Origin of the sequence: Rouxiella sp. Mn2063, assembly GCF_049319665.1 — a bacterium.
Lineage (GTDB): Bacteria > Pseudomonadota > Gammaproteobacteria > Enterobacterales > Enterobacteriaceae > JBMOUD01.
In genome coordinates this window covers 230686-692058 of record NZ_JBMOUD010000001.1, presented here as the reverse complement: position 1 = coordinate 692058, position 461373 = coordinate 230686, and the positions used below count along the sequence as shown (strand labels likewise).

Below are 461373 nucleotides of genomic sequence, written 5' to 3'. Positions count from 1 at the left end.
ATCTTCGAAATCAATTTCGATTTCACCGTTTTTTTCTTTGCACAGGAGTTTAAGAAGGTTGAGAAGATTCGTGCCATAAAGCTGCGAGGACTGCGTTGGCAAGCGGCTAGGTAAATCGGTGTAACCAATGATTTTCACGCCGTTTGCTGTTTCAGTGACAGTATCAGCGACCGTTAACTCACAATTACCGCCAGTGGCGGCGGCAAGGTCGACAATTACGCTGCCCGGCTTCATAGACTCAACCATCTGCTGAGTAATCAGTTTTGGCGCAGGCTTACCAGGAATAAGTGCTGTGGTGACGATGATATCAACCTCAGCGGCCTGCGCAGCAAAGAGCGCCATTTCAGCCTGTATAAAGGCCTCTGACATGACTTTAGCGTATCCGTCACCGCTCCCCGCTTCCTCCTTAAAATCCAGCTCAAGGAATTCAGCCCCCATACTCTGGACCTGCTCTTTAACTTCAGGTCTGGTATCAAAAGCCCGGACGATAGCACCAAGGCTACCAGCCGCGCCAATAGCCGCTAACCCCGCAACTCCCGCACCAATAATCATCACTTTGGCTGGAGGTACTTTACCGGCCGCGGTAATTTGTCCGGTGAAGAAACGACCAAATTCATGCGCAGCCTCAACAATAGCGCGATAGCCGGCAATATTTGCCATCGAGCTCAATGCATCCATTGATTGCGCTCGTGAAATGCGTGGCACCGAGTCCATTGCCAAGACGGTGACATGACGTTGTGATAGTGCTTCAAGTAGTTCGGGATTTTGCGCGGGCCAGACAAAACTCACCAGCGTACTGCCTGATTGCAATAACGCCACCTCATCTTCTTGCGGCGCATTGACCTTCAACACAATATCGCAATGCCAGGTCTCCTGCTGATTAGCGATAGTGGCACCGGCTTGCTCATATGCAGCATCATTAAAGCTGGCGAGTTTGCCTGCATCTTGTTCTATCACTACCGTAAAACCGAGTTTCAACAGTTGTTCTACCGTTTTCGGCGTAGCGGCAACACGTGCCTCATTTGCCAAACGCTCTCTTGGTACACCAATACGCATTGTATCCCTCCCCATTCTTTGATGATGTTTGCTATCGACGAGATAATTAAACAGATCAGACTACTGGGCTTCATCCGTGAACAGATTCACACTCACCCAAAACATAACTCAATGAATATATTTACAATAAAATTTAAAATTCGATTAACTGGGGTATATGAGGTATCAAAAGCGGCGTTAACAGCAATTCCTGGGGCAACCTGGCTGATTTTACATTTGCCCGACTATTTTGTATCATTTTGTAGCCGCTTTTGATTTTCACTTGCTACAACAACTCAATGAAAATAGTGTTAAAAGCATTCAATCTGTGAATAATCATCATTTACTGAAAGACTTAGCTTATCTCTCGAATTTATATAAGTTATTTGCTGAAAATAAAGTGATATGGCTAACGGTTAACAACATCAATTTTAATATAAATTACTGAGACACTCGCCATTGTTACATGCAATAATCGGCGACTAACCTGTTACACATCAATAATTCAGCAAGTTTCCATATTTCTGCGCAAGGTGAAGGATTTTTTATGAAGCTGAAGAAAACGGTCATTGCATCGGCCTTGGTAGTATTAGTGTCGCAAATGTCTATGCTGGCGAGCGCCCAAGCCGCCGAGGAAATCAGTCCTCAGAAAGCAGCTAGCATCAAACCCTTTGACCGTATTGTGGTCACTGGGCGCTTTAACAATCTGGGTGATGCTTCTGATGCAGTATCTAAGCGTGCAGATAAAATTGGCGCAGACTATTTCTATATTCAGGATAGCAACAGCCTCAATGGCAGCGGCAACTGGCGTGTTGTTGCTGATGTCTATCATAAGGATGCACCTGAAGTCGATACCACACCTAAAGGCAGCAATGTTAACGGCGTAAGTGGTATCAAACAGTTACCAGAGAAAGAGGCTTATAGCCTTGAGCCTTTCGATACGGTCACCGTTAGCGGTTTCTTCCGTAGCCAGCCGGACGTTGCAGAAGCCATCGCTAAAGCGGCTAAAGCTAAAGGTGCAGCATCATTCTTTATTGTGCGCCAGGTAGATGCCAATAACGGCGGCAATCAGTACATCACCGCGTTCATCTATAAAAATGATGCCAAAAAGCGTGTTGTTCAGAGCCCAGATTTAATTCCCGCTGATTCTGACGCAGGCCGTGCGGCCTTGGCCGCTGGTGGTGCTGAAGCTAAGAAAGTTGAAATTCCTGGTGTAGCCTCTTCAACTAGCCCGTCGCGCTCTGTTGGTCGCTTCTTCGAAACGCAGTCTAGTACCGGTAAGCGTTATTCCGTTACCCTGCCGGACGGCACCAAGATTGAAGAATTAAGCAATGTGACGGCAGCACAGATGACGCCATTTGACTCTGTTACTTTCACCGGCCACTACAACAGCGTGACCGATGTTTCTGACGAAGTGGCAAAACGTGCCGCAGCAAAAGGCGCCAAGTTCTATCACATTACTCGTCAATGGCAGAATATGAGCGGCGGTAATCTGACCGTCAGCGCGGATCTATTCAAATAATACCCGTTATATTCGGATACTAAAAAAGCAGCCAATTGGCTGCTTTTTTTTCTGCTATTACCTCTAAAACAAGGTGTTTACATCACTTGAATAGAGCGTATTTGTACCGACAAATGCTCATCACGTTGGCTAAGCACGACTGAGTGCTTGCTCTCACCCTTGATAAACACGAGTTGTTCGTCTGTCAGCGAATAAGGTAGGTGAATATCAATGTCGTAAATCTGTTGCTGCTTCGCTAATTCAATTAACCGGACGATATTAATCTCATCACTGACTTGAGTAGAAACCACCTGCAACGCCAGCGCTTTTAACCTTTCTTGCTTCGATTTAGATTGTATAGCGCGAGATCTAAGCACCATGCCAAAAAACGGCAAAACGCCATAGATTGCATCAAGAAAGCTCCAGTGTTTTTTGCACGACGCCGACAAATACTCCATATAATCTAAAGAAGCTTTGTCAGTACGCACGTTAGGTACCAGGCGACCATCAGCCATCCTTATTCCTCTCCTGGCCAGTATTGATGGGATAATACATGATAGTTATGAAGCGAAACTAACAATCACTATATAATGGCATAGCTCACTATAATGACATAGTTTAGTGGTATGACATAGCTTATTGGTGTGGCCCCATTTTCTGATATGTCATAGTTTATTGACACTTTGCCAGCGAGTCAGGAGCATTACTTGATAGAAAAAAACCAAGCTGCCCCAGTGCTGATCACCGGAGGCGCACGCCGTATTGGACTGGCCCTTGCTGAATCCCTTTTACAGCAGAAAATTCCCGTAATTATCAGCTATCGCCAGCATTATCCTGTACTAGATAAACTGATAGAAATGGGCGCTCGCTGTATCCAGGCCGATTTTTCTGACAACGCGGGTATCCATCAATTCGCGAAACAAGTGCAAAATGAAACCGATAAATTGCGTGCCATCATTCATAATGCCAGTGCATGGGTAGCAGAAAACCCGCAAACACCGCCTGAAGAGACCATGGCGATGATGCTGCAAATTCACGTTTATACCCCTTACCTGCTCAATTTGCTGCTGGAGACCTGTTTACGTGGTCAAGGAAGCGCAGGAGCTGATATCATTCATATTACTGATTTTGTGGTGGAAAAAGGCAGCAAAAAACATATCGCCTATTCTGCCAGTAAAGCCGCGTTAGATAACATGACGCTTTCATTTGCCCGCAAGCTTGCGCCAGAAGTGAAAGTAAACTCTATCGCTCCAGCACTGATCTTATTCAATCCTGATGATGAGCCTGCTTACCGGCAACATGCGTTAGATAAATCGTTGATGAAAATTGAGCCGGGTGAAACAGAAATTGTACATCTGGTGGATTACATTTTACGCAGTAACTATGTAACCGGACAAACCCACGGCGTCGATGGTGGACGCCGATTAAGATAAAGTTTATACCTAGGAAACGTTGAGATTCAGACGAGCGGCAATCGAGAGGAAAATCGGTCAGGAGCAGACTTAAACGTGGCTTGCAGCAGCCGCGACGAGATGAGACTCATCAATGAACCGAGTAACCGCAGCCAATATCCCTGTATCTTGAAGTATGACGGGTCTATACCCGTCGCTGGGTCTCAATATTCTTGAGGTATATGCCGGTTATTTTCTCTCATAGCGCTTGAGCACCGCTCGCGCTATGGTGATGTTTGACTTTACATTACATAACAGGCTAATGAATAGAATCGTTTTTGTAGAAGATGATGCAGAAGTGGGCAACCTGATTGCCGCTTATCTAGGCAAGCACGATATTGAAGTGCTCGTTGAGCCGCGCGGAGATACCGCGGAGGCACGCATTGCGAAGGAACGCCCAGACTTAGTGCTGCTGGATATCATGTTGCCCGGCAAGGATGGCATGACGTTATGTCGGGATTTACGCCCGTCGTATAGCGGACCGATTGTGTTACTGACCTCGCTCGATAGCGATATGAACCACATCTTGTCACTTGAAATGGGTGCCAATGATTATATTTTAAAAACAACTCCGCCAGCGGTGTTGTTAGCACGGCTGCGTTTACATCTGCGGCAAAATCCGCAGCAATCTGTTGGCGAAGTGCCCCCAGCGCCATCGTTAAAGACCGGCAATGCCTTGCAGTTTGGTCAGTTGCGTATTGACCCAGTAAACCGTGAAGTCACGCTGATTGATGAAACCATCATTCTTTCTACCTCCGATTTTGACCTCCTGTGGGAGCTGGCAACGCACGCAGGACGCATTATGGATAGAGAGGCGCTGCTGCTTAACCTACGCGGTGTGAGCTACGATGGTTTGGACCGCAGTATTGATGTGGCTATCTCACGTTTGCGGCGCAAACTTTACGACAATACTCTGGAACCCTTCCGCATTAAAACCGTGCGCAATAAAGGCTATCTATTCGCCCCCAATGCCTGGGAGTCAGCACAGGAATGAGAAAACTTTTCGTCCAGTTCTTTCTACTATTGCTGGTGTGCTTCCTAGTAATGGCCATGTTGGTTGGGCTGGTTTACAAAGTCACAGCTGAACGTACCGGTCGTCAGTCAATGAATGATTTGATGAAAAGCTCGCTGTATCTGATGCGCAGTGAGCTGCGTGAAATCCCGATCAAAGACTGGAACAAGACCATTAGTACATTGGAGCTGAATCTTTCTTTCAAGCTGCATATTGAACCTATCGGCAAACGCAAGCTCACCGCCGAGCAAGACGATTTGTTACGCCGTGGCGAAATTGTCGCACTCGACAGTGAATACACGTTTATACAGCGCGTACCACGTAGTCATTATGTTCTCGTCGTGGGGCCAATTCCGTATCTGTTTTATATGCATGAAATGCGCCTGCTGGATTTAGGTTTGCTAATCTTTATCGGCTTATCTCTTGCCCTGCCGGTTTTCCTGTGGATGCGGCCGCATTGGCAAGACCTGCTCAAATTAGAAAATTCGGCGCTTCGATTAGGTAATGGACATCTTGATGAGCGAACTAATTTCGACTCAACCTCCAGTTTGAATCGTTTAGGGATCGCCTTTAACCAGATGGCTGATAACATCAACACCCTGATCGCCAGCAAGAAACAGCTGATCGACGGCATCGCTCATGAATTACGTACGCCGTTAGTACGTTTACGCTACCGTCTGGCGATCAGCGAAGACCTACCCGATACCGAACAACAAGCCATCAACCGTGATATTGGTCAGCTAGAATCATTAATTGATGAACTGTTGACTTATGCTCGTCTGGATCGCCCGCAGGTTGCACTTAATCTTGCCAAGGTGAATTTGGGAAACTGGCTAGAAGTTAAAGTTGATGATTTTCGTCTGGTCAATCCCGATCGTGACGTCGAGCTAGTTATCCCTCATCACGCTGATTTTGGCGGCGTCGATCTACGTCTGATGGAGCGCGTGCTGGATAACTTAGTCAATAACGCCCAACGTTACGCACAGCAGAAAATGCGGATTGGTTTATGGTTAGAAGGAGACGAAGCCTGTTTGCAAGTTGAAGATGATGGCCCAGGTATTCCGCCTGAAGAGCGTCAGCGTATCTTTGAGCCTTTCGTTCGTCTGGATCCAAGTCGCGACCGGGCAACAGGAGGCTGCGGGTTAGGCTTGGCTATCGTTCACTCGATTGCCGTTGCATATCAAGGCCGGGTTGGCGTGGATAGCAGCCCGCTTGGCGGTGCCAGCATTCGTTTCAGTTGGCCGGTAAAACCAACTTTCAATCTAGCGATTGAACCGCAATAATGCGCGCAAAAATAAAATAACTATGCCCGAAACACTTCAAGTTGCAGGCAGTAAGCGAAAGCACTGGCCCTGCAACTTGAACGATGACCGGTATATGCTTCTTTATCTTGACCATGGAGTTAACTATGACCACCGCTTATTCACAACTTCGCGCCACCTTCACCCGCCTGTCTCGTTTCGAGCATCTTGGCAGCATCGCCGGCTGGGATATGCAGACTATGATGCCAATGAATGGTGGTCGTGCTCGCTCTGAAGCACTTGCAGAACTTAGCGTGTTGCAACATCAGATTCTAACCAATAAGCAGGTTGGGCAGTGGTTAGAGCAAGCGAAGCAAGAGGATTTGAATGATTTTGAACAGGCAAATTTACATGAAATGAGCCGTCAATATCACTATGCCGTTTTGCTGCCAGAAACGCTGGTAGAAGCCAAGTCTCTGGCCGGTGCTCGTTGTGAAAACGCATGGCGTATTCAGCGTCCTGCTAACGACTGGGAAGGATTTGTCGATAATCTACGCGATGTCGTGAAGTTGAGCCGCCAAGAAGCAGAACTGCGCTCACAAGCATCAGGCACCAGCCGTTATGATGCCCTGCTCGACCACTATGAACCTGGCATGACCAGCGCAAAACTCGACGGTATCTTTGGTGATTTGAAGCAGTGGCTGCCAGAATTGCTGCAAAAAGTTGTGCAGAAACAAAGCTCGCTGGATTTCACCACGCCACAAGGACCATTTGCTGTCGATAAACAAAAGCAACTGGGTCTGAGCGTCATGAAGCTGTTGGGCTTTAACTTTGACGGCGGTCGTCTGGATGTCAGCGCTCACCCGTTCTGTGGTGGCGTACCTGAAGATGTACGTATTACCACCCGTTACAACGAAAAAGAGTTCTTGAGCGCCATGATGGGCGTCATTCACGAAACAGGTCATGCTCGCTATGAGCAAAACCTGCCAAAAGAGTGGCTGGGCCAGCCGGTTGGAAAAGCACGCTCGATGGGCATTCACGAATCGCAAAGCCTGCTTTTCGAAATGCAATTAGGCCGTAATGAAAACTTCCTGAAGCTGCTTTATCCGCTGGCTGTTGAACAATTTGGTCAACGTGCAGACCTGAATGAAGCGAGTTTTATTCGTCTAAACCAGCAAGTTAAACCAGGTTTGATCCGCGTTGATGCCGATGAAGTCAGCTACCCGGCACACGTCATTTTGCGTTACGAAATTGAACAAGCCCTGATTGAAGGCGAAATTGAAGTTGATGATATTCCTGCGCTGTGGAATCGTAAAATGCAGCAATACCTGGGTATAGAAACGCTGGGTAACTACCGTAACGGCTGTATGCAAGACATTCACTGGACCGACGGCAGCTTCGGTTATTTCCCAACCTACACGTTAGGTGCGATGTACGCTGCGCAGCTGTTCCAGACCGCAGATAAAGCCATCCCATCCTTTAAAGATGAATTGGCTCGTGGCGATCTGACCTCCTTGTTCCAGTGGTTGCAACAAAACATTTGGCAACACGGCAGCCGCTTCTCTACCGATCAGTTGATCAAAAATGCAACCGGCGAAACGCTTAATCCGAGCTATTTCCGCAAGCATTTAGAAAACCGCTATCTTTAATAATTAATCAATACGAATAATTTATAGGCTCTGAGTTAATATAGAGCCTATAATATTTACCGACTTAATAACACTACAAAGCCGAGAATAGATACTACTCTCGGCTTGAGTAAGGTAATAAATAATATTCAGGTATCTATATTATTGAAATAGAGTTATTACATCCTAAATATCATAATGTAAAGACGATAAATCATTAACCTGTTTTTTTACCAGTCCCATTTGCAACAATGCATCAATCGCCCCTTCCTGGCCTGCTTCAGACTTCACTTTGCCATTTTCAATTTCAATGATAGTAGTACCAGTGAAACGAACAACTTTGCCTGAGTTGGCTGGCAGTAGGCCACCAAATGGTGATGCGGTAAAGGCTTTACCAGTATGGCTGCCACCGCCATCCCAAGTGGCAACCACTTTGTTTCCTTCTTCGATCATCTCACCGGTTGCCCAGAAGTTTAAGTCTTCGAAAGACTCACGAAAATCAGTCAACATAGCGATAACGGATTCTGGACCATGAAATTCACCATGCATCGGATAATTGAATACGATGTCGTCAGCAGCCAACTCGCGGATTATCGTAGGATTATAGTTAGCTCCCCAAACCGCATCAAACCACTTAGCAACCAATTCTTTATTTTTACTCATCACTTCACTCCCATTATTCTTTATATTAAAAAATTAAACACGACAATTGCTCATCGCAGGAGTTAATATATCCACTTACTGACAAGTGAAATCTCTGTTTCTTGCTGAGTAATTAATTATTCTCATAAAATAAATCAAGGAAAATAAAAATCCGAAAGATTAAATAATATATCTTTCGGCCTGAAGGAATTTGAACATAACGTTCTTTTTTAATTCACACTTATTATCACAGTGAAGTTAACGCTGATGTATTTTAATCCAATGGTTGCCCGCTTACTTATACAGCATCGTGGAAAATAATGCCTAGTGTGTGACGCTTACCGCTATGAATTTTGCTTACGCCATGACGCATATTGACCCGGTAAGTCCCCTTCGATCCTTGAACTGGACGGTGGCTGACTGCGAAAATCACTGCATCACCTTTTTGTAGACTGACAACCTCAGGACGTGTCTGCATGCGCGGACGCTGTTCAGTCATAACAAATTCACCGCCGCTAAAATCGTCACCTGGCGCGGAAAGCAGAAATGCAACTTGCAATGGGAAAACCCGTTCGCCATATAAATCTTGATGCAAGCAATTATAGTCACCCGCGACATATTGCAATAACAAAGGCGTTGGCCTGAGCTGCCCCGCCTCATGGCAGAGATGCAAATAATCTTGATGCACGGGCGGGTAGCGAACATCAATCTTCATCTGTTCATTCCAGCGATTGGCGATAACGGCCAGGCCAGGATACAAGGCCGTACGCAGTTGCGTGATGAGATCCGGCAAAGGATAGCCAAAATATTTATACTCGCCCTTGCCAAATCCATGCCTGGCCATATGAATATGGCTGCGAAATAAACCACTTTGTGGATATAACGCGACCAATTCATCACAGGCTTCAGCACTCAATACTTGTTTTAGTCGAGCACATCCATAAGCTGTCAGCTGTTGGTTGACATCTTCCCAATCAATACTCGTCAGCTCTTTTCTTACCGTGCGAGATGTTGGCAAAAAACTCATGATGCTTTTGCCTCTCTGTCCAACAATGCACGCTTACGCTCTATCCCCCAACGATAACCAGACAGGGCGCCATCGTTTTTTATTACCCGGTGGCAAGGTATCGCCACAGCTAACATGTTTACCGCGCAGGCTCCTGCAACAGCGCGCACAGCTTTAGGCGAACCGATACGTTGTGCAATATCGCTATAGCTGACAGTCACGCCCACTGGAATATCACGCAGAGCTTGCCATACCCGCTGTTGAAACGCTGTACCACGAATATCTAGCGGTAGATCCAAGCCAATCTCTGGCGCTTCGATAAAACCAACGACACGGGATACGACCTGTTCAAACTGAGCATCTGCACCAATTAATTCAGCATGTTGAAATTTATCCTGCAAATCTTGCAAAAGTTTGCTCGGATCATCGCCAAGCAAAATGGCACAAATCCCCTTTTCACTCTGCGCTATTAAGATGTCGCCTAGAGAGCAAATTGCCAATGCAAAATAAATCTTTGTGCCTTTACCGCCAGCACGCCAAGCCTTGGGAGTCATGCCTAAAATCGCTGCTGAAGATTCATAAAAACGGCTGTTCGAATTAAATCCAGCGTCGAAAATAGCATCGGTTACGCTACCGGTATCATCCAGGCTGTCGCGTAAACGACGGTAGCGATGCGCACTCGCATATGCCTTCGGTGTTAATCCGGTCGTCGCCTTAAACAAGCGGTGAAAATGGAATGAACTCATGCCAACATGTTCAGCAATATCCACTAATTTATTTTCGTCTTCGCTTTGTTCGATGTAGCGACAAGCTTCGGCTATTTTTGCCACGTAACTCTCTTGCAACTCTGGCTGGCCACGACGGAGTCGTTTACTTGGGCGATACCCCTGTCGTTGTGCAGCCTCTGCAGTATCAAAAAACTCTACGTTTTCACGCTTAGGTAAACGTGAAGCACTCGATGGCAGGCAATACACACCGGTGGTACGTACTGCATAGACAAAATGGCCGTCAGCATCTTTGTTACGGTCAACAATGGCCTGCCAGCGTGCCTCATCAGTTGCCCACGAGATTGTTTTGTTCATGTGTATCACCTGTCGTATTTTTCATCAGTCGTACTGTATTTTGTTATTTCTTACGCAAAGCAACACTCCGTCTTTTGCTTTTTAATTTTTAGAACGTCACAACCTTGTCTTTAGTCTCCTCTTAATAAAACAGAGCCAATTAATTGAAAAGCAACTTTCGTAGGGTAAAAATCGCAAAAAAACGTAGATTCGCTTTCTTCTATTATTGATAGCATGAGAGTAGTTATGATTTTCTCCTCCCGCGAGGCGATATACTCACACGCCTGCGCCTATTTATCGCAGCATCCTATTTGGGCTTCACTTATCACCGAGATAGGCCCCTGCAAACATGAAGCCAAACCTGAACGCGAACCTTATGAAGCCTTGATTCGCGCAATTGCCTATCAACAGATTAGCGCAAAGGCTGGTGATGCCATTTTGCGCCGGCTGCGCTCGGCATTTCACACGGATGCGATATCCTTTCCACTGCCACAACAATTGATAGACGTAGATCTCGATATTCTTCGCCAATGCGGATTCTCGGCCCGCAAGGCAGAAACATTGAAAGCAATTGCGCAAGGCGCTATGAGCGGGCAGGTTCCATCACGAGTTGCAGCAACTGGATATAGCGACGAAGAGTTGATCGCCAAGCTCACAGCGTTAAAAGGAATTGGCCGATGGACGGTGGAAATGCTGCTCATCTATACGCTGGAACGTATAGATATTATGCCTCTGGATGATTTTGGTATTCAGCAAGGTCTGCATTACCTGCATGCTCCTTCATCAAAGCTGAGCAAAGGCCAACTAAAAGCATTCAGTGAAATATGCGCGCCCTACCGCACTATTGCGGCATGGTATCTGTGGCGCATTCCACAGTTACCTGACTATCTGGCATTTAAGGCGAATAGAGCGGTAGTAACATAACGCAATAGCGGCTTACGCTGTGGCCAATAAGACCTCTACGGACCCAGCCAAATCTTATTGGCCCGCGCTCAATGCGGCAATACTCGTTATTTTGCCCATTCACCTGTACTTATTTAATAATTTTAACGTCTACCCTCCCTTATTTTTTCAAATCCCGATGTACGCTACTAAGAATGTTCTCAATAACTGCTAACAAATTCCGCAGATCGGCAACAAAAGGTGGGCTAAAAGAGAGCTAGCTTTACACAATTCATATGTATGTTGTAACTAAAAAGGGCTTTTAGACTATTTCCAGAAAGGAGGAAAACCTTAAGCAATTGAATAATAATAAATTTTAGCTTTGTACATACGGTTACACGCCGAAACCAATCACTCACGGACAATGACAACGGACAAGCCTATATTTCTCCTACCGGCCCCGCAGTGGGGTGGAAACTTAAACTAAAAATTCTGAGGAATTAACGATGAAAAAAGTATTAGCTCTGGTTGTTGCCGCTGCAATGGGCCTGTCTTCTGCCGCTTTCGCTGCTGACACTACTGCTGCTGCTCCGGCTGCCGCTCCAGCAACTCCTGCCGCTGCTCCAGCTGCTGCACCAGCTCCTGCTGCTGCCGCTCCGGTTGCTGCTCCAGCTAAGAAAGCTGAAACTACTAAGCATCATGCTGCTAAGAAAGCGCATAAAGCTAAGAAAGCAAAAAAAGCTGCCGCTCAAAAAGCTCAAGCTGCTAAAAAACACGTGAAAAAACACGCTGCTAAAAAAGCTGCTCCAGTAGCTCAAAAAGCTCAGGCTGCTAAAAAACACGTGAAAAAACACGCTGCTAAAAAAGCTGCTCCAGTAGCTCAGAAAGCTCAAGCTGCTAAAAAACACGTGAAAAAACACGCTGCTAAAAAAGCTGCTCCAGTAGCTCAGAAAGCTCAGGCTGCTAAAAAACACGTAAAACATCACGCTGCTAAAAAAGCTGCTCCAGTAGCTCAAAAAGCTCAAGCTGCTAAAAAACACGTGAAAAAACATTCTGTGAAAAAAGCTGCTCCAGCAGCTAAGTAAGACGTCTTGGTGATAGCCCTCTATCACAATTTCATGACTGATTATTTAACACCCGGTTCGCCGGGTGTTTTTTTTCAAAGCCGATGATCTCCATGTAAATAAGCTACCTTGAGGTATGGATGAACAATGCTGCGCCGATACTTGTTCGAAATCACCCTAAGCTCTCTCATCTTATGTGGCTTGATTACACTGTTCTTCTATTTCTGAGCCACAGATAAGTTTGTAGTCAGCAAATTATCCCAAAAATCGTTCAGTGCCCGAATACGTATTACCTAAAAAAAATTCCCGACTATAATCAACGCCATCTACATTAATATTATTTCTGGGGAAATCCCTGTACTCAAGGTCAGAATGATATGCGTATCGCTTTACCATTTGTCTTGTGCTCTTTGTTGTTTACCCTACCCGCTCATGCTGACTCATCCAGCTCAGATGACGATTCCGATGCACCATCAATTAGCCTGAAAGAAAAAACCGCACTGTTTTTTGGCCATGATGACCGTATCAAGATCACCGATACACAGCAGTGGCCTTGGCAAGCTATCGGACAGATTGAAACAGAGAGTGGTAATCTTTGTACTGCAACTCTGATTTCTCCACACTTACTGTTAACCGCTGGACACTGTGTATTAGCACCGACGGGAAACATCGATAAAGTTATCGCGCTGCGTTTTGTTTCTCACAACGAAAAATGGCGTTATCAGTTAACAGATCTTGAAACACTGGTCGATCCTGCGTTAGGTAAAAAACTAAAAGCAGATGGCGATGGTTGGATTGTGCCATCGAAAGCCGCACCTTATGATTTTGCCTTAGTGCGCATTAAAGGTGATACCAGCAAATTACCGATCAAACCTTTACCGCTGTGGCAAGGTAGCAGGAAAGAGTTGACCGCCGCGTTGAAAGTAGCGGGCCGTAAAATTACTCAGGCGGGTTATCCAGAAGATCATCTTGACGATCTTTATAGCGATAAAGATTGTCTTATTACCGGCTGGGCTGAGCCAGGCGTGTTAGCACATCGTTGTGATACATTGCCAGGAGACAGCGGTTCACCGCTGCTGCTTAAGCAAGGCGATAGCTGGTCTTTAGTGGCGATCCAAAGCTCTGCACCTGCGGCCGAAGACCGCAATTTAGCAGATAATCGCGCGGTATCAGTACCGGCTATTCGTGAAACGTTGCAAGCGTTGAGTAATAACCAGCTCGATCAATAACACCGACGCCTACCTTCAATGAAGGACTTTGCATACCTTACAAAGTCCTTTATTTCGATATAAATCCAACCTTAAGACAACTGTTCCATCGTCTGCAAAATACGCTTATCAGAAATAGGATAAGGTGTCCCCAATTGCTGCGCGAAATAACTGACACGCAACTCCTCAATCATCCAGCGAACTTCTTTAACATCTTCACTTTGCTGACGCACCGGCGGCAATTTATTCAGCCACTGTTGCCAGGCATTTTGCACACTTTCTACTTTGAGCATCTGCGCTCGGTCGCGATGAGGATCAACCGCCAGCTTATCCATCCGTCGTTCAATCGCTTGTAGATAACGCAACGTATCAGGTAAACGCTTCCAACCATTCTGGGTAACAAAATTGCGGTAAATCAGTCCTGACATTTGCGCTTTAATATCAGACAACGCCAGCGCCAAACTCATATCAATACGCCCTTTTAGACGCTTATTGATATTAAATACCGTCGTCAGGATCTGTTCTACCTGGATAGCAATACCTACCACAGCGTCATTGAGATGTCCGCGGACATGCTCATGCAATTGGGTAAATGCTTGCTCTTGCCATACCGGCCCGCCAGATTCCGCAATCAATTTATCGATACCGCAAGAGATGCAGTCATCAATAAGATCCAGAACCTTACCGTAAGGGTTAAAATAAAGTCCCAATTTGGCCTTATTCGGCAGTTTCTCATGCAGGTATTTTATCGGCGAAGGGATATTGAGTAATAACAAGCGCCGGGTTCCCTGCCACATTGCCTGCTGCTGCTCCAACTCACTATCAAACAAGCGAATCGCGATACTGTCTTTCTCATCCACCAACGCCGGATAGGCTTTCACCTCATAGCCACCGCGTTTTTGCTCATAGCATTCGGGTAAGGTGCCAAAGCTCCAGACATGAAGGTTGTTTTGTTCAATCCCATCATCGGCAACAGCGGATAACGTCTGTTGAACCTGCTCTTTTAAAGAGGCTTTTAGCGCCGTCAGGCTTTTCCCTTCGCGTAAGGTTTTGTGTTTATCATCTACCACGCGGAAAGTCATTTTTAGATGATCGGGGACCTGATCCCACTGCCAGTCATCACGTGACACCGTCACACCTGTCATGCGTCGTAATTCTCGCTCCATCGACTCCAGCAACGGCAGCTCGAAAGGCGTAGCGCGGCCCAAAAATGCCTCGGCATAGTTCGGTGCAGGCACAAAATTACGTCGAACGGGTTTAGGCAATGATTTAATCAACGCCATGATCAGCTCACGGCGAATACCGGGTATTTGCCAATCAAAACCTTGCTCTTCCACTTGATTGAGCAACGGCAGCGGAATATGTACGGTGACGCCATCAGCCTCTTTACCCGGTTCAAACTGGTAAGTAACACGCAATTTAAGGTTGCCTTGATGCCAGAAGTTCGGGTAATCCAGCGCGCTGACATTCCCGGCCCCCTCCTTGATTAGCATGCTTTTTTCAAAGTTTAAGCTGTCGGCAGGTTGTTTTTTCCACCAGCTATCAAAATGCTTACCGGAAACCACATCACGCCCGATACGCTGGTCGTAGAACAGAAACAGGGTTTCATCATCGACTAAAATATCGCGGCGACGAGATTTATGCTCCAACTCTTCAACTTCAGTGCGCAAACGCTGATTGTCGCGGAAAAATGCATGCCGCGTTTGCCAATCGCCTTCCACCAACGCGTGACGAATAAACAATTCACGCGAGAGTATTGGGTCAATATGGCCATAATTCACTTTGCGGTTTGCCACAATCGGTAAACCATACAAGGTGACTTTTTCAGCGGCAATCACCGCGCCCTGCGCTTTTTCCCAATGTGGCTCGCTGTAGCTGTATTTCACCAAATGTTTGGCTAATGGCTCGACCCATTCTGGTTCAATACGGGCCGCAATACGCCCCCAAAGACGGCTGGTTTCTACCAACTCGGCAACAATGCCCCACTTGGGCGGCTTCTTAAATAATCCAGAACCAGGGAAAATGGCAAAGCGGGCATTACGTGCGCCAGTATATTCCTGCTTATCGACATCTTTTTGGCCAATATGCGACAGCAATCCGGTCAGTAAGGCACAGTGAATACTCAGGTAATCCGCAGGTTCGCTATTTACTGCAAAACCGAGTTCTTTAACAACCTGTCGTAACTGCGTGTAGATATCTTGCCATTCGCGCACGCGCAGATAGTTGAGAAAATCACTGCGGCACAGCTTACGGAACTGTGCTGATGACAGGGCTTTTTGTTGTTCTTGCAGGTAATCCCACAGATTAACAAACGCCAGGAAATCAGAATCTTTATCCGCAAATCGACGATGTTTCTCATCGGAAGCCTGCTGTTTATCCACCGGTCTTTCACGTGGGTCTTGAATAGACAACGCCGCGGTGATAATCATCATTTCACGCACACAGCTGCTTTTTTGCGCCTCAAGTACCATGCGAGCTAAGCGCGGATCAACGGGTAATTGCGCCAGCCGACGCCCTTGCTCGGTTAACGTATAACGGCCATTTTCGGCGTTATTAAGTGCACCGAGCTCTTCAAGTAAACGAACGCCATCTTGAATATTGCGTTTATCCGGCGCTTGTACAAAAGGAAATGCCGAGATATCCCCCAAACCTAAAGCGGTCATTTGTAAAATAACTGACGCCAGGTTGGTACGCAGAATTTCAGGATCGGTAAATTCTGGCCGTGAGAGGAAATCGTCTTCAGAATACAGGCGAATACAGATACCTTCCGATACACGCCCGCAACGCCCTTTACGCTGGTTAGCCGACGCCTGAGAAACAGGCTCAATAGGCAAGCGCTGCACTTTGGTACGGAAGCTATAGCGGCTGATGCGTGCCGTACCTGGGTCAATCACGTATTTGATACCCGGCACGGTTAGCGAGGTTTCTGCCACGTTAGTTGCCAGCACAATGCGCCGCCCCGAATGTGACTGGAATACCCGGTTCTGTTCGCTATTAGACAATCGCGCATACAACGGCAAGATCTCAGTATGCGGCAAATCCAGACGATTCAACGCATCGGCGGTATCACGAATCTCTCGTTCACCACTCATAAAGATCAGGATATCGCCACGACTTTCACGCCCCAGCTCATCTACCGCATCAAAAATAGCCTGCAACTGGTCGCGGTCAGTATCGTCGGCGTCTTCAACAATTGGCCGATAACGCACATCAACCGGATATGTTCGCCCTGATACTTCGATGATGGGTGCATTGTTAAAATGTTTAGAGAAACGCTGCGGATCGATAGTCGCCGAGGTGATGATCACTTTGAGATCCGGGCGCTTTGGCAATAGTTGACGCAAATAGCCGAGGATAAAATCGATATTGAGGCTACGCTCATGCGCTTCATCGATAATCAAGGTGTCATATTGCATCAACATGCGATCTTGCTGAATTTCCGCCAGCAAAATACCGTCGGTCATCAGTTTGACCAGCGTATTTTCACCTACCTGATCGTTAAAACGAACTTTATAGCCCACCGTATTACCCAGGCCACTTTCCAACTCTTCAGCAATACGGCTAGCCACGGTACGAGCGGCTAGACGACGCGGCTGAGTGTGGCCGATCAGCCCTTTGATACCGCGCCCTAACTCCATACAGATCTTCGGGATCTGCGTGGTTTTACCCGAACCGGTTTCACCCGCGACGATCACCACTTGGTGGTCACGAATAGCTTGATAGATATCCTGTTTCTTCTGGCTAACCGGCAGGTTATCAGGATAAGTAATGCGCGGACGTGACGCCTCACGGGAACTAACCTTCTGCAACCCCGCCGTTAATTGCACCTCGAGTTCTTGGCTGAGTGCCAATAACGCATTGGGATCGCTAATTTTTTTCGCCCCTTGCAAACGGCGTTGCAAGCGTTGGCGATCGCGTAGCATCAGCCCATCAAGCTGGGCCGATAGTGCTTCGAGCGGGGATTTCACGTTCGCTGTCCTTTCATCATCAATTCATTACCTGCCGCAGAGGGGAAAGTATCGGCGCAACAGGTAAAAATAAGTGGCGGCCTCACGCCGCCATAATGTCGCTATATTACCACAACATAGAGAATTTTAAGAAAGTGAGTCCGCAGCAGATCCGCGGCAAGTTTCCCTAAATCATTCGAGCTGCAGCTAGGCGGGCGACTGACAAATCTGCCAGGAGCAGATTTGAACGCTGCTTGCAGCGGCCCCAACGGGGCGAGGCTCAAGGATGAGCCGAGTAACTGCAGCCAACAACGCTACAGTTAAAGGATGCTCCTAAATCCCCTAAATCATTCGAGTTGTGGCTAGGCGGCAACTGAACGAGTCCCGATGAGCTTACATAAGTAAGTGATTCGGGCGACTGAAGGCAGCCAACAACGCCATAGCTCGAAAGATGACGGGGATTATGTTGTTCAATAAAATCGAACGAACTCCTCGAAATATTGCGCTATCACTGAATAACTATTCTGAATACAGTAGTGACATTCTTAGGACGTATAGTTCTAACATCACACAACGCAAAGGAATTACCGAATGAGCAAAATTCTGGTTCTTAAATCAAGTATTCTGGCAGACAACTCTCAGTCTAACCAACTGGCTGATTATGCCGTGAGCCAATTCCAGGCTGCTAACAGCAACGCACAAATTACCGTTCGTGACCTGGCTGCTAACCCAATTCCGGTGTTGGATGGTGAATTGGTTGGTGCACTGCGTCCATCAGGTGCAACCCTGAGCGCGCGTCAAGAAGAAGCATTGGCCCTGTCTGATGCATTGATCGCTGAACTGCAAGCTCATGACGTTGTAGTGATTACTGCACCAATGTACAACTTTAACATTCCTACTCAGTTGAAAAACTATTTTGACTTGGTTGCCCGTGCTGGCGTGACGTTTAAATACACTGAGAAAGGTCCAGAAGGCTTGGTGACTGGCAAACGCGTTGTCGTACTGACCAGCCGTGGTGGTATTCATAAAGAAACCCCAAGCGACCTGGTTGCGCCATACTTGAAACTGTTCCTGGGCTTCCTGGGTATGAAAGATGTAGAAGTGATCTTCGCTGAAGGTATGGCTTACGGCCCAGAAGCTGCTGCTAAAACTAAAGACGAAGCCAAAGTATTGATCAACGACGCTGTACAGCGCGTGATTGCTGCTTAAGCCTGTATCAAGGCCAGAATAGACATGGCGCGCTCACTGTAGCGCGCTTTTTTTTGCTTACTTTTTATCACTTCTGTAGCCAAAGGCCATTGATACCGCGAACGTATTCACCTTTCGCTGCCCTTGCGACTAATTTTTGCCCGGCCAGTTTAGCGACTTCGCTGGTACTCACCTGATTATTCTGCGCCACTTGCTGATATTGTTGCTCTCTCCCCTGATTAATACGACTGACTAATGCCTGCGTTTCTGGGTCCGATGTTACCGGAGCCAAATAGCCTGATAGCGTTTCGCCTACCCGTCCTTGCTGCTTAGCCTGCTCTAGCGTCAAGCCGAAGGCCATACTGGTAAATAGCCAGCCACAGACCAGTAAACTCAGTGAAAGCGTCGTTTTTGCTACCTTCATTATTTTTCCTTAGAACAGATCACTTTTGTTTTTCAACAAGTCTTCGACGTCTTTATCGACCTTAATATGAATTTCATGCTCAATTTTGACATTCATATTGATAGTGATAGGTGTGGATGGCGCGGCTAATTCAATTCTTGGTACGCAGCCACTCAGCAATAAACTACTGGCGACTAATCCTGCCATTGCAGCGTTTAGGGATGTCATTAAGGCTTCCTCACTTCGTTATCCTTGCTTGCAGCGGCATCCGGCAATTCGACTTGCTGTTGCAACCACTCTTGTAAATTGTCACCGAAACGCAAACTGCGCCACAGCTGATAAATATTTTCCTGGTGGGTATAGTTAAGAATGATTTCCCGATTTTTATGGTCAGTATTATTCAGGCCATCAATCTGCGCGCTCATGGTTAACTCGCCCAAATTATCCAAATCAACGCGAGCATGCGTACGATGAATTTCCAGATAGCGCAGCCACTCCACCACCATACGATTGGCCATATTGGCGCTCGCCATCGCCTCGGCAAACTGTGGATCAAGGCGCAGTGTCAAGCCACCATCGTTCGCAATCCATCCATTATGCACCAGCCATTTAGGGTCATCGATATATAACGGTAGTTCACCGTTAATACGACCAGACATCGCCAACTGTTTTGGTTTTAATGCGGTAAATAGTTCGCTGAGATCGACTTTTTGCAGTTTTAGCACCGCCGGTTGGTGCTGAGGTACCCGTAACGATGACAATCCAACGTGTCCTCCGAGCATATCAACACCGAGGTTATTCAAGGTTAGAGGCGATGAATCGGTTGGCGGATACTGCCCTTGTAAATCTGCGGTAATGTTTTGCATCTTAAACAGATTATTTACTTCACCAATGCGCAAAGTAATTGGTCGTTTACCCCCCAACTGCCAGCGCTGATTCTTCAGGCGATAAGATAAGGAGAAGTCCACTCCGCTTACATCGCCCTCTTTTAGCCACATTGAACCATTTTTAACGACCCAATGGCCGCCGGCCATAAACCCTTGTCCACGAGCGGCGGAAAAAGCAGATTGTGCATAAAAATTGCCGTTGCCTAATTTGATTTTCAAATCAGGCGGCAATAAGGTTTGAAATGCACTTAACGCTTGCTTCGGCCACCAGCCTTCCCCACGCAGGCGTTCACCGTCCCAACTCCCCATCAAACGAATGGGGCCAATCGGATCGGCCTGTAACGAGCCTTTCATCGCAAAACGTTGTGGGTTAATGCCTTTAATTTGCAATAACAGCTCGGCTGCTGGAATATAACTACCGTTATTGAAGGCGATACGTGGCGCAACCAATTTGATTTCACCGTTGAGTGACGGGGGCAGCGTTGTTACTTGTTCGACGTTAGTCTCAGCAGGTTTGGGGTTGTTGAGTAACGGGCGTTGCCACACCAGCGGCTGTTGCAATGTAAGACGTGGTTTGCTGACATCAACCAGGCCATAACGCAGACGATCAAAGCCTGTTGATAGCGCAGTCAACGTCACCCGTTCATCCTGCCAGTTACCTTTGCCTGCCATATCCCATTTTCCCCCCAGCGGAGGCAAACGTCCGTCCCCCCAATAGTTGAAGTCCCAGCGGCCCTGATCGAGCCAAAATTGCTGAGATTTACCATCCAGATGCAAACTAAATTGTCCCCAATAACTATCCTTTGCACGCACAATTGCCTGCAACGGCCCGCTGACACCCTGTGGCGTGATTTTAACGCCTGCGAGCGGCCAACGCGCATCCTGTAAGGTAAAGCTCTTGGTGGGTTGGCCCCACGCACGTAGCAATGCGCCGCTATGTAACGCCACTTCTGGACTGAGGATTGAGCCGGTGAGCGTACCGGGGAAAGAGGCACTGAGCGACAACGCCGGAAGATTGGCTTGTCCAGTTAACTGGAAATCGAGATTGCTTTGTAGCAGGCCAAGTTTACCCGGACCCAACGTCAACACCGCATTCCCTTTACCATTGTGTCCTTGGGTTAACACATTTAACCGCGCGCTAAGTGTGGTTTGATTAAATGCCTCATTCCAATCAGCCAGTGTGAGATTAACCCCACCGGAAAGCGGTTGTTGCGCATAAGGCCAGTGCCATTGACCTTGACTAATCTGAACTTGCTTATCACTCAACTGCCACGGCAAAACGGCAAGCGGTTGCGAACTGCCCTTTTCACTCAAGGTTAATTGGCCTTGGGTCTGCTGCCAGTGCAAAGTCGCTGTCAAAGGCTTAGCGACCAGCGAGGTTTGCATTTCACCTTGCAAATCACCCGTTGGCGGCAACGTATTAAATGTCGCAGGCAGTTGCAGTTGACCACTTAATGTCAACGGCTCTGTCGAACCAGCAGGCGTCAACGTGAAACTATTGAGCGTCAGTTGCTGTTGTTCCAGGGTCGCATTCAAGTTAAGTACATCACCCTGATAACGTAATTTCTGCGTTTTGCCATCGTTATCAAACGCTACACTGCCGGCATAGATCTGCCACGGCGCGATGGTGAGTTTATCGATAACGACTTCACCCAGTGGCAAAGTGTTTTGCAATTGCGAGAGTGAAAGTGCCGGTCCCTTTTCGTCGCTCGCAGGTAACTGGCTAAAGCAGGTGCTATCTACGGTTAATCCCGCCGCTGCCAGACGCCATTGCCGAGCGTTGTGTTGTAGGCTGACTCCATCGGCCTGCGCTAAAATGCAATCACCGGCGAGATAAGTCAGCGACGGCAGTTGCCATTGACCATTAGACCAATTGGGAGTGGCGGCAAGACGTAAACTCGTTCCCGCCGGCAGCCAGTGTTTGGCCACGCTGGGTAACCACTGTGGCAGGCTTTTCCATAAGATAATCACCACCAGCAACAAGATTGCCAGCACAGCCAGCAATGTTAGGGCGATATATTTTAATCCTTTTCTCATGCCATGCCTTGTTCTTGAGTCTTACGCGCTATTGGAACGGGCCAAGATTATTCGGCCGACTGCCATAAGATAGCATATTGCCAGCTATTTTGAGGTTCTTAGCCCGGACAAATGTCTGGCAACATAGCGGAATAGCGAAAATTATTAATCACTTGCTGGTGCTCGCCACGGCAATGATTTGTCTGACTCGCTCTGGTCTGTTAATTTTAGTCACTACAATCAACTATTCTAAAATAAGTCATATATTGCCGGAGCATATTCAATGAAATTGGCGATTTACAGCACCAAGAATTACGACAAAAAATACCTTGAACTCGTTAATAAACAATATGGTTTCCAGCTTGAGTTTTTTGATTTCCTGCTAACGCCACAAACTGCCTCCACGGCGGCGGGTTGTGATGCAGTATGCCTATTTGTTAATGATGATGGCAGCCGTGACGTCCTCAAAGTGCTCGCTTCTTTAGGCATTAAAATTCTGGCATTACGTTGTGCAGGGTTTAATAACGTCGATTTGCAAGCAGCAAAAGAATTTGGCATCCAAGTAGTACGCGTGCCGGCTTACTCGCCGGAAGCGGTCGCCGAGCACGCGGTTGGCATGATGATGTGTCTTAATCGCCATATTCACCGCGCCTACCAACGGACGCGAGAAGCCAATTTCTCTCTCGAAGGATTGATTGGGTTTAACATGTATCAGCGCACCGCCGGCATTATCGGCAGCGGCAAAATTGGCCTGGCAACGATGCGTATTCTCAAAGGTTTTGGTATGCGCGTCTTAGCTTATGACCCTTACCCAAGCCCGTTAGCACTGGAATTAGGCGTAGAATATGTTGATTTAGCCACCTTGTATGCAGAGTCAAACATCATCTCTTTGCATTGCCCGTTAACGCCCGAAAACCACCATATGCTCAATAAAACGGCCTTTGAGCAGATGCAAGATGGCGTGATGATTATTAATACCAGTCGAGGTGGATTGCTCGATGCAACGGCAGCAATCGATGCATTGAAGAAGCAGAAAATTGGGGCATTGGGTATGGATGTTTATGAGAATGAGCGCGACTTATTCTTTGAAGATAATTCAAACGAAGTGGTACTTGATGATGTATTCCGCCGCCTCTCTTCTTGTCACAACGTGTTATTTACCGGACATCAGGCATTTCTGACCAGCGATGCATTGACCAGTATTTCACAAACCACGCTGCTGAATATTTCGCAATTAGTGAAGGGTGAAACCTGCCCTAATGTGTTGACAATATAATTAAGTTTTCCAGACATTACTTTTCATAATAGTGGCTATACTGCGCGGGAATTGGCATTACTCGGTTTCACCTGGCGATTTAACGGCGGGTGAAACCTGGAATTTTCTTCAGGAGCGAAGATGAAAAAGAACATTATTCTGGCCGCTGTTGCAGCCTTGACACTGAGTGCCTGTAGCATGAGCAAACCTTCACCGTCTGACAAAGCTGCCGCGGTGGATCACCCACCTGCTATCACCGCACAAGACCTGCAACACCATCGCTATGAATTAATCAGTGTTGATGGAGAAGCCGTTAATTCTGCTCAGCCGCGCCCAGGTCCAACTATAGAGTTTGGTGAAAAAATGCATGTTTCAGGTGGGATGTGTAATCGCTTTATGGGGCAAGGCGAGCTGCAAAACAGCGTGCTGACGGTGAAACAGTTAGCCTCAACCATGATGCTGTGCAACGATAAGCAACTCAACAAGTGGGATCAGCTGATTGGCGAAGTACTGGCGAATGGCGCTAAGGTCACTTTGCAGAATAACCAATTAACCCTGACGCAAGGCAAGCATCAACTGGTTTATCAGACAAAAGATCTGGTCAATTAATTCGTGGTTTAATCCGCAACAATAGCCAAAGGGCAGCGAGAGGCTTTAATCCGCTGCCTGTGCGAATACCCGGCTAGATTAGCTCGCGCTACAAGCTCCGCTCATCAAGGCCGATTCGCTACAGCGACGGCCATTAGCCATCTGGCACATTCCCACCGAGCTACCGTCGAGTTGACGCGCTAGACGCAGTTGACCGCCGATCAGCGAACAACTTGCCGCAACCGGACCTTCAAGATTGACGACATGCTGACCAATATTCACGCTATTACCCTGCTGAGGAACTTCAGCGGTGTCGTGATTACTACAAGCCGCTAACATCAGCGTGCCTGCTGCCAGTAACAAACGTAACGCAGTTTTCATCAATCCTACTCCTGGATTATCGGCGGGGAAATTTTCGCAGCGGTCATCATAGCTGAGCTTTTCCGTCAACGTCGACCCTTGAAAGGTGATTTTTTCGGACTAATCCGCAAAAAAAGCCCAAATACCCCTGCACACAATCATGATAAGCCGCCCTTTTTGGCTCTGTTAGACTTTTTGGCAGTTGATCTCGCGGCCTCTACCTCGAGATCGTTATCTGTTTGCAAGGAACTGTCGCCCATGATCACCACCGATGCTAATAATGCTGTCGCCTCTGTGGCCTATCGCCTGAATGAAGTTATCGCCATCTATCCCATCACACCAAGCTCAACCATGGCAGAAATTGCCGGAGCCTGGTCAGGTGAGGGCCGCAAAAATCTGTGGGGCGATGTGCCACAAGTGATGGAGATGCAATCTGAAGCAGGTGCGATCGCAACCGTACATGGCGCATTACAAACCGGTGCACTAGCGACAACGTTTACTTCTTCGCAGGGATTGTTACTGATGATCCCCACGCTCTACAAACTGGCCGGTGAACTGACGCCCTTTGTATTGCACGTTGCCGCACGTACCGTTGCTACCCATGCGCTGTCTATTTTTGGCGATCACAGCGATGTGATGGCGGTACGGCAAACTGGTTGCGCCCTGCTTTGCGCCAGTAGTGTGCAGGAAGCACAAGATTTTGCTTTAATCTCACAAGTGGCCTCACTTCATAGTCGGATACCTTTTATTCATTTCTTTGATGGTTTCCGCACCTCGCATGAAATTAATAAAATCGAACCGTTGAGTGACGATACGCTGGAGCAGTTATTACCACAGGCACAAATTGACGCCCACCGCGCCCACGCTTTAACGCCTGATAATCCAGTAGTACGCGGTACGTCGGCTAACCCAGATACGTATTTCCAATCTCGCGAGGCAACAAATCCTTGGTATAACCAAACTTATCAGCATGTTGAACAGGCGATGAGTGCCTTTGCAGGCTTGACAGGTCGTCGCTATCAACCCTTTGAATATTATGGCGCGGCCGATGCACAACGGATAATTATCGTGATGGGGTCGGCAGTAGGCACCTGCGAAGAAGTCGTGGACCATCTCATCTCCTGCGGCGAAAAAGTTGGCGTGCTAAAGGTACGACTCTATCGCCCATTCAGCGCCGAACATTTATTAGCCTGTCTGCCAGACACTGCCAGCCATATTGCAGTGCTTGACCGCACTAAAGAACCCGGTGCATTAGCAGAACCGTTATATCTGGATGTGATGACCGCGTTAGGCGAGGCTTACAGTCGCGGTGAGCGCAGCACTATGCCGCGCGTGATTGGCGGACGTTACGGGCTATCATCCAAAGAGTTTGGCCCCGATTGTGTATTAGCAATCTTTGATGAGTTGCAGCTTGCCGCACCACGCCCACGCTTTACGGTTGGCATTTACGACGATGTCACCGGTCTTTCTTTGCCGCAAAGCGATAAAACAATACCCGCACAAGCGTCATTGGAAGCGCTGTTTTATGGATTAGGCAGCGATGGTTCAGTTTCTGCCACCAAGAACAACATTAAAATCATCGGCAATAATACCCCGCTCAATGCGCAGGGCTATTTTGTCTATGACTCGAAAAAAGCCGGTGGATTAACCGTTTCTCACTTGCGGGTCAGCGAGCAGCCGATCAAGTCTGCTTATCTGGTCAGCCAGGCGCATTTCGTTGCCTGCCATCAATGGCAATTTATCGATTTATACCAAATGGCAGAAAGGCTGCGCCCGCAAGGGATCTTCCTGCTCAATACGCCATTTAGTGCCGATGAAGTGTGGCAGCGCTTACCGCTGGAAGTGCAATCGGTATTGCATCAGCGTCAAGCCAAACTGTTCGTGATTAATGCCGCCAAAATTGCCCGAGAATGTCGTTTGGGCGCACGTATTAATACTGTGATGCAAATGGCCTTTTTCCACCTGACACAAATCTTGCCCGGTGATGAAGCCCCCCGCCATCTGCAAGAGGCTATTTCTCGAAGCTACGGTAATAAAGGCCAGGAAGTGGTTGAGCGTAACTGCCAGGCGCTGAACGCCACGCTTGAACAACTGGTTGAAGTGCCGCTACAAGCCATTCCAGAGTCTGGGCATAAACGCCCGCCGATTGTCTCCGACCACGCGCCAGATTTTGTCAAAACCGTCACCGCCGCCATGCTGGCTGGCCTTGGCGATACCCTGCCGGTATCGGCCTTTCCGCCGGATGGCACTTGGCCGACGGGCACTACGCAATGGGAAAAACGCAATATTGCCGAGGCGGTGCCTATCTGGCAGCCAGATCTCTGTACGCAATGCAATCACTGTGTTGCCGCCTGCCCACATTCGGCTATCCGGGCCAAAGTAGTTCAGCCCGAAGCGCTGGAGAATGCACCAGCAACGTTGCAATCGCTAGACGTTAAAGCCCGGGACATGCGCGGTCAAAAATATGTCTTGCAGGTGGCCCCGGAAGATTGCACCGGCTGTAATCTCTGTGTTGAAGTTTGCCCGGCTAAAGACCGCCAGGATCCGCAGATTAAAGCCATTAACATGGCCGACCGTATCGAGAATTTGGACACTGAGAAAGCGCATTACGACTTCTTCTTGCAGTTGCCAGAAATCGACGTAAGTCAGTTAGAGCGCATTGATATCCGTACCTCGCAGCTGATTTCGCCACTGTTTGAATATTCCGGTGCCTGTTCTGGCTGTGGTGAAACGCCATATATCAAGCTGTTGACCCAGCTTTACGGCGACAGATTGCTGATTGCCAATGCCACCGGCTGTTCATCTATCTATGGCGGTAACCTGCCTTCTACGCCTTATACCAAAAATGCCGAAGGGCGCGGCCCGGCTTGGGCTAACTCCCTATTTGAAGATAACGCCGAATTTGGTCTTGGCTTCCGCCTGACTGTCGATCAACACCGCCGCCGCGTGTTGCGTCTGCTGGAAAGCGTCTCTGAACATGTTCCGGCTGAACTATTAGGCAGCTTGCGCGATGAACGTTTAGGCGTGGATGATAAACGCCGGGCGATTACCGCTTTGCGTACCTTGCTACAGGACGTCAATACGCCGGATGCACGCCAGCTAGCAACCGATGCTGATTATCTGGTAGATAAGTCGATTTGGCTGATTGGCGGTGACGGCTGGGCTTACGATATTGGTTTTGGTGGTTTGGACCACGTACTTAGTCTGACCGAAAACGTTAATGTGCTAGTACTCGATACCCAATGTTATTCCAACACCGGCGGCCAACAATCCAAAGCCACGCCGCTTGGCGCAGTGACCAAGTTTGGTGAGCAAGGTAAGCGTAAGGCACGTAAAGATTTGGGCGTCAGCATGATGATGTACGGTCATGTTTATGTGGCGCAAATCTCGCTCGGTGCGCAGCTTAATCAAACGGTGAAAGCGATTCAGGAAGCTGAAGCCTATCCGGGGCCATCGCTGATTATTGCTTACAGCCCGTGCGAAGAGCATGGCTATGATCTGGCGTTAAGCCATGACCAGATGAAGCAGTTGACTGCCACCGGGTTCTGGCCGCTTTATCGCTTTGATCCACGTCGTAGTGAGGAAGGTAAGGCTGCGCTGGCGCTGGATTCTCGCCCACCGAATAGCAATCTGACGGAAACGCTGAATAAAGAGCAGCGCTTCCGCCGATTGAACGCCCAGCAACCCGAGGTTGCCGAGATGTTGTATCAAGCTGCCGAAAAAGACCTGCAGCAAAAATACGACTTCCTGGCGATGCTGGCAGGTAAAAGCCCGGCACCTGAGAGGGAATAAGCTAAACTTACTGCGCTTTTAACGCCGGATGTGGGGCCACAAAATCTGTGGTCCCAGCCGGTAATGAAGTCAACCAAGTGGCTTGCTCCGCTTCTAAAATTTCACCTTTACCGTCGTTTTTATGCTTCCCGCCATGGGTCGCCTCTGGCAAATTGAAAGAGGCACTCCTCACCTGTTGCTGGTAACGGGATTGCCCCAAGGCATTATCCGCCCAAGACAAGAATGGCACGATAATCACACTCACCCGGTCCAGACTCGGATATGGCCACGGGCGGTTATCATCAGTATAAGGCGCCATAAAATCGAGAGATTTAATTAAACTGCCGCCCTGTGGCGTTTGGTAATGCCAAACATCAACGCCCTCTTTTTGCGCCAGCACCGCCATCAACGTTACCGCCTGCAAATTAAAGTAGCTGTAATGGAAAGAACGGGTTCGCGCTAATTCCTGCGGTTGCGCGCCATCGGCGGCAAATTGCTTGTTAAGCTTATGCTCAAGCAACTGGGACATCTCTTTTATCACCTGCGGCTGCTTCAGATACCAGGCAATCCCTGCGACCTGCGTGCTGTACCAACTGCCGTGGTTATTCTCAGCATTACGCTCTTCGAGTGCCAGTTTATTACTCTGCAACCAGGTCATATATTGCTGCATCCACTGCTGCATTGATTGCTCATCCTGCGCCTGCCATGCGGCGTTACCACGCAGTAGTATCAATGAATCGACAATCCGTGTAGCAAAATAACGGCCGTCTAATACGCCATAGCTACGACCTGGAGCAATGCCGGGAATGCCTTGTGAGAAATTGAGGTTGGGATTCATCCGCGTTTCGGGATTGATAAACCAGGTTCGCAACATGCCGATCGCTTTATCCGCATAAGTCTGCTTGCCAGAGAAATACCAAGCTAAGGTGAGATTCTGTACATCTGAAGTAAACTGCGCGAGACGTACACCATCACTTTGCGCATTTTTGCTGGCCGGATTTACCTTGCCATCGCGGCGTACCCAAGGCAACCCATCCGCTTTTTTACTGTCCGGCCACCAATAAGGGCTGAGGCTTAAATAGTCATGCTTAGAGCCACTCGGGGGCGTCAACCCTTTGTCAGTCACGCTAGGATTAGGTTTAGTTAATGCGCCATCCGCCGCTTTGAGCAAATGTTGGTAAGCACTCTGCGTTTGTGAAGCCGCCTGCCCATCATGCAACTGCTGTTTGATAGCCGACAATTGCGCAGCCTGCATAAACGCCAGTTGCCCATCGGGATGCTCGGCAGCCAATAGCGGAAAACTCGCCATGCTTGCCAGCATGACGCCTGCCGCCAAACGGGATAAAGACAGCATATTGATGTATTTGTTTTTATAGCGCATATGGATTTCCAACGTTGTTTGATCTGATATGTCATCTTCAACCCAGGCAGTGGCTCGTTCCTGTTGTCTTTGACAACCTTAAGATAACGGTTATTTGTGAATAAAAAACGGTGAAATGATCAGATTTTTACGTTGAGAAACGTTGGTCAGCGCCCTTCCATCTGATAGCGCAGTACAAAGCTCGTCCATGAGTCGGCTAGCTTTAGTCAACACGGGTTCTTCATATATGGCGGGCATAACAATTACCCCCAGCAAGACTGGGGCTAATTATGAGTGTTATTTATTTAATTTGCGAAACGAATCCACGTTTTATTTCCTGCCCTTCTGCACTCAATACTTTGCCACCGGGAAACTCAACATTATCTTTTACCGTACGGCTTGAGTATTTACTTTTATGGCCAAGGCATTCTTGAGTATTATATTCATATGGACTATGAACATTGCCAACACCACCGCCATAATTTGTTGTGCTCACCGGACCAAAAGTCACATTTACTTTCGCAATTTTATCGCAACTTGGTGTCACAAATTGCGGATAGCCAGGTTTGTAATATAGATAATATTCACTAAATCCTACGCCTGAGTTTTTAATATCACCAACATACTCAGGTAAAGTCCACGTCCCAATATGAATTTTTCTTCCCGTTTCTTTTTCTTCTATTTCACCACTCCAGGTATGTGCTGCTAATTTATGGACTAAAATTTTATAGGTATAGCCATAGGTTGCAGGGATGACTGCGTAACAACTGACGCCTGGACCGCCGTCTGCCCCATGGCTACAGCGTTTATCGGTCGATGTTGAATTAGCGATAAAGGTAGAAAATATAGCTTTGAGATATTGTCGGCCTTTTCTATCGGGTTGCGGCTGAACACCTGTATAGGCGATACCGCCATTTTCCTCAGGCGTATCAAAATAAAACTGCTGGGCGAAATAAGTGCCTCTGGCATGCAAGGTTTCATTATTTACAGTAAATCTAAACGTTATATCCGTTAACTTTCCACCAGGTGGATAATGACCAATGAAATTATGTATGTCCCATGACACCAGTACATTCCCTGCATTCACATAACTCGAATGCGCTTGTACAACGCTAACATGCAGAACACTGTTCAATAGAAGAGAAAATGAAATAACTATTTTCACTACTTTTATTTTTTTAATAAAAAATCCAAGCATTGTTGATTTATCCTTAAATCCATCCAACTGACCAAAGAGTTATTAATCTTACCTGCTAAAAAATAAAAATCCATTTCTTAATCATTATATAACGAGGCAATGAGTGGCATATTCGTATATAGGAGGCACATTGATTGGTTGTCGTAAAATATCCAAGGTAACTGCAACAATTGCATACAGTTACCTTTAACAATTATTTAATCAGTCACTGGTTAACCCAGACCAAGCGCGAGCTACAACTTTAGAAACAATAACAGCCGGTAAAGCTTTGACGGATTGCGCAATATCACGCGCCTTATCATTAACCCCGGCGACGGTATCTGAACCGCTTGAATAATTATATTCCGCCGCAGGCAGGTCATAAACCTTACCATTCTCGCCTGTGATGGTTGTTTTGAATCCTTTGGCTTTCATTTTTGCATCAAGCTCAGCGTAATCATCAGCAGTGGCGTTGCGCAGCGCTATCCTGACGGTGAAGTTATCCATGTTAAGTCCTTCTCATCCATGTTGAAGAGTAAGAATAACACGGTTAACAAGCATCTAAATAGTTAAATAATTACATATGATTAGCTTTGTTTTTGGGAAAGAAAATTACACATTGATTTTCAGAATTTCGCTCTGTCATTGCCCACCCATATCAAATATGATCAGCTAGAAACATACCATGGAAAAGGAGTGTGCTTATGCTTGAACCCAGAGAAGGACTTCTCACATTTAGAGCGGAAGGGAATAATGATTCATCTAGCATGTATTACTCAAGGAAAATCCATTGGCCTGCTCAGTCTGCTGCTTGTACAAAAGCTGGTTCAGGAGTGACTATAGGGCGCGGTTATGATTTAGGTTAACGCCCTAAAAATGAGATTTTAAGCACTCTTTTGTCTGCTGGGTTGAGTAAAGAGCAGGTGGAGAAGTTGGTGAAAGGTTCTAGATTGCAAGGCTGCCAAGCTGATGAGTTTGTTAGAAAGAATAAACAAAATATAGGTGAAATCACCGAGTCACAGCAAAAGCAACTATTTGAAATAGTTTATAGGGAGTATGTTTCCCATGCTAGATACTTTTACGATAAAGTTAAAAATAACGCAAAGATTATTAATATCGTAACTTGGGAGAAATTACATCCAGTTTTAAAAGAAGTTTTAGTAGATATGGAATATCAAGGAGTTCTATATAGCAGCGCAATTCCAGTTTTTGGCACCAATAATAAAGATAATGTTATTAGATATATAAATAGTAAGCCTTTCCTATTTAACCATGACAAAAACAGAGGCAGAGTAAAACATATCAAGGATAATATGAAATGAAAAAGCTAATATTCACCCTCATTCTAATCATTCCCCAATTAACTTATTCAGATGATGAAGTCATTGATAATGATGCGTTAAACACAACCGTAACTGATGATGGTAGCAATGTTTTTTATAAAACTAAAAAAGTAAAAGATTGTTTTGCCATAACTGTATCAGCTGGGGTTCAAAACTGTATGTTAAGTCTTGCTGAGCAAGCAAAAAAAACATATGAAAAAGAATATGCTAATTTTATAAAAAAAATAAAGAAAAACCCAGGAAACAAATCGTACCTTTTAAACTACAAAGAATTCTTATTCTCTATAGAATCTGCGAAAAAAAACTGGGATATTTATGCTAAAGAAGATTGTTTAGCTAGAGCTTATCAAACAGAAAATAAAAGCTACGCCTTTTATACTGTTCAAGGAGCTTGTTTAACTTATTATTATGACAAAAGAGCTGAATATTATACTAAATATCAAAAAACGGATGAGTTAAACGTTAATTAATATTAAATTTATAGGGGCAGCAACAACTGGCTATCTCTATTTCTGCAAGTAATCTAATTTGTCCTGGTCGCTGATGATTCCTGCGCGGATACGAGAATGTTTTGTCCAGTTTTCTGCAGTGAGTTCGACTTGGTCGGCATTGCCCAAGCTGCTGGGGCCGGTACGAGCACAGCGACTGTTAACTACTCTGCATCGTAAGACGGAAATCATCTTTCATCACCGCGAATACGGAAAAACTGAAATGCAGCGACTACATTTCGTTTTTATGCCGCGTTCGGCTAAAGGTGAGCAAAAGACTTATTATTCTCTGTCGTCAATTGGCGCGCGCTGGAATGCTGTTGTAAAACTCGCTGGTATTCGGCGGCGTAATCCGTACCATACACGGCATACTTTTGCCTGCTGGTTGTTAACGGCTGGCGCTAACCCGTCTTTTATCGCTGATCGGATGGGGCATGACAATGCACAAATGGTCTACGAGATATATGGTAAGTGGATCGCAGAGATGAACGGGGAGCAAGTGAGCATGCTAAACGATAGATTGGTTATTTAATGCACTTTGCCTCAACTTTGCCCCTTTTGGTGTCTTACGGAAAATAAAATGCAAGAAAATCAATCAACTAATAAGAAAGAGCAGTACAACCTGAACAAATTGCAAAAACGCCTGCGTCGTGACGTAGGTAAAGCGATTGCTGACTTCGGCATGATTGAAGAAGGCGATCGTATTATGGTGTGTCTTTCCGGCGGGAAGGACAGTTACACCATGCTGGAAATTCTGCGTAACTTGCAGCAGAGCGCACCGGTAAACTTTACGCTGGTAGCGGTGAATCTGGATCAGAAACAACCGGGCTTCCCGGCGCATATCCTGCCGGCTTATCTTGAAGAGCAAGGTGTAGAGTATAAAATCGTCGAAGAAAATACCTACGCTATCGTTAAAGACAAGATCCCGGAAGGGAAAACAACGTGCTCGCTGTGTTCTCGCCTGCGCCGCGGTATTTTGTACCGTACAGCCACGGAGTTGGGTTGTACCAAGATTGCGCTGGGCCACCACCGCGATGATATTTTACAGACGTTGTTCCTGAATATGTTCTACGGCGGTAAGCTTAAAGGGATGCCACCGAAGTTGATGAGCGACGATGGCAAGCACATCGTTATTCGCCCGCTGGCTTACTGTCGTGAAAAAGATATCGAGCGCTTTGCCATTGCCCGTGAATATCCCATTATCCCTTGTAATCTGTGCGGCTCGCAGCCAAACCTGCAGCGTCAGGTGATTAGCGACATGCTTAAAGATTGGGATAAACGTTATCCTGGCCGTATCGAAACCATGTTCTCGGCCATGCAAAACGTTGTGCCTTCGCATCTTAATGACACCAATTTGTTTGATTTCAAAGCCATTCAACACGGTGGTGAAGTCATTGACGGTGGTGATATTGCCTTTGACCGTGAAGATATCCCGCTGCAACCGGTTGGCTGGCAAGCAGAAGAGGATTTTGCGGTAGAGCGTCTGGATATATTGCAAATTAAATAGCAGGCCGCTTCTCTTGTTAACGCGTTGAGCATCTAAACGTTGCCGTGCTTAAAAGCAAAAAACCCACAGCATTGTGGGTTTTTTATTTATCGGCTTATTGCACTATATCCTGCGAAACCCTGCAAACAAACAACACCCTACGAACAAACAACGCCAATGATTAACGACGTTGCTCGGTAAGATCGCTTGGCATCGCACCCTGCATGCTGTGCCAGATCGTTCCGCTCTTCTTTCCATAGGTGCGAACACAATCGACAACTTGATCAAATTGTTCAAGATGGCAGATTTCTGACAGTTTAAGGTAGAAGCTCTTAGCCAGCTCCCGCGCCTGCGGATTAGAGAAGTAATAACGCCCTACGCGTGTATAAAGCCCACGCAGTCCATTAATAATCAAACCGTAGATTGGATTGCCGGAGGCAAATGCTAAACCACGATAAATTCCATAATCGAGCGCGGCGAAAGCTTCTGCAGTGTCGTGAGTCTCTGCAGCCTGTGCTAATACCCGTTGTGTTTCTTGCGGATTGCTGCGCATAGCTTTACGAATAAAGATGGTTGCAATATTGGTACGTACAGAGAGTAAATTATCAATTAATTGCGGCACACTATCATGATCAAGTCTGGCTAACGTTTCCAGAATATTCAGGCCTGATGTTTCCCAAAAATTATTCACTTGTGTTGGTTTGCCATGTTGAATCGTCAACCAGCCATCACGAGCCAAGCGCTGTAGCACTTCTCGTAATGTTGTTCTGGTCACACCAATCAATTCAGAAAGCTCTCTTTCCGCCGGCAGAATAGAGCCAGGAGGGAAGCGACTATTCCAGATACTTTCAATAATGTACTCTTCGGCAAAACCTGCGGGACTCTGTGCCTTAATAACCATGTGTTTAATGTTCCGTTGAGATTTTCGAAGAAACGCATTTTATACCCAAGAAACTTCAAGTTGCAGGTAGGCGGCAACCGAGAAAATCCCCAGGAGCTTAGATAACTAAGTGACTGGGGTGAACGAGAGCAGCCAACACCCCTGCAACTTTAAGTACGCCGGGTATAATAAGATTAAATTTATCTCATCATACCAGATGGAAATCATAGGTTATAGCATGTACAAAGTTTAAAGTTTAAATTGTGTATTAGGCAACACTTTTCCTATAAATTTAGACAGTTACTAAGATTTTACTTATATAAGAAAAACGATATATTTACCGTCCACTCTCAGATCTAAATACGATATCAAATGGATTTCAGCCCTAAGATTTACCTTCGCTTGTTTCAAGTTGGGTGAATGCAGATCCAAATGAAGTGGCTACCGGGCAAGAGGCACTTACCTCACCGATAGTTAAGAATCATTGATGTTTTGTTAACAGATGATGCCAAGAAAAATCCTTCAGGTTTCAAAAGTTTTTAATATGTTTCCGTATTAACATTTGTACGAAATATCCGCCGTAATTTCGCTCTGGAACGTACTAATTTTCCTGAATTTACCTTTCTACTTGCTGGCAGCAACAACTAATTGGTTTACACTGTTTTCAGTCGTTTACCACAGGGAATTAAACCATGTTGCAATACCTTAACCGCTGCTCACAAGGGCGCGGAGCTTGGCTATTACTGGCACTCGTCGCTCTAGCACTCGAGTTAGTTGCCCTTTTCTTCCAGCACGTGATGTTATTACAACCGTGCGTAATGTGTATTTATGAGCGTTGCGCACTTTGGGGTGTTTTTGCTGGCGGAGTTGTCGGCGCTATCGCCCCTTCAACAAAGCTGCGTTATGTCGGTATTTTAATCTGGATTTACAGCGCGTATGAAGGTATTCGCCTCGCCTGGGAACATACAATGATCCAGTTGCATCCCTCGCCTTTCGCTACCTGTGATTTCGCTGCACGCTTCCCAAGCTGGTTGCCTCTGAGCAAATGGTTGCCAAGTATGTTTATGGCGACCGGTGATTGCGCAGAAAAAAATTGGGTGTTCTTATCCTGGAGCATGCCAGAGTGGTTGGTATTGGTATTTAGCGTATTTATGGTTGTGGCGTTGCTGGTAGTGATTGCACAATTTGTCAAACCTAAGCGCGGCCTATTCGGCCACTAAACTGCACGAGTTTTTTCAGCTTATTAATGCCGGGAAGATAATTATCTGTCCCGGCATTTTTTATGCTGACAATTACAACGTAGCGATTAGCCTTTTTGCCGCCACTTTATGCTGTGCAATTAACGACTGCACGTCCAGCCCATCGATTTGCCCATCAATCACTCGCCACTGCCCTGCGACCATGACACGGTCCGCCCGCTCTGCGCCACAAAGTATCAGGGCAGACAGCGGATCATGACTGCCGCTAAAACGTAATTCATCCAGTTTGTACAACGCCAAATCTGCCTGCTTACCAATAGCCAATTCCCCTAAATCACTGCGACCAATCAATCGCGCAGATCCCTGAGTCGCCCACTTTAATACACGCTGCGGGGTAATTTGCTCTGTGCCATAACGTAGACGCTGTAAATACAAGGCCTGGCGTGTTTCAAACATCAGATTAGAGGCATCATTAGATGCCGAACCATCAACACCAAGCCCAATAGGCGAGCCAGCGGCTTCAAGTTCGACGGTTGGACAGATCCCCGAAGCCAGGCGCATATTCGACACTGGACAATGACAAATTCCTGTTCCTGCTTTACCTAATCGGGCAATTTCGCCGTCATTAAAATGGATACCGTGCGCCAGCCAGGTGCGTGGGCTTAACCAACCGACGCTTTCCAAATAATCGACCGTTCTTAAACCAAAGCGCTGCAAACAAAAACGCTCTTCATCGAGTGTTTCGGCTAAATGAGTATGTAAGCGGACGTCTTCTTTTTCCGCTAATGCCGCGCTGGCACGCATAATTTCTTCGGTGACGGAAAAAGGCGAACAAGGTGCCAAGGCTATCTGGATGCGAGCCCCCTCACCACGCTGATGATAACGCGCAATAAGCCGCTGGCTGTCTTCTAAAATATCCTCGCCAGATTGCACAGTATTCTGCGGCGGCAATCCGCCGTCGTCTTCCCCCAGACTCATTGAGCCGCGCGTCAGCAAGGCTCTCATGCCTAACTCGTTCACTGCCTCAACCTGCACATCGATTGCCTGTTCCATGCCATCAGGGAACAGGTAATGGTGATCTGTGGTGGTGGTACAGCCAGACAGTAATAGTTCAGCTAAAGCCACCTTGCTTGCAAGTTTCAACGCATCAGGACTCAAGCGTGCCCAAACCGGATACAGCGTTTTTAGCCAAGGAAATAAGGGTTGATTGACCACTGGAGCCCAAGCGCGGGTCAGCGTTTGATAAAAGTGATGGTGGGTATTAATTAAACCAGGAAGTAAGACATATTCACTGGCATCAAACACTTGCTGGCAAGGTTGTGCCGGTGTTTGGCCTGCGCTGAGCACATCAACAATGATGTTGCCTTCAATGACCAAGCCACCGGATGCATCCAGCGTGTTAGCCGTGAAGTTTGCTAAGGGGTTTTTTATCCAGATGCGGTTAACCGACATATCTGGCTCCTTCTGTAATGGTTGACAGTGAGTGAAGCCAGCTCAGTTTTACCCTGTCTGCTGATCCAGGGACACGCCGCGACGTGTGGGAAAATCCAGCGGAATTATAAGAGTCCGCCTAAGTAAATCAACTACATTTCTGATTCCATATGAGGAATTGCCGTATGTGTTTGCGTGACAGACACTGGCCGATCGTTGGGTAAAAATAGATTCAATATAATAGCGATAACGCCACCGCTGGTGATCGCCGAACCAAACATGTTCTGAATGACTTTAGGTAAGTGCTGTAAAAAATCCGGCTCGGCTTCTATCCCTAGCCCAATACCAAAAGACACCGCGATAATAAGCATGTCTCGTCGGGTTAAAGAGGTATGAGAGATAATACGAATGCCCGCTGCTGCTACGCTCCCAAACATCAATAGCGTTGCGCCACCTAATACAGGCGTTGGCAGTTGCTGCAGAATGTGACTGAGGAACGGGAAAACGCCAAGTAAAATAAGAATAGCGCCAATATAGAGTCCAACATGACGACTGGCGACACCGGTCATTTGAATCACACCGTTATTCTGAGCAAAGGTGGTGGTGGGAAACGCGCCTAGTATCGCCGCCATTGCACAACTTACGCCATCGGCCAGCACGCCACCTTCTAAACGTTTGATGTAGCTTTCTCCGTCGATAGGTACCTGAGATAGCATGCAGTTAGCCGTAATGTCACCCACCGCTTCAATGATGCTGATCGCAGAAATGAGCGCAATAGGCACAAATAATGCCCAGTCAAATGAGAACCCAAAATGGAAGACTTTTGGCAATTCTATCCACGCGCTATCAGTAGATGGGTGAAGCTGCCATGTTCCACTGAAATAAGCCAATAGGCACCCGGCGATAATACCGAACACCACGGCGGATAATCTGATCCAGTTATGATTAATCCGGCTTAGCACCAGAATGACCAATAATGTCACGCCTCCTAACAGCAAATTGATCGGCGCACCAAAATCGGGCGCGTTATGACCACCGCCCCAATCCACAATGCTGACCTTAATCAGGCTAATGCCAATTAAAGTGATCACGATACCGGTAATTAATGGCGTGATAATGCGGCGTAATTTACCGATGAAACGGCTGAGGATAATAGGAACAAATGCCGCGATAAAATTAATGCCAAAAATCATCGACAAAATATCTTCAGCACTACCACCACGGCTCTTTATTGCGAAACCTGCTGCAAGCGTCACGCTAAGGAAAGCAAAACTGGTTCCCTGCAAACACAGCATCCCTGCGCCGACGCCATAAAAGCGTCGTGACTGGATAAAAGTGCCAATGCCAGAAACCAATAACGACATGCTGATTAAATAAGGTAGATAAGCATTCAGACCCAACACACTGCCAATAATCAGCGGGGGCGTAACCACGCCAACCAAACTGGCTAAGACATGTTGTATTGCGGTAAACAATGCCGGCAAAGGACCGGGCTTGGTTTCCAAACCATAGATCATCTCGCTTTTGGCTTGCTCGACCATCGGTTGCATACTCCAGGTAGTTAAGGGTATGTCACCAATGCATAAATTACGCCAACATCATGAAAAAGCTCAAATACAGGGAGTTTATCTGATTACTTGCGAGTTGATCATGGCGGCAACAAACGCCATTTAAGCCAAATAAGATCGCTATATACCGAGTACATGATTCATTTTGGTGCAAGCTTTCTTCATGATATTTACTTGGTCAGCGCAATATTCGCCATAGTAAGAATATCACCCCACCGGCAATGGCAAAGAAACACAATACCGGGAAGATAGGAATACCAAGTAACGTCACGGATTGTGCTAATAACCAAGGAACCAAACCAATAATTAGCGCCGCAATGACAAGAGAAATCCCGAGAACAGCGGCACTACGCTCAATTGATTTTCCCAAGTGGGAAAGGTTTTTGATCTCAATATCGGTGTGAAATTTTCCTAGTTGCAAACGTTTAGTCACCAGACTCAATAACCGCGGCAGTGTATCGGTAGCTTCTAACACCTCTCCCGTCATCTGGTTCACACGACGACTAATGGCGTCAGGATGATAACGTTTGAGTATTTCTCGTCGCAGCATCGGCTCAAGCGTTTCAATCAGGTTAAAGTTGGGATCGATGCGTTTGAGTACGCCGTCTGCGGTGATTAATGCTTTAAATAATAAAACCAAATCGGCCGGTAAGGAGACTTGGTATTCTCGGGCAATCGTCAGCATCGTCACTAACGCCGCACCTAAATCGAACTCTCCTGGCGCAATACGGCCAAAAAAGTCCTGGGCCGCTAATTCTAATACCGTGACATCAGGCACGCCCTCTTCATGCCAGCGAATCAGCGTATTGACCAGACCGTCGCTATCACGTTGAGATAAAGCCTGCATCAGTAATAGCAGCTGATTACGCCGACGCAGCGACAGTTGTCCCGCCATACCAAAGTCGATATAGGCCACCTGATTATCGCCAACCGCCATCAGGTTTCCAGAATGGGGATCGCCATGGTACAAGCGGTCGGTAAAGACCATATGCATAAAACCTTCAGCACCGCGGCGCGCCAAGGTTGGACCGTCAAATCCGGCTTGTGCTAGTTGTTCATGGCTATGGGGCTGTACGCCGGGAATAAATGACTGAACAATGACATTTTGCGAGGTAAACGCCTGCCAAATCTTCGGAATAACAATGGATTCGCGATGGCTGAAATTCTCACCAAATTGTTGCGTTAACGCAGCTTCATGGCGTAAATCTAATTCCTGCTCAAGCGCCACGGTCAATTGGCGCACTAATTGTCGGGGACGAAAGCGTGCCAGTTGCGGGCTCTGTTGCTCAAGAAACTCCGCCAGCCAGGCCAACAAACGCAGATCCGCCGCAATCACTTTGTCCTGACCCGGTTTGAGCACTTTGACAATGACCTGCTCCCCGCTGTGCAGCGTTGCGCGATAGACTTGAGCCATTGATGCGGCGGCCAGCGGCTCACGATCGAACTGAGCAAACAAAGTTTCAGGTTCGTCGCCCAATGACTCAACAAGCTGACGATGAATAACAGGCCAAGGCAGCGCCGTCACATTGCTGTGTAATTTTTCGAGTTCTGTTGTCCAATGTTCATCGAGCAAATCGGCACGGGTCGCCAGAATCTGTCCCAGCTTGATAAATGTGGGGCCTAATTCTTCTAACGCCTGGCGTAAACGCTGTGACTGAGTCTCATTCGCTGCATCGGACTTATAACGTAAATTACCGAACAATGATTGCAGACCGAGAATGCGTAATACATCCTGCAAACCGTGGTTTATCATCACGCGGCCAATCTGTCGCAGACGAACACGGTCACGAGCGGTAACAAGAAAGGTTTTCAGCAACATAGCGCATCCTTAGGATCAATATCCGTTTTTGATAATTGATCATAGCAGTTAACTAAGCGTAACCGCGCGCAAGTGAAAAATCGTTTCCAGTGATACAAGTGAAAAACCGGGCCTGTAGTGATACAAGCCCGGTTTATTAGGTTTAAAAAAATAGAGAGTAAAAAATGAGGTTCTAACGATTACGCTCGCGGTTTTTTAGTTCGACGAGCAAATAACCAAAGCAGGAAGATTACAACCACTGCCGCGCCAACGCCCATGCCAACGCGTGCCAATGTCACTAAGTTAGACACTGGTCCACCTTGACGAACAATAGCCACATCTTCTGGCGTCACCGGCTTGGCCGTTTTGCCGTAAGTGGTGATCACGTAATTAGCCAACTGAGCAACCTGTTCGTTAGTCAGATTATTAATGTCATTAGGATGATCACCAAAACCTGGCATAAAGACCTGGCCGTCTTTGGTCGTGCGATTGACGCCATTAAGAATGGTGGCAATCAGGTTATTGCTATTGGCAGCACCGGTTACCGAGTTGTTGAATAAGCTTGGATAGTATTTATCCTTGCTTCCTTCTCCCAGAGGTTCGTGGCACGAAGCGCAGTTACCTTGGAATAAGCCCAATCCTTCCAAGTTTTTCGCGGTGATATCTGCTTGTGATAGACCGCGCAGCTTGCCAAGTGTGGTTCCCGGCGTCCCTTGGTTAAAACGAGAGCCTTTGTTCTCTGGCGTGCTTACCGCCGGCACCGTCTTAATATAGGTCGCAATGGCATTCAAATCAGCATCACTCAAATGCTGGAAGCTGTGCTCAACCGCTTCCCCCATACTTCCTGCCGCCTGCGCTTTCCCTGGCAGGTTGCCCGAGCGTAAATATTGCACTAAATCTGCTTTGCTCCAGGTACCAATGCCCGATTCTGCATCTGAGGTGATATTCGGTGCATACCACGCCCCGACCAACCCGCCGCTTAAGGCTTTGCTGCCCTCTTCTTCCATCAGCGGCCCGCGCGGAGTGTGGCAGGTGCTACAGTGGGCCGCACCATCGACCAGATATTTACCGCGATTCCACTCAGCACTTTGCGATTGTTCCGCCGTGAAAGGCTGGTTATTTAAGAACAGCAGGTTCCACGCTTTCATCGACATACGGATATTCATTGGGAACGGCAGTGCTGTCTCTGGCGCCTTAACGTCTACTGGTGTAACGCCATGCATGAAGTATTCATATAAAGCATGAATATCCTCATCAGTCATCACCGAGTAAGCGGTATAAGGCATCGCCGGATACAGATTAGCGCCATCGCGACGAATCCCTTTACGCACCGCATCGGCAAATTGCTGCTCGGTATAATCGCCGATACCTGCCGTTTTAGATGGCGTGATATTGCTGGCAATAATAGTGCCTACCGGAGAGATAATCTTCAGTCCACCGGCAAAGTCTTTGCTACCTTTGTTGGTATGGCAGGCGGCACAGTCCGAAGCCGTGGCGATATATTTGCCACGAGCCAATACATCGCTATCAGTATTGTCAGCAGCATAGCTGCTTGCAGTAAAGAAACTCCCCGCCAGCAGCATCAGCGGCAATGCTATGTTATGTGAACGTTTCATCATTAAGCATTACCCAGCTGTGAGTGAATAGCGTCCGCGGCTTTTAACGCCAATGCGGCCATAGTCAGCGTACTGTTCCCGCAGCCGCCGGTGGTCATTGCACCACCACCAGGCAGGAACAAGTTTTCATGGTCATGCGCACGACAATCCACATCGACGACAGAATCAGCCGGGTTATCGCCCATAATGCAGCCGCCCATGATGTGGTCACTGTTGGTGTACACAGTAGAAACATCAACTTTGGTGGCACCCATCGCCTGCGCCAGTTTTCTGGCAATCGGCACGGAATAGACCTCAGAACCTTTACGTACGTAATCACCCACATCGTAGTAGATGTTTGGTTTTGGCAGGCCGAGCCAGTCTTTCTTCGAGGAAAGTGTCAGGCGGTTATGCGCTTCAGGCATCAATTCATGTTCGATAGTGATTTCGGTTGTACAGGCGGACAGACGGCGAATTTCAGCATCCAGCGCTTTACCCACCAGCCCTTTCTCCAACGCTGCCATCGCACCAATACGACTGCGCGCCATATTGTTAAAGCGGAATAGCGCACCGCAGTGCTCGGAACGGAAATCACCTTGTGAGGTTTGCATGATGCTGCTGCCCTGCACCGGGCCAACGCCCGTCCAGGCCGGTTCGGCCATTTCGATTTCGGCAACCAGTTTCGGCTGGTCCATCATGTTGCGCCCAACCTGATCGGAACTGTTGGCAACGCCGTTCGGGTTGCGCACATCGGTGGACATCAGCAACAGCTTCGGCGTTTCAATGCCATTACAAGCGATAACAAAGATGGAACCGGTGACTTTGTGGGTTTCTTTATGCTGGTCATAGTAATGCACGGCTTGAATCTTATTCTTCTCACCGGTTTCTATTTTGTATGCCACCGCATTGGTCAGAATTTTACCGCCTTTGGATTCAATACGCGTCAGCGCCGTTGCCGCATCGTATTTGGCACCGATAGGACACACCGGAACGCAGTTGTTGTTACCACAGCAAGCAGGACGGTCATCATAAGCAATGCCACTGTTTCGTGCCTGAGCGGAAGGAAGATTGGTTAAGCCGATAGATGCTGCTGCATCGGTAAAGCGTTGTTCGCCAGGACCGAATGGCAAACGCCCCATTGGGTAAGGTTTAGAACGTATTGGCGGCCATTGCAGCTCTGGCTCAGAAGGCCCACACACGCCGATAGCATATTCAGCGCGAGTGTAATAAGGCTCAAGCGTGGCGTAATCCATAGCCCAATCACGACCAACGCCATAAAGGCTTTTCAGTCGCATATCATCTGGGGTCAAGCGCCAACAAATGCCCGCCCAGTGCCAGGTTGCACCGCCTGCATAACGAACATAACCCTGCAGGTAAGCACGCGCGTTAGGGCCTTCCAATTGCAAATATTCAGCCGCCTGTTCTGGCGTTGCCGTCATAATATGCGGCGCCCAAGGTTCTGGCGGATAAGGAGCGTTATAGTGCAAACGCGAGGTAGGTGGAAGATTGCGATAGTTTTCTACTATCTGCCAACGCTCAACGCGTGGACCAGCTTCGAGCATCAGAACCGAATGTCCAGCATCCAGCATTTGTTCAGCAATCAGGCAACCAATAACGCCCGTGCCAACGATAATCACATCTGCATTCATTATTTTAATCCAGCGACAATGTTCACTCTGCCCGCCTCAGACTTAAGAGCCTGACACGAAGATATTTTCTACCCTCGGTAATATTTATTAGTCGTGCTTTCCGAAGTGGTAGAACATGCAAAAAAACCTCTGAATTAGAAGTCAGGCATATCAGCAAGAGGTGGAGCGTGGGAAGTCCAACCATTTGGGCCAGTAATGGCGTAAGTAGGAATGGTCATAACATCGATCGTTGGCTGGTACATCAGCGCTTTTTCGTAAGCATAAACTTCGGCATCAGGCGCATCTACCAGCACACCTTTATACCAAGCTGAAATAATGGCAAATGCTGATTCTTTCAGTGGGCCTGCGGGGATATCGTCAAAGAAATCCTCAACAATTTTGGCATTTTTCGTCTTGGCGATATTAAGCAGATCAACAACCTGCTTAGCAAAAGCGTCATTGTTGGTTTTCATTGCGGCGGCAAGACGCCAGCCAACGTTTTGGTCCAGCTTATGATTGACTAGCAAATTCGACAGTTGCATGAATTGGCTAACATAAGCATCGTTGACCTGCGCATCGGCCCAAGCAGGGAGCGAAGGCCCAAGATAAGTACTCCCCATCAGAATCGCACCACCGAGCAGAACCTGTCTGCGAGATAAACGATATTCTGGCGGGGAGTCGTCACGAATAATGTTTTCTTTCATCACTTGTGCTCCAGTAATAATTTAAAATCTCCATGAAGTGACTTTTTCTTTAATTTGAATTTAATAAAGTCAGCATGGAAATAACGATTGGCGAATAAAACATATAATTAATCAACCTATTCATTGTAGGTTAATTTAATTCTCAGCAGGTTGATGCAATTGTAATCACAAATTTTAATTTGTAAATTCCATGTAAATTTCAGGTTGATTTTCAACCTTTTATTTTTTGTGGGTAAAATTTTATTGTTATAAAACAATGCATTGATTAACTGTCTTTTTTGAAAAAAGTTGAAACAACTCAGGGGGGATAATTGGCATTGAATGTTAAATATCGCTACAATATAAAAATATTGAATAAGTCACATCATCAATGAAATAGCATAAAATAGTTTTTTAATGGTGACTTAAGTTACTAAACTTAATTAACCTTGACTAATACATCATTAAGTAAAATAAAAGCCCCGCGAAAGCGAGGCTATCAGATACTTTATTTTTCTCAATAATGAGAAATTATTTATATCCCCCCATGACTAAGGTCCCGGAGCTGTCATGTTGCCAGGTGATAGCACCAGGACAGGCAGCCGAGCCATTGGAAAGCGTCGAGAGCGTTCCCTTCACCGCATCGTTATTCGCTGTCGGTGGTAAAAATTTCACCTCATAATATGGCCAGCCTTTTTTATCGCAGGTTAACTTGAATGAAGGATTATTCATTTTGTAGTTCTCAATCCACGACACCTGGCTGTTGGCAAGATTTCCCGCTTGGCTACTCACTTCCCACTGTCCAATCACATCCTCGCGGCCGGTAGTTTCATTCACCACTTTTCCAGTGAGTAAATTCCCCTCTTTGAGAACATGGAAACGGAAGACATCGCCTAACTCACCAGGGATATATAAACGGCACGTTGCTCCTGCAGGCGATCCGTCGGCTCCCCCTTTGCAATTGGCGTTCTTAACAATAGTGTCTTTACGGAAACTGCTAAAGAGCACCATAAACTGCCGGGATCCGTCTTTGGCATTTTTGGTTGGCTGAATGCCGGTGTAGCCAATCCCGCCGCCGCCAGTGAAACCAAATTGGTTAGCAAAGTAGAATTCATCCACCGGTGCCGCCTGATTAATCTGGATACCAAAGGTAATGTTCTCTAAAGGAGCCGCATTATTGCGGTCAAATGCCCATGTCATTGATGGCGTGGCCGCGAGAGCCTGTCCTGCAAACAGCAGTGCACAGGCGGAAGTGAGCAAACGAAACGTTTTCATAAAAACAACTCCTTGTATAAATTGGCCTTTATATTGTGAAACAATATTCCTGCTGGTAAAAAATCGGCAAATCGCTAGACTCCTTTTTTGCCTCAGGAGCATTCTCATGCCTATCTTTACCATTACACTACGCCGCACCAATACAATAGATAAAAAACAAATTTCAGCCGCTATTCATGCCGCATCGCTGACTACCGGTTACCCAAAGTCAGATTACGCAGACTCTTCGCTATTGCCAATGGGGAGGAAGTATCACGCTTATCCCTTAGAATGGCGGTATCCTCACCCATTATCCCTGACTTCCTTCAGCGGCTGGTGATTAAACTGACATAGCAGCCCAAGATGTAGCAACTTCGTCGAGTGGAATTTCCAATGTTTCAACGAATCGAGCAGTCATCATATAATGGCCTACGATAAGAGTTAATTCTGCAATCTGAGTATCATCATAATATTTTCGAACTTTTTCAAAAGTCTTGTCAGATACTTTTACTTCAGCTACACATTCTTCTACAAATTCAAGGATTGTAGCTTCACGTTCTGTTGCTAAGGTACCAGATTCAATCAAAGAAATTTCTTTCTCAGTCCAGCCTGATTTGAGGGCTAGTGAATAGTGTTGCATCTTTTCATAAGCACTATGACTTAGACTGCCAACTCGCATTATGATCATTTCTCTATCTTTGTTTTCTAACTTTCCTGCTGGAAATGAACTTCCTAAAGAAAGGTAACCTTTTGCAGAACACGATGTTGCCAACAGCCCTAATGTTAGATTTGCTGGGAAACGAGCATATTGTTCTTTTTGTGAGTCAGTTAGCTTAGCTAATTCAGGTATTGTGATTCGTGACATAATATATCCTCTTATTAATTAAATAGAGCAATAGGACGCGCCCAGCCAGCAGAAGCACCAGCTACTTTTACCGGAAGACTTATTACAGTGAAACCAAACGAGGGTAGCAGATCAAGGTTAGCTAGTTTTTCGATTTGACAGTAAGGGGCAACACTTCCGGCGAAATGACCCTCCCAAATTAACGAAGCATCTTTCGTCAATTCATATTTTTTTTGTGTATGAATAAATGGTGCGTCCCAACTCCATGCATCAGTACCAACGACTTTCACACCACAACTTGTTAAGAACAGAGTTGCCTGGCGGCCCATACCACAACCGCTATCAACAAAATCGTCCTGGCCATATTTTTCGCCTGCGGAAGTATTGATTAGCACAATATCGTTAGGTTTGAGCTCATAATTAATAAGCTTAAGCTCCGTAACAAGATCATCCTTAGTGACAACATAACCATCAGGGAAGTGCCTAAAATCAAGTTTTACCCCCGGTCCCACACACCACTCAAGTGGTATCTTATCTATAGTAAGAGATGGCGTACCATCATCCATATGGGAGTGATAATGATACGGAGCGTCCATATGAGTCCCTGCGTGGGTGCTCATTTTAACAAACTCGACTGCCCAGCCCTCATGTCGTGGAAGTTGGGCAGCAGTTAAACCGGGGAAACTCCCTGCCAATTGAGAGGCACCTTCATTATTTGTTACGTAAGTAATTTCAGGCAAAAACTCAGGAGGATCGGAGGCAATGCCTGTCATAAGTGGGACAGATAAATCTATAATTTTACTAGACATAGTTCACCAGTTTGTGCAGTTTACAGGTAGCTAACAGGGACTATATTATAGAGGACAAAAGTTTTTAGAAATGCCGAAAAACAGACAATCAATAGCGATAAAAGGAAGGGTAATGTCTCATCAAAACAAGTCCGGGCAACCACCTGAAATGATCTGGTTTCGTTGTGCAAGTTGGGTTGCCGGGACAAACTTTCCTGAACAGGCTTTTCCTTGGGGGAAATTAATGTATTCATGTGATGGATTGGCTAAAGTAAATGTTGAAGATGACACTTATCTTTCCACTCCAGAATTCGCTATTTGGTTACCCCCTCAAACGAGTCATTACTCTCTATCATTGACCGATATTGATTATGTAATCATTCACTTTCACGAAAAATTATGCCCCCTCTTGCCCTCAAAAGTTGCAGCGCTTAGAATTAATGGAATTGCAAAAGAAATAATTAAAGAATTTTCAAAGAGATCAATTAATTACCCCTCAAATCAAGCTGATGATAATCTTGCAACTGTATTGGTTGAACAACTTGCCCTTTCTGAAAGCTTTAACTGTTTCCTTCCGATTAGTGAAGACCGCGTGATAAGTAAAATAACCCAGAAAATGCTAGATAACCTGAAGAAATTCAAACACTTAAATATTGGAGTGATAAACTAGGCTTGAGTGAAAAAACACTATCAAGGCGATTTTCCTCGTCTACCGGAATTAACTTCAATGAATGGAAATCACGAAGAAAGATATTATTAGCGATAAGCCTCCTTCAAGAAGGAAAAACAGTGAAATATGTCTCGGCATCTCTTGGCTATAACGACCCGTCGGCTTTTATCGCTATGTTCAAGAAGAGAATGGGTATCCCACCAGGTCAACTGGTCTAGTGATACCAACCTAGTGGAGTTAATCGATTTTATTTATAGAAAATATATCAACTATTTTCATGACTTCCTCTGACATATTATCTCGACATCTCATTAATGCAATACAGTTTTGCGTAAACGGGCCTTACTGGCAGAAGAACATTAACGCTAGAGTGATCTCGAGCTTGATGTAATACATCGCTTATTCACTCAGTTCTCCATCAGTAAAAATTTATAAAGGAACGTTAAAATGACTGACTCCATTATCGAATGCCATACTATTCATCCTGCAGATGCCACCGAAAATGCCGTATTTTATGAATACTCTAAAGCCGCTGATCCTATCGGCACGAATATTATTTCACGTGTGCCGTATCATAATTTTTCCTCAGCATTATATGAAAGTGGAGAAACTCGGGTCATTCCGCTAGATCTGTCAGAACAATTAAACTGTGTAGGTCCCGCAACCGGGCCGGCGCTATTGGCTAATTTTATCCGTATCAATGGCGGCGATAGCATTGCACTGAACCCGTTGGCAACATCGCAAATCTTTTATGTCATCGATGGACTTGGTGCTATAGAGCAAGATGGAAAACGTATTCCAATGGAGGCTGGCTCATTCCTCGCTCTACCAGGGGGGATTCCAGCAACGCTGCATGCGATTTCAACACTTAAACTCTATTACGTGAACGATACGCCTCTGCTTTCCTATCTTGGTGTAACTCAGGTAACACCGCGTTTCTCCGCAACCCTATATAGCGCAGAACGCGCAGCCGAAGAGTTACGCAAAGCCGCTGAAGATAAAGAGGCCAGTAATCGCAGCCGCATTTCGGTTCTCTTGGGCAATACTCACTTCCCACAGACACGAACTGTCACCCATGTTATGTGGGCAATGTTCGGTACATTGACCGCAAACTCTGTGCAAAAACCACATCGTCACCAATCCATTGCTCTCGATTTTATCGTGGACTGCCCGAAAGGATGTTATTCACTCGTTGGTACTCGGCTCGATGACAACGGCAATATTGCAGACGCGACTTGCGTCGATTGGGAACCTGGCATGGCATTTGTCACCCCTCCAGGCTATTGGCATGCGCATATCAACGAGTCTGGCGAATCTGCCACTCTCATTCCTATCCAGGATGCCGGACTGCAAACATGGTTGCGGTCACTGGATATTCGCTTCAGTTAACCGCTATTCATCCCCCTCTTGCTACACGGGTAAGAGGGCAATTTCCTTAATCGTAAAATCGATTGTTGTACCATTAAAATGACGTAACTCCCCGCATAAATGGACATTTGCATGGTTGCAAAATAGTCCGTAGCTAGCTCAAATCATTTATACTGCTAAAATCATGGCATTATTCCTGCTGTCTCTGGAGTCTATCCAGGCCTTATCCAATAACAAAATTACGCTAAGACGACATACGTGATTCATGGACACCGGAAGAATGGAGAATACAATGAATTACTTTGCCGCGATTAAAACGTTCGTCAAGGCTGCAGAACTAAATAGCTTCAGCAGTGCTGCGAAAGAACTGAATATTAAAACCTCAACCGTCTCCCGGCATGTTGCGGACTTAGAAGAAGACTTACGCATTGCACTGTTTAACCGCTCAACACGCGGGTTAACACTCACTGAAGCCGGTAAGCTCTTTTATTCACACGCTACGCAGTTGCTACAACAATGGGAAGAGGCGCGTAATTTAACGTCTGCTCTCAATCAGCGGCCTGCAGGACTCCTTCGACTCAGCGTGCCTTATGCATTTGGCCACCGGCACGTAATGCACTTCGTAGATGAATTTCTCAGCTTGCATCCAGATATCTCTTTGGATATTACCTTCAGCGATGAGGTGCAGGACCTAATTGAATCACAAATTGACCTGAGTATTCGCATCGGGACGCTACCTGATTCTACGATGCATGCGCGCAAACTCGCGTCCCAAAATCGCTATGCCTGGGCCAGTCCTGAATGGATTGAACATCATCCACTTCCTGACCTGACAGCGGATAAAAAAGATCTGCAAATATTAATGCTTTCTCGCCTGCGGGGTGACGGCTGGTATGCCCGCAGAGTAAATTCCGAGGATGAATGGATGCGGATGCCAATTAATTACCGTCTCAGTGTTAACGACAGTGAAGCCTTACTTTATGCCTGCCGTAACGGCGCCGGGATTGCTATGCTCCCTGACTGGCTAACTTGGCAAGATCAAAAAGATCTGCGCCTGCAACGCGTTTTCCCTGAATGGGAATTCAGTATGTTCCGTGCAGAGACCGCCATCTGGATTGTTTATCCGCGCAAACGGATTGTTTCTTCCAAGGTACGAACATTTATCGATTTCATTGTCGACAAAACCGGGAGCCCTCCTTATTGGAAGAACTAGCACCTTGAGTTTCCTCAAGCTTTACGCACAGCCATCAGTCTCCTCATTGCGTGTAACGGCAGGCCAGGCTCACTTTTTTTATAGTAGTTATCTCGCCCAGCTCGGTTTATTCATGATGTGGTCCTGCCAATCCTCAACATCATCTTCTCTCACCGCGATATGGCGTACCGAGATACGTGCAGTATGCATTTCTGACTTGGAGTTTTTATTGCGAAGCGGATGCCAAGGTAGCAGCCCTTTTCCTTCACCAATTAGGCGATAAGCGCAGGTCGGCGGTAACCAATCGAAAGTGGTCAGGTTTTCACGGGTCAGTTTGATGCAGTCTTCTTCCAGCGAGAAGCGGTTCTCGTAGTTGCGGCACTGACAAGATTTGATATTCAGCTGATTGCAGGCAACGTTGGTGAAGTAAATCTCATCGGTGTCTTCATCAATCAACTTGTGTAAGCAGCATTGCCCGCAACCGTCGCACAAGGCTTCCCATTCTTCATCGGTCATTTCAGGGAGAGTTTTTTGCTGCCAAAAAGCAAGCTCAGACATAGTGGCATCCGGTTGTAGTAAATGAGTGAAATAGGTGTAGCAAAACGAGGGGACTATATAGACGCTTTGGCGAGCAGATGCAAGCAAAGCCGCCCGCCAATATGGCAAAGCGGCCCGATTGATTAAATAACTCGGGTACTGACCGACTTGCTATTAAGAGAGACTTCTATGGTATCTCCGGCAACCATTGGCCCGACACCGCGCGGCGTACCGGTGATCACGATATCTCCCGGACGCAGCGTGAAGAAGCGGCTCATGTAGGCAATCAACGGCAGCATCGGCGTTAGCATATCCTGAGTATTGCCTTCCTGGCGGACTTCGCCATTCACCACCAGTTTCAGATCGGCATGTTGCGCATCACCAAATTCAGCAACGGGGATAAAGCCAGAAACAGGGCAAGAGCCATCAAAAGCTTTGGCTTTTTCCCACGGCTGTCCGGCTTTCTTAAACCCCGCTTGTAAGTCACGTAAGGTCAAATCCAACGCCAAACCATAACCGGCAATTGCCTGGGCAACGCGCTCTTCGCTGGCTTGTTTAAGCTGGGTGCCAATTAGCACCGCCAACTCCACTTCGTGATGTACCGCGCCTAAATGTTGTGGAATAGCAATCGGCTGGCGTAAATCGCACAATGCCGTTTCTGGCTTGATAAAAATCACTGGCTCTTCCGCCAGCTTGCTACCCATTTCTTTAATATGATCGGCGTAGTTACTGCCTACACACACCACTTTATTTACCGGAAAATCGAGTAATGCGCCCTGCCAATCTCTATGCTGATACATAATCTCTCCAAATTTTATCAACCACCGCTGAATACGTTGTGTGGCGTCTGCGTCGTTGGAATAAGCGAATCTGTTGGTGCAGATGATGATTGTGCAATCGCATCAGCCATCATGCCGATGCTGATAGCGAAATAGTAAGAACGATTCCAGTGCATGATAGTGCGGAAGTTATCATAGACCATAAATGACCGTCCCTGCTGGTCGTCTGGCGTAATAATCCAGGCTCTCGCGACCCCAGATGGCAGCACCTGGGTATTTGCCGAGGTCACACCCAATTGTTGCCAGTAGGAAACGGGATGGACTTGCGCTGGCTTTATCCCGGCTAAATTGCTATCGAAACCGGCTGGCAATTTGACCTCTTGCCCCCAGCTTTGTCCAGCTTGCCATCCTTCAGTAGCCAGATAGTTAGCCGCGGAGGCAAATACGTCATCGGTATTGTTCCAGATATCGATTTTACCGTCGCCATCACCGTCTGCGCCATAACGCAGGAAAGAAGACGGCATAAACTGCGACTGCCCCATCGCACCGGCCCAGGATCCCTTCATCATGTCGCTGCTGGCTTTGCCTTGATCGACAATTTTCAGGGCGGCCATCAGTTCTTTGGTAAAGAAGGCTTCGCGACGTCCTTCAAAAGCTAATGTTGCTAAAGCAGAGAATACATCCTCTTTGCCCTGAATTTTTCCAAAGCTGCTTTCCATCCCCCACAACGCCACAATATATTGCGGCTGTACGCCATATCGCTGACTTACTGCATTGAGCGCCGACAGATTATTCTGATATTGCGTTTGCCCTTGTTTAATTTTCCACTCGGGTAAAACACGCGCCAGATAATCATCAAGTGTGACTTTTTTCTCTAACTGATTGCGGTCAGAACTGATCACACGATCAATAAAGTGTACGTTGGCAAACGCACTATCAATCGTTCGTTGGCTAATGCCTTGCTGTAAGGCCTGTGTTTTTAGTTGCTCAACGAACGCTGGAAATTGTGCAGGATCTCGCCCTTCTGCGGCCAGCGTGGTCGTTGAAGAGGTCGATGTCGAAGGTGCGGTATTGATCGGTTTAGATGGCGAAGAATTCGCTGGTGGTAGGTTAGGCATCGCGGTCGCAGATGATGGTGGTGCAGCAATCGCGCTGTTAATCGCAGACGTGCTTTTTACACATCCGCTGAGTACTACGGCGGTCATAACCAGTGTCATTGCCGACAATTTCATCAATCACTTCCTTTTATCACAAATAAAGTTATGCCCTTGTTAACCTGCAATACTGTAGAAGCGATTGCAAGTTAACAAGGGCGCAAATTTAATGTGAAATATAAAAACGGCAGCCGCTTTTACTTATCCGAACCCTGGAGATGCATATTTAGCAAACTTTCTGTTGGAGGGGGAACTTGCAAATAATAGCCCTGTTCTGCCAATGCCTCACGAACTCGCTCAATATCTGCCAATGCGAGTTTTTCGCGGGTTGCCAGATTAACCACCATCGAAAATATTGGCTTACCAAAACCTTGCATCAACTCTTCCGGCACCCGGCTGAAATCGTCCTTTTTTTCGACATAAAGATAGGTTTGGTCACGTTTAGAACTTCTATAGATCACACAAAACATTTTTTTAACTCTAATTAATGATAACAGTGGCTTGCCTAGATATAACTGTAACTATACCATGCATATTGTACATCGGAATATCGCCCCCCGAGGTGTATTCCGGGGATTTAAATTGCTGAGACTGAGTCAGGACAGATGTCACAATCGCCAATAGAACTAAAAGGCAGCAGTTTTACCTTATCGGTTGTTCATTTACACAGTTCGCAACCTGAGGTTATTCATAAAGCATTACAAGAAAAAGTGGAACAAGCTCCGGCTTTTCTTAAAAATGCCCCTGTTGTTATTAATGTTGCAGCGCTCAATGGTAGCGATGCAGACTGGAAACATATTCAACGGGCTGTCATGTCTGCGGGCTTACGTGTTGTTGGCATCAGCGGTTGCAAAGATGAGCAGCAAAAACAATCTGTTTCTCGTGCTGGATTACCGCTGTTAAGCGAAGGCCGGGCTCAGAAAATAGCTGCGGAACCACCCGCGCCAGTTGCGCCGCCAGTACCAGATAACGCACCAGCCAAAACGCGGATAGTCAGCCAACCGGTGCGTTCCGGTCAACAAATTTATGCCCGTAATAGCGATTTGATTGTTACGAGTAGCGTGAGTGCCGGTGCTGAACTTATTGCTGATGGCAATATTCATATATACGGTTCGATGCGTGGACGGGCGCTAGCAGGTGCCGCAGGTGATGCAAATTGTCAGATTTTTTGCACTCAACTAGGTGCTGAGCTAGTCTCAATCGCAGGGCAGTACTGGTTGAGTGATCAAATCCCGTCCACTTATTTCGGACAGGCAGCGCGTCTCAGCCTTTTGGATAACGTTTTAACCGTTCAACCTCTATTTTAGGAGCCAAGGCTCCGAGCCCTTTGATAAAGGAAACTCTTTAATGGCACGCATAATTGTTGTTACATCGGGTAAAGGGGGCGTTGGGAAGACTACTTCAAGCGCGGCTATTGCTACTGGCCTTGCCCAAAAAGGTAAAAAAACCGTCGTTATCGATTTTGATATCGGGTTGCGTAACCTTGACCTTATCATGGGTTGTGAACGCCGCGTTGTGTACGATTTCGTCAACGTAATTCAAGGCGATGCTACATTGAATCAGGCACTTATCAAAGATAAGCGCACTGAAAACCTCTATATTCTCCCTGCTTCACAAACTCGCGATAAAGATGCATTGACTCGTGAAGGTGTAGAAAAAGTATTTAATGATCTCACTGAGATGGAGTTCGACTTCGTCATCTGTGACTCACCTGCTGGTATCGAGACCGGGGCGCTGATGGCGTTGTACTTCGCCGATGAAGCAGTGATCACAACCAACCCAGAAGTCTCCTCCGTTCGCGACTCAGACCGCATTTTGGGTATTTTGTCTTCAAAATCCCGTCGCGCTGAGAAAGGACAAGATCCGATCAAAGAACATTTACTGCTCACCCGCTATAACCCAGGGCGTGTAAGCCGTGGCGATATGCTGAGCATGGAAGATGTGCTTGAGATTTTAAGAATTCCACTGGTTGGTGTTATTCCAGAAGATCAATCTGTGCTGCGCGCATCCAACCAGGGTGAGCCAGTCATTCTGGACCAAGAGTCTGATGCAGGTAAAGCATATGACGATACTGTCTGCCGCTTGCTTGGAGAAGAGCGCCAATTCCGTTTCATCGAGGAAGAGAAGAAGAGTTTCCTGAAACGCCTGTTTGGGGGATAAGACATGGCATTGTTAGATTTCTTTTTGTCCCGAAAAAAACCGACAGCCAATATAGCCAAGGAACGGCTACAGATCATCGTAGCCGAACGTCGTCGTGGGGACAGTGAACCCGCTTATTTGCCGGATCTGAAACGTGATATTTTAGCGGTCATCTGTAAATATATTCAGATTGACCCTGAAATGCTTCACGTTCAATTCGAGCAGAAAGGCGATGATATTTCGGTACTCGAGCTTAACGTGACCTTACCGGAATCGGAAGAAGCACCTAAATGATCGATCGCAAGGCTGTAGCTACCCCCTGTTAACGACAGGGGGTATGCTGGTTTACTTGCTGTTGCTTCTGCGCTGGCCTCGTTGGCTGAGGTGAATCAATACTGCGCCAGAATCTGTTTTAATCTTTCATTCAATAATGTGCCACGCCAGCCGCTGACTAATTCTGGAAGATTTTCTTTAGTCTTTAGCTGCCAATGCCAATTCAGGACTTGGTTGATCTGACGACGAGAAGCCAATAGCTCGACACTCAACCCACTCTCTTCGCTTACCGTCTGAATCAACGCTTTAATATCTTTAAAGACTTTCTTATAGCCTGGTTGATCAATAAGATTCGCCACTGGTTTTGGTAGCGCAGAATCATCCAATGTTGCCGCCTCAGCAACCAGTGCCAATAAAGTTCGCCCGTGATAACGAATCTCTGGTCCACTTAGTCCCAACGCTTCTAACTCACCTAACGATCCAGGCTGATAACGGGCTACCGCCCATAAATGTTCTTCACGTACTACAAAATTGACCGCTAAATCGCGTTGACGTGCCTGCGTTAAGCGCCAGGATGCCAGTTTCTGTAAACAAGCCAACTGGCGTGGACGTAATTGCCAGGCATTACTGATATCAAGATAGGCCAGTTCAGGCTGCAACACTTCCTGACGGCGGCGGCACAGCGATAAGCATTCATCCAATGCGGCATCTATCCAACCGGCATCAATAGCTTCTTGCTGTAATTGTTGGGCCAATGGTAATAGATAGAACACATCGGCAGCAGCGTAATCACACTGTTTTTCGCTCAACGGGCGTGCGAGCCAATCGGTACGTGATTCGCTTTTATCTAATTCAACCTGTGCCGTTTCCGCCACGAGTTTAGCAAAACCACAAGACAGCGGTCGGCCAGTAAAGGCCGCAAGGATTTGGCTATCAATCAATGGTGAAGGCATGACGCCAAACGCATTGAGAAACACTTCTAAATCTTCGCTACCGGCATGAAGAAACTTAACCACATTTTGGTTAGTAATCAGATCAACAAAAGGTTGCCATTGGGTAATAGGCAATGGGTCAATCAGGGTTAAGCGTTCACCATCAAAAAGTTGGATCAATCCCAGTTGAGGATAGTAAGTACGTGTTCTGACAAATTCGGTGTCTAGCGCAATTTGGCTATGGTTCTGTGCCTGCAGGCAAACATACTCCAGGTCTTCATTGGTGGTGATCAACTGATAATTCAAAAGATAAGTCTCTTAATAATGGTCGCAATATAACGTAACAACGCCGGTCTTATCGCCGGCGTTGGAGAAAACGAATCTCTAGGGTTTGCATAAAACCTAGAATTTACATAAACCTTAGCTTACTTTTTTCAGCTCGCTACTTTCCTGCTTGGGCTGTTCATCTCTCAGCTCTCTACGCAGAATCTTACCAACGTTAGACTTTGGTAATTCGTCACGGAATTCAACAACCTTAGGGATCTTATATCCTGTCAGGTAGTGTCGACAATGTACCAGTAACTCATCGGCCGTCAGCGAAGGGTCTTTTTTCACTACGCAAATCTTCACCTTTTCACCAGAAGACTTACTTGGAACACCAATAGCAGCGGCTTCAAGAACCTTCGGATGCGAAGATACCACGTCCTCTATCTCATTAGGATAAACGTTGAATCCTGAAACTAAGATCATATCTTTTTTACGGTCAACGATACGCAAAAAGCCCTCGTCGTCCACTGTAACGATATCGCCGGTCGAGAGCCAGCCATCTTTTAATACCTCATCGGTCGCCTCTGGCCGCTGCCAATATCCTAACATGACCTGTGGCCCCCGAATTAGCAGTTCTCCCGCCTCACCAAGGGCAACATCCTTGCCATTATCATCTACCAGACGCACATCGGTCGAGGGAACAGGCAGGCCAATACTGCCACTATAATGTTTAAGATCATGAGGATTACCCGCCACCAGCGGCGAACATTCGGTTAACCCGTAGCCTTCCAGCAGATGCTTACCGGTGAGTGTTTCCCACTTTTCCGCCACCGATTTCAACACTGACATTCCACCGCCTACCGAGAGGCGCAGCGAGGAGAAATCCAGTTTGTGGAAGTCAGCATTATTGAGCATCGCATTAAATAAGGTATTAACCCCGCTAATCGCGGTAAAGGGATATTGTGCCAGCTCTTTGACGAAACCAGGGATATCGCGCGGGTTGGTGATCAAGAGATTACGTCCGCCCAGTTCAATAAACAGCAGGCCGTTTACCGTCAGCGCAAAAATATGGTACAGCGGTAGCGCTGTCACAATCAGCTCTTTACCTGGGCGTAAAAGAGGCGCATAAGCGGCTTTCGCCTGCTCTAAATTGGCCAGCATATTGCGATGCGTTAACATTGCCCCTTTGGCAACGCCAGTGGTACCACCGGTGTATTGCAAAAAGGCTAAGTCATCATTGATGACATTAGGCTTAACGTATTGCATGCGACGGCCTAATTGCAGAACGCTGCGAAACGAAATAGCGTCCGGCAGATGGTATTTAGGTATCAGTCGTTTAATATATTTCACGACGAAGTTAACCAACGTCGCTTTAACCGGCGAAAGCTGGTCGCCCATTCGGGTTAAAATAACGTGCTTAATTTGGGTATTGAAAACCACTTCTTCCAAGGTATGAGCAAAGTTGGAGACAATAACAATGGCCGTTGCACCGCTATCATTAAGCTGATGCTCTAATTCTCGTGGGGTATATAGCGGGTTAACATTCACCACCACTAATCCAGCGCGCAACACGCCAAATAATGCGATGGGATATTGCAATAAATTCGGCATCATCAAAGCAACGCGGTCACCCTTCTTCAACCCGAGCTGATTTTGCAGATAAGCAGCAAACGCCCTGCTACGTTCCTCGAGTTTCCGGTAGGTCATCTCCTGACCCATGTTGATAAACGCCGGGCTGTCGGCGAAATGATGCACGGCGTTTTCAAACATCTCCAGCAGCGATTGATAGCGGTCTGGGTCGATGTTTTCAGGGACATCATGCGGATAACGTTTTAGCCAAACCTTGTCCAAGGTATCACTCCTGATTTTATTTTATGCTAACCCACCTCACCTCAACATGCTCAATTGCTTGTTTTTCAGCATCTCAAGGTATTATTGGCTATATCTCTTGGAAGTTTTACCATTCCTTTAACAATATTTTAACTCAGCTTACCAGTTAAGTTTTAAACAATGTCTAGGTTGAGAGATGGGTCACTAAATTAGTACAGTCATCCTCTGACTAAATAAAAAAAAGCGGCCGAAGCCGCTTGAATGCGAATAACTTTCCTGATTATTTCTTCACCACCACAGGTGGTAATTGCGGCTTATCAGGAACAGGCCGTTGTTGTGGCGCACTATGATACATCGAGGCAACAGAATTACTCGACGACAACGCTCTCGACACGCGCTGGCGGTGGGCTATACCAACCGCCGCCCCATGCGGGTCCAAATCCCCGCCCCCAGCGTGGATCGTACGGGCCTCCGTATCCCCACGGGCCAATCGGCTGTGGCGGCATCATCACTTCCTGCACTACGCGCCAACGCTTGTAGCTATTAACGTTAACCGTGACGAATTTATAAGGCGTACTACCAATTTTGCCGTTTTCAACGCCAGAGATCGGCCCAACTACCGTGACTAACTGATTTCTAAAATCAACCGGGTCGATAAAGCCATTAACGTAAGCGGCGATACGCCCAACGGAAGGATTACCTATCATTGGGCGAGCACCCTCGTCCAACGGCATGGTTGCTATCTCAAGGCGCGTGCGGTTATCCATATTGGTAATACCGACCACTCGGCCACCAAAACGAGATTCCTGCCCAACATATAACTGCGGTGCGCCTTGAACTACTGCCAGGTCCATCTGCGGCGTTGGAGTGGTACCACGAATAACGTCAGGAACGGTAACACACCCAGAAAGCAGCAGGACGCTTAAGCCTACTGCGCAAGCAATATGACGCTTGCCATTGATAAATTTACTGATGGACCTTTTACGCATAATGTTTCTCCTGCGCAATTATTGCTCGTAACATATTTGACCGTAAAATAGATGACTAGTTGCGATAACTCAACGGCCTGGAAGCTTTTTCCATGTCACTTCATTACGTAAATACGTTGGTTCTGCCAATTCTGGGAGGATTCTTACTCCAGCGGCCCACGCCTGCAGAGCTAAAGGCAGCATATCTTCAGCTTGCGGCAGCAACATCTTGCCATCGACAAGCTCAACGCCATCGCAACCAAGCAGTTGCGGATACGTTTGCCAACCCGTGCCAACCGTTGCCCAACGACCGCTAAAGCCGCTGTATTGCTCCTGTAGCTGTTCTGGCTTGATGACCATTTCGGTCTCCTCACCATCCCAAACGCCATCAGCCCGGCGCTGGTACTTAGCCCAGTAGACTTCGCCCATTCGGGCATCAATTGCGGCCAATACTGATTGAGCGCCAGTTTGTCGAAACGCCCCTTGCGCCATAGTTTGTAAGGTAGAAACCGGCAGCAGCGGCAAATCTGCGCCAAAGGCCAATCCCTGCGCAACGCCAATACCAATACGTACGCCGGTAAAGCTCCCTGGGCCACGGCCAAAAGCTAAACCATCGAGCTGAGTGAGCGTCAAGCCGCCTTCAGCCAGGATCTGCTGTACCATCGGCAAAATGCGTTGCGTGTGTTCACGTGCGCAAAGTTCGAAATGAGCTAGGGTTTCACCCTGATTGTATAACGCAACCGAACAGGCTTCTGTTGCCGTATCAATTGCTAAAATTCGCGTGGACATGCCAAACCTCAGGCGGGAAATATAAGTAAATACTATTTATTGCGGCAGATAATAGCACAGCCGTGTAGCGAATTCTGCTATTCGCCCCGCTGCAGAAAGCGAATCGCCTCTTGTAAATCGCGGGTACGCGGCGTTGGCGGCAAGCTATTTAAGAAAACTTCGCCATAAGGCCGCATGACTAATCGATTATCACAAATCACCATCACGCCACGATCGTCGGTATCACGGATTAAACGCCCGACCCCCTGTTTAAGTGTGATCACCGCATCGGGCAGTTGCACTTCGCTGAAGGGATCACCGCCGCGTAAGCGACAGTCTTCAATACGGGCTTTAAGCAGCGGATCATCTGGTGAGGTAAACGGCAGCTTATCAATGATGACGCAAGAGAGGGTTTCTCCGCGCACATCCACGCCTTCCCAGAAACTGCTGGTCGCCACTAGCAGCGCATTCCCGGCTTCAACAAATTGCGTCAGCAACTGCCCCTTACTGGTTTCACCCTGCACTAATACTGGCAGGGTCATGCTGGCTCTAAATTCCTCAGCCAGCTCACGCATCATTTGGTGCGACGTACACAAAAAGAAGCAACGGCCTTTATTGGCCTCAATTAACGGGCGCAGCATTTTCGCTAATTGGCGTGAGCCACCGCGTTCATTAGGTGAAGGTAAATAGCGAGGAACGCATAATAGCGCTTGGTTAGCGTAATCAAACGGACTGGCTAACAACAGCGACTCCGCCTCTTCTAACCCCAAACGGTGGGTAAAGTGTCCAAGCTGGTCATTAACCGATAACGTGGCCGAGGTAAAAATCCAGGCACCCGGTTTGTCTTTCATTAGCTCACGAAATTTATCGGTTACAGATAATGGCGTAAGCGCCAGAATAAAATGACGGGAGTTACATTCATACCAATAGCTGTAACCGGCTATGCTGACGTCTTTGAGACGCTTAAGACGATTACGGTACAACGTGGCACGCTCAAACGCCGCATCTAACAATGCTGAACGGCCCAACGACAGCTTAACCACGTCGTAACAAAGCTCAAGCGCATCATCGAGCAGTAATAGCGCACGTTGAATGCTTTGGTCGGCCAGCACATCGCGTAAATTGCCACGAAAACCAGGTTCTCCCAGAGCAAGACGAAAATCCATAGCGCTTTGGCTCAGACGGTCGGCACTTTTTTGCAATTGTACTGAATCACGCACCTCGGTACGGTAAGCAATAGTAATATCTTTGGCTAAATCGAGCAGTTGGCGACTGGTGAGCTGCTGGCCAAAATATTGGCTGGCGATATCAGGAATTTGGTGGGCTTCGTCGAAAATCATCACATCGGCGGTGGGGATCAATTCACCAAAGCCGCTCTCTTTGACCACCATATCAGCCATAAACAGATGGTGATTGACGACCACGATATCGGCATCCATCGCACGGCGACGAGCCTTTACCACGAAACACTCTTTATATTGCGGGCAGTCACTCCCCAGACAATTATCGTTAGTGCTAGTCACCAGCGGCCATACATAGCTGTCTTCAGCGACAGAAGAACAAGAGCTAATATCACCTTCTTCAGTCATACTCGACCAGTTACGCAAGTGAGCTAAATCTCCCAGCGATTGACTGGCTAATTCACCGCCGGTTAACGATTGTTGTTCCAAACGCTCCAGACACAAATAGTTGGAGCGCCCTTTGAGCAGAGCGAGTTTACCTTTGTATTTTAGTGCGCTAGCGACTTTAGGCAGATCACGGGCATATAACTGATCCTGCAAGGCCTTCGAGCCGGTAGAAATAATGACTTTCTTGCCAGAGCGCAAAGCCGGTGCCAAATAAGCATAGGTTTTGCCAGTTCCGGTCCCTGCTTCAACCACCAGCCCTTGCTTTTGTTTGATTGCCTGACTAACGGCCTGCGCCATCAAACGCTGAGGTTCACGAGGTTTGAAACCATCAATCTGCTGCGCTAATGCGCCATCTGTTGCAAAATCGTCTGTCACGCTATCTCTCTACCTGTATGGATCAGCAGTGATTATGCCAATCCTTTCCCCTCACTACCACGAATAATATACCCAAAATAATTGGGGTGGCATCAAGGCAACACGCGAGTGTATCCCGATGAGCTTATATCGGTAAGTGATTCGGGTGCGCGAGCGTAGTCAACACAGATGCCGCTTCAAGTATGACGGGTATGAATGTGATACCCTAGCGGCCTGTATAATAAGGTCAATATTAGGAGTAATTTCATGACTATCGAACGTATCAGACCCGAACCTCGCATGTCTGATGTTGTTATCCACAATGACGTCGTTTACTACACTGCCGTACCAGAAAATCTGGATGCCGATGCTGAAGCGCAAACGGCAGAAACACTGGCGATTATTGATGCCGTACTGGCTGAAGTTGGTAGCGATAAGAGCAAAATTTTAGATGCGACGCTGTTTTTGGTCGAGAAAAGTGATTTTCAGGCAATGAACAAAGCCTGGGATGCCTGGGTGTCGCCAGGCAATGCGCCGGTACGTTGTACCGTACAAGCCAATCTGATGAATCCTAAATATAAGATTGAAATCAAGATTATTGCTGCGCGTTAAGTTGGCAAACTCACACTCGGCAAAAAAAAATCGGGCGACCCTTAGGCCGCCCGATTTAGCAAATAGATAGCGCTATTATAGCAATCTCTATATTAGCCGAACTCATTCCATGAGCGACCATCGCGGGTGATCATGGCGACAGAAGCAACCGGTCCCCATGTTCCAGCTTGGTAAGGCTTAGGTGCTTCGCTTTCAGCAGCCCATGCGTTCATGATGCCATCAACCCATTTCCAGGCTTCTTCAACTTCGTCACGACGTACGAACAGCGCTTGAATACCACGCATGGTTTCCAGCAGCAAACGCTCGTAAGCATCGGCAATGTGCGGCTCGTTGAAGGTTTCGGAGAAGCTCAAGTCCAGCTTGGTAGTTTGCAAGCGGTGTTTATGCTCCAGACCAGGTACTTTGTTCAGGACTTGGATCTCGATACCTTCATCAGGTTGCAGACGAATGGTCAATTTGTTCTGCGGCAACTGCTGATAAGAGTCGCTAAACAGGTTCATTGCTGGGTTTTTGAAGTAAACCACAACTTCTGAACATTTGGTCGGCAGACGCTTACCGGTACGCAGGTAGAATGGCACGCCAGCCCACTGCCAGTTGTCGATATCAACGCGGATAGAAACGAACGTCTCGGTACTGCTAGATTTGTTCGCCCCTTCCTCTTCCAGATATCCCGGTACTTTTTTGCCTTGTACGAAGCCGGCAGTATATTGGCCGCGTACCGTGGTTTCACGCACGTTGGATTGATCGATACGACGCAGTGAACGCAATACTTTTACTTTTTCGTCACGAATACGGTCAGTCGAGAGATCTGACGGTGGTGACATAGCAATCATGGTCAAAATTTGCAGCAAGTGGTTCTGGATCATGTCGCGCATCTGGCCGGCTTTATCAAAATAGCCCCAGCGCCCTTCAATCCCTACTTCTTCCGCAACAGTGATCTGCACATGATCGATTGTGCGGTTATCCCAGTTGCTAGCAAACAGTGAGTTGGCAAAACGCAGTGCCAATAGGTTCAGTACCGTTTCTTTACCCAAATAGTGGTCGATACGGTAAACCTGTGACTCATTGAAATACTGTGCTACGCCGTCGTTGATTACGCGCGAGGATTCCAAGTCGGTACCCAGCGGTTTTTCCATGACAACGCGAGCAGGTTCTTTATTAAGCCCTGCTTCACCCAAACCTTTACAGATAGCAGCGAAGGTGCTCGGTGGCATCGCAAAGTAGTTAATGGTCGCACGGTTCTCTACATCCAGCATTTCACCTAAACGATTGAAATGCTGGAGGTCATTAACATCAAGATTACAGAACTCCAAACGTGAGCTCAGTTTTTCCCACAGTTCTGGGTCAAGTTTTTCTTTCATGAAAGTCGTCAGCGCTTCTTTAACGACTTCAACATAAGCAGCTTTGTCCCACTCCGCACGTCCCACACCAATGATTTTGGTATCAGGATGAATGTGACCTGATTTTTCTAACTGATACAGGGAAGGCAATAGCTTACGACGCGCGAGATCGCCTTTAGCACCGAAAATAACCAGGTCACACGCCTGGGCTGGTTGGTTTACCGCCATGTTCTTCTCCTAATGCAGGATAGTTGTAATTTTATTTCGTCGATACTCTACTCTGATTGGACAGAGCACGTAAACCCAGATCTAAAACGTTCCGAAAACCGGTTAAAAACCCTATTTTTTGTCTTACAAAACAAACTGCCGCCGTAACTGCACTAAATTTTGTAATTTCATGACAAATTTGGATTAGTTTTACCATACTGAAACTTAGATCTGAGTCAAACTCTGGTGAAAAAGCTTATAATTCACTAGATTGTCTCTGCCAACCCTTTTCAGCTCGTAGTATATTTTCATCAAACTGACGCAATTTCTCCTTTTTGGTGAAATCGATAAAACCTATGAGCGGCACACTTTTATGAATACACTGGAAAAAATTCAGAGCCACTTAGATGTTCTCAGCAAATCAGAACGTAAAGTTGCTGAAACTATTCTCGCGTCTCCACAAACGGCTATCCATTCCAGTATTGCAGCATTAGCAAAATTGGCTAATGTCAGTGAACCGACCGTCAACCGATTTTGCCGCCGTTTGGAAACAAAAGGCTTCCCTGATTTCAAGTTGCAGCTAGCACAAAGCTTGGCGACAGGAACGCCTTACGTAAACCGTAACGTTGAAGAAACTGACAGCGTTAATTCTTACACTGACAAAATCTTCGAGTCTGCAATGGCGGGACTTGAGCAGGTTAAAAAAAGTATTGATATCAATGCAATAAATAGAGCTGTCGACCTTCTAACCCAAGCGAAAAAGATTTCATTTTTCGGCCTTGGGGCGTCAGCTGCTGTCGCGCATGATGCCATGAACAAGTTTTTCCGTTTCAACATCCCAATCCTGTATTTGGATGATATCGTAATGCAACGAATGAGCTGTATGAATTCGGGCGAAGGTGACGTTATCGTGTTAATTTCGCACACCGGCCGCACGAAAAACTTAGTCGAACTGGCACAACTAGCTCGTGCTAACGATGCTACGGTTCTGGCCATCACCTCTCATAACACGCCACTTGCCTATGAAGCGACGCTGGCGCTGCTACTAGACGTTCCCGAAGACACCGATATTTATATGCCGATGGTATCGCGATTAGCACAGCTGACGCTTATCGATGTACTCGCCACCGGTTTCACATTACGCCGCGGAACAAAATTTAGAGATAACCTCAAACGGGTTAAAGATGCGTTAAAAGACTCACGCCTTGAAAAAGGTATCAATATCCCTCCCGTGGTGAGCAAAGAACAAGATAGTACTTTTTAACGGCACAATTTTTTAACTACATGCTTCAAAACACTTTATTTGCACCGATTTTAATTAAAACGCAGCACTCGTCAACGGAGTAAACCATGTCCAGAAGGCTCAGAAGAACTAAAATTGTTACCACCCTCGGCCCGGCAACCGATCGCGACAATAATCTCGAAAAGATTATTGCCGCCGGTGCTAACGTCGTCCGCCTTAATTTCTCTCACGGTACCGCTGAAGACCATTTGCTACGTGCCAATAAAGTACGGGCAATTGCTGCAAAATTAGGTCGCCACGTAGCTATCCTCGGCGATCTGCAAGGCCCGAAAATTCGCGTATCCACATTTAGAGAAGGTAAGATCTTCTTAAATATTGGTGATAAATTCCTGCTAGACGCCAACATGGCTAAAGGCGAAGGTGACAAAGAAAAAGTCGGTATCGATTATAAAGGACTGCCAGCCGATGTCGTTCCTGGCGATATTTTGCTGCTCGATGACGGCCGTGTGCAGTTAAAAGTCCTAGAAGTTCAAGCCAGCAAAGTGTTCACCGAGGTCACTGTCGGCGGTCCGTTGTCAAACAACAAAGGGATCAACAAGCTCGGCGGCGGACTTTCTGCTGAAGCGCTGACCGAGAAAGATAAGGCCGATATCATTACTGCCGCCAAAATTGGCGTCGACTATTTGGCCGTCTCTTTCCCTCGCACCGGCGAAGACCTCAATTATGCCCGTCGCTTGGCCCGCGATGCAGGTTGTAATGCCAAAATCGTCTCAAAAGTTGAACGTGCCGAAGCGGTCGCTTCTGAGGCGGCGATGGATGATATTATTCTCGCCTCCGATGTTGTCATGGTGGCGCGTGGTGACCTTGGCGTCGAAATTGGCGACCCTGAGTTGGTAGGTATCCAGAAAAAACTCATCAGCCGTGCGCGTACACTTAACCGTGTCGTCATCACTGCCACTCAAATGATGGAATCGATGATCACCAACCCGATGCCAACACGTGCGGAAGTCATGGACGTTGCCAACGCCGTGTTGGATGGCAGCGATGCAGTGATGCTTTCAGCAGAGACTGCGGCGGGTCAGTATCCTGCGGAAACCGTTGCTGCCATGGCGCGCGTTTGCCTGGGAGCTGAAAAGATCCCAAGCATTAATGTGTCCAAACACCGTCTGGATGTCGAATTCGATAATATCGAAGAAATGATCGCTATGTCCTCGATGTATACCGCTAACCACTTGAAAGGAATTAGCGCGATTATTTCCCTGACAGAATCTGGCAGAACCACCTTGATGATGTCGCGCATCAGTTCTGGTTTACCTATTTTCGCCATGTCTCGCCATGAGCACACGTTAAACCTGACTGCCTTATATCGTGGCGTAACGCCGGTATTCTTTGACAGTGACGGTGACGGTGTTGCGGCAGCAGTCGGTGCAGCGAATTTGCTACGTGACAAAGGCTTCTTAGTCTCTGGCGATTTAGTGGTCGTAACTCAGGGTGATGTCATGAGCACCCCAGGTACCACTAATACCAGCCGGGTATTACGCGTAGAGTAATCTCACGGATCACCATAGCGCATAAAAAACCGGGCATTGCATGCTAGCAACGCCCGGTTTTTTTATACCCTACGGCAAGAGAAGCTTATTTAGGATAGAGCTCATCACGACAATATGGCTCTTCTTCACCTGGCCTTCTGGTTTTGAGCAATTTTAGTATCCAGGTATATTGCTCAGGGCTCGGCCCGACCAATACTTCAACCTCTTCATTCATGCGCCGGGCAATTTGATTATCATCCGCTGTTGCCAAATCATGCATCGGTGGCTTGATATAGATATCTAGGCGATTATTTTTACCATCGTAAACCGGGAACAAGGGCACGATATCAGCGCGGCAAACTTTCATTAACCGGCCTACCGCTGGCAACGTTGCTTTATAAGTTGCAAAAAAATCGACAAATTCGCTGTGCTCGGCACCGTGATCCTGATCGGGAAGATAATATCCCCAATAGCCTTGGCGAACTGAGCTGATAAAAGGTTTGATACCATCATCACGCGCATGCATCCGGCCACCAAAACGACGGCGTACTGTATTCCATAAATAATCAGTCAGCGGATTTTTTTGATTATGGAACATGGCGGCCATTTTCTGCCCAGTCGACGCCATAAGCATCGCTGGGATATCCACCGCCCAACCGTGTGGCACCAAGAAGATCACGTTTTTACCTTCCTGCTGCAATTGATCGATAATCTCTTTGCCATGCCAACGCACCCGGCTAAGAACCTTTTGGGGATCACGACAGGCAAGTTCGGCCATTAGCACCATTGATTGCGGCGCAGTAGCGAACATGTCATCAATAATTTTTTCGCGCTCGGCTTCAGTGCGTTCTGGCATGCAATAGAACAGATTAATTCGCGCACGTCGGCGGGCTCCTTTAGCCAACTTCCCCGCCAGCCGCCCCAAACCGCCGAGAATAGGATCCCTTAAGCGCGCCGGTACCATTGCTATACCAGCCATCGCCCCAACGCCTAGCCATACACCCCAATAACGTGGGTGATAAAAAGCTTTCTGGAATTGAGGGATAAATTCCACATTCGATTTTTTTTCTGGTTGCATTCTAACACTCTTACTTCAATCAATTTTCCAATGATAAATGCAACGAATTATTTTGCAACGAATGTCGCTTAGCCAGGCCAAAAGCTGGCAATATTCATCGCGATTCCCCAATAAACATCAAGATACAGGTCAATACCCTATATCTTGATTTTAGATAGGAGTCACTGGCGAGTCATCTGAGCTGAAATTAAAGCAGCTTCAACTGAGGGACAACTTCACTCACTCTTGCCAGGTAGGCTTTACGGTCGCCGCCGCTGAGGCCTTCGGTGCGAGGGAGTTTGGCCGTTAGGGGGTTAACTGCGAGGTTATTAATCCAGATTTCAAAATGTAGGTGTGGGCCAGTAGACCGTCCGGTATTACCCGATAGCGCAATGCGATCGCCGCGCTTCACCTTTTGGCCGGGTTTAACCAATGCTTTGCGCAGGTGCATATAGCGGGTCATGTATTGACGCCCATGACGAATAGCCACGTAATTACCTGCCGCCCCGCCATTTTTGGCGATCACGACTTCACCATCACCAACCGCCAAGACTGGCGTGCCAATAGGCACAGCAAAATCAACGCCACGATGCGGTGCGATACGACCGGTAACGGGATTAACACGACGAGGATTAAAGTTGGAGGAGACACGATACTGCTTAATTGTAGGGAAGCGCATAAAACCACGGGCTAAACCGCTACCTGCGCGGTCATAGAACTTACCGTCATCGGCACGGATAGCGTAATAATCTTTGCCGCCGGTATGCATACGAACGCCCTGCAACTGACCTTGTTCTGTTTTGCCGTCAAGAATTTCGCGCGACATTAAAACTGAAAACTCATCACCTTTGCGCAACTTACGGAAATCCAACTGCCACTGTAACGCTTTAACTATCGAGCTGATTTCTGCACTGCTCAACCCTGCATCTTTCGCACTGCTAACGAAACTCCCGTTAACTTTGCCTTTCAAGACAGTATCCGACCATTCCCCTTTCAACCGGTCTAACGAGGCTTTAAAGCCACCATTAGCCGTGCGGTCATAAGTATAGGTTTCGCGACGGGACTTCTCCCACGTTAAACGCTGCAAATCGCCGTTATCAGTGAGTGTCCAGGACAATTGTTGTCCGACCTTCAGATTACGCAGATCGGTATTTTGCGCAGCTAACGCAGAAATATCCGACATATCAATGCCGTACTGGTTAAGGATACTACTTAGCGTATCGCCTGTTGAAACAACATACTCATGGACGCCCTTTTCGTTCTCAACCTTTTCATCCAAATCATCTTGTGGAATATCGGCATCAGGTAATGTTTGGTCAAGAGGTTCGCTCGCCTCAGGTAATAAGGTTCGCGTCTGTTCATTACTGAGCTCAATATGTTTGGCGATCGGATTGTCTTCAGGGTGATAAACAAAAGGTTTCCAAACGGCAATAGCGAAGGTAATAACAGTAAGTGACCCCACCATCACTCGGTGGGGTCTTGGCAAGGTATTGAATGTATTCAACGCCTGAGCAATAGAACGAGAGATCAACTGCACGTGGAACTATCCTTATAAGCTTACTTCAGGCAGCTCACGTACTCGTTTGCCAGCTGTGACAAGAAGTTCACGTAGCTGTCCTTACCTAGTACGATCCCGCTGCCTAGCGGATCCAATGTGCCCATACGCACTGTTGTTCCTTGAGCAACGGTCTTAATTACGGCTGGCCTGAATTGTGGCTCAGCAAAAACGCAGACCGCTTTGTGCTCAACCAACTGTGTTCGAATTTGATGTAAACGCTGTGCACCAGGTTGAATGGCGGGATTGATGGTAAAGTGCCCTAACGGCGACAGACCAAAGTGTTTTTCAAAGTAGCCGTAGGCATCGTGAAAAACAAAATATCCCTTCCCCTGAACAGGTTGCAGCATAGTAGCAAGCTTTGTGTCAACTTGTGTCAATTGCTCAGTAAATTGCACCAAGTTTGCATCTAATTTACTTTTTTGCTGCGGCATCAGTTTAACTAGCCGATCGTGAATGTTTATTGCTGCAAATTTTGCAGCCTGCGGAGAGAGCCAAAGGTGCATATTGTAATCACCATGATGATGCCCATCATGATCGTGGTCATCATCGTCTTCGCCTTTGAGCAACAATTCATGAACTTGTGGAATAGCGGCGACTTCAACCACCCGATTAGGAGGTAGCTGCGCAATAGATTTAGTCATGAAGGCCTCCATTTCTGGCCCAATCCACACCACTAAATCAGCACTGCGCATGCGTTGTAAATCGGAAGGACGTAACGCGTAATCATGGGGAGATGCGCCATCAGGCAGTAATACTTCCGTCGGCGTAACACCGTCAGCAATCGCCGAAGCGATAAAACCTAATGGCCGGATAGAAGTAAGAACTGTCGCATCAGCGCCAGCAGTAAAAGTACTAAGCCCTAGTAATACCACAGCGAATAATGAACGCTTGGAAGATAAAAATTTCTGACTCATCGTGAATTTATCCATGATTTATTGATGTCATTCCTGATTTATTAAAACAGAAGCTTTATTTGATGGAATGCAGATAGTTATTCCTCTCAAAATGCAATATTATAACATTTGATTCAATTTGTAAGACTTAATAACAATGTCAACTCTCGCAACGCTAGAAAATATTTCAGTCCGCTTTGGCGATCGCTTGGTGCTATCAAATATCTCCTTAGAATTACAAGCCGGGAAAATATTGACCCTGTTAGGCCCCAATGGTGCCGGTAAATCAACCTTAGTGCGTATTGTTCTGGGGTTAATTGCTCCCACCAGTGGCAAGCAGACGCACGTTCCTGGCCTGAAAATAGGCTATGTCCCGCAAAAATTATTTCTCGACACGACTCTGCCTTTAACCGTTGAGCGCTTTATGCGACTCAAGCCCGGCGTTAAAACAGCCGATATTCTGCCAGCATTAAAAAGAGTTCAGGCCGGACATCTCATTGATCAACCGATGCAAAAGCTATCTGGTGGTGAAAACCAGCGGGTACTGTTAGCACGTGCGCTGCTCAATAAACCTCAGTTGTTAGTCTTAGACGAGCCAACCCAAGGCGTTGATGTCAACGGCCAGGTGGCGTTATATGACTTGATCAACCAACTGCGCCTTGAACTTAATTGCGCGGTGTTAATGGTATCGCACGACTTACATTTGGTGATGGCTAAAACCGATGAGGTGCTATGCCTTAATCAGCATATTTGCTGTTCCGGTTCACCAGAAGTGGTGTCAATGCATCCGAAGTTTATCGCCATGTTTGGCAACCGCGGAGCCGAGCAATTGGCAATTTACCGCCATCAGCATAATCATCGCCATGATCTACGAGGAAAAATCGTGTTACGCAGTAAAGAATTGGGAAATGCCGGGGACGTTACACATGATTGAGTTATTATTTCCCGGCTGGCTGGCAGGCATTATGTTGGCAACGGCAGCGGGCCCATTAGGCTCTTTCGTCGTTTGGCGTCGCATGTCTTATTTTGGTGATACCCTGGCCCATGCTTCCTTGCTAGGCGTTGCCTTCGGTTTGCTGCTCAATATTAATCCGTTTTATGGCGTTATCATTGTCACTTTATTATTAGCGGTAGTGCTGGTTGCCCTTGAACGCAAACCACATTTAGCCGTAGATACGCTATTAGGTATTATGGCGCACAGCGCGTTATCACTCGGCTTGGTGGTGGTCAGCCTGATGTCTGGTGTTCGCGTCGATTTGATGGCTTACCTGTTTGGTGACCTGCTTTCCGTCAGCTACAGCGATATTGCCATGATTGCCGCAGGCGTCATTATTGTGCTCAGTGTACTGTGCTGGCAATGGCGCAACTTACTGTCAATGACCATCAGCCCAGAGCTCGCCCATGTCGATGGCGTTAACCTCCAGCGCACCCGCGTAATTTTGATGCTCATCACTGCACTGACCATTGGTTTAGCCATGAAGTTTGTCGGCGCATTAATCATCACCTCACTGCTGATTATCCCCGCCGCTACCGCGCGGCGTTTCGCTAAAACGCCGGAGCAGATGGCATCGATCGCCATTGTCATCGGGATGTTGGCCGTGAGCGGCGGCCTGGCCTTTTCAGCCGGTTATGACACGCCAGCGGGTCCATCAGTGGTGCTTGCAGCGGCCGTAATGTTCATGATCAGTTTGGCTAGACCGAGCCGTTAGCGGTTTCTTTAAGCCAGAAAGGCTTGAGGGAAATCTGGGCCGAGATTTAGGCGGCGTTGTGAAATCAGCATAGTGAAAATTTCGGTTCTTCAAGCTTGCTCAAGCTTGACCGAGCTTATTTTGGTTTACTAAAAGCGAGAATGGTGAATGTTTCGGTTCTTCAAATACAGTGTTTAATGTCACTTCACAACTCGAACCGACCGAAGGGGAAAAGTGGGCTTTCCCCTTCGGGATCCCCAGCCCTTTCAATGTATTAACAACGAATCTAGCGGAGGCCATGTTTCAGGTACCTCCGCGACAGGCGCAAATTTCATGGCTCCGCCATCCCTTCCTCGGGTTCGAGCCAGCTCAATAAACACTTCGCTGTCTCTCTACCACTCGTCCGTGAAATTTTGAGCGCGCCATCAACCTTTTAAAATCAAAAGATAAACTGCCTTTGAACTTGAATTTGAACTTAAAAGCCGCCAAGCGCACTCAAAATGCCACCGGCACAGTGGTGGAAGACAACAGTTTTATCGTTGGCTTGAACCCGGAGCCGGGGAGCCTGGAAGGCTGGCATTTGCGCGATAACGGAAGCCTCTGAAACATGGCCTCCGCTAGACTCGTTGTTAATGTTTGAAAAGGCGCAGGATTGTAAAGGAACGCGCCTTCGTTCCTTTACTCGGTTTAGGCTGCGGAGAAACATTAGACACCGCACTTCGGAAACCGAAAAATTCACCATTCTCGCTTTTAGTAAACCAAAACAAGCTCGGTCAAGCTTGAGCAAGCTTGCAGAACCGAAACTTGCACCTTACTTGTTTTACAAAACCGAACAAGCACGGTTATTGCTTTAAAAATCGCCCATAGGCTCGATCCAGCCTATAAAAAATACCCTTATTCCCTATCCGTTGATAGGACCTCTCCTTAATGATATTTATTATCAATTGAAATTAAAAACCAATTGGATATTCATCATGACTCTGACTTATGAACGACCATCTGCATCCTGCTGCATTGTCGGCGGCGGGCCTGCTGGCATGATGTTGGGATATTTGTTGGCTCGCAGCGGTATTAACGTTACCGTGCTGGAGAAGCACGCCGATTTTTTACGAGATTTTCGAGGCGATACTATTCACCCTTCTACGCTGGAAATTATCTGGCGACTGGGGTTTTTAGACGAGTTTCTGCAATTGCCGCATCAACGGGCTGAGAAGCTGTTTGGTGAGATGAATGGAAAAGAGACCACGCTGGCCGATTTCAGTCACTTACCCACTCACTGCAAGTTTATCGCGTTTATGCCGCAGTGGGATTTTCTAAATTTCCTCTATAGCAAAGCACAGCAGTTGCCCTGCTTTACCTTGATTCAGCAGGCAAGTGTTACTGGGCTATTGCATGATGAAGGACGAGTCAGCGGCGTGACAGCACAAACGCCAAACGGCGAACAGGCGTTTCATGCCGATTTGGTAATAGGTTGCGATGGCCGTAATTCGATTGTCAGAGAGTTAGCCGGACTTGAAGTTCGTCGATTTGGTAGCCCGCGCGATGTGTTGTGGTTGAAAATTACTAAATCACCTGACGACCCGAACTGGTCGATGGGCCACCGTGGGCCAAGAAAGAATTTTATTATGATTGACCGCGGCGATTACTGGCAGTGTGGATATTCCATTATCAAAGGCAGTTTGCCTGCATTACAACAGCAAGGATTAGCCGAGTTTGTGCTAAAACTCGCTGAAGTTTCCCCTTTCGGTTTAGAACGCTTGCAGCAGGAAATTACTGATTGGGAACAGGCGAAATTATTGCAAATCCGTATCGACAGATTACAACAGTGGTCGAAGCCTGGCGTGTTGTGTATCGGTGATGCCGCGCATGCCATGTCACCGATTGGTGGCGTCGGCGTTAATCTGGCAATTCAAGATGCCGTGGCGACCGCAAATGTTTTGACCAAGCCGCTGCTGGCCGGGGAGCTTAAACAGCGCCATTTGCAGCGTATTCAACGCCGTCGTACATTCCCAACCTGGGCCACGCAGTCATTACAGATAATGATCAGTAATGCTGGCCAGAAAGCCCGGAGAAAACCGCCGTCAGCAGCAGAGCGCTGGTTGCGGGGCCGAAAATTTATTCCGTTTTTGTTTGGCCGATTAATTGGCATTGGTTTTTACCGCGAAATGCCTAAACATCTGGCGAGTAAAGCGCCTTAAGCCACTGTGCTAATCAATGCTGGTGCATCAAGCACCAGCGAGTATGTTCGTTACGCCCCACTCTTCGTTTCCCTAATAACCCAACACGGAGTACGCGAGGATTTTGAGCACTGTTCCGATTTTACATGGCAAATTAAATAGCCCGAATGGGATAGACTCTTAGCAAAAACACCTTATCATTCACGCACTACTTCCCCGCTTAAGAATACGTCGATGACAGGCTCCTCCCCTCTATTAACGGTCAATGACGTCAGTTATTGTCTGAATCAGCAAACATTACTCGCGCCAACGTCCCTCTCACTGGCTGCCGGTCAGTTTACCTTGTTAACCGGCCCTTCCGGTTGCGGCAAAAGTACGTTGCTGAAAATTATTGCGTCATTATTAAACCCTAGCAGCGGCACCGTGCAGTTTCAGGGGCAAGATATTATGCAGCTTAACCCACAGCACTATCGCCAGCAGGTTTCTTACTGCTTTCAGACGCCATCGCTATTTGGCCAAACGGTTTACGATAATCTGGCATTGCCTTATCAAATCCGCCGAGAAAAGGTAGATGAAAAGAAGCTGAAACATTGGTTGGCACGCGTCAATCTGCCAAGCGATCTGCTGAGTAAAAATGCTCAAGAACTCTCGGGTGGTGAGAAGCAACGCGTGTCATTGCTGCGTAATTTGCAGTTTTTACCGAAGGTTTTATTGCTTGATGAGATTACCAGTGCGCTGGATGAAGAGAATAAGCAAAACGTCAACGATATTATTGCCGAGTTGGTCAATGAGCAGCAGATTGGCGTGTTGTGGGTCACACATGACCAGAATGAAATTCGTCACGCGCAGCAAGTGATTGCCCTTTCCCGCCCAGCTAATCGGAGCACCGAACGTGAATCAGCATAATATTACCAACACCTCACTCGCCTTAGCGTTGATTTTGGTGGTAGTTGCTCTGTTAGTCAGCAAGAAAGAGAAACTAGGATTAGAAAAGGATATTGTCTGGAGTGTGGTACGCGCCATCGTCCAACTGGTGATCGTCGGTTATGTCCTCAAGTATATTTTTAAACTCAACAATGATGCGCTGACGGTATTGATGGTGCTGTTTATCTGCGTCAACGCGGCGTTAAATGCCAAAAAACGCAGTAAGAATATTAGTAATGGGTTTCGTATCTCGTTCATTGCGATTACCGTCAGCACCATCTTAACGCTGGCAATTCTGGTGTTAAGCGGCTCTATCGAATTTTTACCGATGCAGGTGATTCCGATAACCGGGATGATCGCCGGTAACGCGATGGTGGCGGTCGGGCTGTGTTACAGCAACCTTAATCAGCGCTTTAGCGACAATCTACAGAAGATTCTGGAAATGCTCAGCTTGGGTGCCTCGACCAAAGTCGCTTCTGGTAGCATTATTCGTGACAGTATTCGTGCGGCAATGATCCCAACCATTGATGCGGCAAAAACTGTTGGTCTGGTTAGCCTGCCAGGGATGATGTCCGGGCTGATTTTTGCCGGAATTGATCCGGTCAAAGCGATCAAGTATCAAATTATGGTCACCTTTATGCTGTTGGCGACGGCAAGTTTATCGACCATTATTGCTGGCTATCTCGCCTATCGACGCTTTTACAACCAGCGCGCACAGCCTATTGTGCTGATAAAGTAGCAACTTCTTGAATTTGTTGCGCAATCAACTAAAGTTGGGGGCGCACATCATCATCACATTTTGGAGTCTGTTTACATGACAGTAAATCAATCAAATCCACTGGATAGCGTAACAACCACCCCAGATGCAGAAACCCAACAATATGTGTTTAACCACACCATGTTCCGGGTAAAAGACATTCATAAATCTTTGGATTTTTATACCAAAGCCTTGGGCTTTACGTTGATCGAACATCATGATTTCAACGACGCCAAATTCAGCCTCTATTTCCTGGGTCTGATCGCCGATAAATCAGTTATCCCAGCAGATCCGGCTGAACGCCATCTGTGGCGCAAATCCGTCACCGGGCTTTTGGAACTGACCCATAACCACGGCACTGAAAACGATCCTGAGTTCAGCTACCACAGCGGTAATAGCGATCCTCGTGGTTTTGGTCATCTGTGCCTGTCAGTACCTGATATTCATGCCGCTTGTGAGCGTTTTGAGCGCTTGGGTGTGACGTTCCAGAAACGTTTAACTGACGGTAATATGAAAGATATCGCCTTCGTTAAAGATCCAGACGGCTACTGGGTAGAAATCATCCAGCAAACGCCAGTGAAGAAGTAACCTTCGTAAAAATATAGCTTATCGGCGTCAGGAACTCGCTGACGCCGCTCTCTTCTCTGACACCTTACTGTAAACGATCGGCAAGCGTTTCCACGCGTTTGATCGCCGCATACAAAGATTCGCGTGTCACCGGAGATGGCATGTTAGCCATATCCGGCGCATGCAATGATGCCTGGACAATACTTTCCAACTCTTCTGCACTCAACGTAGCAATTTCACTGAGTCTCAGCGGTACCGCGCAAGCCTGTGCCAAATGTAGCGCCTCCAGCAGTTCGTCGTCGCTGCGATTTTCTAACGCTAACAGGCAAAGATTGCCAAAACCAACCAGCAGGCCGTGCCCAAACTCGCGGGTTTTATCACAAATGGTAAAGCCTTCATAAATCGCGTGCGACGCGGCAGCATGCCCACCGCTGCTCATCAGCGAGGTTAACCCTGCGTACATGAAAATAGCATCCAACACTTGATCCATTGCTGCATTAGGCTGTTTCTGACGAACGGCATCACAGGCTTGTGCACCATAGGTCGCAATCAAGTCATAGCAGATACGGCTGTTAGCTGTTGACGAACTCACGATACCGTTTAATTCGCTATGATGACTGCTAATAGCTCGGAATTCGTACCACTTCGCCAAGGTATCTCCTAACCCGGCTGCCAGCCAGCGCAAAGGCGTTGCTACCATGATTTCGCTGTCAATCACCACCGCAGCGGGAGCCTGCGGTAGCGCGTATAAATCACGGAAATGGCCATCGTCATGATAACGCACCGTTAATGGCGTGACTGCCGCACAGGTTGCCGCAATGGTCGGAACAGTAACAACCGGCACATGGGCGGCGATGCCAACGGCTTTACCAGTATCTAGCGATTTACCGCCACCCACGCTAATAATCACATCGATATGCTGCGCTTTAACAATCTGGGCCAAGCGCGTGATATTACTTTCGCTCGTCTCACCGCCATACCATTCACTGCCAACCAGCGTGACTACCGTACCTTCCATCTGATGACGAATGCTATCGCCAACCTGAAGCAGTGCACGGTGCCCGCCAATCAGTAAGGCTCGTTTCCCTAAACCGGCGCAGATTTCACCTAACTGCGACAGGACACCGGCACCGCGAAGTATGCGGGCCGGAAAAATAATATTCTGTGCTTGCATGACTGTTTCTCCGACTACTTGTGTTTTATCTCTGCTGAGATAAACGGCAGCGATATGCCCTAATGATTGGGTAAGAGTAGCGCACTTTTTTTGACGTGAGCATGAGTTGGCCAACATGTTGAGCCGACGAACATGAGTCACGCAGGCTTTTTCATCCCGCTATCATCCCGCCTTATGCAAGCAAGCTTTATGCCACCTGTTGGCTTGGTTGGTTGCTATTGGAACCGATGAATTTGCCAGAAAGCGGGCGTGCTCGACAAAAAAGAATAAAAAAAGGTAGCAACCTGCGTTGCTACCTTTTTCCGGCTAAAGCTTCGAATCGGGCAGTGATGCCCTTACATCGCCTACATACGTGACAGCGTCACTTATTTTAGCATTGGTAAGTTCAAGTTATGCTTGTTGGCACAATCAATCGCCTGCTGATAACCCGCATCAGCGTGACGCATAACGCCAGTCGCCGGGTCATTCCACAGTACACGTTCCAGACGTGCATCTGCTTCTTTAGTCCCGTCACAAACAATCACCATACCTGAGTGTTGTGAGAAGCCCATACCTACGCCACCGCCATGATGCAGGCTCACCCAGGTCGCGCCGCCAGAAGTGCTTAACAATGCATTCAGTAACGGCCAGTCAGATACCGCATCTGAACCATCTTTCATGGCTTCAGTTTCACGGTTTGGAGAAGCAACAGAACCGGTATCCAAGTGGTCACGGCCGATAACAACCGGCGCTTTCAGCTCACCATTACGCACCATTTCATTGAATGCCAGGCCAGCCAAGTGACGCTCACCCAAGCCCAACCAGCAAATACGCGCTGGCAGACCTTGGAAGGCGATACGTTCATGCGCCATATCCAGCCAGTTGATCAGGTTTGCGTTATCCGGGAACAGCTCTTTGAGTTTGGCATCGGTTTTGTAGATATCTTCCGGGTCACCGGACAGGGCTACCCAGCGGAATGGCCCTTTACCTTCGCAGAACAGCGGACGAATATAAGCAGGAACGAAGCCTGGGAAATCAAAGGCATTTTCCAGACCTTCGTCTTTAGCAACCTGGCGGATATTGTTGCCATAATCGACGGTAGGAATGCCCATTTCATGGAAGTCCAACATCGCTTGTACGTGAACTTTCATTGACTGGCGTGAAGCCTTAACCACAGATTGCGGATCAGATTCACGCGCAGATAGCCACTGCTCCAGCGTCCAACCCGCTGGCAGGTAGCCGTTCAGTGGGTCATGCGCAGAAGTTTGGTCAGTAACGATATCTGGGCGCAAACCGCCTTTTTTCGCACGTTCAACCAGCTCTGGCATGATGTCGGCAGCATTACCCAACAGACCTACAGAGATCGCTTTACCTTCAGCACAGGCTTTTTCGATGATGCTCAGCGCTTCATCAATGGTAAAGGCTTTGTAGTCCAGATAACGGGTACGAATACGGAAATCGATGCGCGATTCCTGGCATTCAATCGCCAATACGCTAGCACCAGCCAATACGCCAGCCAGCGGCTGTGCGCCACCCATGCCACCTAAACCAGCGGTCAAGATCCACTTGCCACGCAAGTTGCTGTTGTAATGTTGGCGGCCCGCTTCGGCGAAGGTTTCGTAGGTACCCTGCACGATGCCTTGCGCGCCGATATAGATCCAAGAACCTGCGGTCATCTGGCCGTACATCATCAAACCGGCTTTATCCAATTCGTGGAAATGATCCCAGTTGGCCCAGTGTGGCACGATGTTAGAGTTGGCGATCAGCACGCGAGGCGCATCGGTATGCGTACGGAACACGCCAACCGGTTTGCCTGATTGCACCAACAACGTTTCGTCTTCGCGTAATTTACGCAGGCTATCTAAAATAGCCTCAAAAGCTGGCCAGTTACGTGCTGCCTTACCAATCCCGCCGTACACCACTAAATCTTCCGGGCGCTCAGCCACGTCTGGATCAAGGTTGTTCTGGATCATGCGATAAGCGGCTTCAATCAGCCAGTTTTGGCAGCTCAGTTCGCTACCATGTGGAGCACGGATGACACGAGCAAGAGCGGTCGGTTGTGGTGTGGTCATGTTTGGTTCCTTATTGTTTCAATAATTCCCCATCGCAATGGGGAACGGCAACATTAATGAGTGATAGCTTGGTTATTGATGGCTTGGCAGAATCGCTGCGATCGGTGCTGGCCACCGATCGCGGCTAGCCCAAACTCGCATGTGTTCAACATCAGGTGCCATCAGGCGGTCTTTATCTAAATAGGCAACGTTTTGACGAATGGCTTGCAGTTCACCTTCGATCAGCGCAGAACTTTTTAATGGACGGGAAAACTCAATCCCTTGCGCCGCGGCCATCGCTTCAATGCCCACCACGACTGCGGTATTAAAGGACATATCGCCTAAGCGGCGTGCCGCATAGGTCGCCATAGAAACGTGGTCTTCTTGGTTGGCAGAAGTCGGTAAACTGTCAACGCTGCCCGGATGTGCTAATGATTTGTTTTCTGAGGCCAGCGCGGCAGCCGTCACTTGGGCAATCATAAAGCCGGAGTTGACGCCACCATCGTTGACCAAGAACGGTGGTAAACCAGAGAGGCCGCTGTCGAGCAGCAGCGCCATGCGACGTTCAGAAATGGCGCCAATTTCTGCAATGGCTAAAGCAATAATGTCAGCGGCAAAAGCGACAGGTTCGGCGTGGAAGTTACCGCCAGAAATCACATCACCGTTTTCAGAAAATACCAGCGGGTTATCCGAGGCCGCATTGGCTTCAATTTGCAGAATGCGCGCCGCATGTTTCAGGTTATCTAAACAGGCTCCCATGACTTGCGGTACACAGCGGATAGAATAAGGATCTTGAACACGGCCACAGTGAGTGTGAGAAGTGACAATGTCACTACCTTCTAACAGAGAAGCCACCGCGGCGGCGACAGCAATTTGTCCAGCCTGACCGCGTGCCTGATGAATACGTGGGTCCAGCGGCTTAACCGAGCCTTGAATGGCTTCTAACGACAGCGCCCCGGCAACCAGCCCAGCAGCAAAGACGTTTTCACCTTCAAACAATCCGCGCAGCGCCAGTGAGGTTGATACCTGAGTACCGTTAAGGAGAGCCAATCCTTCTTTTGGTCCCAAAACGAAAGGTTTCAGTCCGACCGTTGCCAACCCGGCAACCGCAGAGACTTTTTCGCCATTAATGGTGACCTCACCTTCCCCAATCAACATCAGCGCCAGGTGCGCCAATGGTGCCAGGTCGCCAGATGCGCCGACTGAACCTTTCTCTGGGATGCAAGGCATGACACCGGCATTAAATAAGGCGATCAGCGCATCGATGACTTCAATACGAATACCGGAATGACCACGGGACAGACTCAATACTTTGGTGCTAACAATCAAACGCACCACATTGTCCGGCAACAATTTACCCACGCCAACGCTGTGTGACAGCACCAGATTACGTTGCAATTCTGCCAAACGGTCTGCTGGAATGGTGGTCTGTGCCAGCTTGCCAAAACCGGTGTTAATCCCGTAAACCACTTTGCCATCTGCCAGAATGCGCTCCACCGTTTCCTGTGAAGCCAGTACCGCCGCACGAGCTTCTTCAGCCAGCTCGATTTGCACATTTCCCTGGTAAATTTGACGGAGCATTGGCAGCTCAACCTGCCCCGGATGGAGGCGACATAGTGTTTTTTCGGTTGAATGAACAGTCATAATATATTCCTGTATAGACAAGTTGGGTGATGTCATAACCCAATGCATTTATGGATTGGGTTAAGGCAATACTTGGTAAGCTCAAGGCTACCTTTAACATTAACGATGCGATGTTCAATCAGGCTTTCGCCAGGCACCGTGTTTATATTCTTGCTTCGCCGCCTTTACTGGCGGCATTCCTCGGCAAATTTTACATTAGGCAATATAACGCCTTGGTCGATACAACATATTGCGAGGTTCTGAGACGATAGTCGCGCCGAAACGGAAAATCTACCGTCAGTGCTTAAAACCATGCCAGACATCACTTTACTTGTTCGTTTCGCCTCTCAATTTGCCGGGGTGAATCAGTGACGGTGATAAAAAACTCACGCACGCCTTCTGACTACTCATGTCTATACAAGCACTGTTACTTATAGGCAAACTTTGTGCCACTTTTTGAATTATCTAATAACGCTGATTAACCGTTGCTATACGCGATAAAAAAGATCCAGTTAATCAGCAAGACGCATGCAAGCGACCTAAACCAGTGCAGCGCATGCGCCTTTATAGGGCAGCCCGTTAGCCCGGTAAAATCGCCGCCCATAACAGCAAACCATCGCCCTGCTCGTGGCTAATCTGCCACTGTTCGTCTGCGGCCGATACACTGTTCCACCACACGCCACCGCGTGGCTCAGCCAAGGGTTTACCGTTAAGCAACCATTGACCACTGAGCACGTACAGCACGCCCCCCAAGCCGGTATTGAGTGCAAAGGATTGTCGTTTTGCGACTACCGATGAATGACAGACACCACGGCGGGTCATGATATTAAAATCGGTGGTCACGTCAGCCAACAATCGCGAATCAAGCGCGGTATCACCAGAAAACGCAAAAGGTTCGCCTGGCGATGACAACAGGTGATCAACCTCTCCAGAGGACTCACCGGTAGCAAACAAGTGCACGCCAGCGCCAGAGAGCAAGGTAATCGAGCGGTCAATGCCCGGAAAAGCCGAAAACGGACCATCTTGTGCAATAGTGGCAATACTGGCTCGCCAATCAAATGCCGTCGCCCCCACCGGAAAGCTAAAGATTTCTCGCGTTTCTCCGCCGCCGTTACGCCACGGGCTTACCGGCAGCGTATCAAAATGGAACGCGTTGCGTTCAATACTCATGCCGCCTCCTGACCAAGCTGTTTCAGCAATGCCAGGAAATCTGCTGCCGCTTTTTGCTCCAGCGGATGATGACCGTCTTGTACGCGAATTTGCCCTGCTACCCACACATCTCGGATTTGATGCTGACCACCGGCGAACAACCAGCGATTAAGCACTTCACTGTCGCTCGCTGCCGCCAGATAAGGATCATTGCCGTCGAGTACCAGCCAATCTGCGCGGCATCCTACTTCCAGTTTGGCAATCGGCGCGCCGCAAGCTTGAGCACCACCAGCAAGTGCTTGGGTATAGAGCAAATCCCCCACCGAAGGTTGGTTTTCTGCCGTTAAACGATTGCGGTGTCTATCGCGCAGGCGTTGACCATATTCAAACCAGCGCAGTTCTTCTACGACATTCAGCGAGACATGGCTATCTGAGCCGATACCCCAGCGCCCCCCTTGGGCGATGTAATCAACACCCGGGAAAATCCCATCACCGAGGTTGGCTTCAGTGGTCAGACATAATCCAGTGACCGCCTTGCTTGCTGCCAGCTGTGCCAGTTCGCTTTCATCAGGATGGGTGGCGTGAATCAAGCACCAACGTTGATCCACCGGCAAATGGTCATATAGCCAGGCAATAGGACGCTGCCCGCTCCACGCCAGACAGTCGTTCACTTCTTTCATTTGTTCAGAAATATGGATATGCACGGGAAGCTGCTTATCGCTTTCTCCCAGCACCTGTTGCATTTGATCTAGCGACACGGCACGCAGGGAATGGAAACACAGCCCCTGATTTTGCAGCGGCTTATCGGCAATATGATGGCGAATAGCCTGTTGTTGCAGCAGATAACTGTCGGCATCTTGAATAAAGCGCTTTTGCCCTTCAACGGCGGGCTGCGCGCCAAATCCAGAATAGCTATATAACACCGGCAGTAAAGTCAGACCAATCCCGGCCTGCTGGGCCGCCTCGCTAAGATGACGGCTCATCTCAGCGCGGTCAGCATAAGGCTGTCCGTTGGTATCGTGATGCAGATAGTTAAACTCAGCAACCTGGGTATAACCACCTTTAAGCATTTCGATATAAAGCTGGGTAGCGATAGTGGTCACCTGGGCAGGCGTCAGACGACGAACCATGCGATACATCAGTTCACGCCAGGTCCAGAAACTGTCTTGCGGATTGCCGGCAACTTCGGCCAGCCCCGCCATTACACGCTGAAAGGCATGTGAATGTAAATTTGGCATCCCAGCGACCACCGGCCCATGCAAAACAGTCGCATCCTGCTTATCGCAATCAGGCGTAATTGCAGTAAGATAGCCGGCATCGTTAACTTCTAATCTGACGTTATGTGCCCAGCCATGCGGCAAAAGGGCGCGAGGGGCAAAATAAACGGACATACTGGTTTCCCGGATCGGTTAAAATGGTCAATCACTCGGTTAAGGTTTGTGATCTTTTGTCCAACTTGTCTATACATATACATACGCCGAATTGAACTGTAAACTAGTACAGCGGCTTTATTTTTATAATTTGTCATCGCGCGCGGTTTTATACTCTGGTTACGCAAGATGATCTTTTATACTTTTGGATTTTATAATAAGCGAGGTTAGTGACATGTCTGATTCACAGCAGCCGCATCAACAGGCGGTGTCACAGCAAGTTTTATCTCAGTTGGCGGCTGCAATTAGCGATACGCCTGCCCCTATTTATCAGCGGGTCAAACAGGCCATTATCGACCAAGTTCGTGCAGGAATATGGCGACCGCATCAGCGCGTACCTTCCGAAAGTGAAATGGTCAATGAACTCGGCGTGAGTCGTATGACGATTAACCGCGCGCTGCGTGAATTAACCAGCGAAGGCTTTTTGATTCGTATGCAAGGCGTCGGTACGTTCGTCGCTGAAGCCAAAGCCTATACGCCGCTGTTGGAAGTTCACAATATCGCCGACGAAATCGCCGAACGCGGTCACCATCACAGCTGCAAGATCATCATCTGTGAACAACGATTAGCCGATGCAGAACAAGCGTCTCTGCTCGGGATAAAACCCGGCCAGCCGATGTTCTATTCGCTGATTGTGCATTATGAAAATGATTTACCCGTGCAAATCGAAGATCGCTGCGTTAACCCACAAACCGGCCCCGATTATCTGCATCAGGTGATCAACAATAAAAAAATGCCATACTATTATCTGATGGAATCAGCGCCGCTGACATCCGGTGAACATCGCGTTGAAGCGGTGCGGGCCGATGAATTACAGCAGGATTTATTACAGTTGGGTGAACATGAACCTTGCCTGTTGATCCACCGCCGTACCTGGAGCGGTAGCCGTGTTGTTACCTCTGCTCGCCTGCTTTATCCAGGAAGTCGCTACCAGCTGTTTGGCCGCTTTACCAGTCACGGCTAACTCTCGCCAGATGCGCATTTTGCCAGGCCTAAAACAGGTCGTCGAAATGCGCGTTCTTCATGATAATTCTCTCGAGTCAGATCGCGTTATAAGTAAAATCTATGACCTCCACCTTGCCGCTGCGGATTTTATGCGTTAGCTTGCTTGCATACTCTTGTCTATACAAGCATTAACCGCTTCTGTGAATCTGGAGAACGTCATCGATGACAGAACACTCCCTGCACGACTCATCCACTACACTGCATTGCGACAGCCTGTGGCTCGGCGCCGATCTGGTTACCTTGCGTGACGGACACTACAACATCATTGAGAATGGCGCGCTAGCGATTAAAGACGGCCGTATTTTATGGCTCGGCGCCGCGCAGGACTGCCCTGATTTTATCGCCAAACAACGCACAGAATTTGACGGCGGGATCATTACTCCCGGCCTAATTGACTGCCACACGCATCTGGTGTTCGGGGGCGATCGCAGCGCTGAATTTGAACAGCGTCTTAATGGCGTCAGCTATGCTGAGATTGCTGCTCAGGGCGGCGGAATTATTTCCACCGTTAACGCTACCCGCCAGGCGTCGGCTGAAACGTTGCTGGAGCAAGCTGAATTCAGGCTGCGCCCTTTGCTGGCTGAAGGTGTCACCTGTATTGAAATCAAATCTGGCTATGGCTTAAGCCATGAAAGCGAACTGAAAATGCTGCGGGTGATCCGCGAGCTGAAAAGCCGTCATGCCGTGGATGTCAAAGCCACCTTACTGGCCGCTCACGCGGTACCACCAGAATTCAAGGGCCGTGCGGATGACTATATTGAGCTGATTTGCCAAGAGCTACTGCCGCAAGTTGCCCAAGAAAATCTTGCCGACGCCGTTGATGCTTTTTGTGAGCATTTGGCCTTCTCTCCGGCGCAAGTTGAACGAGTATTTAACGCCGCCCGCCAACTTGGCTTGCCCGTTAAGCTACACGCGGAACAGCTCTCGTCTTTGCACGGTAGCACATTGGCAGCGCGTTTTGGCGCACTCTCAGCCGATCACCTTGAATACATTGAAGAGAGTGATATTAAAGCCATGGCCGCCAGCGGTACCGTGGCCGTATTACTGCCAGGCGCTTATTACTTGCTGCGCGAAACACAGTGTCCACCGGTCGAGCTTTTCCGCCAACACGGCGTGCCTATTGCGCTTGCCAGCGATGCCAACCCAGGCACGTCTCCGGCGCTCTCTTTGCGCCTGATGCTCAATATGGCCTGCACATTATTCCGTATGACACCAGAAGAAGCACTGGCAGGGATCACCTGCCACGCTGCGCGTGCATTAGGCGTACAAGACAGCCAAGGCACTCTGGAAGCCGGCAAAGTGGCGAACTTCGTCCACTGGCCGTTAAAGCGACCTGCTGAATTAGTTTATTGGTTGGGTGGACAACTGCCCTGCACCGTTATCTATCAAGGAGAAGTGCGTTTATGAGCCATTTCGATTCCATACACTTTACCCGTGGCACCGTACCATTGCTGCTAAGTATTCCTCACGCAGGCACTCGTTTGACGCCAGAAGTCGCCAACGGTCTGACCGATGGAGCGCAACCGCTGTCTGATACCGATTGGCATATTCCTAAATTATACGAATTTGTTAAATCACTCGGTGCTAGCATCTTAGTCGGCCAATATTCGCGCTTCGTGATTGATCTCAATCGCCCTGCAGATGACAAGCCGCTGTATACCACGGCGACCACTGGTCTTTATCCTGACACCTTATTTGACGGCCGCCCGACCTTTAAACCGGGACAAGAACCCAGCGCTGAACAACGCAAATCCTATCTTGACGGCATCTGGCAGCCTTACCACCAAACCTTGGCAGACGAACTGGCCCGTATGAAGCAAGAATTCGGCTATGCTTTGCTCTTTGATGCCCACTCTATTGCTTCAGTAATCCCACGTCTGTTTGAAGGCCAACTGCCAGACTTGAATCTAGGTACCAACAGCGGCGCTAGCTGCGCCCCTGAGTTGATCGCTCGTATAGAGCACAGTTGTGAAAACCAGACACAGTTTACTCATGTGGTGAACGGCCGCTTTAAAGGTGGCTATATCACTCGCGAATACGGTAGACCAGAGCAGGATTATCACGCCGTTCAGTTGGAACTGGCACAGTGTAATTATATGGATGAGGCCGAGCCTTTCCCATATGTCGATGCCAAAGCCGAACAACTGCAAGTGCTGCTAAAAACGTTGATCGGTAATATGCTCGACTGGGGTAAAGAGACGTATCGCGCTTAACCCCACGAGTTAAATTAAATCAAGTCGTTAAACCGTTAACGCCCCGTTCTGATATAACAGACGAGGCGTTAAATAAAATATCAATGTGGGACAAGCCGACGGCAAACATTAAGTACCAGTTGCCGCAACCAGCGATGGGCGGGATCGACCTCAGAACGAGGATGCCACAGAAGGAAGTGTAAAAACCTGGCAACGCGGCTGATTATACGAATTCATAGATTATGTCGGCTCGATTTTAGGGCCGGCAAGAGTTGATGATGTAATTAAAATTTTATGAATCAATAAGTAAGCAGTAATAAATTTCCCTAATTAAAAAGAGAGAGTAAGATTCGTCTCTCTTTTATTACTTACTCCATACTTTCGACTAAATTTCACTACACTATTATCCATTTTAAATATAGGTAAAATGTGTTTTAGTTTTTTATTCTTGAAGTAGGTAAAATAAAAAACAACTTTATGTTAAAAATTCGTAGTTATAAATCTCAATAAATCCCACAGAATGAGTAAGCGTAAAATAAAAACATAACATCATGATATACAACCATAGTTTACCCATACCAATTTTACCTCGCAAAGAAATCATCCCCTTCCCTTTAAATAATTAACAGCAACGCACCTTTACACACGAATTAACATCCTGCTTGATGATGGAATAAGGCACTTTGCCAAGATGGCTTTAGAGAATCGATGCCTGATTCTTTGGCTTAAGGTTTAGTATTGATGGCAGAAAAACCCGAAAAAAGAATAAGATTGAATAACTTAACTAGGAGGAGTTATTCAATCTTATCTATACCTAATAAACTTCAAGTTGCAGGTAATGAGTAATAGAGAGCAACCAACATCTCTGCAACTTGAGGTATGGCGGGTATATACTCTAGGACCATTGAGAGACAGATAAGCAGCCTTCTGTATCTTGAGAGACCTAGGTATTCCGGGCTGTCATTCACATATACATCTGCTTATTAGGAAGAATAAAATGACATCCATACCAGAAAAATCATTAAATTCATTACAGTGGAAAGCAGCCTGTAGTGCTGCAAAACAGATAGCAGAAGGTTGGAATCACGCTGGTCATCCCGGTGGGGCTATTGCGTTATTTGATGCCAAAGGTCTACAGGGAGAAGTCTGCGCAGGTTTGGCGAATTTGACGACCCGTGAGCCTTTTAGCCTCGACTCTGTTGTACGCTTCGCCTCCGTGACTAAACATATTTTCGCCGCGCTATCGCTTCTGCGCAGCGAGTCCGGTTTGTCTCTCGACGATACGCTAGGTAAATATTTACCCACTCTGCAAGCCCCTATGTCAGATGTTACCATCGGGCAAGCACTAGACATGACTGGCGGCCTGCCTGACGTTCGAGAAACGCTCTCCTTGCTCGGCGTTTCAGTCTATAACGTCAGCGATCCTGAACCGATTCTTGATTTTTTGGCACAAATGGGAAATCTCAATTTTCCAGCCGGAGAAGGCCTGTCTTACTCGAATACGGGTTATCGATTAGTAGAAACTATCCTGCAACGTCAAGGGCTGCAATTTGCCGATTTGATTGACCAATATATTGCCAAACCTTTGAGTATTAACTTGTTTGCTCCAGAAAGTTGGTTCGATATCGTACCTGATTTAGCTCCTGGCTATTGGCTGGCAAAAGATGGCTGGAAAACGGCCTCCGCTGGCTTGCACCTTTCTGCTTCCGGAAGCTTAGCTGGAAGTTTGCGTTCGCTCATGACTTGGTTGCAAGCGCTACTGACCAATCGCGGACCGGGTGCCGGGGTGCTTGATGCCCTAACCTCACCGCGTTTTCTTAATGATGGAACGCAAACTGGCTATGGGCTGGGGTTAGCGAAGACCAAAATCGGCGGCTATACACTGTATGGTCACGGAGGTTCTCACCTTGGTTATAAAACCTATTTCCTGCTGGAGCCTCGCCAGCAAATAGGTCTGGCATTAGTGTCAAATCGCGACGATACCGATTCTTTTGCCGCCCTTATAGAAATTGCAGCTACGCTATTAAACGCGCCACTGCCGCGTCGTAGCACGGCATTGCAAGATGGCCTCTATGTTAGCCACGCAGAACCCTACTGGTTAGCCATTAATAATGGCGTTGCCAACTATTTAGGCACCAGTGAAAATCTTTATCAGGGAGAGGATGGCAGTGCAGTTTCTCTTTCCGCGCATATGCCGATACGTTTAGAACAAAAAGGCCCGCTTATCGAGGGCGAAATTGGACATGCTAAACGTTTCTTTAAGCCAATAGAGTCTACTGATTTTCTACATATGATTCAGGGCCGCTGGTATCACGCTGAATCTAAGTCAGCATTCGATATTATCGACGATCAACTATTGATGGGGGTGGGAACCTTGCGGACAGCAGGGAAACTGACCTCGTTAGGGCAAGGTCGGCTGTTGGTTGAAATGAGCGATGGACCGTGGCAAAAATCGTTTTGTCTCTATTTCCAAGGCTATAACGTGCAACTGATTTCAAATCGTAGCCGGGTGCTAACCTTCCGCCGAGAAGAGTGCCGTATTAGTTGGCAGCCTGCGGGTTAATAGCAGGCAATAATAGTAATATCAGTTAATCGCAAAGAATCAGAAGGACTGATAGCGAATCAGCCCTTCTCTCCAAGACTGCAATTATTTACTAATCTGGTCTAAAAATAGCTGACTGTTGCCGATTTGCTGGCTTGCTCCTTTCACATTACTGCGCAATGCAACGAGTAACTGCCCCTGTAACGCAACAACAAATGGCGAGTTGCGCTGTAACTCACGTTGTAAATCGGCATATTGCGCCAGACGTTTTTGTGGATCAGATTGTGCCGCAGCAGCGCGAGTTTCGGCGCTGATCTGTGGAATATTCCATTGCAAACGCCCCGCTAACGTTTTGCCACCACCCGGTGGATTATAGGCAAAGGTACTGGCGTTACTGTTAGCATCCAGATAATCCGCTCCCCAGTAAGTAAATATTGACTGGAATTGGTGAGCTCTCATGCGCGTCAATACATCACTTTCTATGGTTGGCGTAATTTTCAGGTTAATCCCGGCTTGTGCGAAGCTGCCTTGCAATGCCTGAGCGATATCCGAATAAGGTGGTTGATTAATCACGAGCAGATCAATGGTCGTCCCCTCGGGTATGCCGCCTTTTTTGAGGATAGCTTTGGCCTTATCCACATCATACGTATAAGGTTGATCGTCTATCGAGCCTGCAAGACCTTTTGGTAAGAAGGTTTGCCGAATGGTGTACTGACCTTTTAATAACCCTTGCGAAAGCGTTTTGTAATCCACCAGCCATCTTGCCGCCTCCCATAAGGCAGGGTTTGCCAGTACCGGTTGACTCTTGTCACCCACATTGAACCCTAAATAATAGATTAACGAGACCGGGAATTTGGCTACATAGACGTTAGGTTGATGCTCTAATGATGCAAACTGATCCGCGCCTAAGTCATAGGCAATATCTGCATCGCCATTGAGCACTAGCAAGCGGCGCGTCGATGCATCGGCAATGTTTTTGAATAGGACTTTATCTATTTTGGCCTGTGGTTGCGCGTAGGTATTACGTTTAAAGAATAAAGCTTCATGAGGGACATAGTTTTGTATGCTGTAAGCACCACTACCTGCAGAATGGCTGCGTAGCCAGCCATTGCCGAAATCATTACCCGCTTGGTGGCTCGCTAATAATTTACTGTCGACTATCGACGCCACTGGCGCAGTTAACAGCCTTAATGCCAGCTCGCTGCCAATATCCGCACTCCAGTTAATTTGCACTTTATCATCAGCAAGCTTTTTGATTTGCCCATCAACATTGTCTGGTGTCCAGCCTAATTCACCCAATATAAAAGATGGGCTCTTGTTCAGTTTGACGGCACGGCTGAGAGAAAAAATCACATCATCAGCGGTAATCGGATTGCCACTAGAAAACTTTTGTCCTGGTGTCAGCGTAAAAATAAGGCCACGCCCATCGCTGGTCGCTTGCCAACTTTTCGCTATCGCAGGATCGAGCTGATCGGGCTTTTGTCGATCGGACCTCACCAATTGCTGATAAATATTCAGCAAGTTGCCATTACTGACCTGTTCGAAGCTCTCCGCTGGGTCAAGACTAATAATGCCCTCGAGGGATTCAGCGACAACTAAAGTGTCAGCAGGCGTCGCTGCATAAACATGGCTGCTCGCAGCCAGTGTCAAAAGAAATAACGAAGAGAGACGAACTTTCATTGCGAGTTTTCCCAATAAATATCAGTAAGTCTTGCAGTGGTAACACGCCGCTTTCACGCAGCCAACTAACTAAAATAGCTTTATAAATTGGGAATTTATCTAATGAAAGTGACGCCGTCACAAGCAAGGGGTTTACTATAAATAATGGGAAAGAAATAACGAACCAACGCCCTCACATTCACTGAATGATGCGTTCTTTTTTTATCGTAATGGAACGATCGCGCCCCTGCTTTGTCACATTGTCATCGTGACGTATTGAAATTATACCTCACTGAAATAATGGTTAAATACACTGACAATTACGGATTGGGCAATTCAATCAATCAAATATTGAAAATGTTTAAGTTAAATGTTTCATAATAAATTTTTTTGGACAGCTCTATGGCTATGGAAAATATGGCTATTGGACGTCCCCGGTTATGGAAAACATAGGGTTAGTACATGAAAATGACTTCACGTCGTCTGGTGTTTATTATCGTAGTTTGCCTGCTTATTCTGGCTATCGGCCTGGTAACCTATTTTCGTCTCCCTAACCCCATTGCCTATGTCACTACACCGGTTCATCAAGGTGATATTGAAAACGCTGTGCTTGCCACCGGAAAACTTGACGCCATAGAACGTGTCAATGTCGGTGCTCAGGTATCAGGACAAGTGAAATCGCTCAAGATAAAAATGGGTGATACGGTGCATAAAGGTCAGCTCATCGCTGAGATTGACGATTTGCCACAACGCAACGATCTTCGCACCTCAGAAGCCGCCCTGAACGCAGCTAAAGCAGAACGTTTAGCCAAGCAGGCAATGCTGAAACAAAATGAGGCGCAATTCAAACGCCAAAAACGCATGCTTAGTGACGAGGCCAGTTCGCGTCAGGATTATGAAAGCGCGGAGGCTGCACTGGCAACATCGCATGCCGATCTGTTGGCATTAGATGCGCGTATCGTTCAGGCGCAAGTCGATGTGGATAAAAAGAAAGTCGATCTCAGCTATACCAAGATCCTGGCACCGATGGATGGCACCGTGATTGCCATCGTCACTCAGCAAGGACAAACGGTAAACGCCAACCAGAACGCCCCTACTATTGCCAAGCTGGCACAGCTGAATGTGATGACAGTCAAAGCGCAAATTTCAGAGGCGGATATTACTCATATTATGCCGGGGCAGAAAGCCTACTTCACTATCTTCTCAGAACCGGAAAAACGTTACGACACCACGCTGCTTAGCGTTGAATTGGCCCCTGAATCGGTAATGAAAGATGACTCGCTTTCCAGTGGCAGCAGCACTTCGTCCGGCTCTGGAGCCAGCAACGCGTCGGTCTATTATAACGCCCTGTTCAACATTCCTAATCCTGATAACAAATTGCGTATCGCGATGACGGCGCAAGTCACGTTGCTGCGCGGCAAAGCTGAAAATGCGTTATTAATTCCGTTGCAGGCGGTGAAGAAAAGTGCTGAAAACAAGCAACAGGTAGAGATTCTGGGTAAGGATAATCAGCCTGAAATACGCGATATCACCACCGGAATTACCAACAATGTTGATATCCAGGTGCTCAGCGGGCTGAAAGCAGGCGAAAAAGTAATCTTGGCTCAGGAGAGCGGTAATAGCGATAACAAGGATGCAATTTTCCAATGAATGAAGTTGCAATAAATAATGCTCCAGCAAACAACGCCATTGAGCTTAAAAATATTCGCCGCACTTACACCAATAGCGAACAGCCTCTTACCGTACTTAAGGGCGTAAATCTGACCATCGCGGCCGGTGAAATGGTTGCGATCATTGGCGCTTCAGGTTCAGGTAAATCGACGCTGATGAATATTATGGGCTGCCTTGATGTACCAGACAGCGGTGATTACTTTATCGGTGGGCAGAATGCCGCGCAGCTTTCTGCTGATGAGTTGGCCCGCGTGCGCCGCGAGCATATTGGTTTTATCTTTCAACGCTATCATCTGATGACCGATAGTAGCGCACTCGATAATGTCGAAATTCCAGCAATTTATGCCAACAGCAAACGTGGCGAAAGAAGGATGCGAGCGGCTCAGCTGCTGGCAAAGTTGGGGCTTGAAGGACGCGAACACCACAAACCAGGCCAGCTTTCTGGCGGCCAACAACAGCGTGTCAGTATTGCCAGAGCCTTGATTAATGGCGGCGAAGTTATTCTGGCCGATGAGCCAACCGGCGCGCTTGACTCACAATCCGGGCAGGAAGTGCTGCAAATTCTCACAGAGCTTAATCAGCGTGGACATACTGTGGTCATTGTTACCCACGATATGAATGTTGCCCGCCATGCTCAGCGTATTATTGAACTGCGAGATGGCGAAATCATCGCCGATAGCGGCAGCAAAATTGAACATGCTACCTCGTTAGTCGCTCCGCCAAGAAGTGAACAAGGCTATTGGCAAAGCTTGGTCGACCGCACCCGTGAATCGCTGCAAATGGCATTAAAATCGATGAACGCCCACCGGCTTCGCACCGCGTTGACCATGACCGGCATTATCTTTGGCATTGCCGCCGTGGTTACCGTGGTCGCCCTAGGGGAAGGCGCGAAACAACGCACACTTGAGAGTATTAAAGGGCTCGGCACTAACGTAGTCAACATCTATCCGGGCAGTGACTTCTTTGATGATTCTTCGCAAAACATCCGCTCACTGGTCCCTGCCGACGTTGATGCACTGGCAAAACAAAGCTTTGTTGATAGCGTAACGCCTGAAGTTTCAACATCACAGCAAGTACGTTTTCTTTCTAAATCAGCCAATGCATCCATTGAAGGCGTTGGCCTTCAATATTTTCGTGTTCAGGGTATCAAGTTTGTCGATGGCAGTAATTTCAGTGACGATACTCATGCACGTCAAGAGGCCGTTATTGATGAAAATACGCGCAAAGCGATGTTTGAGCATGTCATCGGCAGCCCTTTGGGGCAAACCATCTTTGTGGGTTCAGTCCCGGTCAAAGTGATTGGCGTGGTCAGCAGCAGTAACAGCAATTATTCACCGAATCAGCTACGCGTCTGGCTGCCTTATACCACCGTGATGTATCGCATGTCAGGCCAGCAGTCGTTAAGTAGTATCAATATACGACTCAAAGATGATGCGCCCAATGCTGCCGCAGTGAAAGCCATTACCCAGTTACTTACTCAGCGCCACGGCGTCAAAGATTTTATGCTGTTCAACCGCGATCAGTACCGTAAATCAATTGAACATACGTCGATGACGCTCAGCCTGTTGATTTTGATGGTCGCTTCTATCGCGCTAGTGATTGGCAGCCTCGGCGTGATGAACATCATGTTGGTTTCAGTCACCGAGCGAACTCATGAAATAGGCGTACGTATGGCAGTCGGCGCCAGACGTAGCGATATTATGCAGCAATTTATGATTGAAGCCGTGTTGGTCTGTCTGATTGGCGGCGTATTAGGTGTCGCCCTGTCGTTAGCGGTAGGCCCGTTGCTTAGCGGCCTTGCCGGTGGAGAACTCACGGCTATCTATTCCTGGCAAGCGGCGGCGATTGCCTTCTTCTGTTCCACTCTGATCGGCATGATTTTTGGTTATCTCCCTGCCCGCAAGGCTGCACGGATGGATCCGGTCGTTTCACTGGCGAGCGAATAACTGATGAAAAAACTCTTTCCACTTGGCGTTATGACCGCCGTCTTGCTCAGCGCAGGTTGCGGCAATTTATTAAAAAGCACCTATCATCCTCCGGCGGTAACTTATCCGGCACAGTGGCAGGAACCGATAACTATTGGTGCCTCGGTTCCCTTCGCATGGCAGGACTTTCATGACCCGCAACTGCAACACTGGTTACAACAAGTGTTGGCAAGTAATAACGATTTAGCTCTCGCCGCGCTGCGGCTCTATCGCGCCAATCTTGACGCGCAACGAGTAGGGATTGATACCGCCCCATCGGTTAATGCTAATTTGGGGATGACTGGATCAAAAAATGTAAATAGCTCAACGCCATGGAGCAAAGGCAGTAGCGCCAGCCTTGGCGTCGACTATCAGGTCGATTTATGGGGCAAGTTGGCTCGACAGCGCGATGCCGCCGAATGGGCTCGTCAGGCTACCGCACAAGACCTTGCTGCCGCGCGCCTGACGCTACTCAGTGAAGCCAGCAAAAACTACTGGCAAATTGCTTATCTTAATCAGCGTATTGCCGTGAGTTTGCAGAGCATTGAGCACGCTAAAACAACCTTGAAACTGGTCAATACCCGTTATCTTGCCGGTAGCGTTGCCTCACTTGATGTCATCGATGCCGAGCAGTCGGTGGTAGCGCAAGAAAACGCGCATTTGGCACTGCTTGCACAACGCAAACAGGCGTTAAATATGCAAGCCGTGTTGCTAGGTACAGCGCCGGGCAATTCGGTAGTTGACCCCCAACGTTTACCCAGTGGCCCATTGCCACAAATCAGTGCAGATATTCCCGCGAGCGTGTTATCTCGTCGTCCTGATATCAGCGCCAGTGAACTGCGCTTGCGTGAAGCCTTGGCCCATGTCGATATCAAACGCAGCGAGTATTACCCGGCGTTTAATTTGACCAGTTCAATTGGTGGCACAAGTGATGCGCTGTTCAAATTTGTACAAAATCCGCTTGCCACTCTAGGGGCCGGTCTGACGCTGCCTTTTGTGCAGTTTCGGCTAATGGATGTCGACATTAAAATTGCCCGTAACGATTACCAACAGCGGGTGCTGAGTTTTAAGCAATCGCTATATAAGGCCATGGCTGGCGTGGAAGACACGCTGGTACGAAGAACACAGCTGCTCGCACAAGAGAAAAAACTGCAATATGCATTAGAACTGGCATACCAATCGGAACGCTTAAACGAGACCCGTTATCGCAACGGCGCAACACCGATTAATTTCTGGCTGGATGCACAAGAGAGACGCCGACTGGCTCAGGTCGAGGTGGATACCAATCGTTATGATCAACTACAAAATCTGGCAGATATCTACCAACAAATGGGAGGGAACTCAGACAGCCCGCAGCCATCACCTCATACTACCCATTGATTTTTAATCGTATTTTTAGTTTTAGCCGGGCGAGAATGCCCGGCTAAATCCAATAATGGGATTTACCATTACCCCAACACATGCCCTTTTGCCATATAGACCGATCGGTCACACATATGATCGATGACATCGGCGTCATGGCTGACCAGAATCATGGTCAGGTCTTCGGATTTTTTCAGGTCATTAAGCAGATTCAGGATTTCTGCCTGTACCGACATATCCAATGCAGAAGTGGGTTCATCGAGCAGCAAGAGTTTCGGCTTTAATAACAAGGCGCGAACTAATGCCACGCGTTGACGCTGCCCACCGGAAAGCTGATGCGGATAGCGATCCATTAATGCCGGATTTAATCCCACTTGCTCGAATCCTTTGGCGACCTTGTCAGTGATGTCGGTCTCTTTCAAGATTTTCAGCGGTTCGCTTAAGGTGCGCAGCAGTTTGTGTTTCGGGTGCAGCGAAGCATAAGGGTCTTGAAATACCATCTGCACATCGCGGCGCAAACTCCCGGTAAAAGGCTTGCCTGGAACTAACTTGCGCCCGAGCAGGTTAATCCCTCCGCTCCATTGCCCATTAAGTCCAGCCAATACCCACAACAGCGAAGATTTTCCACAGCCAGATGGCCCGACTAACCCGAAACATTCGCCACGATGAATACTGAGATTAACATCATGCACCACAGTACGCGTTTCATAACCTTGGCGGTGAGACACGCTAAGATGGTGTAACTGCGCAATCATTTCGTTGCTCATGGCGCCTCCTGCCGTTGTGTCAAAGATTCCAGCAAGGCACGATCCAGCACCGGCAGACGTTGACCGCGAGTATCAATATTTGGTCGGCATGACCACAGCGTGTGGGTATAAGGATGCGTGGCATGGGCAAGTTGTTTCGCAGGCAGTTGATCAAGCACCTCGCCTTTATACATGACCAGCACACGTTCGCAGTATTGCGCCACTTGCTGTAAATCATGGCTAATCAATACCAAGCCCATGTTGCGCTCTTCGACCAGACGTTCAATCAGCCCCAAGACCTGTTCACGCATATCGTGATCCAATGCGGATGTCGGTTCATCGGCGATCAACCACTGAGGATCGTTGATTAGCGCAATAGCCAGCATCACTCGTTGCCCCATCCCGCCAGAAAGCTGATGGGGATAAAGCCCGCTGAGACGTTTTACATCGGGTAATCCCACTGCATTGAGCATATCTAATACTTTTTCCTGCCGCTCATTACGGCCAAGACGAGTATGCAGCTTTAGCGGTTCTTCAACCTGACGACCGATTGGTTGGGTAGGATTCAAAGCATATTTCGGGTCTTGCATCACCATAGCAATGCGATTACCACGCAACTGGTTCCACTCTTTCTCTTTCAGGCGGGTTAAATCCTGATCTCCCAGCGTCAAACGCGTAGCCAGAGAAAGACAAGGAGACGGTAATAAGCCCATTAATGCCCGGGCGGTCATTGATTTACCCGATCCCGATTCACCGACCAGTGCCACTCGCTCTTGCCCGACTTGGAAAGAGATCGATTTAACCAGTTCCACTGGCTGTGGCCCCGGAACATAAACGGTAAGATTTTCAGCGATCAACAGATCGCTTGTTATCGGATTAGTTGGCATGACGGGTATCCATTTTGTCGCGTAGACCATCGCCTACCAGGTTAAATGCCAGGCTGGCAAACAGAATCGCGCCGCCCGGTGCTGCCGCTACCCACCATTGGTCAAAGATCACTTTACTGCCTTCTGCAACCATGGAACCCCATTCCGCCGTTGGCGGTTGAATGCCCATGCCGAGGAAGCCCAATCCGGCAGCTGACAGAATGATGCCACCTAAACTTAATGCCGCGCGTACTACCGCACTTGGCAAACAAAGCGGCAGAATGTGGCCAAACATCAGGCGAACACCGCCAATACCCTGCATACGTGCGGCCGCCAGATAATCACTGCGGCGTAAAGCCAGGGTTTCTGCTCGCGCCTGACGGGCAAACGGCGGCCAGCTAGTAAATGCCAGCGCTAACGCGCCATTCATCAAGCCGTGGCCCATAATGGCGACCAATGCCAACGCGATAACCAAGCTTGGCAAAGACATAACGATATCGGTGAAACGCATCAAGATGCGCTCATACCAACCACCGATATAACCGGCGCTAATACCAATCAGCAAACCAATCGGAATAGTCAGCACCAGAATCAGTGATACCAGCAGCAAAGTGGGCCGCGCACCGTAAATCACTCGCGATAATAAATCACGGCCAAAACCGTCGGTTCCCAGCCAATGCGCATCAGAAGGCGGTTGCAGGCGAATTTCAATATGCTGAATATTGGGATCAAAAGGTGCAAGCCAGTTGGCAAACACCGCGGCGATCAGCAATATCACCACCAGCCCAACGCCAATAGAGAATGTCGTTATTCGCAAGCGGGAGCGGGCTTTCATTTTTGTACTGGCCGCGATCGGCGCAGATCCTGCCAGCGGTGGAGGAGTTAATTGAGTCATAGCGCTAAGTTACCGGGTTCGCGGATCAAGCAAATAAGTGAGTGCGTCTGCAAAGGCGTTGAGTAACACAAAGCAGGTGCCAATCAGCAGTGTCGCGCCGAGGATCGCTGGCGTATCAGCGGCAAATAACGCGCTGGTCAGATAACGTCCTACGCCCGGCCAGGCAAATACCGTTTCGGTGAGTACCGCCCCTTCTAACAAACTGGCGTAAGAGAGTGCTAAAACGGTGATCAACGTGCCTAATACGTTAGGGAAAATGTGCACCAGCAGAATGCGCCAGCGGCCCGCCCCTTTAGCTCGCGCTAAAATGACATACTCTTTGTTCATTTCACCTAGCATTGAAGCACGAAGCAAACGGGTAATACTGGCCATCGATAACAACGCTAAGACGCTCACCGGCAGCCACATATGTTTGATCGCGTTAAAGAACATATCGCGATCGCCCGACAGCCAGGTATCGATTAGGACAAAACCGGTGCGCGGCTCAAGGCTATACAAATAGCCATCATCCAAGGTGCCTGGGCCACCGGCCCAATGTAATACCGCATAAAACAACAGCAATCCGAGCAAGCTTAGCCAGAAGATAGGTACCGAATATCCTAATAGCGAGATAAGGCGAACCACGTTATCCAGCACACCGCCCGGTTTGTATACCGACAGCAACGCGAGAAAAATGCCCAATACTGCCGCTAAAATGATCGAACAGGTGGCCAGCTCTACCGTCGCCGGGAAGGTGCGCATTAAATCACTGGCGACCGGCTGTGCGGTAATTCGCGACATCCCCATATCGCCGTGTGCCAAATGCTGAACATAATGGCCGAACTGCACCAGAATAGGTTTATCCAGACCCAGCTCGCTACGTAATTGCGCGTAAGTTGCTTCACTGGCGTGGTCGCCGGCTATCTGTATTGTTGGATCAATAGGTGCCAGGTGGGAAAGTGTAAAGGTGAAGGCCAGTAATCCCAGCAACGTAAGCAGCAGAGAAACAAGACCGCCCAGAAGGCGGCCTGACCAACGCCAACTCTGCCGGAAAAATCCGGCAGAAGAGGAGCCTGAAATCATTGCTTAGTAACCTTGCTGTAGAACACCATATCCGGGTTGATCCCTTGAACATAACCTTTCACGTTATCGCGGATAGCGATCAGGCTACGCGCTTGCAGACCGATAACAAAAGGTGAACTTTTCTGCACGGCAAGTTGCAATTGACGATAATCCGCCACGCGTTTAGCAGGATCGTTTTCCGCCGTGGCCGCCAACGTCAGCTTGTTCAGCTCAGGTACAGACCAGTTAGCACGCCATGCCAGCGTTTTGCTGCCATCTTCCGGGTTATAAGCAAAAGCAGAGGCGTTGGTGTTCGGATCAAAGTAGTCAGGCCCCCAAGAGCTCACGGTCGCATCATAATTATGCGCACGTACACGCTCAGAAATCTGCGAGCTTAAACCCGGCTCCAACGCCACTTTCACCCCCGCCTGCGCAAAGCTTGCTTGCAGTGCCTGAGCGATATCCAGATATGGCGGCTGGTTAGTCACGACCAGCGTGAAGCTAACATCTTTCAGGCCAGCTTTATCGAGGATAGCTTTCGCCTTCACAGGGTCATAATGGTAAGGCGTATCGCTAATCGCGCCCAAATAACCTGTTGGCAGGAAGCTTTGATGGACCTCGAACTGATTTTTCATCAGATCTTTGGCGATACGTTGATAGTCAAACAAGTAACGCGCCGCTTCCCAGAAAGCTGGATTACCCAGTGCCGGCGATGCTTTGGCGTTAAATTGCAGGAAATAGAGCGATGCATAAGGGATCGCTAATGGTTTCACGCCCGGCTTGCCATCCAGACCCGCTAATTGGTCTGCGCCCAGGTTGCGAGCGATATCAGCATCGCCTTGCTCAACCAGCAAGCGACGCGCTGCTGGATCTGGCACATTTTTGAACAATAAGGTCTTCAGCTTCGGCGCACCTTCTGGTGAGCTAGCGTTAGCGTCTAATACCAGCACATCATGAGGCACATAGGTGCGGATTTTATAAGGGCCGCTACCTGCAGAATGGTTGCTTAACCACTGGTGACCTAAATCATTATTCTGTTGGTTAGCTTGTACCAACTTAGCATCAATAATTGAAGAGACTGGCGCAGAAAGTAGGCTAAGCACAAAGTTCGGGCTAACATTTGCCGTCCAGCTGATCTTAACGTGATGGTCATCAATTTTCGTCAGGAAGCTATCAACGTTTTTCGCATCCCAGCCCAGCTGGGTCAGGATAAATGACGGCTCCAGATTAAGTTTAACCACGCGCGATAACGAGAAAATAACGTCATCGGCAACCAGCGGGTTGCCACTCGCAAATACCGCTTTCGGGTCTAAGGTAAAGGTCAAACTGCGATTATCACTGCCCGCCTGCCAACTGGTCGCCAGCGTGGGTTTAAGATCAACCGGATTGTTCGGATCAGACTGAATCAGACGCTGATACAAGCTGTTAAACGCCTGAATCGTGGTTAATTCAAAGCCCTGAGCCGGGTCAAAGCTGGAAGCGTCATCCAAAGATTGGGCGATCACCAACGTGTTAGCCGGGGTTGCAGCCTGTACAGAGAAACTGGCGGCGATGGCGGCAAAAAGTAAAGATGGGACTAAGGATTTCATGGTGTGACGCTCTCCAACTTAGCGAGATTGCTAATAATTTTCCAAGTGTAAAGTATTCTGAAATCGACCATAAAGTTGTTTAACTGCTAATCTTATGCGTTTTAAGTATAAGTGATTTTTTTTGGTTATACCTAGAGGAATGGCTTTATGCCAGTACTTATTGAAAAGCTTTTATCAGAAAGCCCGATCGGAATAATTTTAAAGTTATTCCTAGTGTAAGAAAGGTAAAAAATGGGTAACAAAAACAGCAAAGCCCGCAATAAAATTACGGGCTTTAAATCGGCGTGAAATAAATTTAGGCTTGAATATCGTTTGCAGAATTAACTGGCATGCCTAACAGTACGCGCACCTGATTAACTAGTTCGCTCATACAATCATCACTCATACCGTAAGTCAGTAACTCTTTCTCAAGAGAGAACAGATACTGAGCATTGGTGCCCAAAGGACCACTGGCTTGAGCGATCAGAGGAGCAATGACTTGAGAACTGGTATCGGCTTCAAACAAAGGATGATTAGCATTCATAATAAACACCAGCGCCGTAACGCGACGACCATCGTTTAGCTCGAGCTCACACCAAGTTGGGCAATAACACCCGGTCACCATCTCTCGCTTCCACAACAGCTCCAGTTCTTCGTGAAGCGAGGCCTCTGGCATACGAAATGCCAGGCCTGTCGTTTGACCGCCCTCTTTCAACGCCAGCATACGGCCAGGTTGCGCACTGGTTCCGCGACCGGAGGTCAAGCGCATACAGAACGCGCGATGAAAACCTTTTAACAGCGCAGGACAAGATTCTTCTGCATCAAAAACGGGATTCCACATTAAGGAACCATAACCGAAAATCCATACAGGACTATTATCCGGTCGTTTTGCCAAGGTATTTTCTAGAGAGGCACAACGTTGTTCTGTGCTGAGCAATAATGACTCATCAATACACCCGAATGAAGTTTTACAATCCGCGTTGCGCAAAAAATCACGAGTTAGCATTATTTAATTCCCCTCTACGTTTCCTTGCCATACTGTTTGACGCTGACTCCTCTGCCAGAAAAGTAAATAAAAGACTATACCCAAAATAATTGGAGTTGCGTCAAGGCGGCAAGGTTGCGCATCCCGATGAGCTTACTTAGGTAAGTGATTCGGGATAAGTTACCGCAGCCAACGCAGAAGCAACTTCAAGTATGACGGGTATAAGCCCATACATAAAGCAAGGCTGATGTAATAAACATTATTCGTTTATTGCTCTGCAATCAAGATTGATATTAGCCGCATAACGAAAATATATGTCAAAAAATATAGTCTACGTTTAATCGTCGTTATAAAAGTGAGAGGAAGTATGTCGTGAGAAGCTTACGGACACAGATAACAAGCGGTCGATAATTAACCACTCAATTTTTACATCATAATAACAACCACAAAAATAAAACATAAAATCATGCAGTTAAAATTATTTACCTCCCATTTTTAGCGCTAACATCTCGGTAGAACAGGCAAGCGACTGCTAATATTAAAAGCGCATATTTTTATCCCGCCACGCTTTTTGAGACATCTTGTAGCAAATCACCGCGGCCAAAAATAGCAATAAGAGGTTATTAACCAAGCCGTCAGCGGTTGTTTATTCATCCACCGACTTAGCTTAGAACGAAATAATAGAAGCCGTTATTAATTCAAAGGCAATTGAATGCGCACTACTTCAGCAAACCAGCGCACACCAAATGGAATGATCGCATCATTAAAATCATAACAAGGGTGATGTAATGGTGCCGCAGGCCGTGCTGAACCATCCCCCTGTCCAAGCCACATATAAGCGCCTGGTTTCTGCTGCAACATAAAGGAGAAGTCTTCAGAAGTTAGCGCGGGACGCGGGGCAACACTGCCTTGCAATCCAGCCTGGTTAGCCGCCTGAATTGCCACCTCAGCCTCTTTGGCGCTGTTTACTGTCGCCGGATAACTACGTCTATAATCAACCTCCGCCTGTAGACCGCGCGCTGCCGGGACATGGGCAACAACATGACGGATCGCGGCCTCAATCTGATCCTGAGCTTCAAGCGTAAAGGTACGCACGGTACCGGTTATTTTAGCCTCAGAAGGGATCATATTATGGGAAAAGCCGCCGTGAATTTGCGTGACGGTAAGAAGCGCCGAGTCGGTAGGGTCAATGCTGCGTGAAATAATCGAGTTAAGATGTACCACGAGTTCACTACAACCCAACATAGTATCAGGACTCAAATGCGGCTGTGCTGCATGACCGCCGCCGCCAAACACACGAATATCGAAGCGATCGCCTGCCCCCATAATCGGCCCGTTACGGCTTTGCCCAACACCAACAGGTAATTCTGGCCAGTTATGGATCGCAAAAACACTATCGCAAGGGAAACGGCTAAATAACCCGTCGTTGATCATCGCTCTTGCGCCAGCCTGCCCTTCTTCTGCTGGTTGGAAGATAAAATTGACCGTGCCATCAAAATCAGCCGTTTTAGCCAACAGCCACGCCGCACCGAGCAACATTGTGGTATGCCCATCGTGGCCACATCCGTGATGTTTTCCCGCATAGGTACTACTATAAGATTGAGTACCTTCTTCGATCATGGGTAAGGCGTCCATATCAGCGCGCAGCCCTACGCTTCGTGAACCGTTGCCTTTGCGCAATACGCCAACAACGCCGGTTTTACCAACATTTTGGTGAACTTCAATGCCTAGTTCAGTGAGGAAATCGGCGACGATTTGTGCAGTACGAAATTCGTTGTAGCCCAATTCAGGATGAGCATGTAAATCGTGGCGAATGGCAATGAGCCGTTCCAATACGTCGCTGATTAAATTGTTGTCAGTATTGTTCATGTTAATCTCCTTGTCATACGTACGATGCATTGTTATGAGTGGCTCACAGGCATGGTATGTTTCATTGGCTTAACCTACGCGTACTGTCGAGAGAAAGCCACAAACAACCTCAAAGTTACCGATGAATAATTAGTTATTTCCTTATAACCAATATAACCTTACGAATTCACCATAATATCCTGTATTTACATAACTTATATTCTATATTTATGAAATTATCTCTATGTAAAGTTATGAAAAATCATAAAAACACTAGAGTTAATAAGCATTACTTATGTTTTTTATGCCTAAGTCGACATTTATCTATCAATGAATAGCGATTTTTGTTATACTTTTAAGTGAAATACGATCACCCTTATTCTTATTGCCATTGGCAACCTTTGGCTTTTTAGTGAGCAACTTCGGTTTCTTACATGCACCTTTGATCATATAAGGAGAACAATCATCATGGTGTCCTCTCTGGAACAACCTAAGCAAAAATCACGCCATAAAGAGTATTCCTTAATTTTCCCTATTGCTGCCCTGATCGTTTTGATGTTCTTTGGTAGCAGCACCGATTTTCTCTCAATCGTTGGTATCAATTTGCTGGCATTGGTTGGCATTCTGGCCAGTGCTTTTAGCGTTGTTCGTCACGCAGACGTTCTGGCGCACCGACTAGGCGAACCTTACGGCTCGCTAATCCTTAGTCTCTCCGTGGTGATTCTTGAAGTCAGCCTGATCTCCGCATTAATGGCAACCGGCGACGCTGCACCTGCCCTGATGCGCGATACTCTGTTTTCGATCATCATGATTGTTACCGCCGGTTTAGTTGGGGTCGCCTTGCTGCTAGGTGGACGCAAGTTTGCAACACAGTACGTTAACCTCGGTGGCATCAAACAATATCTGATGGCGATTTTCCCGTTGGCTATTATTGTGCTGGTATTGCCGGCTGCCTTACCGAATGGCGATTTCTCTACCGGCCAGGCACTGTTTGTCGCGGCTATCTCGGCGGCAATGTACGGCGTCTTTTTGTTAATTCAGACCAAAACTCACCAAAGCTTGTTTGTTTACGAGCATGAAGACGAAGACGAAGATACCCCACACGGTAAGCCCTCTTCGCACAAGAGCGCCACACACGCTATTTGGCTGTTAGTGCATCTGGTATTGGTTATTGCGGTGACTAAGTTCAACGCTAATCCGCTAGAACATTTATTAACTGAATTAAACGCGCCTGCGCAGTTCACTGGTTTCTTAGTCGCCCTGCTTATCTTGTCCCCAGAGGGATTGGGTGCATTGAAAGCGGTATTGAAAAATCAGGTACAACGCGCAATGAACTTATTCTTCGGTTCAGTGTTAGCCACTATTTCGTTAACGGTTCCTGCGGTCACTATTATTGCCACACTGACGCATCAGCATCTGATATTCAGTCTCGACCCGGCCAACATCGTGGTTATGCTAGCCGTGTTGATTCTATGCCAGATCTCGTTCTCGACAGGCCGTACCAATGTGTTGAATGGCACCGCCCATTTAGCGTTATTTGGCGCGTACCTGATGTTAATCATGCTTTGATGAGCAATAACCGTGCTTTGGGCGGTTTTTAAAAAAAGCACGGTGAATTTTTCGGTTTCCAAAGTGCGGTGTTCAATGTGATCCCGCAGCCTAAACCGACCGAAGGGGCGGTAAGCGCCGCCCCTTCTGGCTTCCCGCGCTTTTTGCTACTTCAATACTTGCGCTAAGGGAGGCCATGTTTCAGCTACCTCCGCGACAGGCGCAAATGTCGCTGCTCCGCAGTCCCTTCAGTCGGGATTCGGACTCGCTCAATAAACACTTCGCGATTTCTCACCTCTCCTTCAGCGCCATTTCGAGCGCGCCACCTAGCTTTTTTAACGTCAAAAGCAAAAAACTGCCTTTGCCTTTGCCATTGCCTTTGCCTTTGCCTTTGAACTTGACCTTAAAAGCCGCTAAGCGCCCTCAAAATTTCACCGACAAGTGGTGAGAGACAATGGTTTTATCATTGGCTCGAATCCCGCAGCCGGGCATCCCGGATGGGATGAAATTTGCGCTATCACAGAAGCCGCTGAAACATGGCCTCCGCTGGATGCGAGGTTGATGTGAGAAAAAGGCGCAGGATTGCGAAGGAACGCGCCTTCGTTCCTTTGCTCGGCTTCGGCTGCAAAGCCGTATTGAGCACCGCTGTTGATAAGCCGAAACATGCACTAATCTGCTTTTAAAAAATCTTGCCGTTGATTTGAACGCGACTAAAGAACCGAAAAATTCACCGTTCCCGGTTTTAAAAACCGCCCAAAGCACGGTCATTGCTTTTAAAAAGCGATATGAATTGCAGCCCAATTCCCCCCTAACAAGCAAAAGGCCGCTTGCGCGGCCTTAATAAATTTTGCAATAAAAAGCACTATTATGAATAGGCGTTTAATGTGCGCTGACACAATTCAGACCGCACACAGTCCTCTTTAGTAAAGCGGATGATGCCGATCATTTCGTCTTCCTGGAAGCGTTTGAGTGCATCGCTGAGACCTGATTCCACGCCGCGCGGTAAATCGCACTGAGTGATATCGCCGTTAACAATAACTGTGACGTTTTCGCCTAAACGGGTTAAAAACATTTTCATCTGACTGGCTGTGACATTCTGTGCTTCATCAAGAATGACCACGGCGTTTTCAAAAGTACGCCCACGCATATAAGCGAATGGCGCAATTTCGACTTTACCAATTTCCGGTCGCAAACAATATTGCATAAAGGATGAACCCAAACGACGAACCAAGATGTCATAGACCGGCCGGAAATAAGGCGCGAATTTTTCAGAAATGTCACCGGGTAAGAAACCGAGATCTTCATCGGCTTGTAAAACCGGGCGAGTAACAATAATCCTATCTACTTCTTTATGTATTAATGCCTCCGCCGCTTTCGCAGCGCTGATAAAGGTTTTACCACAGCCAGCTTCGCCTGTAGCAAAAATTAACTGCTTATTCTCTATGGCTAACAAATAATGACCTTGAGCTTCAGTACGTGCTTCGATATTGGAGGTATCACGTGTATCGCGAGCCATACCAATAGATTCCACACCGCCCATTTGAACCAGTGAAGTCACCGTCTCTTCTTCACGTTGACGATGGCTGCGAGCGTCGCGTCGAATAACTCGTTTCGCTTCACGACGTGCTTTAATCACTGCTTTTTGTCTTCCCATAGTGGCACCTTACAGTTTGTTTCACTTAACGCCAAGGCCTGAGCCCGCGCGGTTATGTTTCACATACAGATGAGGTTTTGGTCTCCTTTTAGACCATGTAGGGCCAAGAATAGTGTGAAGAGGAAAACAGACGAGATTGATTAATAAATAATCTATTCGTTATTTTCTTTTCACCGAGAGGCATTGCTGTCAACAATAATGCTGACCATGATAACGCTCTGATATTTAAACCAGATAGTGTCATAGTCGATAAAAGATGAGTGAAAGAGAGATGCTGTCGAATATGAGTTAAAAAAGATGAGCGCGAGAATTGAAGGAGAAGGGTCAATAATAAAGAGTTGAAGACTTTACCCTCGTTAGCTTGGTCGCTAAAACAACGAGTGGGGATAACACTATTCTTTGTTGAAGCTTGCCCAAACCAGGACTTTACCATTCGTAATCCTCGCAGTTTAATAACAACTTGTGTTATTTCCGGCTATTGCCGAACACCTTTTAAAACTATCGAGCGATAATGTCAGTATAATGACAGTGCAACGTTTTGCGTTATTAAAATGTAAAAAAAATTATTCCCTTCGTCAATAGGAGAACAGACTCTTTTAATAAAGCCTGCCCTCCCTGGATAATCTACGTGGTAAACATTGCCTGCTAAAATAATGGCGCTGTTATTTACGCGCCGCGCGTTTTTCCATCAGACTAAACATACTGACCGAACCAACAACCGCAAAGATCATCGGGATCAGGAAATCATGGTTAACGCGTGTAAACTCTAGAATCAGTACGACGGCAGTAATCGGCATTTTCATTGATGCACCGAGGAACGCAGCTGCCCCAATAAGTGAAAATGCGCCTAAGGATGTTCCCGGTACGAAGTGATCCCACACACCGCCTAATAGGCAACCGATGAGTGCACCATTTGATAATCCAGGAGTCAGTAAACCACCGTGCGCCCCACTGCGCAGCGTTCCCCAGATGATCAGTACTTTTAACACCAATATTGCCGCAGCCAACTGCAAGGTGAAGTCACTATCAAAGCTCAGCTGTGCAGGCCCTTTACCGTTACCCAGCAACTGTGGGAAGTAGCCAGCCAGCAGCCCGATAATCGCAAAATTCACAATACAAATAACAGGCTGCCAACCGCTGGTACTGGCATTAGCACGAGCATTGGCAGTAATTTTTGTAAAATACCACGCGCCCAGACCTAAGATTGGTCCAGCCAGTACCGACCACACCATTAATGAAGGGGTGATGTTCATTATCGGCAGTTGATACTGAGATTCATTTCCCAGACCAATCCACGCCACTAAGGCAGCAATTGATGAGGTTGCCAACGCTGGCAGTAACAAATTAAAACTGAATGCGCCAAGCAGTACTTCCAGTACAAACACCGCACCGCCTAATGGCACGTTATACACCGCGGCCAAACCTGCGCCAGCCCCGCAGGCAATCATGATTTGTGTCTCTCGAGGAGTTAACGCCAAACGTTTAGATAACCAGTTTGCAGCCAGTGCCCCCACTTCTCGCGGTGCTACTTCACGTCCCAAGGGTGAACCCAATGCCACGGTAATAATTTGCAGCAACGCATGGGCTAATGTCGAACCTGCTGGCATTGATGGATCTTTCGCTTTTACCGCTGCGGCAATACTGACAAGAGGCTTACCAAAGCGACGCACCGCCCACCAGCCAAAACCAGCAATAACACCACAGATAACCAATACGATTACTCGGCGACTAAATGACGAGGCGCTGACGCCTTCAAGAAAACTTTCTTTGCTGATAACCGCGTCAAGGCTGTAGCCATAAGCCAGATGTTGCAAACTATGCAATAGCAGCGCTAATAGCATGCCGCCAATACCCGCCATGATTCCGGTGGCAATGGTTGCCAGCACCAGCACAGACAGGCGAGATTGTTGCACCGAAGGCTGTGCCGCCGTTGGTTGCGTCGATGATGGTGTTGATGATTGTAAAGATTGAGCCACAGTCTTTCTCCGCTGGTAGTAAAGGTGCTACCAGCACCATAATTAGTCTATTGTTTTAATGATAAAACATCGTTGTAGTCGTGATACAGCGTCTTCAAGCAGCGGGGATCACCCCAGTAGTTTTTCCTTACGTTCTTCATTTAAGTAGGTATTGATGCCATCGGCCAGCGCATTGGCCATTTTCAGCTGAAATTCTGGTTTGCCTAACAGCTGCTCTTCCTGGTGATTCGTAATAAATGAAGTTTCGACCAAAACAGAGGGAATTCGTGGCGATTTCAGTACGGCAAATCCAGCCTGCTCGGTATGTTTGTTGTGCATATGATGAACACGGATGATATTCGATGCCAGATGATGCCCAAAATGCAAACTGCGATTAATCGTCTCGGTCTGATCGAGGTCAAATAATGTCTGCTTCAGATAAGCATCTTGGGTGTGTACATCGTTATCATAAATGGCATCGACGCTATTTTCGCTTTGGGACAAATAACGTGCCATTGCACTGCCTGCACCGTGTTCTGACAAGGCGAATACCGATGCCCCGGAAACTTGATCGTTAGTAAAGCCGTCGGCATGAATAGATAAGAATAGGTCGGCTTCATGTTGATGCGCCAGGCTCACCCGATGATAAAGAGGAATAAATACATCATCTTGTCGAGTGAGCACCGCGTGGATACCGTGACGAGTTTTAAGTTGGTGTTGCAAATGTTGCGCGATGGAGAGCACGACATGCTTTTCATAGGTGCCTTTATTCCCAATCGCTCCAGGATCTTTACCGCCGTGACCAGGGTCAATCATCACCAATAAGTTCTTCTTGGGCGGTTGCACATGTTCAGTTTCGCGGGTTACCACGGCCGGGACAGCAGCGGCCATTGCAGCACCCGGTACCGTAATTGAGGCCGTTAAACGCCCCGCCGCCTTTTGTTGTTTAATCTGCGCTTTAGCCGTCACTTGCAGCACAATACGCGCCGTCTGTGGGGTAAAGTGTGCAATTTTAGCCTGGGTTATCCACGGAAATTTTTGGCGAATCACCACCAAAGAGTGCGTTAACGATGGCGGGAAAGATTGCATCGGAATATCGATGATAACCCGAGGCGGATTTTCCATCGTAAACACTCGACTATGTTCACCGCTAATCGGCAACGACACATTGACCTGCTGCGAGTTTGAGGTTAGCTCTACTGCCGGTATTTTTTGCGCAGCAAAAATCTTCGGTGAGGTCAGCGTCGCGCCAATCCCCAAGAGCAGCCATTTTCTGCGGGCATGATTAACAGTCATAGAATGGTTACCTGTGCATTTTTTAGCATCAGTTGATGTCGATGACGCACCAACTTTATAAACAACATCTCGAGCATGAATTTTTACTTAAGACTTTTTCAGAAACCAGACAAAATGGCAAAATAGTTGAGACATTTAGTCTCTTTATGTTTCTGAATTGTTTATGTTATCTGAGTGAAATGTGGCAACTGTAAGAACTCTTATTGAATAGCATTGCTTACTAACATCTGCTCACAAAAAGAGGTGATTAGTCTCAAGGAGTATTTTGTTAGGTAAATGGAAAATACTCGTAGATAGGATGCATTAATAAAGATGTTGTCTTGGAGACGGAGATATCCAGGCATAGTACGCCTATGGGCACTCCGGTGGGCAAGCCCACTACGACCCATACGGCGCACTCTCCCTAATATCGTGCTTTCAGTCGCCGTCCCCCCTGACCGACGACTTTTTATATAGCCTTTACCCAAGAAGCAAGGTCAAGTATGACGGGTATATCAACTCTCTATTAGCCCTTGCCCCAGATAATGATTTTCATCTCTTACACCTGGCAGAACAAAGAAGAAGCCACCGCCGTTTGGTCGAATGTATTCTTCTAACGGTTCGCCATTGAGACGCTTTTGCACGCTGAGGAAACCTTTTTCTAAGTCGTGCTGGTAACAGACAAACAGTAATCCCATTTCCATTTGCCCGGAACGGGTCACGCCGAGCGAATAACTGTAGCCACGGCGAAGCATCAAGTTGTCGTCTGTTTCTTTGGTACGTGGGTTCGCTAAGCGAATATGCGCATCTAACGGGATAACTTTCCCTTCAGGATCTTTGCTGTAATCCGGCACATCGTGTTCTTTTTCCATGCCCAACGGCGCACCGCTGGCTTTATGGCGGCCAAAAATTGTTTGCTGCTCTTGCAGTGGCGTACGATCCCAAAACTCAACGTGGAAAGGGATAATCCTTGCCGCCTGATAGCTACCGCCCACAGTCCATGCTGGTTCGCCCTGCTCTGGCGTGACCCAGATAACTTTGTCCATTAACGGCTTATCTTTGGTGTCGGGATTAGCGGTGCCGTCTTTAAAGCCTAACAGATTAATTGGCGTTTCTTTCCCCTGACTACGAGCAGCGTGTGAAGAGATAAAACCATCGCGACGCCAGCGGATACTCAACGAATCAGGTGTGTATTTGATAATGTCACGTAGCGCATGCAACACGGTATCGGTGTTGTTAGCACAAATTTGTAGCAACATATCACCGTGGCACAAGCTGGCATCCAATGAGTCGTTAGGAAAACGCATCATCGGCTGTAAATGCCGCGGCTTATGCGCTTGCAGCCCAAAGCGTTGATCGAATAATGAGTCACCAACAGACAGCGTCAACGTCAGGTTATCCGGGTAGATTTCCGGCCCCATGATCCCAGAATCCATCGGCGGATATTTATCATCAATACCAGGCGCTTTACCGCCGGTGGTTAAGAAACGAAAACGCTCGGTGAGCAGGCGCAATAAGCGCTCTAACCCGGCTTTGTCGGTTGCTAAGACATCAAAAGAAACCAGCATCATCGCCGCTTGTTGCGGCGTCAGTATCCCGGCTTGATGCTCACCGTGGAAAGGCTGGCTGCTCCAGCGCTCATCTTTAGCTACCGCAGGGGTTACACCTGCAGGTTGCTCGGCGAGGGCTTGGGTTGCGCCGCCAAATGCCAAGGCTCCGCCGACCAAACCGGCGCCTTTAAGTAGCCGACGGCGTGAAGAAGAAATTTCTTGAGGCTCTTGTGGAGCCTCACATGATTGTAGTTCGTTGTGTAATTGTGGCCCGTCGTGCGGGCTCTCTTTACTATCCATTGCTCATGCCTCACTCTGCTCTCGCACTCAGGCGAGAAATCAGCAGCCTAATCTAAACCCAATGCACCACGCAGCTTGGCTAAATCTTCCGCCAGCGCAGTAATCGGGCCTTTCATCGCGATACGATCGGCATCAGATAATTTCTCATAATGTTCATAGCCGTCTTTGGTGCGGTACTTATCTAACAGGCTATCGACCATTTTAAAATTAGCGTCAATCTTATCGAGCAGTGGTTTATCTGCTTTTTCTAACAATGGACGTAGCAGGTTAACAATTTTTTGTGCACCATCAACGTTGGCACGGAAATCCCACAGGTCTGTACGGCTATAACGATCTTCTTCGCCACTAATTTTGGTGGCCGCGACTTCTTCAATCAGATCAGCAGCTCCGCCAACGACTTTATTTGGTGGGAAAGTCAATTCGCCAATACGTTTTTGTAATTCCTGAGTATCCGCCAGCAGCTTGTTAGCGAAGTCGGCCGTTCCTTCGGTAGTTTTATCCGCAAAGAGGATTTTCTCTAAACGGTGGAAACCGGTGAATTTAGGATCTTCAGCTTTTTTCTCAAAATCATCTTCACGGGCGTCGATGCTGCTGTCCAGATCCGAGAATAACTCAGCAATGGGCTCAATACGCTCATAGTAAACGCGAGTGGAAGGATAAAGTGCTTGCGCCTGTTTCAGATCGCCCTTTTTAACCGCATCGGTAAAGGCTTTAGTATGTGATACCAGCTCATTAACCTGCCCGATAACATACACCTTGTACTCAGCAATCGGACCTACCAGCGCCAGTGCATCTGGTTTAGCCGAGGTTGCCGTACCGGCTGCAGTAACGGTCAACTTACCTTTAGGGTTACTGAGCAAACCACAAGTCATATCGTATTCGCCAGGTTCCAAAGTGGCGGTCATTTTCTGGGTAAAACCAGGCGCGATATTTTCACGCTCTTCTACCACCATCACACCTTTCAGAATTTCCCACTCCAGGCCTTTCTGGCTAGCATTATGAATGATGAACTGAGTTTTACCCGCAGGTAACGTGAGTTGCATCGGATCACACTGTTTATCGTTAACGGTGATCTTTACCTGTGGGATATCAGCGGCAAATAGATTAGCGCTAAAAGCCAGCACGGATAAGGCACAAAGCAGGGCCAATTGCGTCTTACGGCGCTTAATAGAGCGAGCATCAAACATGAGTATCTCCCAGAGAATCAGTGAGTAGAGCAAATTAGGATGGTAATTAACGCGGTATTTTTCCCGATACAGGCGTGCTTGTGGCTACCGGCGGCTTGCCGCTTGGCATAAAGAACAGCACCAGCGCAGGAATTAAATAGAGGAAGTAAACAGCAACCTCACTAATGGTTGGTGTTTCTTGATAACCGAACATCCCTTCTAACAAGGTGCCGAATAATGAATGCGTCGATAGCACGTTGCTTAAATCAAAAGCGATGTCCTGCATTGAGTTCCACAGCCCTGCTTCGTGAAAAGCGCGGATAGCTCCGGCGGCAAGACCCGCAGCGACAAAGAGAATAAACAGGCTGGTCCATTTGAAGAATTTAGCAAGATGTAATTTGACGCCACCGTAGTAGATGAGAAACCCCAGAACAATAGCTGCGGCTAATCCCAATATCGCGCCGATAGGTGCGGCAATACCCACATCTTGTTGGAAAGCTGCCAGCAGAAAGAATACCGATTCAAGCCCTTCACGCGCCACGGCAAAAAATACCATCGCCACCAAGGCCCAACCTTGGCCGCGCCCAGAATTCAAGGCGCTGTCGATAGCCCCTTCCAAATGCACCTTGATGGATTTTGATACTTTACGCATCCAGAAAACCATGTAGGTTAAAATGCACACGGCAATAACTGCCACGATGCCTTCGAATAGCTCTTGCTGTTTTTGCGGGAATTCACCGGTAGTGGCATTGATGGACAGCCCTAACGCCAGGCACAAACCAGCAGCCAGAAGCACCCCAAGCCATACAACGCCAAGCCAATGTCCCCGCTGCGTTCTCTTCAGATAACTAGCGATCAGGCTGACGATAAGCGCGGCTTCCAGCCCTTCGCGGAACATAATGAGAAACGGGACAAACATGGCGAGAACTCCCCGACCCTAAGAAAAGTATCTTGGTAAGTGAGACCAAGAGTGTAAAAGTAAGTAAAGAAAAACAAGAATAATTATCATTCCGATACGCAAAGAAACACAAGCCCTTGAATGGATTTTTTGGTGGGAAAGTTGATGTCGAAAGCAGAAAAATTATGTCAGGTTATTAATAGCGTAGTTAACTTGTCAGAAAGAACATAGACACATAAATTCAGATACAAAAAAAGGGCCACATTCGGCCCTTTATCAGAATATTAATTTTGGCACATCAAACGGTCTTATATTCTGCTTCCGCCTTGGCAAAGCGCTGTCCTATAGCAGCAGAAGGCTGTTTATCCATTAGGCTAACGGCCCAAATTGCAATACAGGCAAACAGGAAGCCCGGAATAATTTCGTAGAGATCGAACCAAGCAAAATGCTTCCAGACCAGCACGGTGACTGCCCCAACCACAATACCAGCCAGTGCGCCGTTGCGCGTCATCCGCGACCACATCACTGAAATCAGGATAACCGGGCCGAAAGCTGCACCAAATCCTGCCCACGCGTAGCTCACCAGTCCCAGCACGCGGTTTTCTGGATTTGCCGCTAAGGCAATCGCTATCAACGCCACCAGTAACACCATCGCACGACCAATCCATACCAATTCACGTTGTCCGGCATTTTTACGCAAGAAGGCTTTGTAGAGATCTTCAGTAATCGCGCTGGAGCAAACCAATAGCTGACAGCTTAAGGTACTCATTACTGCTGCCAAGATAGCGGAGAGTAAAATACCGGCAATCCACGGATTAAAGAGAATTTTTGCTAGCTCAATAAATACGCGTTCACCGTTTTGGCTTACCGTCCCTGCTTGGTCTGGGTTATTGCTAAAGTATGCAATCCCGAAGAAACCTACCGCAATGGTGCCAACCAGACAGAAAATCATCCACGTCATACTCAGACGGCGGGCACTGCGAATAGTGCGATGTGAATCTGCTGCCATAAAGCGAGCCAGAATATGCGGCTGACCAAAATAGCCTAATCCCCAGCCGAGCAGCGACAATATCGCCACCACATTCATTCCCTTGAACATATCGGTATATTCAGGGTTTTTAGCATGAATGACCAACATCGAGGTATCGATACCCCCGACAGCGAGGATAACGATGATCGGGGTTAGAATCAGAGCAAATACCATCAAGGATGCTTGTACCGTATCGGTCCAACTGACGGCCAAGAAGCCGCCGATAAAGGTATAGATAATCGTCGCTGCAGCACCCGCCCACAGCGCGGTGGCGTAGGTCATACCAAAGGTACTTTCAAACAGACGTGCGCCTGCCACAATGCCTGATGCACAGTAAATGGTGAAAAACACCAGAATCACAACGGCGGAGATAATACGTAGAATTTTACTGCTATCTTCAAAGCGGTGAGTAAAGTAGTCCGGCAATGTGAGCGCATTGTTGTTGGCTTCGGTATGTACTCTCAGGCGTCCGGCGACTAACTTCCAGTTAAGATAGGCACCAATCGTTAATCCGATGGCTATCCAGCTTTCTGAAATCCCCGAGATAAAAATGGCACCCGGTAATCCCATCAACAACCAACCGCTCATATCCGATGCGCCAGCGGAAAGCGCGGTTACCATTGGGCCTAAACTGCGCCCACCCAGAATGTAATCGTCGAAATTTTTGGTACGCAGGTAGGCAATTAAGCCAATGAGGATCATACCAAAAATATAGACACAAAAAGTCACCATCAGCGGTGTGCTTATCGTCATGCAAGTTCTCCATTTATTTCATTTTTGTTATTTACAGCGTCAATCATCCCCCTGTCCAAAAGTTAGATTAACGTCGCCCGGTATTTTTATCGCGTCATACGCCCTTCACATTGATACAACACAAAGCCGTCATTTGAGCACTGCGATAAACAACGAGGGAAGCGATACTAATAGAGAGAGTCCGTATCACCAAGCGCTTTATCAAAGTGAATACAGTCACTTATCCTTACTTCTCACTGTCCTGCGAGACTAAGTTGCATCCTACAACATCAAAAGTTGTACCTTCACTGGATCATAAATAGCGATTATTAATCAACCTGTCGTTATTAAAATGTTAAAAGTGCAACCATTATCACAATTGGTGTTGTTCGCTTTTTTAATCAGGTTGCACAAAGTTGCAACTTCGCAGATAGTGTCGCGATTACCCTAAGTAGATGACTAATGGAGTTTTAGGTATGGGCACAACAACTATGGGTGTAAAGCTCGATGAAGCGACCCGAGAAAGAATTAAAACAGCAGCACAAAGCATGGATCGCACGCCACATTGGTTGATTAAACAAGCCATTTTTTCTTATCTTGAACAAGTAGAAAACGGCGAGGCACTGCTGGCTATTCCAGCATTAAAATCCCATCAATCGCCTGATGACGATGACGCTGCCCACACATTGGCCAGCGAGCCACACCAACCGTTCCTGGATTTTGCCGAACAAATTTTGCCACAATCGGTAAGTCGAGCCGCGATTACTGCCGCATACCGCCGCCCAGAATCAGAAGCGGTCTCAATGTTACTTGAGCAGGCTCGTTTGCCGGCTCCGCTAAATCAAGCAACGCATAAGCTGGCTTATGATTTGGCTAATAAGCTACGTAATCAAAAAAGCGCTGCCGGGCGTGCAGGAATGGTTCAAAGCCTGCTGCAAGAGTTCTCACTCTCGTCTCAAGAAGGCGTGGCTTTAATGTGTCTGGCCGAAGCGTTGCTACGCATCCCCGATAAACCGACACGTGATGCATTGATCCGAGACAAAATCAGTACCGGCAATTGGCAATCTCACCTTGGCCGCAGCCCATCAATGTTTGTCAACGCAGCAACCTGGGGGCTGCTATTTACCGGGCGTTTAGTCTCAACCCATAATGAAACTAATCTCTCCCATTCGTTGAATCGTATTATCGGTAAGAGCGGAGAGCCGCTTATCCGCAAAGGCGTGGATATGGCGATGCGTTTGATGGGCGAGCAATTCGTGACGGGTGAAACTATTGCCGAAGCGCTAGCTAATGCCCGTAAACACGAGAGTAAGGGCTTCCGCTATTCCTACGATATGCTCGGTGAGGCGGCGCTGACTGAAAAAGACGCGCAAACTTATCTACTGTCTTATCAGCAGGCCATCCACGCGATTGGCAAAGCATCAAACGGACGCGGTATTTATGAAGGCCCGGGTATTTCCATCAAGCTCTCTGCCCTTCACCCTCGTTATAGCCGTGCTCAATATGAACGTGTGATGAACGAGCTGTATCCACGTCTGTTATTGCTGACATTGCAGGCGCGCCAATACGATATTGGTATTAATATTGATGCCGAAGAAGCCGATCGTCTGGAGATCTCGTTAGATCTTCTTGAACGTTTATGCTTTGAGCCACAGCTAGAAGGTTGGAATGGCATCGGCTTCGTTATTCAGGCTTATCAAAAACGCTGTCCAATGGTGATCGACTACCTTAGTGGTTTGGCGCAACGTAGCCGCCGCCGTTTGATGGTGCGCTTAGTGAAAGGGGCGTACTGGGATAGCGAAATCAAACGTGCACAAGTCGATGGTTTGGAAGATTACCCGGTCTACACTCGCAAAGTATATACCGACGTTTCTTATCTGGCCTGCGCGCGTAAGCTGTTAGCCGTACCGAATCTGATTTATCCGCAGTTTGCTACCCACAATGCGCATACCATGGCCGCAATTTATCATCTGGCAGGGAATAACTATTATCCGGGTCAGTATGAATTCCAATGCCTGCACGGCATGGGTGAACCGCTGTATGAGCAAGTGGTCGGCAAAGTCGCTGATGGTCGCCTTAATCGTCCTTGCAGGATTTATGCCCCGGTGGGTACCCATGAAACCCTGCTGGCCTATTTAGTCCGTCGTTTGTTGGAGAATGGTGCCAATACTTCCTTTGTGAACCGTATCGCCGACAGCTCACTGCCACTCGATGAACTGGTCGCCGATCCGGTCAGCGCCGTCGAGTCACTGGCCGCCGTTGAAGGTCAGGTTGGCCTGCCGCATCCGCGTATTGTGTTGCCACGTAATCTTTATGGAACAAAACGTGTTAACTCTGCCGGTCTGGATATGTCCAATGAACATCGGCTGGCATCGCTGTCCAGCGCCTTGCTCACCAGTGCCGCATCACAATGGATTGCCGAACCGATCATCGATGCACCAAGCGATGGCGGCGAGTATTTGCCGGTGGTAAACCCGGCAGAGCCGGAAGATATTGTTGGCCAGGTACGGGAAGCGACCGAACTCGAGGTCAACCGCGCGCTTGATGCCGCCGCTGCTGCTGGGCCAATTTGGTTTGCGACTCCCCCAGAAGAACGCGCTGCGATTTTACAACGCGCCGCCGAATTAATGGAAAGTGAGCTGCAAAATCTGTTGGGTATTCTAGTACGTGAAGCCGGCAAGACCTTTAATAATGCTATTGCTGAAGTTCGCGAAGCGGTCGATTTCTTGCATTATTACGCAGGCCAAGTCCGCGATAACTTCTCTAACGACAGCCATCGTCCACTAGGTTCGGTAGTCTGTATCAGTCCGTGGAATTTCCCGTTGGCCATCTTTACTGGTCAGGTTGCCGCCGCACTGGCTGCAGGTAATAGTGTGTTAGCTAAACCGGCGGAACAAACGCCGCTCGTCGCCGCCAAAGCAGTGCGTATTCTGCTCGAAGCAGGCGTTCCTGCTGGCGTACTGCAACTGTTACCTGGACGTGGTGAAACCGTCGGCGCGCAGTTAGTCAATGATCCGCGTACCCGCGGCGTGCTATTTACCGGCTCAACCGACGTTGCCGGTATTTTACAACGCAATATTGCCGGTCGTCTGGATCCGCAGGGTCGCACCACGCCGCTGATTGCCGAAACAGGTGGCTTAAATGCCATGATTGTCGACTCATCAGCGTTGACCGAGCAAGTGGTGACTGATGTTGTCGCCTCAGCATTTGATAGCGCCGGTCAGCGCTGTTCAGCGCTACGTGTATTGTGTATTCAAGAGGATGTGGCCGAGCATACGCTGCAAATGCTGCGCGGGGCGATGGCGGAATGTCGCATGGGCAATCCAGAGCGTCTCTCAACCGATATTGGTCCGGTCATCGACGCCGAGGCTAAAGCCGGTATCGAGCAACATATTGAAGCCCTGCGTAATAAAGGCCGAAAAGTCTATCAGGCTGCTCAGAGCATCAATAGCGACCAGAAAGAGTGGACACGCGGCACCTTCGTCAAGCCAACCTTGATCGAGCTTGAAAGCTTTGACGAAATGAAAAAAGAGATCTTTGGACCGGTATTACACGTCGTACGCTATGCGCGTCAGGATCTGGAAGCGTTAGTGGCGCAGATTAATGCAGCAGGTTATGGCCTGACATTGGGCATTCACACCCGTATTGATGAAACCATCAATCGCGTCACTGCCAAAGCACAGGTTGGCAACCTTTATGTTAACCGTAATATGGTCGGCGCGGTCGTTGGAGTGCAACCTTTTGGTGGTGAAGGTTTATCCGGTACCGGACCAAAAGCCGGTGGGCCGTTGTATCTTTATCGCCTGTTAGCTAACCGCCCAGAGCAAGCCATTAGTAAAGCATTAGCGTTGCAAGATGCGATCGTGCCATTAGATGCTTCTGTGCGTGAGGCCTTATTAGCACCGCACAGCCAACTGCAACAATGGGCAGAGAGCAATCAGCATCATGAATTGGCTGCGCTATGTGCGAACTATGCCAAATTTAGCCAAGGTGGCACTTTGCGTACTCTGCCTGGCCCAACGGGTGAACGTAATACCTATGCGTTGTTACCGCGTGAACACGTTCTGGCGCTGGCAGATAATCAGCAAGATGCATTAATTCAACTTGCTGCAGCGACTGCCACCGGTTGTCGTGTTCTTTGGCCTGAAGCGCAATTGCAACGAGAGATCTTCAACACCTTGCCAAAAGACGTTCAGGCACGGATTGATTTCACCAAGGATTGGCAATCCTCAACGATTGCATTTGACGCGGTTATCTATCATGGCGATGCCGATCAATTACGTCAGTTAGGCGAAACCATCGCCCAACGTAGCGGCCCTATTGTGTCAATTCAGGGATTTGCACGCGGCGAAGATAATTTGCTGTTAGAACGCTTGTTGGTGGAGCGCTCGCTGAGCGTAAATACCGCGGCCGCAGGTGGCAATGCTAACCTAATGACCATTGGCTAAATCAGCCTGATATCGTGATGTAAAAAGGGACAGAATTGCTTCTGTCCCTTTTTTATTTCGCATCACCAGCCGGAAGGCTAGATGTGATATTCAGCACCATCTTGTTTTAGAAATTTATCTAAAAACTGACGGGTTCGCGCATGTTGCGGATTAGCGAACAATGCTTTGGCAGGACCCTGCTCAACAATATTGCCTTTATCCATAAAGATAACCCGGTCGGCAACATCGCGAGCAAAGCTCATCTCATGGGTCACAATCACCATGGTGCGATTTTCTTGCGCCAGCGTGCGCATAGTATTGAGCACCTCACCCACCAGTTCTGGGTCCAGCGCGGAGGTTGGCTCATCAAATAAAATCACTTCAGGATTCATCGCCAGCGCTCGGGCAATCGCCACTCGCTGCTGCTGTCCGCCTGAAAGTCGGCGTGGGTATGCATTTTCTTTACCCGCCAGTCCAACTTTGGCTAAGAGCTTTTTCGCGTTGGCTTCCGCCGCCACACGGTCTTCACCTTTGACGATCACCGGCCCTTCGGTGATATTCTCCAGTACTGAGCGATGGGGAAATAAATTGAAGTTCTGAAACACAAACCCCACCTGCTGGCGAAGCTTACGTACATTTTCTTTCTGCTTGTTGAGCGGCTTACTGCCGTCAATTTGTATATTCCCAACTTGGATGGTGCCGCCATCTGGCGTTTCCAGCAGATTGATACTGCGCAATAAGGTCGTTTTCCCTGAACCACTCGGCCCAATGATGGCAACGACTTCACCTTTACTGACTTGCAAATCAATGCCGTGTAGCACCGTCTGACCGTGGAATTTTTTAATGAGTTTTTTTACATCGATAGTACTCATGTCGGCTCCTGATCCTGACGGTTAACCCGCGCTTCCAACCGGTTTTGCAGGAATGATAACAAGGTTGCTAATACCCAATAAACCACGGATGCCGCCAGATACATGGTGAAAACCTCCAGCGTGCGGGATGTGACCAACTGCGCCTGGCGGAATAATTCTGGTACCTGGATGGTCGCGGCTAAAGAGGTATCTTTAACCAAGCCGATAAAGCTGTTACCCAGCGATGGCAACGCGGTGCGGGCAGCCTGTGGCAAAATGACACGACGCAATGTCTGCCAGGAACTCATACCAATACTGGCCGCGGCTTCCCACTGCCCCTTTTCAATTGATGAAATGGCGGCGCGTAAGGTTTCTGAGGTATATGCAGCGGTATTGAGTGACAAGCCAATCATTGCCGACGGAATAGGATCAAGTTCAATACCAAACTGTGGCAAGCCGTAATAGATCATAAACAACTGGGCAATCAGCGGGGTACCGCGAAATATCGACACGTAAAAACGCGCCAACCATGACAGCGGCCAAAAATGTGAGAGGCGCATCATTGCCAGCACAAAGCCTAAGAATAGGCCAAATACCATGCCACCGAAGCTCAGCTCAAGGGTGAATAGCGTACCTTTCAATAAAAATGGCGCTGAATCTAGCACCAGTTGAAGACTTTCTTGCATCGAGAATGGGACCTTTAGTTAGGGTCTGATTGTTACTTAAGGCTCTCAGTATACCTAACAAATTAAAAAATGCAGGTAAGCCAACAGCCGACCTGCATTTTATAAACAACGGGTATTATTTACTGACGTCAGTACCGAACCATTTATCGGAAATCTTCGCCAGAGAGCCATCTTTCTTCATATCGGCAATTGCACTGTTGATCGCAGCCAACAGTTCAGGGTTATTCTTGCGCAACGCTACGCCAGACTCCTGACGGGCAAACGGCTTGCCTGCAACGGCCAAGGTATCGCCGGTTTTCTTAATCAAGTCCAGCGCAGCCAAGCGGTCAACCAAGATAGCGTCGATACGGCCTACGCGCAGGTCTTGGTACTTAGTCGGGTCATCATCATAGGTGCGAATATCTACGCCCGGCTCATTAGCACGCAACCACTGTTCATAGTTGCTGCCAAGGCCCACACCGACTTTTTTACCTTTAAGATCATCAGGAGTAGCAAATTTGGCTTCATTACCCTTTTTGGTCAGCACTTGAATACCAGATACGGTGTAAGGCGTTGAGAAATCATATTTCTTCTCGCGCTCAGGAGAAATAGTCACCTGATTGATCACCACATCGATACGTTTAGAATCCAGTGCCGCTAGCATGCCATCCCATTTAGTTGGGGTCAGCTTCGCTTTAACACCTAAATGTTGGGCCAAAGAGTCTGCAAATTCCACTTCAAAGCCGGTCAGTTTGCCATCATCACCTTGGAAACTAAACGGTGGATAGGTACCTTCCAACCCCACTTTTAATGTGCCGCTCTGCTTAATTTGGCTAAGTAAATTCTCGCTTGCCGCAAAACTGTTGCCAACCATTCCAGCGGAGAGTGTTACTGCCATTGCGCCTAGCAGTATACGACGACGCAAGATTGAAAAAGTCATAATCACCTCATCTCATTTTTATTAGTAGGTTCAGCCATTTCTTGATAAGGCTTATCACTAAAATTATAGGGTTTAGCAAATATAGATTTTAGCCAATTAACCGATGCTGAATCATGTAGATGGCACATTACCACTGAGAAGAACGTTGCGTAGGAACAAAATTCACTATCGCTATCGTTAAAAGATATAAGGAAAAATAATACAGAATAAAGGAACGCGCAAAATGCGCCGCCATATTTTGCGAGGCGACGCATGGCGTCTAATGCATGAACGAATCAAACCTGAGGATGATAAGCAAATAACGCCGGTGCACCACCCGTATGGATAAACAAAATAGGCCCCTCACCAGGGATCAAATCACGCGTTAATCCATCGAGTAATCCGGCCATCGCTTTACCGGTATAAACCGGATCCAACAGCATAGCCTCTTGCTCGGCCAGCAATTTAATCGCTGCGGTGCCTTCAGAGCTAGGTTCGCCATAACGTGGGCCGTAATAGTCATCCCACAGTGAAATTTCTGGCAATGTAGTTTCGAGCTCCAATGCATCAATAACCTGTTGCGCCAATACAGCGACTTTAGGATATTGCTGCTCCGCACTTCGTGACACCGTCATGCCAATAAGTGGTGTATCAGGCATTAATTGTTGCAGAGCAACGGCTAAACCCGCGTGAGTACCTGCGCTGCCTGATGCAACAATAACGGCATCGAATTCTAGCAATTCAGCGGTGCTTTGCTCAGCGATTTCCAGCGCGCACTGTACATAACCTAATGCTCCTAACGCATTAGAGCCACCAACCGGCACAATATAAGGACGGAATCCCTGTGCTTCGAGTAATGTCGCTTGTTCAGCCAACTGAGCTGCAGGATCATACAAGCTGTCGCACATCACAACCTCAACGTTGAACAAGTCAAGTAACAGCCTGTTGCCGTTCGTTTGGTAATTGTGTTCTGCGGTGCCAATAGGATTTTCCAGCAGAGCCAGGCATCTTAGCCCTAGTTTGGCTGCAACAGCGGCCGTTTGTCGAACATGGTTAGACTGTATTGCACCGGCAGTCACTAATGTATCGGCCCCTTGTTCCAGCGCAGCGGCGGCCAAAAACTCTAATTTTCTTAATTTGTTACCGCCCAGAGCCAAAGGCGTGACATCGTCACGTTTTATGTAGATATCACGGCCGAGATAATCAGAAAGGCGGTTCAGTTTTTCTAGCGGCGTTGCCTCTCCAACTAAATTGATCCGGGCAAAATTCTCTAACCGCTGTTTGAGCAAAGAGATGACAGGCACAGGTTTCTCCAAAAACGCGCTGGGCGCGCGTAAGCTATAGATAATGTCGACACGTCATTTAGCGGTGACTTTTTACTACCAATAGAACAAGGCTCACAGGGTAATCAGGTCACTGGAGCCAACAACCCTGCAACGTCAAGTATGACGGATATAACACCAAAATAATTGGCATTGCATCAAGGCGGCAAGGGAACGCATCCCGATGAGCTTACTAGAGTAAGTGATTCGGGTAAGTGACCGAAGCCAACGCAGAGGCAACGTCGAGTATGACGGGTATAACAGTCAATTAACATATGTTGGCCGTGTTACCGACAAAATAAAACAGGCCTCAAAAGAGGCCTGTTCGTCACGCAATAGAGAAATAATCTTCAGCAAACAGAGGAATACTGACTCTCTGGTGCAGATTGTTTCTGCCACGCAAGGTATTGATCATACTTACGTAAAGCAATGCGATAGTTATCATTAGCAGCAACCGGCATATCATTGATAATACGCTGATGAATGCTATCGCCTTTGATACGTTCTAAGGGATAGTTATTCGCCACTAGAATTTCATCTAGCCGACGCAAACGCACCACATATTCTCTTACTGTGCTGTGGTTCATTTCAGTCTGATCAAACAGGTATTGTTTGAAAGCGATGATATCAAAATATGAGGAATGGCTATTGAAAGAGATCTCACTGCAGAAACGGCATAGTGCGCTGAGCTCATTAGTGAGACTTTGCCAGACATTATCATCAATAGGCTGGTCCATCTTGGCGATGGCTTCTTTATTAATAACTTGACCACGGAACACCAGAGCCATGCGATCGAGCTCTTTAGCGCACTGTGAACAATGAGTCTGGCAATGTTTATAGTCTTTAAGATAACGGCTTAAAGGCCGAGTTTTACTTCCCGCTGGCATAACTTAATTCCTGGTAAAGGGATAAAAAGGTTAACCGACCAGGAAAAAGCGGATTAGTGTCCGTTGGCTAATCGCGCGCGTAAACGCTTGATAGCTTGACTGTGAAGTTGGCTAACACGAGATTCCCCAACCTCCAATACGGCACCGATCTCTTTTAAATTCAACTCTTCCTGGTAGTAAAGCGTCAGTACCATCTTTTCTCTTTCCGGCAACGCCTCTATGGCATCCATGACCAATTGGCGTAAATTACCTTCCAGAAGATGATGTAATGGGTTGGCCTCTTCGTGCCCTTCCATTAATGCTTCGGTACTGTCACCGTGCTCTTCGCGCCATTCGTCATAAGAGAACAACTGGCTGCTGTTAGTATCCATTAAAATCTGACGATATTCTTCAATAGATATTGATAACGCTTGTGCAACTTCTCCTTCAGTGGGTGGGCGCCCTAATTTCTGCTCAGCCAAATTCATGGCCTGAGAAACTTCACGGGCATTACGACGCACGCTTCTGGGAACCCAATCACGACTTCTTAATTCATCAAGCATTGCACCACGAATACGCTGAACAGCGTAGGTAGTAAATGCCGTCCCCTGCATAGCATCATAACGCTCAACCGCATTCAATAACCCGATGCCACCAGCTTGTAACAAATCATCCAGCTCTACACTGGCGGGGAGGCGCACTTGTAATCGTAATGCTTCGTGGCGCACGAGAGGAACGTAGCGATGCCACAAAGAATTTTTGTCTATCGTGCCTTCGGCTGTATAGAAATCGCTCACGGGGCAAACCTACGTTAATAATGTTATCTATATCATTATCACGATGTTGGGCCAGTGCAATCGTTAGAATACGGGGGCAAAAGTGATGTTGTTTGCAGAATCCTTGAAATCAGCTCGATTGAGAATGTTACCAGTGATATCAGAATTGGCAGGGTAATATTTGCGTTTTTTCAGCTTTTTATTCGCTAAATTTTCAGCTGCATAAGTCTAAAAACAGTCACATTTAGTAACACAAATACTACGTATCTCCGTGTAGTCTTTATCTATTGAATTATGTTGTGCGAGGTGATTAAAAACCCGGACGCCGCCAGGTTTTTTAATATATATGAGCAGTGATTGAGTCATGTGTCGTGATTGTGTGAGTATTATTGCAGCAGACTGAGAACACTTTGCGGTACCTGGTTCGCTTTTGTCAGTACAGAATTCCCCGCTTGTTGTAAAATCTGCGAACGACTCAGATTAGATACCTCCGTAGAATAATCGGCATCTTGAATGCGGCTACGTGCGGCACTGAGGTTATTTACCGCGTTATTCAAGTTAGTCACGATAGATTCAAAACGATTTTGCGAAGCGCCTAATAAAGAACGTTGGTTGTCGACGGCTTTGAGTGCAGCATCAATGTTCGCTAAAGGCGTATAGCCTCCATCCGCATTTTGCACAGGCGGTGTTACAGAACCTCCCGAAGATTCCGGAGGGCCAGGATAATCCATTGGATTATATCCTCCAGTTTTAGCCGTCTCCTCACTTACCCATTTTTGATAATCTTCGCGAGCACCAGGATAGTCTCCCGGATTCAGACTAATAGCTCCCCCACTCTCTTTTGCATTTTTGATTATCTGCGCTTTCCATTCTTGATAGCTTTGATGAGCAGTGACTGGAGGTTGTCCTTCGCCTGGCGGTATATCATTACTTTTAGCAATGGCATTTCCTTTCAACACATCGAGACCCTGTGCTGGAACAGTACGAGAACGCCCATTAACTAACTGATCTGTGGTATTAATCGTGTTCAGTTTGCCATCATTTCTGCCCGCGGCTGCAAGATCCCAGCTATCGCTCGGTTGCATGGTAATACTGACTTTCTGCCCATCATCGGCACCGACCTGAAATGGATATGAATTTGCCTGCCCGCCGGTGTGCAGAACCTTACTGCCGTTGAAATCCGTTTCACGCGTCACGCGGTTAATTTCTAACATCCGTTGGTTAACTTCCGACTGGATGGCGTCAATATCAGCCGCAGAATTGGAACCGTTTTGCGCCTGCACCGTCAGGTCGCGGATACGTTGCAGATTATTATTGATTGCAGATAATGCCCCTTCTGCCGTTTGTGCCAATGAAATGCCATCATTAGCATTACGGGCAGCGACAGTTTGCCCACCGATACCGGACGTCATACGGTTAGCAATTGATTGGCCTGCGGCGTCATCTTTTGCGCCGTTAATACGCAGACCCGAGGATAAACGCCCAATAGCCATTCCAAGCGTCGACTGGGATTTATTCAGATTAATTTGCGTGGTTAAAGACGCACTATTGCTGTTAATAACGGCCATGCTTAGTTCCCTTAAGTACGTATCGCGTTTAATGCCGGGCAGTTTGAGTCAATTCAATCGCCCTATTGTGTTTGATAATAAAAAACCTGACCGAAGCCAGGTTTTTTTATGCTAGATGCGTAGTGACTTAGTGACGCATAGCAACTGCATGAGCATTATTGCAGCAGGCTAAGCACGCTCTGCGGCATCTGGTTAGCTTTCGCCAACACAGAAGTCCCTGCTTGTTGCAGGATCTGCGCACGGCTCATGTTAGAGACTTCAGTTGAGTAGTCAGCATCTTGAATACGGCTACGGGCAGAAGTCAGGTTGTTTACCGCATTGTTCAGGTTAGTGATAGTTGATTCAAAACGGTTCTGCGATGCACCCAGCAGTGAACGTTGGGTATCAACAGATTTGATTGCCGCATCAATGTTAGCTAACGGCGTGTCACCTTCAGCTTTACCGTCTTTACTCACGGTCCCTTTTAGTACATCAAAGCCTTCTGCTTGAACGGTACGTGCATTACCATTAACTTGATCGGCATCCTTATCCATTGTTTTAGTGTTAAGAGTCTTATCATCATCTTGCCCAGCACCCGCGAGGTTCCAGCCATCGCTAGAGTTCATACCAATGCTGATCGTTTGGTTATCGTCAGCACCAACCTGGAATTTGTAGCTGACATCCGTTTTAGCACCGGTGTTCAAGATTTTATTGCCGTTGAAATCGGTTTGACGGGTTACGCGGTTGATCTCTTCCATACGCTGGTTAACTTCAGACTGGATGGAGTCAATATCGGAGGCAGAGTTAGAACCGTTCTGTGCCTGTACCGTCAGGTCACGGATACGTTGCAGGTTGTTGTTGATTTCAGACAAGGCGCCTTCTGCAGTCTGGGTCAGAGAGATACCGTCGTTGGCGTTGCGGGCGGCAACGGTCTGGCCGCTGATGCTAGAAGACATACGGTTGGCAATAGACTGGCCTGCCGCATCATCTTTTGCGCTGTTGATACGCAGACCAGATGACAGACGCTCAATGGCAGAACCCAGAGAGGATTGTGATTTGTTCAGATTAGTTTGAGTAAGGAGGGACATGCTGTTGGTATTGATAACGGCCATTTCTTAATTCCTTTAAGTAAGTTTGGTTTGACTTCTGGCTGATTGAATCGCATCAACCGCCATGACTTAAAGTAACGACCATCCGCCATAAAACTTTAACCACCTACCCAATTGATTTATATGAAAAATATAACCAATTAGAGTTAATGATCATTAATAAACCATATAAAAACAAGGCCTTAAAATATGAAATTTTTTTATAAAAAAGACAAAAAAACCCGGCCGAAGCCGGGTTTTTCAGAGGATTATCGTCGAAACGATTAGCCTTGCAGCAGGCTCAGTACAGACTGAGGAACTTGGTTAGCACGAGACAATACTGCAGTACCTGCTTGCTGCAGGATCTGCGCACGGCTCATGTTAGACACTTCTGTTGAGTAGTCAGCATCTTGGATACGGCTACGAGCAGAAGACAGGTTGTTTACCGCGTTGTTCAGGTTGGTGATAGTTGAGTCAAAACGGTTCTGAGAAGCACCCAGAGAAGAACGTTGAGCATCAACTGATTTAATTGCTGCATCGATATCAGCCAGTGGAGTGGTACCTGGAGCTGTACCGGTAGCACCACCAGTTACAACACCTTTCAGAACGTCAAAACCAACAGCTTCAGTTTTACGTGCAGTACCGTTTACTAAGTCATCTGTCGCTACCATCGGTCGAGTATTGGTAGTACCACCCGCACCAGCCAAGTTCCAGCTGTCGCTGGAGTTAATGGTAATACCGATAGTTTGGCCATCGTCAGCACCAACCTGGAAGTTATAAGTTTTAGCGGCGTCAGCAGTGTTCAACACTTTGTTACCATTGAAGTCAGTTTGCTTGGTAACACGGTCGATTTCTTGCATACGTTGGTTAACTTCAGCCTGAATCGAGTCGATATCAGAAGCAGAGTTAGAACCGTTTTGCGCCTGTACTGTCAGGTCACGGATACGTTGCAAGTTGTTGTTGATTTCAGACAACGCACCTTCAGCAGTCTGTGCCAAAGAGATACCGTCGTTGGCATTACGTGCAGCAACGGTCTGGCCGCTGATGCTAGAAGTCATACGGTTAGCAATTGACTGACCTGCCGCATCGTCTTTTGCGCTGTTGATACGCAGACCAGATGACAGACGTTCAATAGCAGAACCCAGAGAAGCTTGTGATTTATTCAGGTTGTTTTGAGTCAGCAAAGACAAACTGTTGGTATTGATAACGGCCATTGTTAGATTCCTTTAACCAAGTTAATTTTAAAGTTAGGAGAATGAGTAGAATCATCGCCATGTTTGAATTAACGACAAAGAGTTACAAAACTTTAATGGCCTATTGCTAAAATTTTTTCTTATCGCTGAAAATCAGAACAAAAAACCCATTAATACCTTGAAATAGTTAGCGAAAATAAAACATTATTTTTTTAATTCTATTTCCCTAAAAACAAAAAACCCGGCCGAAGCCGGGTTATCTCGTAACAATTTTCGTCGAAACGATTAGCCTTGCAGCAGGCTCAGTACAGACTGAGGAACCTGGTTAGCTTTCGCCAGTACAGAAGTACCCGCTTGTTGCAGGATCTGTGCGCGGCTCATGTTAGACACTTCTGTAGAGTAGTCAGCATCCTGGATACGGCTACGCGCAGAAGTCAGGTTGTTTACTGCGTTGTTCAGGTTAGTGATAGTTGAATCGAAACGGTTCTCAGACGCACCCAACAATGAGCGCTGGGTATCAACAGATTTGATTGCCGCGTCGACATCAGACAGTGGTGAGGTACCAGCAGCGGCGCCGGCAGCACCTCCGGTAACCTTACCATGCAATACATCGAAGCCTTCTGCTTTTACTGTACGAGCGACGCCGTTCACAGCGTCTGCACCTGGATCAGTTGCAGTACCTGTAGCCATTGCTTTGGTATTATATGTGCCATCAGCTAAACCACCTGCACCCGCCAGGTTCCAGCTATCGCTTGAGTTGATGGTAATACCGATAGTTTGACCATCATCAGAACCAACCTGGAAGTTATAAGTTTTGCCCGCTGCCGCTGCGCCAGTGTTCAGTACTTTGTTACCGTTGAAATCAGTTTGTTTGGTAACGCGGTCAATCTCTTCCATACGTTGGTTAACTTCAGACTGGATAGAGTCGATGTCTGAAGCAGAGTTAGAACCGTTTTGCGCCTGTACGGTCAGGTCACGAATACGTTGCAAGTTGTTGTTGATTTCAGACAGCGCGCCTTCAGCAGTCTGTGCCAAAGAGATACCGTCGTTGGCATTACGTGCAGCAACGGTCTGGCCGCTGATGCTAGAGCTCATACGGTTGGCAATTGCCTGACCTGCCGCATCGTCTTTAGCGCTGTTGATGCGCAAACCAGAAGACAGGCTCTCAATGGCAGCACCCAGAGAAGCTTGAGATTTGTTCAGGTTGTTTTGAGTCAGTAAAGACAAGCTATTGGTATTGATAACGGTCATTGTTCGATTCCTTTGAGTAAGTTGGTTTTAACACCAGGCTGTTTGATTGGATTCAAGCGCCATACCCAAGTTATCGCCACACATATTTGAAACTTTAACGCCTTAAAAAACAACGTCAAATAACAATAAAAATCAATAAATACAACGCCTTAAAAAGAAAGAGATCTATTTAAACACCTCTTTTAGAAATAACCAGAAATAGTTAGCATTCAATTAAAACAAACTCTCAATATTACTTACCAACGCTATCGTTTTGACGCAATTTAAAGCCCACAATGCCTCCAGCCTGTTCTTGTTATTTTCACCTGATGATGAGCCGGTGTTGAACAGCCAAATTAAGGAGGTTATCAATGCCTATTCGCACCATAAATTTCGATCAACTGGTATAAACTTCCGCCAGTCTCTGCCGATAACCTTTGATATCCCCTTTTAAAGATAGGAAGAATAAAATGGCTCAAATCAGTTCACTCGGTGCCGGCACAAGCCTTGACCTCAACTCGATATACGACAAGCTACAAGATGCAGAAAATGCACGTCTGACCCCTTTTACTCAACAACAAAGCTCTTATAAAGCACAGTTAACTGCTTATAGTATTATTCAAACTTCGCTGGATAAACTGCGTACCGCCAATAAAGCGTTATCTGCTGGCAATCTGGCCACCACCGCAGTCACCAGTACTAACACTGCTTTTTCGGCAACACTCGCGCCAAATGCAGGTATTGGTAATTACAATATTAATGTAACCCAACTGGCGCAGTCGCAATCATTGATTACCCAGAAGCAGGCCAACAACAAAGCCAATATCGGCAACGGCGCCGCAACGCGCACGCTGACGATTTCTCAAGGTAAAGATGCCCAGGGTAAAGATAGAAATATCTCGGTTACCCTGACTAACGACCAAACCAATCTGACCGGCATTCGTGATGCGATCAATGCCAAGCAAGCCGGCGTTACCGCCAGTATTATTAAAGGTGATGACAACAGCTACTATCTGTCACTCACTTCGAGCGACACAGGCACCGCTAACGCGATGACGGTCAGCGTTTCAGGTGATGACACGCTGCAAGGTGTACTTGGCTACGACCCGACTGCGGCCACCAATGGCCTCAGCGTTTCAGTGCCAGCACAAGATGCACAGTTAACCATTAATGATCTTCAGGTTACCCGCAGCAGCAACAATATTACCGATGCCATTGATGGCGTGACATTAAATTTGAAAGCCACCAGTAAAGACACAGAAAAGTTGGCCATCAACAGAGATGCGACGGCGACAACTACGGCGATTCAAGCCTTCGTTGATGCCTATAACTCACTGCAAACCACGATTGCTAACCAGACTGCCTATACCGCCTCAAAACCTGGTTCAGGGACGCAAGATGCGAGCAACGGTGCATTAGTTGGTGACAATACGACCCGTACGATTACCAGTCAGCTACGTAGCCAACTGACCTCATCACAAAACAATAGTGATTACGCCACCTTATCAAGCATGGGCATTACCCAAGATATCAACGGTAAGTTAACCGTCGATTCAGCCAAGCTCGCCGATGCATTAGCAAAAAAACCTGCCAGCGTGGCCGCATTCTTCCAGGGTGACGGTAAAACCACCGGTTTCTCCACCCAAACTGAAACCTTATTAGGCAATATATTGAATACTTCGGGCGGGCTATTACAAAATGCCACCGACGGTATTAATAAAACCTTAAAATCGTTGGGTGACCAGATTACGCAGACTCAGGCAAGCATCGACGCGAATATGGCGGCAACTAAAAAGCAATTTACTCAATTGTCTGTATTGGTCAACCAATTAACCAATACCGGTAATGCACTGGCTTCACAGTTGAATTCAAATAACAATTAATAAGGACAACTCACCATGAATTATCGTTCTGGTGCCCAGGCCTACGCTAAGGTAGGACTAGAAAGCGCAGTGATGAGCGCCAGCCCGCATCAACTAGTGGTCATGTTATTTGACGGGGCGCGTAGCGCCCTGGTTCGTGCCCAAATATTGATGGAACAAGGCGATATCGCCGGAAAGGGTTTAGCGCTATCTAAAGCAATCAACATTATATCCAGTGGATTAAGCGCTGGTATGAGCCGCGAGCACGGTGCCGCTGAGCTCGTCGATAATCTGGAGGCGCTTTATGACTACATGGTAAGACGCCTGCTTCATGCTAATTTACACAACGATCAGCAAGCTATCACCGAAGTGTTAGTTTTGTTGGAAAATATAGCCGATGCCTGGAGGCAAATCGGCCCCAACTATCAGCCCGAGCAGGACCAACATAATGGATCAACATCAGTACCTGGTTAAAGAGTATGGCGTGATCTTAGAGTTAAGCGAACAAATGCTCGCACTCGCAAAAGCAGAAAAATGGGATGAGTTAATAGGTTTGGAAATTAGTTATCTTCAAGCCGTAGAAGCTGTCACCCAACAACCTTTGTCAGACGCGATACCAGCATCAGTTAGCAGTAAGATACGTGAGTCTTTAGTACGCATTCTAGAAAACGAAACCCAACTAAAATCATTATTAAATGGGCGACTAAAGACATTGTCTGAAATTATCGGACAATCAATTAAAAGACAAGAAGTCAACACGGCCTATAGCCGTTTTTGATAATCGTAAATTTATGATTATCGACTCCAACGATAATGTTTACTCTATAAGCTTGCTGGAACGAAAACAGAGAGCTAGCCAGTTAATATGGCTAGCCTCCACTAATGATACAATAATTTAATAACCTCGCAGCACTCCCATAACATACTTCTGTTATTAATCATGCAGCTTCATATCAATGATGCACACAGCAATTGATTACAAAATATGAAACCATTAACATATTACCTACGAATAATAATGTTATTAGAGGCTATTGTGCATTTGTGGTGGGAAGTGATTAAAACGATTTATTGGAGCGGGTTGGCCGTTGCTGCATTATTCACCCTTCTGGTTAGTCGAGATTCAATCAGGATACGCCTACTCACCTCTGGTATCATCGGACTAACCTGGCCATTCAGCCTGCCTGTGGTCCTACTCTTTTCACTGTTTTGATATGATCAACCCTGCCCAAATAAGGATATGGCAGGAATTGTATCATTATCATTGATAGACATTGCTACTCTCAGCCGTCGTATAGAATAGAGACTAAGAGAGAGATCGATGGACGGGAAAAATCACATTCTCATTTTTTCGTTTTTAACGATATGCCTAACTGGCTGTCCTGCCCCCCAACCCCATTCAACTCAAGATAAGACCCTGGCACCAAACCAAGCTTATCGGCATTTCGAGCAGTGGCTTGTACCTACGGCTGGAACCATTAGCTCTTCATTTAATGATGGTGAAAATCACAATAAAGGCATTAATATCTCGGGCATAAAAGGACAGCCAATTGTTGCGGTTGCCGATGGGCAGGTGTTATATGTGGGCAATGCATTAAAGGGCTACGAAAATCTCATTATCATAAAACACAATAATATTTTCCGTTCAGCCTATTCAAATAACCAACAAGCGTTGGTCAAAGAGCAAGAGTTTGTCAAGGCTGGCCAGGTCATTGCGACAATGGGCAGCTCGAATAATGCAGCGCCGCAGCTACACTTTGAAATTCGTAAAAATGGCGTACCTGTCGATCCTATGGCCTATCTACCGAGTCAATCCACCCGTTAAATAAATCTTCAGTATTTTCACGTTTTCAGAATACCTACGGGGTGAACTATGCCCCAAATAAATAGCGTTGTATCAAAGCAGCAATAATATGCATCACGATGATGCTTACTCGGGTAGGTTATTCGGATATATGTTAAACATTGCAACAAGTCAGCAGAACAGTAAACGGCAATATTACTGTTCTGCTGACTATCACAGCGCCAGACTCAGGCCTACACCTGCATATTCATCACGTCTTGATACGCAGATACCAGTTTGTTACGTACTTGAACACCCAGTTGCAAGGATATGCTGGATTTCTGTAGATCAACCATCACGTCATTGAGCCCAACGCCCGGCACGCCTAACTCAAATTTCTCAGACTGCGTTTTTGCAAGGTTTTGCGTTTCACTGATCTTACCCAGCGCGGCTTTCAATTCACTAGCAAAACCGACTTCGGGTAAAGGCGTTGAAGGTTGCTTCATCCCTGCTTGCAGCGCGGTCGCCTGCATTTGTTGTAAAACGCTTTCAATACCTTGAATTGCCATGATATTTCGACTCTCTCATATCGTGATGCAGCCAATGGCTATTTTATAGGACAAGACAGTAACACATCGCTTGCATGCTAAAGCGGGTAATTAGCAGTAAAAAACGTGGCTAATTCAGCCATTAACTTTCCCTTAAGCAGCAAATAATGGTTCATCTAGATAATAGGTACTGCGCTTTCATTCAGTACCAAAATTGATGCTTTATTGTGCGCGCACTGGGAGTCTGTTTTGTTAGGAAACAACGCGAACATCGCTATCGTTAAACCGCTGAATAGGGATCTTGTATGAGTTCCGCAATAGCCGGCGCAGAAACACGCGAAAGCGTCTTTACTGCGTTTATTAATCGACTACGCGCCAATCCAAAGATTCCTTTAGCTATTGCCGCTGCCGCTGCTGTAGCTATTGTTGTTGTGATGACATTGTGGGCAAAGAGCCCAAATTATCGAGTGCTATTTAGCAATCTGAACGATAAAGATGGCGGCGCCATCGTTACACAGCTAACACAAATGAATATCCCTTATCAGTTTTCTGATAACGGTGGTGCGATTCTTATTCCGGCAGACAAAGTCTATGAAACCCGTCTAAAACTCGCCTCAGCTGGCTTACCTAAAGGTGGTAATGTTGGCTTTGAATTGATGGACCAGGAAAAGTTCGGGATCAGTCAATTTAGCGAACAAATTAATTACCAGCGCGCATTGGAAGGCGAACTGTCACGCACTATCGAAACACTAGGCCCAGTGCAAAGCGCCCGCGTTCATTTAGCTATTCCAAAACCTTCCCTTTTCGTTCGCGAACAAAAAAATCCTTCGGCCTCTGTTACTTTGGATTTGCAAGCAGGTCGCGCACTCGACGATGGCCAGATTAACGCCATTGTTTATATGGTTTCGAGCAGCGTGTCCGGTTTACCACCAGCCAACGTTACCGTGGTGGATCAAAATGGTCATTTACTGACGCAGTCAGACAATAATGGCCGAGACTTGAATGCTTCCCAGCTCAAATATGCCAACGAAGTAGAAGCCCGACTGCAACGCCGCATCGAAAATATCTTACTTCCTATGTTAGGTAGCGGTAATGTTCACGCCCAAGTCACGGCTCAGATTGATTATGCTTCTCGTGAACAAACCGATGAGCAATATCAACCCAACGGCGGCGACCCATCAAAAGCGGCTATCCGTTCTCGCCAATCGAGCGAAAGTGAGCAAATAGGCGCGCAAAATGTGGGCGGTGTACCGGGAGCGTTAAGCAATCAGCCAACTCCTCCGGCTACCGCTCCGGTTAATAACCCTGCCCCGGCTGCTGGTGCTGCCGGTACGAATAACCGCAATGCCGCGACTCAAGCTAATACCGCTCGACCTACGGGACCAAGTAACACTCGTAATGACAGCACAACCAACTACGAGTTGGATCGCAGCATTACCCATACGCAACATCAAGCTGGGGCTATTCAGCGCCTGTCAGCAGCGGTGGTTGTTAACTATCAAGTCGGCACGGATGGAAAATCTAAACCGTTAACTGACGACCAAATCAAGCAAATTGACTCACTGGTTCGTGAAGCAATGGGTTATTCAGCCGACCGCGGCGATACATTGAACGTGGTCAATACTCCGTTCAATGAAACGGCCAACGAATCTGCAGAGCCTTCATTCTGGAAACAACCGGCGTTTTATGACTTGCTGATGAGTGCAGGCCGTTATCTGCTGGTGCTGATCGTTGCCTGGCTACTATGGCGCAAACTGCTTCGTCCAATGTTGCAAAAACAGCAAGAAGCACAGCAGGCCAAAATTAATGCCGCGAATGCTGCAGCCTCGGTTCCAAATACTAATACTACTCAGCCGGTGAAAATGAGTAGTGACGATCTGGTGAAACAGAAGCGTTCACAACAGCGTGTCAGCGTTGAAGTACAGACTCAACGTATTCAGGAATTGGCAGATAAAGATCCGCGTATCGTTGCCCTCGTTATTCGCCAGTGGATGAGTACAGAACAATGACAATAAACGGTACCGAAAAAAGCGCCATTCTGATGGTCACTATTGGCGAAGATCGTGCGGTGGAGGTGTTTAAACACCTCTCACCACGTGAGGTTCAACAAATCAGTTCCGCAATGGCCAATTTGCATCAAATCTCAACCAAGCAGTTGGCTGATGTGCTCAATGAGTTTGAAGACGATTCTGAGCAGTACGCCTCTCTGAGCGTCAATACCAGTGAGTATCTGCGCTCAGTATTGACACGTGCACTTGGTGAGGAACGTGCAGCTAGCCTGCTAGAGGATATTCTCGAAACCAGGGACTCCTCCAGCGGGATGGAATCGCTCAATTTTATGGAACCACAGATTGCTGCCGATTTGATCCGCGACGAGCACCCGCAAATTATTGCGACCATTTTGGTGCATTTAAAACGCGGCCAGGCAGCGGATATTCTGGCGCAATTCGACGAGCGCCAGCGCAACGATATTATGCTACGTATCGCCACTTTCGGTGGCGTGCAACCGGTAGCATTGGCTGAACTGACTGAAGTATTGAACAATTTGCTCGATGGTCAGAATCTCAAGCGGGCGAAGATGGGCGGCGTTCGTACTGCGGCCGAGATTATCAACTTAATGAAGTCTCAGCAGGAAGAGGCCGTTATCGATGCTATGCGCGATTACGATGGCGAATTGGCACAGAAAATTATCGACGAGATGTTCCTGTTCGAGAATTTGGTGGATGTCGACGACCGCAGTATTCAACGCCTGTTGCAAGAGATCGAAGGCGAATCGCTATTGGTTGCATTGAAAGGTGCAGACGAGCCATTGCGCGAGAAATTCCTGCGCAACATGTCAGCTCGTGCAGCAGATATCTTACGCGACGACCTGGCCAACCGTGGCCCAATGCGTATGTCTCTGGTTGAGAACGAACAAAAAGCAATCCTGCAGACAGTACGTCGTTTGGCCGAATCTGGCGAGATGATGATCGGCGGCGGCGAGGACTCTTATGTCTGATAAAATTAACGCCTTGCCTTGGAAGCTTTGGAAGCCAAATGACCTGACACAAAACAGGTCGAAAAGCGTGTTTGAACCTCTGCAAATGGACGAGTCAGTCGATGATGACCGTGTTAGCAGTGAAGATGACGAAGCAAGCGATAGCCAAGCGGCTGAATTTGAATTTATTGATCACAATGAACTGCAAGTTCTTCGTCATGATGCCGAGCAACAAGGTCATAAAGCAGGTTATGAAGCCGGGCAGAAACTAGGCTATCAGGCTGGTTTTAATGCCGGACAAGAAGCTGGGTATGCACAAGGATTACTTGAAGGACAACAACAGCAGCAGGTGTTGACCACACAGTGGCAGCATCTGGTCGTTGAATTCCAACAAACTTTAGACGAGCTCGATAGCGTTATTGCCTCACGTTTGATGCAAATGGCGCTCACCGCCGCTAAGCAAATCCTGGGGCAACCGCCGATTTGCGACGGTTCTGCCCTGCTCAATCAAATCCAACAATTGATCCAGCAAGAACCTATGTTCAGCGGCAAGCCATATATTCGCGTCAATCCTGCGGATTTTGAGCGTGTAGAACAGCAAATGGGCAGCACGCTGAACGCACACGGCTGGCGCTTACTGGCGGACAGTCAGATCCACAGCGGTGGGTGTAAAGTCAGTGCCGAAGATGGCGATATGGATGCCTCTCTGGCAACGCGCTGGCATGAGTTATGCCGCCTCGTCGCACCGGGTAACTTGTCATGACTTCCCGTCTAAGCCGTTTGCTCAAAACCATTGATGATGCGGAAAAGCGTATTGAGCTTACCCCCGCCGTTCGTCGCTATGGTCGACTGACCCGAGCGACGGGATTGGTACTGGAAGCGACAGGTTTGCAATTACCGCTCGGAGCAACTTGCCTGATTGAACGGCAAAACGGCAACAAAACGGAAGAAGTAGAAAGCGAGGTGGTGGGATTTAACGGTCAGCACCTGTTCCTGATGCCGCTGGAAGAAGTAGAAGGTATTCTTCCTGGTGCCAGAGTTTACGCCCGCGTGAGTCAAGAAGGTCAACCGGCTGGTAAGCAGCTCCCTCTGGGTCCACAGCTGCTCGGGAGGGTTCTTGATGGCAGTGCCAAGCCGCTTGACGGCTTGCCGCCTCCTGACACGGGCTATCGTGCAGCATTGATCACACCGCCTTTCAATCCACTACAACGTACACCAATTACCGACGTACTTGATGTTGGCGTTCGAGCTATTAACGCTCTGCTCACCGTCGGACGCGGCCAGCGTATGGGACTGTTTGCCGGTTCGGGTGTCGGTAAAAGCGTCTTATTAGGCATGATGGCACGCTATACCCAGGCAGATGTCATTGTGGTCGGCCTGATTGGCGAACGTGGTCGAGAAGTTAAAGATTTTATCGAGAACATTCTGGGCACCGAAGGCCGTGCGAGAGCTGTGGTGATTGCCGCACCAGCCGATGTCTCTCCACTCTTGCGTATGCAGGGTGCCGCTTACGCCACACGCATTGCTGAAGATTTTCGTGACCGCGGTCAGCATGTCTTGCTGATTATGGATTCATTGACTCGTTATGCCATGGCACAACGCGAAATTGCGCTGGCTATTGGTGAACCACCAGCAACCAAAGGCTATCCACCTTCTGTTTTCGCAAAACTGCCGGCACTAGTCGAACGTGCAGGTAATGGCATCAGCGGTGGTGGCTCTATCACCGCATTTTATACCGTATTGACCGAGGGTGACGATCAGCAAGACCCGATCGCTGACTCTGCCCGAGCCATCCTTGATGGGCACGTGGTGTTGTCTCGCCGCCTGGCCGAATCAGGTCACTATCCGGCGATTGATATCGAAGCCTCAATCAGCCGCGCCATGACCTCATTGATTGATGAAAAACAATATAGCCGCGTGCGTGATTTTAAGCAGTTACTTTCCAGCTATCAGCGTAACCGCGATTTAGTCAGCGTTGGCGCTTATGCCGCAGGAAGTGACCCGCTGTTAGATAGAGCCATCAGGCTTTATCCACACATGGAAGCATTTTTGCAGCAAGACATTATGGAACGTTGCCGTTATGACGAATCCTGTCAGCAATTGAACCTGTTACTTCCAGGTTGATAAACGTCTGGCAAGGCGTGACAAGTGGTCACCGCCTTTTTGCCAGCCCTATTTTCGCTATGTGAATGGAGAAACAAATGCAAAATTCATCACCGATGATTACGCTGTGTTCTTTGGCACAAAAAGCCCTGGATCAGGCGACACTCAGCCTTGGTCAGGCTCGCCGTTCCCATACGCAAGCACAGCAGCAATTATCAATGCTGATGGACTATCAGCATGAATACCGTCAGCGCTTAAATGTCACTATGACCGATGGCATCGCAGCAAATACCTGGCAAAACTACCAACAGTTTATTACTACATTAGAAGAAGCGATCACCCATCATCAGAAGCAGTTGGCACAATGGGATATGCGCGTAAAGGAAGCAGTCAGTCAATGGCAAGACAAGCAACAACGATTGAATGCTTACCAAACGCTGCAACAGCGGGCCTGCGATCGTGAACTGCTTGAGGAGAATCGCCGCGATCAAAAACAGACTGATGAGTTTGCCCAACGTGGCACATTAAGGAATAAATAGATGATGAACCTCGACATCCTGAGCACAGTGCAAAACAACACGGCAAATGTGTCCTCAGGTAAAACTGACATCAAATCTTTGTTATCCGATGTTAATACCCCCTCGCCAGCCGATTTCTCGACGTTGCTTAGCGCCCAAACGGGCAAAACGCCAAGTGCAGACATCAACGCCACGCTAACTCAATTGGCTCAAAAATTGGAAGCCAAAGGCCAGGCTGTGAGCAAATCAACGCTGGCACAAGCCGCGCTTGCAGATGAGCAAGATGGTAGCCTAACGCTAAATAACCATCAATTAAAACAACTTAGCGATGCTATCGAGCAATTATCCGACAATAATATTTCGCAGGTAAAAACTAGCGACGTGTTAAAAACAACAGCGGATGCAGATAAAAAACTCGCCAAAGGTGAGACAGCGGCAGACAGTGATACGTTAACTCAGCCGGTTCAGGCTCTACTTGCTATGTTGGCAGCACAACCACAAGTCCTCGAGACAAAAACCATAAATGCCAACGTTGCCAATGAGATCAAGCAAGAGCAGACAGACGCCACAGAAAAAATGCTAGTAGTTTCAGGCAAAGCGACTGATGTTGCAGATGTAGCAGCCAGTCTATTGAAAGCGGGTGGGGATCAAACGAACGATGGTGTTGATAATCATCATGATAAGAACGATGGTTCAGGGCTTATCAAAGATAAGGTTGCACTAAAGGATGATGGTCCGCAGAGCACCAGCTCTGACACTACTAATGCCAAGGTTACCCTCGCTTCTTTGCAATCTATGACAGGCAGACAATCCCTACAGACACATCAGCCTGAAATCGCAAAGCAATCTTTTAGCACTGACTCGTCACTGGCGGCTATGCAATCTGCAGCGGCACAACCTGGCACCGGCCATATAGAAAACAATACCGGCAATAATCCCCTGCTACAGGCTATTAATCAGGCACATAATACCGTCCCAGCCTTATCGACCCCGGTAACGTTAAGTGCCCCGACACAATCAGCCGTGATTAATACACCGAGCGTTCCACAATTAAATGCGCAGCTAGGCAGTTCTGAATGGCAGCAGTCTCTGAGTCAACAAGTACTGATGTTCAACCGCCAAGGCCAGCAAACAGCCGAGCTGCGTTTGCACCCTGAGGATTTAGGTTCGATTCAAATCAGCATGAAGATTCAGGACAACCAGGCACAGATTCACTTTGTTTCCGGCCATAGCCAGGTTCGAGCCGCTATTGAATCTGCCATGCCAGAATTACGCACAGCACTGGCAGATAACGGTATTAGCCTTGGACAAAGCAGCGTAGGCAGCGATGCATCTGCATGGCAACAGCAGCAAAACGGGCAGCAAGCGGGGGCACAGGGCCAAGGTAACCCGGCAAGTTGGGCCAGCCACGCTGATAGTAATAATTTAGTTAATACTAGCGATGCCCTGCCTGTTCCAGCAGCTTTACACTCCCTTGCTAATGGAAACGGTGCTATCGACACCTTTGCCTAATAGTCCTATCACCGGCTCTGCCTGTGACAAACGGCAGAGCTAACGCGATTTAATCAGCCTATTCACGCTATTGATCTATCAGACAGGCGTGATAATCGTTGGAAGAATTATGCTGCCACTGTGTCTGGAGTAAACATTGTCTAGCATAAAAACGCCTTCTAGTGGAAAGGTTGTGGCACTTACTTAAAAAGGAATTATCCAGCCCATGTCTGACAATGCTATTGCATCTAAGAGTAAGAAGAAAAAACGCTCGTTATTGGTTATCTTGCTACTACTGGTGATTATTCTTGGCGGTGCGGGTGGCGGATACGCTTGGTGGATATTGCACAATGATGCAAAACTGCCTGAGACAGCCGAAACACCAAAAGCTAAGCCACCTGCTCCACCGGTATTTTTAGCTTTGGATACTTTTACTGTTAATTTGCAAACACCAGATAATAATCCAGATCGCGTGTTATACGTGGGTTTAACGTTACGTCTGCCTGATGAGAACGACCGTAAAATATTGACAGAATACCTGCCTGAAGTACGCAGCCGCCTGCTGCTGCTGTTATCTCGCCAACAGTCTCAAAACATAGCAAATGAGGCGGGTAAGCAACAATTAGTACAAGAGATCAAGCAGGTTCTAAGTGACCCGTTTGTAAAAGGACAACCTAATCAAGTAGTCAGCGATGTGCTGTTCACTGCTTTTATACTGCGATAATAAATCATGGGCGACAGCATTCTTTCACAAGCAGAAATTGACGCGTTGCTTAATGGCGACAGCGACACTGATGCAACGACAGACAACGCCGACAACAAGTCGAATGACGGCGTAAGACCTTTTGACCCAACCACACAACGCCGTGTGGTTCGTGAGCGTCTGCAAGCATTAGAGATCATTAACGAACGTTTTGCTCGCCAATTCCGTATGGGGTTATTCAACCTATTGCGCCGCAGTCCAGATATTACGGTGGGGGCGATAAAAATTCAGCCCTATCACGAATTTGCGCGCAATTTACCGGTACCGACCAACCTTAACGTTATTCATCTCAAACCGTTACGTGGTTCCGCATTATTAGTCTTCGCACCAAGCTTGGTTTTCATTGCCGTCGATAACCTGTTTGGCGGCGACGGTCGTTTTCCAACGAAAGTGGAAGGCCGCGAATTTACTTACACCGAACAGCGCGTTATCAAACGTATGCTTAATCTTGCGCTTGATGCTTATCAGGAAGCCTGGAGCGGCGTCTATAAGCTGGCGGTCGAATATATTCGTGCCGAGCTGCAAGTTAAATTCACCAACATCACTTCTTCACCGAACGATATTGTTATCAATACCCCGTTCCATGTTGAGATTGGTGCCTTAAGCGGTGATTTTAATATCTGTATCCCCTTTAGCATGATCGAACCAATACGTGAATTGTTGACCAATCCACCGGTTGAAAACTCACGTCATGAAGAAAACCAATGGCGCGATAATTTAGTCAACCAAGTACAACAATCCGAGCTTGAGCTTGTCGCTAATTTTGTCGATATCCCGTTACGACTATCGCAAATTTTAAAACTGCAACCCGGTGACGTGCTGCCTATTGAGAAGCCCGATCGTCTGATTGCCCACGTTGATGGTGTACCAGTCTTAACCAGCCAATATGGCACGTTAAACGAACAGTACGCCCTGCGTGTTGAACATTTAATTAATCCAATTTTAAATTCCCTAGATGAGGAACAGCCCAAATGAGTGACATTAATAAACCGTCAGACGCAGGTTCAGATAACGTAGACGATTTATGGGCTGATGCGTTTAACGAACAGCAAGCCGCGGCAGGCACAGATAAATCAGCAACAGATGGCGTGTTCGCAGCACTTGGCGTACAGGAAACGGCCGGTGGTTCACAAGATATTGATATGATCCTTGATATCCCAGTCAAACTGACTGTGGAATTGGGTCGAACTAAGATGACCATTAAAGAACTGCTGCGCTTGTCACAAGGTTCAGTGGTAGCTCTTGATGGTCTGGCCGGTGAGCCATTGGATATTTTGATCAACGGTTATTTGATTGCTCAAGGTGAAGTCGTTGTTGTCGCCGATAAATACGGTGTGCGTATTACCGACATTATCACGCCATCCGAACGTATGCGTCGTTTAAGCCGCTAATGGCCCAGTCAGATTCACTGTACGCCACACCCGTAGTTGGCACGACTGCCAGCACACAACAAGCGCCGGTACCGCAAGCGTTACCGGCCAGCTCGGCATTAACACAGGTCAGTGGAGTGTTAGGGGCAATATTACTGCTGATTCTATGTATTGCTTGGGTGGTTAAACGAGCCGGTCTTGCGCCTCAAGCTCGTAATAACAAATTACTCAAGGTGACGGCCAGCTGTCAGGTAGGACGCAGCGAGAAAATCGTCGTTGTCGAAGTAGATAACACCTGCCTGGTATTAGGTGTTACTGCCCATCAAATCACGCCATTGCATCAATTTGCCGCGCCACCAGTCGATGAACAAACGTTGGAAACTGGCGTACAGGCAAAGCCCGTCGACTTTGCTCAGTTGTTGCAAAAAATCGTCAAACGTCCAGGAAAATAGGCATGACTCGGTTAACAACATCACTTTCTGCATGGTACTTGCGCTCACAACGTTTGTTGTTACGCATGATGTTACCCTTGCTTCTGGTCATTAGCCCTGCGGCGTTCGCCCAATTACCAGGGCTCGTCAGCCATCAACTTGCCAACGGCGGACAAAGTTGGTCATTGCCGGTACAAACGCTGGTATTCCTCACTTCGTTGACACTGCTGCCAGCGATGCTGTTAATGTGCACTAGTTTCACCCGTATCATTATCGTCCTGGGTTTGCTGCGCAATGCGCTAGGCACACCTTCAGCGCCGCCAAACCAGGTGATGTTAGGATTAGCGCTGTTTCTGACCTTTTTTATTATGTCTCCTGTTTTCGACAAAATTTATACCGATGCTTATAAGCCTTTTAGTGAGGATAAGATCAGTATGGAAGTCGCAATGGACAAAGGCGCACAGCCGTTGCGTGAATTTATGTTGCGACAAACGCGTGAAACCGACCTGGCACTCTATGCACGTCTGGCACATCTGCCACCGTTAGCCGGCCCTGAAGCGGTACCAATGCGTATTTTGCTTCCTGCATATGTTACCAGCGAGTTGAAAACGGCTTTCCAAATCGGTTTTACCGTATTTATTCCATTTATGATTATCGATTTAGTGGTCGCTAGTGTGCTTATGGCGCTAGGGATGATGATGGTTCCACCCGCCACCATATCTCTGCCCTTCAAGCTAATGTTATTCGTCTTAGTCGATGGCTGGCAGTTGTTGCTGGGTTCATTAGCACAAAGTTTTTACAGCTAAGTTTTATCAAGTTTCTATGATTCACGTTTTATGAAGCTTCTACCGCTACGTTTTAGCTGAACTGTTTTTTTATTGGGGAATTGATATGACGCCAGAATCGGTAATGGCCCTCGGCCATCAGGCCATGAGAATTGCATTGGCGTTGGCTGCCCCGCTGCTGCTGGCGGCGTTGATTACTGGTTTAATTGTCAGTCTGCTGCAAGCCGCAACCCAGATCAACGAAATGACACTGTCCTTTATCCCTAAAATCCTGGCCGTCTTCGCGACTATCGTTATTGCCGGGCCTTGGATGCTTAATTTGCTGCTCGATTATATGCGCACCTTGTTTGGCAATCTGCCTTATATTATTGGCTAGCCATGTTAAACATCGACACCGCCCAGCTGAATCTGTGGATCGTCTCTTTTTTCTGGCCGATGATCCGCATTCTGGCATTGGTCAGCACTGCCCCTGTTTTAAGTGAAAAACAAGTTCCTAAGAGAGTTAAAATAGGTCTTGGCTTGATGATCACTTTCCTCATTGTTCCTAGCCTGCCGGCCAATGACGTGCCGCTCTTTTCTTTTGGCGGGCTGTGGCTTGCGATGCAGCAAATTGTGATTGGTAGCGCGTTGGGGCTGACGATGCAGTTAGCTTTCTCTGCTATTCGTCTGGCTGGTGAGATCATGGGCCTGCAAATGGGTATCTCATTTGCCACCTTCTTTGACCCAAGTAGCAGGTTAAACACACCACTTTTAGCGCAATTTTTGAATTTGATGGCCGTGCTGCTATTTCTCAGCTTTAACGCCCATTTGTGGATGATTTCATTATTGGTAGATAGTTTTTATACCTTGCCAATTCGTTCGGAGCCGTTGAATGGCAATGGTTTTATGGCGTTGGCTCAAGCCGGTGGGATTATTTTTAGCAGTGGGTTAATGTTGGCGCTGCCGATCATTACCTTGCTACTGACGATTAACATCTCTCTGGGGCTTCTCAACCGTGTCGCGCAACAGCTTTCCGTATTCGTTATCGGTTTTCCAATTACGCTGACTGTCGGTATCTTGTCGATAGGCTTAATGATGCCGTTGATATCCCCGTTCTGCGAAAACCTGTTTACCACAACGTTACAATTGATGAGCCAGATACTCGGTGGGATTGGCGCTCAGTTCTAATGTGGCGGTATTGGGCCAACCCTACCTTTACCCCCTATTCTGATGAGCCATGCGCTTATGAAGCAACAGCGTCAGTACCTCATAATGGGCGGTATGCGGGAACATATCGAATAGTTGCACTCTCTCAACGCGATAGTCGAAAAGATGGGCAAAATCCTTAGCCATGCTTTGCGCGTTACAACTGGAGTAGAGAATTCTTTCCGGCGCCATCTGGCTGAGATAGTCACATAGTGGTTTACCAATCCCTCTGCGTGGCGGATTGACTAGCACTAACTCAGGTACACTATCGCGCCCATTGGCAAAGCCGGTGGAGTCTAATGCCTGAAACTCAACGTTCTGTAACCCTAATCGTCTGGCCGACTCCTGCGCACAGGCAATCGCTTCAGCGCTGATTTCAATCCCGGTGAGGAGTGTCTCTGGGTAGGCACAGTGCAGACCAAATCCTCCAACGCCACAGAACAAATCCCACATGCTGGTAAGTTTGCTCTCTCTTGCCCATTCGCGGGCGGTGGCATATAACGCAGCGGCTACCGCGGGGTTGGTCTGGAAAAAACTTTGTGGACGGATAAATAAAGGAACCTGATTGAACTGCTCCTCTAACGCTTGGCTTTCGGTCAGCGCGATTTCCTGCTCGCCCTCAAGGATCGCCATATGCACGGGTTGGATATTGGCGGAAATCACCTTCAACTGCGGTAATTGCTCACGTAGCCAAGGCAATGCGGCACGAAGTTGGCTAAGTTTATTTTCTGATCGCAAAACAAAACGTAGCATCATACCGCCATTGAACTGGCTTTCTGTCAGCAACAAGAATTTAAGTTCACCACGTTTGCGCGCGACGTTATAAGGCGTCAATCCCGCTCGGGCGATAAAAATCTTCAGGACATCGAATACCGAGGTGAAACTTTCCGGATATAGCGGGCAATCTGTGAGATCAACAGCTTGTCCGTCCCGGTGTAGCATCCCCAACAATGGCCGTTCAACACTGCCGCTGACCACCATTTTGGCTTTATTACGAAAGGCATGTTCACTACTGGTAACCGGTTCTCGCCATTGCGCGATAGGAAATGCCGTTAATAAACCGGCTAGGTCTTGTTGCTTATCCTGCAATTGCTGTGAGTAAGGCTTATCGAGCCATTGGCAGGACCGGCAAGTCCCGGCGGTAAATTGCGCGCAGTGCATAAATAGTGACCGTAACATGCCGCCTGGTGCTGATTAGCCAGACAGTAAACGAAAAAAGTTGGCGCGTAGTATATACCGAATAGTCGTATATACCCAATGGCCTCATATCAACAACAGCGATGTTTCACCATCCACTGTGGATACACAATCTCATTTGGTGAGTTGGCGTAGAAAGGGACGGATTATCTGCGTGGTAAGAAAAAACGGCGACTGCTAGCCGGTAAATATAGCAACAATAAAACGAGGATATCGGGTATTTTTTGTAGTAATAAATCGTTGATAAAATGTCCTTGCTCATCGGGTTCTAGCAAGAATATTTTAGGTACAAACCATTCAAATGACGCCAAGAGTAGATAGCAAATAACGGTAATCTGACAAATGATAAAAGCTTTACGTCCCCAATTACGGGCACGCGTCATAGCAAAGGCGCACTGACATTCAATCATCACAATCAGCAGGCTGGCTAACAGAATAAGACTATTGAACCAGGTAGCACTGCAGGCTCGAATAAACTCGACGACGCCATCTACCCCTAATAAATTGAGGATTAATACAAACTCAAGAAGACGGGTAGCAATGATGACTGTTGCACCCACCATTACCGGAACAGGAATAAAAACTGACTTCATGTTTTCTCCCCCCTCGTTCCGAATAAGATGGGATGAATATAATACGTGTCGATCCACCCTGCACGTTAATTTTCACTCTCTAACATAGTGTCATCACGACAATGACGGATAACTTATAAGGTTAATGCGAGAGGTTTTTGAAAAAACAATCCCGGGTGAAATACTATTTTGTAATAAAGACCATTTCTGATTAAAAATAAATCCATAATTTTTAAGATCAGCAAAATAATATGGAGTAGATTTGAACGCTGCTTACAGCGTCCCTAACGAGGCGAGTAATGTAGTCAACACAAAAGAAACGTCAAGTATAGAGGCTATATGGCAGATATAAGATATATTGAAATAACAACCATTGACAATAAAGACAACAAGAGCCGCTATTTAGCGACTCTTATCGGGCATCCACTATCAAATCCGCTATCAATGTAGCATCGGATGGCCAAGCGTAATTTCTGGTACAGGTTCGTCATCACCAGCAAATAATAGGTCGTTGGCATGCGCTTCAAGGATGATCATTGACATCTGTTCCTCACCTTGCTGCAGGAAATAGCTAAATTGCTCAATACTGATCCCTACCGCGATGGCCAATGACTGGCAAACAATCAGCTTAGGTAAATTGTCATCCTGAACATCTACAAAAGCTTTTACGGTCAAAGAGCTGGCATTAATCTGACTTAAGTCTGCAACTAGCGGGATGAGCGCAGTAGGTTTAACCTCAGCCAAAGCAGAGAATAAAATGACATTGTCGACCAAGTCGACTTTAGCATCAAAAATACCGTCAAAATTTTGCATATGTGGCAAATGGAGTGCCTGACAAGAATCACACTCGAAAAAAGAGATACCAAGCTGATCCAGCCAACGCCGCAGCAACACGATATCAGGGACAACGAGTGAATCCATATAATATGCCTCAGGTATTTAAGTACAACGGAAATATAAGAGAAGCCCAAACACATAAATCATTGGTTCGAGCCTAAACGGCGATAGCTTACGGAAATTTGTCTGCTAACGCCATGATCAATCCTGCCTTATTAACGTTCAATAACAGCTAAAGGCGGAGTAAATCAGATCAGCCCCCTGATTTAAGGCAAAATCCAGGCTTAGCATGCTGCTCAATATAATCAATCATCATGCCAGCAATATCCTTACCCGTGGTAGTTTCTACCCCTTCTAACCCTGGAGAGGCGTTAACTTCCATCACCAAAGGCCCGCGTTTTGAACGTAAAATATCCACCCCAGCGATATCTAATCCTAATGTCTGAACTGCTTTGACGGCGATAACTTTCTCAGCAGCGGTCAGAGTAACGTTACGTGCGGTTCCTCCCCGATGTAGATTTGAACGAAAATCACCGGCTTTAGCCTGACGTTCAATGGCCGCAACCACTCGTTTGCCGATCACCAAACAGCGAACATCTCGCCCTTGTGCTTCCTGGATATATTCTTGCACTAAAATATGGGCGTTAAGCCCTCTAAAAGCATCAATCACGCTTTCCGCTGCCTGCCTGGTTTCAGCCAGCACGACACCAATTCCCTGCGTGCCCTCAACCAGTTTAACCACCAGCGGAGCACCGCCAACTAACGCAATAAGATCGGCAGTATCATCAGGTGAATGTGCAAAACCGGTTGTCGGCAAATCAATACCTTCTCGCGCGAGGAGCTGCATTGAGCGCAATTTATCTCGCGCCCGCGTAATAGCAAGCGACTCGTTAAGAGGGAAACTCCCTATCATTTCAAATTGGCGCAGTACTGCCGTGCCATAAAATGTAATAGCAGAACCGATACGAGGGATGGCTGCCTGATATTTATCCAATTGCCGACCACGATAGTGCACGGTCGGTGCCGCTGGATTAATATTCATATAGCAGGAAAGCGGATCAATAATGTCGACTTCATGACCACGAGACAACGCCGCTTCACGCAGGCGTTTGCACGAATACAAACTGCCGTCGCGAGAAAGAATAGCGATTTTCATCTGACGCTCCGTTGTCAATTAACGCGTCGCCCAACCCTGGCGATGCAACGCATCTAACATAAATGGTCGCTTTTCTTGTTGCAACGTACGAATAATAAACGCACTCCAATTATCCTGACGAGTATTACTATCGCGCTGCGCATAATAAGCTTCTAAGTCATGATCATATTTATCAAGAAGTGCAGTATCTAACGGCTGATAGCTGTTTTCATGAACCAGTAGCGCCTGCGGCAAACGAGGTTTAACACTCGGATCTTGTGCCGGATAACCAATACAAAAACCAAACAGTGGCAGAACATATTTGGGCAACTTAAGCAACGAGATAACCTCATCGATTTCGTTACGAATCCCGCCAATAAATACGCCACCAAGCCCCATTGATTCTGCTGCAATCATCGCGTTTTGTGCCATTAAAGCGGTATCTACGCAACCCAAGATTAATTGCTCTGCCAAGCCGAGTTCACCAGTCGGCGTGATTTGGTAATGGCGGTTAAAATCGGCGCAAAATACCCAAAATTCGGCGGCACTAGCAACATATTGTTGCCCTCCAGTAAGCGAAACCAATTTTTCACGCAGGACGGGATCCGAGACACGAATGATCGACGAGCACTGTAAAAAACTCGAGGTAGAAGCGGCTTGAGCCCCGGCGATAATCGCTTCTCGCTGTTCAGCTGTCAGTGGTTGCTCGGTAAACGAACGAATAGATCGATGTGAACGCAAGAGGTCAATAGTGGGCGTCATAATATGGGTCCTTGATAAATCAAAATCCGCAATGGAAGCGTACGGAAAACTAAGATAATCATTATGGTTCAGTAGATTGATTGCAAGCACGAGCGCGTTAGGAATCGTAAGATTGTTTTATTAGCAGAGATTTTGTGCAATCGGCGAAGCAAACGCCTGCACAAAATCGCCGATCATTAGTAAATGATAGCCTACCGTACATGTCGATAGGCAAAAGGCATCAAACTGACAGGTAATAACTTCTTTTTTACCGCCGCTATTACAGGCATAGTAGCGAGCTATAGAAAGAGATGGGTGTTGAAGGCGATAAATCTCCCTACGCTTGTCCTTAAATTTATTCTTTTATCGTCCTGTTCATCAGGCTTAAAATCAAGGAGTCTACATGTTTGCAGTAATTTTCGGGCGTCCTGGCTGTCCTTATTGTGTGCGTGCAAAAGAGTTGGCTGAAAAACTGACTGAAGAACGTGATGATTTCAACTTCCGTTACGTTGACATCCATGCCGAAGGCATCAGTAAAGAAGATCTGGAAAAAACCGTTGGTAAACCTGTTGAGACTGTTCCACAGATCTTCCTCGATCAGAAACACATCGGTGGCTGCACTGATTTTGAAGCTTATGCTAAAGAGCATTTGGCTCTGTTCCAGTCTTAATATCTCCATACAGCAAAAAGGCGCTTAATGCGCCTTTTCTTTTGCCTTCTCATCTTAACTGCCCCACCGATCAGTGACTGCGTTTAATGTGTTCACTGCAAATCTGATAGAGCAGCACTAGCATCACTCCCAACATTGCCCAAAAAATAGCGCTGATTAAATAAGCGGCTTCCTGCCATTGCTCACTGTGATGCGGAATTAAAAAATTATGGATAAATAAGCAAAATGGAATACTGGCAATTATGCCTAAAAATACAAATAGCACATGCTGGCTGCGGTTAATAAAACAGGTAATTATTCCAGGTAATAAATAAAGCAACATGCCGTAATTACCGCGGGACATTAAACCATCATTAACACTACCGAAGCTTATTTTTAACGAAACGAATACAATTAAAAATAAAACACAACTCACAATAATGGTATTAAGAGGCGAAAGCCTGCTCATTGCTTCTCTCCTTAGAGGGAAATTACGCCAAACTCATTACGCTTTATACCCAATAAATATCGAGATGCAGGTAAGTAGTCATCGATGACCTGCTCTGCCACTAAGTGAACAATGTGGCTAAGGCGAGTAAAGATAACGAACATCCCTGAAACTTGAAGTATGACGGATATGCTCATCGTTGCGCCCGGGCTGACTCAGTAGATGTAACGCCTTGCCAATAAGCAAGAAATTATCCTGACTCCCCCTAGCCGTTCTTTGGCGCAAGGACTAGAATAATGTCGTGTGAACATCGACAGGCAAATACTGTGAAAGGATCTACTTGGCTAGCGCCATAGAATTTATCTCTTGCAGACTTGTATTTCAATAAATTGCTGGTAACCAAAAAGTTATACTCGTGAATATAAATGTCGCAAATTTGTTAAATAGCAGCTACATCCTATTATTGTTCGTCGTACTAGCCTTAGGTTTATGCCTCGGAAAAGTGCGTCTCGGCTCAGTGCAATTAGGTAATTCCATTGGTGTTTTAGTCGTTTCCTTGTTACTCGGCCAGCAACATTTCAGCATTAATACCGAGGCATTAAATCTCGGTTTCATGCTATTTATTTTTTGTGTGGGTATTGAAGCCGGCCCCAATTTCTTCTCCATTTTTTTCCGCGATGGCAAAAACTATCTCATGCTGGCGCTGGTAATGGTCGGTTCTGCGATGCTACTAGCATTTGGCTTAGGTCGCTTTATGGGATGGGACATTGGTCTTACCGCCGGTATGCTAGCAGGCTCAATGACATCAACCCCAGTTTTAGTCGGCGCTGGTGATACATTACGAAATACCTTAGCAGGCAGTAACACCCTCGCCCCTGCGCTTGATAATCTGAGCTTGGGTTATGCTTTAACCTATCTCATTGGCTTAGTCAGCCTTATTTTTGGCGCTCGCTATTTACCAAAGTTGCAGCATCAGGATTTGCCTACCAGCGCTCAGCAAATTGCACGCGAGCGTGGCTTGGATACCGATAGCCAACGAAAAGTCTATTTGCCCGTTATTCGTGCTTATCGCGTTGGCCAGGAGTTAGTCGCTTGGGCTGATGGTAAGAATTTGCGTGAATTAGGCATCTATCGCCAGACTGGCTGCTATATCGAACGTATCCGCCGTAATGGCATTCTGGCAACGCCCGATGGCGATGCCGTATTACAATCGGGTGATGAAATCTCTCTGGTAGGTTATCCCGATGCGCATTCCCGTCTCGACCCTAGTTTTCGTAATGGCAAAGAAGTCTTCGACCGTGACCTGCTAGATATGCGTATCGTGACCGAGGAAGTCGTAGTCAAGAATAATAGCGCGGTAGGCAAGCGCCTTAGCCAGCTTAATTTGACCGACCACGGTTGTTTCCTGAATCGCGTTATCCGCAGCCAAATCGAAATGCCTATCGACGATAGTATCGTGCTTAATAAAGGCGATGTTTTGCAGGTCAGTGGGGATGCTCGTCGAGTGAAAAGCGTCGCGGATAAAATTGGCTTTATTTCTATCCACAGTCAATTGACCGACCTTCTCGCATTTTGTGCCTTCTTTATCGTCGGCCTGATGATCGGTCTGATTACCTTCCAGTTTAAAAGCATCACTTTCGGCATTGGTAATGCCGCGGGCTTATTATTTGCTGGCATCATGCTCGGCTTCTTACGTGCCAACCACCCTACTTTTGGCTACATTCCGCAGGGCGCGCTGAATATGGTTAAAGAGTTTGGTTTGATGGTATTCATGGCTGGCGTGGGACTGAGCGCCGGTGCAGGGATTAATCACGGTTTAGGCGCTATCGGTGGCCAGATGCTGATTTCTGGACTGATCGTTAGTCTGGTGCCAGTGGTAATCTGTTTTATCTTTGGCGCTTATGTACTACGTATGAACCGAGCTCTTTTATTCGGTGCCATCATGGGAGCACGAACCTGCGCCCCTGCAATGGAAATCATCAGCGATACCGCACGTAGCAGTATCCCGGCTTTAGGCTATGCCGGTACTTATGCGATTGCCAACGTGTTGTTGACGCTTGCCGGTACGCTAATGGTTATTATCTGGCCGGGAAGTTAATCTATAAGGCATTTACGTCTGTGGTGAATCAACGGCTTAACTAAATTGTTTGAAAATTAAGCGAACTTCTACGCCGTGGTCTAGTCTTATTTATGCCACTGCTTTTCTTTAAAGTCCCCACTTTGGAGAGCCCGTTAACCCCGCCTGTTTAGGTTCAAGGTTAACGGGTTTTTTGTTTTATAAATGCAAAAAGCAGGGGCACATAGCCCCTGCTTTTTGCATTTACTTCGCTATTATTCTTTATAGAGTATAGCGGTACCATGTAATTGGTTATTACCGCTAGCTTCGATAATTTTGTAGGACGTTGCACCTGCTGCTGCTGCCTTCTCAGCTAAATGTGCTTCCAGCCCAGACAGCGTGCCTCCAGTTGCGGTTACTGTACCTATCTCAGCAGCCATACTGCCAAAAGAAACGGTAGTAAGAGCGATAATCGCAGCAATTTTTTTGATTGATTTCATGATTAAATTCCTTCTCATTGTTTGTTTTTGAAAGCCGGTTGCTTTCGATGAGAAGAGAATACTGCTGTACATTGATGATGAATAGTGGATTGATTTGCAAAAATCATTCAATTAATTTGAACTAAAAACACATGCAAACATTCTCTATCCTTTTAACCTGGTATCGCTAGGTGAACTACGTTTTATGCTGAGTGGCATAGTGTCGCCATTCAACTCAGCGTCATACTTTCTCTGTGCTGCTAACAGTACCTGACTCATCTATACGCAAGATGCTTTTTTGCCGTTGTAATATAAAAACAATTATTTTTTGAATCGTTATTTTTTATTACGTGATCATAATGACGGCAGTAAATTATTAATCATTCAACTCTTTCACCTGTCTAAGTAATATCTTAAATAAGATATGTTATTTCTAAGTAATATCTCACCTCTGCCATTAATCACTCTAAGTAATATCTTATAAAATGCATTTATTAGCTATATAAGTAATTCCCTCAAAAGGATCTCATCCTCTAGGCGATTTTAGTTAAAAACAGCGCAATTTACATTTTATTACATTTTTATTTTGTGATTTTTAGTTTTTTTTCCATATAAAAAACATCAATAACACCCGCTGAGAAATAGAAAATTAAATCATTAAAATCAAATAAATAAACAACAAAACCAAACTTGTATGCAAGTTTAAATCACCTAGCGAACATCATAATTATTGTCAATAGCACTGCGTAGCGTTAATCAACATAACGCTCAAATTGTAAAGAAAACACATGATAGCACCATGAGACAAAAATCATTATAACTCAATGATTTTTATAAACTTAAAAACCAAAAACAATTTAAATCAAATTTTCTTTAATTTTTTTTTAATTTTTAAAATAACTAATAAAACGGTATCTAACATGGGGCTTTTATCTCTAGAACATAATTGCGTTGTTACCTGAACAGCTATATTAATTCTAGGTATGCATTTAATTGCGGGTATCTCGATACTCATGTCATCTTGAATTAATTGGAGTAATCTTATGACTAAAGTCTTCCACAGCTTTTGTGATGTTTGCCTGCGCGATTGGGAACCAAATGATGTAGAGAAATACGCTGAACTTGTTGGAGACCCGCAGGTTATGAAGTTTATCGGTGATGGCTCAACCCGTAATCTAGCGACCGCCAGTATCGAGATTGAACGCTTCCGCCAAGAAATAGAGGCTCGAGGCTGGTCACGATGGGCTGTTAGCAAGGGACCAAATGGGCCGTTAATGGGTTATGTTGGCTATGCAGAAAAAGCCGATGGCATTGATTTAGGTATCCGCTTTTTACGTCAGTACTGGGGTTCGCCTTACCCTTACATTTCTGGCTGTCTGGCACTTGAGTACGGTTTCGAAAAAATTTGCTTTGACCAAATGTATTGTGTAAATGATGTTAATAACAAGTTGGCGGTTAAACTCGTTGATAGGATTGCGCGTATTGCTCCCTTCCAGGTTGAAACGCCTCAAGGGATTTATAATCGTTACGAAATGACGCGAGAAACCTATTACGAAAAAGGTATTCACAACCTCAATCGCATAGACATGGAACGACTGGTATCTCGGATGAACAGGAGCAACAAGGCAGAAGCTGCTTAATAATAAAATACTGTAATATCTTAATTGCCCAGAGAATAAGAGGGAAAATGCAAAATATTAATGACCATATTCCATTATCAGCACTTTGTGATGAAAAAGTATGGAAATATAAAAGTCTTTGGCGTCTTTTATGGTATCCGATTGGTTTTGTTCTTGTTTTCATCAGGATTATTGGTCTTTTTATCCTTTTTTTACTGGCATTGCCTTTCTCCAACGCCATCAGAAATCGTTATCATCTTAAGTTATTACGGTTCTTGATGGGGCACAGGATGGAATGCAATCTGTCCTCAGTAGAAATTGATCGTCTGACTGACGGCTGTGTAGTGAGTGTCAATCACATCAGTCTTTATGATGCTTTTAATATGCTTGGCTTGCCTCATTCAGTCTTGCTGGTAGGTAACTCAACCGTTAAGACGGTTAATATTTTCAGTTTATTTAGTAATTACGCGGCGCTAGTGTGCTCTGGGGGGCAATTCTTGAAAGTGACCGAGCGTCGTGAATTTGCAGGAAGAATTGCTGCATGGCGTGCTAATCCAGCAGGTACAACGCTGTATACTTCCCCAGAAAAAACAATCGGCAATGGGCAAGGACTGTTTCATTTTCACTCAGCATTTGTTTGCTACAAGATGCCAGTTATTCCGTTAGCGTTGAGCGTTGAGCTACCTTTTGGACTCAACCCTCACCCACTTCTCTCATCTGGTAGCGCCATCTTCTTGCGCTTGATGATGATGCCGTGGGTTAAGTATAAATTAACGTTTTTGTCACCAATGCAACAAAGCGCCGGGCAGTCTAAAACTGAGTTTGCCCAGCAGGTACAGCAGGCAATTGCCGATGAGCTCAAAATTCCTGCAACTCATTGGACTGAAGAGGATAAACATGCCTGGCGACGTCTTCGCAAATCTCAAATAGGAAATAGTGATGCTGGTTAATTCATTACTTCCTAAACCCAGTCATGTCGTGTTTGATTTTGACCTAACGCTACTGCCAGAAGAGAGCTCGCTTGAGGTGCTCAATCTGGCATTGACAGGTCACAAGCATGAAAGACAATTTCGCGCCAAGTTGGCAGAAATAAACGCTGAATCAGGTAAAGTCCGCCCTGCGCATATTACGTCTATCCTTGCATTGATGCGCACTATACACAAATCACATATTAATAATTATGTTCGTGCGAATACGGGGCGTTTACCAGAAGAGATGAAAGAAGTCTTCCGCTTGCTTAAGGAAAATAATATCACGCCATGGATCCTCTCCAACGCATATATTGAATGGGTGCGGCCATTAGCGATGTCTTGGGGTATCGATGCTGAGAATATCGTGGCCAACCGTTTTATTTGGCTGGGTAACCGGGCACTTTGCATGCGTCCTTCTGCTTTGATGAAAACCGACGGCAAAACTAAAACGATCAGGGCATGGCGGGCACGTGGCCAGTTGAATGGCGGGATCATTATGGTTGGAGATGGCGATCCAGACCGCCATGTCTATATGAATGGTCAGTCTGATGGATTTATCCAGGCAGATTACTTTACTCATCGGCCAGGACAATTACCCGTAGGCAACAATGCCTATCGTGCATCGCAACCAAAAGAACTGCTACCTATCTTAAAAAAGATGCTGAATTTAGCATGACGAGATTGTCAGATTAAAAAGTAAAATAAACCTGACGCTAGATATGTTTCGGCATATATGCGTCAGGATATTTACCTATTCTTAATTTTTTGCTTAAAGAGAATTTTATTGTTCCTTCAATCTGTCATTAAATTATATATATCTGCGCATAATAAATAGTGCGGTTGTTTGACTAGCAGAACGATAAAACGTCTTCTCGACAACTTGAAAACCATTGCGTTGATAAAACTTAATTGCACGTTCGTTTTCTTCGAGTACTTCCAGCCACACAAAGGGCTGCTTTTGCGCAGTTGCTTCTGCAACAATGCGCGTCATCATCCTCTGTCCCCATCCCCGAGATCCGCCGGCTGCTACCAAGTATAATTTACTCAGTTTGGCACCTACAGCAGCGCTATTAGGCATAATCTGTTGATAATCTATCTTGGCATACCCGACAGCCTCTCCCCTGTCGTGAGCTAATAGCCAACAAATATCCTCATCAATGAGTGTCTTGCTCAGCACCTCAAGCGCAAAATCATTATCTAGAAATTGCTGTAACTCATCTTCATTTTTCCACAGTTTGCCAAAATGCTGACGATAGGTCTCAGGGCCCAAAAGGCTGAGAATGCCAATATCTTCGGGCAGAGCATAGGCAATATCCATTACTCACTCCAATTAATAACTTTGGGAGAAAAACACTAATAATCCTATTCTTAAATAGAATGTAAATTAGCTAAGCCGAGTCTGATTTTTTAAGGTTTTCTTAAGAAAAGCTGGATAAATTTAATAATTATACGAAACTATACGGCGGTTCAATGACTAACTATTTTTAGTTGTTAACCCTCTTTACGTAGAGGTCAGTATAATCTAACGTTTAGCATGTTTTTATATGATTAACAGTAATCTATAGATAGATTTTAGGTCGGCTATTGACCTGTGTAATTTTAATGAGGGCTGTTTATGGAACAGTTGAACCACCTGCTTTTTACTTGGATCAATGCAACGCCAGCATCGCCTAAAGCGCTCTTAGCGCTGGCGATGTTTTTGGCCAATGATATGATTCTGATCGTTCCTGCGTTAATTATTGGTTTATGGCTTTGGGGACATCATCAGCACATTAATTTGCAGCGCGTGCTGGTCTCAAAAACGGTCATCGCGTTAGTCGCTGCCATGACAACATCAAAAATACTTTCTCTGTTCTTCCCTCACGCTCGCCCGTTTGTTGAAGGTTTTGGCTATACCTTCTTGCACCATGCGCCTGATAACTCGTTCCCAAGCGATCACGGTACAGCAATATTCACCTTTGCCATTGCTTTCTTGTGCTGGCATCGCCTGTGGTCAGGTGCCGTACTCTTTGTGGTAGCCTTGGGTATTGCTTGGTCACGTATTTATGTGGGTGTGCACTGGCCGCTGGATATGTTGGGTGGGTTCTTGGTCGGATTGTTGGCGTGCTTGTTCTCACAACTGGTGTGGAGCGTATTTGGTAAAAAAATCAGTGCTATAACAGATAAAGCCTATCGTATGAGCTTTGCGCTGCCTATCCGCAAAGGTTGGGTCAAAGGTTAAGTATATAGACTCGGTTTATGCGATAAAACACAGACGTAAAAAAGCGAGGCTAGCCTCGCTTTTTTATTCGCTGTACCACCGCTCTACCCTGTGGCGTTACTTACTGAAAATACTGCCAAACAAGCCAGTAATCTTCATCATAATGAAATCCCAGATACGACTGAAGAATCCACCTTCCTTGACATCTTGCAATGCCACCAGCGGACGCTGATCGATAACCTTGCCGTCTAAACTGAAGTTAATGGTACCAACAACCTGGTTTTTAGTTATCGGTGCTTGTAACTGTGGATTAGTCAGTACGAAGCTCGCCTTCAGATTTTTCAGCTGCCCTTTAGGGAAAGTCAGTGATGCATCTGTTGCAACGCCTAACGGCACCATTTTTTCATCACCAAACCAAACACGCTGTGTAGTAAAGGCATCTGCGGCTTTAATTGGCGTAATGGTTTCAAAGAAGCGGAAGCCCCAGGTTAACAAGGATTCGCTTTCACTGAAGCGAATTTTGTCACTTGGTGCACCCATAACAACTGCGATCAAACGCATACCATTGGTGTCTACCGCTGAGGATACTAAATTATATCCCGCGCCAGAGGTGTAGCCAGTTTTGATGCCATCGACATTGAGATTTGTGCTCCACAACAAACGGTTGCGGTTAACCTGACGGATACGATTAAAGGTGAACTCTTTCTCTTTATTCATCGCATATTCTTCCGGCGTATCGCGGATTAATGCTTGAGAAAGGAGCGCCATATCCAGAGCAGAGCTGTACTGGCCATCTGAGTCCAAGCCATGGACTGTTTTAAACTGGGTGTTCTTCAGGTTAAGTTGTTGAGCATAACGGTTCATCAGGCTCACAAAAGCGTCCTGACTACCCGCAACATAATCAGCAAGAGCGATACTGGCGTCGTTACCCGATTGGATAACCACTCCTTTGTTCAACTCAGAAACCGGCACCTGATCGCCTGGTTTAAGGAACATTAATGAAGATCCGCGAAGTACAGGGTTACCTGTCGCCCACGCATCTTTACCAATAGTAACGATGTCCTCAGACGTGATCTTATGAGACTTGAGAGCCTGCCCAACCACATAGCTCACCATAATTTTGGTTAGACTGGCCGGATCAAGACGAGCATCAGGATTAGACTCGGCAAGGATTTTACCGCTGCCATAATCCATCAGTACCCAAGATTTTGCATTGATTTGAGGCGCGATCGGGCTGGCATCGTCAGCCTGGGCATTAGAAAGCACCAGTAGCATGACACTACCACTGAGCGCGCATAGCAAAGTCCGTTTAGTACGAGGAGAAATTGTCATAGGGTTATCTGCGCTTTTGTCTGAGTAACTGAAAATTAGTGTTATCTTTCAAGCAATTTTTGCAATGATGCCAAACTAAAAAGTACCGCGTTATTGCGTAATATGAAACATTTTCTATGTAAACTTTCTATGAATACTAGCCATAAATTGTGTTTTGTCAGTTTTTAACCCGATATTTACAACGGCCACACCTTGATACAGCGTAACTCATAGATTTAAAACGATTAAAATGCAGTGGATTATATACCCAAAATAATTGAAGTAACATCAAGGTAGCAGAGAGTTCATCCCAATGAGCGACAAAGTATCGACTATCTTGCTTGTTTTCAATGACACCATAAAGCATGTGCGCTGGCTAGTTGATGCCTTTTGTTCATCAATTTTATGCCGATATTTCATACTTCAATTTGTGGTACAGATCACACTTTAATTGTATGATGATTGAATTCTGCAAGAGGAAAACTTCTTATGCGCAAACTTTTATCTCTTCCCATGCAATATTTTCGAGCATTTATTCTTATATATGCCTGTTTATACGCAGGAAACGGTATATCAAAATTACTCCCCATCACGCTTCCCGGCAGTATTCTCGGCATGTTGATTCTCTTTGCCTTGCTTGCGACCCAAATTTTGCCCTATCACTGGGTAAAACCAGGAGCCAACGTGCTCATTCGCTACATGGCGCTGCTGTTTGTGCCGATTGGCGTCGGTATCATGACCTATTACGACCAGTTGCGCATGCAATTTGGCCCCCTTGTCGTGTCTTGTGCCGTCAGCACTTTATTAGTGTTGCTAGTCGTTGCTTATAGTTCGCACTACATTCATCGTGAACGCCTGCAATCTAGTAACACAGAGGATAAATGATGGAAAATATTTGGTGGTCTTTACCATTAACGCTGCTGGTATTTTTTTCCATGCGTAGATTAGCGATCAAATTTAAATTCCCATTACTCAATCCGCTGCTGACATCAATGGCGATCATTATCCCTTTGCTGCTCATCACCCACATTCCTTACGCGCGCTATTTCGCAGGCAGCAAGATCCTTAATGATTTGCTACAGCCTGCTGTTGTAGCTTTAGCGCTGCCGCTTTACGAGCAACTGCATCAGATACGTGCACGGTGGAAATCGATTATTAGTATTTGTTTTATTGGCAGTTTGGTCGCAATGACATCAGGCACCGCGATTGCATTGTGGATGGGCGCAACACCCGAAATCGCAGCGTCGATATTGCCTAAATCGGTAACGACGCCTATTGCCATGGCAGCGGCGGAGTCGATTCACGGTATCCCGGCCATTAGCGCAGTATGTGTGATTTTTGTTGGTATTCTTGGTGCCGCATTGGGACACACCATTCTGAATATACTGAAAATTACTAATAAAGCATCGCGTGGGCTGGCGATAGGCAATGCTTCACATGCGCTGGGCACCGCGCGTTGCATTGAAGAGGATTTTCAGGAAGGGGCTTTTAGCTCATTGGCCTTAGTTATCTGCGGTATCATCACGTCTTTATTGGCCCCCTTTCTCTTTCCGCTGCTTTTGGCGTTATTTGGCTAGAGATGGGTAATATGCCCAAGAAACTTCAAATATGACGGGTATGGTGGGGATATTCTCCCCCGGAAGAATCGGGGGAGAACTAAAGAACACTTACTTCAGTTGGAACAACGAGAGGCTTTGCATACTGCTAAAGGCTTTCATTGAAGCCTGTAACGCATTCTGCTGTATCGTGTAGTTATAGATACTGGTGACCTCATCAATATTGACCAAACTGCTCAATTGATTCGTCGTGGTGGTGTTTTGCGCTGTCCCTATAACACCTAAATCATCCAATTCCGCCAACTGCGTACCCTGCTGTGAAACAATATTCGCCACGTTATTTTCTGAGTTAGTTAAACCTCGGGTCGCTTTATCCATAGCGGCCGTATACTCATCAGAGGTTCGATCAGCAGAAGGCGTTTTCAGAGCAGTCAGCGCATCATCAATAGTTTTAAACAGGTCATAATTAACGCTGCCATCAGGTTCTTTTTTCGGGTTACCTGGTTCGCTGTTAAACACCTGTGGCCCAGTGTGGCTAACAATCATGGATCGCTCTGCACTCACCTGCTGAGTAATAGGCTGGCTGCCACCATTATAGGTGACTTCACCGGTAGTTTTATCCATCGTATAAGGGGGTTTATCGCTTTGATAGCCACCAAAGATATAATTGCCGTTGCCATCTGTACTGTTGGCCAGATTGACTAAGTTCGCTTTCATGCCTTCTAGCTGAGTCGCATAGGAGAGACGGTCATCATCATTTAAGCTACCGTTGCCAGCTGAGACAATGATTGATTTCATCGCGCTAATCGTACTGTTTATACTATCGGTTGCGGTCGCTTCGGTGCTAATACTTTGAATAGCAAAATTCTGCGCCATAGCAAACTGATTATTTTGGGCTTGCGCCTGCAATGTTCTCACTTCCTGAGAGGCAGCTAACGGATCATCAGAAGGCTGGTTAACTTTACGTCCCGTCGCCAATTGTATGCCGGCCGTTTGAAAACGTGCTTCATTATCGAGCATGTTTCCCATGTTTTGCTGATAAATTGTATTGGTGCTCAGACGCATAACAACAATTCCTTATCTAAATTTGAGATGACAATTCTGCGAGAAAAACCGGCTTATATCGCACTAAGAAGCGCATTAAAGATCGTCGATGCCGTCTGAACGATCTGTGCATTTGCTTGATAATACTGCTGATATAGTTGCAAATTGCCGTATTCTTCATTGAGGTTCACACCAGAGATAGACTGTTGTTGTGTCGTCAACTCTTTAACGATATTACCTTGCGATGTGACATTGGTTTTCAGTGCACTGACCTGATTACCGATGCTGGAAACCATCGAGGCATAGCCATCAGACAAACTTGATTTATTGTCGACTAGCTTGGCTTTTTGTAGATCGAGCAATTTTTGCGCATTGGTGTTATCACTGACACCCGCATCAGCAGAGCTGGCCGCTGCAATTTGCGCAGAATCGGTAACCGCCACATTAAGCGTACTGGCAACATTACTCACGGTTTTGATAGTAAAGCTGTCTTTGGGACTAGGATCGCCACTCACCTTTACGCTTAATCCGTCAAAGTTGAGGCTACCATCATCACCATGTGTCGGAGTAATCACAGCACCATCGGATACTCGCGTTGCTGTCCAGCCACTCGCACTATAACTCAGTGTATAATCGCTCGCTTTTACAGACTTAGTATCGGTGTAACTCACGTCCAGTTCCGAGTTGCCCTTATTTTTGGCATTAGAAATGGCGTTGGGTTTAGCATCGAAGGAGAAGAAATCAACGCCCGGTTGGCCTTTAAGGTCAAAACCGGCTTTACTCTGCGTATTAAAACTATCCGCCAAAGTAAGCGCCAATTGCCCTAGTTGGTTAATTGCAGGCTCTAGGTTGTCCTTACGGAAACTTAATACCCCGCCCAGGCTGCCGTTAGTAATACGACTTTCTTCAATTGCGCTGGAGGTCCCATCAGCATTCTGCAAACCAACTGTTAATTTGCTTGCATCACTATCAGAAGGGATCGCCGTTAATGTTTTAGTCCGAGTTCCTTGTACTAATGGAATGCCATTAGCGATAGAAACGTTATAATCGCCGCCATCTTGCTGTGACACTGTAACGCCCGCAACGTCATTCAATTGGCTAACAATTTGATCGCGTTGGTCTAATAATGCGTTCGGCTCTTGCCCGGTACTGGCACGGGTTTGCGTGATCTGTTGGTTAAGATTAGCTATTTGCTGAGCGTAGTTGTTAATCTGTTGTACGTTATCGCGAATCTGCTGATTCACGCCGCTATTGAGATCATTAAGGTAATTAGCGGTGCGATTAAACTGCGAGGTCATCGCTTGCGCCTGGCCGATTGTCGTTTGGCGCGCAGAGGTATCACTTGCATTGCTGGTGATGGTTTGGATGCCCGTGAAGAAGGTCTGCATCGCTTTAGACAAGCTGGTGGTGCTATCGGCAAACAGGTTCTCAATCTGTGTGGCTTGAGAACTTTGTGTCGTCAGCGCGCTATTAGTTGTACTCGCGCTCAGTAATTGATTGACGACAAAACTATTGTATTCGCGGTTTATCCCTGTGACGGTTACACCATTACCCATATAACCACTTGCTGTGTGACTGCCATTGGCTTCAGCAATAATAGCGGTCTGGCGGTTGTAACCTGCAACAGAATAATTGCTGATATTATTACTGGCGGCTGCGAGGCCCGCCTGTGCCGCATTGAGCCCGCTTAGCGCGGTGTTAATCAAATTATTGGACATGCGTCACCTTTTTTCTGCCGACCAGTCCCCGTAATCAGGGTATCTATCGCCGGTTTGGTTGAATGAGTTGCTATGTGCTAAGGCATTTGCCAGCATTGCTAGGTTTGTTATCGGCGATAGATAAAAAAACTTGAGAGAAAAAACCGCAATTATTACATCTTGTGGTTTGTATATTTATCGCTAAAAAATCAAAAAAGCTTACTTAAATCAGTGGAGTAGGCCTTAGCAACCTGCGCACCAGCACCTTTGATTTTTTGAATTACGCTGACTAATTTCTGTGCGTAGTTTGGATCGGTAGCATAGCCGGCAGCTTGCAGTGCATGTGCGGCTTGCTCAGGGGTTTGTGCAGCAGCTACTTGTGCATAGCGCGGGTTGTTGGTCAGCAATTTGATATAATCGCTGATCGCCTCGACATAAGAGCCATAAACCCGGAAATTGGCCTGCACTTTTTTCGCCACGCCTTCCACATATTCGGTGGTTGTAATGCTAGTTGTCGGCCCCTTCCAGTCGCTACTGGCTTTGATACCAAACAAGTTGTAACTTTGCTTACCGTCGTTACCAGGGATCTCACGCTGTCCCCAGCCGGATTCCAGTGCGGCTTGTGCCACAATAAGTTGGTGTGGAATACCACTTTCCTGACTGGCGACCTGAGCAGGAATAGCCAGCCGAGATACAAACTGACCACTATCCTGTCCCAATGGGCCGACATTTCTGTCGGGCACTTTGGGCATAGCTCTGCGTAACATTTGCTCCATAGCCTGAATTGGCATGGTTTGTATGTAGTTTTTATCCAGCGCCATTGGTACTGTGCCAGTGCTATCATTTGGCCCCGTTTCACCACCCGATAGCTGCTTGACCATCATATCGGCCATGCCTAGCCCTTTTTGCGAGATATTCTGAGCAATTTGCTGATCGTACATCGATGTATAAAGCCGGGTCTGATCGCTGCTCAGAATACCGTCTTTTGGCAACGCTTCACGCATACTCTTCAGCATCATCTGTACAAAAATGCCTTCAAATTGCTTGGCAACTTGTTTCAGTTGTCCTTGTGGATCGTTCTTTGCAGCCAACTTTAGCTTATTGAGCGACTGAGCGTCATAAGCTGCTCCAGACATCGATGTCAGATCATTCATTAGATAATTTCCAAATCAGCACGCAAGCAACCTGCGCTCTTCATGGCCTGTAGAATCGACATTAAATCGTTCGGTGTTGCACCTAGTGTATTCAACGTACGTACTACATTGTTGAGGCTGGCACTGGATCTTACCTGCTGCAATGCACCACCATTTTGACGTACCGAAATATTGGTATTTGGCGTCACAACCGTATTGCCGCCACCAAATGGGGTGTTAGGTTGACTGACTGTATTTTGACGATCAACAACCACCGATAAATTACCCTGCGCCACCGCGCAACTATCCAAAGTCACATCACGGTTCATGACGACCGAGCCGGTACGCGAGTTAATAATAACTTTGGCATCCATCGGGCCGACGCTGACATCAATATTCTGGATTTGTGCCAAAATGCGCACTTGAGAGCTGCTACCAACGGGTACACGCACCTGAATATTACGCGCATCCATAGCGGTTGCCAGCCCAACGCCTGAGCGGTTAATCGCATCACTGACCTGTGCTGCCAGAGTGAAATCTTCATCATTTAACTGAAGATTAATGACGCCTTCAGAACCAAAATTGGTAGGCAGCTCACGTTCAATCGTAGCGCCTGCGGTGATTCGTCCACCAGACAACTGGTTAACTTGCACGCTGCTTCCGCCGGCTGATGCACCCGCACCGCCAACTAATACGTTACCTTGCGCCAGTGCATAGACCTGATTGTCCACGCCCTTTAGCGGTGTCATCAATAATGTACCGCCACGCAAGCTTTTGGCGTTACCCATCGAGGAAACAACAACATCAATAGCCTGACCACTACGGGAAAAAGGCGGCATCTTGGCAGTGACCATCACCGCCGCCACATTTTTAAGCTGCATATTCGTACCAGGTGGTACGGTAATACCCAACTGAGACAACATGTTGGTTAAAGTTTGTGTGGTGAAAGGTGTCTGAGTCGTCTGGTCACCGGAACCGTCAAGCCCCACGACTAAACCGTAACCGATCAGGGCGTTATCACGAACACCTTGTACACTTGCCAAATCACGGATCCGTTCAGCCGACGCTGGCAGTGTAAATAGCGCCGCTGACATCATCAGCGACAGCGCATAACAGGTAAATTTTCGCATCATATGCCCCTTAGAATGGCGAAACATTGAGGAAGAACCGCTGCAACCAGCCCATGTTCTGCGCCTCATTAATATAGCCATTACCCACATACTCAATACGTGCATCTGCCACTTGAGTGGAAGTAACCGAGTTAGCACCGCTTATCGTGCGTGGGTTAACGACGCCAGAGAAGCGAATGAATTCAGTTCCCTGATTAATTTCAATTTGTTTTTCGCCAACAACGCGCAAGTTACCGTTAGCCAGCACTTCATTAACCGTAACGGTTAATGTGCCGTTAAAGGTGTTATTAGCCGCTGCGCCACCTTTGCCATCAAAGTCATTTTTGCCATTCGCATCAATATTGGCTCGGGCGTTACCAAACAGCCCTTCCAAATAACGCGGCACTGTGCTCATGCCAAAACCGCTAGAACCGTTGCGGCTGGCATTTGCTGAAGAACTTTTGCTGGCACTGACGTTTTCTTGCAACACGATAGTCAACGTATCGCCGACATTACGCGGTCGACGATCTTCAAATAGAGGTTGATAACCATAATTCATTGGCTGAACGGATTGGAAAATCGAGCCATTAGGGACAGGTGGTGCCGCAGGCGTCGGTTGTGCCGTTGTTTTCCCTTCCACGAGATTAGCACGAGGCATATACGCACAACCGCTGGTGACCAGCATCAGTAATAATGGCACAGCCAGCACGCGAGATTGATTACACCGTTGTCTACGAGCCGGTATGAATTTCTTGGTCACCACAGAGTTCGCCTTACAGTCTCAACATAATTCACTTAAGGGCACTGAGGTCAGTGCCCTGCTTTTCTCATACCAACCTGTGAGTTAACACAGGCCTATTACAGCTGTGTCAGTTTCTGCAACATCTGGTCGGAGGTAGATATTGCTTTACTGTTGATCTCATAAGCACGTTGAGTCTGAATCATGTTCACTAACTCTTCAGCGACATTGACGTTAGAAGTTTCAACATAACCTTGGCTCAGCAGACCCGCTCCGTTAAGACCCGGAGTACTATCAGTTGGCGCGCCAGAACTCTGGGTTTCCTGATACAAGTTTTCACCCAAGCTTTCCAGACCGCCATTGTTAACAAAGGTACTCAATGTCAATTGGCCGACTTGTGTTGGTGCCGCCTGGCCTTGTTGAGTCACGCTGACAATACCGTCGCGTGCAATGGTAATCTTCAGTGCGTTGGCGGGAATAGTAATTGCCGGGACAACCTGGTAACCACTAGAGGTAACTAACTGACCATTTTGGTCAGTCTGGAAAGAACCATCACGGGTATAGGCCGAGGTACCGTCAGGTAATTGCACCTGGAAGAATCCCTGACCGTCGATGGCAATATCTTTACTGTTACCCGTGTTAGTCAAGTTGCCTTGAATGAAAATACGTTCAGAGGCCACGGGACGAACACCGGTACCAATCTGCAAACCAGACGGTAGGTTGGTTTGCTCCGATGACTGGGCGCCTGGCTGGCGAATGGTTTGATATAGTAAGTCTTCAAATACCGCGCGCTGACGTTTAAAACCGTTGGTACTGACGTTTGCCAAGTTGTTGGCAATAACATCCATGTTGGTCTGCTGTGCATCCAGACCGGTTTTTGCTATATAAAGCGATGGGATCATCTTCTTACTCCTCTGTGCCGCTGATTACGACAGCGACAACAGTGAATTGGCCCGTTGTTCATTCTCATCCGTACTGTGGATGACCTTCATTTGCATCTCAAAACGTCTGGCGTTGGCAATCATGTCGACCATGGTTTCCACCGGATTGACGTTGCTGCCTTCGAGCGTACCTGGCATAACATGAATAGTCGGATCCGCAGGTAGCGCCGCGCCTTGCGTTTGAGCGAGATCGGGATTGACATGGAACATGCCATCATCGCCACGCACCACATCGCTAGGGTTAGCTTTGACCAATTTCAACTTACCAAGTTGCGCAACAGTATTCGGGTTGTCCCCCGCACCAAGCGCTGCGATGGTGCCGTCAGCCGAAATAGTCAGCGTCGCCGATGGTGGCACTTCAATCGGGCCGTTATCTCCCATCACCGGGTTACCCTGGATGGTCAACTGGTTATTAGGGGAGATCTGCATATCACCATTACGGGTATAGGCTTCACTGCCATCCGGCATCTGCACCGCAAGGAAACCATCTTGCTGCAACGCAACATCCAGCGGGCGGCCTGTGTAATTAAGTTGCCCTTGCGTCATATCCGCACCAGGTGTTGATGCGGCGACCAGCGTACGGGTTTCAAGGCTCGGTCCATTAACCGGCACTGCGCGCAGTGCCGTTAATTGGGCACGAAAACCCGGCGTTGAGGCATTCGCCAAATTACTGGCAGTTACCGCTTGCTGGTTGAGGGTCTGACTCGCCGCCCCCATTGCGGTATAGATTACGTGATCCATAGCTGCTATCCCGTTAAGCGCTTATTAACGCAGGTTGACCAAAGTGTTGAGGATCTGGTCTTGGGTTTTGATAGTTTGCGCGTTAGCCTGGTAGTTACGCTGAGCAACAATCATGTTAACCAGCTCTTTACCCTGATCGACGTTAGAAGCTTCCAACGCACCACTGGTCATTGATGCCAAACCACCCGCACCAGCAACACCGGTAATCGCTTGACCAGAGGCCTGAGTTGCTGACCAGACGTTATTACCTTCAGACTGCAGACCTTCGTTGTTAGCAAAGCTGCTCAGCGTGATCTGACCCAATAATTGAGTTTTTTGGTTAGAGTAAGAACCGGTGATAGTGCCGTCGTCATTGATGGTATAACCGGTCATGTTGCCTGCTGCGTAGCCGTTCTGGGTAGCAGAACCAATAGCGCTAGCACCGGTGTTTTGCTGAATACTGTTCGTAAAATTCAGGGCAACAGCAGGAACCGTTGCGCCAGTAGTACCGGCATCCATTTGCAGACTCAGGGTATTATTCTCCAGCACATCACCGGGCACACGATTTCCTTTGTCATCAAGAGTGAGCGCCGTTGTACTCGTTAATTGACCATTGCTACCGAAGTTTAGTGTCCCGACAGGCTTAGTAGCCCCAGCAGGGTTTGAAGTGTCTTTCGAATAGACATCCCAGGTATTAGCGGCCGATTTAACAAAGTACAAATCATTATCGTGCGCATTACCTAATGAGTCGTAAGTCGTAAAGGTCGTGGAATAGGAGTAAGTCTTGTTGTCATTAGCGTCAAATGGCGTGGTGGCCACGACAGCCTGACTTGAGTTCAGGTTGGCAACCATCGTACCGGTTGAACTCGGGCTCGCAGGCATCAGAGTATTGGGGATGGTCAACGGAACAGGTTGCGCACCCTGTTGAATCGTTGGCGGTGTGCCGGTTGCTGGATAACCAGTTACGCTCAGGCCCTGGCCATTCACCAGTCGTTGTTGGTTGTCTACAGAGAATTGGCCGTTACGTGAGTAATACACCGCACCATTGGCATCCGCCAGACGGAAGAAACCATTACCGCTCAGTGCGATATCCAAACCACGGTTTGTGGTAGTAGTGGTACCATCGTTAAAGTCCTGAAGTACACCGGCTACTTTTACGCCCTGTCCCGTCTTAGAACCTGCGAACATATCGGCAAAAGAGATGCTGCCTGATTTAAAACCTGATGTTGCGGAGTTAGCAATGTTATTTCCGATCACATCAAGGTTGGATGATGCGGCGTTTAGACCACTGACTGCTTGCGAAAAGCTCATAATATTCTCCGAAATTAAAAGATTGCTGAGTGTGTCATCCTGTAGAAGCGCTACAGGCAAAGCTCAAAAAGCGATAAAAAACGGTTAGCCAAGGATCTGACGAACATCGCCAAGCGAACTAGAGCCCCTGACGCCAAGGTCAAGTAACGGCCCTTTAGCATCGTTAATGACGCCCGCGACCATTGCATAATTGAGTTTTGTTGCCACCATCTGCTCACCATTACTGCTCGCATTGATGCTAAAGCTGTAATTTCCATCAGGAGCCGGCGTGCCGTCATCCTGCGTACCATCCCAGGTATAGCTATGAACGCCCGCAGTCTGCGCGCCGATATTAATTGTTTTTACTGCTTTCCCCGTCGCATCGCTGATAGTGACCGTTGTGGTGTCTGATGCCCGCTCTAGCTCGAGGCCAAAGGGTGTGGTGCTCACTTTGTCTTTGTCACTACCGACTAAAATACTGCTGCCTGGAACCATGACACCGTGACCAATCATTGATGTTGCCTGTACCGATTGGCCATTATTGATTTGCCCAGAAATGCTGCCCAGCGTGGTATTGAGCTTTTCAATGCCGCTAACGGTATTGATTTGCGCCAATTGGCTAGTCAGTTGGGAGTTATCCATCGGGTTGGTTGGGTCTTGGTTTTTTAGCTGGGCAACGAGCAGAGTCAGGAAGTTATCTTGCAGGTCCTGTGCGGAACTCCCTGCACCGATATTATTACTGCTATTCCCACTATTATTAACGGGACTACTAGCTGGATCATTTATCGAGGTTATTACAGACATACATTATTCCCTTTATTGGCCCAGAGTCAGGGTTTTCATCATTAGCGTTTTGGTGGTGTTAAGCACCTCAACGTTAGCCTGATAACTGCGGGAAGCTGAGATGGTATTTACCATTTCGCTGACCACATCCACATTTGGCATACGGACGTAGCCTTTGGCGTCAGCAAGCGGGTTACCCGGCTGATAAACCAAACGATCCGGAGTTGGATCGTCTACGACCTGAGCCACTTTTACACCACCGGTTTCTTGTCCCGGTGCTGCATCCACTTGAAAGACAACCTGCTTAGCACGATAGGGTTGTCCATCTGGCCCAGTCACGCTGTCTGCGTTGGCCATATTACTGGCAGCTACGTTCATCCGTTGAGACTGAGCAGAGAGCGCAGAGCCGGAGATATCAAAAATACTCAGTAGTGACATCAGGATTATCCTTGTTGCAAGACAGACATCATGCCTTTCACCTGTGCGCCAAGCACAGTAAGGTCGGTCTGATAACGCACGCTATTGTCGGCAAAATTAGTACGTTCGCGGTCCATATCAACCGTGTTGCCATCGACAGAGGGTTGGTCAGGCACTCTGAATAAAAGATCCAAGTCAGGCGCTTGAATGTTCTGTGCTGGAATATGATGAGCAGAAGTTAATGACAGAGAGATACCGCTACCACTTGCCCTGCCTTGCTCCATGACTTTTTGTAACTGACTGGCGAAATCAATATCGCGCGCCTGAAATCCTGGCGTGTCGGCATTCGCAATATTCGCCGAAAGAATCTCTTGCCGCTGAGCTCTCAGGTTTAGCGCTTCTTGCTGGAACTGCAGTGCGGCATTCAATTTGTCGAGCATGCGCCCTCCACGAAGTTAGAATTTAGCGTCGAAATTTAGAATTTGGAGTCGACATCATAAAGGTGGCTAACAACAACCTATCGTGTGAATAAGCACAAAATCGGCCGCTATTTGTTCCATTAAAAAAAGGTGGGCAGGCGTAGACTTGTCAGCAATGTAAGATGACCCGCTTGACAGGTTGAGGTGTAATACAATGATGCGCAACGCAATGCACAACCGTTTGCTAGCGGGTTTACTGCTCGGCAGCACGCTGTTTATGGCTGATGCAAGGCCAGTTATTGCTGACACGAAGGCGGTCAATGCCAATGAAGCCGTTAGCGCAGACGGAAGCGTTTCGATTTTGCAGCAGCAATTGCAGCAGTTTTTTGCCCAGCAATATGCCGGTAGTGATATGCAAGTAGCTGCAAAAATCACCACGCCAGCGCAGCGCCAGCCTCAATGCCCTTCTCCATATTTTACCCTCCCCCCAAACGGCAGAGCCTGGGGCAACATGTCGATTGCGGTAAACTGTAATGGGCAAAAAAGTTACATCCAGGCGAAAATCCAAGTTACGGGTTTCTACTGGGTAGCGGCACACAATATTAATTCCGGTAGCCATATCACAGACAAAGACGTTGAACGTCGTGAGGGCCGGTTAGATTTGTTGCCGCCTCGAGCCATTGTAGATAGCAAACAAGCCATCAATGCCGTGACGCTGCGCACTATTAATATTGGTCAACCCCTGACGCTGCCGATGCTGCGTCGCCCGTGGATGGTACAAGCCGGCCAGAATGTGCAAGTAGTCGCTAATGGTGGTGGATTCAATGTAACCAGTACCGGCAAGGCAATGAATAATGCTGCAGCACAAGATAATGTGCGGGTCCGTATGCCCTCAGGTCAGATTATTAACGGCACGGTTGGTACTGATGGCTCGGTCAGCTTAGTGATGTAAACCATCATCTTTGTTTATCTTCGCTGCGCTACGTCTTTTATCCTTGCCAAGCGAGAGTCAGAAAAGTCACATTGAACATCAATATGATGAATGCTTTACTTAAAACTGCCAGGTCCGTGATGTCTGGTTTAGCATGTAGTTTTGTCATATTGCATACATAGTTTATTAAATATTAAAGTTTTTACGTTGAGTGACGATAATTAAAGCATGTAGCCCGAAATGAAACGGGAACGTTTGGATAAATTTGCGTTTTTAGCAGATAGACTGGCTCAACAAATGAGCACTATCCATGAGAAACGGCTTTAAGTGGAGAAGAATAATGAGCATAGATCGCACTCAGGCAACCCAGCCTATTGGCGCGGTTCAGCCGCGTGATACTGCAGATAACAGCCTGCAACAAGCGGCGCGCAAAACAAGCGTGACTAACACGCCAACTAGCGGCACAGCCGTGACATTAAGCAGTGCACAATCAGCATTGACTCAATCCAATACACAAGATATCAACAGTCAGCGTGTTGAAGAATTGAAGCAAGCAATCCGCGATGGCAAGCTTACGATGGACATCGGTAAGATCGCTGACGGATTACTGCAAGATACTCAGGATTATCTGAAAGGTATTTGAATCAAATGAACGATTTTATCAAGACGATGAACACGTTGGTTGAAGTACTGCAATCTCTTGATGTCGTACTCAATCAAGAACAAACGCTATTATGCGCAGGGCGCGTGAATGGTATTGCGTTGCAGACTATCACCGAGCAAAAAAGCTCGCTGCTGACGACAGTAGATTATCTTGATGGTCAACGTCGTCAGCATGACAAACGTTTGAAACAAAATGCCCCTTACTCTCGTCAACCGGAAATTGCCCGGCAGTGGAAACTGGTGGTAGAGATAAGCGAAAGGCTGAGCCGCATGAATAAACACAACGGCTTATTGATTAATAAGCAACTCGATTACAACACGCAGGCTTTAGCCGTACTCAGCGCAAATAATACGCAAAATTTCTATGGCCCGAATGGCCAAACCAAATCTCTTGGACAAAGCGTACGTAAAATCTCAATTTAATAACTCACAGGTTTTCAAAACCTGTGAGTTTCATGAGATGCCTTTCTGATTTTTTCTACTCGACCTGTAGCCATAACTATCTGAAGCTTTGTTGCCTAAAAATAACTATCGGCTCATTGGCTGCTAGCTATTAATTACTGATAATTCACCATCAATTGATTGCTCACTACTCGTAACGGCGGATACAGCGCACCTTTTCCTTGCACAAAATACGTCAGAAAGAATGTAGACTGCGCAGGTTTACCGTAGAAAGCCCGGGTCTCACCCACTGCACCCTCAAGGTAAGCGCAATCATTACTTTCAGTGCACAGCTTGAATTGTATACCGGCAGGCTGCGCCGTTAAAAACTGGATACGCCAACTGATACTCGTAATAGTATGTCCGGCGGATTGTGTTACTACCGAATTAGCAGGAGCACGCAATGGCGGTGAGGTTGCCGCGACGCCGCGATTTTGCAGATTTACGCCGCTATGACTATCACTCCAACTACCCGATGCCGCCATGCAGGCAAAGGGCAGCAGTAACGAGACGCTTAATAAACTTTTGCCAAATAGGCAAAGCATCTTATTTCTCACTAATTTTTTTATCAGCAACTTATTCACCACCAGCTTATTCACCACCAATAATGGCCGTCATGCGAATTTGTCGGTTGTCGCTCATTTCCAGGTTAGACATTACGACCATTTGCGGCAGAGAACGACGCAGGAAGCGAGACAGCAATGCGCGCAATGCATGATTGACCAGTAATACTGGCGGGGCATTATTCATCTCTTGTTGCTGCAACGCGGCTTGTGATTGCGTTAATAGGCGTTCGGCCAAACCAGGTTCTAACCCACCGCCACCTTGTAGGGCTTGTAATAAAAGCCTTTCTAACGAGGTATCCAAACCAATAACCTGCACTTCGCCGGTGCCAGGGAACCATTGCTGAGTTATCGCCCGTCCTAACGCAACGCGGACAACGGAGGTCAATTCACTTGGATCGGTTTGATTTGGCGCATGCTCGGCTAACGTTTCAATAATGGTGCGCATATCACGGATAGAGACACGTTCAGCCAACAAGTTTTGCAGTACTTTATGCAACATCGTCAATGTCACGACACCGGGGATAAAATCTTCCGTCAGCTTTGGCATCTCTTTACTGACTCTTTCAAGCAACTCTTGGGTTTCCTGACGGCCAAAAAGCTCAAATGCATGTTCTGCAATCAAGTGATTAAGATGTGTTGCTACAACGGTGCTGGCTTCAACTACGGTATAACCTTGCGTTTGTGCCTGTTCCCGCATGGCAGGTTCAATCCACACCGCTTCCAAACCAAAAGCGGGGTCTTTTGTCACCTCTCCCGGAAGTGTTCCGAATGCGCCACCTGGATTGATCGCCATCCAACGTCCTGGATGCGCTTCACCGTGCCCTATTTCCACACCTTTCATTAAGATACGGTAACTGGCTGGGGGGAGCTCAAGATTATCGCGAATATGGATCACAGGAGGAAGGAAACCCATATCTTGCGCAAATTTCTTACGAATACTGCGGATACGCCCTAGTAGCTCGCCGTTTTGTTGAGCATCTACCATCGGAATAAGTCGATACCCGACTTCCATGCCCAATGGATCTTCAAGTTGAACATCTGACCAGCTCGCTTCAACAACTTGCTGATGATCTTGAGGAAGCGTTTGCACGGCTTGTGGTTTACCTGGTGAGTTTTCTTTACCGCGGATATACCAAGCCAAGCCCAACAATGCCACGGTGAAAAGCAAGAACACCAAATTAGGCATGCCGGGAACCAGTCCCAGTAAGCCGAGCACGCCAGCACTAAGCATCATGACTCGCGGATTTTTGAACAGTTGGCTAACCATCTGTTCACCGACATCTTGGTTAGTCCCGACACGGGTAACAATTACACCAGCCGCCGTCGAGATAACCAATGCAGGGATCTGAGCAACCAATCCATCACCGATAGTCAACAAGGTATAGGTTTCTGCGGCGTGCCCCATATCCATGCCATGTTGCGCGACACCAACCAGTAACCCCCCCACCACGTTGATGACCATAATCATCAAGCCGGCGATGGCATCACCACGCACAAATTTACTGGCACCATCCATTGACCCGTAAAAGTCGGCCTCTTGAGTTACCTCGGTACGACGCTTTTTCGCCTCGTCTTCACCAATCAATCCAGCATTAAGGTCTGCATCAATGGCCATCTGCTTACCCGGCATCCCATCAAGCACAAAACGTGCGCCAACTTCGGCAATACGTCCGGCACCTTTGGTGATAACCATAAAGTTAATCAGAACCAAGATAATAAAGACCACAATACCGATAGCGAAATTCCCTCCCACCAAAAAGTGACCAAAAGCTTCGATCACTCGTCCGGCAGCGGCTTCACCAGTATGCCCATTGAGTAAAATCACCCTGGTAGAGGCAACGTTTAAAGAGAGCCGCAACAGAGTCGAAAACAGCAGGATAGTTGGGAATGCGGCAAATTCCAGCGTACGCTGGGTAAACATCGCCACCAATAGCACCATGATGGATAGTGCAATGTTGAAGGTAAAGAGCAAGTCGAGGATGAACGGCGGCAATGGCAATACCATCATCGACAAAATCATCAAAATCAGAATTGGCCCAGCTAATACCTGCAACTGTGACTCTTTTAAATTACTCGGTAAACGCAGCAGTTGGGCTAGGTTAGCCATCAGATTCAGTCTCTCCAGCAAAATCTAGTGCTTCAGGCACCGGTAAGTGTTGTGGTTTTTTCGGGATCAAGCCGCCGTCACGTTTCCAACGCTTCAACTGATAAACCCAGGCCAATACTTCTGCCACCGCAGCATAGAGCGCGGCAGGAATTTGTTGGCCGATCTCGCTATGGCGATAAAGCGCACGCGCCAACGGCGGTGCTTCTAACATTGGAATTCGATGTTCAGTCCCCAACTCACGAATACGCAAAGCTATTTCACCAGCACCTTTTGCTAATACCCGCGGAGCACTCATTTTACTTTCACTATATTGCAGCGCGACCGCATAGTGCGTTGGGTTGGTAACAATCACATCGGCTTTAGGAACATTAGCCATCATGCGACGGCGAGACATTGCGCGTTGTTGTTGGCGTATACGCCCTTTGACATGCGGATCGCCTTCCTGAGTTTTGTGTTCATCACGAATATCTTGCTTACTCATCCGCAACTTTTTGATGTTGCTCCATATCTGCCAGAAGACATCAAACCCGACCATCGGGATTAAACCCAAGACGACTAATAAGCCGCAATAGGCGATCATATGTAATGCTTCAACCAACGCGGGTATAGTTGGCTGAGACATTAATTGCAGCATATGCACCCAGTTATGTGCCAAATAAACGCTACATACCCAACCGACGATCGCCGCTTTTAAAATCGCTTTAAACAGCTCAGCCAATACCTGTGCTGAAAAAATACGCTTCAGCCCAGCCAACGGATTCATGCGACTGAATTTGAATCCTAAAGAAGAAGTACTGAACAATAGACCGCCCAACAACAAGGGCGCAGTGAGAGCCACCAATACCAACCCAGCAATAACTGGCAGTAATGCCCAAACTGCAGAACTGGCTAATGTGGCCATTTGCTGCAACATCGTGCGGTCATTGCTAACAATGTGATGATCGAAGTGCAAACCGTTGGCCACCATCTCGCCCAATTTATGCGACAGAGATTGACCCGATAACAACAACAGTCCCAAACCGGCGGCTAACATCAAAATCGACGTTAACTCCCTTGATCGCGGAATTTGCCCCTCTTCACGGGCCTTTTCCAGTCGGTGACTGGTGGGAGCTTCGCTCTTTTCGAGATCGCTTTCTTCAGCCACTGCGTGGTTTCCTGTCTGCCAATCACATCGTTTTTATGGTTGCAGCCAAATAACGGGCGCAATTTCCCTTAGATACCCCAAGAATTGCCTCAAGGCGGCAAGGGAACGCATCCCGATGAGCTTACTCAAGTAAGTGATTCGGATAAGTGAGCGTAGCTAACGCAGAAGCAACGTTAAGTATGACGAGTATAGAATGACAAAAAGTGTGCTGTCTCATGGCAAGAACAAAGGGGAAAAGAGGCGTTTATTTATGGAATAGACTCATTGAGCATAACGAGTGCTCATTGAGGAAAATTTTAATGGCCGATGATGATAGATGAAAGTCATGCCTGCGTGGGCAATGTTTTAATGTAAACATCGCTCACGCAGGCAACGGCAAGGTAATCTCAACCTGCACTTGAGGAAGAACTTTCAATCAAACTCACCGCGTCAAAAATCAGAAACCCAGGCTATCCAGCAAATCATCAACCTGTTCCTGACTCGCCACAACACCGACGCCATTCGCGTCGAGCTGAGGGCCGTTAAGCAGGCTATTATTTTCGTTTTTGGATTTTGCTGGCTGTTCCGGGATGTTCTCCATGATCATCATCAAGAGCTGAGTTTCAATCTCCTGAACCACGGTCATCATACGTTTGATTACCTGTCCGGTCAGATCCTGGAAATCTTGCGCCATCATGATTTCAAGTAACTGGGCATTCGTAAAACTGGTATGCCCAGGAACTTCTTTCAGATAACGGCGCGTATCACTTACCAGTTCACGAGCGTCTGATAATTCAATCGGGTTGGCGAACCATTCATCCCAACGCCCATCTAGTTTTTTGGCATCGGCTTCCAATTGGTTCTGACGCGGCTGTGCTGCTTCAACACAATTCAATGCACGTTCAGCTGCTTGCGCTGTCATGGTAACAACGTAATCAAGACGATCGCGAGCATCAGGAATCGCTTCCGCCGCTTGCGCAATTGCCTGATCCAAGCCGAGTTCACGCATGCTGTCTCGCAACATGCGCGTCAGTTGGCCGATCCGGGCGATAATATCGCCCGGGTTTGCTGCATCTGATGCAGGCATTGGTTGATGTGACATAAGCGCTCCTACATGCCTAGTTTTTCAAATATCTTGCTCAGTTTTTCTTCCAGAGTCGCGGCTGTGAATGGCTTAACGACATAACCACTTGCCCCAGCCTGAGCGGCCGCTACAATATTTTCTTTTTTCGCTTCAGCCGTTACCATTAGTACCGGCATCTTACTTAACGCTGCATCGGCACGAATGGTTTTCAGCAAATCAAGGCCGTCCATATTCGGCATATTCCAGTCGGATACCACGAAATCAAAACTGCTTGCACGCAGTTTGTTTAACGCATCCACACCGTCTTCCGCTTCTTCAACGTTGTTAAAACCCAGTTCCTTGAGCAGGTTTCTGATAATTCGACGCATAGTAGAAAAATCATCCACTACCAAGAATCTTAGATTTGTATCGGCCATTTACTGTTGCTCCTAATTGGTATTATTCGGTACTACAAACGCAGTACTCATTAATTAAATTCGTAATGCTTGCCCGGAAGAGATCTGGGCCAACATTCGCTGACTCATCTGACTGAGATCAACAATTTCGCTTACGCCACCTGTAGCGATGGCCTCACGAGGCATACCGAACACCACACAACTGGCCTCATTTTGCGCCAAGGTATAAGCACCAGCTTTGTGCATTTCTAGCATGCCAGCAGCACCGTCATTACCCATTCCGGTTAAGATTACTCCAACGGCATTTCGCCCGGCGAAATGTGCCACAGATCGGAATAAAACATCCACAGACGGACGATGACGGTTCACTGCAGGTCCATTATTTAACTTAACTTGATAGTTCGCTCCGCTTCTTGCCAACTCCATATGTAGATCGCCCGGTGCAATATAAGCATGCCCCGGCAGAACACGCTCACCATCTTCGGCTTCTTTGACGGTTATCTGACACAATTTATTCAAGCGGTCAGCGAAAGAACGTGTAAATCCTGGTGGCATATGCTGAGTAATCATCAGCGCGGGACACGTTGGCGGCAGCGGTTGTAACACATGGCGAATCGCCTCGGTTCCCCCGGTTGACGAGCCGATCGCAATAAGCTTCTCGCTACTTAATAGCGGCATATGGCTTAGTATGCGCGGCTGCTCTTGATTGAGAGGTTTATTGATACGCGCTTTCGCAGCAGCACGTATTTTATCCGCGATCATCTCACTATAAGCTAACATCCCTTCGCGAATACCTAACTGTGGTTTAGTGACAAAATCTACTGCCCCTAATTCCAGCGCACGCAGCGTAATCTCCGAGCCTTTTCCTGTCAGAGATGACACCATAACCACCGGCATTGGACGCAAACGCATCAGCTTTTCTAGAAAATCCAAACCATCCATTCGTGGCATTTCGACATCAAGAGTCAGCACCTCAGGATTGAATTTCTTAATCAAGTCGCGGGCAACTAACGGATCCGGCGCGGTAGCAACCATTTCCATATCTGAATGACTATTGATAATTTCAGTCATTATCTGGCGCATTAACGCCGAGTCATCGACACTCAACACTCTGATTTTGCTCATTCCCTTTCCTTAGACAGCCCATATACTGTCTGGCCCCGTAAATAAAAATCACGGTTAATCTGGCTAAAGTTCTCCGAATGCCCGGCAAACATCAGTCCTCCGGGTTTAAGCAACGGAACGAATCGACGTAATATCTTTTCCTGTGTTTCTTTGTCGAAATAGATCATCACATTACGACAAAAAATTGCATCAAATGGACCATTCAATTGCCACTGTGCCGCCAGCAAATTAATCTGCTGGAACACCACCATTTGCGCCAGTTCTGGGCGGACACGAACTAATCCCTGATGTGGCCCCGTGCCTTTGAGAAAGAACTTTTGCATCTGCTGGGCACTTAACGTACGCAACTCTTCTTGGCGATAGACGCCCGCCACTGCTTTTTCCAAAACCTGAGTATCAATATCGCTGGCCTGTATTTGGCAGCTTGATACACGCGGCCCCAGCGCTTCGCTTAGGGTCATAGCGATAGAGTAAGGCTCTTCACCGGTAGAAGCTGCTGTACTCCATACTTTGTAGTTATTCGGGCGTGAACGAGCATGTTCTGCCAAAATAGGAAAATGGTGCGCCTCGCGAAAAAAAGCCGTCAAATTGGTGGTAAGCGCATTGATAAATGCCTGCCATTCGGCGCTGTTAGGATCGTGTTCCAGCAAGGCCATGTACTGCCCAAAATCATCCATTCCTAAAATGCGCAAACGCCGCACTAGGCGGTTGTAGACCATCTCTCGTTTATGCGCGGCCAGCACGATACCAGCACGCTGATAAATCAGTTCGCTAATACGCCGAAAATGCACATCAGACAGCGGTAAACGCTGCATCATTTGCCCTATTGTCGCCGGGTCGAGATGTTTATTCGAATTCGAGTTGGGCATTAATAAGTTTCCCAATTACCCGCGATCTGGCTGTTTTTATGCTGTAATAACGATGTAACGTTATCACTTGCAACTTGAGCAACCTGGCGAGGCGTAAAAGTTGAAGAGTCTCTTGCTTCAGCATGTCCCGTTAAACGAGATGAGGAAACTGAGCGTGTGAGATTCGCCGATTGTTCTTCAAGAGCCAGGGACACGGTTGCGCTATCTTGCACTAACTCGATATTCCGTGATGCCACTTGATGAATCATTTCTTTTACGGCTTGTGCACTACGTTGTGTCAAATGACGTACCTCAGCTACTACTGAAAAACCGCGCCCTTGCTCACTTGCAGGAGTACCCTCAACCGGCATACCTAGCACCAATTTGTTGAGTTTATATACGCTGCCCACCTGCATCACAAAGAACGCCAGTAGTATTAAAAACAGGCACGAAGACACACGAATGTGCTTAAACATGAGTTGTTCCCGTCAAAGCCAGCTGTACTGGCTAATTTTAAGCGACACACAGGCTTTCAGATGAAAGCCTGTTATACCCGTCATACTTGATGTTGCCTCTGCATTGGCTGCATTTGCTTACCCGAATCACTTACCTTAGTAAGCTCATCGGGATGCACTCCTTTGCCACCTTGATGCAACACCAATTATTTAGGGTATAAAAATCAAAATTTAAAAAGTTTCCCAGTTATCGTTAGAGTTGCCGCTAGGTAAGTTATTTTTAGTGCTCTGATTTATTGCTAAATTAGGCGTTAATAGTGGCAATGTTTTACTGGAAGTGTTTTTCGCGACTGTCGCGTGCTGACTTAAACGGAAAGTCGCAACGGATTGGGTCAGCATACTCGCTTGATCTTCGAGCGCAGCAGCAGCAGAAGCGGACTCTTCGACTAATGCGGCGTTCTGCTGCGTCACCCTATCCATTTCGGTAATCGCCTGCGCGACCTGCTCAATACCCCTGCTCTGCTCGTCAGATGCCGAGGTAATCTCACCCATAATATCTGTCACATGAGTTACCGCACTGACCATATCAGCCATGGTTTCACCAGCACTTTCAGCCAGTACCGAGCCTGTATTGATCCTGCTAACGGAATCATCAATCAATCCTTTAATTTCCTTAGCAGCCTGTGCGCTACGCTGCGCAAGACTTCTCACCTCGCCGGCTACCACGGCGAAACCTCGCCCTTGTTCTCCGGCACGAGCAGCTTCAACCGCAGCATTCAGCGCCAGGATGTTAGTTTGGAAAGCGATACCGTCAATCACGCCGGTAATATCAGTTATCTTTTTCGAACTTGCCGCTATATCGCTCATGGTATGCACAACGTTAGCGACAACTTTGCCACCTTTTTGCGCAGTTTCAGATGCGTTTAGCGCCAATTGACTTGCCTGGCGAGCATTTTCAGCATTCTGCTTAACCGTCGCCGTTAGCTGTTCCATACTGGCTGCAGTTTCTTCGAGCGCCGATGCTTGCTGTTCGGTTCGTGAAGAGAGATCGCTATTACCCATCGAAATTTCACTCGCCCCGCTGTAAATCGCATCAGCGCCTTGGCGAACACCAGAAACAGTTTGAATTAACTCAGCTTGCATATGGCGTAAGCTTTCCGCCAACTCACCAATTTCATTGCTATTTTTGACTTCTATGTGTTGAGTCAAATCACCAGTAGCGATGTGTCTAATACTATCGACCAAAGCGTGGAGTGGGCGCACCAAGATGGCCTTAATTCCCCACCAAGAGATGGCAATACACAGGACTAAAAGCACAGCAATTACACCGAGCACCCAGAGTGATTCGACGTAGGAGGAGCGGTTGGCATCTACCGAGTGTGCATATAAGCGATCGTTTTGATCGATATAGCTAACAAAGGCTTTTTCAAATTTATCTTGATGGCCTTGTGTAGGCTGATCCATGAATTCTTGGAGTTTTCCTGCATCGAGAAATACGATTAGCTCAGCTAATGCCGCATGCAGGTCTTGATAATGTTTTTTGACATCTTCGGTGTATTGCGGATTTTGTTGTGCATCAAGAGGAACTTTTAAATATTGCTCGTAATGCTCATTTGCAATTTGCAGGTCCTGTTTCGCGAGTTGAGTCAGATCTTTAAGTGACGCGCCTGCGCTACCCCCATGATCCCTGTCTAAGATAAAGCGTAAACCAGCACGGTTTAACGTATTACGAGTCTGTAGCAAGTAAATCCAACTCGCATTAAGTTCAGTTTGCTGCTGACGAATGTATTGTGCGGAGATAAAATTATCTCTATCGACTTTTATTGATTTGAAGAATAATCCGCCAGATACCAGTTGAAGCACGGTAAAAACCACTAGTAGAAGTATAACTCCTGTTACCACTCTCATACGGTTAAACATGTTATTCCTTTGTTAAGAAATTACTTACCTATGAAAGTTATCGGCAGGTATGGCAAAGACTTTATAGCAATCGACTGAAGAAAAGCGGATGGGCAACGGTGACTTGCAGGTGAAGTGTTGACAACACATCACATTGCTATTCATGACCGACTCGATTCTTCTTAGATTTTTTGGGCGGTAAGTCAATGGAAACACGGTGTGGCGAGGCTAAGCATTTATTATAATGCATGTATTTATTCTTAGAAAAAATTATCTTCTGGTGTCGATATTTTTTTGAAAAAAGGCATAGATTGAAACCTTACAAAAACGTCCTCTCCTGTAGTTACTAACAAAAAGTAGATTTTAAAATCACATGACCTTGAAGTGATTGAATCATTTTCAAGAAACCATAATAAATCCGTCATAATATTGTAAATAAGCCTTGCTCAGATATGAAAAATACCCGAACAAAGCTTTATTTTATAGATCTCAAATTAATGTAAAAAACTATCCTTTGTCTTAATAAAGCATATTAATGTGCATAAGCATCCCGCTTCGCTTGGGAGATTTTTTTATAAAGTTTGGAGCTCACTTCAGAAATCATCAGTTCCATATTATTCTTATTACGGTCCTCACGAGGTATCGTGATAGCAATATCATCGCTAACTAATTTGCTGCTAGCATCAAGAATAACGACACGATCTGACATCATGACTGCTTCTTCGACATCGTGAGTTACCATAACCATTGCATTAGTGCTAATTTTCTTATGTGTCCAAATATGCATTAAATCTGAACGCAGTTGCTGAGCTGTAAAAATATCCAACGAAGAAAATGGCTCATCTAATAATAACACTTTCGGTTCTACTGCTAATGCTCGAGCAAAACCAACGCGTTGACGCATGCCGCCAGATAATTCCCGCGGCCAATTTTTCTCATAACCGGTAAGACCGATTAAACCTAATAGCACTCTAATTTTTTTATCGATTTGTTGTGTCGGTATATTGCGAGCAATTAAACCAAAAGCAATATTATCGTAAACATTTAACCAAGGATAAAGGGCGTAGGATTGGAATACCATGCTGACATCCTCACAGGGACCAGTAATAGGTTGTCCCTCCATTGTCAGCGTTCCTAAATCAGGGAATACCAATCCGGCAAACATTCTTAATAAAGTAGATTTACCCGCGCCAGACTGGCCCAAGATAGTGACCAACTCACCTTCTTTAATATCTAGGCTTGTGCCTTGCAATACCGTTTTTGTCGCTTTATCTTCGCCAATGAAGCTTTTGCTGACTTGTTTTGCACTTAAAATAGTTTTTTGGTTTTTCATGATGTTATCCCCAGATTAATCGTATTTGAATTTTGATGCAGCGCGGTATAGCGGCTGCCAGACAAAAATGACGCACAAAGCAACTAACCCACACATCACGGCACAACCTAATGCAGCCTCAGGGTTTTTACCGGCGTTAGTTGATATTGAAATAAAGGCACCAAGCCCTGTCGAGCTAATAGTGTTACTTCCCCACTGGATCACTTCAGCTGCAATCGCACTATTCCACGCACCGCCTGCGGCAGAAATAATGCCGGTAACGATATATGGGAAAATGGCCGGTAGCATATACAAACGCCACCATTTCATCCCCTTCAACCCAAAGGTTTCACTCACTTCAGTAACTTGCGAAGGGATAGCTGTCACACCGGCAATCACGTTAAATAAAACATACCATTGAGTGCCGACCATTATCATTGGGATCGCCCACCAGCCTAATTGCTGATGATAAGTGCCAATAAAGATCGCAATAACCGGGTAAAAAACGTTCGTCGGGATAGCGGCCAGAATCTGGATAATAGGCTGGAAAAATCTCACTAAACGAGGATTCAAACCAATCCATACGCCAAGTGGTGTAAAGATCACAATACTCAATACCATTGCCGCCACGACGCGAGCCGTTGTCAACAACACCCACTTTGGCATCATTGAGAAATACTCTTTTGGAAAATATTCCCAAAGCTCATGGCCAAGACGTACTGCACCAATAGCAATGCCGAGATACCAAAGGCTTGACCATAGCCAGTTGACTTTACCTGTCAGTTTGAAAATACGATGCAATTGCAACCAATACCAAACATTAGGTAGCTTGAAGAGCCAGAAGTTAGTCATTCTACGTAAGATATAACCGACCGCAGCGCCAACATTTGATAGTGCCAAGCAAGTGAAAAACCACGAGGTTTCTTTAGCCTGAGTGGCAACAGTATCTTCATACTTAAAACGGCGGGTGTAACGCACCAAAGGACGGAAGATGAGTTGGTCTAAGATAACAATATTGACCACTAATGCGAGGATGGCGAATAAGATAGCGTGTGTATCTTCTTTAGCCAAAGCTTCGGCGATATAGGAGCCGACGCCAGGTAATTCAATGGATTTATCTTTTACTGGGATAGCTTCTGAGGCAACCAATGCAAACCATGCTGCAGCCTGTGAAACCATGGTATTCCACAGTAAACCAGGAACCGAGTACAGGAACTCCAAACGCCAGAAACGTTGCCAGGAGTTATAATTAAAACTACGCGCAGCCTCATCCAACTCACGTGGAACAAGAGTTAACGTTTGATAAACAGTAAGTGCCATATTCCATGCCTGACCAGTAAAGACGGCAAAAATAGAAGCACACTCCAGTCCCATTACGCTATGTGGGTAAAGCCCTAAAAAATAAACAGTCGTGAAAGTTAAAAAGCCAACTAATGGAACAGATTCCATAAAGTTAACGAAAGGCAATATAACGCGGCGCATCGGCGTATAACGTGCTGCTAATACACCAGCAACGATCGCAAATAATAGCGACCAAGCCATACCAACCATAAAACGCATTGTGGTACGTAACGAATAATAAAACAAATTACTGGTGTCAAGACTGATAGATTCGAAATGATTAATATCGAATTCGCTGTGCATATCTACCCAGCCACGAACAAATAGTATTGCTACAATTGAAAAAATAGCTAATACAATAAAATCATTCAAATAGTGCTTGCGGGACAGCGGAGCACCTAGGTTATTTATCATAATGATAATCCCATAATTCTTTGCATAAAATATCCGCAGAAAATCGCCAGCAAAAAATCAGCTGGTTATTTTCCATTGATAACAATACGAACCCGTTAGGCTCGTTGCGATAAGCAAGTACCTGTATGGTCTTTATATTTTTTTGGCGACAGGAATTAATGAAGCAGAAGGACGAGGCAACATTTTATTTGATAATACAGCTGTGCTAATGACAGTTGTTTTACAAATAAAGGACCATAACACGCGGATTTCACGAGTGAGTGTCACATTCTATACCAACAGAATGCAACTAGAGATGCATTACTGAATGGTTTTCACTAATTTTAAGCTAAAACTACAACTGTCATCGCCCATATGGCCCTCCTTATTAAATTTGTGGGTGGATAGTAGTCCAACGCGATTAATAAAAGCAAATGCAGAGTTGTGCATAAACTCAGTGCATATGTAACAGAATGAAACCGCAATTTGGCTAATGCGATAATTGATACATTAGATAAATTTAAGTTTTAAAATATTAGAAATATTCTTATTATTCAATAGGTTTTAAAAACACCGCAGATGATTGCTCGACTAATATTTAGCAATCAAAGAACTTTCGTAGCTTATAAAATAAAAAATGGCCGACAAATTCGGCCATTTTTAAGGAAGCGGGTATAAATTACTGCAACAGCGCCTCTGAGTTTGCGACTACATAGCCTGAATCGATTAAGATTTAGCCACGCTATCTACCAACGCCATCTCTTCGCTGTTCAGTAATTTCTCGATATCGACCAAAATAAGCATACGTTCGCCGATTGAACCTAAACCAGTTAAGTACTCAGTCGACAAAGTGACGGCAAATTCAGGCGCAGGACGGATTTGTTCCTGAGCTAAAGACAAGACATCAGAAACACCATCAACAACAATCCCTACCACGCGGTTTTCAAAGTTAAGTACGATCACCACGGTATTTTCATTGTAAGTCACATCTTCCTGGGCAAACTTAACCCGCAAATCGATGATCGGAACAATCACGCCACGTAAGTTGGTAACACCTTTGATAAAGGCTGGGGTGTTAGCGATACGAGTTACCTGATCATAGCCACGAATTTCTTGTACCTTTAAAATATCAATACCGTACTCTTCATCACCTAATGTAAAAATCAGGAACTCCTGACCTACCGTCTCACCTGCCATTTTCGACGTGGTTGCAAGTCCAGTCATGTTATTCACCTTTCAATCAGTCGGCTTAAATTGCCATTTTAAACAACAGCAACGTCTGCTGCGCGTTTATCGCGGTTGAGTGCCTGTAGAGCAGAGACGTCTACAATCAGTGCCACACTGCCGTCACCTAATATCGTTGCAGCAGAAATGCCCGGTATCTTGCGATAATTACTTTCTAAGTTTTTCACTACGACTTGATGTTGGCCAATCAGTTGATCAACCAGCAATGCATAGCGACGTCCGGCACTCTGCAAGATCACAACAATACCTTGAGTCGCGTCAGTTTTTGCTTCTTCAACATCAAACACATTGTAGAGTTCAACCAATGGCAGATATTCGCCTCGAACTTGCAATACTCTCTCGCCACCCGCTAATGGATGCAGATCTTCTGCCAGTGGTTGCAACGATTCCATGACGGCATTAAGAGGCAAAATAAACACTTCCTCTCCGACTTTTACCGACATGCCGTCCAAAATCGCTAGCGTTAGTGGTAATAGGATACGAATTGTCGTGCCCTTACCTCCTTGTGAATGAATCTCAACGTGGCCACCCATCTCTTGGATGTTACGTTTCACCACATCCATTCCCACTCCTCGGCCTGAAACGTCAGTCACCTTCTCAGCCGTTGAGAATCCAGGAGCAAAGATCAGCATTCCGACCTCTTCATCGCTCATGTTCTCATGGACATTCATACCTTGGGAAAGCGCTTTAGCTAAAATACGTTGGCGATTGAGACCCGCACCATCGTCAATAACATCAATGCAGATGTTACCGCCCTGATGCTCTGCCGAAAGTGTCAGATTACCGACGGGATTCTTGCCAGCCGCAACGCGGTCTTCAGGTATTTCGATTCCATGGTCAAGGCTATTACGTACCAGGTGCGTTAATGGATCGATAATGCGTTCGATCAGGCTTTTATCTAGTTCAGTTGAGCTACCGAGCAAAGTCAGTTCAATTTGTTTATTGAGCTTACTTGCAAGATCACGCACCAAACGAGGGAAACGACTAAAGACGTATTCCATTGGCATCATACGAATAGACATGACTGATTCTTGCAAATCGCGTGCGTTACGCTCCAACTGTCCCATACTATTAATGAGATCGCTGTGAGTCGCTGGATCAAGTAACCCAGAACGCTGTGCTAGCATTGACTGAGTAATTACCAGCTCACCGACCAGGTTAATCAATTGGTCGACTTTCTCAACGGCGACACGAATGCTGGTGGATTCTGCTGCTTTTGGCGCACGTACTTTGGCAGGCTCAGCAGGTGTATTAGCTGCCGGTGCAGGTATGACAGGTGCTGCAACCGGTGATTTTTCTTCCGCTTTCGCGTCACTATCAGCGCCGATATTAGCTGGTGCAGAGAGTTCAGAAACGGCCGTCTCTTCATCAATAGCCATTTCATCAACAACAGGTTGGTGCTCAAAGCTGATTTGTTCAGGCTCAAGCACAAAACAGAGTACCGCGCTGATATCCTCTTCGCTAATCGTAGTGATCAACGTAGCTTCAACGCTATTATCTGTTTGCCGCGGATTTTTTACTTCACCAAGATTACCCAACTCTTCCAGCATCAGCGGAATTTCTTGCGCTTTGAGGCCAGATAATCGAATTTGCAAGCCGTCACTCGTTTTCACGCTAGCCGGCGTTTTTTCAGCGACAGGCTGTGATGTCGAGTGCTCATTGGCAATAGCTGCCGAAGCCTGCGCTACAGCATCACCGCCCTGTTGGGCTTCTAACGCGAGCTGCTTCAGGGCTGCGCAGATATATTCAAAGCTCTCTGCATCAGGATCCTGGGATGATTTATAGGCGTCCAGTTGCTCCTGCATAATATCTTTGGTTTCCAAAAACAGGTTGATGATATTGGTGCTGAGGCTCATTTCTGCTCGGCGAGCCCCATCTAAAAGGTTTTCCAGCAGGTGGGTGGTTTCCTGCAATATCGTAAATCCAAACGTTGCCGCACCACCTTTTATTGAGTGTGCTGCGCGGAATATCGCGTTAAGTTGCTCAATATCCGGCGTCTGCGGATCGAGCAATAATAAATGCTGTTCCATATCTGCCAGCAATTCATCGGCTTCATCAAAAAACGTTTGATAAAAATCACTAATATCCATGCTCACGTGATCACCTCTATTGTGAGTCGCGACTTGTCGATGAGGCTGGTGCGACCGTTACCGTAGCAGCAACAGTTGCTTGCACAGCTTTTTCTGCCGCCGGTGGCGTAGTCGGTTTGTCCATCTCGTTATTGGTTTTTGGTGCTGCTTGCGCCGATGGCACAGGCGGATTTTTGGCCGCAGGCGAATTCGTTTGTGGAACAGCAGGTTGCTGCTGATTACCAGGCACCATCTCTTTCAGTTCTCCAGCATCACTGATAGTGATGGCTTCACCTGCACTATTTTCCTGCTCGATTTCTTGTTCTGCATGCTTATTGAGCACCAAGATACTAATACGGCGGTTTACTGCATCGTCTGATGGGCGATCTTTCAGTTTCATGGTTGACCCCATCCCCATGACACGCAGAATTTTCCCTGCGCTTAAACCACCAGTAATCATTTCACGGCGGGAAGCATTAGCGCGGTCGGTTGATAATTCCCAGTTGCTGTAACCTTTCTCACCATTGGCGTAAGGGATATCATCGGTATGGCCGGCCAGACTGATTTTATTCGGAAAATCATCCAAAATTGGCGCTATTGCACGTAGAATATCTCGCATATAAGGTTCGACAATGGCACTACCAACCTTAAACATGGGTCTATTTTGGCTATCAATAATCTGAATTCTCAGACCTTGTTCGCTAAGATTAATCATCAGATGTGGACGTAATGCGCGTAGTCGCGGGTCCGAGATCAGGACTTGTTCAAGTTTTTCCTGCAATCTTTTCAGATCACCAACATTTTGCATGTCACCTTGTGACTGCATCATCTTGTGTACTTCACCCTGCTGCTGGCTAGGATCATCTCCACCACCAGGGATAGGATTAGTTGCATCGCTGCTTCGTGGTCCGCTAGTCAACGCGACTTTTAACGGGGTACGGAAATACTCAGCAATTTGTACCAACTCTTTCGGACTTGAAATAGAAATCAGCCACATCACTAAGAAAAAGGCCATCATCGCCGTCATAAAGTCAGCATAAGCGATCTTCCATGTACCGCCATGGTGGCCGCCACCGTGCTTATTCTTCTTTCTTCGTACAATGACGATAGGATGACTTTGATGCTTCATACGGTCTCTTCTTCGGCTTGCGTTTTCGGAGACTTCACTTGACGAACATGCTCTTCAAGCTCAATGAATGATGGCCGTTCTGAGGTATAAAGTGTTTTACGACCAAACTCGACGGCAATTTGCGGTGCATAGCCATTCAAACTTGAGAGCATCGTGACCTTGATACACTCCATCATTTTCGTATTTTCAGCACTCTTTTGGCGTAACAGTGCCGCCAGCGGCGAAACAAAACCATAGGCCAACAGAATACCTAGGAAGGTCCCCACCATCGCATGAGCAATCAACGCCCCGAGTTCAGCAGCAGGTCTATCAGCCGAAGCCAATGTATGCACGATCCCCATTACTGCGGCGACGATACCAAAAGCTGGCAACGAGTCGCCTAACAATGCAAGGCTATTAGCAGGCACCTCATTTTCACTTTCAAACGTTTCTATCTCTTCATCCATCAGCGCTTCGATTTCAAACGCATTCATATTCCCGCTAATCATCAGGCGCAGATAATCTGTGATGAACTCAAGGATTTGTTTGTCAGCCAAAATGCGTGGGTAACTTGAGAAAATATCGCTGTCGCGTGGGTTATCGATGTCATTTTCAAGCGCTAGCATCCCCTGCTGACGCGATTTCGCTAACAGGCGAAATAAGACTGCCATCAAATCCATATACATCGATTTGTTGTAACGCGAGGCACGGAACAATTTTGGTATTGCATTCAAGGTGGATTTAATCGCTTTGCCATTGTTACCTACAATGAAAGCACCCAATCCAGCACCACCGATGATCAGAAGTTCTGCGGGCTGATATAAAGCCCCCAGCTCGCCGCCGACCAAAAGGTAGCCACCAAAAACCGCCCCAAGGACCACAATGTAACCCAATAGTACTAACACGTTGATTCCTTTGTTCAAATGTCTGCGGTAGGGCGAGGTCTGCTTGCGGGGATATGTGATAAATATCTTCGGCATAAGTAGGATGTCGAAGAAAAATCAGAATGTTGGCAACAGTGGGCAGTGGAAACACCACCCACTGTTGACTCAAGTCAACATCTGACTCAAGCCAACATTAATCATCTCAAACCGCGCGCTTGACCTTATCGTCCAGCTCTTGAGATGTAATATCGGCAACTTGCGGAGAAAGTTTACGTTTTTTTACCGCGCGTGATGGTGGTTGGCAAAGGCTGCAAACAAAACCATGACGGGGTTGATGTGCGTGAGTAATAAATGAGCCATCACAGCAGTTGCAAGATGATAGTTGCAGCATACCACTGTCAACAAAACGAACTAATGTCCAGGCGCGGGTTAATGCCAAAATCGGGGCCTGCCCTGGTTCTTCAGGACATTGTTCTAAGTAAAGCCGATAAGCTTTAATAACGGCTTCAACGCCATTACAGTGACCACTCTTGAGCAAGAATGTATAGGCGTTAAAGAACATGGAGGAGTGAATGTTCTGCTCCCACGTCATGAACCAGTCGGTAGAGAAAGGCAACATACCTTTCGGTGGAGGACTTCCTCGCAGTTCTTTATAAAGCTTGATTAGACGCCCACGGCTAAGCTGAGTTTCACTTTCCAGCATCTGCAATCGCGCGCCTAAAGTAATCAGCTCCATCGCAAGCTGAATATCTCGAGCTTCCTGAACTATGCTTTTCCCTCCTCCAAGAGGTTTGGCAGACATATCATCAAGCCCTTTTTTTCGCTACACCAGCATCTTTATCTGAAAGCCCTTTGAGTAAATGACTTGAGAGCAGAATCCCAGTATGGATTTGTTGCAAGTCATCAACACGAGAGTCTTGAGTCAAACGCTCAATAGTCTTGTGGCTATCAAAACGGAACTGACATAGTAGTTGATTAGTTTCAGCAAGCTTTACCATTTGCGGCAACGTAAGTTGTCCAAGCGTGTCGGCCATAAGGTCATCAATACCCAGGCGGAACATTGCCGAGGCTTTTTCATCATTAATCAAGCGCTGCGCTAGCAGCAAATATGACAAATTGATGTCATATATATGTTTAAGCAATTCAGACATGCTTTTTACCCCATACCGACAGTCAAGTATTTATGACTGGATGATAGAAGAATCTCCGCCCCGACCGGTTTGGCCCTAATTACAGGGATACTAGATAGCTATCAAAAAAATGAATTAATTTGTTTTGCCCATCTCCTGCTTCGATCTACCAGTTTTTAAATCAAACTGAATCAAAGCAACGAATAGAGACAACCAACTACAAAGTGTATTCCTAGTATAAAAAGTCAAATATAAGACAATGTTATGACTGAATAAATTCAGCAATTAATCATTTAACCAAAGCAAGCGGAACCTATGCTACTTCCAGGCTCGCAACTCGAAATGCTTCCACATAAAATATTAAGATTAATCTTAGGACGACACAACTTTACTCCCTAACCCCGCATAGATACAATCTCGTATTGATCGCAGATTAGCAAAACCATGATCTAGATCACGATTTGAGATTTATCCTATCATCAAAATCATTTTTTTGCGTAAGAATTTAGGGCAAAAAAGTAACATATGTAAAAAAGATCACAAACCTCCTAAAAAAGTCTCATTAACATTCTAATTTTTCAGTTTCTCCTACATAATCAAAACCATCATCCATCAAAAAAGCAATAATCAGCACAAAAAACTAGGCTAATAACAATTAATTTTATTAAAATCTAAAAAACAATAAATTATCACGACTAAAACCATAAAAAAAATCGTCAGAGCCATATAAAATCATTAGATGCCCAGCTAACTTGTTGAGAATATTCTTAATACATGCTCTCAAAGAGTATTGAGATACACAAATAAAAGAAAGTAAAAAGAAAGTAATTGTAACAAAATGTAATAATAAAAGAGATTCTTCAAAATTTTAATATAAATTTGACTTTATTTTTTTATTTGTTTTTTCTTAAAACGATCAATTATCGGCAGTGGCGACTAATACTTTATAGTTATGTATTGATTTTTTTTCATTGCAGCCTGATTTCTTATTACCTAAATAGACGTTAAATAATCATCACGAGGTATTGCGGATTTTTCATTAATTTTGATTATTATTTCGGCAGGGAGATAGTTGATGTTGTATTAATTTACAACGTCACTATATACATCGGAGATTTTTAAAATCATGAGAAGATTAATTCTAAAGGCCAGCATTTTTGCCGCCGGCCTTTTTGATAGTGCAATTATTAATCAATGGTAAATCATCAAGCAGCCATTCCAACCACTGATTAATACTAAGCCGCTTTATAGCATTTGATTTAAGGGCATCAAGGCGGGATCAGGATAGCGATATTCAAACCCTAATTCTTTACAAATCAAGCTCCCATCGACCAACTTGCCACTTGCCCCTCCCGTTGATGCAATAAATTGCGGTTCGGTTAAACCAAGTTCACGTGCAAGCTGAGGATAAAATTTTCGCTTCGCTGGATGCTCTGGTGCACAAAGATTGTATATGTGGCCACCCTTAGGCAAAGTAAGCAACAGTTGTATCGCGGTGATAACATCATCCTGATGAACTAAGTTAACTCCATTGTCGCCCCCCTGAACGTCTGTTTTACCTGCCATGAATCGTCCAGGGTGACGATCTCCGCCAACCAATCCAGCTAGCCGCAATACATCGACCGACGTATTAGGCAAACGGTGGAACCAATTTTCCAACTCTTTCAACACTCGCCCGCTTGGCGTAACGGGTAATAGCGGAGAACTTTCTTTTACTTTCCCTTCGTACTCGCCATAAACGGAGGTGGAGCTCATGAAAATAATGCGGCCTACATTCTTCGCCAGCGCACTATCCACCAGCAGTTGCACTGCATGAAAATAATTCTCACTGCCTTCCACTGTTCTACGTGCAGGTAGCGTAATAACCAACACGTCAACATCTAATAAAATATCGAGGTCTTCGCCATCACATTCTAGTGCGGGGCTAAAAACAAGCTGATAACACTCTACCCCGCTCATTCTTGCCGCCTCAACACCATCTACCGTAGTTTTACTCCCAACAACCTGGTAACCTCTGGAAGAAAGTGCAATCGCTAATGGCATGCCAAGCCAACCCAACCCCACTATTGCAACCTTTTTCATACACGCCTCTCTAAAAATGCCGCCTTGATATACGATATATAGCCAAAAACTTCAACTTGCAGCTAAGCAACAATCGAGGGACAAATCAGTCAGGAACCGATTTGAGCAGCGCTTGCGTTGGGCGGTTAGGATGAGCCAGGCCACTACGGCCAACCCCACTGCAATGTGAAATATGACGGATATACGTTTATATTGTTAATGCGTTAAAGACTCCAATGTATAGTCAATAATGTGCCTAAAAAGCATGTAATGACAGTAAAATTCTAGCAAATCAGTCTCATCATTAATGAAACTAAAGATACACCGATGTATAAGGTACAATCAGCACCACACGACGTTACTGGCCTTTACACTACATTTAAGTAACAAAGAAGAAAAAAAGGTTGCACGACGCAATCCGCTGGTTTAGTTTAATTCACAACTGATTTATAAGTTTTGTGCGCTGTTTTTTACAAGTGTTTAAACACGCAGTTCGCGAAATGTTTCCCCTTATTAAGAGATGACAAAAATGCTTAACGTTCTGTTCAACCATCATCACCATCATCATCCTGACTAGTCTTTCAGGCGATTGGTGCTGGGAGACTTTCGAGATCTTCCAGTGGCGCAGAAGTTAGCAGTATAGCCCCCGGAAGATTTCTTCCGGGGGTTTTTTTATGTCTTCCGGCTAGCAAAACAACATTTTTATAACAAACATCACATCAAACCAATAAGCACAGTGAGCAAGTTAACTCGCTGATAGATAAAGTTACGAGGCCATTATGTTGGACAAAACACGTTTACGGATAGCAATGCAGAAGTCGGGTCGCTTGAGCGATGAATCAAGAGAATTGCTAGCACGTTGTGGTATTAAAATTAATTTACAAGAGCAACGTTTAATCGCTTTCGCAGAGAACATGCCCATCGACATTTTACGTGTACGTGATGACGATATCCCAGGACTGGTAATGGATGGTGTTGTTGACCTGGGTATTATCGGCGAAAACGTATTAGAAGAAGAGTTGTTATCTCGCCGCGCTCAAGGCGAGGATCCACGTTACTTTACGCTGCGCCGTTTAGATTTCGGTGGTTGCCGCCTGTCATTAGCAACGCCTGTTGATTGCGACTATACCGGCCCACAAAGCTTACAGAATTCACGCATCGCTACCTCTTATCCACACTTGCTGAAAAAATATCTGGATAAACAAAACGTCGAGTTCAAATCTTGCCTATTAAATGGCTCTGTTGAAGTCGCACCACGCGCAGGCCTGGCCGACGCCATCTGTGATTTGGTTTCCACTGGGGCAACCTTGGAGGCTAATGGCTTAAGAGAAGTCGAAGTCATTTACCGCTCAAAGGCCTGCCTCATCCAGCGTGATGGCGAAATGCCACAAGAGAAACAGCTGCTTATTGATAAGTTGATGACCCGTATTCAAGGCGTCATCCAAGCCCGTGAATCGAAATACATCATGCTACATGCGCCAAGTGAGCGTTTGGAAGAAATCATCTCTCTGCTGCCGGGAGCTGAACGCCCGACAATTTTACCGTTGGCAGGCGATCAACAACGTGTAGCGATGCACATGGTTAGTAGTGAGACGCTGTTCTGGGAAACAATGGAAAAATTGAAAGCGTTAGGCGCCAGTTCAATTTTGGTTCTGCCAATTGAAAAAATGATGGAGTAAACCATGCAATCGAATGTATTTGGTACTCCAATCAATTGGCAACAGTGTGATGCGGCAGAACGTCGACAGTTACTGACTCGACCAGCGATCTCAGCTTCAGCGACCATCGGCGAATCTGTACGTGAGATCCTCAACCGCGTACGCGATGAAGGTGATAGCGCTCTGCGTGAATTCAGCGCGCGTTTTGATAAAACGCAAATTGATGATTTACGCGTTAGCGCACAACAAATTGAGCAGGCCAGCGCACGCTTGAGCGATGAAGTAAAACAAGCCATGGCGCACGCCGTGCGAAATATCGATACCTTTCATCAGGCGCAGAAATTGCCAACTATCGATATAGAAACACAGCCCGGAGTTCGGTGCCAGCAAGTCACCCGCCCAATTGCTTCAGTTGGGCTTTATATTCCTGGTGGCTCAGCCCCGCTAGTTTCTACCGTATTAATGCTGGCAACGCCGGCGCGCATTGCCAATTGCCAGCGTGTGATGCTGTGTTCACCACCACCAATTGCTGATGAAATCCTTTATGCCGCACAACTGTGTGGCGTCACTGAGGTATATCAGGTTGGTGGAGCACAAGCGATTGCAGCAATGGCTTTCGGTACTCAAAGCATACCCAAAGTCGCCAAAATCTTCGGTCCGGGTAACGCCTACGTTACCGAAGCAAAACGTCAAGTGAGTCAAAGTTTGGACGGCGCAGCAATTGATATGCCGGCAGGCCCATCAGAAGTACTCGTGATCGCCGATTCAGGTGCTACGCCTGATTTCGTCGCGTCAGATTTACTTTCTCAAGCCGAACATGGCCCTGATTCGCAAGTCGTGTTATTAACCCCAGATATAGAGATGGCCAAAGCAGTCAGCGACGCTGTTGAACGTCAACTAGAAAAACTTTCGCGACGTGATATCGCACAACAAGCGCTGGCCCATAGCCGTCTCATCGTGGCAAAAGACTTAACGCAATGTATTGAAATAAGTAATGCTTACGGCCCAGAGCACTTGATTTTGCAGACGCGCAATCCTGAAGACCTGGTCGAGAGTATCACCAGCGCAGGTTCCGTTTTTCTCGGCGACTGGTCACCAGAATCAGCCGGCGATTACGCGTCAGGAACCAACCATGTATTACCTACTTATGGCTATACCTCAACCTATTCAAGCTTAGGTTTAGCTGATTTCCAAAAGCGCATGACGGTACAGCAACTGACACCAACTGGCTTATTGGGTCTGGCAAAAACCATTGAAACGTTAGCACAGGCTGAGCAGCTTACGGCCCACAAAAACGCAGTCACACTTCGTGTTAATGCACTAAACGCAAATGGCCTACAGGAGCAAAAGTGATGAGTGGAAACGCAGGTACTAACGCTAGTGAAAACAATAACGCCAGCGTGAATAATCTTGCACGTGAAAACGTACAAAAGTTAACGCCCTATCAATCTGCTCGTCGTTTAGGGGGTAATGGCGATGTGTGGCTTAATGCCAATGAATATGCGCTAGCAACTGAGTATCAACTTACCCAGCAGAACTTAAATCGCTATCCAGAATGCCAACCGGCTCAGGTGATTGCCCGCTACGCAGATTATGCAGGCGTTCTGCCAGAGCAAGTACTGGTTTCTCGCGGTGCGGATGAAAGTATCGAACTATTAATTCGCACCTTCTGTGAACCGGGTAAAGACGCGGTGCTCTATTGCCCGCCAACCTATGGCATGTACAGCGTCAGTGCCGAGGCGCTTGGCGTTGAAGGTCGCACCGTTCAAGCCAAAGAAGACTGGCAGTTGGATATGCCCGCTATTAGCCAGGCTTTGGATGGGGTGAAACTGGTTTACGTCTGTAGCCCAAATAATCCAACAGGTAATCTCATCAACCCGCAAGATATCCGTGATTTGCTGGAGATGACCCGCGGTAAGGCAATTGTTGCTGTCGATGAAGCCTATATTGAGTTTTGCCCACAGGCTAGCGTTAGCAGTTGGTTGCAAGACTACCCTCACTTAGCTATTTTGCGCACACTATCTAAAGCCTTTGCTTTGGCGGGGCTACGCTGTGGTTTTACCTTAGCAAACGTTGAGCTAATCAACTTATTAATGAAGGTGATCGCGCCCTATCCTTTATCAACGCCAGTAGCAGATATTGCCGCACAAGCGTTAAGTCCTGAAGGGCTGGCAGCAATGCGCCAGCGCGTAGAGTTAGTCAGTGCTGATCGTAGCTGGTTAGTAGAACAACTCAATCAAACTGCCTGTGTGGAACAAGTCTTCGATAGCGAAACTAATTATGTATTGGCGCGCTTTGCCGCCTCCAGCGCAGTCTTTAAATCGCTGTGGGATCAGGGCATTATCTTACGCGATCAAAATAAACAGCCAGGGTTATCCGGTTGCTTGCGTATTTCAATTGGCACCCGCCAAGAATGCCAACGGGTTATTGATGCGTTGCAACCGTTGCCTGGTGCTAGCGATTCAGTATCAACAATCAATCCATCATCTCTTTCGAACAAAAATGCCTCTAGCAAGGAGCCAATGTGAGCCAGAAGTATCTCTTTATTGACCGTGATGGCACCCTGATTTCTGAACCCCCTTCCGATTATCAGGTGGACAGTCTGGGTAAATTAGCGCTGGAACCGGGTGTTATTCCCGCGCTGCTGGCTTTACAGAAAAAAGGCTTCAAACTGGTGATGATCACCAACCAAGATGGACTAGGAACTGACAGTTTCCCACAGGAAACATTCGATCCGCCGCACAATTTGATGATGCAGATCCTGACCTCTCAAGGGATTCATTTCGATGAAATCTTGATTTGTCCGCACCTGCCAGCCGACCATTGCGCCTGCCGCAAACCCAAAACACAGTTGGTGAGTCACTACCTTCAAAGCGGCGAGATGGACGTAGCAAATAGCTATGTAATCGGTGACCGGGAAACCGATATCCAGCTGGCACAAAATATGGGCATTGCAGGCCTTCGTTATCACGCAGACGCGCTGAATTGGCCTGCTATCACCGAGCAATTGACCAAGCGCGACCGCCACGCTTATGTTAATCGCGTTACACGTGAAACTGCTATTGATGTCAATGTCTGGCTCGACCGTGAAGGTGATAGTGTGATCAAAACCGGCATCGGTTTCTTTGACCACATGCTGGACCAGATTGCCACTCACGGCGGTTTCCGTATGAATATCGAGGTGAAAGGCGACCTCTATATTGACGATCATCACACCGTTGAAGATACCGCGTTGGCATTAGGCGATGCGATTAATAAAGCGCTGGGTGACAAACGCGGTATTGGTCGTTTTGGCTTTGTGCTGCCAATGGATGAGTGCCTGGCGCGCTGTGCGCTAGATATTTCTGGTCGGCCACATTTGGAATATAAAGCAGAATTTAGCTATCAACGTGTCGGCGATTTAAGCACTGAGATGGTTGAGCATTTCTTCCGTTCGTTATCCTACGCGATGGCTTGTACCCTGCACTTGCGTACTAAAGGTAAAAACGATCACCACCGCGTAGAGAGTCTATTTAAAGCCTTTGGCCGTACTTTACGCCAGGCAATACGCGTTGATGGCGATACGCTGCCGAGTTCCAAAGGGGTGTTGTGATGGACGTTGTCATTCTTGATACCGGTTGTGCCAATCTTTCTTCCGTTAACTACGCTATCCAACGATTGGGTTATCAACCGAAAATTAGCCGGGAAGCAGAGATAGTCCTTAACGCGGACAAGTTATTTTTACCCGGTGTAGGTACAGCCGAAGCGGCGATGAATCAATTACAAGAGCGGGAGTTAATTGCCTTGATTAAAGCCTGCTCCCAGCCAGTACTGGGTATCTGTTTGGGGATGCAATTGCTCGCTTCTTCTAGTGAAGAAAGCGGTGGCATTGAGACATTAGGCATCATAGAAAAGCCTGTGCAACGCATGCAAGACGTTGGTTTACCTCTGCCGCATATGGGGTGGAATCAAGTCATTGCTAATGCTGATAGTCATCTATTCCGCGGTATTAGTGAGAATGCTTATTTCTACTTCGTACACAGCTTTGCGATGACAATATGTGAAAATACTATTGCGCAAACTGTCTACGGTGAAGCCTTCAGCGCCGCCGTGCAAAAAGATAATTTCTTCGGTGTGCAATTCCACCCGGAGCGCTCCGGTGCTGCTGGCGCACAGTTGCTGAAAAACTTCCTGGAGATGTAACACCGTGATTATACCCGCTTTAGATTTAATCGAAGGTAGCGTGGTACGCCTGCATCAAGGCGACTATGGCCAACAGCGCGATTATGGCAATGACCCTTTACCACGCCTGCAGGATTATCAGGCACAAGGTGCCGAAGTATTGCACTTAGTGGATTTAACCGGAGCAAAAGATCCAGCTGCACGCCAGATCCCGTTGCTTAAAAAATTGCTGTCAGGGGTAACTATACCCGTGCAAGTGGGCGGTGGTATCCGTAGCGAAGCAGATGTAGAAGCCCTATTAGCCGCCGGTGCTTCACGCGTCGTAGTCGGGTCAACAGCGGTTAAAGAGCCGGCAAAAGTTCAGCAATGGTTCCAACGTTTCGGCGCAGAAGCCTTAGTGTTGGCTCTCGATGTGCGTATTGATGCGCAAGGTGTTAAACAGGTCGCGATCAGCGGCTGGCAAGAAAACTCCGATGCCACACTAGAACAAATTGTCGAACAGTATCTGCCTTTTGGTTTGAAACATGTGCTGTGCACTGACATCTCGCGCGATGGCACTCTGGCGGGTTCTAACGTCGAGTTATATCGAGAAGTTACCGCCCGTTTCCCGCAGGTCGCATTCCAGGCTTCCGGCGGAATTGGCAATCTCGATGATATTGCGCAGCTACGCAGCAGTGGAGTCAAAGGCGTTATTGTCGGACGTGCGCTGTTAGAAGGTAAATTTAATGTGACGGAGGCTATTTCATGCTGGCAAAACGGATAATTCCCTGCCTGGATGTGAAAGATGGTCAGGTAGTTAAAGGCGTACAGTTCCGTAACCATGAGATTATCGGCGACATCGTACCATTAGCGCAGCGCTATGCTCAGGAAGGCGCAGATGAATTAGTCTTTTATGATATCACCGCCTCTTCCGATGGTCGGGTGGTGGATAAAAGCTGGGTCTCGCGGGTAGCCGAAGTTATCGATATACCTTTTTGCGTCGCTGGTGGGATAAAAACGGTAGAAGATGCCGGAAAAATCCTGCAGTTTGGTGCGGACAAAATTTCCATCAACTCCCCTGCTTTAGCTGATCCAACGCTTATTAGCCGTTTGGCCGATCGTTATGGCGTACAGTGTATTGTTGTTGGTATCGATACCTGGCATGACGCCGAAAGTGATAGTTATCAAGTTCACCAATTTACCGGCGATGCGGCTCGCACCAAAGTCACGACTTGGCAAACACAAGAGTGGGTGAAGGAAGTACAGCAGCGCGGCGCAGGTGAAATTGTCTTGAATATGATGAATCAAGATGGCGTTCGCAATGGCTATGATTTAAAACAATTGCAAATTATCCGCGATGTTTGTCGGGTTCCGCTTATCGCTTCAGGCGGTGCCGGGACGCCGGAGCATTTTCTGGATGCTTTTCAAAAAGCTGGGGTTGACGGTGCATTAGCCGCTTCTGTGTTCCACAAACAAATTATTAATATTGGCGAGTTGAAAAGCTATTTGGCCAATCAAGGCGTGGAGATCCGCTTGTGAATCAACAACTATCAACAACTCAACTGAGCGAACAACAACTCAGCCAACTGGATTGGGAAAAGGTCGATAACTTGCTGCCCGTTATCGTACAACATGCGGTTTCCGGCGAAGTATTAATGCTTGGCTATATGAATCAAGAAGCGCTGTCAGTTACGCAATCAACGGGTAAAGTCACTTTCTATTCACGAACGAAGCAACGTTTGTGGACCAAAGGGGAAAGCTCTGGCAACTTCCTTAATGTGGTTAGTATCACGCCAGACTGTGATAACGATACCTTGCTGATTTTGGTCAACCCAATTGGCCCAACCTGCCACCTTGGTAATACCAGTTGCTTCCACCCAGCGTCCAGTGATTGGGGTTTCCTTTACCAGTTGGAACAGTTGCTGGCAGAACGCAAAAATGCCGATCCAGACAGCTCTTATACTGCCAAACTTTACGCCAGCGGTACCAAGCGTATTGCGCAAAAAGTCGGGGAAGAAGGTGTCGAAACAGCACTAGCGGCCACGGTAAATGACCGTTTTGAACTAAAAAACGAAGCTTCAGACCTGGTTTATCACCTGCTGGTATTGCTGCAAGATCAGGATTTAAATCTCAGCGCCGTAATTGAGAATCTGCGTCAGCGTCATACGAAGTAATACTGATATAAAAGAGTTAAGACATAAAAAAACCGCCGAAGCTTTCACCTCGGCGGTTTTTTATTACGGCATGTTAATCACGAAGCGACATGACTTCGCGATTAGCTAATTAATCCAACCATTCGGTGTGGAATACGCCGTCTTTATCGATACGTTTGTAGGTATGCGCACCGAAGTAGTCACGCTGTGCCTGGATCAGGTTAGCTGGCAGAACCGCTGAACGGTAGCTGTCATAGTAGTTGATCGCAGCAGAGAATGTTGGCGTTGGGATACCGTTTTGAACCGCGTAAGACACGACATCACGCAGTGCTTGTTGGTATTCGTCAGCGATGTTTTTGAAATACGGAGCCAGCAACAGGTTAGCGATAGACGCGTTATCTGCATAAGCATCGGTAATTTTCTGCAGGAACTGTGCACGGATGATGCAACCAGCACGGAAAATCTTCGCGATTTCGCCGTAATGCAGATCCCAGTTGTTTTCGTCAGATGCTGCTTTCAGCTGTGAGAAGCCTTGCGCATAAGAAACGATTTTACCCAGGTACAGTGCACGACGTACTTTCTCGATGAACTCAGCTTTATCGCCGGCAAAGGCTTTAACAGTTGGGCCGCTCAGTACTTTAGAAGCTGCAACGCGCTGGTCTTTCAGAGAAGAAAGATAACGAGCAAATACAGATTCAGTGATAAGAGTCAGTGGCTCGCCCAGATCCAAAGAGCTCTGGCTAGTCCACTTACCAGTACCTTTGTTTGCTGCTTCGTCCAGGATCACATCGACCAAATATTTACCTTCTTCATCTTTCTTAGTGAAGATATCTTTGGTGATGTCGATCAGGTAGCTGCTCAGCTCGCCTTTGTTCCAATCAACGAAGGTGCTTGCCAGCTCTTCATTGCTCAGACCCAGTGCTTGTTTCAACAGAGAATAAGCTTCAGCAATCAGCTGCATATCGCCATATTCGATACCGTTGTGAACCATTTTCACGTAGTGACCTGCGCCATCGGCACCGATGTACGCAACACAAGCATCGCCATCTTCAGCACGTGCCGCGATTTGCTCGAGGATTGGAGCAACCAGCGCGTAGGCTTCTTTCTGACCGCCAGGCATGATAGATGGGCCTTTCAGGGCGCCCTCTTCACCACCGGAAACGCCGGTACCGATGAAGTTGAAACCTTGCTCAGACAGTTCGCGGTTACGGCGAATCGTGTCTTTATAGTAGGTGTTGCCGCCATCGATAAGGATGTCACCTTTATCAAGGTGCGGAGTCAATGACGCGATAGTTTTATCAGTCGCTTCACCTGCTTTTACCATCAGTAAAATGCGGCGTGGTTTTTCTAGCGACTCAACAAACTCTTCGACGGTGTAGTGTGGCACCAGGTTTTTGCCTGGGTTCTCAGCAACGACTTCATCGGTCTTGTCGCCAGAACGGTTAAAAATAGAAACGGAATAACCACGGCTCTCGATGTTAAGCGCCAGGTTACGGCCCATGACCGCCATACCGACAACGCCGATCTGTTGTTTGGACATTAGCAACTCCTGTCTGAAAGATACCCTTGCAGCCACATCATTTATAGGGCTACAAGATTTGTGATGTAGCTGTCATCTTAACTCAGGAACTGCGATGGGGTGAAGCAATTGCTTTGATAGATAGCACTTGGATACACATATAACCATAAGCGCATCGCGTATCTTAATTAGCAAAAAAGGTAAGAAAAAATCATATAACATTAGATACTTTGCCTACTTAGGCAGTAAAATCTAGAAACTAGATTCACAACATATTTTTGTAAGCAAACATGAAAAAACTCATATCACACCAAGACAACTGCTTCGATATAATCAGAATCGTTGCCGCCTTATTGGTTTTGTACTCACATCACTATGCTTTGAGCGGTTTTGAAGAGCCTAAATTCTTACAGTTAGAAAGCTATGGCGAATTAGCGGTAACAATATTTTTTTCAGTCTCAGGTTATTTAATCGCACTATCAGGAATGAGAAGTGAAAGTTTCATTTCTTATATGGATAAGCGGATAAAAAGAATCTTTCCTGCATTGATCGGATGTGCGGTTGTAATATACATTGTAATTGGAAGCGTAATCAATGCAGGTAACATCCAAGATTATTACTCGCATAAACTACTTGTTGCAATTTTAAACTTAATTTCGTTAAAGGGAGCCCCTGCACTAAATTTATCCAACGGTTTTATATACCCTAATGCTATTAATGGGAGTTTATGGACCTTACCTTTAGAATTTAGCTGTTATATATTCTTGGCCGTGGGTCTTTGCTTTTCAAAAAGCTATAAATCCATACTGTTTTTATTAATAACAATGCTATGTTTTTCTATCTATTTTACTTACTCACCAAATAAAACCATATTTTACTCAATACCTGTTCAACACCTTTGTCTGAAAGGTATCTCATTTTTCATGGGGGGGTTATTGGCTTTAACGAAAGATAAGTGGAACATAAAAAGAACCAAAATATTCATGTTCGTCACAAGTCTATTATTGTTGTATATTTGGAAAGGCAGTTTTGAATTTAGTATACTTGCGTATATATTAATACCAATTATTGTAATTATTATCGCCGTATCATTCAAAGACAAAATAGTACATGGTAAATTTGACTACTCTTATGGGATATACATTTACGCGTTCCCAACACAGCAACTGATAATTAATAAATTAAAGACCGGTTTTTTCACAAGTATGTTTTTAAGCACAATTATCACTGTGATATTAAGCATACTATCATGGCATTTTGTTGAGAAAAGATTCTTAAGCAGGAAGTAAAAGTAAGACTGTTTTAATAGGCGAGTATTATAGAACATAATTTTGATAAATTACTAACCATCTCCTGAAAATTAATTTCGAGATGGTTAGTAACTAAATTATTATGGTAATCTATCTAAACAGCGTTGGTTGAATAATCTTCTATCTTTATCAACAAACCATCCCCATTTATTGAAATACTTAATTGCTGAAACAATATGATAAAAAAGACAACGTTTGTCAAAGTATGATCGACGTTGAAACTCATGGGTGATTACAACATCTGGGTAGTAACTTACTGAATAATTGGAGTAGATTCGTCTAGATAGATCTACATCTTCCAAATACAAAAAGAAGCGAGTATCGAAGTAGCCTACATCATTAATAGCTTGATTACTCAATAGCATGAAACAACCTGAAAGAGATGGAGCAGAAAAAGCTTGAGAGTAATCAGCGTTATGCAGCTCATATTTTTTATTTAAAGCATTAGAAAAACGAGGTAGAAAACGGCGAGCAAAAAGATGATACGGTGATGGCAAAAGTTTGCAACCATGTTGTAAACGCCCGTCTGGATAAATTATCTTTGGTATTGCTAAACCTAAATTTTCTTTTTTACTGAAAAGATAAAGTTTTTCCACTTCACCTTTCTCAAAGTAAACATCAGGATTACAAATCAAAAAGTAATCAGTCTGATCTTTAAACTTAGAGAAAACAGTATTATGTCCAAAGCCAAAACCATTATTCTTATCCAATCTAATGGTTTCAATTTTAGGTTCATTCAAATCTAATAACCAGTCACAGTGAGAGCCATTATCAACTATTACGATTTTAGAAATAGAATCTTCTAAAATCAGAGAGGATAACGTTTTTTCCACAACTTGATATTCATGTCGATATAATACAAGAGATGCAATTATTTTCACTGAGCATACCAAATTAAATGTGCGATTAAGTATTTGAGATAAAAAGATGGTTATTCTGAGATAGAGATTATGGTGCAGAGAAAATGTCACATCAAAGTTTATAGATAATTTTCTGAAGTGTTATTATAATAATTGTTTTACGTAATTAAAAATAGCAATGAAAAACCATAATGATTATTTCATCACCTTTAATGCCCGATAAATTGTAGGCATTAAAGGTGATAGTTATTAATTATTGTGTTTTAATTCAAAAAACGGCGTTTAATTCCTTGAACACCTTCATTCTTTAATACTTCCCAGCCCTTTTTGCCAACGGTCAAGGCGACTTGTGGGTTTGTCAGCGAACGCTTGATTAAACCAACAAAACGATCAGTATCAAATTCTGTTGTTCCAGCACGGAAACCAGGAGTTAACACAACACTGAATTTTCTTAAAGCTTCATCTTTGGTTTTTTCATCAAACAGTTCCGCATATTCTTTCGGGCCCTGTTGTAACCACCACTGGTTGAAGGTATTTTCTTCGAATGGGTTAGGGAATGCTTTTTGTAGGTCAACCCTCTCACGGTAGACGATACGCTGTACTTTAGAGATTGAAGAACCATCAGAATGTTGGCCATAGGCCCAAACCACTTTGGCCAAAGGATCTTGTCCAAGGTCTTTCGTTTGGGCAGTGTACCAGTCGATCAATTTATGAACATCAGAGTTCTCACCTGCATTCTTGAGCGCCATAATACGATGCGCGCCACTATCAAATCCTGTGAAATGGTAGAAACCTAAAGGCTGTCCATCTACAAAGTAGTTACCTTGCTGGTCAACAGTAAACTCTCGAGTAGTGAGGTTCCAAGTCGCAACATTGTGACGACTAGAACGCATTATTGCAACGCCATCAAAGAAGGCTGGAACCAAATCGATCCAACGCTGATCGGTAAAGAGACCATTAGGAATATCAGCACGACAGAAATGATAAATACGTTCACCCCACCAAGTCGCAAATGATAGCCCTACATCAGTCGCAGCGACGGCACAGAAACCAAGGTTATAAATACCATGTTTCAAGCTGCAGATTTCATTATCCATTACCGCAGATAATGATGTCTCAGGCTTAGCTTGGTGTGGAGTCAAAACAACATTAGAAGAATCAAGAGCTTCTACAATGTCATCAAGACGAGAAAAAATAACAGTATCTGGGTCAAGATAAATAACCTTTTTACAACCAGGCAACTGTAACAAGCGAGCCAACATGAATGGCTTAATTGCTGTAGCTAACTCGACAATATTGTGGCAATACGCCCATCCTTTCCAATCAGGAATATCCAGTTCGGAAACAGAAACAATTTCATCAAAAGGCTCATCACTTAAGTCGATCTCTGGTCTTTTTTCATCAGCTAAAGCAAGGTGGATAGTCCATTCAGGATGGTACTTACGAATAGATTGAAATAGCATTCTTACCTTTGGAATATAGTTGAATGCAGCACTAGTAAAAACATGAATTTCGGACATACCAGCCTCGTTAGATTGAATATACTTTTTTGTGAAAATGAACCAACTCTTGTAGCACTTTGTCAGCAGACATAGACGATAATATTAAGCCATCTTTATAATGTTTAAGCCGTTCTGCCGGAGCGCCAAGATCAAAACAAGCTACAGGATAGCCAAGTTCCATCATTTCTTGCACAACATAGGAGAAGGTTTCGGGCCAAATCGAGGTAAACAAAATAATATTAATGCCTGAGTTCTGAATTAAATTTGGAAGCTCATCCTGCTCATAAGGGCCAGTTTGTGTTAGCACGTCCGCTGGACATAAAGTCTCGATTGTTCCAACCACAACAATGTCAGCTGGAAAATTAGTATTTTTTATCTCTAGCGCCAACTCCTTAACAAAATCAGCCCCCTTATGATAGCCAATATTGCCAACGACACCAATACGTAATCTTTCTTTTTGTTCGATAACTGCCTTCTCTGTAGAAAAACTAACAGTATGAGGGATAATTTCAACATTTTCAGGCTGAATTTGGCTATAAACACGTCTATAAAGATTCAGCGTGTTTTCTGAAAAGGCAATCAATTTATCAGAGGCAATTATTAATCCCCCCCACTGATCTCGCCATTTATTGATATCACCAGACTCGAACAAAGTGGTGAAACCATAAGTGTTGTTGCGTAGGCAGGACACACATACACGAGGATCAGGTATGTTACAATATTTCCCTTTATCATTTAACAGAAAATGAGAGGGACAAATAGGGAATAAATCATGGGCTAATGTTATTAACTTTGCATTAGTTCTCACTTTTAAATCTATCAAAAAACTAGGTATAGTTTCGGGATTTATAAATGAAACCCCCGTATTATAAATAATTTCTTTGACAGTTATATAGTTTAAAAGATCATAAATAAAATTCAAACTGGGAATGTTAAAACTCAAATCCTGCTTCGAGCTTTTTATTAAAAGCTTATAAGACAATGAACTTATATTAAAAGCTAAAATTAATGCGGAATAGCCTTCAGATATTTTATCTTTGATCAATTGATTACGATAATGGTTGGCCCCCCCTCCCAAATCGTGATCTAGGATAAATATTGTTTTTGCCCTTTCCTTAAAAGGAAGAATACTTGTAATATCATTAGCATTTACAAGCTTCTTATTTTTCGCATTATTACCGAATCGTTTAACCTTCCTATATAATGCTGAGAAAGCCCCTCCCTTTACAAGCATGAAAGCTCGTTTTAGCATCACAAAAAATTGCTTAACAACGACTTTCTTAGGAATATGATTATCATCGACTTGGTGGTCAAAAGAAACAATACTGGATTCAGGAACATCTATATATTCAATTGAATCATCAGAATAAGTACACAGTAATTTTAGAGTTTTTTTATGCTGTGGAGTATTAAATGTGCCATATAAAATAAAACCACAATATGTGGAATATAATGAGTCCGAAAAATAAGCGCCAACATCTTCACGCTTTTTCCCATAATCAATGTTGAGCTGAGAATGTTGGCCATTCCCATATGGCAATATTAAAGAGAGATGTTTGATCTGTTTAGATTCATTAAAAATCCAGCCATAACTAAATACAGTAGTTCCACGCTGAACAAAAGAATCTATCGACCAATGAAGCTCGCTCATTTTAAATCCTTTTACCCTTAAATATATTTGATAATTTCCACAAAAAACCTGACTTTGCAAGTTTCAGTTCATTTTTTATTTTTTCAATTTCGTCCATCCGTTCGATAGCTAGTTTTTCAGCCAACTCTTTAGCATCAGAAATTTTATTAATTTCCTCCAATCGTTCAAATGCTAATTTTTCTGCATAATTCTTCGCATCAGATAATGTCTTTATCTCAGAAAAACGTTGTGAAGCCAAGCTTTCCGCGCTATTTTTCGCATCTGATAACTTATTAATTTCCTCAATACGCTCAATAGCGAGTTTTTCAACCGAATCCTTCTCATTTGCCAGTTTATTGAGTTCATTCATACGCTCTATAGCCAATCGTTCTACAGAGTCCTTCTCATCTACCAACTTATTGAGCTCATTCATACGCTCTATAGCCAGTCGCTCAACTGAGTCCTTTGCATCCGACAGTTTATTAATCTCACCCATACGTTCGATAGCGAGTCTTTCGACTGAATTTTTGGCATCCGCAAGTTTATCAATTTCCCCCATGCGTGCAATCGCTAGTTTTTCGGCCGATTCTTTAACATTTGCTAGCTCATTTAGTTCATCCAGCCGTTCAATTGCTAGTTTTTCAACGGAATTTTTAGCTTCGTACAGGCTATCAAGCTCTCGAACACGTTCAGCCAGTAGCTTTTCAGCATTATCTTTAGCTTCGGAGAGCAAACTTATTTCTTCTGAATGTTTTAATAATAAATTTTTAACGTATTCATTGGCATCAATGAGTTTATTAATTTCAGCCATACGTGCAAAAGCTAAGTTTTCAGCAGAGATTTTAGCATCATTTAATTTATTAATTTCATCTATACGCTCAAAAGCTAATTTTTCTGCATAATTCTTCGCATCAGATAGCTTATTGATTTCATCTATACGCTCAAACGCCAATTTTTCAGCGCTATTTTTTGCATTGTGCAATTCATTGAGTTTGTATATATTACTTTCAGTTAACTGATTGGACTCACTCAAACCAGGCAACGTGTGCTCGGGGTACCATGTATTAATTTTTCTTTCAGAACTGCCTATTGAGTATGCATGGAGATCTGACTCTAGTTTCAAATAGTTATCTAATACTTCATCATCAACCACAAATGAAAGTGCTTCGAACAACTGGCGAATGAAATCGCCTCGAGTGAAATCATATCCATATTCAGGTATGGAAAAGCAAGATACTTTACCTAATAAAGATAATGCTGAGCGAAATACTAAAGCACCTACACTCAATCCATTTTTAGCAAGCCATTCACGTTCGAAATAGTGAGGTTGATTGCCCTCATCGATTATAATGTTTGAAGGTATAGCATCTAGATAGTCATCAGGGATTATTGTATCTTGTTCAATTTTCCCATAATGAAAATCTTCTCTATTTAAACAAACCTCTAAGCACTCTAAGTAATAGAAAAAGAATTTTGCAACCTGAGAAATTTTCCAACCTGGTGTTGTGACAATCTTGACAAACTCAGTTGACAATAACGTCCCTTTGATATACTTCTCACATCCATCAAGTTCAAAATCTATATTATCATCATTTGGTTTTTGGTTTAAATTTAATAAACTACGGTTTACAGTAATACTGTTTTTATCAGCATATCTAAATACTGTTTCCTTACAGAATGAAGTATATCGCTCATTACCATAATGAATTGCCAGAATATCTTCATCAATTGATGCTATAGGTTCAGCACAAGCTACCATTAAAAATGAATTGCTAAGAGGTATTCCAAGTTTATTTTTGAAAACTACAGGCCATGCAAGTTCTAGAACGAAATTTAAATTATTCGGCAATTGCAGATCTGCATGTGCAGACTGTGCGGCAAAAACTGAAGCATCAAAACTACTATCATTTGCCCCTCGGGAAGTAACTACCGATACAGGCAACTTATAATCAGGGAATGGCAGTAGTGTTTCTACTTCTTTCAATCCGACAGCAGATAGTTTTTGAGTAAGAATTTCGTGTCCGAAAGTCTCAGGTTGTTGTTTAGTATAGCGACCTTCTACACCATACATTTTTAAGCTCAAATGATCTTCTGCTGCCCCTGCAAAATATTTGAGGCCTAGTTGATTTTCTATAGCAATAATCAATTTGCCATCGGGCTTAAGCATTTTCTTTATTTTGTTAAGCATATAGATAGCACTATCACTGCCATCGCTGAAAAGATTTGAATACTCCAGCACACCAATTAATGTGACGATATCGAACTTGCTCTCGCACTCAAAATCGTCGAATCGTTCACTCAATACAGTAACATTATCTAATCCACCTGTTCGGGTTCGGGCTATATTGGCACGACGTAGACTACCTTCCAGGGCCAAAATATCTGCCCCCTCTTCACCGAGGAAGCGAGTAATCGCACCGCAGCCTGCGCCAATTTCAAGAATTTTCTTGCCCGGTTGTAATATGGATTTTAGTGGTCGTAATAGATTAGATCGTAAACTCGAAAAATGATACGTAGTGACCCAGTCATTACAACGCTCTCTCAGCTCCGAAGAGGAAACGCTCAGATCCTTCGTATTCTGGACTATATTTAATAATAAATCCTCTTGAGCATCACCATCGCTATATGGAATACCCATATAGTCTGGTCGAGCCCAGATACCTAAATCTTGACGAAATTTGTACTTATTTCTATCTAAAAGCATAATTATTTACCAGAAGGGGAAGTGACTTTCAAACTTAATTCTAGATCTGCTAAACCAGAAAAAGTTTCAACTGTAGGAACTAAAAAGTGAATAACGTCGTAACGTCTATCATGTGGAACAACTTCATCATTTAGCATTGACGCAATACCGATAGAAATAAAATAATCACCGGCCCCTAAAGTATTTATGAATTCAAACTCTGCAACTGCACAAGTGTTTGAGTGCCCCTGCTGGTATGTATCGTCAATATTTAACAAATGGGAATTAGTGTTATAAACAGTGATCCCTTCCTTTGTTTTTATACAGAATCCAATAATTGGATTATGCACATCACTCTCGAACTTCATTGAACAGCGAAGTTTTATTTTCTCTGCTGAATAAATTGTTGATGGATTTAATCTGTCATTTGCATAAAGCTCATAGTCCAACCAACATGCAGCCTTATCTCCCCAACGATATTCATTTTTATTGTAGTTGCTTTTACTATCAAACTTATCAAATACTAGATTTAATGTTTCGGTTTTTTCATCAGATTTTAGTGAATTACTGATAGTCTGCTTTAATGGGGGGACAATACTGGATTCGGTCGATTTTGATTTTGGTATTTCACTTTTTGATTTACCAAACAAAATATCTGTATACATATTAACAGCTATCTTTGGTGAACCTTCGAATAGTTTCTGACCAGAATTTAATAGTACAGCTCGATCACAATGAGTAACAATTTGTTCCCCAGAATGGGTTACCAACAAAATACTAGTTCCAGTATTTTTTAATTGCCGCAATCTTTCGAAGCATTTGGCCTGAAACTTAGCATCCCCCACAGCTAAAGCTTCATCAACAATGAGGATATCGGGATCAATCTGAGCCTGAACAGCAAATGCTAATCTTACCACCATACCACTTGAATATGTTTTAACAGGTTGATCTATAAAATCACCAATATCCGCAAAAGCCGCAATTGTATCGAACTTATTATCTGTCTCCTCTCGACTCAATCCTAATATAGCCGCATTCAAGTAAACATTTTCACGGCCTGTGAATTCTGGATTAAAACCGGAACCTAATTCAAGCAGAGCAGCAATACGCCCTTTTGTTTCGATAATACCACTGGTTGCTGTTAACGTGCCGCAAATAATTTGCAGTAGCGTTGATTTACCGCTACCATTTTTACCGATCAAACCAACGGTTTCTCCCTTTTTAACATCAAAAGAGACACCATTTAGCGCCCAAAAATCTTTGTAGTAGTTTGTAGGCTCTCGGCCTAATGCATTGACTAATTTTGGTATAATGAATTGTTTTAAACGGTCATTAGGACTGTTGTAGATATGAAAGCACTTTTTCACATCTTTGATTGATATAGCTAAATTATCAGAGAACATCAGCAAATCCCTTTCTCGTTTTCTGGAAAACAACAAACCCAAACCAACTAAAGGCCATACATTCTAGCAGATAGACTAAAAAGCCAGTAATTGAAGGAACGGTTCCCCAATAAAATATTTCTCTGAATTGTGAAATAGCAGGTGCCAGTGGATTCAAATCAAGCAATGGCCGGTATTCTTGGGGTATAACAGTAATAGGATAAAAAATAGGAGATAAAAACATTAAGGCAGTAACAAATATAGTAATCATCTGTCCTATATCCCTCAAAAACACACCAAGAGAAGATAAAAGCCAGCCAACACCAACGCAAAAGAATATCAAGGGTAAAAATAGTATAGGGAAAAGTAAAACAGTAATATGAGGAATGCCAACTTCGATAATATAGAATAATAACCAAACAATTATGCTGATACAAGCATGAAATAAAGCCGCAGCCACATTAACCATAGGCAGTATTTCTAATGGGAATATTACTTTTTTGACATAATTTATGTTTGATAGAATTACTGATGGTGATTTTATTGCGCATTCGCTAAAAAAATTGAATACAATAAGTCCCGCAAAAAGCACCAACGCAAATTCAGTTTTAGACGTACTGGCAGAGCTCCAACGAGCATTGAAAATAAAACTAAAAACAAAAGTATATACAGCCAGCATAAATATCGGGTTAAAGAAAGACCAAAGCATTCCAAATAGAGAGCCTTTATATCTACCGGAAACTTCCCTCTTTGTTAAGTTTATAATTAGTTTTCTATTTCTAAAAAAACCAGAAAACAATTCAATTGGTGATGAACTAAATTTATTTTTCATCTAACTACCTTGATCAAAATAATATTACACTCACAAAGTTAAGACGGTTTATTTTGCATATATCTCTATATTGCGCAAAGCTAATTCCCACTGGCTTGGCCCTATATTGAATATGTCATGAATTTTTGTGCAATCCAGCATTGAATTTATAGGCCTTTTAGCTGGTGTTGGGTATTCGCTACTAGTAATTGAATTAACATTTACTTTTTGTGAAATTAAAGAATTTTTATGAGCGAGTTCAAGAATGACATTAGCAAAGTTGGCCCAGTTGGTATAAGGGGCGCCACTATAATGATAAATTCCCCAGTCATTAAAATTTTCTTCACATACTTTTTCTGCAATAAGTAATAAAGCGTTAGCTATATCGCCTGCATACGTAGGCCCGCCAAATTGGTCTCCTACAACATTTAAGGATGTTTTCCCTTCTCCGATCCGTATCATGGTTTTGACAAAATTATTACCATGTTGACCAAATACCCAAGAAGTTCGTAAAATTATATGTCGCTTACAAATTTCGCTTATCGCCAATTCACCAGCAAGTTTGCTTTTTCCATAAATACCTGTCGGTTCAGTTTCATCGGACTCAGAATACAAACCCTCACGGTCTCCACGAAAAACATAATCGGTAGATATGTGTAAAAACTTAGCTCCACAATTATTTGCTTCTAAAGCCAAGTTTGCAACACCGCCACTGTTAATAGCAAAAGCCTGTTCAATCTCAGTTTCTGCACGATCAACGGCTGTATAGGCCGAAGCATTAATAATAACATCAGGTAAAATTGACTTAATAATATTGCCAACTTGCAGATAATTCGTTATATCTAATTGTTTTCTATCAAATGCATATACATCCCATGCATCAGAAACTCTATTAACTAATTCACTTCCAACTTGTCCGGAGCAACCCACAATTAACAATTTCATATATAAAAACCTAGAATACTTTTATTCTGTTAAGTAAATTACGATAATTTAATAAATGTACCGTTAACTTTTATATAATTCAGCCAGTGTTTTTCCTTTAATATCTTTGGCCGACAAAAGTGGATTTTCGATTGGCCAATCAATAGCCACATCTAAATCATTCCAGATTAAACAACCTTCAGAAGTAGGATCATAATAATTAGTGCATTTATATTCAAAGTCAGCAATATCTGATAACACAACGAAACCATGAGCTAAACCAGGTGGGACCCAGAATTGGGTTTTATTTTCCTCGGAAAGAAGAACTCCTTCCCACTGTCCAAATGTAGGAGAATCAGGACGAATGTCGACAGCAACATCAAATACTTCCCCCCGCACTACTCTTACAAGTTTTCCTTGCGGGTTCTGCGTTTGAAAATGAAGACCGCGTAAGACGCCTTTTGCTGAGCGTGAATGATTATCTTGCACAAAATCTAATTCAATCTCTAACATTTCTTGGTATCTTTTCTTTTCGAACACTTCCAAAAAGAAACCACGAGAATCACCAAAAACAGTTGGTTGAATAGTTTTTACACCAGCAATTTTACTTGAAATGATATTCATTTTAGTTTTTCATCCTAATAACAAAACTGACAATAAAAATATTTAATGAAAATAAAATATAAATAAATTTTTTTGATGCAATCATGAATCTATAAAGCCTAATAACAATATATTAAATAGGGACTCCCAAAAAGCTATCGAATCACTATATTTATCTATAGTAATTTTTTTGCATTACCGAGAAAATCTTACAAGATGAAATTGACAATTTACGAATAAGCAAATCACTTCTGACTAGAAAACAAACAATTTTAATGGTGTGGGCACAAAACATCAACCAGCATAGACCAAACGGAATGCTACCGCCCTTGGCTTGCAGTAACCAATAACTGATTATTAATGTGTTGGCGGTTCAACTACATGAATGGCTGCAACTTTAACTATTGGATAAATCTCAATCTTTGACTGCTGCCATGTATGAATACTTTTTCTGCAATTGATTTAATGCTAATCTGATAAAACAATATCAATTTTTGTGCAAAAAGTCCCTATAATTATAACTTTTCGGCTTAGTCCTAGGCAAGCAATACTTCAGAAGTCATAATGGAATCCATCACCCTATCTTATATTTAAAAACTAAATGTTATCTTAGGCAAAAACTGTGTCTGTTAGCAAAACGGATACCTTGACTGTCCTCAAGCTGATTATTAGTCCGCTTATTTTATAAAGTTCGACATGGCTAATACTCATGAAAATCACAACACACTGTATTTCATCACTTTTATTCCCAATCCGGAGATTTTGTTGTTGAATAAGACATTGTAAAAATGTATCTATTTTGTGGACAAAGTATTATCTGTGCAGTATACCCGCTATAGCATCCTGAAAATACTCATCGGAATACACGCTTCCTATAAATTCTCAAGTAATATTGTTAATCCTATTTAATCACATCCAAGCAACGCCTGCCGAGTCATGGTAGCATAGCGTACATGGTCAATCTGTGTATCTGCTATACAATGAACTAAGACCTTTACTTCGAATGTTTAGATAAAAAATTATTTTACAATCTGTTCGTCAACGTTAGAGCGCTAACGTTCTTAGGAGCATCATCGATAGATGCGTATTTACATATTTGGCATACCAACGCGCATCAACATTCTAGCTAAGTAATTAGTTGTTTTTTATAAAAATACTCGAGAACATCAAGGTGCATATCACTTGCAATCTCAATATCCAGAATAGTCCCTACAATCTGAATGTCGCACTAATGCAGAATACTTACAAAATGAACACAGAATGACCATACTGATTATTCAAAGCTAGATAACTCTCATAATCACAAGATTTATTAGGTATTATAGTAGTGAAGCTACTAATGTTCAGACCACAGTCCTATTTGTCAATTGAGTGAGACTCCGTTTGGCTATATTCCAGCATGGTTGCTCATGCTTGCTTAAAATTGTATCTAATGCAGCCCCATAAAGCCTTGATCTTTGTGTGTGATTGTTAGCAGTCATTCTGTATTTTTAAGATCGTAAATGAGTGAATAAATATGAAAATTTTGATTACTGGTGGAGCAGGTTTCATAGGTTCTGCCGTTGTTCGTCACATAATCGAAAACACGCGCGATGCTGTTTTAGTAGTAGACAGTCTCACTTATGCAGGCAACCTTGAGTCTCTTAACTCGGTTAATAGTAACGAACGTTATCAGTTTGCAAAGGTCGATATATGCGATCGGCCGGAATTAGATCGAATCTTTGCAGATTTTAAGCCTGATCTTGTTATGCATTTAGCGGCCGAGAGTCACGTAGATCGCTCTATTGATGGACCATCAGCTTTTATTGAAACCAATATTGTGGGCACCTATACACTTCTAGAAGCTGCTCGCCAATATTGGCTTACATTAGATGAAGATACACAACAGCATTTTCGTTTTCATCATATTTCAACTGATGAAGTCTATGGCGATTTGCACGGAACGGATGATTTATTCACAGAAACAACTCCTTACGCTCCTAGTAGCCCATACTCGGCTTCGAAAGCAGCAAGCGATCATTTAGTTAGGGCATGGAATCGGACATACGGCCTGCCGACTATCATTACTAATTGCTCCAATAATTATGGGCCATTCCATTTTCCAGAGAAGCTTATTCCTTTGATCATTTTGAATGCCATTTCAGGTAAGCCATTACCAGTTTATGGCGATGGTGCCCAAATACGGGATTGGCTCTATGTTGAAGATCACGCAAGCGCTCTTTATAAAGTCGTTACCGAAGGAAAAATTGGTGAAACCTACAATATTGGCGGTCATAACGAACGTAAAAATATAGATGTCGTCAAAACAATTTGTTCGTTGCTCGACGAGATGATTGTTAATAAACCAAATAATATTAACAAATTTGAAGACTTAATAACCTATGTAAAAGATAGGCCTGGACATGATATGCGTTATGCAATTGACGCCAGTAAAATTGCTAATGAATTAGGTTGGAAACCACAAGAAACTTTCGAAACTGGCATTCGCAAAACTGTTGAGTGGTATTTACAGAACGAAAAATGGTGGCGCAGAGTTCTCGATGGTTCATATGCTGGTGAGCGCTTGGGACTGACGACATCATCAAATCAGGAGAAGATTAAGTGAAGGGTATTGTTTTAGCAGGTGGTTCGGGTACTCGTTTATACCCTATTACTCAAGGCGTTTCCAAACAGTTATTGCCTATTTATGACAAGCCAATGATTTACTATCCTATCTCAGTCCTTATGTTGGCTGGAATTCGCGATATATTAATCATTTCAACACCAGATGATATGCCTTCTTTTAAGAGACTGCTCGGAGATGGTTCTCAATTTGGTGTGAATCTACAATATGCCATCCAACCTTCCCCCGATGGATTAGCGCAGGCCTTTATAATCGGTGAAGAGTTTATTGCAGGAGACCGATGTGCTCTTGTTTTAGGCGATAATATCTATTTTGGTCAAAGTTTTGGTAAACAACTTGAGATTGTTTCTCAGCGGGAGACTGGCGCTACGGTATTTGGTTATCAGGTAACCGATCCAGAACGTTTTGGCGTCGTTGAGTTTGATAAAGATTTCAATGCATTGTCTATAGAAGAGAAACCTTTAAAACCTAAATCGCATTGGGCTGTTACTGGTCTTTATTTTTACGATAATAACGTTGTAGAAATGGCTAAACAGGTTCAACCTTCACATCGTGGTGAATTAGAAATCACGACTTTAAATGAAATGTATTTAGAGAAAGGGGATTTAAAGGTTGAATTATTAGGCAGAGGATTTGCTTGGCTCGATACAGGTACTCATGACAGTCTTATTGAAGCCTCTCAATTTATCCACACAATTGAAAAACGCCAGGGCTTCAAAGTTGCATGTCTCGAGGAAATTGCCTTTAGAAAAGGATGGCTCAGTAAAGAGCAGGTTGCAGAACAAGCCAAGTTGATGGCGAAAACAGTATACGGCGCATATTTAGCACAGCTGTTAGCTGAAACGCGCTAACACATCTACTACCTGTTATAAAGCCGTATTTCAAGAAATACGGCTTTATTGATTTAATTCAGCTAACATACTGAATTTTACAAACTTTCATTTGAAAAAATGGTTTATCTTTTACTTATTTTCTGACGAAAAGTCTTTTAACCATTCAGAGAAGGCTTCGCCCTGTACTGGATGACGAATACCGTACTCAACAAAAGCTTTCATATAGCCTAATTTATCACCACAGTCGTGTGAGCGACCGGTCATGGTGAAAGCTTCTACCGTTTTCTTCTTCATCAACAAAGCAATTGCATCTGTCAACTGAATTTCGTTACCCGCACCGTAAGGTGTTACTGCTAGCAGTGGCCAGATATCTTCAGAGAAGACATAACGTCCAACAACGGCTAGGTTTGAAGGTGCTTCTTCACGTTCCGGCTTTTCAACGATAGCTTTCATCGCAATACTTTTGCCTGGCTCACCTTCTACACCGTTACAGTCAACCACGCCGTATTTAGAGACATCTTCTTCAGGCACTTCTTCAACCATAACCTGGCTGTTACCCGTTTCATGGAAACGACTAAGCATAGCGGCAAGGTTATCTTTTTGTAAATCACAAGAAACATCATCCATCAGCACGTCTGGCAGGATTACGGCAAAAGGTGAATCACCGATCAATGGACGAGCGCAGAGAACAGCATGCCCCAAACCTTTAGATTGCCCCTGGCGGACATTCATAATAGTTACGCCTTTCGGGCAAATAGACTGTACTTCATCCAACAATTGACGCTTAACGCGAGTTTCCAGCATGCTTTCCAATTCGAAAGAAGTATCAAAGTGGTTTTCGATAGCATTTTTAGATGAATGGGTCACCAAAATGATTTCTTTGATCCCCGCAGCCGCACATTCGTTAACGATATATTGAATTAGCGGCTTATCAACAATAGGCAGCATTTCTTTCGGGATGGCTTTGGTTGCAGGCAACATACGTGTTCCCAGACCAGCAACAGGAATGACAGCTTTCAACATTATAAAAGATACTCCTTGGCACCAATATTTTTACAACTCAAATAATCGTTATGCTATAGCAACTATTTGAATCACTGTGGCAAAAGTATAAAACGACTTGAGCCTTTAAAAGATCAAAAACAAACACCCTAATTGCAACCCGTTGCATTTAATACTATTTGTTAAAACTCAATAGGATTTGCCATTAGCACTTAATGATAACAGTATCTCATATAACGCCGCGAGCATCAGCGGAAAATTTAAGACTCCTCCTTGATTTTGGCTACTTCAAAAGCAATTAGCATATAATACTCAGCAACTATCAAAGTTTTTTATCTATAGATTCCAGACTTTGCTTATCTTTAGCACTTTGGTTCTTATCGATCCAGTTCTGAATAGCACTTTTTGCATCTTGCTTTAGCTGGTCGCGTAACACGTCATCGACTCTAAGCTGGTAGTTAAGTTGTTTCCAAGGCCCGTAAACACGCAGTGGAATATCGGTACTTTGCAATCGTTTAATCAGATCGCTGTCGCCTCCCCAGCCACCAGTGATTTTCGTCTGTAGCATCAAATCACACTGCTGTGCGGAAAAATCAACCGAACCTTCTCCTTTAACATTCAGGAATGCCGATTCTCCAGACATCTTGGACAACTTTAGCGTACCACTTTGCAATGTGGCATTAGCTTGTAACTTATTGATCTGTGTATAAGATTCGTAGCGCTCCATTCCCTGGACACGGTTATTACTCCGAGATACGGCTTGTTGAATCAACTGCTGAATATTCAGCCCGTTCAAATGTGCGTTAGTGACAGATAATGTGCTATTTCCCTGCCAACGATGATTGAAATCATCAGCAGTAATTCCCTGCCCTTTCAAATCACCTTGCATCGTCAAATTGCCGCTTATAGCCTCAGGCAAGTTATAAGCCCGTAGTAACTGAACGAAGTCGATATTGTTCAACGTAGGTTGTAGTGAAACTAATACGCTATCTCCCGTCACATCCAGATTACCAGGGATAGAAAAATCGCCACTGCCTAACTTTCCAGTCAAGGTTTGCAGCGTTACATTACCTTGGCGATTATCGGCATCAACATCTAAGTCTTTAACTTGCAGACCTCGATAAATGAAATTATCGGCTTTTATCGTCAGTTTTGCGTTGAAGTCATTGAGTCCTCCCAATCCTTCTTGACCAGCCTTAATATCTCGTGCAATCACTGGTGCAGAAGTTACAGCTGATGTTTGCTGCAGATTGGTGTCATCGACATTACGAGCTTGCCATCCAGTTAACCCATCAAGATTAAGGTTGGAAAACTGCAGATTTAATTGATAATCCGGCACATCGCTAAGTACGGCTGACGCAGTACCAGAAAATTGATTATTGTTGGCGTTTAGCGCTAACTGGCTCAGTATAACTTTATCTTGATCATCCTGATAACTAGCCAACATTGAACCTGTGCCTTTGATTCCGGCATCAGGCAGGCCTACACCGCTAAGTTGGTAGTCAAATTGAGTAATATTTGCTTTGAATTTATTTGGGTAGTCTTGTAAATCAAGAGTCGCACTGAGTTGGGAAACGAGGTCTCGTTGATCGCGGTTGATACGGCTAGAAAGCTTTAATGTAGCCTGACGATTGGTTTTTTGATCCATTTCCAGATTGATATCACGGACGTTAATTTGGTCGCTATCACCTCGTTGCCAAATCAACAAACCATCAGAAATGTTCAATTGACCAATATCAAACTTCCAACCAGAGTCGATCTCGTTGGTTTGTGTATAGCTGCCACGTGATTTTGGCGCAATCGGTGCATCTGGCTCGCTGGCATCACTCTCTGGCGTGAGACTAACCACAGCACGTTTGAGCAGGACTTCGCTAACGACTAACTGATGTGATAATAGCGGCCAGAGTTTAACATCGAGGCGCATATTTTCCGCACTCACTACGGGAATTTTAGCGCCTGGTGCCGTTAATGACATCTGGCCGGCAATGATGCTTAGCTTTGGAAATACGTGCCAACGAAGGTCGCCGTCGATGGAGAGTTTATACCCACTCTTTTGCTCTACCCGATTAACCATATAATCACGAAAATCATTAGGGTTAATCAGAAATACCAGCGAGGTCATCCCTGCAATCACAACCACCAGTAAAATAACCAGCGTGGTAAGTAGTCTTCTCATGCCATCCTCTTAAACCTGTTGGACTCAGCTGTGCTCGTTAATATAACATCAATAGCACATTGTCCTGCTTTCCAGCGATTAATCGTCCTTATCAATACGGCTGGCGACAGCACTTTGCTGATCACGATATTTAGCGTCTTCCCGACGGTTATAAGGCCGAGCTGCTGGCCCTGAAAGCGGTTCAAAACTCAATGCGCCGATTAACATGCCAGGACGCAAGGCAAGAGGTAACTTGCCCGAATTATAGAACTCTAGAACAATTCTCCCCTGCCAGCCAGGATCGATACGATGCGCAGTGACATGCACCATCAATCCCAACCTTGCTAATGAAGAACGGCCATCTAACCAGCCTACTAAATCATCTGGCAATGTGACAGTTTCGTACGTTACCGCTAACGCTAATTCACCAGGATGAAGGAAAAATGCCTCGCCTTCCGGCAGAACAATTTCGTCGCTCATTACACGGTCTAGTGCCGCACCCACTTCATGTTTTGGACCGCTTAAATCGATAAAGCCCGCGTTATGCCCAAGAAAAACGCGAAAACCATTACCTAAGCGAACATCAACCGTCGCACCATTAATTCTCTCGACTGGTGGGCGTGGCACAATGCTTAACTTGCCACAATCCAACCAGGCTTCGATATCGCGATCACACAGTCTCATCCTGTCATTCTCCATTTAACGCGGGCATGTCATGTTTGGTGCTGCAACAAATGTGCGCTAAAACACTCTTTCGTTAAGACAGGCCCGTGTTGATTAATATTGTCGTAATTATTCAAAGAACTGGCTGATCTTCGCTTTGAGAATATCAATGGCTATCCGATTCTTACCGCCCCGAGGCACGATAATATCGGCATATTGTTTAGACGGTTCAATAAATTGTAAAAACATCGGACGAACCGTTTTTTGATACTGCACCATCACCGAATCCATTGAACGTCCACGCTCGTTGACATCGCGTTTCATGCGGCGCATAAGACAGATATCCAGCGGCGTATCAACGAAAATGGAAAAATTCATTTCCTGACGCAGTTGTGCATCAGTCAGTAACAGAATACCTTCCAAAATGATGACTTTCTTTGGTGCTAATGTAACGGTTTCATTCAGTCGCGTATGTTCGATAAAGCTATAGCTCGGCAACTCAATTGCCTTGCCTGCCTTTAGCGACTGCAAATGTTGTAGCAGCAGGTGGTGATCCATGGCGCTGGGATGGTCATAATTGGTTTTAACCCGCTCCTCCATGGTCAGGTGACTCTGGTCTTTATAGTAGCAGTCTTCTGGTATGACGCCGATATGTTCGTCGCCAACCTGATCGCGTAATTCGCGGTATAACGTGCTAGCGATAAGGCTTTTACCAGAGGCAGATGCGCCAGCGATACCCACGATGACACACTGATGGAGCTTGTCAGTCATAAAATTTAAAGACCTGGTTTGGAAGTTTGAAAGGCTAGTGGCCACAGCCACTTAGAACGCGCTAATTATAGGTACAACATGTTAACGATGCCAGCGTTAACCGCGCTAATAGGCTAGCATCGTTAATTAATGCGTCAGTATAGGTGTTAAACTGCTCTAAAAGCGATCTCGGTCGGGATTGAGTCACTCCGCCAATAGAGTTGTGAGGCCACTCGTGCAGCCAACTGCCGATAAATAGAAGTAAACTCACTTTCCGGGTTCGCAATAACCGTTGGTTCACCACGATCCAAATCTTCACGCAGGCTGATATGCAGCGGCATTTGCGCTAATAGCTCACAGCGGTATTTTTCCGCTAATTTTTGCGCACCGCCCGTCCCAAATATCGGCTCATGATGGCCGCATTGGCTACAAATATGCATACTCATATTTTCGATGATGCCCAATACAGGCACATGAACCTTTTCGAACATCACGATGCCTTTCATCGCATCCAACAACGCGATATCTTGCGGCGTTGTGACCACCAGTGCAGCGGTTACCGGAATATTCTGCGCCAATGTCAATTGGATATCGCCAGTACCCGGTGGCATATCGAGCACCAAATAGTCGAGATCCGGCCACAGCGTATCCTGCAGCATCTGCATCAAAGCCTTGCTGGCCATCGGCCCTCGCCACACCATGGCATTTTCATCGGTAACCAGGTAGCCAATGGAGTTAGTTGCTAAGCCATAAGCGCTGATGGGTGACATGTGTTCACCATCCGGGGAAGTGGGCCGTTCATCTTCCGTTCCCAACATGTTAGGGATCGATGGCCCGTAAATATCGGCGTCCAAAATACCAACTTTGCCGCCCTCTGCCGCTAATGCTAACGCCAGATTAACTGCCGTTGTGGATTTACCTACCCCGCCCTTACCGGAACTCACGGCAATAATATTTTTTACGCCTTTGATACCCGGTTTATCATTGGCGCGACGCAGAGTCGCGATGTTATGAGTCAAACGCCACTGCACAGCACCTGCTCCAGTCGCTTTTAACAATGCAGAAGTTGTTTCATCTTTCAATGCATCAAAGCCGTTCTGCCAGGCAAAAGGCAGCGTCAAATCAATATGTAAAACGTTATCAAGTACAGCGCAATGATGTACTGCTTTCAACGACACTAAATCTTTTTGTAGGCTGGAATGGGTGAAAGCGGCAATAACACCGTTAACCAGGCCAAGCAGACCTGCGGAGGTGCTATGTTCAGGGGATTGAGATGTCATCCCGGCTCCTTGCAATACATGTTATTTATAGAATTATGATGACGCTAGCATAACAGAAGGTAGACAGAGTCTTCTCTTTGTTTATGTTGTCTCTGCTGTTTATAGAGCCCCACGGTTTACGTAGGGCTGCGCTTTCGGTAACATCAATGCCCCTGATTTCAACTAAAGAAAGCAAGCTCTTACTATGGATCAAGTCGCGAAAAAAATTTTGGTAACGTGCGCACTACCGTACGCTAATGGTTCTATCCACCTCGGACATATGCTCGAGCACATCCAGGCAGATATCTGGGTTCGTTACCAGCGAATGCGCGGCAATCAAATCCACTTCATCTGTGCTGATGATGCTCACGGTACGCCAATTATGCTGAAAGCTCAGCAATTAGGCATTGAACCTGAGCAAATGATCGCAGAAATGAGTCAAGAGCATCAGCAAGACTTCGCTGGTTTCGGTATCAGTTATGATAACTACCATTCAACGCATAGCGATGAAAACCGTGAATTGTCGAATCTTATCTATTCTCGGCTGAAAGAAAACGGCTTTATTAAAAACCGTACTATTTCGCAGCTTTACGATCCGGAGAAAGGCATGTTCTTGCCTGACCGCTTCGTGAAAGGCACCTGCCCGAAATGTAAAGCGGCCGACCAGTATGGCGATAACTGTGAAGTTTGTGGTTCAACCTACAGCCCAACTGAATTGATCGACCCGAAATCTGTAGTATCTGGTGCAACCCCAGAATTGCGTGATTCCGAGCATTACTTCTTCGACCTGCCAGAATTCAGCGCGATGCTGCAAGCATGGACCCGCTCTGGCGCCCTGCAAGAGCAGGTTGCTAACAAGATGCAAGAGTGGTTCGAATCTGGCCTACAGCAGTGGGACATCAGCCGTGATGCGCCTTACTTTGGCTTTGAGATCCCAGATGCGCCAGGAAAATTCTTCTATGTGTGGTTAGATGCACCCATCGGTTATATGGGCTCATTCAAGAATCTGTGCGATCGCACGCCGGGCCTCGATTTCGATGATTACTGGAAAAAAGACTCTGACGCCGAGCTGTATCATTTTATCGGTAAAGATATTGTCTATTTCCACAGCCTGTTCTGGCCTGCAATGCTCGAAGGCAGCGGTTTCCGCAAGCCAACCAATCTGTTCGTGCATGGCTATGTCACCGTCAACGGTGCCAAGATGTCAAAATCACGCGGCACCTTTATTAAAGCCAGCACCTATTTGAACCATCTTGATGCCGATTGTCTGCGTTATTACTATGCAGCAAAACTTTCATCGCGCATTGATGATATCGACCTGAACCTTGAAGATTTCGTGCAGCGCGTCAACGCCGATATCGTTAACAAGGTGGTCAACCTCGCTTCGCGTAACGCCGGTTTCATCAATAAGCGTTTTGATGGACAACTGTCTGACAAATTAGCGGATGAAAACCTGTATAAAACCTTTACCGATGCCGCAGTAAGCATCGCAGAGGCGTACAACAGCCGCGAATCCAGCCGCGCTATTCGTGAGATTATGGCGCTGGCCGATATTGCCAACCGTTACGTCGACGAGCAGGCACCTTGGGTAGTGGCAAAACAGGAAGGCCGCGATGCTGACCTGCAGGCTATCTGCTCAATGGGTATTAACCTGTTCCGCGTATTAATGACCTACCTAAAACCGGTATTGCCTTCCCTGACCGAACGCGCGGAGGCCTTCCTTAATTCCACTCTGGAATGGGATGCTATCGCACAACCGCTGGTAAGCCATCAGGTCAATCCATTTAAGGCGCTATTTAACCGTATTGAAATGGATAAAGTCACCGCCATGACAGATGCATCGAAAGAAGATATTGCCGCTGCCAAAGTCGTCACCGGCCCCTTAGCCGATGCGCCGATTCAGGACACCATTAGTTTTGATGATTTTGCCAAAGTCGATATGCGCATTGCGCTTATTCAGCAAGCAGACTTCGTTGAAGGTTCGGATAAATTATTGCGTCTGCAATTGGATTTAGGCGGCGAAACCCGTCAGATTTTCTCTGGTATCCGCTCTGCGTATCCAGACCCGAAAGCGCTGGAAGGCCGACTGACCATTATGGTGGCGAATCTGGCGCCGCGTAAAATGCGCTTTGGCGTGTCAGAAGGTATGGTCATGGCTGCTGGCCCTGGCGGAAAAGAGATTTTCTTGCTCAGCCCGGATAGTGGTGCACAGCCTGGCATGCAGGTTAAGTAATACGCCTAACAGCATAGTAACTAAAAGCCGGTGAGATTATCTCGCCGGCTTTTTTGTCTGCTATCAAGCCACAGCATCATTGTCACTATTTAGTACAATATCTTGAGCAGATAGCACTCTGCCATCTTCAGCATGGATCTGCAGCCGTTGTAAGGGTTTTTTATCCTGCTTGTCTACCAGTTGGCTACAAAACTCTCCTTCAGCAAACAGGTAACGCTCACCCCACTGATTAAGTGCCACCAGCACAGTTTGTAAATCCCGCCCTTTTTGCGTCAGTACGTACTCTTGATAGGCCGAGCCATCTGAAGCGGGAGCAACTTGTAAGATATCCTCAGCCACCAATGCTTTTAGCCGCACGCTAAGAATATTTTTCGCTGCCCCTAAGCTACGCTGGAATTCACTAAAACGCTTTATCCCTCTTGCAGCGTCACGGACAATCAGCAAAGTCCACCAATCACCGATCAAATCCAGCGATCTTGCCACCGGGCAGATACTGTCGCCAAAACTTGTACGCTTCATTTTTAAACCTCGCTCTCGCCACGCAATAAAGTCGTTCATTTTTTCATTTTATGCGCAGGGTTAATAATCTAGTTGCATTATAAAACCACTCGTGATTAAAATCATCTAGTTTAATAATGAAACCACATGATCTGCTTCATCAATATTTTGGAAAAGGATAAACTACATGACAACATCAGCCCATCACACCGCCCCTCTAGCCCTGATTACCGGTGCCTCTAGTGGTATAGGTGCCACCTATGCTGAACGCTTGGCAAAACGTGGCTATGATTTAGTATTGGTTGCCCGCGATCGTGTACGTATGGAGGCACTCGCCGTAACACTTCGCAAAGAAACCGATGTCACCATCTCAATCCTACCAGCTGACTTAGCAAACCTAGATGACTTACGTCGGATTGAAGCTTTTATCGAAGCAACCCCACAGCTGTCTCTTTTAGTGAACAATGCTGGCGCTACGCTGCCAGGAGGAATGCTTGATAACGATGTTGACGCGCTCGACCAGTTAATTCGTCTTAATATTACTGCGCTGACCCGCTTAGCTCGCGCAGCCGCACCAGGATTACTCAACCACCCGCACGGTGCGATTATTAATATTGCATCAGTTCTCGGACTGGCCCCTGAATTGGGCTCAGCCATCTATCCAGCTACCAAATCCTTTGTTCTGACGCTCTCTCAGTCATTGCAGATTGAATTAGGTCCGCGTGGTTTATACGTACAAGCCGTCTTACCGGCAGTCACCAGAACTGAGATCTGGCAGCGCAGCGGCCGTGATGTCAATCAGTTGAAAGGCATAATGGAAGTTGATGAATTGGTTGATGCCGCGCTTGTCGCCTTCGACAAAAAAGAGCTGGTGACCATTCCTCCTCTACAAGATGAAAAGTATTGGCTTGATTACGAAATTGCCCGTAAAGCAATGCATCCCGAATTCAGAAGAGAACATGCTGCACCGCGTTACCATAAATAAGTCATATCTGGTCGTCGGGATTTACTGACGACCATTGATTTATCATTAATATCCATCAATATAAAACTCTGGTCTTCTCCCGCTCGCTTTGGAACAATATAAGCTCGCCCCCAGACTTATACAGGCACGCCATTATGCCGAAGAGTTCAGCCAATCTAACTTACGGTATGCATCAACGCAGCGATCGCCCTGATTTCTATATTCGCGATCAATCTGAACGCCCAGCGTTAATGCAACCGCACCGCCACGACTATTTCCAAATCCAATTTAATTTTGGTGGCGATACGGTGCATCACATCGGCGGTGCCGTGCGCCCCTTTGTTCGTCATACCGTCGGATTTATTCAGCCACATCGATTGCATTTCATCCCGCACCCGGCTGACGGACGTTTTATGGTAATAAACTTTACCACCCGTTTTTTACTGCGCCATTTGCCCCATGATGCATTAGATCTCGATGACATCCCGCTTAGTGATGCGCCTGAACTGGCACTATTCCGCTTTCAGGAGTTTATTGATTTTGTGCTGACAGAGGAGGACTTCGCGCAAGCGGAACAATTACTGATAAGCATGCACCAATGTGATCGCAATCGTGAGTTTGGTTCAGACTTGCTGTTGCGGGGTTATCTATTGCAATTTTTAGGACTGGTTTGCCAACGATATCAACAAACGTTGCAGCAGATGGTTGCCAGCAAAGCTGAAAAGCGTGGTCAGCAAGCCGCGTTGCAGCGCACTATTAAATATGTGCGCCAACAGATTGCTAATCCAGAACTTAATTTGACCGATGCCGCCTCCGCTGCCTTTCTTTCTGCAAATTACTTAAGCCACCTACTGCGGAAAAATATTGGCAAAACGTTCTCTGAACTAGTGTTAGAGCAAAGAATGGAATTAGCCAGAACCCGTTTACTCAATAGCAGCGAGTCAATTTGCAATATTGCCCGTGATTGCGGCTATCTCGACGAGGCCTATTTCTCCCGGCGTTTTCGCCAGGCACATGGTATGCCGCCAGGGCAATTCCGCCGCCAGTCTCTTACGCCGCCTTTTAAAGCATAGGCCACTATTGGCCAATGCCTTTCTTGGTGAGATGGACATGTGTTCCAACGATTAGCGGGTTTTGTCCAAAAAAACCATGGTTCTGTCCAATGATAATCTTTCTCAATATGACAAACTGAGTTTGTATTTATCTACATCAGGCAACTAAGGATTCAATCATGACCGAATATGTTATTACCCCGGCAGCCACACCTTCATTAGCCGTTGAAGGTCAAGAAGCTCGTTTCCCTCTGCGTCGTGTTTATTGCGTTGGCCGCAACTATTCTGAACACGCCCGCGAAATGGGCCATGATCCAGATCGCGAGCCGCCGTTTTTCTTTTCTAAACCAGCAGATGCAGTGGTTCCGGCTTCTGGTGAAGTGCCTTATCCAACGCTGACATCAGACTTACATCATGAAGTTGAACTGGTCGTCGCAATCGGTGTTGGTGGGAAAAACATCGCGGTAGAAAACGCGCTAGAACACGTTTGGGGCTATACCGTTGGGGTCGATTTGACTCGTCGTGACATGCAAGCTCAAGCTAAAAAAGCCGGCCGTCCGTGGGATTTGTCTAAAGGTTTTGATGCCTCAGCACCGACCAATCCACTATTGCCAGTAAGTCAGGTCGGCCATCCGGTAAAAGGTATTATTTCGCTAAGTGTGAACGGCGAAGAGCGTCAGCACGGCCATTTAAGTGAGCAAATCTGGTCAGTACCCGAGGTGATTAGCTACCTGTCTCACGCGGTTGAACTGCAACCAGGCGATCTGATTTACACCGGCACGCCAGCAGGCGTCGGTGAAATTAAACCGGGTGACGTAGTGACGGGTGGCATTAAGAATATCGGTAACTTCAGCTTCAAGATGGGCGAAAAACCTTAAAGTACATAATACGTTACCTATCTATGATGTAAAAAAGGGGCCTGAGGCCCCTTTTTTTTACTGAAACGCTCATATCTTCAGGCTATTCAGCCTTAAAGTTTTCTTCATGCGCCAGTTTTTCTTCATGCACTTCTTTGGCGCGTTTACGCAAACCAAACCAACCCAACGTCAACAGTACCATCAGCAATGGAATCGTTGCGACAGTATAAGTCCCGTTAGGATAGTCGAACGCCATCAATACCAGAACGGCGGCCAGGAAGAGCAAGGTCAACCATGAGGTGAAAGGTGCGCCAGGCATCTTGAAAGAGACTTCCTTGGCTTTACCTTGCTTGATGGCAACGCGGAGACGCATCTGGCAAATCACAATGGTCGCCCAAGAGCAAAGAATGCCTAAAGAAGCAATATTCAAAACAATTTCAAATACTTGTGATGGGATGTAGTAGTTGAGTACCACGCCAATCACGTAAATACCAACGGTCACCAGGATACCGGCATAAGGTACCTGTTGCGCATTCATCTTCGACATGAATTTTGGTGCAGAACCGCCCATCGACAGAGAACGTAAAATACGTCCAGTCGAGTACAAGCCGGAGTTCAGGCTCGACAAGGCTGCGGTTAATACCACGATATTCATGATAGTACCGATATAAGGCACACCCAGCTTACTAAAGAAGGTTACAAACGGACTCTGGCCGGCTTGATAAGCATTCCAAGGCAATAGACATACCAACAGGATGATAGAGCCGACATAGAACAGGGCAATACGCCAAATCACGCTATTGATAGCCTTTGGCAGCACCTTTTCCGGGTCTTTAGTTTCGCCTGCTGCGGTACCAACTAACTCGATCGCAGCAAAGGCAAACACTACCCCTTGGACTAATACCAAGGCTGGTAATATCCCGTGTGGGAAGATGCCCCCGTTATCAGTGATCAAATGCCAGCCAGTGCTATTACCGTCTAATGGCTTGCCAGTACCAAGGAAAATAGTACCAACAATCAAGAACATGGCAATAGCAGCAACTTTAATCAACGCAAACCAGAACTCCATTTCAGCGAACCATTTCACGCCGATCATATTCATAGTGGCGACAATAGCTAACGCAGCTAAAGCAAAGACCCATTGCGGCACATCACCGAAGGTTCCCCAATAGTGCATATACAACGCGACAGCGGTGATATCGACAATACCGGTCGTTGCCCAGTTAAGGAAGTACATCCAGCCTGCTACGTAAGACGCTTTTTCGCCGAGGAATTCGCGAGCATAGGAAACGAAGCTACCGCTGGTTGGACGGTGGAGAACAAGTTCTCCCATCGCACGCAGAATAAAGAAGGAAAAAATACCACACACCAGATAGACCAAAGCAAGAGCGGGACCTGCCATTTGCAGACGTGCACCCGCCCCTAAAAACAGACCGGTACCGATTGCGCCACCGATAGCTATCATCTGTACTTGCCGGCCCCCCATGCCTTTGTGATAACCATCTTCATGTGAATCTAGCCAACGTCTTTTCGCTGCTTGTTTTTCTTCCGCAGTTTTTTTGTGTAGCTTCATAGCTAACCTGTTCTCCAAAGTGCTTATTTTCATCACCTGCTCCACCCGGCAAACCATTGCAACATGGGTAGGCAGACGTGGCTTTTTGCCACTGTATTTTTTTTAATCTGAAGCTTGTGACCATCAGTAACGGCGATGGATGCTACCTTTTATGAACTCTTGTGGCAAAAAAAACATGATTTATTATTGTGATTGCGATCACTTTAATACACATAATGATTTAAAGGATTTTACGAAAAACCAACCTATTATCATGTAATTACGCAAAAACATTTTGTAAGAAAAAAGTAAAAAAAAGCGTTTTTTAGACAAAAATTATGTATTCATTTCTAAAACAGGCAGTTACTTAATGTTATTGAATGGCAAATATTCGCCTATATCTTCTAATCATCTGCTTTAGGCAAATTGAATTAACCAGTATTTTCTGGCTCACCCACAAAGCAGAAGCCCCCGATTATCTCTATAAGCTCGATTAATAAATTATTCCGACGTAATCCTCACCACATGCTTAGGCCAAGGATCATCGAAATATCCCCCATTCTGCCAGTGAAGAATCTCAGCATCAGTACAGAAACAACGTTTGAGGGCCGCAACAAAGTGATCCAGCTCGGGGACTTGGCCAATAACTGTCAATTTGCAGTGACGATCGCCGAATTTGCTACATTGACCGTCCAACTGCTTCATTAATTGCTGACGCTCTTCGCGACTTAATCCATTATCTTCATGGTTCAATACACCGGCTTTCCAGTAACTAATGAATTCCAAACTGATACTTCCTGCTGCCTGATTCCACAGTAACGCCAGGTCATCCCGGCTAGGTAACCAGAAAAAGCCTTTACTGCGATGAATCCCTCCTCCTAAATGCTGCTGGTAGGTATCCCATAATCGTTGCGGATGAAAAGGTCGCCGCTCATCAATTACGCGAGTTTGTAAATCAAAATAAGCAGGTTTATCAATGGTTACAGGCTCTACTGCCATCACGTCCTCCAATTCCGCCATCAGCTGTTTAACCAACTGAAAATTATAATCTGGCAGATTAAGAACATGCCCGGCATCCAACCTGCCCCACTGTGTGGCAAGAATATCGATATAAGGATTAAGCGGATGGAGTATACGGCCAATTTTTTGGATATGTTCGACAGTCAGCCGGTCAGATTTCGTCAATAGAACCTGGCTGGACAGCATAATCTGCTCAACCAATAGATTTTCCATGCCACGAACCCCGGCCTGAAGGTTTGCTTGAAACTGCGAGAGCAATTTCTCACCACAGTCGAAATCCTCACGCAGCATCATCGCATCAACCAAAGTTAAAAAACCTTTCAGCGTGACCTGAGTGTGTTCACGAAAATAACGCAAAAGCGGCAATGGGTGGCTGCTGCCAGAAGTTTCCAGCAATATCAGGTCGGGCTGATAGTCGTGTAATAGCTTATCAATGGCAGCATCTAATTGTTTGATCCCCGACTCACTGCTGATAGTGGTCGCCGAGATGGTGACGAAATTAAGTTGTGCCTTTCCCACCAATTCCGTATTAGCAATTAAAACACCATCAACATCCAACTCGCTCATATCATTCACAATGACGGCCAGTTTTATTTGTTGTTTGCGCAACGCCACAATCAGGCTTTTTAGCAGCGTGGTTTTCCCTGCTCCCAAAAAACCATTAAGCAGGGTTAACGGTACTTTCCTCATCGTGGGACCTCTTTATTTGATAGGCGATGTAAACGAAATATTTATTGTTATAATATAACATCACGCATCATCTATGCGATACTGAGATCATTGCTATTGCTATTGCTATTGCTATTGCTATTGCTATTGCTATTGCTATTGCTATTGCTATTGCTATTGCTATTGCTAGGCGAGAGGCCGCATAAAAAAGGGACTGTCCGTGCAGAACAATCCCTTTTATTTATTGGCTTTGAAAAGGCAATTAGTTAATTTCTAACTAATTTGTTGGCAACAATAGGTCAATATTAGCGTTACCCAGTTGTTTCTTATCGATCACGATATTTTTATCGTTTCGTATCTTCTCAACATCCTTAGCGGTCACCGCATCTTGCGCGCTGTTTCCCCAGCTGGTACGTATAAAGTTCACGACATCCGCTACCTGCTGATCGTTCAAACGCCAGCCGAACGACGGCATAGTAATGGTTGACGGCGCGCCATTGACACCCGGCAGCGTTGCCCCAGTTAATACAATATGAATCAGCGACGTTGGGTCTTTTGATAATACGACCGGGTTCCCTTTTAGTGCTGGGAAGAAGCGCTGATATCCACTGCCATCAGTTTTATGGCAGGCCGCGCAGCTATCAACATACACAGACGCTCCCGTTTTGCTGTCATCCCCTTTCCACAGCGCTTGCGCCACGCTGTTATCAGGTTTGAAAGCCGGTTTATCTGGGTTTACTGCATCCAGCGACTTCAAATACTTGGCAATCGCCGTGGCATCATCATTCGTCAGATACTGTAGGCTATGTTTCACCACGTCGGTCATCCCACCAAATACCGCGGTGTGGTTATTACGCCCGGTGCGCAGGAACTGCACCAGATCATCTTCGCTCCAGCGTCCTAAACCATCTTGATCATCACCGCGCAGATTACTGGCAATCCACCCGTCAACAGGCGCACCGCTACCAGATAGATAAAGCTTGCCTTGGTCATTGTTGAGCGCTTTTTCCTGCATAGTAATGCTACGTGGCGTGTGACATGCCCCGCAGTGGCCTAAACCTTCAACCAAATAACGGCCACGTGCCAGGGTAGGATCTTCTCCTTGCGCAGCATTAAACGACTTCACATCTGGCGCAAACATCCCACGCCAAATAGATAACGGCCAACGCATAGACAGTGGCCACGGAATATCGCTGTCTTTATTTGCTTGTTCAACTGGTTGTACGCCATGCATGAAATAAGCATAAAGTGCAGCAATATCACTATCATTGATTACCGCATAGGATGGATAAGGCATTGCTGGATAGAGCGTCTGTCCGTTTTTCGCCACGCCTTTACGCACCGCATCAGAGAACTCCTGCAAGGAGTAATCACCAATCCCTGTTTGTTTATCTGGAGTGATATTGGTGGAATAAATCATCCCGATTGGTGTCGCCATCCCCAACCCACCGGCAAAAGGTTTGCCATCTTTACTGGTGTGACAAGCAACGCAATCCCCGGCCTTTGCCAAATACTCACCACGTTTGATCAAGTCCGCCCCAGCGTTATCATCAGCCAACGCAGAGAAAGCCACCGAGCTTAGGAATAAAGCCGAAATTATCTTTTTCATCGCTATCTTCCTTACGCCTGCACCAACGGACCTGGGTTTTTAAGATAGGTCTCGCGAATAGCTTTCGCAGCCCAATATGTTAACGCCGCAACGGTACCCGTTGGGTTATAACCCAACCCTTGTGGGAACGCAGAGGCGCCAGGTACAAACACGTTATGCACATCCCAGCTTTGCAAATAGCGGTTAATCGCGCTGGTTTTCGGATCTTCTCCCATAATCGCCCCGCCGTTCATATGCGTGGTTTGATAGACAGTGGAGTCAAAATGCGTATCGGCCGTTTTTGGTGAGCCAGTAATCAATTTTGGATTCATCGCCTCAGCAATTTTATGCATCTTGTCGAACATAAACTGCGACATTTTTCTATCGTTATCCTGCCAGTCAAACGTCATTCGCAACAAAGGCTGGCCGTAGGCATTTTTATAGGTTGGATCTAAATCAAGATAGTTAGCGCGATAGGATTGATGTGCGCCGTGTGCATCCATCGACACGTTATGGGTATAAGCATCGGCAACTGCAGCCTTCCATTTGCTGCCCCAGTTTGGCGTACCTGGAGGGGTCGGTAATCCAGAAATTGGCTTGGCCCCGGCCTGGTTAACCCAGAATGGTGAGCCGCCAACAAAACCATATTTCGCATGGTCAAAGTTATCAGCGTTGAAATCATCCACACCAACCCCAGCGCCACCAGCACCGATAAAGGTATTGGTGAACACATCCTTATCAAAGAAGGTTTTAATTGTGGTGAGGTTTTGATAGGCAAAGTTACGTCCCACCACGCCTTCATTACTGACAGGGTCGTAAGGTTTACCGATACCAGAGAGCAACATTAAATGCACATTATGGAACTGGAAGGCAGAGAGAATAACCAAATCGGCTGGCTGTTCAATTTCGCGCCCCAGAGAATCAACATAAGTGACGCCTGTTGCACGTTTCTTATCGTCAGTTAAATTTACCCGTAATACATAGGCATTGTTACGCAATTCAAAGCCCGACTCCTGGCGCAATGACGGCAGAATATTCACATTCGGCGAGGCCTTCGCGTACATGTAACAAGCATAGCCGCTGCAATAGCCGCAGAAATTACACGGCCCCATTTGTGCACCATACGGGTTAGTGTAAGGGCCAGAGGTATTTGCTGACGGCAAATCATAAGGATGGTAGCCAATCGATTCTGCCGCTTTAGCAAACAGCTGAGCTGAATAAGTTCGCTTTTGTGGCGGCAGTGGAAATGCATCTGAACGGTCAGCAGCAAATGGATTCCCGCCTTTACCCTGTCCAACCACTTTGCCCTTGATTGTCCAAGGCGCACCCGAGGTACCAAAGACTTTCTCTGCTTTATCAAAGAAAGGCTCCAATTCATCGTAGGTAACGCCAAAGTCCTGAATAGTCATGCCTTCAGGAATAAAATGCTTGCCGTAGCGCTCTTCATAGTGGCTACGCATGCGTAATTCGATCGGGTCGACCCGAAAATGCACGCCTGACCAGTGCAAACCAGCACCACCGGTACCGGTTCCAGGAAGAAACGCAGCAAGCTGGCGATAAGGCATAGCGGTCTGCGCAGCATTGTGGCGAATAGTCACCGTACTTTTTGACAAATCTTGAAACAATTTCTTGCGAATATTGTAGGTCAATTCATCGACAACTTGCGGATAAGAGCCATCAGGATAAGTATCGCGTGCCGGGCCACGCTCTAAAGCGACCACATTTAGCCCCGCTTCCGTCAACTCTTTCGCCATGATAGAACCCGCCCAGCCAAAACCAACAATCACGGCATCTACTTTTTTCATTACATTTGACATAATTACGCTCTTTCTCCGCTAATCGACACCGGAGGGAACGGATAACGTTCACCACGGTCTACCCAATCCATAAAATCAGCGCGCGCGCCGGGGAAACCAATCAGTTTCCAGCCAACCATTTGGTGGTTGCCGCCATGGATAGGATCGCTAAAGAAACCTTCGCGGGTGTTTTGCAGCAGGAAAGAGAAAAAGACTTTGCTTGGTACCTGGCTAAAAGCGGCTTTACCGCTCTCAAATTGCATCAGCAATTCTTCTTGTTGCTCAACCGTTAACTCACTGAATACTTTGCCATGTTGCGCTTTAGCATAAGCATTCGCATCCGCAATACCTAGTTGATAGATAGCCAAGGGTCCCAATGGCAGTTGGTAGCCCAGATCATGCTCAGCATCTGGGTGAAACGGCCCTTGCATGTACCAATTGGCACCGGTGGCATAAGGCGTGTTCATCTGCCTGTCGATAAATTCAGGGACACCTGCTTCTAACGCTCCAGGACCGCGTTCGTCTGCCGGGATCAAACGAGCAACGGCTGCCTGGATAAAGACATATTCTTCAGTCGTGAATTTTGTCGGGGTGTAGTGTGGTGCCTTTGCCGATACATCGCCCGGTTTAGTTGACGTTGCCGCTGAATCAGGCTGAGTATCACTGGCCATTGCAGGTGACGTCATCGCAATGAAACCGGTACCATTTATAGCGACAGCAGGGGCTAACGCAATAGTCTTCAGTAAGAAGTCTCTGCGCGAATTTCCAGTATTGTTTGATGGCATAATTAAGTAAAAATCACATTGTATGAAAAGTGAGTAACCGTCAGACGGTATGTATAAAGAAATTCTTTCTTCTTAGTGGAAAGAATATTCCTAGATCTTAGCATGTCCCCTTCACTCTTCAGGGGTATTTGCCCTCAGTAAATGTGTCATTTTGTAAATATACTGTAACTAGCTTATGGGTTTTATATTGCTCAAAAGAAGGAAAATGCGACGTCTTTCAAATTTTGATTTCTATTGGGAGATAAATAAAACAGAATATGCGCGGCTAATTCTCCCTATCGCAGGGCGTTTTTTTACCTTTTATTGTTCAGTGAAGCTCTCATGCCCATGCAATCAGAAACCGTTCCACGCCAAACAGCTTGGCTGCGCGTCGTTATTCTGGCGGTCGCCGCCTTTATCTTTAATACCACTGAGTTTGTTCCCGTCGGTTTGCTTTCTGATATTGCAGAGAGTTTCTCAATGCAGACGGTGCAAGTCGGTTGGATGTTAACGATTTATGCTTGGGTGGTGGCATTGATGTCACTACCGATGATGCTGCTTACGCGCAAGATTGAGCGTAAACGTCTGCTTACCGGACTATTTGTCCTGTTTATCGCCAGCCATATATTGTCCGTTTTCTCGTGGAACTTTAGTAGCCTGATTGCCTCGCGTATTGGTATCGCGCTGGCGCATGCCGTATTTTGGTCAATCACCGCGTCATTGGCTATCCGAGTGGCCCCCGCGGGTAAGAAAACACAGGCATTGAGTATGCTGGCAACAGGTACTTCGCTGGCGATGGTATTAGGCTTACCGCTTGGGCGTATTATCGGTCAATATATGGGCTGGCGTATGACATTTCTGATCATCGCCATAGGGGCAATCATCACCATGGTTTGCCTGATGAAACTCCTGCCGAAATTACCCAGTGAACACTCCGGTTCACTTAGCAGTGTCCCAGTATTGTTCCGCCGCCCGGCCTTAGTTTCGCTCTATATTTTGACTGCCTGTACCGTAACCGCTAACTATACGGCCTACAGTTATATTGAGCCGTTTATGCAAAATGTTGCGCATATGGGCGAGAATTTCACTACCTTCCTTTTACTGATCTTTGGTGCGGCAGGCATTATAGGCAGCACGCTATTTAGTCTGCTTAATCATCGCTATCCTGCCGGTTTGCTGATTGCCGCAATCGGATTGATCAGTATTTGTATGATGCTGCTGTTCCTTGCCGCCCCAAGCCCAGAGTGGGTTTCAGCGCTATGCGTGATATGGGGCATGGCGATGATGATGATCGTTTTATTATTGCAAATTCGTGTACTCGCGCTGGCATCTGATGCTACCGATGTTGCCACTTCACTTTTCTCTGGCATCTTCAATATCGGTATCGGTGCCGGGGCGTTGATTGGCAACCAGGTCAGTTTGCATCTGCACGTCGCTAACGTAGGCTATGCGGGTGGTGCAATAGGTTGCCTGGCGCTTGTATGGTGTATCTTTATTTTCCGCCGTTACCCACAATTGCGAAGCAGCAGTTAAAAACGCGCTTTAATACGGCGATACTTCAGAGAACAGTAGCGCCAGCCATGTGCTGGCGCTTATACAGCAATGATTCTGTATCATTAACTTTGTGGCCGCTCACTGTGGTTAATACTGCCCCTTTCCTTGTGCCATCCTAAACAATACATGCGACATTTCCGCGTCCATGCTCATCAATCCCTCCTATTATGTCGTTTCTCTACTCGCCTCACAAAACGAACAAATAAACAACAATACGAGCTAAAAACATACAAATACGCAACCTTCGCCCTTGTTATGACTTTTCCACACGCCTAATTTACCTGAGCACGTTGCCTCAACCCGGCGTCGTATTGCAGCCGGTATGGCTCGACAGATGAATGGATAAGGAGAAACCATGATTGATAAAAGCGTTGCCACAGTGGAAGACGCTGTGGCGGAGATTGCCGATGGCTCAACAATTATGATCGGGGGATTTGGGCCTGCGGGCGCGCCTTTCGAGTTGCTAGCCGCCCTCGCCCGACGCCGAGCCAAGGATCTTACCTTGATAAGTAATAATGCTGGCACCCGTGAAATTGGTATTTCCGCATTATTACATGCCGGTTTAGTTCGCAAGATGATTTGCAGTTACCCACGCTCATCTGATTCGGTGATATTCAATGAACTCTATCGCGATGGAAAAATTGAGCTTGAGCTGGTGCCACAAGGCAACCTTGCCGCTCGCATTCAGGCAGCAGGTGAAGGACTCGGCGGGATTTATACGCCCGTGGGCTACGGCACCGATCTGACTAAAGACAAAGAATCGCGATGTATTAACGGTGTTAATTATGTTTTTGAACTGCCACTAAAAGCCGATGTTGCCTTGATTCATGGACACTGTGGCGATCGTTGGGGGAATCTCAGTTACAGCAAAGCCGGACGAAATTTTTGCCCAATTATGGCGATGGCAGCCACTTATACCATTGCTGAAGTTACGCACTTAGTCGGTCTTGGCGATATCGATCCTGAAAATATCATTACCCCCGGTATTTTTGTCCAGTGCATCGTCCCCCTTCCCGCTCATACCCCACCAGCAACGACAGTTTGAGGTCTTTTATCATGGAAAAACTGACTTATACACCGCTTACTTATGAACAACTCGCGCAGAGAATCGCCCAAGATATTCCAGAAGGTGCCTACGTTAATTTGGGCATCGGGGTACCCACCAAAATTGTTAATTATTTGCCTGAAGATAAAGAAATTTTGCTGCATAGCGAAAACGGTTTACTCGGCATGGGCCCCACACCTCTGCCCGGACAAGAAGATCCAGACTTGATTAGCGCGGGTAAACAACCGGTCACACTGCTTAAAGGTGGCTGCTATTTTCATAGCGGTGATTCCTTTGCCATGATGCGCGGCAGCTATTTAGATCTCTGTGTTTTGGGAGCTTATCAGGTATCGGAGCAAGGAGATTTAGCCAATTGGAGCACAGGGGTTGCAGGTTCCACACCTGCTGTCGGTGGTGCAATGGACTTAGCAGTTGGTGCACGTCAGGTCTATGTGATGATGAGCCATATGACAAAAACTGGGGAGTGCAAAGTCGTCAAAAAATGCACCTATCCGCTGACCGGTTTGCGCTGTGTTAAACGCATATACAGTGATTTGGCGGTAATGGATGTCACGCCCAACGGCTTGGTTGTCACTGAAATGTTTGGTGGCGTGACGGAGACTCAATTACAGGATATTACGCCAGCACGTCTGACGTTTAAGATCCCTCAAAACGCTTGAAACCAGACTATTGCCTGCCTATTCACCTAAACACGGTATCGACGACGAAGGCAGACAAAAGAACCCGAGTTACGCTCCGCTCCTCACTATCAAAGAAGATATTCCGTTACGTGTTGCATAGATGCCGTAGGGAGGAAAAATGAATATTGATTACCGGCTTGACGGCTCACCAGCGGCCCCAGCACTGGTACTGTCAAACTCTTTAGGTACATGGCTCGATATGTGGCACCCGCAGATATCGGCGTTATGTGAACATTTTTTCGTTATACGCTATAACCAACGCGGACATGGGAATACGCCTCTTGGTCCCTCCCCTTTGACGCTTGAAGAGTTAGGAAAAGACGTTATTGAATTACTCGATCACCTCAATATCGCTCGGGCCCATTTCTGTGGCATTTCAATGGGGGGACTGACTGGCTTATGGCTTAATCGCTATGCACCACAGCGCATGAACAAGCTGGTTATCGCTAATTCTGCCGCCTGTATTGGCAACGCCCTTAGTTGGCAGCAACGCAGTCAAAAAGCGCAACGCGATGGTTTGCAAGATATCGCTATCAATTCGCCAGCTCGCTGGTTCAACGAGGAGTTTATCCAAAAAAATCCTCGCTTACTGCAAGTCATGATTGGTCGATTAGCCACCAGCCAGCCTGCAGGCTACGCGGCCTGTTGCTTAGCGTTATCTACAGCCGATTTACGTAGTGAAGTCAGCAACATGGTACGCCCAATGTTGATTATTGCTGGATCGCAAGACCCGATAACCACGGTCGAGGAGTCAACATTTATTCACGAAAAAGCACCGCAGGCTAACCTGATAATCCTGCCAACAGGGCATCTTTCTAATCTCTCTTGCCCCGATGCTTTTAATGCCGCCGTGATTGACTTTCTGCTGGAACCGCCACAGTCGGGCCATTCTCCTCATGGAGGATTATCTTACAGGAACTTCCCTTATCAACAGGCTCCCTATCCACAAGATAGGACGCCTTAAAGGATGGCTTCATGCAACTGACTATCGAAAAAATTGACAGTATGTTGTTGGATATTCCCACTATACGCCCGCATAAATTATCGATGGCAACAATGGCTTGCCAAACATTGCTGCTGGTTAAAATGAGCTGTTCTCAAGGTATTGTCGGCTGGGGGGAAGCTACAACGATAGGTGGTTTGGGCTACGGTCCTGAAAGCCCGGAAAGTATTAAATCGGCGATTGATACTTATCTTGCACCGCGACTGGTAGGACACGAATTTTCTGGTGTCGAAACCCTTCATCAGTGTATGGACCAGTATGTGAAAGGGAATAGTTTTGCCAAATCTGCCCTCGAAACTGCCTTTCTTGATGCAGTAGGAAAAAAACTCGGCCTTCCTATCAGCGCGTTACTTGGCGGCGCACAGACCAATGCGTTGCCCGTACTATGGACATTAGCCAGTGGCGATACCAAACAGGACATTGCCGAAGGGCGGAAACTATTAGCGCAGGGCCGGCACAATACCTTCAAATTGAAGATCGGAGCTAAACCGTTAATTGAAGATCTGCGCCACACGCTGGCCATCAGACAGGCGCTAGGGGACAGCGTGAGCCTTCGCGTTGATGTTAATCAGGCATGGGATACTGCTACTGCGATCAAAGGGATAGCTGCATTACAAGATATTGGGATTGACCTGGTTGAACAGCCTATAGCGCTATGGAACAAGACTGCATTAGTCGAATTAAGCCAGCGCTTTACCCTGCCTATTTTAGCCGACGAAGCCGTATCAACACTGTATGACGGCTATGCACTCGCTGCCGCCGGTTTTACCGGTGCTTATGCGTTAAAAATCGCTAAAGCGGGAGGACCGGCACAAGCGTTAAAACTGGCACACGTTGCCAATGCTGCGGGGATTGGGCTCTACGGCGGCACCATGCTAGAAGGTTCGATAGGCACCATTGCCGCCTTACACGCCTGGTCAACACAAACATTATATTGGGGGTCAGAAATGTTTGGCCCCTTATTGCTAAAAGATGATGTGATAACCACGCCGCTGGTTTTTGAACAAGGTCGAGTGAGTTTACCTAATTCGCCGGGGTTAGGCGTTAGCATTGATGAAGATAAAGTCAGCTTCTATCAACGCCCTGCCAGCGGCCATCGTATTCAGTAGTGTCCTAAGCGGATCATAATCGGAGAATAACGATGCTTTATAAAGTCGAGATGGTTGTCAATATCCCCCCTGATATGCCTAAAGAGGTGGCAGACGAAATTAAAAGGCGAGAAAAAAACTATGCGCAAAAATTACAACGAGAGGGAAAGTGGCGGCACATTTGGCGCATTGTCGGCAGCTATGCGAATGTCAGCATATTTGATGTCGATAGTCATAGCGAATTACACGACATCATATCCAACCTGCCTCTTTTCCCATATATGGACATTAGGGTAGAAGCGCTTTGCAGGCATCCATCGGCAATCAGGGAAGACGACAGCTAATCAAATAGGCAATGAAAATAGCTAATAAAATGAGTAATGAACAATACTGAGCTTCGTCGTATATCCAAAATAGCCGAGACATAGAAAAGCAGTCCGCATGCGAGTCTGCGACACCTATGACAGAGAGGAAGAATGGATATAAAGCTTAATGTTGGCCCAGAGCAGCAACAATATAACGCGATGAGGAACACATTATGACAAAGCAAGCTAATCTACAGCAAAGCCTGACGGCATTATTACAGATAAGTAGTGGATTAAATAATGATGGGGGCGATCCACGTTTAAAGAAAATTATTCATCATCTGCTAGGCGATATCTGCAACTTAATTGATCAATATGATATCTCGCAGGAAGAGTTTTGGCAGGCCGTTAACTATTTACATTTCCTTGGTACTCATCAGGAGGCCGCTCTTCTTGCTGCAGGATTAGGGCTGGAGCACTACCTTGATATCAGAGAAGATGCCCGCGACCAGCTACAGGGCTATCAGGGCGGAACCCCACGGACGATTGAAGGCCCATTATATGTTGCTAATGCGCCGCTATCCGATGGCTTCGCCCGCATGGATGAAGCAACAACGCAAACTAGCCGCGATATTCCGCTGTGGCTATATGGGAAAATCACTGATATCAATGGGCAGCCTCTCAGCGGCGCTATTGTCGATATCTGGCATGCTAATACGCTGGGAAATTACTCTTATTTTGATAAATCACAAAGTGAGTTTAACCTGCGACGGCGTATAAGAACTGATGCGCAAGGCCGCTATTGTGCACGGAGCATTGTGCCCTCCGGTTATGGTTGCCCTCCTGATGGCCCGACCCAAACACTGCTCAATAAATTGGGCCGTCACGGCAACCGACCAGCCCATATTCACTTTTTTATCTCCGCTCACGGCTACCGGCACCTGACCTCACAAATAAATCTCAATGGCGATAAATACTTGTGGGAAGATTTTGCTTTTGCGACTCGTGATGAGCTAATTGCTAACCCTGTGATCGTCAATGATGAACAGATTTGCACGCAGCGAAATATGCCCTGCCCACACACCGAGATAGCATTCAATTTCAGTCTCTATCCAAGTCACGACGCCCAGGAAGAGCACAGGATTAAACGGGTCAGAGCGTTAGAAGCATCTTAATCTCGCCTGGTTTGAAGCTCTTTAATAGAGAAAACGACTTAGGTTGTTCTAACGATAATTTAAGTCGTTTTTTATACAGTCTGGCTATATCCCATTCCAACCATAATGGCCGAATGCCAACCAAGTTGGTATATTATACCAACACATTATCTCAACGGGCGTGAAGCGTATTATGCCAAGACCTACCAGATCAGAAATCGATGCCGAAATCATCGACCGCGCAGCCGGTTTGTTTGCCAGACATGGCTTTGCCCACACGTCATTACAACAAATTGCCGACGCGGTTAACTACTCCAAAGCGGGTCTCCTCCATCACTACCCGAGTAAACAAGCGATTTACGATGCGGCACTGAAAACGGTAGGAGAATCTATACGCACAGTGTTCTCTGATGTTGAGAAAATGCCGCTAGGTATCGAACGCGAACGTGCAGTCATCGAAGCGTCTGTCGACTTTACCTTTGACTGGCCAGGTGTGTCGGCACTCGGGAATCGACTAGCCGACGAGAATGAAAATGTTGATCCTGAGTTGACCCAGATGGGATTTATTGTTTATTCCGCTCTGGGAACGGACTTAACCACAGCAAACCAAGAACGCATTGTTCGCGTGACTAGCGCATTCAGTGGTATCGCAGCGACAGCGCTCATTGCCGCTCGTTTAGGCTTGCAGCAACAATGGCGCGAACACATTATCACCGCCGCCATGAATGCGCTGGGACACGATATAAGCAATTAAGAATATTGGCACTTGTCAATAATATACGATCACACTTTTAAAATATCATCTCGGGAACTGCTAACAGTACACAGATCCCGAGCGATTACATCACCAGGTTTAGGCCTTGGGGGTATATAAAATAAACAATCAATATTATTTTTATTGGTTATAATTTTATTGTCTATAATTTATACACGTTACAAATATGTCATAACAGAATATGTCCTTAAGTCAAACCTCTTTACCCAAAGATGTTAACTCACTCCATTATTTATTTATGCTGTTTAACTACAATTAATTATTGTTAGTATTTCCTTTCATTTAACACATTTCCTAACAGCTTATTTTAAATTCCTCTAACCACCTGGATTCTCTTGATTTATATTTTTTAAAACAATAAGAACAACAATAAAAAAGAATAACAATCATTCTCATCACACTTATGAAATATACATTTGGCACACCTGCAATTTATTAAAAGTCGAAACGACAAAAACAACAATAACCTGGAGAAACATAATGCTGTCACGCAGAGATATATTAAAAGCATCAGCCCTTGGTGCCCTGGCGGGTGGGTTAATTAATACGGCAGAGGCCGATGAATATCGCAACATTGTGCCACCAACCTCTTTTGAGCCGGAAAAAGGAGCAAAAGATCTCTACAAATATCAAATCAGCAAAAGCCATAAACGTTCACTACCTTATGGCTGGGCCAGAGAGGCAACTGTTACACAATTCCCAATTTCGGAAGGTGTCGCAGGCGTAGATATGACTCTCGAACCTGGCGGATTACGCGAGTTGCACTGGCATGCTATCGCCGCAGAATGGGCTTTTATGCTCGAAGGCCGGGCGCGAATCACCATCATTGACCCTGAAGGAACCAGTGAAGTGGCAGATTTTGGCCCGGGTGACGTCTGGTATTTCCCTAAAGGTTATGGCCACTCTATTCAGGCATTAGAAGAAGGGGCGCATTTTATTCTGACCTTCGATAACGGGCATTTTTCCGAGTTCGGTACTTTTAGTATTACCGACTGGATAACACATATGCCAAAAGAAGTGTTAGAGAAGAGCATTAACATGCCCGCTTCTATTTTCTCCAAAACCAAACAAGGTGAAGCTTATATCGTTGGTGGTAAGACACCGCCAGCCTTACCTTTGCCAAAAAATGACGGTGGCCGAGATGATTCTCCCCTCACTCACCGTTATCAACTGATGAAACAAAAACCATTCTTTGAGAGTGACGCGGGGAGTGTCCATCTGGTTTCATCAAAAGAATTCCCAATTTCAAAAACCATTACCGGGGCGATTGAAATTGTTAAACCAGGTGCAGTACGTGAGCTCCACTGGCATCCGAATGCTAACGAATGGCAATACTACATTTCAGGAACCGGACGCATGACGGTATTTAGTTCTCACGGCCATGCACAAACCTCTGATTTTGGGCCAACGGATATTGGCTATGTGCCGCAAGGATTTGGTCATTACATTGAAAACACCGGTGATGAAGATCTGAAAGTATTAGTGGTGCTGGACAACGGTATTTATCAAGACATCTCACTGTCAGATTGGATAGCGAAAACACCAAATTACCTGTTGGCTGATAATTTCAGTAACCAAGCTGAGGATTGGAAAGACAAGCCAAAAGATAAACTCGTTATCTCCCGCAAGAAAAAATAATGCCCTAATATGGCGCGAAAGCGCCATTTTTCAAAAAAATATCACCTCGCCCTAAAATGATAGCTACATCTTACTTTTCAATATGTTGAGATGAAGTCTATGCCTTCACTCTCGATTAGATCTTATCAAACACAATTAAATAGTGCACAATTTAATTGCAAACTACTTTTTAACGAGTTAATAATAAAAGCGTTCACGGCATACGTTCACGCTCACGACAGACTTTTTTATTCACAACATATTGATGAGAAACAAAAATGAAAAAAACCACCTTAGCGGCAGCAACGACTCTGGCATTATCTCTACTTTCAGGCAGTGTAATGGCCGCCCCGCTGTTAGAGCCAACCACCCAGCACTTTATTGACTCATTAGCGGGTTCTACACCAATTTATAAAATGACGCCTACCGCCGCCCGCAATGTATTGGCATCAGCTCAAGCTAATCCAACAGGTTTATTGAGCGTTGATATTGAGGACAAAGTGCTGCCTGTTGGTCCAAAAGGCAGCACTAATATTCGTGTTATTCGTCCTCATGGTGCGACAGGCAAATTGCCAGTCATTATCTATTTCCACGGTGCAGGTTGGGTTATGGGTGACAAATCTACCCACGATCGCTTGGTCCGTCAGTTGGCCGTCGGTAGCCACGCCACATTAGTGTTTGTTGATTACAGCCGCTCCCCTGAAAATCGTTACCCTGTGGCGGTTGAAGAAGATTACGCAGTGACTAAATATGTCGCTGAACATGCCGCTGAATTTAATATCGACGCATCAAAATTGGCGGTTGCCGGTGATAGCGTCGGGGGCAATATGACAGCGGTTGTTACGCTACTGGCTAAAGAACGCAAGACGCCGGCAATTACCGCACAGCTGCTGTTCTACCCAGTCACCTCCGCCAATTTTAATAACGGTTCATATAATGAATTTGCCAATGGCCCTTGGTTAACTCGCGATGGGATGAAATGGTTCTGGAATCAGTATGAGCCAAACATTGCCAAACGTGCCGATCCACATTTGTCCCCGCTTAATGCTTCACTAGAACAGCTGAAAGGTTTACCACAAGCGTTAGTTATTACTGATGAAAACGATGTACTGCGCGATGAAGGCGAAGCCTATGCACGTAAACTCACGCAGGCCGGTGTTCGTGTTACCTCCACCCGTTATAACGGCACCATTCATGACTTTGTAATGCTCAATGCTTTAGGCCAAACGCCAGCGGCTATTTCCGCGGTAGCCCAGGCAACGCAATTCCTGAACGATACTCTGCATCCTGCCCATTAATTAGCAGACCGTAACAAACGGCTTATGTTGTTATCAACATAGGCCGTTTGTATTTTTTAGCTTCCCTTACGTGAAAAAACCTAAAAACAATCCTTTATTTTCAATAGATTAAATAAACTTAAAATTTAATCTACCAAAATGGTAGAAAACAAACCTATTTGGTATATTATTATCATCGTTCTGACCTGAAGAGACGTTAGCTGTTGATATTGCTAACTCAGCAATGTCAGCCGTTAACGTTTTGCACAATGCAAAATAGTCCCCCAGCAGTAAGGGACCGTACGTAATAGTAAGTTTCACGATGACCTAACGGATAAGGCCCATGACAAGACTTAGCAAAGATGAAATAGAGGCTAAATTGATCGACCATGCTGCCGGGTTGTTTGCCAAGTATGGGATTGAACATACCTCATTACAGGCGATTGCTAATGCAATGAAATATTCGAAAGCAGATCTGCTTCATCGCTATCCGAATAAACAAGCGATCTACAATGCAGTGCTCAAGACGTTAGCGGAATTTATACGTACGGTATTTGATAACGTTGAGCATATGCCTGTAGGGAGCGATCGCCAACAGGCTGTCATTGCTGCCGCTGTCGATTTTACCTTCAATTGGCCTGGTATTTCGGCATTAGGAAATCGGTTGGCAGATAGTCCAAATATTGACCCTGAGCTAACACAAATTGGCTTCATCGCCTATGCGGCACTAGGTATCGATTTAACAACCGCCAGCCAGGAACGCATTATTCGAGTTACCAGCGCATTTAGTGGTATGGGAGCCATTGCCTTATTAGCAGCCCGTTTGGGTCTGCAACAGCAATGGCGAGGAGATATTATCAACGCCGCAATGGGGGCACTTGGGCATGATGATAAAAAGCCCCAAAAAGGGACGACGCGAACTGCCGTCTTGAAATTGTGCTTTAAGAAAACGGTGATAAAAGCATAACGCATTAAAAAATAATAACTACTCACCTACTCAGGAATAAAAAATGTCTTGCATAAAAAATGCATTATTGATTATCAAGCAACATAAAAAAGCACTCATTAATATCAATCTTGCATTTTACACAATATTAATTTTGACCATATTAACTACGTCATATGCTTCAGAAATACAAAACTATTTTAAGCCGGATATTGAACAAGTTTTTGCCAAGCCAGGGATCTTTAAAACGACAGGTGATGTCTACGAGCATGGAAATATCGTGTTTTCTATTGTGATTACGTTCTTAGTTAACCTTGTTATCACGTTAAGCATGACGACATTGCCCTCGTTCATCATTCCATTTATTGGTATTCTCGCTGTATTATATCGCGCTGTTTTATGGGGTTTTTTATTTGCACCGATTGGCCCAGATAAAATAACTATGATCCTACACACGTTGACCTGGCTGATCGAAAGTCAAGCTTATATTTTAGCCGCATTTGCAGCTTGGGTTCATGGTAGCATGTTCTTTTGGCCGACACGCTATGGGATGACATCACGCTGGGATGGCTATCATGCCGGGTTAATATCAACCGCTCGATTTTATCCATTAATTCTAATCACGCTGTTAATTTCAGCAATTTATGAAGGAATCGACGCCATTTATTTTATGCCCCTGTTATTAAAATAAGCATTAAATTCTTGGCAAAATTCATCCGTAAAATTGCGCAGATATCTCTCGACATGTTGTTATGAACAATAAAATTGACTATAAAAAACGGCTTATGTCATAACGCACATAAGCCGTTTCATTTCAGTTGTTATCGTGCTCTGTACTGCTATTTATGACGCGAAGCAATAATATCATCAGCAACGTTATTCGGAGCCTGGGCATAATGATGGAACTCCATGGTATAAGTTGCCCGTCCTTGCGACATTGAGCGTAATACCGTGGAATAGCCAAACATCTCTGATAATGGCACATCAGCTTTAATTAACTTACCGCCGCCCCCTAAGATCTCCTCCATCCCTTGCACTATGCCACGTCTGGAGGACAAGTCGCCCATCACGCTGCCCGCATAATCTTCTGGCGTTTCCACCTCGACGTGCATCATTGGCTCCAAAATCACCGGTTTCGCACGTTTGGCGGCCTCTTTAAAGCCGAATATCGCCGCCATCTTAAAGGCCATTTCCGACGAGTCCACCTCGTGATACGAACCAAAGGTTAATGTCACTTTCACGTCTACCACTGGATATCCAGCCAACACGCCAGTATTCAAGGCTTCAACTACGCCTTTCTCTACCGCAGGCAGATATTCTCGTGGCACTACGCCACCTTTAGTTGCATCAACAAAGGTAAACCCTTTGCCAGCCTCCTGTGGTTCAAGGCTAAAAACAACATGCCCATATTGCCCTTTACCACCGGATTGGCGCACAAATTTCCCTTCAACATCTTGTACCGCCTGACGTACCGTTTCACGATAGGTCACCTGTGGTTTCCCGATGTTGGCCTCAACGCCAAATTCACGCTTCATACGGTCAACAATAATTTCCAGATGCAATTCCCCCATACCGGAGATAATCGTCTGACCGGACTCTTCATCGGTACGAATACGGAACGACGGGTCCTCAGAAGCTAAACGTTGTAACGCAATGCCCATTTTCTCCTGATCGGCCTTAGTTTTTGGCTCGATAGCTTGAGAAATCACCGGCTCTGGGAACTCCATGCGCACCAAGGTTAATACCGCATTCGGATCACACAGCGTTTCCCCTGTCGTCACGTCTTTTAGCCCGACGCAAGCCGCAATATCGCCAGCGCGAATTTCATCCACTTCATGACGGATATTGGCATGCATCTGCACAATACGACCAATACGCTCTTTCTTACCGCGCACCGGGTTGTAAACGCTATCACCTTTCGACAATACACCAGAATAAACCCGCACAAAGGTTAACTGCCCGACAAAAGGATCGGTCATCAGTTTGAAGGCCAACGCGGAGAACTTCTCGTTATCGTTGGCCTGTCTGCTGACTTCCTGCCCTTGTTCATCGGTGCCAGTCACCGCAGCAATATCCAGCGGCGAGGGCATTAACTCAACCACCGCATCAAGCATGCGCTGTACGCCTTTGTTCTTAAATGCACTGCCGCACAACATCGGCTGGATCTCTCCGGCAATGGTCCTCTGACGCAGACCCGCTGTGATGTCGTCCTCACTCAATTCCCCTTGTTCGAGGTAGGTATTCATTAGCTCATCGTTAGCTTCTGCGGCGGCGGCAACCATGTTTTCTCGCCACTCTTGTGCTACGGCCAATAAATCATCCGGGATAACGTCGTAGTTGAAGGTCATACCTTGTGTCGCATCATCCCAGTAAATAGCGCGCATTTTTCGCAGATCGACCACGCCAATAAAAGAATCTTCCTTACCAATTGGAATAACAATCGGCACAGGATTAGCTTTAAGGCGTTCGACCATCATTTGTCGTACGCGAAAGAAATCAGCACCAGGACGGTCCATTTTGTTGACAAAGGCTAGACGCGGCACCTGATATTTATTCGCCTGACGCCACACTGTTTCGGACTGCGGCTGCACGCCACCGACCGAGTCATATACCATCACCGCACCATCGAGCACACGCATAGAACGTTCAACCTCAATGGTGAAATCCACGTGTCCTGGCGTATCAATAATATTGATACGATGCTCATCAAATGAATGGTCCATGCCTTGCCAGAAGCAAGTCACAGCCGCGGAAGTAATGGTAATTCCGCGCTCTTGCTCCTGCTCCATCCAGTCCGTTGTTGCACCACCGTCATGCACTTCACCCAATTTGTGGTTCATGCCGGTATAGAACAGGATACGCTCAGTGGTGGTCGTTTTACCGGCGTCGATGTGGGCTGAGATACCGATATTACGGTAGCGCTCAATAGGAGTTTTACGAGCCATATAATATCCTTTGTAGATGATGGCTAAATTAAAGTAACGGGAGCCTCGCTTACCCGTTTATTGATTAGTTCACGTTAAGTATTGTCTAACGAACATACATTACAATAGTACGAGTATAATCGAACAATAGATTTAAACTATTACTGATATCGGGATAATGTGCAAACAACAGAGGGGACGCGCGTTGCATGATAATAAAAGCTTAGGCTATATTGCTGTCCGCACAGGATTTTCTGGTGTGTAGACCAGCCTGATATGTAAGTAAATAATGAAATAATTAGGAGCGTTATGATTGCCAACCACCCTGAGCGCCAACAAATACGCTTAGAAAATGTACTGATGGCACTGGGTAATCCGCTAAGACTGGCCGTGGTGAGAGTATTGGCGAATGGCGGTGAACATGCCTGTGGCACTTTATTACATGGATTGCCTAAATCGACACTGACTCACCATTGGCGAGTATTACGTGAAAGCGGCGTGATTTGGCAACGTCCCGATGGCCGCGCTAATCTTCTGTCTCTGCGCCGCGAAGATATTGATGCCCGCTTCCCTGGGCTGCTGGATTCTTTATTAGCAGCAATTCAAAGCGATAACATCACATTCGATACTGTATGCAAACACTTAAAAGAAAATATCGGCTAATGGATTAACCCTGCCGCTCTGCAAGTAGCGATTTTACCAATTCACAAAATGTATAAATCACCGGTGACGGCTTGCTCTCTTTGCGTTGAGCCAAGTAAAGCGAAGCGAACAGCCCTGAATCAGCCGACAACGGTCGGTAATGAATACCTTCACCACCTAAACGCGCCATAGAAGCCGGGACAATTGATACACCTAATCCTGCTCCGACCAGGCTTAAACACGAGGTCAGACGTGGCGCTTCCTGCACTATCGTCGGACTAAATCCAGCACGAAAACAAGCGGCCAAAATTGCATCATACAATCCTTGACCGGCCAAACGGCGATAAAGGATAAAAGGCTCGCTTACCAGTTCAGTTAACGTGACTGGTGCGTCATTTTCTTGCGCTAAGCGATGTTTGTCGGGCAAGGCCACCAGCATCGGCTCTTGCAAAATTTGGTCGGATTTCAGCTCAGGCATGCCGCTAACCGGCATGCGCACAAAGGCCACATCAATCTTTTTGTTCAGTAACGCTTGTAACAACTCTCCGCTACCCGACTCATCGAGTTGTGTTGTCACCGCAGGATAAATGTCTCGATAACGACGCAGCACTTGTGGCACAAACGGATGCAGTGCCGACGAGCTGGTAAAGCCGATAGCAATGCTTCCCCGGTCGCCCTTTGCCACACGCTGCATTGTGTTGGTGAGATTTTCCGCCTGTTCAAGTAATTTAGTGGCTTCTTGGAATAGCAAATTCCCCGCGTCGGTGGTTTCAACGCCTCTAGGTAAGCGCCTGAGTAACGCAACGCCAAATTCATCCTCCAACCCTTTCAATAAGCGAGTCAGTGGCGGCTGTTGCATAAATAATTTCTCGGCAGCACGGGTGATATTCCCCTCGGCCACTACGGTGACGAAAGCGCGTAAACGACGTAGTTCTATTACTGCCATACTTTCAAGGTATCCTTTTAGATATTTAAGGCATTAGACATAATAGATTATCAGGTAGATCATAGTAAAAAACGATACCTTTACAGCTACTATTATTTAATGGACGCTCATCATGTCACAGACTTCCACTTCATCACTGCCTATCGAGAGCAACGAGCGTGAACACTCTCTGATCACGCCTGATTGTGGTCAACTTTTTATGGGCTTTTTCGTTTTAGGACTGACCGGATTCGGCGGCGTTTTGCCCATGGCTCGCCGTATGCTGGTAGAAAAACGTCGTTGGCTTACTGCAGACCAGTTCGTTGAATTACTGGGTTTATGCCAGTTCTTACCCGGCGGCAATATTATTAACCTGTCGGTTGCAATAGGCATGGAGTTTCGCGGTTTACGCGGCGCTTTATCCGCACTTTTAGGTCTTATCTTCGCCCCAACAGTGATAGTCGTCCTATTGGGACTTATTTACGCCCGCTATCAAACCAATCTTTATGTTGAGCATATCTTTGCCGGACTGGCCGCCGCCGCCGCGGGATTACTATTATCCACCGGTATCAAGATGCTGGCACCGCTGCGTGGCAAGTGGCTGCAATTAGCTATTGTTGCCGCCAGCCTGATTGCGATTGCCTGGCTGCGTCTGCCGATGTTACCGGTGATGCTGATTTTAGCACCGGTGAGCATCTTGCTGTTTTGGAGGAGTGGAAAATGATCGCTATTTTGGTCAGCTTAGCCCTGCTATTTACCCAATTATCTGTGATGGCATTCGGCGGCGGCAATACTATTTTGCCGGAGATGCAGCGTGAAGTTGTGCAGATTCATCACTGGATGAGCGCCGAAGAATTTAATGCCTTGTTTGCACTAGCCCAGGCTGCGCCCGGCCCAAACATGATGATTGTTCCTCTTGTCGGCTGGCAAGTTGCTGGTTGGTCTGGGCTGCTGGTGTCTTCGCTGGCAAAATTCGGCCCTTCCTCGCTGATTACGCTGGTAGTGATGGGCGGATGGAAACGCTACAAAGACAAACCATGGCGGCGGATTGTGCAAACAGGTTTAGTGCCGGTCACCGTCGGGTTAGTCGTATCAAGTGGCCTGCTGATTGCTGACGCTTCAGCCAGAAACTGGGCGCTGGGGGGAATTATTGCCCTGTGTACGCTGTTAGCGCTTAATAAGAAAATCCATCCGCTGTGGGTACTGGCGTTAGGTGCAGTTTTGGGCTTAGTCGCCGCTTAGTTTGGCAAGGCCTGGTCTATGTAGTGTTGTGGCTTTAAGTTCCCATCAAGATGGCTTATCAGGCGATACGCCATCACTAACATTGATATAAACACTCACTTAATAACATCCAAATCCCGCCTTACACCTCGTTATTACCAAGGGTATTACGCCTAATCCTCCTAGTGCCCTCTCTTTTTGCCGTATTTATTCACATTTATACTAAAAATCTTAAAATAATAATGATAATAATTCTTATTACATTTAGCATTCAAGTGATTACTTACTTTTTGTTACCAACGTTAACGCATCAAATATCGCCTCTACAAAGGGCATTGATACGTCATTAGTGACTTACTCATAGGGATTTATAGTTATGCGGTTAGCCTTTCCCCTTAAACGTTCCCACCTACTTTGTGTCATGGCGATAGCCGTGCCTTCAGCAGTGCTGGCAGAAGATACGCTAGTCGTTAACGCTGCGCCAAATAGCAGCGCCGATGCCCCAACGCAGGGTTACACCGCTAAAAATAGCAAAGGCGCAACTAAGACCGATCAACCCCTGATCACCACCGGCCAGGCTGTTTCGGTCATTACTCGTCAGCAGATGGACGACCAAAATGCCACCACAGTAAACGCCGCGCTTAACTATACACCGGGTGTTTTCACCAACTTTGCTGGTGGGGCAACACGTTATGACACCATTTCCTTACGCGGCTTTCACGGCGGTGATGTTAATAACACCTTCTTAGATGGATTGCGTATACTCAGCGATGGTGGCAGTTTTAACGCCATTCAAGTTGACCCTTGGTTCTTAGAACGTATTGATGTGGTTAAAGGCCCCTCTTCTGCACTTTATGGACAAAGTATTCCTGGTGGCGTGGTAATAGAAACTTCTAAACGACCTCAGTTCAACAACGAAGGGCATTTTCGCCTGTCCGGCGGTAGCCAAAACACTGCCGGCGGCGCCTTTGATTACACCGGCGCCATTAACGACCAGTGGGCGTACCGTCTCACCGGGATGACCCGCAGCAGTGATACCCAATTCGACCATCAGCGCGAAGAGCGCTATGCCATTTCGCCACAATTGCTATGGCAGCCTGATGAAAATACCTCATTGTTGCTTCGTGCTTATCTGCAAAAAGATCCCTCCGGTGGCTACCACGCCTCAGTGCCTGGTGATGGCAGTTTGTATAGTGCGCGTGGCGATAAGCTTGGCCGTGGTTTCTTCGACGGTCAGAGCAGCAATAACGTCTTTAAACGTTGGGAACAGATTTATAGCTACGCGTTCCAGCACGCCTTTAATGACACGTGGTCATTCCGCCAAAATACCAGTTATACCCATTCTAATACCCAGTTAGAGCAAGTTTATCAAGGCGGCTGGAATGACAGCCGAACGCTGCTCAACCGTTATTATTCTGGTGAGAATTCATCACTGGATGCCTTCTCTATCGACAACCAATTAGAAGCGGATTTCGCCACTGCCGCCCTTGAACATAAAATGGTACTGGGCGTCGATTATCAGCACTTTACTAATAATCTTAGCACTGAAGGTGGTACCGCCAGCCAGCTTGATCCTTATACCGGTTGGACCGGCGGTGATGCTATCTCGATGTATAGCGCAACCCATGCTAAACGTCGTTATGAGCAGGCTGGCGTTTATTTACAAGATGAGATGACGCTGGATAAATGGCATCTGACACTATCGGGACGTTATGACGACCTGAAAACTAAAAACACGACACAACAACTGCTGTATACCTCAGATAATGTTGATGAGCGCAATGATCATCATTTCAGCAGCCGCGCCTCGTTGTTATATGCCTTTGATAGCGGCCTTTCGCCTTATATCAGCTATAGCCAAGCGATGACGCCATCCACATTGCCAGATATCAATGGCAATTTGTTGAAACCTACCGTCAGTGAACAATACGAAGCCGGGTTGAAATATCAGCCGCCGGGAACCAGCGATCTATACTCTGCTGCTTTATACGATTTGACGCAAAATGATGTGGGTAACCGCGTCGTCCAAGGTAGTTACTACGTACCGGCAGGCAAAGTTCACTCACAAGGTCTTGAGTTGGAAGCACGCACCCAGTTAACTCAGCGTCTGAGTGTGATCGGCGGTTACACACTCAATCGTGTGAGATTTAAAGACGCGGTGGACGGTAACGATGGTCACACGCCTTATATCACCCCAAATCAAATGGCTTCATTATGGGGGCAATATAAAGCGGCGGCAGGCGTTGATCTCGGCGCTGGTGTCCGCTACATCGGCAAACAGTGGGCCGATAATGAAAATACCCAACGTATGCCGTCAACAACCCTGCTTGATGCTTCAGTGCGGGTGAATTTGGCCCAGTTCACCCCATCGTTAAAAGGCGCGTTTGTGCAGCTTAACGTCAACAATTTAACCGATAAAAAATATGTTGCCGCCTGCTATGGCACTAGCTACTGCTATTGGGGACAAGAACGTAGTGTTGTTGCTACCCTTGGCTATGATTTTTAAGCCCGCTGACTGATAGTGTTCTCCTCATCCTGCCTGCAAATTTACCAGTCAGGATGAGGTCTTTGGCAACACATCGTTTTTTCTTAAAAAATCTGTTTCAGATTATATTTTTTAGCCCGCTACTTTAGCGGCGGCACTTGGCCTGTCAGCGGCTAAGTTCACCTTTTTTAGCGACTAAAAAGCATATATTTACCCTAATGTCAGACAGGATTTTTCCTTGTACTGCCTGAATATGAATAACTTTTCGTGTCAGATGCGAAAGTTTTGGCCTACGAGTAATAATTATCTATAATTACAGTCCCCGAAAAGCGAATAGTTACACATATTGGTTCTCTATCGAGCCCCTGTGTACTTACAATTAACGGGTCGTTCAGCACCCATTGTTCCGGGTAAGTTCCCATAAACTACTGCCTGTGTGGCTAGAAAACCTTTAAAACTATGAAAATGAGCATTCGCGCAATCTGTACTATGGTTTTTGCCGTTGTTGCGTATAGCCAAGCTGCTTTTGCAGTCGTCTATCCGTTGCCAGCGAATAATGGCCGTCTGGTCGGTGAAAATACCACTTTTGTTATCCCACAAGGCAGCAAGCTGCCGTTGGAACATTTTGCCGCCCAGTTCCAAATGGGTCTATCTAACATGCTGGAAGCCAATCCAGGTGTAGATACCTACCTGCCAACGCCTGGCACCGTGTTGACCATTCCACACCAATTGATTCTGCCGAACACACCACATGAAGGTATCGTGATCAATAGCGCTGAAATGCGTCTGTATTACTATCCGAAAGGTTCGAATACCGTTGTCGTATTGCCAATCGGTATTGGTGAGTTGGGTAAAGATACACCGATGAACTGGGTTACCTCGATCAAATATAAAAAAGCAGGCCCAACCTGGACACCAACAGCGAAAATGCACGCTGAATACGCTGCCGCGGGACAAAGCCTGCCAGCAGTATTCCCAGCGGGTCCAGACAACCCAATGGGTCTGTATGCCATGTATATCGGCAACTTGTACGCTATCCATGGTACCAATGCCAACTTCGGTATCGGTCTGCGTGTAAGCCACGGTTGTGTACGTCTGCGTGCAGCTGATATCAAATGGATCTTCGATAACGTTCCAGCAGGAACCCGCGTGCAGTTCATCAACGATCCGGTGAAAACCACCGTTGAGCCAAATGGCGTGCGTTACATTGAAGTTCACAATCCGCTGTCTGCTAACCAACAAGAGTTTGAGTCACAAGAACCTCTGCCAGTTGTGCTGACCGGTTCTGACAAACTTCTGATGACAGACCCAAGTGTTAACCAGCAGATCCTCGACAAAGCTATCCAGCAGCGTTCAGGTATGCCAATTCAGGTTAGCGCTGAGCAAACACCAGTCGCAGCAGCGATGTAATCTGTTTTTAGATATGCACAAAAAGGGCTCTCAGTCAGACTGAGGGCCCTTTTTTATTTTGAAATGGGGAGTTATGTAAGCGCTGCGCAGGTTCGGTCGCCTATCACTGAACAGGAATATATCAACTCTGCCGAACGCGACCGGCAAGGGCTTTTCGGCGAAAGCCCCTGCACCCAACGCCTGCGCTTAGCTTATCGGGTCGCTGCGCGACTGCCCGCACTCTCTATTTCGGCCGGTCGGGTCGGCTGAGACGGGCGTCCTGCCCGGCTCAACCTAAATCCGCCGTCCTTGGCGGATTTCCCCTAGCCTCATTCGTTCGCTTGGCCGATAAGATGCGCTATTTAAGGTCAACAGATTACACGTCAAGAACAGATCAAAATATCAGTCTGCATCGACTCATTAACCCGTTTACATCAAGGGAAAAACTATTCTTATACTAAAGAATTATCGAGGCGCTCGTCATCGATACCGGCTGGCTCGAGATGGGCGGTGACATCGGCGGCGGTAAACAGCAAGCGCACGGCGGCTTCTGCCGCATCCCCGATGTCGTGTCCGACATCAACCGTCAGGTGCCCTTCAACTTCGAGGTGGAATTCGACAAATACCCGGTCACCGCCGTTGCGAGTACGGATATCGTGCACTCCGCTCACCCCCGGGCAGCCCAGTACGGCGGCTTTGACTCGTTTGCGATCTTCAACGTCTAATTCTCTATCTAGCAACTGCTTGAGCGCGTCAACTGCCATACCTTTGGCATTCCAAATCATATACAACGAAATCAGTAATGCACCAACGGAGTCAGAACGTGTCCAGCCAAATTGGTTTTCAAATACCAATGCCAGCAACACTGCGATATTCACCGCTACATCGGTAACATAGTGCGCGCGATCGGCGGCAATCGCCGTCGAACCTGTTTTTTTCACTACATAGGTTTGCATTAGTACCAAGCCAGCCGCAGCCAATGAGCTGGCGATAATGACCCAAATCCCGAATCCTAATTCAGCCAGTGGCTGCGGGTTGATCAAACGGGCAATGGATTGGCCGCCTAATACCAGACCTGCGCCACCTAAGAGTAACGCTTGTACAAATGCAGCAACGGCTTCGGCTTTGCCATGGCCATAACGATGGCCTTTATCTGCCGGTCGGCCTGCGTAGCGCACACCGATTAACGTGACGATAGACGCGAGTACATCGACTAATCCGTCAGAAGCGGAGGTCAGCAACGCGATAGAACCGGTGGCCAACCACGCCCACACTTTAATACCTACCAACACAAAGGCGACAACCACCGAGATCATTGAAGCAGCCCGTGTCAGGCCTTTATACGTAATAGGATGGCTCATTATTTAATTCTCTGAAAATAGCTCATTTGCATATCCTGCAACTGAAGTCTTGATTGAATGGCCTCAAAAGCGCGTAGCAGAGCCACTGAAACGTGCTTAATAGCGGGCGTAGTTTCTCAGTTATGGCCGCCGCTATAAAGAATTTTTGTTATTTGGCGGCGCCGACATTTTGTAGCAAAGGGTTATCCCCTCAACCGCCGTGGATAAATTGATAGCTTTTTAGCCATATTACCAAGTGCTAAACTCTTTTTATTTCAATAATGATGCGCAGGCATTGACATAAATTTACTTGCATTTATAACAATACCTTCTAGCTTAAAAACAAGATTTTCATTCTCGTCCTGGCGCAGAGTCGCCGATAACTAGATGAGCACTATGACCATTAATAATAATTCTTCAGATGACGCGTCGAAGCACCTCTCTTCGAGCGACGTCAGCGCAGGCGAAGGGCACCAAACACCTTCCTCGAATAATCAAGAACATGCTAATAGCGATAAGGATGAAAATAACGCGAAGAACGATGAATCACGCAAGAGCCCGGGTAAAAAACCTTTAGTTATTCTGGGCATTGTTGTCGTCGTTATCGTGGTCGTCGCCTTAGTCTTCTGGTTGATGAATCGCAACATCGAATCAACCGACGATGCCTTTACCGAAGGTAATGCGGTGACCGTTGCTCCCAAAATAGCGGGCTACGTGGTTAATCTCGCGGTTAAAGATAACCAACTGGTTAAAAAAGGCGACTTGCTAGTACAAATTGACCCTCGTGATGCAACTGCACAGCGCGATCAGGCCAGTGCCCAGTTGGGTTTAGCGATAGCGCAATTACATCAGTCTCAGGCGCAGTTAGATTTAGCTAAAGTACAATATCCAGCACAGTTGGCGCAGGCCAAAGCAGAACAAGCGCGTGCTGAGGCTAATTTAGCCAATGCAACGGCCGCTTACCGTCGTCAACGTGGCGTCGATCCTCGTGCCACATCACAACAGAATATCGACAGCGCGAGTGCACAATTGCGTTCTGCGAATGCTGATGTAGAAAATGCCAAAGCGCAGGTGCAAGTTGCCGCACAGGTGCAATTGCAAATACGCCAAGCACAAACCAATGTAGAGGCGCGTCAACAACAAGTTGAACAAGCGAAAGCCCAGTTGGAAACCGCCGCACTTAACCTTTCTTATGCAGATGTGCGCGCGCCTTTCGATGGCTACGTTACGATGCGTAATGTTCAATTGGGTACCTTGGTGCAAGCTGGCTCATCACTGTTCTCTATCGTCTCACCTGATATTTGGATCACCGCCAACTTCAAAGAGTCTCAGTTAGAGCGGATGAAACCCGGCGATAAAGTTGATATCAGCGTCGATGCCTATCCAAATCTAAAACTGCATGGTCATGTTGATAGCGTTCAGCAAGGTACGGGTTCGCGTTTCTCCGCCTTCCCGGCAGAAAATGCCACCGGTAACTTCGTCAAAATTGTCCAGCGTGTACCGGTTAAGATTATTATCGACAGCGGTTTTGATCCGCAAAAGCCCCTTCCGCTCGGTTTATCAGTTGAACCGTCGGTGACTGTCGAATGAGTGAAGCGCACGGTAATTGGGTCCCCAAGAGTAATCCGTGGGCGGTGGCAATCGTCGTCACCATCGCGGTATTCATGGAGATCCTCGACACCACTATCGTCAACGTTGCGCTACCACATGTCGCCGGATCGCTCTCTTCAAGTTACGACGAATCGACCTGGGTACTGACATCGTATTTGGTGGCTAACGGTATCGTGTTACCTATTTCTGCGTTCCTCAGCCGTACGCTAGGACGCAAAAATTACTTCCTGATCTGTATCGTGATGTTCACCGTCTGCTCCTTCTTGTGTGGTATTGCCACCGAGTTGTGGCAGATGGTGTTATTCCGCATTCTACAAGGCTTCTTTGGCGGTGGTTTGCAACCGGTACAACAGTCAGTATTGCTGGATTACTTCAAAAAAGAAGATCGCGGCAAAGCGTTTGGACTTTCGGCGATTGCGATAATCGTCGCGCCGATTATCGGCCCAACCCTTGGCGGATGGATTACCGATCATTACAACTGGCGTTGGGTGTTCCTGATTAACATCCCGGTCGGGATTATTGCGGTCATTGCCATCTATCAACTGCTGGAAGACCCGCCGTGGGAGAAAAAATCGACCCAGAAACTGAGTATCGATTACATCGGTATTGCGTTGATCAGTTTAGGGCTTGGCTGCCTGCAAGTGATGATGGACCGTGGTGAAGATGATGCCTGGTTCCAATCAAACTTCATTATCACTTTCGGTGTATTAGCGGCAGTGGGCTTGGTTGGAGCGGTATATTGGTTGCTGTATACCAAAAATCCTGTCGTCGATATTCGCTGCTTGAAAGACCGTAACCTTGCTGTTGCCTGCTTTTTGATGGCGGGGATGTCGACCATTCTTTATGGCAGCTCGGTCATCATTCCACAGCTGGCGCAACAGCAATTAGGCTACACCGCGACCCTCTCCGGTTTGGTGATGACGCCGGGGGCCGTAGTGGTGGTGCTATCGATTCCACTCGTGCTTAAATTGATGCCAATTGTACAAACTCGTCTGCTTATTGCGTTCGGTTTTCTACTGCTTGGCGGTTCCTTTGTGTACTCAAAGACTCTGGTTCCGAACATTGATTTCGCTACGCTGTCATTATTCCGCTGTGCGCAATCGCTCGGACTTGGCTTCTTGTTTGTCCCGTTGACAACTATTGCCTTTATTACCATCCCGCAGCGGCTAAATGCCGATGCTTCGGCACTATTAACTATGTTCCGTAATGTTGCAGGATCGATTGGCATCTCATTATCAACCGCGGCTGTCACGGAGCGTACTCAGGCGCAAAGTGCCCATATGGTCGGGCACATGACCTCCTTTAGCGAACAATTTAATCAGGCGATAAGCCGTGCTGCGATAGCGGTTCGCGACTTCTCTCATGCCGTCGGTGACCCGTTAACTGTCGCCACCGGGCTGATGTATCAAGAGATGGTGTCGCAATCACGAATTCTGGCGTATATCGACGTGTTTACTTACTGCGCGCTATTTGCATTTATTTTGATCCCCTTTAGTTTTTTACTTTCGCCAGTCAAGAGCGAAGCTACCCCGGGAGCTCACTGATATGTTCGCCTCTTATCTTATTCCTCGACTGCCTGCGCGCATCAAAGTGAGTATGACGTCTTCTGCGCTAGCTTTAGCCCTAGCGGGTTGCTCCGTTGGCCCAGACTACCAGGCTCCGCACGCACAAACGCCGTCCTCTTTTAGCGATGTTCCGCAGGTGCAAAAGAAATCGACCGATTCAATTGCCCTGCCCTCGCAGCCGAATCCATTGTGGTGGAAAGCTTTTAATGACCCACAGTTGGACAGTCTGATCGATCGTTCTATTGCCGGTAATCTGTCTTTACAGCAAGCCGTATTGCGCATCGCAGGTGCTCGCGAACAGGTCAATCAAGCTCGTGGTGCCTGGCTACCGTCGGTCAGCGCCAATGCGCAGGCAGTGCGACAACAGCTTGGATTAAAAGGTGAGCTTGATTCCCAGGGCATTAGCGCACAGGCCAATAATCTCGGCCCGCAAGCCACTGATTTATTAAACAGCGCCACGCAATCAACCGGCCTGTATCAGGGGAATTTTGATGCAAGCTGGGAGTTAGATTTGTTTGGCGGCACTCGCCGTTCGGTCGAAGAAGCCAGAGCACAAACGCAATCTTCCATCGAAAGCCGCAACGATGCATTAGTTTCGCTTGAAGCTGAAGTCGCCCGCACTTATCTACAGCTGCGCGGCGCACAAAGCGTGATTGCCACTATTGAATCGCAAATTAGTATCGCGCAACAGACTTTCGAACTGACCTCTAGCCTGCAACATAATGGTTTGGCGCCGCAGCAGGATGTGGAAAACGCCCGTGCACAACTAAGTTCATTGCAAGCTCAACTGCCGCAGTATCAGGCTCAAACGCGTCAGGCCATGAACGGCTTAGCCGTATTGCTCGGTCAACTCCCGGGTTCGTTGGATAATGAACTATCGACACCTAAAGCGCTGCCAGCGATCCCTGCGGCTGTTGCCGTTGGTGTCCCTTCTGCACTGGCTCGTCGTCGCCCTGATGTACGTAAAGCAGAGGCAGACCTCCATGCAGCAACGGCAAATATCGGCGTGTCTATTGCTCAGCTATTCCCAAGCCTGTCACTGACCGGACAGTTCGGGATGCGTAATACTAATGCCAGCTATTTGAACGACTGGAGCAGCCATTTCTACTCCTTTGGCCCGCAAATTTCGTTGCCTATTTTCTCCGGCGGCCGTCTGGTTTCCAGCGTCCGGTTATCACGCGCGCAACAAGCCAATGCGGCATTGAATTACCGTCAAACAGTACTGAATGCGCTACAAGATGTCGATAATGCCTTGGTTAGCTACCAGACCGACCAAGATCGAGTGACGGGGTTGAAAAATACGGCTGAGGCTTTACAAAGCGCGTATGACTTAGCCAGCGACAGCTATAAGAAGGGGTTATCATCCTTTATCAACGTCTTAGATGCGCAGCGGCAGCTGGCGCAGGCTCGTCAACAAACGACCTTGGCGCAGGTACAAACCAGCACAGATTTGGTCTCACTGTATAAAGCCCTTGGCGGCGGCTGGGAACCTTATCAAAAGATTGATTTACCAAGCTACTCAGTATTTGGTCCGGCAGCATCGGCGGATGTTAACTAGCCAGGCGGGTTAATCAGAAGAAATATAACATGCTCGCGTGATAACTCTTGCTGAGCACATAGAATGCCCTGATTGGCAAATCAGGGCATTCTTATTTATTACTCGTCGTCTTTACTCGGCTGTTCTACTACCATGGTTTGCTTACGTGCCAGGCTGATACCTTCGTTACGCAATCTTTTCAGAATCTCATAGAGCAGCGCACTTTTGGTCGAGCTAACCAAACGTGGGCTATTAACGTAACCGGTGACACTAAGCACAATACCGTCTGGGCTTAGCTCCTTAAAGGAAACCGAAGGCGCGGGTGTTTCCAGAATACTTTCATGCTGCTTATATGCATCCAGAAGCAAGTTACGTACCGCCTCCGGGTCGATATCCAGCGGGAAGGTTAAGGCGATAGTTGCCACACCTTGCGCATTACCCATCGTGGCATTACGCACGTTCTGCGAGATAAATTGTGAGTTTGGCACGATAACGGTTGAACGATCGCTAAGCTGAATTTCTGTCGCACGGACATTAATGCGACGAATATCCCCTTCTACCCCGCTGATAGTGACCAAATCGCCAACTTTCACCGGTCGCTCGGTCAGCAGAATCAGACCAGAGATAAAGTTCTTAACAATCTCTTGCAAGCCAAAACCGATACCGACCGATAGCGCACTCACAATCCAAGCCAGCTTGTTCCATTCAATGCCTAATGTGGAAAGTGTAAGCAAGCAAATCAGCACATAGCCTACGTTGGTAAACAGCGTGACCAACGACGCTCGCATACCACGATCCATGTTAGTTTTCGGCAGGAAGTCATTATCCAACCAGCGTCTTGCAGAGCGTAAAACGTACCAGCCAACGCACAAGAAAAGCAGTGCACTGACGGCCTGTCCAGGAATGATATTGACTTTTTCCAGGCCTTTATCGCCCCAAAACTCAATCGCTTGGTTAATAACCTGCAAAGGCGTGGTGCTACCAAAGGTACCATTGAAAATGGCGACGACGGCGACCAACACCAGCAGAGTTTTACCCACCGCAGAAAGCAACGTAGCGGCCAGCGATAGATGACGTTCGTTCAGATTCAGACCACTTTGCAACAGGCTGCCGGTGGTGGTGTTCGTTGAAAAAATGCTTTCACACAGGTCAGTCACCAGACTGACAAACATATACAGGCAAGACAACACCAAACCAATCCACAGCAACTCATAGCTGAGGAATCGTGCCAGCGGCACATAACCGATTAGCGATGCAGCCAGTATCGCAATCGCGGTGCCACTAACGGCAAGGTTCATCAAACCCGCAAGAGTAGAACGCTCTTCTGGCTGCTCTCCTTTAGCCAGCAATTTGCGGCGTACGCGGTTAACCCGCAGTGGTGCCACCAACGAACACAGCGATACCAATAAAGCGGATAGCCCATTACCAAACAAGGTAACAGTCACGCTGGTACCAAGGATTTCATTGAGATTTTCAATGATACCAAATAGCAGGATACAACCGGCCAAATTACGCGGCAGTGGGACTAATGCTTTTGCTACCGGGTCAGCTAAATTCGGCAGACGCCAGCTAGGATGCTCAGTAGAAAGTAAGGCTCGTCCCAGTCCTACAACTAATGCGGAGAACAATACCAAACCCACTAACTTGTCCGCGCTTTGTAAAACCCACTCTCCCACATCATCCGTGCGGGTAAAAATCATGGTAAAGAACTTAACGCTAAAGCCCCAGGTCAGCACGCTAATAGCGGTTGTACCAGCGGCAAAGAAACTGCGCCTTAATCTCCCTAGCGGCAGCCAGCGAGGCGTCACCCAAGCCAGTCCCAAATACAATAACCTACGGCCAAAGACACCGATAAACAGTGCCAGCACCAAGAGTCCAGCAGAACCATAGCGGAATTCAGGTTGCCATGCGCCATGCCAGGCATCTTTTAGCTCTTCGCCATATTGGCTGAAACGCTGTTGATCGCTATCTTTTGGTGCAAATAATGGAGTCCAAAAGTTAGCGCTCAAGATGCTGCCGGTATTCAGTGCAATCTGCGTTCTTAAAGCATCGCGGCGTAAACCAGAAATCTGCGTTGCAAGATTGCTGGCGCTGGTTTTAATCGTTCCCGCTTGCAGGATTTGGCTATCAAGCAAACTTTTAGCCGCGTTAAGATTCTTACGCTGCTGAATCACTTGAGGTGTTTCAGGCAAAGCCCCCGTTGCAACTTCAGGAACCGGACCAAGCACATCTAGTTTTGATTGCACCTGCGCTCTAAGCGGCTGCAAACTGGTGGCTAACTGATCGGCATCTCCCGATAATTTGTTAGCATCATCACTCAGTCCACTGAGTTTATTACCATTCTTTGTCGTAGAGACTTGTTGTTTAAGGTTATCGAGCCGCTTTTGCAACGCAGCTAACGTCCCTGGCGCATCAACAGGCGTAGCAGACGATTCAAGCTGCGAGGTATTTTGTGCCTCGGCTTGATCATCGCCAGTCTGCGCATATGATAGGCCTGAAGTCGTCATCAATGACGCTAACAGGACAAAGATGGCGGATATTTTATAACGCTTGTGCATAACGAAAAGGTTCCAAAAAAGGGGCCGTTTTATTGTTATTAAATTTACTGACTATCTCCCCAATAATTGAAGTTGCCGCAAGGCCGTACATCCCGAGGAACTTACTTGGTAAGTGATTCGGGTAAGTAACCGCAGCCAACGTAGAAGCGACTTCAAGTATGAAGGGTATATAAGCATAATATTTTATCAGGCCATAAAGAGTCAGTTTTTTCTGGAACTGTGCCAAAATAAAATTAAGTACGGCGCCGGTGTTTCCATAAGTGCCGATGTATGGTTAATACTTAGCAGATTTTATCGACAACGCGACATAAAAGATCTGACCGTTTTGCAACGCTATGGCTAAAAATTGATGATGGATAAACATACTGAACTGAGAAAAAGCAAACGCAATGCGTTGCTGCTTCTGCTCATCGCGGCCACATTGTTTGTCGTGACGCTATTTTTGCCGCAAAACTTTTGGATATCAGGCCTAAAAGCAATTAGCGAAGCGGCAATGGTCGGTGCGTTAGCTGATTGGTTCGCCGTTGTTGCTTTGTTTCGCCGTATCCCGCTGCCATTTATTGCCGGCCACACGGCGATCATTCCGCAGAATAAAAATAAAATTGCCGATAATTTGGCGCTGTTCGTGCGCGAAAAATTCCTCGACCCGGCATCAATAGTCAGATTAATCAAACAATACGATCCTGCCCAATTGATCGCCAATTGGCTCACTGGCCCAGATAACGCCAAAAAATTTGGCGGTTATATGGTCAAGATGATGCGTGGATTTATCGACATCACCGACGATCGCCGTATCCAGCAATTTATTAAAGACGCGCTACATGCGGCGATCGACAAACTCGATTTATCGCAGTCCGTGGCAGCCTTACTCGATAGCTTGACCAAAGAGGGCCGTCATCAGCAACTGCTGGATCAGGCTATGTCTAAACTGACACAGCTATTGGAACAACCTAGCACCCGAGAGTTTATCTCTGCCCAAATCGTTCATTGGATTAAACGCGAACATCCGATTAAAGCCAAAGTATTACCTACCGAGTGGTTAGGTGAACACGGGGCCGATTTAGTCTCTAACGCCGTAAATACCTTACTCGACGATATCTCGGCTGACAGAGGACATAGCTTGCGTCAAAGCTTTGACCGTAATCTGGAGAAATTTATTGCCAGGTTGAAAAACGATGCTGAAATGGCAGATCGAGCTAACAAAATCAAAGAGTATATTAAGAACGACGACACGCTAAATACTTATGTAATGGGACTCTGGCGCGATTTACGCACTTGGATGAAGCAAGATTTAGACCGTCCCGACTCGACATTGCATGCGCGCATCGCGGAATCAGGCCAGTGGCTTGGCAATGCTCTGGCGCATGACGCTAGCCTGCGTGAATCAGTTAACCTGCAACTTGAGACATTAGCGGGCAAAATGGCTCCCGACTTTGCCGCGTTCCTGACCCAACATATTAGTGACACGGTGAAAGGCTGGGATGAAAAAGAGATGTCAGATCAAATAGAGTTGAATATCGGTAAAGATCTACAGTTTATCCGTATCAATGGGACGCTAGTAGGCGCGGCGATTGGGCTGATATTGTATTTGTTATCGCAAATTCCGTATGTGATTCCAATGCTATTAGCAATAGCTAAGCAAGCTTGATAGTAAACCACGCCTAGTTCGGCCGCTTATTAGCAAACGGGAATATATCCGCATTGGCGATCGCGGCCGGCAAGGGCCTTGAGGCGAAGGCCCCTGCACCCGACGCCTACGCTTAGCTTATCGGGTCGGGTGAGACGTGCGTCCTGCCCGGCTCAACCTAAAGCAGACTTCCTTGTCTGCTTTACCCTAGCCTCATTCGTTCACTTGGCCGATAAGATGCGCTATTGAAGGTCAAGAGATTAAGGTCAACTGATAGGTGGGCTGATAGGGCGTGGGTTTATCTCTTTTCTTGCATTCATTCGGTAGATTTCAGCTATTGAATTCATCTATAAAAGCGGCTTTTACTTATCATAAAACGCCGTAGAATATCTCTCATTGGCAGCACGATGTAAGCAGTTGCACATGGCTCAACACAACGTTGACCGAATCGTAATCATTGATTTTATTGATAAGGAACAGCATGTATAACTTCCAACGCTATCAGCCAAAAGAACTTGCCCTGGCTTATATGAGCAGCAAATCTCACGATTATTCGCCGTCTGAGTTTTTGCAACAGCTGAAAAATACCGAGCGGGCTTTTGACCAAATGCTAAAAACGGGTCAAGTGCAAAATCGCGAGTTGTTGGTTAAAGAATTTTAGTATCGCAGCGCACAATATGTGAGCCTCAAGTATGTCGTACACCTGCGTATAATATGATAATAATTAGGTTGTTTCGGGTTGAATGATATTTATCGTCAACACCAGAGCTAAGGCCCAATAAGCGATTATTGGGTCTTTTTTATTTATCTTCCTACCTGAAATAATTAATGATTAACATTACTCCCGACAGAAGCACCACAATATTAATTAGCTTCAAAAATTGCTCCCGCGACATCTTCAACGTGATACGTCGGCCTAAAACAATGGCGACTAGCATTGCCGGAGCAAGTATCAAGGCCATTAGCAGCAATCCTGAATCAAAATAAACGCCTGCCAGCATAAAAATAACGACACGGGTTAACGTACTCATCCCGATCAATGTTGTTTGGGTAATACGCATGACTTCTTTTTTAGCAATTCTGCCACTCAAGTAGAGAGCATAAATGAAGCCACCGCTGCCAAACAGCGCGCTGAATATTCCCCCAATAAACCCAAAGGGTAATGCAGCGCGAGAGGTATAAGATCGCTGTGGCTTTACGCCACTGAGGGCGTAAATGGCATAGCAGGTAACGAATAGGCCCAAGGCAAGTAATAGAATTCGCGGATTAGTTTTTAATAAAACGCACGCCCCTAACAAACTCCCCAGCAACATGAAAGGTATCAACCTTTTTAACTCACTAAGGTCCGCATGCCGTCCATCGCGGCTCACATTGATAATAGCGGCGCACATATCCAGTAGCGCTAATAAGGGGACTATTTTATCAACCGGGAAATACAGTGCTAATACCGGGCTGGCGATCAGCGCCGAGCCAAAACCGGCAATGCCGAAAATAGTATAAGCAACGAATATTGTCATAATAATGACAATATAATTTGAATAAGTGAATGCCTCTTGCATGAGAGAAAAACTCCGTAATTATGCTCATCCAAGAATAGTCATTTATTCAAAAAAATAATAATTTCCTCCTTAAAAACTGACAGATAGATAATATTTTGTGAGTGCGATCACCGATAAAACAGGTATAAAAAAACTGCACCACCAAGAATCGAATACTACCGAATTGGGTGGTGCAGTTATCAAACGATTTTTATGCGCAGGATGTTAACTCATCTGGCGATCGTCAATATATTGGCGTTTGTCCGGCGCTGGCGGGAAGTATTGATACAGCCAGGTTTCGCTCAATGTTGTTTCATGTGAGCGCAAGAACATACGCAACTCTAACGGCGCAACCGAATCACTGGTTGGGAACCAGTCAAACTGGATACGGTAACCATCGAATGGCTGAACATAGAGAATTTCGATATTGTCGATTTTCCCCTCTGAGACAGTAATGACTGGCTCAATACCTTTATCTGCGAATGCCTTAAGCTCGCCGCCCACGAAATCGATAGCGAAACGGCGCGCCCATACTTTCGGATAATGCTCACCAGGTGCCCAACCTTCTGGGAACCCGCCCATGCCGGTACGCGTTGCCAACACGTTTGCCAACGGGCTTTTCTGTGGCGGCTCACTGCTCCAGTAGAGGCTATAGCTAAAATCGAGAGAATCGCCGGCTTTAACCGGTTTTTCTGGCTGCCAGAAGCACACGATATTATCTAATGTTTCACCCGTGGTCGGGATTTCCATCAAGTTAATCGAGCCTTTGCCCCACTCGCCTTTTGGTTCAACCCACAGGCTTGGACGCTTGTTATACCAACCAATCACGTCTTGATAATCATTAAAATCATGATCAAGCTGTAATAAGCCGAACCCTTTAGGATTTTTGTCAGCAAAAGCATTAAATTGCAGCTTCTGCGGATTGTTCAATGGTCGGCAAATCCACTCACCGTTACCACTCCACATCACCAAACGATCTGAATCATGGATCTGCGGGTGAATGGTGTCACAGCGCATACGCTCATTAGTGCCACAACTAAACATACTGGTCATTGGTGAAATGCCCAGTTGTTTGATGTCTTTACGCGCGTGCAGATGCTTGTCAATTTCCATTACCACTCGGGTCGGTTCACAGTGAATCGTGAATCGATAAGCACCGGTAATGCTTGGGCCATCTAATAATGCGTAAACAACAAAAGTCGTTGAATCTGCTTTTGGCGTCTCAAACCAGAAGGCGGTGAAATCAGGGAACTCTTCTGGCTGTCCAGCATAAGTATCCACCGCAACGCCACGAGCAGAAAGCCCATACTGGTAGGTATCATCTACGGCGCGAAAATAACTCGCACCGAGGAATGACACCACATCTCGCTGAGTAAGTTCGGGAGCTTTGTTGACTTTGAAACCGGCAAAACCGAGGTTGGTTTGCCCTTCAAGTTGTTTAGTGTCAACGCCTGCATCATGATAGTTAAACAGCTCAGGGCGGAAATGGATCTCACGAGCCATATTCTGCTGTGAGTCAACCGAATACATACGCACCCGGCGCTGGAAACCCATACCAACGTGGAATAATTCAACATCTAACTGGCGTCCCTGCAAGTTATGCCACAGAGAATGACCATAATCATATTGAATGGCGTTATAAGCCTGCGGCGTCAAATCAGCCAAAGTTTGAGGCAGCGGCTGCGGCGCACCACCAAATGGCTGTTTTGACAACGACGTTGCCATTTCTTGCAATACGGAGAAATCAAAATGTGTTGCGCCACCATCGGCAACATTATTTTGTGCTGCATTGGCCGATTCTGTGAACAGTGTTGCCATTGATGGCACACCGCAATACGCAGCAAACGCGAGTGAAGCCTTAATAAATGCTCTTCGTTCCATGCCGGAATAGTTTCCTTAGCTATGCTTGGAAAGAGTCGGACCGAGCCTGTGCACAGGCCGTTCCGAGTTAAAATATACCAGCATAAGGCTAACGTAAAATTCGTCAGGCGAGTACTACAAATTGCGGGCTGAACGCTAAAATATTACTTGCAAGAAAAGGCCATTCAGGCGTGTCACTGTTGCTGAGATTCCCATTAACACTGGCATTGACAGATTCGTTAAGACTGGAGGAACCATGAATATAAAAAACAATCATGGTTCTTTTTAAGATTATTCGCTTACATTGAAACGCTGTATTGTGGCTGCGGTGCGGGCGCTTCACCGCTATCGCGAAGAATTTTTTCATGTAACCCAGCTAAGTTACTCACACCGAGTTTTAGATAAATACTTTTACGGTGTGCAGAGACAGTTTTAAGTTCAATACCTAGCTGGCGTCCAATATCCACGTTGGCTAATCCCGCCATAATGCGTTTTAACACGCTGACTTCGCGGCTACTGAGTTGTGCATAGCTATCCTTTTCCCGGCCAGAGATAATTTGGGTATCAACCGTCGGTGCAAAAGCCACGCTGTTTAATGCAAACTCAACCAGAGGAATTGCACTGCGCGATGGCAACACGATGCAAGATTGCTTAGCGATAAGCTGAAAAGCATGAGAATCAGGCAACTCTTGAGTTAATGCCAGAATCCGTCCGCTTGGTAGCAACAAATTGAGCTGTAGCAACGCATTATGACGCTCGTAACAGGCCATAGAAGCAAGGTCAATAATTACCATGCTGTAGGAACCATTAGATAAGAATGCATCGCTGGATAACGCCGCGGCAAGTTGTTTCATTGATTCGACGCTGGTTATAAGCGGTGGTTCAGGCCATTTCACGCTAACATCATGAGCAATTGTTGATAATCCCAACAACGTTAGTTTATTTTTACTGTATAAAATGACCTTGACCATATTCTCTGCTTCCTCTTGGCTGCCTCTCTGACTTCATCCGTTACCCAGAGCAAATGTATCATGTCGTTCATCATGGCAAGCCAGCGATTGGCAAGCCCTTTCTCTGTGCATTGCACAGGGTATAAGAACGACTATTTTCGATGCTAATATTGAAAAATTTATGATGTAGCGTCGTGACAAGAAAATAACAAAGGCGACACATCCGCCTCTTATTTCTTCTTATCGTGATAAATTACACGATAAAATCAAAAGTAATGGCCCGAATAACCGACATTTATCAGCTCTAGAAAACCGTTTTGACACTTATCAATAAAATTTGGCGCTTGCAGGTTGGATGTAAAATGCTTATCTGGCAGCAGATTGAATAACGTCATGGAGGTGGGAGTAAAGCAGAAATACCCACGCTAAAAACCGCAATGATTCCACCGCTTCTTAGCGTTTCAGTTCAACAGAGCGATAACCTTTAATGTGACTCCAGCGGTTCAACAAAGGTGCCATCACGAGAGTCAACCTCATTAAAAAACCAGATCCCTGCCGGATAGTCTTCAAGAGACACCAGATACATCACGCCTTCGTAAAATGTTTCTATGGCCAGTATTTTACCTTCGCGGCGTGGACCACCGTCAGTTTTCACCGTTACCAAATCATTGATCTTCATTTTGCTATTCCATGGCTGATTTATAAAAGCTATCGAGTTAAACCCTAGCATAAATAACACTCTATTTATTGACTAGATACATTTCTATAAGCAGCGAATAAACCGTGTCAAAATTTAAACGTAAAAAAACCCGCCTTAGCGGGTTTTTGTCATCTTGCTATTCTACTGCAATGCAGTAAAAGCGAGATTAGATAGCGGTAACGTTAGCCGCAGACGGACCTTTAGCACCGTTCTCGATAGAGAACTGTACGTTCTGACCTTCAGCCAGGGTCTTGAAACCTTGATCTTGGATAGCAGAGAAGTGTACGAAAACATCTTTGCTGCCATCAGCAGGAGTGATGAAGCCAAAGCCTTTAGACTCGTTAAACCACTTAACCTGACCTTTCATCATAGACATAGGAATTACCTTTAAAAAATAAATTTAGCCGCCATGGGCATGTTATAGCCGGATTTCAGTCGTTACTTATGGAGGCACTAAGAAGGAAATTCGTCAGAGCAGGGTTATCATGGATAACGCTTTACATTTGAACAACTTTACTCAGGATGTCGTGCATAAATAGGTCTGTACCACAGGCCGGGATGTATTTACTCATGACTGCCATGTAATAGCAACTGTTTTTAATAGTTACTGCTGCCAATACACAGAAATACTTCATTTGAGTCAAAAGACGGTTGATATATGAACACTTACCCTGCTGTTTTCTAAAAAAAATCTGAAAAAATCGCGCTTTATTTACCCAGATAAAAAAACGCCATTCATATTTAAAAAAGAATGGCGGGTATAAGCAGACTATTCCAGCATTTCTGAAACAGCATGGCGAACATAAGCGGTAATCTGTGCCACATCCTCAGGATTAGCACTGCCACCACCGATTGAACGCACTCGATTTTCCAGATGACCAATATCCTGCTCGACTTTATGAGCAATTTGCACTTTCACTATCGTATCTACTGAGGAAATAACGGCACGCATCACCGCTTTCAGCGCAAAAATTTCACAAAAAGAATCATATGCCGGCTTCTCAGCAGGCGGCTTAACAGCACGCTGTGCGTGCGGTGGAAGGTTTTTCAGGTTATCCACATGTTCGATAATCAGATCAATATCTCTGATTAATTCATCAAAATTCTTAGCCACTGATTTTCCTTCGCTTGGCGAAAGCTGAAGAATACCACCACCATCACAAGGCGAGAAGTAACCAACCAGCGGAAATAATGAAATTTTAAAAAAAGCGCCAGGCAAAAAATTGCGTGGCGCTTAAAGATGAGCAGAGTCTGGCCAGACGGTCTTGAGAACAAGCAACCCATGAGTCAATTGGGATGTAATGAGCGCCCTAGCCAAACCAGCTGATTACGCAGATTTCAGTGAAGCCATATCAATAACGAAGCGGTATTTAACATCACTTTTGATCATACGATCGTAAGCCGTATTGATGTTTTGGATATCAATCATTTCAACATCGCAGCTAATGTCATGTTCAGCGCAGAAATCCAAACACTCTTGCGTTTCTGCAATACCACCAATCAAAGAACCGGCCAGCGTTTTGCGTTTTCCGACTAACATGCCACTGTGAAGCGCAGGATCGATAGGTTCGATCAACCCAACAAGAATATGGGTGCCATCACGTTTGAGCGTCGCCAGGTACGGATTGAGGTCATGCTGATTCGGTACGGTATCGAGGATGAAATCAAAATAATTTTGCACGTTGTCCATTTGCGTGGCATCGCTGGAAATCACCACACGATCGGCACCAAGACGCTGTGCTTCTTCCGTTTTATTGGCAGAGCGTGTGAATAATGTCACTTCGGCTCCCATGGCTTTAGCCAACTTCACCGCCATGTGCCCTAAACCACCCAAACCGACCACAGCCAGTTTATGCCCCTTACCTACTTTCCAATGCTTCAACGGTGAATAAGTGGTGATACCTGCACATAACAGTGGCGCGGCGGTTTTGATATCCAGCTTGGCGGGGATACGCAGTACAAATTTTTCAGACACCACGATCTGCTCAGAGTAGCCGCCGTAATTCATCATATTGTCATGACGGTCGCGGCTGTTATACGTCATATCTGCGCCCTCATCACAATACTGTTCCAAATGCTCAGCGCATGATGGACATTGTTGACAAGAGTCGACCATACAACCAACGCCGACGGTGTCGCCTACTTTGAATCCTTTTACTTTGGCACCGACGTGGCTAACACGGCCAATAATTTCATGCCCTGGAACCATCGGATAAATACTCTTCCCCCATTCATTACGTGCCTGATGAATGTCAGAGTGACAAACACCACAGTATTGAATGTCGATGACAACATCATTATCACGCGGATCACGGCGAACAAAAGTATGTGGGCCAAGCGGCGTTTCTGCACCTTGTGCGGCAAAACCTCGGACATTAAGCGTCATATCTTTCTCCTGATAAATGATAACGCCGCCACCAGCAATAAGCCGATGGCGGCGCTAACGATTATGCGACGAGAAAGACGAGGATTATTATAACGATCCTCGCTAGTGCTTGCCTAAAACTCCTTTTTTCAGGATCGCTAAGGCAATACTAGGCGTGAATTATGCAATCGGCCTCAAATAAGTCTGGCGACTTTAAGCTCACTTTTCAGATAAGCATAATAAATCGGCGCGGCAACAACACCAGGTAAACCAAAGGCTGATTCAAAGACCAACATCGCCAGTAATACTTCCCAAGACTTAGCATTAATACGGGTACCGACAATGCGCGCATTAAGGAAATATTCCACTTTGTGGATGAAGATCAGGTAAGCCAACACCCCTACCCCAACCCACAGCGATAACGATAGGCCAACGATAAACATTACCGTGTTGGAAATCAGGTTCCCTACCACTGGCAACAATCCACACACAAAGGTAAAGACCACCAATGTCTTAGCCAGCGGTAAATGAATACCAAATAGCGGCAAGATCACAAACAAGAAGGCCCCAGATAACACCGTATTAATTAATGAAATCTGGAACTGAGCGAACACCACATTGCGAAACGCCTGACTTAGCAGGTGGACGCGCTGCAACAATTCATTTTTCAACGGGGCGTCAGTTTCACCGATTTGTTTGGTTTGCAAAGAGATGATAGCGCCCAAAATCATACCGATAAGCATGGTAACAAAGGTATGCGCCGCGTTTTTTCCCGCGGTTTGGATCATGGCAATATGTTCGCGCAACCATTGCAGAAACTCGTGTTGCAGCTCTTCAATACTGGCCGGTAAATAGTTCAGCATCGAAGGAGAAAGTCGACTTTGCGCATCGGAAAGCAAACGGGAAACCATCGTATTGAAGGCGGCAGGGTTTTTAACATCGCGCATCAAGAAGCTGACGATCCCCATCACCGCCAAAGTTAACGCACTAACAACCAAGGTACTGATCAGTAAAACAACCAGCCAGCGGGCGCGTTCGCCACCAATAATTTTTTGAAAATAAGGCGTCAAGCCATTTACCAATTCGTACACCACAAAACCGGCAATGAAACACCCCAATAAATGCAATGGCAGGACCAACAACAGCCCGCCCATGATAATAATCAAACTGAACCAACGAATATGATGCGACTTCATTATCTGCATTACTGCATCCTTACTTTTCACCTAAAAAGGTTCTCACCAGCTAGTCTGTCACTCGTCGAACTATGCCAATACCGCTGTGCCAAGCGCACCAGCGAACAATATTTCAACGCTAATAGGTAGATAAAGCATCATAGCACCTATTTTTGCAGCCATATGACCACCTTACCGATGAAGAATATATTTTGATTCAAACCGGCGATATTTTATCATAGGCGTAAGCAATCTTTAGAAACAGGTTTTAAACATGAGCGAACTCATTCGCGAAAAACTTTCCTTGCCTACCGGGCATGACAAACTATTACTTCATTCCTGCTGTGCGCCTTGCTCAGGTGAAGTAATGGAAGCTATTCAAGCCTCCGGCATCGAATACACTATTTTCTTCTACAATCCGAACATTCATCCGCACAAAGAATATCTGCTGCGTAAAGAAGAAAATATGCGCTTTGCCGAGCAACACAACATTCCGTTTATTGATGCCGATTACGACACTGACAATTGGTTTGAACGGGCTCGCGGCATGGAAAACGCGCCAGAACGCGGCGTTCGCTGCACCATGTGTTTTGATATGCGTTTTGAGCGCACCGCGCTATATGCGTTTGAACATGGCTTTAGTGCGATCTCCAGCTCGCTGGGAATTTCACGTTGGAAAGACATGAAACAGATCAACGGCTGCGGTGACCGTGCCGCTGCGCCTTATCCTGGAATGGTATATTGGGATTACAACTGGCGTAAAAAAGGCGGCTCAGCGCGAATGATTGAAATCAGTAAGCGCGAACGTTTCTATCAACAAGAATACTGTGGCTGCGTTTATTCGCTGCGCGATACCAACCTGCATCGTAAAGCAAATGGCCGAGCACTGATCAAACTTGGCGTTAAATATTACGGCGATGAAGACGACGAATAATCCGTCCTGCTGATCCAACATCTCATCCGGCCTTCGTGCCGGATTTTTTTATGCTTCCTCTGTCGTTCTTTGCAACTATTTTCCCTTACCGCTGACTTGCCTAACCCGCCTTCCCTTGATACTTTTCGTTAGTAGCTTTTGTAATAAAGTAATACCAAAATAAAATTATCAATAAATACAAATATATAAACAGAGTGATCATCGCAAAATCACTTAATAAAACGCAAACAACATCTTTTTTTAAGAAAAACACCAGAGGAAAGTGCTATGTGGGTACTCATCGGCATACCGATCGTAGTGATCGGATTTGCTTTGCGGTTCAATCCGCTGTTAGTTGTCACCATCGCAGGTATTTCTACCGGGGTTGCTGGCGGTATGCATACCGTAGACATTATCAGCGCCTTTGGTAAAGCTTTTACCGACAACCGCTATATGGGTCTTATCTGGCTCACCTTACCGGTTATCGCCCTGCTCGAACGCAGCGGATTAAAAGAACAAGCTCGCAACCTGATCTCTCGTATTCATGCAGCCACTACCGGGCGTGTATTGATGCTTTACTTCCTGCTGCGCCAAATCACTGCGGCATTGGGATTGAACTCATTAGGTGGTCACGCGCAGATGGTACGTCCGCTGATCGCGCCAATGGCGGAAGCAGCGGCCACCAGCCGCTATGGCGATTTACCCTCAGAAGTACGACAGAAGATCCGCGCTAACGCCGCAGCAACCGACAACGTTGCCGTATTCTTTGGCGAAGATATCTTTATCGCCGTGCAGTCCATCCTGTTGATCAAAGGCTTCCTCGATCAAAGCGGCATTATTGTGCAACCCCTGGATTTATCGGTATGGGCCATTCCGACGGCGATTGCCGCGCTGATTGTGCATTTCATTCGTTTATGGCTGTTGGACCGCTCACTGGCCAAGCGTTTTGATGAGCAAATTTATACTAATCGGAGCGCCAAATGATCAACTTAAACACCGTCTATATTCTCGCCGGGTTGATGTTTGCCGGCTTTGCCATCTTTAACTTGCTAGACCGTACGAATCCACGTCGTCTAGTCAATTTTATATTTTGGATGATTTATGCCGTAACCTTCCTGATCGGCAGCGAATTACCCCACTTTGTCACCGGCTGTTTAGCCATCGCGCTGGCGGTCATCGCCGGTACCGGTAAATTGGGCAAAGGCGACAATGACAACCTGAAGCCCGCCGCGGTCGATAAACGTGAAGCTGGCGCTAAACGTTTCGGCAGCAAGTTATTTATTCCGGCATTGCTGATCCCTTTGGTGACATTAGGCGGAACCTTAACCTTAAAATATGTGCCTTTCGTTGATCACCAAAACGTTACTTTGATCTCGCTAGTTCTCGGTACCGTAGTCGCCTTTATCGTTGCGTTATTGATGCTGAAAGATTCGCCGTTACAAGCTATTCGTGCCGGCGGACAAACGATGAATACTGTTGGCTGGGCAGCTATTTTGCCACAAATGTTGGCAGCTCTCGGTGCGTTATTCGTGTTATCAGGCGTAGGCGGTGAAGTCTCTGCGCTGATCAAAAACGTCATTCCATTAGGTTCTCCGCTAGCAATCATCGTCGCCTACACCTTCGGGATGGCGCTGTTTACCATCATTATGGGTAATGGCTTTGCCGCCTTCCCTGTCATGACGGCCGCCATTGGTTTACCGTTGATCGTACATCAATTAGGAGGCAATCCGGCCATTATGGGCGCGATAGGTATGCTTTCTGGTTTCTGCGGCACCTTGATGACGCCGATGGCTGCTAACTTTAATATTGTTCCCGCTGCTCTGCTCGAATTACAAGACAAACACGGCGTGATCAAAGCTCAGTGGTTAACCGGGCTTATTCTGTTGGTTGTCAACACCGTCTTTATGTATCTGTTTGTTTTCCGCTTCTAATCGATAAGAGATAAGGAACGACAATGAATGATTTACAACTGACGCCAGCCATGGCGTCGCGTTTTGCCAATATGGCGCTGAGTCATCTGACCCGTGAATACCCAAACAAACTGACGCACTCATTAAATGGCGAGCAGGATGTCAAAGGCCCGCGCGCGCTGCACCCTATTTTCTATGGCAGCTACGATTGGCACTCTTGTGTGCACGGCTATTGGCTATTACTGCGCTTGTTAGAAAAATTCCCGCAGTTGCCAGAAGCCAATCGTATTATTGCAGTCGTCAGCGAGCACTTTACCGCTGAGAACGTCGCCGTTGAGATGGATTATTTGCAGCAGCCACATAATCAAGGTTTTGAACGGCCTTATGGCTGGGGATGGTTCCTGGCATTGAGCCAGCAGCTGCACTCTTTGCCGTTACCGCAGGCTGCGGGATGGGCTAAGACGCTATCGCCAATGACCGAGTTCTTTGTGCAAAGCTGGATGAACTTCTTGCCGAAAGCCACCTACCCGCTGCGGGTTGGCACGCATTTTAATACCGCTTTCGCTTTAGCACTCAGCCTGAACTTTGCCCGAGCAACGTCACGCCCGCAGTTGGCAACGCTGATTGAACAAACAGCACAGCGCTGGCATTTGGCAGATCAAGGCTGTCAGGCGTGGGAGCCAAGCGGCGATGAATTTTTATCGCCGTCGCTAATGGAAGCTGAGTTAATGCACCGCGTACTGCCGGCAGAAGCATTTATCACTTGGTTTGACGGCTTCTTGCCGCAATTAGCACAGAGTAAACCGGAAACCCTGTTTACTCCGGCAACCGTCACCGATCGCAGCGATGGTAAAATTGCCCATCTTGATGGTTTAAATCTCAGCCGAGCCTGGTGTCAACGATCGCTGGCCCGTGCACTGCCCGCAGGCGATCCACGTATTGCGCTGTTACGCACTGCAGCCGATCGCCATCTGGAAAGCGCGTTATCGCATCTTGATAGTGATTATATGGGCGAACACTGGCTAGCGACCTTCGCGTTGCTAGCGCTTGAGGCCTAACAGCCGACTCATTAATCCACGCTCATCGGTACAGAAGTCTCATGCAGATGCCGCCATAACGGGCATCTGCTTTCTCCTAATGTAAATACCACCGTTGACCGACGTAATGTCGCCGCTTGTCCAGGCAACGTCTGATGTTCGCGATATTCTACCACCGCACCTTCTGGCCAGCGACTGACCACATTGATTTGATCAATCTGGATTTTTAATCCCGCTTTACTGCCGCGTTGAGTATTAAAAAACTGAGTCAGCCCAGCAAAATCAATACGCGTACCGCTTACACCAATCATGGTAAACGCCGCATCAAAGCGAGCCAATAATGCCTCGCTCTGCGCAGCCGTGGCATCGGGGCTACCTAGCACTTGAGCAATGAATTCGTGGGCCACCAGCACTTCATTAATATAGGGATCGGCGTGAGACATTATTTACTCCTTTGAGATAAATGAATTTTTTCCAGAATTGCGCGATTCGGCAAACGAAACAGAAATAACAGAGGAACCAGACTAATCACTGTCGCCGCGTAGAAACATAACCTGTAAGCATGCTGGTATAAGCCGCCTGATTGCGCCAACAAAACATTGAGTAACAGGCTAAGCGCCGCGGTCCCTAAACAAAAACTGAGCTGACGATTGATATTCCATAGTGCACTGGCATCTGCCAGTTGCTCATTATCGATATCGATGAACGCGCTACTTTGCGCGGTCGAACTGCTTAAGCTGCCGCCAAACCCCATCAAGGCAAAGGCCAAAGCCTGCATCGCCCATTGTTCGCTTGCCGTTAGCTGAGTGAGCAGAAAAATACCGATAGCTTGTAACAAACAGCCGACTAATAGCAGCGGGCGTGGCCCTAACCGATTGAAGGTTTTACCGGTCAAACTAATTGCCACAAAAGAAGCCAGCGCCCAAGGCAACATCAACATACCGGCCTGGCTTGCGCTCATTGCCAGCCGGTTTTGCATATATAACATCGCCACCAAACTGACCCCAATAAATATGCCGGGAATAAACTGATATACCAATATGGCCGCCCGCAGCACCGGTTGTTGCAGTAAACGTAAATTGAGCAAAGGATAAGATTGGTGCAATGAGCGGCGAACATAGCAATACATCAACGCTCCACCCGCCAATAGTGCCGTTAATCCCTGTGCATGTTGCTGAGGTTCCCCCAGTCGGGTTAACCCCATCAAGACGAGCAATAGCGATAAGCAGGCCATTATCAACCCAAGCAGATCTAAGCCACGGGTTGATTGAACGCGCGGCGTATCACGCAGCCATAATGCCGCTAAGAAGAGTGTTAATCCGGCCAGCGGCAGGTTGATGATAAATATCCAACGCCAGCTTAAGTTATCGACCACGATGCCACCGAGACTCGGCGATAGTGCCGGGGCGAGTAAACCCACTAACATAATTACCGCCGACAGTTTGGCTCGCTCGTCAGTGCGATACAGTTGATAGGTCATCGTCTGCCCAATCGGGATAAGCAGCCCGCCGCCTACCCCTTGTAATACCCGCCAACCGATCAGCGCGAATACTGATTGAGCCTGCGCGGCTAATGCCGTCCCACAAATAAACAGCAGTATTGAGAGTAAGAAGATACGCCGAAAACCAAAACGCCCCGCCAACCAGCCGCTGATTGGGATCACCAATGTTAATCCCAGAATATAACCATTAGTGACCCAGGCTAATTCTCCGATTGAAGCACCTAAACGACGAGAGACATCGGGATAAGCGACGTTGACGATAAACATGTTGATCAAATCAACAAAGAAACCCAGCAGATAAACACAAGCAACACGGCTACGGTAACGCATGAATCAAACTCATTAAAAAACAGAGCGCCCAGTCTACTCACCCTTTAATAGATGATATATCGGGACTCCACGATTACACTGTCAAAAATAATTTGCCAATGAATGGAATGATTATGCTTGATCTACAACGATTGACCTGTTTTGTCGCCGTAGTTGAAGCCGGGAGCTTTACCACCGCGGCACAGACGCTTGGGCAGAGCAAGGCGGTTGTCAGTTTTACTATCAAGCAATTAGAAAAACAGCTTGGCGTATCGCTGCTAACACGCAGTACCCGCCGGCTGGCTTTAACCGAGGTCGGCGAACAGTTTTATCCGCACTGCCTGCAATTATTGCAACAGGCAGAAAACGTCTTACATAGCGTGCGTAATCATCATCAGTCATTAACTGGCCTGTTACGTATTACTAGCACCCATGAATATGGGGCTCGAGTCGTGATCCCGGCGTTGGCGGCATTTGCCGAGAGCCACCCACAATTGCGTATTCAGCATGAATCCTCGTCTTATCATGCCGATTTAATTGCCGAGCGTTTTGATGTCGCGATTCGTTTGGGACAGCTCAGTGACTCCAACCACCACGCCGCATTGATAGACAGTTTTGCTATTTTACCGGTTGCAACGCCCGAATATTTAGTCCGCTTGCCAGAGCAGGAGATCTCCTCGTTAGAACAACTCTCGCAGGCCAACTGGATTGCGCATAGCCGCCTGAACCAACCTCTGCATTGGCAAGTTACTGGGCCGAAAGGTGAAATAGTGAGCTTCAAGGCACAATCACCGGCCAATATCACCGCAGATAGTGCCGGTGCATTATTAGCTTTTGTATTGGCCGGAAGCGGTGTAGCTCTATTACCGGACTGGCAGGTGAAATCGGCAATCCAACAAGGACATTTGGTACATCTCTTAGCCGACCACCATTTTCCACAGCAGAGTATCTATGCGTTATATCCACAAACTCGTCATGTCAGCCAAAAAGTGCGCGCCTTTATTGATTTTTTAAGGCAATGGGTCGCATCTCGCTAAAAGCGGAAGGTTAAAAAACAAACGTTCAGTTTTAATGCCGGATTTACTGTCTTAGACTTTCATTAGCCCCGATATGCACAGAGGTGTCTGATGAACAGTATTGAGAAAGTGGATAGTCTGGAACAGGACTTACAAACCCTGCAACACTATTTTATTCAAGCACAACAAAGGCAAAGAGAACCGCGACAAAGCTGGCTGGCGAAGTTGTTGTACCTGCCTGTTGCCACCAGAATGCGCCTGTTACGCGAACTGATGCAGCCCTATCAGCCCTGAACCCAGCTTGAGTGAGGAGCGCATAGCAATCTGGGCAAGTGCCCGATTGCTATGCCGTTATATTTTAATGCAATACTTTCAGTAACGCCTGATTAAACATCTGTGGCTCTTCCATCTGCGGCGCATGACCCAAGCCTTTAAACTCAATTAATTTAGCATGCGGGATCATTTTAGCCGCCTGTTTACCCAGCACGTTGTAATGCCCAAGTTTTGCTTTGACCTCTGGCGGTGCAATATCGCTGCCAATTGCCGTGGTATCCGACGTACCAATCATCAACGTGGTCGGTACTTTGATATTTTTAAACTCGTAGAATACCGGCTGATTAAAGATCATGTCGTAAAGTAGCGCCGAGTTCCAGGCTACAAGTTTATGCCCAGGCCCATTGTTTAGCCCCGCCAACATATCAACCCAACGGTCGTATTCTGGTTTCCACTTTCCGACATAATAAGTATGTAGTTCATAGTCGTGGATATCTTGTGCCGTCAGTTTCAACTCTCGCTCATACCATTGATCGACCGTGCGGAAAGGTACGCCTTTGGCTTTCCAGTCTTCCAAGCCGATGGGGTTAATCAACACCAGCTTTGAGACTTCTTGTGGGAACATCAGACTATAGCGCGTCGCCAACATACCGCCGGTAGAATGGCCAACAATCACGGCTTTGTTAATATGTAGACTCTTGAGCAGGTTGTTGGTATTGACCGCCAACTGAGCGAACGAGTACTGATAGCTGCTAGGTTTAGAGGATGAGCAAAAACCGATTTGATCGGGAGCGATAACGCGATAACCATTATTAGCTAGCGCCTTAATAGTGACATCCCAAGTAGCGCCGCAGAAGTTCTTACCATGAAGCAACACGACCGTTTGGCCATTCTTATGCCCGGTCGGTGCGATATCCATATACCCCATCTGTAAGGTTGAGCCTTGCGAGTTAAAATTGAATTGTTTGAGTGGATAAGGATACGCAAAACCTTGTAACTGGGGGCCATAAGATGGCGCATCTGCGGCAGTTGCTGTGGTCGATAACAGCGCTAAAGAGAGAGCGCCAATAGGGAAAAGCATTTTTAAGCGAGACAATTTCATTTTGACCTCTGATCAACATACTTGATAAGCGCCATGATGCTACGATGTTTACATCCAGATGCAAATCCTTGAGCGTGGTACGTTGATGAATTATTTAGTTATAACTCCTTAAATAAAACACCTTATTTATTAATAAGAAAGCTGTGTTTATAATAATTGTACATACCTTAAAAACATAACATCAAAGAACTTTACTTAAGATTGACATTAAAAACCCCATCCCCCAAACAGAGTAAGCATTTAATAACATCACTTAACTCAAATACATTACTGAGCAATGCAAAAAGTATTTTTAATAAAAATGTCTATGCAAAAATAAAAACCAAACTCAATAAAAATAATGGAACAAATAAACCAGACCACTATTCACATAACCTATTTATTAAATCAATAATGCGGGAAAATGAGCACATCCCGATGAGCCTACCAAAGTAACTGATTCGGGCAATGCAAAGGCAGTTCAAGCATGCAAGGGTTTACCCAAAATAATTGGAACGGTACCAAGGCGGCAAACGAGCGCATCCCGATGAGTTTACTAAAGTAAGTGATTCGGGTAAGCGAGTGCAGCCAACGCAGGCACCGTTTCAAGTATGAAGGGTAAACAAAAAAGCCCCAGTAGTCAGACTGGGGCAAGGGTTGAGGAGGTGGTGTCGATTCATCACTTTTTGCGCCAGTTGAGTAAATGGCACCACCTTGAAAGGCGCTAACCTTCCATTGCTCTAGTTAACAGTAATTAAACAAATCAGAGAATACCTCATAATGAGTACTCCATTCATTATCACAACTAATCCAATAATAATGCGTTAATTTTACGATTAGACATGAACATTTAATCATTATTTTTTAATTTTTATTAGAGAAAATTAAATGGGTAATAAATAACACGATGAATAATATTTCAATATATTATTAAAAATAATTATTAGTGCGTCACTTTGTAAAAAAACACATTAAAGTATCATAAATTCACTCTGCATAAGCATATAGATATTCTACTAACAAGATTACTCATCCTGTGATTTAGGTCGTTGCAAGATATCAGGGTAAGTGTTTGAATAGCGATGTCCTGAGAATGTGATATCCCATAAACATTGAGATGCAGGTAGGTCGAATTTACTTGTGAGAAAATGATGATTAAATGGCTGAGGAAAACCCATGAGCATCAGCTCAACCCCCATCAAGAGTGGCAACAGGCGCTCGACATTCCGCTTTTCTCTTCATTAAACTCACAGGAACAGCAGCAACTTATCCACGTCGCCAACCAGCTTCTGCAACAGAAAAAATTAATACCGCTGCAAGATCTTACATTAGAACCTCTGATGCAGGCGCGTATTGCACTGCTATTCGCGCTGCCAGTAATGGATCTGGGAGCAGAATGGTTAGATGGTTTTCATGAGATTCTGCTCTACCCCACGCCATTTGTTGTCGATACACCTTGGCAAGATGAAAATGGCCTGGTGCATTCTGGTGTGCAGATACAAGCAGGTCAAAGCTGGGATCAAGGGCCGATTGTCCTTAACTGGCAAGATGTTCAAGACTCATTCGATAATTCAGGCTACAACCTGGTCATCCACGAAGCTGCGCATAAACTCGATATCCGCAACGGCGGTATTGCCAACGGTATCCCCCCTATCGCACTACGAGATGTCGTGGCATGGGAACATGATTTGCATGCCGCAATGGACAATCTACAAGATGAAATCGATATGGTTGGCGAACAAGCCGCAAGCATGGATGCCTATGCCGCCACCGACGCCGCAGAGTGTTTTGCCGTGTTGTCTGAATATTTCTTTAGCGCGCCAGAGTTACTTTCTAAACGCTTTCCGTTGGTTTATGGACATTTCACGCGTTTTTATCGCCAAGACCCTTTAGCGCGAGAGTCTCGACAGCAACGCAGCGATGGTTAATTTCTCAACTTAATAGTGATTTCGTTGAGGTTTTTATGCGTTTTCAGGCGTTTTTGTTCACATACCGAGCAGTCGCACACTATTTCTAAATTTAGCGTTGACACATCCCGGCCTGCTGGATATTATGCGCCTCGTTCAAACGATTCCTCTGTAGTTCAGTCGGTAGAACGGCGGACTGTTAATCCGTATGTCACTGGTTCAAGTCCAGTCAGAGGAGCCAAATTAGAAAAGCCTGCTTAAGGAAACTTAAGCAGGCTTTTTGCTTTTGATAATTTATTCTAATAAACCAACGCATACCAATGGCTACTTTCCCGCTAATATCAGCACAAAAAGGCTGGCCTTGCCCCCACGCTAGTACTTAAGTGGCTTGCTCCATGACTCAGACATAACGTCCTCATTCCTGCCGCGCGGCCAGAATACCAAGCTCCACCACGTAGCAAATTTCGCTCCCCATAATTACGTAAATAGACTTGGTCCCCATCATCACAATGAGAATGAGGGATAATGCCAAGGATCTTCAATAACAGAGGCACATCGATATCAGAGGCAACCTGAATCTGATCAAATTCGGCATCCATTAGCCCCGCAGGGTAACTATTATCTAGCGGATCGCCATTAAAGTGCTGAATGACAGTATTGAGTATCGGTATACCCGCATTTCCAGTACGCAATGCCGTCGGCGCATCAAATTTGGCAGAATAACAATCTCGAGGTGAAATAAGCGCGCCGGTATGCAAGTCGATCGCCTGCCATCGTGGATCGTCACTACTTACTTTCTGTATTGCGGCATTATTGTCAGGAATTATCTGTATCTCACCGGCCACTAAGCGCATACCATTCTGCCACTCCCATAGGTTCCCAGACAGATCGCCAATACCACTGTCAGTGCCATTGTGATACCAACTCGTAGGGCCTGAAGCGGTGAATGTTGTCGGCAAACCTTCCTGTTCACCAGCCGGCATATGATCCAATCGGCGGGCGATCTCATCGTGATGACGATAGTTACGGCCATAATCAGTATTTCCCTGCTCTTGCCACCTATGGTGTCGGCACAACAATGCCAGAGCCGCCCATTCCGCATTAGTACTAACATGCCAGCCGCTACCATTGCGAGCTGCCGCAAGTTGAAATGCCACTAAATCACGCTGACTGGCAGGTTCTTTATTGGGCTGACTTAGTAGCTCACCGGCTTGTATTGAGCCGGGATAGCAACCGTAGAAAAACTCACTCTTCACCTCGCCATTAATGATAAAAGCAGGGTGAATAGCATTACCCAAACCGCTCGAGACTTCATCAAGCGTGAAACGTGGTATGACATACATATAATTTGGCTGACCTGTGGCGGTATACAAAATCGTACGATTTCCCTGCGATTCGCTCTCTACCCGACTGCGTAACGCATCTTTGATGATGAGCATATTTTGCACTCGCTTTTTTACGATAGTTTGAACAAGATGCTGTAACTTCACTGCCGAACTTGTTATCAGTATCCTGTTTCTAATAACAATCTTATGCCGCTGTTTTGGTTAATTTAGGCGGTTGAAGCAGCATGCTAATGTCACACTCCAGCAGTTGAGAACACCTTAGCAATTCAGCCGTTTTGCCCCCAATGACAGAATGAACGTAGGCATTGATCTCTTCTTGTGTCATCAGATTATAACGATGAGCGAAAGTCATCTCGATACTGTCACAGATAACCGCCCCTGCATTGCTTACATAATCAGGCAAATAAAGCACTCCCCTAGCCAGCAATCGTAGTTGCGCCGCCGTATTACTAAAAGGCGAATTAGCACTACTCACAACCCATTGAGTATCAAGAAGATCGACATTTTCTAGTGTAAGAGTACCGGAAAGAGAAGCAATGCAAACAATATCACTGCTCTGCTGCCAGAACTGAGTCTCAGTGAGTCTCTTTACACCGCGAGGGAAATTAGCCTGTGGGTTAATGTCATAACCCCATACTTCGCAGCCAAAAAGCAAACTCTGCTTTGCGACTTCACACCCCACCTTCCCCATCCCATGAATGACTATCCGAGGATGGGTCTGATCAGCAAGACGCAAAAGTAGAATCTTATGAATCGAGCTCCAAACACCAAAGCCGGTAGCTGTAGAAGTATCTATTAGCGGGCTATCCATGGCATTCAAAATCCACGGTGTAAAGTGGCGAAGATAACTCATGTCCTGATTGTCGGTGTTGATATCGCAACCGGTAAACATAGAGCCATTATAGTGATTAAGTAAGTCAGCAATGGCTTCAAGCACCTCCGGCTGTTCCTTCGGCGAGCGTTTGCTATTGACCACAATTTTCCCACCGCTAAAACCCGTATTATATAAACCATGCTTTAGCGACATTCGTTGGGCCAACATGATTGCCTCGTCCTCTTGATGTTTACGCGAAGCGTAAGGACGCCAACGAATACCACCGTTAGCAGGCAGTTGCTTGCACTCTGATGAACAAGCCAAAGTAAATGAAGTCTCATCATCAATTTGAATAGTCTCAACTTGATACTGAATACAGTCGTTCGGTATTACGTGATTTATAGACTTAATTGCGCTGGATATAGACATTATTTTCCATCCTATTTTCAATTAAATACCTGCTCAACAACACCTGCCTGCTCTAAACACTCTTTAATTCCCGCTGGCGTAGGGCGTTGTAAAAAATCAGCCATACTGATAACAAAACTAAATTCACGCTCAATGAGAGCCAACAGTCTTAGCGCCATTAGCGATTGTCCCCCGACATCAAAAAAATCGCTGTAATTTGACTCGGGATAGGCACCGATAACGCCTGCCCAAATAAGGCTTATGCGTTCAGTCAGAGGATCGGGCCGATTTATGGCCGGGCTTGAAGGTGAAGGATTATTTGATAATGTAGGGAACAAGTCTTGTTTGCCCAACCACCATTGTTTGGGCTCGAAGGGGTACAAAGGTAACGCCTCGTCATGCGGCGGGAACGCACTCTTTATTGGCGATGACCATAAATTTGCCCAGTGAATATTGACACCCGCACGCCAAATTTTTTGTATGGCCTGCGACCATAGCGCGCTTTCACTTTGCGCATCATCGTGGCGACGCATAGTTCGCACCGCTGTTGTTTTTCTAGATTTCTGTCGTAACTGCGCCACTAGCGCAGTGAGTGTTGAGCCAGGTCCAACTTCAATAAACAACATTTTTTCGCGTACTGGCAGTTGTTCAAGCGCTTGATGATAATGCACCGGTTCACGAGCATGACGCCTCCAATACTCGGCATCTAGCTGTTGCACTTGCGTTATTTCGGCACCGAGTAACGCAGAGAGGTAGCGGACGGACGGTATCGTCGTACCGGCCTGAGGGGCCACCGAAGCTAGCTCGGTTAATATTGGATCCATTAACGCCGAATGAAATGCATGAGAAACATTAAGCGCCTTACAACGAATATGTTGGCAACGTAGTTGAGATTCGCAGGCGGAAATTACCGCCTCACTGCCTGATAGCACACAGCTGTTTTCGCTGTTTACTGCTGCCAGCGAAATATCCTCACTAAGCCACTGCTGGCATTGCTCAGCACTTAACTCCACCGCTAGCATCATCCCAGGTTGCAAGGATGCCATCATTCGCCCACGTTGCGCCGCGAACACCAACGCATCTTTCGTTGAAAAAGCGCCGAACGCCCAAGCAGCAGCAATCTCTCCCAAACTGTGCCCCATTACCCAATCCGGTCGAATACCGTAGTGCATCAACAATTCCGCCACCCCGATTTCGACAGCAATTAATGCCGGTTGCGTTATCGCGGTATTGTTAATCAACTCAGGTGAGGCTTCGCCATTAAATAATGTGGAAATATCCACATCTGCGTAACGCTTCAATATTGCTAATTTATTAGCCATTATTTTTTGGAATACAGCATCCTGCTGCATTAGTTCACTAGCCATACCAATAAATTGACTTCCTTGGCCAGGGAACTGAAATACGATACTAAGACGACCTTTGCCAATATCTATCGCGCTCTCTTTTACGCTCAACCCTCCCAATCCATCTCGATGTAACGTGCCTCGATATCGAAAAGATTTTCTCTCTATTTGCGCACGCCAAACCATGTCGAAGCCATTACTCGATGGAGCTCGCTGCAAGTAATGCTTCACTAACCGATGCCATGCCTGCTCAGATTGGGCTGAAACAGGCACAACAGATGCCAACAGAGAACGGCTAACATCCTGTTGAACAAGCTGTGGTTTTTGCGGTGGTCTGGTCAATATGACATGAGCGTTGGTGCCACCAATACCAAAGGCACTGACACCGATTGCGGTGCGCGGATCGTTATCTTCCCAACGTTGAGCACTATTAAGAAACTCAAACGGACTATTCGCCAGCGATAACGCAGGATTAGGAGCAGAAAAATTGATTTGAGGAGTCAACCAACCGTGCTTAATTTGCAATGCTGCTTTAATCAAACCGGCCATCCCGGCACAGGTTTCCAAATGTCCGACATTAGCTTTCACAGCGCCAATCGCACAAAAATGCTGTTCGGATGTTTGTTCAGCGAAGACACTGCTTAACGCTTCGAACTCAATCGGGTCTCCTGCTTGCGTACCGGTGCCATGAGCTTCGATAGCTCGAAATGCGTTCGGACTCAGTTGCGCATCTTCCATAGCCTGACGTAATAATCGCTGCTGTCCCTGTAGGCTGGTCGTAGTAAAACTCACTTTATTGGCACCGTCATTATTCATCGCGGCTCCCTCAATCACGGCAATAATGTCATTACCATCCTTGAGTGCATCCTGTAGACGTTTCATTACCACCACAGCAACACCGCTGCCAAAGACCGTACCGCTGGCATCGGCTGAAAATGGTCGGCAGTGTCCGTCGTTTGCGAACACCATTCCCTGCTGCGCAACGTAACCCGACCGTTGAGGAATCCTCAGCGTACAAGCGCCGGCCATCGCCATGCTGCACTTTCCGTTTCTTAATGCCTGTACCGCTTCATAGACTGCGACTAGCGATGTTGCACATGCGGCCTGAACGTTGAGTACCGGACCGCCAATTCCGAGATGCCATGCTACGCGACTGGTTAGATAGTCTTTATCGCTCGCGATCTGTTGTTCAAAAGGCGATGGAGCGAGTTGCTGAAATAACGCCGATTGTTCAGCCTGACGCAGGTAGTTAGAACTGCTACAACCAGCAAATATCCCGGCATCAGGCAAGTCTCCTGGCACCACTCCTGCACTTTCAAGCGCATGCCAGGCACACTCCAAAAATAATCGTTGCTGTGGTTCCATCAACAGCGCTTCGCGGACACTCAGGCCAAAAAAATCCGCATCAAAATGAGTGATATCCGCCAACAGCGGGGCAGCAACGGGTACATAGTGATCATCCGAGTGACCGTCAGTATCGCTATCAAGCTGAACTAAGGATTCGACACCATTAATTAAGTTGTGCCACCAACTGTCGATATCACTGGCACCAGGAAATCGGCAGGACATGCCAACTAAAGCAATAGCCTGATCATGGCGAGGTATCTGTTGCATGGACTTCTCCTGCTCAGAATCGTAATGCGCTGATATCCCAGCGAGGTTGCCGGTCTGCTAACAGATCGGCGCAAATTTTCCCCATCAACGGGGTAAACTTAAATGCCCAGCCACCGGCTGATATCACTAGATTTTCTCCACCGTGGCATCGCCCTTTCGCATTATCGAGATAGAACTGGCGTGAAGAGTCATTAGGCAGTACCGCCAGGCAACTGCTTGCAGAGTGTTGCCGATCAGGCTCAAGAAAAGGCATATGGCGACGAGCAAACTCCAGAGCACGTTCGACATGTTGAGGGTTTGCGCAGTAACTCGCGCCGTGCTCTTCGGTGATAGGATCGACTTCAAAATCAGTCCCTAACCTATCAAAACCGTTTACCGACCAAGGATTAGGTGGGAAGCCGTAAAACAGATTACTGTCGCTTGAAACTGGAGGTTGGAAGGCGAACCAGAACGGGTCTCGTGCCTCAAGCCTCTGGCTGCGTAGCATGCTAATACAGGCCATTTCGAAGGTAGAAAGTGCCAGCTCAATGTTCAGTGGCGCTAACAACGCTTTACTCCCTGGGCCACTGGCAATCAACACTTTTCGAGCACGATATTGTTGGTCTGAAGCAATTACCGTGACGCCGTTGTCATCAGGCTCTATTGCGCTGATGGGCTGCTGGAAGCGGAAAGTCGCCCCAGCCTCGCTGGCTAGAGAATAAAGAGTTGAGAGTGTTCCCTTCACATCGATAACGCCCCCATCATGCTGGATAAAACCTTCATAGTTCGGGTCGAGACCAACAAAACCATAGCGGCGCTCAATGTCTTGCATCGTGAGCCGTTCATAAGGTAAATCCATAGCATCCATAGACACCATTGTTTGCCTGATTTGACCTTCATTCGTCCAAACATCAGCGTCACCGAACCACAAGCTCCCTATTCGATGAATAAGTTTCCTGTCGGCCTGACGTTCCAACTCTCGCCATAATTTATCGGCCTCGAGTGTCAGCCGAAATATTTCAAGCTCGGAATATTGCAAACGCCAGTGACGTTCCTCACCGCTGGTTCCCACTAATTGTGTTAATAATGAATATTGATCTAATACAAGTATTTTATGATGATTATTTTCTTTCGCATAATGCCATGCTGTAGAAAGGCCTATTGGTCCAGCACCGACAATGATAACATCCCACTGTACAGATGAGTGCATACCTACCACCTATAAAGATAATATTAGATTCTAAAATGTTAATTTAATAAACAGTGTTCAATTGATAGAAAAACTTTTAATTTGATCTATCGGTAATAACACTATTAACGTTAGGTATTTTTCTCGTGGTATCGCTTGAAATATCTGACGGACGCCAATTTTTCCCATAACTTCACCGCTCACACCCGCAGCGAATAAAGACTGCCACTCTCCAGCCCAAATAGCGCTGGAATTCCAAACGCCTGAGATCTCTATATTACCGCGTAATGTCTCTGCTGTTTCGTGGTACCATGACACCACACTATCATCAGCCAATGTCGCTATCTTCCAGCCACTACCGATCATAGTGCCAATATTATTTCCTTCGGGATCAATTAAACTATCACGATGAGAATTCACATCACCAACATTCGGCCCATTTTGCGTTTTGGCATTAAAGGTTATATTGGCTTTTTCCACGACAGATATTATTGTGACGTTATTATACTCACCACTTTCTTTCAGATTATTTTCTATATCACCAGGTTTCTCACCCTTGTTAAGGTTATCTCTCACTCGATTAGCGAGTGCAATTAACTCGGACAATATATTATTATTGCCTTGAATGATTTCCATAATTAACTCTCTCAGTCAGAAGATAATACGTGCGATTACACATTCAATGTTTCATCGTGGTAAAACCACTCCCTGCCTTTGTCTCTATCCATATCACTGCCAGCATCGGCAAATAATGTGACGACTTGTTGCCCTGGATTCATAGACTGCGCTAATTTCCACGCAACTTTCCAGTTAGCCGCCGACGATGCGCCTATTTTTATCCCTGTAAGATGGAAAAATTCATACATAGCACTTAATGCCTCGCGGTAAGAAACTGTCTTAAACGGCGGTTCCTGCGGCATGAGTTGGCCAATAAAGGGTTGGCGAAAACCGTATCCCAATCCACCAGCGCCAGCAAATTTAGCCTCGCCGTTAGGGGCAGAAAGCGTCCCATAAGGCAGTTCTTGCGGCGTCGTTCCCCAGACGACAAGCTGAGGATTATCTTGAGATAGCGCGGCCGAAACACCGGACAGAGTGCCTCCAGTACCTACAGCAGAAACCCAACCATCAGCACAAGTACCATTGAGCTGATGACGAATTTCCTCCCCTGTTTGATATTGATGGACCGCCGTATTCACTAGATTAAGATGCTGTGAAAGCAGCGTCCAACTCCTGTCATTAAGAGCAATTTGTTGGCTACGAGCGATCACGCCAAGTAGAAAATGATTACGATCCACTAATGTTACGACGGCATTATCACTTTTTAGCATATCAATCAGCGCCTCTGGCGAGGAGTCTGGAATAACAACTTGCACCGCAATGCCACACATATTCCCGAGTTTAGCCAACGCCTTCGCCATATTACCGCCGGATGAATCGAGTAATTTCAACTCACCGTTAGAAAAGTCATGCTGATTAATCGCATCGCAAAAAAGGCCGAAAGCAGTCCTATCCTTCACTGAACCAAAGGGGTTGTTAGATTCGAACTTGGCAAGAATTGTTGCTTTTCCTGTAGGAGAAGGTACTGGTTGTAACGGTGTATTCCCCAATTCCGTATGAAACTTCATCAACTGCGGAAAAAGAGCAAAAGCTTTATCTGTAGCCGGTGCACCATCATGTTGATTAAACAGTTCAAAATTCATCTGATGTTTCTCCAACGTCTATAAAACTGACTCATTCATTGGCCAGTTAAGCAATTAACTGACGTAAAAATGCCGCCTCATCCTGTCTGAAGTAAAAATGATCGCCTGGCATTAACTCTATTTGGCATCCAGGCACGGTATTCTCCCATTGATATAATGCAGATTGACTTACTAACGGATCGCAATCTCCGCCTAAAATTCTTAATTTAAGATCGGGTACAGCAAGCCTCGCTAAATGTCCTAATAGTTTTAAATCTTGTAAAATGAGTTTGGAAACAGCTGGTCGGGTAAACTCATCTAATACCAACGACCCGCTGCTTTCACTGTATGCAAGAATATTATCAAGCAATCTTTGGCACTCAGCCTCTTGCTCTAAATACAGTAAATCGGTAGGCCTATGCTGGGAGGATAGAACCGTATTGGATTGAAAACGCGAGCTTCGAAGCGCACTTGCAACATGCAAAGCGAGTAATGCTCCCATGCTGTGGCCAAAAATCACGATCGGTGCAATACCGAGTGAAGCCTGTAAATCGCGAGTACTGGCATCAATCGCTTGTTTGGCATTAGTCCAACCCTCAGTGCGCTGGCTCTCTTCCCGACCAGGATACTGCACGATAAATAGGTCAATATCGTCTGCTAACACATCGCGCCAATGTTGATAAAAAGATACACCGCCACCTGCGTGTGGAAATACCACCAATTGCTGACGTACTGGGCCACTACTCTTGCGACTAAGCCGGCACACACAGCCAAAGTTATTTCGTAATATTGTCATATACAGAGTCCTGATTATTCAGAGACACTTCGGCTTGCTGGCGCCATATTTCACGCAATGCCAGCCGGTCTATTTTGCCGATACCTTTCATCGGGATCGTATCAAGAAAGACGAGTTTTTCCGGCGCCTTAAACGCAGCAACGCCCTGAGTTTCAAAAAAACGACGCAAAGTTCCTAGCGTCAAAGCATCGTCATTAGAGGCAACAAACAGGCAGGGCACTTCACCATACAGCGCATCGTCAATGCCGATACAAGCTGCTTTGGCTACCGATGGATGCTGTTCAGCGACTTCTTCAATTTCATTGGGAGAAAATTTTTCACCTCCGCGGTTAATCGCATCATTGACGCGACCAGCAATAAATACATTGCCCGCCCGATCGACATGGGCCAGATCACCTGTACGATAAAAACCATCACGAGTAAAAGAGGTGAAATTCGCCTCGGGATTTTGGTAATACTCCGTGATAGTGTAAGGACCTCGAGTAATCAGCTCACCTACTTGCCCAGCAGGCAGAGGTGCTCCTTGCTCATCAACGATGATAATCTCATCTTGCATACTGAGAGCCCTTCCCTGCGAGTTAAAACGCAGCACATCACTATCGGCAAGCCCACTAAAACAAAGCAATCCTTCACTCATTCCGTAACACTGTTGCAAAGTAATTCCCAAAATAGAGGAAGCACGCTGCGCAAGTTCTGCCGAAATTCTGGCTCCTCCTACTTGTACATGCCACAACGACGACAAATTATGCTGTGATTGTTGTTGCCACTCGCTCCACTGCAATAAAAGCGCGGGAACTAGCGTCGTGTGTGTCACTTTACAGCGCTCAATGATATCCAGAGCCTCTTGTGCCGATGGTGTATCAGCAAGCGCAACAGCGCCTCCGCGAGACAATGTCCCAAGGATGCCAGGGCAGTTAATTATGAATCCGTGAGACACTGGCATAGCGGCTAGGTAAACGGACGAATGATCCAGTGCGAAAACATCACAGCCCCCCTCAATCATCCCGCTGTAACCGCCATTTTTACGAGCAATTGCCTTGGGTAACCCCGTCGTTCCACTCGACAACAGCATCATCGCAGTATCATCTGGCCCCAGCATCTCCGCTTCAAGTGGCGGTGTTAATGCCATTGGCGTACAGAAAGATTGTAAATCCAAGTAGCGACCGTCCTTATCCGCTCCTTCGTAACCTTCAATTATCAACGTATTGATAGATATTCCTTCACTGAATAGGCGTTGCAAATCAGCTAGGGGATCATAACGACGGGTGCCGCGCTGTAGCGCAAACATTTTTGGACGAGTTAGTTGCAAAATATGCCGCAACTCTTTTTGTCGATAGGAAGGTAAAATAGGAACTGGAATAGCACCAATCATCAATGTGCTTAACAACAACACAACCGCTTCACGGCTATTGCGTAATTGGAAAGCGACCCTATCTCCTTTTGTTACGCTCAATTGTTCCATTCGCGAAGCCGTGGAGGCAACCGCATCGCTTAACCAGCGATAGCTATATATAACGTCATTTTCATATATCGCAGGACGTGCAGCATTTACCTTCAAGGCTTGAAGCAAACGCTGATTGATTGAATTCACAATGTTCGTCATCTTGACTCCATAATGAGTTAACTCATTGCCTGAGCGATAATCTGCTCAGTCACAACTCGCTAAGTACACGGCTTGACTACGCGCTCTTGATTGATGCGCTAACTCTTGCACTGAACTCACATGGCAAAACAAATATTGCAAATTTACTGAAAAAAACATGACTAATATTATTTCTTGTGTAGGCATATAAAACACAATGACCGACCGACAGTCAATTACTTTAAATTTATTATTGCTTGAAATATATAGACAAAAACTGTGTGGGCTTTAGGTAAACACCTAAAATGAATAGCTAAAACGCCGTTTAATTAAGAATAATATTTATCTGCTTTCGCGCATTGCGGAGATGATTTCATTTAATGAGAAATCTTTATCCCCCCATAAAGAAAATGAATCATTACCAAAGCTCTTCAATTTAGCCTGGAGCGCCACAGTCTCCGCCGAGCTGAGCGCCAAGTCTTGGCGCAACATCCACGAGCCATCGGCCTCATGCAATATCTCTTCTGGCACGCCTATCTCAGCAAGTAATAACAACAATTTTTCAAGATTCATCACGTGGTTATCCTTCTTTAAATGGTATTGATAATTATTCACATTGACCGATGGTCGGTCAATGGTTATTTTAGCGCATTCCAGAACGATGGGAAGCAACGGGTTGCCCCACTCACCTATGTAACGTACAGAGGCGTCAATTGAATAAATTTAATCGATATATCAACTGTTGCCGCTGTGCGTGGGGGTTGACGCTCGGTGTCACAACCTTTGCCACAATAGCAGCGGAGGACACCATAGAAGTGACCGCTAAAGATTCACGGCAATCAGAAGCCCCTTTGATTGGCTATGCAGCCAATCAAGCTGAAGTTGCCACCAAAACCCACTCGCCACTCGTAACAGTGCCGCAATTTGTCTCGGTAGTGAAACGCCAGCAGATGGATGTACAGGCAGCAAATACCGTCAGCCAGGCCCTGCGTTACAATGCTGGTGTGTCAGTTGAGCGTTATGGCGCATTTTCCAGCGGTGTGGATTTCGCCAAAATTCGAGGATTTGACGCAGATTACTATCTTGATGGGTTACGTGTTATTGGTAATAGCGGTGTCTGGGGGCCGCAGATAGATCCCTGGGGATTAGAAAGTATTGAAGTATTACACGGCCCCTCCTCAACCTTGTATGGTCAAGGAGGAACTGGCGGAGTCATCAATATGGTGTCACGTCGCCCTTCTGCTATCTCATCCAACCAAGTGAAGCTCGATTGGGGAAACTATCGCACCGGTTCATTAAGCCTGGATTCTACCGGCGCGCTAACCGATGACGAACAATGGCTATATCGCTTTGATGCACTGGGCCTGACCCGCGGTTCGCAAATCGAAGATACTAAGCAAAAACGTATTTTTGTCGCACCAGCTTTTACTTGGCATCCCAATGATCGCGTAAACTGGACGGTGATAACCCATTATATGCATGAACCCAAAGCGGGTTATTACAATACATTACCCGCGGTAGTGTTAGGCTTATTGCCTAATCCGCGTGGCAGAATTGACCCGGATAAAAACTATAGCAATCCAGGTCATGAGCGGTCAGCTCGTACACAATATGACGTCACATCACTGTTTGAATATCAGCTAAACGATACTTGGCAATTTAAACAGAACATGCGCTACTCCCACGTAAAATCTTCGGTACGCCGCGATTTCACTCGTGCTGCCACGGCAGATGGAAGTCTGCTGACTGCGGTTTATCAGGATTCCCCCTCTCGTTCCGACAGTCTGGTGATGGATAATCAAGCGATTGCAAAATTCGCCACAGGACCGATTGATCATCAAATACTTGGGGGGATCGACTATCAAACCGGCACGTTAGACAAAGACCTTTGGGTATCTCAAACGGTTACTTTTGATCCCTGGGCGAGCAATTACCGTCCCTCTTTCGACCCCGTTCCTACGTCAAAAACCTCAACGACTCAACGTTTTAATCGGTTAGGGGTTTACATGCAAGATGAACTAATGTGGGAAAACTGGCATCTATTACTTAGTGGGCGATATGATTGGTCCAAGCTGCATACTGAGGACAATTTCAAGCGTGAAACAACGAAACAAAGTGATACTGCCTGGAGTTATCGTGCCGGATTGAGCTATGAATTTTCCAACGGATTAGCGCCTTGGATCAGTACATCAACCGCTTTTGATCCTCTAACAGGCACTGATGCTCACGGCGCGCCTTTTAAACCTACTCATTCAACCCAATACGAAACAGGGATAAAATTTCAGCCGCCGGGCAGTAATATGATGAATAGCGTGGCGCTATATCAACTGACTCAGCGCGATGTTAATACCATCGATCCACAAAACCCTAGCTACTATACTCAAACAGGAGAAGTACGTTCACGCGGGATTGATTTTGAATCTAGAACCGCGATAACCGATAACCTCAATCTGATGTTTTCCTATTCTTGGTTGAATAACGTCGTCACTTCAGCGACGGATAATACACAAGGAAAACATCCTGTCGCCGTACCAGCAAGAACCGGATCGATATGGCTGGATTACCGCTTCCAGCATGGCCCACTGCAAGGTCTGCTCATTGGTGCCGGGACACGTTATCTTGGCTCTAGTTGGGCTGATGGCAACAACACATTCAAAGTCCCGTCCGCCTGGCTTAGCGACGTCGCCGTGCGTTATACACCAGGAGCATGGGATTCGAGGCTTTACAATCTTGAGCTAGGCCTGACCATCGACAATGTGACCAATAAATCCTACGTTGCAAGCTGTACCAGTGCTCCTTATTGCAGTATTGGTCTTGAGCGAACCATTACCGGTTCCGTGACGTGGTATTTCTGATGCATAGACGACTTTTTATTAAAACTGCCGCCTTAACATTATTATCCCTATCACCTGCGCTCCGTGCTCAGGCTGATACTCAGGTCATAATAGATATCGCCGGTCGGCAAGTCACACTGCGGTATCCCCTCACACGTATTTTCCTGGCTGAAGGCAATCTGTTCTATACCGTTGCAGCATTAAGCGCAGATTCACCGGCTGAAAAACTAGTCGGTTGGCGTAACAATTTTCGCACTGCGGATCTGGATAGCTATCGGTTGTATTGCCACTACTTTCCCGAATTGGCAACATTGCCAGAATTTTCTGGCGTAGAACAAATGCAGTTTAATCTTGAGCGCCTGATAGCACTGCATCCTCAGGTAATGATCCTCAATCTCAATAGTAAAACTACGATAGAAGTTAGTGGCTTGATGAGCAAACTGACGGCGGCTAATATCCCGGTGGTCTTCGTTGACATGAGCATCAATCTAATGAGCAATACTGCCCGCAGTATTACCATCATGGGGCAATTATTTGATAGCCCTTTGCGTGCCAATAGCCTGAACCGTTTTCGTCAACATCAGTTGAGTCAGATTTCGAACACACTCGCGCAATACACGCCATTAAAACCTAGAGTCATGATGGAGCGCGCCGCCGGATTATACGATGAGTGTTGCCTTTCATGGGGTAAAAGCAATTACGGGCAGATGGTGGATATTGCAGGGGGATTTAATCTGGCGGAAAAATACATCACTGGAGTTTATGGCAAGCTAAGCCAGGAGACTGTCATCGCCTCGCATCCAGACAAAATCGTAGTGACAGGTAGTAATTGGAGTCAATATTCACCTAATGGCGACTGGGTAAATCTTGGCCCAGGTGCCTCTTTGGAGCAGGCCAAAAAAAACCTAAGAATACTCATGCAACGCCCCGCTTATCGTACTCTGCAAGCCGTTCAGAGCAATAAGGTCTACGCTATATGGCACCCTTTTTATGACCACCCTTTTAACTTCGTGGCGATACAACAGTTGGCCAAGTGGTTTCATCCCACGCTATTTAACTCATTAGAACCAGATAAGACCTTCGCGGATTTATTTGAACGCTACCTACCGATCCCCTATCAACCCGGTTATTGGGTCGAGCTCGATACGCCAGCGAATAGCATTAGCGACAGCCCAACAAGCGCATAAATTCGTCAGCCAGATCATTGCCAAGCGTGCTGCTGTCTACCTCAGGATTGACCATCGCGTCATCTACTGCACCGTGCATACCGTGATACATCACGATAGCCGTCAACCGTGGATTATCTAATTTCCAAGCTTTAATAGACACGCCATCGTTCAACACAGCAAGAATTTGGTTCAGCACCGCATCGCGATCTTGATTGCCACGGGTATGGTAATGATGATCGTGATACAAGGCGTCATGTAATGTCATTCCTTCCAGATAAGCTGCTACCCCAGCATTGCACCAGGTTCGCAACCTAGCTATGGCATCCTCCGCAGGACAAGCGTCAATCGCCACCTGAATTTTATCAATAAAAAGCTGAGTAAAGCGCATACGTAATGCCGACAACATTTCATTTTTGGATGGGAAGTAATGGTAAAAAGTCCCCTTCGCTACCTGTGCATCCTGCACGATATCGCTGACAGTGGTCGCTTCAAAGCCTTTATCAATGAACAATTTCTGAGCAGAATCCATCAACTCATCTAATCGGACTTCCGCAGGTTTAGTGCGCGGCTGCTTCGGCTTTATTTTTTCGTTCGTTTTCATATTGGCATCCACTTTTAATCCAGCCGACATCCTAACGAATGTTGCCTATGTTGACCAGTTGCCCAGACGGTTCAAAACGGGAACACATTTAATTGACCGACGGTCAGTCATAATATATTGTGAGAATAATTATCATTACCAATCAATCAAGGAGCTACCCCATGTCAGGAATGCGCAGGACCGCACTGGTCATCGCCATCTGTCTTGGCACTTTTATGGCATCGCTGGATATCAGCATCGTTAACGTGGCCCTACCGACTATGCTCGGATCACTACAGACCGATATGCCTGGGTTACAGTGGGTGGTCGATGCCTATGCACTATGTCTCTCGGCGCTGATCCTTTCTTCTGGCCCGCTCGGCGATAGATTTGGGCGCAAACGGATCTGGTTATGCGGTATTGCTCTTTTTACCTTGGGTTCTATTGTCTGTGCAATTGCCACCAGCTTGAACTCGCTATTGATCGGCCGTGTTATTCAAGGTATTGCCGGCGCGGCAGTTATCCCAGGCGCTTTATCATTGATAACCCATGCTTTTCCCGAAGAACAACAGCGCACACGGGCAATTGGTATATGGTCTTCGGTCAACGCGTTGTCATTAGTTATCGGGCCGGTGCTGGGCGGTATTTTGGTACATACCACCGGCTGGCCGGGGATTTTTCTGATCAATATTCCAGTAGGTATTATTGCGCTACTACTAGGAGGCTGGGGTATCAAAGAAAGCGCTCATCCAGAACATGCTTCACTCGATCCACTCGGCCAAGTATTAAGCATTCTGTGGTTAGGTACGCTAACTTATGGCTTGATTGCCGCCGGAGAATACGGTTGGCACAGTAATCCATCACGCCTCGCGCTGTATGCAGCACTCGTATTGTTCATCATCTTTATCTGGGTCGAAACACAAGTTAAGCGACCCTTGCTGCAACTGAGCCTATTCCGCAAAGTCGATTTTAGTGGGTACAATTTTGCTTCATTCGTATTAGGTTTCTCCGCGTACAGCAGCGTCTTTTTTGTCTCGCTATTTTTACAACAAGCTCAAGGATGGGACGCCGCGACGACCGGTTGGCGTATGGCGCCAGAATTTCTTGCCATGGCGCTGGCAGCATCCGTATTTGGACGTCTTGCTGCTCGGCTCAGTGTGAATTCATTAATCATCGTCGGATATGGATTAATGGGGATCGCGCTACTGCTACTGACGTTGTTACAGGCTGACTCCGGTTACCCAATTGTCTCACTTTATCTGGCGACGCTAGGGGTAGGAATGGGTCTGGCAATGCCAGCCACCAGCTCGCTGGTCATGCGCACCGTTGAACCGCAACGTTCTGGTATGGCCTCCGCCACCATGAATGCGCTGCGTCAGACAGGTATGACCTTAGGCATTGCACTACTGGGGACGATGATGAGTATCGAAGCCGTTGATTCTTTGGCGGCAAGATTGCGAACACAAGGTGTAGAACAGGCTACATACATCGCTCGAAGGGCGATAGTCGAACAACAACAAACCACCCTACCGCATGTTGAAGCAGATAAATTGCTTAATTTGACACATACGGCATTTGCCAGTGGTTTTAGCGTAGCCATGTTATGGGCGGGATTGCTCAGCGTATTTATGGCGATCTGGTTAGCGGTTATGTTGCATCCACGCTTTCACTTACATAGCCAATCTCAGCCAACTGCTCAATCGTCCTCCACCGGTGAATCATCTAAGGAGTCGCAATGACAACGTCAACACATGATCCGATAAAAGAGTTGATCATCTTTGCTTCACAATTCGAAGCCAGCAAGGTTCCCGCATCAGTATTGGCCTTTCAAACTAAACGCTTGCTCGACAATCTGGGCTGCCTTGCTGCAGGTTATGAACAAAGTGGCGTTGCAGCAGCACTGACTTTGGCACGCCGTTGGAGCGGTTGTGAAGAATCCAGCGTTATTGGCTCTCGTGAACGCTTGGCCGCTCCGCAAGCCGCATTCGTCAACGCAGTTCGCGCCCGATCTCTCGACTACTGTGACGTGATATCACCTGGTTGGCATCCTAGCTCTTCAGATATTCCTGTCGCGCTGGCGGCAGCAGAACTTACTGAGGCAACCGGGCTAGACATGTTGGCGGCGCTGGCCGTGGGGCAGGATTTTTCACAGCGCATCAACCTCGCCGCGCAGGCTAACGGTTTTTTTTACCGGGGGTTTGATGCCAATATTTTAGGTCTGTTTTCTGGCGTTGTTATTGCCGCCCGCCTGCTGCACCTTGACCAGACTGCGTTTACCAACGCCGTGGGGCTGGCATTTGATTTTGGTATTGGTACCTTTCAGCATTATCAGGACAAAACCTTAGCGGTACGAATCAGTCAGGGTCTGGTTGCCCGCCACGCGCTGGAAGCCGCCATGTTGGCTCGTGAAGGTATAAGCGGGCCGAAACGTGTACTCAGCGGTGAGAATGGTTTTTTCAATTTATATGCGCCAGCTAAAGTGCATTTGCAAGTATTAACCGAACAACTGGGCCATAGGTTTTTAGGCGAAGAAGCGACTTGTTTTAAACTCTATCCTCATTGCAGCATTTTGCTATCACTGACTGAAACTCTGCTACGCGCTAATCTGGCTCAGCACCTGCCTAATATTGAAAACGCACGCATCATTTTGCATGCCTCACCAAGTATGCGCATGGTATGCGGTGCACCCTATGAACCCCAGCACACTCCTGAGATCGATGCCCAATTTAGCGCCCGCTATATCATTGCTAATGCCCTGCTACGCGGGCGAGCAAGTGCCGAGGAGTTCAGCGCACAAGCGGCCACTCAAGTGCAACTTATCACGCTGGCTCAACGGATAGAGATAGTAGAGCGTCCTGAATTTGAGCGCTTCGACCGTTTCGAGTTAAGTATTAAACCGACTCAAGGGGAGACATTACATTTGTCTGCGGCATTTGGCCGAGGCTGGCCGGAGAATCCAGCTGATATGCGTGATATTCGCGAGAAGTTTCAGCAATGTTGTACTCAATCTCCCTGCCGAGGATTTAGAGAAAATATACCATTGCTGATGACCTGCATCGAAAATCTGATGGATGCACAATCATTGAATGAATTATTAGCCGCTACCTCGCTAGCATAACGAGACTAGCGACCTATAACATGACTGAACCTATCAAATTAACGACAATTTACCCGGTTTCTTTTGCAACTGAATACCGTCTGTCAGGAGCTTTTTCTGTTGGGTTTGCTGATTGTCGTAAGGTGTTTGCGTTTCTTCTGTCAAACGGCCAGAAACGTATTTTTTCACTGATTCCAAATTGTGCGTGGTCTGCGACGATGTTACCGAGGCCAGCAACCCTTGCTTGAAATCTAATGCAGTGCTGGTCGTCGTTTGATCGTCAATTTGATGATAGGTGTAGTTTTGCGAGAACTTATCGTCAGTGAGCTTCAGCGGCGTACCTGGAGTCAGCGACTCATGATACGTGGCGCGTAAATTAGCCGTGGTTTGCTGACGCAGTGTACCGTTGTCATCACCTAAATTGGTGCTATTACTTGTCTGGCTAAAACTGTATGAGAACGTATCTTTCTCTTCCTTTTTATAAGGATTCGAAGAGATATCAGCCTGCTGGAAAGAGGCTTTGAAATCAGCCAATCCACTTAAATAGCCACGAGATTTGTCATCTTCTGACATCAGCATAATGCTTTGATTAGCTTTGCTCTGATTGGCTTGAAGTTCATTAGAACCGTAGTTGCTGTTCAATGCACGGAACGTCTCCTTGAACGCATTGATCAGCGTATTGTCTCCGTGACCACGACTTTTGGCATCATCTAACTGCTTAGCATAGGCCGCAAGCGCACGGTCTTGTTGCCCAACGGTTCCTAGTCGTTCTGGATGTGACAAATCAGTGTCAAGCTGGAAGGCGCTATTGCCATCTTTATAATCCACCGAACGCTGAGTGCTATCTGCGTGATAACTCAACGACTGAAGGGAATCACTTCCTTGACGGATATCTGTAGTCAGATCAACAGATTTCAGCACCTGAGTATTAAATTTTGTCAGCCCTTCAAGATCAACATTAGGCGTACTGTTTGACAGTCCATCCAACGTTTTCTGGAAGGCATCAGCAAGGCCGGTAATCGCCGTTGTTTCCGCTTCCGTCAACTCGCCGCCGGTGGTGGTAATCTGCGCCACCATGCCGTCTTCTTGATGTGCCAATGATATGCTGACCTTAACACCGGTTTGGGTCACAATATCGAAAGCAACGGCACTGGCTTGCGCGCCAGCGCTATTTTTACTCACCTCGGCACTTTTATCAGCCGCATTAGGTGATGCCACAACACTAGTAAAGTCCTTTGGACTCTCTTTTAGTTGCAGCAATAACGCTTTGCCCACGCCAGCAAAAGGATTCGGGCCTGATTGGCTAAGATTAGCGGCCATCTGCAAGTCAACCTGACTATTTCCGGCTACTTTTGCCGCCCCTAACTTCATCGCACTCATGCTGTAAATGGCGTTAATTTCATTACTACCATTGCTTAACGTGACGCGTGTTGAAGAGGGTACGCCCGGGGATGTCTGGTTTAATCCAGATGAACTGGCGTTATTAGCAATTCGCGGCGGTGGCATACTAATACTATTGACCCGACCTATCATAATAATCATCTCATTTAGTGATTTACTGATTAGGTATCGGCTAAATTTTGATTAACTTCAGAAAAACCATAAAGAAAATCCGACTAAGGTATCTCAGTCGGATTGATTACGCTTACAGCATCAACACCAGCTTATTATTCCGTCGCCGTACTATTGCCTATCTGCCACAGGAAAGTCGGTGCTTCGCGGTTAATTTCCCAATTACCGATATCACGGATTTTATAAATCACCGGATTGTGCGAAGAAACGGTACGTGCATTACGCCAATGGCGATCGAGCGCTTTGCTGACTCGTGAGTCCGAAGCGCCCAGTGCGTTGAACAGTTCGCTAGAGGCGCGTTGCACCCATTCGGTCGCAATGACCTGTCCTTTGGCGGCATCCAGCTCGGCGGTAATATTGACCGCCTGCTTATGGGCTTCATCATCGCTGATGTGCGCTTCATAAGCCTGTTGCAGCGAGAGAGTGGCTTTCAATACGGTTGCTTCTACTGCAAAAGCCCAGGAAGTGATCTGCCCGACGACCTGCTGGATTTGCACATCATCTTTCACTAAATCCGCGTTGCCATGGCTGTAAACTCGCTTACGATGACGTACCGCATGAGCGGCATCGCGTTGTACAGCGCGGCCGATGCCCGCCAGCGTCGCCAGCAATACATGCTGATAGAACGCCGTCTGATAACGGAAGCGATCGGCAAAATCGAAGACATGCTCACTCTCGACCTTGGCATCTTTAAAACGCGTCGTGCCGCTACCGGTCGTGCGCTGACCAAAACCATCCCAGTCATCGTCTCTTTCAACACCCGGCTGACTGGTGTTAACCAGCGCAATCACTGCGCCATCGTTATCACTGCGTCGGCCCAGGACATCAATCCAATTAGCAAACAGGCTACCGGTGCTGTAAAACTTCTCGCCGTTGAGCAACCAACCGTCAGCCTGCGGTGTCACCTTGGTAATGCTCTGCCCCACTTTAACCGCCCCGACCTCCGTCCAACCGCTGCCGACGAGTTCGCCGTCAATAAAGCGCTGGAACCAACGATCGCGCTGCGGGCTATCTGGCGCATTTAAACGGTCTTCGACAAAGGCAAAATGGGCACGTAATGCCTGCGGCAGGTTGGAATCGGCCTCGGCCAATTCAATCAGCAGTTCAAACAACTGCGGCAACGATGCGCCGTGTCCGCCTTTTTCTTTAGGAATACGCAGCGTGCCAAAACCCGCTTCTTTCAGCCAGCGGATCGGCTCATATGGCAAGGTGCGCGATAACTCACGTTCCACCGTTCCGGCAGCAATTTTGGCAAAAATCGGCCGAAAACGTGCTGCCAGCTGTTGATAATCAGTACCGGTAGAGAGCAGATGTTGAGTCATAATAATCTCCTTTAATTATTGTCAGTCTTAGGCTGATTCGCCCAGATCGTCGATGTCATGCGCGGTAGGTTCAAAACGCACCACCAGCAGGAATAAAATCGGGATTAAGGCCGCCAGCGAGACAATCCAGAACATGTTGGTACCAAAGCGCGCCTGCAACACCGGTAGAATAAACAGAGCCAACGCGCTGCCTACGCCGCCTAAAGAGCGTGTAAAGCCCAGCCCAGTGGCACGGATTGCCGTCGGATAAGACAATGCCGGATAGATCATCATCTGTGCGCCGGGGCCAAAGCCTTCAGCAAACAGCCATAAACCGAGCAGTAAGATGGCCGCGCCAATGCCCAGCGCAGCTTGCGGATGACCAATCAACGCCAGCCCAATCAGTACCACGAATTGCAGGCCAAACCCGGCAATCGCGACATGGCGTGACGCGTATTTCCATGCCAGCCGCATCCCGAGCAGGCCGCCGGTAAAGGCAAATAACACGTTCAACCCCAATGAGGCAGAGATGGTTTCAAACACACCTGCGCCAAGAAACTGCGCTAAAATCGACGGTAGGAAGAAGGCAATCGCGGTGTATTCAAAAGAAATACAAACGGTCATGACGCTGGAAACAATGGTGCGTTCACGGTAAGGCTTTTGGAACAATACGCGGAACCCTGCTTTTGGCGGCTGTGGCGCTTTGTTCACGGCGGTCGCTTCTGAAGCATGAGCCTCAATACCATAAGATTCGCGCAGAATACGTGCCGCACCTTTCAAGTCGCCCTGATTGGCCGCCCACAGCGGGGATTCATTCATAAACTTGCCGCGCACGATGATAATCGCCAGTGCCGGTACCGCCCCGAAGATCAGCGATGCCCGCCATAGCCAGTCACTATGCTGTGCTGGCAACAGGAAATAGAGTGCGAAGATAATCAAAAAACATACTGACGACGCGGCGTACCACATTGGGCACCAGGCGGCGAGGCGCGAGGCTTTATTTGCCTTGCCGGTAAACTTGGAAAACTCAGCCAGATAAGCCATCGCCACCGGTAAGTCGATACCGACGCCAACGCCCATTAAGAAACGCGCGCCGATCAGCACCCACACATTAGGCGCAAATCCGGCCACAATGGCAGAGACGACAAAGAACAGCATATCGGCCATAAACACTTGATAACGGCCATATTTGTCGGTCAACCAACCACCGACCAGGTTTCCCACAATGGTCCCAACCATAATCGATGACGTCACAATCCCCGTCAGCCAAGGGCTCAGGCTAAAATCTTTCACCACATCGTCAATACCGTAAGACAGCGTGGTCAGGTCGTAAGCGTCAAGAAACACCCCGCCCAGCGCCAACAAAACAATCATCCGCGCATAGGTATTCTTCTTACTGCGTTGGTTAATCAAACGTGCCACATCGCTTGCCGAGCCAATAGGCGCAGAAGACGACGAGCTACCGCTGGTGGAACTGGTGTCGATAGATAAAGAACTCATAGCAACCTCTAATTATTGTTAGTGTTGATATGGTTTATAAGGTGAAAATACAGGATTCACAAACAACAAATAAAGCTATAAAAACAATTAAAATCAATAAGTTAATTACATTTCAACATAAAACGACAGTACCGAATTAACGTGAGTTAATCCGGTAATATGACGAACAAATTGTCGCATCCTGACCTGTCTGTTGACCTTCAATCCGTTGACGTTAAAACGCTTCTTGTCGGCCAAGAGAACGACGTTGGTCAGGGAAAATCCCGATGCTACTCGTTCGATACTGGAACCAGTACGCCCTTCACTAATGGATCGTCGGTAGTTTTCAACCACTGCTGTAAGCGTGGATCTGAAAATGCCTTCTCGAGTTTTTGGATATTGGCATCCTGTAAATATGGCGTGCCGATCACCAATTGTGAGGCGAAGGTTTTTGGCGCAGGCGGGAACAAAATACCTTTATCACGCGGCACTTTACCGGCATCAAATTGCGAGACGTAACCAATAGCGGCATCTACGGAATTGAGCGCTCGCGGCATGGTCAGCAGATCCAACTCTTTAAATTTGAAATTGTGTTTGTTCTCGCGAATATCAGCCAATTTGGCCGTGCGGGCTTCGATTGAAGGGTCCAAGCCAATCAGGCCGATGCGTTGCAGCAGCCATAGCGCCTGCCCCTGGTTTGCGCCATCGTTCGGCACGGCAATTTCCGCACCGTCTGGTAAATCAGCGATCGATTTATAACGATCGGAATAGATACCAAATGCCCACTGGAACACCGGCAGCGTCGACGTCAGTTTGAAGTTATTGGCGTCCACCACCTGCTTGAGCCACCACTGATGCTGATAAATGGTGGCGGCATATTCCCCTTGTGCCACCGCACGGTCAGCCTGTACTGGGTCTTGTAGCCCAACCGCTTCAAGTTTGATGCCATAATCTGGCGCGATATGCTCCCCGACATACTCAATCACCCGCTGCTCCCCGGCCATTGCCGGTTCAAAATGCACTTTCAACGTCGTGCCAAAGGTCACTGCCTGCTGGCGGGAGCTGCCAAAATGCCAGGCACCGAGCGCGACCACCACCACAACCGCTAAACCAACGGGTAACGGCCAGCGTTTCTTTTTACGAATTTCAAAATCGTTTATAGGCATGATTAATGGATTTCCTGATGGTGACGTAAAGCGGCGGCCACGCGGTCGCCAATAAACTGAATAAGTTGAATGGTGGCGATCAGCACCACAATGGTGGCAATCATGATGTGATGATCAAAGCGTTGATAACCATAAAGCACCGCCAGATAGCCAATACCGCCCGCGCCGATAGTGCCGGCAATGGCCGAGTATTCAATCATCGAGATAATATTGAGCGTGATAGCGGCAACGATAGCGGGCAACGCTTCACTCAGTTGCGCCTGAGTAATGATCTGCCAGGTCGAACCACCGGAAACCAATCCCACCGCTGTCACTTCTGCCGGAAGCTCACGCAGCGCGTTTTCCACTAAACGACCAAAGAATGGGATACCAGCGATAATCATCGGGATCACCGCCGCAGGAATACCGATAGTGGTGCCGGTTAACCAGAAGGTGAAAGGAATGATCGCCGCCATTAATACCAAAAATGGCAACGAACGCCCCATATTCACCAGCCAGCTCAGCACCCTATGTATGGCCGGTCGAGGGAACAATCCACGCGGCGCGGTATTAAACAACACCACGCCAACCGTGCCGCCAATCACCACCACGAATACCATGACAATACCAACCATCAGCCAGGTTTCACCGTAGGCCGGGAGCATCAAACGATGAATTTGACTCCACGGTGTATCCTGACTCATCACGCTGTCCGACAAATTAACCGGATTACTCATACGGCCTCCTTAAGTAACAAAGGTTGAGTGAGCACCTCGATAATCAGCCCCAGTTGATGCAGGTGTGGCAACAGATCATGCAACGTGTGCGCCGCATTATTAAAGCGCAGCGCAATTTCCACTCGCCCAGCCAAGCTGCCGCCGACCACTTCGACATGGCCACCGAGCAAGTCTATCTGCACGTTGAATTGCTGGCTGATGCGGCTAATCCAATCTGTAGCGACTGGCTGAGTCGCGGCATAGGTCACTAACAAGCGCAGCGCACCCTCGGCCGCCAAAGATTTCAGTGGGAACAGTTGGCGACCGAGCGTTGAGTCCGGTGCAGCCAGCAAATCGCGTACCTGTCCTTGCTGCACAATTTTGCCGTGCTTAATCTCCGCCACTGCATCGGCAGCGTTACGCACCGCGTCCATTTCATGGGTGATCAAAATGATCGACAGGCCATACTCATCGCGCAGTTGCTTAAGCAGGGTCAAAATCGATTCGGTCGCGTCGGGGTCTAGCCCCGAGGTCGCTTCATCCGCCAGCAATACCGAAGGATTAAGCGCCAATGCGCGGGCAATACCCACCCGCTGGCGCTGGCCTCCTGAGAGTTGTGAAGGATAAAAATGCGCTTTATCCGTCAAGCCAACGGCCTCCAGCAGCGTATTCACCCGCTTATCAATATCGCGTTGCACTACGCCAAGATAAACCAATGGCAAAGCAATATTTTGCCAGGCCGTTTTACGTTGTAGTAAAGCAGACGACTGAAACACCGTGCCAATCGCCCGCCGTTCACGACGCAAATCCTCACCGGACAGACGCGACAGATCCTGCCCGTTGACGCGGATACTGCCGCTGGTTGGCTGCTCTAATAGACTGATGCATTTCGCCAGGGTCGATTTCCCCGCCCCGCTAGAGCCAACCACCGCCGTAATCGACCCGGCCGGGACTTGCAGTGAGATACCTTTGAGTACCTCGCTACGTTGGCCGTCCGGAGCCCGATAAGATTTGTGCAGATCATCAATCTCGATCATCGCAGTCTCACTTGGTATTCAGCAATGGACTCAGGTCAACCGCACCGGCAGGCCAACGATAGCTGGCACCCGGATGAGGAGCGCTCAAGCGCGGCCCTTGGTTGAACAATTTTTCGCGCAGCGTGCCTGGCGTATAGTCTTTCTTATACACGCCACGCTTTTGCAACTCAGGGACGACCAGCTCAACAATATCGGTGAAAGATTCGTGGGTAATGGCGTAGGCCAGATTAAAGCCATCGACATCGGTTTCTTCTACCCAAGATTGCAACTCATCGGCTACGGTCTGCACGCCGCCGACCAGCAGCGGGCCAAAGCCACCAACGCCCACCCACTCAGCAATGTTCTTCACTGTCCATTCGATATCTGGGTCTGCCGTTGAGAAGGTTTCAACCGCAGATTGAATCGCGTTAGTGTGCACATGCTTGAGGACTTGATCGGGCTGATACTGCCCAAAATCTATCCCGGTCCAACCAGACACCAGCGCCAAGGCGCCTTCATAGCTGGCATAGGATTTATACTCTTTCCATTTGGCCTGCGCCTCTTGGTCGGTTTCTCCGACAATCACCGTGAGCAAGTTAAAAATCAGCACGCTATTCGGGTCGCGCCCCGCTTCGGCGGTACGGCGGCGAATATCGGCCACGGTTTTTTTCAACAGGACTTTTGACGGTGAAGCCACAAACACGCATTCGGCATTACCCGCAGCAAATTGCTTACCGCGGCTTGAGGCTCCGGCTTGATACAACACCGGCGTGCGCTGTGGTGACGGTTCGCTGAGATGAATCCCCGGCACTTGGAAAAATTCGCCCTGATGGTTAATGGGGTGGATTTTTGTCGGGTCGCTGAAAATACGGCGTTCGCGATCGCGTAAAATCGCGCCGTCTTCCCAACTGCCTTCCAACAGCTTATAAACCACCTGCAGATACTCTTCTGCGTAGTCATAACGCGCATCGTGATCGGTCTGTCCTTTGTGGCCAATATTACGCGCCCCGCTTTCCAGATAAGAGGTAACGATATTCCAACCGATACGCCCTTTGGTCAGGTGATCGAGCGTCGACAACCGGCGGGCAAACGGATACGGATGCTCAAATGACAGCGAAGCCGTCAGACCAAAGCCAAGATGTTCGGTCACCAGCGCCATCGGGGTAATCAACGCCAGCGGATCGTTAACCGGTACTTGAGTCGCTTGACGAATTGCCGCATCGGCATTGCCATTGAGCACGTCATACACGCCCAACACGTCGGCAATAAACAACCCGTCAAATTTGCCGCGTTCCAGCAACCGGGCTAAATCAGTCCAATATTCCAGATCCTTATACTGCCAGGAGCGGTCGCGTGGATGGGCCCACAAACCCGGCGATTGATGGCCGACACAGTTCATATCAAAGGCATTAAGGCGAATTTCACGTTGCGCTGGCATAAGTACACTCCAAAGTTAAGGTTCCTGCCGCGAACAGCACGCGGCCAAAGAACAGGATTCTTTTTTGTAATAAGAAGAAGGTTTATTGAGAAAAATGGTGATTCAGTGTGAGTGGCGACATCGTTCGGCCAGTGCAGACAAAATGCGCCCTGCTACGGCCTGTGCATGATCGGCGACCTGAGGTAGCCCCATTAACTCCCCGAAACGACCGCGGGCGGCGGGGCCTGCAACTAATAGCCGGGGATTAGCGCGTCCGAGGTTATCGAGAACTTCACTGTGCTCATTCACCTCTAATCCCAGTCCCAACGCATCGGCACGCAAAGCTCCTTGTTCGGCTAACGCGTTGAGCGCGGGATTGCTATCAATCAGTCCCGCATGCGCCGGGCCGGTGGTCACGATCAGTCGCTGCACTTGCCAATTTTCCTGGCTGGCGTGGCGCGGTAATATTGTCAACGCTAGCCCGCGGCCATGCTGTTCGGCCTGCTGCAAACGGGCGGCGATCACCCGCAGGCTGCCATCGGCACGCTTTTGCTCTAACAACGTGCTGACCTGCGGCGCGATGCGGTAACGATGCACATCCCAATAGGCGCGCAAATGGCGCAGGAAACGCCGCTGCTCTATTTCGCTTAATGCCTGCCAAATCCGCTGGCCACTGCTGCGAATATCATCCAACACCACTTGCCACGGCTGCTGTAACTGGGCAGCGCGGGCGATTTCCAAGCGGATTTGCCGTAACCATTTTCCGCTAGTGAAGCCAACATCCGGCACGTTCCATGCCGGATAATCTCCCACCAAATTTGAGCGCGGCAGCAAGCCGTGACGCGAGAAGGCGGTAATCTGTCCGCGATGGCCGCGACGATGTAATGCCGCAACCACATCAGCCATGGTCAGGCCGGTGCCGATAATCGCCAGCGGTTCATCAGCGACGATATTATCGAGGGCATTGGCCTGCCACGGATTGCCAATCAACGCCGGATGCGACACCAGTGCGGCAGGAATTTGGCGCGGCAATGCGGGAGCCGGATGGCTGACCGCCAGCACCACATAACTGCCATATAACGTTTTGCCGCCTTGAGTCGTTACCGTGGCACCCTGCGCATCAGGTTGAATGTTAATGACGCTATCCGCCAGATGACGCAGCGTTGCCCGACCTGATTGGCTGGCCTCATGGAAACGCTGCTCAACATAACGGCCAAAGGCACCGCGCTGTGGATACACTTTGCCGTCGTGCCACAAGGCGTGCGGATCAGCATTCAATTCGTCACCGGCGCGGAACCAGCGGTCAAAATCGCCCTGTGACTCGCCAGAAAGTTGCATTCTTTCCGCCGGAACATTAATACGGTGCGCAGGTTCGGTAGTGGAATAAGCCACGCCATAGCCGGGCGCTGAGCGCGGATCAATCACCGTGACATCCGCGTCAGCCTGCGCCAACGCAATCGCCAGCGCCGTGCCGCTAAAACCACCGCCGATGATGATGATGTGCTCACGCTTTGCCATCACGCGTCCTTAGCCTTTGGGCTCGGGCGCTTATCGCCGCCGATGGTTTCGCCAAATGGTCCGGTATTGACCGTGCGAGCCGCTTGATTCGTTGGATGCGCCAATGGCAGCAAAGGCATCACTAATTCAGCAAAGCGATGGGCTTCTTCCAGATGCGGGTAGCCAGAGAAGATAAAGTTGTCGATACCCAGCGCCTGATATTCGCGGATACGTTCGGCCACTTGCTGCGGATTGCCCACCAGCGCTGTGCCTGCACCGCCGCGAACCAGCCCCACGCCAGCCCACAGATTAGGACCAATACGTAAGCTGTCGCGCGAGCCACCGTGCAATTCACTCATGCGTTTTTGGCCGGTAGAGTCCATTCGTGCAAAGATTTTCTGTGCGGCGGCGATAGTCTCTTCATCGAGATGGCTAATCAGCCGGTCGGCCGCCGCCCAGGCCTCTTCTTCGGTTTCGCGGACAATCACATGCAGACGAATACCGTAATTGAGCGTGCGCCCTTGTTGTTCGGCGCGCTGGCGTACTACCGCCAGTTTCTCGGCGACCTGCTCCAGCGGTTCCCCCCAGGTCAGGTAGGTATCAATCTGGTTAGCGGCAATATCAATCGCCTCGGGCGATGAACCGCCGAAAAACAGCGGTGGGCCGTTTTCTTGCACCGGCGGGAATAACAGTTCAGCCCCTTCCACATGAATATGTTCGCCCTCGAAATCGACTTTCTCGCCTTTTAGCAGACGCTGGTAAACCTCGAGAAACTCTTGCGTGACCTTATAACGCTCGGCATGAGAGAGGAAAATCCCGTCGCCCTTGTTCTCTACCGGATCACCACCGGTGACGACGTTAATCAACAGACGCCCTTCTGACAGGCGATCCAGCGTTGCGGCCATACGCGCCGCCAGGCTTGGCGGCTGCAAGCCCGGGCGTACCGCCACCAGATAACGTAGACGGCGAGTGATCGGCGCTAACGCTGCTGCCACCAGCCAAGAGTCTTCGCAGCTTTTTCCGGTTGGGATCAGTACACCGTAATAACCCAGATTGTCAGCGGCCAGCGCCACCTGCTGCAAATAAGGTAAATCAACCGGACGACCACCGTGGGTAGTACCCAGATAGCGGCTATCGCCGTGGGTTGGCAGGAACCAGAAGACATTGATTTTATCTTTAACTAACTCACTCATTATGCATTTCCTATATAACCAATTCTGATTTTTTTTGATAGAAAGATAGGCTTTGGTTATAAATCTATTTGCAGAATGCGTGCCAAGATACGAAAAGCATTAAGTTGATAAAAATCAATGAGATGAATTTATTGAATTGCTAAAAAATTGCTGCATTGGCAACAGCTGTTGCTGTTTTACTGCTGCATTTGCAGCAAAGCAGCAAATTCCCCCTCTCGCCCTCGCCCGTTGCCTGAGATAAAGTTTTCCTCCGCCGCTGTTAATACCCTGGAGCCGATATGCACAATCCACAGCCCTACGCATCTGATAAGCCGACCTTAATCGATCCGGCTTCTATTGCGTTTCAAAGCGTATTAGACCGCTTGGCCCCCACCGATGCGACGGTGCTGATCGTCGGCGAAACAGGTACCGGCAAAGAGGTGGTTGCTCGCTATCTACATCACAACAGCAAACGGCACCAGCAGCCCTTTTTGGCGGTAAACTGCGGCGCGCTAACGGCCAGTCTGGCCGAAGCTGAGCTGTTCGGGCATGAAAAAGGGGCATTTACCGGCGCGACACATACTCACCAAGGCTGGTTTGAAGCGGCAGAAGGCGGCACCTTATTACTCGATGAGATTGGCGAGCTGAGCCTGCCGTTACAGGTCAAGCTGCTGCGCGTGTTACAAGAGCGGGAAATCACCCGCGTCGGCTCACGCAAAGCGCTGAAGGTCAATGTACGGGTGATTGCAGCGACCCATGTTGATTTAGCCAATGCCATCCGTGAGAAGCAGTTTCGCGAAGACCTCTATTATCGTCTTAACGTCGCGGCAGTAACTTTGCCACCACTGCGTCAGCGCCCGGATGATATTCCCGTGCTGGCCAATCACTTTTTACGCCTTTATGCCCGCCGTTTGGGGCGCCCTCGCCTGCGGCTGACAGAACAGACGCTGCAAACGCTGCTCGACTACCACTGGCCGGGTAATATTCGTGAACTGGAAAACACGCTGCACAACGCCGTCCTGCTCAGCAAAGACGAGGTGATTGAACCTCAGCAATTAAGGCTTAATCCGTTGAGCTTTAATGCCTCGGCCTTTAATCAGGGCGTTCTGGCATCCGGGATTAACACCGATGACGCTATCGAACATTTTATGCGTCAACAGTTACAAAGCGAGACGCCACAACTCTATCAGCGTGTAGTCAATGCGTTGGTGCGCAATGCCTTTGATGCCAACGAGGGTAATCAGTTGCAAACTGCGGAACGTCTGGGCATTAGCCGCAATACGCTGCGTACCCATTTGGCGCATTTGGGACTGATTAAACCACGCCGCCGTAATAACATTACGTTTGAACGCCCAACGGGCGCAGTGCGCGGGCAAGAGCGGGAGCTGCGTATTGGTTATCAGAAATTCGGCAACCTCGGCGTGCTGAAAGCTCGACAAAGTCTGGAGCAGCGCTTTGCCGGGCAAAATATCAATATCTTGTGGAGTGAATTCCCCGCCGGGCCACAGCTACTGCATGCGCTCAACAATGATGAGATTGATTTTGGTACCACCGGTGAAGTACCGCCGATCTTTGCTCAGGCACAGGGTAATTCGCTGGTCTATATCGGCTACGAACCTCCTGCGCCGCAAAGTGTGGCAATGGTGGTCCCCACCGACAGCCCCATCCGTCACGCGGGAGATTTACGCGGTAAACGTATTGCGGTCAATAAAGGGTCCAATGTTCACTACCTGTTAGTACAGATGCTCGATGAACAGGGCTTGACGCTTAATGATGTGCGAGTGGTTTATGCCCCACCCAAGTACCCATTGGCCGCCACCGATTATCAAGCCGTCGATGCCTGGATGATGTGGGACCCGCTGCTCAGCGATGCCGAGCGTTCCGGCACGCTGCGAGTGATAGCCGATGGCACGCACCTGGTGCTCAATCAGCAGTTTTATCTGGCACAGCGCCGCTTTGCCGAACAGTCCGGCGATTTACTGCAAGACATGATGCAAACGCTGCAACTGACCGGCCGCTTTATTGCCAGCCAACCGGCTGAAGCCGCGCGCTTTCTGGCCAGCGAACTTGGCCTGCCATCAAGCTCGCTGGAACAGGCGTTGTCACGCCGCGACCATGCGACGCGGGTGATGGATTTACAGGTAATACGTGAGCAACAGAGTATTGCCGACCGGTTTTACGCTCTGGGATTACTGCCCAGAGCGATCAACGTGCGTGATGCGGTGTGGACGATGCCCGCCTAGGTTCAGGCGTTGCTATTGAGTGACTGGGTAACCGGCGGTTGATGCCTTTGTTGTGGATCACTCTTTTGTGGATCAACAATCAGTACCCACAGCAAAATTGCGCCGACGATATCGAACAGGCTCAGCGCAATAAAGAACGGGCCGTAGCCAATAATGGTCACCAGCGCGCCCATAAACAGGTTAAAGGTTAATTGTCCTAGCCAGGCCGCAGAACCGGCTAATCCGGCCACCGTTGCCACTTCGTTTTTCTTAAACAAGTCAGCCGACATGGTAATGACCACCGTCGATAAAGTCTGGTGGGCAAAACCGCCGATGCTCATTAAGGCAATCGCAATATAGGGATTAGTGGTAATGCTGACAAAGCCAATCGAAATCATCAGCACCGCGCCAATAGTAAAGCTGGCTCGACGGGCGTTGATGGTAGTCATATTGAGCTTTTCCATAAAGAATTTGGCTAAGAACCCCCCGGCCAGACAGCCAAAATCGGCGGCTAAAAAAGGCAGCCAGGCGAACATAGCAATCTCTTTAAGCGGCAGATGCATGACGTTAATCAGATACAACGGCATCCAGAAACTCAGCGTGCCCCACGCAGGGTCGGCCAGAAAACGTGCCAGTGCCAGCCCCCAAAAATTACGCTGTTTCATGATCTGTTTCACCGCCGGCTTCTTGTCATCGGCTTGCAGATAACTCTCTTGCCCCTCCTCGATATAACGCAGCTCTTTCGGGGTGATCCACGGGTGTTTATTTGGCGAACGATAAATCAGGAACCAGGTGATTGAGAACAGCACGCCGATAGCCCCGGTAATCACAAAAGCCATCTCAGTGCCCATGCCGCTGTCGGCGAAGGTCAGCATCGACCATACCACCAGCGGCGGCGCTAACATCGCCCCAATCGAGGTGCCAATATTAAACAGTCCACCGGCAATACCGCGCTCTTTGGTCGGGAACCATTCGGCGCTGGCTTTAATACCCGCCGGAATAGCCGAGGCTTCGGTCAGCCCCATTAACCCGCGCAAGAATGCCAAACTTATCCAGCCGCCGGCCAAAGCATGCGCCATGTTGACCAGCGACCATAGCAGCGCAAAAATCGCGAAACCAATTTTCAACCCCACCACATCCAACAGGTAGCCGGTAATCGGCTGTGCGATGGTGTAGCAAAATTGGAAGGCACTGACCACCCAGGAATATTGCTGTTCATTGAAATGCAGCTCTTTCATCATCGCGGGTGCCGCCACGCTCAATGAACTGCGGGACAGGTAGTTGACGATGGTTCCCAGACAAACCAGCGCAATAATCCACCATCTCAATTTGGTCATCTTCATGCAGAAAGCCTCATGTCAGCAGCGTGCTTATTTCTCAGACCTGATGGCCTACCACGAGAAATGAATCAACAGTAAATTGGTTGACCAAATTCAATATTGAGTGGCAAGACTTCTCCGCACATCTTGTTTGGCCATCATTGGTTTTTATTAAAAATAGGTTTTAGGAAACAGCATTAGATTTTCGATAACACTGTTAATGGTGATGAGTGGCTAGTGTGAAGAGGTCAAATGGGTAAAAAATTGATCGCAGTCATGCTTCTAAAATAGGTTATCCACTTTTTACCCAATTCGTGATTTGGTTAACCAATTTTGCTATTCAGATTGACTTGTGACCAATGCAGGCCGAATCTAGCCGACAGGATAGGCCTTGTCAGCTCACGGCTGGGCCGATAATCATATAGTGGTCAACCATTTATCTCATGGCGTGATAGGCAGACCATTCAGGCAGGGATGTCGCCAATCAGCAATAGTTGGCCCGCAACCATAGAAGGAGAGATGACGATGAAGCAAACCTGGCGTTGGTATGGACCAAACGATCCGGTCAGTCTGGCGGATGTTCGTCAGGCTGGAGCAACCGGCGTGGTCACGGCGTTACACCATATTCCCAACGGCGAAGTCTGGCCGATTGAGGAGATCGTTAAGCGCAAAGAGATGATTGCAGCCGCCGGTCTGGTCTGGTCAGTGGTTGAAAGTGTGCCGATTCATGAAGAGATAAAAACCCACAGCGGGCAGTACGATTTGTGGATCAAAAATTACCAGCAGACTCTACGCAACCTCGCCGCCTGCGGCATTTACACTATCTGCTACAACTTTATGCCAATCCTCGATTGGACGCGTACCGATCTGGAATACGAGCTGGCGGATGGTTCAAAGGCGCTGCGTTTTGACCAAATCGCCTTTGCCGCTTTTGATATCCACCTACTGCAACGCCACGGTGCGCAAAAAGATTATACCGCTGAGGAAGTAGAGCAAGCGCAGCACTATTTTGCCGCCATGTCTGACGATGATAAAGCGCGCCTGATTGGCAATATTATCGCCGGCCTGCCGGGTGCAGAAGAAGGCTATACGCTCGAACAATTCCACGCACAGCTGGCTCGTTATGACGGAATAGATAAAGCGCGATTACGCGAACATTTTTCTTATTTCTTGCGTGGCATTATTCCGGTCGCCGAAGAAGTGGGCATTCGTATGGCGGTGCACCCGGACGATCCTCCGCGCCCTATTCTTGGTCTGCCGCGCATTGTCTCTACCATTGAAGATATGCAATGGATGGTTGATGAGGTCAGCAGTAGTGCTAACGGTTTTACCATGTGCACCGGTTCTTACGGCGTACGGGCCGATAACGATTTGGTCAATATGATTGAGCAGTTTGGCCCACGGATTTACTTCACGCATTTACGCTCGACGCTACGTGAAGAGAATCCAAAAACCTTCCATGAAGCTGCGCATTTATATGGCGATGTGGATATGTACGAGGTGGTGAAAGCCATTGCCAGCGAAGAACACCGTCGTCGCACTGCCGGTCAAGAAGATCCTATCCCAATGCGTCCAGACCACGGACATCAAATGTTGGATGATCTGAAAAAGAAAACCAACCCCGGTTATTCAGCGATTGGCCGCCTGAAAGGTCTGGCCGAAGTACGAGGCGTCGAGTTAGCGGTTAATCGCGCTTTCTTTAATCATCGCCTGCCGTCAGGCAAATAATCTGCCCGATAGGCTGCCACGCAAAAGGAGTCAATTATGGATAACAATCTCGCCACCGGCCCGCTTACGGTTGCCCGTCCTGCGTGGCAGTCATCGCGGCTGGTTGCGCGCATTGTCCATCTGGGCTGCGGGGCATTTCACCGTGCTCACCAGGCGTTGTTCACCCACCATTTACTGGAATCTAGCGACAGCGATTGGGGGATTTGTGAAGTCAGTATTATGCCGGGTAACAGCGCGAAACTGATTGCCCAACTCAACGCACAAGCGTTGCTTTATACCGTGGCAGAACGCGGCGCAACCGATACAGAGTTAAAAGTTATCGGTTCAGTAAAGCAAGCGCTGCACCCGGAATTTGATGGCTGTGAGGCGATTATCGAGGCCTTAGCACGTCCAGAAACCGCGATTGTTTCTCTGACGCTGACTGAGAAAGGTTATTGCATTAGCCACGGCGAGCTTGATAAGCATAGCCCGCTGATTGAAAACGACCTGCGGCACCCGCAGCAGCCAAAATCTGCAATGGGCTACCTTGTTGAAGCTTTACACCGCCGCCGTCAGCGCGGGTTAAGTGCCTTTAGCGTACTGTCCTGCGATAACCTGCACAACAATGGCAAGGTGGCGCAGGCCGCCGTGTTGGGGCTCGCCAGTGCACGAGATGCCACGCTCGCCGAGTGGATTCGCCAGCATGTCACCTTCCCTGCAACGATGGTTGATCGCATTGTGCCTGCTGTCACCGAAGACACCCTGCAACAGATTGCCGGACAGCTCGGCGTTTATGACCCTTGTGCGATTGCCTGTGAACCCTTCCGCCAATGGGTGATTGAAGATAACTTTGCCAATGGCCGCCCGGATTGGGACAACGTGGGCGCACAGTTTGTTGCCGACGTTGCGCCATTTGAAGCCATGAAACTGCGCATGCTCAACGGCAGCCATTCGTTTCTGGCCTACCTGGGCTATTTGGGCGGCTATGACACCATCGCCGATACCATGAGTAACCCGGCTTATCGCCGCGCAGCGTTAGCGCTGATGCTTGATGAACAGGCACCGACGCTGTCAATGCCGCAAGGCACCGATCTTCAGCATTATGCCCAACAGTTGATTAGCCGTTTTGAAAATCCATCGTTAAAACATCGTACCTGGCAGATTGCGATGGACGGCAGCCAAAAACTGCCGCAGCGGCTGCTCGATTCAATCCGCAGCCATCTCGCCAACGGCACCGATTATCGTCATTTAGTGTTAGGCGTCGCAGGATGGATGCGCTATGTCAGCGGCGTGGATGAACAAGGCCAGCCTATTGAAGTAGTCGACCCGCTGCTGAGTCGTTATCAGCAGATCCATCAGCAATACGACGAGCCCGCACAGCGCGTTTACGCCCTGCTGGCCATTGACGAGATCTTTTGCCGCGACCTGCTGGCCTGCCAGAGCTTTGTCGATCAACTGACCACGATTTATCAGCGCTTATGCCAAATCGGTGCGCGAGCCGCAGTAGAAGCGTTGTGACTAGCGGTGGAAACGATGTTGAGCACCAAAGAAATCAATGTTGAGCACCGGAGGAGAACAGTAATGACCCCATTTATGAATGAAGATTTTTTACTGCGTAATGCGACAGGCCGCGCGCTGTACCACGATTTTGCTGCCGCCATGCCAATTTATGATTATCACTGCCACCTTAATCCGCAGGATATTGCCCAAGACCGCCGATTCGAAAACCTGACGCAAATCTGGCTAGAAGGCGATCACTATAAATGGCGCGCGCTGCGGGCGGTTGGTGTGGAAGAAGCGCTGATTACCGGCAAAAGTACCTCGGATTATGATAAATATTTGGCTTGGGCCAAAACGGTGCCAAAAACCTTGGGTAATCCGCTCTATCACTGGACGCACCTTGAATTGCGCCGCCCGTTCGGCATCACCAATACGTTGTTTAGCCCCGATACGGCGGAGAAAATCTGGCAGCAGTGCAACGAACAACTCGCCACACCTGCATTTTCGGCACGCGGTATTATGCGCCAAATGAACGTGCGTTTTGTCGGGACGACTGATGACCCGATTGACTCGCTGGAATATCACCACCAGATTGCCACCGATAGCAGTATCGATATCGAGGTCGCGCCGAGCTGGCGTCCAGATAAAGCGTTTAAAATAGAGCTAGATGGCTTTGTTGATTATCTACATAAACTCGGCCAGGTCACGGATATTACCATCGAGCGCTTTGATGATTTACGCGATGCATTAAGCCAGCGTTTGGATCACTTTGCTGCCCACGGCTGCCGGGCGGCAGATCATGGCATTGAAACGCTGCGCTATGCGCCGGTGCCAGATGATAAGCAGTTGGATGCGATTCTGAAAAAACGTTTGGCTGGCGTCCCGCTTGATGACAGCGAGATCGCGCAATTCACCACCGCCGTGCTGGTCTGGCTGGGGCGGCAATATGCCCGCCTTGGTTGGGTAATGCAGCTACATATTGGCGCAATCCGTAATAACAATACCCGGCTGTTCCGCCAGCTTGGGGCCGATAGCGGGTTTGATTCTATTGGCGATAATCCGCTCGCCTGGCCGCTTTCCCGCCTGCTAGACAGCATGGATGTCACCAATGAGCTGCCCAAAACGATTCTTTATTGCCTCAACCCGCGGGATAACGAAGTCCTCGCGAGCATGGTGGGTAATTTCCAAGCTCCAGGCATAGCAGGCAAAGTACAGTTTGGTTCTGGCTGGTGGTTCAATGATCAAAAAGATGGCATGTTGCGCCAATTAACCCAGCTATCGCAAATGAGCCTGCTCAGCCAGTTCGTGGGCATGTTGACCGATTCACGCAGCTTCCTCTCTTATACGCGCCACGAATATTTCCGCCGTATTCTGTGCAATCTGCTCGGTCAGTGGGCCGAAGAAGGTGAAATCCCGAATGACCGCGAGTTACTCGGCCAGATGGTACAAGATATTTGCTTTAACAATGCCCAGCGTTATTTCCAGATTCAAGGGGCGGCAACATGCAGCAGATAGCGTTGATCGGCGAATGTATGATTGAGCTTAGCGGCACGCCGTTTGGTGTCATGCAGCAAACCTTCGGCGGTGATGTGCTCAATAGCGCGGTCTATCTGGCGCGCGCGGTCAGGCAGCAGATGTCCGTTCATTTTGTCAGCGCAATGGGGGTCGACTCACTCAGTGAAGGGATGATTAACCGCTGGCAACAAGAAGGTATCAATACCCAGCTAGTATTACGCGATGAGCTGCACCAGCCAGGCTTATATATGATTCAACTCGACGCACGGGGTGAACGATCTTTTCTTTACTGGCGTAAAGACTCTGCCGCCCGCTGGTTGTTACAGCACCCCGAGTTTTCACGTATTGCACACGCGTTGCAGGCGGTAGATGTCATCTATGTCAGCGGCATTAGTTTGGCTATTTTGCCCGCTGCGGACCGTCTATCCTTGATGAGCCTGTTAGAAATGCTAGCTGAACAAGGTAAGCTGATTATCTTTGATAGTAATTATCGCCCCGCCCTGTGGGACTCTGCCGAGCAGACTCGCCACTGTTATCAACGTCTGCTGGCGGTGACTTCACTGGCACTCGTCACCGACGATGACGAGCAACGCCTGTGGGGCGATGGCAATATTGCCGCGACCTTGCGGCGTTTACAGCAAGCGGGGGTAAAAAAAGCGGTGGTGAAAGCCGGTGCTCAAGGATGTTGGTGGCAAGACTTTACTCAACCCGCTGCGCCATTGTTGATCCCAACTCAACCTGTCGCCAACGTCGTTGATACCACCTCGGCGGGCGATGCATTTAACGCCGGATTTTTAGCCGGGTTCTTATCCGGTCACGGCGGCGAACAGGCGGCAAAAATGGGGCATCAACTGGCTGGCGTGGTGATTCAACATAAAGGGGCGATTGTGCCGCGAGAGGCGACGCAAACCGTGACCGACAGCTTCAGCATTTATGCGTAGTATTGAAAATACAACCAAAGAGAAAATCCTGATGACAAAAAGTATTGAAGCAACGCTGATTGCACAACTTAAGCAGTTGAAAATCGTGCCGGTGATTGCCGTCGATCGTGCCGAAGATATTATTCCGCTCGGCAAAGCACTGTGTGATAACGGCCTGCCGGTAGCGGAAATCACCTTCCGTTCCGATGCGGCAGCACAGGCGATCCGTTTATTACGTCAAGCCCAGCCTGATATGTTAATTGGTGCAGGCACCGTACTTAACGCCGAGCAGCTTGACGCTGCGCAGGCAGCAGGCGCGTCCTTTATCGTCTCACCGGGGTTTAATCCCAATACGGTAAAAGCCTGCCAGCAGCGCGATATTCCTATTATCCCCGGCGTCAATAATCCGATGGCGATTGAAGCGGCATTGGAGATGGGATTAACCACGCTGAAATTCTTCCCGGCGGTCGCCTCTGGCGGCATTGATATGATTAAAGCGCTGCTCGCACCTTATACTCAGATTCAATTGATGCCTACCGGCGGTATTGATGTGAATAATATCCAGGCGTTTTTAGCCATCCCGCGAGTCATTGCCTGTGGTGGTTCATGGATGGTGAAACCCGAGCTGGTACGTCAAGGCGAATGGCAGCAAATCGGTGAAATCACCCGCCAGGCGGTTAAATTGGTCAACCAATAATGATTGGCAGGGTTGGCTATGTTATAGTCTGCCCAATCTGCCTTTTGACCCGGTATTTCACAGCATGAAACCAGCAAGCAATCCACAGCGGCCTTATCAAGAAGTCGGCATGCAGTTGCGTGAGATGATCGCTCAGCAGCAGTATGCCGTTGGCGAGCGATTACCGCCGGAGCGGGAAATTGCCGAGATGTTGACGATGTCACGTACCGTAGTGCGTGAAGCGTTGATCATGCTCGAGCTTGAAGGTTTGGTTGAGGTAAAACGCGGGGCTGGGATCTTTGTGATTAATACGCCAGCAGAAATCTCGACCCGCGCAGTGAACAAACAAGCTAATGATGCCGGTCCGTTTGAGCTGTTACAGGCGCGACAATTATTAGAAAGCAACATTGCCGAATTTGCCGCGCTGCAAACCACCCGCGAAGACATTATTAAAATGCGCCGCGCGTTGGAGATTGAAGAGACCGAGCTGGCGGCCAATGACGCCAATGCCAAAGAGAGCGGCGATATGCTGTTTCACCTGGCGATCGCTGAAGCGACCCATAATAGCATGCTGGTCGAGCTCTTTAAGCAATCCTGGCAGTGGCGTGAGAACAACCCAATGTGGGGCCAGCTACACAGCCACCTCGAAGACAGCCACTATCGTCAGCAGTGGTTAATTGACCATAAACAGATCCTCGCCGCGCTGATTAAAAAAGACGCCAAAGCCGCCAAACACGCCATGTGGCAACATCTGGAAAACGTCAAAAATCGCCTGCTGGAATTTTCAGATGTCGATGATATTAACTTTGATGGCTACCTGTTTGAGTCATGGCCATTGGGTGAAACCCCCTCTTGATCTTGCTGTGCCGGACAAATCTAGTTCATTGATTTAACTCGCATAACCATCGGCGAGAAAACAGTGAAAATGATCAATAGTCCCAGAGGGAAGACAAACAGATTTGAAAGGCCAAATTGGTGTACTACGAATGAGAGAATAGCGGGAAATACCAGCATCCCCGTATAGCCAATTCCATTAACAATACCAATATTACGCCCAGTATTTGCCGGATCTTTACGCCCGGCATTTGAGATCATCAGTGGCGCGACACAGGATAATCCAAGCCCAAATAGCGCGTAACCGGTGATGACAAGCGTACTTTGTGAAGAGTATGAAATGAGTGTTAAACCCAAAACGGATAGCACACCGCAAATAGACACAACCTTTATTGCGCCAATTTTTTCGGCAATATAGTCACCGAAAACACGTCCAACAAACTGTGCGCCAATAAATAGGCTAATGGCAAATCCAGCGATAGAAACACTGGTGCCTACTTCACGCCGAAGATATTCCTGTCCCCAGTCGCCGATAGCATTCTCCCCCATCATAGAACAGAGAAGAAGCATCCCAAACCCGGCCATGATCACGATGACAGACATACTAAGTGGTGAGCGATGGTGATTGTCATTCCCTGGTTGAAGGGTAATTTCAGTCACTATTTCTGACTTATCAAGCAAGAAACGAGAAATAAAAATACTGATAGCCAAAAGAATTACGCCACTCACCGTAAAAGATACCGTCGCACTCTGCGGATAGAGTCCCACCAAATAACTGCACAACATTCCAAAAATAAATCCACCGAGAGAATAGCTGGCGTGAAATGCAGACATTATGGAGCGCTGGTAAAAACGCTCCACTTGTAGGCCATGTGTATTTAACGCCGTATCGCTGGCACCGCGTAATAATCCCAACGCTAAACAGATTGCGAAGGAAAACCAATAATGCGTGACATATGCCAGCGCAATCATGGAGATCGGATAAAGAACTACGGTGAACGTAATAACCTTTTTAGGGCCAAAAATATCAATGAATTTCCCAATTGCAATAGAACCGACGGCGGCGCCAATACCAATTCCTAAAGCAATCATGCCAAAACTCACATCGCCTTGTGCCCCCTCCAGCCCCATATTGCTCCGAAAAGCAGATACGCTCGTCGACCAGATATACATCATCGCACCGATTAACATGAAACCTACAAATGTCGCCATTCGGGCCATACGAACCCGTGGCGTGACAAGTGAATTATCACGACCCATGTTCTTTCCTCGTTCTGTTAGTTGATGCTTAATTTCAGAACTGCTCTGACACCCGTAGCGCATTAGCGGCTATTGTAAGGGCAGGATTCAGCGCTGCTGAGGATACAAATGTTGAACTGTCAACAATCCACACGTTATCCAAATCATGCATTTTGCAATTCACATCGACGACGCTTTTCTTTTTATCGCTCCCCATTACCGCCGTGCCGCACATATGGGAATTCGTCGCGATCCCCATCCGCTCGGTTAAAATAATCGGATATCCTGAGCGCTTGAGTACTTGTTTTGTTTTAGCAACAAGCTCCTTGTGCGTTTGCAGGTTATTTGGCGTCCAGTGAATATTTATTGCATCTTTTTCTTTGTCGTAAATAACTCTATTTTCCTGTGTAGGTAAATCTTCAGAAGTAATATAAAGATCAACACTATGGTCAGTGAGATATTGGGCGATAAAACCAGGTACCCATTTTTTCATACCGGTAATCATTGGCTTTCTGATTTTCCCGAGCATCTGCACATTTCCCAGTGGGTACGCATTGCCGGCAGATTTGAGATACCAGTCATTGAAAGCGATCGTTTTTTGGAAACTAACGTCATTGCGCTTCAATGGATTGACAGCAATCATGAAGGTGCTGTTATGCACCATGTAATTTCGCCCTAACTGATCGGAACTGTTCCCCAATCCAGTTGGGTGCATATCGTTGGCCGACTTAAGCAACAGTGCAGAAGTATTTACTGCACCACATGCCAAAACAAAGCGCTTAGCTTTAATGCGTACCGTTTCGCCATTACGGGTACCCACGGCTTCCACAACATGTTTGCCGGCTTTATCTGTAATGAGGCGGTCAATACGCGTTTTCACCAGCAGGCGGACGCTACCGGCGATCACGGCAGGACGTAACGCACTGACCTCAGCATCATTTTTTGCATCAATCATACAGGGGTAACCGTCGCAGGTTGCGCAGAGTATGCAGGGGCGTCCATCGCCGTAATCAACCGCAGCCGGCATTGAAAATGGTTTAAGGCCCTGTTTTTTCATACTCCTGACCAAGCCACGTAGCGCACGATCATGTTTCAACCCTTTCCATTGGTAGTCCTTTGAACGCCAAGGTTCTACCGGGTCGGTACCCGCGTTACCATGAACCTTGAACAGTTCCTCGGCCTGACAGTAATACGGTTCCAACTCTGCATAGCTGACCGGCCACTTTGGTGACAGACCATCACGGTGCACCAGATCCTGAAAGTCTTCCTCACGCCAGCGTGGGAGCATCGCACCATAAAATTTAGTGTTACCGCCGACGTAATAGAACACGCCCGGTTTGAACGGGTTGTAATCCCGATCAAACCATGATTCAGCGTTGCGGTATTTATCACTGCCAAATACCGCATTCACATCCCAATTATCGTTTTCACGCGGCAGGAAATCACCGCGTTCAACAATCACTACTTTCAGGTTCTTATCCTTAATACCGTGAGCAAAGGTTGAGCCTCCCATTCCAGACCCTATTATCACGACATCACACTCAATATTGCCTGCCGAATCCGGTTCGACAGTGTCAATCGTGTGCGGGTCATCCCGCACAGATTTATTCAGCTGTGGTGAGGATATTTTAATGGTGTTCATGAATGTTCCTTACAGATGCTGCTCTGACTGACGCAAAACCTTGTACTCATCCTGACGTTCATCAGTGATGTATTCTGGAATTGGGAAATCCCACCAGCCAGGAACAAACGGACCTGCTGCATCGCGATCGGTAGGAATTTCTATCAGCACAGGCTCGTTAAGTTCCAGCGCCTGCTGAAGGATTGGCTCGAGATCTTCAGGACGCTCTACACGCCATGATTTAAGACCAAAGGATTCGCCCATCGCTTTGTAATCGGGTGAGTATGCTTTGCCATCTGGCGTCGTGAATTCCGTCCCGATATGGCGACTGGTCTGTTTACGCTGCCCGCCACGAATAGACATGTAACCGGCATTGTTCTGGATCAGGAACACAACAGGAATGCCGTTGGTCTTACAAATCGCGATTTCCTGAGACGTCATCAAGAAGTCCCCATCGCCTAAGATACAGACTACGGGTTGGTTAGGTGCAGCGAGTTTGGCACCAATAGCCGCAGGGACCGCCCAGCCCATTGACGAGAAACCACCCGACGTTAGATGCGTACGCGGCTGATAAACAGGGAAAGTCTGTTTAACCGCCCCTTGAGTATTACCGGACCCAACGACGACAATAGTGTCACGCGGGAATACTTTGCGCAGTGCACCCAGCGGTCGCTGTGATGTGAACGGGAAGCGTTCTGAATCACGGCGCTGGGCGAGTTTTGCTTCCCATTCATTCTGCAATTGTTTGAGCACCAGCATATATTCAGTACGCTCGACGGTTTCCCCCTCCAGAGCTTTAAGAATATGATCCAGCGCATGGCGAGCATCGGAAACAATTCCCACGGTCACTGGATAGTTTTTACCAATTTCATGTGGGTCAATATCGATATGAATCAGGCGCGATGGCGGTATAGAGAAAGTTACCCCCTTTGCATAGCTCGATGATGACCAGTCGGTAAAGCGGCAGCCTACTGCGATGATCACATCGGCATTAGCAGCGATTGAGTTACCGCAGATGGTCCCTGTCTGACCCACGCTTCCAGCAAACAATGGGTGATCCTCCGGGAAACCACTCTTACCATTCCAGGTAGTGACCACCGGGATCTGTAATGCTTCTGCGAGGTTATAAACCTCTCCCCAGGCTTCGCCGGTAATCACACCGCCACCAATAACCATGACCGGTCGTTTAGCTTCTTTTAGCAGTGCAACCGCCGCAGAGATAGCCTCTGGATCCGGGAATACTCTGCCAATGGGTAAGCGCTCTTCGACAGCATGCAATTCAACGTCGGCAGCTTCCGCCTGAACATCCATTGGGATCTCAATGTGTACGGGACCTGGACGCCCTGTTGCCATGGAGCTCCATGCACGATGCATGATGAATGGCATTTCTTCTACGCGAGTGGCAACCCAATGACGCTTACTGACGGCTTCAGCAATTTTGGGGAAGTCGTTATCGGTATAACGTTCCAGCTCCTGCAACAGCCCGTGTCCACGCATGTGCGTCGGTGGCCCGCCGGTGATCAACATCACGCTGGTGGAATCAGTAAAAGCCGTCGCCATGCCAATGACTGTATTACTGGCACCCGCCCCGATTGAAGTCACCGCTACCATTGGTTTACCAGAAACACGATAGTAACCATCTGCCAGGTGCACGGCACTCTGTTCGTGGAATACCTGAATAAATTTAAGTTTGGAATCTTCCTCCAGAAAAGCATCGGTCAGTGTCCAAATACCGTGCCCCGGAATACCAGCCACATATTCCACGCCATAATTCTTCAACGTTTGAGCGACTATCTGACTACCCGTTAATTTCGTCATTGTTTTTTCCTTCATTTACCGAGTTGAGTCTGGCGACAAGCCCATGCCAAACCTTGTTTGGTTAACTTGCGAATATTTGGGTCCTGGAGGTTGCTGGTATCATGACCAATAGAGTGATAGAACACTCGGCCCTCCCCCCACTGACGTACCCAGGCAACCGGACTCTTTTGCCCTTTGAGCCACGGCATTGGATTACCGTCAAATGTCGTTTCGGCAAGAACATGGATACCCGGTGAGGTTTCCATGTAGTACTGCTCGGAAGCGACAGGGAAACTGTTCACTCCGTCACTTACCGGATGATCGTTATCCGTGATATTTACCGTATAAGGGTGAGGAAAGCCTTCACCGGTAGGATGCTCGAGGAATGAACCGCCGAGTAGCATGTGATAACGCAGGCTTGAACGGAAAGCAGCGCCTGCGCCGTGCCATCCAACCAATCCCGTCCCTGACTCAATGGCGTCGAGAAGGTGCATTTCCTGAGAAGCAGTAAGTGTTTCGGTGGTAACGGCATTGTTCCAACCGATCACGATAAGGTCGTAAGCTTTTAGATCGCGATCTAAGGTAAAAATATCTGTGCTCTCCTCCACATCAAACGACAATTCGTCGTACAGACCTCTAGCCCACGCCGCAATTTCATAGGGAAAGTGACCCGGCCAGCCACCATACAGGTACAGAACTTTTGGCATGCTTCCTTCCTTTTCGATTTAATTTATCAATCAAGTTATACGTATAACCTGATTAAAAAAGTAATCGCAGAGTTGGCGTCATGTCAACGTGGTGCAGACAAATACGTTATAGTATTTTCTTATGATGTGAACTGGCGCACCTTGTTGGCCGAGTGACCGAAGGGAAAATGTTAGTGGGATCACTTATGATGAGTTTGCATAAATGATTATTTTAAATGACTTAGGAGAAGCAGGTATCACATGGTATCAATGAAGGATGTTGCCAGAGAGGCTGGCGTATCACAGCCTGCTGTTTCCTACGCGTACACCGGGTCGCCTAAAATTTCACAAGAAATGCGTGAGCACGTGTTTGCCGTAGCAAAGCGCCTTGGCTACGCTGGGCCTGACGCACGTGGCAGAAGTCTCCGCTCAGGTCGAGTCGGCGCAATTGGGCTGATTGTGATGGACAGCCTCTCATATGCGTTCGGCGATCCATGGGTCATGTCACTTCTTAAAGGGATCACCAGCGTTAATGACCTTTCAAACGTTGCCCTCACGCTGATACCTATGAATAATAAATCCCTGCGTGAGGATGCTCAGTTTCCAACTGTTATGCCTATGCGGGGATTGATTGACGGATTATTGGTCTCGACCTTGCCTGATGATCATCCGGCTATTCAGACTATCGTCCAGCAACAAATCCCGGTTGTTATTATTGATTCCCCTTTCATCCCCAATCTCAGCTACGTTGGTATCGACGACAAAGAAGCCGCGAAGGCACAAATCAACCACCTCATTTCACTGGGCCATACTCGTATTGGCATACTCGTTGAGCGTCTTATACCGGACAACTATGAAGGACCGGTGACGCTTGAGCGTATTGAACGTTCTAACGAGATGATTGCCCGCAAAAGAGTACTCGGTTATATCGAAGCAGCCGGTCAGGCCGGAATAGACGCCAGCTCCCTGATTATTTATGAAGCAGGTGGATTTGACCGCGCTGCGGGGGAAAAGGCCAGCGAAAAGCTTTTGGAGAATTCCTCAATCACCGGCGTAGTCGCCACCTCGGATGTGATGGCCCTTTCATGTCTATCGATTGCAAGAAAGCGTTCTTTAACAGTGCCGAATCAGCTTTCTGTCGTCGGGTTTGATGATGTGCCCGAAGCGCGAGAGTTCGCACTGACTACAGTCAGACAACCGACAATCGAGAAAGGGATCTATGCAGCACAACTGTTGTTGGCTCACATCGCATTAGGTAAGAACGCTGAGGTTGAGAAGAAGATATTTCCAACTGAGTTGATTATACGTAATACGACAGCAGCGCCTGGCGTAAGGTTCTAGCCACTAAATAGGCGTGCATATACATTTGTGCGTCACAGTGCGTCTAAAAATATTTAATTTGAGAAATTTCTTTCGTGTTTTTGAACCTCTATTTTTGACTCATTACTCGGTAACACTCAAGCATGAGTGAAACAATGATGAGGTTGAAAATGGCTGAATGGATCAAACGCGCTGTCATCAGCGGAAAAGCACAGGCTGATAATAAACAACTGAAAGATAACGTTTCAGATATTCTCCTGGATATTGAAAAGCGTGGGGATAAAGCAGTCCGAGAACTCTCCCTGCGCTTTGATAACTGGGAGCGGGATACTTTTCTTGTTAGTCCTGCCGAAATCGAAAAATGCATGAGTGTTCTTACCGAAGTTGAGTATAACGACATTTTGTTTGCTCAGGCCCAAGTGCGTAACTTTGCTGATGCACAACGTTCGACAATGCGGGATCTTGAAGTTGAAACCCTGCCTGGCGTCATTTTAGGGCATAAGCACATTCCGATATCTGCTGCGGGCTGCTATGTACCCGGTGGAAAATACCCACTTCTTGCTTCAGCGCATATGTCTATCGTGACAGCCAAATCCGCTAACGTGCAGCGGATTGCGTCGGCGGCCCCTCCTTACAAGCAAGCGCTTGCACCCTACATCATTGCTGCTCAACATTTAGGTGGGGCTGACGAGATTTATTCCCTCGGAGGCATTCAGGCGGTGGCCGCGATGGCTCTGGGCACAGAATCTATTGATCCTGTGGATATTATTGTCGGTCCGGGCAACGCCTATGTTGCTGAAGCCAAGCGCCAGCTATTCGGTAGAGTAGGCATCGATCTCTTTGCTGGCCCTACTGAAACACTGCTCATTGCTGATGAAACAGTGGACGGGGAAATGTGTGCGACAGACCTTCTCGGCCAGGCTGAACACGGAATAGATTCGCCCGCGGTGATGATTACTCATTCCCGCCGCCTTGCCGAAGACACGCTAAAGCAAATTGAACGCATTCTCGACATTTTGCCAACGGCTGCTATTGCGCGCCAGGCGTGGACAAACCACGGCGAAATTATTCTGTGTGAAAATCATGCAGAAATGGCACGCATGTCAGATTTTTATGCCTCTGAACATGTACAGATCATGACGTCTGATGACGACTACTTCCTGCAAAACCTACAAAACTTCGGCGCCTTATTTATCGGCCCGCGGACTAATGTGGCATACGGCGACAAAGTTATCGGCACCAACCATACGCTTCCAACCAATAAGGCAGCCCGATACACAGGGGGATTGTGGGTTGGTAAGTTTTTAAAAACATGTACTTATCAAAGAATCTTGACCGATGAAGCATCAGCGATGATCGGGGCACACTGCTCGCGTTTGTGTCTGATGGAAGGGTTTGTTGGACATGCTGAACAGGCTAATTTAAGAGTACGTCGCTACGGACATCAGGATGTACCTTACGGCGGAGCGGCAAAATAAACGGCTTTCACTGCCTGCATCCCTATTGTGTCGTTGTTACCCAGTAGTCTATCGGTTTGACTGGTGAGCGCAGAAAGGAAGATTCGCTCACTTTTCAATCTTTCTCGATTCACAATATCCCTACTGATACTGGCCAGCCGAACCAAAATGCTATGTTCACCTCATCAATTCAAGGGTTCCTATGACAAGCGCGCTACTTTCCTCATCCGGCACCGCCCCATAGTGTACGCCCATCCTCCTCCGCCAAGTATGCAAGAATTTCTAAAGGAACGGATTCTGCATCGTGAAGCACCGTCGCATTGGCCAGTAATGATTTAGAAAGCTTTTGCTGCCCCATAAATTCAAATGACACACGAGAGGAAAAAGGTTGTCGAAACGAAGAAGAAGCAATACCGGTTAGAATTCCGTGTAAATATCTCACGGGTCTTCTTTGCTGAGGAACCAACGTCGTGAAAGTCATCTCATTATTCTGTTTTTGTTCAGTATCAATCATAAACATCCGGTCACCCATTAATATACAGATGCCATTATAACGAAACGTATAACCTGTTTTATTATTCTCACCCATTAAAGGGAAACGCTCAATGGTGACATATTCAACAATGTCATTCCTCATGAATATATACGTCAATGACTTAAGCACCTTGCCTTTATATATAGATGAAAAATGGTATCGATAATAAACCCCTAGATAATCTTTCAAATGCGATGCAGTTAACTTTGATTGCAGAACAATATTACTAAATATGGAGGATTGTCTCAAATGAAGAGGGATCTCATTATCATAGCTTTCAAAGTTTTTTTTAAATTCTGCTGGCGTTCTAAAAAGATCGTCAACATCCAAATTAAAATACCTTGCAATTTTTGATAGTGTATTTTTTGAGGGGATATGCTGACCTGAAAGATACTTATTAAATTGTTGCCTATTGATGTCAACTTTGCGACACATGTCAGCAGTAGACTTACATGAGCCAAGCAGAATATTTAGATTGTTTTTAATATTATCTTTTAGATCCAACGAAAAATAACCCATTATTGTCCCCTTAAATATCATGCTAATCGATGAATGCTAGCACATACTTAAGGGGATGCTGATGATTTACAAAATGTGAGCAGAAATTTAAGGCACTTCAGCCGTTATTGCTAACTTCCCGGATATTATGTCTGCCGCCCTCTCGCCAATCATAATGGTGACGGCGTTGAGGTTGCCAGAGATGACATTAGGCATAACTGATGCATCTGCAACCCGCAGCCCTGTAATCCCGTGAACACATAAATCTGGCCCAACAACCGACAGGTCATCTGTCCCCATACGACATGTCCCGCACGGATGAAGCCCTGGATGAGCCTCATCACGTACAAACTGTACAAACTCCTCGTCCGTTACTAATGGTTTTTCAGGGACATGGCCACTTTCAATATAGTCACCAAAAGAAGAACGATGCATGATACTTTGCACCAGTTTAGCCCCGTCCGCTAAGGCACGAATATCATCTGGATGAGTAAGATAATTAGGGATAATCAGCGGTTGTTTGTAGGGATCATTGCTTTGAATTTTTATGTACCCGCGTGATTTCGGCCGCGTTTGCGTAATACTGATTGTGCAGCCATTCCCTCCAGGTACACTGTCTACCCCCTCCTCTATACCTGCGCCGGGAAGGAAAAATAGCTGAAGATCCGGGAACTTGGTTTTTAACGAACTCCACCAAAATGCGCCGGTTTCAATAATATTAGATGTCGCAGGCCCGGCATTAAACAGGGCGAATTCGGCACCTGCGGCTAATTTCCAGTTCCACTTCTTATATTTGTCATAGCTAAAAGGTCCTTTTAACTTATAGATCATCGACATTTCAATATGATCTTGGTAATTCAAGCCAACGCCGGGCAAGTCTTTTATGACCGGAACACCTGCGGCTTGAAGGTCTTTTTTAGGGCCAATGCCAGATAACATCAAAAGGTGAGGTGAACCAAATGCGCCGGCAGCTAATATGATTTCTTTATCGGCCCAGACCTTTTCGACGCCTGATTTACTTTCATATTCAACACCGACTGCCTTATTACCTTCAAAGAGTATCCTCAGGACCTTACATCCAGTCAAAACCGTTGTTTTTGTATCCGACAAATAGGCTTTTCTTGCACTGGAGCGGCGTCCATTTCGCGTCGTGACCTGATAGAACCCACATCCATCTAATGATCCCTTATTGAAATCATCATTAAATGGCAAGCCTTCTTCCTGGCATGCCTTCAGCCAAACTCGGGACAGGTTATGAATAAATGAATTATCTGAAACACCCAGAGGCCCGTTGGTTCCGTGCACATCATTCTTAAAGCGGTTATTATCTTCCGCTTTTTTGAAATAAGGTAATACGTCCTCATAACCCCAGCCTGCTGCGCCAGACTTTTCCCAGTCGTGATAATCGGCTGGAATACCACGCATATAAATCATTGCATTGACCGAGCTTCCGCCACCTAAAACTTTCGCTTGGATCATCGTTGGATTATCCTGCGGCGTTTGTTCGCGGCTTCTCACGTAATTGTAACGCTTAAGCAGTGGACCCTGCGCTGTTTTGTAATAGGTTACAGGGATATGAATGTAAGGACTGGAATCTTTTGGCCCTTCTTCCAAAAGCAATACTCGATTATCCACTTGCTCTGAAAGTCTGCCAGCAATGGTACATCCGGCAGAACCACCACCAATAATAATATAGTCGTAATTGTTCTTACTCATAAAGTACCTCGCAGGCTTAATATAGATGGAGCAACTTATTCACCAACTCGTAATGTTTTCTTGCAGATAATTCAGGCTCGCAAGCGTAATCACTTTCGCTGAATGTCTCAGAAGCCCACCAAAGATTATATCCAGTCTCTTTTATTGCATTGACCCAATCGATTAAATTAAGCACCCCTTCACCTGTAATAACATTGCGCAATTGCGATTCGATGGGAGGCTCATTAACTTTTTCAAGCGAGTCACAAATATGCACCCCGTAAATTAACTCTTTATCTATTTCGGCAATATCAGCTGGGGTATTACCTGCCACATAGCAATGCCAGAAATCAACGATGAGTTTTATATTTGATACTTGGGATTTTTTAATAGCTTCAATTTGATATTCTATTTTATTAAGCTGAGTCCAGCCGAGTGCTTCTATATATAATATAATGCCGTATTCTTCAGCAAGTAAGGAGAGTTTTTTAAGCCGATTGGATGCGAAATCGATCGCTGAAGATATATCTTTTTGTAGTAACTCCGCATATTGCACCTTGTCGTCACCGCTACAAAAGCGAATAACTTGATTAACATCCAGCGGCCCGGAAAGAATCTGTACTGCGGGAAAACCACACTGTTTTGCCAATTCAAATAGATTACGAGCCTCGGAGAGTAACACCTCTTCCTCTGGCCGTTCAAAATCCTGTAAAAAACCTAAACCAACAAGCTCAAATTCGAGAAGTTTTGTTTTCAACTGCCCAATGCTATTACCTGCATTCAGGTAGTTTATAAGCTTACTGGCATGGAGTTCTAGCGCCTTATAGCCCGCTTTTTTAGCAGCAGCTAACTCTTCTTCCAGTGACGCATTTTTTGTGACCGTGGTGTTATGGGCCAGTATGAATTGTGCTTCTGTCATGTCTACGTCTCCTCATCAAGACTGACAGTAGTAGCACTTTTTCCAACGGTGAAGAATTTCGCAACTTACCTATAAACCCTCGCGAAGTGACGCACTTTAGAAACTTTTAAATTCTCCCCATGTAAAACCGATTGGACCAACAGTGCTGACACATCATTTTGATAAAAATAAAATACTTGTGACATATCATAATCGACGAATAAAAAGCCCATTAGATAATGGTAAACATCAACCCGGCCAATTAATTATCTCATTTAAGCCGGAAAGCAAAGCAGGAAAATAACTTTCATCAATACCAAAGTGGTCTGTTACGATAACACTCTCTGCTGGATTTTCCGGCCTTAACATCATTTCCACCGTTATAAAATCACCCTCATGGATTTGGCTGAAACGGAGATTAAGCTGGTTTTCAGTACTGTTGAAAATTACATCAGGATGCTTAGTCTTATCAGTTAAACTCTTATATAACGACTTCAAACCTGCTTGCAGATCTTCAAGTTCTCCGACATTAAAGGCTGCCTGATATTGTGTTTTCAATTCAGGCAAATGATACTCAACATACGTTCTTATCCAGTCGTACGCTGGTGCATCTGGTGTGTTTTGCCTTTCAAATGGAGAAATTCGCAATGTCCTAGCACCGCTAACTATCTCTATCATAAAACCCCTGGTTCATTTATATAAAAAATGAGCAATTGTCCAATCTTTTTCTCTGACTACAACCTCAAGAGTATATTTCTTATAGTAGTAAGAGCCTTTTCGAGATTTATTCTCTATTAATCTATACATATCTGATTCATAACGATATAACCCAGTAACATTACGTGGATCAGCCATCCGTTTGCCATAACGAATGGCTTTCTCTTGGATCTGTAAAGGAACATAACGCCCTGATTCGTACATATGTTTGGCTGCGGCTTCCGTCATCTTAAGACTGCATGCAGATAACCCCATTTTGAGCCTGCCGCGAAGAAGGCTAACTGTTACTGCACTAAGTTTTACTGAAATAGCAGTTTTTACGCCGCTCTCCAGTAACGCTCTTCCTGCCCAGAAAATACGAAAAGCGCCAAAAGCAAGTAGAGCTATATCAGTTGGATCAATTAGCGGTGCTTCCAAAGATGCTTCTTCCAACCGGACAAAAACACCCTCAGTATCATAAATACGCCATAAACCAGGCGCCTGTACTACGGAGTAACCTACACACATACCACTTTCATCATCAACAATAGGCTGTGAGTTATGCGGCATATGGTTAGGGCGAATTTCAAAGAACTCACCGGGGGGAAGTTTGGAATCGAAGGTATAATAATGCCCAGGCTCAGTGTATTCAGAGATTGAAAATTCCATTGTCATTCTATCCGTCCTTTTGCTGGCAGAAGTCGATTAAAGCAAGTTTGTGAACCTCTGTCACTGATTCACATAACAACACTGAATAAAAAGGCAGTAAAATCAGAATAATGAGCAAATATATCGACGACTTCCTAATCTGCAGGTCAATCACATCACAGAAAAAAACCGCCTTTCGGCGGTTCAGACTGCTGACAAAGTCTGTTATTAGGGAAAGTAAACCGTTGGGGTCGTAGCGAGCTTGCTCGCCGGAGCGCCCATAGGCTTATTAAGCCCGAGTATCTCGGCATATCAGACAACTTTGTTATCAAACTCAACCGCCTTTTGGCGGTTATAGAGGAAGCATATATATTCACTACCTCATCAATAATCTGCCTTTATCAAAGATAGGCATTAATCAGATATATTGTTTAAACCATGCGGTCTGCTCAACAATAATATTGTCGAAGTGCTTGCCGTTGTACATATCGTAGTGCCTGGCTTCTTCTTCAACATGCAGTTTTTTCTGTGCCGAACCGACGGCTTCGTACAGTGCAACGCCCTGCTCTGGCGGATTGACGGTGTCATTAGCCGCGACGACAACCAGCACCGGGCAGGTGACGCGCGCGGCGTTATCTTTAGGTTTGTACTGCAACGTTTCGCGCACGGTGAGGAAAGAAATTTTGATATCCATTGCCGGGAAAAGCACTTTGTACTCTTCGAAGAAGGCTTTGGATTCTGCATCGCTTAATACTTTGGTCAGGCTAACGAACATCTCTTTGCCAGTAGCCTGCTTTTTGTCGGCCATTTTATCGAGCGTCGCGATAAATCCGGCTTTATCTTCCGCCGACATTTTACCAGTGACAATCTCTTCACCGTCGGCAAAAGCTAACTGGCTGACGACACATTTGATATCGGCATTTTCTGCCGCAGCCGCTAATACGTGACAGCCGCCGAAGGATGAGCCCCATAGGCCGATACGCTCAGCGTCGATACTCGGCTGCGTTTTCACCCATTCCACCACGCTCAGAATATCTTCAATTTGCATAGCCGGAACTAAACGGCCGCGCTCGCCGCCGCTGGCACCAAACCCGCGATAATCAAAAGTGACGGCGCTAAAACCCGCCTGCGCAAACGCATCGGCAAAAGCAGGGAGTAACAAATCCTGAATACCGCAGAAACCATGGCATAAGATGATAACCGGGGATACTTGTTGATCTTCCGGGGTGCGCAATGTAACGGCAATATCGTTGGCTAGTTGTAGGGTGCTGACCTTCATGTGAATTCTCTGTTCTACATTGTTATGGAAAACAGAGGATACCACCGGAACTTATGCTGATTGCGCAGATGGCATCATCGCTGAAAATTTAAGCGCAATATGGCCAACTTAAGCCACACAGCCAGCAATTAGGGGCGACTTAAAAACGATGGAAAGTGGAAAATAGGTTAATCACGCGAATTTACCTGCGCTCACGCTATTAAGGCCTCGCCGCTAGCCCGGCATATTTTGTCGCGAAATCCGCCAGCATGCTTTCACCTTCACGTACTTGTTTGAGCACGCTCGGATCGAGATCGGCAACGATGACCGCCGTTTGCGTTTCATTGGCTTCACTTAATACGTTGCCATAAGGCCCCCATACCGCGCTGGAGCCACAGGCTTGCCAGCCGCCGGTACGACCAACGTGATTGGACATCAGCACATAGATCGTATTATCCAATGCACGGGCCGGCATCCAGATCCGTGATTCATGGTAGCCGTTGCCTTGGCTAAATAAAGCACTCACCAAATAGGCATGACATCCCTCTAATGCTGCCGAGCGGGCGTGCTCAGGGAAAGCTGAGTCGTAACACACCGCCAGCCCTAATTTCCACCCCTGCACCTCGATGCTACAGGCCACCTCACCCGGCGAGAAGAAGCCGACTTCACTGCTAAATAGCGCACGTTTGTGGTAACGGGCAAACTGCTCACCGCGCGCATTGAAACACAACGAAGAAATATACACCTTGTCTTGTGAGAGTGTGGCCGTGCCGACAATAGCGCTGATATCACCGTTCCGGCAAGCCTGAACAATAGGTTCGAGACGTACATCATCGATGCCGATAGCATATTTTTGTGGGTCGGATTTAATTAATGCAGGCTCATAACCACTGAGAAATTTTTCCGGTAACAAGATAACTTTTGCCCCCTGCTCTGCCCCTTGGCGAATCAGCGCGACCGCCTGTTGTACATTCGCTTCAATATTCCCCGCCACCGGCTCGGCCTGTGCGACGGCAACACGTAATGTGTTGTGTGGATAAAGAGTGTTCTGTGGATAGAGAGAATCATCATTAAATCGACTGGACATCTTATTGCTCCTGTTTCCAGCGGACAGAGGGTGCCGCGGTGACTAATGCAAATAATAACTTACCCGTCAGCATATTAAGATAAAAAGAAAATGGCCATTTCTATGGCTTTTATGCCTATTGCTTTTTATCAATTTTAAAAGTTCATTTTGTTGTTTTACTTAGTGTTAACGCTGGGGAATAGTTCGCAGACAGAAGAGCCTACTGGGATAGGTGCTAAGCGATATAAAGGGATAACCACATGACACTGAGTGCAAAAATAACCGTCATCACCGCATTATTAGGTTTCTCTGGTGTGACAGTAGCCGCTCCCAGCATTGATTTGGTCTCAAACGAAACCCCAATTCACTCCGCGCCAAGCCCTGAGGCGATTGCCAAGATCCCGCCTAATTTTCACTTTGTCGAGCCAGGAGTATTAACAGTCGCCATTAGTGTATTAGGTGGCTCACCGCCCTTTGGTTTTTTTGCCCGTGATAATAAAACGGTGATCGGCAGCGAAGCGGATACAGCACGGTTGATTGCTGATGGATTAGGGCTGAAATTAAAACTGGTTCCCGCCTCATGGGAGGACTGGCCACTGGGAATTACCGCCGGGAAATATGATGCCGCCATCTTTAATATTGCCGTCACCAAAGCGCGCAAAACCAAATTCGACTTCGCCACCTATCGTCACGCCGACCTGGCATTCTACGTAAAATCCACCAGCAAGATCACCTCAATTAACAGCGCGCCGGAGGTGGCAGGTAAACGGATTATAGTGGGTTCAGGTACCAACCAAGAGGCGGTATTACTCAGTTGGGATAAAGAGAATAAAGCGAAAGGCTTGCCACCGGTACAGTTTCAATATGTCACCGATGAAGCGGCCGCCACGCTATCGCTACAATCTGGCCGCTCTGACGCCACTTTTGGCCCAAATGAAATTTCAGCTTATAAAGCCAAGTTGAACGGCAATATCAAGTTAGTGGGCCTGGTCCCCGGCGGTTGGACCAAAACTGCCGATGTTGGCGTCGCCACCAAAAAAGGCAACGGCTTAGTGGACGCAGTACAAACTTCACTTAACAGCGCTATCGCCAGTGGCACCTACCTGCAAATGTTAGATCGCTGGGGGATCACTGACGATAAAATCGATAAATCAGAAGTGAATCCAGCAGGATTAGGAGATTGAGGTGCTGTTTCAATGACGTTGGAAAATTTTATTGCCTGCATACCATACGCCTCTTTGAAGATGTACAACCATCACGTACATCTTAGCGCACACTTAAAAGTTCACTTTTCTACATTTAAAGTCTGATGTAGTGCCTTTACAAAATTCAGCACCGCCAGCGACTTTTCTCGCGGCCTGTAGACCAGTGCGATAGTGGTATTGAGCATTTGATTGACAACGCGATGATAAGTTACCCCTTGCGACTGAATCTGACAAATCGAACGAGGGATAAGCGTGATGCCAAACCCCGCCGCCACCATATTAATAGCAGAGGAGAGCTGTGGTGATTCCAGTGCAATATGCGGCGAGAAGCCAGATTCCGCACAAGCGTTCAGAATACGGTCATAAATACTCGGCCCAATGGGCCTTGGGAATAACACCAATGGTTCAAGAGCCAGCTGGCTCAAATTTACCTCAGCAGTTTCACCAAGCGGATGATCTGCAGGCAGTACTGCTAGCATATCTTCTTCCACCAAGACCGCCGTCTGTAAGTCATGACAATTAAGCGGCAAACGAACAAACGCGCAATCGAGCTGCCCCTCCATGACTTTTTGCACCAGCGCAGTACTGCTGCTCTCTTCGGGTTTGATCTCGACACCTGCGTAGCGCTGCCTAAATTCGCGCATCATTTTCGCTACCAGTGAGTGGAAAACTGTTGAGCCTGCAAATCCAATCGAGAGTTTTCCCGTTTCTCCCCGCGCGGCCAATTTTACCTGCACTAACGCCCGCTCGGTTTCAGCGATGATTGTCCTGGCGTTCTCCTGCAGTATTTTCCCTGCATCAGTGAGTTCGACACGGCGTGCGTGGCGAATAAACAAAGCGGTTCCAACCTCCCGCTCCAGTTTCAAAATCTGCTGGCTAAGTGGCGGCTGAGCGATACCTATTTTCTCAGCAGCGAGTGAGAAATGAAGGTGTTCGGCGACAGCCAAAAAATAACGTAGTTGGCGAAGCTCCATAATGTTTCTCCTGCAACTCTTGGCAAACTCCAGAACTAAAAAGCATATCCTGAGTTTGTGCTAAGCAATATTTTTTTCGTCTGCAAACACTAGTCATAAAATATTGGTTTGTCCTTCGCCACTTCCCTAGACTCTTTAGTTAATGGCAAGGAGATGATGACGCCCCTCATGACGCACACATTCCTTTGCCGCTGCCCCCTATTTTGGTTCTTAATCTACAATGAGCACTTGCTATGAATATCCCTCTGATAAATCAATTGAAAGATGTGGTCGGAACTAGCCATGTACTAACCAAAGCCAACGACAAGGTGCCCTACACCAAAGGATTTCGTGTCGGCAAGGGCGAGGCGCTGGCCGTGGTGCTACCAAACTCACTGATGGAAATGTGGCAACTGCTGAAAGTATGCGTTGCCCATAACGTGATAATTCTGATGCAGGCCTCCAACACCGGCGTCACCGGCGGTTCGACCCCGGACGGCAACGATTACGACCGTGACATAGTGATTATCAGCACACGCAAGATTAACGGTTTGCACCTATTGGATGATGCCAACCAGATACTGGCATTCCCTGGTACCACGCTGACAGAGCTAGAAAATGCGCTGAAACCTTTTCACCGCGAGCCACATTCGGTGATTGGTTCATCCTGCATTGGCGCGTCGGTGATTGGTGGCATCTGCAATAATTCCGGTGGTTCGCTGATTCGACGCGGGCCAGCTTTTACTGAAAAATCGCTTTACGCCGCTATCGATGAACAGGGTCAGTTGCAGTTAGTGAACCATCTAGGCATTGAGCTGGGCGAGACGCCCGAAGAGATCTTAGGTAATCTTGTCAGCAAAAAATATACCACAGGCGACGCGGCGGACTGGCAAGGGCGGATCTGGGCAGATGATTATGAGAAAAAGCTGCGCAATGTCGACTCCGACCAGCCCACGCGCTTCAACGGCAACCCCGATTATCTTCACGAAAGCGCCGGTTCCAGTGGCAAACTTGCGGTATTCTCAGTACGCCTGCCAACCTTTGAAAGCAGTCGTGGCACCACCACGTTTTATATCGGGGCGAATGATGAAAGCGAGCTGGTCGAGCTGCGTCGTTTCTTGCTCAAAAACCTCAGAGCCTCGCCGTTGCAGGCCGAATATATCCATCGTCAGGCATTCGATTTAACCATTCGTTATGCCAAACACGTGTATAAAGCCATCGGCAAACAAGGCGCCGATAAGATCCCACAGATGTTCGCGCAGAAAAACCAGATTGATAAAATAGTTCGCGCCATCCCAATCTTGCCTAACCATGCGTTTGACAGTCTAATCCAGCTGTATAACCGATTCACGCCAGACGGCGTTGAACCGAGGATCATGGATTTTCACTATCGGTTTGAGCATCACCTGATGTTGAAAACCGAGCAAAAAGATGCGCCGGAGCTGAAAGCGCTTTTGACGAGTTTTTTTACCAGTCGGCAGGGTAAGTTCTTTGAATGTAACAGCGACGAAGAGAAGAATGCGTTTTTGATTCGCTTCGGCGTCGGTGCCTGCACCGTCTATTATTGCGAAGGTAAAGGTCTCGATATAAACCAGCGGCTTGTGGCGTTCGACGTGGCCTTACGCTCCAACGACCGTCAATGGCGGCTGAAATTACCGCCCCATTTACAGCAGCAGGTATTGCTGGAGTCATGCTGCGGACACTTCTTCTGCTTCGTCAACCACCAGGATTACATCCTCAAACCTGGCTATGACCCGATAGCCTTTAAACACGGCGTGTTAGAATATGTTGAAACGCGCGGCGCGAAGTACCCAGCTGAGCACAATGTTGGCCATTTGTATCACGCCTCGCCTGACTACGAGCAGCATATGCAGCAGCTTGACCCGACCAACAGCTTCAACGCCGGAGTCGGTAAAACCAGCAAGAGAAAGTTCTGGCAAGTTTAAGTCTTTTTAGGGAGTGTAAGGTGCACTGAACTCCAAAAGTTGGACCTCTATTTTTTACTGTTTTTCTGTCTGAGTCCGGTATTCTACCGGGCTCATTCCACCGACTTTCAGGCTAATGCGTTCTGTATTGTAATAATGGATATAGTCTACAATGTCACGCTTTAAGGCCGCGGCAGAGTCATACTTTTTACGGTGATACATATCTGCTTTCAGGCGACTGAAGACGAATGGGCAGAAGCATCAGCACTACTGAATCTGTTTTTAATGACATAGTGAACGACGCGGAGCCTGAACTCAGGAGTATAAGTCCTGGAGAGGCGGTGCTCCCGTCCAGCCTCGCCTTGACGGCGGAAGGCTCGGAGTCAGCGACTGAGGGGGGATTTGCCTACGCTGAATTGACGTGCTGTTTCTTGCAGAGTGGCCTTTCCTGAAAGGTAATGCTGAACCGCAGCGAGGCGGATTGAAAAAGGATGCTTCATGGTATTGAACCGCCAGATCATGGATAAAAAGATCCAAGATCTGGAGTTCAGTGCAAAGGCGGCCCCCCAAAATTTCCGCCTTAAAACCCTTGCCGGGCACATTCGGCAAGGCTGATATATTCCCTTTTAGTGATAAGCGACCGCACCTGCACAATCGCCATATGAGTAATAGCAAAAGCCCGACGGGTTTACGCAGTAATAGTCGCCACTTTCGTGTAGCGGTTCTGCTTAAACGGCAGTTCTAGTCTTTCTCGCAGCGTTTTTGAATCGTTGTCTGGCGACCAGTAGCCGCGTTGCTGTAGGACTGGCAGTACCCAGCGGACGATATCGTCTAGGGCTTCGGTAAGTACCGGGCCGTTGATGATGAAGCCGCTGACATTACCTTCTTCTACCCAGCTAATCAGTTTATCGGCGACTTGTTCCGGCGTGCCGAAGAACTCGCCGCGTGAGAAGGTGGCTTCGAAAGCGACTTCGCGCAGGGTGAGGTTCTGCTCTTTCGCCTGACGTTTTATCTGATCGGTATTCGAGCGGAAGGTGTTTTGACCTAAATCTCCCAACTCCGGGAACGGGCCGTCCAGCGGATATTGTGAGAAGTCATGATGATCGAAGAAACGTCCAAGATAGGCCAGCGCATCTTCTTCGGAAATCAGCGACAGCAGATAACGATATTTCTCTTCGGCCTCGGCTTCGGTCGCGCCAACAATCGGGCTGAATCCCGGATAAATACCTACCGGCTGACGACCGTTCTTAGCCACCTCGGCCTGCAATTTTTCAGCATAGGCTTTGGCTTCCTCTAGGTTACGAGAATTAGTGAATACTGCGTCGGCAGATTTCCCCGCCAAGGTAATGCCCGCATCCGATGCGCCTGCCTGGAAGATCACCGGCTGGCCCTGTGATGAGCGTTTGATATTTAACGGCCCTTCTACCGAGAAGAACTGCCCTTGGTGGTTAAGCTTATGCAGTTTGGCGGCGTCAAAGAACACCCCGCTTTCTCTATCGCGGATTAAGGCGTCATCCTCCCAAGAGTCCCATAATCCCTGCACCACATGAATATATTCTTCAGCGATTTTATAACGCAGCGAATGTTCTGGGTGCGCCTTACCAAAGTTCAGCGCCGACCCGGCCAACGGTGACGTCACTACATTCCATCCGGCACGACCATTACTGATGTTATCGAGGCTGGCGAGCTGGCGCGCAATCGTGAAAGGATCGCTATAAGAGGTAGAAATAGTGCCAGCCAGACCAATTTGTTTGGTCACGCTAGCCAATGACGAGAGCAGCGCTACCGGCTCGAAGCGATTGAGGAAATGCGGTAATGATTTTTCATTAATATGCAGACCGTCAGCAATGAACAAAAAATCAAAACTGGCCGCTTCTGCCGCTTGGGCTAATTCACGGTAATAGTCAAAGTTTACGCTGGCATCAGCAGGCACTTTTTCATGACGCCAGGAATTCATATGACCACCCGCACCCTGCAACATCAAACCGAATTTAATGCGCTTTTTACTCATGTTATTTCATCCATAGAATAGTGATAACTTATAGCTTCAGGTTTTCACAAAATAACAGTTAAGCTAAATATAAAATTATTGATAGCTTTGCCACTCTTCATCTAATGAATTGATTGGCATAAAAACATCATCGACATCTATTACACTTCTGTTTATTTAGAGATGAATAATCTCATTTGCTTTTTATCGGTTTTAAAAATCACTTTTGTTGTTTTACTTCATCTATTCACTGCCCAATAGTGAAATTACACACAGTCAGAGGCGTAAAAAACAAGGATAAATAATAATATGATGATAAGTACGAAAATAACGGCAGCTGTCGCATTATTAGGTTTTTCAATCATGGTACAGGCGGCACCGGGTATTGACCTGATTGCCAATGAAACACCACTCCATACGCCACCAAGCCCCGAAGCGATTGCCAAAATTCCGGCCAATTACCATTTTGTCGAACCGGGTACCTTTACCGCCGCTGTCACACTGATTGGCAGTGCCCCACCGTTTGGTTTATATGCCCGCGACAATAAAACGGTGATCGGCAGCGAAGCGGATATCGCCCGTCTGGTAGCCGACAGTTTGGGGCTGAAATTAAAACTGGTGCCCGCCGCTTGGGAAGACTGGCCGCTGGGCGTTACGTCCGGCAAATATGATGCCGCGTTCTTTAATATTACGGTGACCAAAGAGCGTAAAACCAAGTTTGATTTTGCCACTTATCGCCAGGATAACATTGCGTTTTACGTTAAAAGTGACAGCAAAATTACCTCGATGACCCACGCCCCCGATATTGCTGGCAAACGTATTCTGGTCGGCTCCGGCACCAACCAAGAGGCGATTTTGTTAGCCTGGGATAAAGAGAACCGCGCCAAGGGCTTAGCGCCATTCGAGCCGCTTTATGTCACCGATGATGCCGCTGCCACGCTGGCGATACAATCAGGACGAGCCGATGCTATCTTTGCCCCCAATGCCACCTCGGCCTATAAAGCCAAGCTAACCGGGAAAATAAAATTAGTGGGCTTAGTACCCGGCGGCTGGCCGAAAACTGCCGATATTGCCGTGACGCTGAAAAAAGGCACTGGGTTGGTAAATGCCGTGCAAGCAGCGCTAAATAACACCATTGCTAACGGTACTTACCTGCAAGTATTAGATCGCTGGGGTGAAGAGGCAGAAAAAATCGACCATTCACAAATTAACCCACCAGGATTAGGGGATTAATGGTTGAGGCCCATGGATGGGCCTGAGCAATATATACCCGTCATACTTGAAGTTGCTTCTGCGTTGGCTACGTTACTCGGCCCATCCGTGGGCCTCGCCCCGTTGGGGCTCACCCTGCGGGCCAGCGCAAAGCGCTGTTCAAATCAGTTCCAGACTGATTTGTCATTCCCTTGCCGCCTTGAGGCAACTCCAATTATTTTTGGTATAGATAAAGATTAATAGATGAAAGTCTTATTCCTACATCTCAAACACTAAGCCTACATATAAAATCATGGCTAACTTTGCTAATTTTTATCTAATGATTCAATCGATATAATCTACTTATTCTCTTTCAACTTACTATTCCGCTCTTAACTTTCGACTTCTCCCCTTATTTGCTTTTTATCAATTTCAAAAGTCATTTTTGTTGTTTTACTTAAAAACGCCGCTGATGAATAGTGAATTAGCAGATGGCTAGACAGCTATAAAATAGATACAGACAAAACATATACCTATAAATACGTATGGATAAATACATTATGATGCTTAGCACCAAAATAACGGCAATCGCCGCTTTATTAAGTTTTTCAATTATTGCACAAGCTGCCCCTGGGATTGACCTGGTCGCAAATGAAACGCCTGTTGATGCACCAAAAAGCGCCGAAGCCATTGCTAAGATCCCGGCCAATTATCAATTTGTTGAGCCAGGTACTTTTACCGTTGCCGTCACCGTATTTGGCAGCGCACCGCCGTTTGGTTTATATGCACGTGATAATAAAACGATTATCGGTAGTGAAGCAGATATTGCCCGCCTGATTGCCGATGGTTTGGGGCTGAAGCTAAAACTGGTTCCGGCGTCATGGGAAGACTGGCCACTGGGCGTGACATCCAGAAAATATGATGCGGCTATCTACAATATTACCGTCACTAAAGAGCGTAAAACCAAATTCGACTTTGCCACCTATCGCCAAGATAACGTGGCGTTCTATGTCAAAAGCGACAGTAAAATCACCTCAATCAAAAGCGCGCCAGATATTGCAGGCAAACGTATTCTGGTCGGCTCCGGCACCAACCAAGAGGCGATTTTGTTGGCTTGGGATAAAGAGAACCGTGCTAAGGGCTTAGCGCCATTCCAGCCGCTTTATGTGCCTGACGATGCCGGCATTATTCTGGCGCTGCAATCTGGGCGCGCCGATGCCACCTTCGGCCCCAATGTTACCGCCGCTTATAAAGCCAAGTTAAATGGCAAAACCAAATTAGTCGGCACGGTACCAGGCGGCTGGCCGAAAACGGCTGATATCGCCGTGACGCTGAAAAAAGGCACCGGCCTGGTTGATGCAGTACAGACTTCACTTAATAGCGCCATTGCCAATGGCACCTATCTACAAGTGTTAGACCGTTGGGGTGAAGAGTCCGAGAAAATTAGCCATTCAGAAATCAACCCACCGGGCTTGGGCGATTGAGGATAGCGGTATGAGCAACGATATTTTTATTCAAACCTTACCTGACGATCCGCTGATTGCACCGGTTATCAGCGGGCTGTTTGCCGAATATGCCTCTCGTTATGGCGATTATTTCGGTGGCAAGTCAGAGATTGAACCCGCTTCTTTATATGCGCCGCCCGATGGCGCATTCATTGTGTTATTACGTGAAAACGTCCCCATTGCGATGGGGGCATTCAAGCGTTACAACGCCAATACTGCCGAACTAAAACGCATCTGGAGCGCATCGCATCTGCGTCGTCAGGGGCTGGCACAAAAAGTATTGCAGGAGCTAGAGAAACGCGCATTGCAGCAGGGCTATCAGCAGCTGTTTCTCACCACTGGCTTTCGCCAACCCGAAGCCGTAGCGCTGTATTTATCAAAAGGCTACCAACCTCATTTCGACACGTCTGTAGACCCGGTAGTTTATTCGCTGCCGCCTTACGACGGACGCTTACCCTTTACCAAAGTGCTGGTTGAGCCTGCTAGTGCCTTTCAACAAACCGAGCTGCAGCCCTGTTGTCCGTTATCGCGCAGCGCATAACCAACGACAACAATATCCAGGGATCGCACGCCAATTGGCTGCGTTAATCGCCTCACTCAGCCAGAGAATGTTATGAGTCAGATCAATTCAACAAATAGTCAGCATCCTACCAGTGATGTACATATTGCCAGCAGCGAACCACTGCAGGTGGTGCCCGCTCGCTATCCGTTACGCCTGCTGGGAGCGATATTTTCAGTATTTATACTGCTGGCGATTATTCAATCGGTGGCCACCAACCCGCGCTGGGAATGGGGCGTATTCCGTCAGTGGTTTTTTGACCCCTATATTCTGTCAGGATTGGGCAAAACCCTGTTGTTAACTCTGCTTGGTACCCTCTTCGGGATTATTTTTGGTACCGCGCTGGCGCTGGCCCGCTTGTCTCAATCTTATTTATTAAACAGCCTGGCCTGGGGTTATATCTGGCTGTTTCGCTCATTACCGTTATTGCTGGTACTGATTATTCTCTACAACTTCTCCTACCTGTACGAGAATTTATCGCTGGGTATCCCTTTCACCCCATGGGTTTTTTATACCCACTCGACGGTTGACGTCTTAAATCAATTCTCTGTCGCGGTATTGGGTTTATCACTGGTGCAGTCAGCTTATACCGCCGAGATTATTCGCGGCGGGATACTTGGCGTTGATGCTGGCCAGCATGAAGCCGCAGCGGCATTGGGTTTGCCAGCTTATCGCCGTACCTTCCGCATTATTATTCCGCAGGCGCTGCGCGCGATTTTACCGACCGGTTTTAATGAAATTATTGGGCTGGCGAAAGGCACCTCAATTGTTTATGTGCTGTCGATGCCTGAACTGTTTTACACCGTACAAGTTATCTATAACCGCACACAGCAGGTGATCCCGCTGCTGATGGTGGCGGCTGTGTGGTATCTGGTGATCACCACCGTGTTATCGGTATTGCAGTATTACGTCGAACGTTATTTTTCTCGTGGCGCGGTGCGTTAAGGCCCCATTCCTATTCAACTATCTATCCCCCACATACCTGGAGTGGCGGCAAATCATCTCAGCTAACGCCGAGGCCATACCCAGTATGACGAGGATAACGGAGTCAATATTATGTCTGAAGCCTTCGATCTATTCGTACCGCAACCGGTTTTACGTCAGGTGGAAAATACGCACCGCCAGCCGGGTGCTGATAATCAGCGTGGCCGCATTGAAATTAGCCATTTAAGTAAACATTTCGCTAGCCATAAAGCGCTCGATGACGTCAGCCTGACGATTGAGCCCGGCACGGTAACGGTGATCCTCGGGCCATCGGGCTCCGGTAAATCTACCCTGCTGCGTACTATCAACCATTTAGAAAGAGTGGATAGCGGTCATATTCGCATTGATGGCGATTATGTTGGTTACCAGCGTAAGGGCAATAAGCTGTATGAGCTGAAAGAACATGCGATCCTTAAGCAGCGTACTCACGTCGGCTATGTGTTCCAAAACTTTAATCTATTCCCGCATCTGTCGGTGCTCGACAATATTATTGAAGCGCCGATTGTTCACCGCCTGTTAACCCGCAAACAGGCCATAGAACGCGCTTATGAGCTGCTAGATACCGTTGGTCTGCGGGCCAAGGCCAATGCCTATCCGCGCCATCTTTCCGGCGGGCAACAGCAGCGTATTGCGATTGCCCGCGCGCTGGCATTGAATCCGAAGGTCATGCTGTTTGATGAGCCGACCTCAGCGCTGGACCCAGAATTGGTGGGTGAAGTACTTGATGTGATTAAAAAACTGGCCAGCTCTGGCGTCACCCTAGTGGTAGTGACACACGAGATTGGTTTTGCTCGCCAGGTTGCCGACCAAATTGTCTTTATGGTCGATGGTAAAATTGTTGAATCTGGCACCGCCAGCCAGGTCCTCGACGCGCCGCGTCACAGCAGAACCCGCAGTTTCCTGGAAAAAGTCTTATAGCCCACAGGCCCAGGGACGGGCAAATAAGCAACAACATCGCATAGCAAACACGGTCGAGACTTGATGTGAGTTAGAAGGAGAGGCATTATCATTATCACTCTCAGCTCTGCCTTCTTTTTCTATTCAAGGAATCCTCCATGTTTGCTGGTTATCTTCGTGGGCTGCTCGCCGCGAGCGTATTAATGGTGTCGGCGTTCGCCCAGGCCGCTCCGATTGTTGTCACCGACGTGGCTGGCCGTCAGGTCACGTTACAACACCCTGCCCAGCGCGTGATGCTGGCGGATTCTCGGGCTTTGCTGGCGCTGAATATTATCCACCCTGATAATCCGTTGAAAGATATCGTTGCCTGGGACAACTGGCTGACGAAAAAATCTACCGATATCAAGCAAGCGTACGAAAAGAAGTTCCCTGAGATTAATAAGATCCCAACCTTCGATAACCCTTATACCACCGACTTCAGCGTAGAAAATGCGGTAACGGTTAAACCAGACTTGGTTATTTTTGATATCGGTTTACTCAGCAAGCTGCAAAACAGCGGCACTTTAAGTCTGCTGGAGAAGGTCAACATTCCGGTGCTGTTCATCGATTTCCGTCAAAAACCGCTGGCTAATACCGTGCCAAGCATGGCGTTGCTGGGCAAAGTGTTTGGCGAGGAGAAAAATGCCCAAGCCTTTATCGATTTCTACCAACAGCGTCTGGATCTGATCCGTCAGCGTGTCGCCACGTTGAAACCCGATCAGCGCCCAAGCGTATTTATCGAGCGCCACGCTGGCTTATCCGGTGACGATTGCTGTTCGACCTTCGGCACCGGCAGTTTTGGTGAATTTATCGATGTTGCCGGTGGCAATAATATCGGCAGCAAGCTGTTCAACGGCATGATGGGCGGCGATATCAATACTGAGCAACTGATTGCCAGCAACCCAACCTTCTACCTGATGACCGGCGCCGACTGGAAACGCGGTGGCAAACCAACGCTGGCGGTTCCGCTGGGTTACACCACCGATGAAGCTACCGTACAAAAAAGCCTGGCGCATCTGACCCAGCGTAAAGCGATTAATGTACTCAGCGCAGTAAAAGAAAAACGCGTATTGGTGCTCTATCACCAATTCTACGATATGCCGTTTAATATTATCGCGGTGGAAGAAATCGCCAAGTTCCTGCATCCAGACTTGTTTAAAGACATTGATCCCTTGGCAGATATGAAGATGCTGCACCAGAAATTTACCTCTATCGATTACAGCGGCGTGTTCTGGGCAACACCTCAGTAAAGGTTTACCTAACGGGGGGAAGATGTTCCCCCGTTTCCCCGCCAAGATATTGCTAATGCAGTTTCCGCATATATTCGTTCTGTTAGCCGACAAGACGCGCTTTTGAAAGTCCAAATCTTCATCAAACTCGTGCTCGATGCAGGTAACTGGATCTCTCCCCTTCTCCGCGCTTTTCCTTATACTTTTTCGTTATTTATTCATCGTAAATTACTTGTTGAAAATTCCTTTACCAACCCTTTACACAATAATAATTATCATTATGATTACGCTTCTCATAAAAAAGCCAGTTTACCTTCCTTAAGGATTCATTAATGCCTCCGTTTTTTAGGGTTTCTTTGCTAGCGGCTTCTGTTGCGCTGGCGCTTCCTGCACATGCTGACGACACCAAAACTCAAAATGACAAATCAGGGGATACCATTTCCGTAGTCGGAAACTGGCTAGATAATCCTGACACCAGCTCGGTGGTACTTAACCACCCGGGCGCACGTACCATCGTGACCCAAAAGCAGATTCATGAACAAGGCGACCAGACGGTAGCCGATACGCTGCGCGGTATTCCAGGCGTGCAGGTGCGTGATAGCAACGGCACCGGCGGTAGCGATATCTCTCTAAACGTCGGCGTGCGTGGTTTAACGTCTCGCCTGTCCCCACGCTCCACTATTCTGATGGACGGCGTGCCGCTGGCCGTTGCTCCATACGGGCAGCCACAATTGTCTATGGCACCGTTGGGCGTGGGTAACTTGCAGTCGGTTGACGTGATTCGTGGCGCAGGTGCGGTACGTTACGGACCGCAAAACGTTGGCGGCATCATTAACTTCGTGACCAAAGACATTCCTAAAGATTTCGGAGGAGCGGTCAGCGCACAGACGCAAGGCGCGAGCCATGGCGGTCTGAAAACCCTGACCAGCGCTTCACTTGGCGGTACGGCTGATAATGGTTTCGGTGCCGAGTTGCTCTATTCTGGCCTGCACGGTCAAGGATATCGTGACAACAATGACAATACCGATATCGACGATTTCATGCTGAAAACCCGTTATGCCTTCACCGATCATGACGAACTGCAAGCTAACTTCCACTACTACGATGCGACGTCTGGTATGCCTGGCGGCCTGTCATCTAAGCAGTATGCACAGAACCCGTTCCAGTCCACCCGCCCGTGGGACCAATTTGAAGGCCGCCGCAAGGATATGTCCTTCAAATATAAACATCAGGAAGATGACAAGCAGTTTGAACTGTTGACCTACTTCACCAACAGTTTTAGAGGCAGCAGCATTGAATATGTAGGTACTGGCACCGGCGCGAATATCAACAATAACCGCTTCTACGCCGCACCTCGTCACTATACAACCTATGCCATTGAGCCGAGTTACTCACAATTATTCCGTTTCTGGGATATGTCGCATGAAGTCACCGTAGGTTATCGTTATCTCAATGAAACGACTGACGAGAAAGGTTTCCGTTCTGGTTGGTATAACCCGGCAACAACTTATTCTGCACCAGACGCCTATGCTAACTATTATCAGCATACCTCAGGTGGTACCGCGGCAAATGCTACCTATATTGACGATGCAATTAACGTGGGTAACTGGACCATCACCCCAGGTATTCGTTACGAAAGCATCAAAACTCACATAGATGACTCGTTTGGTGGCATCAGCCGCGAAAAGCAATACAGCCAACCGCTGCCGTCACTGAACGTGATGTACCATCTGACCGATTCGTGGAATGTGTTTGCTAACGCCAACACTTCGTTCGGCAGCATGCAGTACTTCCAGTTGACCAAAGGTGGCAGCGGCAACCAACCAGCGCCAGGCCTGACGCCAGAAAAAGCGCATACTTATGAAGTCGGTACTCGCTACGATGACACGATTGTCAAAGCCGAGCTGACCGCGTTCTATATCAACTTCGACAATCAGTTGCAGTACATCGATAATGTCGTTGGCTGGACCAACCTCGGTGCCACCAAACATAAGGGTATCGAAACGGCACTGAGCTACGACCTGAGTGATTTGAGTCATAAACTCGATGGCGTGAGCGTTTATACCAGCTACACCTATACCAAAGCAGAAACCGAAGACGGTGCGTTCGCCGGTAAAGACTTGCCGTTCTATTCTCGCCAAGTGTTCACCGCAGGTACCCGTTACGAAACCGGCAACTGGGTATGGAATGTTGACAGCTACGCGCAGTCTAAACAGTACTCACCGGGCACCGGCACACAATACATCACCGATGAAAGTGCCGACGGCCAGTACGGTAATATCATGGGTTACATGGTATGGAACGCCCGTGGTGAATACCACTTTGGCAAACAGTTCTCGAACCTGACTTTAGGTGCGGGCATCAAAAACCTGTTTGATCAGCGCTACTTCACCCGTTCTAACGACAACAACTTCGGTAAGTATGTTGGCGAGCCAAGAACCTTCTACGTTCAAGGGTCTATCGCTTTCTAAGTTAAGTCTGTAAACGCTAAAAGCCCGATATGTGTAAACATACCGGGCTTTTTTTATGGGAACCGGTTTTAGCCAGCCCTGTCAATACAGCGTGATAAACAAGACGCCTTTGTTATCAGGCCAGCGCGAAATCAGACTGGGTCAGATGAGCGCCGACCACTTTGAGCAAGAAGTCGTTTTGCGCAGTGCCATCAGCCAAGTGAATAGCAACATCATTGATAGAGTCTTGCTGATTGAAGCTGATTTTGATCTCAGCATTGGCCCCGGTGAAGTTATCCACAAAGCGTAAACTGTCGCCGTCTTTGCCAGTATTAAAATAGCTGAGATCGATCAAGTCTTCACCATGCGTGAAGTCTTTAATAATATCAGTGGCAGTCGCCGTCGACTCATTAGCATCGAAATAAACAAAGGTATCTTTACCCGCACCGCCGTAGAGAATATCAGCACCTTTGCCACCGTAAATCACATCATTACCGGCACCGCCTTTAATGACATTATCAGCATCATTACCAATCAAGATGTCATTGCCACTACCGCCAATAGCATTCTCGATAATCGCCCCTTTTGCGATGGAAACATTGCCTTTCCCGCCGCCAACATCAGAGAATGAGAGTTCGTTGAGGTTAATGCGCTGATCCTGTGAATAACCAGAAAAGTCCAACGTATCGTTACCACCACCGTCCCACACCGCAAAGACAGCTTTTTGGCTTGCAGAGGTGATAGTCAGGTAATCACGTCCGGTATTGGAGTTGAAACCATAAATGGTATCATCGGAGCGCGTCTCCATATTGGCACCGTAGAGTTTCTGAATCGCGGCGATATCACTGATCAACGGGCCTGCTGAGTGTTGCCCCACTAGATCCTGACCGGTATAAGTGGCATTAAAATAACTCATAATGCTGTACGCACGGCTGTCTTCAAAATAGGTGGCACTTTTGTCGTACGTTGCCTTTTCTTCATCCTTGGCATCATAGTCTCCAGGATGCTTCAGACCCAACGTATGGCCAATTTCATGAGTTATTGTTTGCCGACCATACTGCCCGGCATTTATATCTCCGTCTTTGAAAGTATGGTTTTGTGCATTATACCAAGTTTGCCCTGAGTTGCCGCTTTGCACGGGTCCATTCGGATAGTATCCAAACGCATAATCATCCTTGCTGCTGTAATCAAATTTACCAAAGGTGATATTTGCCTTGCTGGCATCACTGACTTCGGTAAATTTGATATTGGCTACGTCAGACCAACTTTGCAGTGAGAGACGGGCGGCGGCGCGTTCATCAATATTAAAAGAAGAAAAGCCCGATAGCTTCGAAGGTATATTCTTCGGCGCACTGTCCCAGAATCCATAGGTCAGGGAAACAGGTTTCGCATCGATACTGGCATGCCAGCTAAAATTGCCACGCAGTAATGCAGATGACGCTTTATCAACCCCTATAGACTCGTGCTTGACCGTGATACTAGCATCTTGATTGGCAATATAAGCGTGCTGGAACTTCAGAACTTTATCAGCCGAAGTCGATGCCGATTGCGCAGAAAGTGCATTGGCCTTTTTCGATACACTCATAATATTTCCTCTTCTTCAGTATATTAATCACATAGCTACATGATCCCTTTGGGAACCCAGTAGGTATGTGCATTTACGACATCCTCCGTGGAGGTGCTATCGTTCATGAAGCGACAGTTCGGTTGTAAGTTATGAGTTCTACCTGTGCACTTTCTATCTCGTCACTGGCGGCTAGACTTTCGAAAAATACCGCGCAACTTTCAGCAGGTCCCCTTCGGCGAGCGTTCCCGAATCGCTCAGTAAATTTACCCAGGCTTTAATATAATTATATTTTGCCGTCGCCAGATCTCGTTGTGTTGAAAACAACTGTTGTTGCGCATTGAGTACATCAATATTGGCTCGTTGACCGGCCATAACGCTCTTACGAGTGGCTTCTACCTGTAAAGATGCCGCTTTTTCTGCCAGTTCATAGGCTGCCAGACGCGTTTTACTGCTCATGCAAGCGTTATATTGTTTGCGTAAATCATTGAGGGTAGAAATGACCTGTTCATCTTTTTCATACATTGCCTGCCCGTATTTGGCGACCGCCTGACGCGTCGAGGCGCTGACACCACCGCCTGAATAAATCGGCACGTTTACCCTGATACCAATACTGTCGGTGCGATATTTTTGATTAACGGTATTGTCGCTGCTTGAATCATTTTCTGAATGAGAAGCATAGAGTTGTACCTGCGGCATAAAACCAGCACGGTTCTTTTCTATCTCATATTTTGCCGCTTCAATTGCATCACGCGATGAGGCCAACACCGGATTATGTCGAAGCGCCAGGGCTTCCCAATCGGCATATTTTTCTGGCGATAGTGTTAATACTTCAAATTTACCGGGGCGGATAGTTTGCATACCGTCTAGTTGAGAAAGCGGCACACCTATCATTGCTTCTAAATTTCGCTGGGTGGCATCTAAATCATCTCTGGCATCGATGAGTTGGGCTTCTGACAGACTATAGCGAGCCTCCGTTTCGCTAATATCCGTCACCGTTCCTTCCCCTGCTTGATACAGATGCTGATTTAAATTGAGCTGCTGTTTTAATACCTCACGCTGCTGCTCGGCTAGCATCACCTGATCGACAGCATTAGCTACATCGACATAAGCGGTAATGACACGTACCGCCAGATTAAGATATTTCCCGCGATAGCGTTGATCCGCTATCTGCGCTTGTACCAACCCGGCTTTATAATTGGCGTAGGCCTCATAATCGAAAAGTGGCTGTGTCAATACGACAGAACTGGCATAACTACGGTATTGCCGATGCTGAGTGGCTTGCGAGATCCCCCCCAGAATATCGCGCTGCGGGTATTTTTGAGTCTGCCAGTTACGAGGGCCATTCTGATAACTCATTGAAACTTGAGGTAACAGCCCGGCCTTGCCGATGTTTTCACTTTCCAGCCCGGCATCACGCTCTTTGAGAGCCGCCTGAAAGGTCGGATCTTTTTCTAAAGCCAGCGCATAAGCATCCAACACGCCTAATGCATAACCAGGACGAGGTACAAAGGAGCCAGCCAGAACTAACGGCAATGCGATAAAAAGCACGCGCTTAAATAACATCATCACTCCTCCGTGAGCGCTGTTGAAGCTCGGTCAACGATAGGTTTAAACAGATAATTCAGTAATGAACGCGAGCCGGTCTTCACAAATACCTCAACCGACATACCAGGTTTAATATCTTGTACATTCAACGCTTTCATACCTTCTGGCGTGACCGTAACTTGCATCTGATAATAAGGCTCGCCGGTATTTTTATCGGTCAAACGGTCAGCAGAAACTAAACTGACTGTTCCTTGAATTCGTGGTGTCCGAGATTGGTTCAACGCGGTAAACATCAGGTCTACCGGCAACCCGTTGTACACCTTATCAATCAGATTGACTTGCAGATGGGTATCCACCACCAGATTGCTTTGTGATGGCACAACATCCATCAGGTGGTCACTGGCGGTAACGACGCCGCCACGGGTAAAGATATTTTTGCCCATTACCGTGCCATCAACGGGGGATTTAATCACCGTATTGCCGAGGTCAAAGTCCGCCGTATCCAGCCGGTTTTTCGTGTCATTGACCTCTAACTGAGTACGAGCCAGCTCAGTACGCACATCGCGTTGATAATCAGCGAGACGTTGGTCTATACGGTATTTGGTTTCCTGCAATTGCTTTTGCAACTGACCGATTCGCCCCAGGGTTTCATCGTAGCCACTGCGTACATCGGCATACTGTCTTTGTAATTCAAGATAGCGATTACGCGGCACATAACCTTCAGCTGTCAGTGATTTCAGATTACGCATCTGCTCACTCAGCGTAGAAATTTGTACTTGCTTACTCAGCTGTGAATCTTGCAACCCTTTCAGTTGCATGCGCATACCATCAATTGACTGAAGATTACCGTCAATCTCACTTTTCAATGCCAGCCGCCGCGAGCTGAATAACTGCGTTTGTAGCGCAATGATTTCTTGCACTCGTGGCTGGTCGTTAAATGCCGTTAATGTTTTAGAAAACGTAATCTTGTCTTGGTCTTGTTGTTCGGCCAATAAGCGGCTCTCGCTGGCCAATGCGTTATAATATTGGTCGCGCAAAGAACCGACTTGAGCAAGAGCCTGAACCGAGCTTAATTCGAGTAATACCTGCCCGGCCTTAACCCGATCGCCATCATTAACAAGAATGTCTTTCACCACCCCACTTGCCGGGGCCTGAATAGTTTTTCTATTCCCAGAAACAATCACTGAACCGGGGGAAGCAACGCCTTTATCCAGCGGGGCAAACGCCGACCAAATAAACGCACTGCCAAGCCCCAGAATAATAACTAGCCATCCCAGACGGAGAAAGCGCCGCTCATCTAGCAGTTCGTCGCTCATGGCATCATGGTTCATCACATCATTGTTTATAACATCATTGTTTATAACATCATGATTCATGACATCACCGCCTTGGGATTCTGATTTTGCGAGAGTTTGTTAATCACCTCTTGTGTCGTGCCAAACTCTCGGCAACGCCCATCAACCAGCAATAACAGTTTATTGGTCATTGCCAACAGGCTCTTACGGTGAGTGATTAACACCACCGTTTTTCCTGATTGTCTGAGTGAATGGATAGCGTGGTTTAGCGCGCGATCGCCAGCGTCATCAAGATTAGAATTAGGTTCATCGAGAATAATCAGCATTGGGTCGCCATAGAGTGCACGCGCCAGCCCAATTCTTTGGCGTTGGCCGCCTGACAGCCCCGCACCTCCGGCACCAATCACCGTGTCATAGCCTTCAGGCAAATGCAGAATCATCTCGTGGACGCCGGCAACTTTAGCCGCCTCCACTACTTTCTCACTATCTATCTCACTGAAGCGGCAGATATTTTCAGCAATAGAGCCGGAAAATAGTTCAATACTTTGCGGTAGGTAGCCCATATAAGGCCCCAGTTCTTCCTTATCCCACTGGAAAATATCCGCATTATCTAGCCTGACAATCCCTTCTTGAACCGGCCAAATTCCGGCCAATAAACGCGCCAGGGTTGATTTTCCAGAGGCACTTGGGCCAATCACACCAAGCACATCTCCCGGTTCAATACCAAAACTGAGCTGGGTAATTACCGGCATACCTTTACGCCCCGGAGGCGCCGCGCTCACGTTCTGTACCGAAAGCTTACCTACAGGAGCAGGCAGGCTCATCCCCTTCTCGCGGGCCGGATGCTGATCTAACAAAGTCACCAAACGCTGATAGCTCAAACGAGCCGAGCTCCAGCTTTTCCAGGCATTAATTACCTGTTCAATCGGTGCTAAAGCTCGCCCCATCAGGATAGAACCGGCAATCATCATTCCGGGAGACATCTTGCCATCCAACACCAACCAACAGCCGAGTCCGAGCACTAATGACTGCAATGACAGTCGTACAAAACGAGTTAGTGCGTTGACACCTGCCGCTCTTTCACTGGCGATACGCTGAAAATTAAGGAATTTTAAATGCAAGACTAGCCAGCGTTGTTTTAAATCCGCCAACATCCCCATCCCTTCAATAACTTCAGCATTACGCAAATTAGTACTGGCCTGTGCGCCGGATAAAATTGATAGGCGGCTGGCTTGAGTCAATGGGTTTTTGGAGCTTTTCTCATTCACAACCGCGAGCACAATCAGTAATAAAGCACCGATTAAAGAGAAAACACCCAGCCAGACGTTAAAGAGAAAGATAACCAGCAAATAGAGAGGGAACCAAGGCGCATCAAAAAAGGAAAACAGCCCATTCCCAGTGATAAATTGACGCAGATTAGTTAAATCATTCAGCATTTGCCCGGCATCGGAAGACTCATTACTGAGTTGCGAACGGTATGCGGCGGTATAAATACGGGTATTGAGCTGCCTGTCCATCTGCATACTCACTCTGACAACAACCATGCTACGCGCATATTCTAATAACGACATAACGGCATACATTGCCAGCATCATCAGCGTCAACATAAGCAAAGTAATATCATTGCGTGAGGTCAATACACGGTCGTAAACCTGTAGCATATATACCGAGGGTACGAGCATAAGTATATTGATGCAGGCCGTAAAAACGCCCACCGCCACAAATATTTTGCGACGCGATTTAAGTATATTGATAATTTCATTACGAGGTAAAATTTGGCTCACGTATCCCTCTTCCATTATTCGCCAACGCATCCAAAATATAGCTTCTGATTTGTCAGTTATTTCTTACTTAATATGAATATGCCTTTCGCGTTGTCATCAAGGCGGAAATGCGGTTCGTAACCGGAAAAAAACATCAGCGTCGCGCCATCTGCATTTAAAAATGCAATACCATCGGGTTCAGGTCGCCAAGCCACTGTTTCTGGTACAACGATATCAGCACAGTTATCGCCTACTTTCGCGAACTGGTATCCATTGGCTTGAGGAAGACTGGTATGACTTAAGGTCACTACACAGTTTTTTTTATCGTGTTCTATCAGCCAATTACCAGCCAGACTCGTTGCTGAGGGTAAAGAGAGACTACTGGCCATTACGCCTCCGCTTAATCCAATAAAAAACAAAACTCCCATGTACAATCTAGGCATAAAAACCCCGATAAAAAGAGGTGTATTTCATTTACTCTTCAGCAGAAAACCAAAAAAAACTTAATATATATTCCATTACCACATGCATCTTGAATTTACATAAAAAATAAGAAATTTACTGTTTCTTTACTAAGAATAGCATTCATTAACGAGATGTAAAGAGATGGGGAGAGCTATTTATTGCAGATATTTATGATGATGTTTAATAAGCCAACATTGACTAATAATAATCCGTACTCGCTAACCTATAGCTATCATTTACTCATGCCAATTGATTATATTTCACACAATGAAAATAAAATAAGACAATTCTCAATCTTATATATTGATAATCAAAAATGAGTGTTTAAGCTAACTTTGCCTTCCGTGGCACATATTAGCTCCCGGTTAAGAGAGCATTTTCCTAATCAGATGAGGGAATAAACGATAAAACAGAGTCTTTAGCGGTTTAATGTATTCTTATTTGCCACGACATCAGCGCCCAAACTTTCAGCAGTTATGCCCCCTCCTAACACTTTATAAAGGGTAATCAAGTTATTATATTGTGCCTGCTGAGTGGCAATCAGCGACTGACGAGCGCTATACAGCGTGCGTTGTGCATCTAACATGTTCAGATAATTATCTACGCCAAACTGATAACGCTTTTCGGCCAATGAATAGTACTGCTGTGAGGATGCAACATAATCGCTTTGCGCAGAAACCTGCTCCTTAATAGTCCCTTGCCGTGCAAGCGCATCGGCAATTTCCTGGAAGGCAGTTTGCACACTTTTTTCATAGGTGGCGATATAGAGATCTTTCTGCGCCTTGCTGTAGTTAAGCTGCGCGGTGTTATAGCCGCCGGTGAAAATTGGCAAACTAATATTTGGCAGAAAACCAGAAGGCAGACGGACATACATCACACCAACCGCGACGATTAATAAGCCGTACAATAGCAACCAGCGAATTGGCCCTTGGATAACTTTACCAATTTTATTGGCATAGCTTTCCTGTACCCGGTTGTAGCTACGGTTGAACCAGCCGAGCATGCCTTTATTGGTTAATTCGCTATGCGCAGGTTTTAACAATGTGGCGCACAGCGCTGGCCCGAGTGTCAGCGCCATTACCACTGACAGCACCATAGAAGAGACAATTGTGATAGAGAATTGGCGGTAAATAACGCCGGTAGCCCCCCGAAGAAAGCCATTGGCAGGAAGACCGCAGAAAGGACCATCGCGATGCCGACTAATGCGCTAGTGATTTCCTTCATCGATTTTTCGGTGGCCTCACGCGGCGAAAGCTTCTCTTCGTACATCACCCGTTCCACGTTTCAGCCGCAAAGAGATCAATCTCAGCCTGCCTGCGCCCCCTCTTTCGCAAAATTTCCGAATAGAAATCATTAACGAAACCAGCTCTATTTGTGAGCATTTTTTACGGATAGCGAAGAAACAACGCTCAAACTATGGGATGAGAACAACGCGGAAAGACTGGTATGACCAAGATCGGATAGGAATGCGTCAGTTTTTTGCAAAAAATTTCGCCAATAACAATAGTCTTAGTGCGTCTTTTCGCAAAAATTTAGCAAAATTTATTATGACGGTTTCGTGACAAGAATGAATAAAAAAACATAAAAATATCAATAAATTACGAAGAATGAGGTGAAGGAAGAATGCTAATTTTCTGACAGATAAGCTTTATTAATAGGCACATCATAAACTGTTGTAAAAATAAACACCTATCAAATCAATAATATATTGATTCGTATAAATAAAACATAAACAAAACTATACAAAATAAATCATTGAGCCGGGGGGTAAAAAGCCATATATTGGCCCCGTTTTTTACCCAGTACCCATTGTGGTTAGATTTTTCTTTCAATTTATTCAACTGCGGCGTTACAGAACCCTCAGTTGTGGGAGTGATATGATGACGGATAAAGTCCGTATTGATACTTTAGGCGCGAATTCATTAAATGGAAACAATGAAACCTATTTGGCAAGACAGGCTGAATTTGAATCGAACGTAAGGAGTTATCCACGTAAATTGCCGTTGGCAATTGCGAAAGCCTCAGGCGTTTGGATAACCGATGTCGAAGATAATCAGTATCTTGACTGCCTGGCTGGCGCAGGAACACTGGCGTTAGGACATAACCATCCCGACATACTGAATAGCATCCAAACTGTCATTACTAGCGGCTTGCCGTTACATACGTTGGATCTTACAACACCGTTGAAAGATCAGTTCTCTGAATATTTGCTTTCTATTTTGCCAGGTCAAGGCAAAGAGTATTGCCTGCAGTTTACCGGCCCTTCTGGTGCCGATGCAGTCGAAGCTGCTTTGAAATTGGCTAAAAAAGTCACCGGCCGTTCTGGTGTGATCAGCTTCTCTGGCGGCTATCACGGTATGACCCACGGTGCGCTGGCTGTCACCGGTAACCTGTCTCCGAAAGAAGCGGTTAACGGCATGATGCCAGAAGTGCAATTTATGCCTTACCCGCACGAATACCGCTGCCCGCTGGGCATTGGCGGCGAGGCTGGCGTAAAAGCACTGACCTATTACTTTGACAACCTGATCAACGACGTAGAAAGCGGCGTGCGCAAACCTGCGGCCGTTATTCTGGAAGCGGTTCAGGGCGAAGGCGGCGTTAACCCGGCACCAGCCGAGTGGTTGCAACGCATTCGTAAAGTAACCAAAGAGCACGGCATCTTACTGATTATCGATGAAGTACAGGCTGGCTTTGCCCGTACCGGTAAGCTGTTTGCCTTTGAACACGCAGGCATCGAGCCAGACATTATTGTGATGTCTAAGGCCGTTGGCGGCGGTTTGCCACTGGCAGTATTGGGTATTAAGAAAGAATTTGATGCCTGGTCTCCTGGTCACCACACAGGTACCTTCCGCGGTAACCAGTTGGCGATGGCAACCGGCCTGACAACGCTGAAACACCTGAAAGACAACAAGATTGCCGATAAAGTAGCCGCACAGGGCGACTGGCTGAAAGCTAAGTTAGCTGAGTTGCAAAAGCGCTTCCCGGTGATTGGTCACGTTCGTGGTCTGGGTCTGATGATCGGTATTGAGATCGTTAAACCAAATGAAGCACAGGATCATATGGGTTGTTACCCGGCTGATGGTGCGCTATCTGCTCTGTTGCAGAAAGAGTGCTTTAAAGCTGGCTTGATCTTGGAGCGCGGCGGCCGTGATGGTTGCGTACTGCGTCTGTTGCCGTCATTGCTGATCACTAACGATGAGCTGGAAATTTTCCTCGATAAGTTTGAGCACGCGCTGTTAGCAGCGGGCGTTAAACCTGTCTGAGTGGAGTGAGTCGATGTCTAAGTTAAACCCAATTCTGGCAGGCTCGGTGCAAAGCACCGAGGCTTACCAGCAAGCGATTGCTCAGAGCAGTGAAGCCGTTGTTCAATGGCTGCAACAGTCTGAGATGTATCAGGGGAAGACCGTTGCTGAATTGCGTGAGCGCATCCAGCTGGATTTCAATGCAGAAGGCCTGGGCAATCAGGTTGCTATTGAACGCGCGGTTGAATATTTCTTGAAAGACAGCCTGTCAGTGCACCACCCACAATGTGTGGCGCATTTGCACTGCCCGAGCTTGGTGGTGAGCCAGGCTGCTGAAGTACTGATTAACGCGACCAACCAAAGTATGGACTCGTGGGATCAAAGCCCATCAGCGACCATCATTGAGGTGAAGTTGATCGAGTGGCTGCGTACGCAGGTTGGTTATCAAGCTGGCGATGCTGGGGTGTTCACCAGCGGCGGCACCCAGAGTAATTTGATGGGTCTGATGTTGGCACGTGATGCGTTCTTTGCGCGTCAAGGTCACTCTATCCAGCAAGATGGTCTGATTGGCGATCTGAGAAAGATCAAAGTGTTGTGTTCTGAAAATGCCCATTTCTCGGTGCAGAAGAATATGGCATTGATGGGTCTGGGTTATCAGTCTGTGACATTAGTGAAGACCGATGAATTCGCGCGTATGGACGTGAATGATTTGGCCGCTAAAGTGGCGCAAGCGCAGGCCAATGGCGAGCAGATTCTGGCGATTGTCGCGACAGCAGGTACCACAGATGCGGGTGCAATTGATCCGCTACGTGAGATTGCTGAGCTGGCCGCTAAGCATCAGATCTGGGTGCATGTTGATGCAGCTTGGGGCGGCGCATTGTTGCTGTCTGAGAAATATCGTCATTATCTCGATGGGCTTGAGCTGGTAGATTCCGTGACATTGGACTTCCACAAGCAGTTCTTCCAGACCATTAGCTGTGGCGCATTCTTGTTAAAAGAAGCACGCCATTATGAGCTGATGCGTTATCAGGCTGCATACCTGAACTCTGAGTTTGACGAAGAGCAAGGCGTGCCGAATCTGGTCTCTAAGTCTCTGCAAACCACCCGTCGTTTCGATGCGTTGAAGCTGTGGATGGGCCTGGAAGCTTTGGGTCAGAAGCAATATGCCGAGATTATCGATTGCGGTGTGACGCTGGCACAGCAGGTTGCACAGTATGTGACTGAGCAGGCATCGTTAGAGTTGGTGATGAAGCCGCAGTTGGCGAGCGTGTTGTTCCGCTATCGCCCAGCGCAGTTGGCAGCGAGTGGCGATGCCGCTATCGCGCTGTTTAACCAGCAGATCGGTGATGCGCTGTTGGCATCGGGCCGCGCTAACGTGGGCGTGACTGAGTTTAATGGCGTAACCTGTCTGAAGCTGACGTTGTTGAACCCAACGGTAACTCTGGAAGATATCCAAGTGTTGCTGGCGTTAGTCGATAAGACCGCGCAGCAGTTGCTGGCAGCCTAATCAGCCCTTCCCTACTCTGTTTCTGACGAAAACTGTGTCTGAAGAGACCTGTTTTTGAAGAGACAAACAGTTAAAAGCCGATAACTTTCGAGTTATCGGCTTTTTTATTGGGGCGGGCGGCTTGGATTATGTTGTCTATAGGATCGAGATACCCGGGTATCGCACCGCTAGGGGCGCTCCGGCGGGCAAGCCGCTACGACCCCAACGCGGCGCTCTCCCTAATAACGGGATTGGGTGGTTTTCTATAAACAATAGTATTTTATATTTTCGACTGTATTAATTAGACCAGACAGCATATTTTATAAATGATCAAGATATGGTGAGCATAGCTGCTTAAAGGTATCTCGCCACAACAATGGAATAGATTGATAATCAGTCCAATTATTTGTTATGAATCGATGCGCAGTATATGGTTTTTCTTTTGAAGGTGCCTGATAATTTAATACGTCCTCGATACAATTAGTTAGCATTATCCTCCTATCTGAGCCACATTGAGCAAGTATTAGTGGATTATATTTTTCAGCACCAGCAACAGTACTATCCTCATCATGCAAAATAATATAGTTAATCCCTAACGCATTAAAATATTTAGCAATTGAAATAAATATTGATTTACCCCTACCCCGTAAAACCTCACAATTGCTTATAACTATCGATCTATCTTCATCCGATAATCTTTTTAGAGTCTCTCTAAATACAACCTCTTCCGTATCACCTTCAACAAAAATACATTTATTAGTAAAAAATGCTCTAGATATGCAATCATCTACTTTCAAAAGCATTTTTAAATTCAGTTTTTCATCAGCTTGTAAATTTTTAAATGCCTCAGTTAAGTTAAATGTAGATGTTGCAGTGAAACCAGCTTCAGTACGATATAACTTTGTTAAGCTTAATTTCTTATCCGAAGATAAATCAATCATATATGGGGAATGAGTTGTAGCAATAATTTGACAATTAGGCCCCGCTAATTTATATAATGCATCTCTCATTTGATTTGCAGCAGATGGGTGGAGATAAATTTCAGGCTCTTCGAAGCAAAATATAGTCGATCTAGGTATTTCCGCTTCTTTATTATAAAAATCATGTACAAATCGATAAAGTTGAAAAGCCGTAGCCCTGATCATTCCATGCCCTTGCAACTTTACTGGGGTTTTTACATTACTTTCCATCTCGACATTAAACATTGGTTGAATAACTTTGTCCGCGTCTTCTAGCGAAGCACCAACATGAACACTTGATTCTGGGAATATAGATTTTATCATCTTATTTAATTCAGACATTAACCGACCAAAATCAGTGTCAATATCTGAAGGATCTAACTCTTTAGCCAAATTATTTAATAACAATTGAGCCTGCTGGTAATTTTCTGATTTTTTTCTTACCGCTGAAAAAAGTTCACTCATAAGAGAGTGAAGAGAGCCGTTACGACTATCCAACTCATCAATACATGATTCAGCTGGGATTATTACAACCCGTGGTAGTTTTGATAATACGTTCCCAGGTATTCCACCGGGATTTTCCACCCATTGCTCTTCAGAATTACTATCAACATCCCAGTAGGCCGGCAAGTCCTGCAAAATAACCTCTATTGCAGCGGCCTTTAATTTACTATCGAGTTTTTTCTTACCGAATGCAGTTATAATGAACTCTTCTGAAAAATCATCACCAATAAGATCCCTTACTGTTTTCGCATCCTTATATTTATTACTTACAGTTTTATTATACTCAAGCATAAAAACAGCTGGTTTTGATGACGCAATATTCCATTTCTTTTTATATACTATTTTATTTTTGGTTTCTCCGGGGCGAGGATTATTATTTTCCACAACCCTACCTTTAAATCCAACCCACTCCTTAGCCTCATCAGGTATATTATGATATTCAGCAAGTATTTCCACTTCATTTTCGAATTTGAAACCATCATGTATACTTGTTGTTTTTTCATTACTTCCCTCACCATCTATTTCACTCTCATCAGCAAGGACCTCTTCCCCAGCTAATAAAACATACTTTGTAAAATCATCGCGAGATAAATTTTTATTTCCATGTAGAAACTCTAATATAGCGAAAACACTAGACTTCCCTGCATTGTTAGGTCCAATAAGGAAAGTTGCATCTTCGAACTTTATCTCACACTCTTTTAGCTTTCTGAAGTTATTTACTTTAATTTTATGCAAATACATATTTTCACCAAAGGAATTTATTTTAAACTCACAATAATAGTGAGCAATATTTTCCACTGATGAAATTTAAAAAACCATATAAAATAACTAATTTAGATTATTTTAATAAAAAATAGCCACTCAATACTTACAAACACATTTTATATATTCCACGATATACTTACATTAAAAGAATAAAAAATCAACAAAAAATAAGAAAAATCCCATTCAAATTAAATATATCATTAAAACAAAAATCATAACCCCGTGGGGCTATGACTAAGCTAAAGTTATTTCACGATCTTATCCCTCGCCCTTTAATGACCTGATCTAACTCTTGCAGGCTCTTTTCTGACAGCAGTTCGACCGGCTTTAATCGGGCGTGTAATTCAGGGGTAGCTTCTTTCGGGGGGATCACCAGGCAGCTGGCAAGTCGGTCAATGAACCCTTGGGGTAGTAGCGAGCTTGCTCGCCAGAGAGCACCGTGACTTACTAAGTCCGGGAATCTCGATATCGAAGACAATATTGCTATCAAACGTCACGCACTAAAATTTTAGTGCACTTATTTAGATGGTAGCCTTGGCCTTACCACACAAAGAACGTCATCTGGATAACAATGCCGTATAACATCGGCAGCAGCATCATCCCGAGGAGGTTAACTAACGGCGGTAATCCACGGATAAAGAGTATCGGAAACATGAGAAAAACGATCATGATAGTGACGGGTAACGCACGCCATTTATGACGATGTTTCCATAATGTCCAAAGAATCGGTGTGATAACAAAAGCGACGAGTAAAACCACCATTATCCACATCGTATCTGCATCATTACCCTTCCAACGGCTAATCCCATACCACACACGATATATCGCAAAGCCAATCACGACTAACGAGGTTAACCAGAAAACCGCATGTGAGATTTTATGTGCCGTCGTGCCTACTGGATATCGCTGTACTAATGCTGGATAACCCCAAAGATATGTAAAGACAAAGAGCAACATTGCAGCGGCCTGCATTGCCATTTTTGGGGATTCGTGCCCCGGTAACCACGCGGTATACCCCCAAAAAAATACGCCGATAATAGCCCCCCAACTCAGCGCTAAGCTTGGGCGGGATAAAATGGTTAGCAGTTCTGGATTTAGACGCGAGATAAGCCCAGGAAATCGCCCGCGCAGTTCACCAACCTGCTTTGCTAGCCCTTGTAGAAAATCAGGGATCAACCTTGCCCACCAAGATACAGTGGCCCCTTTTTCGCTCAGCAGTCGCCATTTTAGCTGCCCTAATCGGCTGCCACCGTATTGGCGTGCCAGAAACTGCCAATAGTTATCCTGCTCAGTCAGGACAATTTGCTCTTCAAAAGCTTGTAATTGCCTAGGGGTCAGATGCGAGGCGCGATAATTATCTACGCCCCAATCCATGATTGCCGAGACTTCGTGAAGGGTGCAGCGATACAAACCCGGTTGTGAGTCCAGAGCTTCAGCCAACGCCAGACTGAATACGCGCCGAGCCTCTAGCGCATCAGGTAAATCGCGATCAAGATAGTCATGCAAACGCTGGCGTCCGGCGAGCTCATCATCAACCAACAGCACGGCTAGCTCCGATGCCTTGGTGTGCAACGCGTCATAACGCCAGGTAGCGTCGGGAGCACAAGCTGTTTCCGCCATCAACGACTGAGCATCATCCACCATCGGAGCTAATGGCGGCGACTCAACAACAGGCGCAATCCTTTTTACACTCTTGGACTGCTCCGTATTCGCGCTATAACGCTTGGCGCTATCAAATGCCTCACGCAACTGCTGGAAACCTTGCGGGTCTTTATCAGGCCGGTGCTGCTTTAATTTTTGGGCATACGCACGACGGATCTCGTTTGCATCAGTCGTAGGCGCAATACCCAATACATCCCATATCGTCGCCATTAATTACATTCCATCATCCAACTGATCCAATACCTGGCGTAACACATCCCGCGCCGTGACAATCGCCCGCGTATCTTGTCTATTCAGTGCCTGTTCAAACAGACCGGTGTAATGGTCGATCATCTGTCGACGCTCACCTAGCGTCTGCTCATAACGCAACCCGGCTTCAGCCAGTAACTGACGGTTTGCCGGGACATCGCGCGGATGTTGCTTCAGGCTATCAAGTTGCTTAAGTCGCTCAGCGATCTCTTGCGGACTCAGTGAACCCGGCGCTTTTTCAACAATCATTGTTGAGGTTGCCGCTTCGCCGCTGATGTTACATTGCACCTCTAAAATACCGTCAAGCGTATAGGTAAAACGTACGTCAACGCTCACCTCCCCGGCTTTGCGCTGCGGGACACTGATCGACATACTATCGAGCAATAAATTATCACTGACGCGTCGTGCCTCCCCCTGGTAGACCGCGATATCGATTCGACTCTGGTTATCGTGTAGCGTGCTAAAACTCTCAACTATACTGACTGGCACAAAAGCATTGCGCTCTATTAGCGGACTGAAATAGCCCTCTTCGATTTTCTCACCATGACGTCGTGCCACTTCAATCCCCAAGGAATAAGGCATCACATCGGTTAACACGATGTCATCCAATGCACGATCTTCGGCAATCAGCCCGGCCTGAATACCGGCACCCAATGCGACGACTTCATCAGGATTAAGCTCGTTACGAGGGAAGCGACCAAACATGCGGGTTGCCAGTTGGCGCACAATTGGCATTCGTGTTGCGCCACCGACCAGAATCACATGATCCAGCTCATTAGCGTCAAACTGCGCATCTTGCAATGCCTGCACCACCGGCTTTTTTAAACGCGAGAGTAAACCACTGCAACATTCACTAAAAAGCTCGCTGCTCAGTTCCCAGCTAAACTCCTGCCCAGCATAGGTGAGCTGCGCCAAGGCGAGATCTTGAATGCTTAACTGGTACTTGAGATCTTCAGCAAGGTAGGTTAATTCCGCCAACAGCGTTGGATTATCAGATGGCAGGACAGGGTAAAGAGTCATCATCCATTGGCGAATTGCCTCGGTAAAATCATCGCCTCCCAACCAGGCGTCACCGCTACTGGCACGAACTTCGATTACACCTTCGAACATATCAACAATCGAGACATCAAAGGTGCCGCCACCCAAATCAAAGACCAGGAATTTTTGTTCGTTATTGTCGGCCAGACCATAAGCCAAGGACGCCGCCGTCGGCTCGTTCAGTAGCCTTTCAACTTCTAACCCAGCCAGTTGCCCTGCTGCTTTGACCGCTTTACGTTGCGAATCATTAAAATAGGCGGGGACGGTGATCGCAGCACGGGTTACCGAGCAACCTAGCGCCACTTCAGCATCGGCTTTCAGTTTACGCAGTACCAGCGCCGATAGCTCCTCGGCGCGAAACTGACGATCGCCCAAGGTGAACGTTTTGTCGGTACCCATATAGCGCTTGAAACTGGCAATGCTCAGATGTGGATGGCTCACCAATCGTGCTTTAGCTGCCTCACCCACCAGCACATTACCCATATCATCAAGGCCAACTACCGATGGCGTTAATCGCTCGCCCTGCGCACCGTTGATAAGCTGCGGCTGGCCTTGTGAAAAGCAAGTAACAGCGCTATTCGACGTGCCTAAATCAATACCAATAATGGGCGAGATATTTTCTGCCATAAAAATGTATTCCCTATACGGATTCACAACGCTCAGTCAGCAAATGATATCGCGACTTCATAAGTTTTATGTCCGGTCAGCTAACGAATCGTTTAACACAGCCAAGATATACAAAAGACTTAAGGATAGTTATCGTATCGAATGAGGAATGAGATTAGCTTTTTTTGTTATTTTTTCATTGGATGAATAACAACCGATGATTTTATAAACATCTGGAATGAACATGGATAAAAATTTAAGTGAGCTAGTGAGTTTGCTCACCCACATTAGCGTTTGGGATAAATTAGATCGCCAAGTAAAGGAACATAATCAGAGCAAGGTCGCCCCCGATTTTCGCCTGTTTAATTTTTTCCGCGTCGATGAGATGGCTTTATCTCGCTGCCTGGCATTTTTGTTGAACCCGCAGGGTGCTCATGGGCAAGGAAAACTGTTCCTGTCTCGCTTTATCAGATTATTACCTGAAAACGTGATGTTTCAAGCCTCTGATGACGTGAGAATACGCACCGAATACACTTTACCTGATTCTCGCAGGCTTGATCTGTTACTCACCCAGTCAAATTCTGCCATTGCTATTGAAAATAAGCCGTGGGCTGAGGATCAGCCACGGCAATTACATGATTATGCCCATTGGATGAATGGCCGGTATTTTAATAATCATTGGTTATTAGTGTATCTGTGTAACAACGATATTAGTGAATATTCCTTACCCGCTAACAGCAGTGATGAGTTGAAAAAGAATACTTTTCCGCTGACTTTCTATCATCTGGTTGAATGGCTAGAAGAGTGTTTACTGCATGTTCAGGCACCACAGATACGGCTTTTTATTGATGAACTCGTACTATTCATTAACGAACAAATAAATGGAGAAAGTAAGGTGGTCGATAGCAGTGAGTTATCACAACTGATACTGAGCAGCGCTGAGAACGTCCGCGCAACCTTCCTGGCTGCGCAAAGCTTACGCAATATAAAATCGCAAATGTGGCATCAATTTATTAATTACCTAGAAACTCAACTTTCGCCACTTGGTGCAGTTATTGAGGCTGAGCACGGTTTGCATGAGGGCAAAAAAGAGTGTGGATTCCTTATTCAATTCAATCCAAATGACATCTTCGCCCTGAAATGGCAATTTGAATATGCAAACCACAAAGGTTTGTGTTTTGGCATCGTCTCTTATCAAGAACCTAATGTAGAGCGAGATGCCGTACTTTACTCAAAAATTCATCAATCAATGAGCCAGATGTTTAGTTTTGTTAGTGAAGAAAAAATGGCTTGGTGGCCTTGGTGGTGCTGGATTGAATCGGCAATGGAGATCCCGAGACACTGGGATATGAACCCAGAAGCCTGGCTTTGTCTATTGGATAAAAGCGCAAAAAGCTTTGCACAGTCGGTCATTAATATAGCCAAAGAGATGAAAGAAAAATTCCCTCTTGAGCTGCTGAGAGGATGATTGCAACAACATGGAATATCGAAATTTATGAGTAATGTCGGTATCGCTATTCACGGCAAAACAAAATTGATATTTGTTGCCTCGCTTTTACTGTTTAGTACTTCAATACTGGGCGAGGAAAATCGTGATCCAAGTTTTATCCTCTCTGATTGCCTGGGAGAGTTTATCACCCCGAGATTAATGAAAGCTGAGACAAGTGTTCTGGTTGATAGTGCATTTAACGTATGTAAAGAGGAGACAAAGGCTTACACACAGCGTTACCCAGAGTCTATGCAGCAATATGCGTTAAAAAACATGAGAGAAGCGATAACATGGACGACAAACGCTCAAAAAGAACACGCCAAAAATAAACCTTGATTGATTTGTTCTATCCGGAAAACTGGCTATTCGATGATGACAGCGCTGATATACTCTGTTCGTTTCAGCGCTAAATTACGAATTCTGCCGTGTACAACCATTGCGTTTAGCTAATTGACGTTGTCATATAAGGCACCTTTGGTATGCGGTGTATCCTCTAGCGGCACATCTATTATTTTGGAAAACGATTCCATCAACGCTTTGAACCATTGAGAGGCTAATCATATTTCATCATAATTACAGCACTAGCAGAAAACGTTCCCTTTAATAACTCGTCTTTATTCTGCATTAAAATAGCCGTATATTCGCGAGTGCTACCAACATTACCTTTCTTGGTAAGATTATGCCACTCTTTAAAAGATAAAGCAGAACCATCAGTATTATCGCGAACTTTTATACCTACAGAGTTATTATCGGTAGGTATCAATGTTAATTTATCGTCAGATAATGTACCCGTCATTGGGTTCAAAAAAATGCTGACACCATAGCTATTAGGCGTGTCACCAACACAACTTCGTGTCTCAATAATACTAAATTTTTTATTACCAAGCTCCTGACCAGGCTGGGATTTTGCCGATATATTACCAAAGTCAATATACTCAGGACTGACGGTCACATTAGATGTACAAGCACTATAACGAACATCACTTAATCCACTGAGAGAAAGTTTAAAGTTAGGGTCGTTATTATTTAAGCCTCCTTGTCCATCGATCGTTAATAAGCCCAAGTTACTTATAGAAATAAGTCTGGCTGGAAGCTTACCTACACCACTACTGGCGGGGGATGTTTTTTTGATAACGACAGTAATAGGGATGCTTTTTTGTTCTTTGTAAGTACCACACTCAGCTGGTTTACCACAGCCGTTAACCGACAAATTAACATCCAGCTTAGTCATAGAATTATTTTGAAGCCATGATGTAGAACCAGATCCCGTCGTTATGCCAATCGAAGCATCCCCACTAGAAATAGATAGTTTTTGATAATTCAGATAAATATAAAGATTTTCTGTTGACGTACCCGCCACATCGTTCCAACAGCGAACATCTACAACAGTCTTTTTACTGTAAATTATACTGTCTGCTGGCAGTTCTCTAAAGACAGTGATGCTAGGTATAGTAATATATGATGGACCTCCATTATTTTCGCATCTTATTGCGTGTGCTTTAGGGATGAAAAAAGAAATCATCGCAAGTAAAAATAAACATTTACCTATATTGCTATAAATTAAAAGCATCTCTTTCTTTATTGATACGTTGTGATACATCTCTACTTACCTTAACGCCATACTTACCGTCAATTCAGGGATATGCTGTCGTTTGTGCAGACAGCACCTCGCTATCAAGCACTGAATACAGCTGCATATATTTTGATATTGTTAAATCAGGTGGACTTAACTCATCCTTCTTTAGTGCTTTTTACACTGCAGACGTTACCACTGCATCCAAATATCAGCTTAGGACGGCCGCCGTAATCATTGATGTAGGTTAATACTGGGTTGTTGCCTAGCGCGGCAGCACTGCCTTTTAGCGTCTCGCTACTTTTAGGTGCGATCATCACTGACTCAAATCCCTCTATCACATCCCCCGTCACACTTGATGCAGCCAGCGATATAGTCACAAAATATGGCGTCGGGTTATACGCCACGTAACGATCGCCCTTTCGCTCCAACGTCAACTGTTCCTGCCAAGGTTTGCTGTTCTGATTAACAGCCAGATTCGTCGGCCGGTAAAAAACCTTTATGCGCGTCTGTAGTGCTATCTGTAGCGTATTCGCTTCCTTGGTCTTAGGCGGAATTTCTCGCAGGTTGAAGTAGTACAAAGTCTCCCGGTCTTGCGCCAGCAGATTTAATCCTCCCGTCGCCTGCACTTTCACCTGGCTTTTCGCTCCTGGCTCCAGACGCTGTACAGGTGGTAAGGCCACCAACGGGTCACTAATTTTCTTCCCCTGCACATCCTCCACCCATGCCTGAGCCAGATAAGGCAGAGTCTTGTTCTGATTAGTCACCCCCAGACTGATAGATTTTTCCGCACCATTTATCACTACCCGAGTACGGTCCAGAGCTAACGCTGCCTGACTTTCCGATGCTGTTAGCAATACCGCAGCCATAGCAATCACACAGGCTAGTATCGTCCCTTTGTTGTACCAGTAAATATTGTTCATACTGTTCTTCCTTATTTCGCTTTCCGATAACCACGCTGGAGCTATTTCCCATCGTCGTCTAAGTTATTTATGATCGACTCGTTGTTGCTAAGAACTAACGGCCTCAGCTCATCAGTCCCGATTCATCACACACGGCAGTAGCAGGCGCTGACTCTGCATATCCGCCGGCAAAGGCGATGGCAGAGTGATATGACATTGCGTTTGCCCTTCCCAATTCACAGTCATCGTCTCACCCGGTTTTATTCCCGACAGCCAGACATCCCCGCCATCGCTTACCATCCCTGTCTGTATGTTGCCCGCATTGACGACCGTAGCCCCGAATGGTGGCGTGCTGCCGTCAACCAGCTTGATGATGGCCATCGCTTTCTGTCCTGCCACCACCCCAAACCGCCGGTAACCTATCGCCCCTTCCGTCAGCGTGCCTTCAACTACAGAGCGGATCATTTCTACGTCACTCCCTAGTTTATTAAGATCTACACTGATGCTGCTGCGGTAATAGCTGCTGATGTCGCTGACTACCGCTTTACCAAATCCGTTACTTTTATTCTGGCCATCGCCGCCATTTATCGGCACTCCACCCACTCCACCGGTGTCGACCAGCATACGAGTACCTCCCGGAGAAGATGCGCGATGCAGTGCCGCGCCCTGCATCGTCGCCGTCATTCCGCCACGCATCAGCATGCCTACAGAGCTGTACTCACTCCCCTGGAAGGCTGCCGTGGCTGAAACCTCAGCCAGTTCACCGTAATGCGTCAGGAATCCACTGCCGGTAGCCCTACTGTCCTGACCAATACCAGCGCTAAGACGATAGTTATTGCTATCGTCTATCTGATCGCTATATCCAACGGTGTGGCCACTGTTTCCTTTGCTGAACTGCCCGTCATAACTCAGCATGCCGTGACTTCCCCACGGCAACGACAGGCTCAGATACACCCCGTCATCCGTCATCCTCTCCTGTTTAGTTCGGTAGGCTGATAAACTCAGGCTGACGTTCTTAAACTGGCCGATATCGAAGTAGCGTGAAATCGACAGGTTATACGTGTTGCTCTCCGGACGATCCCAGTAGGTCTGATGGCTATAGTTGAGATAAGCACTCAAATTTAGCGACCGGAACTGTTGATTAAACGTCAGGGTGTAAAGCTCTTTCCCACTGCCAATGCCACTGCCGGCACTACTACCTGGTTCTGTGTGATAACGTCGGTTTAAGTATTCAGACATACTCATAAAGTCACGCTCAGAGAAACGGTAACCGGCAAAAGTCACCTGACTGTCAGTCTCATCAAAGCGTTTTGAGTAGCTTAGATGATAGGAGCGACCGGATTTAGTCTCATCGTCGGGGATGCTTGCCCGCGACTGTGTGATATCAAAAGAGAGCGCCCCCAGCATCAACAGATCACGCCCAACCCCCATCGTCAGTGCGTTATACTCGCCAGCCAACATGGCGCCACCAAACAATGACCAGCCGTTATTCACCCCCCATGAGAACTCTCCGACGCCAAAAACCGGTCCTTCACTGTTATGCGAGAAGGTCGAGGGTTTACCCGCGGAAATTTTGTAACGCACTAATCCCGGACGAGTCAGATACGGTACGTTGGCGGTCTCCATCTGATAGCTGTTGACGCTGCCATCCTGTTCCTGAACTTTCACATCCAGCTTGCCGACTACCGCATTGCTCAGGCCCTGAATGCGAAAAGGCCCTGCTGCAACAGTGGTTTCATAAATCACCCTGCCTTGCTGACTCACAGTCACCCGGGCGTTTGTCTTCGCTACGCCCACGACCTCAGGGGCGTAACCGCGCAGGTTCGGCGGCAACATATTGTCATCAGAGACCAGACTGGCCCCAACAAAACGAAAGTTGTCAAACAGACCTGAATTCAAGTAATCCTCGCCGACCGTTAGTTTGGCGCGCAGGGAAGAGATAGCCCGATATATATAGAAGCGACTCCAGTCCCAATTCTGGCGTGAACTGTTCGTTCGGCCAGTGGTATGTTCGTACTGTGCCTGCCAATCAGCCCGCAGGCGCCAGGCGCCGATATTGATACCCGTAGTACCATTGCCGCTGGCATTTTGGGTACGGCCTCCTTTCACCTGACGAGTTGCCTGGGCATTCAGGTTGTAATCAAATAACAAGCCTGGGATACCATTATCCCAGCGAGAGGGCGGATCCCAGTTATCCGACGCATACTCCAAATTCGATTGCGGCAAAGTGACGTAAAGCACCCCGGCCCCGATGTCGCCTCGTAGCGTAAGCCCTTTAATAGACGCAGGATCCATGCACTGCCCCTGATGCCACCAACTAACCTGCTTGCGGGCGGTATCGGTGAGCCCCAGTTGATCGACCATCTCTGCGGTCAGGCAGGCTTCACTTTGTTTGGGGTCATTTTCCGGAGGAAAAAATGCAATATCCCGCTCGGGGAGGTGGCTTTGATTGACCTGTAAAGCCAGGCTGTAGGTACCCGGCATCACATAACCGGCCTGCGAGAACTGGCTTAAATTAAGATGTGAACGGTCCTCAACATCTAAGACTTCTGTATTAAATTCCACAGTATCATCAGCCGCTTGCGCGGCAGATAGCCCTGTTTTAGTCAACAAAGCGAGTAACAGAGCATATGCCACCGGTCGCAGCGTCATATTTTTCCTATAGGAATAACGGTACCGGTGCTGCCGCCAACGGAAGTCGACTGGTAACATATCTCCTCTCCCTGGCATAAAGAGTGCGTTTAAAACGTCAGCGCCCGAAAAACGTCTCGGTTTAGCGCATCCAAACTTGCCATACCTATGGCACCGTTAACTTTTCATGGCGCGGCCTTTTCTGCTGACTTCCTTTGTGCGGACAAGTCAATAGAAAAGGCACCGGTGCTTAACCTGTAAGCCTTAGCACCGGTCCTTTACGGATTTACTCGTAAGCCATCATGAAGTTAGTCACTGAGCTAAATGATCCTGGAATCACTGCGTCTTTTACCGATGAGCCTTGGACGTAAGCCTGGAAACGCAGCTCGTTATCGCCTTGGGTCAATGCCACTGTTGATGTCGTCGCTGGTTTGATAACGGTACCGCCCAGATCGGTTATCACTACCCCAACACCTTTAGCTTGGCCGGTCACCGCGAAAGCCCCGTCCAACCCAGCGGCTGTATCGCCCGCAGTACCGTTGAAGGTCACTTTTACCCCTTTCATCGTGCCAAGATCGCAACCATCCAAATTGATGCTGACTGGTACTGGCGTTGATTTACCGCCGCCGGCCAACTGCTTGTTAGCAATAGAACCCAACTTAACGGTTTGGTCCTGGCTGAGAGGATTAATGGAACAAGGCGCGTCTATAATGTCGCCCTTGAAAGTTATGGTGCCGTGGCCCTGATCGACGAGAGGTTTTACTGGTGGTGTTTCTCCTTCAGCGTGAACAGCCCCCGCCATGGCGGAAGACATAACTAATGCTAAAATGATTTTCCCCATTGGCATTGCAGCAGATAGGGACTTAATTGGAGTTTTGTACATCTTAATATTTCCTTATATAAATATATTTTTCGACCATTCGAAAAATATGGGGAATAAAATAACAACACGCATTTAACCAAGCGTTTTTCGGCCACGCTTAATGACTCATTACTAAGAAAGAGTTTAGGATGTTGTTACATTTATTATATTTAAGACTTAATTTTTTCTATTGGCTCATAAATACACACTGCAACTTTCTTGGTCATTGCAATGATTTTATAAATAAATAGGGCTCTCGCATTCATCCCCTTCAGACCTAACTTTCTTAGTGACGAATTTTTACACGCGCTAATTATATCCACATCAATATTCATTATTGACGAAACCCGCCTCACAGAAACGCCTCTTGCAAGGAAGTCCATTATAATCCTTTCCCGATCGGTCAATGAGTAATAGTTATACCTTGACTGATTATTTGAAAAAATCCTTTTCAAAATCGAAGGAATAGATGAAGTATCAATAAGAGAGATAGATTCATCACTCTGTCTATATGGCATTAATTTCTCAAAAAAATGAAAGCTAGGAATGCCTATAAAGATCACTGTTACAATATTTTTTGGCAATAAGAAAGTGAACCTATCTAATAGGCACAACTCCTCCACAAATAACAATATAAAGTCATCATTTCTGAACTTCTTAGCCAGATTAACTTCAAACGGGAAGGTAAGACATTCAATACCTTCCTTACTACCTTCTAATGATTCATAGAATCCTCGAGAGAAATATGCGTTATCCGAAACGATATACATCATTATTTCTTACCCATTACTTTTAAAATAGTATAATTACTTTACCTCTTCAGCATCTATCATTCTATAAATATGCTAAACCAAGAGGCTTTAAGAGGTTGCAATCTATATCTACATATTTTTTCTTGGTGCTATTTAACCACTCCTACCTATGATTGGATACATTTTTCAACTTAATTAAGACACTTAATAAAATAAAAATAAACTATCAAGATTACTCTTAGAAAAAAAATGACACCCACACCCCCTAGCATCATTTTCAGTAAAAACAATAATTTAACCACAATTTAAGTAAATTAAGTTCAGTTGTTAAGTTACAATTGTGTTAACAAAAATAAAAAAATCCTACTTTTAGATTAAAATAATTCATGATATACATTATTGGAAATTACACCGATTAATTAAAGGTTAATTATATAAAATGCATCTTGCGATCAAGCATTAAACATCGATAAATTTTAAATCATAACAATAAGATTAATACTATGAAAATAACCAATGAAGGCAACAAAAACGCAGAGTGTTATTTGATTGAAAGTGAGATCCTGTTCTTCCCAGAGGATTCCGTGCTTCGTCATATAGAAAAGACAGAGGAAATCACGCTTTTCTCTACCGCATCTCGCTGTCTTGAACTACTTATTAAGAAACATGGCAGCACATTATCACAAAAAGAACTGATGGACACCGCCTGGCTAGGCCAGGGGCATAACGTTACACAAAACACTTTTTACCAGAACATTTCAAATGTCCGTAAGGCTCTCAATGCCCTACTGCCAGAAAAACAGATAATAGTGACAATAAAACGAGTCGGGTTACTTATTCCTAATGAGATATCTATTACCTCAGTCTTCGCTGCAGGAATGGTGATCCCCTCAGCGCCTGTTGTCGGTGAACAAGAACGCACAATAACTGAAGACATAATCAGTACAGTCCCTCATGCAGAAGCGCAACCTATCCCACAAAAAGAGGCGAGTTACTCTCTGTTCAATAAAGTAATTATTGGCGTATTCATACTTAGTATCATTGCCCTTGCTAGCAGCATTTATCTTCACTATATAAAAGGTGAGCAAAAGCCAGTATTTCCCTTCAGAAACTATGTTGTCTATAAGAGGTTCGATAATGGCTGCACAATTATGGTCAACCCAGATGCTGGCAGAATTGATCCGATGAACCGCTACCTGAATAATGCATCAGACTGCAAAGGATATGAGAAAGTGTACGTTACATTGTGGGAACAAAGAATGACTACATCGGCGTTGTACTGCTCCCCAACAGAGGATGGCACAGGATATTCCTGTGTGTCTGAATTTTTTGCAAGGAGCCAAAAATGAGATTAACGCGGTTTACTTTACTTAGCCTGCTCTCATTGGTGCTTCTCATGATTGCCGGTTGGTTCTTCTATCAAAGTTACACAGAAAGCATACGGGCTGAACGTGACTATGAGTGCCGGGCTTTTTTCAAACTAGAAACGCCAGAGTTAAGCATGCCGATGGTTGCAACCTTTCATGTTGAAAACAAAAAAGGGGCATTGTGGTTTAATGGCGGTATTTATAAAAATGGTGTTTTTGTAGCTGCAGTTAATCGTCTCGCATTTTTCGATTTTGATGACAATTGTTTCTGCTCTAAACTCCATATCACTACCTTAACGCGTTTTAGCAATGATAATGTCACCCCAGAGTTGGCAAATGATATTCTTCCCGGTTTTTTATCTCAACAGGGTTCTGTTATTCATTTTAAAATACAGGAAGTAGACAGAGGAATTTTCTTTATGAAAGATAATGCCCCAATGTTTTTCTGCCAATATATCTGAATCATACCCATCATTGTGCACCGTAGATCATCAACATACTACGGTACACAATTGCAGCGGGATGAACAGGATATCAATAGAAACCCTGTTTTGATGAGAATATATCGGGGATATTGAGCAAATCACGAATAACCCCAGCATACTCTTTTGCGTAGGCATCAGGATGGTTACTGTCCATGCCCTCTATTCCTTGATTTATAATCCGGTACTGTCCTGATACATAAAATGATGGCGTATAACTGACGTTAAAATCTTTTACTGCTTTATTTTGTTGCACGACTAATGCTTTGACAGCCTGGCTGTTCTTCGCCAGTTCATAATCTTTCACGCTCACCCCGGCCTGTTGAAAAATCGCCTCAATGCCACCAGCCGTGATAGATTTATTGCTTTTACGAACCCCCTCAAAAAGCAATGGTTCCATTTTCTTTTCAATACCTAAGGTCATAGCAACAGCCCAGGCTTGCGTTAATTCATTACCCGCGGCCCCCATCTGGCTGACATGATATTTTTTGAATTTTATCCCCGCGGGTAAACTAGCTTGTACAGTATCAGCCACATGATACTTCTGTGAGAATAAATAACATGGCATGCAATAAAATGAAAAGAACTCTACTACGTCAGGCGCAGCAGTCACTTTATCAATTCGGCTATATTCCTTCCCTTCATGAGATATTGATTCAGCATTCACCGAAGGAAATGCAGTAAGCAGGCATAAGCACAATAATATCCTGGCAGAGAAAAACATAAATTTTCGTCCCTAATGATAAAGATAATGAGCAAATGATGGATACTACACCAAGGAAACTGAAGAATGTACAGCTGCATAAAGAAAATGACACGGCATGAAGGCCAGTCCTGGCGAAAAACTGATTCAGATATAAGTACATAAGTTATAATGCTAAATGGTTACTTCATGCTTAATTAAACCACTTTTACTAAGTGACTACTGTGCTCTTTTATTGCTGCTGTTCCACACTAGTGATCACCGGCTCAACATCATAATTAAACGTCAATTGTCCTTTTTTAAATTTCATCGATACGACACGGAGTCCAGCAAGCTCACCGGTGCTGTTCACGTGCGTACCGCCGCAGCCGTAAGGCGTGTATTCGCCAAAGGTGACTTGCCGATACTGGTTTTCGTTAATGGTAATTTTGCACGGAAGGTCTTGGGCTATCGCCGCGTCACATAACTGCTGTACCGCCGCAACTTCGAGATCGATTGCCGGAATATCAGTTGAGGCTTTGAACACCACTCGTGCTTCACCAGGCCAGTGATGCGCTTTTATCGCCAACCACCCCTGTGAGACCAATACGTGTGCCAGCAAATGACCGGCTGAATGTAACGTTGAGTGCAAATTGCGGACGTTGGCTGAAACTTGCGCGATGGCTTTCCCTAACGGGATTAGCTGATTAACGTAATGGATAACATCATCGTTTTCGGTAACGACGTGTAACACCTGCGCATCACCAATGCTGCCAACATCGCTCGGTTGCCCTCCCCCCTGTGGATAGAAAGGTGTGACGTCGAGCCTTACCGCATAGCGACCACTGTCAATTTCCCGGCAGCTTAATACCTCAACATCTGCCCCCAATTCGGGAGAATATAGATATAGTTTTTTCGTCATAAGTCCTCTTCCGCCATCTGCATTTTTCTAATCTTGTATGAAATAACATTGTATGAGAGATAGCCTAAAGCGATAATTAGGCAAAATAACAAATAATCTTTGCCTCATGAGCACAAATAAAACTCTCACATTGATGGAAGAAATGGCCGTTTTTGCCAAAGTGGTCGAAACCGGTAGCTTCTCAGAAGTCGCCCGCCAGATGGGTAGCACGCCATCGGCTATCAGTCGTTCGGTCGCCAGGCTTGAGCGGGCGATGGGCATTCGCTTATTGGAAAGAACCACTCGTAAACTACGATTAAGTGAGAGCGGGCAACTCGTTTATGAGCGCTGCGTAGATATGGTTAATGCGGCGCAGTCGGTGATGGCGGTATCGAATCAACTCAGCCCGGAACCACAAGGTCTGATCAGGGTTAGCGTACCTAAAGCAGTGGGTCGCTTTGTGATTCATCCGCATATTGCTGAATTTCTCAATCGTTATCCCAAGATTGACGTACAACTGCGACTCGAAGATCGCTATGTAGACTTGATTGATGAGCAGATAGATTTGGCCATGCGCATCTCCAATCATCCCTCTCCAGGTTTGATGGGCCGCCCGCTGTTTACTATCGAACATTTGTTATGTGCTACGCCAGAATATCTGGCAAGAGAAGGCACGCCCGTGCAGCCGAGCGATCTCAAAGCGCATAACTGTATTTATCTGGGAGAAGAGCCGAGCGATTCGCAATGGAAGTTTCATAAAGAGAATAAGAAAGTCACCGTCGGCGTACAGGGACGCTATGCGGTTAATCATACCGGTGCCCGCCTTGATGCGGTGCTTTCCAATATGGGAATAGCCAGCCTGCCGTTTTTTACTGCCCGCCAAATGCTACAGCAAGGGCAAATCGTGCAGGTACTACCCGACTGGACTTTCCGCACCCAATACTGCGGACAAGTTTGGGTGCTCTACACGCCAACACGCTATCTGGCTCCGAAGTTCAGCGCCTTTATCAATTTTATGGCCGAACGCCTTAGCCACGAACCCACGCTTGCCAGCTCTCTCGGTAAGTAATATCGAGGGTACCCGTCATTTTATGACTGTATTGGGAATACCTGATAATAAATAAAATGCATGGGTAAATCCCCATCGAGCATGACCTGTTCTTGATAGTGCCCATTGGTAAGTGAGTCGATAGCAGAACGCCAAAAATGTAGCGCGGCGCTGTTTTCTACCAGCACTCGTGTCTGCCACAATCCAGGCATTGTAGAAACCGCCAGCTCAAATGCACGTTTACCGACACCTTGGCCTTTAAATTTCCGTAAAACGAAAAACTGATCAATATCGTAGCGCTCTGAATTGTCTGGGTAGCGCCGCAACAGGCAAAAACCGGCCAGCTCCTCACCACAATAAATCAACCACGGCCAATGGTCGTCTCTCGACCAGTGAGGATCGAGCAACGCTGGATTAAAACTATATCGTCCCTCTGCGGTACATGGCCATTTACCATATTCTGCCAAATCATAAACATAATAAGGAAATAGGTTTTCAATGATATTACGGTATTTTTTGGCTGGAACGAGATGTATTTCTTCCATTGTATTACCTCAACTAAAGTAAATATTTAAAACAGCCCATGATTATGCCAGAAAACAAATAATTTTTGGTAAACCGCGAATCGAACCTCAGGCAGTGGTATTTCACCAGTAAGATATGACTGCCAAGCCAAGCGTAGTTCGACAAATAGTCAATTATGCCGCCGACCTACGTAATGGCGGTACCCCTTCAGCACAGTCTTTGAGGTCAGATACGAAAATAAGTATTACGATTTATTCGAATAAATAAATTAAAATTGGATGTTACACTCCAATTATGTATTCAATATTTAATTTTAACTGCCAAATCTTGCTCATATTACCTACTATGCCGACTCATAACGCATAACGGCGCTATATTTTTCCCTCATAGATCAAACGCAAGGATAGCGTATAACTTAATGAGAATAATCAGTTCAATGCAAGCTGTCATGCCTGACGGTAAACATACAATGGTCTATAGAATTCAAACGCCTGGCGGTTTTTACGTCATATATGTTGATGAAGTTGCAAATCCTGAGGATTCTCATATATCTCTCCCCAAAGGAATTTTGAATGGTATTAGACCAACACTACTCACTATCCAAGGAGGATGTTACGAAATAATCTTTGATCTCGAGAGAAATATTAATAATGGCACGCCATTTAAGAGGCCAAGAAATTCACACCAATATAATCTCAATATAATAATTGCACATATTATAAACAACCATTACACTGCTCACAAACCATACTGCTATACTTTTCTGGCTTATAACAAAATTTTAGCCAGGGCCTACAGACGGGCATTGTTAGATATTTTGACTCGCTATCCGAGCACTATAAAGAAAATTCACCTGAATTTTGATCCTGAAAGGAGGGGTTATGCGATTGAGCTCTACTAACAAACGACATAAGAAGCCACTCACGCTGGAAGAAGCCCTTATATTGAAAGCGCAGCGTATGAAAAAAATTCATGAACATTTCAAAAAGATAGGTAGCCATCAAGAATTCGAAATACTCGACATAAAAAATAAAGGTTCCTAAGGAACCTTATCGTCGCGATATCCTGCTAACACTATGATTCCACGGTCAACGCTTTACTCTCGGTAGAGTTTAAACGTGGCTACCCCTTTTGCTAATACCTGATTATTTTCGTCATAAACTTCTCCTTCACAAAAAGCCAGCGATCCGCCTGAACGTAATAAACGCCCTTTACAGGTTATTCGCCCTTTGGCGGGGCGAATAAAATGGATGCTCATATCCACCGTAGAGAGGCGAACAATATCGGAACCGGCGGGTTTTGCCGCCATTCCTAGCGCCTCATCCAATAAGGTCATTAACAGCCCACCGTGCCCCTGCCCTTTGCTATTGAGTAAGTGCGGCATGAGTTCCACCTCGACGCCATCGCGCGTCGGCATAGGCTGAATGTCGCAACGATCGGCAAAAGGCCCCAAACTGATGGTTTTCATATTCATTATTTCTCTCCGTCCTGAATAGAGTGAGTGGCTATCCTGCGAAGGTTCCCTGGTGTTAGTCCCTTCATAACATCTTCACATCCTGCTGTAATTCGGCCCGCCGCCACCTTCGGGCGGTATCCAAGTAATATTCTGTGTTGGATCTTTAATATCGCAGACTTTGCAGTGCAGGCAGTTTTGCGCGTTGATTTGCAGACTGGGACTGCCTTCGGTTTGCTCAACAAATTCATAGACACCGGCCGGGCAGTAGCGCGATTCGGGTCCGGCAAAAATGTTCAAATTAACCTGCGTCGGGATCAGCGGGTCAGTTAATCGCAAGTGGGCGGGTTGGTTTTCCTCATGGTTGGTATTACTGATAAACACCGAACTGAGACGATCAAAGGTTAAGATGCCGTCTGCTTTGGGATAGTCGATTTTTGTGCATTCGGCCGCCGGTTTCAGCGCCATATGATCCGGCAAACTATGATGCACGGTCCAAGGCGGTGCGTTGACCCGCAAACGCGGCAATAGCCACTGCTCGATGCCAGTCATCAGAGCACCGATGCCACGCCCTTTCTTAAACCACTGTTTGAAGTTTTTGGCCTGTTGCAATTCGCTATACAGCCAGCTTTGGCGAAAGGCCAGAGGGTAAGAAGATAGTAAATCTTGCTGACGTCCTTCTATGACGGCATCAAACGCCGCCTCAGCACATAGCATGCCACTTTTAATCGCGGCGTGGCTGCCTTTAATACGTGAAGCATTCAGATAACCGGCGTCACAACCTATCAATGCCCCGCCGGGGAATACCGTTTTCGGCAGGCTCAGTAATCCCCCGGCCGTAATAGCTCGCGCACCGTATTCCAGGCGCCGTCCCCCCTCAAACAGAGCACGAATTGAAGGATGGGTTTTAAAACGCTGAAACTCTTCGAAGGGGCTGAGCCACGGATTGGTGTAATCCAAGCCGACCACAAAACCAACGGCGACCTTGTTGTCGGCCAAATGATAAATAAAGGAGCCGCCGTAAGTATGGGCATCCAACGGCCAGCCTGAAGTATGGATAACCGAACCAGGCTGATGTTTTTCTGGCGTGACTTCCCACAGTTCTTTCAAGCCGATAGCATAACTCTGCGGGTCTTTTCCCTCATCCAGATGATAGTGTGCAATCAGCTGCTTGCCCAAATGCCCGCGTGCACCTTCAGCAAATAGCGTGTATTTAGCATGCAACTCCATGCCCAATTGAAAATGCTCGGTGGGTTCTCCATTTTTATCAATCCCCATATTCCCGGTGACTACGCCCCGCACTGCGCCTTGCGGATCATACAGTAGCTCCGCGCCAGAAAATCCAGAGAAGATATCCACACCGAGCTGTTCGGCCTGTGTTGCTAACCATTTGCAGACATCGCCCAGACTGACAATAAAGTTGCCATGATTTTTAAAACAGTCAGGCAATAAAAAGTTAGGCGTTTTTCTACTGCCGCGCGCGCTAAGGAACAAAAATTTATCGCCAGTCACGGACTGATGCAAAGGCGCACCCAAGCTTTGCCAATCGGGAAACAGTTCGGATAAGGCTCGCGGGTCCATAATCGCACCAGATAAAATATGTGCACCGGGTTCTGAGCCTTTATCCAATACACATACCGATAGCTCTTTCTGCTGTTGCCGTGCCAGCTGCGACAGCCGAATTGCTGCAGCCAGCCCCGCAGGCCCCGCGCCAACAATCACCACATCAAATTCCATTGATTCACGCGGGCCATATTTTTCCACCAATCTATCTGGCTTCATGTCTACCTCTCTGAACATATTCCGTGCCGTTTAGCTTTAACGTCCTGCTTATTAACGCCAGGCCATCACGGCAGCGCATCCAGCAGCTCTGGTATTGCCTCAAACAAATCGGCCACTAAGCCATAATCAGCAACGCCAAAGATTGGTGCATCGGGATCTTTATTAATGGCGACGATGACCTTCGAGTCTTTCATGCCCGCCAAATGCTGAATTGCCCCGCTGATCCCCACGGCGATATAGAGCGTTGGCGCAACGATTTTGCCGGTTTGACCGACTTGCAAGTCATTAGAAGCGTAGCCGGCATCGACCGCCGCCCGACTCGCCCCGAGCGCAGCTTGCAACTTATCGGCCAGCGGGGTTAATACCTGCTGGAATTGTTCGCTGGAACCGAGCCCGCGTCCGCCGGAGACAATCACCTGCGCCGATGCCAGTTCCGGGCGATCGTTTTTACTCAACGTACGCTCGATAAACTTCACCGGCTCTTTACCCAGCACCGCTGCGATAGGGACAATCTCCACTTGAGAATCGCGCTTATCAATTCCGTTGTACTCGGCGGCAGCAAACGCCGTCGTTCGCACCGTTAATATTTTGCAGGTATCGAGGCTTTGTACGGTGGTAATGATATTGCCGGCGTAAATCGGCCGGTCGAATGAGTCGGCTGAATGAATACGCACAACATCGGTGATCTGTGCCACATCGAGCTTAGCGGCTACCCGTGGCGCAATATTTTTGCCAAATGCCGTGGCCGGAAAGAGGATGTGGCTAAACTCTGCTGCAATAGATAACACCTGAGCGGCCATATGCTCAGCCAGCCCTGTTGCAAGCTTGGCATCATCGGCGTACAGCACCTTGCTGACGCCCCATATTTGACTAAGTTCATCCGCCACGCTGCTGGCCTGACTCCCGGCCACCAACACCGAAACCTGATCCGACAACTCTGCGGCGGCGGTGATCACAGGCAACGTTGTCGCCCTTAATGTGGCATTGTCATGTTCCGCAATAACCAGTACAGCCATGATGCTTCTCCTTAAATCACTTTTGCTTCATTTTTGAGTTTGTCGACCAGCGTCGCCACATCCGCCACCACAATGCCCGCTTTACGCGTTGGCGGTTCATTAAAGGCCAGCGTTTTGATTCGCGGGGTGACATCCACGCCCAATTGTTCTGGGGTCAACGTTTCCAGCGGTTTCTTTTTGGCTTTCATAATGTTGGGTAAGGTGACATAGCGAGGTTCGTTCAGGCGTAAATCGGTAGTAATAATGCCCGGCAGGGTAAAACTCAGCGTTTCCAGCCCACCGTCGATTTCACGGGTAACCGTTGCCTGCTCTGCCTCGATAGTTAACTTTGAAGCAAAGGTTGCTTGTGGCAGATCGGTTAATGCCGCCAACATTTGTCCGGTCTGATTACAATCGTCATCAATGGCCTGTTTGCCGAGGATCACCAGTTGCGGTTGTTCTTGTTTCATCACTGCTTGCAGCAGTTTTGCCACGGCTAATGGCTGCAACTCTGCGGACGTTTCCACCAAGATAGCGCGGTCTGCTCCCATCGCTAAGGCTGTACGCAGCGTTTGTTGGCATGGTGATGCGCCGCACGATACCACCAGGATGTCGCTGACGATCCCTTGCTCTTTCAGACGTATCGCTTCCTCTACGGCGATTTCGTCAAAAGGGTTAATACTCATTTTCGCGGCCGCAATATCTACCCCGCTTTTATCGGATTTCACTCGCACTTTGACGTTGAAATCCACCACATGTTTTACTGCAACTAGGGCTTTCATAGCCTTTTCTCCTTCAGCTCACCGACCAATCAACATCCAGATACCGCCGCTTTCGGCCTTACTGGATATCGATATGAAAAGGGATCCGCGCCAACTCGGTGCGAAAATGTTCGGATAGACCGTGTTCGGTATCCATGCCACCAACGGGGGCTAACGACACGCGTAAACTGCTCTCACTGATAAGCTCAACCCGCGGCGTATGTTTCGCGTCGAGGTGATATTCCTGGCACATTTTATTGATAAGCTCAGTGGCGCTGCGCTGGGCAGCCAGTGCACGCAATTGCGGTTTGTAGACTTTGCCAACGTTGGTCACCGGCATGCTATCGAGAATGGTTAACTGCTTCGGTTTCGCGGGGATTTCATCAACATACTGGCCGATAAATGCCAGCAGTTCCTCTTCGGTCGCCTCTTTGTCTGGGCGTAGTACAGCAAAGGCAACCGGCACCTCTCCGGCATAAGAGTCCGGCGCACCGACGGCGGCGCAAACCTGCACCGCTGGATGGCTTGCCAGCACATCTTCGATCACTTTTGGGTCGATATTATGACCGCTGCGAATAATCAAATCTTTGGCCCGACCGCTGATATGCAAGCGCGATACTTCATCAACAAAGCCGATATCGCCGGTGATCAACCAGCCTTCTTTGGTAAAGGCGCTCTCGGTGTCCTGCGGATTAAGGTAACCGGAAAAAAGATTGGGTGAGCTAAACAACACCATGCCCGCCTGCCCGGTTGGTAACACTTGCCCTGTGACCCTATTTTGCTTATCGAGCGCCACAATCTTTAAATGTGAATATGGCAAACGCAGCCCGACACAGCCAGCAGGCCCGCGCATCTCAGGCGGCGTAATAGTCGAAATCCCGGCCATTTCGGTCATACCTAAACTTTCACTTACCGGGATGCCAAAACGGTGGGTGAATTCATCCGCCAATTGCTGCGGTAAAGGCGCCGCGCCGGTACGACAAGCCCGGAGCGATGATATGTCAGCCCCATTAACCGGGATGTTCAGCAATGCAGCTAATACCGTGGGTACCGCAGATACGGTGGTGGCGCGATATTTCTCCACCAGCCGCCAGTAGTTGAATAGCACCTGACGATTGCGCAGCAGTCTGGTGGTTGGGATAACGGTTTCAACGCCAGAAGAAAGTGCAGAAAGTGATGCCGATAACGCACCGGCAACATGGAACAATGGATAACAGTTGATGGTGATTGAGCCGGGGCCAGATCCCATTAGTTGCACCGATGCCCAGGCACTAAATACTTGTGCGCCGTGGCTATGACGCGCAATTTTTGGGATACCGGTGGTGCCCCCCGTATGGAAATAAGCGGCAATATCTGAAGAGTGAAAGTGTCGTTCGCTGAGCAATCGACGACCGGGTTGCAACAACCGCTGACTATCAAATTCGATCACGTCATCAGCAGGCGCGGCGGCGGGAGGTTCAGTTTCAAACGCTGGCATCACGCGCAACAAATGCTGAAGCGTCGGCACCTGTTGGCGCAATTTAAGCGCTTTCGTCCAGAACTCAACATCGGCATTGGCGCCATAGGCAATCAGCGCTTTAACCTGCGCTACGTTCATCATCGCAGCAAGCTTCTCATCGCTAAATAGCGGGTTGAGCGGCAACACGATCCCTGCGGCTTCTGCGCCCCACAGTGCCAAATGGCACTCGATACAGTTGGGCAACAAAATGGCAATCACATCGTTTTCACGAATACCCAAGCTATAGAGCAGATTGGCGGTTTGAGTGATACCAGTAAATAACTCAGCATAAGAGCAACGAATCGGCGGTTGTTCAGGATCTGCGGTAACCAAAAACGTCAGCGCCGTGCTCTCGCCAAAGGCTCGCGCCGAATTTTGAAAAAGTTGATAGGTATTGGTTACGGCCAAGGCCTGCTCAAAGGGCGTCTGCTCCAGACGGCAAATATCCTGCTCACTTTTAATGGGGAATCGTTGAGAAAACGGAGCATTCATTGCGTATGTTGCGTTGTGCGAATCAGTAGACGTAAGCGAATGATCTGTCATAAGCCTTTCCTTATTGATGTCGTAAAGGATCCCGTCGATTGCCTCGGTTCACCTGCGATACGGTGCAATCGTTCCAGCGCTTGCAATAGCTCTTGTTCCAGGCGTGAGACAATACTGGCAACAGGTTCAATTCGGTCGACAAAGGCCAGCGACTGTCCGGCAGACAATAATCCTTGCGACCAGTCTCCTGTGGCATAAGCATTGCGGCCTATTTTCCCTGAGACTAACGGCAACAAATCCTCAATTCGCACCTCGGCCATGCTGGCTTCCAACGCCACCACGGCTTCGGAGGTTTGGTTTCGCAACACGCGCACGGTGTTACGAATCGACTGCATACACAACTGCGTATCGGTTGGCTGAGAGGCAATAAGCTGGCGCTTATAATCGGCATGCGCCCAAATCTCCTCGGCAACCAGAAAACGGGTGCCGATAACTACGCCCGATGCCCCCATGGCCAATGCCGCCGCAATTTGGCTACCTTCCCCCACGCCGCCGCCAATCAAATAAGGCAGTGTGATATGGGACTTAGCCCAGGCGGCCTGCACAAAGCTCCCTATCAGATCTAACCCCGGATGGCCGCCGCATTCGGCACCGACAATCGACACCGCATCCACCCCAAGCTCAGCGGCTTTAATAGCAAAACGCAGGTTGGGTACTTTATGCAGCACCTTGATGCCCGCCGAATGCAGCATCGGCAAATAAGCTTCAGGGCTGCGTCCTGAGGTTTCGACAAACCTCACCCCTTCTTCAGCAATCGCGGCAAACACCGCCTGTGTCTGTTCGCCCTCCACCAGCTTGGGCAGCATCGAGACGTTGACACCAAAACTGCCGCCCTGACAGAGTTCGCGGCAGCGGCGGATTTCAGCCCGCAAGGCCGGTAATTCAGGGAAACTAGCGGCGGTAATAAAGCCCATAACTCCCGCTCGGGAAGCGGCGGCAACATAATTTGCATCAGAGAGCCACATCAGGCCACCGGCAACAATGGGCAAGCGGATACCGAATAAATCGATAATTGGCGTGTTAAAAGACACAGACTCCATAGCCATAGATCCTTCTATACCGGTCATACTTGCAGGCCAGTGTTGAGGTAATCAGTCACGAATGCCCATCACCGCGGGCGACTTGCGCCGACGGGTTATTGATGGCCACCTCTGGCAGCACCACGTAATGCAACAAAATCAGCGGGCCGCTTCTCTAAAAAGGCGCTGATACCTTCGCGCGCTTCACTATCGCCTTGTGACTCGACCATACATTGCGCTTCTAAATCCAATTGCTGCATCAGCGTGTTGCCACTGCCAGCACGGCACAATTTTTTAATGCGCCCCATTGCCCGCCCTGGGCCTTGCGCTAACCAAGCGGCCAGCGTCATCGCTTGCATTTCTACCTGCCCGGCCTCGGCCAATCGGTTAGCAATACCTAGCTGTGCCAGACGCGGAGCGAAGATCCGCTCCCCGGTCAGACAGAGTTCGGTCGCTAATTGGCGTGGCATGGCGTCGGCTAAAAATCCGGTTACACCACCGTCTGGCGTTAACCCAACTTTGACGTAAGCCACGGAGAAATAGGCGTTATCGGCAATGACTAGCAGATCGCAGGCCAAAGCTAACGACACGCCAGCGCCCGCTGCACCGCCTTCTACGGCGGCGATCACCGGTTTTGAACAATCACGTAGCGCCCGGATCATTTGATGCAGTGTTTCAATGCCCGTACGTCGTTGCTGAAGGGTAAATTCATGGCTGTGCGCCAGACGTCGTAAATCACCGCCAGAACAGAAAAAGTTATCGGCACCCATCAGAACTATCGCGCCAATGTGCGGATCGGTCTGCGCTTGTGCCAATGCGGCGGTCAGCGCCGGAAAGAACTCAAAACTCATGGCATTACGCGCACTGGGATTGTTTATAGTCAGCACCAGCACCGCACCTTCGCGGCGCGTTAACAGGATGTCACTCATGACATCACCTCCCGACCAAGCGCCACATAACGCTCAAGATGATAATCCTCATCGCCTAATTGATGGTCGATGGTGACTAATCGTTTGGCGAGATGTGCCAGCGGCAGTTCCCAGGTCATACCGATACCGCCGTGCAACTGAATGCTCTCTTCAGAAACCAGAATACCGATGTGACCCACGGTATATTTCGCCGCTGAGAGCGCCTGTTCACGTACTCTGCCACTCTGTTGCAGCGCGGCAGCGGCGTTAATCACCGCAGATCGCGCTTGTTCTATTTCCATTAATACATCGGCCATCCGGTGCTGTAAGGCCTGAAAACTGCCAATAGGTACGCCAAACTGTTGGCGAATGCGCAGATATTCCAACGTCGCCTCTTTGGCTTCATCCATTGCCCCTACGCTTTCAGCACATAACGCCAGCACGCCGCGCCCTACCGCCTGTTCCAGCGTGGCATACCCCTTACCGGCGGGGCCAAGCAGCGTACTGTCATCAAGCAATACGCCGTTGAGGTTCAACTCAGCTGCCCGTCCACCGTCAATGGTTTGGTAGCCGCGCAAAGAAATCCCTGCACTATTGGCGGGCACCAGAAATAGCGAGATCCCCTGCTCTTGCTCCACACCGCCGGAACTGCGGGCGCTAATCAGGAAATAATCAGCGGCTTCGGCATCTCTCACCACGGCTTTCACACCGTCCAGTCGCCAGCGGCCGTTGTCCAACATTTGCGCCACGGTTTCGACATAGCTAAGCTCAAAACGCGATTCAGGTTCTTCGTGGGCAAACGCCACGATTTTGTGACCGGCGATCATCTCGGCAATCAGTTTGCGTTGGGATGGCGTACCCGCTTGGGCAATCGCACTGCCAGATATCAACGTAGAGAGGAAAGGTTCGACAACCAGCGCATGGCCTAATAATTCAAATATCAGCGTGATATCAAAACCTTCGCCGCCGTAGCCCCCATCCGCTTCGCTAAACAATGCGCCGATAACGCCAAGCTCAGCAAACTGTTGCCACTGCTCGCGGCTGAAGCCGGTGGGCGATGCAGCAATCGCATTGCGGGTTTCAAAGGCATATTGCTCTTTCAGATAACGGCGCAGCATATCCGCCAACATCTGGCGCTCTTCGCTATGGTCGAAATTCATCAGCATCTCCTCACAGGCCAAGAATCATCTTGCAGATGATGTTTTTCTGGATTTCATTTGAACCGCCAAAAATAGACAACTTACGGTTGTTGAAGTACTGGATCCCCACCGTCGCGGCACCTGCGGGGCCAACGGCTAAGTCACTATCGTTATTTGCCAAGGTTTGTGGCGGATTTTGTGGAATATAGGGTTGGGCATAAACGCCTTCAGCACGGCGAGCCAGCGCTGAAATCTCTTGGCGAATTTGGGTACCTTTGACTTTCAACATCGAGCTTTCCGCCCCCGGCGCACCGCCGTTAGCGACCGTTGAAATCACCCGCAGATTGGTAGTACGCATATTTTTTAGGGCGATCTCGACCCGCGCGACTCGGGCAGCAAACGCCGCATCGTCCAACAATGACTTGCCACGTTTGTAACGCTTGCTCGCCTGCTGTTTAAGCGCCATCAGCGCCGCGATAGCGTTGCCAACACCGGCAATATTGGTACGTTCGTAAGTCAGCAGGTATTTAGCGTAGGTCCAGCCCTTATTCTCTTCGCCTATCCGATTGGCAACCGGTACCCGCACATCGGTGAAGAACACCTCGTTAACTTCATGTGCGCCATCCAGAGTAATAATCGGTCGAACTTCAACGCCGGGACTGGACATATCAATCAGCAAGAAGCTGATCCCCTGCTGTTTTTTCACTTCAGAATTGGTACGTACCAGACAAAAAATCATGTTGGCAAAGTGGCCCAACGTGGTCCAGGTCTTCTGCCCGTTGACGATATATTCATCGCCATCACGTACTGCACGCGTGGTTAATCCGGCCAAATCTGAACCAGCACCGGGTTCGGAGTAGCCCTGACACCACCAGTCGGATCCGTCGAGGATACGTGGCAACCAATAGCGCTTTTGCTGCTCAGAACCGTATTTGATCATTACCGGCCCGAGCATGCTCAGGCCAAAGGGTACGATGCGTGGCGCATTAGCTGCGGCACATTCATTATCGAAAATAAACTGCTGCATCACGCTCCATCCGGCCCCACCCAGTTCTTGTGGCCAGTGGCTGGCAAGCCAGCCCTGTTTATTGAGTATCGCGTGCCAGGACTCCATATCCTGCTTACTCAACCGCAGCCCGTTTTTCACTTTATCAGCGAGGCTTGGCGGCAAGTTTGACGAGATAAAGCGGCGCACTTCCTGACGAAAGGCCTCTTCTTGCGGTGTGAAATCCAGATCCATGATCCACCTCATTACTGGTTAATTAGTCGATGTAAAACCGTGCGTATGACGCGCTATGAATAGACTTCAAATAAGCCTGCCGCGCCCATACCGCCGCCGATGCACATAGTAACTACCGCAAAACGTGCGCCACGCCGCCGCCCTTCGAGCAAAATATGTCCGGCCAGTCGCGCACCGGTGACGCCGAATGGATGACCGATAGAGATAGAACCGCCGTTAACATTGAGCCGCTCATGGGGAATACCCAAACGCTGCTGGCAATACAGCGCCTGTGAGGCAAAGGCTTCGTTAAGTTCCCACAGGTCAATGTCGCCGACTTTTAGCCCGTGCTGTGCCAGCAGTTTGGGCACCGCATAAACCGGCCCGATGCCCATTTCATCCGGCTCACATCCAGCCACTGCAAAGCCACGAAATGCACCTAAAGGTTGTAAGCCCAACTGCTGCGCGGCTTTGGCTTCCATCATCACGCAAGCCGAAGCGCCGTCGGACAGCTGTGAGGCATTGCCTGCGGTAACAAACTGATCGGGGCCGCGAACCGGCGGCAGTTTTGCCAGTCCTTCATAGGTAGTGCCGGGTCGGTTGCAGGTATCTGCATCCACCGTCACCTCGGCAGTACTGACGGCTTTTGTGGTTTTATCAACGATTTCCATGGTGGTGGTACACGCGATGATCTCATCGCGAAAATAGCCAGCCTGCTGTGCCGCTGCGGTTCGCCGCTGGCTTTCTGCCGAGAACTGATCTTGTGCTTCGCGGCTAATGTGGTAACGCGCAGCAACAATGTCGGCGGTTTCAATCATCGGCAAATAGAGTTCGGGTTTATGCTCCTGTAACCAGGGATCGGCTGTGCTGTTGGCATTTTCACGAGTGGTGATGCCGGAGATACTTTCTACTCCGCCGGCAACCACTGCCTGTGCGCCGTTCATCACGATATGCGAGGCGGCGTAAGCAATAGCTTGCAGGCCGGAGGCACAAAAACGGTTAACGGTGACGCCGGGAACGCTAATCGGCAGCCCGGCACGGACTGCGCTCTGGCGAGCAATATTGCGTCCGGTAGAACCTTCGGGATAACCACAGCCGAGCACTAAATCTTCAATGCTGTTGGGGTCAATACCTGCGCGCTCAACGGCGGCGCGAATAGCAAAGGCGGCTAATGTTGGCCCCGGCGTAATGTTGAACTCACCGCGATGTGATTTGGTCAGCGGCGTGCGTGCGGTAGAGACAATGACGGCTTCACGCATCATCAACTCCTCTTACTGGTAGGTGAATGTGCAGAAGAGGCGGAGCGGTTCAGGCTCTCGAAATCAGCCCCCTTCTCCACCAGAGAAACAAGCAGCGGCGAGGGCTGCCAAAATAGCGGTTCTTCTTTAGCAAACTCGTTAATATCGGCCAAAATCTTTGGCAGCCCGACAAGATCGGCATACTTCATTGGCCCGCCGCGAAAGCGCGGAAAACCGTAACCAGACAACAGCACCACATCGACATCCAAAGGCCGATTGGCGATGCCTTCTTGCACCACATTGGCCCCTTCATTAACCATTGCGGCCAGATAACGGCGCAAGATTTGCTCTTCGCTGAAGGTGCGCGGTTTAATCCCCGCCTTACGGCGTTCTTCACTGATGATCGCCAGCACATCGGGATCTTCTTCGCCTTTGCGCTTATCCTGGTTGTAGAGGTAATAGCCGTGTGAAGTTTTTTGCCCAAACCAGCCGCGTTCACACAACGCATCGGCAATACGCACATAGCGGCGTTTAGGGTCACGGGTGGCGGCATGAGATTTACGCGTTGCCCAACCGATATCGCCACCGGCAAGATCCGAGACTTGATAAGGTCCCATTGGATAACCGAAGTGGCGAACTGCCTGATCAATTTGATACGGCGATGCGCCGTCTTCCATCATGTAATCGGCGGCGGTGCGATACACGCCCAAGATACGATTACCGATAAAGCCATCGCAGACGCCCGCGCGAACCGGCTGTTTTTTGAGGCGTTTCGCCAACGCAAAACCGGTTGCCACCACCTCATCGCAGGTCTTCTCGCCGATGACTATCTCGAGTAATTTCATGATATTGGCGGGTGAGAAAAAATGCAGGCCAATGACATCCCCCGGGCGCGACGTCACGGCGGCAATCTGATTAATATTCAAATAGGAGGTATTGCTGGCTAATACCGCACCGGGTTTACACACGCGATCCAACTCGGCAAACAGCGCTTTTTTGACCGCGATCTCTTCAAACACGGCTTCGATCACTAGGTCAACCTGGGCTAATGCCGAATAGTCGGTCGCACCGGTAAGATGCGCCATGCGGGTGATTTTATCTCCGCCATTAAGCCGGCCTTTGGCAATCAGCATATCGTAGACTTTTTCAATGTTGGCTCGTCCACGCGCTAAAGCTTGTTCATCACGTTCCACCATCACCACGTTAAACCCGCCATCAAGCATCGAGATAGCGATACCGACGCCCATCGTGCCGCCGCCAACAATCCCTATCTGTTTAAGATCTCGTGGTTGGGCATTGTGTATTTGTGGCGGCTTAGCAGCTTCGCGCTCGGCAAAGAACGCGTGGGTTAAGCCTTTATGTTGCGGGCTATTGAGGCACTGGATAAAACATTCGCGCTCAATGCGCATCCCTTCTGCAAAAGGTTTTTCCAACGTCGCCTGGATCGCATCGATAATCTTCTCAGGAGAAAATAACCCGCGTGCGCTCCGGGCTACGCTGTCGCGGGCTTGTTGTAATGCGGCTTTATTGGCGGGCTTATCTGCCTGATACTTTGTTTCATCACAGGTTTTGCGCACCTTGCTGCCAGAGTGAATAATCTCTCGGGCAAACGTGATGCCTTGCGACAAGACGTCTTTATCGCTGTCCAGCAGTCTATCGATTAATCCTATCGATAGGGCTTCGGATGCCGGAACATGCCGCCCACTGAGGATCACATCCAGCGCGGCGCTAATCCCAATCAATCGCGGCATGCGCTGTGTTCCACCCCCGCCGGGTATTAACCCCAAATGCACTTCCGGCAAGCCCAGTTTGCTGGCAGGCATGGCAATACGGTAATGCGCCGCTAACGCCAGTTCCAGTCCGCCGCCTAGCGCAACGCCTTCGATCAACGCAACTACCGGCTTGCTAAAGGATTCCGCACGCTGGCACACCTCGGGCAGTGAAGGCGCTTTCGGCGGCAAACCAAATTCTTTGATATCCGCCCCCGCTGAGAATATGTGATTGCTGCCGCAGATCAGCACGGCCTGACAGGCCGGGTCCTTCTCCGCCTTATCCAGGCTATCGATAATATGACGACGCAGCGTTTGGCCTAACGCATTAACGGGGGGATTTGAGAGAGTAATGACAGTAATACTTTCATCTTTAATATCGGCGCTCATACTTGTCTCCATGACGTGTTTCCTGGTGGAAATTCCGGATGCAGTACGCTAAGTGACCGATTAATGACATGGACAAAATTTATTGACAATCACACAGCTGCTTTACATTGTGTTCAAAAAAACTTAACAATGTGCCTATGAACCTGAATTCCCTTACGCTCTTAGTGGAAATTATTGACGCCGGTAACCTGAGCCTGGCCGCACGAAAGCTCAAAATGTCCCGCGCCAACGTCAGCTACCACTTAAAACAACTCGAACAGTCCACCGGCGTGCAGCTGGTGCGGCGTACTACGCGCAAAATCGAAGCAACCGAAGTCGGCATGCGGCTGTACCAGCACGGGCGGCGCATTTTGGATGAGTTGCAGGCGGCGCAAGAAACGCTATTTGAGCTGGGGCAAGGTTTTCAGGGACGCGTACGTTTAAGCGTGCCGTCCGGTTTTGGCGAGTCGATCACCGCCGACTGGCTGATAGAGTTCAAACGGCTGTATCCCGATATCGTGCTGGAAATTACCTTCGAGAACCGTATTGAAGATTTGTTGGGGGATGAGATTGATATTGCCATCCGCGTGATGTCGGAGCCTCCGCAATCACTGGTGGCGCGCGAACTTGGCCCGGTGACCTTTTTTGTCTGCGCGGCTCGTAGTTACGTGGAACAACACGGCATGCCAAAACGGCTGGAACAGCTGCGCTCCGTGCCGGTTATCACCTCTGGCGTCGTTGGCCGGCAGTTGCGTTTAGCGGCATATCAAGGGGAAAAGCGCTATGAAGTGATGCTGGAACCAACCCTATTTTCCGAACATTTCCCCTTCCTACGGCGGGCGATATTAGCCGGTTTAGGCGTTGGCATTGTGCCGGATTACATTATCAAAGAAGACATCAAAACCGGCGAAGTGATCACCGCCTTTGACAATCTGCGCCTGAGTATTTTTGGCACCACCATGTTTATGCTTTATACCCCGAATCGCTACCAGACCCGCGCTTCTCGCACGTTGATTGATTTTATTCTTGAGCGCGCCCGTGCCGTACTGGCAACGCCGTCACCCAATAAGTGAATAGAGTTATTAAAATACGCACGTGCCAGTGCGGTTATTTGTTGATACTGACTTTTATTTTGCTATCTGCATGACATTTCACTAACAACAAAAACGCCATTTTAGATAAAACGAGATCTGCCGCGCAATTACCCGGCTAAAAAATAGTGCAGTCTATTTATCAGCACCCACACGAATGAGAATGACGTTGTCTTTCTCTGTATTTCATTTACAGAGAAATTGTCTGCTTATTTATATTTTTATAAAAAGAGGCAGCAATGAAAATAATAAAAACTCTTAGTCTATTAACTTATTTACTGGTTACCACTAAAGTTTACGCCACAGAAAGCGGTGCAGATAATATCGCTTCAGGCGCAGATACTTTCTTTGTCGTCACCCCCAACATTAACCAGGTGCCTGATAATACTTTCGCTTATAACTTATATTACGAGCATTACTACTCTTCGCATTTCGCGAATAAAAATATGAAGAAGTTTAACGTCAGCTCCAAGCTGTGGATGAGCCGATTCGATTATATCAGCGGCATCCGCGTATTTAATGCCCGGCTCGGTGCTTATGTGGTATTGCCCTACGTGGAGAAAAGAATCCACCTTGGCGGGCGCGGCAACAGCATCTCTAATTTCGGCGATTTAACCTTTGCACCTTTGCTAGTTTGGGGACCAACGCCGGCAATGAACACCGCGCTCTCGCTGGAGATCACCTCACCCACCGGAGCCTATAAAAAAGAACAACTCGCCAATAGCGGCAACGGATTTTTCACCATCAAGCCGCAGCTGGCGTTTACCTGGCTACCGACAGAAAAGTCAGAGCTATCAATGAAGGTTGATTACAATTTCAATCTCAAAAACCACAAAAGCAATTACACCTCAGGCCAAGTTTTCCATTTCGATTACTCAGCCAGCTACGAAGTGTATGACGGATTACATATCGGCGTTAACGGCTTTTATTTAATACAAACGACCGAAGATAAAAAAGACGGCCAGGTTTATATGAACGGATTTAAGGGCCGCTCAATCGGCTTCGGCCCCGCCATCCACTACGAACTCCCCAAACACATCACCGTACAGTTCCGTTTCTTAAAAGAGTTCAAAGTCCGCAACCGCCCGTCTGGGCATGAGATCTGGTTTAAGGTGGCGATGCCGATTGGGGTTTAATAACCCTTATCTTATTAATCCTTAAACAGCCGACGTTTTAAATACCATTTAATGCAAAAAACCCAACTCAGTGGTCGGGTTGTTGCAAGGTGCCTGTCATCATCCATCTGCGCATTAGGATTGACACCCGTTTGAGAATGATAGTTCTCACCACTGAGAAATGGCAAATAATCCATGTGTAATCCTAGGTATTTAAGACAATTCTTATTAGAGGATATTGGCATTTTGCTGGGGTGGCGAAAAACTAGAAGTGGTAACGATGCCGCTCTCGGCTGTGCCGGGCCAAAACAGATCATAATGCAGCCGCTTTGTGAACGTTTCATATCATGAAATGACTACATGGGGATGAGGTCGTGGTTATTGGATTTAGTCACGTGAATATGCGATATCATTTGCTATAACTCATCACTCATCGTTCTGATGAATGATACTCAAAATTAAATCATCTAAAAATCGATGAGTTAAATATAAAAAGTTAAAATAACTAGAGGTGGAAGCTTTAAGCATTAATTTTACACCCTCTTGATTTAAATCAACGTGCATACATTGAATTTACGTAATGGTATAAGCTAAAAATAAAACCAGAGACTCTTTAGGAAATAACATGAAAACAAAATACACTATATTACTATGTGCATTCTTTTTATTCAGCGCTAACGCCAAGAAAGACAATATTATTTACTTTAAGAATGAAACACTAGATAGCTGTTATAAAAAACCGATGTCACCGGCCGTACAAAACTGCATGATCTACTTATCCACTCAGAATAAAAATAGATATGAGGATGAATATAAAGAATTCATTCAAAAAGTCACTTCATCTAAAAATAATTTAGATAATTACAATGAATTCATCTCTTTAATCAAGAAAGCCAAAGAGAGTTGGGATATATACATTTCCAATGAATGCCTCGCAGAAGGTTTTATTAATGAAAAAAACTCTGTTGCTTTCTTCACTGATTATAATTCTTGCTTAGCAACGGCTTATGAAAAACGCATTAATTATTACAAAAATTATCAACTTTGAGTTTAGTGACGTTCATGAAGAATTACAGACAAACTCCAATGAGTTTTAGCTAACAAATAAACCATAGATTTCAAAATCTTAAAAATAATCACTATTCTTGTCTCGCCTAAAAAAGTCAATACATACTAATACTTTTCGATAATAGAACATTTTTATTTAAAATAAAAACCTAAAAAAACATATAACCCTATTGCTACAAATAATTATTTCCATATACTAAAATCAATAACCATACAAAGTGAGTGGATTATGAGAGCTAATAAAGAAGGTAGCCTTCGGCTATTAACACTTGGGGAAATTGACTTAGCTAAGTCGGTTTTTAAAAATTCCATACAATATAATAAGGTATGGATTCATCATGATAGTTACCTCCCATTTGGGCTGCAGAACAAGGCAACAGCGATGACGCCAAATGGAGAACTTTACTTTAGGGATTGGTATCGATATGATTTTTCTATAGAAAGTTCGGGGCTGCAACATTTATTCATTCACGAAATGACGCATGTGTGGCAACATGAAAAAGGAATGATGGTTAGGACTCGTGGTTTTTTTAGTGGGATGGTTAGTTACCGTTATAAATTAGATAATCGTGGACTATATGATTACCCTATGGAGCAACAAGCGCAGATAATAGCTGATCACTTCCTATTAGATAAATTCGGCTATGCTACCTGGATAGATGAGAGAGGTAAGAGAAATGTTTCCCTCGATGGTGATATAAAAGAAGAAATAATTAGCACCAAATATAAAAGCACACTTAAAGCATTTCCTTAGACGGTGTCAACATGAATAAAAAAATGAAAAATTTCATATCCATTCTGCCAATCATTATGCTGACAGGTTGTCCTGGTGATAGGCTTGATATTCGCTACAAGCCTACTGAAACAGCCAGCGTAAGTCTGTCTGATCGGGAGATATGTTTTCAGGTTTTAGATCCACGTAATTACCAACCAGAAATCATCACTATTTCATCTAGGGATACACCTATTAAGGAAAGATGGTATAAGTACAAGCCAAATTTAGCAGTTGATAATGGAAAGTTATGCATCCCCTCTTCTTTTTATCAATTCCCTACGAAAGGACAATTTATTGTTAATTATATTTTGACTTCGCAGAGTAAAAAAACGCCACCTCGACATGTTGTGGTTGGCTTTGAAATTTCAAATGGCCATGCATATGGTATTCAGCTTCAAAACAATGAGTTTTAAAGATTTCCTTTATACTTTAAGGGGCAGTATTGTTAGCTGTATCTCAACTCTCTTATGCGCTTCAGACTTCAACACCTGATGCTCATTTCGTGAACTCGGTCAGATCCTTGTCTGATGCATCTTGTAGCAGTTTCAGTCCTTTATCGGTATTTTGCTATTGGCCTGAAACTCACGGCCGTATGAGACCTACCTCGTTTTCCTCCAACTGAATATCACCGACAGACGCCACTTTATTTTACCTAACCCCGCATATCGCGCTACACTGCCGCCACATTTAATTGACCTACATTTTCTTATTTGATGAAACTGTCGCACCAGAGACAACAACAGCTGACCGCTTGTATTGCTATTTTGGCAATACTGCTGCTATTTGTTGCTCCGGTGGTGTCAAAAACCCTGATGTATCAGCAAATGCACGCGATGAATATCGATGCTTCTGCGCACTCAGCGATGATGAGTCATCATGATATGTCGACGATGCCAGGGATGAAAATGCACCACGGTTCGTCATCGGCGATGATGATGGACGATCGCAGCATGATGGATGAAGGCCATTTCGCCTGTGGCTATTGCGAGCTGCTGATTCACGTGGCGCTGGTATTCTGGGTCTTCATTCCGATTATCTGGCTGCTGCTGATCATCACCCGCGCCCCACCGCCACGTTATATTGTTGCCCGCGTGATTGCACGCCGCTGCCGTTGTCAGCATCCGCGTGCCCCACCTAAATATCCGGTTGTGACCCCGTTTTACGCATAACAGGCGCTAGCCGCTGCTTTTAGCAGAGGTTCACGTGCCTGTGAGGTAATGTCGAACAACTGGAAATTCTATGTCTTATACATCGCACGCCGCACCGACGGCGAAAAATACAATTTTTACTCTGATCCGTCGCCTGCATTTTTATATTGGTCTGTTTATCGCGCCGTTTATTTTTGTCGCGGCACTAACCGGGACGCTCTACGTCCTGACGCCACAAATTGAAGGTTTTATTTATAAAGATGTATTAACAACCGAGCCACAAGGCAACGCACAGCCGCTATCACAACAGATTGTCGCCGCACGTCATTATGCTGGCGAGGACACCCTTATTTATGCCGTACGCCCGGCACCGAGCGCAACGGATACGACTCGCGTTCAGTTTGTCGATAATAAACTTGGAGCTTCTGAGTCACGTTCGGTGTTTGTTGACCCTTACACACTAAAAATAAAAGGCGATTTACCGGTTTACGGCACATCGGGGATTTTACCACTGCGTACCTGGCTCGATGGGCTGCACCGCGAGTTGTTGCTTGGCGATCTCGGCAGAAATTATAGCGAGTTGGCAGCATCCTGGTTATGGGTTGCCGCACTCGGTGGCGTCATTCTTTGGCTAGGTACCCGCCCTCGTCGTAAGGTAAAAAGCCAAAAAGGTCGTTTTGCCGCAGCACGCCACTGGCATATTACACTCGGTTTAGTCTTGTTCGTCGGACTGGTGTTCTTCTCTGCAACCGGACTGACCTGGTCGCAATGGGCCGGCAATAACATCGATAAAATGCGTGCAGAGTTTAACTGGATGACACCGCAGGTGAATACCAACTTGCAATCTCAAAACGCGCCTGTCGCTATCGATCCTCACGCTGAACACCACGGTGCAGCGCCAATCCCCGCTCCAGCAAAACAGCAAGACAGTATGGACGGGATGGATATGTCAGGCATGGATATGTCCACTGCATCGACCCAAACTCCAGCTAAAAGACAAAACCGTGCTGATGCTGATTGGAATACAGTTTTGCAAGCAGCTCGCGCTGCCGGCATTACGGCTTCCAAAGTCGAATTGCGCCAGCCCAAAGCAGCGGATAAAGCCTGGACGGTAACCGAGGTCGATCGCGGTTGGCCAACGCAGGTAGATGCGGTGTCAGTTGATCCGAACACCTTTGCCATTATCGATCATGTTTGGTTCGCTAAATTCCCACTGCTGGCCAAACTGACACGTTGGGGAATCGACGCGCATATGGGTATTTTATTCGGTCTGGCCAATCAGCTAATTCTTGCTGCTTTCGGTCTTGGCCTGTGCGTGATGATCGTACTGGGTTACCGCATCTGGTGGATTCGCCGCCCGGCTGTAGCCGCAATACACCCTGCGCAAACACTGCTTTCGTGCTGGCAGGCGTTGTCTATTGGTTGGCGCGGTATTACATTGCTGATTGCCGTGGTATTGGGCTATTGCTTGCCGCTAATGGGTATAAGTTTGCTGATTTTTGTGGCAATCGATATTGTGCGTTGGATGCGTAATCACCATAGAGTTAGCGCGCATCAGCAGGCTCAAGACTGCTGATCGAGGTTACCAACGGGGATCATTCGGTTCCCGTTTCACTTATCCAAAAATGCCTTACGATTATGCTATTTCTGCTGCCCTCATAAGATTTCACCCTACCAATCCCATCACAAAATCCAATAACGCGCGGGTTTTAGCAGGGACATGATGACGTGACGGGTAATAGGCATAAAGTGGAAAAAAATTATCTGGCCATGCGGGGAAAAGATTAATGAGTTGCTTAGAAGTCAGGTACTTCTCAGAACCAAATTCGAAGAGTTGAGCAATGCCGAGACCGGCCAGACACATGCTATCAACCGTGCCAGAATCATTCACGGTAATTGTGCCTTGTGGTTTCACGCTCAATGTTTTCTTGCCCTGATGAAACTCCCACGGGAAAGGCTTACCTGTTACCGGCTCTCTAAACATGATGCAACGATGTGGATGCGTTTCCAGTTCAATCGGCGAAGACGGATGACCATATTTCTCGATATAAGCGGGTGAAGCCATAGCAAGTACTCTTGTTGCAAATAGCTTGCGGGCTACCAGCGATGAAGGCTGAGGATGACCAAAACGTAGCGCCAGATCAAACCCATCGGCCACCAGGTCACCTAAATCTTCTCGACTACGCAGTTCAATCTCCAACTCTGGATGGCTATCCATAAATGCGCCAAGGTTCGGCCCTAAGATATGACTGGAAAACAGAGGATCGACATTAACCCGTAAGCGTCCCTGTACCTTCTGCACCTTACTTGCGGCGCTGCCGGTCACTTCTGCTAGCGCACCAATCAGCGGCATAACTTGTTCGTAGAATTCACGGCCTTCATCCGTCAACCTTACCGAACGCGTGGTACGTTCGAATACGCGGATACCCAGCCGCGCCTCAAGGCGTGCAATCGCCCTGCTGACACCAGATTGTGACATATCCAACATCTCCGCGGCTCCACCAAAACTTTTGGTATCAACCACCGCGGCCATCACATCTACGCCTTCCAGCAATTGCGAGCTAAAAATACTCATTCTTGATTCCCAGTCATAAATGATATGCCTTTCATGCTATCGCAATTAGATGACAAAAATCTCACAATTCATTCCATGTAGCGCCAATTGATAAACAGCGACGCTACGGGAGAAGCAGAGTCGGCATGGCATTTCCCTTCGGTAAATCTTCGTCACCATTAACCGTTTACAACGCATTCAATTGGGTGCTTTAGCAAATCTAAGGCGGGCATACGTTGCCTAAAATCCCCTATTTTTAACCAAGAGATAAAAGATTAATTCATGCATTCATCGACAAATAATACACATTCCCATGCGCACGGGCTGGCTATCTCCAAGGCGCGTAGCGTTATCGCCGTTCTGGCTTTAAGCCTGGGCTGCTTCTCTTTTGTCAGTACCGAGTTAATGCCAGTTGGCGTGCTGCCTTCCATGGCGGCTGGCCTGAATGTCTCCCTGGGTGCAGCGGGTTATCTGGTCACCTGTTTCGCCTTTTTGGTGGCGCTCACCGCCACGCCTTTAACCAGTATTTTCGGTTCGATTAATAGAAAGGTATTGATGGCAGCACTGTTAGCCGTTTGCTGTTTAGGCAATTTGGTGACCTATTTAGCACCCGGTTATTTTTTAGTCCTTATCGGACGCATTATGGTCGCCGCCGCCATCGGGGTATTCTGGTCCACCGCGGTCGTCACTGCTGTGCATCTGGTTTCCGCACGTAACGCTATACGCGCTACATCTGTCGTCTTCGGCGGCGTCTCTCTGGCAACCGTGCTCGGCGTGCCTGCGGGGACAATTATTGGTGAACATGAAGGCTGGCGCGCGGTATTTGCCGCCCTCGCGGTGCTGAGTCTGGTGGTATTTACCATCGTCGTCTGGTCAGTTCCTGCGGTGCGTATTTCTAATTCATCTATTCGTGGCGCCGTATCACGCATCCTCAAAAACGCTACGCTGATGGCAATTTTCGGCGTTACCGCCCTGGTAGTGATCGGTAACTTTTTAGCCTACACCTACATCGCACCTTACCTGGAAGAAGTCGCACACCAAAGTGCTGCGCAAACCAGCGTGATGCTGTTGATTTACGGCGGTGCCGGAGTGGTTGCCAATTTTGCCATCGGCCCCTTCGCTGCTAAATCACTGCGTGCCTGCTTAATTGTTGTCACCGCCATGCTGGCCGTGAGTCTGATCGCCATGAACGTTGCTGCTGTCAGCACGACCTCAATGATCATTGCTTTTGTTGTCTGGGGTGCGGCCTACGGCGCACTGCCTGTCTTGCTACAAACCAGTGTGTTTAACGGCGCGTCTGCCGTTAAAGGCGGGGCCGATGCAGCCACCTCCATTAACGTTGCAGTATTTAATGCCGCCATCGGCACGGGGGCATTAATCGGCGGCTTACTCATCAACCACGTTGGCCCATCGCCTATTCCAGCGGTATCCGCCGGTTTTGTGTTGGCGGGGCTGATTTTAGTGATTGCTACCCGCACATCGCGCTAAGCCACAACGGGCATTTAATAACATTGCTTCACTCAATTGACAGGACAACCTAATGAGCAAAATTACTGTACTCGGTTTAGGCGCAATGGGGTCACGTATGGCCGCTAATTTGATCGCCGCCAAACATGATGTCACCGTTTGGAATCGGACACCGACGGCAGCAGAACCATTGCTAAGTCAACACGTAACGCAAGCCTCTTCTCCGCGAGAAGCTGTGGATGGTGCCGAATTTGTTATCGCCATGCTGCGTGATGATGCCGCCTCACAACAGGTTTGGCTTGACCCACATACCGGGGCCTTAGCAGGAATGGCCGCTGGCAGTGTCGCCATTGAAAGCTCGACGCTGACGCCAACGTGGATCAAAGCGCTCGGTGCACAGATGTCCCATCACAATGTCTCGCTGCTGGAAGCCCCGGTATCGGGTTCGCGCCCACAGGCTGAAGCCGGGCAGTTGGTGTATTTGGTTGGGGGAGACGCGGACACATTGCAGCGTAGCCGCTCGCTGCTAGAAGAAATGGGTTCAAGCATTCATCATGTTGGCGCATTGGGCGATGGGGCATTAGTTAAGCTGGCGACTAACGCGCTGATGGGAATTCAGGTGACGGCTTTAGCGGAAATTATCGGCCTGCTAAAACGCCATGGCACCGATGTAAACAAAGCACTCGCGGCCATCGCTGGAACGTCAGTTTGGGCACCGATTGCTACCTATCTTTCTAGCACTATGCTCAACGGGAATTTCGCCCCACTGTTTCCTGTGGAGCTTATCGAGAAAGATTTTGCTTATACTCTAAGCGCCGCGGGTTCAACCGGTGCGGCACCGACTGTTGCCGCCGCGCATGACGTCTTCCGTCAAGCGTTAGAGCGCAATTTGGGTCAGGAAAATATGACTAGTGTGGTGAAATTATTTACTGAGTAAGCGTTGCCATAAAACAGGATTGGCCGGTGCATAAACCGGCCAACGGCCAACTGCCCGGATACAGACCAAAACAGTTATCGATAAAACGGCTTTGTGGAACAAGCGGGCTCTTACATACTTTTAGAGATATAATCTGGCGTATTAACATTTAGATTAATGAGACAGGTTCCCAGACGTTACCTTCAGAGAAAATCAATCTCACACTTTTTAGTGCCCGCACATTCTTTTTATTGTCCACCCATTTAAATATGGGAAAGAAATATTTTCCGGATAATACGCCTAAAAAAATTCAATTAATTGACATTACCGATTTTTATAGATAGCATCCTGCTCGTTTTTTTACTCATTCACTTTGCAAAGGAGGTACATCATGAATTATCAAGCACTGTTTACTCTTTGCGGGTCGACAATCCAGGCATAATTTCCTGTCTAATCTAGAGTTTATTTTTTATCGCTCTATAGTCCTTCAGGTATTGCTCTGGCTTCGGCCTGCCACATCCAAATTAAATAAATTAGTCTTTAGGATTGGTTATGGGCAATATTATACGCTCCGTGTCACCACGCGTTTCATTGATCGCGTCGGAACACACATGGATTGAAGGCAATGCAATCCAACAACTTGAAACAACAGCAAAACTTGCAGATATGGTGCAGGTCGCTGGTATGCCAGACTTGCATCCAGGTCGCGGTTATCCGGTCGGCGCAGCGTTCTTTTCGCAGCATCGTTTTTATCCGGCATTAATCGGCAATGATATCGGTTGCGGTATGTCGCTATGGCAAACTGAATTAAGCGTGGCAAAACAGCCATTGGATAAATTGGAAAAACGTTTAGGCAATATTGATGGCCCAATAGAGGATGAAGTAATAACGGATATTCCTGCCGAATTTCAGCCCTATTCTTATACTTTAGGTACGATTGGCGGCGGCAATCACTTTTCTGAATTACTGCAAGTTGATGAAATATATCAACCCGAACATAATATTGATAATAAACGTCTTATGCTACTGGTGCATAGCGGCTCCCGCGGCTTGGGTCAGCATATATTGGATGAACATATTCGTGTTCACGGCCATCATGGATTATTGGAAAATAGCGATGATGCCAGCCACTATTTGCAGCAGCATCAGCATGCCTTAGATTTTGCGCATTTTAATCGGCAATTAATCGCCCAGCGTATATTGTCACGCTTGCGTACATCGGGAGCATGCTTGTTGGATATCCATCACAACCTGCTCGCACAAGCAACGATTGATGGCATCACCGGCTGGCTGCATCGCAAAGGGGCAACGCCTGCCGATGAAGGTTTAGTGGTGATCCCTGGATCTCGTGGTGATTACAGCTATGTCGTTGAGCCACATCCACATGCCAGCAGCCTGTTTTCGCTGGCTCACGGTGCCGGACGCAAATGGATGCGCTCAGAATGCAAAGATCGTTTGTCAGCCCGCTTCAGCGTCGAGCAACTAGCAAGAACCCGTTTCGGCAGCCGAGTGATTTGCCGCGATCGCCAACTGATTTATCAGGAGGCGCCAGAGGCATATAAGCCGATTGACAGCGTTGTCGGAGCATTGCAACAGGCCGGATTGGTCACGCTCGTCGCACGTATGAAGCCGGTGCTGACTTACAAAACCAGCGGAGGCCAGTGATGATTTTATTACAGATCTCAGCGGCTCAAGGGCCAGATGAATGTTGTCTGGCGGTCAGCCTGGCGCTACGGCAACTGACGAAAGAAGCGCTAAAGATGCAGGTTGAGGTGAATGAAGTCGAATGCGAAAACGGCAATCGCCCCAACACGTTGCGTTCTGTGCTGTTAACGCTTAACGGCGAGTTGGCAGAACAGCTGGCAGACCAATGGTGTGGTACTTTGCAATGGATTTGCGATAGCCCATGGCGAAGCGGTCGCAACCGCAAAAACTGGTTTATCGGCGTCGCGCGTTTCTCTGCAACCGTGATACCGAAAGACAGCGAGATTCGCGTTGAAACCTTGAAATCTTCCGGCCCCGGAGGACAGCATGTTAATAAAACCGAGTCGGCAGTGCGTGCAACCCATATTGCCAGCGGTATTAGCGTGAAAGTACAAAGCGAACGCAGCCAACATGCCAATAAACGGCTGGCTTACCTGCTGATCGCTCACAAACTTGAGCAGCTTGAGCAATACCAGTTAGATGCGCAAAGAGCCGAACGTCGGTTGTTCCATCATCATATCGTGCGCGGCATGCCCGTGAGAGTATTTAGCGGCGAACGCTTTACTCTCGTTAAATAATGCCTTTGGCACGCTGTTCTTAAAAATCAACTAGCAATATGCAATCTCTCTTATCATCTAGATGAGATTGCATCCCTTTCTTGCTTACCCATACAAAAGGCAATATTAACATCACGTCAAAATATATAATCCTTTCTATCCCCTCCCTATAAAAAACGTCCACACAATATAATTAAATGCCCGCACAAATAAAAAAAGCCTATACATCTCGATAAGTAACATTTTATAAAAACACTTTAAAAACCATAAAAAATAAACAAAGAAATGCCCAGAAACGGGCACACTCGCCACATAATAAATAAAAATAAACTATTATAACCTTGGGGAAAATCGCGATAACAAATATATGTTACCAGCGCCCACACTTAAAATACGTCATTGTTTTAATTAAAACCTCGAGGAAGTTATGCATAATAATTCACATGAAAAAGCAACTGGTTGGGATAGTGTTAATCAACTACTTAACTATTATCAACGTGGTGACGAAGTAAACGTAGGAGGAAAGCCTTCTTTAGATATCGATGATGCAGGAACCCATATAGCCCGCAGGGATTACACCTGGAACGGTAAATCGATAACAGGCAAAGAAGCCACTGTTACCTATAGTTTCCCTGAGTGGAAATACGATGAAACAACAGGTGTACAAAATCGAAAAGAAGGACATGCTGAGACAGGCCTTAGTGTATTTACCGACACTCAAAAACAGGCAACTAAACTCGCCCTACAATCTTGGTCTGATGTTGCTAATTTGCATTTCGTTGAGGTCGCATCAGATCAAATTTCTGATTTAAAGTTTGGAAATTTCACCAATGAAGAATCGAGACGAGCATTTACTTACGGTGCGGGTAAAAAACAAAATGAATACGACTATCAAGGAAATAAAGTAGAAGGCCAAATTTGGATGAATTCTGGCCACGGTCAAGGATTACTAGACCCTGAAATAGGTAACCATGCGAGACAAACCTACGCTCATGAAATCGGCCACGGTCTGGGACTGTCACATCCTGGGGAATATAATGCCTCTAAAGGTAAATCAAGCTACGATTCAAATGCTAGTTATGTCGAAGACAGCCGACAATTTAGTCTAATGAGTTATTTTAGTGAAAGTAATACAGGCGGTGATTTTAAAGGCGTCTGGGCTGCCGCCCCCTTACAAGATGATATATCGGCCATGCAGCATTTGTACGGTGCCAATATGAGAACCCGGGTCGACGATACCATTTATGGCTTTAATTCCAATACCGATCGAGATTTTTATACGGCGACGGATAGTAGCCAAAAATTGATTTTTTCCGTTTGGGATGCCGGCGGTAATGATACTTTCGATTTCTCTGGTTATTCAGACTACCAACGTATTAACCTGAATGAAGGTTCTTTCTCTGATGTCGGAGGACTGAAAGGGAATGTCTCCATCGCTGCTGGTGTCACCATTGAAAATGCCATTGGCGGTTCTGGTAACGATGTCATTGTAGGCAACGATGCAGATAACATCCTAAAAGGTGGTGACGGTGATGATATTATCTACGGCGGCGGCGGTCAGGATCAGCTTTGGGGCGGCAGTGGTAATGATATTTTCGTGTTCTCTGCGTTAAGTGATTCGCCCTATAAATCACCGGATAAAATTTGGGATTTTGAAACAGGCAAAGATAAAATCGACCTCTCCTACTTTAATCATGGGGATAAAGGCCATGATTTTATTAAATTTGTCGATGATTTTAGCGGCAAAGCAGGCGAAGCCCTATTGTCTTATGACGATCAGAATAACCTCAGCGAGCTGGCGCTCAACCTCAAAGGCAGTGCTAATCCAGATTTTTTGGTGCACATCATCGGCCAAGTTGATACTGCTACCGATTTTATTGTCTAACTCCTCAGTGGCGGGCTACGATGCCCGCCGTACCAACAGTCTAATAAAACTAATGATTTAGCCCGCCAGCAGCATCGGCTCAGCAACCTGCGCAATATTGTTATTTTCCACCAGCGACAATAGGATTTTTTTCACCGCTTGTGCAGCCTGTGACAACGGCAGATGATCGGAGAGGCAAAGTGATAGTGGCGCCTGAATTGACGGGCTGCTAATGCAAGACATCCAGGCATTGGCTGGCCCAATAATGGCGCGCGCGGCAGATTCTGGCAAAATAGTCGCCCCTAGCCCGCTGGCAATCGCCGCAATCAGTGTATTAGCCGATTCAATTTCACCAATCACTTTAGCGTTTAAGCGGCGCAGCGTCAGTGATTCGTCCACCAGCTTACGCAACAGATTTTGCGCACTCGGCAGGAAAAGATTGAGCTTAGCAACATCGCTTAATTCAACGTATTTGCCAGGGTTCTGTACCGAGTTGCTGCCAACCAGATAAAGATCTTCTTTCATCAACGGCATAAAAGTCACGCCCGCTGCGCTTTTATTGCCATATTGTACGGCCATATCCATCCGGCCATTGGCGGTGAGATCGGTCAGGACATTGCCAAAGTTTTCATTTAAGTAGAGTAAAATCCCCGGATGCTGTTCGCGCACGGCCTGCAATAATGGCAATGCCAGAGAAGTTGCCGCCGTTCCCGGTGCTAAACCAACAGAAACCTGACCATTTAATGACAAACCCGCGCTATTGACCGCACTCTGGGCTTGCTCACACTGACGTAAAATAGTCTGCGCATGAGTATAAAGGATGCTGCCTGCCTCAGTTGGCGTTACGCCACGTTTAGTACGGATCAATAATTGCTGATGCAACTCACCTTCCAGCGTCGCCAGCTGTTGGCTCAATGCTGGTTGCGCAATATGTAACACTTCTGCTGCCTGAGTCAGGCTGCCGATATCAACGATTTTTACGAAGTACTTTAAACGTCTGAGATTCATTGCCGTCTCCCTTAAACCCGGTAAATAACGCTGACCTTCATCATGCAATGTTCTGCAGGTAATGAAGTTCGGCACAATGCCGATAATGCAAAATTCATGACAATAGCCAGAGCAAGATCCAGGCCAACAACGTTATTTAGACAAAACATGGAGAACAAAATGAATCAATTGCTTATAAAATAACAAAAAATCATAAAAACAGACCAATCCACTCAGATAGGAAATAGCCATTCATAAGCAATGCGCTAAAAAGATGCACCAATATCATGCAAACTTATGGCTGTTATGCAGAAATAAGATTTTGTTCTTATACAAAACCTGAAAGCCGAAACTTCGACATACCATCCACACTCATCTTAAATGGCTAGATTTCATGCTAGCAAACGGCCATTTCGCTTCAAATCTCAACAAGTTGCCTAAACTGCCAGCAGTCGAACATTATTTTGCATTACACCCTTTGACATGCCCGTCCCCTATCGCTATTATTCGCCTCGTTCAAACGATTCCTCTGTAGTTCAGTCGGTAGAACGGCGGACTGTTAATCCGTATGTCACTGGTTCGAGTCCAGTCAGAGGAGCCAAATTCTTGTTTTCATGCCGCTCTGCGAATCCTTATGTAATTTAGATTCAATAAGCTAGCGTGAAAAGTCTTCCCGATGTATTTTTAGTTTTCCCTCCGCATCGGGAGAATTTGGTGGTCAGATTTGGGGTCAAGTTGGTTCGATGACGGAGTGACCCCCAAATGTCTCTTAACGACTCAAAAATCCGCAACTTAAAACCATCCGCAAAACCCTTTAAAGTTTCTGATTCTCACGGTCTGTACCTGCTGGTTAATCCAGGTGGTTCGCGTCTCTGGTATCTCAAATATCGTATCAATAGAAAAGAATCCCGCCTCGGCTTAGGTGCCTACCCTGATGTCTCTCTGGCTGACGCTCGTCAACAACGTGATGGTATCCGTAAATTGCTGGCGCATAATATCAACCCAGCACAACAGCGCTCCTCTAAAAGAGCCACTGCGTTGCCAGAAGAAACCTTCAAGTCTGTTGCACTGAGCTGGCATAAAAGCAACCGTACATGGTCAGAGAACCACGCAACCCGTCTGCTCGCCAGCATGAATAACCATATTTTTCCAATCATTGGGCATCTACCTGTCTCTGAACTAAAACCACGTCACTTTATCGACCTGCTGAAAGGCATTGAGCAAAAAGGTCTGCTGGAAGTCGCAGCACGTACCCGGCAGCATATGTGCAACATCATGCGTCATGCCGTGCATCAGGAGTTGATAGAGCACAATCCGGCAGCAAATCTCGACGGTATCATCGCACCTCCCGTTAAACGCCACTACCCTGCCCTTCCGCTGGAGCGACTGCCGGAACTGTTGATTCGTATTGAGGACTACCAGCAAGGACGGGAGTTAACCCGCCTGGCAGTATCACTCACCTTGCGCCTTTTCATCCGTTCCAGCGAATTGCGTTTCGCCCGTTGGTCTGAGATCGATTTCAAAAATAGAATCTGGACCATTCCTGCCACTCGCGAGGCCATCCCCGGTGTCCGCTACTCTGGGCGTGGTACAAAAATGCGCACTTCACATATCGTTCCACTCTCCCGTCAGTCCATCGCTATTCTGAAACAGATACGGGAAATATCCGGGCATCAGGTGCTGGTATTCCCCGGCGATCACAATCCTTATAAACCGATGTGTGAAAACACGGTCAACAAGGCGCTACGCCTGATGGGCTATGACACAAAAAATGAAATCTGCGGCCACGGGTTTCGGGCAATGGCCTGTAGTGCCCTGATGGAGTCTGGCCTATGGGCACAGGATGTGGTTGAACGGCAGATGAGTCACCAGGAGCGTAACAGCGTTCGGGCAGCATACATCCACAAGGCGGAGCATCTGGAAGCCCGCAAGGCGATGATGCAGTGGTGGTCAGATTATCTGGACAGATGCAGAAAGGAATTCGTGCCATCCTATATTTTTGGCCATCAGCAGTCCAAAGTCTGAACTTCGGTATATACCAATTGATAAGCTTGAAAAAGGGCTCAGCTAATGGGCCCCGTTTAAGACTAAATACTTCGCATATATAATTAAAATACCGTCAGCTTCATACAGAGCTTGGTTTTTAGTCACAGAATTGAGCAGAATATTGAATTTGGTCCCTCACAAATTAAGCGCAATTGCATCTGTATTGGGGGTCAAGTATTTATTCCTAACGCCGCCAGCAATGTACTGATTTTAGGTGAACGATGGCGCGATTTTGCATAAATTAATGAAAGCGGAATCGAAGCCTCGGAGTATTCTTGTAGTAGCTCGACCAGTTTACCGTTTTCCAGATATTTACCGACCGCAAAGTCCATTATTTGAACAACCCCCATCCCGCTGAGTGCCGCCTCTAACAGTACATCCGCAGTATCAACGACCAGATTACCCTTAATGTCAAAAGCCTGCTGTTCTCCCGCTATATAATAAAACCATTTGGTGCTACGCCCAGTTTTCTGTGCTTTAACAGCCAGACAGTTATGCTGTACCAGTTCCGCTGGCTCTTTAGGAATTCCGTGGCTGTTTAAATATTCCGGTGACGCAACGGTGACAAAACGTAAATGCTTGATGGTTCTTGCGATAAGCCGTGAGTCCTGTACGCTGCCAATTCTAATCGCCGCGTCAAAGCCTTCTTCCACCAAATCAACCAATCGGTCAGTCATAACCGCGTCAATTGTTAATGCCGGATATCTGTCGAGGATCTCTTTAAGTATTGGAATAACGACCAATCGGCCATAGGCAGAAGGTGTCGTTATTTTTAGTTCGCCTTCAGGGAAGGCAGTTCTACCGGTAATCGAATGCCCAACCTCATCCATTTCATGCATCAGGCTTCTTGAGGATTCATATAAAAAAACGCCATCGGTAGTCAGACTTACAGAGTGGGTATTGCGGTTAAGCAAGGTAACACGAAGATCGAGCTCAAGTCTGGTAATTGCACGTGAGACCCCTGATTGGGTGAGGCCCAATGCCTGCGCAGCTTTAGTAAAACTCTGCGTTTCCCCTACCTTGATAAAGATTTTAAGCGCATTTAAATCCATAAGTCTTCTCTTGCATCTCTTACGCGAACATCTATGCCTTGTAGGGGCATCAAGATACAAAAAAACCTGACAGAAGTTAAATATCAATGTGTGATTAGTTAAAAGATAACGCTATGTCGCCACAATTATTGCAATATCCTTGCGTGGCGACATCATAGAGGACTATGTACGAGTTGAGCTTAGTCCTGAGGTACGTTGAGCGTGACTTTGCCTGGAGCGAGAAGATGCAGGAAATCCTGTTTAATGACTTTATCCCAACAACCAATATTATCCGCGTATACTTTAATGATCTTCTCGGCAACGAGAGTGAGCAAGGTGTTTAAATCTTCTCCGGCCGGGGAATAATCCTTATAAGAAATCAGATCGATTCCTCGTGATACCAAAATTGTGGTGTCTATGCTCGCCACCTGCCCCGAGGCAACGCCCAGAATGAGAACTGTGCCATTAGGGACAACATTGTCTAATAGATGAGCCAGTAAATCGCCACCGACGGTATCGACCAGGGCATCAAAGGTTCCCTCAAAAGGATATTCTTTAGCCAATAGTACCTCGTTGGGTTTAACATCGCTGGCTTGCAGCCAATCGAATCCACGCTGACTGTGCGCCACCGCCGAAACTTTAATACCGGCATGCATTGCCAACTGAACCAACAAATGCCCGACGCCGCCCGTTGCGCCGGTAACGGCCAGAGACTGGCCCGGCTGCAAATGAAGGGTCCGCAGAGAACGCATCGCCGTTAATCCTGCCACCGGCAACGCTGCTGCAACCGCTGCTGATACACTCTCTGGCACGATAGCGACATTGGCACGATCGACAACGCGATATTGGCTCCAGGCACCCGAAAAACTCCATGTTAATACCCGCTCCCCAATTTTTGGTCCCTGACCGTCGCTGCTGGTCTCGATCACAATACCAAATGCATCCCATCCGGCAGGCTTATCCGATTCCCAGGGAAAGTCTAATTCTCCCCGATTAAGTGATATATTAGAAACTCTGATTAAAATATCACTTTCCGTCCTTCTGACCGGCCGCTGTACATCGGTTAATCTAAAACCACCGGTATCTGATTTCACAATTGCTTGCACGTATTCACTCATTGTTATTTTCCTTTTCGATATTTACACATTCATAAAAATCCATTAAATAACATTTAAATAAATAACATTATCTATTTTTAAGATAAGCCAATGACGATTTAATAACCAAAATTCAATATCTCAACCTCCTAACCTAACACGACAACCCGATAAACCATCCGATTATATTGGTGAAAAATGTCATAACAATTATGATTCATATTCTGTTTACAAAAGCCAATAATCGAGGGTATTAGTTTCATTACTGTTAATCACATCGAGTAAATTTTTATGAACAAACCACTTCCAGCGGCAATATATGTTTTAGGTTTTACTCTATTTGCCATGTGTAGTAGTTTAATGGATTTGGCCACCTGATAAGAGGTCATATCCTTACCTCACAGTAACACATAGCGATCTTCCGGCGAGCACTTCATGGATTGGCTGAAGCAAGGAATCCAGTCTTGTAAGATCATCATCAATGACACAAAAGCTCAGGTGCACACTGTGGTCGACACCACCTATCTCGTCAGTCCCTGTATCTTCCAACGCTATGCACAAGAGCATCCGCAGATCGGCGCTCTCGCCAAGCAGGAAATAGTTCAGGATTGGCAATGGGTGCAGAAGCGCTTCGAGCGGTTACAGCTTCACCGCAAAAAAACCAACGCTATGAATATCTGGAGTTGCACAGTCATTGAGCCGCGCGAGTCTCGCCGGCTGAATAGGTACCCGCTATCCAGCAATGAAAGTGGCTTGACAGACAACTGCTGAACAATCCCTATCTGTCCTTGCTCTGCTACCCTGCGGGGTCAGCAGAATGTCACGAACCGACTCGCGCAGATGGTCCGTTCCCGTGATGGCCTTAATGGCCTTGCCGTTGTTCTGACTCATGCCGAGATACAGCGTCATTCTGGACCTCCCGACATGTCACCACCTGTAATGACTTTGATATGAGCATGCTCATCCACTACGAACCCTTTGGAACTCATCGGGCCGCCGACCTGGGTAACTGCGCCGTACATCACCACCTCGCTGTTGATGTACGTGGTGTCGGCCTCCACGACAAACTCAGTGGTTTTGAGGCTGATATTATCTGCCGCCTCAATCATCCTGGATTTGATGCCCCGGACATGCCAGCACCCAGTGGCGGGACCGCATTCAAACCAGCTGCCGCCCGGATTCTGCGTCACGCAGCCGTCCACGGAGTACGACGGTGGTGCAAACTGGCTGGAGTAAATGGCAGGCAATGCAAACTCACCCATACTCAGGACCACCACATGCTCATCCGGCGACTGACTCCACCATGTGCGGGCACCTCCGGCGCGCGGCGTCAAACAGCTAATCAGTTGGTTTCAAGCTCGTCCACCTTTACCTGGCACATCCAGTTCTCCCGGTCCACTTCTGTCACGGTGCAGGTGCGGATCAGGTTGGTGATAAGGCGCATTATTTCGGTAAGTTGAGCGCTCATGCACATATCGTGATTTACTTTTTGAGTAATTAATAATACATTCCGTTGTACGATCAGAAATACAATACCATTAGAGGGATTTATGATATCCAACCGTAGTCTTGATGATGCTCTTTTCAATAATGAAATAAATGATACTTTCCGTGAACCTTTACGATTTAATAACGATTTAGTCCCCATACTAAAAAAAACGAACTCTCCACCCCTAACATATAATGAAATAAAATCATCCTTATTCGAAAGTTTCATTTTAAACAATGAAGTTAATTTCAAAGTTGAAGGGGAAAATCTAGCGCTAAAAATCATGATCAATGAAATAGGGTTAAAAGGAGTTGAGGAGCTAATAGATGAAAACGCTTTCAGTTTCACATTATGGACACCAGTTATTTTAGCACTTAAACACCCTTTCGCAGGCGTCCCTCCAATTTCCGCTACGCGCCTAAGAGACGGACCCAATGCTGACCCTGAACAATCCTTAGAATTAGCAATACACAACCTCTCAACACCTATTAAAAGGAGAGAAAGAAGAAATTTAATACGTAAATTGAGAGATAATTATATTGCGGTACCTGAGCAGATTGAGGACAACTGCTTAGAAGAAGTTTTATCAGCGCTCAAAAGCGGAAAGCTGAAAAGACTGGGACTTAATCTTAACGGAAGAGATATAAATGAGTTAACTCAACATGAAAAAAACCTCTTAGCAATATGCACATCGGACCTTCTTGGCTATAAATACGTTATAAACAAACATGCCAGAACCAGTCCTATAAGTGATATAAATATCTTGTTCGAGGACTCCCTATCTAAATCTGAGGCTCTTACCAAAGAGGAAGTATTTTCTTCAATCATTGAATTTGAAAAATTCCCAGACCTTCGCAAATCATTCGATTTAATGGGGCAGCCAATGGATCAATTATTGAGAGTCAGAAAAAGCAAGAGCGCAATGAGATTCAGGGATTGGCTAAGCGAAATCAATAATGCTACCACCCCCTTAGAAGCTCAGCAGATTTATGTGGAGAGCAATCTCAACCCAAAAGGATTCTTCGATACTTTTTGGGGGAAATCCACTAAAAGCTTTTCCATGATGTTTTTGGGTTACGGAGCAGGGCATCTAATATCCCCAGCTATTGCTCCATATTCCGCTGCTATTTTGCCATTTGCAGACCCACTTAAAGACTATTTATTTGACATGGCTGATGAATATTTATTAAGTGAACTAACTAAAGGTTGGACCCCACAAGTTTTCATAAATGACCTCAAGAACCTAAAATTCAAATACTCTGTTTAATGAGCGGGTGACATTTATGTATTTTATAGTTCACGTTATAGAATAGATATTCTGAACCTATCGGTTTTGTTGTTGAACCCGAGTAATCGATGCTTGGCGTAGCGGTCCCCTAGACCCTTGCGACTAACCCGATCACACAAACCATAATGACGCTGGCCGAGTCCGCGCTGGCTGAAGTTTTTAGTTATTTGGTCGTGCGCATCTTCGAATACTCCTGCCGCTTGATACGCCCTTTTTTTTTGTTCGGGCAGTCACTTTTCGCGGTTCGTATCCGCTGCCGTCAGGGTTGCGTTGCAGCATGATGATCTGCTGCTGATTCCTTCGAAGCTCCTACGCCAACTTGCGCATCATGCGCTGACGTCCGGCAGGCTCCAGATTCGCCAGCAGGGCCGCCAGCCACTCGTCAGCCTTATGCAGATTATCCACGTTATACGCCATAATTTTGCAGCACACTTTATGATTTCAGGCGTGAACATTTTTGCCCTTCAGAAAATTTTGGACCATCACGATATAAAAATGACCATGCGTTATGCTCACTTGGCTCCTGATCATCTTGAAACCGCCCTGCGCTTTAATCCATTAGCAACAATGTCATTCTACCCAGTTGAAGATAGTATATTAAAGTCGTAACATACTCGAAATATCATTGATAAAAGGTTTCTATATGCTCAAATTGATTAATAAGGCTGGACATATCCCTATACATGACTTTGGTTTTAATATTATGTTGTTACATGGCTTTATTGATCAAACAGAAGCTTCAATCACAGATAGCATAACTAAATACGAAACCGAAGGACCTGAAACATTTGTTGTTGAAGAATATTCGGAAGATGATATTTATATAGCTATTGATAGCTACATGGGAATTGATGATCAGGCGGTAAATCTTGATGACATATTTAAGAGATATTACCCAAGCATCATGCGACGTTCTGCTTTGTTAACAATCGTTGGTCTTTTAGAGCACGAAGTTGAAAAGTTCTGTATTAGTTACTCAAAAAGACACTCAATAAATATTAAACTTAACGATTTAAAGGGAGCAGGCTTCGAAAGAGGACATTTATTTATAAAAAAAGTAGTTGGTCTAAATAATTCTAGAGCTTATCCTGAAATCAAGAAAATTATAAAGTTAAGAAACAGTTGCGCTCATAATGATGCTCGTTTAGTGAACAACGAAAACCAAGATATTCAAGAAATCACAAGACTTCTCGAACAGCATCCCGATCTTCTTGGGAGAGACAATGAACAAGTCCTTTTTCATGAGGGAGCTTTGTTGGCGTTCTTGAAGGTTTTCGAAGATTACATCAAAGAAATAGAAACTCACATTAATCCACCTCGCGAGGCAAAAAAGCTTTTTCCGTAGTAGTGGCAGCGGCTGACACTACCCTATAATCCCCACTTCTTACAACTAAACTAACTTATTGATTATTTTGCAGGTAATTGTTTTCACTAACTGGTTTACATGAATTGTACTTATGTTATTGAAGTTAGCCCAGACAGCTCAAAACGGCGCCTAAAAGGGAAGTCAGATCCATGGATGCTGAGAATACGGCTCGAACAGCTCCTTCAGGGAGCAGCAAGGCTATACCAAAAATGCAGTCCGACGTGTGTGAAGCTCTCCAGATGATTAGCGTTGCCCGACTTAACGCAGTAAAAGACCGCATTTAGGCGATTAACCATATTCTTGCGCTGCTGGTCAGTGCTTCGCAAGATGTCCGCGACTAACTCAGGAAATCTAATCAATACGAATGAGTATCCGCCTTGATTAGCTGCTAAGTGTCGGAGTCCTCTCCGATGCGCGTGACCATATGTTGTACACTTTAAAGCTTTGCTAAAAGATGGATTGCACTTACTGAAGAGTTGAATGAACTGGATGAATCACTGGATCAACTGACCCGTAAATATGCTTATTACCTTCGCAGTCAGTTTGGCCTAGGGCCACAGACAACCTCTACGCTGCTGGCAGTTGCAGGTAATAACCCTATACGTTTGAAAAATGGAGCTGTACTGGCATCGCTCTGTGGTATAAATCCTTTACCGGCATCATAAGGAAGACGGTCAGACACTGATTAAAACCGTGGCAACTCACGCGAAGCGAGTAATGCTCTGTGGACATAGCTCTTGTACGTATGCGTAGCGTTCCGCGAACAGAAATATATTTATAAAGACGAGCCAGTTAAGGTCTTTCGACCAAAGAGATCCTGAGATGTCTAAAACACTGTATCGTCCGTGATCTCTTTCTACTGATTTTATCTGACCCGCGCCTGCCAACCGTCAGCTCTTGACATAGGAGCATTGATAGCAAACTGGAACACTTCTTCCGAAGCCTGAAGAATGAGTGAATGCCGGTGACGGGTTACATAAGCTTCAGCGACGCAGCCCATGCAATAACGGACTATATCGTTGGATATTACAGCGCATTCAGGCCGCACGAATATAACGTGGATTGCTACCAAAAGAATCGATAAATCAATACTGGAAAAACTCTAATCCGGTGGACAGTTTAAGTTTACCGCTACACTCTCCATCTTTTGTCAGATAGAAGTAATCAATATCTTTGTTAGTTGGCGGAGCTTCCGACTTGTCGAGTAGAAGATATGTTCTTTCAGCAATAACGTGGTTTTGTCTATCCAACGATGTTACCTGTAGTGATTTCGCTGGATAATTAAAACGCAGCTCTAGTATTGAATTTTCCGCGCCGCTAAGAGAGAAGAAACCTGCCAGATAGTCGTCCTGCGCATTACTATCGCCCATCGGCCTAACCGCTTTATTCATAAATCTATAGACATTCTGGGTACGGATATCCAGACGGTTAGCGTACTCCGCTTTGTATTGTGCACCTTGTGGTGAGCTTAAGTTAATACATCCGGTAAGTAATAGGCTAAGTAGTAATACTAATATTTTACGCATTGCTATCCCATAGAGGTGGTAAACCCAAAGTTAAACGGCGGATTGTAGACAAATTATGATCTTTCGTCACATCAGTTGTAGCACTGACGCGGTGCAACCATCAGGTCCAACGTTGACATGATAAGAGCAAACCTTAGCCGCCACGACATCACGACATTTAGCAGCTATCATCCCCCCTCGTTTATTTACCTTTCTGTATTCAGATTTTTATTGGATAGAATACAATTCACTCGTTTCCCCATATTCCTTTACTTCACGTTGCCTCATTTAATTAAAGCAAATAGAGACCGAGCATGAAAATTAATGTCATTGGTACCAGCGGCAGCGGTAAATCTACCCTTTCCCGCCAACTGGCTGCGCGCTTGGCTATCCCCTATATCGAAATGGACAGGCTATATTGGAAAGCCAATTGGGGAGAAAGCAGTGATGAGGAGTTGTTTACTGCCGTTGAGCATGCGCTGTCTGTGCCAGATTGGGTGACTGACGGTAATTATACGCGTACCCAGCCGATAAAATGGCGCCATGTCGATATGATTGTCTGGCTGGATTACAGCTTTATCCGCACCTTTTATCAGGCACTAAAACGGGCAATCACGCGCGCCTGGCAACAGCATGAGATCTGGCCAGGTACAGGTAATCGTGAAACCTTTAAAAAGAGCTTTTTTAGCCGCGATTCGATTATCTTATGGACGCTGAAAACCTATGCCAGCAACCGGAAAAAATATCTGGCGCTGATGGCCAATCCCGCTTATCAGCATATTCGCTTTGTACATCTGCGCACGCCAAAACAGGCACAAGAATTTGTGGAACAACTGGCGGCGCAACAGAAAAAATAGCCGCGATTGGCAGCGACTATCTACGATCTGATTCCCGATGGCTACACTAACAACGCCTGCGCCGTCTGCTCATCCGTCACCAGCCCATTCACCCAGCCGCCAACTAGCGCGGCGCGGATTGCCTGATGCTTTTCTGCGCCACCGGCAAAGGCTATCACCGGCTTACCTCGCTTGGCATCAATACCAACGCTGGTATGACGGGCATTGAGTTCGCTGGCGATGCGCTGACCCTTTTCATCAATAAAGTGGCCGAGGATTTCGGCTATTGCCCGCTGTTCCACCAGTACATCGATCTCCTGCTCGGAGATAAAGCCATCTTTGTGCAACGGGCAGCCGTAAGCGACGGTGCCAATGCCAACAAAAGTGACGTCGGCCTGGCTGGCTTTCTCGCTGACGGTGCGATAAATACGGTGTTTCGACCAATTGGCGTGATCCTCCGGGCTGTCGGCAAACAGCGGTGCGGGCAGAATAAAATAACGCCCCTGCGTTTTCTCGGCCAATAACAGCGGGACATCGTAACGGGTACATGAACCGTCGTAAGCAATCGCACCAATCAACGACACGCAGCTGTGCTGCGGGCGTTCGATATCGTCAAGTTCGGCAATCGCGGCTTTCAGGCTGCGCCCCGATCCCACGCCAATAATCATCGGCTGTTCCTGACGAATAAACGGCGTCATCACCTCTGCGCCAGCAACGGCAATCGCATGCTGAATACCGCTACTTTCCATCCCTTGCGTCGGTACCACCTGGCATACTGAGAGGTCATAGCGTTTTTTTATTTGCGCCGCCAGTTCCATACACTGCCCCACTGAATGGCTGATATGCACGCTCACTAAACCGTTATCGATCGCGCTCGCGACCAGCCGCTGCGCTACTTGACGAGAAACACCGAGTGCGTCGGCAATATCGTGTTGCGTTTGACCGCCAACAAAGTACAGCCACGCGGCTCGCGCAGCCTGATCCATTTTTTTATCGTTCTTGTTCATAGCACTCTCCAACATTGCATTACGCGAGTTCTATCTTATCGCGCCCCCGCCTCTGGCAGAGCCTATTATGCCAGCATCTGTCAGATTTGTGAGCTAAAGCCCATTTGATGGGCAAAACTTCCATTAAGATTATCGCAATTAGGGCAAAAGCCCACATTAAGAGCTTAAGCCCAAAATCATCTATCTGGAGAACGCCATGAATAACACTCTGTCCTCAACGCCCTCAGTCTGGTTGCACATCGGTAGCGGCTCATTCCATCGGGCGCATCAGGCGTGGTATCTGCATCGCTTGATTCTGGCGGGTGATACCGAATGGTCAATTGCATTGGGCAATATTCGTGAAGATGGCGTACCGGTGTTGTCCGCCCTACAAGCACAGGATGGCAAGTACGTGCTAGAAACTGTCACCCCGCAAGGTGAGCGTGAGTACGAAACCATTACGTCTATCAAGAAGATTATTCCATGGGATAAGGAACTGGCGGCGCTGGTTGAACAAGGGGCTAAAAGTGAAACGAAGGTGATTTCCTTTACCGTGACAGAAAGCGGTTACTATCTGGATAATCAGTTCAACCTCAATCAGCAAAATGCCGATATTCAGGCCGATCTTAACGGCGATTGCCGCACCATTTACGGGGCAATCAGCCATATTCTACAACGCCGTAAAACGCACGGTGGCGGCAAGGTGACCTTGCTTAACTGCGATAATTTGCGCCACAACGGTGAGCGCTTCCATCATGGTTTATTGCAGTTTTTAGCCCTGCGTCAACAACATGATTTGTTGGATTGGATTGCTAATAACACCCGCAGCCCCAATACCATGGTTGACCGCATCACACCACGTCCGTTACCCGACGTTGCCGAACGCGTAGCGCTTGCCACCGGTTTTAAAGACCGCGCGCCAATCATGGGCGAATCTTTTATTCAGTGGGTAATTGAAGATGATTTTATCGCCGGACGTCCTGCGCTAGAGAAAGTGGGCGTAGAGATGGTCGATTCAGTTTTAGCCTATGAAGAAGCTAAAATCCGCATTCTCAATGCCAGTCACAGCTGTATTGCCTGGGCCGGTACGCTGATTGGCCTCAGTTTTATTGATGAAAGCACACGTAACGACGCCATTCGCCAACTGGCTTATGACTATGTCACCGAAGACGTGATCCCCTCTCTTTCCCCAAGCCCATTAGATCTGGCGGCTTATCGTGATGTGGTGTTAGAACGTTTCAGCAACCCTTATATTCAGGACACCAACCAGCGCGTCGCCGCCGATGGTTTCTCTAAGATCCCCGGTTTTATTACCCCAACGCTGCAAGAGTGCTACCAACGTGGGAAAACGCCGCACGCCAGCAGCATGTTACCAGCTCTGTTCTTCGTCTTTATGCAACGTTGGCATCAAAATCTGCTGCCTTATGAGTACCAGGACGGCATTTTTGACCCGCAGGCGGTGCATGCCATGTTTACGTCACCCGATCCTATCGCCGTCTTTGCCAGCGATGAAAAACTGTTCGCTGATTTAGCCAAAGATAAGGATTTCTCTCTACTATTGCGTGAATCAGTCTCTAAAGTGAATCAATGGCTGGCAAATGCCCAGTAATCACGCATCGAATAAGGGGAGAGAAATGTATCTCGGAATCGATTTAGGCACCTCAGAAATCAAAGCATTAGTTATCGATGCACAGGGCGCGGTGCTCGCCAGCGCCGGTGAACCACTGACCGTGCAACGCCCTCACCCACACTGGGCGGAACAAAATCCGCAAAGCTGGTGGCAGGCCACGCACAGCGTAATAAGCCAGCTACGCGCCAAGTTGCCTGAGCAATGGGCAGAGATTAAGGCGATTGGTTTATCAGGACAGATGCACGGCGCGGTATTGCTCAGTCGCGAAGGCAGCGTGCTACGCCCGGCGATGTTATGGAATGACACGCGCAGCGCCGCGCAGTGTGAGCAGCTAACCCGCATCGCGCCAGAATTACATGACATCGCCGGTAATCTGGCGATGCCCGGTTTTACCGCGCCCAAGCTGTTATGGGTAGCAAAACATGAACCGGAAATTTTCCAGCACGTCGCCAGCGTATTGCTGCCTAAAGACTATCTGCGCTGGATGATGAGCGGCGAGAAAGTCTCGGATATGTCAGACGCGGCCGGTACCTTGTGGTTAGACGTTGGCAAGCGTGATTGGTCAGACTCGCTGTTATCGGCCTGCGGATTAACCCGCGATCATATGCCGCGTCTGGCGGAAGGCAGCGATGCCACTTGTGTATTAAAAAGTGACATCGCCCGCGCCTGGGGTCTGGGCGATGATGTAGTGATTGCCGGAGGCGGTGGTGACAACGCCGCCAGCGCGGTCGGCATTGGTGCGGTTAATCCGGGGGATGCGTTCATCTCTCTGGGGACTTCCGGCGTGCTCTTTGCGGTCAATGATAAATTCCGCCCCAACCCACAATCGGCGGTACATGCTTTTTGCCATGCGTTACCCAATTTATGGCATCAGATGAGCGTGATGCTCACCGCCGCCAGCGCCTTACGTTGGTTCTGTCAGTTGGTTGGCAGTAATGAAACCACGCTATTGGCAGAAGTGGCGCAACTGAGCCAAGCCCAGCAACGTCAGGCTCCTATTTTCCTGCCTTATCTTTCTGGTGAACGGACGCCACATAACGACCCGTTCGCTACCGGCGTTTTCCACGGTATGACGCACAACAGCGACCGCGCCAGTTTAGGTTATGCGGTGATTGAAGGCGTTGCCTTTGGTATGGCTGACGGCTTAGAAGTGATGAAACAAGCGGGTACCACGCTGCAACAGTGTTCACTCGTTGGCGGCGGCGCACGCAGCGACCGCTGGGCGCAGCTGATTGCCGATGTGTTATCGCTACCGATTGTCACCCACGTCGGCGGTGAAGCAGGCGGCGCATTAGGCGCAGCACGCTTGGGCTGGCTGGCAGCAGGGGGTGATATCAATCAAGTTTGTAGCAAGCCCCCCGTTGCCAGACGTTTTCTGCCTAATGCGGAAAATGCACCAATGCTGGCGGAGCGGCTAGCGCTATACCGACAGTTGTATCGACAGCAAGTTGAATTGAGATTAAGTACCGGTTTTAGCCTTAATTAGTTGACTTGCAATCTGTTGACCTTAAGAGCGCATCTTATCGGCTAAGAGAACGGATGCAGGCCAGGGAAAGTTGCCAGGGAAGGCAACTTTAGGTTGAGCCGGACAGGGACGTCCGTCTCAACCGACCCGTCCGGCCAAAGTAGTGAACGCGGGAAGTCGCACAGCGACCCGATAAGCTTAAGCGTAAGGCGCGGGATGCAAGGGTTTTCGCCTTAAAACCCTTGCCGGTCGCGTTCGGCTACGCTGACATATTTCTATTCCTTAATAAGCGACCGAACCTCCGCCGGTGCGATATAAACAATTTATAAGGATTTCAACATGCAAAAACAACGTGATCATTGGTTTGGTTTGCCGATGAATTTATTCTGGGGCTATATCGCGATTGCCCTGTTTATGAGCGGGGATGGCTTTGAAATGGCTTTCCTGTCTAAGCATATTATCGACTTAGGCTTTAGTGCCTCAGAATCGGCGGTGGTGTTTACCGTTTATGGACTGGCGGCAGCGCTGGCGGCCTGGAGTTCGGGCGTGGTGGCTGAGCTTATCACGCCGCAAAAAGCCATGCGCATCGGCTTTGTTTTGTGGGTCGTGATGCACGTGCTGTTTATGATCTTTGGTCTGGGGATGAAAAGTTACCCACTGATGCTACTGTTCTACGGCATTCGTGGATTAGCCTATCCGCTGTTTATCTACTCCTTTGTGATGCTGGTAGTGCAAAACGTGCCGAAGCAGAATCTCTCCTCGGCAATGGGGTGGTTCTGGGCAATGTACTCTATCGGCATCGGCTGCGTCGGCAGCTATCTGCCAAGTTTTACCATCCCGTTTATGGGCGAAACCGGTACGCTGTGGTTCGCTATCGCCTGGGTGATGGCCGGTGGCCTGATGGCCTTGATTATGCTGCGTAACACCGGTACCACCAGCAGTAAAGTCAATCTGAGCAGAAAAGAGAAAATTAGCGAGCTGTCGCGCGCCGTTACCATCTTGTTCACCAACAAGAATATCTTTCTCTCCTCAATGATCCGCATTATCAACACTATTTCGCTATTTGGTTTCGCGGTCATTATGCCGATGCTGTTTGTTGAACGCCTGGGCTTCACCATTTCCGAATGGCTGCAAATTTGGGCGGTATTTTTCTTCGTCACCATCTTCACTAACGTGATGTGGGGCATTCTCGGCGAGAAAATTGGCTGGCTACGTCAGGTGCGTTGGTTTGGCTGCATCGGCTGTGCACTTTCCAGCCTGGCGTTTTACTACATCCCGATGCACTTTGGACACAACTACTGGGCGGCGATGATCCCAGCGGTGATGTTAGGAATTACCGTCGCGGCCTTTGTGCCGATGACCGCGGTGTTCCCGGCGCTGGAACCGCATCACAAAGGTGCCGCGGTATCGATTTATAATCTGTCGGCAGGTTTGAGCAACTTCGCCGCCCCGGCGATTGCCTCCATCGTGCTGCCGTTCTTTGATATCGTCGGCGTAGTCTGGGTTTATACCGCGCTGTATTTAATCGCGGCGGTATTAACCATGATGGTAAAAGTCGATCAGCCGGGACACAGCCCGAAAGCCAGTGCCGTCACGCCAACCGCAGCAAAAGCCGTCGCATTGATGACAACATCACGCGGCGGGTAAATATCACAAATGGGCGCCCTAAGCCGCGCCCTTTTCCCTTACTTCTCCTGCGCCAAATCATAATAACGACGGTTGAAATACACGAGCCCGCTTGGACATTCACAAGTACGAACTGACTGCACCTGACAATAAAATACCGTGTGGCTGCCGACTTCATGAATATCACTGATTTCACAGTCAAAATTAGCCACGGCCGAACTCAGCACCGGTGCACCGCTGGTCAGCATTTCCCAACTATCATGTAAAAAACGCTGTTCTGAACGTAAGGTGGCGTTAGCAAAAATCTGCGATAAATTGCGATGTTCACTCGACAACACATTCACGCATAAATTACCGTTCTGTTTAAAATGCGGGTTGGCGAAAGAGTTGCGGTTCATACACACTAATAAAGTTGGCGGTTCGTCAGTCACGCTACACACCGCCGAGGCGGTAAAACCGTACTTGCCTGCCACACCATCGGTGGTGATCACTGATACCGCACTACCCAATTGCGCCATGGCGTCACGAAATTCACTTTGTAATGTCATCACTCCCCCTTATCTTTATAAATCAAGCAATAAGTGCGGGCTTTTAGCTCGCGAACAACAGAGTAGGATCAACTGATTAGACGCTTTCTCTTCCTCGGTCAGATAGCTATCTCGATGATCCGGTTCTCCTTCCAGCACGTCAGTCAGGCAACTGCCGCAAATGCCCTGTTTGCAGGAAACACATACCTTTACTCCTGCTAACGCTAACGCCTCAACAATGCTTTGATTTTCTTCAACGCGGACCCGTAAACCGTTGCTGGCGAGAGTGACATCAAAAGCTGCGCCCTGTGTTTGCACCTCGGCGGCAAAAAGCTCCTGATGAATTTGCTCTGCGCGATAGCCCAATGCCAGCGCCTGTTCGCTGACGGCAGCCATCAGACGCGGCGGGCCGCAGACGTAAACGTGGGTATTTTCGGGCACACCTTGTAGCACTGAAATTAATGTCAGACGCTGCTCATCGCTAAAATGAATCTGCACGTTGCGGGCATAAGAGGCGCATTGCAACTGGTCTAAAAATGCCGCCTGTTGACGCGTTCTGGCACAATAATGCAAAGAGAAAGGCCGCTGGGCGGTTTGTAACTCTGCCGCCATCGCTAACATGGGCGTAATACCGATACCGCCGCCGATCAACAAACTAAAGGGCGCAAATGGGTCAAGAGCAAACAGATTACGCGGCTCGCTCACCTGCACCTCGTCACCGACTTGCAACGCATGAGCGGCCAGCGCACCACCTTGCGATTGTGTCGTTTTCAAAATGGCCACTTGGTAATGCAAACGATCGGCCGGGTCGCTGCACAGTGAATAAGGGCGAATCAGGTTATTTCCCAGAAACAGATCTATATGTGCTCCCGCAGTAAAACGGGGAAGTTCTCCGCCGTCAGCCCGACTAAACGTCAACAGCAGGACATCGCTCTGTAACTCACGGGCGACAATGCATAGTCGCAACATACTCCCTCCTTGTTGCCCCGATGTTTGCGGCTAACGCATAAACAGACCGCCGTTGATATCCCAGGTCGCCCCGGTGACAAACTCCGCCTGTGGCGACGCCAACAGCGCTATCGCCTGCGCGACAAACTGCGCATCGCCTAGCTTGCCGACTGGGATCATATTGATTATCGCGGCCAGTTTTTCCTCCGGCATCAGCGCATGTACCGACGGTAAATCCATCGGCCCCGGCGCAATCGCGTTGACAGTCACGCCTGATTTACTCAGTTCACGGGCAAACACTTTGGTCAATGTCAGAATGCCGCCCTTTGACGCCGCATAGTGCGCACCGGTGCCCGAGCCACCGTTCTGCCCGGCCAGTGAAGTCAGATTGATAATGCGGCCATAGCCGCGCTGGGCAAAATAGCGGCCAATAGTCTGGCAGCCGACAAACGTACCGCGCAGATTCGTGGTCAGTACTTGGTCAAACTCATCAGGGCTAATGTCCATCACCGGCGTTGCTAAGGTCAGCGCCGCGTTATTCACCAGCACCTGCAGCGAGCCAAAACGTTCACAGGTCGCCGCCAGTGCGCGTTCAAAGTCTTGCGGCTGGCGGATATCCAGCCCCAACGCCAGTATCCGCCCTTGCCCGCTATCCAGTTGCTGCGCCGCCCGTTGCGCGTGCTCGGCGTTGACATCCGTCAAAACCAATTGAAATCCCTGTTCTAGTAAGCTGCCAGCAATCACATTGCCTAATCCGCTGGCGGCTCCGGTGACTAAGACTGTTTGGGTCATATCTTTACTCCTATTTGCGTCATCTCTTGCGCCTACAATATGTAACCGACGCTGTGTAGCACATCGTCACTGTTAATCAGGCGGATGACTTTTTGCTCGATAAGCCACTGGCCCTCTTGCCGCCAGAGTTGATAAGTAATATCCGCTGCGTAGTGCCAAGTGCTGCCTTTACGATGTTCCCACAACGACTGGGCACAGCGAATGACGACCTGGCGATCGTCGGACTCCAGCAGGCGAAAGCGCGATAATGTGCGCAACGTACGGGCGCGGGGCGTGGTAGAAATCGACTCACCGCTATACAGGCGGTGCACCCGTTTCTGGCGCATCTCATGATTGTCATAGGCATAGTTGAGGCTGTTTTTAAAATCCGTTTCCTGCGGATCGATGGGGATGACATACAGACCTTCTGGCCGCCATAATTCCAGCCAGGCGTTAAACTCCCCATGATCAAGCAGATCGCCTTCCAGATTGATCAGCGCGATGGCATCAAATAGCACAGCGTTAGAGGTATCCATCGGTATCCTCCGTCATCAGTTTTTTCCACATCCGGTAAGCGGCACGCATGCCGGTTTCAGCGCTCACATCACTACGCACACCGTCGACGGTTGGCGCTTCGCCTGCCAGCCCACGATTGAGCATGATCCACAGATCGCGCCCGGCAGTCGCGCCGCGCTGCACTCGCTCCCAGGCTTCGGAATCATCCGGCGTACCAAATCCCATTGGCCCCTGAAAATGTTCGTGGATACGCAAACGCGCCTGATTCGCTACCTCAGGCCCGCCGTCCATGGTTATCACCGCGTGATGAATCTCGGTTTCATTGACGGAGATGGGCTGTAGCACGCGGAAAAAGGCCATTGAGCAGGCAACATTGGGGAAGATATTGACATTAAATCCTGTGCCACCAACGGCTCGGACGATACGGCGTACCTGCTGCTCATCGTGATCGGCACGCAATGCCTCAGCTAATTCGACAAAGCGCTCCGGGATTGGCGCGTCTAAATCGGCTTCCAGATCGGTTAAATCGGGGATCATCACCATCACGCTGTGACCGTGCCCCAAATCTTCGACATAGCCACTGCCGCCGACAAAGTTGAGCATCTCTTCGGTCTGCTTATTCACCGAACTTAGGAAGGAACGATGCACCACCGGGAAGTGATAGCCGTCGGTGGTATTTTCCAACTGAATTTTCCAGTTACCGGGAAAGCGAAAGCGGTGCGCCGGGCCGGTTTTAATCGGGTAACCGGCGCCTTGCTTCATAAATAAATCGATCCACTTTTTGGCGGCACCTAAATAATCATCCAGCGGTTCGATATCCTGATTAAAGGTGGCAAAAATCATCCCGGCGTACTGCTCTGTGCGTAATGTCCTAAGTCCCAGTTGGTCTTTTTCTAATTGGTCAGCGTAACTTTCAGGGTGCGGCACGCCGCGCAGGCTGCCATCAAGCGCATAACCCCAGCCGTGATAAGGGCAGACAAAGCTATTAGTTTTGCCGGTACGATGCTCACAGACTGTCGCCGCCCGATGGCGACAACGGTTGAGCATGGTATGAATTTCCCCTTGCCGATCGCGTACCACAATGACTGGCTGAGTACCTATCTCTGTCGTTTTGAAGCTACCGGCCTGCGGCAGTTCACTACTGTGCGCGACCCACACCCAGGTTTTGCTAAAAATTCTGTCAAGCTCCAGCTCGAACAATTCAGGCGAAGTATAAAGCGAGGTATGTACTCGGTCGGCTTTAACTAACGCCGCAATATCGTTGTGGCCTAATGCAGGTGTATTGGTGGTGGCTTTGGTTTTTTTCACTGTCATCGTATCGTTAGGATGCATCGTTAACATGGTTAATCTCCTTCCCAGTTAAAGGCGGCTTTTCATTCGGCACGGGTAAATCATCCGCACTGCGCCAATAATCCACCAGTCGGCTAAATAGATTGCGGGTAGTGAAATGCATCATCCGCATCGCGCGCCCATCACGAACAAACCAGACCATAATTTCAGCAGCATTGAGGTGCGATCCCCCGGCGTTGAATGTCGAGGTTTGCAACATCAACCATCGCCCACGCCATTGGCCGTTTTGCTGCTGTTCAATAGACTCTGAACAGAGAAAATGGGCGTTCATGGCAAAATGCGCCGGTTGGCGAACATAGCGCTGCATCATCGCCACAATGGCTTTCCTCCCCTGATGCACACCGAGCCTTGCGGCATAAGGCGCGCCGAGACCTTCCCAGCAGGCATCGGCGGTAAACAGCTCGCCAATAGCCTCTGCCGTTTGTTGGCTATTAAGGTCATCGCACAGGCGCATGTAGTCACTGATACATACCCGCACCGCCTGCTGATCTTCCAACTGCTGTAAGCGCCGAATTTGCTGTTGGTTCATTCGCCGCTCCGCTAATGTTGAATAATCAATTCACGCCCGAGGCGGGCTTCCACTTTGCAGTATTTCCATAGCTTATAAGTGCCGTCGCCGACCGGAGTGATACGAAACAGATTGCACACCGCGCTCACGCACTCCAGCGTGTCGGCATCGGCCAAGACATACGTGGTCCACGGCCATCCCGATGAAGGCCCGACCATCACCTGATCGTCATCCATATTGCCGATCGTGCGAATGCCCGGCGTGTTCTCCATCGCTTTCATCATCATGCCAACCGCTTGCCAGACTTGCTTGGCCTCGACGTCGCTGGCATCAAAAAAATTCTGGTTTACCCCGATGCAAAACAGCACGCGTATTTTGTTTGACTTGCTCATCCCTTTTCCTCTCTAGTGAAAATTACGACAAATAACCCGGCAACGGCGTGCCGCCAAAGAACAGCGTCCCGGCGTTGATATAAGTGAGTTCGCCCATAAAGGCGTGCTGAGTAATGACCATGGTGTCACGCACATAGCGCTGCAACGGACTGGTGAGTTCGATGCCGCCCATACCATTAAGCGCCAATACCTGACGAGCCACTTTTGCCGATACTCGAGTGACGTGCGTGGAAGACAAACGTAACGTATTGACCTGCGCAGCAGTGGCGTCATCCCCCGCCAGCAACCGTTGCCACACCTCATCAATGGCCTGATAAAACCAGGTGCGCGCCGACAGCAGTTCGGCCTCACAGCGGGCAATCTGCATCTGGGCCTGCGGCCGTTCGGCCAAGGTGGGTGCACCAGTGACAGATTGCTGCCGGTGGGCGATGGCATAGATTTCATTGAGTGCGGCGCGTGCAATACCCATCGCCACTACCGACAATACTTGCGTTGCCAGCGACAACGCCGGGTAGCGGTACAACGGCCCTTCCAGATTGAGCGCAGCGCCTCGAATAAACGTCCATTCCTGCGGGACAACGACATCGTTAACGACCAAATCGTGACTGCCGGTACCTGCTAACCCGACGGTGTTCCAGGTCGGGTCAATTTCAACGCTGCTCGGCGGTAATAACGCCATGCGCGGCAGCGGCTGCGAACCTTCTGGCATGATCCCTACGCCCAAAAGCGTGGCCCCCATACAGCCGCTGGCCGAGCGCCAACGGCCGCTAACTCGATATCCACCGTTCTCTACAGGCGCTCGCTGCGGCGGAAATATTCCCCCCGCGAACACCACATCAGGGCCATCGCCATACAGCGTTTTCTGCGTATCACGAGGCAATGCGCCGAGATAAAACGGGCTCATACCAAAACTGGCAACCCAGGCGGCAGAACCATCGGCAGTGGCAATTTGCTCGATGAGTTGGCAAAACTCGCCAGGAGAACATTCATCACCACCATAAATTTTCGGTACCAGCGCTCGGTAGATGCCAATCTGTTTAAAACGGGAAATGATGTCGTCAGAGATATAACGCTGTTGCTCAAACTCCGCGCTACGCACAGCAATATCAGCCAGCAGCGAGCCAAAATTTTTATCGACGCTAGGCTGACCAAGAGACAAGCTTTCGTGGGGATCTAAAGTAGACATCATGTCCTCCCAAATTATGTGGTACCCAGTACGCAGGCGAACGCTGTCACAGTGAGCGCTGCTTACTGAATGAAGTAATGAGATAAAAGTGAAGGTAGAACGGGGCTATCGCCGTCAGCGATGCAGCCTGGAAAGTAAATAGGTCGCGGCAGCCACCAGCGCCCCGTCGTGGCCTTTGCGGGCCACCAGCTGTAATGCCACCGGGCGATGGTCGATATCACCAATGGGGATCGAAATAGCGGGATGTCCGCTAAGATTAAAAGGACGCACCAATTTTGTCAGCTCGAGCACACTCAGCGGATCGCTCGCCTGCTCAAGAGTTGGCGGCAGTTCAGGCAGCGTGGAGAGAGCCAGTAGCGGCGTATCGGTAAGCAAAGCATCGAGCCGGTCGCTAAAGCGTTGACGTACACGTTCGGCATCCGCCAACTCACAGGCGCTCACCGTTGCGCCGCGGCGAATGCGGCTGGCGATATCTTCGGACACGCCCTCTACGTCAAGCAAAGTATGAAACGCCTGCCAGTTTTCCCGGTTGATAATAGTCATGCCCGCAAGGTGAGCCGCGTCCAGTTCCGGCAACACCAGCGGATGAAGTTGCGCACCGGCCTGATGTAAGACTTGCTCAATTCGCGTATCAATAAACGGTGCCGCCGCGCTAATTAGCCCGATTGGCGGCAGCGTCGTATCGTCCTGTGCTGACTCGACGCCTAAACGATGTAGCACCTGGCGCAGAACATCGGCGCTGCGGGCAAACAGCCCGACGCAATCCAGCGAACTTTCGGCAGGTATTACGCCCTGACGGCTGAGTAAACCATATGTCGGCTTTAGTCCTAAAATGCCGCAGCAGGCCGCGGGCATACGCACCGATCCGCCGGTATCAGTACCGATGGAAAAATCCACCTCACCCGCCGCAACGACGCTCGCCGATCCGCTAGACGATCCACCGGGTATCAATGTTGGATAACGGGAATTAAGCGGCGTACCGCCCCAAGGATTAATGCCGGTAACGCCGAACGCCAATTCATGCAGCGTAGTTTTTCCTCTCAACACACAGTGCTGCTTGAGCAAGACGTCGATCACCTGTGCGTGGCGTAATGCCGGAGAAGATGAGGCTAATGCTCGACAGCCCGCCCTCGTGGCATAGCCAGCAACGTCTAGCGTATCCTTCACCGCAAAGCTCAGATCGCCTTGCCCAAGAATAAATTCTTCAATATAGCCATTGCTCTTACACGACGGAGTTTCACAAAAAAGGGTCATCATGATCACCTTAATTAAAAAATGCCTCTGCTTTGCCGAGCATCAGTTGTACGTTTTTCACCCTGGATACTGATAAATCCATCATGAAGAATTTAGATGAATATTCAAGTAAATATTCACATAAAAAAATATCCATTACCGGCAATCAACAGGATGGTAAAAACAGGTATAAATTGAGGTATCTCGATGAAAAAATGGGGAAATAATAATGCCCTTAATAAAAAAACCGCCGGGTAAATCGCCAGCAACCTTGTTATTAAGGGTTTAATTTATAGAGGATTATGTCACGCTGCGCTGAGTCGATCACAGTTTTGCAATTATGTTCCTACCTCATTATTACAGCTCGTTCAGATTGTCCAAAACCTTGCCTAAAGATTGGTTCATCTTGACGATTTGTGCCTGGGTCATGCCTTTAAATGCTTTATTGAAAACCTTCTGGGTTAGGCGTTGCGCCTCTAGCACTTTGGCCTTACCGGCAGGTGTCAGCGTTACTTCGGTCACCCGCGCGTCTCGCTCACTGCTTAGCGCGTTCACCAAGCCATCCTCGCGTAATCTGCCAACAATTTTGGTTACCGTGGGCATTTTGGCGATAGCATATTGGGCAATTTGCGAAATACTGGCCGTACCGTATTGGTCGGTAATCGTCAGCACCCGAAAGCGGGAAACGTCCAGCTGCACCTTCTTAAGCGTCACCTCCATAATTTGGGTATAACGCGCATGGGCGTTCACCACCCAATAAAACGGGAATTCTTCACGATGAAAAAAGGGTTCTTCAGAAGAGGGATTATCTGGCGCGTTGCTCATAAGCTACCTTGTGCAGGGACGTATTTTCTCAGCGATTATAGACTCAATAAGCACTGATATGCAGCACAGTAAACATTCGCTGACTTTGAGCAAAAAAAAACCGGACCTCAGCCCGGTTGATTATGACGCATCAAAACGATTAGATGCCGTTTTGGGCAATATCCATCGCAAAATAGGTCAGAATAATATCGGCACCGGCGCGTTTAATCGCCCCCAGCGTTTCGCGTACCACTTTATGTTCATCAATGGCACCGGCCTGCGCCGCGAATTTAATCATCGCGTATTCACCGCTCACTTGGTAAGCCGCCAGAGGTAAACGGGATGCCGCGCGCACATCGCTAATCACGTCAAGATAAGCGCCCGCTGGTTTCACCATCAGTGCATCTGCGCCTTCCGCTTCATCGAGCAAAGATTCGCGCACCGCTTCGCGACGGTTCATTGGGTTCATCTGATAGTTTTTACGGTTGCCCTGCAACAAGCTACCGCCCGCTTCGCGGAATGGCCCGTACAGAGAAGACGCAAATTTAGTCGAGTACGCCATGATTGAAGTATCGATAAATCCGGCGGCATCCAGCGCGCTGCGGATAGCCTGAACCTGCCCGTCCATTGCCGCCGATGGCGCGATGAAATCGGCACCGGCTGCCGCCGCAACCACCGCTTGTCTGCCGAGGTTAACTAAGGTCGCGTCGTTATCCACACCGTGGTCGTGCAATACGCCACAGTGGCCGTGCGAGGTATATTCGCAGAAGCAGGTATCGGACATGACGATCATTTCTGGCACGGTGTCTTTACAGATCCGCGCCATACGTGCCACCAGCCCATTTTCATTCCAGGTATCGCTGCCGGTAGCATCCATATGATGAGAGATGCCGAAGGTCATCACGGATTTGATGCCAGCACGGGCATAACGCTCAATCTCGAAGGCCAGTTTTGACTCAGGAATACGCAGTACGCCGGGCATCGTTTCAATCACCGCGTATTCGGAAGTCTCTTCTTCAACAAAGATAGGCAAGACAAGATCATTAACGCTGAATTCGGTTTCCTGGAATAAGGTGCGCAGAGATTCAGACTGTCTTAGGCGGCGCATACGGGAATTTGGGAACTGATTAGACATGACAACTCCTGAAAAAACGGTAACTCACAAAAAAAAACCGGTGCAGATTTCACTCCATTTTTAAGAAAAAAGTGAACTCTTAAGGCAACAGAGCTGGCATTCTATAACAATCAGCCGGGGAACGATTCACTTTAGGTGGCGAGTTGACGAATTTAATCTATTGGTGAGGCCGATGATGAAAGGCGGAATTAAACTCCCGCCCTATATATGCTATCCCTCGGCCAATACCCAATGTCCCGTACTAACTTCATGATACTGTCGGGTCGGCGGTTGATAACCTAGTGGCCGCACCGGGCTTTTCAGTTCATCGACGGCTAAATGCCGTTTTAATCCGCGTCGGGCCGGATCTGGCACTGGCACCGAAGCCATTAGCTTGCGCGTATAGGCATGCTGTGGGTGATCAAATATCGCTGCCCGCGGGCCGATTTCGACAATCTCCCCCAGATACATTACCGCCACCCGATGGCTGACGCGCTCGACCACCGCCATATCATGGGAAATAAACAGATAAGACAGATTCATGCTCTCTTGCAAATCGAGCAATAAATTGACCACCTGCGCTTTGACCGACACATCCAGCGCCGAGACGGATTCATCGGCAACAATCATTTTGGGGTCTAACGTTAAGGCGCGAGCGATGCAGATACGCTGCCGCTGGCCGCCGGAAAATTCATGCGGATAACGGCGCATCATATCGGCGGACAGGCCGACTCTTTCCATTAACGCCGCCGCTTTTTCTAGCGCTTGGGATTTGTTGGCCAGCTTATGCTGTAACATCGGCTCTATAAGTGCTTCGCTGATTTTCATCCGTGGATTCAAGCTGGCAAAGGGGTCCTGGAAAATCATTTGCACCCGCTGACGCAGCGAACGCAGCTGCGGACGCCCCAGATTTAACACATCCTGCCCGTCAAAATTAATCTGCCCGGCGTGTGGGTTAAGCAAGCGGGTGATGGCGCGTCCGGTAGTCGACTTGCCGCAGCCCGACTCCCCCACCAGCGATAATGTCTCGCCCTGGAATAAGTCAAAGCTGATATTTTCAATGGCGTGCACCGCGCCAACCGGCCGACCTAAAATCCCCCCTAATACCAGGAAGCGCGCGCTGAGATTTTTTACCGACAGCAGCGGTTTGTCTTGCTGTGCCATCTGTGCCGCGGCTTCAACCGGCGGCGTGGCAACACCGGTTTGCAAATCGTAAATCGGAAAGCGCAGCGGCCATTGGCGACCACGCATCGAACCTAATCGCGGCACCGCCGCCAGCAGCGCGCGGGTATAAGGGTGCTGCGGCGCCGCGAACAGCGTGGCGGTATCACCACTTTCGACCATCTCACCGCGATACATCACTAAGGTGCGGTCGGCGATTTCAGCCACCACGCCCATATCGTGAGTGATAAACAGTACCGCCATGCCCTCTTCTTCTTGCAGGGTTTTAATCAAATCGAGAATTTGCCCCTGAATCGTCACATCCAGCGCGGTAGTCGGCTCGTCGGCAATCAATAGCTTAGGTTTTAACGCCAATGCCATCGCAATCATCACCCGCTGGCGCATGCCGCCGGAGAACTGATGCGGATACTCATCAAAGCGTGCCGCCGCGTTAGGAATACGGACTTTTTCCAGCAGGCGCACGGTTTCTTCCCGTGCCTGCGCCGATGACATCGCCCGATGCGTTTGCAAAGTTTCGGCAATTTGCCTCCCGATAGTAAAGGTCGGGTTCAGTGAGGTCATCGGTTCCTGGAAGATCATCGCTATATCATTGCCGCGGATCTCACGCATCTGTTTTTCAGAAAGAGCCAGCAGCGAGCGTTGATTAAAGGTGACCGTGCCGTCGATTTTACTGCTACGCGCTTTGAGCAACCGCATAATCGACAGCGACGTGACGCTCTTGCCCGAACCGGATTCGCCGACAATCGCCAACGTTTCGCCAGGGAACACCTCAAAAGATAAGTTACGTACTACCGGCAACCAGGCGTCCTCACCGCGAAACGAGGTGGTCAGATTGTCGACTTTGAGTACCGGCGCGGTCTGTTTGCTATTCATGCTGGCTCCTGAACATCACGCTTTTGGCTGGCTGCGAGCAGAAAGAAATACCTCTGGCACGAAGCTGAAACCTTGATCAAACGGATACGTCTGACGTGTTTTACGCAGACGCGGCAGGCGTTCGACAAACTGATCGACCACGCCATTGGACAGTGCCATCAGGTTTGGATTGGCAATCGGTGCTAACTCCGGTGACAGATAACCCGATTTCACCACTACAATTTTCGCCCGATGCGGGTCCAGCCCCAGCAGGGTGAAATCAGCAATGTTGTGATATGGACGGCGACGCGCGGACACCACCAGGTCAATGCCGTCAACACGCAGTACCGCCTGACGCTCGGCGGCAATCGCTGAATCCACCAATCGCAACACGCTAAATGCGGCGCTAACCTGCGGGCTGGAGGGGTCCAGCGATGCGCCCACGATCAGATTGAGCGTAGCGCCAACGCCCGCGTTAAAGGCGGCCTCAGTGGCAGCAGCATCGGTAATACCCGCCACAATCACGCCATCGGCACGCTGGGCAATCAGTTCTGCCAACAGGTCAGCACGGTCGCCTACGCCGCCGCCGGTCGGATTATCGCCAGAGTCGGCCAACACTACTGGATGCGTTGGGCTGGCAATGGCCTGCGCCACGCAAGCCTGCGGCGTATTGGTCGGGCAGCCAAAAACAAAATCATCACGTGCATCCCAGTAAGCCTGCGCTAATTGTGTCGCCTGCTGGCGTAATACCGCCTCATCGGTGCCGGTAAAAATAGCCGCAGCAGTCGCGCGTGGTTCATCAGCCCAGACATAACCGACCATCAAGGAGCTGTCCCACACGCCGTCTACTTTGTCTGACTCTGGCAGTCTGGCGTAGAGATCTTTCGCCGGTTGGTCTTCCGTGCTGGTACGTTCACCCGGTAATACCACCGGAATTGGCGACCACAGCAGCACAGGTTTCACCCCGGTTTGCAGGCTCTTAACCAGCATGCTGACCGCACGCTGCATGGTTTCTTGCACATCGATATGCGGCGCGGTGCGATAAGTAGAAAACATATCGATGGCATCGATAATTTTTTGCGATACGTTGCCATGTAAATCGTAGCTAACAGAGATTGGGCATTCATCACCGACCAGCTCGCGAGCGGCGGCAATCCAATCCCCTTCGGCATCTTCCATCCCTTCAACATACATGGCACCGTGCATCGCCAGATAAAGCCCATCAAAAGGCAGATGTGCCCGCAAGCCATCAAGCATTTCCGTTTTTAACTTGTCATAGGTGGCGCGAGACACCGGACCACCGGCGATTGCGCGGGCGTGAACCGTTGGCAAAAATGTCGCCGGATAGTCTTTTAAAAACTGGAAATAGGGTGCCGCCAGCAACTCAGCCTGACGCACAATACGAAAATCTTTCTCTTCATTCAGAACGGGGTTGTAAGTGCTGCATTCGATATGGATACCGCCGACGGCTATACGCATAGTTACCTCAGTGAGTATTCAGGCCATTAAGAAACCGGTGCGCGGCAATACTGGCCGCCGCTCGTGCCCAAGTGTCTTGGTTGATAGAAAAGGTTCTGACCGGCGTTTGTCCAGCAATCCCAGGCAACACGTTGGCCTCGATAGATTGCAGCACCACAGTACCCAATAGACCGTCGAAGGCCTGTTGCTGGTGGGCAATGAGGATCAAATCCGGGTCAATAATTTGAATAAGATGCGCAATCGCCAGGCCCAATGCGGAACCTGCGCGATGCAAAATACGGGTAGCGGCCGTTGAACCGCTCATCGCCAGCTGTTCAAGCTCGGCCAGCGTGCTAATCGACAAGCCTTCTTCACGCGCCATTTCCAGGATGGCATTGACAGATGCCAGCGTATCCAGACAACCGCGTTTGCCACAGCGACACGGCGTACCGTTGACTTCCATCGTGCTGTGAGCGATTTCGCCCGCCCCTCCGTGCAGACCGCGCAGCAAGTTTCCGCCGATAAAATGGGCGTTACCAATGCCCGCGCCGTGGCTAACCAACGTGAAAGTATTGAGATCTCGCGCCAGTCCAAAGCGCTTCTCGTTAACGGCCAACGCCTTGGCGTCGTTTTCGATAAATACGTCCATCCCGGTCGCATCGGCAATAATGCGGGCCAACGGCACATCTCGCCAGCCGAGCAAGGCGGATTGCACGCAAACAGCCTGATGTTCATCAATAAAACCGGACAAGGTGACGCCCATACCTATCAACTGGCTGGCAATCTGCGGATGGGAGGTAAGCAACAACGGCAAGGTCTCCGCGATAGATTGCGCCAACTGCTGTGGTTCGCGGCTTAGCGGGAACGACGCGCGGGATAAGATGTCGCCATTGAGGTTAATTAATACCAGCTGCGCCGGGTCTTGCAGCAGCGAAACGCCAATAAAATACGCCCCTTCGGCTCGTATGCGCAGCAGTACCGAGGGTCGCCCCTGCCCTTGTCCGGCGACAATAGCGGACTCTTGAACATAACCGGCCTCAAGCATCTCACGCACAATGCCGCTCATCGCCGCTTTGCTCAGGCCACAGCGCTGCGCCAATTCGGTTCGGCTCAGTCCATCGGCGGCATTAATCGCACCTAAAATCTGCTGCTGTATTGCGTTGAGCATGAATATTCCGAACGTTAGATAAAGGGTAAAGGCCTATCCCAGTAGGCGTTATTGTTGCTGGCATGTTGGACACGGACAGCGCACAGAAACCGGAACGTACACGCAGTACGTGAGGATTTCGAGCACTGCCCAGGTTCAACAGGACAAATTAAATAGCCCTAATGGGATAGGCTCTAAGGCTTAAAGACAGTAATCCCTAAAACATTCCTCATCAAGCCCATTTAATTTAAAAAATTAACCAAACATCACACTATAAGTATTTTGTATGAAATAAGTGGCGAGCACTTATAGACAAAGTGAAAAATAAAAATCAATGTAGTAAGCGCAAGGATTCATCAGAGGAAGACTTAAAAGACGCTTGTAATAAGAGAGCTGTGACAAGACTCACGATATCTATATAGATAAAATTTGTCTTATTAACATTATTTCCCTGATTGACCTAAAAACTAACAATAAGTTTTTCATATAAACCCAATAGACTTCGAGATGCAGGTAGGCGGCAATCGAGAGAGTCCCCAGGAGCTTAGATAACTAAGTGACTGGGGTGAACGAGAGCAGCCAACAACCCTGCAACTTGAAGTATGACGGGTATGAATTAATTCACCGGCAGAGGATTTAATATGAACGGTTTCAACAAAACCGGGGCAACCCGGCGTTTAACGCTTCTCAGTGCGGCATTACTGGCGGTGCTCAGCACCCCGCTTTATGCCGCCACTCTGACGGTGATGCAAAACGAAGCACCGCGCAGCATGGACCCAGGTAATCAGACCGCGACCTTTACCGGCACCGTGCTGGACCCGATGTATGAAGGATTGATTAAGATTGGTGAAAATTTGCAGCTAGAACCGGCGCTGGCAACCTCCTGGAGCAGCGATGCCAGCGGTTTGGTATGGACCTTCAAGCTGCGCAGCGGCGTGACTTTCCACGACGGCACACCGTTTAATGCCGACGCCGTTGTCGCTAACTTTGCCCGTCACCTTGATGTAAAACGTGGATTAGCCGCCAGCGGACGCCTGCGTACGTTTATCGATAGCGTTAGCAAAATCGATGACAGCACCGTGCAGTTCAAACTTAAAAAACCTTATCCAGCCTTCTTAAAACTATTAACCAGCGGCCCCTGTTTAATGGTTAGCCCAACGGCAGATAAAAGCGGAACGTTAGACAGTAAAGCGGTGGGTACCGGTCCTTATAAACTGGTGCAATATAAAACCGGGGAGTATGTGCTGGAAGAGAAATATCCGGGGTATTGGGGGAAATCCAGCGGACCTGAAGATATTAAATGGACCTGGAGCGTAGAACCTTCGGTCATGAATATGGCATTACAAGCTGGCGAAGCGGATGTTATCAATCCAGTCCCACCACAGTTTGCTAAATTACTTAAAAATAATCCTAAATTCACATTACATGAAAGTCAGGGTGCTTCAGTATTTTGGGTGGCGCTCAATACACAATTAAAACCGTTAGATGATGTACGTGTCCGCCAGGCATTAAACTTTGCCACCGATAAAGACGGATTAGTCCGCGCTATTATGTCCGGCTACGCGACCCCGGCGAATTCACCGCTGGCACCGGTGACGCCTGGCTATGATAAAACCCTCAATCCGTATCCATTTAATATCGAGAAAGCCAAAGAATTGCTGAAAGAAGCGGGCTATCCGAACGGTTTCTCCATGTCGATAGCGGTGCAAGGCGCAGATGCACGAATTGGTCAGGTGCTGCAAAGCATGTGGGCCAAGATTGGAGTGAAACTTGACGTGCGCCAAATGGAAAGCGGCGTGTGGACTAAAGCCGCCTTCGCCGACCCGGCAGGTAAGAAAGCGGACGGTACCGGCGCAGTATTGGCGTCTTGGTCTTCCGGCATTAACGGCGCGGATTTGCAATTACGCCCGCTGTACACCACGCAGAGCTTTGCCCCAACCGGTGCCAACCTTGGCTTCTTTAGCGATGCCAAGTTAGACAACTTATTGGATGAAGCGGCCTCGACGCTAGATGAAACTGCACGCAACAAACTCTATGTTCAAGCACAGGAAGAAATTAACCAGCAGGCACCACAAGTGCTGTTGTATTACCAGAACGACCTGTTCGCTACCGGTGACAAAATCTCTAACGTGTGGATGATCCCCGGCGGCAATGTGATAGTCAAAGACGCGCATAAAGGCTGATGTATCAGGGTGCACAGAAGTCACTACGCGCCCTATTTCAGACGGCTGACAAAGCGAGTTATTAGGGAGAGTACGCCGTTGGGGTCGGAGCGGCTTGCCCGCCGGAGCGCCCCTAGGCGTACTATGCCCGGCTATCTCGATATACCAGACAACTTTGTCATCAAATTCATATTATTATACCCAATAGCCTTCGAGTTGCAGGTAGGCGCAGCCACCCCCCTGCAACTCGAAGGATGACGGGTATATACAGGATATCTGGCATGAAAGCCTACCTCGCCAAAAAGCTCCTCGCCTTTCCGATCATTTTGATTGGTGTGTCGATAATGATCTTCGTTTCTATTCGCGCCCTGCCCGGCGATCCTGCCCGATTAATGGCGGGCCCCGAGGCAACGCAAGAGGCGGTAGATCATATGCGTATTCGCTTAGGTCTGGATCAACCGTTGATCACCCAATATGTGCATTTCGTTAAAGACGTGGCGCATGGCAACCTCGGGCAGTCATTGCAATCACAGCAGCCGGTGACGCAAGAGATCGGCGAACGGATGCCTTATACACTGGCGCTGGCCGTTCTGGCCTATCTGCTGGCGATTGTTATTGGCGTACCTGCCGGGATGAGCGCCGCCATCTACCCTAACCGCTGGCTCGACTATAGCGTGATGCTGCTGGCAATTGCCGGCGCGTCGGTGGCCAACTTCTGGCTCGGCCTGATGGCTATGAACTATTTTTCGGTGACTTTAGGCTGGCTGCCGCTGCTGGGAGCAACCAGCTGGAAAAGCTACATTCTGCCGTCCATTACGCTGGCAGTTTTGCCGATGGCGGTGATGGCACGCATGACCCGCTCCAGCATGCTGGATGTGCTCTCAGAAGATTATATCCGTACCGCGCGCGCCAAAGGCCTGTCTGCCGTTAACATCTATTGCCGCCACGCGTTTCGTAATGCCTTAATCCCTATCGTGACCATTGTCGCGCTCAACTTTGGCAGTTTAGTTGGCGGCGCGGTGGTCACCGAATCGGTGTTTAACTGGCCGGGCATTGGCCGCTTACTGGTGGATTCCGTGCGCTATCGCGACTATCCGGTGATTCAAGGCGTGGCCTTGGTAGCAGTGTTCGGCGTGGTGGTGATGAACCTGCTGGGCGAGATATTAATTGCCGTGCTTAACCCTAAAATAAGGTTCGACTAATGAGCATCTCCTTCGCACAGACGCCGACCAAACGCTCTGGTATTTCACAGCTATGCCGCTGGTTATGGCGACATCCGAGTATTACCATTGGCGGCATTATTATTGCGGCCATTGTGCTGCTCGGCCTGCTAGCCCCTTGGTTAACCTCGCATGATCCGTATTCGCAGGATTTATTAAATACCTTACTGGCCCCAAGCAGCGATCACCTGTTTGGCACTGACGATTATGGTCGAGATATTTTTGCCCGGGTTATCTACGGTGCACGTATTTCCATTGTTGAAGTGGTATTGAGCGTCGGATTAGCCATGCTGATTGGCATTCCGCTCGGCGTGCTGTCTGGCATGGCAGGCCGCTATGTGGATTTGGTGATTATGTGGGTGATGGATATGTTATTCGCCTTCCCCGGCGTGGTGCTGGCAATTTTAGTGGTCAGTATTCTCGGCGGCGGATTAATTAATTTGCTAATAGCCATCTCGCTGTTTGCTATTCCGGTTTACGCCCGCCTGAGCCGCAATTTGACCTTGGGTCTCAAGCGTATGGAATATGTCGAAGCGGCGCAGGCGCTGGGATTATCCTGGTATCGCATCGTGGTGCACTATATTTTACGCAACGCCATCGGCCCGATTATTGTGCAATCCACGCTGACGGCCGGTACGGTAATTCTGGCGGCGGCTAGCCTGTCATTTCTCGGTTTAGGCGTCCCCCCTCCTATGCCAGAATGGGGTACAATGATGAGCGATGGTCGGAATTTTCTTGGTATCAATATTTACCTTTCGCTGTTCCCCGGTCTGGCAATTATGCTGACGGTACTCGGCTTTAATGTGCTGGGCGATGGACTGCGTGATTTATTGGATAAGCGCTCATGATGGTCAACGATAGCACAGCGGTTTTTTGTGCTGATATTGGTGGTTCTTTTATTAAGTTTGGCCTGTCGCGCCAAGTGGGTGTCGTTGAAGAGTTGGCAAAAGTGGATATGTCGGTTAAATCCTGGAGCGATTTCGTCGCCAAATTGCAGGATTTACTGGCACATTTCGGCGCCTCCCTCCCGGCCACAACGCCGCTGGCTATCTCTACTGCTGGGCTGGTTTCCCCACAAAGTGGCGAAGTGATGGCCAGCAATATTCCAGCCTTTGCCGGACATGATTTTGCTCGGGAGCTGACGGCAATATTGCAGCGTCCGGTCAGCGTCGCCAACGATGCCGACTGTTTCACGCTGGCAGAGGCTCATCTCGGTCACGCGAAAGGCGGCAATATCGTCATCGGTGCAATACTGGGTACCGGCGTTGGCGGCGGGCTGGTTATCAATAATCGCCTGATTCGCGGCCAAGGCGGTGTTACCGGTGAATGGGGCCATGCGGCAATTACTCGCACCGAGCTCACTATCGATAAACGCCTGTACAAAATTCCGCGTTTACCTTGCGGCTGCGGGCAAACCGGCTGTTTGGATACCTTGGGCGGCGCACGCGGCTTAGAGCGTCTGCATCAAGAATTACATCAGCAGCATCGCACCAGCCATCAAATCGTGGAGGATTGGGAAAACGGCTCCGCGCAGGCCAACATTACCGTCAAAGCCTGGCTAATGTTGGTTGGCGAACCTTTGGCGCTGATGGTCAATATTCTGGGCCCGGATAAAATCGTCGTCGGCGGTGGATTAGCCTCGATCCCCGGCTTGATTAGCGAATTAGATAAGCGAGTACGGCTCGCCACCTTGCATCGGTATTCGAGTCCGTTGGTAGTGGTTGGCAAGTTTGTTAACCAGGGCGGGTTAATTGGCGCCTCAGTATTGGGGAGGAGCAGTGAATAATTATCACTCGGGGGATCATTATTAATGCATGTTATGTTGCATTCGTGCAGGTTCGGTCGCTCATTACCGTAGTGGAATATATCTGCGTTGGCGAACGCGACCGGCAAGGGTTTTAGGGCGAAAACCCTTGCATCCCGCGCCTGCGCTTAGCTTATCGGGTCGCTGCGCGACTGCCCGCGCTTACTGCTTCGGCCGGTCGGGTCGGCTGAGACGGGCGTCCTGCCCGGCTTAGCCTAAATCGGGCGTCCGTGACCGATTTCCCCTGGCCTCATTCGTTCGCTTGGCCGATAAGATGCGCTATTGAAGTCAAAGACTAAGAGTAAATAGCCGTTACTTAAGGCGGCGTTTATAAGTGCAGAACAAGGCACCTATCTTCTTGCTATATAGCACCTGTGCAGGTTCGGCCGCCTACCAATAGACTGCAATATATCGGCGTTGGCGAACGCGACCGGCAAGGGTTTTAGGGCGAAAACCCTTGCATCCCGCGCCTTCGCTTAGCTTATCGGGTCGCTGCGCGACTGCCCGCGCTTACTACTTCGGCCCCACGGGTCGGCTGAGACGGGCGTCCTGCCCGGCTCAGCCTAAATCGGTCGTCCGTGACCGATTTCCCCTAGCCTCATTCGTTCGCTTGGCCGATAAGATGCGCTATTGAAGGTCAAAGAACGAGTAAGGTCTACTAATACAGGTAAAAGTATTAAAGGCTAGCATGCCATTTTGAGCGGGTTAAACGATAGAGACAATGTTCACTGAGCGGGCTGGCTGGATCTACCGCGGGGTGAGCGAAGTTTTCGTTGGTGCGCGTCATGTTGAGCCTCTGCATGACGGCTTGCGAACGTTGGTTGCTTAACGTGGTGAAGGCAACGATTTCATCCAGGTTAAGCTGTTCAAATGCCACTCTGGCGCACTCTCTTGCGGCTTCAATGGCTAATCCCTGCCCCCAAAATTCTTTCGCAAGCCGCCAGCCCATTTCTACGCAGGGGTTGAACGGCAAGTCATAACCCGGTGTATGCAAACCAACAAAGCCAATAAATTGATGGGTTGCTTGCAACTCAACGGCCCAAATCCCCCAACCACGGTCTGCAATCAGCGCCCGACAACGCTCAGCCATCCCATCACTTTCTTCTCTGGTTAACACTCGAGGAAAATGCTCCATCACTAAAGGATCGGCATTCATCGCGGCAAAAGGAACGACATCTTCATCACGCCATTGACGTAATCTCAGACGAGAAGTTTGCGGCTCAAGTACAGACTTAAGTTTTGGTACCGGGATAGAAGCGTCAAATATCGGCAAAATGTATTACTCCATTAAAAAGTCGGGGGCGAATCTCAGACAATGATCCAATGAGCTATTAAGACATAAAAGAAGTTAACAAGCGCAAGAATAACCTTGCAACGTTGATCTTCAATCTTTTGAATTTCAAGCGCATCTTGTCGGCCAAGTGAATGACTTTGGTGAGGGGAAATTGGCCACGGACGGCGGATTTAGGTGGAGCCGGTCAGGGACGACCGTCTCCGCCGCCCCGTTAAGCCAAAGGCATGAACGCGGGCAGTCGCGACCCGACAAGCTTAAGCGTAAGGCGTGTCCTTATGAACATACAGTGCAAGGGTTTTGCCTGAAAACCCTTGCCGGGCGCGTTCGGTGAAGCTGATATATTCCACTTAACTGATAAGCGGCCGAACCGGCACCAATGCTGCATCCCTCAGTCATAAAAATCCTAATGACTTGGTCATTCATCACCGTGCATAAAATGCCGGACGTTGCGGCAGCTCTATCGGCACGATTTGCCCGCTTTTTTGCGCCAGAATACAGGCATCAGAGGTGACCGCCGCGGTATAGCCATCCCACGCCGATGGGCCGGTTAATTCGCCTGCCGCTAGATCGTGAATAAAGGCCTGTAATTCGATGTCATAGGCTTCGATAAAACGGTCTTTCCAGTCGGTTAAAATACTGGTGGACAGACGAGCCTGGCTGCGGGTTTGCACTGAAGATGGCTCTGGCAAACGGGCGATGCCGGTTTCGCCGACCACTTCGCACTGAATGTCATAGCCGTATTGGCAGTTCACAAACACTTCTACGTCAATACGGGTGCCTTTGTGGGTTTCAAATAGCACCACTTGCGGGTCTCGCAGATGTGCCAGCGCTTTACTGGTTTTGCGCGGGAAAACCACTTGCACAGTGCGATAGTCATCATCAAGTAGCCAGCTTAATACGTTGATTTCATGAATCAGCGTGTCAACGATTGCCATGTCGGTGCTGTAAGTATCGGCAACGCTGGCATTGCGGTGGGCGCAGTGCAACATTAAGGGTTCGCCGATTTCACCGCTGTCGATCACCTCTTTTAAGGCGCGATAACCGCGATCAAAAGGCCGCATAAATCCTACTTGTACCAAGCGCTTGCCGTGTTTGATTTCGGCATCAACAATGCGCTTACAGCCTGCAGCGGTGACCGCCAATGGCTTCTCACAAAACACCGGTTTACCGGCAGCAATCGCGGCTAACACAAACTCTTCATGGCTCGGCCCCCAGCTGGTGACTAAAATCGCATCAACATTGCTAGCTTTCACTAATTCATGCGCATCGTCATACACCTGCGCATCAAGCTGCAGGCTGGTGATGACATCAACGGCACTCTGGTGGTTGATATCATTAACGGCTACCACTTTTGCACCAACCAACACCTTGCTACAACGACGGATATGCTCACGGCCAATTGCGCCGGTGCCAATAACGCCAAGATTCAATGCCATTGCGTTTTCCTTATCTGAGCCGAGAGAAGAGCGATACACACCCGCTGCGACCAGCGAGATGCGGGATAAGGTCAGTATAAGTATTTTTATTTTCAAAAAATCACAAATGGGAATAAAAATTTCATTTTGAGATATGGTTCAAATATTGTGCTCAGCGTAATCCAATGCGCGCTTTTGCCATTAACAGCAAAATTGATAGTATTGGTAAATCCAATGCAAGCACGATAAGTATTGAAAAAATGAATCGCTATCCGATGTTTAGCCCACAACAATTACTAAGTTTTGTTGCCGTCTGTGAAACCGGCAGTTTTACACGTGCCGGTGAACGGGTTTTTCTCTCTCAATCCACAGTCAGCCAACAAGTACGTAAACTTGAAGAGATGCTAGGCAAAGCCTTACTTGAACGCACTTCCCACCAGGTTCAACTTACTGAAGAAGGCGAACGTCTGCTGCATTATGCCCGACGTATTATTGCCCTGAACGGCGAGGCACATGATGCCCTTTCTAGTCAATGGCAGGATGGCATTGTGCGCTTAGGGGTTCCTGAGGATTTTGCCGCGGCAACCACCGGGCTGTTGGCAGAATTTAGTCGTATGCATCCACAGCTGCGTTTGGATGTCACGAGCGGCTTAAGCCATGAATTAAGTAGCGCCTGGCAGCGAGAGGAATTGGATATCATTCTGATTAAACAGATCAAAGGCAATAAGCCTAATGCCGCTCGCCCCGAGCCGATGCTATGGCTGGATAGCGCCGATTTCCCGGTCTTTGAACGCGATCCGCTACCGCTGGTGTTATTTCCACTCAACGGCCTATATCGCGAGACAATATGCCAGAGTCTGGATGCAATGGGCCGCAGCTGGTGTATTAGCTATAGCAGCGCCAGCCTTGCTGCACTGGTTGCCGCAAGCGCAGCTGGTCTTGGCATCACATTACTGCCCGCGAGCTGTCGGCTTCCCGAGCACCGTATATTGGGTCGTGAATCTGGCTTACCAAGCATTGATAATATCGAATTAGCGTTGTTTTACCGACCCAATGCGACAGCTGCTCAGCTAGCGCTGGCAGAGAAACTACGCCAATTTTGCCACCTTAATTAGCTATTGATTTTACCACTGCCAGCCAGTTGTAAATATCGCAGCCAGTCAGCCACGCTTATTTTATGGTGAATCGACAATGTAAGCTTTTATCTTCTGGATTAAGGACATCGACGTGCAGAATATTCACCAACAAAGCCGCAGAAATTTTCTCTCTAACACCGCGAAACTCACGGCAGGCAGTGCGCTGATGGCCTCGGCAATGGCATCGGCCGCCTCTATCAGTATCCGTGCCAACAATCCGCCAACGCAATGTGCCGATCTCAACAGTATAAAATCCATTAACGCGCCACATTACCTGCTACGTAATGTCCGCCTGGAAGACGGGTTTGAACGCGAAGGCGAGACCGTTATTGCGACAAAAACCAGTCTGTATCAGCTTGAGATTAATAACGGCAAAATTGTCGCTATCCAGCCCGCGAATACCGCCGCCGACAATACGCTGCCCACCTTTGACGCCAGAGGATTATTACTGCTCCCCGCCACGCGTGATATGCACATTCATCTCGATAAAACCTTTTACGGCGGCCCATGGCAGGCCCCTAGGCCGCGTAAAGGCAAAACGATTATGGATATGATCGCCCGTGAGCAAGTGCTTATTCCTAAGTTGCTGCCCACCTCAGTTGAGCATGCCGAAGCCATTATTGGCCTGCTGCACTCAAAAGGCACCACCGTTGCTCGTAGCCACTGTAATATCGACCCGGTTAGCGGCCTGAAAAGTCTGGAGCATTTGCAGATTGCGCTGGAGAAACATAAAGCAGATTTTAGCTGTGAG

395 protein-coding genes, 2 tRNA genes, 9 pseudogenes and 1 other annotated feature (2 of these 407 cut by a window edge) are annotated in these 461373 nt (G+C 47.3%); of the genes and pseudogenes, 178 read left to right on the top strand and 228 right to left on the bottom strand.

Annotation, left to right across the window (positions count from 1 at the left end; all coding sequences use genetic code 11):
• A protein-coding gene (gene pntA, locus ACL9RG_RS02970) for a Re/Si-specific NAD(P)(+) transhydrogenase subunit alpha (protein WP_422791063.1) crosses the window boundary here: on the bottom strand, positions 1 to 1056 show its 5' portion. The gene continues 483 nt to the left of window position 1, outside the view; the window shows 1056 of its 1539 coding nt (coding positions 1-1056); the start codon lies at positions 1054 to 1056; its stop codon lies beyond the left edge, outside the window.
• Positions 1057 to 1582: 526 nt separating this feature from the next.
• Between pntA and ydgH the strand changes: the two genes are divergently transcribed.
• The gene (gene ydgH, locus ACL9RG_RS02965) at positions 1583 to 2557 is read left to right on the top strand and encodes a DUF1471 family protein YdgH (protein ID WP_422791062.1); all 975 of its coding nucleotides are present in this window, start codon (positions 1583 to 1585) and stop codon (positions 2555 to 2557) included.
• Between the two features lie 77 nt (positions 2558 to 2634).
• Here the strand turns inward: ydgH and ACL9RG_RS02960 are convergent, their stop codons facing one another.
• Positions 2635 to 3051, bottom strand: coding sequence for a hypothetical protein (locus ACL9RG_RS02960; RefSeq protein WP_422791061.1), 417 nt, complete (start codon positions 3049 to 3051; stop codon positions 2635 to 2637).
• A 195-nt stretch (positions 3052 to 3246) separates the two neighbouring features.
• Between ACL9RG_RS02960 and folM the strand changes: the two genes are divergently transcribed.
• From folM to ACL9RG_RS02940, 4 genes are all read left to right on the top strand, one after another.
• Complete coding sequence (folM, locus tag ACL9RG_RS02955) at positions 3247 to 3969, top strand: dihydromonapterin reductase (RefSeq protein ID WP_422791179.1); 723 nt, start codon at positions 3247 to 3249, stop codon at positions 3967 to 3969.
• A gap of 280 nt (positions 3970 to 4249) precedes the next feature.
• Positions 4250 to 4981 carry a two-component system response regulator RstA gene (gene rstA / locus ACL9RG_RS02950; protein WP_422791060.1) on the top strand — a complete coding sequence of 244 codons (732 nt, stop codon included), beginning with the start codon at positions 4250 to 4252 and terminating at the stop codon, positions 4979 to 4981.
• The gene (rstB, locus tag ACL9RG_RS02945; RefSeq protein ID WP_422791059.1) at positions 4978 to 6282 is read left to right on the top strand and encodes a two-component system sensor histidine kinase RstB; all 1305 of its coding nucleotides are present in this window, start codon (positions 4978 to 4980) and stop codon (positions 6280 to 6282) included. Before rstA ends, rstB begins: the two co-directional genes overlap by 4 nt.
• 125 nt (positions 6283 to 6407) lie before the next feature.
• Positions 6408 to 7889: a carboxypeptidase M32 gene (locus tag ACL9RG_RS02940; RefSeq protein WP_422791058.1), complete on the top strand. Its 1482-nt coding sequence runs from the start codon at positions 6408 to 6410 to the stop codon at positions 7887 to 7889.
• Between the two features lie 165 nt (positions 7890 to 8054).
• Here ACL9RG_RS02940 and ACL9RG_RS02935 read toward each other — a convergent pair whose 3' ends face one another.
• The 3 genes from ACL9RG_RS02935 to ada form a co-directional block, all read right to left on the bottom strand.
• A complete protein-coding gene (locus tag ACL9RG_RS02935) occupies positions 8055 to 8531 on the bottom strand; it encodes an ester cyclase (protein WP_422791057.1) in 477 nt (158 codons plus the stop codon).
• A gap of 277 nt (positions 8532 to 8808) precedes the next feature.
• Positions 8809 to 9537 (bottom strand): 2OG-Fe(II) oxygenase, encoded by a 729-nt coding sequence (locus ACL9RG_RS02930; protein ID WP_422791056.1) that lies wholly within the window; start codon positions 9535 to 9537, stop codon positions 8809 to 8811.
• Entirely contained in the window at positions 9534 to 10598 is a 1065-nt protein-coding gene (ada, locus tag ACL9RG_RS02925) for a bifunctional DNA-binding transcriptional regulator/O6-methylguanine-DNA methyltransferase Ada (protein ID WP_422791055.1), read from the bottom strand. The genes ACL9RG_RS02930 and ada overlap by 4 nt, the downstream gene beginning before the upstream one ends.
• A gap of 225 nt (positions 10599 to 10823) precedes the next feature.
• Here ada and ACL9RG_RS02920 point away from each other — a divergent pair, with 225 nt between their 5' ends.
• From ACL9RG_RS02920 to ACL9RG_RS02910, 3 genes are all read left to right on the top strand, one after another.
• Positions 10824 to 11501 carry a DNA-3-methyladenine glycosylase family protein gene (locus ACL9RG_RS02920; protein ID WP_422791054.1) on the top strand — a complete coding sequence of 226 codons (678 nt, stop codon included), beginning with the start codon at positions 10824 to 10826 and terminating at the stop codon, positions 11499 to 11501.
• Between the two features lie 464 nt (positions 11502 to 11965).
• Positions 11966 to 12544 (top strand): acid resistance repetitive basic protein Asr, encoded by a 579-nt coding sequence (gene asr, locus ACL9RG_RS02915; RefSeq protein ID WP_422791053.1) that lies wholly within the window; start codon positions 11966 to 11968, stop codon positions 12542 to 12544.
• Positions 12545 to 12900: 356 nt separating this feature from the next.
• Positions 12901 to 13752, top strand: coding sequence for a trypsin-like serine peptidase (locus ACL9RG_RS02910; protein WP_422791052.1), 852 nt, complete (start codon positions 12901 to 12903; stop codon positions 13750 to 13752).
• A gap of 71 nt (positions 13753 to 13823) precedes the next feature.
• Here the strand turns inward: ACL9RG_RS02910 and hrpA are convergent, their stop codons facing one another.
• Positions 13824 to 17699 carry an ATP-dependent RNA helicase HrpA gene (gene hrpA / locus ACL9RG_RS02905; protein WP_422791051.1) on the bottom strand — a complete coding sequence of 1292 codons (3876 nt, stop codon included), beginning with the start codon at positions 17697 to 17699 and terminating at the stop codon, positions 13824 to 13826.
• 570 nt (positions 17700 to 18269) lie between these two features.
• Between hrpA and ACL9RG_RS02900 the strand changes: the two genes are divergently transcribed.
• Positions 18270 to 18887, top strand: a complete 618-nt coding sequence (locus ACL9RG_RS02900) for an FMN-dependent NADH-azoreductase (RefSeq protein WP_422791050.1) — start codon at positions 18270 to 18272, stop codon at positions 18885 to 18887.
• Between the two features lie 67 nt (positions 18888 to 18954).
• Here the strand turns inward: ACL9RG_RS02900 and ACL9RG_RS02895 are convergent, their stop codons facing one another.
• The 3 genes from ACL9RG_RS02895 to ACL9RG_RS02885 are packed head-to-tail and all read right to left on the bottom strand — an operon-like array spanning position 18955 to position 22193.
• Positions 18955 to 19290: a YdbL family protein gene (locus ACL9RG_RS02895; protein ID WP_422791049.1), complete on the bottom strand. Its 336-nt coding sequence runs from the start codon at positions 19288 to 19290 to the stop codon at positions 18955 to 18957.
• A 9-nt stretch (positions 19291 to 19299) separates the two neighbouring features.
• Entirely contained in the window at positions 19300 to 19497 is a 198-nt protein-coding gene (locus tag ACL9RG_RS02890; RefSeq protein WP_422791048.1) for a YnbE family lipoprotein, read from the bottom strand.
• Positions 19497 to 22193: a YdbH family protein gene (locus ACL9RG_RS02885; protein WP_422791047.1), complete on the bottom strand. Its 2697-nt coding sequence runs from the start codon at positions 22191 to 22193 to the stop codon at positions 19497 to 19499. Before ACL9RG_RS02885 ends, ACL9RG_RS02890 begins: the two co-directional genes overlap by 1 nt.
• A gap of 262 nt (positions 22194 to 22455) precedes the next feature.
• On the opposite strand from ACL9RG_RS02885, the gene ACL9RG_RS02880 reads away from it, so the two are divergent.
• Together ACL9RG_RS02880 and hslJ are read left to right on the top strand one after the other, a co-directional pair.
• The gene (locus ACL9RG_RS02880) at positions 22456 to 23448 is read left to right on the top strand and encodes a 2-hydroxyacid dehydrogenase (protein ID WP_422791046.1); all 993 of its coding nucleotides are present in this window, start codon (positions 22456 to 22458) and stop codon (positions 23446 to 23448) included.
• 120 nt (positions 23449 to 23568) lie between these two features.
• A complete protein-coding gene (gene hslJ / locus ACL9RG_RS02875; RefSeq protein ID WP_422791045.1) occupies positions 23569 to 24036 on the top strand; it encodes a heat shock protein HslJ in 468 nt (155 codons plus the stop codon).
• A 78-nt stretch (positions 24037 to 24114) separates the two neighbouring features.
• Here hslJ and ACL9RG_RS02870 read toward each other — a convergent pair whose 3' ends face one another.
• The gene (locus ACL9RG_RS02870; RefSeq protein WP_422791044.1) at positions 24115 to 24396 is read right to left on the bottom strand and encodes a DUF333 domain-containing protein; all 282 of its coding nucleotides are present in this window, start codon (positions 24394 to 24396) and stop codon (positions 24115 to 24117) included.
• A gap of 237 nt (positions 24397 to 24633) precedes the next feature.
• On the opposite strand from ACL9RG_RS02870, the gene nifJ reads away from it, so the two are divergent.
• Positions 24634 to 28167, top strand: coding sequence for a pyruvate:ferredoxin (flavodoxin) oxidoreductase (gene nifJ, locus ACL9RG_RS02865; RefSeq protein WP_422791043.1), 3534 nt, complete (start codon positions 24634 to 24636; stop codon positions 28165 to 28167).
• A gap of 7 nt (positions 28168 to 28174) precedes the next feature.
• On the opposite strand, the gene ACL9RG_RS02860 is transcribed toward nifJ, so the two are convergent.
• The 3 genes from ACL9RG_RS02860 to ACL9RG_RS02850 all read right to left on the bottom strand — a co-directional run bounded on the left by ACL9RG_RS02860 (position 28175) and on the right by ACL9RG_RS02850 (position 31190).
• The gene (locus tag ACL9RG_RS02860; protein ID WP_422791042.1) at positions 28175 to 29527 is read right to left on the bottom strand and encodes an alginate lyase family protein; all 1353 of its coding nucleotides are present in this window, start codon (positions 29525 to 29527) and stop codon (positions 28175 to 28177) included.
• Positions 29528 to 29807: 280 nt separating this feature from the next.
• Positions 29808 to 30704, bottom strand: coding sequence for a hypothetical protein (locus ACL9RG_RS02855; RefSeq protein WP_422791041.1), 897 nt, complete (start codon positions 30702 to 30704; stop codon positions 29808 to 29810).
• Positions 30705 to 30905: 201 nt separating this feature from the next.
• On the bottom strand, positions 30906 to 31190 hold the full coding sequence (locus ACL9RG_RS02850) for a DUF2622 domain-containing protein (protein WP_422791040.1): 285 nt from the start codon (positions 31188 to 31190) through the stop codon (positions 30906 to 30908).
• Positions 31191 to 31618: 428 nt separating this feature from the next.
• Between ACL9RG_RS02850 and ACL9RG_RS02845 the strand changes: the two genes are divergently transcribed.
• From ACL9RG_RS02845 to ttcA, 4 genes and pseudogenes are all read left to right on the top strand, one after another.
• Complete coding sequence (locus ACL9RG_RS02845) at positions 31619 to 32005, top strand: hypothetical protein (RefSeq protein ID WP_422791039.1); 387 nt, start codon at positions 31619 to 31621, stop codon at positions 32003 to 32005.
• Entirely contained in the window at positions 32002 to 32496 is a 495-nt protein-coding gene (locus ACL9RG_RS02840; RefSeq protein WP_422791038.1) for a hypothetical protein, read from the top strand. The genes ACL9RG_RS02845 and ACL9RG_RS02840 overlap by 4 nt, the downstream gene beginning before the upstream one ends.
• A 169-nt stretch (positions 32497 to 32665) precedes the next feature.
• Positions 32666 to 33046, top strand: a pseudogene (locus tag ACL9RG_RS02835) (tyrosine-type recombinase/integrase); the annotation flags it as partial.
• Positions 33047 to 33094: 48 nt separating this feature from the next.
• The gene (ttcA, locus tag ACL9RG_RS02830; RefSeq protein WP_422791037.1) at positions 33095 to 34021 is read left to right on the top strand and encodes a tRNA 2-thiocytidine(32) synthetase TtcA; all 927 of its coding nucleotides are present in this window, start codon (positions 33095 to 33097) and stop codon (positions 34019 to 34021) included.
• A 160-nt stretch (positions 34022 to 34181) separates the two neighbouring features.
• Here ttcA and fadR read toward each other — a convergent pair whose 3' ends face one another.
• Positions 34182 to 34901, bottom strand: coding sequence for a fatty acid metabolism transcriptional regulator FadR (fadR, locus tag ACL9RG_RS02825; RefSeq protein ID WP_422791036.1), 720 nt, complete (start codon positions 34899 to 34901; stop codon positions 34182 to 34184).
• A gap of 671 nt (positions 34902 to 35572) precedes the next feature.
• On the opposite strand from fadR, the gene dsbB reads away from it, so the two are divergent.
• Complete coding sequence (gene dsbB, locus ACL9RG_RS02820; RefSeq protein WP_422791035.1) at positions 35573 to 36100, top strand: disulfide bond formation protein DsbB; 528 nt, start codon at positions 35573 to 35575, stop codon at positions 36098 to 36100.
• A gap of 72 nt (positions 36101 to 36172) precedes the next feature.
• Here the strand turns inward: dsbB and ACL9RG_RS02815 are convergent, their stop codons facing one another.
• From ACL9RG_RS02815 to ACL9RG_RS02785, 7 genes are all read right to left on the bottom strand, one after another.
• Positions 36173 to 37531, bottom strand: coding sequence for an 8-oxoguanine deaminase (locus ACL9RG_RS02815; RefSeq protein WP_422791034.1), 1359 nt, complete (start codon positions 37529 to 37531; stop codon positions 36173 to 36175).
• Between the two features lie 131 nt (positions 37532 to 37662).
• Positions 37663 to 39051 (bottom strand): nucleobase:cation symporter-2 family protein, encoded by a 1389-nt coding sequence (locus ACL9RG_RS02810; protein WP_422791033.1) that lies wholly within the window; start codon positions 39049 to 39051, stop codon positions 37663 to 37665.
• Positions 39052 to 39256: 205 nt separating this feature from the next.
• The gene (locus ACL9RG_RS02805) at positions 39257 to 40894 is read right to left on the bottom strand and encodes an ABC1 kinase family protein (protein WP_422791178.1); all 1638 of its coding nucleotides are present in this window, start codon (positions 40892 to 40894) and stop codon (positions 39257 to 39259) included.
• Positions 40895 to 41076: 182 nt separating this feature from the next.
• Entirely contained in the window at positions 41077 to 42495 is a 1419-nt protein-coding gene (locus ACL9RG_RS02800; protein ID WP_422791032.1) for a c-type cytochrome, read from the bottom strand.
• Positions 42495 to 44120, bottom strand: a complete 1626-nt coding sequence (locus ACL9RG_RS02795; RefSeq protein ID WP_422791031.1) for a GMC family oxidoreductase — start codon at positions 44118 to 44120, stop codon at positions 42495 to 42497. Before ACL9RG_RS02795 ends, ACL9RG_RS02800 begins: the two co-directional genes overlap by 1 nt.
• A 134-nt stretch (positions 44121 to 44254) precedes the next feature.
• On the bottom strand, positions 44255 to 44803 hold the full coding sequence (locus tag ACL9RG_RS02790) for a sugar dehydrogenase complex small subunit (protein ID WP_422791030.1): 549 nt from the start codon (positions 44801 to 44803) through the stop codon (positions 44255 to 44257).
• A 510-nt stretch (positions 44804 to 45313) separates the two neighbouring features.
• Positions 45314 to 46057 (bottom strand): hypothetical protein, encoded by a 744-nt coding sequence (locus ACL9RG_RS02785; RefSeq protein ID WP_422791029.1) that lies wholly within the window; start codon positions 46055 to 46057, stop codon positions 45314 to 45316.
• Positions 46058 to 46163: 106 nt separating this feature from the next.
• Here ACL9RG_RS02785 and ACL9RG_RS02780 point away from each other — a divergent pair, with 106 nt between their 5' ends.
• Positions 46164 to 46376, top strand: a complete 213-nt coding sequence (locus ACL9RG_RS02780) for a hypothetical protein (RefSeq protein WP_422791185.1) — start codon at positions 46164 to 46166, stop codon at positions 46374 to 46376.
• Here the strand turns inward: ACL9RG_RS02780 and ACL9RG_RS02775 are convergent, their stop codons facing one another.
• Together ACL9RG_RS02775 and ACL9RG_RS02770 are read right to left on the bottom strand one after the other, a co-directional pair.
• The gene (locus tag ACL9RG_RS02775; protein WP_422791028.1) at positions 46377 to 46901 is read right to left on the bottom strand and encodes a carboxymuconolactone decarboxylase family protein; all 525 of its coding nucleotides are present in this window, start codon (positions 46899 to 46901) and stop codon (positions 46377 to 46379) included.
• 14 nt (positions 46902 to 46915) lie between these two features.
• Positions 46916 to 47689, bottom strand: a complete 774-nt coding sequence (locus ACL9RG_RS02770) for a cyclase family protein (RefSeq protein ID WP_422791027.1) — start codon at positions 47687 to 47689, stop codon at positions 46916 to 46918.
• Between the two features lie 112 nt (positions 47690 to 47801).
• On the opposite strand from ACL9RG_RS02770, the gene ACL9RG_RS02765 reads away from it, so the two are divergent.
• From ACL9RG_RS02765 to ACL9RG_RS02750, 4 genes are all read left to right on the top strand, one after another.
• On the top strand, positions 47802 to 48338 hold the full coding sequence (locus tag ACL9RG_RS02765) for an AraC family ligand binding domain-containing protein (RefSeq protein WP_422791026.1): 537 nt from the start codon (positions 47802 to 47804) through the stop codon (positions 48336 to 48338).
• Positions 48339 to 48340: 2 nt separating this feature from the next.
• On the top strand, positions 48341 to 48556 hold the full coding sequence (locus tag ACL9RG_RS02760) for a helix-turn-helix domain-containing protein (RefSeq protein ID WP_422791025.1): 216 nt from the start codon (positions 48341 to 48343) through the stop codon (positions 48554 to 48556).
• A 229-nt stretch (positions 48557 to 48785) separates the two neighbouring features.
• A complete protein-coding gene (locus ACL9RG_RS02755; protein WP_422791024.1) occupies positions 48786 to 49727 on the top strand; it encodes a hypothetical protein in 942 nt (313 codons plus the stop codon).
• A 271-nt stretch (positions 49728 to 49998) separates the two neighbouring features.
• Complete coding sequence (locus ACL9RG_RS02750; protein ID WP_422791023.1) at positions 49999 to 50919, top strand: LysR family transcriptional regulator; 921 nt, start codon at positions 49999 to 50001, stop codon at positions 50917 to 50919.
• 87 nt (positions 50920 to 51006) lie between these two features.
• Here ACL9RG_RS02750 and ACL9RG_RS02745 read toward each other — a convergent pair whose 3' ends face one another.
• The 4 genes from ACL9RG_RS02745 to ACL9RG_RS02730 form a co-directional block, all read right to left on the bottom strand.
• Entirely contained in the window at positions 51007 to 51456 is a 450-nt protein-coding gene (locus tag ACL9RG_RS02745; RefSeq protein ID WP_422791022.1) for a YcgN family cysteine cluster protein, read from the bottom strand.
• Between the two features lie 122 nt (positions 51457 to 51578).
• Positions 51579 to 52235, bottom strand: coding sequence for a fumarylacetoacetate hydrolase family protein (locus ACL9RG_RS02740; RefSeq protein ID WP_422791021.1), 657 nt, complete (start codon positions 52233 to 52235; stop codon positions 51579 to 51581).
• 17 nt (positions 52236 to 52252) lie between these two features.
• A complete protein-coding gene (locus ACL9RG_RS02735) occupies positions 52253 to 53446 on the bottom strand; it encodes a lytic murein transglycosylase (protein ID WP_422791020.1) in 1194 nt (397 codons plus the stop codon).
• A 119-nt stretch (positions 53447 to 53565) separates the two neighbouring features.
• A complete protein-coding gene (locus ACL9RG_RS02730; RefSeq protein WP_422791019.1) occupies positions 53566 to 53838 on the bottom strand; it encodes a YcgL domain-containing protein in 273 nt (90 codons plus the stop codon).
• 135 nt (positions 53839 to 53973) lie between these two features.
• Between ACL9RG_RS02730 and minC the strand changes: the two genes are divergently transcribed.
• The 3 genes from minC to minE are packed head-to-tail and all read left to right on the top strand — an operon-like array spanning position 53974 to position 55801.
• On the top strand, positions 53974 to 54675 hold the full coding sequence (gene minC, locus ACL9RG_RS02725) for a septum site-determining protein MinC (RefSeq protein WP_422791017.1): 702 nt from the start codon (positions 53974 to 53976) through the stop codon (positions 54673 to 54675).
• A gap of 40 nt (positions 54676 to 54715) precedes the next feature.
• Positions 54716 to 55528, top strand: a complete 813-nt coding sequence (gene minD / locus ACL9RG_RS02720; protein WP_422791016.1) for a septum site-determining protein MinD — start codon at positions 54716 to 54718, stop codon at positions 55526 to 55528.
• 3 nt (positions 55529 to 55531) lie between these two features.
• A complete protein-coding gene (minE, locus tag ACL9RG_RS02715; protein WP_055771222.1) occupies positions 55532 to 55801 on the top strand; it encodes a cell division topological specificity factor MinE in 270 nt (89 codons plus the stop codon).
• 95 nt (positions 55802 to 55896) lie between these two features.
• On the opposite strand, the gene rnd is transcribed toward minE, so the two are convergent.
• The 5 genes from rnd to ACL9RG_RS02690 form a co-directional block, all read right to left on the bottom strand.
• A complete protein-coding gene (gene rnd / locus ACL9RG_RS02710; protein WP_422791015.1) occupies positions 55897 to 57018 on the bottom strand; it encodes a ribonuclease D in 1122 nt (373 codons plus the stop codon).
• A gap of 114 nt (positions 57019 to 57132) precedes the next feature.
• A complete protein-coding gene (gene fadD / locus ACL9RG_RS02705) occupies positions 57133 to 58830 on the bottom strand; it encodes a long-chain-fatty-acid--CoA ligase FadD (protein WP_422791014.1) in 1698 nt (565 codons plus the stop codon).
• A 347-nt stretch (positions 58831 to 59177) separates the two neighbouring features.
• Positions 59178 to 59798 (bottom strand): Slp family lipoprotein, encoded by a 621-nt coding sequence (locus ACL9RG_RS02700; RefSeq protein ID WP_422791013.1) that lies wholly within the window; start codon positions 59796 to 59798, stop codon positions 59178 to 59180.
• Positions 59799 to 59867: 69 nt separating this feature from the next.
• Positions 59868 to 60566 (bottom strand): tRNA (adenosine(37)-N6)-threonylcarbamoyltransferase complex dimerization subunit type 1 TsaB, encoded by a 699-nt coding sequence (gene tsaB / locus ACL9RG_RS02695; protein WP_422791012.1) that lies wholly within the window; start codon positions 60564 to 60566, stop codon positions 59868 to 59870.
• Between the two features lie 77 nt (positions 60567 to 60643).
• Entirely contained in the window at positions 60644 to 62548 is a 1905-nt protein-coding gene (locus tag ACL9RG_RS02690) for an ATP-dependent DNA helicase (protein ID WP_422791011.1), read from the bottom strand.
• 246 nt (positions 62549 to 62794) lie between these two features.
• Here ACL9RG_RS02690 and ACL9RG_RS02685 point away from each other — a divergent pair, with 246 nt between their 5' ends.
• On the top strand, positions 62795 to 63139 hold the full coding sequence (locus ACL9RG_RS02685; protein ID WP_422791010.1) for a RidA family protein: 345 nt from the start codon (positions 62795 to 62797) through the stop codon (positions 63137 to 63139).
• A gap of 92 nt (positions 63140 to 63231) precedes the next feature.
• On the opposite strand, the gene zwf is transcribed toward ACL9RG_RS02685, so the two are convergent.
• Complete coding sequence (gene zwf / locus ACL9RG_RS02680; protein ID WP_422791009.1) at positions 63232 to 64707, bottom strand: glucose-6-phosphate dehydrogenase; 1476 nt, start codon at positions 64705 to 64707, stop codon at positions 63232 to 63234.
• A gap of 352 nt (positions 64708 to 65059) precedes the next feature.
• Here zwf and ACL9RG_RS02675 point away from each other — a divergent pair, with 352 nt between their 5' ends.
• Together ACL9RG_RS02675 and pyk are read left to right on the top strand one after the other, a co-directional pair.
• On the top strand, positions 65060 to 65950 hold the full coding sequence (locus ACL9RG_RS02675) for a MurR/RpiR family transcriptional regulator (RefSeq protein WP_422791008.1): 891 nt from the start codon (positions 65060 to 65062) through the stop codon (positions 65948 to 65950).
• An 86-nt stretch (positions 65951 to 66036) separates the two neighbouring features.
• A complete protein-coding gene (gene pyk, locus ACL9RG_RS02670) occupies positions 66037 to 67479 on the top strand; it encodes a pyruvate kinase (RefSeq protein WP_422791007.1) in 1443 nt (480 codons plus the stop codon).
• A gap of 85 nt (positions 67480 to 67564) precedes the next feature.
• Here pyk and lpxM read toward each other — a convergent pair whose 3' ends face one another.
• The 3 genes from lpxM to znuA all read right to left on the bottom strand — a co-directional run bounded on the left by lpxM (position 67565) and on the right by znuA (position 70987).
• Complete coding sequence (lpxM, locus tag ACL9RG_RS02665; RefSeq protein ID WP_422791006.1) at positions 67565 to 68536, bottom strand: lauroyl-Kdo(2)-lipid IV(A) myristoyltransferase; 972 nt, start codon at positions 68534 to 68536, stop codon at positions 67565 to 67567.
• Between the two features lie 187 nt (positions 68537 to 68723).
• The gene (mepM, locus tag ACL9RG_RS02660) at positions 68724 to 70052 is read right to left on the bottom strand and encodes a murein DD-endopeptidase MepM (protein ID WP_422791005.1); all 1329 of its coding nucleotides are present in this window, start codon (positions 70050 to 70052) and stop codon (positions 68724 to 68726) included.
• Between the two features lie 20 nt (positions 70053 to 70072).
• Positions 70073 to 70987 (bottom strand): zinc ABC transporter substrate-binding protein ZnuA, encoded by a 915-nt coding sequence (znuA, locus tag ACL9RG_RS02655; protein WP_422791004.1) that lies wholly within the window; start codon positions 70985 to 70987, stop codon positions 70073 to 70075.
• Between the two features lie 136 nt (positions 70988 to 71123).
• On the opposite strand from znuA, the gene znuC reads away from it, so the two are divergent.
• The 7 genes from znuC to gloA all read left to right on the top strand — a co-directional run bounded on the left by znuC (position 71124) and on the right by gloA (position 77100).
• A complete protein-coding gene (gene znuC, locus ACL9RG_RS02650; RefSeq protein ID WP_422791003.1) occupies positions 71124 to 71900 on the top strand; it encodes a zinc ABC transporter ATP-binding protein ZnuC in 777 nt (258 codons plus the stop codon).
• Positions 71893 to 72675: a zinc ABC transporter permease subunit ZnuB gene (gene znuB, locus ACL9RG_RS02645; protein ID WP_422791002.1), complete on the top strand. Its 783-nt coding sequence runs from the start codon at positions 71893 to 71895 to the stop codon at positions 72673 to 72675. Before znuC ends, znuB begins: the two co-directional genes overlap by 8 nt.
• Positions 72676 to 73111: 436 nt before the next feature.
• On the top strand, positions 73112 to 73258 hold the full coding sequence (locus ACL9RG_RS02640; RefSeq protein WP_422791001.1) for a hypothetical protein: 147 nt from the start codon (positions 73112 to 73114) through the stop codon (positions 73256 to 73258).
• 370 nt (positions 73259 to 73628) lie between these two features.
• Complete coding sequence (locus tag ACL9RG_RS02635) at positions 73629 to 74852, top strand: FAD-dependent oxidoreductase (protein ID WP_422791000.1); 1224 nt, start codon at positions 73629 to 73631, stop codon at positions 74850 to 74852.
• Between the two features lie 213 nt (positions 74853 to 75065).
• Positions 75066 to 75737, top strand: a complete 672-nt coding sequence (gene fetA, locus ACL9RG_RS02630; RefSeq protein WP_422790999.1) for an iron efflux ABC transporter ATP-binding subunit FetA — start codon at positions 75066 to 75068, stop codon at positions 75735 to 75737.
• A complete protein-coding gene (fetB, locus tag ACL9RG_RS02625; protein WP_422790998.1) occupies positions 75724 to 76494 on the top strand; it encodes an iron efflux ABC transporter permease subunit FetB in 771 nt (256 codons plus the stop codon). Before fetA ends, fetB begins: the two co-directional genes overlap by 14 nt.
• 75 nt (positions 76495 to 76569) lie before the next feature.
• Positions 76570 to 77100, top strand: coding sequence for a lactoylglutathione lyase (gene gloA / locus ACL9RG_RS02620; RefSeq protein ID WP_422790997.1), 531 nt, complete (start codon positions 76570 to 76572; stop codon positions 77098 to 77100).
• Between the two features lie 64 nt (positions 77101 to 77164).
• Here gloA and ACL9RG_RS02615 read toward each other — a convergent pair whose 3' ends face one another.
• The 5 genes from ACL9RG_RS02615 to ACL9RG_RS02595 all read right to left on the bottom strand — a co-directional run bounded on the left by ACL9RG_RS02615 (position 77165) and on the right by ACL9RG_RS02595 (position 84446).
• A complete protein-coding gene (locus tag ACL9RG_RS02615; protein ID WP_422790996.1) occupies positions 77165 to 78253 on the bottom strand; it encodes an iron-containing alcohol dehydrogenase family protein in 1089 nt (362 codons plus the stop codon).
• A gap of 365 nt (positions 78254 to 78618) precedes the next feature.
• A complete protein-coding gene (hutU, locus tag ACL9RG_RS02610) occupies positions 78619 to 80304 on the bottom strand; it encodes a urocanate hydratase (protein WP_422790995.1) in 1686 nt (561 codons plus the stop codon).
• 72 nt (positions 80305 to 80376) lie between these two features.
• A complete protein-coding gene (hutH, locus tag ACL9RG_RS02605; RefSeq protein ID WP_422790994.1) occupies positions 80377 to 81927 on the bottom strand; it encodes a histidine ammonia-lyase in 1551 nt (516 codons plus the stop codon).
• 558 nt (positions 81928 to 82485) lie between these two features.
• Positions 82486 to 83076 carry a HutD family protein gene (locus tag ACL9RG_RS02600; protein WP_422790993.1) on the bottom strand — a complete coding sequence of 197 codons (591 nt, stop codon included), beginning with the start codon at positions 83074 to 83076 and terminating at the stop codon, positions 82486 to 82488.
• Positions 83073 to 84446, bottom strand: a complete 1374-nt coding sequence (locus ACL9RG_RS02595; RefSeq protein WP_422790992.1) for a formimidoylglutamate deiminase — start codon at positions 84444 to 84446, stop codon at positions 83073 to 83075. The genes ACL9RG_RS02600 and ACL9RG_RS02595 overlap by 4 nt, the downstream gene beginning before the upstream one ends.
• Positions 84447 to 84660: 214 nt before the next feature.
• Here ACL9RG_RS02595 and hutC point away from each other — a divergent pair, with 214 nt between their 5' ends.
• From hutC to ACL9RG_RS02575, 4 genes are all read left to right on the top strand, one after another.
• Entirely contained in the window at positions 84661 to 85449 is a 789-nt protein-coding gene (gene hutC / locus ACL9RG_RS02590; RefSeq protein WP_422790991.1) for a histidine utilization repressor, read from the top strand.
• A 203-nt stretch (positions 85450 to 85652) separates the two neighbouring features.
• Positions 85653 to 86897: an imidazolonepropionase gene (hutI, locus tag ACL9RG_RS02585; protein WP_422790990.1), complete on the top strand. Its 1245-nt coding sequence runs from the start codon at positions 85653 to 85655 to the stop codon at positions 86895 to 86897.
• Positions 86894 to 87703, top strand: a complete 810-nt coding sequence (gene hutG / locus ACL9RG_RS02580) for an N-formylglutamate deformylase (protein ID WP_422790989.1) — start codon at positions 86894 to 86896, stop codon at positions 87701 to 87703. Before hutI ends, hutG begins: the two co-directional genes overlap by 4 nt.
• 976 nt (positions 87704 to 88679) lie before the next feature.
• Entirely contained in the window at positions 88680 to 90245 is a 1566-nt protein-coding gene (locus ACL9RG_RS02575; protein WP_422790988.1) for a serine hydrolase domain-containing protein, read from the top strand.
• 84 nt (positions 90246 to 90329) lie between these two features.
• On the opposite strand, the gene ACL9RG_RS02570 is transcribed toward ACL9RG_RS02575, so the two are convergent.
• Entirely contained in the window at positions 90330 to 91904 is a 1575-nt protein-coding gene (locus ACL9RG_RS02570) for an ABC transporter substrate-binding protein (RefSeq protein ID WP_422790987.1), read from the bottom strand.
• A gap of 441 nt (positions 91905 to 92345) precedes the next feature.
• On the opposite strand from ACL9RG_RS02570, the gene ACL9RG_RS02565 reads away from it, so the two are divergent.
• Genes ACL9RG_RS02565 through ACL9RG_RS02555 form a run of 3 tightly spaced genes read left to right on the top strand, consistent with a single transcriptional unit; the run spans position 92346 to position 96898 of the window.
• Complete coding sequence (locus ACL9RG_RS02565; protein ID WP_422790986.1) at positions 92346 to 93533, top strand: efflux RND transporter periplasmic adaptor subunit; 1188 nt, start codon at positions 92346 to 92348, stop codon at positions 93531 to 93533.
• Positions 93530 to 95500, top strand: a complete 1971-nt coding sequence (locus ACL9RG_RS02560; protein ID WP_422790985.1) for a MacB family efflux pump subunit — start codon at positions 93530 to 93532, stop codon at positions 95498 to 95500. The genes ACL9RG_RS02565 and ACL9RG_RS02560 overlap by 4 nt, the downstream gene beginning before the upstream one ends.
• Positions 95501 to 95503: 3 nt before the next feature.
• Complete coding sequence (locus ACL9RG_RS02555) at positions 95504 to 96898, top strand: TolC family protein (RefSeq protein WP_422790984.1); 1395 nt, start codon at positions 95504 to 95506, stop codon at positions 96896 to 96898.
• Positions 96899 to 96966: 68 nt separating this feature from the next.
• Here the strand turns inward: ACL9RG_RS02555 and ACL9RG_RS02550 are convergent, their stop codons facing one another.
• The 7 genes from ACL9RG_RS02550 to ACL9RG_RS02520 all read right to left on the bottom strand — a co-directional run bounded on the left by ACL9RG_RS02550 (position 96967) and on the right by ACL9RG_RS02520 (position 104850).
• Positions 96967 to 97647, bottom strand: coding sequence for an ABC transporter ATP-binding protein (locus ACL9RG_RS02550; protein WP_422790983.1), 681 nt, complete (start codon positions 97645 to 97647; stop codon positions 96967 to 96969).
• The gene (locus ACL9RG_RS02545; protein WP_422790982.1) at positions 97644 to 98513 is read right to left on the bottom strand and encodes an ABC transporter ATP-binding protein; all 870 of its coding nucleotides are present in this window, start codon (positions 98511 to 98513) and stop codon (positions 97644 to 97646) included. The genes ACL9RG_RS02550 and ACL9RG_RS02545 overlap by 4 nt, the downstream gene beginning before the upstream one ends.
• Positions 98503 to 99327 carry an ABC transporter permease gene (locus tag ACL9RG_RS02540; RefSeq protein WP_422791177.1) on the bottom strand — a complete coding sequence of 275 codons (825 nt, stop codon included), beginning with the start codon at positions 99325 to 99327 and terminating at the stop codon, positions 98503 to 98505. Before ACL9RG_RS02540 ends, ACL9RG_RS02545 begins: the two co-directional genes overlap by 11 nt.
• Positions 99328 to 99396: 69 nt before the next feature.
• Positions 99397 to 100449 carry an ABC transporter permease gene (locus ACL9RG_RS02535; RefSeq protein ID WP_422790981.1) on the bottom strand — a complete coding sequence of 351 codons (1053 nt, stop codon included), beginning with the start codon at positions 100447 to 100449 and terminating at the stop codon, positions 99397 to 99399.
• Positions 100446 to 102017: an ABC transporter substrate-binding protein gene (locus ACL9RG_RS02530; RefSeq protein WP_422790980.1), complete on the bottom strand. Its 1572-nt coding sequence runs from the start codon at positions 102015 to 102017 to the stop codon at positions 100446 to 100448. The genes ACL9RG_RS02535 and ACL9RG_RS02530 overlap by 4 nt, the downstream gene beginning before the upstream one ends.
• Before the next feature lie 295 nt (positions 102018 to 102312).
• A complete protein-coding gene (locus ACL9RG_RS02525) occupies positions 102313 to 103002 on the bottom strand; it encodes a gamma-glutamylcyclotransferase (protein ID WP_422790979.1) in 690 nt (229 codons plus the stop codon).
• Between the two features lie 672 nt (positions 103003 to 103674).
• Positions 103675 to 104850 carry a M20 aminoacylase family protein gene (locus tag ACL9RG_RS02520; protein WP_422790978.1) on the bottom strand — a complete coding sequence of 392 codons (1176 nt, stop codon included), beginning with the start codon at positions 104848 to 104850 and terminating at the stop codon, positions 103675 to 103677.
• A gap of 447 nt (positions 104851 to 105297) precedes the next feature.
• Here ACL9RG_RS02520 and chaA point away from each other — a divergent pair, with 447 nt between their 5' ends.
• Entirely contained in the window at positions 105298 to 106398 is a 1101-nt protein-coding gene (gene chaA / locus ACL9RG_RS02515; RefSeq protein ID WP_422790977.1) for a sodium-potassium/proton antiporter ChaA, read from the top strand.
• An 844-nt stretch (positions 106399 to 107242) separates the two neighbouring features.
• Here chaA and phoH read toward each other — a convergent pair.
• The 7 genes from phoH to putP form a co-directional block, all read right to left on the bottom strand.
• The gene (phoH, locus tag ACL9RG_RS02510) at positions 107243 to 108031 is read right to left on the bottom strand and encodes a phosphate starvation-inducible protein PhoH (protein WP_422790976.1); all 789 of its coding nucleotides are present in this window, start codon (positions 108029 to 108031) and stop codon (positions 107243 to 107245) included.
• Between the two features lie 662 nt (positions 108032 to 108693).
• Positions 108694 to 109890: a chloride channel protein gene (locus tag ACL9RG_RS02505; RefSeq protein WP_422791176.1), complete on the bottom strand. Its 1197-nt coding sequence runs from the start codon at positions 109888 to 109890 to the stop codon at positions 108694 to 108696.
• A gap of 225 nt (positions 109891 to 110115) precedes the next feature.
• The gene (locus tag ACL9RG_RS02500) at positions 110116 to 111282 is read right to left on the bottom strand and encodes an N-acetylmuramoyl-L-alanine amidase (RefSeq protein WP_422790975.1); all 1167 of its coding nucleotides are present in this window, start codon (positions 111280 to 111282) and stop codon (positions 110116 to 110118) included.
• Between the two features lie 494 nt (positions 111283 to 111776).
• Positions 111777 to 113111, bottom strand: a complete 1335-nt coding sequence (efeB, locus tag ACL9RG_RS02495) for an iron uptake transporter deferrochelatase/peroxidase subunit (RefSeq protein ID WP_422790974.1) — start codon at positions 113109 to 113111, stop codon at positions 111777 to 111779.
• A gap of 47 nt (positions 113112 to 113158) precedes the next feature.
• Positions 113159 to 114298, bottom strand: coding sequence for an iron uptake system protein EfeO (gene efeO, locus ACL9RG_RS02490; protein ID WP_422790973.1), 1140 nt, complete (start codon positions 114296 to 114298; stop codon positions 113159 to 113161).
• Positions 114299 to 114344: 46 nt separating this feature from the next.
• The gene (gene efeU, locus ACL9RG_RS02485) at positions 114345 to 115196 is read right to left on the bottom strand and encodes an iron uptake transporter permease EfeU (protein ID WP_422790972.1); all 852 of its coding nucleotides are present in this window, start codon (positions 115194 to 115196) and stop codon (positions 114345 to 114347) included.
• Positions 115197 to 115473: 277 nt separating this feature from the next.
• A complete protein-coding gene (putP, locus tag ACL9RG_RS02480; RefSeq protein WP_422790971.1) occupies positions 115474 to 116958 on the bottom strand; it encodes a sodium/proline symporter PutP in 1485 nt (494 codons plus the stop codon).
• A gap of 434 nt (positions 116959 to 117392) precedes the next feature.
• Between putP and putA the strand changes: the two genes are divergently transcribed.
• Positions 117393 to 121385 (top strand): trifunctional transcriptional regulator/proline dehydrogenase/L-glutamate gamma-semialdehyde dehydrogenase, encoded by a 3993-nt coding sequence (gene putA / locus ACL9RG_RS02475; protein WP_422790970.1) that lies wholly within the window; start codon positions 117393 to 117395, stop codon positions 121383 to 121385.
• A 77-nt stretch (positions 121386 to 121462) separates the two neighbouring features.
• On the opposite strand, the gene tcyN is transcribed toward putA, so the two are convergent.
• The 10 genes from tcyN to ACL9RG_RS02425 form a co-directional block, all read right to left on the bottom strand.
• A complete protein-coding gene (gene tcyN, locus ACL9RG_RS02470; protein WP_422790969.1) occupies positions 121463 to 122236 on the bottom strand; it encodes an L-cystine ABC transporter ATP-binding protein TcyN in 774 nt (257 codons plus the stop codon).
• Positions 122233 to 122901, bottom strand: a complete 669-nt coding sequence (gene tcyL / locus ACL9RG_RS02465; RefSeq protein WP_422790968.1) for a cystine ABC transporter permease — start codon at positions 122899 to 122901, stop codon at positions 122233 to 122235. Before tcyL ends, tcyN begins: the two co-directional genes overlap by 4 nt.
• A 115-nt stretch (positions 122902 to 123016) precedes the next feature.
• Positions 123017 to 123820 carry a cystine ABC transporter substrate-binding protein gene (tcyJ, locus tag ACL9RG_RS02460; RefSeq protein ID WP_422790967.1) on the bottom strand — a complete coding sequence of 268 codons (804 nt, stop codon included), beginning with the start codon at positions 123818 to 123820 and terminating at the stop codon, positions 123017 to 123019.
• Between the two features lie 275 nt (positions 123821 to 124095).
• On the bottom strand, positions 124096 to 125088 hold the full coding sequence (locus tag ACL9RG_RS02455) for a D-cysteine desulfhydrase (RefSeq protein ID WP_422791175.1): 993 nt from the start codon (positions 125086 to 125088) through the stop codon (positions 124096 to 124098).
• Between the two features lie 383 nt (positions 125089 to 125471).
• The gene (gene fliZ, locus ACL9RG_RS02450; RefSeq protein WP_422790966.1) at positions 125472 to 126008 is read right to left on the bottom strand and encodes a flagella biosynthesis regulatory protein FliZ; all 537 of its coding nucleotides are present in this window, start codon (positions 126006 to 126008) and stop codon (positions 125472 to 125474) included.
• 53 nt (positions 126009 to 126061) lie between these two features.
• Positions 126062 to 126784, bottom strand: a complete 723-nt coding sequence (locus ACL9RG_RS02445) for an RNA polymerase sigma factor FliA (RefSeq protein ID WP_422790965.1) — start codon at positions 126782 to 126784, stop codon at positions 126062 to 126064.
• Positions 126785 to 127149: 365 nt separating this feature from the next.
• On the bottom strand, positions 127150 to 128331 hold the full coding sequence (locus ACL9RG_RS02440) for a FliC/FljB family flagellin (RefSeq protein WP_422790964.1): 1182 nt from the start codon (positions 128329 to 128331) through the stop codon (positions 127150 to 127152).
• A gap of 155 nt (positions 128332 to 128486) precedes the next feature.
• Positions 128487 to 129422: a flagellin gene (locus ACL9RG_RS02435; RefSeq protein WP_422790963.1), complete on the bottom strand. Its 936-nt coding sequence runs from the start codon at positions 129420 to 129422 to the stop codon at positions 128487 to 128489.
• A gap of 260 nt (positions 129423 to 129682) precedes the next feature.
• Positions 129683 to 130612: a flagellin gene (locus tag ACL9RG_RS02430; RefSeq protein WP_422790962.1), complete on the bottom strand. Its 930-nt coding sequence runs from the start codon at positions 130610 to 130612 to the stop codon at positions 129683 to 129685.
• A 264-nt stretch (positions 130613 to 130876) separates the two neighbouring features.
• Positions 130877 to 131842: a flagellin gene (locus tag ACL9RG_RS02425; RefSeq protein WP_422790961.1), complete on the bottom strand. Its 966-nt coding sequence runs from the start codon at positions 131840 to 131842 to the stop codon at positions 130877 to 130879.
• A gap of 449 nt (positions 131843 to 132291) precedes the next feature.
• Here ACL9RG_RS02425 and fliD point away from each other — a divergent pair, with 449 nt between their 5' ends.
• The 5 genes from fliD to ACL9RG_RS02400 all read left to right on the top strand — a co-directional run bounded on the left by fliD (position 132292) and on the right by ACL9RG_RS02400 (position 135508).
• Positions 132292 to 133704, top strand: coding sequence for a flagellar filament capping protein FliD (fliD, locus tag ACL9RG_RS02420; protein WP_422790960.1), 1413 nt, complete (start codon positions 132292 to 132294; stop codon positions 133702 to 133704).
• A 15-nt stretch (positions 133705 to 133719) separates the two neighbouring features.
• Positions 133720 to 134157 carry a flagellar export chaperone FliS gene (fliS, locus tag ACL9RG_RS02415; protein WP_422790959.1) on the top strand — a complete coding sequence of 146 codons (438 nt, stop codon included), beginning with the start codon at positions 133720 to 133722 and terminating at the stop codon, positions 134155 to 134157.
• A complete protein-coding gene (fliT, locus tag ACL9RG_RS02410; RefSeq protein WP_422790958.1) occupies positions 134132 to 134461 on the top strand; it encodes a flagella biosynthesis regulatory protein FliT in 330 nt (109 codons plus the stop codon). Before fliS ends, fliT begins: the two co-directional genes overlap by 26 nt.
• Before the next feature lie 258 nt (positions 134462 to 134719).
• Positions 134720 to 134896, top strand: coding sequence for a GhoT/OrtT family toxin (locus ACL9RG_RS02405; protein ID WP_422791174.1), 177 nt, complete (start codon positions 134720 to 134722; stop codon positions 134894 to 134896).
• Positions 134897 to 135004: 108 nt separating this feature from the next.
• Positions 135005 to 135508 carry a peptidoglycan DD-metalloendopeptidase family protein gene (locus tag ACL9RG_RS02400; protein WP_422790957.1) on the top strand — a complete coding sequence of 168 codons (504 nt, stop codon included), beginning with the start codon at positions 135005 to 135007 and terminating at the stop codon, positions 135506 to 135508.
• A 212-nt stretch (positions 135509 to 135720) separates the two neighbouring features.
• On the opposite strand, the gene fliE is transcribed toward ACL9RG_RS02400, so the two are convergent.
• Positions 135721 to 136035 (bottom strand): flagellar hook-basal body complex protein FliE, encoded by a 315-nt coding sequence (fliE, locus tag ACL9RG_RS02395; RefSeq protein WP_422790956.1) that lies wholly within the window; start codon positions 136033 to 136035, stop codon positions 135721 to 135723.
• A 284-nt stretch (positions 136036 to 136319) separates the two neighbouring features.
• Between fliE and fliF the strand changes: the two genes are divergently transcribed.
• From fliF to fliR, 13 genes are all read left to right on the top strand, one after another.
• Positions 136320 to 138023, top strand: a complete 1704-nt coding sequence (gene fliF / locus ACL9RG_RS02390) for a flagellar basal-body MS-ring/collar protein FliF (RefSeq protein ID WP_422790955.1) — start codon at positions 136320 to 136322, stop codon at positions 138021 to 138023.
• The gene (gene fliG / locus ACL9RG_RS02385) at positions 138020 to 139012 is read left to right on the top strand and encodes a flagellar motor switch protein FliG (RefSeq protein WP_422790954.1); all 993 of its coding nucleotides are present in this window, start codon (positions 138020 to 138022) and stop codon (positions 139010 to 139012) included. The genes fliF and fliG overlap by 4 nt, the downstream gene beginning before the upstream one ends.
• The gene (fliH, locus tag ACL9RG_RS02380; RefSeq protein WP_422790953.1) at positions 139005 to 139754 is read left to right on the top strand and encodes a flagellar assembly protein FliH; all 750 of its coding nucleotides are present in this window, start codon (positions 139005 to 139007) and stop codon (positions 139752 to 139754) included. The genes fliG and fliH overlap by 8 nt, the downstream gene beginning before the upstream one ends.
• Positions 139751 to 141115, top strand: a complete 1365-nt coding sequence (gene fliI, locus ACL9RG_RS02375; protein WP_422790952.1) for a flagellar protein export ATPase FliI — start codon at positions 139751 to 139753, stop codon at positions 141113 to 141115. The genes fliH and fliI overlap by 4 nt, the downstream gene beginning before the upstream one ends.
• A 77-nt stretch (positions 141116 to 141192) precedes the next feature.
• The gene (gene fliJ / locus ACL9RG_RS02370) at positions 141193 to 141633 is read left to right on the top strand and encodes a flagellar export protein FliJ (RefSeq protein ID WP_422790951.1); all 441 of its coding nucleotides are present in this window, start codon (positions 141193 to 141195) and stop codon (positions 141631 to 141633) included.
• Positions 141634 to 143124: a flagellar hook-length control protein FliK gene (locus ACL9RG_RS02365; RefSeq protein ID WP_422790950.1), complete on the top strand. Its 1491-nt coding sequence runs from the start codon at positions 141634 to 141636 to the stop codon at positions 143122 to 143124. It abuts the gene before it with no gap.
• A 205-nt stretch (positions 143125 to 143329) separates the two neighbouring features.
• Positions 143330 to 143827 carry a flagellar basal body-associated protein FliL gene (fliL, locus tag ACL9RG_RS02360; protein ID WP_422790949.1) on the top strand — a complete coding sequence of 166 codons (498 nt, stop codon included), beginning with the start codon at positions 143330 to 143332 and terminating at the stop codon, positions 143825 to 143827.
• 6 nt (positions 143828 to 143833) lie between these two features.
• Positions 143834 to 144841: a flagellar motor switch protein FliM gene (gene fliM, locus ACL9RG_RS02355; protein WP_422790948.1), complete on the top strand. Its 1008-nt coding sequence runs from the start codon at positions 143834 to 143836 to the stop codon at positions 144839 to 144841.
• Complete coding sequence (gene fliN / locus ACL9RG_RS02350) at positions 144838 to 145257, top strand: flagellar motor switch protein FliN (protein WP_422790947.1); 420 nt, start codon at positions 144838 to 144840, stop codon at positions 145255 to 145257. The genes fliM and fliN overlap by 4 nt, the downstream gene beginning before the upstream one ends.
• The gene (gene fliO / locus ACL9RG_RS02345; protein ID WP_422790946.1) at positions 145257 to 145688 is read left to right on the top strand and encodes a flagellar biosynthetic protein FliO; all 432 of its coding nucleotides are present in this window, start codon (positions 145257 to 145259) and stop codon (positions 145686 to 145688) included. Before fliN ends, fliO begins: the two co-directional genes overlap by 1 nt.
• 65 nt (positions 145689 to 145753) lie before the next feature.
• Positions 145754 to 146473, top strand: a complete 720-nt coding sequence (gene fliP / locus ACL9RG_RS02340) for a flagellar type III secretion system pore protein FliP (RefSeq protein ID WP_422791173.1) — start codon at positions 145754 to 145756, stop codon at positions 146471 to 146473.
• Positions 146474 to 146558: 85 nt separating this feature from the next.
• Positions 146559 to 146828, top strand: a complete 270-nt coding sequence (gene fliQ, locus ACL9RG_RS02335; protein WP_422790945.1) for a flagellar biosynthesis protein FliQ — start codon at positions 146559 to 146561, stop codon at positions 146826 to 146828.
• A gap of 2 nt (positions 146829 to 146830) precedes the next feature.
• Positions 146831 to 147619, top strand: coding sequence for a flagellar biosynthetic protein FliR (fliR, locus tag ACL9RG_RS02330; RefSeq protein WP_422790944.1), 789 nt, complete (start codon positions 146831 to 146833; stop codon positions 147617 to 147619).
• Between the two features lie 27 nt (positions 147620 to 147646).
• Here fliR and rlmC read toward each other — a convergent pair whose 3' ends face one another.
• The 5 genes from rlmC to nfsA form a co-directional block, all read right to left on the bottom strand.
• Positions 147647 to 148798: a 23S rRNA (uracil(747)-C(5))-methyltransferase RlmC gene (gene rlmC, locus ACL9RG_RS02325; RefSeq protein WP_422791172.1), complete on the bottom strand. Its 1152-nt coding sequence runs from the start codon at positions 148796 to 148798 to the stop codon at positions 147647 to 147649.
• Between the two features lie 182 nt (positions 148799 to 148980).
• On the bottom strand, positions 148981 to 149427 hold the full coding sequence (locus tag ACL9RG_RS02320) for a YbjO family protein (RefSeq protein WP_422790943.1): 447 nt from the start codon (positions 149425 to 149427) through the stop codon (positions 148981 to 148983).
• A 420-nt stretch (positions 149428 to 149847) separates the two neighbouring features.
• A complete protein-coding gene (locus tag ACL9RG_RS02315; protein ID WP_422790942.1) occupies positions 149848 to 150327 on the bottom strand; it encodes a YbjN domain-containing protein in 480 nt (159 codons plus the stop codon).
• A gap of 169 nt (positions 150328 to 150496) precedes the next feature.
• Positions 150497 to 151399 carry a 30S ribosomal protein S6--L-glutamate ligase gene (gene rimK / locus ACL9RG_RS02310; protein ID WP_422790941.1) on the bottom strand — a complete coding sequence of 301 codons (903 nt, stop codon included), beginning with the start codon at positions 151397 to 151399 and terminating at the stop codon, positions 150497 to 150499.
• Positions 151400 to 151417: 18 nt separating this feature from the next.
• Complete coding sequence (gene nfsA / locus ACL9RG_RS02305) at positions 151418 to 152140, bottom strand: oxygen-insensitive NADPH nitroreductase (RefSeq protein ID WP_422790940.1); 723 nt, start codon at positions 152138 to 152140, stop codon at positions 151418 to 151420.
• Between the two features lie 382 nt (positions 152141 to 152522).
• Here nfsA and ACL9RG_RS02300 point away from each other — a divergent pair, with 382 nt between their 5' ends.
• Positions 152523 to 152789, top strand: coding sequence for a GrxA family glutaredoxin (locus ACL9RG_RS02300; RefSeq protein WP_422790939.1), 267 nt, complete (start codon positions 152523 to 152525; stop codon positions 152787 to 152789).
• Positions 152790 to 152859: 70 nt separating this feature from the next.
• Here the strand turns inward: ACL9RG_RS02300 and ybjM are convergent, their stop codons facing one another.
• Positions 152860 to 153237 carry an inner membrane protein YbjM gene (gene ybjM, locus ACL9RG_RS02295; RefSeq protein ID WP_422790938.1) on the bottom strand — a complete coding sequence of 126 codons (378 nt, stop codon included), beginning with the start codon at positions 153235 to 153237 and terminating at the stop codon, positions 152860 to 152862.
• Between the two features lie 394 nt (positions 153238 to 153631).
• On the opposite strand from ybjM, the gene ACL9RG_RS02290 reads away from it, so the two are divergent.
• Positions 153632 to 155314, top strand: a complete 1683-nt coding sequence (locus ACL9RG_RS02290; protein WP_422790937.1) for an aspartate:alanine antiporter — start codon at positions 153632 to 153634, stop codon at positions 155312 to 155314.
• Positions 155315 to 155547: 233 nt separating this feature from the next.
• On the opposite strand, the gene ACL9RG_RS02285 is transcribed toward ACL9RG_RS02290, so the two are convergent.
• Positions 155548 to 155772, bottom strand: coding sequence for a YdgH/BhsA/McbA-like domain containing protein (locus ACL9RG_RS02285; protein ID WP_422790936.1), 225 nt, complete (start codon positions 155770 to 155772; stop codon positions 155548 to 155550).
• A 1022-nt stretch (positions 155773 to 156794) separates the two neighbouring features.
• Between ACL9RG_RS02285 and ACL9RG_RS02280 the strand changes: the two genes are divergently transcribed.
• From ACL9RG_RS02280 to ACL9RG_RS02270, 3 genes are read left to right on the top strand one after another with little or no spacing between them, the layout of a single operon-like run.
• Complete coding sequence (locus ACL9RG_RS02280; protein WP_422790935.1) at positions 156795 to 157391, top strand: GNAT family N-acetyltransferase; 597 nt, start codon at positions 156795 to 156797, stop codon at positions 157389 to 157391.
• 47 nt (positions 157392 to 157438) lie between these two features.
• A complete protein-coding gene (locus ACL9RG_RS02275; protein WP_422790934.1) occupies positions 157439 to 158320 on the top strand; it encodes a hypothetical protein in 882 nt (293 codons plus the stop codon).
• Positions 158310 to 159017: an HAD-IB family phosphatase gene (locus ACL9RG_RS02270; RefSeq protein ID WP_422790933.1), complete on the top strand. Its 708-nt coding sequence runs from the start codon at positions 158310 to 158312 to the stop codon at positions 159015 to 159017. Before ACL9RG_RS02275 ends, ACL9RG_RS02270 begins: the two co-directional genes overlap by 11 nt.
• 132 nt (positions 159018 to 159149) lie before the next feature.
• Here ACL9RG_RS02270 and ACL9RG_RS02265 read toward each other — a convergent pair whose 3' ends face one another.
• Positions 159150 to 159659: a GNAT family N-acetyltransferase gene (locus tag ACL9RG_RS02265; RefSeq protein WP_422790932.1), complete on the bottom strand. Its 510-nt coding sequence runs from the start codon at positions 159657 to 159659 to the stop codon at positions 159150 to 159152.
• 297 nt (positions 159660 to 159956) lie between these two features.
• Here ACL9RG_RS02265 and ybjG point away from each other — a divergent pair, with 297 nt between their 5' ends.
• Positions 159957 to 160562, top strand: coding sequence for an undecaprenyl-diphosphate phosphatase (ybjG, locus tag ACL9RG_RS02260; protein WP_422790931.1), 606 nt, complete (start codon positions 159957 to 159959; stop codon positions 160560 to 160562).
• A 96-nt stretch (positions 160563 to 160658) separates the two neighbouring features.
• Here ybjG and ACL9RG_RS02255 read toward each other — a convergent pair whose 3' ends face one another.
• Positions 160659 to 161873 carry a serine hydrolase gene (locus tag ACL9RG_RS02255; RefSeq protein ID WP_422790930.1) on the bottom strand — a complete coding sequence of 405 codons (1215 nt, stop codon included), beginning with the start codon at positions 161871 to 161873 and terminating at the stop codon, positions 160659 to 160661.
• A 468-nt stretch (positions 161874 to 162341) separates the two neighbouring features.
• On the opposite strand from ACL9RG_RS02255, the gene ACL9RG_RS02250 reads away from it, so the two are divergent.
• Together ACL9RG_RS02250 and ACL9RG_RS02245 are read left to right on the top strand one after the other, a co-directional pair.
• Positions 162342 to 162737 (top strand): CidA/LrgA family protein, encoded by a 396-nt coding sequence (locus ACL9RG_RS02250; protein WP_422790929.1) that lies wholly within the window; start codon positions 162342 to 162344, stop codon positions 162735 to 162737.
• Positions 162734 to 163429: a CidB/LrgB family autolysis modulator gene (locus tag ACL9RG_RS02245; protein WP_422790928.1), complete on the top strand. Its 696-nt coding sequence runs from the start codon at positions 162734 to 162736 to the stop codon at positions 163427 to 163429. The genes ACL9RG_RS02250 and ACL9RG_RS02245 overlap by 4 nt, the downstream gene beginning before the upstream one ends.
• Before the next feature lie 90 nt (positions 163430 to 163519).
• Here the strand turns inward: ACL9RG_RS02245 and flgL are convergent, their stop codons facing one another.
• From flgL to flgB, 11 genes are all read right to left on the bottom strand, one after another.
• Positions 163520 to 164473: a flagellar hook-associated protein FlgL gene (gene flgL, locus ACL9RG_RS02240; RefSeq protein WP_422790927.1), complete on the bottom strand. Its 954-nt coding sequence runs from the start codon at positions 164471 to 164473 to the stop codon at positions 163520 to 163522.
• Between the two features lie 53 nt (positions 164474 to 164526).
• Positions 164527 to 166170, bottom strand: coding sequence for a flagellar hook-associated protein FlgK (gene flgK / locus ACL9RG_RS02235; protein ID WP_422790926.1), 1644 nt, complete (start codon positions 166168 to 166170; stop codon positions 164527 to 164529).
• A 188-nt stretch (positions 166171 to 166358) separates the two neighbouring features.
• Positions 166359 to 167303 (bottom strand): flagellar assembly peptidoglycan hydrolase FlgJ, encoded by a 945-nt coding sequence (gene flgJ / locus ACL9RG_RS02230; protein ID WP_422790925.1) that lies wholly within the window; start codon positions 167301 to 167303, stop codon positions 166359 to 166361.
• A complete protein-coding gene (locus ACL9RG_RS02225; protein ID WP_422791171.1) occupies positions 167303 to 168379 on the bottom strand; it encodes a flagellar basal body P-ring protein FlgI in 1077 nt (358 codons plus the stop codon). Before ACL9RG_RS02225 ends, flgJ begins: the two co-directional genes overlap by 1 nt.
• A gap of 43 nt (positions 168380 to 168422) precedes the next feature.
• Entirely contained in the window at positions 168423 to 169076 is a 654-nt protein-coding gene (locus tag ACL9RG_RS02220; protein ID WP_422791170.1) for a flagellar basal body L-ring protein FlgH, read from the bottom strand.
• Between the two features lie 173 nt (positions 169077 to 169249).
• The gene (flgG, locus tag ACL9RG_RS02215) at positions 169250 to 170032 is read right to left on the bottom strand and encodes a flagellar basal-body rod protein FlgG (protein WP_422790924.1); all 783 of its coding nucleotides are present in this window, start codon (positions 170030 to 170032) and stop codon (positions 169250 to 169252) included.
• A gap of 24 nt (positions 170033 to 170056) precedes the next feature.
• Positions 170057 to 170812 (bottom strand): flagellar basal body rod protein FlgF, encoded by a 756-nt coding sequence (locus ACL9RG_RS02210; protein WP_422790923.1) that lies wholly within the window; start codon positions 170810 to 170812, stop codon positions 170057 to 170059.
• A 24-nt stretch (positions 170813 to 170836) separates the two neighbouring features.
• The gene (gene flgE, locus ACL9RG_RS02205; RefSeq protein WP_422790922.1) at positions 170837 to 172102 is read right to left on the bottom strand and encodes a flagellar hook protein FlgE; all 1266 of its coding nucleotides are present in this window, start codon (positions 172100 to 172102) and stop codon (positions 170837 to 170839) included.
• 84 nt (positions 172103 to 172186) lie between these two features.
• Complete coding sequence (gene flgD / locus ACL9RG_RS02200; protein WP_422790921.1) at positions 172187 to 172885, bottom strand: flagellar hook assembly protein FlgD; 699 nt, start codon at positions 172883 to 172885, stop codon at positions 172187 to 172189.
• 12 nt (positions 172886 to 172897) lie between these two features.
• A complete protein-coding gene (flgC, locus tag ACL9RG_RS02195; RefSeq protein ID WP_422790920.1) occupies positions 172898 to 173302 on the bottom strand; it encodes a flagellar basal body rod protein FlgC in 405 nt (134 codons plus the stop codon).
• Positions 173303 to 173307: 5 nt separating this feature from the next.
• Complete coding sequence (gene flgB, locus ACL9RG_RS02190) at positions 173308 to 173721, bottom strand: flagellar basal body rod protein FlgB (protein WP_422790919.1); 414 nt, start codon at positions 173719 to 173721, stop codon at positions 173308 to 173310.
• A 193-nt stretch (positions 173722 to 173914) separates the two neighbouring features.
• On the opposite strand from flgB, the gene flgA reads away from it, so the two are divergent.
• From flgA to ACL9RG_RS02175, 3 genes are all read left to right on the top strand, one after another.
• Positions 173915 to 174652, top strand: a complete 738-nt coding sequence (gene flgA, locus ACL9RG_RS02185) for a flagellar basal body P-ring formation chaperone FlgA (RefSeq protein ID WP_422790918.1) — start codon at positions 173915 to 173917, stop codon at positions 174650 to 174652.
• Between the two features lie 319 nt (positions 174653 to 174971).
• Complete coding sequence (gene flgM / locus ACL9RG_RS02180) at positions 174972 to 175274, top strand: flagellar biosynthesis anti-sigma factor FlgM (protein ID WP_422790917.1); 303 nt, start codon at positions 174972 to 174974, stop codon at positions 175272 to 175274.
• Positions 175275 to 175279: 5 nt separating this feature from the next.
• On the top strand, positions 175280 to 175717 hold the full coding sequence (locus tag ACL9RG_RS02175; protein WP_422790916.1) for a flagella synthesis protein FlgN: 438 nt from the start codon (positions 175280 to 175282) through the stop codon (positions 175715 to 175717).
• 134 nt (positions 175718 to 175851) lie between these two features.
• Here the strand turns inward: ACL9RG_RS02175 and ACL9RG_RS02170 are convergent, their stop codons facing one another.
• The 18 genes from ACL9RG_RS02170 to ACL9RG_RS02085 all read right to left on the bottom strand — a co-directional run bounded on the left by ACL9RG_RS02170 (position 175852) and on the right by ACL9RG_RS02085 (position 196901).
• Positions 175852 to 176280 carry a flagellar protein FlhE gene (locus ACL9RG_RS02170; RefSeq protein WP_422790915.1) on the bottom strand — a complete coding sequence of 143 codons (429 nt, stop codon included), beginning with the start codon at positions 176278 to 176280 and terminating at the stop codon, positions 175852 to 175854.
• A gap of 46 nt (positions 176281 to 176326) precedes the next feature.
• On the bottom strand, positions 176327 to 178408 hold the full coding sequence (flhA, locus tag ACL9RG_RS02165; RefSeq protein ID WP_422790914.1) for a flagellar biosynthesis protein FlhA: 2082 nt from the start codon (positions 178406 to 178408) through the stop codon (positions 176327 to 176329).
• A complete protein-coding gene (gene flhB, locus ACL9RG_RS02160) occupies positions 178401 to 179552 on the bottom strand; it encodes a flagellar biosynthesis protein FlhB (RefSeq protein WP_422790913.1) in 1152 nt (383 codons plus the stop codon). The genes flhA and flhB overlap by 8 nt, the downstream gene beginning before the upstream one ends.
• A 436-nt stretch (positions 179553 to 179988) precedes the next feature.
• Positions 179989 to 180633, bottom strand: a complete 645-nt coding sequence (gene cheZ / locus ACL9RG_RS02155) for a protein phosphatase CheZ (protein WP_422790912.1) — start codon at positions 180631 to 180633, stop codon at positions 179989 to 179991.
• 8 nt (positions 180634 to 180641) lie between these two features.
• Entirely contained in the window at positions 180642 to 181031 is a 390-nt protein-coding gene (gene cheY / locus ACL9RG_RS02150) for a chemotaxis response regulator CheY (RefSeq protein ID WP_422790911.1), read from the bottom strand.
• A gap of 54 nt (positions 181032 to 181085) precedes the next feature.
• Positions 181086 to 182135 carry a protein-glutamate methylesterase/protein-glutamine glutaminase gene (locus tag ACL9RG_RS02145; RefSeq protein WP_422790910.1) on the bottom strand — a complete coding sequence of 350 codons (1050 nt, stop codon included), beginning with the start codon at positions 182133 to 182135 and terminating at the stop codon, positions 181086 to 181088.
• The gene (cheR, locus tag ACL9RG_RS02140; protein ID WP_422790909.1) at positions 182132 to 183004 is read right to left on the bottom strand and encodes a protein-glutamate O-methyltransferase CheR; all 873 of its coding nucleotides are present in this window, start codon (positions 183002 to 183004) and stop codon (positions 182132 to 182134) included. The genes ACL9RG_RS02145 and cheR overlap by 4 nt, the downstream gene beginning before the upstream one ends.
• On the bottom strand, positions 183004 to 183459 hold the full coding sequence (locus ACL9RG_RS02135; protein WP_422790908.1) for a methyl-accepting chemotaxis protein: 456 nt from the start codon (positions 183457 to 183459) through the stop codon (positions 183004 to 183006). The genes cheR and ACL9RG_RS02135 overlap by 1 nt, the downstream gene beginning before the upstream one ends.
• A gap of 210 nt (positions 183460 to 183669) precedes the next feature.
• Positions 183670 to 185358 carry a methyl-accepting chemotaxis protein gene (locus tag ACL9RG_RS02130; RefSeq protein WP_422790907.1) on the bottom strand — a complete coding sequence of 563 codons (1689 nt, stop codon included), beginning with the start codon at positions 185356 to 185358 and terminating at the stop codon, positions 183670 to 183672.
• 511 nt (positions 185359 to 185869) lie between these two features.
• Positions 185870 to 186670 carry an ABC transporter ATP-binding protein gene (locus ACL9RG_RS02125; protein WP_422790906.1) on the bottom strand — a complete coding sequence of 267 codons (801 nt, stop codon included), beginning with the start codon at positions 186668 to 186670 and terminating at the stop codon, positions 185870 to 185872.
• A gap of 15 nt (positions 186671 to 186685) precedes the next feature.
• Positions 186686 to 188404 carry an ABC transporter permease subunit gene (locus tag ACL9RG_RS02120; protein ID WP_422790905.1) on the bottom strand — a complete coding sequence of 573 codons (1719 nt, stop codon included), beginning with the start codon at positions 188402 to 188404 and terminating at the stop codon, positions 186686 to 186688.
• A gap of 705 nt (positions 188405 to 189109) precedes the next feature.
• Positions 189110 to 189607: a chemotaxis protein CheW gene (gene cheW / locus ACL9RG_RS02115; RefSeq protein ID WP_422790904.1), complete on the bottom strand. Its 498-nt coding sequence runs from the start codon at positions 189605 to 189607 to the stop codon at positions 189110 to 189112.
• A gap of 38 nt (positions 189608 to 189645) precedes the next feature.
• On the bottom strand, positions 189646 to 191718 hold the full coding sequence (gene cheA, locus ACL9RG_RS02110) for a chemotaxis protein CheA (protein WP_422791169.1): 2073 nt from the start codon (positions 191716 to 191718) through the stop codon (positions 189646 to 189648).
• A 16-nt stretch (positions 191719 to 191734) separates the two neighbouring features.
• Entirely contained in the window at positions 191735 to 192826 is a 1092-nt protein-coding gene (motB, locus tag ACL9RG_RS02105; protein ID WP_422790903.1) for a flagellar motor protein MotB, read from the bottom strand.
• Positions 192823 to 193710 (bottom strand): flagellar motor stator protein MotA, encoded by an 888-nt coding sequence (gene motA, locus ACL9RG_RS02100; protein WP_422790902.1) that lies wholly within the window; start codon positions 193708 to 193710, stop codon positions 192823 to 192825. Before motA ends, motB begins: the two co-directional genes overlap by 4 nt.
• A gap of 181 nt (positions 193711 to 193891) precedes the next feature.
• Positions 193892 to 194491, bottom strand: a complete 600-nt coding sequence (gene flhC / locus ACL9RG_RS02095; protein ID WP_422790901.1) for a flagellar transcriptional regulator FlhC — start codon at positions 194489 to 194491, stop codon at positions 193892 to 193894.
• 4 nt (positions 194492 to 194495) lie between these two features.
• A complete protein-coding gene (gene flhD, locus ACL9RG_RS02090) occupies positions 194496 to 194840 on the bottom strand; it encodes a flagellar transcriptional regulator FlhD (protein WP_422790900.1) in 345 nt (114 codons plus the stop codon).
• A gap of 1224 nt (positions 194841 to 196064) precedes the next feature.
• Complete coding sequence (locus tag ACL9RG_RS02085) at positions 196065 to 196901, bottom strand: SDR family oxidoreductase (RefSeq protein ID WP_422790899.1); 837 nt, start codon at positions 196899 to 196901, stop codon at positions 196065 to 196067.
• Positions 196902 to 197432: 531 nt separating this feature from the next.
• Positions 197433 to 197556, top strand: a sequence feature (His leader region).
• A gap of 103 nt (positions 197557 to 197659) precedes the next feature.
• Here ACL9RG_RS02085 and hisG point away from each other — a divergent pair.
• Genes hisG through hisIE form a run of 8 tightly spaced genes read left to right on the top strand, consistent with a single transcriptional unit; the run spans position 197660 to position 204852 of the window.
• Entirely contained in the window at positions 197660 to 198559 is a 900-nt protein-coding gene (gene hisG, locus ACL9RG_RS02080; RefSeq protein WP_422790898.1) for an ATP phosphoribosyltransferase, read from the top strand.
• 3 nt (positions 198560 to 198562) lie between these two features.
• Positions 198563 to 199891, top strand: a complete 1329-nt coding sequence (gene hisD / locus ACL9RG_RS02075; protein WP_422790897.1) for a histidinol dehydrogenase — start codon at positions 198563 to 198565, stop codon at positions 199889 to 199891.
• Positions 199891 to 201066, top strand: a complete 1176-nt coding sequence (hisC, locus tag ACL9RG_RS02070; RefSeq protein ID WP_422790896.1) for a histidinol-phosphate transaminase — start codon at positions 199891 to 199893, stop codon at positions 201064 to 201066. Before hisD (ACL9RG_RS02075) ends, hisC begins: the two co-directional genes overlap by 1 nt.
• A complete protein-coding gene (gene hisB / locus ACL9RG_RS02065; protein ID WP_422790895.1) occupies positions 201063 to 202130 on the top strand; it encodes a bifunctional histidinol-phosphatase/imidazoleglycerol-phosphate dehydratase HisB in 1068 nt (355 codons plus the stop codon). Before hisC ends, hisB begins: the two co-directional genes overlap by 4 nt.
• Positions 202130 to 202720: an imidazole glycerol phosphate synthase subunit HisH gene (gene hisH / locus ACL9RG_RS02060; RefSeq protein WP_422790894.1), complete on the top strand. Its 591-nt coding sequence runs from the start codon at positions 202130 to 202132 to the stop codon at positions 202718 to 202720. The genes hisB and hisH overlap by 1 nt, the downstream gene beginning before the upstream one ends.
• A 4-nt stretch (positions 202721 to 202724) precedes the next feature.
• A complete protein-coding gene (gene hisA, locus ACL9RG_RS02055) occupies positions 202725 to 203462 on the top strand; it encodes a 1-(5-phosphoribosyl)-5-[(5-phosphoribosylamino)methylideneamino]imidazole-4-carboxamide isomerase (RefSeq protein ID WP_422790893.1) in 738 nt (245 codons plus the stop codon).
• The gene (hisF, locus tag ACL9RG_RS02050) at positions 203444 to 204217 is read left to right on the top strand and encodes an imidazole glycerol phosphate synthase subunit HisF (protein ID WP_422790892.1); all 774 of its coding nucleotides are present in this window, start codon (positions 203444 to 203446) and stop codon (positions 204215 to 204217) included. Before hisA ends, hisF begins: the two co-directional genes overlap by 19 nt.
• A 23-nt stretch (positions 204218 to 204240) precedes the next feature.
• Positions 204241 to 204852, top strand: a complete 612-nt coding sequence (hisIE, locus tag ACL9RG_RS02045) for a bifunctional phosphoribosyl-AMP cyclohydrolase/phosphoribosyl-ATP diphosphatase HisIE (RefSeq protein WP_422791168.1) — start codon at positions 204241 to 204243, stop codon at positions 204850 to 204852.
• Between the two features lie 109 nt (positions 204853 to 204961).
• On the opposite strand, the gene gndA is transcribed toward hisIE, so the two are convergent.
• Positions 204962 to 206371, bottom strand: a complete 1410-nt coding sequence (gene gndA / locus ACL9RG_RS02040) for an NADP-dependent phosphogluconate dehydrogenase (RefSeq protein ID WP_422790891.1) — start codon at positions 206369 to 206371, stop codon at positions 204962 to 204964.
• A 269-nt stretch (positions 206372 to 206640) separates the two neighbouring features.
• Here gndA and ACL9RG_RS02035 point away from each other — a divergent pair, with 269 nt between their 5' ends.
• Complete coding sequence (locus ACL9RG_RS02035; RefSeq protein ID WP_422790890.1) at positions 206641 to 207639, top strand: acyltransferase family protein; 999 nt, start codon at positions 206641 to 206643, stop codon at positions 207637 to 207639.
• A gap of 101 nt (positions 207640 to 207740) precedes the next feature.
• On the opposite strand, the gene ACL9RG_RS02030 is transcribed toward ACL9RG_RS02035, so the two are convergent.
• The 8 genes from ACL9RG_RS02030 to rfbC form a co-directional block, all read right to left on the bottom strand.
• Complete coding sequence (locus tag ACL9RG_RS02030) at positions 207741 to 208541, bottom strand: glycosyltransferase (RefSeq protein WP_422790889.1); 801 nt, start codon at positions 208539 to 208541, stop codon at positions 207741 to 207743.
• A gap of 242 nt (positions 208542 to 208783) precedes the next feature.
• Entirely contained in the window at positions 208784 to 210040 is a 1257-nt protein-coding gene (locus ACL9RG_RS02025) for a glycosyltransferase (protein WP_422790888.1), read from the bottom strand.
• Between the two features lie 10 nt (positions 210041 to 210050).
• Positions 210051 to 211673 carry a glycosyltransferase gene (locus tag ACL9RG_RS02020; RefSeq protein WP_422790887.1) on the bottom strand — a complete coding sequence of 541 codons (1623 nt, stop codon included), beginning with the start codon at positions 211671 to 211673 and terminating at the stop codon, positions 210051 to 210053.
• A 1-nt stretch (position 211674) separates the two neighbouring features.
• Complete coding sequence (locus ACL9RG_RS02015; protein ID WP_422790886.1) at positions 211675 to 214356, bottom strand: methyltransferase; 2682 nt, start codon at positions 214354 to 214356, stop codon at positions 211675 to 211677.
• 2 nt (positions 214357 to 214358) lie between these two features.
• Positions 214359 to 215738 carry an ABC transporter ATP-binding protein gene (locus ACL9RG_RS02010; RefSeq protein ID WP_422790885.1) on the bottom strand — a complete coding sequence of 460 codons (1380 nt, stop codon included), beginning with the start codon at positions 215736 to 215738 and terminating at the stop codon, positions 214359 to 214361.
• Positions 215728 to 216549, bottom strand: a complete 822-nt coding sequence (locus tag ACL9RG_RS02005; protein WP_422790884.1) for an ABC transporter permease — start codon at positions 216547 to 216549, stop codon at positions 215728 to 215730. Before ACL9RG_RS02005 ends, ACL9RG_RS02010 begins: the two co-directional genes overlap by 11 nt.
• Positions 216550 to 216597: 48 nt before the next feature.
• Complete coding sequence (gene rfbD / locus ACL9RG_RS02000) at positions 216598 to 217473, bottom strand: dTDP-4-dehydrorhamnose reductase (protein WP_422790883.1); 876 nt, start codon at positions 217471 to 217473, stop codon at positions 216598 to 216600.
• A gap of 63 nt (positions 217474 to 217536) precedes the next feature.
• Positions 217537 to 218076 carry a dTDP-4-dehydrorhamnose 3,5-epimerase gene (gene rfbC, locus ACL9RG_RS01995; RefSeq protein WP_422790882.1) on the bottom strand — a complete coding sequence of 180 codons (540 nt, stop codon included), beginning with the start codon at positions 218074 to 218076 and terminating at the stop codon, positions 217537 to 217539.
• Between the two features lie 1495 nt (positions 218077 to 219571).
• Between rfbC and rfbB the strand changes: the two genes are divergently transcribed.
• Positions 219572 to 220660, top strand: coding sequence for a dTDP-glucose 4,6-dehydratase (rfbB, locus tag ACL9RG_RS01990; protein ID WP_422790881.1), 1089 nt, complete (start codon positions 219572 to 219574; stop codon positions 220658 to 220660).
• A complete protein-coding gene (gene rfbA / locus ACL9RG_RS01985) occupies positions 220657 to 221529 on the top strand; it encodes a glucose-1-phosphate thymidylyltransferase RfbA (RefSeq protein WP_422790880.1) in 873 nt (290 codons plus the stop codon). Before rfbB ends, rfbA begins: the two co-directional genes overlap by 4 nt.
• 111 nt (positions 221530 to 221640) lie before the next feature.
• Here rfbA and galU read toward each other — a convergent pair whose 3' ends face one another.
• The 5 genes from galU to apbC form a co-directional block, all read right to left on the bottom strand.
• The gene (gene galU, locus ACL9RG_RS01980) at positions 221641 to 222534 is read right to left on the bottom strand and encodes a UTP--glucose-1-phosphate uridylyltransferase GalU (protein ID WP_422790879.1); all 894 of its coding nucleotides are present in this window, start codon (positions 222532 to 222534) and stop codon (positions 221641 to 221643) included.
• A gap of 301 nt (positions 222535 to 222835) precedes the next feature.
• A complete protein-coding gene (asmA, locus tag ACL9RG_RS01975) occupies positions 222836 to 224689 on the bottom strand; it encodes an outer membrane assembly protein AsmA (protein WP_422790878.1) in 1854 nt (617 codons plus the stop codon).
• Positions 224690 to 224767: 78 nt separating this feature from the next.
• On the bottom strand, positions 224768 to 225352 hold the full coding sequence (gene dcd, locus ACL9RG_RS01970) for a dCTP deaminase (protein WP_422790877.1): 585 nt from the start codon (positions 225350 to 225352) through the stop codon (positions 224768 to 224770).
• Positions 225353 to 225460: 108 nt separating this feature from the next.
• Positions 225461 to 226102, bottom strand: a complete 642-nt coding sequence (udk, locus tag ACL9RG_RS01965) for a uridine kinase (RefSeq protein ID WP_422790875.1) — start codon at positions 226100 to 226102, stop codon at positions 225461 to 225463.
• Between the two features lie 146 nt (positions 226103 to 226248).
• Positions 226249 to 227361 carry an iron-sulfur cluster carrier protein ApbC gene (apbC, locus tag ACL9RG_RS01960; RefSeq protein ID WP_422790874.1) on the bottom strand — a complete coding sequence of 371 codons (1113 nt, stop codon included), beginning with the start codon at positions 227359 to 227361 and terminating at the stop codon, positions 226249 to 226251.
• 184 nt (positions 227362 to 227545) lie between these two features.
• Here apbC and metG point away from each other — a divergent pair, with 184 nt between their 5' ends.
• On the top strand, positions 227546 to 229573 hold the full coding sequence (gene metG, locus ACL9RG_RS01955; RefSeq protein WP_422790872.1) for a methionine--tRNA ligase: 2028 nt from the start codon (positions 227546 to 227548) through the stop codon (positions 229571 to 229573).
• 63 nt (positions 229574 to 229636) lie between these two features.
• On the opposite strand, the gene ACL9RG_RS01950 is transcribed toward metG, so the two are convergent.
• Entirely contained in the window at positions 229637 to 230092 is a 456-nt protein-coding gene (locus ACL9RG_RS01950; protein ID WP_422790871.1) for a winged helix-turn-helix transcriptional regulator, read from the bottom strand.
• 166 nt (positions 230093 to 230258) lie between these two features.
• Here ACL9RG_RS01950 and ACL9RG_RS01945 point away from each other — a divergent pair, with 166 nt between their 5' ends.
• From ACL9RG_RS01945 to ACL9RG_RS01935, 3 genes are all read left to right on the top strand, one after another.
• Entirely contained in the window at positions 230259 to 231056 is a 798-nt protein-coding gene (locus tag ACL9RG_RS01945; protein WP_422790870.1) for an SDR family NAD(P)-dependent oxidoreductase, read from the top strand.
• A gap of 134 nt (positions 231057 to 231190) precedes the next feature.
• On the top strand, positions 231191 to 232108 hold the full coding sequence (locus tag ACL9RG_RS01940; protein WP_422790869.1) for a helix-turn-helix transcriptional regulator: 918 nt from the start codon (positions 231191 to 231193) through the stop codon (positions 232106 to 232108).
• 158 nt (positions 232109 to 232266) lie between these two features.
• Positions 232267 to 232965: a fumarylacetoacetate hydrolase family protein gene (locus tag ACL9RG_RS01935; RefSeq protein ID WP_422790868.1), complete on the top strand. Its 699-nt coding sequence runs from the start codon at positions 232267 to 232269 to the stop codon at positions 232963 to 232965.
• Positions 232966 to 233047: 82 nt separating this feature from the next.
• Here the strand turns inward: ACL9RG_RS01935 and ansP are convergent, their stop codons facing one another.
• The 5 genes from ansP to ACL9RG_RS01910 all read right to left on the bottom strand — a co-directional run bounded on the left by ansP (position 233048) and on the right by ACL9RG_RS01910 (position 240354).
• Positions 233048 to 234517, bottom strand: a complete 1470-nt coding sequence (ansP, locus tag ACL9RG_RS01930) for an L-asparagine permease (RefSeq protein WP_422791167.1) — start codon at positions 234515 to 234517, stop codon at positions 233048 to 233050.
• A 480-nt stretch (positions 234518 to 234997) separates the two neighbouring features.
• A complete protein-coding gene (locus tag ACL9RG_RS01925; RefSeq protein ID WP_422790867.1) occupies positions 234998 to 236206 on the bottom strand; it encodes a CobW family GTP-binding protein in 1209 nt (402 codons plus the stop codon).
• A gap of 256 nt (positions 236207 to 236462) precedes the next feature.
• Positions 236463 to 237794 carry a c-type cytochrome gene (locus ACL9RG_RS01920; RefSeq protein WP_422790865.1) on the bottom strand — a complete coding sequence of 444 codons (1332 nt, stop codon included), beginning with the start codon at positions 237792 to 237794 and terminating at the stop codon, positions 236463 to 236465.
• An 11-nt stretch (positions 237795 to 237805) separates the two neighbouring features.
• Complete coding sequence (locus tag ACL9RG_RS01915) at positions 237806 to 239590, bottom strand: GMC family oxidoreductase (protein WP_422790864.1); 1785 nt, start codon at positions 239588 to 239590, stop codon at positions 237806 to 237808.
• Positions 239591 to 239592: 2 nt separating this feature from the next.
• Entirely contained in the window at positions 239593 to 240354 is a 762-nt protein-coding gene (locus ACL9RG_RS01910) for a gluconate 2-dehydrogenase subunit 3 family protein (protein WP_422790863.1), read from the bottom strand.
• 327 nt (positions 240355 to 240681) lie between these two features.
• On the opposite strand from ACL9RG_RS01910, the gene ACL9RG_RS01905 reads away from it, so the two are divergent.
• The 12 genes from ACL9RG_RS01905 (at position 240682) to ACL9RG_RS01850 (ending at position 252489) form a co-directional block, all read left to right on the top strand.
• Positions 240682 to 241866 (top strand): sugar transporter, encoded by a 1185-nt coding sequence (locus ACL9RG_RS01905; RefSeq protein ID WP_422791166.1) that lies wholly within the window; start codon positions 240682 to 240684, stop codon positions 241864 to 241866.
• Between the two features lie 376 nt (positions 241867 to 242242).
• Complete coding sequence (locus ACL9RG_RS01900; RefSeq protein ID WP_422790862.1) at positions 242243 to 242932, top strand: 3-oxoacid CoA-transferase subunit A; 690 nt, start codon at positions 242243 to 242245, stop codon at positions 242930 to 242932.
• Between the two features lie 11 nt (positions 242933 to 242943).
• Positions 242944 to 243612 (top strand): 3-oxoacid CoA-transferase subunit B, encoded by a 669-nt coding sequence (locus ACL9RG_RS01895; protein WP_422790861.1) that lies wholly within the window; start codon positions 242944 to 242946, stop codon positions 243610 to 243612.
• A gap of 139 nt (positions 243613 to 243751) precedes the next feature.
• Positions 243752 to 244597 carry an alpha/beta fold hydrolase gene (locus ACL9RG_RS01890; RefSeq protein ID WP_422790860.1) on the top strand — a complete coding sequence of 282 codons (846 nt, stop codon included), beginning with the start codon at positions 243752 to 243754 and terminating at the stop codon, positions 244595 to 244597.
• 11 nt (positions 244598 to 244608) lie between these two features.
• On the top strand, positions 244609 to 245745 hold the full coding sequence (locus tag ACL9RG_RS01885) for a muconate cycloisomerase family protein (RefSeq protein ID WP_422790859.1): 1137 nt from the start codon (positions 244609 to 244611) through the stop codon (positions 245743 to 245745).
• A gap of 32 nt (positions 245746 to 245777) precedes the next feature.
• Positions 245778 to 246068: a muconolactone Delta-isomerase gene (catC, locus tag ACL9RG_RS01880; RefSeq protein ID WP_422790858.1), complete on the top strand. Its 291-nt coding sequence runs from the start codon at positions 245778 to 245780 to the stop codon at positions 246066 to 246068.
• Positions 246069 to 246262: 194 nt separating this feature from the next.
• Positions 246263 to 247204: a catechol 1,2-dioxygenase gene (gene catA / locus ACL9RG_RS01875; RefSeq protein ID WP_422790857.1), complete on the top strand. Its 942-nt coding sequence runs from the start codon at positions 246263 to 246265 to the stop codon at positions 247202 to 247204.
• Between the two features lie 172 nt (positions 247205 to 247376).
• Entirely contained in the window at positions 247377 to 247937 is a 561-nt protein-coding gene (locus ACL9RG_RS01870; protein WP_422790856.1) for a TetR/AcrR family transcriptional regulator, read from the top strand.
• Between the two features lie 501 nt (positions 247938 to 248438).
• Positions 248439 to 249596, top strand: a complete 1158-nt coding sequence (locus ACL9RG_RS01865; protein ID WP_422790855.1) for a cupin domain-containing protein — start codon at positions 248439 to 248441, stop codon at positions 249594 to 249596.
• Between the two features lie 257 nt (positions 249597 to 249853).
• Positions 249854 to 250873, top strand: a complete 1020-nt coding sequence (locus ACL9RG_RS01860) for an alpha/beta hydrolase (RefSeq protein ID WP_422790854.1) — start codon at positions 249854 to 249856, stop codon at positions 250871 to 250873.
• Between the two features lie 322 nt (positions 250874 to 251195).
• The gene (locus tag ACL9RG_RS01855; protein ID WP_422790853.1) at positions 251196 to 251819 is read left to right on the top strand and encodes a TetR/AcrR family transcriptional regulator; all 624 of its coding nucleotides are present in this window, start codon (positions 251196 to 251198) and stop codon (positions 251817 to 251819) included.
• Positions 251820 to 251862: 43 nt separating this feature from the next.
• Positions 251863 to 252489 carry a hypothetical protein gene (locus ACL9RG_RS01850; RefSeq protein ID WP_422790852.1) on the top strand — a complete coding sequence of 209 codons (627 nt, stop codon included), beginning with the start codon at positions 251863 to 251865 and terminating at the stop codon, positions 252487 to 252489.
• Positions 252490 to 252637: 148 nt separating this feature from the next.
• Here the strand turns inward: ACL9RG_RS01850 and fusA are convergent, their stop codons facing one another.
• The gene (fusA, locus tag ACL9RG_RS01845; RefSeq protein ID WP_422790851.1) at positions 252638 to 254743 is read right to left on the bottom strand and encodes an elongation factor G; all 2106 of its coding nucleotides are present in this window, start codon (positions 254741 to 254743) and stop codon (positions 252638 to 252640) included.
• A gap of 288 nt (positions 254744 to 255031) precedes the next feature.
• On the opposite strand from fusA, the gene ACL9RG_RS01840 reads away from it, so the two are divergent.
• Entirely contained in the window at positions 255032 to 255385 is a 354-nt protein-coding gene (locus tag ACL9RG_RS01840; RefSeq protein ID WP_422790850.1) for an ArsR/SmtB family transcription factor, read from the top strand.
• A gap of 4 nt (positions 255386 to 255389) precedes the next feature.
• Here ACL9RG_RS01840 and ACL9RG_RS01835 read toward each other — a convergent pair whose 3' ends face one another.
• Positions 255390 to 256310 carry a LysR family transcriptional regulator gene (locus ACL9RG_RS01835; protein WP_422790849.1) on the bottom strand — a complete coding sequence of 307 codons (921 nt, stop codon included), beginning with the start codon at positions 256308 to 256310 and terminating at the stop codon, positions 255390 to 255392.
• 112 nt (positions 256311 to 256422) lie between these two features.
• On the opposite strand from ACL9RG_RS01835, the gene ACL9RG_RS01830 reads away from it, so the two are divergent.
• The 4 genes from ACL9RG_RS01830 to ACL9RG_RS01815 all read left to right on the top strand — a co-directional run bounded on the left by ACL9RG_RS01830 (position 256423) and on the right by ACL9RG_RS01815 (position 261405).
• Entirely contained in the window at positions 256423 to 257013 is a 591-nt protein-coding gene (locus ACL9RG_RS01830) for a chromate transporter (protein ID WP_422790848.1), read from the top strand.
• Positions 257010 to 257531, top strand: a complete 522-nt coding sequence (locus ACL9RG_RS01825; protein ID WP_422790847.1) for a chromate transporter — start codon at positions 257010 to 257012, stop codon at positions 257529 to 257531. The genes ACL9RG_RS01830 and ACL9RG_RS01825 overlap by 4 nt, the downstream gene beginning before the upstream one ends.
• A 355-nt stretch (positions 257532 to 257886) precedes the next feature.
• Positions 257887 to 260016, top strand: a complete 2130-nt coding sequence (locus ACL9RG_RS01820; protein WP_422790846.1) for a TonB-dependent siderophore receptor — start codon at positions 257887 to 257889, stop codon at positions 260014 to 260016.
• A 438-nt stretch (positions 260017 to 260454) separates the two neighbouring features.
• Positions 260455 to 261405, top strand: a complete 951-nt coding sequence (locus tag ACL9RG_RS01815; protein WP_422790845.1) for a L,D-transpeptidase family protein — start codon at positions 260455 to 260457, stop codon at positions 261403 to 261405.
• Between the two features lie 431 nt (positions 261406 to 261836).
• On the opposite strand, the gene ACL9RG_RS01810 is transcribed toward ACL9RG_RS01815, so the two are convergent.
• On the bottom strand, positions 261837 to 262745 hold the full coding sequence (locus ACL9RG_RS01810; protein ID WP_422790844.1) for a cation diffusion facilitator family transporter: 909 nt from the start codon (positions 262743 to 262745) through the stop codon (positions 261837 to 261839).
• Positions 262746 to 263120: 375 nt separating this feature from the next.
• Between ACL9RG_RS01810 and ACL9RG_RS01805 the strand changes: the two genes are divergently transcribed.
• Genes ACL9RG_RS01805 through ACL9RG_RS01795 form a run of 3 tightly spaced genes read left to right on the top strand, consistent with a single transcriptional unit; the run spans position 263121 to position 267458 of the window.
• A complete protein-coding gene (locus ACL9RG_RS01805) occupies positions 263121 to 264314 on the top strand; it encodes an HlyD family secretion protein (protein WP_422790843.1) in 1194 nt (397 codons plus the stop codon).
• Positions 264311 to 265879 (top strand): DHA2 family efflux MFS transporter permease subunit, encoded by a 1569-nt coding sequence (locus ACL9RG_RS01800; protein WP_422790842.1) that lies wholly within the window; start codon positions 264311 to 264313, stop codon positions 265877 to 265879. The genes ACL9RG_RS01805 and ACL9RG_RS01800 overlap by 4 nt, the downstream gene beginning before the upstream one ends.
• 1 nt (position 265880) lies before the next feature.
• A complete protein-coding gene (locus ACL9RG_RS01795; RefSeq protein WP_422790841.1) occupies positions 265881 to 267458 on the top strand; it encodes an efflux transporter outer membrane subunit in 1578 nt (525 codons plus the stop codon).
• A 98-nt stretch (positions 267459 to 267556) separates the two neighbouring features.
• Here ACL9RG_RS01795 and ACL9RG_RS01790 read toward each other — a convergent pair whose 3' ends face one another.
• Complete coding sequence (locus ACL9RG_RS01790; protein WP_422790840.1) at positions 267557 to 269995, bottom strand: DUF3772 domain-containing protein; 2439 nt, start codon at positions 269993 to 269995, stop codon at positions 267557 to 267559.
• Positions 269996 to 270347: 352 nt separating this feature from the next.
• On the opposite strand from ACL9RG_RS01790, the gene ACL9RG_RS01785 reads away from it, so the two are divergent.
• Positions 270348 to 271643: a DUF445 domain-containing protein gene (locus ACL9RG_RS01785; RefSeq protein ID WP_422791165.1), complete on the top strand. Its 1296-nt coding sequence runs from the start codon at positions 270348 to 270350 to the stop codon at positions 271641 to 271643.
• Positions 271644 to 272103: 460 nt separating this feature from the next.
• Complete coding sequence (locus ACL9RG_RS01780) at positions 272104 to 272283, top strand: hypothetical protein (protein ID WP_422790839.1); 180 nt, start codon at positions 272104 to 272106, stop codon at positions 272281 to 272283.
• A 151-nt stretch (positions 272284 to 272434) separates the two neighbouring features.
• Here ACL9RG_RS01780 and ACL9RG_RS01775 read toward each other — a convergent pair whose 3' ends face one another.
• From ACL9RG_RS01775 to ACL9RG_RS01740, 8 genes are all read right to left on the bottom strand, one after another.
• Positions 272435 to 273181 (bottom strand): sulfite exporter TauE/SafE family protein, encoded by a 747-nt coding sequence (locus tag ACL9RG_RS01775; RefSeq protein WP_422790838.1) that lies wholly within the window; start codon positions 273179 to 273181, stop codon positions 272435 to 272437.
• Between the two features lie 204 nt (positions 273182 to 273385).
• A complete protein-coding gene (locus ACL9RG_RS01770) occupies positions 273386 to 275041 on the bottom strand; it encodes a glucan biosynthesis protein D (protein WP_422790837.1) in 1656 nt (551 codons plus the stop codon).
• A gap of 278 nt (positions 275042 to 275319) precedes the next feature.
• Positions 275320 to 275991, bottom strand: coding sequence for a helix-turn-helix transcriptional regulator (locus ACL9RG_RS01765; RefSeq protein ID WP_422790836.1), 672 nt, complete (start codon positions 275989 to 275991; stop codon positions 275320 to 275322).
• Positions 275992 to 276454: 463 nt separating this feature from the next.
• Entirely contained in the window at positions 276455 to 276649 is a 195-nt protein-coding gene (gene dsrB / locus ACL9RG_RS01760) for a protein DsrB (RefSeq protein ID WP_422790835.1), read from the bottom strand.
• Between the two features lie 187 nt (positions 276650 to 276836).
• The gene (gene cspE, locus ACL9RG_RS01755) at positions 276837 to 277046 is read right to left on the bottom strand and encodes a transcription antiterminator/RNA stability regulator CspE (protein WP_034789491.1); all 210 of its coding nucleotides are present in this window, start codon (positions 277044 to 277046) and stop codon (positions 276837 to 276839) included.
• A 393-nt stretch (positions 277047 to 277439) separates the two neighbouring features.
• Positions 277440 to 277784, bottom strand: coding sequence for a hypothetical protein (locus tag ACL9RG_RS01750; protein WP_422790834.1), 345 nt, complete (start codon positions 277782 to 277784; stop codon positions 277440 to 277442).
• A 213-nt stretch (positions 277785 to 277997) separates the two neighbouring features.
• Positions 277998 to 279056: an NAD(P)-dependent alcohol dehydrogenase gene (locus tag ACL9RG_RS01745; RefSeq protein ID WP_422790833.1), complete on the bottom strand. Its 1059-nt coding sequence runs from the start codon at positions 279054 to 279056 to the stop codon at positions 277998 to 278000.
• A 173-nt stretch (positions 279057 to 279229) separates the two neighbouring features.
• Positions 279230 to 280240, bottom strand: coding sequence for an AI-2E family transporter (locus tag ACL9RG_RS01740; RefSeq protein ID WP_422790832.1), 1011 nt, complete (start codon positions 280238 to 280240; stop codon positions 279230 to 279232).
• A gap of 244 nt (positions 280241 to 280484) precedes the next feature.
• Here ACL9RG_RS01740 and ACL9RG_RS01735 point away from each other — a divergent pair, with 244 nt between their 5' ends.
• The 4 genes from ACL9RG_RS01735 to ACL9RG_RS01720 all read left to right on the top strand — a co-directional run bounded on the left by ACL9RG_RS01735 (position 280485) and on the right by ACL9RG_RS01720 (position 284091).
• Positions 280485 to 281144: an epoxyqueuosine reductase QueH gene (locus ACL9RG_RS01735; RefSeq protein WP_422790831.1), complete on the top strand. Its 660-nt coding sequence runs from the start codon at positions 280485 to 280487 to the stop codon at positions 281142 to 281144.
• 267 nt (positions 281145 to 281411) lie between these two features.
• Positions 281412 to 282107: a DUF969 domain-containing protein gene (locus ACL9RG_RS01730; protein WP_422790830.1), complete on the top strand. Its 696-nt coding sequence runs from the start codon at positions 281412 to 281414 to the stop codon at positions 282105 to 282107.
• Entirely contained in the window at positions 282104 to 283054 is a 951-nt protein-coding gene (locus ACL9RG_RS01725; protein ID WP_422790829.1) for a DUF979 domain-containing protein, read from the top strand. Before ACL9RG_RS01730 ends, ACL9RG_RS01725 begins: the two co-directional genes overlap by 4 nt.
• A 23-nt stretch (positions 283055 to 283077) precedes the next feature.
• Positions 283078 to 284091: a DUF2891 domain-containing protein gene (locus ACL9RG_RS01720; protein WP_422790828.1), complete on the top strand. Its 1014-nt coding sequence runs from the start codon at positions 283078 to 283080 to the stop codon at positions 284089 to 284091.
• A gap of 11 nt (positions 284092 to 284102) precedes the next feature.
• On the opposite strand, the gene ACL9RG_RS01715 is transcribed toward ACL9RG_RS01720, so the two are convergent.
• Both ACL9RG_RS01715 and ACL9RG_RS01710 read right to left on the bottom strand, forming a co-directional pair.
• A complete protein-coding gene (locus tag ACL9RG_RS01715) occupies positions 284103 to 284513 on the bottom strand; it encodes a DUF4440 domain-containing protein (protein ID WP_422790827.1) in 411 nt (136 codons plus the stop codon).
• Positions 284513 to 285901: an MDR family MFS transporter gene (locus tag ACL9RG_RS01710; RefSeq protein ID WP_422790826.1), complete on the bottom strand. Its 1389-nt coding sequence runs from the start codon at positions 285899 to 285901 to the stop codon at positions 284513 to 284515. Before ACL9RG_RS01710 ends, ACL9RG_RS01715 begins: the two co-directional genes overlap by 1 nt.
• A 113-nt stretch (positions 285902 to 286014) precedes the next feature.
• Here ACL9RG_RS01710 and ACL9RG_RS01705 point away from each other — a divergent pair, with 113 nt between their 5' ends.
• Positions 286015 to 286917 carry a LysR family transcriptional regulator gene (locus ACL9RG_RS01705; RefSeq protein ID WP_422790825.1) on the top strand — a complete coding sequence of 301 codons (903 nt, stop codon included), beginning with the start codon at positions 286015 to 286017 and terminating at the stop codon, positions 286915 to 286917.
• A gap of 90 nt (positions 286918 to 287007) precedes the next feature.
• Positions 287008 to 287190: a hypothetical protein gene (locus ACL9RG_RS01700; RefSeq protein ID WP_422790824.1), complete on the top strand. Its 183-nt coding sequence runs from the start codon at positions 287008 to 287010 to the stop codon at positions 287188 to 287190.
• A 64-nt stretch (positions 287191 to 287254) separates the two neighbouring features.
• Here the strand turns inward: ACL9RG_RS01700 and ACL9RG_RS01695 are convergent, their stop codons facing one another.
• On the bottom strand, positions 287255 to 288250 hold the full coding sequence (locus tag ACL9RG_RS01695; RefSeq protein WP_422791164.1) for an alpha/beta fold hydrolase: 996 nt from the start codon (positions 288248 to 288250) through the stop codon (positions 287255 to 287257).
• A 1151-nt stretch (positions 288251 to 289401) separates the two neighbouring features.
• Here ACL9RG_RS01695 and mtfA point away from each other — a divergent pair.
• Together mtfA and ACL9RG_RS01685 are read left to right on the top strand one after the other, a co-directional pair.
• The gene (gene mtfA, locus ACL9RG_RS01690; RefSeq protein ID WP_422791163.1) at positions 289402 to 290178 is read left to right on the top strand and encodes a DgsA anti-repressor MtfA; all 777 of its coding nucleotides are present in this window, start codon (positions 289402 to 289404) and stop codon (positions 290176 to 290178) included.
• Between the two features lie 144 nt (positions 290179 to 290322).
• Positions 290323 to 290398: transfer RNA gene (locus ACL9RG_RS01685), tRNA-Asn, on the top strand.
• Between the two features lie 100 nt (positions 290399 to 290498).
• On the opposite strand, the gene ACL9RG_RS01680 is transcribed toward ACL9RG_RS01685, so the two are convergent.
• The 9 genes from ACL9RG_RS01680 to ACL9RG_RS01640 form a co-directional block, all read right to left on the bottom strand.
• Positions 290499 to 291596, bottom strand: a complete 1098-nt coding sequence (locus ACL9RG_RS01680; protein WP_422791184.1) for a hypothetical protein — start codon at positions 291594 to 291596, stop codon at positions 290499 to 290501.
• A 91-nt stretch (positions 291597 to 291687) separates the two neighbouring features.
• A complete protein-coding gene (locus tag ACL9RG_RS01675; RefSeq protein ID WP_422790823.1) occupies positions 291688 to 292746 on the bottom strand; it encodes a Glu/Leu/Phe/Val dehydrogenase dimerization domain-containing protein in 1059 nt (352 codons plus the stop codon).
• Between the two features lie 17 nt (positions 292747 to 292763).
• Positions 292764 to 295685, bottom strand: a complete 2922-nt coding sequence (locus ACL9RG_RS01670; RefSeq protein WP_422790822.1) for a beta-ketoacyl synthase N-terminal-like domain-containing protein — start codon at positions 295683 to 295685, stop codon at positions 292764 to 292766.
• A gap of 13 nt (positions 295686 to 295698) precedes the next feature.
• A complete protein-coding gene (locus tag ACL9RG_RS01665; RefSeq protein ID WP_422790821.1) occupies positions 295699 to 296874 on the bottom strand; it encodes an NAD(P)/FAD-dependent oxidoreductase in 1176 nt (391 codons plus the stop codon).
• Positions 296875 to 296931: 57 nt separating this feature from the next.
• Entirely contained in the window at positions 296932 to 297489 is a 558-nt protein-coding gene (locus ACL9RG_RS01660) for an allene oxide cyclase barrel-like domain-containing protein (protein ID WP_422790820.1), read from the bottom strand.
• A gap of 35 nt (positions 297490 to 297524) precedes the next feature.
• Positions 297525 to 298553 carry a pyridoxal-phosphate dependent enzyme gene (locus tag ACL9RG_RS01655; protein ID WP_422790819.1) on the bottom strand — a complete coding sequence of 343 codons (1029 nt, stop codon included), beginning with the start codon at positions 298551 to 298553 and terminating at the stop codon, positions 297525 to 297527.
• A gap of 46 nt (positions 298554 to 298599) precedes the next feature.
• Positions 298600 to 299328 carry a thioesterase II family protein gene (locus ACL9RG_RS01650; protein ID WP_422790818.1) on the bottom strand — a complete coding sequence of 243 codons (729 nt, stop codon included), beginning with the start codon at positions 299326 to 299328 and terminating at the stop codon, positions 298600 to 298602.
• The gene (locus ACL9RG_RS01645; protein WP_422790817.1) at positions 299309 to 300931 is read right to left on the bottom strand and encodes an AMP-binding protein; all 1623 of its coding nucleotides are present in this window, start codon (positions 300929 to 300931) and stop codon (positions 299309 to 299311) included. Before ACL9RG_RS01645 ends, ACL9RG_RS01650 begins: the two co-directional genes overlap by 20 nt.
• Positions 300932 to 301252: 321 nt before the next feature.
• Positions 301253 to 301483, bottom strand: a complete 231-nt coding sequence (locus ACL9RG_RS01640) for a hypothetical protein (protein WP_422791162.1) — start codon at positions 301481 to 301483, stop codon at positions 301253 to 301255.
• A 140-nt stretch (positions 301484 to 301623) separates the two neighbouring features.
• Here ACL9RG_RS01640 and ACL9RG_RS01635 point away from each other — a divergent pair, with 140 nt between their 5' ends.
• Together ACL9RG_RS01635 and ACL9RG_RS01630 are read left to right on the top strand one after the other, a co-directional pair.
• On the top strand, positions 301624 to 303765 hold the full coding sequence (locus tag ACL9RG_RS01635) for a TonB-dependent siderophore receptor (protein WP_422790816.1): 2142 nt from the start codon (positions 301624 to 301626) through the stop codon (positions 303763 to 303765).
• Complete coding sequence (locus tag ACL9RG_RS01630) at positions 303765 to 304931, top strand: ABC transporter substrate-binding protein (RefSeq protein ID WP_422790815.1); 1167 nt, start codon at positions 303765 to 303767, stop codon at positions 304929 to 304931. The genes ACL9RG_RS01635 and ACL9RG_RS01630 overlap by 1 nt, the downstream gene beginning before the upstream one ends.
• Here ACL9RG_RS01630 and ACL9RG_RS01625 read toward each other — a convergent pair.
• Entirely contained in the window at positions 304906 to 305514 is a 609-nt protein-coding gene (locus tag ACL9RG_RS01625; RefSeq protein ID WP_422790814.1) for a TetR/AcrR family transcriptional regulator, read from the bottom strand. The two genes, ACL9RG_RS01630 and ACL9RG_RS01625, sit on opposite strands and share 26 nt — an antisense overlap.
• A gap of 161 nt (positions 305515 to 305675) precedes the next feature.
• On the opposite strand from ACL9RG_RS01625, the gene ACL9RG_RS01620 reads away from it, so the two are divergent.
• Together ACL9RG_RS01620 and ACL9RG_RS01615 are read left to right on the top strand one after the other, a co-directional pair.
• Positions 305676 to 307232: an MFS transporter gene (locus ACL9RG_RS01620; protein WP_422790813.1), complete on the top strand. Its 1557-nt coding sequence runs from the start codon at positions 305676 to 305678 to the stop codon at positions 307230 to 307232.
• Positions 307229 to 308611 (top strand): MmgE/PrpD family protein, encoded by a 1383-nt coding sequence (locus ACL9RG_RS01615; RefSeq protein ID WP_422790812.1) that lies wholly within the window; start codon positions 307229 to 307231, stop codon positions 308609 to 308611. Before ACL9RG_RS01620 ends, ACL9RG_RS01615 begins: the two co-directional genes overlap by 4 nt.
• A gap of 33 nt (positions 308612 to 308644) precedes the next feature.
• Here the strand turns inward: ACL9RG_RS01615 and ACL9RG_RS01610 are convergent, their stop codons facing one another.
• The 9 genes from ACL9RG_RS01610 to ssuD all read right to left on the bottom strand — a co-directional run bounded on the left by ACL9RG_RS01610 (position 308645) and on the right by ssuD (position 319926).
• Positions 308645 to 310123: a hypothetical protein gene (locus tag ACL9RG_RS01610; RefSeq protein ID WP_422790811.1), complete on the bottom strand. Its 1479-nt coding sequence runs from the start codon at positions 310121 to 310123 to the stop codon at positions 308645 to 308647.
• Positions 310124 to 310257: 134 nt separating this feature from the next.
• Positions 310258 to 311484: an acyl-CoA dehydrogenase family protein gene (locus ACL9RG_RS01605; protein ID WP_422790810.1), complete on the bottom strand. Its 1227-nt coding sequence runs from the start codon at positions 311482 to 311484 to the stop codon at positions 310258 to 310260.
• Positions 311485 to 311511: 27 nt separating this feature from the next.
• Positions 311512 to 312963: an MFS transporter gene (locus ACL9RG_RS01600; RefSeq protein WP_422790809.1), complete on the bottom strand. Its 1452-nt coding sequence runs from the start codon at positions 312961 to 312963 to the stop codon at positions 311512 to 311514.
• Between the two features lie 269 nt (positions 312964 to 313232).
• The gene (locus ACL9RG_RS01595) at positions 313233 to 314108 is read right to left on the bottom strand and encodes a MetQ/NlpA family ABC transporter substrate-binding protein (RefSeq protein WP_422790808.1); all 876 of its coding nucleotides are present in this window, start codon (positions 314106 to 314108) and stop codon (positions 313233 to 313235) included.
• A gap of 2 nt (positions 314109 to 314110) precedes the next feature.
• Positions 314111 to 314824 carry a methionine ABC transporter permease gene (locus ACL9RG_RS01590; protein WP_422790807.1) on the bottom strand — a complete coding sequence of 238 codons (714 nt, stop codon included), beginning with the start codon at positions 314822 to 314824 and terminating at the stop codon, positions 314111 to 314113.
• Positions 314821 to 315840: a methionine ABC transporter ATP-binding protein gene (locus ACL9RG_RS01585; RefSeq protein ID WP_422790806.1), complete on the bottom strand. Its 1020-nt coding sequence runs from the start codon at positions 315838 to 315840 to the stop codon at positions 314821 to 314823. Before ACL9RG_RS01585 ends, ACL9RG_RS01590 begins: the two co-directional genes overlap by 4 nt.
• A gap of 7 nt (positions 315841 to 315847) precedes the next feature.
• Complete coding sequence (locus tag ACL9RG_RS01580) at positions 315848 to 317257, bottom strand: LLM class flavin-dependent oxidoreductase (protein ID WP_422790805.1); 1410 nt, start codon at positions 317255 to 317257, stop codon at positions 315848 to 315850.
• Positions 317258 to 317359: 102 nt separating this feature from the next.
• On the bottom strand, positions 317360 to 318754 hold the full coding sequence (locus tag ACL9RG_RS01575) for an FAD/NAD(P)-binding protein (RefSeq protein ID WP_422790804.1): 1395 nt from the start codon (positions 318752 to 318754) through the stop codon (positions 317360 to 317362).
• Positions 318754 to 319926 carry an FMNH2-dependent alkanesulfonate monooxygenase gene (ssuD, locus tag ACL9RG_RS01570; RefSeq protein WP_422790803.1) on the bottom strand — a complete coding sequence of 391 codons (1173 nt, stop codon included), beginning with the start codon at positions 319924 to 319926 and terminating at the stop codon, positions 318754 to 318756. Before ssuD ends, ACL9RG_RS01575 begins: the two co-directional genes overlap by 1 nt.
• A 278-nt stretch (positions 319927 to 320204) precedes the next feature.
• Between ssuD and ACL9RG_RS01565 the strand changes: the two genes are divergently transcribed.
• Entirely contained in the window at positions 320205 to 322148 is a 1944-nt protein-coding gene (locus ACL9RG_RS01565) for an aliphatic sulfonate ABC transporter substrate-binding protein (RefSeq protein ID WP_422790802.1), read from the top strand.
• 2 nt (positions 322149 to 322150) lie between these two features.
• Here the strand turns inward: ACL9RG_RS01565 and ACL9RG_RS01560 are convergent, their stop codons facing one another.
• A complete protein-coding gene (locus ACL9RG_RS01560; protein ID WP_422790801.1) occupies positions 322151 to 323470 on the bottom strand; it encodes an MFS transporter in 1320 nt (439 codons plus the stop codon).
• Between the two features lie 501 nt (positions 323471 to 323971).
• Between ACL9RG_RS01560 and uxuA the strand changes: the two genes are divergently transcribed.
• The 6 genes from uxuA (at position 323972) to uxuR (ending at position 330620) form a co-directional block, all read left to right on the top strand.
• Positions 323972 to 325174 (top strand): mannonate dehydratase, encoded by a 1203-nt coding sequence (gene uxuA, locus ACL9RG_RS01555; RefSeq protein ID WP_422790800.1) that lies wholly within the window; start codon positions 323972 to 323974, stop codon positions 325172 to 325174.
• A gap of 36 nt (positions 325175 to 325210) precedes the next feature.
• Positions 325211 to 326671: a fructuronate reductase gene (locus tag ACL9RG_RS01550; RefSeq protein WP_422790799.1), complete on the top strand. Its 1461-nt coding sequence runs from the start codon at positions 325211 to 325213 to the stop codon at positions 326669 to 326671.
• A gap of 63 nt (positions 326672 to 326734) precedes the next feature.
• Positions 326735 to 328168 carry a glucuronate isomerase gene (gene uxaC / locus ACL9RG_RS01545; protein ID WP_422790798.1) on the top strand — a complete coding sequence of 478 codons (1434 nt, stop codon included), beginning with the start codon at positions 326735 to 326737 and terminating at the stop codon, positions 328166 to 328168.
• A complete protein-coding gene (locus tag ACL9RG_RS01540; RefSeq protein WP_422790797.1) occupies positions 328156 to 329109 on the top strand; it encodes a sugar kinase in 954 nt (317 codons plus the stop codon). The genes uxaC and ACL9RG_RS01540 overlap by 13 nt, the downstream gene beginning before the upstream one ends.
• A gap of 31 nt (positions 329110 to 329140) precedes the next feature.
• Positions 329141 to 329785: a bifunctional 4-hydroxy-2-oxoglutarate aldolase/2-dehydro-3-deoxy-phosphogluconate aldolase gene (locus tag ACL9RG_RS01535; RefSeq protein WP_422790796.1), complete on the top strand. Its 645-nt coding sequence runs from the start codon at positions 329141 to 329143 to the stop codon at positions 329783 to 329785.
• 64 nt (positions 329786 to 329849) lie between these two features.
• Positions 329850 to 330620 (top strand): Uxu operon transcriptional regulator, encoded by a 771-nt coding sequence (gene uxuR / locus ACL9RG_RS01530; RefSeq protein WP_422790795.1) that lies wholly within the window; start codon positions 329850 to 329852, stop codon positions 330618 to 330620.
• 20 nt (positions 330621 to 330640) lie between these two features.
• Here uxuR and ACL9RG_RS01525 read toward each other — a convergent pair whose 3' ends face one another.
• From ACL9RG_RS01525 to ACL9RG_RS01510, 4 genes are read right to left on the bottom strand one after another with little or no spacing between them, the layout of a single operon-like run.
• Positions 330641 to 331858 (bottom strand): MFS transporter, encoded by a 1218-nt coding sequence (locus ACL9RG_RS01525; protein WP_422790794.1) that lies wholly within the window; start codon positions 331856 to 331858, stop codon positions 330641 to 330643.
• A 34-nt stretch (positions 331859 to 331892) separates the two neighbouring features.
• Positions 331893 to 333479 carry a GMC oxidoreductase gene (locus ACL9RG_RS01520; RefSeq protein ID WP_422790793.1) on the bottom strand — a complete coding sequence of 529 codons (1587 nt, stop codon included), beginning with the start codon at positions 333477 to 333479 and terminating at the stop codon, positions 331893 to 331895.
• Positions 333480 to 333488: 9 nt separating this feature from the next.
• Entirely contained in the window at positions 333489 to 335276 is a 1788-nt protein-coding gene (locus tag ACL9RG_RS01515) for a thiamine pyrophosphate-binding protein (protein WP_422790792.1), read from the bottom strand.
• Positions 335277 to 335287: 11 nt separating this feature from the next.
• On the bottom strand, positions 335288 to 335962 hold the full coding sequence (locus ACL9RG_RS01510) for a ThuA domain-containing protein (RefSeq protein ID WP_422790791.1): 675 nt from the start codon (positions 335960 to 335962) through the stop codon (positions 335288 to 335290).
• Between the two features lie 240 nt (positions 335963 to 336202).
• Here ACL9RG_RS01510 and ACL9RG_RS01505 point away from each other — a divergent pair, with 240 nt between their 5' ends.
• Positions 336203 to 337282, top strand: coding sequence for a LacI family DNA-binding transcriptional regulator (locus tag ACL9RG_RS01505; RefSeq protein WP_422790790.1), 1080 nt, complete (start codon positions 336203 to 336205; stop codon positions 337280 to 337282).
• A gap of 149 nt (positions 337283 to 337431) precedes the next feature.
• Positions 337432 to 338739, top strand: a complete 1308-nt coding sequence (gene hisD / locus ACL9RG_RS01500; protein WP_422790789.1) for a histidinol dehydrogenase — start codon at positions 337432 to 337434, stop codon at positions 338737 to 338739.
• Between the two features lie 202 nt (positions 338740 to 338941).
• Here the strand turns inward: hisD (ACL9RG_RS01500) and ACL9RG_RS01495 are convergent, their stop codons facing one another.
• The 7 genes from ACL9RG_RS01495 to ACL9RG_RS01465 all read right to left on the bottom strand — a co-directional run bounded on the left by ACL9RG_RS01495 (position 338942) and on the right by ACL9RG_RS01465 (position 346033).
• Positions 338942 to 339772 (bottom strand): helix-turn-helix transcriptional regulator, encoded by an 831-nt coding sequence (locus ACL9RG_RS01495; protein ID WP_422790788.1) that lies wholly within the window; start codon positions 339770 to 339772, stop codon positions 338942 to 338944.
• An 87-nt stretch (positions 339773 to 339859) separates the two neighbouring features.
• Positions 339860 to 341467 carry a GMC family oxidoreductase gene (locus ACL9RG_RS01490; protein WP_422790787.1) on the bottom strand — a complete coding sequence of 536 codons (1608 nt, stop codon included), beginning with the start codon at positions 341465 to 341467 and terminating at the stop codon, positions 339860 to 339862.
• A gap of 16 nt (positions 341468 to 341483) precedes the next feature.
• Positions 341484 to 342365, bottom strand: a complete 882-nt coding sequence (locus ACL9RG_RS01485) for a sugar phosphate isomerase/epimerase family protein (RefSeq protein ID WP_422790786.1) — start codon at positions 342363 to 342365, stop codon at positions 341484 to 341486.
• Between the two features lie 228 nt (positions 342366 to 342593).
• Positions 342594 to 343022, bottom strand: a complete 429-nt coding sequence (locus ACL9RG_RS01480; RefSeq protein WP_422790785.1) for a WapI family immunity protein — start codon at positions 343020 to 343022, stop codon at positions 342594 to 342596.
• A gap of 12 nt (positions 343023 to 343034) precedes the next feature.
• A complete protein-coding gene (locus ACL9RG_RS01475) occupies positions 343035 to 343715 on the bottom strand; it encodes a hypothetical protein (RefSeq protein WP_422790784.1) in 681 nt (226 codons plus the stop codon).
• Between the two features lie 391 nt (positions 343716 to 344106).
• Positions 344107 to 344967 carry a UilS family quorum-quenching N-acyl-homoserine lactonase gene (gene uilS, locus ACL9RG_RS01470; RefSeq protein ID WP_422790783.1) on the bottom strand — a complete coding sequence of 287 codons (861 nt, stop codon included), beginning with the start codon at positions 344965 to 344967 and terminating at the stop codon, positions 344107 to 344109.
• A 199-nt stretch (positions 344968 to 345166) separates the two neighbouring features.
• Positions 345167 to 346033 carry a carbon-nitrogen hydrolase family protein gene (locus ACL9RG_RS01465; RefSeq protein ID WP_422790782.1) on the bottom strand — a complete coding sequence of 289 codons (867 nt, stop codon included), beginning with the start codon at positions 346031 to 346033 and terminating at the stop codon, positions 345167 to 345169.
• 239 nt (positions 346034 to 346272) lie between these two features.
• Between ACL9RG_RS01465 and ACL9RG_RS01460 the strand changes: the two genes are divergently transcribed.
• On the top strand, positions 346273 to 347196 hold the full coding sequence (locus ACL9RG_RS01460) for an ABC transporter substrate-binding protein (RefSeq protein WP_422790781.1): 924 nt from the start codon (positions 346273 to 346275) through the stop codon (positions 347194 to 347196).
• Positions 347197 to 347297: 101 nt separating this feature from the next.
• Here the strand turns inward: ACL9RG_RS01460 and ACL9RG_RS01455 are convergent, their stop codons facing one another.
• The gene (locus tag ACL9RG_RS01455) at positions 347298 to 348191 is read right to left on the bottom strand and encodes a LysR family transcriptional regulator (protein WP_422790780.1); all 894 of its coding nucleotides are present in this window, start codon (positions 348189 to 348191) and stop codon (positions 347298 to 347300) included.
• 233 nt (positions 348192 to 348424) lie between these two features.
• Here ACL9RG_RS01455 and dld point away from each other — a divergent pair, with 233 nt between their 5' ends.
• Entirely contained in the window at positions 348425 to 350116 is a 1692-nt protein-coding gene (gene dld, locus ACL9RG_RS01450; protein WP_422790779.1) for a D-lactate dehydrogenase, read from the top strand.
• A 54-nt stretch (positions 350117 to 350170) separates the two neighbouring features.
• Here dld and ACL9RG_RS01445 read toward each other — a convergent pair whose 3' ends face one another.
• From ACL9RG_RS01445 to ACL9RG_RS01435, 3 genes and pseudogenes are all read right to left on the bottom strand, one after another.
• Complete coding sequence (locus ACL9RG_RS01445; protein WP_422791161.1) at positions 350171 to 350329, bottom strand: IS3 family transposase; 159 nt, start codon at positions 350327 to 350329, stop codon at positions 350171 to 350173.
• A gap of 14 nt (positions 350330 to 350343) precedes the next feature.
• A pseudogene (locus ACL9RG_RS01440) lies at positions 350344 to 350595 on the bottom strand (IS3 family transposase); the annotation flags it as partial.
• 188 nt (positions 350596 to 350783) lie between these two features.
• On the bottom strand, positions 350784 to 352106 hold the full coding sequence (locus ACL9RG_RS01435; protein WP_422790778.1) for an LLM class flavin-dependent oxidoreductase: 1323 nt from the start codon (positions 352104 to 352106) through the stop codon (positions 350784 to 350786).
• 288 nt (positions 352107 to 352394) lie between these two features.
• On the opposite strand from ACL9RG_RS01435, the gene ACL9RG_RS01430 reads away from it, so the two are divergent.
• The 7 genes from ACL9RG_RS01430 (at position 352395) to ACL9RG_RS01400 (ending at position 360960) form a co-directional block, all read left to right on the top strand.
• Positions 352395 to 353318 (top strand): ABC transporter substrate-binding protein, encoded by a 924-nt coding sequence (locus tag ACL9RG_RS01430; RefSeq protein ID WP_422790777.1) that lies wholly within the window; start codon positions 352395 to 352397, stop codon positions 353316 to 353318.
• Between the two features lie 518 nt (positions 353319 to 353836).
• Positions 353837 to 354760, top strand: a complete 924-nt coding sequence (locus tag ACL9RG_RS01425) for an ABC transporter substrate-binding protein (RefSeq protein WP_422790776.1) — start codon at positions 353837 to 353839, stop codon at positions 354758 to 354760.
• A gap of 10 nt (positions 354761 to 354770) precedes the next feature.
• Positions 354771 to 355322 (top strand): GNAT family N-acetyltransferase, encoded by a 552-nt coding sequence (locus ACL9RG_RS01420; RefSeq protein WP_422790775.1) that lies wholly within the window; start codon positions 354771 to 354773, stop codon positions 355320 to 355322.
• Between the two features lie 72 nt (positions 355323 to 355394).
• Complete coding sequence (locus tag ACL9RG_RS01415; protein WP_422790774.1) at positions 355395 to 356285, top strand: amino acid ABC transporter permease; 891 nt, start codon at positions 355395 to 355397, stop codon at positions 356283 to 356285.
• 111 nt (positions 356286 to 356396) lie between these two features.
• On the top strand, positions 356397 to 357242 hold the full coding sequence (locus ACL9RG_RS01410; RefSeq protein WP_422790773.1) for an amino acid ABC transporter ATP-binding protein: 846 nt from the start codon (positions 356397 to 356399) through the stop codon (positions 357240 to 357242).
• Positions 357243 to 357424: 182 nt separating this feature from the next.
• Positions 357425 to 358510 carry an ABC transporter substrate-binding protein gene (locus tag ACL9RG_RS01405; protein ID WP_422791160.1) on the top strand — a complete coding sequence of 362 codons (1086 nt, stop codon included), beginning with the start codon at positions 357425 to 357427 and terminating at the stop codon, positions 358508 to 358510.
• Between the two features lie 311 nt (positions 358511 to 358821).
• Positions 358822 to 360960, top strand: coding sequence for a TonB-dependent receptor family protein (locus ACL9RG_RS01400; RefSeq protein WP_422790772.1), 2139 nt, complete (start codon positions 358822 to 358824; stop codon positions 360958 to 360960).
• Positions 360961 to 361075: 115 nt separating this feature from the next.
• Here ACL9RG_RS01400 and ACL9RG_RS01395 read toward each other — a convergent pair whose 3' ends face one another.
• The 6 genes and pseudogenes from ACL9RG_RS01395 to ACL9RG_RS01370 all read right to left on the bottom strand — a co-directional run.
• Positions 361076 to 362524 carry a serralysin family metalloprotease gene (locus ACL9RG_RS01395; RefSeq protein ID WP_422790771.1) on the bottom strand — a complete coding sequence of 483 codons (1449 nt, stop codon included), beginning with the start codon at positions 362522 to 362524 and terminating at the stop codon, positions 361076 to 361078.
• Positions 362525 to 362695: 171 nt separating this feature from the next.
• Positions 362696 to 364072, bottom strand: coding sequence for a TolC family outer membrane protein (locus ACL9RG_RS01390; protein ID WP_422790770.1), 1377 nt, complete (start codon positions 364070 to 364072; stop codon positions 362696 to 362698).
• Positions 364072 to 365382: an HlyD family type I secretion periplasmic adaptor subunit gene (locus ACL9RG_RS01385; RefSeq protein ID WP_422791159.1), complete on the bottom strand. Its 1311-nt coding sequence runs from the start codon at positions 365380 to 365382 to the stop codon at positions 364072 to 364074. The genes ACL9RG_RS01390 and ACL9RG_RS01385 overlap by 1 nt, the downstream gene beginning before the upstream one ends.
• Before the next feature lie 41 nt (positions 365383 to 365423).
• Positions 365424 to 367130: a type I secretion system permease/ATPase gene (locus ACL9RG_RS01380; protein ID WP_422790769.1), complete on the bottom strand. Its 1707-nt coding sequence runs from the start codon at positions 367128 to 367130 to the stop codon at positions 365424 to 365426.
• A gap of 56 nt (positions 367131 to 367186) precedes the next feature.
• Positions 367187 to 367552 carry an AprI/Inh family metalloprotease inhibitor gene (locus ACL9RG_RS01375; protein WP_422790768.1) on the bottom strand — a complete coding sequence of 122 codons (366 nt, stop codon included), beginning with the start codon at positions 367550 to 367552 and terminating at the stop codon, positions 367187 to 367189.
• A gap of 440 nt (positions 367553 to 367992) precedes the next feature.
• Positions 367993 to 368858, bottom strand: a pseudogene (locus tag ACL9RG_RS01370) (efflux RND transporter permease subunit); the annotation flags it as partial.
• A 593-nt stretch (positions 368859 to 369451) separates the two neighbouring features.
• On the opposite strand from ACL9RG_RS01370, the gene ACL9RG_RS01365 reads away from it, so the two are divergent.
• Both ACL9RG_RS01365 and ACL9RG_RS01360 read left to right on the top strand, forming a co-directional pair.
• Positions 369452 to 370837: a diaminobutyrate--2-oxoglutarate transaminase gene (locus ACL9RG_RS01365; protein WP_422790767.1), complete on the top strand. Its 1386-nt coding sequence runs from the start codon at positions 369452 to 369454 to the stop codon at positions 370835 to 370837.
• Positions 370838 to 370850: 13 nt separating this feature from the next.
• Positions 370851 to 372323, top strand: coding sequence for a pyridoxal phosphate-dependent decarboxylase family protein (locus ACL9RG_RS01360; protein ID WP_422790766.1), 1473 nt, complete (start codon positions 370851 to 370853; stop codon positions 372321 to 372323).
• 299 nt (positions 372324 to 372622) lie between these two features.
• On the opposite strand, the gene ACL9RG_RS01355 is transcribed toward ACL9RG_RS01360, so the two are convergent.
• From ACL9RG_RS01355 to ACL9RG_RS01345, 3 genes are all read right to left on the bottom strand, one after another.
• Positions 372623 to 374563 (bottom strand): AAA family ATPase, encoded by a 1941-nt coding sequence (locus tag ACL9RG_RS01355; protein WP_422790765.1) that lies wholly within the window; start codon positions 374561 to 374563, stop codon positions 372623 to 372625.
• A gap of 507 nt (positions 374564 to 375070) precedes the next feature.
• Positions 375071 to 376402, bottom strand: a complete 1332-nt coding sequence (locus ACL9RG_RS01350) for a molecular chaperone DnaJ (RefSeq protein WP_422790764.1) — start codon at positions 376400 to 376402, stop codon at positions 375071 to 375073.
• A gap of 3 nt (positions 376403 to 376405) precedes the next feature.
• Positions 376406 to 378106 carry an Hsp70 family protein gene (locus ACL9RG_RS01345; RefSeq protein ID WP_422790763.1) on the bottom strand — a complete coding sequence of 567 codons (1701 nt, stop codon included), beginning with the start codon at positions 378104 to 378106 and terminating at the stop codon, positions 376406 to 376408.
• Between the two features lie 223 nt (positions 378107 to 378329).
• Here ACL9RG_RS01345 and ACL9RG_RS01340 point away from each other — a divergent pair, with 223 nt between their 5' ends.
• Both ACL9RG_RS01340 and ACL9RG_RS01335 read left to right on the top strand, forming a co-directional pair.
• Positions 378330 to 379553, top strand: coding sequence for a PD-(D/E)XK nuclease family protein (locus ACL9RG_RS01340; RefSeq protein ID WP_422790762.1), 1224 nt, complete (start codon positions 378330 to 378332; stop codon positions 379551 to 379553).
• Between the two features lie 27 nt (positions 379554 to 379580).
• A complete protein-coding gene (locus ACL9RG_RS01335; protein WP_422790761.1) occupies positions 379581 to 379910 on the top strand; it encodes a hypothetical protein in 330 nt (109 codons plus the stop codon).
• Between the two features lie 217 nt (positions 379911 to 380127).
• Here the strand turns inward: ACL9RG_RS01335 and ACL9RG_RS01330 are convergent, their stop codons facing one another.
• The 5 genes from ACL9RG_RS01330 to ACL9RG_RS01310 all read right to left on the bottom strand — a co-directional run bounded on the left by ACL9RG_RS01330 (position 380128) and on the right by ACL9RG_RS01310 (position 386315).
• Positions 380128 to 381174 carry a fimbrial protein gene (locus tag ACL9RG_RS01330; protein WP_422790760.1) on the bottom strand — a complete coding sequence of 349 codons (1047 nt, stop codon included), beginning with the start codon at positions 381172 to 381174 and terminating at the stop codon, positions 380128 to 380130.
• 131 nt (positions 381175 to 381305) lie between these two features.
• The gene (locus tag ACL9RG_RS01325) at positions 381306 to 382070 is read right to left on the bottom strand and encodes a fimbria/pilus periplasmic chaperone (RefSeq protein ID WP_422790759.1); all 765 of its coding nucleotides are present in this window, start codon (positions 382068 to 382070) and stop codon (positions 381306 to 381308) included.
• A 111-nt stretch (positions 382071 to 382181) separates the two neighbouring features.
• Positions 382182 to 384701, bottom strand: coding sequence for an outer membrane usher protein (locus ACL9RG_RS01320; protein WP_422790758.1), 2520 nt, complete (start codon positions 384699 to 384701; stop codon positions 382182 to 382184).
• 265 nt (positions 384702 to 384966) lie between these two features.
• The gene (locus ACL9RG_RS01315; RefSeq protein ID WP_422790757.1) at positions 384967 to 385563 is read right to left on the bottom strand and encodes a fimbrial protein; all 597 of its coding nucleotides are present in this window, start codon (positions 385561 to 385563) and stop codon (positions 384967 to 384969) included.
• 149 nt (positions 385564 to 385712) lie between these two features.
• Entirely contained in the window at positions 385713 to 386315 is a 603-nt protein-coding gene (locus tag ACL9RG_RS01310) for a hypothetical protein (RefSeq protein WP_422790756.1), read from the bottom strand.
• A 482-nt stretch (positions 386316 to 386797) separates the two neighbouring features.
• Between ACL9RG_RS01310 and ACL9RG_RS01305 the strand changes: the two genes are divergently transcribed.
• Together ACL9RG_RS01305 and ACL9RG_RS01300 are read left to right on the top strand one after the other, a co-directional pair.
• The gene (locus ACL9RG_RS01305; protein WP_422790755.1) at positions 386798 to 387643 is read left to right on the top strand and encodes a winged helix-turn-helix domain-containing protein; all 846 of its coding nucleotides are present in this window, start codon (positions 386798 to 386800) and stop codon (positions 387641 to 387643) included.
• Positions 387640 to 388122 carry a hypothetical protein gene (locus ACL9RG_RS01300; protein WP_422790754.1) on the top strand — a complete coding sequence of 161 codons (483 nt, stop codon included), beginning with the start codon at positions 387640 to 387642 and terminating at the stop codon, positions 388120 to 388122. Before ACL9RG_RS01305 ends, ACL9RG_RS01300 begins: the two co-directional genes overlap by 4 nt.
• Positions 388123 to 388195: 73 nt before the next feature.
• Here ACL9RG_RS01300 and ACL9RG_RS01295 read toward each other — a convergent pair whose 3' ends face one another.
• Both ACL9RG_RS01295 and ACL9RG_RS01290 read right to left on the bottom strand, forming a co-directional pair.
• Entirely contained in the window at positions 388196 to 388867 is a 672-nt protein-coding gene (locus tag ACL9RG_RS01295) for a DsbA family protein (protein WP_422790753.1), read from the bottom strand.
• Between the two features lie 211 nt (positions 388868 to 389078).
• Positions 389079 to 389747, bottom strand: a complete 669-nt coding sequence (locus ACL9RG_RS01290; protein WP_422790752.1) for an alanyl-tRNA editing protein — start codon at positions 389745 to 389747, stop codon at positions 389079 to 389081.
• A 106-nt stretch (positions 389748 to 389853) separates the two neighbouring features.
• On the opposite strand from ACL9RG_RS01290, the gene ACL9RG_RS01285 reads away from it, so the two are divergent.
• Positions 389854 to 390795 carry a LysR family transcriptional regulator gene (locus tag ACL9RG_RS01285; RefSeq protein WP_422790751.1) on the top strand — a complete coding sequence of 314 codons (942 nt, stop codon included), beginning with the start codon at positions 389854 to 389856 and terminating at the stop codon, positions 390793 to 390795.
• Between the two features lie 20 nt (positions 390796 to 390815).
• Here the strand turns inward: ACL9RG_RS01285 and ACL9RG_RS01280 are convergent, their stop codons facing one another.
• Positions 390816 to 391319: a GNAT family N-acetyltransferase gene (locus ACL9RG_RS01280; protein ID WP_422790750.1), complete on the bottom strand. Its 504-nt coding sequence runs from the start codon at positions 391317 to 391319 to the stop codon at positions 390816 to 390818.
• A gap of 398 nt (positions 391320 to 391717) precedes the next feature.
• Here ACL9RG_RS01280 and ACL9RG_RS01275 point away from each other — a divergent pair, with 398 nt between their 5' ends.
• A complete protein-coding gene (locus tag ACL9RG_RS01275) occupies positions 391718 to 392200 on the top strand; it encodes a hypothetical protein (RefSeq protein ID WP_422790749.1) in 483 nt (160 codons plus the stop codon).
• 195 nt (positions 392201 to 392395) lie between these two features.
• On the opposite strand, the gene ACL9RG_RS01270 is transcribed toward ACL9RG_RS01275, so the two are convergent.
• From ACL9RG_RS01270 to ACL9RG_RS01220, 11 genes are all read right to left on the bottom strand, one after another.
• Positions 392396 to 392773 carry a PaaI family thioesterase gene (locus ACL9RG_RS01270; protein WP_422790748.1) on the bottom strand — a complete coding sequence of 126 codons (378 nt, stop codon included), beginning with the start codon at positions 392771 to 392773 and terminating at the stop codon, positions 392396 to 392398.
• A 75-nt stretch (positions 392774 to 392848) separates the two neighbouring features.
• Positions 392849 to 394534: an electron transfer flavoprotein-ubiquinone oxidoreductase gene (locus ACL9RG_RS01265; protein WP_422790747.1), complete on the bottom strand. Its 1686-nt coding sequence runs from the start codon at positions 394532 to 394534 to the stop codon at positions 392849 to 392851.
• Between the two features lie 65 nt (positions 394535 to 394599).
• A complete protein-coding gene (locus ACL9RG_RS01260) occupies positions 394600 to 395550 on the bottom strand; it encodes an electron transfer flavoprotein subunit alpha/FixB family protein (RefSeq protein ID WP_422790746.1) in 951 nt (316 codons plus the stop codon).
• 11 nt (positions 395551 to 395561) lie between these two features.
• Positions 395562 to 396311, bottom strand: coding sequence for an electron transfer flavoprotein subunit beta/FixA family protein (locus tag ACL9RG_RS01255; RefSeq protein WP_422790745.1), 750 nt, complete (start codon positions 396309 to 396311; stop codon positions 395562 to 395564).
• 58 nt (positions 396312 to 396369) lie between these two features.
• Positions 396370 to 398331, bottom strand: a complete 1962-nt coding sequence (locus tag ACL9RG_RS01250; RefSeq protein WP_422790744.1) for an AMP-binding protein — start codon at positions 398329 to 398331, stop codon at positions 396370 to 396372.
• Positions 398328 to 399377 carry an NAD(P)H-dependent flavin oxidoreductase gene (locus ACL9RG_RS01245; RefSeq protein ID WP_422790743.1) on the bottom strand — a complete coding sequence of 350 codons (1050 nt, stop codon included), beginning with the start codon at positions 399375 to 399377 and terminating at the stop codon, positions 398328 to 398330. Before ACL9RG_RS01245 ends, ACL9RG_RS01250 begins: the two co-directional genes overlap by 4 nt.
• Positions 399378 to 399466: 89 nt before the next feature.
• Entirely contained in the window at positions 399467 to 400279 is an 813-nt protein-coding gene (locus ACL9RG_RS01240; protein ID WP_422790742.1) for an oxepin-CoA hydrolase, alternative type, read from the bottom strand.
• Positions 400276 to 401418, bottom strand: coding sequence for an acyl-CoA dehydrogenase family protein (locus ACL9RG_RS01235; RefSeq protein WP_422790741.1), 1143 nt, complete (start codon positions 401416 to 401418; stop codon positions 400276 to 400278). The genes ACL9RG_RS01240 and ACL9RG_RS01235 overlap by 4 nt, the downstream gene beginning before the upstream one ends.
• A gap of 10 nt (positions 401419 to 401428) precedes the next feature.
• Entirely contained in the window at positions 401429 to 402637 is a 1209-nt protein-coding gene (locus ACL9RG_RS01230) for an acyl-CoA dehydrogenase family protein (RefSeq protein ID WP_422790740.1), read from the bottom strand.
• Between the two features lie 53 nt (positions 402638 to 402690).
• Positions 402691 to 403878: an acetyl-CoA C-acyltransferase gene (locus tag ACL9RG_RS01225; RefSeq protein WP_422790739.1), complete on the bottom strand. Its 1188-nt coding sequence runs from the start codon at positions 403876 to 403878 to the stop codon at positions 402691 to 402693.
• Positions 403878 to 406013 carry a 3-hydroxyacyl-CoA dehydrogenase NAD-binding domain-containing protein gene (locus tag ACL9RG_RS01220; RefSeq protein ID WP_422790738.1) on the bottom strand — a complete coding sequence of 712 codons (2136 nt, stop codon included), beginning with the start codon at positions 406011 to 406013 and terminating at the stop codon, positions 403878 to 403880. The genes ACL9RG_RS01225 and ACL9RG_RS01220 overlap by 1 nt, the downstream gene beginning before the upstream one ends.
• A gap of 137 nt (positions 406014 to 406150) precedes the next feature.
• Between ACL9RG_RS01220 and ACL9RG_RS01215 the strand changes: the two genes are divergently transcribed.
• The 7 genes from ACL9RG_RS01215 (at position 406151) to ACL9RG_RS01185 (ending at position 412765) form a co-directional block, all read left to right on the top strand.
• Positions 406151 to 407065 (top strand): LysR family transcriptional regulator, encoded by a 915-nt coding sequence (locus ACL9RG_RS01215; protein ID WP_422790737.1) that lies wholly within the window; start codon positions 406151 to 406153, stop codon positions 407063 to 407065.
• A gap of 257 nt (positions 407066 to 407322) precedes the next feature.
• The gene (locus ACL9RG_RS01210) at positions 407323 to 408219 is read left to right on the top strand and encodes a SphA family protein (RefSeq protein ID WP_422790736.1); all 897 of its coding nucleotides are present in this window, start codon (positions 407323 to 407325) and stop codon (positions 408217 to 408219) included.
• A gap of 604 nt (positions 408220 to 408823) precedes the next feature.
• Positions 408824 to 409246, top strand: a complete 423-nt coding sequence (locus ACL9RG_RS01205) for a lysozyme inhibitor LprI family protein (protein ID WP_422790735.1) — start codon at positions 408824 to 408826, stop codon at positions 409244 to 409246.
• 249 nt (positions 409247 to 409495) lie between these two features.
• The gene (locus tag ACL9RG_RS01200) at positions 409496 to 410020 is read left to right on the top strand and encodes a type IV secretion protein Rhs (RefSeq protein ID WP_422790734.1); all 525 of its coding nucleotides are present in this window, start codon (positions 409496 to 409498) and stop codon (positions 410018 to 410020) included.
• Positions 410021 to 410031: 11 nt separating this feature from the next.
• Positions 410032 to 410454 (top strand): putative T6SS immunity periplasmic lipoprotein, encoded by a 423-nt coding sequence (locus ACL9RG_RS01195; RefSeq protein WP_422790733.1) that lies wholly within the window; start codon positions 410032 to 410034, stop codon positions 410452 to 410454.
• 300 nt (positions 410455 to 410754) lie between these two features.
• Positions 410755 to 411210, top strand: a complete 456-nt coding sequence (locus tag ACL9RG_RS01190) for a DUF2946 domain-containing protein (RefSeq protein WP_422790732.1) — start codon at positions 410755 to 410757, stop codon at positions 411208 to 411210.
• A 70-nt stretch (positions 411211 to 411280) separates the two neighbouring features.
• The gene (locus ACL9RG_RS01185) at positions 411281 to 412765 is read left to right on the top strand and encodes a PepSY-associated TM helix domain-containing protein (RefSeq protein ID WP_422790731.1); all 1485 of its coding nucleotides are present in this window, start codon (positions 411281 to 411283) and stop codon (positions 412763 to 412765) included.
• A gap of 90 nt (positions 412766 to 412855) precedes the next feature.
• Here ACL9RG_RS01185 and ACL9RG_RS01180 read toward each other — a convergent pair whose 3' ends face one another.
• On the bottom strand, positions 412856 to 413764 hold the full coding sequence (locus tag ACL9RG_RS01180; RefSeq protein ID WP_422790730.1) for a LysR family transcriptional regulator: 909 nt from the start codon (positions 413762 to 413764) through the stop codon (positions 412856 to 412858).
• 261 nt (positions 413765 to 414025) lie between these two features.
• Here ACL9RG_RS01180 and ACL9RG_RS01175 point away from each other — a divergent pair, with 261 nt between their 5' ends.
• The 5 genes from ACL9RG_RS01175 to ACL9RG_RS01155 all read left to right on the top strand — a co-directional run bounded on the left by ACL9RG_RS01175 (position 414026) and on the right by ACL9RG_RS01155 (position 420272).
• Positions 414026 to 415231 (top strand): MFS transporter, encoded by a 1206-nt coding sequence (locus tag ACL9RG_RS01175; RefSeq protein WP_422790729.1) that lies wholly within the window; start codon positions 414026 to 414028, stop codon positions 415229 to 415231.
• A 52-nt stretch (positions 415232 to 415283) separates the two neighbouring features.
• Complete coding sequence (locus tag ACL9RG_RS01170) at positions 415284 to 416147, top strand: NAD(P)-dependent oxidoreductase (protein WP_422790728.1); 864 nt, start codon at positions 415284 to 415286, stop codon at positions 416145 to 416147.
• A 531-nt stretch (positions 416148 to 416678) separates the two neighbouring features.
• Complete coding sequence (locus ACL9RG_RS01165) at positions 416679 to 417791, top strand: RNA ligase RtcB family protein (protein WP_422790727.1); 1113 nt, start codon at positions 416679 to 416681, stop codon at positions 417789 to 417791.
• The gene (gene prfH / locus ACL9RG_RS01160; protein ID WP_422790726.1) at positions 417791 to 418408 is read left to right on the top strand and encodes a peptide chain release factor H; all 618 of its coding nucleotides are present in this window, start codon (positions 417791 to 417793) and stop codon (positions 418406 to 418408) included. The genes ACL9RG_RS01165 and prfH overlap by 1 nt, the downstream gene beginning before the upstream one ends.
• A 406-nt stretch (positions 418409 to 418814) precedes the next feature.
• Positions 418815 to 420272: a serralysin family metalloprotease gene (locus tag ACL9RG_RS01155; RefSeq protein WP_422790725.1), complete on the top strand. Its 1458-nt coding sequence runs from the start codon at positions 418815 to 418817 to the stop codon at positions 420270 to 420272.
• 57 nt (positions 420273 to 420329) lie between these two features.
• On the opposite strand, the gene nac is transcribed toward ACL9RG_RS01155, so the two are convergent.
• Complete coding sequence (nac, locus tag ACL9RG_RS01150; protein ID WP_422790724.1) at positions 420330 to 421259, bottom strand: nitrogen assimilation transcriptional regulator NAC; 930 nt, start codon at positions 421257 to 421259, stop codon at positions 420330 to 420332.
• Positions 421260 to 421763: 504 nt separating this feature from the next.
• On the opposite strand from nac, the gene ACL9RG_RS01145 reads away from it, so the two are divergent.
• Both ACL9RG_RS01145 and ACL9RG_RS01140 read left to right on the top strand, forming a co-directional pair.
• Positions 421764 to 421839, top strand: a tRNA-Asn gene (locus tag ACL9RG_RS01145).
• Between the two features lie 161 nt (positions 421840 to 422000).
• Positions 422001 to 423263, top strand: coding sequence for a tyrosine-type recombinase/integrase (locus tag ACL9RG_RS01140; protein WP_422790723.1), 1263 nt, complete (start codon positions 422001 to 422003; stop codon positions 423261 to 423263).
• Positions 423264 to 423454: 191 nt separating this feature from the next.
• Here the strand turns inward: ACL9RG_RS01140 and ACL9RG_RS01135 are convergent, their stop codons facing one another.
• Together ACL9RG_RS01135 and ACL9RG_RS01130 are read right to left on the bottom strand one after the other, a co-directional pair.
• Positions 423455 to 424336, bottom strand: coding sequence for a LysR family transcriptional regulator (locus tag ACL9RG_RS01135; protein WP_422790722.1), 882 nt, complete (start codon positions 424334 to 424336; stop codon positions 423455 to 423457).
• Between the two features lie 179 nt (positions 424337 to 424515).
• A complete protein-coding gene (locus tag ACL9RG_RS01130; RefSeq protein ID WP_422790721.1) occupies positions 424516 to 425433 on the bottom strand; it encodes a zinc-binding dehydrogenase in 918 nt (305 codons plus the stop codon).
• A gap of 399 nt (positions 425434 to 425832) precedes the next feature.
• On the opposite strand from ACL9RG_RS01130, the pseudogene ACL9RG_RS01125 reads away from it, so the two are divergent.
• A pseudogene (locus ACL9RG_RS01125) lies at positions 425833 to 426206 on the top strand (conjugal transfer nickase/helicase domain-containing protein); the annotation flags it as partial.
• Here the strand turns inward: ACL9RG_RS01125 and ACL9RG_RS01120 are convergent.
• Both ACL9RG_RS01120 and ACL9RG_RS01115 read right to left on the bottom strand, forming a co-directional pair.
• Positions 426205 to 426321 (bottom strand): annotated as a pseudogene (locus ACL9RG_RS01120) (baseplate assembly protein); the annotation flags it as partial. The pseudogenes ACL9RG_RS01125 and ACL9RG_RS01120 overlap by 2 nt on opposite strands.
• Positions 426318 to 426880, bottom strand: a pseudogene (locus ACL9RG_RS01115) (phage baseplate assembly protein V). The pseudogenes ACL9RG_RS01115 and ACL9RG_RS01120, both read right to left, overlap by 4 nt.
• 82 nt (positions 426881 to 426962) lie before the next feature.
• On the opposite strand from ACL9RG_RS01115, the gene ACL9RG_RS01110 reads away from it, so the two are divergent.
• Positions 426963 to 428168, top strand: coding sequence for a hypothetical protein (locus ACL9RG_RS01110; RefSeq protein WP_338651087.1), 1206 nt, complete (start codon positions 426963 to 426965; stop codon positions 428166 to 428168).
• A gap of 35 nt (positions 428169 to 428203) precedes the next feature.
• Here the strand turns inward: ACL9RG_RS01110 and ACL9RG_RS01105 are convergent.
• Positions 428204 to 428468 (bottom strand): annotated as a pseudogene (locus ACL9RG_RS01105) (phage virion morphogenesis protein).
• A gap of 114 nt (positions 428469 to 428582) precedes the next feature.
• Between ACL9RG_RS01105 and ACL9RG_RS01100 the strand changes: the two are divergent.
• The 4 genes and pseudogenes from ACL9RG_RS01100 to ACL9RG_RS01085 form a co-directional block, all read left to right on the top strand.
• A pseudogene (locus ACL9RG_RS01100) lies at positions 428583 to 428798 on the top strand (tyrosine-type recombinase/integrase); the annotation flags it as partial.
• A gap of 34 nt (positions 428799 to 428832) precedes the next feature.
• Positions 428833 to 429534, top strand: coding sequence for a hypothetical protein (locus tag ACL9RG_RS01095; RefSeq protein ID WP_422790720.1), 702 nt, complete (start codon positions 428833 to 428835; stop codon positions 429532 to 429534).
• Positions 429535 to 430031: 497 nt separating this feature from the next.
• A complete protein-coding gene (locus ACL9RG_RS01090) occupies positions 430032 to 430220 on the top strand; it encodes a transposase (RefSeq protein ID WP_338651085.1) in 189 nt (62 codons plus the stop codon).
• Between the two features lie 248 nt (positions 430221 to 430468).
• Positions 430469 to 430713, top strand: a pseudogene (locus ACL9RG_RS01085) (IS3 family transposase); the annotation flags it as partial.
• On the opposite strand, the gene ACL9RG_RS01080 reads toward ACL9RG_RS01085, so the two are convergent.
• On the bottom strand, positions 430641 to 431081 hold the full coding sequence (locus ACL9RG_RS01080) for a hypothetical protein (protein WP_422790719.1): 441 nt from the start codon (positions 431079 to 431081) through the stop codon (positions 430641 to 430643). The pseudogene ACL9RG_RS01085 and the gene ACL9RG_RS01080 sit on opposite strands and share 73 nt — an antisense overlap.
• A 293-nt stretch (positions 431082 to 431374) precedes the next feature.
• Between ACL9RG_RS01080 and ACL9RG_RS01075 the strand changes: the two genes are divergently transcribed.
• A complete protein-coding gene (locus ACL9RG_RS01075; protein ID WP_422790718.1) occupies positions 431375 to 431917 on the top strand; it encodes an adenylate kinase in 543 nt (180 codons plus the stop codon).
• Positions 431918 to 431958: 41 nt separating this feature from the next.
• Here the strand turns inward: ACL9RG_RS01075 and ACL9RG_RS01070 are convergent, their stop codons facing one another.
• The gene (locus ACL9RG_RS01070; RefSeq protein WP_422790717.1) at positions 431959 to 432903 is read right to left on the bottom strand and encodes a sugar-binding transcriptional regulator; all 945 of its coding nucleotides are present in this window, start codon (positions 432901 to 432903) and stop codon (positions 431959 to 431961) included.
• A 196-nt stretch (positions 432904 to 433099) separates the two neighbouring features.
• Here ACL9RG_RS01070 and dalD point away from each other — a divergent pair, with 196 nt between their 5' ends.
• The 3 genes from dalD to ACL9RG_RS01055 all read left to right on the top strand — a co-directional run bounded on the left by dalD (position 433100) and on the right by ACL9RG_RS01055 (position 437624).
• Positions 433100 to 434491: a D-arabinitol 4-dehydrogenase gene (dalD, locus tag ACL9RG_RS01065; RefSeq protein ID WP_422790716.1), complete on the top strand. Its 1392-nt coding sequence runs from the start codon at positions 433100 to 433102 to the stop codon at positions 434489 to 434491.
• A gap of 25 nt (positions 434492 to 434516) precedes the next feature.
• On the top strand, positions 434517 to 435998 hold the full coding sequence (xylB, locus tag ACL9RG_RS01060; RefSeq protein WP_422790715.1) for a xylulokinase: 1482 nt from the start codon (positions 434517 to 434519) through the stop codon (positions 435996 to 435998).
• A gap of 318 nt (positions 435999 to 436316) precedes the next feature.
• Entirely contained in the window at positions 436317 to 437624 is a 1308-nt protein-coding gene (locus ACL9RG_RS01055; RefSeq protein WP_422790714.1) for an MFS transporter, read from the top strand.
• Positions 437625 to 437662: 38 nt separating this feature from the next.
• Here ACL9RG_RS01055 and ACL9RG_RS01050 read toward each other — a convergent pair whose 3' ends face one another.
• The 14 genes from ACL9RG_RS01050 to ACL9RG_RS00985 form a co-directional block, all read right to left on the bottom strand.
• A complete protein-coding gene (locus tag ACL9RG_RS01050) occupies positions 437663 to 438151 on the bottom strand; it encodes a flavin reductase (protein ID WP_422790713.1) in 489 nt (162 codons plus the stop codon).
• Between the two features lie 15 nt (positions 438152 to 438166).
• A complete protein-coding gene (locus tag ACL9RG_RS01045) occupies positions 438167 to 439099 on the bottom strand; it encodes a PDR/VanB family oxidoreductase (protein ID WP_422790712.1) in 933 nt (310 codons plus the stop codon).
• A 30-nt stretch (positions 439100 to 439129) separates the two neighbouring features.
• A complete protein-coding gene (locus ACL9RG_RS01040; protein WP_422790711.1) occupies positions 439130 to 439870 on the bottom strand; it encodes an SDR family NAD(P)-dependent oxidoreductase in 741 nt (246 codons plus the stop codon).
• Positions 439871 to 439902: 32 nt separating this feature from the next.
• Entirely contained in the window at positions 439903 to 440385 is a 483-nt protein-coding gene (locus ACL9RG_RS01035) for an aromatic-ring-hydroxylating dioxygenase subunit beta (protein ID WP_422790710.1), read from the bottom strand.
• Positions 440372 to 441679 (bottom strand): aromatic ring-hydroxylating oxygenase subunit alpha, encoded by a 1308-nt coding sequence (locus ACL9RG_RS01030; protein ID WP_422791158.1) that lies wholly within the window; start codon positions 441677 to 441679, stop codon positions 440372 to 440374. Before ACL9RG_RS01030 ends, ACL9RG_RS01035 begins: the two co-directional genes overlap by 14 nt.
• A 7-nt stretch (positions 441680 to 441686) precedes the next feature.
• The gene (locus ACL9RG_RS01025) at positions 441687 to 442244 is read right to left on the bottom strand and encodes a nuclear transport factor 2 family protein (protein ID WP_422790709.1); all 558 of its coding nucleotides are present in this window, start codon (positions 442242 to 442244) and stop codon (positions 441687 to 441689) included.
• A gap of 11 nt (positions 442245 to 442255) precedes the next feature.
• The gene (locus ACL9RG_RS01020) at positions 442256 to 442615 is read right to left on the bottom strand and encodes an IacB protein (RefSeq protein WP_422790708.1); all 360 of its coding nucleotides are present in this window, start codon (positions 442613 to 442615) and stop codon (positions 442256 to 442258) included.
• 22 nt (positions 442616 to 442637) lie between these two features.
• The gene (locus ACL9RG_RS01015) at positions 442638 to 443804 is read right to left on the bottom strand and encodes an acyl-CoA dehydrogenase family protein (RefSeq protein ID WP_422790707.1); all 1167 of its coding nucleotides are present in this window, start codon (positions 443802 to 443804) and stop codon (positions 442638 to 442640) included.
• A gap of 111 nt (positions 443805 to 443915) precedes the next feature.
• The gene (locus tag ACL9RG_RS01010; protein ID WP_422790706.1) at positions 443916 to 445058 is read right to left on the bottom strand and encodes an amidase; all 1143 of its coding nucleotides are present in this window, start codon (positions 445056 to 445058) and stop codon (positions 443916 to 443918) included.
• Positions 445059 to 445391: 333 nt separating this feature from the next.
• Entirely contained in the window at positions 445392 to 445859 is a 468-nt protein-coding gene (locus ACL9RG_RS01005) for a MarR family winged helix-turn-helix transcriptional regulator (protein WP_422790705.1), read from the bottom strand.
• Positions 445860 to 445998: 139 nt separating this feature from the next.
• The gene (hemB, locus tag ACL9RG_RS01000) at positions 445999 to 446973 is read right to left on the bottom strand and encodes a porphobilinogen synthase (RefSeq protein WP_422790704.1); all 975 of its coding nucleotides are present in this window, start codon (positions 446971 to 446973) and stop codon (positions 445999 to 446001) included.
• A gap of 210 nt (positions 446974 to 447183) precedes the next feature.
• Positions 447184 to 449007 carry an ABC transporter ATP-binding protein gene (locus ACL9RG_RS00995; RefSeq protein ID WP_422790703.1) on the bottom strand — a complete coding sequence of 608 codons (1824 nt, stop codon included), beginning with the start codon at positions 449005 to 449007 and terminating at the stop codon, positions 447184 to 447186.
• Between the two features lie 15 nt (positions 449008 to 449022).
• A complete protein-coding gene (locus tag ACL9RG_RS00990) occupies positions 449023 to 450465 on the bottom strand; it encodes a M81 family metallopeptidase (protein ID WP_422790702.1) in 1443 nt (480 codons plus the stop codon).
• A 7-nt stretch (positions 450466 to 450472) separates the two neighbouring features.
• On the bottom strand, positions 450473 to 451612 hold the full coding sequence (locus ACL9RG_RS00985; protein ID WP_422790701.1) for an ROK family protein: 1140 nt from the start codon (positions 451610 to 451612) through the stop codon (positions 450473 to 450475).
• Between the two features lie 620 nt (positions 451613 to 452232).
• On the opposite strand from ACL9RG_RS00985, the gene ACL9RG_RS00980 reads away from it, so the two are divergent.
• From ACL9RG_RS00980 to ACL9RG_RS00965, 4 genes are all read left to right on the top strand, one after another.
• On the top strand, positions 452233 to 453774 hold the full coding sequence (locus tag ACL9RG_RS00980; protein WP_422790700.1) for an ABC transporter substrate-binding protein: 1542 nt from the start codon (positions 452233 to 452235) through the stop codon (positions 453772 to 453774).
• Positions 453775 to 454034: 260 nt separating this feature from the next.
• Positions 454035 to 454955, top strand: a complete 921-nt coding sequence (locus tag ACL9RG_RS00975; protein WP_422790699.1) for an ABC transporter permease — start codon at positions 454035 to 454037, stop codon at positions 454953 to 454955.
• Positions 454955 to 455821: an ABC transporter permease gene (locus ACL9RG_RS00970; RefSeq protein WP_422790698.1), complete on the top strand. Its 867-nt coding sequence runs from the start codon at positions 454955 to 454957 to the stop codon at positions 455819 to 455821. Before ACL9RG_RS00975 ends, ACL9RG_RS00970 begins: the two co-directional genes overlap by 1 nt.
• Positions 455818 to 456759 (top strand): ROK family protein, encoded by a 942-nt coding sequence (locus tag ACL9RG_RS00965; RefSeq protein WP_422790697.1) that lies wholly within the window; start codon positions 455818 to 455820, stop codon positions 456757 to 456759. The genes ACL9RG_RS00970 and ACL9RG_RS00965 overlap by 4 nt, the downstream gene beginning before the upstream one ends.
• Before the next feature lie 694 nt (positions 456760 to 457453).
• Here ACL9RG_RS00965 and ACL9RG_RS00960 read toward each other — a convergent pair.
• Complete coding sequence (locus ACL9RG_RS00960) at positions 457454 to 458050, bottom strand: GNAT family N-acetyltransferase (RefSeq protein WP_422790696.1); 597 nt, start codon at positions 458048 to 458050, stop codon at positions 457454 to 457456.
• A 443-nt stretch (positions 458051 to 458493) separates the two neighbouring features.
• The gene (locus ACL9RG_RS00955; protein WP_422790695.1) at positions 458494 to 459507 is read right to left on the bottom strand and encodes a Gfo/Idh/MocA family protein; all 1014 of its coding nucleotides are present in this window, start codon (positions 459505 to 459507) and stop codon (positions 458494 to 458496) included.
• Positions 459508 to 459746: 239 nt separating this feature from the next.
• On the opposite strand from ACL9RG_RS00955, the gene ACL9RG_RS00950 reads away from it, so the two are divergent.
• Positions 459747 to 460601: a LysR family transcriptional regulator gene (locus ACL9RG_RS00950; RefSeq protein ID WP_422791157.1), complete on the top strand. Its 855-nt coding sequence runs from the start codon at positions 459747 to 459749 to the stop codon at positions 460599 to 460601.
• 112 nt (positions 460602 to 460713) lie between these two features.
• A protein-coding gene (locus ACL9RG_RS00945) for an amidohydrolase family protein (RefSeq protein ID WP_422790694.1) crosses the window boundary here: on the top strand, positions 460714 to 461373 show its 5' end (the start). Its footprint extends 747 nt past the window's final position; the window shows 660 of its 1407 coding nt (coding positions 1-660); the start codon lies at positions 460714 to 460716; the stop codon falls past the right edge of the window.

Coding starts and splice junctions, on each gene's coding strand:
- ACL9RG_RS01430 (WP_422790777.1), top strand. CDS start 352,395: ATGATGATAAGTACGAAAATAACGGCAGCTGTCGCATTATTAGGTTTT.
- ACL9RG_RS01940 (WP_422790869.1), top strand. CDS start 231,191: ATGCCGAAGAGTTCAGCCAATCTAACTTACGGTATGCATCAACGCAGC.
- ACL9RG_RS01565 (WP_422790802.1), top strand. CDS start 320,205: ATGCACAATCCACAGCCCTACGCATCTGATAAGCCGACCTTAATCGAT.
- ACL9RG_RS01520 (WP_422790793.1), bottom strand. CDS start 333,479: ATGAACACCATTAAAATATCCTCACCACAGCTGAATAAATCTGTGCGG.
- ACL9RG_RS02755 (WP_422791024.1), top strand. CDS start 48,786: ATGACTGACTCCATTATCGAATGCCATACTATTCATCCTGCAGATGCC.
- fliF (WP_422790955.1), top strand. CDS start 136,320: ATGAGTTCCGCAATAGCCGGCGCAGAAACACGCGAAAGCGTCTTTACT.
- ACL9RG_RS02730 (WP_422791019.1), bottom strand. CDS start 53,838: ATGTTTTGTGTGATCTATAGAAGTTCTAAACGTGACCAAACCTATCTT.
- ACL9RG_RS01675 (WP_422790823.1), bottom strand. CDS start 292,746: ATGTCTATATCCAGCGCAATTAAGTCTATAAATCACGTAATACCGAAC.
- ACL9RG_RS02280 (WP_422790935.1), top strand. CDS start 156,795: ATGACTAAAGTCTTCCACAGCTTTTGTGATGTTTGCCTGCGCGATTGG.
- fliJ (WP_422790951.1), top strand. CDS start 141,193: ATGCAAAATTCATCACCGATGATTACGCTGTGTTCTTTGGCACAAAAA.
- ACL9RG_RS01325 (WP_422790759.1), bottom strand. CDS start 382,070: ATGAACAATATTTACTGGTACAACAAAGGGACGATACTAGCCTGTGTG.
- ACL9RG_RS01055 (WP_422790714.1), top strand. CDS start 436,317: ATGCAAAAACAACGTGATCATTGGTTTGGTTTGCCGATGAATTTATTC.
- ACL9RG_RS01410 (WP_422790773.1), top strand. CDS start 356,397: ATGTCTGAAGCCTTCGATCTATTCGTACCGCAACCGGTTTTACGTCAG.
- ACL9RG_RS01275 (WP_422790749.1), top strand. CDS start 391,718: ATGAGAATAATCAGTTCAATGCAAGCTGTCATGCCTGACGGTAAACAT.
- flgC (WP_422790920.1), bottom strand. CDS start 173,302: ATGTCACTACTGAGTATTTTTGATATCTCCGGCTCTGCGCTCTCTGCT.
- asr (WP_422791053.1), top strand. CDS start 11,966: ATGAAAAAAGTATTAGCTCTGGTTGTTGCCGCTGCAATGGGCCTGTCT.
- ACL9RG_RS02555 (WP_422790984.1), top strand. CDS start 95,504: ATGAAAAAACTCTTTCCACTTGGCGTTATGACCGCCGTCTTGCTCAGC.
- rlmC (WP_422791172.1), bottom strand. CDS start 148,798: ATGCACTGCGCGCAATTTACCGCCGGGACTTGCCGGTCCTGCCAATGG.
- ACL9RG_RS02785 (WP_422791029.1), bottom strand. CDS start 46,057: ATGAAAACGTTTCGTTTGCTCACTTCCGCCTGTGCACTGCTGTTTGCA.
- dsrB (WP_422790835.1), bottom strand. CDS start 276,649: ATGAAGATCAATGATTTGGTAACGGTGAAAACTGACGGTGGTCCACGC.
- ttcA (WP_422791037.1), top strand. CDS start 33,095: ATGCAAGAAAATCAATCAACTAATAAGAAAGAGCAGTACAACCTGAAC.
- hisC (WP_422790896.1), top strand. CDS start 199,891: ATGAGTGGAAACGCAGGTACTAACGCTAGTGAAAACAATAACGCCAGC.
- metG (WP_422790872.1), top strand. CDS start 227,546: ATGGATCAAGTCGCGAAAAAAATTTTGGTAACGTGCGCACTACCGTAC.
- ACL9RG_RS02530 (WP_422790980.1), bottom strand. CDS start 102,017: ATGAAATCCTTAGTCCCATCTTTACTTTTTGCCGCCATCGCCGCCAGT.
- efeU (WP_422790972.1), bottom strand. CDS start 115,196: ATGTTTGTCCCGTTTCTCATTATGTTCCGCGAAGGGCTGGAAGCCGCG.
- ACL9RG_RS02365 (WP_422790950.1), top strand. CDS start 141,634: ATGATGAACCTCGACATCCTGAGCACAGTGCAAAACAACACGGCAAAT.
- ACL9RG_RS01030 (WP_422791158.1), bottom strand. CDS start 441,679: ATGACAGTGAAAAAAACCAAAGCCACCACCAATACACCTGCATTAGGC.
- ACL9RG_RS02850 (WP_422791040.1), bottom strand. CDS start 31,190: ATGGATAACTTCACCGTCAGGATAGCGCTGCGCAACGCCACTGCTGAT.
- ydgH (WP_422791062.1), top strand. CDS start 1,583: ATGAAGCTGAAGAAAACGGTCATTGCATCGGCCTTGGTAGTATTAGTG.
- fusA (WP_422790851.1), bottom strand. CDS start 254,743: ATGGCTCGTAAAACTCCTATTGAGCGCTACCGTAATATCGGTATCTCA.
- dsbB (WP_422791035.1), top strand. CDS start 35,573: ATGTTGCAATACCTTAACCGCTGCTCACAAGGGCGCGGAGCTTGGCTA.
- rfbB (WP_422790881.1), top strand. CDS start 219,572: ATGAAAATTTTGATTACTGGTGGAGCAGGTTTCATAGGTTCTGCCGTT.
- ACL9RG_RS01320 (WP_422790758.1), bottom strand. CDS start 384,701: ATGACGCTGCGACCGGTGGCATATGCTCTGTTACTCGCTTTGTTGACT.
- fliO (WP_422790946.1), top strand. CDS start 145,257: ATGGCCCAGTCAGATTCACTGTACGCCACACCCGTAGTTGGCACGACT.
- catA (WP_422790857.1), top strand. CDS start 246,263: ATGACAAAGCAAGCTAATCTACAGCAAAGCCTGACGGCATTATTACAG.
- fliQ (WP_422790945.1), top strand. CDS start 146,559: ATGACGCCAGAATCGGTAATGGCCCTCGGCCATCAGGCCATGAGAATT.
- ACL9RG_RS00980 (WP_422790700.1), top strand. CDS start 452,233: ATGAACGGTTTCAACAAAACCGGGGCAACCCGGCGTTTAACGCTTCTC.
- nac (WP_422790724.1), bottom strand. CDS start 421,259: ATGAATCTCAGACGTTTAAAGTACTTCGTAAAAATCGTTGATATCGGC.
- ACL9RG_RS01815 (WP_422790845.1), top strand. CDS start 260,455: ATGAAAATGAGCATTCGCGCAATCTGTACTATGGTTTTTGCCGTTGTT.
- ACL9RG_RS02940 (WP_422791058.1), top strand. CDS start 6,408: ATGACCACCGCTTATTCACAACTTCGCGCCACCTTCACCCGCCTGTCT.
- ACL9RG_RS01315 (WP_422790757.1), bottom strand. CDS start 385,563: ATGTACAAAACTCCAATTAAGTCCCTATCTGCTGCAATGCCAATGGGG.
- ACL9RG_RS01180 (WP_422790730.1), bottom strand. CDS start 413,764: ATGAGTATTTTTAGCTCGCAATTGCTGGAAGGCGTAGATGTGATGGCC.
- lpxM (WP_422791006.1), bottom strand. CDS start 68,536: ATGCAACCAGAAAAAAAATCGAATGTGGAATTTATCCCTCAATTCCAG.
- ACL9RG_RS01715 (WP_422790827.1), bottom strand. CDS start 284,513: ATGTCTCACGCCGATCCCTATATTAATGAAGTGCTGGTGGCCCACGAA.
- hisG (WP_422790898.1), top strand. CDS start 197,660: ATGTTGGACAAAACACGTTTACGGATAGCAATGCAGAAGTCGGGTCGC.
- ACL9RG_RS01895 (WP_422790861.1), top strand. CDS start 242,944: ATGGAAAAACTGACTTATACACCGCTTACTTATGAACAACTCGCGCAG.
- ACL9RG_RS01420 (WP_422790775.1), top strand. CDS start 354,771: ATGAGCAACGATATTTTTATTCAAACCTTACCTGACGATCCGCTGATT.
- ACL9RG_RS01480 (WP_422790785.1), bottom strand. CDS start 343,022: ATGATAGAGATAGTTAGCGGTGCTAGGACATTGCGAATTTCTCCATTT.
- znuA (WP_422791004.1), bottom strand. CDS start 70,987: ATGAGTCAGAAATTTTTATCTTCCAAGCGTTCATTATTCGCTGTGGTA.
- ACL9RG_RS01535 (WP_422790796.1), top strand. CDS start 329,141: ATGACAAAAAGTATTGAAGCAACGCTGATTGCACAACTTAAGCAGTTG.
- ACL9RG_RS01865 (WP_422790855.1), top strand. CDS start 248,439: ATGCTGTCACGCAGAGATATATTAAAAGCATCAGCCCTTGGTGCCCTG.
- hutI (WP_422790990.1), top strand. CDS start 85,653: ATGACAGAACACTCCCTGCACGACTCATCCACTACACTGCATTGCGAC.
- uxaC (WP_422790798.1), top strand. CDS start 326,735: ATGACCCCATTTATGAATGAAGATTTTTTACTGCGTAATGCGACAGGC.
- ACL9RG_RS01950 (WP_422790871.1), bottom strand. CDS start 230,092: ATGAAGCGTACAAGTTTTGGCGACAGTATCTGCCCGGTGGCAAGATCG.
- ACL9RG_RS01830 (WP_422790848.1), top strand. CDS start 256,423: ATGTCACAGACTTCCACTTCATCACTGCCTATCGAGAGCAACGAGCGT.
- ACL9RG_RS01680 (WP_422791184.1), bottom strand. CDS start 291,596: ATGCTCATCATCAAAGATGCGTTACGCAGTCGGGTAGAGAGCGAATCG.
- flgB (WP_422790919.1), bottom strand. CDS start 173,721: ATGCTCGACAAATTGAATGCCGCACTGCAGTTCCAGCAAGAAGCGCTA.
- ACL9RG_RS01495 (WP_422790788.1), bottom strand. CDS start 339,772: ATGGGTTATTTTTCGTTGGATCTAAAAGATAATATTAAAAACAATCTA.
- ACL9RG_RS02265 (WP_422790932.1), bottom strand. CDS start 159,659: ATGGATATTGCCTATGCTCTGCCCGAAGATATTGGCATTCTCAGCCTT.
- catC (WP_422790858.1), top strand. CDS start 245,778: ATGCTTTATAAAGTCGAGATGGTTGTCAATATCCCCCCTGATATGCCT.
- ACL9RG_RS02300 (WP_422790939.1), top strand. CDS start 152,523: ATGTTTGCAGTAATTTTCGGGCGTCCTGGCTGTCCTTATTGTGTGCGT.
- ybjM (WP_422790938.1), bottom strand. CDS start 153,237: ATGAGCAGGCTTTCGCCTCTTAATACCATTATTGTGAGTTGTGTTTTA.
- ACL9RG_RS02860 (WP_422791042.1), bottom strand. CDS start 29,527: ATGCGCTATAAAAACAAATACATCAATATGCTGTCTTTATCCCGTTTG.
- ACL9RG_RS02015 (WP_422790886.1), bottom strand. CDS start 214,356: ATGCTTTTAGATAGAAATAAGTACAAATTTCGTCAAGATTTAGGTATC.
- ACL9RG_RS01185 (WP_422790731.1), top strand. CDS start 411,281: ATGTCTTATACATCGCACGCCGCACCGACGGCGAAAAATACAATTTTT.
- ACL9RG_RS01075 (WP_422790718.1), top strand. CDS start 431,375: ATGAAAATTAATGTCATTGGTACCAGCGGCAGCGGTAAATCTACCCTT.
- ACL9RG_RS01270 (WP_422790748.1), bottom strand. CDS start 392,773: ATGAATATGAAAACCATCAGTTTGGGGCCTTTTGCCGATCGTTGCGAC.
- ACL9RG_RS02960 (WP_422791061.1), bottom strand. CDS start 3,051: ATGGCTGATGGTCGCCTGGTACCTAACGTGCGTACTGACAAAGCTTCT.
- ACL9RG_RS01885 (WP_422790859.1), top strand. CDS start 244,609: ATGCAACTGACTATCGAAAAAATTGACAGTATGTTGTTGGATATTCCC.
- ACL9RG_RS02315 (WP_422790942.1), bottom strand. CDS start 150,327: ATGGATTCACTCGTTGTCCCTGATATCGTGTTGCTGCGGCGTTGGCTG.
- ssuD (WP_422790803.1), bottom strand. CDS start 319,926: ATGAGTGAGTTAGTTAAAGATAAAATCAATGTCTTCTGGTTCCTGCCA.
- apbC (WP_422790874.1), bottom strand. CDS start 227,361: ATGACATCTCAATCCCCTGAACATAGCACCTCCGCAGGTCTGCTTGGC.
- ACL9RG_RS01720 (WP_422790828.1), top strand. CDS start 283,078: ATGAATGATTTACAACTGACGCCAGCCATGGCGTCGCGTTTTGCCAAT.
- xylB (WP_422790715.1), top strand. CDS start 434,517: ATGTATCTCGGAATCGATTTAGGCACCTCAGAAATCAAAGCATTAGTT.
- zwf (WP_422791009.1), bottom strand. CDS start 64,707: ATGGCGGTAAACCAACCAGCCCAGGCGTGTGACCTGGTTATTTTCGGT.
- ACL9RG_RS01650 (WP_422790818.1), bottom strand. CDS start 299,328: ATGACAATATTACGAAATAACTTTGGCTGTGTGTGCCGGCTTAGTCGC.
- ACL9RG_RS02810 (WP_422791033.1), bottom strand. CDS start 39,051: ATGGTCGAGCAAGCCAAAAGCGAGATGATCTATGGTTTGGAAACCAAG.
- ACL9RG_RS01590 (WP_422790807.1), bottom strand. CDS start 314,824: ATGAGTAATCCGGTTAATTTGTCGGACAGCGTGATGAGTCAGGATACA.
- znuC (WP_422791003.1), top strand. CDS start 71,124: ATGTCAACTCTCGCAACGCTAGAAAATATTTCAGTCCGCTTTGGCGAT.
- cheW (WP_422790904.1), bottom strand. CDS start 189,607: ATGACTGGACTTGCAACCACGTCGAAAATGGCAGGTGAGACGGTAGGT.
- ACL9RG_RS01400 (WP_422790772.1), top strand. CDS start 358,822: ATGCCTCCGTTTTTTAGGGTTTCTTTGCTAGCGGCTTCTGTTGCGCTG.
- ACL9RG_RS01255 (WP_422790745.1), bottom strand. CDS start 396,311: ATGAAAGCCCTAGTTGCAGTAAAACATGTGGTGGATTTCAACGTCAAA.
- fliM (WP_422790948.1), top strand. CDS start 143,834: ATGGGCGACAGCATTCTTTCACAAGCAGAAATTGACGCGTTGCTTAAT.
- ACL9RG_RS01665 (WP_422790821.1), bottom strand. CDS start 296,874: ATGCACTCATCTGTACAGTGGGATGTTATCATTGTCGGTGCTGGACCA.
- ACL9RG_RS01025 (WP_422790709.1), bottom strand. CDS start 442,244: ATGAACCAACAGCAAATTCGGCGCTTACAGCAGTTGGAAGATCAGCAG.
- ACL9RG_RS01360 (WP_422790766.1), top strand. CDS start 370,851: ATGTCTAAGTTAAACCCAATTCTGGCAGGCTCGGTGCAAAGCACCGAG.
- fliI (WP_422790952.1), top strand. CDS start 139,751: ATGACTTCCCGTCTAAGCCGTTTGCTCAAAACCATTGATGATGCGGAA.
- ACL9RG_RS02010 (WP_422790885.1), bottom strand. CDS start 215,738: ATGTTCTCTGATAATTTAGCTATATCAATCAAAGATGTGAAAAAGTGC.
- ACL9RG_RS01595 (WP_422790808.1), bottom strand. CDS start 314,108: ATGCCTATAAACGATTTTGAAATTCGTAAAAAGAAACGCTGGCCGTTA.
- ACL9RG_RS02770 (WP_422791027.1), bottom strand. CDS start 47,689: ATGTCTAGTAAAATTATAGATTTATCTGTCCCACTTATGACAGGCATT.
- ACL9RG_RS01250 (WP_422790744.1), bottom strand. CDS start 398,331: ATGACAGATCATTCGCTTACGTCTACTGATTCGCACAACGCAACATAC.
- ACL9RG_RS02840 (WP_422791038.1), top strand. CDS start 32,002: ATGAAAAAGCTAATATTCACCCTCATTCTAATCATTCCCCAATTAACT.
- ACL9RG_RS01580 (WP_422790805.1), bottom strand. CDS start 317,257: ATGCCAGCGCAACGTGAAATTCGCCTTAATGCCTTTGATATGAACTGT.
- cheY (WP_422790911.1), bottom strand. CDS start 181,031: ATGGCCGATACAAATCTAAGATTCTTGGTAGTGGATGATTTTTCTACT.
- ACL9RG_RS01655 (WP_422790819.1), bottom strand. CDS start 298,553: ATGAATTTTGAACTGTTTAATCAACATGATGGTGCACCGGCTACAGAT.
- ACL9RG_RS01110 (WP_338651087.1), top strand. CDS start 426,963: ATGATATCCAACCGTAGTCTTGATGATGCTCTTTTCAATAATGAAATA.
- ACL9RG_RS01020 (WP_422790708.1), bottom strand. CDS start 442,615: ATGAGCAAGTCAAACAAAATACGCGTGCTGTTTTGCATCGGGGTAAAC.
- fliE (WP_422790956.1), bottom strand. CDS start 136,035: ATGGCAATTCAAGGTATTGAAAGCGTTTTACAACAAATGCAGGCGACC.
- ACL9RG_RS02750 (WP_422791023.1), top strand. CDS start 49,999: ATGAATTACTTTGCCGCGATTAAAACGTTCGTCAAGGCTGCAGAACTA.
- ACL9RG_RS02145 (WP_422790910.1), bottom strand. CDS start 182,135: ATGAGCAAAATCAGAGTGTTGAGTGTCGATGACTCGGCGTTAATGCGC.
- minD (WP_422791016.1), top strand. CDS start 54,716: ATGGCACGCATAATTGTTGTTACATCGGGTAAAGGGGGCGTTGGGAAG.
- ACL9RG_RS01920 (WP_422790865.1), bottom strand. CDS start 237,794: ATGAAAAAGATAATTTCGGCTTTATTCCTAAGCTCGGTGGCTTTCTCT.
- ACL9RG_RS01800 (WP_422790842.1), top strand. CDS start 264,311: ATGAGTGAAGCGCACGGTAATTGGGTCCCCAAGAGTAATCCGTGGGCG.
- ACL9RG_RS02855 (WP_422791041.1), bottom strand. CDS start 30,704: ATGCTTGGATTTTTTATTAAAAAAATAAAAGTAGTGAAAATAGTTATT.
- ACL9RG_RS01710 (WP_422790826.1), bottom strand. CDS start 285,901: ATGCGTTACCGTAGCCGTGTTGCTTGTGTTTATCTGCTGGGTTTCTTT.
- ACL9RG_RS01345 (WP_422790763.1), bottom strand. CDS start 378,106: ATGGCAGAAAATATCTCGCCCATTATTGGTATTGATTTAGGCACGTCG.
- ACL9RG_RS02035 (WP_422790890.1), top strand. CDS start 206,641: ATGAAAAAACTCATATCACACCAAGACAACTGCTTCGATATAATCAGA.
- ACL9RG_RS01550 (WP_422790799.1), top strand. CDS start 325,211: ATGGATAACAATCTCGCCACCGGCCCGCTTACGGTTGCCCGTCCTGCG.
- flgG (WP_422790924.1), bottom strand. CDS start 170,032: ATGATCCCATCGCTTTATATAGCAAAAACCGGTCTGGATGCACAGCAG.
- flhA (WP_422790914.1), bottom strand. CDS start 178,408: ATGGCTAACCTAGCCCAACTGCTGCGTTTACCGAGTAATTTAAAAGAG.
- ACL9RG_RS02020 (WP_422790887.1), bottom strand. CDS start 211,673: ATGAGCGAGCTTCATTGGTCGATAGATTCTTTTGTTCAGCGTGGAACT.
- ACL9RG_RS01095 (WP_422790720.1), top strand. CDS start 428,833: ATGCTCAAATTGATTAATAAGGCTGGACATATCCCTATACATGACTTT.
- hisD (WP_422790789.1), top strand. CDS start 337,432: ATGGCTGAATGGATCAAACGCGCTGTCATCAGCGGAAAAGCACAGGCT.
- dalD (WP_422790716.1), top strand. CDS start 433,100: ATGAATAACACTCTGTCCTCAACGCCCTCAGTCTGGTTGCACATCGGT.
- minE (WP_055771222.1), top strand. CDS start 55,532: ATGGCATTGTTAGATTTCTTTTTGTCCCGAAAAAAACCGACAGCCAAT.
- tcyL (WP_422790968.1), bottom strand. CDS start 122,901: ATGCAAGAAAGTCTTCAACTGGTGCTAGATTCAGCGCCATTTTTATTG.
- ACL9RG_RS01855 (WP_422790853.1), top strand. CDS start 251,196: ATGACAAGACTTAGCAAAGATGAAATAGAGGCTAAATTGATCGACCAT.
- ACL9RG_RS01135 (WP_422790722.1), bottom strand. CDS start 424,336: ATGGATTTAAATGCGCTTAAAATCTTTATCAAGGTAGGGGAAACGCAG.
- ACL9RG_RS02175 (WP_422790916.1), top strand. CDS start 175,280: ATGAACGATTTTATCAAGACGATGAACACGTTGGTTGAAGTACTGCAA.
- ACL9RG_RS01490 (WP_422790787.1), bottom strand. CDS start 341,467: ATGAGTAAGAACAATTACGACTATATTATTATTGGTGGTGGTTCTGCC.
- fetA (WP_422790999.1), top strand. CDS start 75,066: ATGACAGGCTCCTCCCCTCTATTAACGGTCAATGACGTCAGTTATTGT.
- ACL9RG_RS01935 (WP_422790868.1), top strand. CDS start 232,267: ATGACCGAATATGTTATTACCCCGGCAGCCACACCTTCATTAGCCGTT.
- ACL9RG_RS01475 (WP_422790784.1), bottom strand. CDS start 343,715: ATGACAATGGAATTTTCAATCTCTGAATACACTGAGCCTGGGCATTAT.
- ACL9RG_RS02880 (WP_422791046.1), top strand. CDS start 22,456: ATGAAATTGGCGATTTACAGCACCAAGAATTACGACAAAAAATACCTT.
- ACL9RG_RS02005 (WP_422790884.1), bottom strand. CDS start 216,549: ATGAAAAATAAATTTAGTTCATCACCAATTGAATTGTTTTCTGGTTTT.
- rstA (WP_422791060.1), top strand. CDS start 4,250: ATGAATAGAATCGTTTTTGTAGAAGATGATGCAGAAGTGGGCAACCTG.
- ACL9RG_RS01225 (WP_422790739.1), bottom strand. CDS start 403,878: ATGATGCGTGAAGCCGTCATTGTCTCTACCGCACGCACGCCGCTGACC.
- ACL9RG_RS01300 (WP_422790754.1), top strand. CDS start 387,640: ATGAGATTAACGCGGTTTACTTTACTTAGCCTGCTCTCATTGGTGCTT.
- uxuA (WP_422790800.1), top strand. CDS start 323,972: ATGAAGCAAACCTGGCGTTGGTATGGACCAAACGATCCGGTCAGTCTG.
- ACL9RG_RS01805 (WP_422790843.1), top strand. CDS start 263,121: ATGACCATTAATAATAATTCTTCAGATGACGCGTCGAAGCACCTCTCT.
- tcyJ (WP_422790967.1), bottom strand. CDS start 123,820: ATGACTTTTTCAATCTTGCGTCGTCGTATACTGCTAGGCGCAATGGCA.
- ACL9RG_RS01630 (WP_422790815.1), top strand. CDS start 303,765: ATGCATAGACGACTTTTTATTAAAACTGCCGCCTTAACATTATTATCC.
- ACL9RG_RS01460 (WP_422790781.1), top strand. CDS start 346,273: ATGACACTGAGTGCAAAAATAACCGTCATCACCGCATTATTAGGTTTC.
- ACL9RG_RS01915 (WP_422790864.1), bottom strand. CDS start 239,590: ATGTCAAATGTAATGAAAAAAGTAGATGCCGTGATTGTTGGTTTTGGC.
- ACL9RG_RS01670 (WP_422790822.1), bottom strand. CDS start 295,685: ATGCAACAGATACCTCGCCATGATCAGGCTATTGCTTTAGTTGGCATG.
- ACL9RG_RS02170 (WP_422790915.1), bottom strand. CDS start 176,280: ATGCTTTGCCTATTTGGCAAAAGTTTATTAAGCGTCTCGTTACTGCTG.
- ACL9RG_RS02635 (WP_422791000.1), top strand. CDS start 73,629: ATGACTCTGACTTATGAACGACCATCTGCATCCTGCTGCATTGTCGGC.
- ACL9RG_RS01350 (WP_422790764.1), bottom strand. CDS start 376,402: ATGGCGACGATATGGGATGTATTGGGTATTGCGCCTACGACTGATGCA.
- ACL9RG_RS02225 (WP_422791171.1), bottom strand. CDS start 168,379: ATGATGTCAGCGGCGCTATTTACACTGCCAGCGTCGGCTGAACGGATC.
- ACL9RG_RS02935 (WP_422791057.1), bottom strand. CDS start 8,531: ATGAGTAAAAATAAAGAATTGGTTGCTAAGTGGTTTGATGCGGTTTGG.
- ACL9RG_RS01525 (WP_422790794.1), bottom strand. CDS start 331,858: ATGGGTCGTGATAATTCACTTGTCACGCCACGGGTTCGTATGGCCCGA.
- ACL9RG_RS01795 (WP_422790841.1), top strand. CDS start 265,881: ATGTTCGCCTCTTATCTTATTCCTCGACTGCCTGCGCGCATCAAAGTG.
- ACL9RG_RS02535 (WP_422790981.1), bottom strand. CDS start 100,449: ATGATTTCAGGCTCCTCTTCTGCCGGATTTTTCCGGCAGAGTTGGCGT.
- ACL9RG_RS01775 (WP_422790838.1), bottom strand. CDS start 273,181: ATGCAAGAGGCATTCACTTATTCAAATTATATTGTCATTATTATGACA.
- rstB (WP_422791059.1), top strand. CDS start 4,978: ATGAGAAAACTTTTCGTCCAGTTCTTTCTACTATTGCTGGTGTGCTTC.
- ACL9RG_RS01860 (WP_422790854.1), top strand. CDS start 249,854: ATGAAAAAAACCACCTTAGCGGCAGCAACGACTCTGGCATTATCTCTA.
- flgM (WP_422790917.1), top strand. CDS start 174,972: ATGAGCATAGATCGCACTCAGGCAACCCAGCCTATTGGCGCGGTTCAG.
- efeO (WP_422790973.1), bottom strand. CDS start 114,298: ATGTTTGATGCTCGCTCTATTAAGCGCCGTAAGACGCAATTGGCCCTG.
- ACL9RG_RS01745 (WP_422790833.1), bottom strand. CDS start 279,056: ATGACGCTTAATGTCCGAGGTTTTGCCGCACAAGGTGCAGAAACGCCG.
- ACL9RG_RS01015 (WP_422790707.1), bottom strand. CDS start 443,804: ATGATGTCTACTTTAGATCCCCACGAAAGCTTGTCTCTTGGTCAGCCT.
- ACL9RG_RS01695 (WP_422791164.1), bottom strand. CDS start 288,250: ATGCTTTTCCCTATTGGCGCTCTCTCTTTAGCGCTGTTATCGACCACA.
- ACL9RG_RS02890 (WP_422791048.1), bottom strand. CDS start 19,497: ATGACATCCCTAAACGCTGCAATGGCAGGATTAGTCGCCAGTAGTTTA.
- ACL9RG_RS01155 (WP_422790725.1), top strand. CDS start 418,815: ATGCATAATAATTCACATGAAAAAGCAACTGGTTGGGATAGTGTTAAT.
- ACL9RG_RS02870 (WP_422791044.1), bottom strand. CDS start 24,396: ATGAAAACTGCGTTACGTTTGTTACTGGCAGCAGGCACGCTGATGTTA.
- cheA (WP_422791169.1), bottom strand. CDS start 191,718: ATGGATATTAGTGATTTTTATCAAACGTTTTTTGATGAAGCCGATGAA.
- ACL9RG_RS01560 (WP_422790801.1), bottom strand. CDS start 323,470: ATGAAGATGACCAAATTGAGATGGTGGATTATTGCGCTGGTTTGTCTG.
- ACL9RG_RS02615 (WP_422790996.1), bottom strand. CDS start 78,253: ATGCAAGCACAGAATATTATTTTTCCGGCCCGCATACTTCGCGGTGCC.
- ACL9RG_RS01575 (WP_422790804.1), bottom strand. CDS start 318,754: ATGGCAAAGCGTGAGCACATCATCATCATCGGCGGTGGTTTTAGCGGC.
- ACL9RG_RS01730 (WP_422790830.1), top strand. CDS start 281,412: ATGTGGGTACTCATCGGCATACCGATCGTAGTGATCGGATTTGCTTTG.
- ACL9RG_RS01785 (WP_422791165.1), top strand. CDS start 270,348: ATGGATAAACATACTGAACTGAGAAAAAGCAAACGCAATGCGTTGCTG.
- ACL9RG_RS01215 (WP_422790737.1), top strand. CDS start 406,151: ATGAACCTGAATTCCCTTACGCTCTTAGTGGAAATTATTGACGCCGGT.
- fliG (WP_422790954.1), top strand. CDS start 138,020: ATGACAATAAACGGTACCGAAAAAAGCGCCATTCTGATGGTCACTATT.
- ACL9RG_RS01035 (WP_422790710.1), bottom strand. CDS start 440,385: ATGGATACCTCTAACGCTGTGCTATTTGATGCCATCGCGCTGATCAAT.
- mtfA (WP_422791163.1), top strand. CDS start 289,402: ATGATTAAATGGCTGAGGAAAACCCATGAGCATCAGCTCAACCCCCAT.
- ACL9RG_RS01780 (WP_422790839.1), top strand. CDS start 272,104: ATGTATAACTTCCAACGCTATCAGCCAAAAGAACTTGCCCTGGCTTAT.
- flgK (WP_422790926.1), bottom strand. CDS start 166,170: ATGTCCAATAATTTGATTAACACCGCGCTAAGCGGGCTCAATGCGGCA.
- ACL9RG_RS02085 (WP_422790899.1), bottom strand. CDS start 196,901: ATGAAAAAGGTTGCAATAGTGGGGTTGGGTTGGCTTGGCATGCCATTA.
- ACL9RG_RS01010 (WP_422790706.1), bottom strand. CDS start 445,058: ATGATGACCCTTTTTTGTGAAACTCCGTCGTGTAAGAGCAATGGCTAT.
- ACL9RG_RS02550 (WP_422790983.1), bottom strand. CDS start 97,647: ATGAGCAACGAAATGATTGCGCAGTTACACCATCTTAGCGTGTCTCAC.
- ACL9RG_RS02210 (WP_422790923.1), bottom strand. CDS start 170,812: ATGGATCACGTAATCTATACCGCAATGGGGGCGGCGAGTCAGACCCTC.
- ACL9RG_RS01485 (WP_422790786.1), bottom strand. CDS start 342,365: ATGACAGAAGCACAATTCATACTGGCCCATAACACCACGGTCACAAAA.
- ACL9RG_RS01260 (WP_422790746.1), bottom strand. CDS start 395,550: ATGGCTGTACTGGTTATTGCGGAACATGACAATGCCACATTAAGGGCG.
- ACL9RG_RS01600 (WP_422790809.1), bottom strand. CDS start 312,963: ATGAGTTCTTTATCTATCGACACCAGTTCCACCAGCGGTAGCTCGTCG.
- ACL9RG_RS02250 (WP_422790929.1), top strand. CDS start 162,342: ATGCGCAAACTTTTATCTCTTCCCATGCAATATTTTCGAGCATTTATT.
- ACL9RG_RS01765 (WP_422790836.1), bottom strand. CDS start 275,991: ATGGTCAAGGTCATTTTATACAGTAAAAATAAACTAACGTTGTTGGGA.
- phoH (WP_422790976.1), bottom strand. CDS start 108,031: ATGGGAAGACAAAAAGCAGTGATTAAAGCACGTCGTGAAGCGAAACGA.
- ACL9RG_RS01740 (WP_422790832.1), bottom strand. CDS start 280,240: ATGCAGATAATGAAGTCGCATCATATTCGTTGGTTCAGTTTGATTATT.
- ACL9RG_RS02285 (WP_422790936.1), bottom strand. CDS start 155,772: ATGAAATCAATCAAAAAAATTGCTGCGATTATCGCTCTTACTACCGTT.
- ACL9RG_RS02815 (WP_422791034.1), bottom strand. CDS start 37,531: ATGTCGGTTAACCGCATCTGGATAAAAAACCCCTTAGCAAACTTCACG.
- ACL9RG_RS00965 (WP_422790697.1), top strand. CDS start 455,818: ATGATGGTCAACGATAGCACAGCGGTTTTTTGTGCTGATATTGGTGGT.
- ACL9RG_RS01405 (WP_422791160.1), top strand. CDS start 357,425: ATGGTGTCGGCGTTCGCCCAGGCCGCTCCGATTGTTGTCACCGACGTG.
- hutG (WP_422790989.1), top strand. CDS start 86,894: ATGAGCCATTTCGATTCCATACACTTTACCCGTGGCACCGTACCATTG.
- fliN (WP_422790947.1), top strand. CDS start 144,838: ATGAGTGACATTAATAAACCGTCAGACGCAGGTTCAGATAACGTAGAC.
- tcyN (WP_422790969.1), bottom strand. CDS start 122,236: ATGAGTACTATCGATGTAAAAAAACTCATTAAAAAATTCCACGGTCAG.
- ACL9RG_RS01140 (WP_422790723.1), top strand. CDS start 422,001: ATGTCTCTTAACGACTCAAAAATCCGCAACTTAAAACCATCCGCAAAA.
- rfbC (WP_422790882.1), bottom strand. CDS start 218,076: ATGAATATCATTTCAAGTAAAATTGCTGGTGTAAAAACTATTCAACCA.
- ACL9RG_RS02245 (WP_422790928.1), top strand. CDS start 162,734: ATGATGGAAAATATTTGGTGGTCTTTACCATTAACGCTGCTGGTATTT.
- ACL9RG_RS01900 (WP_422790862.1), top strand. CDS start 242,243: ATGATTGATAAAAGCGTTGCCACAGTGGAAGACGCTGTGGCGGAGATT.
- ACL9RG_RS02735 (WP_422791020.1), bottom strand. CDS start 53,446: ATGAAATTGTCGGCAATGACACTGGTTATGACCGCCGTAGTACTCAGC.
- fliD (WP_422790960.1), top strand. CDS start 132,292: ATGGCTCAAATCAGTTCACTCGGTGCCGGCACAAGCCTTGACCTCAAC.
- cspE (WP_034789491.1), bottom strand. CDS start 277,046: ATGTCTATGATGAAAGGTCAGGTTAAGTGGTTTAACGAGTCTAAAGGC.
- dld (WP_422790779.1), top strand. CDS start 348,425: ATGAATATCCCTCTGATAAATCAATTGAAAGATGTGGTCGGAACTAGC.
- ACL9RG_RS02320 (WP_422790943.1), bottom strand. CDS start 149,427: ATGAAGTCAGTTTTTATTCCTGTTCCGGTAATGGTGGGTGCAACAGTC.
- minC (WP_422791017.1), top strand. CDS start 53,974: ATGTCACAATCGCCAATAGAACTAAAAGGCAGCAGTTTTACCTTATCG.
- prfH (WP_422790726.1), top strand. CDS start 417,791: ATGATTTTATTACAGATCTCAGCGGCTCAAGGGCCAGATGAATGTTGT.
- ACL9RG_RS01375 (WP_422790768.1), bottom strand. CDS start 367,552: ATGCCTAGATTGTACATGGGAGTTTTGTTTTTTATTGGATTAAGCGGA.
- ACL9RG_RS01365 (WP_422790767.1), top strand. CDS start 369,452: ATGATGACGGATAAAGTCCGTATTGATACTTTAGGCGCGAATTCATTA.
- ACL9RG_RS01925 (WP_422790867.1), bottom strand. CDS start 236,206: ATGAGGAAAGTACCGTTAACCCTGCTTAATGGTTTTTTGGGAGCAGGG.
- ACL9RG_RS00995 (WP_422790703.1), bottom strand. CDS start 449,007: ATGAATAGCAAACAGACCGCGCCGGTACTCAAAGTCGACAATCTGACC.
- ACL9RG_RS01415 (WP_422790774.1), top strand. CDS start 355,395: ATGAGTCAGATCAATTCAACAAATAGTCAGCATCCTACCAGTGATGTA.
- rfbD (WP_422790883.1), bottom strand. CDS start 217,473: ATGAAATTGTTAATTGTGGGTTGCTCCGGACAAGTTGGAAGTGAATTA.
- ACL9RG_RS01840 (WP_422790850.1), top strand. CDS start 255,032: ATGATTGCCAACCACCCTGAGCGCCAACAAATACGCTTAGAAAATGTA.
- ACL9RG_RS02700 (WP_422791013.1), bottom strand. CDS start 59,798: ATGCGTAAAAGGTCCATCAGTAAATTTATCAATGGCAAGCGTCATATT.
- ACL9RG_RS01170 (WP_422790728.1), top strand. CDS start 415,284: ATGAGCAAAATTACTGTACTCGGTTTAGGCGCAATGGGGTCACGTATG.
- ACL9RG_RS01280 (WP_422790750.1), bottom strand. CDS start 391,319: ATGGAAGAAATACATCTCGTTCCAGCCAAAAAATACCGTAATATCATT.
- ACL9RG_RS01810 (WP_422790844.1), bottom strand. CDS start 262,745: ATGAGCCATCCTATTACGTATAAAGGCCTGACACGGGCTGCTTCAATG.
- ACL9RG_RS02595 (WP_422790992.1), bottom strand. CDS start 84,446: ATGTCCGTTTATTTTGCCCCTCGCGCCCTTTTGCCGCATGGCTGGGCA.
- ACL9RG_RS01515 (WP_422790792.1), bottom strand. CDS start 335,276: ATGACGAAATTAACGGGTAGTCAGATAGTCGCTCAAACGTTGAAGAAT.
- ACL9RG_RS02545 (WP_422790982.1), bottom strand. CDS start 98,513: ATGCCAACTAATCCGATAACAAGCGATCTGTTGATCGCTGAAAATCTT.
- rimK (WP_422790941.1), bottom strand. CDS start 151,399: ATGAAAATCGCTATTCTTTCTCGCGACGGCAGTTTGTATTCGTGCAAA.
- ACL9RG_RS01390 (WP_422790770.1), bottom strand. CDS start 364,072: ATGATGTTATTTAAGCGCGTGCTTTTTATCGCATTGCCGTTAGTTCTG.
- ACL9RG_RS01040 (WP_422790711.1), bottom strand. CDS start 439,870: ATGACCCAAACAGTCTTAGTCACCGGAGCCGCCAGCGGATTAGGCAAT.
- putP (WP_422790971.1), bottom strand. CDS start 116,958: ATGACGATAAGCACACCGCTGATGGTGACTTTTTGTGTCTATATTTTT.
- ACL9RG_RS01175 (WP_422790729.1), top strand. CDS start 414,026: ATGCATTCATCGACAAATAATACACATTCCCATGCGCACGGGCTGGCT.
- fliT (WP_422790958.1), top strand. CDS start 134,132: ATGGATCAACATCAGTACCTGGTTAAAGAGTATGGCGTGATCTTAGAG.
- ACL9RG_RS02900 (WP_422791050.1), top strand. CDS start 18,270: ATGAGCAAAATTCTGGTTCTTAAATCAAGTATTCTGGCAGACAACTCT.
- ACL9RG_RS01195 (WP_422790733.1), top strand. CDS start 410,032: ATGAATAAAAAAATGAAAAATTTCATATCCATTCTGCCAATCATTATG.
- ACL9RG_RS02780 (WP_422791185.1), top strand. CDS start 46,164: ATGCCTATCTTTACCATTACACTACGCCGCACCAATACAATAGATAAA.
- udk (WP_422790875.1), bottom strand. CDS start 226,102: ATGACTGACAAGCTCCATCAGTGTGTCATCGTGGGTATCGCTGGCGCA.
- ACL9RG_RS01245 (WP_422790743.1), bottom strand. CDS start 399,377: ATGGCTATGGAGTCTGTGTCTTTTAACACGCCAATTATCGATTTATTC.
- ACL9RG_RS01045 (WP_422790712.1), bottom strand. CDS start 439,099: ATGTTGCGACTATGCATTGTCGCCCGTGAGTTACAGAGCGATGTCCTG.
- ACL9RG_RS02440 (WP_422790964.1), bottom strand. CDS start 128,331: ATGGCCGTTATTAACAGCAATAGTGCGTCTTTAACCACGCAAATTAAT.
- ACL9RG_RS01335 (WP_422790761.1), top strand. CDS start 379,581: ATGAGTAATGTCGGTATCGCTATTCACGGCAAAACAAAATTGATATTT.
- hslJ (WP_422791045.1), top strand. CDS start 23,569: ATGAAAAAGAACATTATTCTGGCCGCTGTTGCAGCCTTGACACTGAGT.
- nfsA (WP_422790940.1), bottom strand. CDS start 152,140: ATGACGCCCACTATTGACCTCTTGCGTTCACATCGATCTATTCGTTCG.
- hutU (WP_422790995.1), bottom strand. CDS start 80,304: ATGACCACACCACAACCGACCGCTCTTGCTCGTGTCATCCGTGCTCCA.
- ACL9RG_RS01130 (WP_422790721.1), bottom strand. CDS start 425,433: ATGAGTGAATACGTGCAAGCAATTGTGAAATCAGATACCGGTGGTTTT.
- ACL9RG_RS01820 (WP_422790846.1), top strand. CDS start 257,887: ATGCGGTTAGCCTTTCCCCTTAAACGTTCCCACCTACTTTGTGTCATG.
- ACL9RG_RS01660 (WP_422790820.1), bottom strand. CDS start 297,489: ATGGAAATCATTCAAGGCAATAATAATATATTGTCCGAGTTAATTGCA.
- ACL9RG_RS01425 (WP_422790776.1), top strand. CDS start 353,837: ATGATGCTTAGCACCAAAATAACGGCAATCGCCGCTTTATTAAGTTTT.
- fliR (WP_422790944.1), top strand. CDS start 146,831: ATGTTAAACATCGACACCGCCCAGCTGAATCTGTGGATCGTCTCTTTT.
- ACL9RG_RS02560 (WP_422790985.1), top strand. CDS start 93,530: ATGAATGAAGTTGCAATAAATAATGCTCCAGCAAACAACGCCATTGAG.
- ACL9RG_RS02765 (WP_422791026.1), top strand. CDS start 47,802: ATGTCTCATCAAAACAAGTCCGGGCAACCACCTGAAATGATCTGGTTT.
- putA (WP_422790970.1), top strand. CDS start 117,393: ATGACTAATGGAGTTTTAGGTATGGGCACAACAACTATGGGTGTAAAG.
- hisD (WP_422790897.1), top strand. CDS start 198,563: ATGCAATCGAATGTATTTGGTACTCCAATCAATTGGCAACAGTGTGAT.
- flgE (WP_422790922.1), bottom strand. CDS start 172,102: ATGAGCTTTTCGCAAGCAGTCAGTGGTCTAAACGCCGCATCATCCAAC.
- ACL9RG_RS01890 (WP_422790860.1), top strand. CDS start 243,752: ATGAATATTGATTACCGGCTTGACGGCTCACCAGCGGCCCCAGCACTG.
- ACL9RG_RS02745 (WP_422791022.1), bottom strand. CDS start 51,456: ATGTCTGAGCTTGCTTTTTGGCAGCAAAAAACTCTCCCTGAAATGACC.
- ACL9RG_RS02895 (WP_422791049.1), bottom strand. CDS start 19,290: ATGAAGGTAGCAAAAACGACGCTTTCACTGAGTTTACTGGTCTGTGGC.
- ACL9RG_RS02575 (WP_422790988.1), top strand. CDS start 88,680: ATGACATCCATACCAGAAAAATCATTAAATTCATTACAGTGGAAAGCA.
- ACL9RG_RS02800 (WP_422791032.1), bottom strand. CDS start 42,495: ATGATGAAACGTTCACATAACATAGCATTGCCGCTGATGCTGCTGGCG.
- ACL9RG_RS02600 (WP_422790993.1), bottom strand. CDS start 83,076: ATGAGTATTGAACGCAACGCGTTCCATTTTGATACGCTGCCGGTAAGC.
- ACL9RG_RS02270 (WP_422790933.1), top strand. CDS start 158,310: ATGCTGGTTAATTCATTACTTCCTAAACCCAGTCATGTCGTGTTTGAT.
- ACL9RG_RS02275 (WP_422790934.1), top strand. CDS start 157,439: ATGCAAAATATTAATGACCATATTCCATTATCAGCACTTTGTGATGAA.
- gloA (WP_422790997.1), top strand. CDS start 76,570: ATGACAGTAAATCAATCAAATCCACTGGATAGCGTAACAACCACCCCA.
- tsaB (WP_422791012.1), bottom strand. CDS start 60,566: ATGTCCACGCGAATTTTAGCAATTGATACGGCAACAGAAGCCTGTTCG.
- ACL9RG_RS00970 (WP_422790698.1), top strand. CDS start 454,955: ATGAGCATCTCCTTCGCACAGACGCCGACCAAACGCTCTGGTATTTCA.
- ACL9RG_RS00990 (WP_422790702.1), bottom strand. CDS start 450,465: ATGCGTATAGCCGTCGGCGGTATCCATATCGAATGCAGCACTTACAAC.
- ACL9RG_RS00975 (WP_422790699.1), top strand. CDS start 454,035: ATGAAAGCCTACCTCGCCAAAAAGCTCCTCGCCTTTCCGATCATTTTG.
- ACL9RG_RS02685 (WP_422791010.1), top strand. CDS start 62,795: ATGACTATCGAACGTATCAGACCCGAACCTCGCATGTCTGATGTTGTT.
- ACL9RG_RS01850 (WP_422790852.1), top strand. CDS start 251,863: ATGTCTTGCATAAAAAATGCATTATTGATTATCAAGCAACATAAAAAA.
- ACL9RG_RS01770 (WP_422790837.1), bottom strand. CDS start 275,041: ATGGAACGAAGAGCATTTATTAAGGCTTCACTCGCGTTTGCTGCGTAT.
- ybjG (WP_422790931.1), top strand. CDS start 159,957: ATGGAACAGTTGAACCACCTGCTTTTTACTTGGATCAATGCAACGCCA.
- efeB (WP_422790974.1), bottom strand. CDS start 113,111: ATGGATAGTAAAGAGAGCCCGCACGACGGGCCACAATTACACAACGAA.
- flhD (WP_422790900.1), bottom strand. CDS start 194,840: ATGTCTGAATTGCTTAAACATATATATGACATCAATTTGTCATATTTG.
- ACL9RG_RS01510 (WP_422790791.1), bottom strand. CDS start 335,962: ATGCCAAAAGTTCTGTACCTGTATGGTGGCTGGCCGGGTCACTTTCCC.
- gndA (WP_422790891.1), bottom strand. CDS start 206,371: ATGTCCAAACAACAGATCGGCGTTGTCGGTATGGCGGTCATGGGCCGT.
- ACL9RG_RS01610 (WP_422790811.1), bottom strand. CDS start 310,123: ATGATAGGTCGGGTCAATAGTATTAGTATGCCACCGCCGCGAATTGCT.
- ACL9RG_RS02120 (WP_422790905.1), bottom strand. CDS start 188,404: ATGATAAATAACCTAGGTGCTCCGCTGTCCCGCAAGCACTATTTGAAT.
- ACL9RG_RS02740 (WP_422791021.1), bottom strand. CDS start 52,235: ATGTATCAGCATAGAGATTGGCAGGGCGCATTACTCGATTTTCCGGTA.
- ACL9RG_RS01210 (WP_422790736.1), top strand. CDS start 407,323: ATGAAAATAATAAAAACTCTTAGTCTATTAACTTATTTACTGGTTACC.
- ACL9RG_RS01435 (WP_422790778.1), bottom strand. CDS start 352,106: ATGAGTAAAAAGCGCATTAAATTCGGTTTGATGTTGCAGGGTGCGGGT.
- ACL9RG_RS01620 (WP_422790813.1), top strand. CDS start 305,676: ATGTCAGGAATGCGCAGGACCGCACTGGTCATCGCCATCTGTCTTGGC.
- ACL9RG_RS00950 (WP_422791157.1), top strand. CDS start 459,747: ATGAATCGCTATCCGATGTTTAGCCCACAACAATTACTAAGTTTTGTT.
- flgJ (WP_422790925.1), bottom strand. CDS start 167,303: ATGAATGATCTGACATCGATGTCTGGAGCAGCTTATGACGCTCAGTCG.
- ACL9RG_RS01265 (WP_422790747.1), bottom strand. CDS start 394,534: ATGAAGCCAGATAGATTGGTGGAAAAATATGGCCCGCGTGAATCAATG.
- flgL (WP_422790927.1), bottom strand. CDS start 164,473: ATGCGTCTGAGCACCAATACAATTTATCAGCAAAACATGGGAAACATG.
- ACL9RG_RS02910 (WP_422791052.1), top strand. CDS start 12,901: ATGCGTATCGCTTTACCATTTGTCTTGTGCTCTTTGTTGTTTACCCTA.
- ACL9RG_RS01285 (WP_422790751.1), top strand. CDS start 389,854: ATGAGCACAAATAAAACTCTCACATTGATGGAAGAAATGGCCGTTTTT.
- hemB (WP_422790704.1), bottom strand. CDS start 446,973: ATGTCTAATCAGTTCCCAAATTCCCGTATGCGCCGCCTAAGACAGTCT.
- ACL9RG_RS01395 (WP_422790771.1), bottom strand. CDS start 362,524: ATGAGTGTATCGAAAAAGGCCAATGCACTTTCTGCGCAATCGGCATCG.
- ACL9RG_RS02130 (WP_422790907.1), bottom strand. CDS start 185,358: ATGTTTAACCGTATGAGAGTGGTAACAGGAGTTATACTTCTACTAGTG.
- ACL9RG_RS02505 (WP_422791176.1), bottom strand. CDS start 109,890: ATGGCGGGTATTGGCGGCATGCTATTAGCGCTGCTATTGCATAGTTTG.
- fliP (WP_422791173.1), top strand. CDS start 145,754: ATGATGTTACCCTTGCTTCTGGTCATTAGCCCTGCGGCGTTCGCCCAA.
- fliS (WP_422790959.1), top strand. CDS start 133,720: ATGAATTATCGTTCTGGTGCCCAGGCCTACGCTAAGGTAGGACTAGAA.
- fliL (WP_422790949.1), top strand. CDS start 143,330: ATGTCTGACAATGCTATTGCATCTAAGAGTAAGAAGAAAAAACGCTCG.
- ACL9RG_RS01505 (WP_422790790.1), top strand. CDS start 336,203: ATGGTATCAATGAAGGATGTTGCCAGAGAGGCTGGCGTATCACAGCCT.
- ACL9RG_RS02135 (WP_422790908.1), bottom strand. CDS start 183,459: ATGTTTAAGCACATTCGTGTGTCTTCGTGCCTGTTTTTAATACTACTG.
- ACL9RG_RS01080 (WP_422790719.1), bottom strand. CDS start 431,081: ATGCGTAAAATATTAGTATTACTACTTAGCCTATTACTTACCGGATGT.
- ACL9RG_RS01295 (WP_422790753.1), bottom strand. CDS start 388,867: ATGTTTTTCTCTGCCAGGATATTATTGTGCTTATGCCTGCTTACTGCA.
- uilS (WP_422790783.1), bottom strand. CDS start 344,967: ATGAAGGTCAGCACCCTACAACTAGCCAACGATATTGCCGTTACATTG.
- chaA (WP_422790977.1), top strand. CDS start 105,298: ATGGTGTCCTCTCTGGAACAACCTAAGCAAAAATCACGCCATAAAGAG.
- ACL9RG_RS02430 (WP_422790962.1), bottom strand. CDS start 130,612: ATGGCCGTTATCAATACCAACAGTTTGTCTTTGCTGACTCAAAACAAC.
- ACL9RG_RS01165 (WP_422790727.1), top strand. CDS start 416,679: ATGGGCAATATTATACGCTCCGTGTCACCACGCGTTTCATTGATCGCG.
- ACL9RG_RS01240 (WP_422790742.1), bottom strand. CDS start 400,279: ATGAGTGACATCCTGTTAACGCGCCGCGAAGGTGCGGTGCTGGTGCTG.
- flgA (WP_422790918.1), top strand. CDS start 173,915: ATGATGCGCAACGCAATGCACAACCGTTTGCTAGCGGGTTTACTGCTC.
- hisH (WP_422790894.1), top strand. CDS start 202,130: ATGGACGTTGTCATTCTTGATACCGGTTGTGCCAATCTTTCTTCCGTT.
- ACL9RG_RS01700 (WP_422790824.1), top strand. CDS start 287,008: ATGAACAGTATTGAGAAAGTGGATAGTCTGGAACAGGACTTACAAACC.
- ACL9RG_RS02795 (WP_422791031.1), bottom strand. CDS start 44,120: ATGAATGCAGATGTGATTATCGTTGGCACGGGCGTTATTGGTTGCCTG.
- cheZ (WP_422790912.1), bottom strand. CDS start 180,633: ATGTCACATCAACCAATGCCTGCATCAGATGCAGCAAACCCGGGCGAT.
- flhC (WP_422790901.1), bottom strand. CDS start 194,491: ATGTCTGCCAAACCTCTTGGAGGAGGGAAAAGCATAGTTCAGGAAGCT.
- hutC (WP_422790991.1), top strand. CDS start 84,661: ATGTCTGATTCACAGCAGCCGCATCAACAGGCGGTGTCACAGCAAGTT.
- ACL9RG_RS01290 (WP_422790752.1), bottom strand. CDS start 389,747: ATGACGAAAAAACTATATCTATATTCTCCCGAATTGGGGGCAGATGTT.
- ACL9RG_RS00955 (WP_422790695.1), bottom strand. CDS start 459,507: ATGGCATTGAATCTTGGCGTTATTGGCACCGGCGCAATTGGCCGTGAG.
- fadR (WP_422791036.1), bottom strand. CDS start 34,901: ATGGTTATTAAGGCACAGAGTCCCGCAGGTTTTGCCGAAGAGTACATT.
- ACL9RG_RS02565 (WP_422790986.1), top strand. CDS start 92,346: ATGAAAATGACTTCACGTCGTCTGGTGTTTATTATCGTAGTTTGCCTG.
- fliH (WP_422790953.1), top strand. CDS start 139,005: ATGTCTGATAAAATTAACGCCTTGCCTTGGAAGCTTTGGAAGCCAAAT.
- ACL9RG_RS01585 (WP_422790806.1), bottom strand. CDS start 315,840: ATGATCGAGATTGATGATCTGCACAAATCTTATCGGGCTCCGGACGGC.
- galU (WP_422790879.1), bottom strand. CDS start 222,534: ATGTTGAAAGCTGTCATTCCTGTTGCTGGTCTGGGAACACGTATGTTG.
- ACL9RG_RS01200 (WP_422790734.1), top strand. CDS start 409,496: ATGAGAGCTAATAAAGAAGGTAGCCTTCGGCTATTAACACTTGGGGAA.
- ACL9RG_RS02425 (WP_422790961.1), bottom strand. CDS start 131,842: ATGACCGTTATCAATACCAATAGCTTGTCTTTACTGACTCAAAACAAC.
- ACL9RG_RS01705 (WP_422790825.1), top strand. CDS start 286,015: ATGCTTGATCTACAACGATTGACCTGTTTTGTCGCCGTAGTTGAAGCC.
- ACL9RG_RS01310 (WP_422790756.1), bottom strand. CDS start 386,315: ATGATGTATATCGTTTCGGATAACGCATATTTCTCTCGAGGATTCTAT.
- fliZ (WP_422790966.1), bottom strand. CDS start 126,008: ATGCCAGCGGGAAGTAAAACTCGGCCTTTAAGCCGTTATCTTAAAGAC.
- hutH (WP_422790994.1), bottom strand. CDS start 81,927: ATGACTGTTCATTCAACCGAAAAAACACTATGTCGCCTCCATCCGGGG.
- ACL9RG_RS02920 (WP_422791054.1), top strand. CDS start 10,824: ATGATTTTCTCCTCCCGCGAGGCGATATACTCACACGCCTGCGCCTAT.
- nifJ (WP_422791043.1), top strand. CDS start 24,634: ATGATCACCACCGATGCTAATAATGCTGTCGCCTCTGTGGCCTATCGC.
- ACL9RG_RS01205 (WP_422790735.1), top strand. CDS start 408,824: ATGAAAACAAAATACACTATATTACTATGTGCATTCTTTTTATTCAGC.
- ACL9RG_RS02255 (WP_422790930.1), bottom strand. CDS start 161,873: ATGACAATTTCTCCTCGTACTAAACGGACTTTGCTATGCGCGCTCAGT.
- ACL9RG_RS01735 (WP_422790831.1), top strand. CDS start 280,485: ATGAGCGAACTCATTCGCGAAAAACTTTCCTTGCCTACCGGGCATGAC.
- ACL9RG_RS02220 (WP_422791170.1), bottom strand. CDS start 169,076: ATGCTGGTCACCAGCGGTTGTGCGTATATGCCTCGTGCTAATCTCGTG.
- ACL9RG_RS01220 (WP_422790738.1), bottom strand. CDS start 406,013: ATGAGCGCCGATATTAAAGATGAAAGTATTACTGTCATTACTCTCTCA.
- ACL9RG_RS01230 (WP_422790740.1), bottom strand. CDS start 402,637: ATGGATCTGGATTTCACACCGCAAGAAGAGGCCTTTCGTCAGGAAGTG.
- ada (WP_422791055.1), bottom strand. CDS start 10,598: ATGAACAAAACAATCTCGTGGGCAACTGATGAGGCACGCTGGCAGGCC.
- ACL9RG_RS01790 (WP_422790840.1), bottom strand. CDS start 269,995: ATGCACAAGCGTTATAAAATATCCGCCATCTTTGTCCTGTTAGCGTCA.
- asmA (WP_422790878.1), bottom strand. CDS start 224,689: ATGAGAAGACTACTTACCACGCTGGTTATTTTACTGGTGGTTGTGATT.
- ACL9RG_RS01905 (WP_422791166.1), top strand. CDS start 240,682: ATGCAATCAGAAACCGTTCCACGCCAAACAGCTTGGCTGCGCGTCGTT.
- pyk (WP_422791007.1), top strand. CDS start 66,037: ATGTCCAGAAGGCTCAGAAGAACTAAAATTGTTACCACCCTCGGCCCG.
- ACL9RG_RS01910 (WP_422790863.1), bottom strand. CDS start 240,354: ATGCCATCAAACAATACTGGAAATTCGCGCAGAGACTTCTTACTGAAG.
- ACL9RG_RS02500 (WP_422790975.1), bottom strand. CDS start 111,282: ATGACTGTTAATCATGCCCGCAGAAAATGGCTGCTCTTGGGGATTGGC.
- ACL9RG_RS02775 (WP_422791028.1), bottom strand. CDS start 46,901: ATGTCACGAATCACAATACCTGAATTAGCTAAGCTAACTGACTCACAA.
- ACL9RG_RS01465 (WP_422790782.1), bottom strand. CDS start 346,033: ATGTCCAGTCGATTTAATGATGATTCTCTCTATCCACAGAACACTCTT.
- ACL9RG_RS02885 (WP_422791047.1), bottom strand. CDS start 22,193: ATGAGAAAAGGATTAAAATATATCGCCCTAACATTGCTGGCTGTGCTG.
- dcd (WP_422790877.1), bottom strand. CDS start 225,352: ATGAGACTGTGTGATCGCGATATCGAAGCCTGGTTGGATTGTGGCAAG.
- ACL9RG_RS01235 (WP_422790741.1), bottom strand. CDS start 401,418: ATGAATTTCGACCATAGCGAAGAGCGCCAGATGTTGGCGGATATGCTG.
- ACL9RG_RS01005 (WP_422790705.1), bottom strand. CDS start 445,859: ATGAGCAACGCGCCAGATAATCCCTCTTCTGAAGAACCCTTTTTTCAT.
- ACL9RG_RS02570 (WP_422790987.1), bottom strand. CDS start 91,904: ATGAAAGTTCGTCTCTCTTCGTTATTTCTTTTGACACTGGCTGCGAGC.
- uxuR (WP_422790795.1), top strand. CDS start 329,850: ATGAAACCAGCAAGCAATCCACAGCGGCCTTATCAAGAAGTCGGCATG.
- ACL9RG_RS02520 (WP_422790978.1), bottom strand. CDS start 104,850: ATGAACAATACTGACAACAATTTAATCAGCGACGTATTGGAACGGCTC.
- ACL9RG_RS02930 (WP_422791056.1), bottom strand. CDS start 9,537: ATGAGTTTTTTGCCAACATCTCGCACGGTAAGAAAAGAGCTGACGAGT.
- cheR (WP_422790909.1), bottom strand. CDS start 183,004: ATGCCCAACTCGAATTCGAATAAACATCTCGACCCGGCGACAATAGGG.
- ACL9RG_RS01835 (WP_422790849.1), bottom strand. CDS start 256,310: ATGGCAGTAATAGAACTACGTCGTTTACGCGCTTTCGTCACCGTAGTG.
- ACL9RG_RS02125 (WP_422790906.1), bottom strand. CDS start 186,670: ATGAAAAACCAAAAAACTATTTTAAGTGCAAAACAAGTCAGCAAAAGC.
- flgD (WP_422790921.1), bottom strand. CDS start 172,885: ATGTCTGTAATAACCTCGATAAATGATCCAGCTAGTAGTCCCGTTAAT.
- ACL9RG_RS01725 (WP_422790829.1), top strand. CDS start 282,104: ATGATCAACTTAAACACCGTCTATATTCTCGCCGGGTTGATGTTTGCC.
- ACL9RG_RS02025 (WP_422790888.1), bottom strand. CDS start 210,040: ATGTCCGAAATTCATGTTTTTACTAGTGCTGCATTCAACTATATTCCA.
- ACL9RG_RS01540 (WP_422790797.1), top strand. CDS start 328,156: ATGCAGCAGATAGCGTTGATCGGCGAATGTATGATTGAGCTTAGCGGC.
- ACL9RG_RS02790 (WP_422791030.1), bottom strand. CDS start 44,803: ATGAAAGAAAACATTATTCGTGACGACTCCCCGCCAGAATATCGTTTA.
- ACL9RG_RS01640 (WP_422791162.1), bottom strand. CDS start 301,483: ATGAATCTTGAAAAATTGTTGTTATTACTTGCTGAGATAGGCGTGCCA.
- ACL9RG_RS01070 (WP_422790717.1), bottom strand. CDS start 432,903: ATGAACAAGAACGATAAAAAAATGGATCAGGCTGCGCGAGCCGCGTGG.
- ACL9RG_RS01340 (WP_422790762.1), top strand. CDS start 378,330: ATGGATAAAAATTTAAGTGAGCTAGTGAGTTTGCTCACCCACATTAGC.
- ACL9RG_RS01455 (WP_422790780.1), bottom strand. CDS start 348,191: ATGGAGCTTCGCCAACTACGTTATTTTTTGGCTGTCGCCGAACACCTT.
- ACL9RG_RS01050 (WP_422790713.1), bottom strand. CDS start 438,151: ATGACATTACAAAGTGAATTTCGTGACGCCATGGCGCAATTGGGTAGT.
- motB (WP_422790903.1), bottom strand. CDS start 192,826: ATGAAGCATCAAAGTCATCCTATCGTCATTGTACGAAGAAAGAAGAAT.
- hisF (WP_422790892.1), top strand. CDS start 203,444: ATGCTGGCAAAACGGATAATTCCCTGCCTGGATGTGAAAGATGGTCAG.
- ACL9RG_RS01945 (WP_422790870.1), top strand. CDS start 230,259: ATGACAACATCAGCCCATCACACCGCCCCTCTAGCCCTGATTACCGGT.
- ACL9RG_RS01625 (WP_422790814.1), bottom strand. CDS start 305,514: ATGAAAACGAACGAAAAAATAAAGCCGAAGCAGCCGCGCACTAAACCT.
- ACL9RG_RS02525 (WP_422790979.1), bottom strand. CDS start 103,002: ATGCTAACTCGTGATTTTTTGCGCAACGCGGATTGTAAAACTTCATTC.
- ACL9RG_RS02435 (WP_422790963.1), bottom strand. CDS start 129,422: ATGGCCGTTATCAATACCAACAGCATGTCCCTCCTTACTCAAACTAAT.
- ACL9RG_RS02400 (WP_422790957.1), top strand. CDS start 135,005: ATGGACGGGAAAAATCACATTCTCATTTTTTCGTTTTTAACGATATGC.
- znuB (WP_422791002.1), top strand. CDS start 71,893: ATGATTGAGTTATTATTTCCCGGCTGGCTGGCAGGCATTATGTTGGCA.
- ACL9RG_RS01385 (WP_422791159.1), bottom strand. CDS start 365,382: ATGAACCATGATGCCATGAGCGACGAACTGCTAGATGAGCGGCGCTTT.
- ACL9RG_RS01825 (WP_422790847.1), top strand. CDS start 257,010: ATGATCGCTATTTTGGTCAGCTTAGCCCTGCTATTTACCCAATTATCT.
- ACL9RG_RS01870 (WP_422790856.1), top strand. CDS start 247,377: ATGCCAAGACCTACCAGATCAGAAATCGATGCCGAAATCATCGACCGC.
- ACL9RG_RS02675 (WP_422791008.1), top strand. CDS start 65,060: ATGAATACACTGGAAAAAATTCAGAGCCACTTAGATGTTCTCAGCAAA.
- ACL9RG_RS01615 (WP_422790812.1), top strand. CDS start 307,229: ATGACAACGTCAACACATGATCCGATAAAAGAGTTGATCATCTTTGCT.
- ACL9RG_RS01330 (WP_422790760.1), bottom strand. CDS start 381,174: ATGTATCACAACGTATCAATAAAGAAAGAGATGCTTTTAATTTATAGC.
- ansP (WP_422791167.1), bottom strand. CDS start 234,517: ATGAAGCTACACAAAAAAACTGCGGAAGAAAAACAAGCAGCGAAAAGA.
- ACL9RG_RS00985 (WP_422790701.1), bottom strand. CDS start 451,612: ATGCTCAACGCAATACAGCAGCAGATTTTAGGTGCGATTAATGCCGCC.
- ACL9RG_RS02540 (WP_422791177.1), bottom strand. CDS start 99,327: ATGAAAGCCCGCTCCCGCTTGCGAATAACGACATTCTCTATTGGCGTT.
- ACL9RG_RS01305 (WP_422790755.1), top strand. CDS start 386,798: ATGAAAATAACCAATGAAGGCAACAAAAACGCAGAGTGTTATTTGATT.
- ACL9RG_RS01190 (WP_422790732.1), top strand. CDS start 410,755: ATGAAACTGTCGCACCAGAGACAACAACAGCTGACCGCTTGTATTGCT.
- ACL9RG_RS01645 (WP_422790817.1), bottom strand. CDS start 300,931: ATGACGAACATTGTGAATTCAATCAATCAGCGTTTGCTTCAAGCCTTG.
- ACL9RG_RS01605 (WP_422790810.1), bottom strand. CDS start 311,484: ATGACTCAACATCTGCTCTCTACCGGTACTGATTATCAACAGCTGGCA.